373 protein-coding genes, 4 tRNA genes and 2 pseudogenes (2 of these 379 running past the window's edge) are annotated in these 461,373 nt (G+C 40.6%); 218 read left to right on the top strand and 161 right to left on the bottom strand.

The features are described 5' to 3' along the window. Together fadB and fadA are read left to right on the top strand one after the other, a co-directional pair. Positions 1 to 425, top strand: partial view of a fatty acid oxidation complex subunit alpha FadB gene (fadB, locus tag QQK05_RS01795; RefSeq protein ID WP_284295659.1) — the 3' portion only. The gene continues 1,738 nt to the left of window position 1, outside the view; the window shows 425 of its 2,163 coding nt (coding positions 1,739–2,163); its start codon lies off the left edge, out of view; the stop codon is at positions 423 to 425. 15 nt (positions 426 to 440) lie between these two features. Further along, complete coding sequence (gene fadA / locus QQK05_RS01800) at positions 441 to 1,604, top strand: acetyl-CoA C-acyltransferase FadA (protein WP_284295660.1); 1,164 nt, start codon at positions 441 to 443, stop codon at positions 1,602 to 1,604. A 495-nt stretch (positions 1,605 to 2,099) separates the two neighbouring features. On the opposite strand, the gene QQK05_RS01805 is transcribed toward fadA, so the two are convergent. The 10 genes from QQK05_RS01805 to QQK05_RS01850 form a co-directional block, all read right to left on the bottom strand. Beyond that, positions 2,100 to 2,765: a PEP-CTERM sorting domain-containing protein gene (locus tag QQK05_RS01805; RefSeq protein WP_284295661.1), complete on the bottom strand. Its 666-nt coding sequence runs from the start codon at positions 2,763 to 2,765 to the stop codon at positions 2,100 to 2,102. Between the two features lie 219 nt (positions 2,766 to 2,984). After that, positions 2,985 to 3,479, bottom strand: coding sequence for a hypothetical protein (locus QQK05_RS01810; protein ID WP_284295662.1), 495 nt, complete (start codon positions 3,477 to 3,479; stop codon positions 2,985 to 2,987). A gap of 145 nt (positions 3,480 to 3,624) precedes the next feature. Next, entirely contained in the window at positions 3,625 to 4,617 is a 993-nt protein-coding gene (locus tag QQK05_RS01815) for a YeiH family protein (RefSeq protein ID WP_284295663.1), read from the bottom strand. A gap of 62 nt (positions 4,618 to 4,679) precedes the next feature. Further along, positions 4,680 to 5,552, bottom strand: coding sequence for a DMT family transporter (locus QQK05_RS01820; protein WP_284296415.1), 873 nt, complete (start codon positions 5,550 to 5,552; stop codon positions 4,680 to 4,682). A 5-nt stretch (positions 5,553 to 5,557) separates the two neighbouring features. After that, entirely contained in the window at positions 5,558 to 6,118 is a 561-nt protein-coding gene (locus tag QQK05_RS01825; RefSeq protein WP_284295664.1) for a GNAT family N-acetyltransferase, read from the bottom strand. 132 nt (positions 6,119 to 6,250) lie between these two features. Further along, the gene (locus QQK05_RS01830) at positions 6,251 to 7,174 is read right to left on the bottom strand and encodes a manganese-dependent inorganic pyrophosphatase (RefSeq protein WP_284295665.1); all 924 of its coding nucleotides are present in this window, start codon (positions 7,172 to 7,174) and stop codon (positions 6,251 to 6,253) included. Positions 7,175 to 7,369: 195 nt separating this feature from the next. After that, on the bottom strand, positions 7,370 to 8,371 hold the full coding sequence (locus QQK05_RS01835; protein WP_284295666.1) for a cytochrome d ubiquinol oxidase subunit II: 1,002 nt from the start codon (positions 8,369 to 8,371) through the stop codon (positions 7,370 to 7,372). 1 nt (position 8,372) lies between these two features. Further along, complete coding sequence (locus QQK05_RS01840; protein ID WP_407704843.1) at positions 8,373 to 9,764, bottom strand: cytochrome ubiquinol oxidase subunit I; 1,392 nt, start codon at positions 9,762 to 9,764, stop codon at positions 8,373 to 8,375. Positions 9,765 to 9,794: 30 nt separating this feature from the next. Continuing rightward, positions 9,795 to 10,337 carry a GbsR/MarR family transcriptional regulator gene (locus QQK05_RS01845; RefSeq protein ID WP_284295667.1) on the bottom strand — a complete coding sequence of 181 codons (543 nt, stop codon included), beginning with the start codon at positions 10,335 to 10,337 and terminating at the stop codon, positions 9,795 to 9,797. Positions 10,338 to 10,527: 190 nt separating this feature from the next. Beyond that, positions 10,528 to 11,496, bottom strand: coding sequence for a class 1 fructose-bisphosphatase (locus QQK05_RS01850; RefSeq protein ID WP_284295668.1), 969 nt, complete (start codon positions 11,494 to 11,496; stop codon positions 10,528 to 10,530). Positions 11,497 to 11,650: 154 nt separating this feature from the next. On the opposite strand from QQK05_RS01850, the gene QQK05_RS01855 reads away from it, so the two are divergent. Beyond that, positions 11,651 to 14,065, top strand: a complete 2,415-nt coding sequence (locus tag QQK05_RS01855) for a zinc-dependent metalloprotease (protein WP_284295669.1) — start codon at positions 11,651 to 11,653, stop codon at positions 14,063 to 14,065. Between the two features lie 76 nt (positions 14,066 to 14,141). Here QQK05_RS01855 and QQK05_RS01860 read toward each other — a convergent pair whose 3' ends face one another. Then, positions 14,142 to 15,056 carry a DMT family transporter gene (locus QQK05_RS01860; RefSeq protein WP_284295670.1) on the bottom strand — a complete coding sequence of 305 codons (915 nt, stop codon included), beginning with the start codon at positions 15,054 to 15,056 and terminating at the stop codon, positions 14,142 to 14,144. A gap of 142 nt (positions 15,057 to 15,198) precedes the next feature. Here QQK05_RS01860 and QQK05_RS01865 point away from each other — a divergent pair, with 142 nt between their 5' ends. Beyond that, the gene (locus QQK05_RS01865; protein WP_284295671.1) at positions 15,199 to 16,665 is read left to right on the top strand and encodes an aminotransferase-like domain-containing protein; all 1,467 of its coding nucleotides are present in this window, start codon (positions 15,199 to 15,201) and stop codon (positions 16,663 to 16,665) included. 4 nt (positions 16,666 to 16,669) lie between these two features. After that, positions 16,670 to 17,878: a multidrug effflux MFS transporter gene (locus tag QQK05_RS01870; RefSeq protein WP_284295673.1), complete on the top strand. Its 1,209-nt coding sequence runs from the start codon at positions 16,670 to 16,672 to the stop codon at positions 17,876 to 17,878. A 20-nt stretch (positions 17,879 to 17,898) separates the two neighbouring features. On the opposite strand, the gene QQK05_RS01875 is transcribed toward QQK05_RS01870, so the two are convergent. The 4 genes from QQK05_RS01875 to aroQ form a co-directional block, all read right to left on the bottom strand. Next, positions 17,899 to 18,081 (bottom strand): oxidoreductase-like domain-containing protein, encoded by a 183-nt coding sequence (locus QQK05_RS01875; protein ID WP_284295674.1) that lies wholly within the window; start codon positions 18,079 to 18,081, stop codon positions 17,899 to 17,901. A gap of 97 nt (positions 18,082 to 18,178) precedes the next feature. Beyond that, on the bottom strand, positions 18,179 to 19,525 hold the full coding sequence (gene accC, locus QQK05_RS01880; protein WP_284295675.1) for an acetyl-CoA carboxylase biotin carboxylase subunit: 1,347 nt from the start codon (positions 19,523 to 19,525) through the stop codon (positions 18,179 to 18,181). 22 nt (positions 19,526 to 19,547) lie between these two features. After that, on the bottom strand, positions 19,548 to 20,006 hold the full coding sequence (accB, locus tag QQK05_RS01885) for an acetyl-CoA carboxylase biotin carboxyl carrier protein (protein WP_284295676.1): 459 nt from the start codon (positions 20,004 to 20,006) through the stop codon (positions 19,548 to 19,550). A gap of 13 nt (positions 20,007 to 20,019) precedes the next feature. Beyond that, positions 20,020 to 20,484, bottom strand: coding sequence for a type II 3-dehydroquinate dehydratase (gene aroQ, locus QQK05_RS01890; protein WP_284295678.1), 465 nt, complete (start codon positions 20,482 to 20,484; stop codon positions 20,020 to 20,022). Between the two features lie 290 nt (positions 20,485 to 20,774). On the opposite strand from aroQ, the gene QQK05_RS01895 reads away from it, so the two are divergent. From QQK05_RS01895 to QQK05_RS01910, 4 genes are read left to right on the top strand one after another with little or no spacing between them, the layout of a single operon-like run. Continuing rightward, the gene (locus tag QQK05_RS01895) at positions 20,775 to 21,218 is read left to right on the top strand and encodes a substrate-binding domain-containing protein (protein ID WP_284295679.1); all 444 of its coding nucleotides are present in this window, start codon (positions 20,775 to 20,777) and stop codon (positions 21,216 to 21,218) included. 2 nt (positions 21,219 to 21,220) lie between these two features. Next, complete coding sequence (locus QQK05_RS01900; RefSeq protein WP_284295680.1) at positions 21,221 to 22,405, top strand: porin family protein; 1,185 nt, start codon at positions 21,221 to 21,223, stop codon at positions 22,403 to 22,405. Position 22,406: 1 nt separating this feature from the next. Then, positions 22,407 to 24,836: a putative bifunctional diguanylate cyclase/phosphodiesterase gene (locus tag QQK05_RS01905; protein WP_284295681.1), complete on the top strand. Its 2,430-nt coding sequence runs from the start codon at positions 22,407 to 22,409 to the stop codon at positions 24,834 to 24,836. An 18-nt stretch (positions 24,837 to 24,854) separates the two neighbouring features. Continuing rightward, the gene (locus tag QQK05_RS01910) at positions 24,855 to 25,352 is read left to right on the top strand and encodes a SixA phosphatase family protein (protein ID WP_284295682.1); all 498 of its coding nucleotides are present in this window, start codon (positions 24,855 to 24,857) and stop codon (positions 25,350 to 25,352) included. 60 nt (positions 25,353 to 25,412) lie between these two features. Here QQK05_RS01910 and fbaA read toward each other — a convergent pair whose 3' ends face one another. After that, on the bottom strand, positions 25,413 to 26,489 hold the full coding sequence (gene fbaA / locus QQK05_RS01915; RefSeq protein ID WP_284295683.1) for a class II fructose-bisphosphate aldolase: 1,077 nt from the start codon (positions 26,487 to 26,489) through the stop codon (positions 25,413 to 25,415). Between the two features lie 238 nt (positions 26,490 to 26,727). Here fbaA and QQK05_RS01920 point away from each other — a divergent pair, with 238 nt between their 5' ends. Continuing rightward, positions 26,728 to 27,465 carry a FadR/GntR family transcriptional regulator gene (locus tag QQK05_RS01920; RefSeq protein ID WP_284295684.1) on the top strand — a complete coding sequence of 246 codons (738 nt, stop codon included), beginning with the start codon at positions 26,728 to 26,730 and terminating at the stop codon, positions 27,463 to 27,465. A gap of 143 nt (positions 27,466 to 27,608) precedes the next feature. Then, entirely contained in the window at positions 27,609 to 28,268 is a 660-nt protein-coding gene (ung, locus tag QQK05_RS01925; RefSeq protein ID WP_284296419.1) for a uracil-DNA glycosylase, read from the top strand. Positions 28,269 to 28,350: 82 nt separating this feature from the next. On the opposite strand, the gene QQK05_RS01930 is transcribed toward ung, so the two are convergent. Continuing rightward, positions 28,351 to 30,177 (bottom strand): protein-disulfide reductase DsbD, encoded by a 1,827-nt coding sequence (locus QQK05_RS01930; protein ID WP_284295685.1) that lies wholly within the window; start codon positions 30,175 to 30,177, stop codon positions 28,351 to 28,353. A 4-nt stretch (positions 30,178 to 30,181) separates the two neighbouring features. Continuing rightward, complete coding sequence (cutA, locus tag QQK05_RS01935) at positions 30,182 to 30,493, bottom strand: divalent-cation tolerance protein CutA (RefSeq protein WP_284295686.1); 312 nt, start codon at positions 30,491 to 30,493, stop codon at positions 30,182 to 30,184. 149 nt (positions 30,494 to 30,642) lie between these two features. Here cutA and QQK05_RS01940 point away from each other — a divergent pair, with 149 nt between their 5' ends. From QQK05_RS01940 to QQK05_RS01955, 4 genes are all read left to right on the top strand, one after another. After that, positions 30,643 to 31,152 (top strand): FxsA family protein, encoded by a 510-nt coding sequence (locus QQK05_RS01940; protein ID WP_284295687.1) that lies wholly within the window; start codon positions 30,643 to 30,645, stop codon positions 31,150 to 31,152. Positions 31,153 to 31,245: 93 nt separating this feature from the next. After that, positions 31,246 to 31,536: a co-chaperone GroES gene (locus QQK05_RS01945; protein WP_169075117.1), complete on the top strand. Its 291-nt coding sequence runs from the start codon at positions 31,246 to 31,248 to the stop codon at positions 31,534 to 31,536. Between the two features lie 77 nt (positions 31,537 to 31,613). Next, a complete protein-coding gene (gene groL / locus QQK05_RS01950; RefSeq protein WP_284295688.1) occupies positions 31,614 to 33,260 on the top strand; it encodes a chaperonin GroEL in 1,647 nt (548 codons plus the stop codon). Positions 33,261 to 33,604: 344 nt separating this feature from the next. Beyond that, positions 33,605 to 33,961, top strand: coding sequence for a hypothetical protein (locus QQK05_RS01955; RefSeq protein ID WP_284295689.1), 357 nt, complete (start codon positions 33,605 to 33,607; stop codon positions 33,959 to 33,961). A 178-nt stretch (positions 33,962 to 34,139) separates the two neighbouring features. Here the strand turns inward: QQK05_RS01955 and QQK05_RS01960 are convergent, their stop codons facing one another. The 5 genes from QQK05_RS01960 to QQK05_RS01980 form a co-directional block, all read right to left on the bottom strand. Beyond that, positions 34,140 to 36,569, bottom strand: coding sequence for a hypothetical protein (locus QQK05_RS01960; RefSeq protein ID WP_284295690.1), 2,430 nt, complete (start codon positions 36,567 to 36,569; stop codon positions 34,140 to 34,142). Between the two features lie 220 nt (positions 36,570 to 36,789). Continuing rightward, positions 36,790 to 37,479 (bottom strand): hypothetical protein, encoded by a 690-nt coding sequence (locus QQK05_RS01965; RefSeq protein WP_284295691.1) that lies wholly within the window; start codon positions 37,477 to 37,479, stop codon positions 36,790 to 36,792. A gap of 197 nt (positions 37,480 to 37,676) precedes the next feature. Beyond that, positions 37,677 to 38,525 (bottom strand): exonuclease domain-containing protein, encoded by an 849-nt coding sequence (locus QQK05_RS01970; RefSeq protein WP_284295692.1) that lies wholly within the window; start codon positions 38,523 to 38,525, stop codon positions 37,677 to 37,679. Positions 38,526 to 38,550: 25 nt separating this feature from the next. Continuing rightward, on the bottom strand, positions 38,551 to 39,105 hold the full coding sequence (locus tag QQK05_RS01975) for a recombinase family protein (RefSeq protein ID WP_284295693.1): 555 nt from the start codon (positions 39,103 to 39,105) through the stop codon (positions 38,551 to 38,553). Positions 39,106 to 39,548: 443 nt separating this feature from the next. After that, complete coding sequence (locus QQK05_RS01980; protein WP_284295694.1) at positions 39,549 to 40,745, bottom strand: DUF6538 domain-containing protein; 1,197 nt, start codon at positions 40,743 to 40,745, stop codon at positions 39,549 to 39,551. Positions 40,746 to 40,959: 214 nt separating this feature from the next. Between QQK05_RS01980 and QQK05_RS01985 the strand changes: the two genes are divergently transcribed. Beyond that, a complete protein-coding gene (locus QQK05_RS01985) occupies positions 40,960 to 42,120 on the top strand; it encodes a hypothetical protein (protein ID WP_284295695.1) in 1,161 nt (386 codons plus the stop codon). Positions 42,121 to 42,202: 82 nt separating this feature from the next. Then, positions 42,203 to 44,545: an amylo-alpha-1,6-glucosidase gene (locus QQK05_RS01990; RefSeq protein ID WP_284295696.1), complete on the top strand. Its 2,343-nt coding sequence runs from the start codon at positions 42,203 to 42,205 to the stop codon at positions 44,543 to 44,545. 99 nt (positions 44,546 to 44,644) lie between these two features. Here QQK05_RS01990 and QQK05_RS01995 read toward each other — a convergent pair whose 3' ends face one another. Continuing rightward, positions 44,645 to 46,681 carry a S9 family peptidase gene (locus QQK05_RS01995; protein WP_284295697.1) on the bottom strand — a complete coding sequence of 679 codons (2,037 nt, stop codon included), beginning with the start codon at positions 46,679 to 46,681 and terminating at the stop codon, positions 44,645 to 44,647. Between the two features lie 236 nt (positions 46,682 to 46,917). Here QQK05_RS01995 and QQK05_RS02000 point away from each other — a divergent pair, with 236 nt between their 5' ends. Beyond that, a complete protein-coding gene (locus QQK05_RS02000; protein WP_284295698.1) occupies positions 46,918 to 47,472 on the top strand; it encodes a DUF4136 domain-containing protein in 555 nt (184 codons plus the stop codon). Positions 47,473 to 47,543: 71 nt separating this feature from the next. Beyond that, positions 47,544 to 48,047: a DUF3016 domain-containing protein gene (locus QQK05_RS02005; protein WP_284295699.1), complete on the top strand. Its 504-nt coding sequence runs from the start codon at positions 47,544 to 47,546 to the stop codon at positions 48,045 to 48,047. A 58-nt stretch (positions 48,048 to 48,105) separates the two neighbouring features. Here the strand turns inward: QQK05_RS02005 and QQK05_RS02010 are convergent, their stop codons facing one another. Beyond that, positions 48,106 to 48,414, bottom strand: a complete 309-nt coding sequence (locus tag QQK05_RS02010) for a hypothetical protein (RefSeq protein ID WP_284295701.1) — start codon at positions 48,412 to 48,414, stop codon at positions 48,106 to 48,108. A gap of 162 nt (positions 48,415 to 48,576) precedes the next feature. Between QQK05_RS02010 and QQK05_RS02015 the strand changes: the two genes are divergently transcribed. After that, on the top strand, positions 48,577 to 50,196 hold the full coding sequence (locus QQK05_RS02015) for a mechanosensitive ion channel family protein (protein WP_284295702.1): 1,620 nt from the start codon (positions 48,577 to 48,579) through the stop codon (positions 50,194 to 50,196). 4 nt (positions 50,197 to 50,200) lie between these two features. Here the strand turns inward: QQK05_RS02015 and epmB are convergent, their stop codons facing one another. Further along, on the bottom strand, positions 50,201 to 51,214 hold the full coding sequence (gene epmB / locus QQK05_RS02020) for an EF-P beta-lysylation protein EpmB (protein WP_284295703.1): 1,014 nt from the start codon (positions 51,212 to 51,214) through the stop codon (positions 50,201 to 50,203). Between the two features lie 36 nt (positions 51,215 to 51,250). Here epmB and efp point away from each other — a divergent pair, with 36 nt between their 5' ends. The 5 genes from efp to panP all read left to right on the top strand — a co-directional run bounded on the left by efp (position 51,251) and on the right by panP (position 56,443). Further along, the gene (gene efp / locus QQK05_RS02025) at positions 51,251 to 51,820 is read left to right on the top strand and encodes an elongation factor P (protein ID WP_284295704.1); all 570 of its coding nucleotides are present in this window, start codon (positions 51,251 to 51,253) and stop codon (positions 51,818 to 51,820) included. A gap of 171 nt (positions 51,821 to 51,991) precedes the next feature. Further along, complete coding sequence (locus tag QQK05_RS02030) at positions 51,992 to 52,912, top strand: ABC transporter ATP-binding protein (RefSeq protein ID WP_284295705.1); 921 nt, start codon at positions 51,992 to 51,994, stop codon at positions 52,910 to 52,912. 1 nt (position 52,913) lies between these two features. After that, positions 52,914 to 53,687 carry an ABC transporter permease gene (locus QQK05_RS02035; protein WP_284295706.1) on the top strand — a complete coding sequence of 258 codons (774 nt, stop codon included), beginning with the start codon at positions 52,914 to 52,916 and terminating at the stop codon, positions 53,685 to 53,687. Then, on the top strand, positions 53,687 to 54,367 hold the full coding sequence (gene trmB, locus QQK05_RS02040) for a tRNA (guanine(46)-N(7))-methyltransferase TrmB (protein WP_284295707.1): 681 nt from the start codon (positions 53,687 to 53,689) through the stop codon (positions 54,365 to 54,367). Before QQK05_RS02035 ends, trmB (QQK05_RS02040) begins: the two co-directional genes overlap by 1 nt. A 432-nt stretch (positions 54,368 to 54,799) precedes the next feature. After that, positions 54,800 to 56,443 carry a pyridoxal-dependent aspartate 1-decarboxylase PanP gene (gene panP, locus QQK05_RS02045; protein WP_284296421.1) on the top strand — a complete coding sequence of 548 codons (1,644 nt, stop codon included), beginning with the start codon at positions 54,800 to 54,802 and terminating at the stop codon, positions 56,441 to 56,443. A gap of 68 nt (positions 56,444 to 56,511) precedes the next feature. Here the strand turns inward: panP and panC are convergent, their stop codons facing one another. From panC to sfsA, 7 genes are all read right to left on the bottom strand, one after another. After that, positions 56,512 to 57,372, bottom strand: coding sequence for a pantoate--beta-alanine ligase (panC, locus tag QQK05_RS02050; protein ID WP_284295708.1), 861 nt, complete (start codon positions 57,370 to 57,372; stop codon positions 56,512 to 56,514). 16 nt (positions 57,373 to 57,388) lie between these two features. Continuing rightward, positions 57,389 to 58,186 carry a 3-methyl-2-oxobutanoate hydroxymethyltransferase gene (gene panB / locus QQK05_RS02055; RefSeq protein ID WP_284295709.1) on the bottom strand — a complete coding sequence of 266 codons (798 nt, stop codon included), beginning with the start codon at positions 58,184 to 58,186 and terminating at the stop codon, positions 57,389 to 57,391. A gap of 49 nt (positions 58,187 to 58,235) precedes the next feature. Continuing rightward, positions 58,236 to 58,727, bottom strand: a complete 492-nt coding sequence (gene folK, locus QQK05_RS02060; protein ID WP_284295710.1) for a 2-amino-4-hydroxy-6-hydroxymethyldihydropteridine diphosphokinase — start codon at positions 58,725 to 58,727, stop codon at positions 58,236 to 58,238. Positions 58,728 to 58,730: 3 nt separating this feature from the next. Next, positions 58,731 to 60,050, bottom strand: a complete 1,320-nt coding sequence (gene pcnB, locus QQK05_RS02065; protein WP_322790552.1) for a polynucleotide adenylyltransferase PcnB — start codon at positions 60,048 to 60,050, stop codon at positions 58,731 to 58,733. 157 nt (positions 60,051 to 60,207) lie between these two features. Further along, entirely contained in the window at positions 60,208 to 61,113 is a 906-nt protein-coding gene (gene gluQRS / locus QQK05_RS02070; protein WP_284295711.1) for a tRNA glutamyl-Q(34) synthetase GluQRS, read from the bottom strand. Between the two features lie 9 nt (positions 61,114 to 61,122). Further along, entirely contained in the window at positions 61,123 to 61,563 is a 441-nt protein-coding gene (gene dksA / locus QQK05_RS02075) for an RNA polymerase-binding protein DksA (protein ID WP_284295712.1), read from the bottom strand. Positions 61,564 to 61,810: 247 nt separating this feature from the next. After that, complete coding sequence (gene sfsA, locus QQK05_RS02080; protein WP_284296425.1) at positions 61,811 to 62,533, bottom strand: DNA/RNA nuclease SfsA; 723 nt, start codon at positions 62,531 to 62,533, stop codon at positions 61,811 to 61,813. Between the two features lie 268 nt (positions 62,534 to 62,801). On the opposite strand from sfsA, the gene katG reads away from it, so the two are divergent. Further along, positions 62,802 to 65,057, top strand: a complete 2,256-nt coding sequence (katG, locus tag QQK05_RS02085; RefSeq protein WP_407704858.1) for a catalase/peroxidase HPI — start codon at positions 62,802 to 62,804, stop codon at positions 65,055 to 65,057. 53 nt (positions 65,058 to 65,110) lie between these two features. Here the strand turns inward: katG and QQK05_RS02090 are convergent, their stop codons facing one another. After that, positions 65,111 to 66,136, bottom strand: coding sequence for a phospholipase A (locus tag QQK05_RS02090; protein ID WP_284295714.1), 1,026 nt, complete (start codon positions 66,134 to 66,136; stop codon positions 65,111 to 65,113). Between the two features lie 142 nt (positions 66,137 to 66,278). Between QQK05_RS02090 and pepB the strand changes: the two genes are divergently transcribed. After that, entirely contained in the window at positions 66,279 to 67,571 is a 1,293-nt protein-coding gene (gene pepB / locus QQK05_RS02095) for an aminopeptidase PepB (RefSeq protein ID WP_284295716.1), read from the top strand. On the opposite strand, the gene QQK05_RS02100 is transcribed toward pepB, so the two are convergent. Then, positions 67,568 to 67,966, bottom strand: a complete 399-nt coding sequence (locus QQK05_RS02100) for a hypothetical protein (protein ID WP_284295717.1) — start codon at positions 67,964 to 67,966, stop codon at positions 67,568 to 67,570. The genes pepB and QQK05_RS02100 overlap by 4 nt on opposite strands. A 121-nt stretch (positions 67,967 to 68,087) precedes the next feature. Beyond that, complete coding sequence (gene thpR / locus QQK05_RS02105) at positions 68,088 to 68,627, bottom strand: RNA 2',3'-cyclic phosphodiesterase (RefSeq protein ID WP_284295718.1); 540 nt, start codon at positions 68,625 to 68,627, stop codon at positions 68,088 to 68,090. Between the two features lie 37 nt (positions 68,628 to 68,664). On the opposite strand from thpR, the gene hrpB reads away from it, so the two are divergent. Together hrpB and mrcB are read left to right on the top strand one after the other, a co-directional pair. Beyond that, a complete protein-coding gene (gene hrpB, locus QQK05_RS02110; protein ID WP_284295720.1) occupies positions 68,665 to 71,193 on the top strand; it encodes an ATP-dependent helicase HrpB in 2,529 nt (842 codons plus the stop codon). A gap of 53 nt (positions 71,194 to 71,246) precedes the next feature. Beyond that, positions 71,247 to 73,631: a penicillin-binding protein 1B gene (gene mrcB / locus QQK05_RS02115; protein ID WP_284295721.1), complete on the top strand. Its 2,385-nt coding sequence runs from the start codon at positions 71,247 to 71,249 to the stop codon at positions 73,629 to 73,631. 65 nt (positions 73,632 to 73,696) lie between these two features. Here mrcB and hemL read toward each other — a convergent pair whose 3' ends face one another. Together hemL and QQK05_RS02125 are read right to left on the bottom strand one after the other, a co-directional pair. Beyond that, positions 73,697 to 74,977, bottom strand: a complete 1,281-nt coding sequence (gene hemL / locus QQK05_RS02120; RefSeq protein WP_284295722.1) for a glutamate-1-semialdehyde 2,1-aminomutase — start codon at positions 74,975 to 74,977, stop codon at positions 73,697 to 73,699. A gap of 13 nt (positions 74,978 to 74,990) precedes the next feature. Then, positions 74,991 to 75,998, bottom strand: a complete 1,008-nt coding sequence (locus tag QQK05_RS02125; protein WP_284295723.1) for an aspartate carbamoyltransferase — start codon at positions 75,996 to 75,998, stop codon at positions 74,991 to 74,993. Between the two features lie 180 nt (positions 75,999 to 76,178). Here QQK05_RS02125 and QQK05_RS02130 point away from each other — a divergent pair, with 180 nt between their 5' ends. From QQK05_RS02130 to QQK05_RS02140, 3 genes are all read left to right on the top strand, one after another. After that, a complete protein-coding gene (locus QQK05_RS02130; protein ID WP_284295724.1) occupies positions 76,179 to 77,045 on the top strand; it encodes a type 2 periplasmic-binding domain-containing protein in 867 nt (288 codons plus the stop codon). A gap of 105 nt (positions 77,046 to 77,150) precedes the next feature. Beyond that, positions 77,151 to 78,377, top strand: coding sequence for a M48 family metalloprotease (locus QQK05_RS02135; protein ID WP_284295725.1), 1,227 nt, complete (start codon positions 77,151 to 77,153; stop codon positions 78,375 to 78,377). Between the two features lie 5 nt (positions 78,378 to 78,382). Continuing rightward, complete coding sequence (locus QQK05_RS02140) at positions 78,383 to 79,177, top strand: hypothetical protein (protein WP_284295726.1); 795 nt, start codon at positions 78,383 to 78,385, stop codon at positions 79,175 to 79,177. Between the two features lie 56 nt (positions 79,178 to 79,233). On the opposite strand, the gene hemJ is transcribed toward QQK05_RS02140, so the two are convergent. Continuing rightward, on the bottom strand, positions 79,234 to 79,668 hold the full coding sequence (gene hemJ, locus QQK05_RS02145) for a protoporphyrinogen oxidase HemJ (RefSeq protein WP_284295727.1): 435 nt from the start codon (positions 79,666 to 79,668) through the stop codon (positions 79,234 to 79,236). Beyond that, positions 79,668 to 81,353 (bottom strand): chloride channel protein, encoded by a 1,686-nt coding sequence (locus tag QQK05_RS02150; RefSeq protein WP_284295728.1) that lies wholly within the window; start codon positions 81,351 to 81,353, stop codon positions 79,668 to 79,670. The genes hemJ and QQK05_RS02150 overlap by 1 nt, the downstream gene beginning before the upstream one ends. Positions 81,354 to 81,412: 59 nt before the next feature. On the opposite strand from QQK05_RS02150, the gene QQK05_RS02155 reads away from it, so the two are divergent. From QQK05_RS02155 to QQK05_RS02180, 6 genes are all read left to right on the top strand, one after another. Then, complete coding sequence (locus QQK05_RS02155; protein WP_284295729.1) at positions 81,413 to 82,141, top strand: DUF6776 family protein; 729 nt, start codon at positions 81,413 to 81,415, stop codon at positions 82,139 to 82,141. Positions 82,142 to 82,251: 110 nt separating this feature from the next. After that, a complete protein-coding gene (erpA, locus tag QQK05_RS02160; RefSeq protein ID WP_284295730.1) occupies positions 82,252 to 82,593 on the top strand; it encodes an iron-sulfur cluster insertion protein ErpA in 342 nt (113 codons plus the stop codon). Positions 82,594 to 82,782: 189 nt separating this feature from the next. Then, positions 82,783 to 83,874 (top strand): efflux RND transporter periplasmic adaptor subunit, encoded by a 1,092-nt coding sequence (locus QQK05_RS02165; RefSeq protein WP_284295731.1) that lies wholly within the window; start codon positions 82,783 to 82,785, stop codon positions 83,872 to 83,874. Between the two features lie 5 nt (positions 83,875 to 83,879). After that, entirely contained in the window at positions 83,880 to 87,020 is a 3,141-nt protein-coding gene (locus QQK05_RS02170; protein ID WP_284295732.1) for an efflux RND transporter permease subunit, read from the top strand. A gap of 246 nt (positions 87,021 to 87,266) precedes the next feature. Beyond that, complete coding sequence (locus QQK05_RS02175) at positions 87,267 to 89,798, top strand: exonuclease domain-containing protein (protein ID WP_284295734.1); 2,532 nt, start codon at positions 87,267 to 87,269, stop codon at positions 89,796 to 89,798. A 176-nt stretch (positions 89,799 to 89,974) separates the two neighbouring features. After that, positions 89,975 to 90,652: a PEP-CTERM sorting domain-containing protein gene (locus QQK05_RS02180; protein ID WP_284295736.1), complete on the top strand. Its 678-nt coding sequence runs from the start codon at positions 89,975 to 89,977 to the stop codon at positions 90,650 to 90,652. A 311-nt stretch (positions 90,653 to 90,963) separates the two neighbouring features. Here QQK05_RS02180 and QQK05_RS02185 read toward each other — a convergent pair whose 3' ends face one another. Together QQK05_RS02185 and QQK05_RS02190 are read right to left on the bottom strand one after the other, a co-directional pair. Beyond that, positions 90,964 to 91,266 carry a putative quinol monooxygenase gene (locus QQK05_RS02185; protein ID WP_284295737.1) on the bottom strand — a complete coding sequence of 101 codons (303 nt, stop codon included), beginning with the start codon at positions 91,264 to 91,266 and terminating at the stop codon, positions 90,964 to 90,966. Positions 91,267 to 91,287: 21 nt separating this feature from the next. Continuing rightward, on the bottom strand, positions 91,288 to 92,472 hold the full coding sequence (locus QQK05_RS02190) for an HD-GYP domain-containing protein (protein WP_284295738.1): 1,185 nt from the start codon (positions 92,470 to 92,472) through the stop codon (positions 91,288 to 91,290). 200 nt (positions 92,473 to 92,672) lie between these two features. Between QQK05_RS02190 and QQK05_RS02195 the strand changes: the two genes are divergently transcribed. From QQK05_RS02195 to QQK05_RS02210, 4 genes are all read left to right on the top strand, one after another. Next, positions 92,673 to 93,287 (top strand): tetratricopeptide repeat protein, encoded by a 615-nt coding sequence (locus QQK05_RS02195; protein WP_284295739.1) that lies wholly within the window; start codon positions 92,673 to 92,675, stop codon positions 93,285 to 93,287. Positions 93,288 to 93,362: 75 nt separating this feature from the next. Next, a complete protein-coding gene (gene rnr, locus QQK05_RS02200) occupies positions 93,363 to 95,774 on the top strand; it encodes a ribonuclease R (RefSeq protein WP_284295741.1) in 2,412 nt (803 codons plus the stop codon). An 18-nt stretch (positions 95,775 to 95,792) separates the two neighbouring features. Continuing rightward, positions 95,793 to 96,551, top strand: coding sequence for a 23S rRNA (guanosine(2251)-2'-O)-methyltransferase RlmB (gene rlmB / locus QQK05_RS02205; protein ID WP_284295742.1), 759 nt, complete (start codon positions 95,793 to 95,795; stop codon positions 96,549 to 96,551). A gap of 90 nt (positions 96,552 to 96,641) precedes the next feature. Then, entirely contained in the window at positions 96,642 to 97,505 is an 864-nt protein-coding gene (locus QQK05_RS02210) for a universal stress protein (RefSeq protein WP_284295743.1), read from the top strand. Between the two features lie 47 nt (positions 97,506 to 97,552). Here QQK05_RS02210 and QQK05_RS02215 read toward each other — a convergent pair whose 3' ends face one another. Both QQK05_RS02215 and QQK05_RS02220 read right to left on the bottom strand, forming a co-directional pair. Continuing rightward, a complete protein-coding gene (locus QQK05_RS02215) occupies positions 97,553 to 98,422 on the bottom strand; it encodes a type 2 periplasmic-binding domain-containing protein (protein WP_284295744.1) in 870 nt (289 codons plus the stop codon). Positions 98,423 to 98,533: 111 nt separating this feature from the next. Then, the gene (locus tag QQK05_RS02220; RefSeq protein ID WP_284295745.1) at positions 98,534 to 100,366 is read right to left on the bottom strand and encodes a methyl-accepting chemotaxis protein; all 1,833 of its coding nucleotides are present in this window, start codon (positions 100,364 to 100,366) and stop codon (positions 98,534 to 98,536) included. Between the two features lie 404 nt (positions 100,367 to 100,770). Between QQK05_RS02220 and QQK05_RS02225 the strand changes: the two genes are divergently transcribed. From QQK05_RS02225 to QQK05_RS02250, 6 genes are all read left to right on the top strand, one after another. After that, positions 100,771 to 101,814, top strand: coding sequence for an ABC transporter substrate-binding protein (locus tag QQK05_RS02225; RefSeq protein ID WP_284295746.1), 1,044 nt, complete (start codon positions 100,771 to 100,773; stop codon positions 101,812 to 101,814). A 154-nt stretch (positions 101,815 to 101,968) separates the two neighbouring features. Then, on the top strand, positions 101,969 to 102,367 hold the full coding sequence (gene rpsF / locus QQK05_RS02230) for a 30S ribosomal protein S6 (RefSeq protein ID WP_284295747.1): 399 nt from the start codon (positions 101,969 to 101,971) through the stop codon (positions 102,365 to 102,367). A 28-nt stretch (positions 102,368 to 102,395) separates the two neighbouring features. Further along, positions 102,396 to 102,683: a primosomal replication protein N gene (gene priB, locus QQK05_RS02235; RefSeq protein WP_284296426.1), complete on the top strand. Its 288-nt coding sequence runs from the start codon at positions 102,396 to 102,398 to the stop codon at positions 102,681 to 102,683. Between the two features lie 10 nt (positions 102,684 to 102,693). Then, positions 102,694 to 102,921: a 30S ribosomal protein S18 gene (rpsR, locus tag QQK05_RS02240; protein WP_193023113.1), complete on the top strand. Its 228-nt coding sequence runs from the start codon at positions 102,694 to 102,696 to the stop codon at positions 102,919 to 102,921. Between the two features lie 20 nt (positions 102,922 to 102,941). Next, complete coding sequence (gene rplI / locus QQK05_RS02245; protein ID WP_284295748.1) at positions 102,942 to 103,394, top strand: 50S ribosomal protein L9; 453 nt, start codon at positions 102,942 to 102,944, stop codon at positions 103,392 to 103,394. 190 nt (positions 103,395 to 103,584) lie between these two features. Beyond that, complete coding sequence (locus QQK05_RS02250) at positions 103,585 to 105,438, top strand: EAL domain-containing protein (RefSeq protein ID WP_284295749.1); 1,854 nt, start codon at positions 103,585 to 103,587, stop codon at positions 105,436 to 105,438. Here QQK05_RS02250 and QQK05_RS02255 read toward each other — a convergent pair. After that, positions 105,404 to 106,339 (bottom strand): 1-aminocyclopropane-1-carboxylate deaminase/D-cysteine desulfhydrase, encoded by a 936-nt coding sequence (locus tag QQK05_RS02255; protein WP_284295750.1) that lies wholly within the window; start codon positions 106,337 to 106,339, stop codon positions 105,404 to 105,406. The genes QQK05_RS02250 and QQK05_RS02255 overlap by 35 nt on opposite strands. 146 nt (positions 106,340 to 106,485) lie before the next feature. Between QQK05_RS02255 and QQK05_RS02260 the strand changes: the two genes are divergently transcribed. From QQK05_RS02260 to QQK05_RS02395, 28 genes are all read left to right on the top strand, one after another. Further along, a complete protein-coding gene (locus tag QQK05_RS02260; protein ID WP_284295751.1) occupies positions 106,486 to 107,382 on the top strand; it encodes a hypothetical protein in 897 nt (298 codons plus the stop codon). Continuing rightward, positions 107,379 to 107,996, top strand: a complete 618-nt coding sequence (locus tag QQK05_RS02265; protein ID WP_284295752.1) for a PilN domain-containing protein — start codon at positions 107,379 to 107,381, stop codon at positions 107,994 to 107,996. The genes QQK05_RS02260 and QQK05_RS02265 overlap by 4 nt, the downstream gene beginning before the upstream one ends. Beyond that, positions 107,996 to 108,673 carry a type II secretion system protein GspM gene (gene gspM / locus QQK05_RS02270; RefSeq protein WP_284295753.1) on the top strand — a complete coding sequence of 226 codons (678 nt, stop codon included), beginning with the start codon at positions 107,996 to 107,998 and terminating at the stop codon, positions 108,671 to 108,673. Before QQK05_RS02265 ends, gspM begins: the two co-directional genes overlap by 1 nt. Beyond that, entirely contained in the window at positions 108,666 to 108,977 is a 312-nt protein-coding gene (locus QQK05_RS02275; protein WP_284295754.1) for a hypothetical protein, read from the top strand. Before gspM ends, QQK05_RS02275 begins: the two co-directional genes overlap by 8 nt. Next, entirely contained in the window at positions 108,977 to 110,653 is a 1,677-nt protein-coding gene (gene mshL / locus QQK05_RS02280) for a pilus (MSHA type) biogenesis protein MshL (RefSeq protein WP_284295755.1), read from the top strand. The genes QQK05_RS02275 and mshL overlap by 1 nt, the downstream gene beginning before the upstream one ends. Before the next feature lie 20 nt (positions 110,654 to 110,673). Further along, positions 110,674 to 111,579, top strand: a complete 906-nt coding sequence (locus QQK05_RS02285) for an ExeA family protein (protein ID WP_284295756.1) — start codon at positions 110,674 to 110,676, stop codon at positions 111,577 to 111,579. Continuing rightward, positions 111,580 to 112,728 carry a hypothetical protein gene (locus QQK05_RS02290; protein ID WP_284295757.1) on the top strand — a complete coding sequence of 383 codons (1,149 nt, stop codon included), beginning with the start codon at positions 111,580 to 111,582 and terminating at the stop codon, positions 112,726 to 112,728. A 1-nt stretch (position 112,729) separates the two neighbouring features. Beyond that, entirely contained in the window at positions 112,730 to 114,445 is a 1,716-nt protein-coding gene (locus tag QQK05_RS02295; protein ID WP_284295758.1) for a GspE/PulE family protein, read from the top strand. A gap of 4 nt (positions 114,446 to 114,449) precedes the next feature. After that, positions 114,450 to 115,679 (top strand): type II secretion system F family protein, encoded by a 1,230-nt coding sequence (locus tag QQK05_RS02300; protein WP_284295759.1) that lies wholly within the window; start codon positions 114,450 to 114,452, stop codon positions 115,677 to 115,679. 2 nt (positions 115,680 to 115,681) lie between these two features. Further along, the gene (locus QQK05_RS02305) at positions 115,682 to 116,194 is read left to right on the top strand and encodes a hypothetical protein (RefSeq protein WP_284295760.1); all 513 of its coding nucleotides are present in this window, start codon (positions 115,682 to 115,684) and stop codon (positions 116,192 to 116,194) included. A 111-nt stretch (positions 116,195 to 116,305) separates the two neighbouring features. Next, entirely contained in the window at positions 116,306 to 116,917 is a 612-nt protein-coding gene (locus QQK05_RS02310; RefSeq protein WP_284295761.1) for a type II secretion system protein, read from the top strand. Positions 116,918 to 116,944: 27 nt separating this feature from the next. Continuing rightward, the gene (locus QQK05_RS02315) at positions 116,945 to 117,439 is read left to right on the top strand and encodes a type II secretion system protein (RefSeq protein ID WP_284295762.1); all 495 of its coding nucleotides are present in this window, start codon (positions 116,945 to 116,947) and stop codon (positions 117,437 to 117,439) included. 58 nt (positions 117,440 to 117,497) lie between these two features. Beyond that, entirely contained in the window at positions 117,498 to 117,992 is a 495-nt protein-coding gene (locus QQK05_RS02320; protein ID WP_284295763.1) for a prepilin-type N-terminal cleavage/methylation domain-containing protein, read from the top strand. A 107-nt stretch (positions 117,993 to 118,099) separates the two neighbouring features. Beyond that, positions 118,100 to 118,561, top strand: a complete 462-nt coding sequence (locus QQK05_RS02325) for a prepilin-type N-terminal cleavage/methylation domain-containing protein (RefSeq protein ID WP_284295765.1) — start codon at positions 118,100 to 118,102, stop codon at positions 118,559 to 118,561. Next, positions 118,551 to 119,105 (top strand): prepilin-type N-terminal cleavage/methylation domain-containing protein, encoded by a 555-nt coding sequence (locus tag QQK05_RS02330; protein WP_284295767.1) that lies wholly within the window; start codon positions 118,551 to 118,553, stop codon positions 119,103 to 119,105. The genes QQK05_RS02325 and QQK05_RS02330 overlap by 11 nt, the downstream gene beginning before the upstream one ends. Beyond that, a complete protein-coding gene (locus QQK05_RS02335) occupies positions 119,105 to 119,902 on the top strand; it encodes a PilW family protein (RefSeq protein ID WP_284295768.1) in 798 nt (265 codons plus the stop codon). The genes QQK05_RS02330 and QQK05_RS02335 overlap by 1 nt, the downstream gene beginning before the upstream one ends. Then, on the top strand, positions 119,892 to 120,365 hold the full coding sequence (locus tag QQK05_RS02340) for a hypothetical protein (protein WP_284295769.1): 474 nt from the start codon (positions 119,892 to 119,894) through the stop codon (positions 120,363 to 120,365). Before QQK05_RS02335 ends, QQK05_RS02340 begins: the two co-directional genes overlap by 11 nt. Positions 120,366 to 120,612: 247 nt before the next feature. Then, the gene (locus QQK05_RS02345) at positions 120,613 to 121,656 is read left to right on the top strand and encodes a rod shape-determining protein (RefSeq protein ID WP_284295770.1); all 1,044 of its coding nucleotides are present in this window, start codon (positions 120,613 to 120,615) and stop codon (positions 121,654 to 121,656) included. Positions 121,657 to 121,725: 69 nt separating this feature from the next. Then, positions 121,726 to 122,598, top strand: coding sequence for a rod shape-determining protein MreC (gene mreC / locus QQK05_RS02350; RefSeq protein WP_284295771.1), 873 nt, complete (start codon positions 121,726 to 121,728; stop codon positions 122,596 to 122,598). A gap of 1 nt (position 122,599) precedes the next feature. Further along, entirely contained in the window at positions 122,600 to 123,079 is a 480-nt protein-coding gene (mreD, locus tag QQK05_RS02355; RefSeq protein ID WP_284295772.1) for a rod shape-determining protein MreD, read from the top strand. A gap of 12 nt (positions 123,080 to 123,091) precedes the next feature. Next, complete coding sequence (locus QQK05_RS02360; RefSeq protein ID WP_284295773.1) at positions 123,092 to 123,691, top strand: Maf family protein; 600 nt, start codon at positions 123,092 to 123,094, stop codon at positions 123,689 to 123,691. Between the two features lie 8 nt (positions 123,692 to 123,699). After that, complete coding sequence (rng, locus tag QQK05_RS02365) at positions 123,700 to 125,166, top strand: ribonuclease G (RefSeq protein WP_284295774.1); 1,467 nt, start codon at positions 123,700 to 123,702, stop codon at positions 125,164 to 125,166. A 2-nt stretch (positions 125,167 to 125,168) separates the two neighbouring features. Further along, positions 125,169 to 129,185 carry a YhdP family protein gene (locus tag QQK05_RS02370; protein ID WP_284295775.1) on the top strand — a complete coding sequence of 1,339 codons (4,017 nt, stop codon included), beginning with the start codon at positions 125,169 to 125,171 and terminating at the stop codon, positions 129,183 to 129,185. Next, the gene (locus QQK05_RS02375) at positions 129,178 to 130,014 is read left to right on the top strand and encodes a carbon-nitrogen hydrolase family protein (protein WP_284295776.1); all 837 of its coding nucleotides are present in this window, start codon (positions 129,178 to 129,180) and stop codon (positions 130,012 to 130,014) included. Before QQK05_RS02370 ends, QQK05_RS02375 begins: the two co-directional genes overlap by 8 nt. Then, the gene (tldD, locus tag QQK05_RS02380; protein ID WP_284295777.1) at positions 130,011 to 131,453 is read left to right on the top strand and encodes a metalloprotease TldD; all 1,443 of its coding nucleotides are present in this window, start codon (positions 130,011 to 130,013) and stop codon (positions 131,451 to 131,453) included. Before QQK05_RS02375 ends, tldD begins: the two co-directional genes overlap by 4 nt. A 60-nt stretch (positions 131,454 to 131,513) precedes the next feature. Beyond that, the gene (locus QQK05_RS02385) at positions 131,514 to 131,762 is read left to right on the top strand and encodes a VF530 family protein (protein ID WP_284295778.1); all 249 of its coding nucleotides are present in this window, start codon (positions 131,514 to 131,516) and stop codon (positions 131,760 to 131,762) included. Between the two features lie 179 nt (positions 131,763 to 131,941). Further along, on the top strand, positions 131,942 to 135,046 hold the full coding sequence (locus tag QQK05_RS02390; RefSeq protein WP_284295779.1) for an efflux RND transporter permease subunit: 3,105 nt from the start codon (positions 131,942 to 131,944) through the stop codon (positions 135,044 to 135,046). Between the two features lie 14 nt (positions 135,047 to 135,060). Next, on the top strand, positions 135,061 to 136,125 hold the full coding sequence (locus QQK05_RS02395) for an efflux RND transporter periplasmic adaptor subunit (RefSeq protein ID WP_284295780.1): 1,065 nt from the start codon (positions 135,061 to 135,063) through the stop codon (positions 136,123 to 136,125). Positions 136,126 to 136,151: 26 nt separating this feature from the next. Here QQK05_RS02395 and QQK05_RS02400 read toward each other — a convergent pair whose 3' ends face one another. The 3 genes from QQK05_RS02400 to pgi all read right to left on the bottom strand — a co-directional run bounded on the left by QQK05_RS02400 (position 136,152) and on the right by pgi (position 139,731). After that, positions 136,152 to 136,559: a hypothetical protein gene (locus QQK05_RS02400; RefSeq protein WP_284295781.1), complete on the bottom strand. Its 408-nt coding sequence runs from the start codon at positions 136,557 to 136,559 to the stop codon at positions 136,152 to 136,154. Continuing rightward, positions 136,552 to 137,973, bottom strand: coding sequence for a sodium/proline symporter (locus tag QQK05_RS02405; RefSeq protein WP_284295782.1), 1,422 nt, complete (start codon positions 137,971 to 137,973; stop codon positions 136,552 to 136,554). Before QQK05_RS02405 ends, QQK05_RS02400 begins: the two co-directional genes overlap by 8 nt. A 114-nt stretch (positions 137,974 to 138,087) precedes the next feature. Further along, positions 138,088 to 139,731, bottom strand: coding sequence for a glucose-6-phosphate isomerase (pgi, locus tag QQK05_RS02410; protein ID WP_284295783.1), 1,644 nt, complete (start codon positions 139,729 to 139,731; stop codon positions 138,088 to 138,090). Positions 139,732 to 139,852: 121 nt separating this feature from the next. Between pgi and QQK05_RS02415 the strand changes: the two genes are divergently transcribed. The 5 genes from QQK05_RS02415 (at position 139,853) to QQK05_RS02435 (ending at position 147,055) form a co-directional block, all read left to right on the top strand. Further along, entirely contained in the window at positions 139,853 to 140,464 is a 612-nt protein-coding gene (locus QQK05_RS02415; protein WP_284295784.1) for a fumarylacetoacetate hydrolase family protein, read from the top strand. 209 nt (positions 140,465 to 140,673) lie between these two features. Continuing rightward, positions 140,674 to 142,566 carry a tetratricopeptide repeat-containing diguanylate cyclase gene (locus QQK05_RS02420; protein ID WP_284295785.1) on the top strand — a complete coding sequence of 631 codons (1,893 nt, stop codon included), beginning with the start codon at positions 140,674 to 140,676 and terminating at the stop codon, positions 142,564 to 142,566. A 43-nt stretch (positions 142,567 to 142,609) separates the two neighbouring features. Next, positions 142,610 to 143,755 (top strand): hypothetical protein, encoded by a 1,146-nt coding sequence (locus tag QQK05_RS02425; RefSeq protein WP_284295786.1) that lies wholly within the window; start codon positions 142,610 to 142,612, stop codon positions 143,753 to 143,755. Then, positions 143,752 to 145,908: a 5-histidylcysteine sulfoxide synthase gene (ovoA, locus tag QQK05_RS02430; RefSeq protein ID WP_284295787.1), complete on the top strand. Its 2,157-nt coding sequence runs from the start codon at positions 143,752 to 143,754 to the stop codon at positions 145,906 to 145,908. Before QQK05_RS02425 ends, ovoA begins: the two co-directional genes overlap by 4 nt. Continuing rightward, complete coding sequence (locus tag QQK05_RS02435; protein ID WP_284295788.1) at positions 145,901 to 147,055, top strand: pyridoxal phosphate-dependent aminotransferase; 1,155 nt, start codon at positions 145,901 to 145,903, stop codon at positions 147,053 to 147,055. The genes ovoA and QQK05_RS02435 overlap by 8 nt, the downstream gene beginning before the upstream one ends. Here the strand turns inward: QQK05_RS02435 and QQK05_RS02440 are convergent. Beyond that, positions 147,042 to 147,983, bottom strand: coding sequence for a helix-turn-helix transcriptional regulator (locus QQK05_RS02440; protein ID WP_284295789.1), 942 nt, complete (start codon positions 147,981 to 147,983; stop codon positions 147,042 to 147,044). The genes QQK05_RS02435 and QQK05_RS02440 overlap by 14 nt on opposite strands. 147 nt (positions 147,984 to 148,130) lie before the next feature. On the opposite strand from QQK05_RS02440, the gene QQK05_RS02445 reads away from it, so the two are divergent. Both QQK05_RS02445 and QQK05_RS02450 read left to right on the top strand, forming a co-directional pair. Then, positions 148,131 to 149,075 (top strand): alpha/beta hydrolase, encoded by a 945-nt coding sequence (locus QQK05_RS02445; RefSeq protein WP_284295790.1) that lies wholly within the window; start codon positions 148,131 to 148,133, stop codon positions 149,073 to 149,075. A gap of 12 nt (positions 149,076 to 149,087) precedes the next feature. Next, positions 149,088 to 149,636, top strand: a complete 549-nt coding sequence (locus QQK05_RS02450) for a nuclear transport factor 2 family protein (protein WP_284295791.1) — start codon at positions 149,088 to 149,090, stop codon at positions 149,634 to 149,636. 55 nt (positions 149,637 to 149,691) lie between these two features. Here the strand turns inward: QQK05_RS02450 and QQK05_RS02455 are convergent, their stop codons facing one another. After that, a complete protein-coding gene (locus QQK05_RS02455; RefSeq protein WP_407704844.1) occupies positions 149,692 to 151,725 on the bottom strand; it encodes a glycoside hydrolase family 97 protein in 2,034 nt (677 codons plus the stop codon). 65 nt (positions 151,726 to 151,790) lie between these two features. Next, positions 151,791 to 154,571 carry a pullulanase-type alpha-1,6-glucosidase gene (gene pulA, locus QQK05_RS02460; protein WP_284295792.1) on the bottom strand — a complete coding sequence of 927 codons (2,781 nt, stop codon included), beginning with the start codon at positions 154,569 to 154,571 and terminating at the stop codon, positions 151,791 to 151,793. A gap of 422 nt (positions 154,572 to 154,993) precedes the next feature. On the opposite strand from pulA (QQK05_RS02460), the gene QQK05_RS02465 reads away from it, so the two are divergent. The 6 genes from QQK05_RS02465 to QQK05_RS02490 all read left to right on the top strand — a co-directional run bounded on the left by QQK05_RS02465 (position 154,994) and on the right by QQK05_RS02490 (position 170,129). Beyond that, positions 154,994 to 157,903, top strand: a complete 2,910-nt coding sequence (locus tag QQK05_RS02465) for a TonB-dependent receptor (RefSeq protein ID WP_284295793.1) — start codon at positions 154,994 to 154,996, stop codon at positions 157,901 to 157,903. A 39-nt stretch (positions 157,904 to 157,942) separates the two neighbouring features. Continuing rightward, complete coding sequence (gene pulA / locus QQK05_RS02470) at positions 157,943 to 162,241, top strand: pullulanase-type alpha-1,6-glucosidase (RefSeq protein WP_284295794.1); 4,299 nt, start codon at positions 157,943 to 157,945, stop codon at positions 162,239 to 162,241. Between the two features lie 569 nt (positions 162,242 to 162,810). Beyond that, a complete protein-coding gene (locus QQK05_RS02475) occupies positions 162,811 to 165,567 on the top strand; it encodes a TonB-dependent receptor (RefSeq protein WP_284295795.1) in 2,757 nt (918 codons plus the stop codon). A gap of 144 nt (positions 165,568 to 165,711) precedes the next feature. Then, positions 165,712 to 167,208: a tryptophan halogenase family protein gene (locus QQK05_RS02480; protein ID WP_284295796.1), complete on the top strand. Its 1,497-nt coding sequence runs from the start codon at positions 165,712 to 165,714 to the stop codon at positions 167,206 to 167,208. Between the two features lie 12 nt (positions 167,209 to 167,220). Next, on the top strand, positions 167,221 to 168,714 hold the full coding sequence (locus QQK05_RS02485) for a tryptophan halogenase family protein (protein ID WP_284295797.1): 1,494 nt from the start codon (positions 167,221 to 167,223) through the stop codon (positions 168,712 to 168,714). 11 nt (positions 168,715 to 168,725) lie between these two features. After that, positions 168,726 to 170,129, top strand: a complete 1,404-nt coding sequence (locus QQK05_RS02490) for an MFS transporter (protein ID WP_284295798.1) — start codon at positions 168,726 to 168,728, stop codon at positions 170,127 to 170,129. Positions 170,130 to 170,169: 40 nt separating this feature from the next. Here the strand turns inward: QQK05_RS02490 and QQK05_RS02495 are convergent, their stop codons facing one another. Then, positions 170,170 to 170,928 (bottom strand): hypothetical protein, encoded by a 759-nt coding sequence (locus QQK05_RS02495; protein ID WP_284295799.1) that lies wholly within the window; start codon positions 170,926 to 170,928, stop codon positions 170,170 to 170,172. A 147-nt stretch (positions 170,929 to 171,075) separates the two neighbouring features. Between QQK05_RS02495 and QQK05_RS02500 the strand changes: the two genes are divergently transcribed. The 5 genes from QQK05_RS02500 (at position 171,076) to QQK05_RS02520 (ending at position 177,245) form a co-directional block, all read left to right on the top strand. Further along, on the top strand, positions 171,076 to 171,450 hold the full coding sequence (locus QQK05_RS02500) for a YacL family protein (RefSeq protein WP_284295800.1): 375 nt from the start codon (positions 171,076 to 171,078) through the stop codon (positions 171,448 to 171,450). 82 nt (positions 171,451 to 171,532) lie between these two features. Next, the gene (locus QQK05_RS02505) at positions 171,533 to 172,834 is read left to right on the top strand and encodes an efflux RND transporter periplasmic adaptor subunit (RefSeq protein ID WP_284295801.1); all 1,302 of its coding nucleotides are present in this window, start codon (positions 171,533 to 171,535) and stop codon (positions 172,832 to 172,834) included. Next, the gene (locus tag QQK05_RS02510; protein ID WP_284295802.1) at positions 172,827 to 175,973 is read left to right on the top strand and encodes an efflux RND transporter permease subunit; all 3,147 of its coding nucleotides are present in this window, start codon (positions 172,827 to 172,829) and stop codon (positions 175,971 to 175,973) included. Before QQK05_RS02505 ends, QQK05_RS02510 begins: the two co-directional genes overlap by 8 nt. Before the next feature lie 66 nt (positions 175,974 to 176,039). Further along, positions 176,040 to 176,918 carry an ATP-grasp domain-containing protein gene (locus tag QQK05_RS02515; protein WP_284295803.1) on the top strand — a complete coding sequence of 293 codons (879 nt, stop codon included), beginning with the start codon at positions 176,040 to 176,042 and terminating at the stop codon, positions 176,916 to 176,918. A gap of 30 nt (positions 176,919 to 176,948) precedes the next feature. After that, the gene (locus tag QQK05_RS02520; protein ID WP_284295804.1) at positions 176,949 to 177,245 is read left to right on the top strand and encodes a hypothetical protein; all 297 of its coding nucleotides are present in this window, start codon (positions 176,949 to 176,951) and stop codon (positions 177,243 to 177,245) included. 2 nt (positions 177,246 to 177,247) lie between these two features. Here QQK05_RS02520 and QQK05_RS02525 read toward each other — a convergent pair whose 3' ends face one another. Next, positions 177,248 to 178,666: an ATP-binding protein gene (locus QQK05_RS02525; protein ID WP_284295805.1), complete on the bottom strand. Its 1,419-nt coding sequence runs from the start codon at positions 178,664 to 178,666 to the stop codon at positions 177,248 to 177,250. Between the two features lie 5 nt (positions 178,667 to 178,671). Further along, positions 178,672 to 179,367 (bottom strand): response regulator, encoded by a 696-nt coding sequence (locus tag QQK05_RS02530; RefSeq protein WP_284295806.1) that lies wholly within the window; start codon positions 179,365 to 179,367, stop codon positions 178,672 to 178,674. A 162-nt stretch (positions 179,368 to 179,529) separates the two neighbouring features. Between QQK05_RS02530 and QQK05_RS02535 the strand changes: the two genes are divergently transcribed. Then, positions 179,530 to 180,327: a Spy/CpxP family protein refolding chaperone gene (locus tag QQK05_RS02535; RefSeq protein WP_284295807.1), complete on the top strand. Its 798-nt coding sequence runs from the start codon at positions 179,530 to 179,532 to the stop codon at positions 180,325 to 180,327. A 37-nt stretch (positions 180,328 to 180,364) separates the two neighbouring features. Here QQK05_RS02535 and QQK05_RS02540 read toward each other — a convergent pair whose 3' ends face one another. The 3 genes from QQK05_RS02540 to QQK05_RS02550 form a co-directional block, all read right to left on the bottom strand. Next, on the bottom strand, positions 180,365 to 181,411 hold the full coding sequence (locus QQK05_RS02540) for a trypsin-like peptidase domain-containing protein (RefSeq protein ID WP_284295808.1): 1,047 nt from the start codon (positions 181,409 to 181,411) through the stop codon (positions 180,365 to 180,367). A 179-nt stretch (positions 181,412 to 181,590) separates the two neighbouring features. Beyond that, positions 181,591 to 182,946: a Do family serine endopeptidase gene (locus QQK05_RS02545; protein WP_284295809.1), complete on the bottom strand. Its 1,356-nt coding sequence runs from the start codon at positions 182,944 to 182,946 to the stop codon at positions 181,591 to 181,593. Between the two features lie 101 nt (positions 182,947 to 183,047). Then, positions 183,048 to 183,500 (bottom strand): YhcB family protein, encoded by a 453-nt coding sequence (locus tag QQK05_RS02550; protein WP_284295810.1) that lies wholly within the window; start codon positions 183,498 to 183,500, stop codon positions 183,048 to 183,050. Positions 183,501 to 183,729: 229 nt separating this feature from the next. Between QQK05_RS02550 and zapE the strand changes: the two genes are divergently transcribed. The 9 genes from zapE to QQK05_RS02595 all read left to right on the top strand — a co-directional run bounded on the left by zapE (position 183,730) and on the right by QQK05_RS02595 (position 193,646). Continuing rightward, positions 183,730 to 184,836, top strand: coding sequence for a cell division protein ZapE (zapE, locus tag QQK05_RS02555; RefSeq protein ID WP_407704859.1), 1,107 nt, complete (start codon positions 183,730 to 183,732; stop codon positions 184,834 to 184,836). Between the two features lie 292 nt (positions 184,837 to 185,128). Continuing rightward, the gene (gene rplM, locus QQK05_RS02560; protein ID WP_284295813.1) at positions 185,129 to 185,557 is read left to right on the top strand and encodes a 50S ribosomal protein L13; all 429 of its coding nucleotides are present in this window, start codon (positions 185,129 to 185,131) and stop codon (positions 185,555 to 185,557) included. A 3-nt stretch (positions 185,558 to 185,560) separates the two neighbouring features. Then, positions 185,561 to 185,953, top strand: a complete 393-nt coding sequence (gene rpsI, locus QQK05_RS02565) for a 30S ribosomal protein S9 (RefSeq protein ID WP_284295814.1) — start codon at positions 185,561 to 185,563, stop codon at positions 185,951 to 185,953. Between the two features lie 408 nt (positions 185,954 to 186,361). Beyond that, positions 186,362 to 186,952 (top strand): ubiquinol-cytochrome c reductase iron-sulfur subunit, encoded by a 591-nt coding sequence (petA, locus tag QQK05_RS02570; RefSeq protein ID WP_284295815.1) that lies wholly within the window; start codon positions 186,362 to 186,364, stop codon positions 186,950 to 186,952. Continuing rightward, positions 186,952 to 188,217, top strand: coding sequence for a cytochrome b (locus tag QQK05_RS02575; RefSeq protein ID WP_284295816.1), 1,266 nt, complete (start codon positions 186,952 to 186,954; stop codon positions 188,215 to 188,217). Before petA ends, QQK05_RS02575 begins: the two co-directional genes overlap by 1 nt. Then, on the top strand, positions 188,217 to 188,918 hold the full coding sequence (locus QQK05_RS02580; protein ID WP_284295817.1) for a cytochrome c1: 702 nt from the start codon (positions 188,217 to 188,219) through the stop codon (positions 188,916 to 188,918). The genes QQK05_RS02575 and QQK05_RS02580 overlap by 1 nt, the downstream gene beginning before the upstream one ends. 196 nt (positions 188,919 to 189,114) lie before the next feature. After that, positions 189,115 to 192,369 carry a VPS10 domain-containing protein gene (locus tag QQK05_RS02585; protein ID WP_284295818.1) on the top strand — a complete coding sequence of 1,085 codons (3,255 nt, stop codon included), beginning with the start codon at positions 189,115 to 189,117 and terminating at the stop codon, positions 192,367 to 192,369. A gap of 171 nt (positions 192,370 to 192,540) precedes the next feature. Beyond that, positions 192,541 to 193,179 (top strand): stringent starvation protein SspA, encoded by a 639-nt coding sequence (gene sspA / locus QQK05_RS02590; protein ID WP_284295819.1) that lies wholly within the window; start codon positions 192,541 to 192,543, stop codon positions 193,177 to 193,179. Positions 193,180 to 193,190: 11 nt separating this feature from the next. Further along, complete coding sequence (locus QQK05_RS02595; protein ID WP_284295820.1) at positions 193,191 to 193,646, top strand: ClpXP protease specificity-enhancing factor; 456 nt, start codon at positions 193,191 to 193,193, stop codon at positions 193,644 to 193,646. Positions 193,647 to 193,703: 57 nt separating this feature from the next. Here QQK05_RS02595 and QQK05_RS02600 read toward each other — a convergent pair whose 3' ends face one another. Then, a complete protein-coding gene (locus tag QQK05_RS02600; RefSeq protein WP_284295821.1) occupies positions 193,704 to 194,180 on the bottom strand; it encodes an acyl-CoA thioesterase in 477 nt (158 codons plus the stop codon). 170 nt (positions 194,181 to 194,350) lie between these two features. Here QQK05_RS02600 and QQK05_RS02605 point away from each other — a divergent pair, with 170 nt between their 5' ends. The 3 genes from QQK05_RS02605 to QQK05_RS02615 all read left to right on the top strand — a co-directional run bounded on the left by QQK05_RS02605 (position 194,351) and on the right by QQK05_RS02615 (position 195,689). Continuing rightward, positions 194,351 to 195,091 (top strand): 1-acylglycerol-3-phosphate O-acyltransferase, encoded by a 741-nt coding sequence (locus QQK05_RS02605; RefSeq protein WP_284295822.1) that lies wholly within the window; start codon positions 194,351 to 194,353, stop codon positions 195,089 to 195,091. Between the two features lie 8 nt (positions 195,092 to 195,099). Further along, positions 195,100 to 195,450 (top strand): ribonuclease E inhibitor RraB, encoded by a 351-nt coding sequence (rraB, locus tag QQK05_RS02610; protein ID WP_284295823.1) that lies wholly within the window; start codon positions 195,100 to 195,102, stop codon positions 195,448 to 195,450. A gap of 80 nt (positions 195,451 to 195,530) precedes the next feature. Continuing rightward, entirely contained in the window at positions 195,531 to 195,689 is a 159-nt protein-coding gene (locus QQK05_RS02615; RefSeq protein WP_284295824.1) for a hypothetical protein, read from the top strand. Positions 195,690 to 195,745: 56 nt separating this feature from the next. On the opposite strand, the gene QQK05_RS02620 is transcribed toward QQK05_RS02615, so the two are convergent. Then, positions 195,746 to 198,826, bottom strand: coding sequence for an efflux RND transporter permease subunit (locus QQK05_RS02620; protein WP_284295825.1), 3,081 nt, complete (start codon positions 198,824 to 198,826; stop codon positions 195,746 to 195,748). After that, complete coding sequence (locus QQK05_RS02625; RefSeq protein WP_284295826.1) at positions 198,823 to 199,917, bottom strand: efflux RND transporter periplasmic adaptor subunit; 1,095 nt, start codon at positions 199,915 to 199,917, stop codon at positions 198,823 to 198,825. The genes QQK05_RS02620 and QQK05_RS02625 overlap by 4 nt, the downstream gene beginning before the upstream one ends. Positions 199,918 to 200,238: 321 nt before the next feature. Here QQK05_RS02625 and QQK05_RS02630 point away from each other — a divergent pair, with 321 nt between their 5' ends. Both QQK05_RS02630 and QQK05_RS02635 read left to right on the top strand, forming a co-directional pair. Continuing rightward, a complete protein-coding gene (locus QQK05_RS02630; RefSeq protein ID WP_284295827.1) occupies positions 200,239 to 200,856 on the top strand; it encodes a TetR/AcrR family transcriptional regulator in 618 nt (205 codons plus the stop codon). A gap of 158 nt (positions 200,857 to 201,014) precedes the next feature. Continuing rightward, entirely contained in the window at positions 201,015 to 203,849 is a 2,835-nt protein-coding gene (locus QQK05_RS02635; RefSeq protein ID WP_284295828.1) for an alpha/beta hydrolase family protein, read from the top strand. A 46-nt stretch (positions 203,850 to 203,895) separates the two neighbouring features. Here QQK05_RS02635 and QQK05_RS02640 read toward each other — a convergent pair whose 3' ends face one another. From QQK05_RS02640 to QQK05_RS02675, 8 genes are all read right to left on the bottom strand, one after another. Further along, positions 203,896 to 205,080, bottom strand: coding sequence for a DUF418 domain-containing protein (locus QQK05_RS02640; RefSeq protein ID WP_284295829.1), 1,185 nt, complete (start codon positions 205,078 to 205,080; stop codon positions 203,896 to 203,898). Positions 205,081 to 205,267: 187 nt separating this feature from the next. After that, positions 205,268 to 206,776, bottom strand: a complete 1,509-nt coding sequence (locus QQK05_RS02645; RefSeq protein WP_284295830.1) for a leucyl aminopeptidase family protein — start codon at positions 206,774 to 206,776, stop codon at positions 205,268 to 205,270. A 208-nt stretch (positions 206,777 to 206,984) separates the two neighbouring features. Further along, positions 206,985 to 208,856 (bottom strand): CocE/NonD family hydrolase, encoded by a 1,872-nt coding sequence (locus QQK05_RS02650; protein WP_284295832.1) that lies wholly within the window; start codon positions 208,854 to 208,856, stop codon positions 206,985 to 206,987. A 205-nt stretch (positions 208,857 to 209,061) separates the two neighbouring features. Then, positions 209,062 to 210,828 (bottom strand): alpha-amylase family glycosyl hydrolase, encoded by a 1,767-nt coding sequence (locus QQK05_RS02655; RefSeq protein ID WP_284295833.1) that lies wholly within the window; start codon positions 210,826 to 210,828, stop codon positions 209,062 to 209,064. Between the two features lie 32 nt (positions 210,829 to 210,860). Further along, positions 210,861 to 213,032: a 4-alpha-glucanotransferase gene (malQ, locus tag QQK05_RS02660; protein WP_284295834.1), complete on the bottom strand. Its 2,172-nt coding sequence runs from the start codon at positions 213,030 to 213,032 to the stop codon at positions 210,861 to 210,863. Beyond that, positions 213,019 to 215,157, bottom strand: coding sequence for a glycogen debranching protein GlgX (gene glgX / locus QQK05_RS02665; protein WP_284295836.1), 2,139 nt, complete (start codon positions 215,155 to 215,157; stop codon positions 213,019 to 213,021). Before glgX ends, malQ begins: the two co-directional genes overlap by 14 nt. Before the next feature lies 1 nt (position 215,158). Next, positions 215,159 to 217,342 carry a 1,4-alpha-glucan branching protein GlgB gene (gene glgB, locus QQK05_RS02670; protein ID WP_284295838.1) on the bottom strand — a complete coding sequence of 728 codons (2,184 nt, stop codon included), beginning with the start codon at positions 217,340 to 217,342 and terminating at the stop codon, positions 215,159 to 215,161. Between the two features lie 58 nt (positions 217,343 to 217,400). Then, positions 217,401 to 219,836, bottom strand: coding sequence for a glycogen/starch/alpha-glucan phosphorylase (locus tag QQK05_RS02675; RefSeq protein ID WP_284295840.1), 2,436 nt, complete (start codon positions 219,834 to 219,836; stop codon positions 217,401 to 217,403). A 970-nt stretch (positions 219,837 to 220,806) separates the two neighbouring features. Between QQK05_RS02675 and QQK05_RS02680 the strand changes: the two genes are divergently transcribed. Continuing rightward, positions 220,807 to 223,365 carry a TonB-dependent receptor plug domain-containing protein gene (locus QQK05_RS02680; protein WP_284295841.1) on the top strand — a complete coding sequence of 853 codons (2,559 nt, stop codon included), beginning with the start codon at positions 220,807 to 220,809 and terminating at the stop codon, positions 223,363 to 223,365. 54 nt (positions 223,366 to 223,419) lie between these two features. Here QQK05_RS02680 and QQK05_RS02685 read toward each other — a convergent pair whose 3' ends face one another. From QQK05_RS02685 to tolC, 3 genes are all read right to left on the bottom strand, one after another. Continuing rightward, entirely contained in the window at positions 223,420 to 224,481 is a 1,062-nt protein-coding gene (locus QQK05_RS02685) for a response regulator (protein WP_284295842.1), read from the bottom strand. Then, a complete protein-coding gene (locus tag QQK05_RS02690) occupies positions 224,468 to 229,732 on the bottom strand; it encodes a response regulator (protein ID WP_284295843.1) in 5,265 nt (1,754 codons plus the stop codon). Before QQK05_RS02690 ends, QQK05_RS02685 begins: the two co-directional genes overlap by 14 nt. 182 nt (positions 229,733 to 229,914) lie before the next feature. Beyond that, positions 229,915 to 231,252 (bottom strand): outer membrane channel protein TolC, encoded by a 1,338-nt coding sequence (gene tolC / locus QQK05_RS02695; protein ID WP_284295844.1) that lies wholly within the window; start codon positions 231,250 to 231,252, stop codon positions 229,915 to 229,917. A gap of 157 nt (positions 231,253 to 231,409) precedes the next feature. Here tolC and QQK05_RS02700 point away from each other — a divergent pair, with 157 nt between their 5' ends. From QQK05_RS02700 to QQK05_RS02740, 9 genes are all read left to right on the top strand, one after another. After that, positions 231,410 to 232,048, top strand: coding sequence for an NUDIX domain-containing protein (locus tag QQK05_RS02700; protein WP_284295845.1), 639 nt, complete (start codon positions 231,410 to 231,412; stop codon positions 232,046 to 232,048). Positions 232,049 to 232,139: 91 nt separating this feature from the next. Beyond that, positions 232,140 to 232,538, top strand: coding sequence for a DUF1249 domain-containing protein (locus QQK05_RS02705; protein WP_284295846.1), 399 nt, complete (start codon positions 232,140 to 232,142; stop codon positions 232,536 to 232,538). A gap of 2 nt (positions 232,539 to 232,540) precedes the next feature. Continuing rightward, positions 232,541 to 233,299: a metallophosphoesterase gene (locus QQK05_RS02710; protein ID WP_284295847.1), complete on the top strand. Its 759-nt coding sequence runs from the start codon at positions 232,541 to 232,543 to the stop codon at positions 233,297 to 233,299. A gap of 4 nt (positions 233,300 to 233,303) precedes the next feature. Continuing rightward, complete coding sequence (locus QQK05_RS02715) at positions 233,304 to 233,879, top strand: YqiA/YcfP family alpha/beta fold hydrolase (RefSeq protein ID WP_284295849.1); 576 nt, start codon at positions 233,304 to 233,306, stop codon at positions 233,877 to 233,879. Positions 233,880 to 233,952: 73 nt separating this feature from the next. Next, positions 233,953 to 235,839: a DNA topoisomerase IV subunit B gene (gene parE / locus QQK05_RS02720; RefSeq protein WP_284295850.1), complete on the top strand. Its 1,887-nt coding sequence runs from the start codon at positions 233,953 to 233,955 to the stop codon at positions 235,837 to 235,839. A gap of 113 nt (positions 235,840 to 235,952) precedes the next feature. After that, positions 235,953 to 236,609 (top strand): TnsA endonuclease N-terminal domain-containing protein, encoded by a 657-nt coding sequence (locus QQK05_RS02725; RefSeq protein ID WP_284295851.1) that lies wholly within the window; start codon positions 235,953 to 235,955, stop codon positions 236,607 to 236,609. After that, positions 236,599 to 238,584 carry a Mu transposase C-terminal domain-containing protein gene (locus QQK05_RS02730; RefSeq protein ID WP_284295852.1) on the top strand — a complete coding sequence of 662 codons (1,986 nt, stop codon included), beginning with the start codon at positions 236,599 to 236,601 and terminating at the stop codon, positions 238,582 to 238,584. The genes QQK05_RS02725 and QQK05_RS02730 overlap by 11 nt, the downstream gene beginning before the upstream one ends. Continuing rightward, positions 238,584 to 239,594, top strand: coding sequence for a TniB family NTP-binding protein (locus QQK05_RS02735; protein ID WP_284295853.1), 1,011 nt, complete (start codon positions 238,584 to 238,586; stop codon positions 239,592 to 239,594). The genes QQK05_RS02730 and QQK05_RS02735 overlap by 1 nt, the downstream gene beginning before the upstream one ends. Continuing rightward, a complete protein-coding gene (locus QQK05_RS02740; protein ID WP_284295854.1) occupies positions 239,575 to 240,669 on the top strand; it encodes a TniQ family protein in 1,095 nt (364 codons plus the stop codon). The genes QQK05_RS02735 and QQK05_RS02740 overlap by 20 nt, the downstream gene beginning before the upstream one ends. Before the next feature lie 6 nt (positions 240,670 to 240,675). On the opposite strand, the gene QQK05_RS02745 is transcribed toward QQK05_RS02740, so the two are convergent. Next, positions 240,676 to 242,436, bottom strand: coding sequence for a TniQ family protein (locus tag QQK05_RS02745; protein WP_284295855.1), 1,761 nt, complete (start codon positions 242,434 to 242,436; stop codon positions 240,676 to 240,678). A gap of 164 nt (positions 242,437 to 242,600) precedes the next feature. Between QQK05_RS02745 and QQK05_RS02750 the strand changes: the two genes are divergently transcribed. Genes QQK05_RS02750 through QQK05_RS02780 form a run of 7 tightly spaced genes read left to right on the top strand, consistent with a single transcriptional unit; the run spans position 242,601 to position 256,216 of the window. Then, a complete protein-coding gene (locus QQK05_RS02750; RefSeq protein ID WP_322790553.1) occupies positions 242,601 to 243,473 on the top strand; it encodes a WYL domain-containing protein in 873 nt (290 codons plus the stop codon). 17 nt (positions 243,474 to 243,490) lie between these two features. After that, complete coding sequence (locus tag QQK05_RS02755; RefSeq protein ID WP_284295858.1) at positions 243,491 to 246,217, top strand: class I SAM-dependent DNA methyltransferase; 2,727 nt, start codon at positions 243,491 to 243,493, stop codon at positions 246,215 to 246,217. After that, on the top strand, positions 246,210 to 248,138 hold the full coding sequence (locus tag QQK05_RS02760; RefSeq protein ID WP_284295859.1) for a DEAD/DEAH box helicase: 1,929 nt from the start codon (positions 246,210 to 246,212) through the stop codon (positions 248,136 to 248,138). Before QQK05_RS02755 ends, QQK05_RS02760 begins: the two co-directional genes overlap by 8 nt. Then, positions 248,138 to 249,397 (top strand): GIY-YIG nuclease family protein, encoded by a 1,260-nt coding sequence (locus QQK05_RS02765; protein WP_284295860.1) that lies wholly within the window; start codon positions 248,138 to 248,140, stop codon positions 249,395 to 249,397. The genes QQK05_RS02760 and QQK05_RS02765 overlap by 1 nt, the downstream gene beginning before the upstream one ends. A 12-nt stretch (positions 249,398 to 249,409) precedes the next feature. Next, positions 249,410 to 249,829, top strand: coding sequence for a hypothetical protein (locus QQK05_RS02770; RefSeq protein WP_284295861.1), 420 nt, complete (start codon positions 249,410 to 249,412; stop codon positions 249,827 to 249,829). A 49-nt stretch (positions 249,830 to 249,878) separates the two neighbouring features. Beyond that, on the top strand, positions 249,879 to 254,765 hold the full coding sequence (locus QQK05_RS02775; protein ID WP_284295862.1) for an AAA domain-containing protein: 4,887 nt from the start codon (positions 249,879 to 249,881) through the stop codon (positions 254,763 to 254,765). A gap of 2 nt (positions 254,766 to 254,767) precedes the next feature. Further along, positions 254,768 to 256,216 (top strand): hypothetical protein, encoded by a 1,449-nt coding sequence (locus tag QQK05_RS02780; protein ID WP_284295863.1) that lies wholly within the window; start codon positions 254,768 to 254,770, stop codon positions 256,214 to 256,216. A gap of 1 nt (position 256,217) precedes the next feature. Here the strand turns inward: QQK05_RS02780 and QQK05_RS02785 are convergent, their stop codons facing one another. After that, the gene (locus QQK05_RS02785) at positions 256,218 to 256,529 is read right to left on the bottom strand and encodes a hypothetical protein (protein WP_284295864.1); all 312 of its coding nucleotides are present in this window, start codon (positions 256,527 to 256,529) and stop codon (positions 256,218 to 256,220) included. A 517-nt stretch (positions 256,530 to 257,046) separates the two neighbouring features. Between QQK05_RS02785 and QQK05_RS02790 the strand changes: the two genes are divergently transcribed. The 8 genes from QQK05_RS02790 to QQK05_RS02825 all read left to right on the top strand — a co-directional run bounded on the left by QQK05_RS02790 (position 257,047) and on the right by QQK05_RS02825 (position 267,676). Then, positions 257,047 to 257,928, top strand: a complete 882-nt coding sequence (locus QQK05_RS02790) for a hypothetical protein (protein ID WP_284295865.1) — start codon at positions 257,047 to 257,049, stop codon at positions 257,926 to 257,928. Positions 257,929 to 258,151: 223 nt separating this feature from the next. Continuing rightward, positions 258,152 to 259,231, top strand: a complete 1,080-nt coding sequence (locus tag QQK05_RS02795) for a porin (protein ID WP_284295866.1) — start codon at positions 258,152 to 258,154, stop codon at positions 259,229 to 259,231. Positions 259,232 to 259,354: 123 nt separating this feature from the next. Further along, complete coding sequence (locus QQK05_RS02800; protein ID WP_284295867.1) at positions 259,355 to 259,813, top strand: TlpA disulfide reductase family protein; 459 nt, start codon at positions 259,355 to 259,357, stop codon at positions 259,811 to 259,813. A 1-nt stretch (position 259,814) separates the two neighbouring features. Further along, positions 259,815 to 260,222 (top strand): VOC family protein, encoded by a 408-nt coding sequence (locus QQK05_RS02805; protein ID WP_284295868.1) that lies wholly within the window; start codon positions 259,815 to 259,817, stop codon positions 260,220 to 260,222. A 93-nt stretch (positions 260,223 to 260,315) separates the two neighbouring features. Further along, positions 260,316 to 262,217 (top strand): GGDEF domain-containing protein, encoded by a 1,902-nt coding sequence (locus QQK05_RS02810; protein ID WP_284295869.1) that lies wholly within the window; start codon positions 260,316 to 260,318, stop codon positions 262,215 to 262,217. Next, complete coding sequence (locus tag QQK05_RS02815) at positions 262,217 to 263,482, top strand: GGDEF domain-containing protein (RefSeq protein ID WP_284295871.1); 1,266 nt, start codon at positions 262,217 to 262,219, stop codon at positions 263,480 to 263,482. Before QQK05_RS02810 ends, QQK05_RS02815 begins: the two co-directional genes overlap by 1 nt. A gap of 165 nt (positions 263,483 to 263,647) precedes the next feature. Next, complete coding sequence (gene parC, locus QQK05_RS02820; RefSeq protein WP_284295872.1) at positions 263,648 to 265,936, top strand: DNA topoisomerase IV subunit A; 2,289 nt, start codon at positions 263,648 to 263,650, stop codon at positions 265,934 to 265,936. 267 nt (positions 265,937 to 266,203) lie between these two features. Then, positions 266,204 to 267,676 (top strand): MFS transporter, encoded by a 1,473-nt coding sequence (locus QQK05_RS02825; protein WP_284296429.1) that lies wholly within the window; start codon positions 266,204 to 266,206, stop codon positions 267,674 to 267,676. Positions 267,677 to 267,743: 67 nt separating this feature from the next. Here the strand turns inward: QQK05_RS02825 and QQK05_RS02830 are convergent, their stop codons facing one another. The 5 genes from QQK05_RS02830 to QQK05_RS02850 form a co-directional block, all read right to left on the bottom strand. Continuing rightward, positions 267,744 to 268,772, bottom strand: coding sequence for a LacI family DNA-binding transcriptional regulator (locus tag QQK05_RS02830; protein WP_284295874.1), 1,029 nt, complete (start codon positions 268,770 to 268,772; stop codon positions 267,744 to 267,746). A gap of 163 nt (positions 268,773 to 268,935) precedes the next feature. Beyond that, positions 268,936 to 269,661 carry a YebC/PmpR family DNA-binding transcriptional regulator gene (locus QQK05_RS02835; RefSeq protein WP_284295875.1) on the bottom strand — a complete coding sequence of 242 codons (726 nt, stop codon included), beginning with the start codon at positions 269,659 to 269,661 and terminating at the stop codon, positions 268,936 to 268,938. Positions 269,662 to 269,838: 177 nt separating this feature from the next. Further along, positions 269,839 to 269,988: a hypothetical protein gene (locus QQK05_RS02840; protein WP_284295877.1), complete on the bottom strand. Its 150-nt coding sequence runs from the start codon at positions 269,986 to 269,988 to the stop codon at positions 269,839 to 269,841. A gap of 17 nt (positions 269,989 to 270,005) precedes the next feature. Continuing rightward, on the bottom strand, positions 270,006 to 270,527 hold the full coding sequence (locus QQK05_RS02845) for a tetratricopeptide repeat protein (protein WP_284295879.1): 522 nt from the start codon (positions 270,525 to 270,527) through the stop codon (positions 270,006 to 270,008). Positions 270,528 to 270,634: 107 nt separating this feature from the next. After that, positions 270,635 to 271,513 carry a LysR family transcriptional regulator gene (locus tag QQK05_RS02850; RefSeq protein ID WP_284296431.1) on the bottom strand — a complete coding sequence of 293 codons (879 nt, stop codon included), beginning with the start codon at positions 271,511 to 271,513 and terminating at the stop codon, positions 270,635 to 270,637. Positions 271,514 to 271,930: 417 nt separating this feature from the next. Between QQK05_RS02850 and QQK05_RS02855 the strand changes: the two genes are divergently transcribed. From QQK05_RS02855 to QQK05_RS02870, 4 genes are all read left to right on the top strand, one after another. Then, the gene (locus tag QQK05_RS02855) at positions 271,931 to 273,847 is read left to right on the top strand and encodes an alpha/beta hydrolase family protein (RefSeq protein WP_284295881.1); all 1,917 of its coding nucleotides are present in this window, start codon (positions 271,931 to 271,933) and stop codon (positions 273,845 to 273,847) included. Between the two features lie 98 nt (positions 273,848 to 273,945). After that, positions 273,946 to 275,451 (top strand): transporter substrate-binding domain-containing protein, encoded by a 1,506-nt coding sequence (locus tag QQK05_RS02860; protein WP_284295883.1) that lies wholly within the window; start codon positions 273,946 to 273,948, stop codon positions 275,449 to 275,451. Positions 275,452 to 275,479: 28 nt separating this feature from the next. Then, a complete protein-coding gene (locus tag QQK05_RS02865) occupies positions 275,480 to 275,770 on the top strand; it encodes a MazG nucleotide pyrophosphohydrolase domain-containing protein (protein ID WP_284295884.1) in 291 nt (96 codons plus the stop codon). Positions 275,771 to 275,945: 175 nt separating this feature from the next. After that, positions 275,946 to 276,722, top strand: coding sequence for a PEP-CTERM sorting domain-containing protein (locus QQK05_RS02870; protein WP_284295885.1), 777 nt, complete (start codon positions 275,946 to 275,948; stop codon positions 276,720 to 276,722). Here the strand turns inward: QQK05_RS02870 and QQK05_RS02875 are convergent. After that, on the bottom strand, positions 276,717 to 277,607 hold the full coding sequence (locus QQK05_RS02875; RefSeq protein WP_284295888.1) for a LysR family transcriptional regulator: 891 nt from the start codon (positions 277,605 to 277,607) through the stop codon (positions 276,717 to 276,719). The genes QQK05_RS02870 and QQK05_RS02875 overlap by 6 nt on opposite strands. Positions 277,608 to 277,755: 148 nt before the next feature. Here QQK05_RS02875 and QQK05_RS02880 point away from each other — a divergent pair, with 148 nt between their 5' ends. From QQK05_RS02880 to QQK05_RS02895, 4 genes and pseudogenes are all read left to right on the top strand, one after another. Then, positions 277,756 to 278,199: a DoxX family protein gene (locus tag QQK05_RS02880; RefSeq protein ID WP_284295889.1), complete on the top strand. Its 444-nt coding sequence runs from the start codon at positions 277,756 to 277,758 to the stop codon at positions 278,197 to 278,199. 29 nt (positions 278,200 to 278,228) lie between these two features. Next, positions 278,229 to 278,924 (top strand): pirin family protein, encoded by a 696-nt coding sequence (locus QQK05_RS02885; RefSeq protein ID WP_284295890.1) that lies wholly within the window; start codon positions 278,229 to 278,231, stop codon positions 278,922 to 278,924. Positions 278,925 to 278,939: 15 nt separating this feature from the next. Continuing rightward, positions 278,940 to 279,917, top strand: a pseudogene (locus tag QQK05_RS02890) (glutathione S-transferase family protein). Between the two features lie 298 nt (positions 279,918 to 280,215). After that, entirely contained in the window at positions 280,216 to 281,439 is a 1,224-nt protein-coding gene (locus tag QQK05_RS02895) for a GGDEF domain-containing protein (protein WP_284295891.1), read from the top strand. 286 nt (positions 281,440 to 281,725) lie between these two features. Here QQK05_RS02895 and QQK05_RS02900 read toward each other — a convergent pair. The 6 genes from QQK05_RS02900 to mutY all read right to left on the bottom strand — a co-directional run bounded on the left by QQK05_RS02900 (position 281,726) and on the right by mutY (position 283,931). Then, positions 281,726 to 281,801: transfer RNA gene (locus QQK05_RS02900), tRNA-Thr, on the bottom strand. Positions 281,802 to 281,883: 82 nt separating this feature from the next. Next, positions 281,884 to 281,959: transfer RNA gene (locus QQK05_RS02905), tRNA-Thr, on the bottom strand. Positions 281,960 to 282,055: 96 nt separating this feature from the next. Continuing rightward, positions 282,056 to 282,131 (bottom strand) — tRNA-Phe (locus QQK05_RS02910). Between the two features lie 159 nt (positions 282,132 to 282,290). Further along, on the bottom strand, positions 282,291 to 282,575 hold the full coding sequence (locus QQK05_RS02915; protein ID WP_284295892.1) for a TMEM165/GDT1 family protein: 285 nt from the start codon (positions 282,573 to 282,575) through the stop codon (positions 282,291 to 282,293). Then, positions 282,575 to 282,847 carry an oxidative damage protection protein gene (locus QQK05_RS02920; RefSeq protein ID WP_284295893.1) on the bottom strand — a complete coding sequence of 91 codons (273 nt, stop codon included), beginning with the start codon at positions 282,845 to 282,847 and terminating at the stop codon, positions 282,575 to 282,577. The genes QQK05_RS02915 and QQK05_RS02920 overlap by 1 nt, the downstream gene beginning before the upstream one ends. A gap of 10 nt (positions 282,848 to 282,857) precedes the next feature. Further along, on the bottom strand, positions 282,858 to 283,931 hold the full coding sequence (gene mutY, locus QQK05_RS02925; protein ID WP_284295895.1) for an A/G-specific adenine glycosylase: 1,074 nt from the start codon (positions 283,929 to 283,931) through the stop codon (positions 282,858 to 282,860). Positions 283,932 to 284,073: 142 nt separating this feature from the next. Here mutY and QQK05_RS02930 point away from each other — a divergent pair, with 142 nt between their 5' ends. Continuing rightward, positions 284,074 to 284,412, top strand: a complete 339-nt coding sequence (locus tag QQK05_RS02930; RefSeq protein WP_284295896.1) for a YggL family protein — start codon at positions 284,074 to 284,076, stop codon at positions 284,410 to 284,412. A gap of 196 nt (positions 284,413 to 284,608) precedes the next feature. Continuing rightward, complete coding sequence (gene trmB, locus QQK05_RS02935) at positions 284,609 to 285,334, top strand: tRNA (guanosine(46)-N7)-methyltransferase TrmB (RefSeq protein ID WP_284295897.1); 726 nt, start codon at positions 284,609 to 284,611, stop codon at positions 285,332 to 285,334. A 42-nt stretch (positions 285,335 to 285,376) separates the two neighbouring features. On the opposite strand, the gene QQK05_RS02940 is transcribed toward trmB (QQK05_RS02935), so the two are convergent. Continuing rightward, positions 285,377 to 285,736 carry a hypothetical protein gene (locus tag QQK05_RS02940; RefSeq protein WP_284295898.1) on the bottom strand — a complete coding sequence of 120 codons (360 nt, stop codon included), beginning with the start codon at positions 285,734 to 285,736 and terminating at the stop codon, positions 285,377 to 285,379. Positions 285,737 to 286,021: 285 nt separating this feature from the next. Here QQK05_RS02940 and QQK05_RS02945 point away from each other — a divergent pair, with 285 nt between their 5' ends. Both QQK05_RS02945 and QQK05_RS02950 read left to right on the top strand, forming a co-directional pair. Further along, the gene (locus QQK05_RS02945) at positions 286,022 to 287,053 is read left to right on the top strand and encodes a S1C family serine protease (protein WP_284295899.1); all 1,032 of its coding nucleotides are present in this window, start codon (positions 286,022 to 286,024) and stop codon (positions 287,051 to 287,053) included. A gap of 8 nt (positions 287,054 to 287,061) precedes the next feature. Next, a complete protein-coding gene (locus tag QQK05_RS02950) occupies positions 287,062 to 287,673 on the top strand; it encodes an acyl carrier protein phosphodiesterase (protein ID WP_284295900.1) in 612 nt (203 codons plus the stop codon). On the opposite strand, the gene QQK05_RS02955 is transcribed toward QQK05_RS02950, so the two are convergent. From QQK05_RS02955 to QQK05_RS02965, 3 genes are all read right to left on the bottom strand, one after another. Next, positions 287,663 to 288,142 (bottom strand): methylated-DNA--[protein]-cysteine S-methyltransferase, encoded by a 480-nt coding sequence (locus QQK05_RS02955; RefSeq protein WP_284295901.1) that lies wholly within the window; start codon positions 288,140 to 288,142, stop codon positions 287,663 to 287,665. The genes QQK05_RS02950 and QQK05_RS02955 overlap by 11 nt on opposite strands. A 5-nt stretch (positions 288,143 to 288,147) precedes the next feature. Continuing rightward, a complete protein-coding gene (locus tag QQK05_RS02960; protein WP_284295902.1) occupies positions 288,148 to 289,608 on the bottom strand; it encodes a DNA-3-methyladenine glycosylase 2 family protein in 1,461 nt (486 codons plus the stop codon). Between the two features lie 73 nt (positions 289,609 to 289,681). Next, the gene (locus QQK05_RS02965) at positions 289,682 to 290,248 is read right to left on the bottom strand and encodes a DUF4136 domain-containing protein (RefSeq protein ID WP_284295904.1); all 567 of its coding nucleotides are present in this window, start codon (positions 290,246 to 290,248) and stop codon (positions 289,682 to 289,684) included. Positions 290,249 to 290,559: 311 nt separating this feature from the next. On the opposite strand from QQK05_RS02965, the gene QQK05_RS02970 reads away from it, so the two are divergent. The 3 genes from QQK05_RS02970 (at position 290,560) to QQK05_RS02980 (ending at position 292,750) form a co-directional block, all read left to right on the top strand. Further along, positions 290,560 to 292,116 (top strand): SulP family inorganic anion transporter, encoded by a 1,557-nt coding sequence (locus tag QQK05_RS02970; RefSeq protein WP_284295906.1) that lies wholly within the window; start codon positions 290,560 to 290,562, stop codon positions 292,114 to 292,116. 86 nt (positions 292,117 to 292,202) lie between these two features. Next, positions 292,203 to 292,517, top strand: coding sequence for a DUF1289 domain-containing protein (locus QQK05_RS02975; protein ID WP_284295907.1), 315 nt, complete (start codon positions 292,203 to 292,205; stop codon positions 292,515 to 292,517). A 157-nt stretch (positions 292,518 to 292,674) separates the two neighbouring features. Further along, positions 292,675 to 292,750: transfer RNA gene (locus tag QQK05_RS02980), tRNA-Phe, on the top strand. Between the two features lie 294 nt (positions 292,751 to 293,044). On the opposite strand, the gene QQK05_RS02985 is transcribed toward QQK05_RS02980, so the two are convergent. Both QQK05_RS02985 and QQK05_RS02990 read right to left on the bottom strand, forming a co-directional pair. Next, positions 293,045 to 295,594, bottom strand: coding sequence for a TonB-dependent receptor (locus QQK05_RS02985; protein ID WP_284295908.1), 2,550 nt, complete (start codon positions 295,592 to 295,594; stop codon positions 293,045 to 293,047). A gap of 59 nt (positions 295,595 to 295,653) precedes the next feature. Beyond that, positions 295,654 to 298,155: a bifunctional diguanylate cyclase/phosphodiesterase gene (locus QQK05_RS02990; RefSeq protein WP_284295909.1), complete on the bottom strand. Its 2,502-nt coding sequence runs from the start codon at positions 298,153 to 298,155 to the stop codon at positions 295,654 to 295,656. A gap of 419 nt (positions 298,156 to 298,574) precedes the next feature. On the opposite strand from QQK05_RS02990, the gene QQK05_RS02995 reads away from it, so the two are divergent. Together QQK05_RS02995 and QQK05_RS03000 are read left to right on the top strand one after the other, a co-directional pair. After that, complete coding sequence (locus QQK05_RS02995) at positions 298,575 to 299,909, top strand: outer membrane protein transport protein (protein WP_284295910.1); 1,335 nt, start codon at positions 298,575 to 298,577, stop codon at positions 299,907 to 299,909. 142 nt (positions 299,910 to 300,051) lie between these two features. Beyond that, positions 300,052 to 301,866, top strand: coding sequence for a GAF domain-containing sensor histidine kinase (locus tag QQK05_RS03000; protein ID WP_284295911.1), 1,815 nt, complete (start codon positions 300,052 to 300,054; stop codon positions 301,864 to 301,866). Positions 301,867 to 302,035: 169 nt separating this feature from the next. Here the strand turns inward: QQK05_RS03000 and QQK05_RS03005 are convergent, their stop codons facing one another. Continuing rightward, a complete protein-coding gene (locus QQK05_RS03005) occupies positions 302,036 to 303,502 on the bottom strand; it encodes an HD domain-containing phosphohydrolase (protein ID WP_284295912.1) in 1,467 nt (488 codons plus the stop codon). A gap of 156 nt (positions 303,503 to 303,658) precedes the next feature. Continuing rightward, positions 303,659 to 303,877, bottom strand: a complete 219-nt coding sequence (locus QQK05_RS03010; RefSeq protein WP_284295913.1) for an EF-hand domain-containing protein — start codon at positions 303,875 to 303,877, stop codon at positions 303,659 to 303,661. 205 nt (positions 303,878 to 304,082) lie between these two features. On the opposite strand from QQK05_RS03010, the gene QQK05_RS03015 reads away from it, so the two are divergent. The 9 genes from QQK05_RS03015 to QQK05_RS03055 all read left to right on the top strand — a co-directional run bounded on the left by QQK05_RS03015 (position 304,083) and on the right by QQK05_RS03055 (position 314,880). Beyond that, positions 304,083 to 305,543 (top strand): alpha/beta hydrolase, encoded by a 1,461-nt coding sequence (locus QQK05_RS03015; protein ID WP_284295915.1) that lies wholly within the window; start codon positions 304,083 to 304,085, stop codon positions 305,541 to 305,543. Positions 305,544 to 305,552: 9 nt separating this feature from the next. Continuing rightward, positions 305,553 to 306,287 (top strand): ABC transporter ATP-binding protein, encoded by a 735-nt coding sequence (locus QQK05_RS03020; RefSeq protein WP_284295916.1) that lies wholly within the window; start codon positions 305,553 to 305,555, stop codon positions 306,285 to 306,287. After that, positions 306,284 to 307,447, top strand: a complete 1,164-nt coding sequence (locus QQK05_RS03025) for an ABC transporter permease (protein WP_284295917.1) — start codon at positions 306,284 to 306,286, stop codon at positions 307,445 to 307,447. The genes QQK05_RS03020 and QQK05_RS03025 overlap by 4 nt, the downstream gene beginning before the upstream one ends. A 395-nt stretch (positions 307,448 to 307,842) precedes the next feature. Then, the gene (gene glyA, locus QQK05_RS03030; RefSeq protein ID WP_284295918.1) at positions 307,843 to 309,099 is read left to right on the top strand and encodes a serine hydroxymethyltransferase; all 1,257 of its coding nucleotides are present in this window, start codon (positions 307,843 to 307,845) and stop codon (positions 309,097 to 309,099) included. A 112-nt stretch (positions 309,100 to 309,211) separates the two neighbouring features. Beyond that, positions 309,212 to 309,664 carry a transcriptional regulator NrdR gene (gene nrdR / locus QQK05_RS03035; RefSeq protein ID WP_284295919.1) on the top strand — a complete coding sequence of 151 codons (453 nt, stop codon included), beginning with the start codon at positions 309,212 to 309,214 and terminating at the stop codon, positions 309,662 to 309,664. Positions 309,665 to 309,668: 4 nt separating this feature from the next. Next, on the top strand, positions 309,669 to 310,796 hold the full coding sequence (gene ribD / locus QQK05_RS03040) for a bifunctional diaminohydroxyphosphoribosylaminopyrimidine deaminase/5-amino-6-(5-phosphoribosylamino)uracil reductase RibD (RefSeq protein ID WP_284295920.1): 1,128 nt from the start codon (positions 309,669 to 309,671) through the stop codon (positions 310,794 to 310,796). Positions 310,797 to 310,799: 3 nt separating this feature from the next. Further along, positions 310,800 to 311,462, top strand: a complete 663-nt coding sequence (locus tag QQK05_RS03045; protein WP_284295921.1) for a riboflavin synthase — start codon at positions 310,800 to 310,802, stop codon at positions 311,460 to 311,462. Between the two features lie 11 nt (positions 311,463 to 311,473). Beyond that, a complete protein-coding gene (ribBA, locus tag QQK05_RS03050; RefSeq protein ID WP_284295922.1) occupies positions 311,474 to 312,583 on the top strand; it encodes a bifunctional 3,4-dihydroxy-2-butanone-4-phosphate synthase/GTP cyclohydrolase II in 1,110 nt (369 codons plus the stop codon). Between the two features lie 272 nt (positions 312,584 to 312,855). Then, positions 312,856 to 314,880 (top strand): methyl-accepting chemotaxis protein, encoded by a 2,025-nt coding sequence (locus QQK05_RS03055; RefSeq protein WP_284295923.1) that lies wholly within the window; start codon positions 312,856 to 312,858, stop codon positions 314,878 to 314,880. A gap of 59 nt (positions 314,881 to 314,939) precedes the next feature. Here the strand turns inward: QQK05_RS03055 and QQK05_RS03060 are convergent, their stop codons facing one another. The 4 genes from QQK05_RS03060 to xseB form a co-directional block, all read right to left on the bottom strand. Beyond that, entirely contained in the window at positions 314,940 to 315,794 is an 855-nt protein-coding gene (locus QQK05_RS03060) for a hypothetical protein (protein WP_284295924.1), read from the bottom strand. Between the two features lie 160 nt (positions 315,795 to 315,954). Then, complete coding sequence (dxs, locus tag QQK05_RS03065) at positions 315,955 to 317,817, bottom strand: 1-deoxy-D-xylulose-5-phosphate synthase (RefSeq protein WP_284295925.1); 1,863 nt, start codon at positions 317,815 to 317,817, stop codon at positions 315,955 to 315,957. 25 nt (positions 317,818 to 317,842) lie between these two features. After that, positions 317,843 to 318,736, bottom strand: a complete 894-nt coding sequence (gene ispA, locus QQK05_RS03070) for a (2E,6E)-farnesyl diphosphate synthase (protein WP_284295926.1) — start codon at positions 318,734 to 318,736, stop codon at positions 317,843 to 317,845. Further along, entirely contained in the window at positions 318,736 to 318,981 is a 246-nt protein-coding gene (gene xseB, locus QQK05_RS03075; protein WP_284295927.1) for an exodeoxyribonuclease VII small subunit, read from the bottom strand. Before xseB ends, ispA begins: the two co-directional genes overlap by 1 nt. A gap of 255 nt (positions 318,982 to 319,236) precedes the next feature. Here xseB and pomA point away from each other — a divergent pair, with 255 nt between their 5' ends. The 5 genes from pomA (at position 319,237) to QQK05_RS03100 (ending at position 330,792) form a co-directional block, all read left to right on the top strand. Beyond that, on the top strand, positions 319,237 to 320,001 hold the full coding sequence (gene pomA / locus QQK05_RS03080; protein ID WP_284295928.1) for a flagellar motor protein PomA: 765 nt from the start codon (positions 319,237 to 319,239) through the stop codon (positions 319,999 to 320,001). A 13-nt stretch (positions 320,002 to 320,014) separates the two neighbouring features. After that, a complete protein-coding gene (locus tag QQK05_RS03085) occupies positions 320,015 to 320,968 on the top strand; it encodes a flagellar motor protein MotB (protein WP_284295929.1) in 954 nt (317 codons plus the stop codon). Between the two features lie 125 nt (positions 320,969 to 321,093). After that, positions 321,094 to 322,548, top strand: a complete 1,455-nt coding sequence (gene thiI, locus QQK05_RS03090) for a tRNA uracil 4-sulfurtransferase ThiI (protein ID WP_284295930.1) — start codon at positions 321,094 to 321,096, stop codon at positions 322,546 to 322,548. A gap of 222 nt (positions 322,549 to 322,770) precedes the next feature. Further along, complete coding sequence (locus tag QQK05_RS03095) at positions 322,771 to 330,324, top strand: hypothetical protein (protein ID WP_284295931.1); 7,554 nt, start codon at positions 322,771 to 322,773, stop codon at positions 330,322 to 330,324. Positions 330,325 to 330,429: 105 nt separating this feature from the next. After that, positions 330,430 to 330,792 carry a hypothetical protein gene (locus QQK05_RS03100; RefSeq protein ID WP_284295932.1) on the top strand — a complete coding sequence of 121 codons (363 nt, stop codon included), beginning with the start codon at positions 330,430 to 330,432 and terminating at the stop codon, positions 330,790 to 330,792. Positions 330,793 to 330,797: 5 nt separating this feature from the next. Here QQK05_RS03100 and QQK05_RS03105 read toward each other — a convergent pair whose 3' ends face one another. After that, positions 330,798 to 331,703, bottom strand: coding sequence for a ketopantoate reductase family protein (locus QQK05_RS03105; RefSeq protein ID WP_284295933.1), 906 nt, complete (start codon positions 331,701 to 331,703; stop codon positions 330,798 to 330,800). After that, entirely contained in the window at positions 331,700 to 332,005 is a 306-nt protein-coding gene (locus QQK05_RS03110; RefSeq protein ID WP_284295935.1) for a VanZ family protein, read from the bottom strand. The genes QQK05_RS03105 and QQK05_RS03110 overlap by 4 nt, the downstream gene beginning before the upstream one ends. A 186-nt stretch (positions 332,006 to 332,191) precedes the next feature. Between QQK05_RS03110 and QQK05_RS03115 the strand changes: the two genes are divergently transcribed. Both QQK05_RS03115 and QQK05_RS03120 read left to right on the top strand, forming a co-directional pair. Further along, a complete protein-coding gene (locus tag QQK05_RS03115) occupies positions 332,192 to 332,674 on the top strand; it encodes a YajQ family cyclic di-GMP-binding protein (RefSeq protein ID WP_284295937.1) in 483 nt (160 codons plus the stop codon). A gap of 221 nt (positions 332,675 to 332,895) precedes the next feature. After that, a complete protein-coding gene (locus QQK05_RS03120) occupies positions 332,896 to 334,245 on the top strand; it encodes a sodium-dependent transporter (protein ID WP_284295938.1) in 1,350 nt (449 codons plus the stop codon). 53 nt (positions 334,246 to 334,298) lie between these two features. Here QQK05_RS03120 and QQK05_RS03125 read toward each other — a convergent pair whose 3' ends face one another. Together QQK05_RS03125 and QQK05_RS03130 are read right to left on the bottom strand one after the other, a co-directional pair. Further along, a complete protein-coding gene (locus QQK05_RS03125) occupies positions 334,299 to 334,985 on the bottom strand; it encodes a TIGR01621 family pseudouridine synthase (RefSeq protein ID WP_284295940.1) in 687 nt (228 codons plus the stop codon). Then, on the bottom strand, positions 334,982 to 336,343 hold the full coding sequence (locus QQK05_RS03130) for a Na+/H+ antiporter NhaC family protein (RefSeq protein WP_284295941.1): 1,362 nt from the start codon (positions 336,341 to 336,343) through the stop codon (positions 334,982 to 334,984). Before QQK05_RS03130 ends, QQK05_RS03125 begins: the two co-directional genes overlap by 4 nt. Positions 336,344 to 336,570: 227 nt before the next feature. On the opposite strand from QQK05_RS03130, the gene gshA reads away from it, so the two are divergent. Together gshA and QQK05_RS03140 are read left to right on the top strand one after the other, a co-directional pair. Beyond that, a complete protein-coding gene (gene gshA / locus QQK05_RS03135; protein WP_284295942.1) occupies positions 336,571 to 338,142 on the top strand; it encodes a glutamate--cysteine ligase in 1,572 nt (523 codons plus the stop codon). A 359-nt stretch (positions 338,143 to 338,501) separates the two neighbouring features. Further along, positions 338,502 to 339,116: a transglycosylase SLT domain-containing protein gene (locus QQK05_RS03140; RefSeq protein WP_284296433.1), complete on the top strand. Its 615-nt coding sequence runs from the start codon at positions 338,502 to 338,504 to the stop codon at positions 339,114 to 339,116. Between the two features lie 472 nt (positions 339,117 to 339,588). Here the strand turns inward: QQK05_RS03140 and QQK05_RS03145 are convergent, their stop codons facing one another. From QQK05_RS03145 to QQK05_RS03155, 3 genes are all read right to left on the bottom strand, one after another. Continuing rightward, entirely contained in the window at positions 339,589 to 340,869 is a 1,281-nt protein-coding gene (locus QQK05_RS03145) for an HlyC/CorC family transporter (protein WP_284295943.1), read from the bottom strand. A gap of 63 nt (positions 340,870 to 340,932) precedes the next feature. Beyond that, entirely contained in the window at positions 340,933 to 341,733 is an 801-nt protein-coding gene (locus tag QQK05_RS03150; protein WP_284295944.1) for a cytochrome C assembly family protein, read from the bottom strand. 80 nt (positions 341,734 to 341,813) lie between these two features. After that, positions 341,814 to 342,872, bottom strand: a complete 1,059-nt coding sequence (locus QQK05_RS03155) for an SO_0444 family Cu/Zn efflux transporter (protein WP_284295945.1) — start codon at positions 342,870 to 342,872, stop codon at positions 341,814 to 341,816. 275 nt (positions 342,873 to 343,147) lie between these two features. On the opposite strand from QQK05_RS03155, the gene ffh reads away from it, so the two are divergent. Then, positions 343,148 to 344,530: a signal recognition particle protein gene (gene ffh, locus QQK05_RS03160; RefSeq protein ID WP_284295946.1), complete on the top strand. Its 1,383-nt coding sequence runs from the start codon at positions 343,148 to 343,150 to the stop codon at positions 344,528 to 344,530. A 143-nt stretch (positions 344,531 to 344,673) separates the two neighbouring features. Here the strand turns inward: ffh and QQK05_RS03165 are convergent, their stop codons facing one another. The 4 genes from QQK05_RS03165 to yjgA all read right to left on the bottom strand — a co-directional run bounded on the left by QQK05_RS03165 (position 344,674) and on the right by yjgA (position 355,222). Beyond that, positions 344,674 to 348,243, bottom strand: coding sequence for a S8 family serine peptidase (locus QQK05_RS03165; RefSeq protein ID WP_284295947.1), 3,570 nt, complete (start codon positions 348,241 to 348,243; stop codon positions 344,674 to 344,676). Between the two features lie 60 nt (positions 348,244 to 348,303). After that, positions 348,304 to 352,161: a S8 family serine peptidase gene (locus QQK05_RS03170; RefSeq protein ID WP_284295948.1), complete on the bottom strand. Its 3,858-nt coding sequence runs from the start codon at positions 352,159 to 352,161 to the stop codon at positions 348,304 to 348,306. A 334-nt stretch (positions 352,162 to 352,495) separates the two neighbouring features. Further along, entirely contained in the window at positions 352,496 to 354,574 is a 2,079-nt protein-coding gene (locus QQK05_RS03175) for a winged helix-turn-helix domain-containing protein (RefSeq protein ID WP_284295949.1), read from the bottom strand. 138 nt (positions 354,575 to 354,712) lie between these two features. Continuing rightward, entirely contained in the window at positions 354,713 to 355,222 is a 510-nt protein-coding gene (gene yjgA, locus QQK05_RS03180) for a ribosome biogenesis factor YjgA (protein ID WP_284295950.1), read from the bottom strand. A 149-nt stretch (positions 355,223 to 355,371) separates the two neighbouring features. On the opposite strand from yjgA, the gene pmbA reads away from it, so the two are divergent. Next, entirely contained in the window at positions 355,372 to 356,715 is a 1,344-nt protein-coding gene (pmbA, locus tag QQK05_RS03185; protein ID WP_284295951.1) for a metalloprotease PmbA, read from the top strand. A gap of 51 nt (positions 356,716 to 356,766) precedes the next feature. On the opposite strand, the gene mgtE is transcribed toward pmbA, so the two are convergent. From mgtE to QQK05_RS03245, 12 genes are all read right to left on the bottom strand, one after another. Continuing rightward, on the bottom strand, positions 356,767 to 358,128 hold the full coding sequence (gene mgtE / locus QQK05_RS03190; RefSeq protein ID WP_284295952.1) for a magnesium transporter: 1,362 nt from the start codon (positions 358,126 to 358,128) through the stop codon (positions 356,767 to 356,769). 213 nt (positions 358,129 to 358,341) lie between these two features. Next, positions 358,342 to 358,608: an HPr family phosphocarrier protein gene (locus QQK05_RS03195; protein ID WP_284295955.1), complete on the bottom strand. Its 267-nt coding sequence runs from the start codon at positions 358,606 to 358,608 to the stop codon at positions 358,342 to 358,344. A gap of 20 nt (positions 358,609 to 358,628) precedes the next feature. Next, a complete protein-coding gene (rapZ, locus tag QQK05_RS03200) occupies positions 358,629 to 359,483 on the bottom strand; it encodes an RNase adapter RapZ (RefSeq protein ID WP_284295957.1) in 855 nt (284 codons plus the stop codon). Between the two features lie 6 nt (positions 359,484 to 359,489). Continuing rightward, positions 359,490 to 359,942: a PTS IIA-like nitrogen regulatory protein PtsN gene (gene ptsN, locus QQK05_RS03205; RefSeq protein WP_284295958.1), complete on the bottom strand. Its 453-nt coding sequence runs from the start codon at positions 359,940 to 359,942 to the stop codon at positions 359,490 to 359,492. A 5-nt stretch (positions 359,943 to 359,947) separates the two neighbouring features. Continuing rightward, positions 359,948 to 360,235 carry a ribosome hibernation promoting factor gene (gene hpf, locus QQK05_RS03210; RefSeq protein ID WP_284295960.1) on the bottom strand — a complete coding sequence of 96 codons (288 nt, stop codon included), beginning with the start codon at positions 360,233 to 360,235 and terminating at the stop codon, positions 359,948 to 359,950. A gap of 23 nt (positions 360,236 to 360,258) precedes the next feature. Continuing rightward, positions 360,259 to 361,761 (bottom strand): RNA polymerase factor sigma-54, encoded by a 1,503-nt coding sequence (locus QQK05_RS03215; RefSeq protein ID WP_284295961.1) that lies wholly within the window; start codon positions 361,759 to 361,761, stop codon positions 360,259 to 360,261. Between the two features lie 65 nt (positions 361,762 to 361,826). Further along, on the bottom strand, positions 361,827 to 362,558 hold the full coding sequence (gene lptB, locus QQK05_RS03220; protein ID WP_284295962.1) for an LPS export ABC transporter ATP-binding protein: 732 nt from the start codon (positions 362,556 to 362,558) through the stop codon (positions 361,827 to 361,829). Continuing rightward, entirely contained in the window at positions 362,558 to 363,103 is a 546-nt protein-coding gene (gene lptA / locus QQK05_RS03225; protein ID WP_284295964.1) for a lipopolysaccharide transport periplasmic protein LptA, read from the bottom strand. The genes lptB and lptA overlap by 1 nt, the downstream gene beginning before the upstream one ends. Further along, entirely contained in the window at positions 363,069 to 363,635 is a 567-nt protein-coding gene (lptC, locus tag QQK05_RS03230) for an LPS export ABC transporter periplasmic protein LptC (protein ID WP_284295965.1), read from the bottom strand. The genes lptA and lptC overlap by 35 nt, the downstream gene beginning before the upstream one ends. Then, a complete protein-coding gene (gene kdsC / locus QQK05_RS03235) occupies positions 363,632 to 364,180 on the bottom strand; it encodes a 3-deoxy-manno-octulosonate-8-phosphatase KdsC (protein WP_284295966.1) in 549 nt (182 codons plus the stop codon). The genes lptC and kdsC overlap by 4 nt, the downstream gene beginning before the upstream one ends. A gap of 1 nt (position 364,181) precedes the next feature. Continuing rightward, positions 364,182 to 365,147, bottom strand: a complete 966-nt coding sequence (locus QQK05_RS03240; RefSeq protein ID WP_284295968.1) for a KpsF/GutQ family sugar-phosphate isomerase — start codon at positions 365,145 to 365,147, stop codon at positions 364,182 to 364,184. A gap of 19 nt (positions 365,148 to 365,166) precedes the next feature. Beyond that, positions 365,167 to 366,147, bottom strand: a complete 981-nt coding sequence (locus QQK05_RS03245) for a calcium/sodium antiporter (protein WP_284295969.1) — start codon at positions 366,145 to 366,147, stop codon at positions 365,167 to 365,169. A 270-nt stretch (positions 366,148 to 366,417) separates the two neighbouring features. Between QQK05_RS03245 and mlaF the strand changes: the two genes are divergently transcribed. The 9 genes from mlaF to QQK05_RS03290 all read left to right on the top strand — a co-directional run bounded on the left by mlaF (position 366,418) and on the right by QQK05_RS03290 (position 373,558). Further along, positions 366,418 to 367,221 (top strand): phospholipid ABC transporter ATP-binding protein MlaF, encoded by an 804-nt coding sequence (mlaF, locus tag QQK05_RS03250; protein WP_284295971.1) that lies wholly within the window; start codon positions 366,418 to 366,420, stop codon positions 367,219 to 367,221. Then, entirely contained in the window at positions 367,221 to 367,997 is a 777-nt protein-coding gene (gene mlaE, locus QQK05_RS03255) for a lipid asymmetry maintenance ABC transporter permease subunit MlaE (protein WP_407704845.1), read from the top strand. Before mlaF ends, mlaE begins: the two co-directional genes overlap by 1 nt. Positions 367,998 to 368,013: 16 nt before the next feature. Further along, positions 368,014 to 368,484 carry an outer membrane lipid asymmetry maintenance protein MlaD gene (mlaD, locus tag QQK05_RS03260; protein WP_284295973.1) on the top strand — a complete coding sequence of 157 codons (471 nt, stop codon included), beginning with the start codon at positions 368,014 to 368,016 and terminating at the stop codon, positions 368,482 to 368,484. An 8-nt stretch (positions 368,485 to 368,492) separates the two neighbouring features. After that, positions 368,493 to 369,149 (top strand): ABC transporter substrate-binding protein, encoded by a 657-nt coding sequence (locus QQK05_RS03265; RefSeq protein WP_284295975.1) that lies wholly within the window; start codon positions 368,493 to 368,495, stop codon positions 369,147 to 369,149. Next, on the top strand, positions 369,139 to 369,429 hold the full coding sequence (locus tag QQK05_RS03270) for an STAS domain-containing protein (protein WP_284295976.1): 291 nt from the start codon (positions 369,139 to 369,141) through the stop codon (positions 369,427 to 369,429). The genes QQK05_RS03265 and QQK05_RS03270 overlap by 11 nt, the downstream gene beginning before the upstream one ends. Before the next feature lie 47 nt (positions 369,430 to 369,476). Further along, entirely contained in the window at positions 369,477 to 369,710 is a 234-nt protein-coding gene (locus tag QQK05_RS03275; protein ID WP_407704860.1) for a BolA family protein, read from the top strand. A gap of 17 nt (positions 369,711 to 369,727) precedes the next feature. Continuing rightward, positions 369,728 to 370,990 (top strand): UDP-N-acetylglucosamine 1-carboxyvinyltransferase, encoded by a 1,263-nt coding sequence (murA, locus tag QQK05_RS03280; RefSeq protein WP_284295979.1) that lies wholly within the window; start codon positions 369,728 to 369,730, stop codon positions 370,988 to 370,990. Positions 370,991 to 371,145: 155 nt separating this feature from the next. After that, positions 371,146 to 372,720: an ExeA family protein gene (locus tag QQK05_RS03285; protein WP_284295980.1), complete on the top strand. Its 1,575-nt coding sequence runs from the start codon at positions 371,146 to 371,148 to the stop codon at positions 372,718 to 372,720. 7 nt (positions 372,721 to 372,727) lie between these two features. Further along, the gene (locus QQK05_RS03290) at positions 372,728 to 373,558 is read left to right on the top strand and encodes a general secretion pathway protein GspB (RefSeq protein WP_284295982.1); all 831 of its coding nucleotides are present in this window, start codon (positions 372,728 to 372,730) and stop codon (positions 373,556 to 373,558) included. Between the two features lie 20 nt (positions 373,559 to 373,578). On the opposite strand, the gene QQK05_RS03295 is transcribed toward QQK05_RS03290, so the two are convergent. The 5 genes from QQK05_RS03295 to leuA are packed head-to-tail and all read right to left on the bottom strand — an operon-like array spanning position 373,579 to position 379,537. Continuing rightward, a complete protein-coding gene (locus QQK05_RS03295) occupies positions 373,579 to 374,802 on the bottom strand; it encodes an HD-GYP domain-containing protein (RefSeq protein ID WP_284295984.1) in 1,224 nt (407 codons plus the stop codon). A gap of 49 nt (positions 374,803 to 374,851) precedes the next feature. Continuing rightward, positions 374,852 to 375,448 (bottom strand): 3-isopropylmalate dehydratase small subunit, encoded by a 597-nt coding sequence (gene leuD, locus QQK05_RS03300; RefSeq protein ID WP_284295986.1) that lies wholly within the window; start codon positions 375,446 to 375,448, stop codon positions 374,852 to 374,854. A gap of 3 nt (positions 375,449 to 375,451) precedes the next feature. After that, positions 375,452 to 376,855 (bottom strand): 3-isopropylmalate dehydratase large subunit, encoded by a 1,404-nt coding sequence (leuC, locus tag QQK05_RS03305; protein ID WP_284295988.1) that lies wholly within the window; start codon positions 376,853 to 376,855, stop codon positions 375,452 to 375,454. A 2-nt stretch (positions 376,856 to 376,857) separates the two neighbouring features. After that, on the bottom strand, positions 376,858 to 377,958 hold the full coding sequence (leuB, locus tag QQK05_RS03310; RefSeq protein ID WP_284295990.1) for a 3-isopropylmalate dehydrogenase: 1,101 nt from the start codon (positions 377,956 to 377,958) through the stop codon (positions 376,858 to 376,860). Positions 377,959 to 377,977: 19 nt separating this feature from the next. Continuing rightward, positions 377,978 to 379,537 (bottom strand): 2-isopropylmalate synthase, encoded by a 1,560-nt coding sequence (gene leuA / locus QQK05_RS03315; protein ID WP_284296436.1) that lies wholly within the window; start codon positions 379,535 to 379,537, stop codon positions 377,978 to 377,980. 478 nt (positions 379,538 to 380,015) lie between these two features. Here leuA and QQK05_RS03320 point away from each other — a divergent pair, with 478 nt between their 5' ends. Genes QQK05_RS03320 through QQK05_RS03330 form a run of 3 tightly spaced genes read left to right on the top strand, consistent with a single transcriptional unit; the run spans position 380,016 to position 382,901 of the window. Continuing rightward, positions 380,016 to 381,440 carry a capsule assembly Wzi family protein gene (locus QQK05_RS03320; protein ID WP_284295992.1) on the top strand — a complete coding sequence of 475 codons (1,425 nt, stop codon included), beginning with the start codon at positions 380,016 to 380,018 and terminating at the stop codon, positions 381,438 to 381,440. 36 nt (positions 381,441 to 381,476) lie between these two features. Further along, positions 381,477 to 381,869 (top strand): adenylyltransferase/cytidyltransferase family protein, encoded by a 393-nt coding sequence (locus tag QQK05_RS03325; protein WP_284295994.1) that lies wholly within the window; start codon positions 381,477 to 381,479, stop codon positions 381,867 to 381,869. Between the two features lie 9 nt (positions 381,870 to 381,878). After that, positions 381,879 to 382,901, top strand: coding sequence for a CDP-glycerol glycerophosphotransferase family protein (locus tag QQK05_RS03330; protein ID WP_284295996.1), 1,023 nt, complete (start codon positions 381,879 to 381,881; stop codon positions 382,899 to 382,901). Here the strand turns inward: QQK05_RS03330 and QQK05_RS03335 are convergent. Both QQK05_RS03335 and QQK05_RS03340 read right to left on the bottom strand, forming a co-directional pair. Next, positions 382,898 to 383,980, bottom strand: coding sequence for a glycosyltransferase family 4 protein (locus QQK05_RS03335; RefSeq protein WP_284295999.1), 1,083 nt, complete (start codon positions 383,978 to 383,980; stop codon positions 382,898 to 382,900). The genes QQK05_RS03330 and QQK05_RS03335 overlap by 4 nt on opposite strands. Positions 383,981 to 383,989: 9 nt before the next feature. Next, positions 383,990 to 384,589, bottom strand: a complete 600-nt coding sequence (locus QQK05_RS03340; protein WP_284296001.1) for a TIGR04211 family SH3 domain-containing protein — start codon at positions 384,587 to 384,589, stop codon at positions 383,990 to 383,992. Between the two features lie 176 nt (positions 384,590 to 384,765). Between QQK05_RS03340 and QQK05_RS03345 the strand changes: the two genes are divergently transcribed. Next, the gene (locus QQK05_RS03345; RefSeq protein ID WP_284296003.1) at positions 384,766 to 386,283 is read left to right on the top strand and encodes a CYTH domain-containing protein; all 1,518 of its coding nucleotides are present in this window, start codon (positions 384,766 to 384,768) and stop codon (positions 386,281 to 386,283) included. Between the two features lie 10 nt (positions 386,284 to 386,293). Further along, on the top strand, positions 386,294 to 387,172 hold the full coding sequence (locus QQK05_RS03350; protein ID WP_284296004.1) for a L,D-transpeptidase family protein: 879 nt from the start codon (positions 386,294 to 386,296) through the stop codon (positions 387,170 to 387,172). On the opposite strand, the gene QQK05_RS03355 is transcribed toward QQK05_RS03350, so the two are convergent. The 9 genes from QQK05_RS03355 to QQK05_RS03395 form a co-directional block, all read right to left on the bottom strand. Beyond that, positions 387,169 to 388,278 carry an acyltransferase family protein gene (locus QQK05_RS03355; protein WP_284296005.1) on the bottom strand — a complete coding sequence of 370 codons (1,110 nt, stop codon included), beginning with the start codon at positions 388,276 to 388,278 and terminating at the stop codon, positions 387,169 to 387,171. The two genes, QQK05_RS03350 and QQK05_RS03355, sit on opposite strands and share 4 nt — an antisense overlap. Positions 388,279 to 388,351: 73 nt before the next feature. Continuing rightward, positions 388,352 to 388,612: an Lpp/OprI family alanine-zipper lipoprotein gene (locus QQK05_RS03360; RefSeq protein ID WP_284296006.1), complete on the bottom strand. Its 261-nt coding sequence runs from the start codon at positions 388,610 to 388,612 to the stop codon at positions 388,352 to 388,354. A gap of 104 nt (positions 388,613 to 388,716) precedes the next feature. Continuing rightward, positions 388,717 to 389,043 carry a hypothetical protein gene (locus QQK05_RS03365; protein WP_284296008.1) on the bottom strand — a complete coding sequence of 109 codons (327 nt, stop codon included), beginning with the start codon at positions 389,041 to 389,043 and terminating at the stop codon, positions 388,717 to 388,719. Positions 389,044 to 389,045: 2 nt separating this feature from the next. Continuing rightward, positions 389,046 to 389,681 carry a hypothetical protein gene (locus tag QQK05_RS03370; protein ID WP_284296010.1) on the bottom strand — a complete coding sequence of 212 codons (636 nt, stop codon included), beginning with the start codon at positions 389,679 to 389,681 and terminating at the stop codon, positions 389,046 to 389,048. Between the two features lie 51 nt (positions 389,682 to 389,732). Further along, a complete protein-coding gene (locus QQK05_RS03375; protein ID WP_284296012.1) occupies positions 389,733 to 390,422 on the bottom strand; it encodes a PspA/IM30 family protein in 690 nt (229 codons plus the stop codon). A gap of 20 nt (positions 390,423 to 390,442) precedes the next feature. Then, the gene (locus QQK05_RS03380) at positions 390,443 to 390,856 is read right to left on the bottom strand and encodes a YjfI family protein (RefSeq protein WP_284296014.1); all 414 of its coding nucleotides are present in this window, start codon (positions 390,854 to 390,856) and stop codon (positions 390,443 to 390,445) included. 115 nt (positions 390,857 to 390,971) lie between these two features. Continuing rightward, the gene (locus tag QQK05_RS03385) at positions 390,972 to 392,678 is read right to left on the bottom strand and encodes a polyamine aminopropyltransferase (RefSeq protein WP_284296015.1); all 1,707 of its coding nucleotides are present in this window, start codon (positions 392,676 to 392,678) and stop codon (positions 390,972 to 390,974) included. A 20-nt stretch (positions 392,679 to 392,698) separates the two neighbouring features. Continuing rightward, positions 392,699 to 393,601, bottom strand: a complete 903-nt coding sequence (locus QQK05_RS03390; RefSeq protein ID WP_284296016.1) for a DUF350 domain-containing protein — start codon at positions 393,599 to 393,601, stop codon at positions 392,699 to 392,701. A gap of 8 nt (positions 393,602 to 393,609) precedes the next feature. Continuing rightward, positions 393,610 to 394,569, bottom strand: coding sequence for a hypothetical protein (locus tag QQK05_RS03395; RefSeq protein WP_284296017.1), 960 nt, complete (start codon positions 394,567 to 394,569; stop codon positions 393,610 to 393,612). 283 nt (positions 394,570 to 394,852) lie between these two features. On the opposite strand from QQK05_RS03395, the gene glnE reads away from it, so the two are divergent. Then, on the top strand, positions 394,853 to 397,720 hold the full coding sequence (glnE, locus tag QQK05_RS03400; protein ID WP_284296018.1) for a bifunctional [glutamate--ammonia ligase]-adenylyl-L-tyrosine phosphorylase/[glutamate--ammonia-ligase] adenylyltransferase: 2,868 nt from the start codon (positions 394,853 to 394,855) through the stop codon (positions 397,718 to 397,720). A gap of 30 nt (positions 397,721 to 397,750) precedes the next feature. Here glnE and QQK05_RS03405 read toward each other — a convergent pair whose 3' ends face one another. Beyond that, positions 397,751 to 398,449 carry a TcpQ domain-containing protein gene (locus QQK05_RS03405; RefSeq protein WP_284296019.1) on the bottom strand — a complete coding sequence of 233 codons (699 nt, stop codon included), beginning with the start codon at positions 398,447 to 398,449 and terminating at the stop codon, positions 397,751 to 397,753. Positions 398,450 to 398,491: 42 nt separating this feature from the next. Continuing rightward, the gene (gene lpxL / locus QQK05_RS03410; RefSeq protein ID WP_284296021.1) at positions 398,492 to 399,436 is read right to left on the bottom strand and encodes an LpxL/LpxP family Kdo(2)-lipid IV(A) lauroyl/palmitoleoyl acyltransferase; all 945 of its coding nucleotides are present in this window, start codon (positions 399,434 to 399,436) and stop codon (positions 398,492 to 398,494) included. A gap of 66 nt (positions 399,437 to 399,502) precedes the next feature. Here lpxL and hldE point away from each other — a divergent pair, with 66 nt between their 5' ends. After that, complete coding sequence (gene hldE / locus QQK05_RS03415) at positions 399,503 to 400,930, top strand: bifunctional D-glycero-beta-D-manno-heptose-7-phosphate kinase/D-glycero-beta-D-manno-heptose 1-phosphate adenylyltransferase HldE (protein ID WP_284296022.1); 1,428 nt, start codon at positions 399,503 to 399,505, stop codon at positions 400,928 to 400,930. 49 nt (positions 400,931 to 400,979) lie between these two features. Here hldE and QQK05_RS03420 read toward each other — a convergent pair whose 3' ends face one another. Then, complete coding sequence (locus QQK05_RS03420) at positions 400,980 to 403,076, bottom strand: hypothetical protein (protein WP_284296023.1); 2,097 nt, start codon at positions 403,074 to 403,076, stop codon at positions 400,980 to 400,982. Between the two features lie 228 nt (positions 403,077 to 403,304). Here QQK05_RS03420 and rpsP point away from each other — a divergent pair, with 228 nt between their 5' ends. The 5 genes from rpsP (at position 403,305) to QQK05_RS03445 (ending at position 406,278) form a co-directional block, all read left to right on the top strand. Next, complete coding sequence (gene rpsP, locus QQK05_RS03425; protein WP_118960885.1) at positions 403,305 to 403,553, top strand: 30S ribosomal protein S16; 249 nt, start codon at positions 403,305 to 403,307, stop codon at positions 403,551 to 403,553. A gap of 33 nt (positions 403,554 to 403,586) precedes the next feature. Continuing rightward, the gene (rimM, locus tag QQK05_RS03430; RefSeq protein WP_284296025.1) at positions 403,587 to 404,117 is read left to right on the top strand and encodes a ribosome maturation factor RimM; all 531 of its coding nucleotides are present in this window, start codon (positions 403,587 to 403,589) and stop codon (positions 404,115 to 404,117) included. A 24-nt stretch (positions 404,118 to 404,141) separates the two neighbouring features. Continuing rightward, positions 404,142 to 404,885, top strand: coding sequence for a tRNA (guanosine(37)-N1)-methyltransferase TrmD (gene trmD, locus QQK05_RS03435; protein WP_407704861.1), 744 nt, complete (start codon positions 404,142 to 404,144; stop codon positions 404,883 to 404,885). A 13-nt stretch (positions 404,886 to 404,898) separates the two neighbouring features. After that, on the top strand, positions 404,899 to 405,252 hold the full coding sequence (gene rplS, locus QQK05_RS03440; RefSeq protein ID WP_284296027.1) for a 50S ribosomal protein L19: 354 nt from the start codon (positions 404,899 to 404,901) through the stop codon (positions 405,250 to 405,252). Positions 405,253 to 405,414: 162 nt separating this feature from the next. Continuing rightward, the gene (locus tag QQK05_RS03445; protein WP_284296028.1) at positions 405,415 to 406,278 is read left to right on the top strand and encodes a tetratricopeptide repeat protein; all 864 of its coding nucleotides are present in this window, start codon (positions 405,415 to 405,417) and stop codon (positions 406,276 to 406,278) included. Between the two features lie 42 nt (positions 406,279 to 406,320). On the opposite strand, the gene QQK05_RS03450 is transcribed toward QQK05_RS03445, so the two are convergent. Continuing rightward, positions 406,321 to 407,004 (bottom strand): DNA alkylation repair protein, encoded by a 684-nt coding sequence (locus QQK05_RS03450; protein ID WP_284296029.1) that lies wholly within the window; start codon positions 407,002 to 407,004, stop codon positions 406,321 to 406,323. 2 nt (positions 407,005 to 407,006) lie between these two features. Next, positions 407,007 to 407,540, bottom strand: coding sequence for a hypothetical protein (locus QQK05_RS03455; RefSeq protein WP_284296030.1), 534 nt, complete (start codon positions 407,538 to 407,540; stop codon positions 407,007 to 407,009). A gap of 270 nt (positions 407,541 to 407,810) precedes the next feature. Here QQK05_RS03455 and acs point away from each other — a divergent pair, with 270 nt between their 5' ends. The 4 genes from acs (at position 407,811) to QQK05_RS03475 (ending at position 412,852) form a co-directional block, all read left to right on the top strand. Continuing rightward, a complete protein-coding gene (gene acs / locus QQK05_RS03460) occupies positions 407,811 to 409,754 on the top strand; it encodes an acetate--CoA ligase (RefSeq protein ID WP_284296031.1) in 1,944 nt (647 codons plus the stop codon). Between the two features lie 395 nt (positions 409,755 to 410,149). Then, positions 410,150 to 411,232: a 3-deoxy-7-phosphoheptulonate synthase gene (locus QQK05_RS03465; protein ID WP_284296032.1), complete on the top strand. Its 1,083-nt coding sequence runs from the start codon at positions 410,150 to 410,152 to the stop codon at positions 411,230 to 411,232. A gap of 11 nt (positions 411,233 to 411,243) precedes the next feature. Beyond that, on the top strand, positions 411,244 to 412,377 hold the full coding sequence (gene tyrA, locus QQK05_RS03470; RefSeq protein ID WP_284296033.1) for a bifunctional chorismate mutase/prephenate dehydrogenase: 1,134 nt from the start codon (positions 411,244 to 411,246) through the stop codon (positions 412,375 to 412,377). A 1-nt stretch (position 412,378) separates the two neighbouring features. Next, on the top strand, positions 412,379 to 412,852 hold the full coding sequence (locus tag QQK05_RS03475) for a thioredoxin family protein (protein WP_284296034.1): 474 nt from the start codon (positions 412,379 to 412,381) through the stop codon (positions 412,850 to 412,852). 65 nt (positions 412,853 to 412,917) lie between these two features. On the opposite strand, the gene QQK05_RS03480 is transcribed toward QQK05_RS03475, so the two are convergent. After that, positions 412,918 to 413,508 (bottom strand): hypothetical protein, encoded by a 591-nt coding sequence (locus tag QQK05_RS03480; RefSeq protein ID WP_284296035.1) that lies wholly within the window; start codon positions 413,506 to 413,508, stop codon positions 412,918 to 412,920. 89 nt (positions 413,509 to 413,597) lie between these two features. After that, entirely contained in the window at positions 413,598 to 414,146 is a 549-nt protein-coding gene (locus QQK05_RS03485; RefSeq protein WP_284296036.1) for a hypothetical protein, read from the bottom strand. Between the two features lie 145 nt (positions 414,147 to 414,291). Between QQK05_RS03485 and QQK05_RS03490 the strand changes: the two genes are divergently transcribed. From QQK05_RS03490 to QQK05_RS03500, 3 genes are all read left to right on the top strand, one after another. Then, positions 414,292 to 415,338 carry an efflux RND transporter periplasmic adaptor subunit gene (locus tag QQK05_RS03490; protein ID WP_284296037.1) on the top strand — a complete coding sequence of 349 codons (1,047 nt, stop codon included), beginning with the start codon at positions 414,292 to 414,294 and terminating at the stop codon, positions 415,336 to 415,338. A gap of 5 nt (positions 415,339 to 415,343) precedes the next feature. Continuing rightward, the gene (locus QQK05_RS03495; protein ID WP_284296038.1) at positions 415,344 to 418,430 is read left to right on the top strand and encodes an efflux RND transporter permease subunit; all 3,087 of its coding nucleotides are present in this window, start codon (positions 415,344 to 415,346) and stop codon (positions 418,428 to 418,430) included. Between the two features lie 178 nt (positions 418,431 to 418,608). Further along, positions 418,609 to 419,007 (top strand): hypothetical protein, encoded by a 399-nt coding sequence (locus QQK05_RS03500; protein WP_284296039.1) that lies wholly within the window; start codon positions 418,609 to 418,611, stop codon positions 419,005 to 419,007. Positions 419,008 to 419,072: 65 nt separating this feature from the next. Here QQK05_RS03500 and QQK05_RS03505 read toward each other — a convergent pair. Together QQK05_RS03505 and QQK05_RS03510 are read right to left on the bottom strand one after the other, a co-directional pair. Then, positions 419,073 to 420,245: pseudogene (locus QQK05_RS03505) on the bottom strand (chorismate mutase); the annotation flags it as partial. Positions 420,246 to 420,504: 259 nt separating this feature from the next. After that, complete coding sequence (locus QQK05_RS03510; RefSeq protein WP_284296040.1) at positions 420,505 to 422,886, bottom strand: penicillin acylase family protein; 2,382 nt, start codon at positions 422,884 to 422,886, stop codon at positions 420,505 to 420,507. A gap of 383 nt (positions 422,887 to 423,269) precedes the next feature. Here QQK05_RS03510 and QQK05_RS03515 point away from each other — a divergent pair, with 383 nt between their 5' ends. Then, positions 423,270 to 423,593 (top strand): hypothetical protein, encoded by a 324-nt coding sequence (locus QQK05_RS03515; protein WP_284296041.1) that lies wholly within the window; start codon positions 423,270 to 423,272, stop codon positions 423,591 to 423,593. Positions 423,594 to 423,659: 66 nt separating this feature from the next. Here QQK05_RS03515 and recA read toward each other — a convergent pair whose 3' ends face one another. After that, positions 423,660 to 424,682, bottom strand: a complete 1,023-nt coding sequence (gene recA / locus QQK05_RS03520; protein ID WP_284296042.1) for a recombinase RecA — start codon at positions 424,680 to 424,682, stop codon at positions 423,660 to 423,662. 287 nt (positions 424,683 to 424,969) lie between these two features. Between recA and mutS the strand changes: the two genes are divergently transcribed. Both mutS and QQK05_RS03530 read left to right on the top strand, forming a co-directional pair. Then, positions 424,970 to 427,543, top strand: coding sequence for a DNA mismatch repair protein MutS (mutS, locus tag QQK05_RS03525; protein WP_284296044.1), 2,574 nt, complete (start codon positions 424,970 to 424,972; stop codon positions 427,541 to 427,543). Between the two features lie 60 nt (positions 427,544 to 427,603). Then, entirely contained in the window at positions 427,604 to 428,521 is a 918-nt protein-coding gene (locus tag QQK05_RS03530) for a hypothetical protein (protein WP_284296045.1), read from the top strand. 9 nt (positions 428,522 to 428,530) lie between these two features. Here QQK05_RS03530 and QQK05_RS03535 read toward each other — a convergent pair whose 3' ends face one another. The 11 genes from QQK05_RS03535 to napE form a co-directional block, all read right to left on the bottom strand. After that, the gene (locus QQK05_RS03535; RefSeq protein WP_284296046.1) at positions 428,531 to 429,547 is read right to left on the bottom strand and encodes a M14 family metallopeptidase; all 1,017 of its coding nucleotides are present in this window, start codon (positions 429,545 to 429,547) and stop codon (positions 428,531 to 428,533) included. Continuing rightward, positions 429,538 to 431,013 (bottom strand): hypothetical protein, encoded by a 1,476-nt coding sequence (locus tag QQK05_RS03540; RefSeq protein ID WP_284296047.1) that lies wholly within the window; start codon positions 431,011 to 431,013, stop codon positions 429,538 to 429,540. The genes QQK05_RS03535 and QQK05_RS03540 overlap by 10 nt, the downstream gene beginning before the upstream one ends. Before the next feature lie 156 nt (positions 431,014 to 431,169). Then, positions 431,170 to 431,823, bottom strand: a complete 654-nt coding sequence (gene pdxH / locus QQK05_RS03545) for a pyridoxamine 5'-phosphate oxidase (RefSeq protein WP_284296049.1) — start codon at positions 431,821 to 431,823, stop codon at positions 431,170 to 431,172. 64 nt (positions 431,824 to 431,887) lie between these two features. Continuing rightward, positions 431,888 to 433,189 carry an amidohydrolase gene (locus QQK05_RS03550; RefSeq protein ID WP_284296050.1) on the bottom strand — a complete coding sequence of 434 codons (1,302 nt, stop codon included), beginning with the start codon at positions 433,187 to 433,189 and terminating at the stop codon, positions 431,888 to 431,890. Between the two features lie 79 nt (positions 433,190 to 433,268). Then, positions 433,269 to 433,448 (bottom strand): PA3496 family putative envelope integrity protein, encoded by a 180-nt coding sequence (locus QQK05_RS03555; protein ID WP_284296051.1) that lies wholly within the window; start codon positions 433,446 to 433,448, stop codon positions 433,269 to 433,271. Positions 433,449 to 433,625: 177 nt separating this feature from the next. Then, entirely contained in the window at positions 433,626 to 434,219 is a 594-nt protein-coding gene (locus QQK05_RS03560; RefSeq protein WP_193023535.1) for a cytochrome c3 family protein, read from the bottom strand. Between the two features lie 9 nt (positions 434,220 to 434,228). Further along, positions 434,229 to 434,693, bottom strand: coding sequence for a nitrate reductase cytochrome c-type subunit (locus QQK05_RS03565; RefSeq protein WP_284296052.1), 465 nt, complete (start codon positions 434,691 to 434,693; stop codon positions 434,229 to 434,231). A 10-nt stretch (positions 434,694 to 434,703) separates the two neighbouring features. Continuing rightward, positions 434,704 to 437,199, bottom strand: a complete 2,496-nt coding sequence (napA, locus tag QQK05_RS03570) for a nitrate reductase catalytic subunit NapA (RefSeq protein WP_284296053.1) — start codon at positions 437,197 to 437,199, stop codon at positions 434,704 to 434,706. A gap of 18 nt (positions 437,200 to 437,217) precedes the next feature. Next, positions 437,218 to 437,478: a chaperone NapD gene (locus QQK05_RS03575; protein WP_284296054.1), complete on the bottom strand. Its 261-nt coding sequence runs from the start codon at positions 437,476 to 437,478 to the stop codon at positions 437,218 to 437,220. Next, positions 437,471 to 437,983, bottom strand: a complete 513-nt coding sequence (gene napF / locus QQK05_RS03580) for a ferredoxin-type protein NapF (RefSeq protein ID WP_284296055.1) — start codon at positions 437,981 to 437,983, stop codon at positions 437,471 to 437,473. The genes QQK05_RS03575 and napF overlap by 8 nt, the downstream gene beginning before the upstream one ends. Before the next feature lie 15 nt (positions 437,984 to 437,998). Further along, positions 437,999 to 438,163 carry a periplasmic nitrate reductase, NapE protein gene (gene napE, locus QQK05_RS03585; RefSeq protein ID WP_284296056.1) on the bottom strand — a complete coding sequence of 55 codons (165 nt, stop codon included), beginning with the start codon at positions 438,161 to 438,163 and terminating at the stop codon, positions 437,999 to 438,001. A gap of 204 nt (positions 438,164 to 438,367) precedes the next feature. Between napE and QQK05_RS03590 the strand changes: the two genes are divergently transcribed. Beyond that, a complete protein-coding gene (locus QQK05_RS03590) occupies positions 438,368 to 440,503 on the top strand; it encodes a GNAT family N-acetyltransferase (RefSeq protein WP_284296057.1) in 2,136 nt (711 codons plus the stop codon). Between the two features lie 23 nt (positions 440,504 to 440,526). Here the strand turns inward: QQK05_RS03590 and msrA are convergent, their stop codons facing one another. Next, the gene (gene msrA, locus QQK05_RS03595; RefSeq protein WP_284296058.1) at positions 440,527 to 441,063 is read right to left on the bottom strand and encodes a peptide-methionine (S)-S-oxide reductase MsrA; all 537 of its coding nucleotides are present in this window, start codon (positions 441,061 to 441,063) and stop codon (positions 440,527 to 440,529) included. 122 nt (positions 441,064 to 441,185) lie between these two features. Beyond that, on the bottom strand, positions 441,186 to 442,298 hold the full coding sequence (locus QQK05_RS03600; RefSeq protein ID WP_284296061.1) for a DUF3083 family protein: 1,113 nt from the start codon (positions 442,296 to 442,298) through the stop codon (positions 441,186 to 441,188). Between the two features lie 139 nt (positions 442,299 to 442,437). Between QQK05_RS03600 and QQK05_RS03605 the strand changes: the two genes are divergently transcribed. After that, positions 442,438 to 442,671 (top strand): DUF3820 family protein, encoded by a 234-nt coding sequence (locus QQK05_RS03605; protein WP_284296063.1) that lies wholly within the window; start codon positions 442,438 to 442,440, stop codon positions 442,669 to 442,671. Here the strand turns inward: QQK05_RS03605 and maoP are convergent, their stop codons facing one another. Beyond that, positions 442,672 to 443,043 (bottom strand): DUF413 domain-containing protein, encoded by a 372-nt coding sequence (maoP, locus tag QQK05_RS03610; protein ID WP_284296064.1) that lies wholly within the window; start codon positions 443,041 to 443,043, stop codon positions 442,672 to 442,674. Positions 443,044 to 443,401: 358 nt separating this feature from the next. Between maoP and rmf the strand changes: the two genes are divergently transcribed. The 13 genes from rmf (at position 443,402) to QQK05_RS03675 (ending at position 459,337) form a co-directional block, all read left to right on the top strand. Next, on the top strand, positions 443,402 to 443,575 hold the full coding sequence (gene rmf / locus QQK05_RS03615) for a ribosome modulation factor (protein WP_284296065.1): 174 nt from the start codon (positions 443,402 to 443,404) through the stop codon (positions 443,573 to 443,575). Between the two features lie 188 nt (positions 443,576 to 443,763). Beyond that, positions 443,764 to 446,073, top strand: a complete 2,310-nt coding sequence (locus QQK05_RS03620; protein WP_284296066.1) for an aminotransferase class V-fold PLP-dependent enzyme — start codon at positions 443,764 to 443,766, stop codon at positions 446,071 to 446,073. Between the two features lie 424 nt (positions 446,074 to 446,497). Further along, entirely contained in the window at positions 446,498 to 448,189 is a 1,692-nt protein-coding gene (locus tag QQK05_RS03625; RefSeq protein WP_284296067.1) for an NAD-dependent malic enzyme, read from the top strand. Between the two features lie 178 nt (positions 448,190 to 448,367). Further along, positions 448,368 to 448,799 carry a nucleoside-diphosphate kinase gene (gene ndk / locus QQK05_RS03630; RefSeq protein WP_115999260.1) on the top strand — a complete coding sequence of 144 codons (432 nt, stop codon included), beginning with the start codon at positions 448,368 to 448,370 and terminating at the stop codon, positions 448,797 to 448,799. Between the two features lie 303 nt (positions 448,800 to 449,102). Then, entirely contained in the window at positions 449,103 to 450,257 is a 1,155-nt protein-coding gene (locus tag QQK05_RS03635; RefSeq protein WP_284296068.1) for a bifunctional tRNA (adenosine(37)-C2)-methyltransferase TrmG/ribosomal RNA large subunit methyltransferase RlmN, read from the top strand. A 36-nt stretch (positions 450,258 to 450,293) separates the two neighbouring features. Next, entirely contained in the window at positions 450,294 to 451,520 is a 1,227-nt protein-coding gene (pilW, locus tag QQK05_RS03640; RefSeq protein ID WP_284296069.1) for a type IV pilus biogenesis/stability protein PilW, read from the top strand. A gap of 8 nt (positions 451,521 to 451,528) precedes the next feature. Beyond that, complete coding sequence (locus QQK05_RS03645) at positions 451,529 to 452,518, top strand: RodZ domain-containing protein (RefSeq protein WP_284296070.1); 990 nt, start codon at positions 451,529 to 451,531, stop codon at positions 452,516 to 452,518. A 31-nt stretch (positions 452,519 to 452,549) separates the two neighbouring features. Then, on the top strand, positions 452,550 to 453,665 hold the full coding sequence (gene ispG / locus QQK05_RS03650) for a flavodoxin-dependent (E)-4-hydroxy-3-methylbut-2-enyl-diphosphate synthase (protein ID WP_284296071.1): 1,116 nt from the start codon (positions 452,550 to 452,552) through the stop codon (positions 453,663 to 453,665). A gap of 129 nt (positions 453,666 to 453,794) precedes the next feature. Then, positions 453,795 to 455,069: a histidine--tRNA ligase gene (hisS, locus tag QQK05_RS03655; protein WP_284296072.1), complete on the top strand. Its 1,275-nt coding sequence runs from the start codon at positions 453,795 to 453,797 to the stop codon at positions 455,067 to 455,069. A gap of 9 nt (positions 455,070 to 455,078) precedes the next feature. After that, on the top strand, positions 455,079 to 455,741 hold the full coding sequence (locus QQK05_RS03660; RefSeq protein ID WP_284296073.1) for a YfgM family protein: 663 nt from the start codon (positions 455,079 to 455,081) through the stop codon (positions 455,739 to 455,741). A gap of 8 nt (positions 455,742 to 455,749) precedes the next feature. Next, complete coding sequence (gene bamB / locus QQK05_RS03665) at positions 455,750 to 456,949, top strand: outer membrane protein assembly factor BamB (RefSeq protein WP_284296075.1); 1,200 nt, start codon at positions 455,750 to 455,752, stop codon at positions 456,947 to 456,949. 143 nt (positions 456,950 to 457,092) lie between these two features. Then, positions 457,093 to 458,562 (top strand): ribosome biogenesis GTPase Der, encoded by a 1,470-nt coding sequence (der, locus tag QQK05_RS03670; RefSeq protein ID WP_284296076.1) that lies wholly within the window; start codon positions 457,093 to 457,095, stop codon positions 458,560 to 458,562. Positions 458,563 to 458,650: 88 nt separating this feature from the next. Further along, positions 458,651 to 459,337, top strand: a complete 687-nt coding sequence (locus tag QQK05_RS03675) for a PilZ domain-containing protein (RefSeq protein ID WP_284296077.1) — start codon at positions 458,651 to 458,653, stop codon at positions 459,335 to 459,337. Positions 459,338 to 459,341: 4 nt separating this feature from the next. Here the strand turns inward: QQK05_RS03675 and xseA are convergent, their stop codons facing one another. Next, positions 459,342 to 460,685: an exodeoxyribonuclease VII large subunit gene (xseA, locus tag QQK05_RS03680; RefSeq protein WP_284296078.1), complete on the bottom strand. Its 1,344-nt coding sequence runs from the start codon at positions 460,683 to 460,685 to the stop codon at positions 459,342 to 459,344. Positions 460,686 to 460,830: 145 nt separating this feature from the next. On the opposite strand from xseA, the gene guaB reads away from it, so the two are divergent. Further along, positions 460,831 to 461,373 carry the 5' portion of an IMP dehydrogenase gene (guaB, locus tag QQK05_RS03685; protein WP_284296079.1) on the top strand. It continues 930 nt past the right edge of the window, so the window shows 543 of its 1,473 coding nt (coding positions 1–543); the start codon lies at positions 460,831 to 460,833; the stop codon falls past the right edge of the window.

A 461,373-nucleotide genomic window follows, 5' to 3' on the forward strand; every position in this document is an offset into this window, starting at 1 on the left:
AACGTTTTGGTCAAAAGAACGGTAAAGGTTTCTATGACTACGGTACTGACAAGCGTGGTAAGCCAACAAAAGTTCCTTCAGAAACAGCTTACGAATTAATTGGTAACGCACAGCATGCGGATTTCTCTGCAGATGAAATCATCGCTCGTCTAATGATCCCTATGGTGAACGAAGTCGTTCGCTGTTTAGAAGAAGGTATCGTTGATACAGCAGCTGAAGCTGATATGGGCTTAATTTACGGCTTAGGTTTCCCTCCGTTCCGCGGTGGTCCAATTCGTTACTTAGAAACTGTTGGTATTGCTAATTTCATTGAAATGGCAGACAAGTACGCTCACTTAGGTGAGATTTACCAAGTAACAGACGGTATGCGTGAAATGGCTGCATCAGGTAAGTCATACTTCACAACAGACGTTAAAACAGCTTAAGCCGAGGAAAGAAAAATGAAAGAAGTCGTAATTGTCGATTGTATTCGTACCCCAATGGGTCGCTCTAAGGCTGGTGTTTTCCGTAACGTACGTGCCGAAGCCTTATCAGCTCACTTAATGCAACAGTTAGTTGTTCGCAACCCGAACTTAGATCCTGCTTTAATTGAAGACATTATCTGGGGTAATGTTAAGCAAACTAAAGAGCAAGGTTTTAACATTGCTCGTAATGCTCAGTTATTAACTGATATTCCAAAATCTACAGGTGCAGTAACGGTTAACCGCTTATGTGGTTCATCAATGCAAGCACTTCACGATGCAACAACTAACATCATGGCAGGTCAAGGTGACGTATTCATGATTGGTGGTGTTGAGCACATGGGTCACGTACCTATGATGTACGATGTAGATTTCGATCCAGCATTAAGCAAGTATATCTCACGTGCTGCAGGTAACATGGGCTTAACGGCTGAATTATTAGGTCGTCAGCACGGTGTTACTCGTGAGCAACAAGACGCATTTGGCGCACGTTCTCATCAACGTGCACATGCTGCAACAGTCGAAGGTCGTTGGGCAAACGAAATCGTAGCAACGCCAGGTCATGACGCTAATGGCGTATTAACGATGATTGAGCATGATGAAGTTATTCGTCCAGAAACGACTGCTGAATCGCTTGCCGGTTTACGCCCGGTATTTGACCCGGTAAACGGTACGGTAACAGCAGGTACTTCATCAGCATTATCTGACGGCGCTTCTGCAATGTTAGTAATGTCAGCTGATAAAGCAAAAGAGTTAGGTTTAACACCACGCGTTAAAATTCGCGGTATCGGTGTAGCAGGTTGCGATCCATCAACTATGGGTTACGGTCCAGTACCAGCTACGAAGAAAGCACTTAAGCGTGCTGGCTTATCATTAGAAGACATCGAATTAGCTGAGTTTAACGAAGCATTCTCAGCTCAAGCGTTATCATGTGTTCGCGCATTAGGCTTAGAAGACAAGATGGATGACATGATTAACCTTAACGGTGGTGCGATTGCATTAGGTCACCCATTAGGTTGTTCAGGTGCACGTATTTCAACGACATTAGTTAACTTAATGGAAGCGAAAGATGTGAACATTGGTCTTGCGACTATGTGTATTGGATTGGGACAAGGTATCGCAACAGTTTTCGAACGAGTATAAATTATGGCTAAATAGCCCATCTTCATTGTTGGGAGTGCTCATTGACATTCGTCAACTCCGCGCTCCCGCCTTGAAGCTGAACTATTTATCTCAGCATTAATAACTCGTTAAACGTTATTTTCACCTTGAACTAAAACCACTATCCATCGCAATGGATAATTTTTAAGAGCTACTTCGGTAGCTCTTTCTGTTTGTTGGAGAGCTCATTGACATTCGTCAACTCCGCGCTCCCGCCTTGAAGCTGAACTATTTATCTCAGAATTAATAACTCGTTAAACGTTATTTTCGCCTTGAACTAAAACCACTATCCATCGCAATGGATAATTTTTTAAGAGCTACTTCGGTAGCTCTTTTTGTTTGTGTGAGTGATGATTGGCACGTATAAACGATGCACTGCAGTCATGAAAATATGTTTTCTCTTTCCACAGGTAGTGCTAATGACTTTTGGATAAAAAAAACACCGCTTGGCGGTGTTTTTTTGATTGGGATAGAAGCTTATTTACGTCTTTTTACTGCCATCATTAGGCTAGCGAATAACATTAGCATCCATGTACTTGGTTCTGGTACCTTACTAAATGCAACATCTTTAAGTCTAACACCGTCGCTTGCACCATCTACCCAAACCATAAAGGCCGTGCCAATCGCTGAACCTGGAACAAAGAATAAGTCTTCAGGGTACGATAAAGCTGGTGCATCGACAAAAACATCACTGATTTCTATCTGTGTAGGCGAAAGAAAATAAGCAATTGAGAAGTTTACATCATCATCATCGCTTAGTGATGATAATAAAAAGTCGTGGATATTAACGGCCTCTGAGAACTGCAAAAGTAACCCTTCGTCTGGGTCCGTGCTGTAATCGCCAGAGTTACCACCGTCTATTTTTGAGCCATCGTTAGCACTAGACTTTACACCAATACCATTATCTCTTACTGACACACCAAAGCCATTGTCCACTAACGTCCATGGTTCTAATTGGTCTTGGTCACTGTTATAACTAGTTGTCCATGCTGAAATAGTTAAGCTAATGCCCATTTCTTCATAGGTTAGTTCAGATACGACATCGTCCGGTTGACCACTAAAATCGATAATAATTGGACTTGCGACGGCAACATTAAGGCTTAAACCCAAAACGGCGAAAATAAGGGTGCGTAAGGTGTTCATATTTATAGGAATTCTCTACTGCTAATATTAATCGTTACGGCTACAGCAATAATCGAACCAACTGGTTAACCTGTTGATTTATATGATTTATATTTTCCTTCGAACAAGAGAATATGCATAGTCGTAAAAATAGCTGACACTTATATGAGCAGCTTTTTCACAGTAGAGAACTTGGCACTCTACACGTTGAGTTTCGGTTTTTAAAAACAAGGAGGATGGTTAAAACATGATGGCAAAAGTGGCACCTGCAACGATTGACGTCTCGCCGTCGACAAAGTCCACTGCAATCATGGGGGCGATCTTAAACTTATCAAATTTGTAGTCGTATGCAGCTGATAAGCGATACAAATCTTCGGTATGACTATCATGGCCATGAATTTCTTCTTTTCCCACGCCGATACCTAACCAAATATTTTTGTGAGGGCTATACAGTGCTGAAGCAACATAGGTTTCTATACCATCGCCGTGGTGAGCATGGTTTGTTCGCTCCCATGCGACACTTGCGGCCCAGCTATGATTGAACTCATAAATATATTCTAGACCGTAACTAAAATAAGTATGGTGCTCAGTGTCTACCCCATCTAAAAAAACACCAAGAGAATGAGGGGTTTCCAATATGTGTTGGCGCTTAAATTCGTTACTTTCGTGCGTTTCCGCCCATGATGTTGAGCTGAGTATCAAAAGCATTAACAGGCAGGTAATTCGTTTTAACATGATTCGACCTTGTACATTCTGTAATGCTGACAAATGATAAGGTCTTTAAACCTAAAAACTAGATGATAAATGTAGAGTGATATTGCGAATTGTTACCAATAACGGCCGATAGGTTACTTTGTTTACATTGTATTTATCATGTCCGCTAGGACGCTATCAAGGGGAGCCCGCATAGAATAATAAAGGCGATCCAAACTGTTTCACAAACCATAAGTGCAATCGGTTTAATACCAACCGATGTTAACTGACCTAAGTTCGATTTCATCCCAATCGCCGTAATTGAAATAATTAATGCAAATTGACTGACCTGTCCAGCTGTTTCCTGGACCGCTACCGGTAAACTCAATACGGAGTTCATTGTCATAAAGACGACAAATGCAATAAGGAATAATGGAAAACCAGGAGCCTTTTGACCTAGATTATCGGTTTTACATTTTAATTTAATTACATATAAGAACACGAATACGACTGGCATCAGGAAGCTCACGCGCACTAATTTCACTAGTGCAGACATATCGCCAGTTTCTTCCGATATCGAATACCCAGCCCCTACGACCTGTGCTACATCATGTATCGTGCCGCCGAGAAAGATGCTTGTTTCAAATGCTGATAGCCCAAGACGGTCCGCAATAATCGGGTAAAGGACCATAGCAATCGTTGATAAAGAAGTAACACAAATAATTGTTAAAAGTGTATCTCGTTCTTTTTCAGGAGAATTGGGTAAAACAGCCGATATTGCCATTGCTGCGGATGCGCCACAGATGCCGACCGAACCGCCCGATAAAGCGCCTAACTCTCTTGATAACCCAAGCATTCTACTCAAGATTAAGCCGAATAATATCGTGCTAACAATGCCAACAACTAACAAGGTTACCGTAGGAAAACCGAGCGTTGATAAGTCGGTAAAGGAAATACGAAAACCAAGTAAAGCGACGCCAATTCTGAGTACTGTTGAAGCTGTAAACTCAATCCCCGCTTTGCATTTAGCGTCTTCATACAAGAAACTTAACGCAATACCAAGCAATAACGCAAAAAGCATAGCTGGTGCAGTGTAGTGCTCGGAGAGAAATAGTGCCGCTAATCCCGTAATTGTGGCAATTCCAATTCCCGGTATATTTGATGTTAATTGCTGTTTCATATTAAATATCACGTGACAGCTTGAGTGAGTTAAATTTAGGATATCCAAACATTTTGGGACCTTTATGGCAACATGACTAATACGGCAGCCGCCGCTATCAACATGAGCGCAAATAAATCTTTTTTAGGTGGTGTTTCTTTGAGCCAAAAAATAGAGATGATCATCATAAAGAATATCTCTATCTGACCTAAGGTTTTCACTAGCGGGACCGTTTGTAACGACATCGCACTGAACCAACCTAAAGAACCTAAAAAACTGGCAAGCGATGTATAGGCTACTTTTTTCTTATGGCCAGCCATTACGCGTAATTCTTCTCTATTGCGAATAAGCAAATAACTAACAAGCAAGAAGGTTTGGAGCGAGATTACCAAAAAAAGCACCCATGCCGCTCGGTGTGGGAAGGGAAGGCTAATTGCAAGCGTTGCTTCCCTTACCCAAAGGGATGTCAGCGCGAATGCTGTAGAGCATGCTAACCCTATAGCAACAGTTTTAAGCGATAAATCGGAGATCTTCTTCGGTGTTGAAAGCATCATAATCGCAATAGCACCGATTAATACACCTACCCAGCCAAAGAGTGTAAGCTGCGTACCAAAAAACAAGACACCTAAAAAGGCAGCTACGGGAGCTTCACATTTGGCAAGCCCTGCGCCAACCGCAAAATTCTTTTGTTTAAAGAGTACAACCATGAGAGAGGTTGCAATTATTTGCATAACAGCGGCTGCACAGACAAAGAAAATCGCTGATAACGAAAATGTCGGCATTGCAACGGGCTTGATTTGATATAGCGCCAATAGATAAATTAGCGCTAAAGGGCCCGCCCATAAAAACCGGGCAAGCGTTACGCCAGTAACGGATAAGTCTTTACTCAGTTGACTCTGTAGGGCATTACGACCTGCCTGACAAAAGGCGGCAAAACAGGTGAAAAAGATCCACAACATGATTAATCGACACTATCAATCGTGTGATAATAAACAACTTCCATATCTTCAAAACCTGACTCTTTGAGTACATCGGTTTTTTGATAAGTCATACCCAGCTTTTTCATGATGTTAACTGAGCCTGTATTTTCTTTTTCTGCCATTGCACTGAATTTTCGAATATCTTTATTTTGCGCTTTAAGCGCATGTGCTATCGCTTTTGCAGCTTCAGTACCATAGCCTTTCCCCCAAGAATTCTGGAAAAAACGCCAGCCAAGTTCTAAGTTATCTTCTTCAGTGGGTTGCTCATCATTAAAAAATTCCATGGGGCGAACCAATACCCAACCTAAATAGGTATTATCATCAAGCGTTTCGACCATCCATAATCCCCAGCCTTTTTCTGGGTTGGCATAGGCTTGTAAGCGCGGGATAAATCGCTCATGGATATCATCCCAAGTTGATGGTTTACCACCATTGATGTACTTCATGACTTCTGGGTCTTGATCTAAGTCGAAAAGTTGTTGTTTGTGTTCAGGTGTCATGAAAGTGAACTTCAAACGTTCAGAATTTGAAACGGTGATCATCGTCATTCCTTGTTCATTGTTATCCGGGAAAAATTGCAGGGAAGGTGAATTCTCCTACTTTTTATACATTACCTTTTTAAAGACTAAAAAGCCCGACATTTGCCGGGCTTTTCATCGATTATTTGCGCGTTGTTACGCTAAAGAATCTTGCAATGGTGGCACAACTTGCTTCTTGCGGCTCATGATCCCATCAATCCACACTTTACCGTCTACTGATGCAGCACCATAGGCTTTTTCAGTTAGGTCGTCGTTGTTGCTCACAACTAAGACTTCTGAGCCTTCTTTCATAATATCAGTAAGCACTAATAGTACACTGTGGTAATCACCTTCAGCTTTCAATGCTGCAATATCGGCTTGTAAGTCTTCTTTCATTTCATCAACAAGACCTAAGTTAATTAGCTCTAATTGACCAATACCCACTTTATTACCATGCATATTGAAGTCTTTGAAGTCACGCATAACTAAGTCACGCACCGGTGTACCTGCAACAGCCGATTTTACTTCAAACATTTCCATGCCAAGTGCTTTATAGTCTTCGATACCTGCAATTTCAGCTAATGCTTCAACACACTTAATATCTGCAGTTGTACATGTCGGCGACTTAAAGATAACGGTGTCAGACAAAATAGCACACATCATTGCACCAGCGATGTTCTTTGGAATTTCAACACCGTGGAAATCATACATCATTTTGATGATCGTATTGGTACAGCCAACTGGGCGAATCCAGCACTCTAATGGTGTAGAGGTAGTAATGTCGCCTAATTTGTGGTGGTCAATAATACCTAACACGGTTGTGTCATCTATATCGTCAGGACCTTGAATACGGTCTGAATGATCAACAACGTAAATACCGTCTGTGTCAGCAAATGTCATTTTTAATTCTGGTTGTTCGAAACCAAACTTGTCTAAAATGAATAATGTTTCTGGTGACAACTCACCTAAACGTGCTGGCTTTACGTCTTCACCGGTTTGGGTTTTTAAGTACGATAAAGCGATTGCTGAACAAATTGAGTCTGAATCAGGAACTTTGTGTCCTACAGCATATGCTGACATATATTTTTATCTCCAAGCACCATAATACCAATTGAATTAATTAGTTGCTCTGCACGTATGATAGGGTGTCGAACCGACTAAATAATTACTTTACTGGGTGTAAATTGTTAATTGGCGCGTATTCTAACAAAAAAAATAGATCAGAGTAAATTTTACGCTGACCTATTTTTGATACACAAGAACGTTGTGGCATAACTAATACGACAATTTACTCGTTTTTCCCCAGAAAACTTTATAAGCGAAAATTGTGTAGCCAATTATCATGGGTAATACAATCATAGAACCGATGAAAATTACCATTAGTGAATCACGTGCACTTGCTGCCTGGTATATGTCGAGCTGCATTGGCACAATGTACGGAAAGTAGCTGTATGCAAGACCTGCAAAACATAGTAGGAAAATACAGACACCACAGGCAAAGGGGTACCAGCACCCTAAGTCATTTTCAAAAGGCACTTTCTTCAAATAAATGTGCGTCGTAACAAACATAAAGCCAAATAGAATAGTCAATGGCACAAGTAAGATAACTTGAGGAAAGCTTAACCACTTGTCCATGACCGACGCGTCAAACAGTAAGTTAGCACTCGATACAGCGATAATGCCTATTGCTAGAAAAATGTTGGAAATCATTGCCCATCTCGCTGCGCGCTTTTGTAATTCCCCTTCACTTTTCATCACGAGCCAAGTCGCGCCAATAAAGCTGTAAGCTGCTGTTACACAAACGGCGGATAACACACAAAATGCGAGGGCGAATGTTGAGTCACTAAACCCCGTCACGTATCGACCAAGCATATAGCCTTGGCAAAGGGTTGCGATTAAAGAGCCGGCTTTGAACGCTAAATCCCATTGTGCTTTGTTTTTACTTGGCGCTTTTGTCCTAAAATCAAAAGACACGCCACGCAAGATTAAGCCTGCAAGCATCAGCGCCGTGGGTAAATAGAGGGCTTGAAAAATAATCGAATGTGCTTTTGGAAAAGCAATTAATATTAGGCCTATTGCGAGAACTAACCAGGTCTCATTGGCATCCCAAAATGGGCCAATTGAATAAATCATGCTGTCTCGTTGCGACTGGCTATCAAAAGGCAGCAACACACCAACTCCCAGGTCATAGCCGTCTAATATCGCGTACACGACTAGAGACAGGCCAGTCAAAGCAATAAATACGACAGGTAGCCAATCTACAGTTACTTCATTCATGTTAACTCTCCATCGCTGGTTGATTGTTATTTAGTATTGGTGATTTAGCGGTTGGTTCATCACCTTGCTCTAACTTAACTGCTCTATCGGCCATTACATAAAGTGTTCTGATGTAAGCAATCAGTAGAAAAACGTAAAGGGCAATATACAGTGTTAGTGATAATGCGATATGTTCAGCCGGTGTACTTGTGACGGCATCTTTTGTTTTTAAAACACCAGTCACTAAATATGGCTGTCGACCAATTTCTGTGACATACCAGCCAGCTAAGGTTGCAACCCAGCCAGAGAAGGTCATCACAACGAGCAATCTTAACGACCACGTAGGGTATTGTTTTTTAATGACAAACAAATAACTACAAAGCCATGCACACAGCAACATCGCCATGCCAATACCTACCATGACACGAAAGCTAAAAAATACAGGAGCAACGGGAGGGTGCTCATCAATAAATTCGTTTAGCCCTTTTATTTCACCATGTGGGTCATGGGTTAAAATGACACTAGCCATATAAGGAATCGCTACTTCAAAATGGTTTTCTCTCGTTTCTTCATCAGGAATAGCAAATAGCAAAAGAGGTGCACCTTTTTCTGTTTCCCAAACACCTTCCATTGCCGCGACTTTAGCGGGCTGATGTTTGAAGGTATTCAGACCATGCAAGTCACCAACAAAAATTTGTAAAGGGATGATGATGGCAGCAAACAACACTGAAAAGTTAAGGGCATACTTTACTGAGTCTTTATTATCACCTTTAAGCAGCCGATACGCTGAGATACCTGAGATTAAAAAGGCTGCTGTTAACGCAGAGGCCAGTACCATATGAGCGAGGCGGTAAGGCATTGAAGGGTTAAATACTACGTCGAACCAACTTGTCACATAAGCAACACCATCGCGCATTTCAAACCCAGCAGGAGTTTGCATCCAAGAGTCTAACGCTAAAATCCAAAAGGCAGATAAGCTCGTTCCTATGGCGACCAGTAATGTCGCTAGCGTATGAACGCGGTTTGACACTCTGTCCATGCCAAATAACATGATGGATAAGAATGAAGCTTCAAGGAAGAAAGCCGTTAATACTTCATAGCCGAGCAGTGGACCGGCGATGTTACCTACGGTTTCCATGTAACCAGGCCAGTTAGTACCAAACTGGAACGACATCGTAATACCGCTAACGACGCCAATCGCAAAGGTTAAAGCAAAGATCCTGACCCAAAAACGATAAACTTTGAGCCAACTTTGATCTTGGGTTTGGTTAAATCGAATTTTGAAGAAAAGTAATACCCAACAAAGGGCAATATTGATTGTCGGAAATAAAATGTGAAAGCTAATGTTGGCAGCAAATTGAATGCGTGACAGCATTAAGCTCATTTCATGGGTTGTATTAAAAAACTCTAACATCGCCACCTCCAAGGTGGATTAACTAAGAAACTAAGACTTTAATAGCTTGTCTTTGACGTCGAGTATTTTGCTGATACCCTCGCCAAGTTTTAACAAAGCAGATAACTTTTCAGAAGACATATTTTGAAGCTCGTTTGACCACAAGATGACCATTTCCATTAGGTCATGCATTTCTTGAATGCGCTTTTGCGCGTATTGGTCTGCTTCGTTGCTCGGCTCAGACATTAATGCATCACGTAATGTCGTTAATGTTGGGTCAAGCTCACGTTTTCGACGTTCAACAACAAGTGTTCTCGCGATTTCCCATACATCACTAGGTGCGGAAAAGTACTCTTTTCGATCACCTTGTATGTGCTGTAACTTGATCAGGTTCCATGCTTTTAGCTCTTTTAAACCCATTGATACGTTTGAACGGGAGATTTGTAACGCTTCACTAATTTGGTCAGCATTTAATGGCTCTTCAGTGAGAACAATGAGCGCATACATTTGGCCCAACGTTCTGTTTAGGCCCCAGCGAGAGCCCATTTCGCCAAAATGTAAAACCAATGACTGTGTGATTTGAGTTGTCTTCATTTTATTGATTTCTGAATTTTCAGTAATTTCTGAAAATTGTAAAACTTATTTGTTCTATGTCAACAAAATGTGAAGTTTTTGTGGTTGATTTTTGATCTAACAGTCGTTGGCGATGGATAAATTTATTTACAGGCATAAAAAAAGGGTTAGCAAACATCTTGCTAACCCTTTGAATTTTTTAATGGTTGATTTACTTGTAATAAGATAAACAAGTATCAACTTCATTGCGTGAGCCCATGATAACTTCGACGCGTTGGTGAATATCTGTTGGTTCGATATCCATGATAGGGCCTTGACTCGTCATCGCTTTACCACCAGCTTGCTCAACTAAGAAACTCATTGGATTAGCTTCATACATCAAACGTAACTTGTATGGTTTGTTCGGGTTTTTATTGTCCGTAGGGTAAGTAAAAATACCGCCACGTGTTAATACGCGATGAATATCACCGACCATTGCCGCTATCCAACGCATGTTAAAGTATTCACCACGAGGGCCTGATTCGCCTGCAACTAAATCATTAATGTAGTTCTGCATAGGCTTTTCCCAAAAACGTTGGTTTGACATATTAATGGCAAATTCACGCGTATCAGCAGGCACTTGTACATTACGCTCAACAAGTAAATAACCACCATGTGTTCTATCTAGTACATAGAAATGAGTTCCGCTACCAGTTGTCATCACTAACATTGTTGAAGGGCCATACAGGACATAGCCAGCACATACTTGCTTACGGCCAGCTTGTTTAAATTGGTCAGGGTTGTCAGCAGCCATATCAGGAATAGCTTCATGGATTGAGAAAATCGTGCCAATTAACGAGTTAATGTCGATATTCGAGCTACCATCTAATGGGTCAAAAGAGACAATAAATTTACCATGCTCTTCGCCTGCAACTGAGGTGTCCTCTTCCTCTGATGAAATAGCCTTAACAAAACCTGACTCAAGAAGAATGTCTTTAATTAGCTCGTTTGCTACAACATCTAATTGTTTTTGAACTTCACCTTGAATGTTTTCATCAAGTGTAGAGCCCATTAAACCACCTAAGTGTGCTTGGCTAACACGGAAAGAGATTTCTTTGGTCGCCGCAAGTATGGTTTTAATTAAAGAGATCAAATCTAGAGGAACATTATCTTCACGTAACGCTGGGGCTAGTCGTTGCATCTTGGTACCTAATTGCCGTAGAGTGATGTAAATTAGCTCACGTAAATTTACCGTTCATTAAAAATGATCAAATTTACTGAAAGCTTTCAAAAAAAATTACAAAAAATTATACAGAATTCACTCACCGATTTCAGTAAAAATAATAGGGAAACACATGAAATTTATTCGTCTATTTGCGTTGTTCCTCAGTGTCTTGGCATTGAATGTACATGCAAAAACGTCATTTAACGATTTCGTCAAAGGTAAAGACCATCATCAGGGGTATTTTGACTTCTACGTCGATAACACAACTGGCAAGGTTTACCTCTCCATTGATAAGTTAAACCAAGAGTTTTTATTTCAAAGCAGCTTGCCAAAAGGTGTTGGCTCAAATGATATTGGTTTAGATCGTGGCCAATTAGGTGATACTCGTATCGTAAGGTTTGAACGTGTCGGTGATAAGGTGTTTTTGAGGCAGGTTAATACCTATTATCGAGCAAATTCCGATAATGAGTTAGAACGACAGGCGATTGACGAGGCGTTTGCGAGCTCAATTATTTGGGGTTTTAAAGTCGCTCAAGATGGCGAAGGTACGGTGTTGGTCGATTACACGCCGTTCTTGTTATCCGATATCCATCAAGTGTCTAATCGTTTATCTCAAACGAAACAAGGGAGTTTTAAAGTCGATAAGTCTCGCAGTGCCTTCTATAAAAAACGCTCTAAAGCGTTTCCAAAGAATACCGAATTAGAAGCAACAGTCACATTTGTTGGAAAGGGGACTGGTCAATATATTCGTTCGGTTTCGCCTGAACCTAATGCTGTGAGTGTCAATATGCATCACTCTTTGATTGCTTTACCTGACGCTGGCTACAAAACTCGAGCTTTCCACCCTTTCAGTGGTTTCTGGTCAGTAGAGCATGCTGACTACGCGTCGGCGATTGAAGAAGATATGATCAAACGCGTTATCCCTCGCCATCGTTTAACGAAGAAAAATCCTAATGTTGCGGTTAGTGAAGCGGTTGAACCGATTGTTTACTATTTAGATGCTGGTGTGCCAGAGCCTGTGAAAAGCGCGTTGATAGACGGCGCAATGTGGTGGGATCAGGCATTTGAAGCGGCTGGCTATAGGAATGCATTCCAGGTCAAAATGCTGCCAGCAGATGCAGACCCTATGGATGTTCGTTATAACGTGATTCAGTGGGTTCATCGCGCAACTCGTGGCTGGTCATATGGCGCCTCCGTGATAGATCCTCGTACAGGTGAAATCTTAAAAGGTCATGTGACATTAGGATCATTGCGTGTGCGACAAGATTACCTCATTGCGCTTGGACTAACCTCTCCGTTTAAGGGGGAGAATTCAGATACCTCACCAATGAAAGAAATGGCGCTTGCCCGTATTCGTCAATTATCTGCTCATGAAGTGGGTCATACGTTAGGAATCGCACATAACTTTGCAGCTAGTGTAAATAACCGAGCTTCTGTTATGGATTACCCACACCCATTAGTCCTGCTTAATAAAGGGAAAGTAGACTTATCACAGGCTTATGATGACAAAATAGGTGATTGGGATAAGTTTGTTATTGCTTATGGATATGGTGATTATGCGCCAGAACAAGAAGCAGATGTATTGGCAAAGCTGGTTGAACAAGCCCAAACAAAAGGGCTGCAGTATATTTCTGATCCTGACGCTCGACCTCGTTCAGGCGGACATGCGACAGCGCATTTATGGGACAATGGTGAGAGTGCGACGCAAGAGCTAGATAGAATGATGGAAGTGCGTGAGCATGCGTTACGCAATTTAGGGATTAACTCGATAGCAAAGGGCACACCGCTTTCTGAAATTGAGCAAGTGCTAGTCCCTATCTATAACTTCCATCGTTTCCAAGTTGAAGCTGCTGTTAAGCTTATTGCTGGCGTTAATTATCACTATGAAGTAAAAGGTGAGCAAAAAGTTAAAGGGGTAAGCCAAGTAGACGGTAAAGCTCAGCAAGCTGCACTAACTGCGTTACTAAAAACCTTGGATGCCAACTCACTTACATTACCAGAGTCGTTAATTAAGTTAATTCCTCCAAAAGCCTATGGTTACAGTCGTAACCGCGAAAGTTTCACATCAAATACAGGCCTAACCTTTGATCCGGTTACCGCAGCACAAGCTAACGCAAAGCACACGTTATCTTTACTACTCAATCAAGGCCGATTAGCGCGGCTTGCTCAACACCATAGGTTTGACGATGATGTGCCAAGCGTAAATGATCTATTAACGCAATTATTGGCGCAAACGGTTAAGCAAAAGCCGGGTAAAGGATTGTCGGTATTGGTTCAACAACGAATTAACCAAGAGGTTGTCGAGCAACTATTGACGCTTTGGCATAGCGCTAATACGGTAATTGAAGTTAAAGCTGACGTTTATAAAACCTTAACAGGGCTGGCGGCGTGGTTGGAAGATAAAGCCGATGATCGCAAATATAAAGCAATGTCTGCTCAGTTCACGTTACTTAATATGATGATTAAATCGAGCCTAGAAAGTAACAACCGTATCCAAGAAGCGAACAAGTTACGCTTACCACCTGGCTCACCAATCGGTCAGTAATATAGATAAAAAGAAAAAACGGCATGACGGGAAGGATAGTCATGCCGTGTGCTGATCAAATGAGGTTTAGCACAAATTAAACTTTGACTGGTGTTGGTTTGTCCAACTGTTTTAACGATAGTTTGGGTTTAGCCAACACCACAATGTTTCCAACCATAATCGCGATAAAGCCAACAACGGTGTACGTATTCCATTCGAAGCCTTCGACAAATGTTGAAATAACAACCGCTACTGCAGGGAACATAATGGTTGAATATGATGCTTTGTGTGCCCCAATATTGCCAAGCAAGGTGAGGTAACAGCCAAACGCAATTACAGAACCGAAAATTGATAAATAAAACAATGAAATCAGGTAGCTAGGCTCTGTAGATATGGTGAACTCAATACCTTGAACCATTGCGATAATCGCCATAAATAATGTGCCGTACATCATGCCCCATGCATTCGATTGAACGATTGGAAGTTGCTTATTTTTATTCAAAATAGAAATCATATTGCCGGCTGACGCACACATAGTACCGATGAAACATAAACCAAGGCCTAGCAAGGTTTTATCACTCAACGATAAATGTTCTATTTGTGGCCAAAACAGTGTCACTATACCAATTAACCCCAGTGCTCCACCGATATAGGTTTGGCTTGAAATTTTTGTGTTAAACCAAATACGAGAATTGATGATGTTCAAAATCATGATGGTTGAAAACGCAATACATGTTAGCGCCGAATTAATATGACTTTGCGCCATATATAAAAAGTAATAATTTGCACCAAATAATGTCATGCCAAATACCGCAATTTGCATATGCTGACGGATGTTCATTGATAAATCGAGTTTCTTCCATTTACAAAAAGCGAATAACACAAGTGCCGCAAGGCCAAAGCGGTAGACTAGTGAAGCTTCAGTCGCAACATCGCCTAATTGGTAATTAATTGCGATCCATGTCGAGCCCCAGATCAACACAGTGATGATATATAAAGCGGTGTTATTCATTTCTACTCTCCTTGGTTGGGCTAAGTATAGCGAGCACACATTGATGAGGATGTGTTACTTAGCGATCAAAAGATATTGCATAGGATATCGAGTTTTTGTTTTAATAACATATACAGAAAAACGAAAATGAGACCTATACAGTTTGCGAGTTTTAGACCGAGAAGCGAATGCCTTTTTATATCAACAGGTTATCGATTTTGTAGAGCAACAATATCAGCAAGGCTTATTAAAAGCGGGAGATAAATTACCGAGTTTGCGTAAGTTGAGTCAGCAATTTGGTATTAGTGTGCCAACAGTAAAGCAGGCTTATATAGAGCTGGAACGACGAGGCCAAGTGCAAGCTAGACCACAATCTGGCTACTATGTAAAAGCGACGACAGCTAAAACCCTGTTACCGATGCGAAACAAATGGGCTGGTGCTAACCCTGTTGAAGTGAACTGTCGAAGCTTAATTGAGCAGGTATACGACGCTATTCATATTCCAGATACTGTTGCCCTGGGGATTTCAAACCCAATTAAAGTTCAAGCGCCAGACAAAACACTAGCGCGATTAATGCGTAAGGTGTTGTCACAAGTCTCGGACAAAGCGGTTAGTTATGGGCCCGTTAATGGTGATCAGAAGCTTCGCATGCAGCTTGCTTATCGCTATCAAGAGCAAGGTGTGCAAGTTAACTTCGAAGATATTGTTATTACATGTGGCGCTCAAGAGGCAATATCTATCGCACTGCAATGTGTTGCTCAAAAAGGTGATGTTATTGCAATAGAGTCACCGTGCTATTTTGGCATCACCGAACTTATTGAAACGCTCGGTATGAAAGCGGTAGAAATTTACACCTGCCCGGAACAAGGAATTTGTTTAGAAGAATTAGAGCAGAGCATCGCCGAACATAACATCCAAGCATGTGTTTTCTCTACGGCAATTAATAACCCGTTAGGTTCAAAAATGCCAGATGAAAAACGCGCTAAACTGGTCGAGTTAATTGAACGTTATCAAGTACCGTTGATTGAAGATGATGTGTATGGTGAATTGTATTTTTCTGGCGAAAAACCTAAACCAGCTCAGCTTTTTTCAACGGAAGGATTAGTGATGACGTGCTCGTCGTTTTCTAAAACGGCAGCGCCAGGTTATCGCGTAGGGTATTTGTTACCCGGTAAATACGAAGAAGAAGCAAAGCGAATCAAACGAGCACAATCTTGTTCAACGGCGATGTTACCGCAATGGACGTTGACGGAATATGTATTATCCGGTGACTATGATAGGCATTTACTGACACTGCGTAAAAAACTCATGTATAATTGTGAGCGCATGCGTTGTGCGATCGCACAATATTTTCCAAAAGACGTATGCATTAGCCAACCACAAGGAGGAAGTGTCCTTTGGGTTCGATGCTCTTCAAAAGTGAATACGAGTGATTTCTTTCAACAGGCAATTGATGCTGGCGTAAGCTTTGCGCCTGGCGTTATTTTCTCTCCCTCAGGGAAATATCATAACTATATGCGCATTAGTTTTGGTGTCGAGTGGGATAACAAAGTCGAACAGGCAATCAAGACATTAGGTGAGATAATTCACCAACATTATCAAAAGTATCAATTGATCTACGAGGATTAATTTCATGGCAAAAGCAGGCGAAAATTCGCTAAAAAGTTTGATCATTCTATTGGCAAGTGTGATGGCATTGTCGCCACTTGCGATCGACCTTTATTTGCCTGCAATGCCGATAATGGCTCAAGATTTCTCGACAACTATGCCCATGATGCAAAATACCTTAAGTATTTATTTACTGGGTTATGCATCGGGCCTAGTGTTATTTGGACCTTTATCCGACATTAGCCCGAGAAGGACGCTGGTTATCTTGGGTGTATTAGGGTTTTTGGTCTGTAGTTTTGCGCAAATTTTTAGCCAAAGTATAGAAATGTTCTTTGCCTTACGCTTTGCACAGGCGTTTGTCATCTCCGCTGCTATTGTCGTGATACCTGCAACCATTAAAGAGTATTACGGTAAAAACACCGCGAAAGGCTTGTCATACGTATCGATGGTGATGATGTTGGCACCCATGATTGCACCAACCATTGGCAGCGTTTTACTTTCGATTAGTGGCTGGCAGTTAATATTCATTGTGTTGACAAGTTACGCGTTCGTAATGTTTGTTCTGGTTATTCGATATATGCCAGAGAAAAAAGAGTTAGCTACGACAAAGCAATCGTTGGAGTTTTTTAGTCGTTATAAATTGGTTTTTGCTCGCAAAAAAGCACGTGTTGATTTGATTACTTCAATGACTGTATCACTGGCATTTTTTAGCTACATAACCGCTATTCCCTTTGTATACTTAACCGTTTATGGCACGTCTGAGTTTGAATTTAGCGTATTGTTTGGTTCTGTGGTTTTTGCATTAATGAGCGCCCACTTTATCAATGCAAGACTCGTGGGGCGATTCGGTTCGCGCGCAATGCTTAATGCTGGCATGTTGGTAGCAGTAATTTTTTCAACGGCCTTAATGTTAGTGACTTTAGCGAATGGACCTATTGAATTTTTTGTCGGCACATTGCTGCCGTTAATGGGAAGCTTATCGATTATTGCTGCAAATGCCGATGCGCTGGTTTATTCGCGTTTTAAACAGCATTTAGGTACTGCAACAGCAGTTATAGGGGTCTTACGATTTGGTGTAGGCGCACTAGCAGGCCCTATTTTGGCATTCTTTCACAACGGTACGTCAATCGTATTTGCAAGCTTAATGTTTACTTGCATCGCGTTAATAGTGATGCTTCAGTTACCTTCTAATATGAAACGAGTTAAGCAACGACAAGCGCTCAAAATTTCATAGAAAACTATCTGAAAAGCCAACTACCCTAGTAGGTTAGTTGAGAGAAGGTTGTCTTGGCCTTTTAATTTAGCTTGTTGCTCTCGCCAAGCTCTCATTTTTGCATTGTAAGCGTCCCAAACACATGGGTTACATGCACCACCGCCACAACAGTCATCATCTGCTGGTTGGGTTGGTTTTTCAATGATTTCTTCTGAGTTAGGCATAGCATCAATCTTATAACGTTGGGATGTGTAGGATATAAAAAAATGGGGCTAGAGTAAATTTACTCTAGCCCCATTTATTCTTGTGATAAGCAAAAATCTATTCTTGCTCAGCTAACTTCTTCTCTAAGTAATGAATGTTAGCACCACCGCTTACAAAGCCTTCATCATTTAAGATGTCTTGATGTAATGCGATGTTGGTTTTGATACCGTCAACAACAAGCTCATTTAAGGCATTGCGCATACGTGCAATGGCAACATCACGGTTATCACCGTAAGTAATTAACTTACCAACCATTGAGTCGTAGTGTGGCGGAACCGAGTAATCAGCATAAATATGAGAATCCCAACGAATACCCATACCACCAGCAGGGTGGAAACGCGTGATCTTACCTGGTGAAGGAATAAATGTACGTGGATCTTCCGCGTTTATACGACACTCAATCGCATGACCAGAAATCTTAATATCATCTTGTGTGTAAGATAACGGCTGACCAGCAGCAACACGTAATTGCTCCTTGATTAAGTCAACACCAGTGATCATCTCAGTCACAGGATGCTCTACTTGAATACGCGTATTCATTTCAATGAAGTAGAACTCGCCATTTTCGTATAAGAATTCAAACGTACCTGCACCGCGATAATCAATCTCGATACATGCACGGCAACAGCGTTCACCAATTTGCTTACGCATTTCTGGTGTGATACCTGGTGCAGGTGCTTCTTCAACAACTTTTTGGTGACGACGCTGCATTGAACAGTCACGCTCACCTAAGTGAATCGCACCACCTTGGCCATCAGCAATAACTTGAATTTCAACGTGACGTGGGTTTTCAAGGAATTTTTCCATGTAAACCATATCATTGTTGAATGCTTGACGAGCTTCAGTTTTCGTTAACTGGATTGATTCAAGCAATTCGCTTTCTTCGCGAACTACTCGCATACCACGACCACCGCCGCCGCCAGAAGCTTTGATGATTACCGGGTAACCAATTCGCTTACCGTGTGCAAGGTTAGCTTCATCATCGTCTGTTAATGGACCATCTGAACCTGGTACACAAGGAACGCCAGCTTGTTTCATTGCTTGAATTGCAGCAACTTTATCACCCATGATGCGAATGCTTTCCGCTTTAGGGCCAATAAATGTGAAACCTGATTGCTCTACTTGTTCTGCAAAGTCTGCGTTTTCCGCTAGGAAGCCGTAACCAGGGTGAATAGCTGTAGCATTTGTAACTTCTGCCGCCGTAATGATGCTTGGAATATCCAAGTAACTTTCAGTTGCAGGTGGCTTACCAATACAAATCGTTTCATCAGCTAATAAAACGTGCTTTAAATTGCGGTCTGCAGTTGAATGCACCGCGACTGTTTTAATGCCAAGCTCTTTACATGCGCGTAAAATACGAAGTGCAATTTCACCTCGGTTGGCAATAACAACTTTTTCTAACATGGAATTACCCTCAGTGTTGGGCTTATTCAATGATGAATAGCGGTTGATCGAATTCAATAGCGTCTTCGTTCTGCGCTAAGATTTCTTTGATAACGCCAGATTTGTCAGCTTCAATTTGGTTCATCATTTTCATTGCTTCAACTATACATAATGTATCACCTGCATTTACGTGCTGGCCTACTTCAACGAATGCTGCTGCATCAGGTGATGCGGCTGAGTAGAAAGTACCGACCATTGGTGAACGAACAACGTGACCAGAAATAGCTGCAGGCGCGCTTGCTGCTGGTGCTTCTGCAACAGGTGCCGCTGCTGGAGCAGCAGCTGGAGCTGCCATTACAGGTGCCGCTTGCATTACTGGTTGAGCAATAGCAGTGCCGCCTTTGTTGATGCGAATTGATTCTTCACCTTCAGAAATTTCAATTTCGCTGATACCAGATTCTTCAACCAGCTCGATTAATTTCTTAATTTTACGAATATCCATTGGAACACCTTTGTTAGTTTTGTTTGGTTTTCTGCGTTGTTAAAAAGTTTACGGCGAAATCAAGGGCAAATTCATAACCTTTATGACCAAGACCGCAGATAACTCCTTGAGCAACGTCAGATAAATATGACTGATGCCTAAACGTTTCACGAGCGTGCACATTTGAAAGGTGAACTTCTATAAACGGTATGTTTACCGATAATAAAGCATCACGCAGTGCTACACTTGTATGGGTGAAAGCAGCAGGATTAATAATAATAAAATCAACTTGATTGAAACTGTTGTGGATGGCATCGATTAACACATGCTCAGCATTTGATTGAACGTGGCTTAATGACACGTTGAAATGCGCAGCTTGCGTCGTTAATTGTTCGATAATGTCATCTAGTGATAAAGCACCATAAATGCCAGGTTCTCGTTTTCCTAGCATGTTTAAGTTCGGGCCGTTTAGCACTAAAATGTTAAATTTTGCGTCCATCTTTAGTTATCTTTCATCAAATTGAAGGTAAACTCATCATTGCATAGTTTATGATGGTTTTACAATTTCTTTGTTGTCGAATTTTGTTAATCCGCAATTTTAGCAACACATTATAGTGTTTTCGCAGAAATTAGCAGTAAAATACTGGTCTGATGACGTATAGCTAAGAAAAACGAGCTTTTTTTTTAAAATCCGCTACACTTACAAATGATTAACAAGTACGGTAAGTGGCTTTAATATCAGCAATTTACCGAGTTTCCGACCTTGTAGGATTTGCGCATGTAAGCGTTATGAAGAGTAAGGGACTAACTATCAAACATTTATGCCTTTTAATATTGCTCGTAGTGGGGGCTTTTTGTAGCCGTGCGGAAGCAGCTTATGTTGTTTCCCATCCTGCTGTTGAAACGAAGCAATTAACGACCGCTCAGCTGCGACGTATTTATACGATGCGACAAACGACTTGGCCTGATGGCCAAGGTATTGTTGTTTACACGTTGCCCAGCTCCCATCCAACACATCAAGAGTTCACAAAGACAGAGTTGAAAATCTTTCCCTATCAACTCGATAAAATGTGGATCAAATTGACATTCTCTGGTCTAGCTCAACCACCAGTAAAGGTTAACAGTATGGAAGAATTGATTGAGGCGGTTAAGTCCACTCCCGGTGCTATTGGTTATGTTGATAAAAGCTCACCATTAGATGGACTAAACGTGATTGCAAAGGAGGCAAAATAATAGTGAAAAATTTAATTAGTATCATAGGCGCTGCCTCACTTGCGTGCACAACATCTGCTTATGCAAATGACAAGTTTCAGTGGCACGGGTTTGTCGCCCAAGGCGTTATTCAAGCGGAAGATACCACCTACGTAAATGACGATGGTGATGTTTCTCCTGAATTGACAGAAGTTGGCTTAAACTTTTCTTATCAGATATCACAAAGACTACGTTTAGCTGCACAAGGTGTTTATATAAACGGCGGCAATAGGTACAACGAAGGCGCACGAATCGATTACTTGATGTTGGATTGGCATGCGTACTCTGATGAAAATGACAATACCAATATATACTTCGGTCAAATTAAAAATTACACCTATTTGTATTCAAGTGTTCGAGATGTACCAATGGCAAGGCCATCAATATTACTTCCACAAGGGATGTATTTTGACGCAACTCGAGATTTAAGTGTAGGTGGTACAGGCGCATATATTAACCACAAGCACGACTCACTAAATTACGGTAACTTTGATTTTAACTTGTCTTCGAGTCGCTCTCAGATCTCTGATAAACAACGCCGCATTATGTTGGGTGATTTCGCTTCTGGTGATTTGGAACACGAGCTTGATGTCCAATCAAGCATTTACTGGCAGCCGTCAGATTTTTCACCGTGGCGTTTCGGATTAGGTGCGTTAACGGCTGAATTTAATTATGAAGCAGGAGACGTAGATCCGTTTGTTGACGGCAAACTCGTCCTTCAACGCTACACGGCAAACTTCAATTATGAAGGAGAACGCTGGCAATTCAGTGGTGAAATGATGCAAGAGAGATTTCGTTTAGAGAATCTTTATTTCACTGGCTCACTGCTCGATAGATTTAGCCAAGGCATTTATGGTCAAGCACGTTATAAATTAACAGATGACTTGACCTTACTTGGTCGTGTTGAGCGATTTTATGGAAACAAAGACGATCGCGACGGTGATATGTTAGAAGCAGGAAGCGGTGGTTTTGTGCCACATTATTTTGCCTATCAGCATACGACCACTCTAGGTTTAAGTTATGATTTTAAGCCAAATGTTCGCCTACAATTAGAAAACCATTGGGTGAAAGGTACTGCGCGATTAACGCCAATCATCTTCCCTGATCCTATCAATAACAGCAAGGAAGACTGGCAAGTTTGGGCTCTACAATTAATGTATTGGTTCTAATATGAAAAAGTTTTTTGTTGGCGTCTCATTTAAGCTGATTTCAATACTGGTAGGTACATTGTTGTGTATCAGTATTTTTTATTCGTGGCTGTCATTCGTCAAATTAGAATCTGATTATGCAAAGCACCAACAAGAGGCGCTAGAGCAGGGGCGAAACTTTTTCCAGATGCAATCGCATCAGTTGGTACAAGAGCTACAAATGCTTGTCGAATGGTTCTCTGATCCAGATCAGGCACAACGTTACTCTAGCTTTAATGATTTAGGTTCGGCTTTACAGCAACAGTTTGAGAAGATGCAAATGCATCTTGATATTGAAGACATATGGCTTGTTCAAGGTAATAAGGTTGAGTTTAACACCTCTGAAATGAGTACTGAGGTGCGTCAGATAAGTCAGCAAGTTCAATTCAAGCAAGAACCTGTATCAAAAATACTGTGTGATCAGCGATGTTTTCAAACGGTCGGCCTACCCATTATGAACCAAAGTGGTGAAGTCGCTTCTATCGTGATTAAAGCAAATATGAGTAACATGCTACTGGCCTTTAATAGCTTGCTCGATAGCGAAGTTTCTATTTTTCGCATCCCTCACAAAGGTAGCGTTGAATCTGCGGAAGTACTCTTAAGCTCTAATAAACCGTTAGCTGAATATATTAAAACATTGGAAGTTGCGGGTGAAAATATAGATGGCGCCATGAAACAAGGGTTAAATTTCTCGTTTCAGGAGCGCTATTACTTGGTGAACTTTTTGCCGTTAACATTGAATGAGAACGGTTCATACAACCTTATTCTGATTGAAGATTTAAGCCAGTACACAAAAGAAAGCCAATTGTATCGCAATCAATTCCTTGTCGCGGTAATCGTTTTCTTCTTGGTTGTCAGCTTCATCGTATTCATTATTTCAAGGACCTTTACTGACCGATTAGTTACGCTTGCTAGCTATCTCCCATTGTTGGCTAAGAAGCAATTCACAGAGTTTCGACAGGCGGAATTCAAACGTAAGAATTGGTTTAGTGATGAGCTTGATACGGTCATTGAGTCGGCAACCATGTTGAGCTATCAATTAGAGAAGCTCAACCTTAAAGTGAATTTGAAAACAAATGAGCTTGAAAATATTGCGATGTACGACCTTTTAACAGGGTTACCAAATCGTAATATGTTGAACTTTGAGTTAAAGAAGAGTCTCGCAAAGTTAAAGTACAGTACTCATGGTTTTGCATTATTATTCCTTGACTTAGATGACTTCAAAAAGGTTAACGACAGTTACGGTCATGGTGAGGGTGATAAGTTACTTGTTGAAGCAGCAAAACGCTTAAATGCCTGTGCACGAAGTATTGATGTCGTTTGTCGATTTGGTGGTGACGAATTCGTTATTATTTTAAGCCAATTAAGTGACGAAGAAGAGGGACAATCTCTAGCTAATGAGTTCCTTAAACAATTTAAGTCAGGTATTAAACTAGAGGATAACACCTTTTACGTATCGTCAAGTTTAGGCATGGTATATTGTGAAGATCACGCGGCAATTGCTGATGATCTGATATCTGCGGCTGATATTGCAATGTACGAAGCGAAAATGAATGGCGGCGATCAATGCTACGTTTATGATCCTCAAATGTACCAACGTGTAGCCCATCGCGTCATGATGGAAAGTGATGTACGTACTGCCTTATTGGAACACCAATTCAGCCTAGCATTACAGCCCCAGATTGAAGCAAACACTAATCGTTTTGTTGGTTTTGAAGCTTTATTGCGCTGGAAACATCCTGAACGAGGCATGATTTCACCAGATGACTTTATTCCGGTGCTTGAAAATTCAGAGCAAATGATTGAGCTAGGTTATTGGGTGGTTAGACGTTGTTTTGAGCTTGTTAGAAACTTTATTCAGTTGGGCTACAAAGACATTAAAGTCGCGATTAATCTATCAGCAAACCAGTTCTTAGATCCTAACTTGATTAGTTTCTTAACAAACCTCTTACAGGCATATGAAATTGATGCGAAGCATTTTGAGCTAGAGCTTACTGAGCAAACGTTGGTTGAAGATATCGACAAAGCTATCGAGGTCATGATTACGTTGCGAGAATATGGATTTAGCTTCGCGATTGACGACTTTGGTACCGGGTATTCATCACTCGCTTATTTAAAACGTATGCCAGTAGATATAATTAAGATAGACAAGAGTTTCGTTTTCGGAATGTTAGAAAACAATGCTGATTATCAAATCATTATGTCGACCATTGCGATGGTGAAAAGTTTAGACTTAAAAGTGGTTGCTGAAGGTGTTGAAACGAGCGCACAAATGCGCAGTTTAGAAGAGAATGGTTGCGATTATTTCCAAGGCTATTATTTTTCTAAACCGGTACCAGAAGACGAGATTGTGGAATACATTCAAGATCAGTTCAGGCATGGCGTGTGGAGCAATGCTGAAGTCTATCAGTAGATAAACTTTGTGAAAACTGTGCGTCTGTTAAGACATGCCAAGTCAGATTGGCAGACGCCTTTTACACATGATCACGAGCGAGGGTTGAATGCTCGTGGAATCAACGCAACAAAAGTTATGGCGCCTTTTATTAATAGTAGTTTTTCTCCTGAAACTGCTATTTTCACCAGCTCTGCCATGAGAGCTCAATTAACCCTCTCTTACATTTCTCAGCACAATCCTCACTCGACGTTGGCGCCTAATTGGCTAGTTGAAAAGGCACTTTATACTTTTGAGAGTAATACACTGCTTAATTGGTTAAGGCTTTTGGACGAATGCTATCAAGATGTTTGTATTGTTGGTCATAATCCCGCTCTAACTGAATTAGCCAACGAATTATCTGATAAAGCAATCGTTAACTTGCCAACCTGTGGCTACGTTGTTTTATCGTGTGATATCAATAGTTGGCAAGAATTAGCGGCGGGGTGTGCAAAAACGGTTTCTTATCTGACACCGAAATTGGCTAAGAAGGGCTGAAAAATAGCAATAAAAAGCAGGTATGTAGATATATCTGCTTATGTTCAAAATCGGACTGATTTAATATCTATCCATACAATTTAAGTCGTCAAAACAAACAACTAGGCGTTTGGTCATGCTTTGCTCTGCTTGTTTTAACCAAGCGCGCGGATCGTAAAACTTTTTGTTTGGCTTATCTTCGCCATCAGGGTTACCAATCTGGCCTTGGAGATATGCCTGATTGTCAGCGTAGTAGTCTTTGATACCTTCCCATGTCGCCCATTGTGTATCGGTATCGATATTCATTTTAATTACACCGTATGCAATAGCGTCACGAATGTCGGATAACTCTGATCCCGAACCACCGTGGAAAACAAAGTTTAATGGCTTTTTCGCCAAACCAAATTTCTCTTCAACATGATTCTGAGAATTATGAAGAATCATTGGCGTTAGTTTGACGTTACCAGGTTTATAAACACCGTGAACGTTACCGAATGAAGCCGCAATTGTGAAATCTTCTGATACAGCATTCAATACTTCGTATGCATAGGCAACATCTTCAGGCTGTGTATATAAAGCACTACTATCAAGATGTGAATTATCGACACCATCTTCTTCGCCACCAGTACAACCCAGTTCAATCTCTAAGGTCATACCCATTTTTGTCATTCGAGCAAGGTAATCACGACAGGTTTCTACATTGTCTTGAAGCGATTCAACGGATAAATCAATCATATGTGAGCTAAATAGTGGCTTTCCAGTAGTAGCAAAGTGGGCCTCACTGGCTTCTAGCATCCCGTCTATCCAAGGAAGTAATTCTCGCGCCGCGTGATCAGTATGCAAAATAACAGGAACACCATAATACTTAGCAACTTGATGCACATAATGCGCGGCAGCGATAGCACCAGCAACAGCAGCATCATTACCTGATAAACCTACGCTTTTACCAAGGAAGAAACTTGCACCACCATGAGAAAGCTGAATGATGATCGGTGAGTTTACTTCTTTAGCGGCAGCTAACGCAGCGTTAATAGAGTGGCTGCCAATCACGTTTACAGCTGGGTAGGCAAATTTATGTTCTTTTGCAAAGTCGAGTAAGATTTTAACGTCTGTTTGTGTTGCAACACCAGGGGCAACAAGCGTAGATAAGCGTTCCATGAAAATCCTTATATGTGAGAAGTTTGCACGCGTTTTTAGTATTATGGCATTGTTTTTCTTTAAGCGAAAATTTTGTGTGAATAGCGCATGTAAAATTGTCAGTAAAACCAATATTACGTTACTTGTATGACCAAAAAATGACGTAGCGTCTGATAATTTTTGCCAATATCCCGATAACTGGTTATGATAGTTTTAGTTAAAAAAGAAAGTCTTAAGAGATTTGGAGCGAAATAAGAGTATGAGTAATCGTCGCTTATTTTGGCATATTGTCGAGCAATTAGAAGCAGCGATGGACCGTGGTGTATACACGCCGGGTAATCGCTTACCACCTGAGCGTGAATTAGCTGAAACGTTTAACGTTAGCCGTCCAACGGTTCGTGAAGCCATTATTGCATTAGAAGTTCGCGGTCGTGTTGAAGTGAAAACAGGCTCAGGCGTTTATGTGTTGAAGTCAAATAACGCTGAAAAAGTTAAAAGCATTAATGCGTTTGAAGTAACGCAAGCTAGAGCGTTAGTTGAAGGTGAAGTTGCAGCGGTCGCTGCAACAACCATAACTGAAGATGAATTGGCTGAGCTCAAGCAAACATTAACCGATATGGAGCTTGGCCAAGATGTTGAGCGTGCTGATAAGTTGTTTCATAAGATTATTGCACAATCAACGCGTAATGCAGCGATGATTTTGTCGGTGGAAAACCTATGGAAGTTACGTGCGGCAACGCCTGAAGTGATCAATGACTACAATAGCGTGTGTAGTAAAGATAGCTCTAAAACAATTGAAGAGCACACGGCTATTTATAATGCACTTGAAAGCGGTGATGCCACAGCGGCAAGACATGCAATGCATAATCACTTTAACCGCTTGATCAATGCGTTGTTTGATGCAGAAGAGACTAAAGCACTAGAAGAGATAAAGCGCAAAGCCAGTGAGAAACGAGATTTATACTCAATTTCTCATTTAACGAAAGTTCGCGGGTAATCCAGCGTTGAAATTTAAAGCCACCAATGGGTGGCTTTTTTATTGCCTGAAAAGTCGATTGAGTGACTAATACCAATGACATTAACTTGATATAATGCTCGCCTGCGATAACACCAACAACACAATGAATATAGATGAATAATATGGACAACTGGCAGTCGTTTATCGACGAAGAAAAACAACAAGACTACTTAGCCGATACGTTAACCTATATCGCAAAACGACGATCTCAAGGTATTAATGTTTACCCCCGTGATAGCGAGTTGTTTAATGCGTTTGCGCTTACTCCATTTGATAAGGTTAAGGTCGTGATTATTGGTCAAGACCCTTACCATGGTGAGGAGCAGGCTCATGGTTTGAGTTTTTCTGTTCAAAAAGGCATTAAAATTCCACCGTCGTTAGTCAATATGTATAAAGAGCTTGTTACAGATATTGAAGGCTTTGTGAGCCCAGAACATGGTGATTTAAGCCATTGGGCGAACCAAGGTGTGTTGTTACTCAATACTGTCTTGAGTGTTGAAGAAGGGCAGGCGCATTCCCACAAAGATTTAGGATGGGAGCAGTTTACTGACAAGGTTGTTGAAAAACTGAATCAACGAGACGAACCGATGGTCTTTATTTTATGGGGTGCACACGCGAAAAAGAAAGGGAAAAGAATTAATCGCGATACACATTTTGTTATTGAAGGGCCGCACCCATCACCTTTGTCAGCTTATCGTGGCTTCTTTGGTTGTCGACACTTTTCAAAAGCGAACCAATACTTGACTGAAATTGGCTTAACTGAGATTGATTGGCAAGTCTAATCGCCGCAACACTGATTTAATTTAGGATCAAAAAAGGCAACGTAATCACGTTGCCTTTTTTATGTCTGTCGACACAAAGTGCTTATAAAAACGTTTTTAAATGAGCTGTAAATTCATCAGCGCCCATAAAACCAGTGACACGTTGTTGGCTTAATTCTTCACCGTTTAAGTCAAAGAATAAAATTGACGGTAAACCGAATACGTCAAAGTGTTCCATTAACTCAACGCTTTCATCACTGCCTGTGTCGGTTAAATCAATTTGAATTAACACAGTATTCGCAAGCGCTTGTTGCACATTTGGTTTAGGGAAAGTGTACTCTTCAAATTCTTTACAAGCGATACACCAGTCTGCATATAGATCTAACATTACGGTTTGACCTTGGCTGTTCGCCTTAGCAATTTCCGTGTTTAGTTCAGCTAGGTTGTTTACAAAAATAAAGCTCTTGTGCTCAGCTTGGCTAGCGCTATGCACTACCTGAGGACTTGGTGACACAATGTGATAAAGCTTTGTCGCACCAAAGAACATCATCAAGAAAATAACTAAGCTACGTACACCATATCCAAAGGTTTTCTGCGTTTGCGTATTAGCCACATAGAAGTAAGTTGCGCTGGCAAGTAATAACAATGCCCATAACACTTCACTAATTTGTGCTGGTAAGAAACGCTCTAATAAGAAAATTGGTACTGCGAGTAATAGTAAACCAAAGATGTTTTTGATCACATTCATCCAGTTACCCGCTTTCGGTAGAATCTTACCACCAGAGCTGCCTAGTACTAACAATGGTAAACCCATACCTAAACTTAACGCATACAACGCACTTGCACCGGTAATGATATCACCACTTTCAGCGATGAAGATTAACGCGCCCGTTAGCGGTGCTGTTGTACATGGTGATGCAACTAAACCTGAAATTGCCCCCATGCCAAATACGCCTTTGTATGAGCCACCTTCTTGTTTATTGCTCATTTCATTAAGCTTATTTTGCCAGCTAGATGGCAGAGCAAGGTTGAATAAACCAAACATCGACATAGCTAAGAATATAAACAATACACTCAGCACAATAAGGACTGCTGGGTGTTGGAACATGGCCTGAAATTGTGCGCCTGCAAGCGCAACAACCACGCCTAATACGGTGTAAGTTAATGCCATACCTTGAACGTAGAAGAACGATAAACTAAAGGCACGTTTTGTTGATAACCCATCACCTTGACCTACAATGATACCCGTTAAGATTGGGTACATTGGAAATACGCAAGGTGTGAATGAAAGTAATAAACCACCAGTGAAGAAAGCAAGCAGCGTGATAAGTAGGCTTTCATTCTTAAGCATATCGAGCAACTCAAATTGCTCTGAGGTGTTCGAGCTTGGCGCTGTTTCTGTCTCTGACGCTGTCTCTTCAACAGACGTAGCTGGTGTTTCTGTCAAGGCAGCTAAAACGTCGTTTGTTGAGTGTTCAACTGGGTCTAAGTCAATCGTTTTGACGACAGGAGGGTAGCATAAGCCTTTTTTCGCACAACCTTGGAATTTTACCGCCAATGTAGCGCCTTCAAGTGCTTCTTCGATGTTGATATCGAAAGAAATTGAATCAGGATAAATTTGCTGAACACCGAAAAACTCGTCTTCGTGTTCAATACCTTCAGGCAAAGTTACTGGCGTGATGGTGCTGTTGTTTGCCGTGAATTTAAATTGATGACGATATAGGTAGTAGCCTTCTTTTACGTTAAAAGAAATCTCTAATTGATTTCCTCTTTGATAAAAGTCGAACACAAATGCTTCATCAACTTTAAGAAACTCACTGTCGTTGCTAAATAACGACACATTAGAGGTATCAAAAATTGAATTTTGTGCAAAAGCACTTGAACAAAGAACTGTTAAAGATAACAGCCAAATCTTAATAATATTTTTCATACAGCTACTTCAAAGACTCAGTAATCCAGTTTAAATATGCGTGATTGCCAGCGTCAATATTAACGGCAATGATTTCAGGTACATCGTATGGATGTAACCTTTCAATAGCCTGTGTAAGTTCATCAACTTTATTGGTTAACGTTTTTATGATCAATTGTTGCTCATTATCTTGGTGAACTTCACCTTGCCACAAGTAAACTGATGTCATTTGTGGAATGATATTTACGCATGCTGCAAGTTTTTTGTTCACTACATTATGCGCTATTTCTTTGGCAACTTCTTGTGTAGGGCACGTACATAACACAATTTGATACATTTTTGGTTAAACCTTTTGTGAGCCTATCTACCTTAATATTAAGGTATTTTACACAGCTAGCATCTATTTACTATGCTTGTTGTTTAGCCTAGTGGTTGAAATAGACCTGTGAACCCACATATTTGTTTCATGCAATATTAGGAGTTTTTATGTTTCCCGTTTTATTTTTGTTGTTTGTACTTGTCCCTATCATTGAAATAAGTGTGTTAATTCAAGTCGGTAGTGTCATCGGTACGTGGCCGACAATTGCGATAGTGATATTAACTGCGTGGCTAGGTGCGAAATTTGTGAAACAACAAGGCATCGCGACCTTGCGCAATGTTCAAGAAAAGTCTGCACGTGGCGAAGTGCCATCTGAAGAAATCATCACTGGCTTTTTATTGCTTGTTGCTGGCGTTGTCTTAGTGACACCTGGCTTTGTGACAGATGCTATCGGTTTGTCACTATTAGTGCCTGCTGTTCGTCGAGGCTTAATTAGTAAAGTCCAACAGCAAATTAAGGTACAAGCAACCAGACAGTCAGGCTTTCATGCTCACTTTCATCAAGGTAATACCTACGAGCATGAACCGTTTGACCAACAACCTTTTGAGCAAGGCCAACCAAATAAACCTCCTCATCTTGGTCAAACGATCGAGGGTGAATACGAGCGCAAAGAATAATTTTTTTGCGCTTATACTTGTAAAGTATTTTTTTGCCCCTATTTATTCAAACATATTCAAAATTTAATTAACTAAATTCTCGGAGAGAACTAAATGAGCATTCGTCCATTACACGATCGCGTAATTATTAAGCGTAAAGAAGTAGAATCAAAGTCTGCTGGCGGTATTGTATTAACTGGTAGTGCTGCTGAAAAATCTACTCGTGGTGAAGTAGTTGCTGTAGGTAACGGTCGCATTTTAGAAAACGGCGAAGTTCGCGCGTTAGACGTAAAAGTTGGTGATCAAGTGATCTTCAATGAAGGCTACGGTGTTAAAACAGAAAAAATCGATGGTGAAGAAGTTCTGATCCTTTCAGAAGCTGACATTTTAGCAATCGTAGAATAGTCGCTCTCGACTCGATAGAAATAGAATTTAAAGCATGGCAATTGCGGTGCTAGAACAAAATTATAGGAATTAGAACAATGGCTAAAGACGTATTATTTGGTAATGACGCTCGCGCTAAAATGCTAGCGGGTGTAAACATCCTTGCAGACGCAGTAAAAGTAACATTAGGCCCTAAAGGTCGTAACGTTGTATTAGATAAATCATTTGGTGGTCCAACTATCACTAAAGACGGTGTAAGTGTTGCGAAAGAAATCGAACTAGAAGACAAGTTCGAAAACATGGGCGCGCAAATGGTTAAGGAAGTTGCTTCTAAAGCTAATGACGAAGCAGGTGACGGCACGACAACGGCAACGGTTTTAGCACAATCAATTGTTAACGAAGGCTTAAAGTCAATTGCAGCGGGCATGAACCCAATGGATCTTAAACGTGGTATCGACAAAGCAGTAGTTGCTGCGGTTGAAGAATTAAAGAACATCTCTACACCATGTGCTGATACAAAAGCCATTGAGCAAGTTGGTACTATCTCAGCTAACTCTGACTCAACTGTAGGTGAAATCATCGCAACAGCCATGGAACGTGTTGGTACTGAAGGTGTTATCACGGTTGAAGAAGGTCAGTCATTAGAAAACGAATTAGACGTTGTTGAAGGTATGCAGTTTGACCGTGGTTACTTATCACCATACTTCATGACAAACCAAGAAAACGGCACAGTTGAAATGGAAAACCCATTCATCTTATTAGTTGATAAGAAAGTGTCTAACATTCGCGAATTACTAACAACATTAGAAGGCGTTGCTAAAGCTGGTAAGCCACTATTAATCATCGCTGAAGATGTTGAAGGTGAAGCATTAGCAACATTAGTTGTAAACAACATGCGTGGTATCGTTAAAGTTGCAGCGGTTAAAGCACCTGGTTTTGGTGACCGTCGTAAAGCAATGTTACAAGACATCGCGACATTAACAGCGGGTACTGTGATTTCTGAAGAAATCGGCATGGAGTTAGAAAAAGCGTCATTAGAAGACTTAGGTCAAGCGAAGCGCGTAGTCATTTCTAAAGACAACACAACGATTATCGACGGTATCGGTGAAGAAGCTGACATTCAGGCACGTGTTGCTCAAATTCGTGGTCAAATCGAAGAGTCTACTTCTGATTACGACAAAGAAAAGCTTCAAGAGCGTTTAGCTAAATTAGCTGGCGGTGTAGCCGTGATTAAAGTAGGTGCTGCAACTGAAGTTGAAATGAAAGAGAAGAAAGACCGTGTAGACGACGCACTTCACGCAACTCGCGCAGCGGTTGAAGAAGGTGTTGTTGCCGGTGGTGGTACTGCATTAGTTCGCGTTGCTGACATGATTAAAGATCTTAAAGGTGACAACGAAGACCAAAACCACGGTATTAACGTGGCACTTCGTGCGATGGAAGCACCACTTCGTCAAATCGTAACAAACTGTGGTGACGAAGCGTCTGTTGTATTAAATGAAGTACGCAATGGCGAAGGTAACTTTGGTTACAACGCTGGTAACGGTACTTACGGTGACTTAGTTGAAATGGGTATCTTAGATCCTGCTAAAGTAACGCGTAGCGCATTACAATTTGCTGCATCAGTTGCTGGCTTAATGTTAACAACTGAAGCGATGGTAACAGACTTACCAGCTAAAGATGCTCCAGCAATGCCTGATATGGGCGGTATGGGCGGCATGGGCGGCGGTATGCCGGGCATGATGTAAGTTTTGCCCTATTTGTAGATTCCTTATAAATCAAGGAGTTACGCCCGTCATTTATACCGGCTGTGGAACGTTATGTATCACGGTCGGTATAACAAATGTATAACGTTCTTAAACACAATACTTCACATAACTAATCCTTTCAAGAATGCTCGCAAAGGGTACTTGTCACAATTCTATTTGTTCTCCGACAAACTCTAAAACTTAATCCCTGACCTCTGGAGAGTAAAAGCTCACACTTATTATTCTGTGTTCATATAAAGCTCTCCGTTCAATTTAACTAATAGAAATATATCCCCCCCATTCACCCTACGAGGACATAGGGGCATATAGCAGGAGATAAAATTATGAAATACACAAATACCAATACAGACACCTCCCACGCTTATTGCAAGAAGTGTGAAAAGATAACGCAACGTTTTAAGGCTAAGAAATTAACTCATGTGGGGAAGTGTAAACCATGTAAAAAGGAGCAAGGCCGCAATTGGAAAAGGAAAAAGCTTACTGAGACAAATATTAGAGATGGAATAGCAGCCGTCTATTTAGTCAAAATGTTCTCACTACAAACTAATGAAACGTTTTGGAAGATTGGATCAAGCGGAAACGTTTGGAATCGCATAAACAAACTTAAAGAGTCTGGTTACCGTGTTGAATTAGAGAAGTGTATTTTGCTTTCCCTCGGAGCTGGATGGCAGAGTTGTTGAACACTATTTGCATAAAACAATTACAGATAAATACACCCCTATCAATGAATTCAATGGACATACAGAATGTTATTCAACTCGTCCAAACGTAGACTTGTTTCTCTTTAGAGATCTAGGAGTAATGCCTAAGGGGCGTATTGACTGCACCTACTAACGATAAGCATTAAATGTTTAACAACTAGGGCAGTTGCAATAATGAGATAGAATCAGGGCTACTGAAAGTAAGTTCGTAAAATACTGACAAATCAGCTTTCACCAGCCCTTTTTCAACTATATAGCTAGGAAAGATCGGGACATACTCATCAAAATATGATGCGTTGGAAGTTAACTCAAGTTGCACGTTTTCTAGATCAACTTGAATAATGTTGTCTGAAATTACTTCAAGCCCCACACATTCAATATAGCTGGAATGAATGTACTCATACGAGTCCTGTTGTTTTTTAAACCCAAGCTTATTAAGCGTTTCTTTAGAAGCTAGAATTAATAGTCTTCCATTGCCTATGACAGTTTTGACATTGGCCTGAGCAGACTCTTTCAGCAGTTCAAAAAGTTTGTTAACGAAATAATTGTTGAAGCTGGTGCCATAAGTTTTCACGTCATAGTGGGTTTGATATTCTGAAAGCTCGAATACAGGTTTGTTTTCAATTTTGACTTTAAACTCGTTCCTCTTTACTTTTTTAGAATAAATAGTCGGAATAACCATCAATAAAGCGCGGCTTCGAGAAGCTTCATTCCAGCCACTTATCAGATCGTTCTTAAAGATTTTCCACCTTTCTATTGAAACATCCAAGTTATCAATGACTTTCTGTCGCATCTCTTCAACAAGTGCAATGGATTCTTCAATATATAGTTTGAGTTCAGTTGCGTTATTTTTCACAACTTCTACCGTATTTGAGATTTGCCTCAACTCAACACTCAAATAACTAAAAAGTTCTTTTAGCCTACTAACTTCAACATAATTGTTAGAAACGGATAAACTAGAAAGGTTGCCTTTCCTGTTTAAACAATATGCTAACTGTATTAACAGGAATCTTATGGCGTATGGCTGTATGCTTTCACGTTCAATAAATAAGCTCATATCGGTGATATGATGGAGTTTGCTAGCAAATAACTCGATGACTTCTTGTTCATTGCGCAGGAATAATGCTCTCCCCACGTAATGTACCTGAGTTCCTTTTGGCTGCTCCCATTCGAAACAACAAATCATTTCATTCCATCGTTCGTGGTATGCCATTAAAGCACCCATTTTGATACTCAGATAGTTATAATGATTTGAAAAAGCCTTTTTAAATAACTTCTTGAAATTTACCGCTTCAAGTTCAGAATCTATCTCTTCTTGAGTTAATGGCCTAGATTCACGCCAAATTCCATATTCAATGAAAGCGCTCCCATTCTTTAGAGAGTCTATTTTACGATATAAAGCGTCAGTGCTAGATAAGCTAAGAGGTATGTCGTTAAAATCTCTCCAATAATCATACAACCAGCTAATATCTTTGTCGTAATTCCTACGGATATAATTATCTTCATAGTCATCAATGAACGCATCGGAAACGTTAGTGTAAAGTTTGACTAATTTTTCTGGGTGCTTATGTGCGACCAGTTGAGCAATACTATAAAGAAGGTTAAATGTATCTAAAGTGCCGGCAGCGCTATGTTTAAAATGTAAACGGACTAAACCTTTAAATACATTTGAAAACCACTCACACTCCAATATCAAATCAATCCCTTGCCTATCGTGGTGTGACTGCCACCTAGCTAACTCGTAAATGTCGCTATACCAGTCTATCAGGCTACCTGAACTGCTTGAATATGCGCCTTTAGAGGTTATCTCATTGTATTGGGGATGATGAACTATTTCGGAGCAAAGGTCAGCTAACAGCCGTTGAGAACGAAAAGATAAAGGAGAGTCGCTAACATTGCGAGACACTTTAACGACCCTAATCAAGCCTCTCCAGTAAGTAAGAACAACTTTTATTTCTGCCTTATCTAATGAAAGGTACTCTTCTTGATAATCTCCAAAATATGTATTGATCACATGCCTATGAAGTGTATGAAGCAAATCAGTATAATTTTCATCCCAACTATTGCTGTTAAACTGTTCCAGCAAAACTTCTAACCCAGCCTCTAGATTAGCTAAGTCTCTTTTGTCATATCGTCTTAACTGTTCCTTGCTAACCTTTCGAGCCAACAAAGACGTCTTGGGAATTAATAAATTAGGTAGGTATTTGCTAGGCGTTTCAAGAACCTTTAAGTAGAGCCTTATATAAAACCAAGTAGCACCCAATACAAGAAGCACAAAGGTGATCTGTAAGGTAATGCTGATAATTAATTCCGACTTAGTTAAGATCGTAAGAGTACTATTTTCAGCAAGACTGGACTTGAAAATTAAACTAGACAATACGTAAAGAGATGAGAGAGATATAAGCGTAACTGGATTGACAATACCGGTGGTTAAACGCTTTGTTAAAACTCTGTTGTTATATTTCTCTGAAGATTGAACTGCTACTTGTATTGCCAAAGGGATACCAATAGCCACTAAGCCAACAAGAATAGTGAGAGTATCACTTACTACCTTTGACTGGTTAAAGAAGATATAAAGTACTTCCATGTTTATTAGCTAACGTCATGACAAATAAAACATTATTGTAACAGTGAAACTACCTGTAGTCATATGTGATGTGTATTAATTACATATCTAAATAAAGTGTCTTAAAGTATATCTATAGGTATCCCTTTGGTCTTCTTCCTGAAGTCAGGGAATATTATGTATTAACATTAAGTGTTAACTGGGTTATTTCGGTATTGAGCTAAAATAACCCTCTTAACAATTAGTAAATCCCAATTATCTCTTGAATATCGTCACGCAAGTAGAAAGTTGTAGAGTAAACAAGTTTCACCCAACCAAATTGTTCAAGCTCTTTTAGGCAAGGCCTTAAGTCGTGGTTTCTCACGCCAGATTCCAGAGTTAAATACTTGATAGGAATTGCTTTTCCTACTTTTTTTCCCTTAGGTGCTTTGAGGACTCTGTCAGATTGTATCTTGTATTTAAAATACTTCTCATCATAGCGCTCTAGTTGCTCAGAACTTTCGTAAACATCCTCAAATACAAAATGCACGTGTCTAAGCCTTTTTAACGACAATAATACTTTTTCATGTAGTTTAGCACTTCTGTTCTTTTGACTTATGATCTCCCAGTTTTCTCTCTTCAACGGAGAGTCAAAATAGGTATAAGCTTTGAATGAGTTACCCACTACAGAATTCGAAACTTTTGTTTTTAAAACCTTCTTACCCTTTACTGGAAGCTTGATAGATTCTTGGCTTTTCTTTCCAATTGATATGATTTTGATAAGCTTTCTATTTTCTAGTTGCTTGAGCGCTCTACTAACTGCGCTATCGAGTAGATCAGTCTTTTCTTTGGCAACTGAATACTTAACAATTTTATTCCCACTGTAAAAATCATTTGAATTCTCAAGTAGCTCTAATAAGCCTATTTGATTTTTACCTAAACCTTTTCCCATTTTCTCTCCTTTTGTAATTACACAATTTAACATGAATGAGCTTTAAGTGTTAAGTTGCAGCTTTGCATAGTATGTGCACTTAAGTGACTTTACACTTAATTTTAATTCATTCATTCTGAAGGAAGGGAGATTTATGCAAGGCTACTATCTAGAATGGTTAAAGTAGCCTTATGTAGAAATCTGAAGCTAATATGAAGTTATACGTTGACCAACTTTATAAAGTCACTTTCCTTCAAAATACGAATGGCGTGTCCTTTTTCTATCAAAGTTTCAGCTTTAAGGTGTTTGCTACTTTTAGACTTCCCTGCAAGCTTAGTTATATCCTGATCGCCAACCACCAATAGTGAAACCTTTTTAGTTACTCCACTAACAACCTCACACCCAGCTTTAGCAGCTATCTCTGCTGCCTCTTTTCTCGGTATTTCTAAAGCCCCAGTGAATACCATTACCTCTCCATAAAGGTCACCGTCAGGATTTCCTTCTTTGTTTACTGCTGCGGTATAGTCAGTAATTGGTCGGTTAGAATGCGTTAGCATCTCTTCTACATTTAGCTGCTTTTCGTTTAGTGCAGCCAACAACACATGGCCGCAAGCTTTTGCATCTTCAAGTGCATCATGATGCTTGAACTGAAAGCCTATTTTGTCGCATACATTTGCGAGACCATAACCACTATCCTTGAACTCTTCCCAAGTTCTTCTCGCGACTTTGGCAGAATCAAGCCACCTCGTCTCGATTCCATCTAAATTATACTTACTTAACGCTCTGCTGACTGAACCTTTGTCAAAGTGAGTGTGGCAGACTGAAATATTGTCTTGCATAAACTCTCTGAGCTTGTCAGCTACTTCAGGGAAAGTAGGAGCGCTAACAACATCACCTTCAGTGATGCCATGTACTTTGGTATTGAAGTAACTAAAATCATCTTCTGGATTTATCAAAGAGCTCCACTCATCGACCAAAATACCATTTGAAAACTTAGCGATTCCTATCTGGCAAATAGAAGCCATATCGGGATTAGCGGTTTCTACATCAATTGCAATAAAGTCCATATTCTTTCCTTTTGCTTTAATTTTGTTATTTAATTTCTTTACTAATGTTTAAGATTGTTGCTCTTGAAACACCATACTCTTTACTTAAACGAAGTTTACTATGACCGTTGGCTAGCTTGTCTAGTACCTCTCTTTTTTGAACTTCAGAAAGTTTGGGTTTACGGCCTCCATAGTTGCCTGAAGCAGCTTTCCCTTCACTTGTTCTAGAAACAATAAAGTTCCTTTCCATTTCCGCAAACATAGCTAAGAGCTGAACCATAGCCTTGCTCATTGGGTCATCTTTGGTCGTATCTATGTTTTGGTCTAAAGCTATCAGGCTAACGTCTAGACTTTTTAAGGTATCCAAACAGACTAAGACTTGAGTTAAAGACCTACCAAGTCTATCTAGCTTAGTCACTACCACGGTGTCGCCGCTACGGACATAGTTAAGTAAGTCTGCTAGCGCTTGCTTGTTAGTCTCTTCCTTTCCTGAGTGTTTACCTTGGAATACCTTCTCGCAACCAAAAGATTCCAAAGCCTTTAACTGAGTTGTTAAGTCTTGTTGTTGAGTTGACACCCTTGCGAATCCAATAAGAGCCATAATTACCTTCTAACTTAGTGTTGGAAACTTAAGAGATATTAACACTGGTGTATTTGGGTGTCAAAAACTCATGGTTTGTATTTTGTGACAGTGTCAATAATTGCCATTTGTGTTTATGACATTATTTTGGTTTTAAGTCCGTGATTAAAAAAATGAACTTTTCAAAAACCCGTTTTGTGTAAACGTGACTATGTGACGCAATCGTCATTAGAGAAGGTTAGCTCGTACTAGCCCCCCTACCTTAGAAGGAAGAAAAGGAAGACTTAAAAGATACTTTAGAGACCTCAATGGTCTTCTAACGGGGTCAGTGATATGAACCTAAGGAGACACAGAGAAAGGCTGTCATAAGATTGTAAGCATGGGTTACTGTTGGATTTATCATTAGGTATAAAACAGTAACCCATTGGGGCATTACGTGAGGAAAGCTAACTAAGGGAACGAGACTACAACCATTCAGTCTCTATCTGATTAGCAGTTTGCTGTACTGTCTTAGCAAGCCTCTTTATGTCATGCCTAGCGTAGTGACCATAGCTCATAGTGTTTCCTGTCTTGTGACCCACAATATGGCATACATCGAATTCTTTAACCCCTGCTCTTTCTGATGCAGTAATAAAGTGATTCCTTAACGAGTGGAATGAACGTGTGGTGTCCGTTGTGACCTGTGCAACTTTGAATCGTGAGAAGGTTCTGCCTACAGTCTTAGAGTCATACTTAAACGGAAGTTCAATGTCTTGAATCTGAGGAGCAATAGGTATAACCCTAGTAGCACTAGCTGTTTTACCCTTACGTACTATTAGACACTTAACACCTTCAATCTCCTCGACATCAGCTTGACACAATTCACTAAGTCTTGCGCCTGTGAATAACGCAACCTTAACGAAGTCTCTAAGCTCCATAGGGGATTCATTAAGAACCGTGTTGAGTTGCTCCTTACTGAATAACTGTTTAGGCTTTGACGCTTCACCTTTGAATCGACTCAAGTCATGGTCACAGAAAGGACTAACGCTTGTTTTAATCTCACCCATTTGATAAGCATGAGTCCACAGTGCTTTTAAGCGAGACAAGTGAGACCTAATAGTACCCACAGCGTACTCACCGCCAAGATGCTGAATGTACTCGACTACTTGTTTCTTAGTAATATCAGCTAGCGCTAAGTCACTCGCGGAATGGTAGGTAAGGAATCTTTTAAGGCTGTTTATCTTCTTGGAACGGTCATCACTGCTCATGTCTGGTCTATTACTCAATAGGCTACTTAGAGCTTCCTTTATGGTGATCGTGTATGAATGATTAATTATCCCATAGACTTCCTGATCGTATGCAGTCTTAGCAATCTCGTTGCGTGGTAATACATCATCATAGCTGAGTGAACAGACGTTATCTTTCAATGCGCCTGTGTATGGACGTACTTCCTCAACGTAGCTCTTAAACTTCATTCTATCAGCACTGTATGCTCCTTGGGCTTGAGAAGCTAATTCACCGTTAATACGGTCTCGTTTTAGTCTTGCGACTTTGATTGAACTGGTTTGAAGGCTTTGGGTAATGTGCGATTTACCAAGGTAAAGGTGTTGTATTTCCTTAGGAACTCGTCTGCTGAATACCCAAGTGTCATGGTGTTTTTTAAGGTGTTTGTTGTCTGGCATGTATCGCTCCGTTTTCTAATTGTAAAACGGGATGTATAACGTCTTGTCGCTTACACCCCTCTTATAGCAAGGGATAACGCGATACACGGGGACTTAGGGGACTTTGATGTAACCGACTAACATCTCAAATCGAATTAAAAGGCCAGAGCATTGTTGCTCTGGCCTTTTTTGTTGTATGGTTTAGTTGCTGAGTCGCACAACATGGAATTGTTTGATGAGTAAAAGAACCTGGATTTTGCTGCTAATTGCTAGTGTGATAATCACGTTCATCTTTAAAACGCCTTCTTCAAGAGTCGATATAGATGCAGCAACCGTTGTTATCGAATCTAAAAGGAAACTACCTAACCATAACCTTGCACCTCAAAAAGAGCAGATTGCTCAAAATATTGCCGAACAATCCAGGTATGATATTGAGCACTACGTTGAACAAGAGGGCAATGCTGATGCTTTATCTTGCTTACCTAATATCACATTCGATCAAACAAACTATCAAGAAGAAATCGACAGTTTTTTTGTACAGTTAGGCAAATCGACGTTATTGGATAATCGTCTATACTATGCGCTATTTGCGGAGCTGCCCGACAGTAAAGCAAAGTTTGAATTACTGTATGATTATTATCTGCTTGATCCCAGTCAGCCCCTCATTGCCAATCAACTAATTAATTTATGCACAACAGTTCAAGATGCTAAATGTACTGACGATTTTATTATTCAATTAGTTTCTGTAGATGATAATAACGGCCATATGTGGATGAATGTAGCATTTCATTTTGCACAACATGGTGACGATGAAAATGTCATTTATGCGATCGATAGATTAACAAAGACTTCTACTTTTAATGAAAGATTTGGTGAACAGGCGCTGATGTACGCTCGTGCCTTAGAAGGTTCGAATGCTAATAGCTTCAACCTTAATGCTGTTGCTGGCATTGGCAAAGTGGCCGCTATATCTTCAAATTTAGGGGCGCTTCTGCGTTGGTGTGATGACAATCGAGATTCTAATAGTGCTCAAATGAGTTGCCTCACGTTAGGAGAACAGTTAGCGACTAGAAGTAAAACCAAGTTAAATCAGATGTTTGGGCTAACACTTCAAAAAGATATATATCAACAACTCAATAGACAAGATATGGTCAGTAATATTGCCAAAATCCTTGATAATCCAAACCGAAAATTACCTGAAGATAAGCATATTAATTTCGAAATTATGCTGATGTTGGACGAAAGCTTACTTCGTCGTTATTTGGCAAATATTGATGTATACGGGGAAGAAGAATCAATCAAGCTATCAATTGAAGAAGCGAAAGCATTGCATGAGAAAGATAATAATCATATCTGCTCTTTAGCTCACGAGATGCTTGAGTCGGCTGACATATAGTTATTTTACATACGTATGCATACATAGTGAGCTTTACCTTCAGGTACTATAATCGCAAATAAAAAGAATACAGGGTGAAGGTATGACATTGCGATTAGTCAGTGGAGTGTTATTAGCGATGGCACTAATGAGTTGTGGTTCAGAAAACAGCGAAGAACAGTCGATAACACCACAGCAATCGGTGAAAACAATCATCGATATCAATCATATGGCCGTTGATGTCTCACGAATTGAAAACCGTCCTGTGTCTTTTACCAATAAGCGCTCTGCTTATTACTACACCCAAACTCACGCCAATAACCATCCTGAGCATACATGGTTTGCGGGTTTTAATGTGGGACAAAAACGGTTGTTTGCAGGCTACCAGCTATTTGTAGATGGTAAAGCGTTGGATAACCAATCCGCTCAAGTGACTGTCTTTCCACATAAATTGATTCGTCGCCATCAAGGGGTTGTTGAAAAGCTACAGCTGTTTGATGAACAAGATATTGTTCGCATAGAACTCACTGGTGACGCGAGAAACGTTGGCATTACGCTTACTGGCGATCAAGTTCAAACTTTGTCGACAACCGAACATTTTGTGATTTATCAAAGTAAAGAGGATCTCGATAAAGTCATTGCCATTGCTCCGTTGAATGAAACAACGTTAGATGTTCAGCAAGGTCAACTAACTACTTCTACTGCCGCCGGTGGGTTTTATATTTTGGTTGCCAACAGCCAGGTTGAACTTGAAAGTTTACTTTCTCAAGTGAGAGCTCACGATAACGATTGGTTAGCACAAAGAAAACAGCGAATGGAGAACTTGCTGATTGAAAATACTCAGCTAACTTCACCTACTACCGAGCTTGTCCAAGCAATGCGTTGGATAACCCTGAATATGGATCAATTGATGACCAAGCAACGTGGTCATGGTATCTATGCGGGTTTACCTTGGTTCAATGAATATTGGGGACGTGATAACTTTATTGCGTTACCGGGCGCGAGTCTTGTTACAGGCCAGTTTGAATGGGCTCGTAATATCATTACATCGTTTGCTGAGTTTCAAGACAGTGATCCTAATTCTCCATTTTTTGGTCGAGTCCCAAACATCGTTAAAGTAGGCGAAGTTGATTACCATACGACAGACGGAACACCGCGTTTCATTATTCAAATGCAAGAGTATGTGAAATATAGTGGCGACAAAAGTTTGATCAGTGAAATGTACCCTGTGGTTAAAAACTCAATTGAAGGTAGTTTAAAGAATTGGGTGGATGAGAAGGGCTATCTGCTGCATAAGAACAATGAAACATGGATGGATGCTCGCGAACAAGTAACGCTGAGATCTTATTCGCCAAGAGGCTCGCGTGCGAATGATATTCAGGCATTGTGGTACCAACAAATTCTCGCTGGTGTCTATTTCGCTCAGTTTGTTGGCGATAAGAAAAGCGAAGAAAAATGGCATGCGGTTGCAGAAAAACTAAAACATCACTTCCAGCAAGACTTTGTCGTGGAAGATGTCGATCACCTAGTCGATAGGCTAAGTGAAAACGATGAGCAAGATTTAAAACTGCGCCCAAACCAGTTATTTGCGCTTGATTTAATCGGCAGTGAATTAACCCGTGCTCGAGCGACGAAAGCGGTTTGGCAGCATACCGTCTACACATGGGGCGTAGCATCATTAGATAATCGTGATGAGTTTTTCCATCCTTTCCATTTACAGTGGGAGAATTATCATAAAGATCAGGCTTATCACAATGGCACGGTTTGGCTATGGAATAATGGTATTGCCATGCAACGCATGATCGAAGCAGGTCAAACTGAAGTTGCATATCAGCTATTTGAAAACATGAATATGTTTGCGTTAAAACGCGGTGTTGTTGGCGGTTTGGCTGAAAATTCCAATGCATATCCACGAGCAGGTGAAACTTGGCCAACATTAACCGGGACCTATTTACAGGCGTGGTCTAACTCAGAGCACCTTCGTGTTTGGTACCAGCACTTTCTTGGAATTCGCCCTGATCTCATTAAACATGAAGTGACGTTGGCGCCACGCGTCCCAACCGCGTTAAAAGAGTTTTCTCAAAGTGCAATTATTGGTGATGGTCGTCTCGTCATGAGTTATCGCGCAGAGAGTCATGCGAAGCATTATTCCTTTATTTTTGAAGCGTTTGAAACAAACGTGAAGCTCGACGTTGAAGGCTATGATGTTCAAACTATCGCTGTCAAAGCGGGTGACTCATTGAGTGTTAAGGTGAACGAGAATGCCATGAGTGTGAATCACACTTCAAGTTCAGGCAAAGTGTTAGAGAACCTAACCGTAAGCGTGTCTGAGGACAAACTTAAAGCGTTATCACTGCTTAGAAAGACAATGGCCGATGTTACCTTTGCTCGTCCTTTACCACTGGAAAACTATCGCGTATTAACAACACATTTTGAACGTCAATAAGAAGTGAATAATTGATGTTTGTTTCATTAATAATGGTTGAGACTTTGTAAAAAAACAAAGGGGCGCAATATGCGCCCCTTTTTAATCATTTAGCTCTCACTATTTCATATCAGATTTGTATTTTTCAAACCAAGCCAAGGTGTTTTCGATTTTAGCAATCATACGTGAAGGCTTGCCTGCAATGCCGTGAGGTGCGCCAGGTACTTTAACCAATACGGTATCTATCTTACGTAGTTTCAACGCTTGATAGAATTGTTCTGTTTGCGCCATCGGTGTGCGTAAATCTTTTTCACCCGTCATTAATAACGTTGGTGTTGTTACATTGCCTACCAATGACATTGGCGAGCGTTTCCAGTAGTGCTCAACATGCTCCCATGGCATTCCAGGAAATTGCGTAGGAATTTGTCCTAAACCGCTATCTGCCGTTAATACCTTACTGAGCCAGTTGATAACGGGTTTTACAACCGCCGCTGCCGCAAAACGGTCTGTTAAACCAATGGCGTAAGCGGTTGCGATACCACCAGCACTACCACCTGCAATGAATAGGTTGTTTTCATCGATGAAACCTAAGTCGATCATGGCATCAACGCCAGAGTTATGATCAGCAAAGTCCTCTTTTGAGCTGTATTTGTATTTTAACAACATCGCAAAACGTTCACCGTATGAGCTACTGCCACGGTGGTTATCATAAAATACTACGTAACCTTGTGCAGCGAAACGTTGTAATTCGGCACTGAAGTGCGGGCCATACGCGAGGTGTGGACCACCATGAATTTCTAAAATTAACGGATATTTTTTCGTTGGATCAAAGTTAGGCGGCGTAATGTACCAACCTTGAATTGGTTCACCGTCAAATGATGATTTGTAGTTGATTTCGTGTACTTTACCTAGTTGCTTATGCGCAAGCAGGTCTTCATTTAATGCCGTTAACTGCGCAACTTTTGCTTTAGTATTAACAATCGCAACGTCTGCAGGGCGCTCACTACTACCATGAGTAAATGCGACTTTACCCGAATCATTAGCGCTAAACGAGCCACTGATGTATGGGCGGCCTAGTGTGGTGCCTGATAAAGAATCAGCTAAATCTTTTATCTTTCCTTTCTTGTCAATAATTGCCACTTTACGTTTACCAAAGTCATCATAACTAAAGGCTAAACTCGTGTTCGAAATCCATTGAGGGGTTGTTACCGAACGATCAAAGTCTTTTGCAAGAGCTGTGACTTTTTTGGTCTGCCACTGCATGACATTTAACTTACTATTACGGTAAGGATTTAATGCATTCGATGTAGATAAATAAGCTAGCTTTTTGCCATCAGGTGAGTATGAAGGGCTAAACTCACGGCCAGGTGCGTCAGTTATTTGCGTAATATCACCTGAGTTTACTGCAACGGAAAACAAGTCGCTTTCAAGAACCTGATATTCCCAATCGTCGACGCGATTAGCTGAGAAAACAATTTCATCTCCTGACTTGCTCCACGCTAATTTTCCTCTGTGATGAAAATTACCGCTAGTGAGCTGGCGAGGTGTGCCACCCTCGCTTGGTAGTACAAAAATATGGTCGTAACCCGGCTTAACTAAGCCTTGCCCGTCGCGCTGATAATATGCTTTATCAATCACTATTACAGGATCTGCCCATTTAGCTCCTTTGGGTTTGGCAGGCATGCCCGCAAGCTTGCTTGGTTTACCTTTTACGCGCTTGCTAAATGCTAGCCACTTGCCATCAGGCGACCAGGTTAACCCAGAAACACCACTTTGTAGCTGGCTGATCATGGCTGTTCTATTTTGTTCCAAATAATGAACATGAATTTGCCAACTACCTGATAAATTACTTACAAAAGCGACTCGTTTGCCATCTGGCGACCAACGCGGTTGAGAGTATTGTTTGTCATCGGAGAACAAAGGCAATTGAGTTTGTGTTTTGGTATCAATAAGCCATAAGTTTCTATTTTTGTTGTCCGTCATGATGTCGTTTGAATTACGAACATAGATAACTTGCTTGCCGTCAGGTGATAACTGAGGGTCGCTCGCATATTCTAAATTAAAGATATCGGTCGGTTGAAACGTTTCCGTTGCACTGGCTTGATGTGTAAATAGGCTCGCACTTAATAATGATAGTGCGATGAGAGGCTTTCTCATTGTTATTCTCCCACGTAATAAATTGCTGATTACATTGTAGAGACATTCAATGGTTTTGACAGCGATTTAAACGCAAAAATCATTCGATTTAACTTACAAGGCATTGGTTTCAAATGTTTTATTATGTGTTGGTGTTTCCGCTACATTCTTTTACACTTAAATTACAAAGCTAAACGATATTTAGCGAACGATTCTTGTCAAATGGTATGTTAATAAAACTTAAAAGGGAAAGCAGGATGCAATACAAAATTATTGGCGCAACCATCATGGCTATTATGCTAAGCGGCTGCAGTCAAACTCAACCTTTAACTAACCGTGTAGAAAATCAGTTAGCGATATCAAGTGTGCAAGATGCGCCATTCTACTACGATAAAGGTTCGCGTTTTGCCATTGAACCAAAGTTTGTTAGCAGCGAAATTGTTACACAAGCGCAAGAAGAGGCGCTTTATCAGGCTGTGACTTTACATATAGAGCAAGCATTTGCTAAACGAGGTTATGAATTTGTTTCAACTGAACAATCTCCCGATTTCGTGGTCAAATTTGCTGTAGCTTTATCAAAAGATTTAACAGACCAGATGATTAGTGAACATTTTGGCGTAACGCCTGGTCTATCTGATAACGAGGCGTTAAACAAAGCGAGTTTTTTAATCGCTGTTGATGACGCGAGTAGTGGTCAACGATTATGGCGAGGTGCAGCACAAGGTTTTGCGAAAGAAGACGCAAAAGACGCGCATCGTACTACGCGACTAAAAACGGTTATTAACAAAGTATTAATGCAATTTGATACCTAAATTTTACATTTGAAAACATTTTTAATTTGAGAATATGGTTTAATGTAGTAAAGGTTAACGAGGTGAATGACATGAAAAAATTTATCACAACATTATTAGCAACTGTAGCAATTGCTGCATCGGGTTCTGCGTTAGCTGGTACTTCAGAAGTAACGTGGACAAATCCTGATAAATATACTGATATGCGTGCAGCCAACGAAACAAAAAGTGGCTTTACGAAACGCACAACGAAGAATTTGGAGAAACACATCACCAAATTAGCAGGTAAGTTACCTGAAGGTTACACCTTAAAAATGGACGTAACGGATGTGAATTTAGCGGGTGAAGTGCAACTTCGTCGTACACAACTTATTCGTATTGTCGACCGTGTATTTATCCCAAGCATGCACTTTAGCTATCAAGTGCTAGATGCTTCAGGCAACGTGGTTAAAGAGAACAAAGAAGTGAAGTTAAAGGATATGAACTTTATGGATTCACAATCTGTGTCTCGCTACCGTAGCCAGAGTTTCAGTTATGAAAAAGCGATGTTAGACGACTGGTTTAAAGATGAACTGAGTGAATTAGTCGCTAAATAATCCGATAGAAAATAAAAAGGCTGTGTAAATATCACAGCCTTTTTTGTTTATACCTAGATTACTTTTCAGTATAACTTTCTTCAAAGTTTGCGAGCACTTGAAAGAGTTGCTCAATCTTTTTGACCAAGCCAATTAATAACGTTTGGTCTTGGGTTTCTTGCCACTTTAATAAATCGTCTGCAACTTCTTCAACATATGGCTGAAACGTATTGGCTTTTGCTTTAAAACCAGCATCAGCGGTAAAAATCGCGCTAAAGCCAGCTTTCTTTTGTTCTCTTAAATCAGATAAGGTCGCGTCTGCCGTTAGTGATTTTTTTAAAATAATAGAGATGTTATCGATAAGTTGTTGATTAATTGCTGCCGTCATTGTTTTCATCTTAGTGAATAAAGCTTCTGGCGCTATTATGCCAAAGCTAATCAAAAAATGTTAGCTCGCAACAGCATCTGGCTAAGGAGATGCGATGTTTTGAGGTAACTCAAAAAATCTCTGCTAGGCTTAAAATAACCAATTAAATCAGAATATTAATTTATGTTATTTGCGCGCCAATTTGTTCTTTTTCTGTTTTTTTTGCTTTTGGTACTGCCTACGAGCGCCAACGAGCAAAACGATGTTTCTGTTAAAGCTCTTCTGACCAAACCAGAGACGTCCCAAAAGGCTGAAAACTTATCACTAGACGATGACTTTGTCTTGGATCCCTATCAACGAGGTCAGCCGCAAAGTGCGATGGCTGGGTTTATGTCTGCCCTCGAAGGCTATGACTACGAAAGAGCGACGCAGTACATGGACTTTCGAAATTTGTCACCTGAAACCCGTGCCATAGCGCCGCAAGAGTTAGCTAAAATGCTACATGTCGTGCTTCGTCGAACGATTTGGATAGACACTGGTGCGATAAGTGATGAACCGCTGGGCAATTTGCAAGATGGGTTGCCTTCATATCGTGAATTAATCGGCGTAATTGATACACCATCGGGAGATATCCGACTTTATCTGCAGCGGATACCTCGAGAAGAAGATCGTGTCAGAATATGGAAAATTTCTAATGCGACAGTCGAGAAAATACCCTACCTAAGTCAGCAATATGCCTATTCAAACGTTGGTGAGTGGCTATCTGAGCATACACCACCTCATGATTTACTTGGTGTTGAGTTGTGGCAATGGTTGTATTTTTCGGCGGCATTGGTGTTTTATTATGCTATTGCTTTCGTGATTACTTGGCTTGCAGGCAAACTTGTTCAACGATTCAGGCCACAAACCCATTCTGAATTCTATCGCTTTTTACGAGGGCCAGTGACCATTTTATTGACGATTGAGTTTTCTCGAGTGTTCGTTGAAAAATCAAATGTCACGCTCGCTGTTCAGGCGATTATGGATGGAGCTACATTGCTTGTGTTTGCATGGATATGGCTGTTTGTCCGTCTGATTGACCTACTCAACATTAAGCTAAGTGAACGGTTTTTAGCGCAAGATAAACCGCTTGCGATTTATCTACTTCGTCCCGCTAGTACGGTTACTAAAATCCTCGTGGTGATTGTCGGTATTTTATTATGGTTTGAAAACCTAGGGTTTAGCGCAACGACATTGCTTGCAGGGCTTGGAATTGGTGGCTTAGCCATTGCCTTAGCTGCACAAAAAACTGTGGAGAATATTATCGGCGCTATCACCTTATATACATCCGCGCCTGTTAAGGTGGGTCATGTTTGTCGTTTTGGCCAGACCTTCGGTGTTGTGGAAGAAATTGGTTTGCGTGCGACACGAGTTAGAACATTGAATCGCACTGTGATACATATTGCTAATGCTCAATTTATCGATTTGCAATTAGAGAATATTTCCGAACGCGAAGCGATTATATATCGCCCACAAATTACCATTAATCCGACGGCGAGCTCGTTGCAAATGGAAGCGATTTTAGCTGATATCAAACAACTATTAACAGAACATACACGGGTGGCTGAAACACCTTTGCGAGCTGTCTTGAAAGGTTTTTCTTTACACGGTTTAGAGCTGGATGTTCTAGCTAAGGTTGAAACGACTGATTACGAAGATTACTTAGCTATTGTTAATCAACTCAATTTAGACATGATGGCGATTATTTCACAGCACGACTGCCAATTAGCGACCTCGCCATTGGCGTATACGGATAACAGCTAAGACACTATAGTGAAATTGGTGTTTTGCTGGGTTCTCCAGCAATTTCACTCACCACTTTGGGCATTAAGAAGCCAGGCAAAATCGCCATCGTTTCTTTGACTAAGGCTTTGACATCATCGCTTGGTAAATCAAAGTGTGCTGCGCCTTGTACTTTATCGAATAAATGTAAGTAATATGGCTGGATACCAATATCAAATAGGTCTTCACTCAACTGACTTAAGATGTGAGCGCTGTCATTAACCCCTTTAAGCAATGTGCTTTGATTAAAGAGTGGAATACGGGCCTTACGCAATTTATTACATGCCTCGGCTAGCGGTTTATCAATTTCATTACTGTGGTTTATGTGAAGCACAAACGCAACTTTTAGTCGTGATTTAACCAGTCTCTCAACTAAAGTGTCGGTTACTCGGCTTGGAATCACAACAGGTAATCGACTATGAATGCGCAGCCGCTTAACGTGTGGAATATTTTCAATCTCGCTAATCAACCATGCAAGGTGTTGGTCATTTGCCATCAGTGGATCACCACCACTGAAGATAACTTCGTTAATCTCTGGGTGTTTGTTTATATAGTTTAATGCTGACTGCCAACGTTGCTTGTTTGGGCTGTTGTCTTGATAAGGAAAGTGACGTCGAAAGCAGTATCGACAATTAACGGCACAACCTGCTTTAACAATCATTAAAACACGGTGTTTGTATTTGTGAAGTAATCCTTCGGCAACAGTATCATGCTCTTCTAACGGGTCGTTCAGGTAACCTTCTGTTACTGAAAACTCCTCATTTCGAGGCATAACCTGCATTAACAGCGGATCGTTAATATTTCCTTTTTCCATTCTATTAATGAAAGGCTGAGGTACTCTCACGGGAAAAAGTTTACGAGCACCAAAATGTTCTTGATAGGTTTCAACGTCTAAATCGAGCATTTTTAACAGCTTTTGTGGATCTGTTACCACATTTGCCAATTCTTTTTGCCAAGAAGTGTGCAAATCACTGTTAAATTGAGTTATTATCTCGGGCATTTGATAGACATCTCCGTTTAAATTACGAGAACAATTATGGCTACTTTTAGTACAAACCAATTTAAAGCCGGGCTTAAGATAATGCTTGACGGCGAACCATGCAACATTCTTGAGAATGAATTAGTAAAACCGGGTAAAGGCCAAGCGTTTAACCGTATTAAAATTCGTAAGTTAATCTCAGGCAAAGTATTAGAAAAAACGTTCAAATCAGGTGAAAGTGTAGAAGGTGCTGATGTAATGGACACTGAATTAGCATATTTATATGCTGATGGTGAGTTCTGGCACTTTATGAACAATGATACATTCGAGCAAATCGGTGCAGATGAAAAAGCTGTAGGTGATATGGCAAAATGGTTAGTTGAAGGTGACGTTTGTACAATAACCCTGTGGAATGGTTCTCCAATTGCGGTAACGCCACCAAACTTTGTTGAGTTAGAGGTTACAGAAACTGATCCTGGCCTTAAAGGTGATACGGCAGGTACAGGTGGCAAGCCAGCTACATTAAACACGGGTGCTGTTGTGCGTGTACCATTATTCGTACAAATCGGTGAAGTTGTTAAAGTAGATACACGTTCAGGTGAGTACGTATCTCGCGCTGGTAAATAATCAATCACTTCAAAGTGATAAAAAAAGCCTGCAATGAGCAGGCTTTTTTATTGGTTGGTTCGTAAGTTCTAAGCCGATTTGGTTTATCATTGAAAAGATAAAGTTTGCCCATATTTATGTGCATAACACTATTCACTACTTCCACTGCTGATTTAGGCTGAGGTTTTATATATGCAACCAGCATTAGAGATTACTGGGTTAGAAAAAATATATAAGGGTGGCTTTAAAGCCCTTAAAGGTATTGATTTATCGGTAGAGCAGGGCGATTTTTTCGCGTTGTTAGGGCCAAATGGTGCAGGTAAATCGACAACTATTGGGGTGATCACCTCTTTAGTCAATAAAACAGCGGGTGAAGTGAAAGTTTTTGGCCATAGTATTGATAATGAGCTTGAGGCGGCAAAAAGCTATATTGGCTTAGTTCCACAGGAATTTAACTTTAATCAATTTGAATCGCTCATTCGAATTTTAGTTAACCAAGCTGGATATTATGGTGTTCCAAGAGATTTGGCACATGAACGAGCGGAAAAATATCTCAAGCAATTAGATCTATGGGACAAACGAGATAATGCTGCCCGTATGCTATCTGGTGGTATGAAACGTCGTTTAATGATTGCGCGTGCGTTGATGCATGAACCTAAAGTGTTGATTCTCGACGAGCCAACCGCTGGGGTCGACATTGAACTTAGACGTTCGATGTGGGAATTCTTAACTGAGCTCAACAAGCAAGGCATTACCATAATCTTGACGACGCATTATTTGGAAGAAGCTGAAATGCTGTGTCGTAACATTGCCATCATCGATAGCGGTGAAATTGTCCAAAATACCAGTATGAAAGCGTTATTAGCGACACTAGACATTGAAACCTTTGTTTTAGATGTTGATCAGCTACCAGACGCTTTGTCGCTTGATGTTACTTTCCGTTGCATCGATTCACATACACTAGAAGTTGAAGTTTCAAAATCAGAATCATTAAATGGCGTTTTTGCAAAACTTTCCGAGCAGGGGGTTGAGGTAAAAAGTATGCGAAACAAGAGTAATCGATTAGAAGAGCTATTTGTTCGTTTAGTCAATAGCAAAGAAGGGGCGGAATAACATGCAGAATCAAAACAACTTTATTGCGCTCAAAAGTATTATGCACAAAGAAGTGCATCGTTTTATGCGCATTTGGGTGCAAACATTAGTACCGCCTGCAATCACAATTAGTTTGTATTTTGTTATCTTTGGCTCGTTGATAGGCTCGCGAATTGGCCAAATGGGTGGCTTCGATTATATGACGTTTATTGTGCCTGGTTTGATCATGATGAGTGTTATCACCAACTCCTATTCGAATGTTGCTTCTTCGTTCTTTAGTGCTAAATGGCAACGCAACGTTGAAGAAATGTTAGTGGCTCCAGTACCTAACTGGGTTATTGTTGCTGGTTATGTTGGCGGTGGCATGGCGCGAGGTATGCTAGTTGGTTTGATCGTAACTATTATTGCTATGCTGTTTACCGACATTCATATCCACAACATCTGGGTGATTTTAATTACGGTGAGCCTGACTGCGGCTGTCTTTTCACTAGGCGGTTTAATTAATGCGGTTTTTGCCGGTAGCTTTGATGATATCTCCATTGTGCCTACCTTTGTTCTTACGCCATTAACTTATTTAGGTGGCGTTTTTTATTCGCTCAGTTTGCTACCTGAGTTTTGGCAAGGCGTCTCTAAATTGAACCCAATTGTTTACATGGTGAGTGCATTTAGATATGGCTTCTTAGGCTACCAAGACGTTAGCTTAACAACATCATTTATTGTGATTGGTGTATTTATCGTGACTTTATATACCATTGCAATGACGCTGATCTCTCGAGGCATAGGGTTAAGAAGTTAATGAGCTTTGGAGATTCAAAAGCCATCATATCGAATCAAGATGGTATTCATGAAAAGTTAGAAGAAGTGGTTCAAAAGCATCTGAGCCACACCTTCGAAAAACCTTACTCACAACACACATTAACGGTGTTTAATTCACTTGATGAGGAGGTCAAATCCTTTTCAGGCGAAGTGATTTTAGATGCTTGTTGTGGCGTGGGTCAAAGTACACGAATATTAGCAAAAAGAAACCCTGATGCACTTGTTATTGGTGTTGATAAATCTGCCAATCGTATTGAACGTAATGTTGACGAGCACATTGATGAAAGCCTAGCGAACTTGCCAAATGTTCGTTTAGTACGAGCCGATTTAAATGATTTTTACCGCCTAGTTGCACAAGCTAATTGGCCTATTAAACAACACTTTATTCTATATCCAAACCCGTGGCCTAAATCAAAGCATTTACAAAGACGTTGGCATGGTAGTGCTGTTTTTCCGCAGATTTTGAGCATAGGTGAACGTATTGAGCTCAGAAGCAACTGGCCATTGTATTTAGAGGAATTTAATGCAGGTGCAACGATCGTAGGCGGTTTTGACACTATACTTGGTGAAGTTAGTGATGAAGAACCTATTACACCATTTGAGGCGAAATATCGCGCTAGTGGCCAGGTTTGCTATCAACTGGTCTTAACTAGACGTTGATCGGTTAAATTCACTAATAATTTGTCAATTCGACTTAATTATTTTTAAAGAGCAAAAGCTGTATTGTAAAAAAGTTAGCAAATTCAATACGTTAATAATTGGCGCGTATTTTGATTCTCTTTTAGTGCAACTAAGGAGAGAGTCATGCAAAGAACGATTAAAAAACATGTATTGAAACAAGCAATTTTAGGCCTTTTAATGTTAGAAGCAGCACTTATTATTAGTGTTAACTTCATTCGTTAGGAAGCAAAAAAGAGAAGACTTTTTACTAAAATTTTATTACAGTGCCGCTCTTATAATATTAAATTTGTAATACTCGTTAGCGAACTAACGAAAGTATGGATGCTTGATGAAAACGAACAGGTAAGTTTTCGTAGCGCTTATCAAGTTAATCAAGGTTTTAAATTAATTTTGCGTACTGTTTTAAATAAAATGAGCTCAACGTCGCGTCGTGCAAGTGCAACGCAAGAGTCGTTACATCGAATTTTCACCATTCCTGAAGCGCCTGATTCAACATTAGGTGTCATTGAAAAGGAAATGTCGGAAAATCTGTTGGGCTTTTTGGGTCAGCATATCGTTGCGGTTGAGAAGCCGTTAAATGAGATAGAAAAAGACTTTGCAAGTTCAGCATTGCCTGAAGAACCAGAGTTTGTTTCTGATCATATGCACCATTTACTTAATAAATTGGTTGCGCAATCAGTCCATACATCAAGCCCAAGCTTTATCGGTCACATGACCTCAGCCCTTCCGTATTTCATTTTACCATTGTCAAAACTGATGGTGGGGTTAAACCAAAATCTAGTAAAAATAGAAACATCTAAAGCATTTACACCGCTAGAGCGTCAAGTCTTGGGGATGATGCATCGCTTAGTATATGGCGATGATGATCATTTTTATCAGCAGTGGATGCATAGTGCGAATCACTCATTAGGTGCTTTTTGTTCCGGTGGTACCGTTGCCAACTTAACGGCTTTATGGGTTGCTCGTAATAATTTATTGAAAGCCGATGGTGACTTTAAAGGCGTTGCAAGAGAAGGGCTCTATAAAGCATTAAAACACTATGATTATGAAGGTTTAGCGATTCTTGTTTCAGAGCGTGGTCACTATTCATTGAAAAAATCAGCAGACGTTTTGGGCATAGGGCAAGAAAGCGTTATTGCGATCCCAACTGATGAACACAACAAGATTGATATCGCTAAACTTGAGCAAAAGTGTCAAGAACTTACCCGTAATAAGATTCGTATCTTGAGTTTAGTTGGTGTTGCTGGGACAACCGAAACAGGCAATATCGACCCATTAATGCAAATGGCTGAAATTGCAGAGCGCTATGACACACATTTTCACGTAGATGCTGCGTGGGGTGGTGCGACATTATTGTCTAATAAGCACCGTGGATTAATGGCTGGTATTGAGCTGGCAGATTCGGTAACGATTGATGCGCATAAACAAATGTATGTACCGATGGGCGCTGGTTTAGTGGTGTTTAAGAATCCTGCATCGGTTTCTGCTATCGAACACCATGCTGAGTATATTCTTCGTAAAGGCTCGAAAGATTTGGGCTCTCATACGCTTGAGGGATCCCGTCCTGGTATGGCAATGCTGGTTTATGCAAGTTTGCATATCATTAGCCGCCAAGGTTATGAGATGTTGATTAACCAGAGCCTTGATAAAGCGCAATACTTTGCTGATCAAATTAGTGCGCACCCCGAATTTGAGTTAGTGACAAAACCAGAGCTTTGCTTACTTACCTACCGCTATGTGCCTAAAGAGGTTCAAGCAATGCTTGAAATCGCCTCTGATGAGCAGGTCGAGGTGATTAATAGCTTGCTTGATAAACTGACTAAATTCATACAGAAGCGCCAACGTGAAAACGGCAAGTCGTTTGTCTCGCGTACGCGTATCGAAGTGAGTCGTTATCAAGGAAAGAAAGTGCTAGTTTTTCGTGTGGTATTGGCAAATCCGCTAACCACCAAAGAGATATTAAACGACATTCTTGCTGAACAGTGTGAGCTTGCAAGCGAATCTAAGCAATATTTACCGGAATTACTTGCACAAGTTGCGAAAGTTAGCGTTTAAGCTTGTTATATAGTCGGCAATAAAAAAGGCAGTGATGAACTGCCTTTTTTATTGGAACAGGTGAGCGATTACGGTCGGGTAAATTGGATATTATCGATTAATCGAGCTTTTCCACAATGTGCTGCGGCTAATATCACTAGATTTGAATCATCATCACTTGCCGGGTTTAATGTGCGTGCATGACATACGTGGATGTAATCTGTCTTCATACCACTTTCATCGATTTTTCTGGCGGCTTGACGTGCTAAACCAATAAAATCAGTATCTTCTCGATCTGCTTGTTTAATTTGATCAACTAACCATCGCATCTGTTGATTTAAGGTAGGTGCAATTGCTTTTTCTTCCGTGGTCAGATAATTATTGCGAGAGCTCATGGCTAAACCGCTATCTTCTCGCTTTGTTTCGACAGGAATGATGTCAATTGGCATTGATAAATCTTCTACCATGGTTTGAATAACTTGAACCTGTTGGTAATCCTTTAAACCAAAACACGCTATATCGGGTTGAACTAAGTTAAATAACTTACAAACGACCGTAGAGACACCTCTAAAGTGACCTGGTCGGCTTTCGCCACAGTAGCCCTCAGAAACATTGGGTACTTCAACAAAGCTTTGTTTATCTAGCCCTTTAGGGTAGATAATCTCTGGTGTCGGCGTAAATAGTAAATCAGTGCCTTCTGCCATGAGTTTTTCACGGTCGTCGGCAAGCGTTCTAGGGTACGAGGCGATATCTTCATTTGCACCAAATTGCATTGGGTTAACGAAAATACTCGCGACAACCTTATCAGCGTGCTTTTTAGCTTCTGTGACAAGCGAAATGTGACCGGCATGAAGGTTGCCCATAGTTGGAACAAAACCTATTTTTAAGCCCGCTTGGCGCCACTGTGTGATTTGCTCACGTAATGCTTCAATACTTGATACTGTTTTCACAATATTTGCCTATTGTTTACTTAAAAATGTGATCTTCGCCTGGGAAGTTCCCTTGGCTTACTTCACTAATATACAGTTCAACAGCTTTCTTTATGTCTCCCGTGTCGACAAGGAAATTACGAGAAAACTTAGGCATGTAACTACAAGAAATACCAAGAGCGTCGTGCATTACCAAAATTTGGCCGTCAGTGTCTTTACCTGCGCCAATGCCAATCGTTGGAATAGTTACCGCTTCAGTAATCGCTTTACCCAATTCGGCCGGGATGCATTCTAATACGAGCAATTGAACACCTGCTGCTTCGAGTGCTTTTGCTTCCTCAACCATTGCTTGTGCTTGAGATTGTTCGCGCCCTTGCACTTTAAAACCACCAAAAACATTTACAGATTGCGGTGTAAGGCCTAAGTGCCCACATACAGGAATACCACGTTCAACCAGTGCTTTTATTGTATCAGTTAACCACAAGCCGCCTTCCATTTTGACCATGCTTGCGCCAGCCTGCATTAACTTTGTAGCATTTTCATATGCCATCTCAGTCGTTGCATAGGTCATAAATGGCATGTCACCGATAATCAAGGTACTTTCAACACCTGCACGGACACAGCGCGTGTGGTATGCCATGTCATCAATACTGACAGGAAGCGTATCGTCTTGCCCCTGTAAAACCATTCCTAATGAGTCACCGATTAAAATGGCGTGAATGCCAGCTTGATCAAAAAGTTTTGCAAAGCTCGCGTCATATGCTGTGATGGTTGAAATCTTTTCACCTTGTTCCTTCATTTTCAACAAGGTAGAGGTGGTGATTTTTTTTGCCATTAGAAATTACCTTAAGGTTAAAATTGGCTCTATTGTAATTAAATTTACGCTAAATACCACTGACAATTGTTAACCCATTTGGGTCGATATTGTTACTTAATGTCTGTAAGTTGCTACCATCTGGCAGTATTAAGTTAGGTTCTATTTCTACTAGAGGTAGCAGAACAAACTCTCGTTCTTGCATCCCATAGTGTGGAACTGTTAATCGTTCTGAGTCTATGACGAGGTCATCAATAAGCAATATATCCAAATCGATGATTCGAGCGCCCCAGCGATTCCCTTTGATACGCTCTCGGCCAAATGCAAGTTCAATAGCCTGGAGTTTATCAAGTAACTCAAGTGGTGATAATGTCGTTTCTATTTGAGCAACAGCATTAATATAGTCAGGTTGGTCTTGCGGCCCCATAGGCTTACTGCCATATATTGAGGAACTCTTAATGAATTGGCAGTGCTCAAGCGTCTTTAGGGTGGCAATTGCACGTTGTACTTGTTCAATTGGCGAGGATAAATTACTGCCAATTCCGATAAACACCTTTGCCATGTTTTACTCGCTAGTTGCTTTGTTATTTGGACGTCGCTTACGTCTAATTTTACGACGAGGCTTAGAGCGGTTACCTGTCGTTTTCAACATTTGATTTTGAGTGGCACTCGGTGCATCCTGGAATTCCGTCCACCATTTGGCGAGCTCTTTTACCGAGTCATCGGCAAATTCGCTACGTAATAGTAAAAAGTCATATCCAGCCCTGAACTTGGGATGTTCGAGTGTTTTGTAGGCGCGTTTCGGGTCACGTTTTTCGAAGCGTTCTTGCAAGATCCAAATATCTTTAATCGGCAACTGAAAGCGCTTAGGGATAGCAACAGATTGTTGTTGCTCGCTCATAAGCTCGTGATAGGCCTGAAAAAATGCATCTTGTGGTAACACGTTACCACCTGCTTTTATAGAGGCAATTCGCTTTTGTAGCGGGAACCATAATATGGCTGCAAATAAAAATGCTGGAGTAACTCGTTGCTCGTTAGCGATACGGATATCGGTATTTTCCAATGCCTGATTGATGAATTGCGTCATTAACTCGCTTTCATCTAAGGTGAAGTCGTCATTAGCACATAAGGCTCGTTCAACCGCTGGAAAGAAGTGTTCAAACAAGTCATATTGTCGCAACATGTCAAAGTTGGCGACGGCCTTACCACTGACAAATAGTTTGAGAAACTCTTCAAACATTCTGGCTGCAGGGATATTTGATAATAACGAAGCGAGTGGCTTAATTGGCTGTTCCGTTTCCGGGCTTATCGACATATCGAGCTTAGTTGCAAAGCGAATAGCACGCAGCATGCGAACTGGATCTTCACGATATCGTGTTTCCGGATCGCCGATTAAACGAATGGTTCGATTTTCAATATCAGAAACGCCACCTGCAAAATCATAGATGTTGAAATTTTGCGTAGAATAGTAAAGGGCGTTTATCGTGAAATCACGGCGTTCAGCATCTTCATCAATTGAGCCGTAAATGTTGTCGCGTAACAACATACCTTGCTCACTTTGTTTGGAAATTTTCTGATTATTGCCTGCGTCATCGTGATGACCACGAAACGTTGCAACCTCAATAATATCACGACCAAAAACGATGTGTGCTAAACGAAAACGTCGACCGATTAAACGGCAATTACGAAATAGGCCTTTGATTTGTTCAGGCGTTGCATTTGTAACGATATCAAAATCTTTTGGCTCAAGACCAAGTAGTATGTCTCTTACACCACCGCCAACAAGGTATGCATCAAAGCCGCCTTTGTTAAGACGATACAAAACTTTCAAAGCGTTATTGCTTATTAACTGACGTGAGACAGGGTGTTGATCTCTTGGGATCACAATTGGACCCTGTGAAAAATCATGGTCTACTGCATCGCTTGAGGAATTCAGTAACTTTTTACAAAAATTGATAACGCTTTTAATAAGATAAAACCTTGCTTTAGGGGCTATTTAAGTAGGCGCAATAATATACTAGCTGAGTAAAAAATAGAATGTTTTAATCAAGGTTAATCGCGATTTCTTGTTGTGATGGCATTCTATCAAACTCGAAGTTTTTTACTGCCCAATCAACGATTGCTTGTGGCGATAAATCTTCAAGGTCTTTATCGGCTTGTTGACCTAAAAAGTTTAGCGCATTTATCAGTACTTTTTGCGGTCTTAGTTGGTCAATCGCAGGTGCTTTGTTTTGTTTGCTTAGTTTGTAACCGTCGTGAGTGGTGGCAAGTGGAATATGTCCTAATTCAGGGGCTCTATGCGAAAATGTTGCGAATAAGCTTAATTGCCTAGCGCTGGGTTCTAAAAGATCACAACCCCGAATGACATGACTAATTTGCTGATAGATATCATCGACGACGACTGCAAGTTGGTAGGCAAATAGGCCGTCTTTTCTAAACAAAATACAATCTTCACTGGCTAAGCGATTGTCGATTGTAATTTTTCCTTGGAATAGGTCAAAAAAATGGTCAATTTTAAATTGATTGATGTACCTAATAGCACTGCCAGTTTGACTATGATTTAAGTCCTTACAGTGACCATCGTAAATACCTCCCCGAGCTTTTATTTGCGCACGGGTACACTGGCAGTAATAACTGAGGTTTTCGCCACGCAATTGTTCAAGTGCGTCGAGATAGTGTTGAGATTGCTGACTTTGATAAACAACTTCCTCATCCCAGCATAAACCGTAATGTTCTAGCGTTGTTAATATCGCTTTACTTGCTCCAGGTTGTTCTCTAGGTGGATCGATATCTTCAATTCGGACCAACCATTGCCCACTGTTTTGTTTGGCGTGAATATAGCTCGCTAGTGCAGTGACTAGAGAACCAAAGTGGAGTTGTCCAGATGGAGAGGGAGCGAAACGACCACGGTAAGTGTCCTGTGGTCGTTCAGGTAATGCTAGTTTCATTGAAACTAATTAGCCGGCGAGTTGACGCTCTTTGATTTCAGCTAATGTTTTACATTCGATACATAAGTCAGCTGTTGGGCGTGCTTCCAAACGGCGGATACCGATTTCAATACCACATGACTTACAGAAACCGAAATCATCATCTTCAATTAACTGAAGTGTTTTTTCGATTTTCTTGATGAGTTTACGCTCACGGTCTCGAGTACGTAACTCTAGGCTGAACTCTTCTTCTTGTGCAGCACGGTCAACAGGGTCAGGGAAGTTTGCGGCTTCGTCTTGCATGTGTGTTACTGTGCGGTCAACTTCTTCGCGTAACTGTGTACGCCAAGCTTCTAAAATTAGTTTGAAGTGCTCTAATTGTTCAGCACTCATATATTCTTCGTTCGGTTTTTCCTGGTATGGTTCAACGCCAGCTAACGCTAAAATACCTAGAGCTTTCTTGTTTGGCATGCGTAATCTCCTAATGCTTCATAGCCCTTGATGCTGCGACAAGCAGTTATCTCAAGGTTGCAATTGCCAATAAAATATAGGCTTCAATTATATTAAAAGGCCTATATTGTGTTTACCTTGCAATATTTCAAGTCTATTACGAACTTTTTTTCGACTTAGGTTTAGTTCTTTCGCGATAAATTTTTTGCAAAGAACAAGATTTTTAGCAAGTTATTTGCCTGTTCGTCAACTCTATTTGATGATAATTTTATATTTTAACGGGAATTGCTCTAATTTTTTCAATCGAGATATTGCCATCTTGTTCTATGAAATCGGCTTTGTAGGCAAGAATTTGTACGCCTTTTTTCTTAGCCTCAACAATAAGTTCCGAATATTTTGCGTCAATATGGCTGGCCGGTTTTACGCTTTTGATACCGTTGTGCATGACAAAAAACAATAAACATGCGTTATGGCCCGCGTCGACCATCGCCATTAACTCACGCAAGTGCTTTTGACCGCGTGTTGTTTTTGCGTCGGGAAAATATCCTTGATCTTCCTCTAATAAGGTGACGCTTTTTACTTCTAGGTAAGTCGTTTTAGAAGATGAGTCAGTTAGCAAGAAATCAATTTTACTTTTTTCTTCACCATAACGAACTTCTCGTTCGACCTGGGATATATTTGAAAATTCTTCGATAGCGCCTGCTTTTAGCGCCTGATCAACATAATCGTTTGCTCTGTGTGTATTTACACATATCAAGTCACCATTGGGCTTTTCGGTAAACTCCCAGCTGTAAGGGTACTTACGTTTAGGATTAGTTGACGTGCTGTACCAAACGCCGTCATCGATATCTGCGCAACCTGTCATCGCGCCAGTGTTTGCTACGTGTAACGTTGTGGTTGAACCATCAGCTAACGTGACATCCGCCAAGAAGCGTTTATAGCGTTGTATCAAAATCGCTTTGTTTACGTGAATGTTGCTTGAGAACAGCATGAATTTAAATACCTTACTAGTCGATAAAACAAATAATGCTTTACTCATTTTTATCAGGTGATACATGGCCTGTAGGTTAATTGTTTTTTTCGATTATGTGAATCTAATTAATCAATTTTCTAATCGTTAACTTCGTTTCTACACTGAAAATATTCTAAATCGACGTATTTATTTAGATAAGAAGGTAAGCGCTTATTGAGCCAAATTACCTCATTAAAAAATTATTAAGGTGAGAACTATGAGAAAAGTGTCGAGACTAAAACGAAGCATGATAGCTTGCTCATTGGCATTGACTGTTTCGTCAATGGCGGTGCATGCGGAGCAGGAAATTTCAAAACCGAAAGGGGCTAAAGGCAGTGGGCAGGTGTCGCTTGGCCAAGCAAAGTCGAATCAATTTTGGTGGCCTGATCAACTAAACCTATCTTCTTTGCGCGTTCACGATAATCGCTCTAACCCGCATGGCAGTGATTTTGATTATGCTAACGCCTTTAACGCGTTAGATATGAAAGCGTTGAAAAAAGATCTGAATGAATTACTAACAACATCACAAGATTGGTGGCCGGCTGACTGGGGAAATTATGGCCCCTTGTTTATCCGGTTAGCGTGGCATAGTGCCGGTACCTATCGAACATTAGATGGTCGAGGTGGTGGTGACGGTGGTCAAATGAGGTTCGACCCACTCAATAGCTGGCCAGATAATGGAAACCTGGATAAAGCCAAGCGCTTATTGTGGCCTCTAAAACAAAAGTACGGCGCCAGTATCTCATGGGGAGATTTAATGATTTTAGCCGGTACAGTTGGGCTGGAAAACATGGGATTTCAAACGTATGGCTTTGCAGGGGGACGCGCCGATGATTGGGAACCTGACTTAGTCTATTGGGGGCCAGAAATTGAGATGCTAGCAAGTGACCGTGAAGAAAAAGACGGTAAATTACAGCGACCATTGGGCGCTACTCATATGGGACTGATTTATGTTAATCCCGAAGGGCCTCGCGGAAAGCCTGATCCGGTAGGCTCGGCCAAAAATATTAGAATAGCATTTGGTCGCATGGCGATGAGTGACGAAGAAACCGTTGCGTTGATCGCTGGCGGACATACTTTTGGTAAAATGCACGGTGCTCATAAGCCTTCTGATTGTGTTGGAAAGGAGCCGGGCGGCGCAGCACTAGAAGAGCAAGGTTTAGGTTGGAAAAATACCTGTGGAAAGGGTCATTCAGAGGATACCGTGACGAGTGGTTTAGAGGGAGCGTGGACGCAAGCCCCAACTCAGTGGACGACATTGTATTTACAAAACTTGCTTAATTTCGAATGGGAACAAACCCGAAGCCCTGCCGGTGCTATTCAATGGATACCAACAGATAAATCATTACGTGAATCGGTACCGGATGCTCATGTCGAAGGAAAGTTTAACTCACCAGTAATGACGACCGCAGATCTCGCACTTAAATACGATGCTAAGTACAAAGCTATTGCTGAGAGGTTTTTAGCTAACCCAGAGCAGTATCGACTAGCTTTTGCCAAAGCATGGTATAAATTGACACACCGCGATATGGGGCCGAGAACACGTTACTTGGGTGATAATGTCCCTGACGAAGCACTTATTTGGCAGGATCCGGTGCCAAGTGTTGACCATAAACTTATTGACGAAAAAAATGTTAAACGTTTGAAGAAATCGATACTGAAAGCCGGTTTATCTGTTGACGAATTAATACGCACGGCTTGGGCTTCGGCAGCAAGTTTTAGAGCATCAGATATGCGTGGTGGAGCTAACGGTGCGCGCGTTATGTTGTCACCGCAAAAAGATTGGCAGGTTAACAACCCACAAGAATTGGCGAAGGTACTGAAAGTACTTAAAGGTGTGCAAACTAAGTTTAATCAATCGTTGCCAAAGGGTATGAGAGTATCAATGGCAGATGTCATTGTTCTAGCTGGTGCAGTAGGTATTGAAGAGGCAGCGACGCGGGCAGGTGTTGACGTCTCTGTGCCATTTACGCCAGGTCGTACCGATGCAACTCAAGCGCAAACTGACGTGCAATCTTTTGCATTACTTGAACCTAAAGCCGATGCGTTTCGAAACTACTTTAATCGTGAGACAAGTTACCGCTCACCAACTGAGATGTTAGTTGATCGTGCTGAGCAACTAAACCTTTCTGTCCCAGAAATGACGGTTCTTTTAGGTGGTTTGCGTGTATTAGGTGCTAATTCAAATGACACGACTCATGGTCAACTGTCGGACAATATTGGCACGTTAAATAATGACTTCTTTGTTAACTTGCTAGATATGTCGACGATATGGAAGCGATCGAACGAAGAAGGCGTATACGAAGGCTTTGATCGTAAATCGGGTGAAATGCGCTTTTCTGCAACATCAGTTGATTTAATCTTTGGTTCAAACTCTGAATTAAGAGCGATTGCCGAGGTATATGCATACGATGATGCAAAACAAAAGTTTGCGGACGATTTCGTCAAAGCATGGCACAAAGTGATGTCACTTGATCGATTTGACCTACGTCACCAACTTTAATAGGCAATAAAAAAGGCGCTATCGTAATTGAGCGCCTTTTTTCTTTTATTCTTCTATAGAAAGTCGTTGACGGTAAAACCAATGCCCACTCTGGTTTGATTGTGGTTGTAGTCAATTAAGCTTTCACCATATCCAGTAAAGATATTGGCGTAACCTTTCAATTTACCATAGATAGGAAACGTGATACCTAGTTCGCCAGAGCCGTTGTGGGTAGCGAAATTGTATCGGCCCATAAAACCAAATTCTAAGTTATCCCATTGATAAACCATTGCCAGTTCATAATGGCCCATGTAATCAAGAATATCTGGGTTGTCATCGCCGTCAGGATCTAATTCGAATTGCTTTTCTTCCTCTTCAAAGCGATACCAAGGTCGAAGTGACATGGCAAAATCACCTTTTTCCCAGAGGAAGTTAAAGTAGGCTCTGTTCCAACTACGTGACAACAGTTGCGAGCGTCCGTTTGACTGATGCTCTACACCAAATACAAAGTGGGTGTCCCCACCAAAAGGTTGCCAGTTAAGAGGCATGGCATAAAACACTTCTGGTTGGTAATTTGTTTCCCTAAACGGTTTAGAAATATTATCTGAATAGATTTGCCACCATGCTTCAATAGTGAAAGCAAAAAACAACGCGTCGCCTTCAACAAACAAGTCTTGTGTATTGAGCGGTAACTTAATACTTAACTGAAATTTGGCTTCAACATTTTCAAAGTTTTCGTCATAGCCCGGGATCTCCGCGTATGCGTCAGGGTTAATTCCATCGCTTGTCAAGGCAGGCATGATGTAATTCATACGGTGTGGCGTGATGACGTATGGCTCAAACGCTGATTTTCTTTCTTGCTCTATTCGTTTCGCAATCTGACCTTTTTTAACCGCAGGCTTCTCGATTGGCGTGGCTTCTGCGTTCGCGTTTGCTGTCCAGTCGGGTTTTGGTTGGCATTGCTTGCGCATTTCCTCTAAAGTTAGGCTTTTATCGCCACTTTGATATAAAGCTAATACGCAGGCTTCTTCATTTGTCGCATGAACAAAAGTCGACGATAATAAAGTCACTAAGCTAATTGCATAGCCATATTTATTCATAATCTTTCCATGAGTGTTGAAGCATTATCAATATTGTATGCAATTAACGCATAAATACATATATTAAAAGTTAAATTAATGTGAATTTGATTTAAAAATTTGCAACGCAAACAACAAGTATTCGAACAGCTAGGAAAATTGCATGACAACAACGCAACCAAAAATCTACTTAACATACACATCAAAAGCTAAAGATTGGCAGCAGGATAAGAGAGAACAGTTAATCGATAATGACATTTATATTTATGTAAGTGAAAGCAATCCATTTGTTCTACGAGATATTCAACAAGCCGGACGCAAAATTGAAGCTATGGGTGTTGCAACAGCGGTTTTAGCAGGTGATACCTGGAATGATGACGCACAATGGGCTTTTGCATTGGGTTTTACCGCCGTTGGCAAATTAACTTCGGTAGAGTTTTGTGGTGACAATGCGCAGGCACTGACTGATAAATTAGCAGTGTATGCTTGGAGTCGCGACCTAACGAACCAGACACCAGCAGAGCTTTATCCTGTAAGCCTAGCGAAGCAAACTATCGATTTTTTAACGGATATAGCACCCGATCATATCAGTGGCACACTCACAACAGGTGAAGCACTAGAAGACGCGGGGTGGACAGGTATTTATCACGTAGGTATGGCGAGTCAGCATCCACCTTGTTTATTAGAAATAGATTACAACCCTACGGGTGATGAGAATGCACCTGTGGCTGCTTGCTTAGTTGGTAAAGGCATAACATTTGATAGTGGTGGCTATAGCATTAAGCCGAGTGCAGGTATGTTCGACATGAAATGTGATATGGGCGGTGCAGCGGTTGTTGCAGGTGCATTTGGTTTGGCCATAAAGCAAGGCTTCAATAAGCGAGCAAAATTATTTTTATGCTGTGCTGAGAATATGATCGCGGGCCATGCTTATAAGCTAGGTGATATTTTGACATACAAAAACGGTGTGACGGTCGAAATCGCCAATACTGACGCAGAAGGTCGACTTGTGCTTGCTGATGGCCTAATGGCTGCAGGTGAAACAGGCACGCCATTAATTATTGATGCGGCAACCCTTACTGGAGCGGCTGTGCTTGCTACTGGTGGTGAATATACGGCGATGTTTACGCTAGATGATGAGCTTGCAAATAAGACGCGTGCAGTTGCTGGGCAAGTTAATGAACCGATTTGGCAATTGCCATTGGAGCCGTGGCATCAAGGAAAATGCCCATCAGCATTTGCTACGACTGCTAACTCGACTACGACGAAAGGTGGCGGTGCAGGCGGAGCGAGTAATGCTGCTGGCTTCTTGTCGCGCTTTGTACCAAATGAAGGTAAAGGTTGGGTTCATTTAGACATTGCTGCTGCGTACAATGCCTCAAGCAATAGTATGTGGGCTGCAGGTGCAACAGGCTTAGGTATCGCGACAATTGCAGAATTAATGCACGATAGCTAATTCGTTTGTTTCTTTAAGTAGTTGGCAAGCCAAGCTTTGGCGGCGTTCACGTCGCTGAAAATGTGATATTTAGTGTTACAACTCTCATAAACTCGACTAAGTTGCATTTGCTGAATATCCGCTTGCCCGCTGTCTTGAATAACGGTGGCAAGGGCTGCCATATTTTTTTTCATTCTCTCCTTTGTTAACGCGACAAGCTCTTCTTCCGCTTCTGGAGAAAATACCCCGCTCCCATGAAAGCAAGCAATGCATCCCCAAGGTTTATGCTTAATTTTTTCGATAGCGTCGAGTGTTTCTGATTTGTACTCAAGCATAGTATCAAAGTCAAAAGGGCCTGATGCATCAACAAATAAGATATTGTCCTGTGCTGTAATCTTGTATGGTTGATTTGTCATTTTGCCTCCATGAAATGCCAATTTGATTGAAATTTGTACAGCCTATACAAGTATCAATAATTTAATAGCTTGCCAAGTAAGCAGATTTTCTAAAAAGATCAAATTTATTAAGTTAATAATATCAATCGTTTAGTGACCAGGTTTTCATTCGGGTATACCTAGGACCAGAAGGCGTTGATTCTGAAAGATACAGACTAAAACTCAGTGCATTGAGTTCAAGATAAACAGTGTTTTCTTGGTATTTTGGTAATAAGTCGCGCTTGGCTTTTCTGAAAATGCTGACATGGGGAGTAAATTCTGGATGTTGTTCTTCAAATCCAAGTAGCTCAGCAATGTTGCGCATTTTACTGGCGAGTAAATTAAGTGCTTCAGGTGTTGAATCAAGCCCTAGATAGGCAACTTTAGGTTTCTCAAACAACCCCAAGTGATTTATCTTGTAGTTAAAGGAAGTCGGTTTACTTTCGACGATAAATCTATCTATATGTTGGCATAATGATGTTTGAGTATTTTCATCGATCATACCAAAGAAAAATAACGTTAAGTGATAATTCTCGGGAACGATGACCTTGAGGCCAGTGCTATAGTCTAGTTGATCGACCATTTGAGCAATCGTTTGCTTTTGCTCAGTCGTAAGGTCAAGCGCTAAAAACATTCGAGGCATATAAAGTTTTCGATGTGTTTGTAAGTTTTGATAGACTATGCCAGCACCTAAAATGAGGCAAGCTGTGTTTCCAATTGAATCTATAAAATCTCAAGTACTTTCGAGCATTAAACATCATTCGTTAACGCTTCTCGTAGCACCACCTGGTGCAGGTAAATCGACGGTTTTACCCCTTTGGCTTTTGGACGAAGGCATGCCAGGTAAAGTTTTGCTTTTGCAACCGCGCAGAGTTGCGGCCAAAAACATCGCACTCTATTTGTCAAAACAGTTGGGTGAACCTGTAGGAAAGCGTGTTGGGTATCGTTTGAGAAATGATACGAAAGTATCGAAAGACACCAAGCTTGAAGTCATTACCGAAGGGGTTCTTATACGAATGATGCAGTCGGACCCTGAGCTGTCTGATGTTAGCTGTATTCTGTTCGACGAATTTCATGAGCGCTCTGCTCAAGCTGATTTTGCATTTGCGTTAGTTCGCGATATTCAATCAGGATTGCGTGATGACCTCAATGTGATGTTGATGTCGGCAACGTTAGCCAGTGATGCAATTACTCAGCGTTTACCTGATGCAAATTTGCTAGTCAGTGAAGGAAAAATGTTTGAGGTTGAAATTGATTATCAGCCCAATGCTCGTCAGCTTCATTGGCGTGAACACGTTGTCAGTTGTACGTTACGCGCGATTGAACACCATCAAGGAACTACCCTTGTCTTTTTACCTGGCCGGGCTGACATTGAGCAAGTCGCTCAACAAATAATGGACAAACAAGCGGATCATCATGTCAGTTTGTTGTTTGGTGATATGCCGCTGGCTGAACAACAAAAAGCGTTAGTTGCCGCGCCAAAAAATACAGCAAAAGTTGTGCTTGCGACTAATATTGCGGAAACCAGTTTGACGATAGACGGTGTTAATTTGGTGATTGACTCCGGTTTTGAGAAACAAGCTGTATTTGAGCAAAATACACAAACAAATCGCTTACAACTGTCCAAAATCAGCCAAGCTTCCGCCATTCAGCGAGCAGGCCGTGCGGGGCGACTAATGCCGGGGAAGTGCATTAGACTTTACAGTCAAAGTGATTTTGAACGAATGGCCAAGCATGCTCCTTTAGCCATTTCACAAACAGATCTCATCCCGCTGGTACTTGAAGCAACTAGGTGGGGCGTCTCCTCACTAGAGCAACTCCCATTGTTAACTCAGCCTAAAGCGTTTATTGAAAAGCAAGCATGGCAGTCGCTGGTTCAACTAACGCTGTGCGATAAACAACATAAGCTTACTAAACATGGTGAGCAATGTGCGATGCTGCCCTGTCATCCAAGATTTGCCCACATGATAGAGAAAGCCAATGAGGCGGAATCAAATGGTCAGGATGGTTTAACACTATTAGCTTGTATTGTGGCATCAATGCTTGAACAAAAAGATATTTTTGATCAAAGACAATCTATCTGTAACGTAAGTCTTGCACACCGTATTGATCATTTGGTGCATCAAGGTGAGCAACGCTATTCATTTATTTTTAAGCAGATCAGCCAACTTTTCTCACCCTATAAAAAACAGTGTAGTGGTAACTTTTCACATTTACCTATGTCCTTGCTAGGTGTTTTGGTTAGCTGGGCTTATCCGGAACGTATAGCAAAAGCACGCAATAAAAGCGGGAGTTTTGTCTCCATTTATAATAAGGGGTATGAGCTGGCGGAAGAGGATGTGCTTTGTGATGAATCCTTCATCGTGGTTGCACAACTAAGTCAATATGAGCAAAAACTTACTGTACGTATTGCTTGCCCTATTTCGGTTGAGCAAATTAAGCAATGGCAGTTAGCTCCAATAACGCAAAAGCTTGTGTGTTTATTCGAAAAAGACAAAGATAAAATTACTGCCAATGACTGTGAACTATTTGGCGAGCTGGTGGTTAACCGATCATCAAAAACACAAGCATTGAGTGAAGAAAGTGTTGCAGATCTATGGCGAACGCAACTCGAAGAAAATGGTTTAAATTGGTTAGATTGGTCAGTTGATGCGACTCAGCTTCGCCTTCGTTGGCAGTGGTTATCAAAATATCAGCCGCACCTGTCATTACCCGTGCTCGATGATGCAATGTTATTAGCAGAACTTGATACGTGGTTATTACCCAGTGCCGCGTCTTGTTACAGCAAAAAAGCATTAAACAAACTCAAGCTTGAAGAGTTGTTACTCCATTTACTCGATTATCAGCAGCAACAAACGCTTCATCAATGTGCACCAACCCACTATGTTGGCCCAACAGGTCGACGTTGTCGAATTACCTATGATATGGAAAATCCTCCTAAGGTTTCTCTGCCCATGCAAGAAATTTATGGTTTGGCACAATCACCACAAATTGGTGATGTCACCATCGGTAAAGGTGTTGATCTCGTCTTGGAGTTAATGTCGCCTGCGAATCGCCCGATTCAAATTACAAGTGATTTAGCGCAGTTTTGGGCGGGTAGTTATAAAGCCGTGCAAAAAGACATGAAAGCTCAGTATCCAAAGCATTATTGGCCTGATGATCCTGCAAATGCGCAACCAACAAATAAAACTAAGCGATTTATGTCGTAGAGTTCAACTTGGCTATCGAGTAACATAACCAAAAACATAAATTTTGATTATTAATGGCTTCACAAAATTCGAAAAAGAAATCCACCGCACCTGTTCGCGCTAAAAAAAACAATGAAGTAGAAGTCTCACCAAATAAATGGTGGGGCAAAAAAGGTGTTTATTTCTTATTGAAGCTCTTTGTTATCGCGGTAATTTGTCTCGCATTTTATTGTATTTATTTAGATGCAAAAGTTCGCGATAAGTTTGAAGGGCAACGTTGGCAAGTACCGATTCAAGTTTACGGTAAAACGCCTGTTTTTTCGTTGAACGATCGGGTATCGGTGACACAAATTACTACATTACTTAAGCTAAGTAATTATCAAAAAGTCACTAAAGTCAGCCAACCTGGTCAGTATGCGAGTTCCAGTAATCGCGTGATTGTTTATCGTCGTGAAATTGCTTCCCATATTGCCAAAGTGACAACAGAGCCACTCAAAATAACGATAGATATTGTCAAAGGTAAAGTCACGGATATTTTCCACGGTAATATACCGGCAGATATTGCTGTTTTAGAACCTTTTCTGATTGACAGAATTGTACCTAAAAGTAATGAAGATCGTGTCATTACACCATTACAGGACATTCCTGAGCAGCTTATCGATACACTACTATTAGTTGAAGATAGAGATTTTTATTTCCATAAAGGGATTTCTCCTCTAGGGATATTAAGGGCGTTGTATACCAATATTGTTGCCGGAAGGACGGTACAAGGTGGTTCTACACTCACTCAGCAGTTGGTAAAAAATATGTATCTGACTCGAGATAAGACTATCTGGAGAAAAGTAAATGAAGCGCTTATGTCACTGATACTTGAGTATCGTTACAGTAAAGACCAACTGCTTGAAGCTTACATGAATGAGGTTTATTTAGGCCAACACTATGCAAATGGTATTTATGGTTTTGGTTTAGCGTCAGACTTCTATTTTGGTAAATCGATTAACCAGTTAACGGCCAGTCAAATGGCGTTGATTGTTGGCCAAGTAAAAGGGCCAAGTTATTACGATCCATGGCGTTATCCTGAACGTGCATTAAATCGTCGTAACCTAGTTCTCAAATTGATGTTTCAAGCGCACATTATTGAAAACGAAGAATATCAATTTGCGATAAACAGTGACCTGAGTGTGCGAAAATCACGTCGTATCAGCAAGCAAAAATATCCTGATTACCTTCAGTTAGTTAAACAGGAATTACGTGATGTATTACCTGAAGATGCCTTGCAAATGGGGATTAAAGTTTTTACTGGCTTCGATGTGATAGCTCAGCAACATCTCAGTCAAACAATGGACAACGGTCTCAAAAAATTAGAAAAAGAGCGTTCACAAACTGACTTGCAAGCAGCGATGATTGTCACTGATTATCGCAGTGGTGCTATTGTCGCACTTTCTGGCGGTAAGTCACTTGGCTATGCTGGTTTTAACCGAGCGCTTTCTGCAAAGCGTCAAATAGGCTCGCTAATAAAACCTGTTATTTTCGCGGCTGCCTTGGAGCGTTATCAGCAGTATAACTATGGCACCTTGTTAGCAGATAAACCCCTTGTCCTCGTTAGTGATAGTGGACAAGAGTGGCGTCCGAAAAATTATGATGGCAAGTTTAGAGAGAAGGTTAGTTTGTATGATGCGTTAATCTACTCGCTAAATATTCCATCGGTTAACCTAGGTATGACACTCGGCTTAGAGAATGTAGCCGATGCTTTATATTCTTTTGGATACCCCGCGAGCGAATTGGAATTAAGGCCGTCAATGTTGTTAGGTGCGATTAATATGACACCTTATGATATCAACCAAGTCTATGTCACATTTGCAACCAAAGGGGTTTATCGACCAACCTACGCGGTTAAGCATGTTGTTTCCAATCTTGGTGAAACACTCTACCAGCATCAATCGGATGAGGCGGTCATTCTCTCTTCACAAGCTGGGCAACTCGTTGATTATGGTTTGCAAGGTGTCACTAAAAAGGGTAGTGCACGCTCACTTACTTGGCGAGTCAAGGGGGCAAACATTGCTGGTAAAACAGGCACGACAAATGATCAACGTGATACATGGTTTGTTGGCTACGATAACCGGTATTTGGTCACAACTTGGGTGGGTAAAGATGATAACCAGCCTACTAACTTAACGGGTAGTAGTGGTGCACTTGTGTTATTCAGTGACTTTATAAAAAAAGTAGGTGTGATGAGCCTACCTAGCCAGTATCGAGACGATGTTGATTATGCTTGGTTTGATAATGAAGATGGTTCTATTTTGGGGCAAGAGTGCAAAAATAGTACTAAGCACTTAGCTTTTAGCGACAGTGCGGATAATGGCTTAACGTGCAGAAAAACCGAGCAAACGGCAAAAGAAGACAAGCCCAAGAAAAAGTCGTGGTTTGAGCGTTTGTTTGGGAAAAAATATGGCGAGTAATGCGTCTTTAAAGGCATAAAAAAAGGTCAGCTAATAGAGCTGACCTTTTTTATTTCAGTGTGCAGTTATAACTTTGCGAAACAGCGGTCTGCTGCAGCAAGAGTAGCATCAATTTCTTCGTCACTATGAGCCGTAGATAAGAAGCTTGCTTCGAATGCTGATGGTGCAAGGTATACACCTTCATCAAGCATTAGGTGGAAGAAGCGCTTGAATTTCTCAGCGTCACATTCTGTTGCTTGCTGGTAAGTCGTTACTGTTTCTTCGTTGGTGAAGAAGAAACCAAACATAGCGCCGGCGTAGTTAATGCTCAATGAGATTCCATTTCTTTCAGCTGCTGCTTTAAAGCCCATTGCTAGCTTTTCTGTCGCTGCAGAAAGTTGTTTATGCTTGTCGCCCGTAGAAAGTTCATTTAATGAGGCTAAACCAGCTGCCATTGCAATTGGGTTACCGGAAAGTGTACCCGCTTGATAAACAGGACCAACAGGCGCTATATAATCCATGATTTCAGCTTTACCACCAAAAGCGCCTACAGGCATCCCGCCACCAATAACCTTACCTAAGGTTGTTAAGTCAGGTTTTACATTGTAAAACGCTTGAGCACCACCAAGGGCTACTCGGAATCCTGTCATGACTTCATCAAAAATTAATACGCTGCCATATTCATCACAAACATCGCGTAAACCTTCTAAGAATCCTTCAACAGGAGGGATACAGTTCATGTTCCCAGCCACTGGCTCAACAATAATACAAGCGATTTGATCACCTAAATCAGCAAAAATTTGTTTTACTTCTTCTAGGTTGTTAAAGCTCACGGTGAGTGTATGTTGAGCAAATGATTCTGGAATACCTGGTGAGCTTGGTACGCCTAACGTTAGTGCACCAGAACCTGCTTTAACGAGCAAAGAGTCAGCATGGCCATGGTAGCAGCCTTCAAACTTTAAGATTTTGTCACGGCCCGTGTAACCGCGAGCAAGGCGGATTGCAGACATTGTCGCTTCAGTACCGGAACTTACCATACGCAGTTTTTCCATTGAAGGCACAAGTTCTCTGACCTTTTCAGCCATGGTAATTTCTAATGCTGTTGGAGCACCAAAACTAAGGCCGTTTTGTGCTGTTTCAATTACAGCATCTTTAATCGCAGGGTGGTTGTGACCCAAAATCATTGGGCCCCAAGAGCCAACATAGTCGATATACTTTTTGCCATCAGCATCAAAAATATAAGCGCCGTCAGCTTTTTCGATAAAACATGGTTCACCACCTACGCCATTAAATGCGCGAACAGGTGAGTTCACACCACCAGGAATAATATGTTTTGCAGATTCAAATAATTCTGAAGATTTTTGCATAATATGTCGCTTATTACTTATTTGTGTGCCAAGTGATTGGCTTTTCGTATTGAGTTAGTTTGTCTTCAACGCCCAACGTTAGGGCGAATAATGCCATTCTAACTAAAACACCATTTTGTGCCTGGCGGAAAATTGCTAAATTTTGTAAATCATTCAAGTCAGTATCTAATTCATTCGCTTCAGGGCGAGAATCACGCGGTAATGGGTGCATAATAACTGTATGATCTTGGCAGTACTGCTGGTAAATCTTCTTATTTAGACTGAAGTGGCCGCGGTATTTATCAGCTTCTTCTAAAGAGCTGAATCGCTCCTGTTGAATACGTGTTTGATAAATGACATCACAACCCAAATTACCTTCTATTTTGTCAGTAACTGTTACTTTGTGGCCTGCATTTTCAAGCGTTGAAATGATGCCATCTGGCATCTGCAACGCATCAGGCGCAATCATTGTTACGTGAACATTGTTATACAAGCTCAGTAATTTAGACAATGAATGTACGGTTCTACCGTGTTTAAGATCACCCATAAGCGCGATATTTAAGTTATCAATGCCGCGCTGGTGGGATGACATTTCTGACTGGATCGTGAATAAATCGAGTAACGCTTGTGTAGGGTGCTCGTTTGCTCCATCGCCACCATTAATTACAGGGACACTCGAACCTTCGGCAAATTCAGAGACAGAGTGCATTTTGGGATGACGCATCGCAATAACATCTGAATAGCCACTAATGACTTGAGCCGTGTCATAAAGCGACTCACCTTTTGATAACGAAGAGTTTTCTTCGCCAACCGTTTCTCTAACAAAACCGCCTAGTAGATTAAATGCCGTTCCAAAGCTTACTCGAGTGCGAGTACTTGGTTCAAAGAAAAGGTTATTAAGAATTGCACCTTCTAATACGTGACATCTTTTTTGCCTAGCAGCATAAGGAATCATTGCATTAGAAACTTGAAGAATTTTTTCGATTGCCTCACGGTCAAACTGCGAGACAGATAAGATATGACTACCTTGAAATTTCATCATTGTATAACGCCGTCAAAAGTCGTTTAAATCGGCTCACGCTAAGCATAGTGCTAGGTGAAAATTGCGGCGAAATATAGCATAAAAAAGCAATCTTGAGAATGGTCAACAGTGGAAAGCGTTGAATATTGATTTTCGTCTATACTATGGAGTACAGGTCAATGATTTTTTAAAGGAAACATTGTGCGCTACATTTTTACCGTCGTTCTTCTTGTAACGTTTAGCTTTCATGCGCACGCCAATGAAAAAGATTTGATTCGTTATAATATTTCGAAAAACTTCCCAGATCCAAAACAGGCCTACTATATTGATTTGCTGCGGCTTGCACTAGATAAATCAAAAGATATTTACGGCGATTACGAGCTATCGCCTGTGGTCTTTGAAATGCCGCAAGGTAGAACATCAATTATTGTGCAACTTGATCAAGGAATTGATGTGACTTGGCGTGTTTCGAGCCATGAACTTGAACAACGGCTTCAAGCGATTTATGTGCCTTTATTAAAAGGTATGATGGGTCATAGAATTTTCATTATCAATAAGGAAGATCAGCATAAGTTTCACACCGATATGTCACTCGAAGATTTGAGAAAGTTATTAGCAGGTCAAGGCTATGACTGGCCCGACAGTACAATTTTACAGCATAACGGTGTGAATGTGGTCGAAGGCGGTGCCGCCAATTTACTCACGATGCTGGAACGTAAACGATTTGACTATTTTCCCCGCGCGCTTCATGAACCTTGGACTGAAATCGATGATAAACCGCAGTTTGTTGTCGAGCAAAATATTTTGATTCGCTACCCTGCGCCTTTCTATTTTTTTGTCAATAAAAACAATACCAAGTTATATAACCGAATTGCCGATGGATTGGATATTGCAATTAAGGATGGGTCATTTGAAAAAGTTTTCTCGACCCATCCGATTACGAAAGAGGTGATGAAAGCAGCGGCTATTCACGGTAGAAAAGTGTTTATTTTTACCAATCCTATTTTGTCAGAAAAGTCATTGTCACTGCTTAGAGAGCCAAAATATTGGATTAGTTTAAGTCGATAAAATAAACACTAGTGATGCAAAGGAAGCCCTGTTATTATGTTGCGAAGCTGTTAATTTAGCTTGTAATGTGATTAAAAAATAATAACAAATGAATTAGGGATAATTATGCGTGTTTTAGCTTTTTTGCTACCGCTTTTTTTGCTTGGCTGTGGCAGTACCATCAGTAAACGTGATGTTCAATCACTGACTAATCGACCAGATAACTTTACCATTTCAGAAGAAGAGCAAAGCCTAATCGCTCGTTCGAACAAGTTGCATCATGATTTAGTTCAACAAGGGCTCATCGTGCGCAACAAAAACGCCAATGAATACATTGCTCACATGGCGAGGAAGATTGAGCCAGAATTTGATGCCCATATCGACATCTCTTACTACATCTTACGTGACGCTTCTCTCAATGCCTTTGCGTTACCAAATGGTAATATTTACTTTAACGCAGGCTTGATTAATCGCCTCGCCTCAGAAGATGAGTTAGCGTTGGTTATGGCTCATGAAATAGCTCATGTTGTTGAACGACATGGTTTGATTAAGCTTATTGACCGAAAACAAACAATAGTGAGTTCTCATGTGATGGACTTGATGTTCATGGGAACAGGGTTAATTTATTTTGCGACACTCAGTGAGTTGTCTTCTTTTAGTCGAAAGACGGAAGAGGAAGCCGATGAGCTGGCGATTGAATATCTTGTAAATACCGACTATGACTTATCAAAAAGCGTCGATGCATTTGAAAAACTTGTCTTAGAAAAACATGGAAAAGACTTACGTTCTTTATGGAGTTCTCACCCCGATATTAGTGCTCGACTCAAAGCAGGAAAAGAGAAAATCGCTGAGATAAATTGGCAATCAAATGCTAAAACAGATCACCCTGATTATGAAGCGTTTCGCTCATCGTTGACCGAGTTAGTGATTAAATCAAGGTTACGTAATAAGCAATTCGAATTGGCTGAGGACTTGGTTAACCGGGAGTTAGCTTCGCAACCAAACAATGCGCTGCTTTATTATTATTTAGGTGAGGCCAATCGCTTAAAAGCATCAGAAACTAGAGCCTATGCAAAAGAGTTTGCTTGGTTATATGACGATGATTTTGACGATAAGTTAGTCGCTAAATTAGATGAAAGTGACGAAGAATACATTGCTAAATCTAAATCATATTTTGAAAAAGCAGCAGAACTTAATCGCGCATTTAGTCTGCCTTATAAGGGGTTGGGACTATTAGCAGTTGATCAACAAAATAATCAAGCAGCGAAAAGTTATTTTCAACAATATCTCTCATATAGTGACGTTAAAGATCGTCGCTATATCAACTCATTACTTAATAATTTAGAAGGATAAAAAGTATGCGTTTAACGCTAAAAAAAATGTTGGTTGTGTTTACTATGCTTGTCGTTACAGGCTGTGCACAAACAACTGTGCGCCATCATCAGGACTTTGAATCGGTTGCGCGTAATGTTCAATCTGTTGTGTTATTGCCAGCACAAGTAGAAATTGAACAGATTAATTTCGATGGCGATAATACGCCACTTGATGAGAAATCGACATTAATCCGCACACAAATTGAAGAAATTGCTCGTGTAAAGCTTAAGAATGAATCGTTAGACGTTATTGAATTTGATTTTGCAAAGGCGATTGAAGAAGATGAAGAATTTGCTTACGCAATTACACAAGCAAAAGAGGCATGGGAAGCAGCTAAAGCTGAGCTTTACGAGAAAGGTTTAGTTTCAGAAAAAGAAAAAGCGAACTTCCAAGCGAGCTTAGGTAGTGCGTTGAATATTATTGCTGACAAAACAGGTGCAGACTCTGCTTTGTTAATTCAATACTCGGGCTATGAAAAATCGAGTGGCATGATTGCAAAAGATGTTGCTTCAAGTGTTTTAGTAGGTGTGTTGACTTTAGGGGCGGTTGTACCTATTCAAGCGACTGAAGGTGCTTTTATTGACGTAGCGTTAGTAGATGCAAACAGCGGCAAGGTGATTTGGGCCAACCGAAAAGGTGGCGCTACTGCTGATGCAACACCTGCTCAAATCGTGTTTGGTGAATTGCCTGACTTAACGTGGAAAAGTGAGTTAACAAATCAGCCAATTTCAGAAGCTGAAGTTGAAGAGACAGCACCAAGCGCTCCTTCAACCAAGTAAATAAGAATAAAAAAAGCCCGGTCATGTGACCGGGCTTTTTCACGCTTGAAATCCGATTAAAACGTTGGTTTTAGGTAAACTAATATGATGACTGCAAATAAAATGAGCACGGGAATTTCGTTAAAGATTCTATAAAAGCGACCTGAACGAGTATTTTTGTCTTCGGCAAAGGTTTTTAGCAGTTTGAAACAATATAGATGGTAAATTACCAGAAAAATAACCAGTGTTAACTTTATGTGTAACCAATGACTTGCGGCGAACCATGCCATACCGTAGTAATGGATTAATGCCAATCCAAGCACAATCGTTAAAATGCCAAACGGTGTGATGAAATATAACAGTCGACGCTCCATGCCTTTTAAATGATTAGCGACATCTTTATTGTCAGTTTCTGCGTGATTGACGAACAATCTAGGCAAATAAAAAATGCCGGCAAACCACGCGACCATAAAAATTACATGAAACGCTTTAAGCCATAGTAGAGTTGTCATTAATTGAGTTTTCCTTCGTGTAAGTAATTGCGAATTTGTTCAAAGCTGATCATGCCAACAATATTCGTCTTATCTTGCTGATAAATATATACACCGCCACAACGCTCAGTTTTCAGCGCTAGGTATGCCTCTGCTAGTGTATCTTGAGATGATATGGGTTTTAATTGATAACTATCAATTTTACTCACGTTATTTTTCAAAATATGCTGATGCCAGAAAAAGCATTGTTCACCATTTTCATCTTGTTCTTCACTGATCACATAACTGTCGAGATCTGTTGTTAGTGCCTCTTGCTTGGCTGACTCTTTATCAGTATTCAATACGGTAAAGGTTTCTTGCATCACGCCAATAACCCCAATACGTTGTAGCGAGGTTTCCAATGGCGTTTTTCTGTACGGTAGGTTTTGAATATTTAGCTGCATGATAAAGATAGAGCGATTATTAAAGAGTTGCCCGGATACTAAGCATGCAGTGGTAATCACGATCATTGCTGGTACTACAACTTCAAGCTGATTTGATAGCTCAACAACCGCCAACAATGCCGCTAATGGTGCATTCAATGTTGCTGCCATAAAACCGGCCATGCCCATTAATGCCATGTCGTTCGCAACATTTGGTGCGTCAATAAGTGGACTAATAAGGGTCGATGTGGCAATACCGGTTAGTGCACCTATTGCGAGGATGGGTCCTATCATTCCTCCAGGAATACCCAAACCTATTGCAAACAAAGTCATTAGGATCTTTGCACACAGTAAGTAGGTAATAATTTTCCACTGAGCACCGATATCCAAGCTCAGCACTGTTGCAACTTCTGAGTGCAGTGGGTCAATCGCAATCGGCGCAAATAAAGCAAACAACCCAGTTATTACTGCCGCAACGCCTAAACGAGTGACGATTGACCAGCGTTTGAATTTATCGAGGATGTAAATAAGTGCGTGGTTGAAAGCGGAAGCCAACGCTCCTAAAAGAATACCTAAAACAACGAGGTATGGATAAATGGTGTTTTCTAACGATAAGGTTGTAAAAAACTCAAACTCATTAACGGGCCCATATACACCACTTGTCACCATTGAGCCTATGATAGAAGCCAACATGATAGGAATAAAAATATGAATCTTGTATTCCCTTAGTATCACTTCCATGACAAACATTACGGCAGCAATTGGCGTATTAAACGTTGCAGCGATCGCCGCCGCTATGCCACTGGCACATAATGTTCGAATACTATTATTAGGTAAATTGAGCTTGTTACCAACATAGCTTGCACCGGCGGCGCCAATATGGACAGCTGGCCCTTCGCGTCCAACGGAAAAACCTGATGCTAATGCGACTGCACCACCCCAAAATTGGTTCAGCGTATTGCGAAAAGGAATAACACCATAGGCAATTTTCAATCGATGTAAAACAAAAGGGATACCTGTACGGATATATTGGTAACCCGTAAGCCAAGACATCGCGAGTATCAGGGAGACACCTGCTATCGGGATTAAAAAACGACTTAGCGTATCAAAACTGGTATACTGGCCAACTTGATACTTAAATAATTGCTCTAAACCATCTATCGTTAGAGTGAATAAAATAATTAAAAGCGCAGCAAATAAACCTCCGAAAATCGCTAGCAAACATAATTGCCATGAAGTTTGAGGTAAAGCTAAACGTTTTTTAAATGCGCTTACTGTATTCATCAGGGTATAGTAATGCCTTGTTGTTGGCATAAAGAAGTTAAATACATAATACGTTAATAATGAATTGGTTAGCAAAAATAAATCTTAGTGTTGTGGTTGATAGGTTAGGACCATTTCGTTCAGCGATGTTACTTATATCGCTTATCGCTATTAGTTTTTTTAGCGGTTATCGCATTGGCAACTACTACAATAATTACCAAGTGAAAACCATTGAAAATCAAACGCTTCGTTTGAATAATTTGTATCAAATTCAACAAGAGCAGGCCTCTAGGATAAATACTTTATCGGTGGAGTTAGAGGTCGAAAAACTGGCAAGTGAACGTGCGGCTAAAGCACTAAAACTTCTGCAAGCTGAGCATTATGCTGTTAAAAAGGAGTTGGCTTTTTATGAAAAAGTTATGGCCCCTGAAAAACAGGCAGATGGCTTAGTCATTGATAACGTTATAATTACACCAACACAAAGTGATAATCATTATCGCTATCAGGTGACCTTGGTTCAGCAGCAAGCAAATAAGCGTTATGCTAAAGGTTATATTGAGCTTTCATTAAAAGGCAGTAAATCAAATAAGCCAGGCGAATTGAATGTCGCGACTTTAGGTGATATCGACAAAAAGCAGCGTTCATTTAGTCTGCAGTATTTCCAGATTTTAGAAGGTGAATTTACGCTGCCTGAAGATTTTATGCCTGAACAATTAGATTTAACTGTGATTTTGCCAAAAGGAAAATGGCAAAAGTATCATCGAATCGATCAAAACTATACTTGGCAGGAAATTACACCTGCAGAGTAATCATTCATCTTGAGTTGTAAAAAGTTACAGCTTATAACGACAAATACTTGATTAAATTAGTCAGGTTTAAGATAATTCGCACCCATTGAAAAAGAGATGTAAGAAAGCAGATGTCAGCGACTGAATTACCGATAAAATTTACTGATGCAGCAGCTAATAAAGTATTAGCGTTAATCACTGAAGAAGAGAACCCTGATCTTAAGTTGCGCGTTTACGTGACTGGTGGGGGCTGTTCAGGTTTTTCTTATGGTTTTACTTTTGACGAGAAAGTAAATGATGGCGATATGACAGTCGAAAAGTCGGGAGTAACGCTTGTTGTTGATCCGATGAGCTTACAGTACTTAGTTGGCGGTGAAGTCGATTACATTGAAGGATTAGAGGGTAGCCGTTTCTTAGTGAATAATCCTAACGCAACAACGACTTGTGGTTGTGGTTCTTCGTTCTCTGTATAAATTATTAAGTAATTCAATATATTAAAAACCAGCCTCGTGCTGGTTTTTTTGTTTTTCAGGGTTGATATGTACGATAAAAATATCCTGCAACATTTTTCTCTCCTATCTTTAATGAACTTACGTATAATCAACTCACTATTTACAGTTACAATAAAAGTGTAAACATAAACCCAATTTTGAGGAGTGAATATGAGTGGTTTAACTCGAAGTCGACAATGGTTAGATAAGCGACCTTACGTGCTTGCGGCTTTGATAGTACTCATTTTGATTGTTTGGATGTTATCGGGAAGTGAGCAGGACTCACAAACCAGCGAACAATCTGAACAGACGGTGACGGAAGTAACGCCAAAAGTTAAGGTTCAGCGCTTTGACGCACAAATGGTCGATAATACGGTGGAGCTTTATGGGCGAACTGAACCTGATCGCGTTACCACAATCAAAGCAGAAGTAGCCGGAAAAATTTTGAAGGTACACGCCAAGCGTGGCGCATTTGTTGAAAAAGGTCAGGTTATTGCGACAATTGATATTCGTGATTTAAAAAGCCAGCTGGCTCGCGCTAAAGCGTTGTTAGCACAGCGAGAGTTAAATTATGAAGGCGTTGAGTCATTACATCAAGAAGGTTATCAGGGCAAAGTACAGCTAAGTACTGCGACGGCGGAACTTGAAGATGTGAAGTCACAAATCAAAACGTTAGAAATTGCCATTGCTAATACGCAAGTTGTTGCACCATTTGATGGAGTTTTAAATACCCGTTACGTAGAGCAAGGCGATTATGTGAAAGTGGGCGATCAAATCGCCATGCTTGCAGACTTACAGCCAATTGTTGTGACAGGGTACGCAACAGAACACCAAATTAGTAAATTAAAGGTAGGGCAGGCAGCAAATATTGACTTGTTAAATCATGCTGCCACGACAGGGGAAATTCGATATATCGCCAGTGTCGCGGATGAAAAAACCAATACATTTAAAGTCGAAGTTGCCGTTAATAATGAAGATGGACAGTGGCGTGCTGGACAGTCTGGAACGTTAAATATCGCATTGAATAAAACACCTGCAATAAAAGTTTCTCCAGCATTATTAGCTCTTGATGAGCAAGGAAATATTGGCATCAAGATGGTCGATAACAACCAAGTTATTTTTACTGAGATTGACATTGTTAAGAGTGAAAATGATGGTATTTGGCTCGGTGGCTTAGGCAACAGTGCTGATATCATTGTGCTTGGTCAAGGCTTTGTTCGAGATGGCGATAAAGTCGATCCTGTAATGGCTGAAGGTGAGTAAGGCCTATGTTATCTATGATTGAAGGAGCATTATCACGCACTCGTTCTGTGCTGATGATCTTCGTTTTACTCATTATCTCAGGTGCAGTGACCTACGCGAACATTGCTAAAGAGTCTAATCCGGACATCACGATACCGACGATTTATGTATCGATGGTACATGATGGTATTTCTCCTGAAGACGCTGAACGAATGTTAGTACGACCAATGGAGAATGAGCTTAAGTCCATCGCAGGCATTAAAGAAATGAAATCTAATGCAGGTGAAGGTCATGCCTCTGTGACACTTGAGTTTATCGCGGGTTTTGACCCTAAAGAAGCATTAGCTGATGTTCGAGACAAAGTCACGTTAGCAAAAGCGAAATTGCCCAACGATACTGAGGAGCCAGAAGTACATGAAGTAACAATGGCAAATCAGCAACCTGCAATTACGGTGATTCTTTCAGGGCCGGTAACAGAGCGTGGCCTTGTCACGTTAGCGCGAAACCTTCGAGATAGGTTGGAAACGCTTGAAGAAGTGCTCGAAGTCGATATTGGCGGTGATCGCGAAGATATGGTTGAGATCATCGTCGATCCGCTGTTAATGGAAAGCTATGGTTTAGACTCCTCTGACATTTACAACCTGGTTGAACGCAACAACCGTTTAGTTCCAGCAGGAACGATGGATACAGGTAAAGGACGTTTTGCGATTAAGGTCCCATCTATTTTTGAAACGGTACAAGACCTTCTTGACTTACCGATTAAGGTAGACGGCGATCGTATTATTACATTTGCAGACGTTTCAAAGGTTCGACGCGCTTATAAAGACCCAACATCCTTTGCGCGCTTAGACGGTCACCGCAGTGTCGCTATTGAAGTAAAGAAACGTTCTGGCGAAAACATTATTCACACGGTGGATAAGGTAAAAGCGATCACCAAAGAAGCTCAATTAAAGTGGCCTTCGCAAGTTGCGGTAACTTATGTTGGCGACCAATCTCGAGAAGTAAAAGAAACGTTGAACGACTTACAAAACAACGTATTCTCAGCGGTATTGTTGGTTGTTATTGTTGTTATTGCTGCACTTGGTGTACGTAGTGCAATGTTAGTTGGATTTGCAATCCCTGGTGCCTTTTTAACGGGTATCTTAGTTATCGCTATTTCTGGTTTAACAATCAATATTGTTGTGCTTTTCGGTCTTATTATGGCTGTTGGTATGCTAGTTGATGGGGCTATCGTAGTCACCGAATTTGCCGACCGACAAATGAGTGAAGGTGTCGACCGTAAACGCGCATATAAAATGGCATCAAAGCGAATGGCTTGGCCAATTATTGCATCAACAGCAACAACACTTGCTGCTTTCGCACCTTTAATGTTCTGGCCAGGCATGATGGGCGAATTCATGAAGTATTTACCATTTACGCTAATCGCTGTATTGACAGCGTCGCTTGCAATGGCATTAATCTTCGTTCCGGCTATAGGCACTGTATTTGGTAAAGCTCGCGTGGTTTCAAAAGAAGAACGCGAACAAATGATCCAAGCCGAAGAAGGTGATATTCGCTCTTTGAAAGGCTTTACTGGCAAATATGTTGGTTTACTGACTAAAGCGGTAGAACGTCCAAAAACCGTTGTCCTGTCGACAGTAGTCGTTGCTATTTTCGTGATGTTTGCATACGGCAAAAGTGGCTTAGGTGTTGTCTTTTTCCCTGACGTTGAACCCAATAGCGCGACTATGGTTGTTCGTTCTCATGGTGATTTATCGATGCGTGAAAAAGATGACATCATGAAAATTATTGAGCAACGAATTTTACCGATTACTGATATTGAGACCTTGTATACGAGAACTGGTGGCAATGACCAAGTAGGTAGCTTTCAAGTGAACTTTGAAAACTGGCAAGATCGTCGCCCAGCCGATGAAGTTATTGCTGATATCCATGAAAGAACTAAAGACTTGGCGGGTGTTGAGATTGAGGCGAGAAAGAATAGTCCTGGACCGCAAAGCGGCAAAGATTTAATTATTGAGCTCAGCTCACGTTTTCCTGAGCGTCTTGATGATACCGTGAAGACGATTCGAAATGCGTTAATTGCTAATGGAAACTTCACGGATATTGAAGACTCAGGCTCAAAACCGGGTATAGAGTGGCAGCTTAAAATTGATCGTGCCAAGGCGGCGACTTTTGGCGCTGATGCGACCTTGGTTGGTTCTACCGTTCAGTTAGTCACAAATGGCTTAAAATTAGGTGAATATCGTCCTGATGATGTTGACGACGAGTTAGATATTCGTGTTCGCTTTCCTGAAGACAAACGTCATTTAGGCCGACTTGATGAAATTCGTGTGAAAACCTCAGAAGGATTAGTACCAATTACGGGGTTTGTTGAACGTAGTGCGTCAAATAAAGTCGATACAATTCGCCGTGTCGACTCAAAGCGCGTTGTGTCTGTTAAAGCGAATCTAGTAACGGGTGCTCAACTGATAAAAGAGTTACCAAAACTAAAAGAGCAATTTCCATCTCTGAACATCGACCCAACAGTCGATATCGTGATAAAGGGGCAGAATGAAGATCAGCAAGAATCGCAAGATTTCTTGGTAAATGCGTTTGGTGTCGCGTTATTTGTGATGGCGATTATTTTAGTCACCCAATTTAATAGCTTCTATCAGGCATTTTTGATTCTGAGCGCCGTTGTATTCTCGACTGTTGGTGTTTTCTTAGCACTGATGATTGTTCAACGCCCATTTGGCATCGTGATGGGGGGGATTGGTGTAATCTCTCTTGCAGGTATTGTGGTAAATAACAATATTGTATTAATCGATACTTATAACGTGTTACGTCGACAAGGTTACAGTGTGGTAGATGCGATCTTGCGCACGGGTGCTCAACGTTTGCGTCCTGTATTGTTGACGACAATTACAACGATACTTGGCTTGTTGCCTATGGTCTTGCAAGTGAACCTTGATTTCTTCAATCGTACGGCGGTTGTTGGCGCTCCATCAACTCAATGGTGGGCTCAGTTGGCTACGGCGGTAGCTGGCGGGTTGGCGTTTGCCACTATACTCACCTTAGTGATTACGCCTTGTATGTTAGCGCTTAAAGACTTGCAGAAAGAAAAGGCAAAAAAAGCGCCTGTGGTTCAGGATATCACGCAAAATAAGCAGATAAACGATGTCGCTTAACGATTAGAAAAGCACCAAAATAAAAAAGGGGCAGTAAATGCGGGCTATTGAGTCAACTCGGAGCTACTATTTTACGACAGTAGCTCTTTTTCATTTTATATCGCTGAAAAATAACAATTAAATTTCATTACTTGTCGTCTACCACCTTAAAAGACACTGAATAAATGTACGATTAGTTAGTTTTTTCAATAAGTTATTTAAAACCCACCAAAACATCCTATAATATTGGCTATAGGAGTGGTTATTATGACGAAATATGTCTTCTTAGATACGGAAACAACAGGTTTAGATCCCCATAAAGGCAATCATCGAATTATCGACCTAGCCTGCATAGAATATGAAGAGGCAGCTCCTACTGGTCATGTGTTTAACCTGAAAATTAATCCTGAAGGCAAAAAATCAGTAAAGAGTGCTTTTAGAGTTCACGGAATCCTAGATGAAAAATTAGAAGGTAAACCCACCTTTAGCGATATCTATGAGCAATTTATTGATTTCATTAAAGGAAGCCACCTAGTTATCTTCAATGCTGCCTTTGATTTAAGATTTTTAAACGCAGAGTTAAATCGTGTTAACTACCCTTCAACAGTTTCAGATATCTGTGCAGAAGTTACATGTGCAATGGAATTTGCTAAAGAAAAACTGGGTGTCAGAAAAATCAGTCAAGATGCCGCTTGCTTAAGATACGGTATTGATATTTCAAGTCGCACTAAACACAGTGCGTTGCTTGATGCGACATTGTGTGCCGAGTTGTTTTTCAAATTATGTGATGAGACAGCGGAACCATTAAAATCAACGCCACAGCAAAATAAACATACACCAACAAAAGCCATATCCATTCCAAGAGCGTACAAAAACAAAGAGACAGGGTTATATACCCAACTTAACTTTTGCAAAAATCCAGAGTGTGAGAATTTTGGTGTTGTGGCAAAGAACCCAACCTACAAAGCCAATGGTGAGCTTAAACGTGGATTAGGTAACGAATATAAGCTGACATGGAGTGCCGACAAATCAGAGCATATGCTGACCTGTAAGCTCTGTGAACACAGCACCACTATGATACATAACCGTTGTTTTGAGTTAGAGGTAAATCGCCTATCCAGTGTATATGAGCCAATCGAGCCGACCTGCCAGAATAAAGCTATTCCCGGACAGCCGAGGACTTTTAGGAACTACTATATCCCAACATCTCCTGAGAATAGGCGTGGCATTAAAAAGCAAAAGCCTAGGTGTAAAAACAGAGATAAGGGGATTTACACTCACCCCGAACTTTATAAATTAGATGGAAAAACACAACCAGATCGCATTATTGAGCATGTAGTTCAAAGGCCGCTCAAAAAGGGTGGTAAGCCAGTTGACCAAATTATCAAAGAAGTCAGGTTCGGCTCACAACAACTGACCTGTTTGACTTGTAATTCAAAGCTAACTGTTAAAGTAAACCCTGCTAATCGCCATTATCGTAACTTAGATAACGTAAATATCTTCAAAGATTTGATGAACAAAGGCATCCTTAATCGCATGATAGAAAAGCATGAACTTGGTGCCAAAGTCATTTACGATAAAATCAATTTTTTCTATGAGCAAGCCTTAGCGTTTGACCATTATCACTCACAAATGCTTGACCATGCCGTAGCCACTAGAACTCTGAATTTAAGCTCAGATAGACAATTTTACTTAAGTAACTGGGGCGACCACGATATGCCAAAGCCTACGCTCATAGTGAACACCTCAACAGTAGATAATGATTCAGGCTTTGTAGTTGTTTCTAACGTCAACTTTGACTTTGCCAGTGATTACAAGGAAATAAATAAAGAGCATCGAGAAAAGAAAGAGCAAGAAAAGTTTCCTTACTACAGACGTTACGCACAATACGTTTTAAGTAACGATGATGTCATGGTACAAGCACCAGAGTCTGAACGTAATGTTGAGCTTCAAATGCCACCAAAAGGCTTATTGGTGCAACAAACTTACAGTGTATTAGCGCACTTTGAGTTGCTCAAAGAGAAATTAAAATATGCTAACCGTGTCCACCTCTATGCAGATAACGACTCAGGCATCAAATTAGCCCTAGGAGCCGTTTACCAAGATTGGATAGCCCAACATAAGCTTTATGCCTTTCAAATCTCTGCGGAGAAATCAGGAAGCGGCCAGTATTTAGATGAGGATGCATTAAACCGAATCAGAGAGGTTAAAGCGACTGCCATAAAAGATACCCCTGACATCAGCACAAGGGAAATGAAAGAGGTGCTTTGGCAAGCACAGCTATCAAATAGAGTTCGAGTGGGCAATGCTAAATCAGAATGGATAATCAACCCGAATAGAAAGTCTCGCTTAGCGCTTATGCTGCCACTGGGTGATGTGAAAAAAATGAACCAAAAGTTGATTGCAAAATGCTTGGCAAACGCATCCCTTTATGGTGTTGATAATTGGTTTCAAATACTACGAAGACACATTAATTTTTTAGAAAGACCCGTTACCAGTGCCACCAATGCAAAGCGTTGGAACGCCTATGCAGGGTATAACCCTGAATGGATGGCAAAACTTATTGAAATCAAACGTGTATACTTTAACTATTGCATGACCAATGAACGTACTATTAATCGCAATTTCTCAGGTAATAATAAACCTAAACCTTCCACTCCAGCTATGCGACTTGGGTTGACTAGAAAAAGATTTACCGCAGAAGATATGTTGTCTTTTAGTCTCGACAAAATGCGAATAGACGAGGTTTATCGCAACAAAACCGAGCACTTACCAAACATAATGAACAATCGATTTTAGTGTCAGGTTATTTTACAAAGATACAAATTTGAAATTACCAACTATCACTAACCTATTGTTTTTTTTGATAGTTACCTAATTGGCATACTGCGTGCTTAGTACCCAATAAGTATTTATTTTTAGCTTTATTCAATACCTTCCAACCTCGATGGAAAGGGATCAAAAGGATAACTCAAATGAAGAATAAATTTTTAAAAGGCTTAGTGACTAGCTTTGCTTTAGCTTTTACTGGTAGCGCGAATGCTGGCTTAATTGAATATGTAGTAAATGGTGATTTTGAGACTGGAAATACAACTGGCTGGACTGTAATTAATTCAGGCACTACTTGGAATATTAACGATGGAAGCTATGATCCTTGTGGCCCTGCTTTACCAATGTCTCCAATTTCTGGAAGTTACGATTTGGTGTCTGCGCAGTGCGGACCTTCAACAGCTTCTTTTTACCAAGACTTGGTTTTGTCAAGCAACTTCGATTCGATTTTATTGAGTTGGGATGATCGAATTCGCAATCATCACTCTTCTTTCAATGACTCATCGCAAGAATTTAAAGTCAGATTGTATGACAGTAATTTAAGTTTGATTAATGAGATTTTCTCAACTAATCCTAATGATGCTCTAACACAAATTGGCCCTAATAACCGAGCGTTTGATGTTACAAATATACTCACTGGATATGCAGGTCAGCAAGTTCGACTTGAATTTTGGCAAAATACTCAGCTATTTCATTTTGAGGTGAACTTAGACAACATAAGCTTAACAAGCACAACAACTGATGTTCCAGAACCATCTACGCTAGCTATTTTTGCATTAGGCTTAATGGGATTAGCATCTCGCAAATTTAAGAAACAAGCTTAATCTAAAAACAAATCTGTTTGAAAGCACTGATCATAATGGTCAGTGTTTTTTCGTTTTTAAATATATAAAAACAGGATTTCTCCGATCAAAGATCTCAATCCATATACTTTACTAAAAATGTAACCAATTAAAAAATATAACTAATCGTACACTTTTAGATTATTCGAGCGTTTTTCTGTAACTCAACTACCATTGAAAAATAACGAAAAAATATTCTTAAGGCAAAAGACCGCTTTGTCATTTCAACAAAACGGCTCCGACTTGACTCAATAGCCCGCAGTAAATGCCCCTTTTTTATTGTTTAACGTGTATTAGACTTGGCCGATAGGTTGTGTTTCGATTCGCTCCAAAATACCATCAATCAATGGTTTACCTTTAATCATTGCATCTTGAACCGTTGGTAATGAAAGGGATGATTGGTGCATCGTTTGGCTTTGCCAGACTTCTGTAATCCATAATGCATCAGCGTCTTGCGGGTCTTTAGCGATGACATAAGAAATACAACCAGGCATTCCTTGGGTCCCGTTAACGAGTATGTCGGCTAGTTCTTCTCGTTTGCCTGGGATTGCGACTATTTTACTAATTAAACCGTAGTTATCGTCCATATTCATCATTAACTCCTTTTGGAAACATGGCTAACCTTGCATTAACAAGAACTCGATAATTTTATTCATATCGAGATCAAAATCATCAGCTTTAACGCCTTTAACAATAAAGTCTTCAGTATTTGTTAAATCAATATCTTCTGTCATGACATAACGATTGTCATTAACATTAAAAAATGATCTCACTTTGGGGCGGATAGGGTCGTCTTGGTTTCGCGCTTCGACAATGGCTAGTTTATGAGAGTTTAACTCTACTAATGAGCCTACTGGATAAACCCCCATGCACTTAATAAACTGATCGACAAGTTGTACGTCTAAGTGGCCGTCTTGAGCGAGCTTTCTCAGAATACTAAAGGCTTTTATGTGAGGGTATCCCTCTTTGTAACACCTGTCTGCTGTTAACGCATCGAAAATGTCACAAATCGACACCATGCGTCCGTATTTTGAAATATCGTCAGCTTCAATGTTGTATGGGTAGCCGGTACCGTTGAGTCGCTCATGGTGCAAAGCGGCAACTTCTAAGCTGAGCTCTGATACACCTGGGGTGTTTGCAATGATGTCAATCGAGTGATTCACGTGAGTTTTCATTACAGCAAACTCTTCATCGGTGAGCTTACCTGGCTTATGCAAAATATTGTCATCAATTTTTATTTTGCCGACATCATGCAAAAAAGCACCAATAGTAAGTTGTTGTACGAGCGGTTTATCAAAACCCAAATACCGAGCGAAAATCGTCATTAACACTGAAACAGATACCGCATGTTCCAATAAGTACTCATCTTTATCACGAATATTGATCACACAAGCTAATGCATCTGGATTCTTAAACACAGTATCAATCGTATTGTTGGTAATATCTATGATGGGTTCGACATTGATTTCGTTACCTATTGCCACGTCCTTGAGTATTCGGCGTTGAATATTCTTGGAATCGTTAAATAACCTTTTCGCTTGTTTTATTTCAACAATTACGGGGCTTTGTGTCTTTTCTTGTTTGACTGCTTTTGGCTCTGTTTCGTTATTTTGCGGCTCTTTTTTGATCGCCTTTTCAGTATCTACGAGCACAGAAATAACGCCCTTTTTCTCTAAAAAAGCGATGACATTTTGATTTTTAATGTGGCCAGCACCGGTTAACGTATACGTTCCAGTTTGCTGAACAATATCGATAACGTACTCACCTACAGATAACGTTGATAACTCTTTTTCTAAAATCATTGAGAGTCTACTGCACCCTGTGAGGTCACTGAGAATTAAATCTAACTAATGACTTTTAATATAAACGTAAAGCGCTAAACTGACAATCATCGTGCGATAATTCAACAAATTAATGTTATTTTTGTGAGCTAGCGCAAATTAGTAAACATTTTTGCGAGTGTGCCGATAACCTTGTATACGCCAAACTGAGAGTGTTATTTATGTTGCGATTTTCTATTGTTTTCTCAATCTTAATGTTTCCATGCATTACATTAGGGCAAAATCTTCAAGCTGTGCAAATATATACAGACGACATGCTATTAGACTTGATTAAAGAAAATAAGCATTTATCACAAGTTGTCTTGGATGAATGTCAGTTAGTGCAGGATATTGAAGCGCGCGCAATCAAAGCTAAAAAACCAGGCTACCAATTTTTATGGGGTGATATGTTGGCTTATGGCGTCTGTGTTAAGAAAGATGTCCCTCTTGGCTTACGCTACATGAAGCTTGCTGCTGATCAAGGTTTACCTGAGGCATTAGAGCAACTTGGTCGGTACCACCATATCGGGAAATTTATGCAAGTTGATATCGATAAAGCGATCATATATTTGAAGGAAGCAGCAAGTGTAAATAACCTTAATGCACAACTTCGATTAGCTAATTTGTATAATGAGGGCTATGGTAGTCCACTGGATTTTCCTGAGCTATATTCTCAGTTGCATCATGCGGTAACTGATGACAACAAAACACATCAAAAGATTGCAATGCAACTGAATCTTCTGGCAAATAAAATGCCTGAACACATCGTTAACCAAGCTAAAAAACAACGCTATTAGGCCTATCAAATAAATTTAATACCGACAGTCACTTAATGCGGTATAATTGATAAAAAGCATCAATGAATAAAATAAGTGACTGTTAACGACCCACACTTCGAGCGCGAAGCAAAAAAATACGAAAAGCCGATTGCAAGTCGAGAATTGATTCTTGAGCTTGTTGGCCAAGCAAAAACACCTTTAAATTTTAAAGGTGTTTGCCAAGCTACGGGAATCAGCGACGAAAACGGTAAGATTGCTCTTAAACGACGATTAAGGGCAATGGAACAGTCTGGCCAATTGTTTTTCAACAAGTTTAAGCAATACGTTATTCCAGCAAAGCGCGACGTTATTACCGGTAAAGTTATTGGTCATCGAGATGGTTATGGCTTTTTTGCTCCGGATGATGGAGGCAAAGACTACTTTATATCATCACATGAGATGCAAAGAGTATTTCATGGAGATATCGCCGAGGGGATTTTACTGGAGCGCACGGATAAAAAAGGGCGCAAAGAAATTAGAATACTCGACGTAATAGCGCCTCGAAAACATGGCATTGTTGGGCGCTTATTCAAAGAGCATAATATCACTTTTGTCGTTCCAGATGACGCACGTATTCAACAAGATATTTTGATACCGCCAAAGCAAAATATGGGGGCGAAACATGGTCAAATGGTGGTTATTGACATTATTCAGCGACCATCAAAACATCGAAATGCAATGGCTAAAGTGGTTGAAGTTTTGGGTGATCACATGGCGCCAGGTATGGAAATTCAAATTGCGTTACGTGAACATGATTTGCCTCATGAGTTTCCTAAAAATGTGATTGCTGAAGTAGCTACGCTTGCTGATGAAGTTTCTGAAGAAGCGAAATTACCCCGAGTTGACCTCAGGGATTTGCCGCTTGTGACCATAGATGGTGAAGACGCAAGAGACTTTGATGATGCGGTATTTTGTGAGCCTAAGAAAAGTGGTGGCTGGCGACTTTGGGTAGCGATTGCTGACGTAAGTTATTATGTTCGCCCGGGAAGCTCACTCGATGATGAAGCTATTTCTCGTGGGAACTCTGTTTATTTTCCGTCACAAGTTATTCCGATGTTGCCGGAAAAGCTCTCTAATGGTCTGTGCTCATTAAACCCCGATGTTGATCGTTTGTGTATGGTATGCGAAATGACGGTCAGCGCCGCTGGCAAGCTATCGGGCAGCAAATTTTATCCAGCGGTTATGCGCTCTAAAGCCCGATTTACTTATACGAAAGTGGCGGCAATTCTAGATGGTAACGAAGAGTTACGTCAGCAATATGAGCCGCTTGTTGGTGATTTAGAAAATTTACATGATATGTATGTAGCATTGACACATGCACGTGATTCTCGAGGCGCTATTGCGTTTGAAACGGAAGAGTCACAGTTTATTTTCAACGATGATAAGAAAATTGAGTCGATAGTTCCCTTAGTTCGCAATGATGCCCATAAGATGATCGAAGAGTGCATGATTTTGGCAAATGTTGCGACGGCTAAGTTTTTAGAGAAACACAATATGCCGGGTTTATTTCGTGTACACGATAAGCCAAGTGAAGATAAGTACCGAAATTTCATCACTTATCTTGGTGAATTGGGTATTCAAATGCCATTCAAAGAAGAGCCTGAACCTTCTGATTATGGCCATATTTTGGCAAAAGTTGCGGAACGACCAGACCAAGAATTGATTCAAACTATGTTACTGCGCTCAATGAAGCAGGCCGTTTATCAAAGTGAAAATATTGGGCATTTCGGATTGGCGCTGACACAATATAGTCATTTTACCTCGCCGATAAGACGTTATCCCGATTTAGTGGTTCATCGTGTTATTAAAGCGGTCTTGGAAAAGCAAGCCGCTAATGATTCAAACGCTGGACACCATACTTACACCGAAGAGCAAGTAACAGAGCTTGGCGAACATTGCTCAATGACAGAGCGTCGAGCCGATGATGCGACCCGTGATGTTGCAGATTGGCTTAAATGCGAATACATGCAGGACCACGTAGGTGATCACTTTACTGGAGTGATTTCAACAGTTACCAATTTTGGTTTGTTTGTTCGCCTTCAAGATCTGCATATTGAAGGTCTTGTTCATATAACCTCACTTGGCCGAGATTTTTATCACTTTGATGATGTGCGGATGTGCTTATCAGGTGAGAATACGGGTAAGAAGTATCACGTGGGTGACGTTCTCGCAGTGCAGGTAGCAGCAGTTAACCTTGATGAAAAGAAAATTGATCTTGTTCTTCAAGGGGAAAATGCAACGATAAAGAAAGCTAAACCATTGCCTGGAGCTAGAAAAGCCCAATCACCTAAGAAGAAAAAAGGAAAATCCAAAGCTCAGGCGGGAGCACAGAGTGCTGTGCGTGAGTTTGAAAAGCCAGGCAAGGGCAAAAAGAAGAACAAGCCAGAAAAATCCAAAGCGAAAAAACGCAAGGCTAGAAAGTCTAGGCCAGGTAAAAACGCGCGTAAAGCTGCAAAAACAAAGTAAGAAATTAAGAAGAATACTATGTCAAAACAAAGCGATGTTGTCTTGGGAATCCACGCTGTTCAAGCATTGATTGAGCGGTCTCCAGAGCGGTTTATTGAAATGTGGGTCCTAAAAGGTCGTGATGATGAACGTATGCTGCCAATCATCAATTTGGCTCGCAAATATAAAATACCATGTCAATTTGTTCACCGAAAAGCGCTCGACGATAAGAGCCAGGGTGAGCAACATCAAGGTGTTATTGCTCGTATCACTCCAAACAAGCAATATAATGAAAATGACTTAGATGAAATTATCTCAAACTCTGAGCGAATGGATATCCCGCCATTTTTGCTAATACTTGATGGGGTAACGGATCCTCACAATCTTGGAGCATGTTTACGAAACGCTGATGCTGCTGGTGTACAGGCCATTATCGTGCCAAAAGATAAAGCGGCAAAGATTACAGCAACTGTACGTAAAGTGGCAGTAGGTGCTGCAGAAACAGTGCCACTGGTTCAAGTGACCAATCTTGCTCGCACAATGAAACATCTGCAACAATTAGGGGTGTGGATAGTGGGTACGGCAGGAGAGACGGATACTAGCTTATACGATGTGAAATTAAGTGGTCCTTTAGCACTTGTTATGGGAGCAGAAGGTAAAGGCATGCGCAGACTGACGCGAGAAAATTGTGATGAGCTAGTTAAATTGCCGATGGCTGGTGCTGTTTCAAGCTTGAATGTATCGGTTGCTACGGGTATTTGCCTTTTTGAAATTGTTCGCCAGCGAATTCAAAAATAAACCACTAAACGATTAAAACTTAATTTATCTCAAGCTAGTCTAATTTTTTTGTGTTATAAATTTGTAAGTGCATATTATTAGGAGATTTTTATGAGTCATATTCTTGTGGTCGCTGATTTGTTAGATGGTAATCCCGTCGCAATGTTAAAAGCAAGCGAGCTTGCTGAACAACACGGTATGCCTGTGAAATTTGTTTTTTTCTGCCATGACAATATTACTCATTTAGATTGTGATCTTGAGCAAATGCAAGCTGATATCATCAGTAAGGTGAAAGAGCGCTCAGAGGCGTTATTAGCCGAGCATGTGCCTGCAGATATTGACTACAGCTGTGAAGTCGTTTGGGAAAAACGAATTCATCAGTGGGTTAATCGTTATGTCAAAGAAAACCAAGTCAGTTTTGTTGTCAAAACAGGGCATCGTACAGAAACTCTGATGTATACGTCTACCGATTGGCATTTGCTGCGAGAATGTGAAGCGCCAATTTATCTATCATCTGAAAAACAATGGCGAAGATCCCAGCACGTGTTAGCTGCGATAGATCTTGAGACCAAAAATGAAGAGAAGCTTGCGTTAAATGATAAAATATTAGCGCAAGCAAAAGACTTAGCAGCTGCGTCAAAGAGTGATCTTCACGTTTGTTACACTGTCCCTTTTTCTCGTCTACTCAACGATTTCGGATTACAGTACAAAGACGAAGTTGAGATCAAAGCAAATAAGAAGCTTAAGCCTGTTATTGAAGCGTTAGCAAACGAACATAATATCCCGTTAGAGCATTTTCATTTGAAAGCAGGCGAGCCAGAGAAAGTTATTCCAAGCACCGCAGCGAAAGTTAAAGCGGCGGTCGTGGTCCTTGGTATCGTTGGTCGTAAAGGACTAAGTGGTAGCATTATTGGTAATACAGCCGAGCAAATACTTACGCTATTAAAGACCGATTTATTAGCGATAAAACCATAAACAGATCATATGTGCAAAATAGAAAAGCCGGCAATAACGCCGGCTTTTTATTGTGGGTGTAATGTTAGCCATAAGGGAGTACCTATAAACTGGGAAACATCAGGCAAAGAATCATTAACTAGATGAAAATATTGTCGATCTCGCCATTGAGAGAGTGGAAAGATACCTAATGTTGTTGAATGATTCTCCATTAGCCTTTGCAAACTCCCATCTTCTAATGCCTTTAATAGCCCTGTTTCTATTTGCATGGCAAGTTCAATATTGTCACGACTAGTAAAAAAATACATTGGAAATGGATATTGGAGGATTGTTTCATCGTAGATGACTAAATTAGGGTATTTTAATTTAGCTTTTTCTAACTCACCATAGCCCTCGTAAATTGCTCGAGGAAAGTAATCACAGCGGCCTTGTACAAGCATTTTGAACATTAGATCAAAACGAGCAACTCTTAATACATGATAGCCATTTGCTTCAAGTATATCTGAATCGGGCCAGTGCTCTCCTTGGCAGGCAATTTTTTGCTTTAAGCGTGCTTCAGATATATTTGTGAAATCTAATAAATCTTGCTGTTTAATAATTGATATGCGATAGCCGAGTAATCCTTTAAAAAGAGGAACTTTTATCGGTAGCATTATCGATTCTCTTGTTTTATTGGAGCCAGTCCAATAAACATTGATGATATTTTCTTGGAGTAATTTAATTGCTCTACCTTGTGTCGTTTGTCCACTGTCTAAGATAATGACATTTTGGTAGGGACTATTGTCGCGTGTTTTCGCTAATGCCAAGTTGAGTAATTCAACAAAATAAGCGTGCGCAGTGTCTTCACTAGATTGCTGCCCCGCAATGATGATGTTTTTACTCAGGCTATTCCAAGAAATAAGTAAGCCAAACAACCACAGATAAAGAAAGCGTCTCACGATTACCTATTCAAATTAATGCGTCTCCTTTCACTATAGAACTTTAGATAAGCTTTGGACAATATTCGTGAGAGATACGAGTGCCACTAAGACACTCGTATCAGGGGAAGGTTACCGATATTTTAACTCAAGCAACTGTTCGGTTTTTCTGTTCGCCAAAATAGATGAGTGAAGGCTCGATTTGGCTTGACCCACGAGTTGATCGCTTCCGTCTTTAATGTCAGTGATATTCTCGGCGATTTCATGAATGGCTGTACTCTGTTCTTTAACCGCTCTTGCAATGTGCTCTGTCAGGTCGTGAATAGTATCAACTTCCAAAATAATGTCATTTAATGTGGCCGACGACGCTTCAATTTGTGCAACATTCTCTAGGCTATTTTGACTGCAAACATTTACTTTCTTAACCGCATCTGCGGTGAAATGTTGGAGCTCATTAATGATATTCGTTATTTGTTCTGTTGAGGTTTGTGTCCGATTAGCCAGGGATCTTACTTCATCTGCAACGACTGAAAAGCCTTTACCTAATTCGCCTGCTCGGGCTGCTTCTATCGCGGCATTCAGTGCTAGAAGGTTAGTTTGATCTGCAATACCTTTGATTTCTTCAATAAACTCATTGATAGACAAACATTTTGCTTCTAGTGCATCGATATCTTTGGCTGAGTCTGCAAGGTCTTGGGCATTTTCAGATAAAAAAGCATTGAGCTCATTGAGTTGATCTGTACCTTGATGTGCTTGCTTAGAGATTAACTTTGCTGTCTTGGCTGTAGACTGAGTACTCTCAACAATCTCGCTCGTCGATGCTTCAAGTTGTACGGTTGCTGCCGATACTTGCTCTGATTTTATCGACTGCTGTCTCAGACTGTCTTCCGTTATTCTTGCTTGATCTTGTGCAGCATTACTCACTTCTCTTAGTTCCTCTACGGCAATATTCATTTGATGCGTGAAGGTAATGAAGTTATTAATGGCATCGATAACTTGACCAAACTCGTCCTCAGTTTCTTTAACAACTTGTTTAGAGAAGTCACGGGTTGAGATTATTTGTTCAATTGCTTCAACTGCACTTTTTATCGGTGAAGTGATAATTCCAATTAACTTGAAGATGAATGTTGTGAGTGCGCCTGAAATTACGATAAATGATAGTAACGCGCCCCAAAATGCCACGACTTCTCTGCTGGCAATTGTGTCGTTGGCACTAGCAATCGTCTGTTTTAACAATTGTTCTGATTGGTGAACAGCCGCGCGCATTTCCCCTCGAATACCGCTTGTTTGATCTAAGCCTATTGTTCTATCCATTTCAAAGTAATTGGTAAACGCGAGTTGGTATTGATCGAGATAAGCAATAGCTTCGGGATATGCCCTCAATGAGCTTCTTAGTTCTTCCACTGTTGCATATAATCGCTCTACATACTTTATTTCGCCTCGCAGCATATAGTCTTTTTCATGACGTCTTATCATCAATAAGGTCACCGTATTTTCAGCATCGTTGTGCGCTTGTAGTATGCTCTCTATGTTATGTGTGGCAGCTCTTAATTCACCATATTTACCTGAATTTTTATCTAAGCCTTTAGTTATCATTGCTGATTCAAGTGCTTTAAATTGATTTCTATATTCAACAAGATACTGTTTTAGCTGCTGTACTGGGATGTTCGCGTCTAATGACTCATTAATTTTAGCTAGTTCATCAAGATCAGCTAACAACAGCTCAAAGTTTTTTTGGTGCTTCTCACCATATTTTAAGTCCTGGCGTATGATAAAGTCTTTTTCGTTACGACGTAATTGAAGCGCGCTTACTTCAATCGATTGCACGATTTGCTTGGCGTTATCGAGTTGCCTAATTTGATGGGAGAACAGGTTGTTGGTGATGAGGAGTATTAATAAGCCTGTAATAACTGACATTAATAATATAAGTAATTTTCGCTTGAGCGAAAGCGTGCGAGAAGGCATAACTAATCCCTTAATTTATCGTTCTTATTGTTAAAATTAGTCGACTTTTTCTAATTTTGAAATAAAAATGTCATATTTCTGTAACAAAAGCTTCATCTTTCTTCTTTTTTTGTGATTTTAAATGTAAATAGATGTGTTTTCGCTGACGTTCTCGACAAAGTCCATACTTTTAGTGTGGCTAATCAATAAAGCTGTTAGGGTGAAATGGTCTGTAGCTAAGGTGTTTTGTGGCTTAGGAGAATTTGCATTAACATTAATATTCGACGAAACTTATAAAAAACGTACTTGATATCAATATTATTTAACTTGGAGTTATCGTTATTTACTACGTTTATTTAGCCATATTCTTCGTGCTTTACCTATGCTCGTTCAACAGCTTTAGCCATCAAGATGATAAAATCTTATTGGGCGTTTCGAATGCCACCTCAGGGCCCACAGCTCAATTAGGTAGTAAATTAAACTTAGGTGCTGCCAAATACTTTGAACGATTAAATGGGGAAGGCGGTATCCATGGTCAGTTGATTGAAATGATCAAAACTGATGATGGCTATGAGCCGTATTTGACAAAAAAGAACACTGATATTTTGTTGAAAAATTTCGAGATATTTGCCCTATTTAATTATGTTGGAACGCCGACAAGTCATGCGGTTTTTAATAAGGTAAAAAAAGAAAATTTACTTTATTTCACTCCTTTTACCGGTGCTCAATTTTTACGAGGTGATGATGCTCCCTCAATAATAAATTATAGAGCTAGCTACCAAGATGAAGTCGAACGACATGTTGATTTTTTAGTTGTTCAAAAAAAAATTCGACAGATAGGGATATTGGTCCAAGCAGATCAATTTGGGTCAACCGTTGAGCAGGAGTATATCCGTGCGCTTGCGAAACATAACATCAAACCCAAAATTATTACGCGCTACCGAAGAAATACAGCAGATATTCAATGGGCGCTGACTAAACTCATGCGTAATGGTGTTGAAGCTGTGGGCGTTGCTGGAACGTATGAACCTGTTGCTGAATTAATATCGTTAGCGTTTCAAAAGCAATTTACACCTTATTTTGTCAGTGTGTCTTTCGTTTCCAGTCGCGATCTGTTTGCTGCGATAAACAGTCAAATTGGTGATTCAAGTATTGATTTACTTGTTACTGAGGTTGTGCCAGAGCCGTCGAACTGCCAAGCGACTTTATGCCAAATGTTTAGAAAAGATTTTAGTGATAATAAGGCAATATGGCATGAGCGGGTTATATTCGAGGGGTATGTCAACGCCCATTTATTTAGCCAACTCGCAAAACGCTGTAAACCCAAAGCAACGAAAGCATGTGTGACCGAACAAATTAATAAAATAAAAAAGAAAAAAAGCTTCTTGCCAGATTATCCGCTACTAGATGAAGTCAGCGGCGAGAGGGTTTTTCTCAACCATTATCTGCCGCTCAACCAACCTAAATAACCTGTCTAACATTCAAGTGTTTAAATAGATTGCAATTGGCGCTTATTTTACCTACAATACGCGACCTTAATTCAGCCTACATATTATTGTTCCTTGTCTCAATACTGGTGAGAGGCTGAGCCAGATAAGAGACTACAACCGTAAGGAGCTCGTAATGCGTCATTACGAAATCGTATTTATGGTTCACCCTGATCAGAGTGAACAAGTACCAGGTATGATCCAGCGTTATACTGATCTTATCACTGGTGCCGAAGGTCAAATTAACCGTCTTGAAGACTGGGGCCGTCGTCAATTAGCTTACCCAATCAACAAACTACACAAGGCACACTACGTTCTAATGAACGTTGAAGCGCCTCAGTCAGTTATTGATGAGCTAGAAACTTCTTTCCGTTATAACGATGTTGTTATTCGTAACATGATCATGCGCACTAAAGGCGCGGTAACTGAAGCTTCAGCAATGGCTGCTGCTAAAGAAGACCGTCGTGAAGTTAAGAAAGAGGTTACTGAAGCTCCTGCTGCTCCTGCAACTGAAGAAGCTGCAAGCGAAGAATAAGTAATCTGTGGCGCAAAATAGCCTAACGATGGAAGCTATGGTGTTTAAAGCACCAAAACTAACATCAAGCCCAGTCGGGATTCATCATTGCCAATTTACGATTGAACATCGTTCAATGCAGGTTGAAGCTCAGATGAACCGACAAGCATTCGTCAGAATGCAAGTAGTGGCAACAGGCGATTGGTCACAACACTTAACAAGTGAATTAACTGAAGGTAGGCAAATTAGAGTGACAGGTTTTTTAAATCGTCACGAAACAAGAAACGGAAATCCAATTCTTGTCTTGCATGCCCAACAGATTGAAATGATTAATTAGGAGAAATCCCATGTCACGTTTTTTTAGACGTCGTAAGTTCTGCCGCTTCTCAGCGGAAGGTGCTGCGGAAATCGATTACAAAGATATCGCAACACTAAAAAACTATATCACTGAAAGTGGTAAAATTGTTCCTAGCCGTATCACTGGTACAAGTGCTAAATACCAACGTCAACTTGGTCGTGCGATCAAGCGTGCTCGTTACTTAGCATTATTACCGTACACTGATTTACACAAGTAACCTAATAAGGGGTTTTGAAAATGGAAGTAATTCTTCTTGATAAAATCGCCAAATTAGGCGGCCTTGGTGACAAGGTAACAGTTAAGTCTGGTTACGCGCGTAACTACTTATTACCTCAAGGTAAAGCTGTATTTGCATCTAAAGCAAACGTTGAGCACTTCGAAGCTCGTCGTGCTGAATTAGAAGCTAAATTAGCTGAAACTTTAGCTGCTGCTGAAGCTCGTGCTGCTAAGATCGTTGAATTAGCTGAAGTTACAATTGCTTCTAAAGCAGGTGACGAAGGTAAGTTATTCGGTTCAATTGGCACAAAAGACATCGCTGATGCAATCACTGCTGCTGGCGTTGAAGTTGCTAAGTCTGAAGTACGTATGCCTTTAGGTACAATCCGTGAAACAGGTGAATTCGATATCGCAATTCACTTACACACAGATGTAGACACAAACATCAAAGTAAACGTTATCGCTGAAGCATAATTTTACTTTTTTGTTGATAAAACACCGTTCCTTTAGGACGGTGTTTTTTTTTGCCTAAATTTTTTCCATACTCGTGCCGATAAAGGTGAGTGAGCTGACCATTAAATGATCATGAATGATGTAAAATGTCAGGTGCAATAATGATTACTTGCTACAATTAACTGATCGCTTTTAAAAAGAATGGTGCTGCATGACACAGCTAGTCAAAAAAACACAGAAAAAAATTTTTCACCTGCTTGGTGTTTTTTTGTTGGCTGGCTACTTATTATCGGTAAGCGTATTGTCATGGCAAATCAATCAGCAACATCAACAAACATTACTTTTAGTTAGTTCTGTCATTCAACCTTCAGCACAATCAAGTCTTATTGCAAATTACTTGGAAAATACGAATATTCAATTGGTTAACTGGCAAGGCGCAGCAGTGTTTGAGCAGCCCGATTTGAAAACAAACTGGATATCTAAAGAGACTAATATAGCGCCAGATTTGGTCGTTTTAGCTCCCGCTATATGGTATCAAATCGTGAGTTCTCCAGTTTTTGTGGTGCTAACCTTAGGATTTGGAATACTGCTGATTGTTGTTGCTAGGAATAGCGCCGTTTATGTCGATAATTCTCTTCGAGAAATAACAGAGATAGAGCATTGGGCAAACACCGCAATAGTACAAGGGAATTATCCTGTTGTCTCAACAGAACACCCGGTAGGTTACGCGATTAATCACCTACGAAAGTCGATGTTACACGCTCAAAATCAAGACAGTTTATTCGACAAAGCGATTAAAGAAAGTGCCTTACTTGATGATGAAACAGGTATAGGCAATAAAGCTTATTTTACCAGTCGATTGAGTGCGTTGATGGCTGAAGAAGATGCTCGTGGCGCCGTTTACATTATCCAGTGTCAGGGCTGTGATACCATTCATTCATTATATGGCCATGAACAAGCGATTCACATTGTCGAAATGGTCATCCAAAGTATTGAGAAGCGATTTGAAAATCGCGCTAACTTCTATCTAGCACGATGCCAAGAATATGAGCTCGCATTGTTAGTGCCACACGTGTTTGTCAAAGAAGCAGAAAAACTAGCACAACAGCTGCTAAAAGGTATTTTAAATATCATTCTACCCGTAGGCATTAATAAAGATGATTTTTGTCACGTGGGTGTAAGCTACTTTAAGTCTGGTGATAAGTCGTTTCAGGTACTAGCAGAAGCTGATATGGCATTACGAACAGCCCAGTTACAAGGGCCTTCACAGTGGTTTATGTATGACGATGGTGAAATCGCCCATGAAAGTGCAAAGGGATCATTAAAGTGGCGAACATTCCTTGAAAATGCCATACGTAACAATAGCTTTGTGATATTTTTTCAGCCAGTAATTGAACGATTTTCAGATAATATTTTACATCACGAGGTGTTAACTAAAGTCAGGGATGAGCAAGGTGAGCTTATCAGTGCTCGTGTATTTCTACCTATGGCCAAAAAATGCGGTTTATCAGCGCCTATCGATTTATTAGTGTTTAAACAAGTATGCAAACTGCTGACATATGAGCCAGACAAGCAAGATTGCTGTAGTCTTAATTTATCAGTTGATTCTCTATTAGATAAAAACTTTGTTGAGAAACTACATCATGAACTGAAACAAAATCAGCATATAGCGCCGCGTTTAATTATCGAAATAAGTGAATACCAACTGGTAAATCATCTTGCTGAATTGAAGCCAATATTGTTCAAATTAACCTTACTTGGGGTACAGCTATTAGCTGATAAAGTTGGGCAATATGTAGTGAGCGCACAGTATTTAAAGCAGTTACCAATTCGCTATGTCAAACTTCATCGCTCAATTGTCATGAACATCGAGCAAAAACCTGAAAACCAGGTCTTTGTGCAAAGTATGAAAATTTTGTGCGAACCGCTGAAAGTCAAGATATACGCTTTAGGGGTTGAGGACCAAAACGAGTGGCGGACCTTGACTAAATTAGGTGTACAAGGCGGACAGGGACATTATTTCACCGAGCCTATTGCACAAGTTGCCAAGGCCATTGGGAACTAGGCAGAATATTTCTTTCCAACATCCCGTTTATTCCTTGAAGGCCACCGGTGTGGAGTAATACGACTCTTTCGCCTGATGAAAAATACCCTTGTTCTACCAAAGAGATGAAAGCCAGTAACATTTTACCACTGTAGATAGGCTCAAACATTACTCCAAGTTGCTTGTTCAGTTGGGCGAGGTGTTGAATATCACGCGTTGAAAATTTTGCATAACCTCCAAGGTGAAAATCATGCAATATTTCCCAGTTTGTTGTTTGGTTGGTATCATCTTGAATTAATTTCTTTACTTCATCTTCAAGGTATTGGGCACCTTTCAGCACGCTAATACCTACTATATTGTGTTTGTTTTTGTCGGATTTAATTAATCCAGCAATGGTGCCAGCGCTTCCTACAGGGGTAATAATGGTGTCAAATTCAAGTTGAGTTTCAAGCTCATCCATAACTTCTCCAACCCCAGTTAATGCGGCATCGTTCGTACCTCCTTCAGGTACGATTAAATGGTCAGGATAGTTATCGCGTACCTGGATTAAGAAGGCTTCATCGTGACGCAGTTTGTAGGTCGCTCGGTCGACAAATTGCAAATTCATCCCCCACGACTTAGCTTGAGAAAGCGTCGCATTTTCTTGAAAATGTTGTTCACCACGGATAATGCCAACTGACGATAGCCCATTGATTTTGCAAGCATAAGATAGTGCATGTATGTGATTTGAGTAGGCGCCACCAAAACTGACAATGCCTTTCTTACCTTGCTGTAACGCAAGCTCAACATTACCTTTTAACTTACGCCACTTATTGCCCGAAATAATAGGGTGGATTTGATCATCACGCTTTATACAAACTGAAATATTCGCTTGTTCAAATAGTGGGTGGTGTAAGGGGGTGATTGGGCTTGGCGTTGACATAAAAGGCTATGAAAAAGTTGAGTTTTTTATCGTCATTTCGTCAAAAAAACTTGCGCGAATAAGCGAAAGAGGGATAATGAATACTATGCGATAATCATATTTCTAACTATAACAAATTAATGTCTATAAAAAATAAGTTCGCGCAAATGTTTGGAAAAAAACAGTCGACTAACAAACTTGGCGTTAGTATGACCAAGCAAGGTATTGCTTATTGCCATATCGCGGGACAATCTGTTCAAGACGTTCAACGACTCAACTTGGTTGATGGTGACTTTAAGAAAACACTTCACGTCTTAAGTTCATCGCTAGGCTTGTCGGGCGATTGCCGAATAGTGCTTGCACCTACCCAATATCACATTGTTCAGATTGATAGACCCAACGTTTCAGATGAAGAAATGAATCAGGCATTAAAATGGCAAATCAAAGAGTTAGTAAATATTGCTCCTGACGATATGATTGTCGATTATTTTGATGGCCCTCAACTCTCTGGGGGGGCACAAAAACTAAATGTTGTTTGTGCATCAAAAACTGAATTAGCAGGTTTTGTTACCGAACTTCATGATCAAGACATTGAAATTTCCATGATCAGCACAGAAGAATTTGCCTTCGCAAACCTCTTATCGTTGCAAGATGATGCACACCTGTTACTCGTGCAACAGCCAAATGAAGAGCTTATCATTTTAATTGTGAAAAATGGGCAAGTGTTTTTCCATCGCAGACTACGCGGTTTTAGTGAGCTTGCACAGAAATCACAAGACGAATTGTCATTTGGTATGGTCGATAGCATCAGTCTAGAGATTCAACGTTCAACAGATTATTTCGAGCGCCAATTAAAGCAAGCGCCGATTAAAACAATCAAAGTACTTATTCCAAATGATAACGAAAGCTTTATCGCACGAAAGTTATCTGAGAATACTAACGTCGCTGTTGAGCTTTTTGAAATGCCAGAAGGTTTTGAAAACTACCGAGAGTTTGCTGTGACATTAGGGTTGATGACGCAACATGATGATTTATCTCAGGTAGAGCAAGGTGAAACGGTATGAGTGTAAAAACAACAATTAACCTGTTACAGCCTGAGCTTCTGCCAGAGCGCCAACTATTAACATTGCAAAATGTTGCTGTTGGGTGGGTTTTAGCACTAATTGTAGTGGTTGGTGCGAGCTTTTATCTAACCTGGGAAGAGCAAAGTCTAGCGTCTGAAAAGAAACAACTTACGGCTGAGAAGCGTCAATTAGCGCAAACGATGGAATCGCTACAAGCTCAGCTTGCAAAACATAAAGTGAGTAGTAACTTACTTGCAAAGCGAGAGCAATTAAAAGTTATCGTGACGAACAAGACTGCGTTACTTGCTCAATTAACAAATAAAGATAAAACAGAAGTGACGGGGTTTGCTCAAGCAATGACAGAGCTTGCTAATTTTCACTCTCGTGACATTAGTCTGCAAAGCGCTATTTTCAATACGTCACAAATTAGTTTTACAGGAATCGCCAAAACTCCAGATGCTGTGCCACAATGGTTATCGGGCTTTGAGAATTCCGTATTGTTATCAGGACAACATTTCAATCATTTTCAGTTAGTTGAAAATGACGAAAACTATACGGAATTTAGCGTAAGCTCTGATATGAGCGATGGCACTGCGCCGCTAGGAGATAAGTAATGATGGAACGATGGCAACAATATTGCGATAAGTTTCTTACGCTTACGCCGCGTGAGAAATACTTAATTGTACTCTGTGGTTTTGGTTTAGTAGTGCTGCTGCCGTTCATGTTAGTTATCGACCCAAAAATGATATCGATAACCTCTCAAACATCGCAAATTTCAAAAATCAAACAAGATAATCGTAATTCTCAGTCGTTAATTGCTGATATTGAGTTGAAGCTGGCTCAAGATCCGAATATCACTGTTAAGCGAGAAATAGCAAATTATGAGCAAAAAATCACAGAGATTGATGAGCAGCTTCTCACCTTAACCTCTGAATTAATTGATCCTGTTGCAATGCGTTCTGCACTGGTTTCGTTGCTTAATATGCATCGTGGTGTGTCACTGTTGTCATTTGAAGTAAAACCAGCACAATCTCTACTTGTGAGTCAGGCAACCACTCAGGATGCAGAAGGAGTCGAAACGACTCAACACTCTGGCCTTTATAAGCATGAAATTACACTCAAGTTAAAAGGCAAGTATTTTGTTTTACGTGACTATCTACAAGAGCTTGAATCGTTGAAATGGAAGTTTTTTTGGCAAAATTTTGACTATCAGTTAGTTGAATACCCAAATGGTGAATTAACCATAACTCTGTATAGCTTGAGCACACAGAAGGAGTTTCTCGGTGTATAAGTTATTAATAATGCTTGTTATTGGCCTCGTGTTTAGTGGTTTTAGCTATGCCTCCGTCGATCCTACTAAACCTTTGTTTGGCGTGAAGCAATCAAGCAAAGCAGTGGAACAGCAAAAATTAGTACTACAATCAATCGTTGTAAGTAATGGAAATCGCAAGGCGATTGTTAGTGGTCAGCTTGTTCAAAAGGGCGATCGTATTGAACAGTACAAAGTTATCAATATCGATAAGAACCTAGTTAAATTAGAGTCATCAGAAGGTCAAATGACCCTCAAATTGTTTGCGGAATCGGTTAAGAAATAATGAATAAAATAATAAAGAAGTCAGGGATACATTACTACTTTTGCGCGTTGGTTTTAGCTGGTTGTCAAACGGTACCTGAAGCTCCCAAAGATGTGAACAATGCACTTGATGATGCTATTGCGCAAGAAAAGAAAGCAATGCCAAAAGCGTTGACTTCGGTGCCTAATGCAGTGCGCCAAGATTTAATGCAACAAAGTATGCAACAAGCGCGACAAGGCCTATTGGCAGAGAAGCGTCTAGAAATTGCAGCTAGCGGTGTGGAAGCGAAAAACTTTTTTGCAGCTTTAGTTGAAGACTCTGTGTATAGCGTGGCTGTTCATCCTGATGTTACAGGAACTATTACGTTAAACCTTCAAGACGTGACTTTAGAAGAAACAATTAATGTTGTCACCGAATTATACGGCTATGACATTCGTACAAGTGGTAACGTCATTCAAGTTTATCCTGCGGGCATGCGCACAGAAACCTTTCCGCTGGATTATTTGTTCGTGAAGCGATTCGGCTTATCGAGCACAAGCATAAATTCAGGTGGTGTCTCTGAAAACGATCCGAATTCAGGCAATAACAATAATAATTCAGGCAATAATAACTCTGGAAGAAGCAATAACAACGGTAATAACAATGGCAGCGGTTATGGTTCAAGTGGCGATAACTCGGCGAGTGGCATTAATATCTATACCGAAAATGAATCTGACTTTTGGACGGAGTTGAAAGACACACTTGTGACGCTAGTAGGCGAAGAAGATGGCCGCTCGGTCATTGTTTCTCCGCAAGCAGGTTTGATTACCGTCAGAGCATACCCAGAAGAAATTAAAGCGGTTAAACGCTTTATTGATGACTCTCAGAACCATTTACGTCGACAAGTTATCATTGAAGCAAAAATCCTTGAAGTGACGCTTAATGATGATTATCAGCAAGGTGTTAGGTGGGATAATATTTTAGGCCATGTTGGCTCAACTGACTTCACTTTTTCGACAACAGGCAATGTTGTAGGCAATGTGATTTCTAGTGCTATAGGTGGTACCACGTCTATTGGTTTCGAGAATTCAGATTTCTCTGGTGTGATTGATTTATTGCAAACACAAGGCAACGTACAAGTACTTTCTAGCCCAAGAATTACAGCAACAAACAATCAAAAAGCTGTGATTAAGGTTGGTGAAGATGAGTACTTTGTAACAGATGTATCGAGCACGACAACAACAGGTACATCAACCACTGTTACGCCAGAGGTAGATTTAACGCCTTTCTTCTCAGGTATTGCATTGGATGTAACGCCACAAATTAACCAAGACGGCGAAGTGATTCTCCATGTTCATCCATCGGTTACATTAACTGACGAGCAAGTTAAGACGATTCGTATCAGTGACGAAGATATCGTTTTACCTTTAGCGCAAAGCAGCGTTCGTGAGTCGGATACGATTATTCGTGCACGATCAGGCGAAATTGTTGTTATTGGTGGTTTAATTGAAACGCGTAAAATTGATTTAGAATCTAAAACACCGCTACTGGGTGATATTCCATTCTTAGGCGAGGCATTTAAGAGTAAAAGCCAAACAACTCGCAAGAGCGAATTAGTGATCATGCTTAAGCCAACAGTAATCGGTCAAGAAACCTGGACTAATCAATTGAAAGAAGCACGTCAGCTTCTGAAACAATGGTTTCCTGAGAGTGAGTAATTGCTAACTAAGGTAAGCATATGTACCTGTACCATTTTGGGTTAGCGCAATTACCCTTTACGTTGACGCCAAATACAAGTTTTTACTTAGGACTAAAGCCTCACACTGAGGCTTTTGCTGTTTTGTTAACGGCGCTAAAAACCGGCGAAGGTTTTATAAAGGTTGTAGGTGAAGTTGGCACAGGAAAAACACTATTGTGTCGAAAATTGCTCAATGAAATCCCTGAGCATTTTGTAACGGCTTATATTCCAAATCCCTATTTGAACCCTGATGAATTGCGCAGAGCTGTGGCAAGCGAACTAGGGGTAAAGCAAGCACAGCGAATGAATAGCCAATTGTTGACACAACGAATTCAGGAACGTTTACTCGCGCTGCATCAGCAGGGGCATTCTGTCGTACTAATTCTTGATGAAGCCCAAGCCCTACCAGAAGAGAGTTTAGAGGCACTCAGGCTTTTTACTAACTTAGAAACTGAATCTCGTAAACTTTTACAAGTGGTTTTGTTTGCTCAACCAGAACTTGATGAGCGCTTAGCAACGCAGCAGTTTCGTCAATTGAGGCAACGTATTACGTTTTCTTATCAGTTACGTGCGATGAATGCAGCTGAAGTGGAACATTACATTCAACATCGTACGCAAATCGCAGGTTACAAAGGTCCACAGCTATTTACGCCGAAAGTTTGTAAGAAGTTAACATCGGCAAGCAAAGGCATCCCTCGCCTGGTCAATGTGTTATGTCATAAGATGTTAATGTTGGCTTATGGTGAAGGGACGCATCAGATTACCACTAAGCATTTAGCAATGGCCGCTAAGGATACTGAGGATGCTAAGTTAAGTTTCTGGCAGCGTTATGGACTTTATTTTGCCACAGTAATGATAGCCTTAACCACGACCGCCATTAGTTGGCAATATTTAGGAGATTTTTAGTTGAGCGTTATCAATCAGATGTTAAAAGACTTAGATGAGCGTAAACCTGAACAAGCTATGAGTGGCCCAGCCAATCAGGTTGTTCAGACGCATGAAAATAAAAAGTCTACGCTTTTACTCGTTGTGATTGCCTTGGTTGTGTTGAACGTTTTAGGTTGGTTTGTTTGGCAAATTTATAGCGAAAACCAAACGCTAAAGGCAAGTCAGAACCAACCTCAGCCGCAAGTTTCAGTGGCTAAAAAGCCAGCCACTGAGAAAACTAGCGAGCCTGTCGTGTTAAATAACGACACATCAAATGATGACACAATGTCTACAGTACAAAAAACAGTGCAACAACCAGCCCAAACAGTGGTTGAGCAAGAGGTTCCTGTCGAAAGTAAACCTGAAGTGAAGTCTTCATCCCATACTGAACAAACGAGTCAAGAAATAGTTACTGCATCAAAAGCCGTTGCCAAACCTGTGGCAAACGTAAATGAAAGTAAGGCGCAAGCATCGCCTGAAGCGAAGACACCGCCTGAAGCGAAGACACCGCCTGTTGAGCAAGTCAAACCTACTATGACCGTTGCCCGTAAGCAACTATCACCTCAACAGTTAATTGAACGTAAAACTGAACAAGCTGAAAAAGCAATCGCTAACAATGAGTTAGCTAAGGCTGAGCAACTGTATGAAGATGTTTTGTTGATTGACCAAGACCAACATGAGATTCGCAAACAGCTCGCCGCGTTATGGTTTGGTAGAAAGGCTTATCAAGCTGCCTTGAACTTATTGCAACAAGGTAGTGCGCTGGATTATAACAATAGCGATTTTCGCCTTATGAAAGCGCGTATATACTTAACTACAGGGCAGGCAATGAATGCGCTGAACGAATTACTGGTGTTGAAAGACGTTAATAATGTCGAATATCAAGCCATGATTGCCAGTACAGCACAGCAATTGGAGCAATATCCAGTGTCTATTAATGCCTATCAAAGGTTAACAAGCTTGCAGCCCAATGATGGGCGTTGGTGGTTGGGGCTTGCGATTGCCCATGATGCCAGCTCAGCTTTTGAACTAGCAAAAAATGCCTACAAAAATGCAATATCCTTAGCTGGGATTTCCGACTCTTCCATGGCATTTGCTCGTCAACGATTACAGGAATTAGGAGAATAATATGGCGGCACCAAAACTAAAAATGCGGTTAGGTGACTTATTGGTACATGAGCACATCATTACCAACGAGCAACTTATGCAAGCATTGAATAGTCAAAAGTCGACGGGCAGAAAGTTAGGGGATACCTTAATTGAGCTTGGTTATATTGGTGAGCGCCAGTTATTAGAATTCTTGGCACAACAGCTTGATGTACCTTTTTTAGATATCAGTCAGCGTAGAATCCCAACTGAAGTCGCCAAATTATTACCTGAGGTTCATGCGCGTCGTTTGCGTGCCATTATCATCGAGGATAAAGGCGCAAGTGTTGTTATTGGCATGAGCGACCCAGCAGATTTAAATGGTTTAGATCAGTTAGAGCAGCTTCTCTCTCCTAAACGTATTGAACTTGCGGTTGTTATGGAGTCTCAGCTTTATGATGCGTTTGATTCGTTATATCGTCGTACTGCCGATATTGAATCTTTTGCAAGTCAGCTCGAAGAAGAATATACCCAAACTACGGATTTCGATTTAGGCAGTAATTTCTTAGATGACGGTGGTGACGCTACCGTTGGTAAGTTATTGCAATCGGTATTTGAAGATGCTGTTCAAATGCGCGCATCGGATATTCATATTGAGCCAGATGAAAAAAGCTTAAGGATTCGTCAACGTATTGATGGTGTTTTACAAGAGAACGAATTAAAAGAAAATAAAATCGCAGCCGCTGTAGTGTTGCGCTTGAAGTTAATGGCGGGCCTTGATATCTCAGAGAAGCGTTTGCCTCAAGATGGACGTTTCAACTTACAAATCAAAGGCCACAGCATTGACGTTCGTATGTCGACTATGCCAGTTCAATATGGTGAGTCGGTTGTAATGCGTTTGTTAGATCAAAGTGCAGGTCTTTTATCGTTTGATGAAACAGGTATGCCAAAAGATTTAGTGGAGCGCTTGCGACATCAAATTACACGTCCACATGGTATGGTTCTCGTCACTGGCCCAACAGGTAGCGGTAAAACAACAACCCTTTATGCGGCGTTAAGTGAGCTCAACCAATCTACGAAGAAAATTATTACGGTTGAGGATCCTGTAGAGTACCGTTTACCACGCGTTAACCAAGTTCAAGTTAATTCGAAAATCGATTTGAATTTCTCTGATGTACTTCGTACGGCATTACGTCAAGATCCCGATATTATTATGGTGGGTGAGATGCGTGACCATGAGACGGTTGAGATTGGTCTACGAGGCGCGATAACGGGTCACTTGGTGTTATCAACTCTGCATACAAACGATGCTATTACCAGTGCGTTGCGTTTAATCGACATGGGAGCTGCAGGGTTCCTCGTTGGTAGCTCGTTACGAGCAGTTGTTGCACAACGTCTAGTTCGACGTGTCTGCGATAATTGTACAACGGATTATACACCTGAAGCTCAAGAGCTATTTTGGCTGAAAAACCTAGTTGGTAATGATGTCGCAAATATTAGCTTTAAAAAAGGCCATGGCTGTCAATCATGTCAGTACACAGGCTATAGAGGTCGTATTGGTGTCTTTGAATTGCTCGAAATGAATGAGCCAATGATGGCAGCTTTAAAACGTGACGACGCGGAAGAGTTTACTGAACTAGCGAAGAAAAACCCGTCTTTTAAACCGCTGGCCTTAGCAGCATTTGATTATGCCGTGCAAGGGATTACCAGTGTCGAAGAGGTGTTACGCTTGGTTGAAACTGTAGAAGTAGCAGGGTAATTAAATGGCGGCATTTGAGTATATCGGTCGAGACGGAAGCGGCGCCCAAGTCAAAGGGGTTATTGATGCAGCGAATGCAGGTGCAGCCGCTGAGCAGCTATCTAGGCAGCGGATTATACCAATTTCAATCAATGAAAAAGCGCAAGATGTTCAGGCTGCAAATATTGACTTGAACGACTTGTTGGGTTTCGACCCTGTATCATTAGATGAGTTAATCGTATTTTGTCGACAAATGTATGCCTTAATGAAATCTGGCGTACCAATCTTAAGAGCGATAAACGGCCTAAGTGATTCAGCAACGTCACCAAAACTGCGGGATGTACTCAAAGAAGTCGCAAAAGAGTTAGAAAATGGCTATGCCTTATCATCTGCGTTAAATAAACACCCTCGTTTCTTCTCTTCTTTATTTGTGGCACTTATTCATGTGGGTGAAAATACAGGTAAATTAGATGAGTCGTTTATTCAGCTCGCAAGTTACTTTGAACGTGAGCAGGAAACCAAAAAGCGAATTAAAACGGCAATTCGTTACCCATCATTTGTTCTTGCAGCGATCGCTATCGCATTAGTCATACTAAACATCTTTGTTATTCCTACGTTTGCTAATATGTTTACCAAGTTAGGGGCCGAACTACCGTGGGCGACTAAAGCGCTGATTACGAGTTCAAATTTTTTCCTAAACTACTGGCCGCACATGTTATTTATTCTGGTTGCAGGTTTTTTCGGAATTCGTAATTACTTAAAGACAGAACAAGGGCGATATGCCTGGGATAAAAGAAAAACTAAGATGCCGATTGCAGGCGACATTATTGAGCGCTCCATTTTGTCGCGATTTTCCCACAGCTTTTCGATTGTCTTAAATGCGGGTGTACCTATGACAACGGGCTTGTCATTAGTCGCAGATGCTGTAGATAACAGCTTTATGCGTGAAAAAATACTAGCAATGCGTTCAGGGATTGAAAGTGGTGAAAGCCTTTTGAGGTCTGCTGCAACGAGTCATTTGTTTACACCTTTGGTGCTTCAGATGATTGCCGTTGGTGAAGAAACTGGGCGTATTGACGAGTTACTTTCAGAAGTCGGTGACTACTACGAGCGTGAAGTGGACTATGATTTAAGTATGCTAACCGCAAGGATTGAACCTATTATGATAGGTATTGTGGCGGGTATGGTATTAATTCTTGCGTTAGGTATCTTCACGCCAATGTGGGATATGATGTCTGCGTTCCAAGGCGGATAGGCATGTCAGGCGAGCTAGCGACACAAAAAAAAGAGACTTGGCTCGGCGAGTTGATGATAATTATTGCCGTTCTCGGCATACTTGTTGCAGGTTTTATTACGTATTTTTCAGATAGTGAAGACGAGTTTAATAGTGCTGGCTTAAAGAGAATGGCTAATTCTTTTTCTAGCAAGGTCAATGTCGTTCACAGTCAATGGATGATGGACAATCAGCCAAACGTTGTCAGGCTAAGAACTAAAGATGTTGAAGGAAAAGATATTGTTGAGGCTATCACGGTTAATAAATCCGGGTGGATTGACAGTACTAGCGAACAAATAGATTGCTTTGATATCTGGCAATTAGCAATGGATACACCATTGAATTTTATGAACGAGACAATTGCCGTTGTTGCATTAAATCGACATGATGAAAACATACAAGTTTGCCGATTTTCATTATCAACGGGTAGTTATTTTGAATATGCTCCCAGAACAGGACGTGTAATTGCGGTGACTGAAACGGGATTAGAAGAATAGTTAATAAAGCTTAATACTATTGTATTAAGCTCGTTAACTGGTTAATTTATAAGTGACTTATGCAAATATAAGTTGTTACAATGTGATTAATATCATTGATTAGAGGTAGTTATGAGAAAACATAGTGGTTTTACCCTCATTGAATTGGTAGTTGTTGTGGTTATTCTTGGCTTTTTAGCTGTGACAGCAATTCCAAAGTTTATTGATTTAACTGATCAAGCCAAGCAAGCCAACATTGAAGGTATGGCTGGTGGTTTTGCTACTGGTGTGTCGCTTGTCAGAGCTCAATGGGAGGCTGAAGGTCGACCACAAAATTCAAGTGGCCAAAATAGCGTAAACTACGATGGTGTTGAACTCGTATTAACTACTGAAGACGAGGCAACAGGTGTTCGTCCTGGTTACGTGACCGGTTTAACTGACGGCGCAGCGCTAGGTGGCGGGTTTGATTCAGCAAATTGTGAAGAGATTTGGCTAAACATTTTACAGCAGCCACCTCGTATTACGAATGATTTAGCGACATTAAATAGTGACGAGTCAATTGACTATTTCGTTAGTGAAAATGGTGATGTACAAAACTCTACGTGTCATTACTACTTGAAAGAAAGTTTAAACCGCGATGGCAACGGTGATTGGGAAAACCCAAATAACAGCACATCGATCGGTAACAGCTTTACGTATTCACCAGCAAACAGCGCTGTAGTGATTCACATTAACCAACAATAATTATAATTTTTGTATAGGAATTAAGACATGAAAAACATTCAGCGCCAAGCAGGTTTTACATTAATTGAATTGGTTGTCGTTATCGTTATTTTAGGCATTCTAGCAGCGACTGCTGCGCCAAAGTTTATCGATTTACAAGACGATGCAAGATCAGCAACTTTACAAGCAATTAAAGGCTCAATGGAAAGTGCCGCTACGTTAGTTCATTCAAAATCGTTAATTGCAGGCAATGAAGATGTTGATGGCGACGCATCAAGCGCACCACAAGTTACGGTAAACGGTACTCCATTAGATATTAGCTTTGGTTACCCACGTTCAGATTCAACTGCTGACTGGACTGATCAATTACTTGATATTGACACATCATCTGAATTCACAGTTAGTCTCATTTCTGACGTGATTTACGTCACACCATATGTTGATGGTACGGCGTTAACAGTAGCGCCTACGGAGTGTTTCGCTTCTTACGCTGAAGTAGCAGCACAAGACGGTGTTCCAACAGTTACTCAAGAAGACTGTTAATATACTTAGAGAGGAGCAATAGCTCCTCTTTTCATTTGCTAAATAGATAAAAATATAAATGAAAAAAGTTACTGGATTTACACTTATAGAGTTGGTTGTTGTCATTGTTATTTTGGGCATTTTGGCTGCAACTGCAGCGCCTAAATTTATCGATTTGCAAGATGATGCCAAAACAGCGACAGTTGAGGCTGCTAAAGGCGCGCTAGAGTCAATGGCTACACTTGTTTACAGCAAGTCGCTCATTATGAATAATGAAAAGTTAGAAAATGGTAGCGTTGTGGTTGATGGTGTCACTGTAAATACCAAATATGGCTACCCACGCTCTAATGATGCTGCTGCATTAGCTATTATACGAGACAACTTATTGCAAGTGTCTGATGATTATGACGTCGTCTTGAATCCAAATAACTTAACGGTTTTTATTTTTCCAAAAGGTGAATATGAGCCTAGTGTATACGGCAATCTCAATACGTTTTTGACGCCATGTATTGCAGGATACAACGAACCTCCTAATGAAGGAGATTCACCTGAAATTACCTATAATGCTTGTTAGGTCAGCATTAATGAAACGTTTTATAAAGGAGACTTAGTCTCCTTTTTTATTTCTAAAATTTAATAGGCAAATCTTTTCAAAAAGCGTTATTATTCAATTAAGTAAATATGTCTGAAAGTCGCATGAAGCAAAACGGTTTTACGCTTATAGAGCTTATAGTCACGATTATTATCTTAGGGATTTTAGCTGTTGTTATTGCCCCTAGATTTAGTTCGTCTGAAAGCTATCAAGAGCACAGCTATCGCGCGCAAGCGATTTCGCTTATTAGAGCTGTTCAATTGCGAGCCATGCAACAAACGGACAATAGCTTTAATTGTCACGCAGTTAATATTGCGAGTGATGAGATCTCAAGTGATGATGCTGCGCCATGTAACGTTAATGTACTATCAGTACCGATAGAAAACGGCGATGATGTAACGTTTGAATTAGACGGTGGTACAGGCAGTATTGGTTTTGATACTTTTGGTGTGCCACAAGGAGACTGCTCGGGCGGCTGTTTGATCACTATCAATGGCGTTGACAACTTAAGCATTCAAATAGAGTCTCAGGGGTATGTCCATGCGATTTAAGCATTCAAAAGGCTTTACCTTAGTCGAGATTATCATTGGCATCGTTGTTATCTCATTATCCTTTTCTATAATTTCAACGCTTGTGTTACCTGCAACAGAACAAAGTGCTGACCAGGTTCAACAGATCAAAGCAGCAGAGCTGGGGCAGTCGCTTTTAACGGAGATTTTGGGTAAAGCTTATGATGAGCAGCCAGGAATCTCCGGTGGCTCATATCGTTGTAATGATAATGGCCAACCAAACTGTACAACTAGCTTAGGAGCTGAGTCTGGAGAGACACGCAATAACTATGACGATGTTGATGATTATGATGCAATCAACAATTTAGCAGGCGCAAATATCCAAAATGCGTTAGGCGAAGATTTGGGGAATTATTATCTCGGTTTTGTTGTAAATGTGTCGGTGATTTACGATGGTGATTTTAATGGGCTTGAAGATTATGCCGATACAGGGGCAAGTAACCAGCTCGCAAAATTGGTTACTGTTGAGATTACAACACCAAGTGAGCAAGTGATTAGTTTTTCCGGTTATAGGACTAATTACTAATGCGTATTATTGCCAAAGGCTTTACATTAATCGAACTTGTTACCGTGATGGTGCTTCTGGGCGTTCTTTCTGTTGGTATTTCTGGTTTTATTGGTGTCACAACGCAAATCTATGTTGACGTAACAACTCGTGATGAGTTGATTTCAAGTGCACGGTTTTCTATTGAACGACTCAATCGTGAAGTTCGAGGTGCATTGCCCAATAGTATTCGAACATTAAACAATGATCGTTGTATTGAGTTTACTCCTGCACCATTAAGCGCCGTTTATACTGAGCTAAGTGTGGCACCTGACGCACAAAGTGATGAAATAAACTTTATCCGTTTTTTCAACGATGGCGTTAATTTATATAACAATAATTTAGATGTTATCGTTTATCCGTTGTCGCCAAATGATGTTTACAACGATACAAGCAAACGAGCAAGCATTGATAGCCTTAGCCAGGTAGGTAATGAATGGACATTAACGTTAACGGCTGACAAACAGTTTCCTGAACATTCCCCAACATCACGTATTTATTTTGTTGATTCACCCGTTGCATATTGCATTGATGCTAATGCACTTGGCGAAAATGGGAAGTTGTATCGACACCAAGGTTATAGTGGGTATAGCAATGGTATTCCAAACAATACCGGTGTGTTGATGGCTGAATCCATTGATATTACAAGCGGTATTCCTTTTCGTTATGCCGAGGCAACACGATTAAGAAATGCCATTGTATTAATCAATATGACATTTGCTGCCAATGATGAATCGATAAGCTTTAACAATGAAATCCAGGTGCCTAATGTTCCGTAATAATGTAGTGCCCAATAGATTTAACAGCCAATCAGGCAGTATGCTTATTATTGCTATATTTATTATGGTTGTGATGTTATTAATTGGTGCAGCCATGGTGAATATTCTTACGACCAGTGGCCAAACTGTCGCGTATGAAGTTTCCGGAACTCGTTCATATTCTGCTGCAAACTCTGGTGCACAAATTAAATTGACTGAAATATTTCCGTTAGATGATGGCAGTAATAATGGTGAGGCTAAAATGTGTGATGGCGCCGACCTTTTCAGTGCAGCGTCATCAAGCTCAAATCAAACCTATCAAATTATTGTTGATCACAATCAAAACCGCTGTAATGTCGCGGTTACGTGTGAAGACTTCCATCACGATAATGTGACTTACTATCAAATCTCGAGCACAGCGACCTGTAGCTTGGGGGCTGATACTACGTCTAGAACTGTGATTATAGAAGCACGGAGTTTGTAGCAAGCTAACCACTGTTCTCTTTTCTTTTGAACGTGTGTTCCTTGATATTTAACATAGAGTTTTGAGGTTTTTGCTAAGAATTTTGCACTAACCGCTATTTTTCATATTTTTTTTCAATTTTTTGAATTTATCCTGCCACATCTGAGCCAAGGTGGGGTATGATGTCGGATAATTTCGTAAAAAAAATTGTAGCTGTTGATGGCAACGTAAAAGTTGATAAATCAGCATGTAAAAGGTTAATAATAATATGTTCAAAAAATTACGTGGCATGTTCTCTAATGACTTATCAATTGACTTGGGAACAGCTAACACTCTGATCTATGTTAAAGATCAAGGTATTGTACTGAATGAGCCTTCAGTGGTTGCTATCCGTCAAGATAGAGCTGGTGGTTCTAAGAGTGTCGCAGCGGTAGGTACTGCGGCAAAGCAAATGCTTGGTAGAACGCCAGGTAATATCGAAGCTATTCGTCCAATGATAGATGGTGTAATAGCCAACTTCTTTGTGACAGAAAAAATGTTGCAGTACTTTATCAAGCAAGTGCACAGTAACAACTTCCTTCGTCCTAGCCCTCGTGTTTTAGTCTGTGTACCATGTGGTTCAACACAAGTTGAGCGTCGTGCTATTCGTGAGTCAGCTTTAGGCGCTGGTGCACGTGAAGTGTATTTGATTGATGAACCAATGGCGGCAGCGATAGGTGCTGGTTTACCTGTTTCAGAAGCAACAGGTTCAATGGTTGTTGATATCGGTGGTGGTACAACAGAAGTTGGTATTATCTCTCTTAATGGTGTTGTTTACTCTTCGTCTGTACGCATTGGCGGTGACAAGTTTGACGAAGCGATTATTAACTATGTGCGTCGTAACTTTGGTAGCTTAATTGGTGAAGCAACAGCTGAACGTATTAAGCATGAAATTGGTTCAGCCTACCCAGGTGAAGAGCTCGTTGAAATTGAAGTTCGTGGTCGTAATCTTGCTGAAGGTGTTCCTCGCAGTTTTACGCTTAACAGCAATGAAATCTTAGAAGCATTGCAAGAGCCATTAACGGGTATTGTTAGCGCGATTATGGTTGCGCTAGAGCAGTCTCCGCCAGAGCTAGCATCAGATATTTCTGAGCGAGGTATGGTACTAACTGGTGGTGGTGCTTTACTAAAAGATTTAGACCGCTTATTAATGGAAGAAACAGGTATTCCAGTTGTCGTTGCTGATGATCCATTAACGTGTGTAGCACGTGGTGGCGGTAAAGCAATTGAAATGATTGATATGCATGGTGGCGACTTATTCTCATACGAATAAGTCCTTTTGCCGAGTAAGTTTGGCAGAACACACCTTCTAGCAGTTAATCAAAAAGGCGATTCGAACTGAATGAATCCTATCTTTAAACATGGCCCTTCAGCACAGCACCGACTAGTTTTGGTGCTTTGTTGTTCTATGCTGTTGATATTTTTTGATCATAAAATGCATAGTTTTGATACGGTTCGTGGTTACTTACAATCCATGGTCAGCCCTCTACAGTATGTCGCGAATGCGCCAAAGCAATTGATGAATTGGGCGGTTGAAAATCTTGCGACTAGAAAGCTTCTAGTTGAAGAAAATCAATACTATAAGTCGCAACAATTATTGTTCAACGAACAAGCGATGCAATTGGATATTCTACGCAGTGAAAATGCGCGTTTACGCTCCTTACTAGCCTCACCCGTGCGACCTGAAGTCAAGAAAATGGTTGCCGAGATTCTAGCGGTTGACACCGATCCTTATAGCCATCAGATATTAATCAATAAAGGTCTGAATGATAATGTTTATGAAGGTCAGCCGGTTATTGACGATTTAGGCGTCGTTGGTCAGGTATTGCATGCTGGAGCAACTAACAGCCGAATATTATTAATTTCAGATGTTAGTCATGCGATTCCGTTGCGTATCCAGCGTAATGGCGTTCGTGTTATTGCTTCGGGCAGTGGTAATATCAGCCGACTAATTGTGAATCATGTGCCCCATAGTACAGATATTGTCGAGGGTGACGTCCTCGTTACTTCGGGTTTAGGCGGTAAGTTTCCTGAAGGTTACCCCGTAGCTCAGGTGGTTTTTGTTCAAAAAGATGAGACACGCGCATTTGCTCAAGTCATTGCCAAGCCTATCGCTCAGATAGACAGGTTGCGTTATATGCTTTTACTTTGGCCTGAACCAGTAGAGGCATTTGCTTCACCAACGGCGTCCATTGAGAGTGAGGCGAGTAATTAAGATGTTTGCACATAATGGCGTTATTATATTACTGACACTGCTGCTTTCTCTCATCGCAGCTATTATGCCGATGCCAATTAGTATTGATACCTTTCGCCCAGACTGGGTGTTAGTGGTGACGATGTATTGGGCAATCGCTCTACCAATTCGCGTAAATGTGATTACTGCATGGGTTATGGGGTTATTGTTAGACATTTTACTTGGTTCTATTCTCGGTATTCATGCTGCGGCGATGGCGATGACTATATACATTGCTTCGGGCAACTTTCAAAAAATTCGTAATTTCTCATTGTGGCAACAATCGCTCGTGATTGGAGTGCTAGCTGCGCTTTATCATCTGATCGTATTCTGGCTTCAGCGTTTATTAACCGATGTCGTTTTTCTTCCAAGCTATTTATACCCCGTGATTACCTCGATGATTTTATGGCCTTGGGCATTTTTATTATTAAGAAAAACGCGTCAACACTTTAAGATCAAATAAAGGCTTATCTTTATGTCAGCTTCTATTCATCCAAGCCCTTCTATTTTACTCGCGTCAAACTCACCAAGACGCAAAGAGTTACTTACGCAATTGGGCTATGTATTTACTAGTAAAGGTAGTGATATAGATGAGTCTGTTAATGTAAACGAAAGCGCAGTTGAATATGTTGAGCGAATGGCTGTTCAGAAGGCGTTAGTGCAGGCTAATGATGAAAATACGGTGGTTATCGGTTCAGATACGTCCGTTGTTTGTGGTGATGAAATCCTTGGAAAACCAAAGGATTACGATGATGCAAAGCGAATGTTAGAGATGCTCTCAGGTAACACGCATCAAGTGCTAACATCGATCGCTGTTGTTAAAGGAGCTGATGTCAGTGTTCGCGTTGTGACAACAGATGTTACATTTAAAACGCTTACAGATTCTGAAATTCTGAACTATTGGCAAACAGGTGAGCCAAAAGATAAAGCAGGTAGTTACGGCATTCAAGGGATTGCCGGTCAATTTGTTACCTGTATAAAAGGTAGTTATTCAGCGGTTGTTGGTCTACCGTTATATGAGACGGCGCAACTTCTTGCCAAACATGGCTGTCCAACAGTTGTGATGCAAAGCTAGGTGGTTTAATGAGTGGTGAACTATTAGTCAATGTCACGCCAAGTGAAACACGTGTTGCTTTAATTGAGAACGGTGTTTTACAAGAGGTTCATATTGAGCGTGAAGCTAAACGAGGTTTAGTTGGTAATATTTATCTGGGCAAGGTCATTCGTGTATTGCCAGGAATGCAAGCAGCTTTTGTCGATATAAATTTAGATCGTGCTGCGTTTTTACATGCGGCAGATATCAATTCCAAGTTAATGACGAATGAGTCGAGTGAAGATGGACAAAGTGTTCCTGATATTCGTTCACTCGTACACGAAGGTCAGTTGTTAATGGTGCAGGTAGTAAAAGACCCGCTTGGTACGAAAGGTGCTCGTTTAACTACGGATATTACCATTGCGTCACGATATTTAGTACTTATGCCCGACGCGAGCCATGCTGGTATTTCTCAGCGAATTGAAGATGTAAATGAGCGTCAACGACTAAAAGACTTAGTGACTCCGTACTGTGATGATACTCATGGTTATATTGTTAGAACGGCCGCCGAAGGTGCGGGCGAACAAGAAATTCAGCATGATGCCGAGTTTTTGCGCCGGGTTTGGCATAAGGTTATGGAGCGAAAAAAACGTCGACAGACCAAAGCGCCAATTTATCAGGATTTGTCACTCGCATTTCGTGTGGTGCGTGATTTTGTCGGCATTGAGTTAGAACGAGTTAGGATTGATTCTAAATTAACGTTTGATCAGTTAATGGAGTTTACGCAGGAATTTGTACCAGAGTTGTCAAAAGTACTTGAGTATTACCCTGGTGAACGACCAATATTCGATTTATTTGACGTTGAAGCAGAGATCCAAAGAGCGCTTCAAAGAAAGATAGAGTTAAAGTCAGGCGGTTACTTGATTATTGATCAAACCGAAGCAATGACAACTATTGATATCAATACCGGCGCATTTGTTGGTCATCGAAATCTTGATGAGACCATTTTCAATACCAATATTGAAGCAACGCAGGCCATTGCCCGACAGCTACGATTAAGAAATCTAGGCGGTATTATAATCATCGATTTTATTGATATGACAATTGATGATCATAAAAAACGAGTACTTCATAGTCTTGAGGCGGCTTTATCTAAAGATAAAGTGAAATTTAGTGTTCATGACTTCTCACCACTTGGCTTGGTGCAAATGACACGAAAAAGGACACGAGAGAGTTTAGAACATATCCTGTGTGGAGAGTGTCCGTCATGCCAAGGTCGAGGCCAAATTAAAACTGTTGAAACCGTTTGCTATGAAATTTTACGAGAAATTGTTCGTGTCAATCGCGCGTATGATTCAGATAAATTTATTGTTTATGCGTCTCCTGCCGTCAGTGAAGCGTTAATTGACGACGAATATCACCATCTTGCTGAGACTGAAGTGTTTATTGGTAAACAAGTTAAAATTCAAACCGAATCGCTCTATAACCAAGAGCAATTTGATGTGGTAATGATGTAATTATGAGTGGTTCGAGAATATTAAATCGCTGGCTAAACCGACTATTTAAAGTAGTTGCGGTTTTTCTGGTGCTTTTTGCAGTTATTCTCTCTAGCGCTCGTTTGTTATTGCCATATGCTGATAACTATCGTGTTGAACTACAAGATTACTTAAATAAACAATTAAACGCTGATATTGAGATTGGCGGATTAACCATTGGGTGGTCGGGTACTGGACCAACAATGGTGGCGCAGAATGTGAAACTGGTCGAAATTGCCGGACTAAAAATTGACGTTGCAAACTTTGGCTTTGAACTCGATTTTTGGTCAAGCATCCTGAGCCAAAAACTGGTATCGAGCCAGTTTGATATTCATGGTTTAACTGCACAGCTTGAACCAGAGTTACTTGAAAGTAGCGATGCGAAAACGGATGTCGTTGAAGTCATCGAAACCATCGCTGATGTTTTCTTAACGCAAATTCCCCATGTCACTACTCGCGATAGCCGACTCATTGTTATAGAAGACGACCAACAGCGCTCTTTGATTATTTCTAAGTTGCGCTGGCAAAATATTGGCGACAAACATAAGGGTGAGGGTGAGATTATTGTTGATGGCGTTTCGTCTAACAATTTAAAACTTCAACTTGCTTTTACAGGCAAGGAGCTAGATGAGCTCTCTGGGCAAGCTTATGTTGAAGCTAACAATATTGATGTTACTCCATGGCTTCAACGGGTTTTGTCGATAAAAACTGACACTGTCGATTCGCAGATTAATTTCCAAGTATGGCAAACCATTACCAATGGTATGCCTGATTTATTGCAAATTGAATTTGGTGAGAGTGACTTTGTTTGGCAAACAGAGGACGCACCACAGCGATTAGTGGTCAACAAAGGCCAAATTGTTGGACATTATAATGAGACTCGCCAGCAATTTGATTTAGCCTCAAATAACATCGAATGGCAAACGAATGGCAATCAGCATGTCCCTCTTGCATTTTATCTTGAAGCTCAAAAAGAGTCCGTATTTAGTTACCTTTCAAGTGTCGATGTTGCAGGCGTAAATACTGTTGTATCGCTATTGGCACCAAAGCCTGAAACTAAGGCGTTATTAACTAACCTAGCGCCTCAAGGGGTACTAACTGACGTTTACGTACGTTTTGATGGTGATGTTAAGTTGGTTGCTGATTTGGAAGGCTTTGGCAACAAATATGCTAATGGCATTCCTGCGACATCAGGCTTGTTTGCAAGCATTGCCCACCATAATAACAACACCGCAATTACCTTGAGTGCTAGTGACAGCGCACTGGACTTTGAAGATGGCTTTTATCGCCCAATTCCCTATCAAGCACTGTCGTCAAATATCCAAATAAGTAATCAAGGCAATGGTCTAAAGATTAAAGCTAAAGCGCTTAAATTCTTATCAAGTGAGCTTAAACTCGACGGTGAGTTAGCACTTGATTTGCCTAAGAATGAAGCGCCGGGAATGTCATTGGTTGCGAATATTCGCGATGTTGATGCGTCGAATGCTCGCTACTACTATCCGTTAAAGACCATGACTAACAACCTCGTCGGTTATCTGGAAAATGGTATTGTTGCAGGGAAAATTCCGCTTGCTACCGTTATTTATCAAGGAAAATTTAAAGATTTTCCGTTTAATGAAAACCAAGGTGTTTTCAGCGTTAAAGCAGAGCTCCAAGACGCGATATTTAAGTTTGATAGTCAGTGGCCTGCCATCCATAAAATGGATGCTCATTTAGACTTTACTAATAATTCAATGATGATTACCGCACGCAAAGGTGATTTGTCAGGTCTCAATGTTGATCAAGTCGTCGCGAAGATTGACGAATTGAAAGGGGCCAGTGTTTTGATTGTTGATGCTGGTATTGATCGTCAATCAGCACAAAATGTTCACACTTTGCTCTCACAAAGCCCTATGCAAGATTCTGTTGCCAAAGTGCTGGAACAGTTGAAAATATCGCAACCGATTTCAGGTCGCTTCAATTTGAATTTACCGTTGAAGGATACAGAAGCTGTTGTCGCTAGTGGTGATGTTTTCTTTGACAACAATCATATAGCGCTTGATGCCCCTAATATGTTGTTCGATCGGGTAAATGGCCATTTACGCTTTGAAAATGACAAAATAAACGTAGATGAATTGTCTCTAGATTGGCGAGGTAAGCCAATCAGGTTAACCGCGATAGGTGAACAGAAAGACAACTTTTATCAAACGAATATTGATTTTGATGCGATATGGTTGCAAAACCACTGGCAATCAGAGATACCTCACCACCTAACACCTTATATGGAAGGACAGTTAGCTTGGCAAGGACAACTAAAACTATTCAATGTTGATGGTGGTGGCTTCAATTACCAACTGAATGCCAAGTCCGATTTAGCCGGTGGACAACTTAACTTCCCTGAGCCTTATATGCTTTTATCAGAGCAAACTAAGCCATTAGTCGTCAATGTAGATGGAGATAGTAACAGCTCTACAATCGATGCCGTACTGGGCGATAACTTAAGTTTTTATGGGGTACTAGCTCACGAAAGTGCGAGCTTTAACCGTGCTCATTTGATCCTTGGTGAAGAGAAAATGATGTTGCCAACGGATGGCTTTCACATCACAACAAAAATCGATGATGCCTTGTTTACTCAATGGCAGCCATTTGTCCGAGATATTATTGAGTCAGTTGACGAAATTAAGTCACAAAATAGTGAAAGTTCCACGCCTTTGCTTGAAAAGCCTGAGCGTATTCGAGGCACGATAAACCGTTTAGATTTATGGGGACATCAATTATCAGATGTATCGTTCAATATTTTTGATAAATCCAATTGGTGGTTGTTACAACTTAACGCCAAAGAAGGCCGAAGCCAGGTTAAGTTTTATCCTGATTGGTATGAACAAGGTGTTGACGTTAATATCGATTTCCTCAATCTCCCAGTACAACAAAATGTTGCTGAAGAAATTGAGCAGGCTATAGCGCACTCTGGCGAGTTTGATGTGGAAGAAGCGATAGAACAACTGCATGAAGAGCAAGATATCTTTGCTAGTATGCCGCCGATGAAGGTTCATTGTGATAGTTGTCGTTTTGGGTTGCTAGATTTAGGCACTATCGACTTTGATATTGTTCGAACAGGAGAAGAAACGATTGAGTTGAAGAATTTTGTCGCTATGCGTGATGGCTTAACTGCAAAGTTCGACGGTCAGTGGTTACTGCAAGGTGATTATTCAAGTACCCAGATTATTGGCACCTTAAATGTTAAAGATATCGAATCTGAGCTTGGTCGTTTAGATATTGCCTCGGCGATAAAAGATTCCGGTATGAAAACAACATACGAGCTCAATTGGCTTGGGAGTCCAACCAGCTTTGATTTGGCAAATTTAAATGGCCAACTGAAAGTTAATGTTGATGATGGCTATGTTGCTGATGTTAGTGAAAAAGGAGCTAAGTTATTTTCGCTATTGAGCTTACAGTCACTTGTGAGAAAACTGACGTTAGACTTCAGGGATATATTCGCCGATGGTATGTTTTATAGCTCTATTAAAGGTGATCTAAATATTGAGCAAGGTGTTGTTTACACTGAAAATATTAAAATGAAGGGCTCAGCCGGTGATCTAACCGTTAAAGGGAATACCGATTTAGTTAAACAAGAGCTTGATTATGAAATGCTATACAAGCCGAACTTAACATCAAGTTTGCCAGCATTAGCGTGGATTGCGACATTAAACCCGGTGACCTTTTTAGCAGGTATTGCGATTGATGAGGTGATCACGTCTACGGTTGTGAAAGAGTTTAAGTTTGTTCTATCAGGGACATTGGATGAACCAAACTTAGTCCAAGTGGATCGCAAGGATACCAGTATTAGTGTCGGACGTTCTACGCCGCCACAAATCGTTGAGCAATCACCGAATCAACAACGCCAACCTGAAAAGCCGAAGGAAAACATGCCTGGTAAAGTTACGCCTATGAGTAAACCGACGGAGCTGTTGGATAAAACAGAAGAAGAAAAGAGCAAAACGTCAGGAGGCGTGGGTGGCTAAGTTATCTGTTATTCAATTATGTGCACAGCCTAATGTCGAAGAAAACTTAAATACTATTGATAAGGTGCTTACCACATTACCTAAAGCCGACGAGCACTTAGTGTTACTTCCTGAGTGCTGCCTGTTTTTTGGTGGCCGAGATTCGGAGCAGTTGGCGCTCGCAAAGCAAACTACAAATCATGAGCATGAGAGTCTCAGCAGTAAACTTTCGGCATTAGCAACAAAACATAGGCTGTACTTAGTTGCAGGCACCATACCAAGCCTAACTGACGATCAGCAGAAGTTTCACAACCGTAGTTATGTTTTTTCTCCGGCTGGTGACATGCTTGAATACTATGACAAAATTCACTTATTCGACGTCATTGTTGAGGACAACGAAAAGAATTATTTGGAATCTAAATACACACAAGCGGGTGATCAAATTAAGCATGTTGCCTTGCCATTTGCCAATTTAGGCCTGACAGTGTGTTATGATTTACGTTTTCCAGAGTTATACCGAGCGCTGGCTGTTAAGGGGGCGGACATAATAACCGTGCCTGCAGCGTTTACCAAAGTCACCGGCCAAGCCCATTGGCTTGCGTTACTCCAAGCTAGAGCCATTGAAAATCAATGTTATATTATGGCCGCTGGACAACAAGGTAAACATGCAAATGGCCGTGAAACATGGGGACATTCAATGATAGTGTCGCCTTGGGGTGAGGTTATTGATTGTATCGAAGAGGGGGTTGGTAGTGTAACTATCGACTTTGCTCCGCAAAGCCTTACAAAGATTCGTCGCTCAATGCCGGTAAATACACATAATAAATTTATGACAGAGTTAATTAAATGACCAATATTGTTGAACAAGAACTACTCGGACAAAGCCAACTAGATCAAGGCTTCTTACAGCAAACATTAGATCGTATTGTTGAGCGTAACGTTGACTTCGCCGATTTATATTTTCAATCGAGTCAACATGAGTCTTGGATGCTCGAAGACGGTATTGTAAAGGAAGGCTCTTATAATATTGAGCAAGGTGTTGGCGTTCGAGCGATTACTGGTGAGAAAACAGGTTTTGCCTATTCTGACGATATTTCGGCAATAGCCATCAGTCAGGCTGCTGATGCAGCGAAAGGTATCGCACTGACGAACAAAAGTGGTTCGGTGCAAGCATTTAAAGCAGAAAAGCACACAAAGATTTTTTCAGAAGTAGACCCTCTTGGTAGCTTAACGCAAGAGCAAAAAATTAGCTTGTTGCACGAAGTGGAAGCCCATGCTCGCTCTGTTGATAAGCGAGTATCTCAAGTTATTGTTAGTCTCAGTGGGGTTTATGAAAAAGTGCTGGTGGCAGCGACAGATGGTACTTACGCAACCGATATTCGCCCGCTAGTACGACTTAATTGCTCAGTATTAGTTGAAGAAAACGGTAAACGTGAACGTGGTAGCTCCGGTGGTGGTGCACGTACTGACTACAGTTACTTTTTTGAACCTCAAAATGGCAAAGCAAGATACTTGCACTACGCCGAAGAAGCTGTTCGTCAAGCACTGGTTAACTTAGTTGCAATTGCGGCACCAGCGGGAAGCTTTCCTGTTGTATTAGGTTCAGGTTGGCCGGGTGTGTTGTTACATGAAGCTGTAGGGCACGGTTTGGAAGGTGACTTTAACCGCAAGGGATCATCGGCTTTTTCTGGCTTAGTTGGACAACAAGTTGCATCGGAACATTGTACGATTGTCGATGATGGAACCATGGCAAACCGACGTGGATCATTGAATATTGATGATGAGGGAACACCAGCGCAATATAACGTTCTCATTGAAAAAGGCATTTTGAAAGGCTACATGCAAGACAAGCACAATGCTAAGTTAATGGGGGTTAGTCCAACGGGTAACGGTCGTCGTGAGTCTTATGCACATCTTCCTATGCCTCGTATGACAAACACCTATATGTTACCGGGTGAGCACGAGCCAAAAGACATTATCAAATCTGTAAAAAAAGGTATCTATGCGCCAAACTTTGCAGGCGGTCAAGTTGATATCACATCAGGTAAGTTCGTTTTTACCAGTGCAGAAGCATATTTAATTGAAGATGGCGAAATCACTTCACCGGTTAAGGGCGCAACGCTTATTGGTAGTGGTCCTGAATCAATGAAAAAAGTTTCTATGGTTGGTAATGACCTAGCGCTCGATGCAGGCGTTGGTGTGTGTGGTAAAGATGGTCAGAGCGTTCCAGTAGGTGTTGGACAGCCGACATTAAAGATTGATGAAATGACCATTGGTGGTACACAGTAACGCTAATAAGGAACCTAGATCTTTATATGGTGTTAGTAATCTGAATAGGTCAATTGAGTCATGAGTAAACAAGAACAACCTAATAACCCGCTACACGGCATCACATTAGTCATGATGTTGGAGAAACTTGTTGCAGAGATTGGTTGGGAGCGCATGGCTGAAACCGTTGATATACGCTGTTTTAAGTTTGATCCTAGCATCAAATCTAGTTTGAGTTTTCTGCGCAAAACGCCGTGGGCTAGAGCTGAGGTTGAACAACTCTACATCAATACCTACCATGGCTTTCAATGGCCAAAGATTGACGATTAAGTATTAATTGACGTATCAAATTGTGGCAAATTGTTAATGAATATTTCAATTTGCCCCTTTATCGCAGATTACTTGCGTTTTAACCCTTCTCATAAAGTGGATATTTCAAAGCCGTTTATAATCCATAGCCAATTGCTATAAAGGATTAACACCAACAATGGTTGGTAAACGAGGCGTCTATGAACTTAACCCGCAATGCATTGAAAAATCCAGCCGCCATTTTGGTTATCGTTGCTCTGATTGTTATTTTTGGTTTTTTAAGTGTTTATAAATTACCCATTCAACTGACGCCAGATATAGAGCAACCTCAAATTACCATTTCTGTTGGCTGGCGAAGCGCCGCACCTGAGGAAATGGAATCAGTCATCATCGAACCCATTGAAAATGTGGTGAAAAATACACAAGGCGTCAATAAAGTCACGACAACTATCTCCCCAGGCTTTGGCAATATCACACTAACTTTTGATGTCGGTGCCAATATGCAGGAAGCCATGCTAGATGTTATTAATAATCTGAATCAGGCGCCGCCGCTACCGTTAGATGCGATAGAACCAGTCGTATCACAAGGAGGTGGAAGAGGAGGGCCTAATACTGCCTCACTCATGATAAAGACATTACCTGACAATCCCGTTGAAGACATGGGTGTATATCAAAAGCTTATTGAAGACGTTGTTCAGCCGCGCTTTGCTCGAATACCTGGTATGGGACAAGTCAACCTCGCGTCGCATCGCCCGAGAGAGCTTCGCATTACGTTTGACCCTCTCAGAGCTGCGTCACTTGGTATTACCATTGGCCAACTAAGCAATACTATTTCGCGTGCAAATGATGTTTCTGGAGGAACGGCTGACGTGGGCAGACGTCAGTATACGGTTAGATTTTCGGGGCAATTTGGCGTCGACAACTTAACCGATATGATTGTTGGCTATTCTGGTAACCGTCCCATTTATCTTAAAGATATCGCAACAGTTGAAAATACGTTAGTTGATAGGTTTGGTTTCAACTTACGTAATGGTCAGCCTTCATACTACTTTACGTTGAAACGTCAAAATGATGCTAACACCGTAGCATTACTTGATGAGATTAATGTAGCGATTAAAGAGTTGAACGAAGGTCCATTAAAAGCGGCAGGATTAACAATCGACTTGAGCTTTGATTCCTCGGTTCATATTCGAAATGCGCTAAGTTTGGTACAGAATAACCTGGGTTTAGGTGTATTGTTGGCACTCGGTATCCTTTGGTTATTTTTAAGAGGCCTAAAAACAACGCTCATTATTGCTACCACGATTCCGATTTCATTAATGGTATCGTTTATCGCATTGAGTATTTTTGATCGTAGCCTTAATGTCATCTCGTTAGCTGGGTTGGCCTTCTCAGTTGGTTTGGTCTTAGATGCGGCGATTATTGTCCAAGAAAATATTGTTCGCCTTCGATCTCAAGGTATGGACAATCATAAAGCGGTTTTGCGAGGTGCACTCCAGGTTTCGGGAGCCTTATTCGCATCAACGGCAACGAGTGTTGCGATATTTCTCCCTATTTTATTTATGGCTGGTATCGAAGGTCAGCTCTTTTCCGATTTAGCATTAACGCTTTCAATTGCTGTTATCGCGTCACTGGTATCTGCTGTCACTGTGCTTCCAATTGCAAGTAAGTATTGGTTGAAGGAGGATACGGTAACAGACCCATATGCGCATTATTGGCAGCGATTAACTAAATTTGTCATGCGTTTAACTGATTCTGCCATTAAGCGTACTAGTTGGATTGTATTACTTGTGGGTGGTGCCATGGTTGTCACCATCACCATGTTACCAAAAACTGATTTTATGCCACGTGCACCAATCGATGGCTTCTTCTTTAGCCTAAATATACCGCCTGGCAGCAATGTTGACTTCATTGAGCACGAAATGGCCAATGTTGTTAAGGCGCGTTTGGCACCTTATTTAGCCGGTGAGCAGCAACCAAAAATAAAAAGCTACAACTTCTACTCTTTTGGTGCGGGAAGTACAGGTGGATTTATTTATGCTGATGATCCAACCCGTGTTGAAGAGCTAATGGATATTGTTCGCACACAAGTGCTCAATGATGTACCAGATACACAAATATTTTTGTTTAGAGGCTCGATGATCAATGTCTCTGGAGGCGGCAATGGACGCACGATAGACGTAGATATTAAAGGAGCTGATATTGAGCATCTTATGAAGGTTGCTGGCATTGGTCTTCAAGCAATCAATGAGAATATGCCTGCGACTACAGCCTTTCCGATGCCAGGATTAACCTTGTCAGAGCCTGAGTTACAGCTGTTACCCAATGATCGTCGAATCACGCAAGCAGGGTTAACACGACATGATGTTGCCAATGCTGTTCGTGCATACACCAGTGGCCTGTTTATTAACGAGTACTTTGACGGTAACGACCGCGTTAATGTTATTTTACGCGGTACTCAGTGGGAGTCACCGGATGAACTTGCGACCTTGCCAATTTACTCACCACTTGCTGGTATTCAAACGATTGGTGAGCTTACCGATATTGTCCGCACCGCAGGTCCAACTCAATTACGTCGTGTAGATGGCAAACGTACTGTGTCGATTCAAGTCTCCCCTCCGGCTAATATGTCGTTGGAAGAAGCTCTGGCAATACTCAATGAAAAAGTATTACCCAAAATGCAAGCTGAACTGTCGACGGACGCTTCAATATTGTTAAGCGGAAATGCAAACAAAATGGCAAATGCAATTAACGATATGATACTCAACTTTGCGCTTGCTCTGTGTATCTTGTTTTTACTGATGACAGCACTATTCAAGTCGGCTAAAGACAGCTTGTTGGTGTTATTAGTCATGCCTATGGCAGTTGCTGGCGGCGTATTAGCACTTAACATTCTAAACCTATTCGCATTCCAATCGCTCGACTTACTGACAATGATTGGTTTCATTATTTTACTTGGTTTGGTGGTCAATAATGCGATTTTATTGGTTGATCAAACAAGACAGTCTGAGCGTGCAGGTAAAACGAGAACGCAAGCAGTCGCCGATGCTGTAAGTATTCGTGCGCGTCCTGTATACATGAGCACACTCACAAGCTTATTTGGTATGTTGCCTTTGATGTTAATGCCAGGCGTTGGTAGTGAAATATATCGTGGTTTAGCCGCTGTGATTGTAGGTGGCATGCTGGTAAGTGCTGTATTTACGCTTGTTTTATTTCCAAGCCTGCTCCGCTTAGGAGAGAGCAGAACGACAAAGGTTAATAATATTACGCCGTTGCCAACCACTCAGATTAAACAAGTAAGTTAATAAAGGATTTGATGATGAAAACTATGTCTCAATATATAACACATACCCTTGGCTTAAGCGTACTTGCTTGTCTATTTACGACCTCTCAGGTATCAGCCAATAGCGCACCAGCAAAACCCGTTAAAGTCGATCAGGTTACTGAAATGATTTTACCTGCGACTTCTGATTTTATGGGGACCGTTGAATCTCGTACGCACATACCAATTACTGCTGGCGTTAACGGGCGTATTGAAAAAATTGCTCAGCCAGGTGACTTTGTTCAACAAGGCGACGTCTTAATCCAGATGGATACATTACCGCTAAAACTGAGACTTGCTGAACAGAAAGCGCAAATTAAACGTGCCGAAATAAACATGCGCTACCTAAAAAATGAAGTCGAACGATTAGAGCAGTTAAAGAAAACAAATGCGACGTCACAGTTCCAACTTGACCAGCAGCGTTCACAATATGAACTTGCTATCTCTGATCATGAAATAGCTGAGTTGCAGCTTAAACAAGTCGAAGATCAGCTTGAACGTGCTGTCGTAAAAGCACCATTTGAAGGTGTTGTAACGGAACGATTGATGCGCGCGGGCAGTGACGTTAACCGAAGTGATACCTTGCTACGTTTTCTAGATACAACCAATTTAGAAGCTCATGTTTATGTACCGGTTAAGTATCTTGGCTTTTTACGTCGAGGAAATGAGTTAACCTTAAGTGCGGATGAGCAAACGATTCAAGCAAAAATCCATGCTATTATTCCGAGCGCTGATTCGAGATCACAAACGGTAGAAGTAAGAATACTTATTCCGGAAACGTTAAATCATGTTTGGGCCGCGGGGCAACTGGTTAAAGTAAGGATTCCAGTTCAAGAGAGCAAGCCGAGCTTAACCGTCCATCGAGATGCACTCATTTTGCGGAAAAATGGCGTCTATGTGGTGAAAGTTGGCAACGATAGCACGGTAAAACGTTTGGAAGTGAATGTTGGCGCAGGCACCGATGAACGCGTCAGTATTGAGGGGAACATCCAAGCTGGTGATAGCATTGCGATTCGAGGCGCAGAAAGACTACAGGATGGTGAGTCAGTCGTTGTGCAGTAATACTGACGAATTGCAGAACGTTTAATTTACAATCTAATTTCTTTAATATTGAGCGCTTTAGCACGAGCATTAGTAACCTCTACTAATCGCTCGCGCAATACGTTTTCAACAGCTATTTGTTCTTTCAGAATACGTACATCTTCAGGTAAAGCAACAAGTAGCAGGCAATTTAGTCCATTATTCTGTGTAATATATGCGCTGTCTGGTACTTCGTGTTGCCACGCTAAGCCATCATTACATTGCAACTGCAATTCTTCGAGTGTTACAAAACGATAGCGAAATCTGGGGCTTTTGCTCTCATCACCAAACCAGCCAATTCCCATTGCCTGAAAATTTAGCCACGCCTCTGTCGTGTTAATGGCTGGGGCCATGAGTTCTGATTGTGCAATTATCGTTTCGCTAGCGCCCAACTGGAGGGGAAATAAATTAGCCATTCATTTGAGTCTTTTGTTGTGGTACACGACCTAGCCAAGCTATTGCTAAAGCAAGGAAAAATGGTAAGAGTCGTTCTATGTAGTCGCCTGGTGCCGAAGGTAAAAAGCTTAAACCTATCGTTAAAAAGAAACCAGTGGCAATTGCCATTAGTGCGTATTCGCCTTTGATAGACTGGCTGCAAACTCTAACAACCACCAATGGACCAAAAGCTGCACCTAAGGCGTTCCAAGCAAAAAGCACACGTGTGAAAATATCTTCAGGTGCATATAATGCGATTAATGTCGAAACTATGCACATCAATACCACGGTCAATCGCGAATAAAAAAGCCCTTTGGCGTGGTTCTTTAAGTTTGCTACGTCATACGACAATGCCGATGCACTCACCAATAGTTGGCTATCAGCGGTTGACATAATGGCTGATAACACGGCAGCAATAATAATACCTGCTATTACGGGTGGGAATAGGTGTGACGTTAAAGCAAAAAACGCTTGTTCTTGGTCAGCTACTGGATCCATTAACACTTTTGCTGACCAACCAACGATTACCATGCCACCATAAACAACCGTCGCCCAAGTAATCGCGATGATTCGTCCTTGTTTAATCGCATCCTGAGATTTGATTGCCATTAGACGATTAACAACATGAGGTTGCCCGCAATTACCTAGTCCGATCCCCATAAGACCGAGTACAAAGCCTAGGGCTATCATGCCAGAATGAGCACCAAAGGTATTAAGCTGATCACCGGAGAAAGCTGTATGGATTTTGGCCCAAAGTTCCAATGGGCCTCCAAGTGTAATAAGCGCGACAACTGGAAGAATAATGCTGGTGGCGGCCATTAGCAAACCTTGAAGTGTATCGGTAATACTCACGGCCCAGAACCCGCCTAATAGGGTGTATATCAAGATAATCGTTGTACCCAATACAACGCTTGTTGTCATCGACATGTCAAAAGTAGAAGCGAATGTTTTACCCGCAGCTTGAAACTGAGCGGCAATATAGAAACTAAACGCGAATATGATGGCAAAAGAGCACAGTAAGGTAATCGCGCGTTTGTATTTGCCAGTATCCTGAGCCAGTAGCTCGGTTAAGGTGACAGACTTCTTCTCTTGGGTCAGTCGTTGTAAACGAGGTGCTAGCCAAAACCAGTTAAAGACATAACCCAGAATAATACCTGGAGGTATCCACGCAGCTGATATACCCATCACATAGGCTGCTCCACTCATACCTAGCAATGACCAAGCTGATGATGCACTTGCCGCTGAGCTGACCGCCGCAACCCACGGGCCAAGTGTGTGGCTACCAATGAAATAATCTTGGGTAGAATGATTGCGTTTGTTACTCCATAGACCGATGCCGATCAAGATGATTTTATAAGTAACAAGGGTTGCTAATACCGCGTGGTGATATTCCATGGTTGCTCGTTATTATTGTTATTTAAAATCAGTCTACTAAGTTTTTAACAGGTGGAAAAGGAAAATAAAAAAGCCACATAAAGTGGCTTTTTTGATGGCAGGAGCGAGTGCTCGTTATTTTTTCATCGCGTGATAGTGCGTTAGCAGGCCTTTCGTTGAACTGTCATGAGCACTATTCACATCGCCTGAGTTAAGCTCTTGTTGAATCTTATTAGCAAGCGTTTTACCTAATTCGACACCCCATTGATCAAATGAGCAAATTTGTAACACGATGCCTTGAACAAAAATCTTGTGTTCATAAAGTGCAATTAAGTTACCAATGGATCTAGGAGAAATTCGTTTCATCAAGAAAGTATTCGTCGGTCTATTACCCAAATGAACTTTGTGTGGTGCAACCTTATCAATGTAATCGTCACTTCTACCGCGCATTTTTAAATCTGCTCTAACTTCTTGCTCAGTCACACCTTGCATTAAAGCCTGGGTTTGAGCAAAAAAGTTTGCCATAAGTGTTTCATGGTGACCTTCAACAGGCGTTACACTCTCAACTGAGCCAATAAAATCAGCAGGAACTACGTTGTTACTTTGGTGCAAATATTGATAGAACGCGTGCTGTCCATTGATCCCTAATTCACCCCAAATAGACGGGACGGTCGGGTAATCTACTTTATCACCTTGCCAATTGACCGATTTACCATTACTTTCCATTTCAGCCTGCTGTAAGTACGCGCTGAGCATGTGTAATGATTGATCATAAGGCAGTATCGCTTGAGATTGAGCACCTAAAAATGTTGTGTTCCAGAGGCTAAGAAGTGCCATTAGCGCTGGAATATTATTTTCAAGCTCAGTTGTTAAAAAGTGTTGGTCAATTTCCTGTGCACCATCGAGTAACTCCTTAAATTGATCAAAACCAATATCTAAGGCAATAGGTAACCCAATTGCTGACCATAGAGAGAATCGGCCACCGACCCAGTCCCACATATTAAAAATGTTCTCTTGCGCGATACCAAATTTGATGGCATTGGCTTTGTTAGCACTGACTGCTACGAAGTGTTTAGCGATAATGCTGTCATCCTTCGCTGCGTCGGTTAACCAATGCATTGCCGTATTCGCATTGGTCATCGTTTCAGTGGTCGTAAACGTTTTACTTGAAACAATAAAAAGCACAGTTTCTGGATTTAATGGTTTTAGCACGTTTGCGATTTGTGTGCCGTCAACATTGGAGACATAATGCATCGTCAGTTGACCATCACTATATTGATGCAAAGCTTCTGTCACCATTTGAGGGCCTAAGTTTGAGCCTCCAACACCTATACTAACAATATCGGTGATTGCTTTACCTGAATAACCTTGCCACTGACCTGAACGTACACGATCGCAAAACGCTGACATTTGCTGTTGTGTTGATGCAATTTGTTGGTTGATATCAACACCATCAAGAATTTTTGGGGTATCTAATTTGTCACGTAATGCTACGTGTAAAACCGCTCTGTCTTCGGTTGTGTTGATATGCTCCCCAGCGAACATTTTCTCACGCCACTGTTCAACTTCACAATCTTTCGCTAGCTGAATCAGAAGCTCTAATGTTTTTGAATCAATTAAATTTTTTGAGTAATCGAACAATATTTTAGGTAAAGTAACACTAAATTTTTCAAAGCGTTTGGGGTCTTGAGCAAACAGGTCCTTCATGTGCTTTGTTTTCATATCGGTAGCATGTTGCTCTAATGCTTGCCATACAGGTAATGATTGTCGTGCTTCCATAATTTATCTAATTGACCGAAATTGTGTTTTTAATATTGCCATCGTTTGGTTTTATTATTATGACAGATTATTAACACGATAATATGAATAAAAGTTTTCAACATCAGTTTTAAGGGATGAAATGCATAGTGTAACGTTCGAGCAGCAGTTAATTAACCCAAGCAAAATTATTTGTATTGGTAGGAACTATTTAGCGCATATTCGCGAACTTGGTAACGCCGTACCTGATGAATTAGTTGTATTCTTAAAGCCAAATAGTGCGATAACACAGACCCTGCATGCGGAACATATGGGCGAAGCTCTTCACTATGAAGCTGAACTTGCCTATTTATATCAACAAGGAAAATTTGTTGCTGTGGCGGCAAGTTTAGACTTAACAAAGCGTGCACTTCAAACCAAGCTCAAAGATAAAGGTTTACCTTGGGAGAAAGCGAAAGCGTTTGATCAATCAGCATTGTTTAGTGAGTTTGTTGCTATTAGTGATAATGATGAACCATTGTCGATTGTATTGACCATTGATGATTGCATCAGGCAGAAAGAAAGTAACACCTTGATGATTCACAAGCCTAGCCAAATTCTTCAAGAAGTTGAATCATGGTTAACCCTTGAAGATGGTGATATTGTGATGACTGGCACACCGAAAGGTGTCGGGCAAGTGAATGAAAATAGTCTATTTGTCGGTCAAGTAATGCGAGGAGATGATTGTCTCGTTGAAGCTAGATGGCAAAGCTAAGTAAAATTAATTGGTGATTCAATAACCACATAATTGCGTTATCGTGACCGTAAGAGTAATCTTAAAGTACTAGGCATTGAAACCTTGCCCAATTTACATGAATGTAGTGAAGGCATAATGTTATCTAAATAACGGGTGGTTTTTATCGTTAAATCATTCTTGTTTCAAGTCGAAAGGTTGTAGTCATTGTTGTAAACCATGGAAGTGTGATGAAAACTATTGTTCAATATATATCTACGCGGCTGGCAATGTTGGTATTGCTTTGGCTGCCGAGTTTATTGGCTATTGCTAGTACGCTTCCTATCGAGTTGCTCAAAGATGAACAAAAATCTCGGTTTACCAATCCTCAATATTATTATCAACAAATCATGTCCTACCAAGACAATGCGTCATTAGCCGAACGTGATACGTATTATTTGTGGTTGTTGAGAAAAGCTCAAACCGAAAATCTGATATGGCTTCCACAGGAATTTAAATTAACCGTTGAATTAGCGCTTGATGTAATGGAACCTGGTGCTCCTCCTGAAATTATCAGTCATTTTCAATACTTTCGTGGAAAATTAGCACAGCAAGAGAGTCGTTATAGTGACGCAGTCCAAGCGTTAGAATTAGCGATGACGATTGCAGAGCAAGAGCAATTGAACGAAATTTATGTGATTGCAAAGCAAGAGCTTGCTTATACCCGAAGCTTAACTGAATTATTTGATACCTCTTTGGTCGGTTTACAAGAGGCTTATGTCGAAGCGTTTGCCCTAGATGACCTGTTTCTGATTGCCATTATCAACGAGACCTATGGAGCAATTTACGGCTACATGGACGAGTATGAACGGTCGATTGAATATTATGAAAAGGCGTTAGAAACGTACGAAAGGCTTGGTTACGTTGCCCATATTTCTGAGGCGGTATTTGGTATCGCAACGACCTATCGGTATTGGAAAAAATATGACTTAGCAATTGAGCACTTTAAAATTTACCAAGATAGCATTTCCTTTAGTTCCAACCCTGAAATCAACTTTTACGCGAGCTATGGTTTAGGGATGACATTGGCGGAAAAGGGGGATTGTGTCGATGCGATTGCAGCCATAGACGAAGCTTTGAACCAGGGCGGTTTCATTGACTACATTGCTGAGCTTCACAAGCGTCAAGCGGTTTGTTTTATTAAACTTGAACAACTCGATAAGGCGAAACGGGCAATTGATGATGCGAATAAGATTTTTGCAGGTATTCCAGAGTTACAAGGGACTACATGGCAGCTGGAAGTCGAAAAATTATATGGGTTACTAGCGTATGCACAAGGAAACCCTGATTTAGCTTATAAATTAATTAGCCAGTATTACGAGAAATACGTCGATTTACTCTACAAAAATTCCAGTGCTAGATTGATGCGTGTCAGAACGTCGATGGAAGTTGAGCGTCATAATATCGAAATCTCACTCCTACAGCAGCGATCGCGAGTCAAATTGCTAGAGATCGAAAAGAAACATCAAGAAAACGTACAAAAAACCTACCTGATTTTTAGTTTGTTAGCAATTATCGGCATGATAGTCATCCTTATGTACTTGCAACAACGTACTAACAAAAAAATATTCGAGCTATCTATTAAAGATGCGCTCAGCGGTTTATACAATCGTCGCTACATCTTTAAGCACATGGAAAAGCTAGTACATAAATACGATGGTAGAGCAGGGTTCGCCGCTATCTTGATTGATGTTGATGATTTTAAGTGCATTAACGACTTATATGGTCATCCATTTGGCGACAAAGTGATCAAAGCAATCGCCGATGCGGGACAAAAAGTTTTGCGGGTTGGCGATGAAATGGCGCGTATAGGAGGTGAAGAGTTCTTATGTATTTGCGCCCGTATCGATCATCATCAAGCGATGGAAATTGCTGAGCGTTTGAGAGAGTCAGTGCAATCAATGCCTTTATATCGTGATAATGGCCAACCGGTTCAAGTCACCGTGAGTATCGGGGTGGCGATGTCGAGTGAGCGAATGACGGATAGTCAATCATTGTATGTGTGTGCAGATAAAGCGCTTTATCGTGCGAAAGATAGTGGAAAGAATCAAGTCGTTGCGTATGCTGATATCGTGAACGAATAATAAGTAAAAACACTATTTAACAAAACTTGGAGCTAGCTCAAACTTGTTAACTTCACAAAAACGCCTATCAATACAGCTGATTAAGTTGCTCCAACGTACCCTGATCGATTTAGGGTATCACCCCAAAGTTCATTTTGAGTTGGAGGGGTGTTACCAGCAATCGGCTGGACATCAAAAAATATCTTTTAGTCTCCTTAATCAATGGCTTGAACAACATGGCATTGAAGGAAAATTGATCCCCGAATATTGGCGTAATCAATGGGAATTTGTCTCAGAGTTTGCTGGACAAACACCTGAAAAAGAAGCCAAAAACTTGGACTTTGTGTTACACCATTTGCAAGTTGCGTTTAGTAAATTCAATTTTGGCAAGGTAACAATAAAACCTGTTATTTGGTCTGGTGACCGAGGGAAAATGGCAGAGGGTTCAAGTCAAATAATGTCTCGTGATACACGCTCTGTTCACATTCCTAATGCTATTCAAATGAATGTCTCAGTGCTAAATCGCCAAGGTGAAAACCTTATGGTGAAAGATGATTTTGGTGAACGATTACAGCAGAAGTTTTTGCAAAAAAGCTTAGGGTGCTGCTTATTATATTTGCCAGAAGAAGAAGCATTCGAAAGGTTCGCATTGAAAACCCAGTATGGGCTGTATGACGAGCTGTGCTCACCATATGATATATCAGGCGGCCATCAAGGCAGTATCGCCTTTTACAAAGACAAGGGTAAACACAATCAGGCGATGGGGCTTGAACCATTGCTATATGGTGTTGATGATCAAGTTTTACTGAGTAAACAAGATTGGCATGCTACTGCAAGAATTGAGCATAGATTAGGGGCTGCGAGTATGGCTTATGATCCTTATGTTAACGTGATTTTTGCGTTGTTAACGATTATTGAAACGATTGAAGAAGCTCGATTGCATCAAGCCGTTGTAGTTCAAGATAAACAACAAGCCCTGCCTACGTCTTTATATGATCAAAAAGATGCAACATCAATCGCGTATGGTGCGATTACTTTATTTGAGAAAGATGATTGGTTTTCACAGAAAATTGATCAGTTAATAGAGTTATCGCGTAATGAGCAAGCACAACTGACTGATATTCCTAACAACGCAGGAACTACATTAAAACACATGATTTTGGCTCGTTATCAAACTCAGCCTGTCATAATAAGTAGAAAAAGCCTATGAGCACGACAAATATAACTAAACATCAAATGACGACCGTTTTGTTAGATGGCGAAAGTGTCGAAGCAAAGCGCGACGAACTCAAACGTTATTTCCAAAATACATGGCAGACATACGAAGCACTATTTAGTCTTATCAATAACGACGATGCTTTCTTTCTTCGCCCCGAGCCATTGAGGCATCCCCTAATTTTTTATTATGGTCATACCGCAACATTTTTCATTAACAAACTTATGCTTGGCAAATATATCAACCAACGCGTAAATGAAAAACTCGAAGCTATTTGCGCGGTTGGTGTTGATGAGATGAGTTGGGATGATTTGGACTCGACCCATTACGACTGGCCAAGTGTTGACGAAGTTAGGATATATAGAAATCAGGTATTTGAACTTATCAATCGATTGATTGATGAGATGCCATTGAGCTTACCGATTCGCCAAGATTCATTGGCATGGGTAGTCATGATGGGGTGTGAGCATGAGCGCATTCACTTAGAAACGTCGTCGGTCATTATGCGTATGCTAGATACCGAGCACTTAACTGCAAATAACGATTGGCAGGCTTGCTCTACAACGGGTAGTGCTCCACAGAACCGCCTATTGCCGGTTGCTGGTCACACTGTGTCGCTCGGCAAGCCAGCATATGCAAATACCTACGGATGGGACAACGAATATGGTCAAGCACAGGTTGAAGTACCAGACTTCAACGCGTCCGAATACCTGGTTTCAAATGCCGAATTTATGACGTTTATTGATGAAGGTGGTTACCAATCACCACAATACTGGACACCTGAAGGGCAAGCTTGGTTGGATTACAAACAACCTAAGATGCCTCGGTTTTGGTTCAAACAAAATGGTCAATATTTTCAGCGTAATTTATTGACGAGCATGCCACTACCACTCGATTGGCCAGTAGAAATTAATTACCTTGAAGCAAAAGCGTTTTGTAATTGGCTTTCAGAAAAAAAAGGGAAGAATATTCGTCTACCCAGCGAAGCCGAATGGTATTGTTTGAGAGACTTGGTGCAAGGTGATATTACCGATTGGCCAGAAGCCAAGGGCAATATTAACCTCGAGTATTTTGCGTCGTCGTGTCCAGTGAATCGCAATGAACATAAACAATTTTTTGATGTCATTGGTAACGTTTGGCAATGGACAGAGTCAGCGATTGATGGCTTCAATGGCTTTGAAGTTCACCCATTATATGATGATTTTTCAACACCAACGTTTGATGGTAAACATAATTTAATCAAAGGTGGTTCGTGGATTTCAACGGGCAATGAGGCGATTAAATACTCTCGTTATGCATTTCGACGTCACTTTATGCAGCACGCAGGTTTTCGTTATGTTGAAAGCCATCATGATGAGATTCCTGATATTGAAGTCAATCAATATGAAACGAACAGGGAAATTTGCCAACAATTAGCTTGTTATTACGCAAAGGGGGGTGATCATCAATTCGCGATGCCAAATTACGCCGAACAGTTAGCACAAAAAGTTAATGACATTACAGAGCGTAATCAAATCAGCCGTAATCGACTACTAGAGTTGGGTTGCAGTGTTGGTAAAACGAGCTTTTTGTTATCGGCGATTTTCGATCAGGTCGATGGTGTCGACTTTTCTGCAAGATTCATTCAGCACGCAGTGAAGCTTCAGCAAGGTGATGCAGTTCGGTACTCGATTGAAAACGAGGGTGAAATTGTCGACTTCAATGAGGTTACACTCGCTCAAATTGAACAGTTTAATGGTAAGTCGATTCAACCATCGAATGTTTTATTTAGTCAGGGTGATGCAGGTAACTTAAAACCGATTTTCAACGATTATGATGTGATTGTCGCGCAGCAGTTACTTGAGCAATGTTATGATGCACGGAGCTTCCTGGATGAAGTTGCAGAACGACTCAACAGGCAAGGTTTATTTATCTTGCTTACTGATTACAGTATAAACCCAGATAAAGTGCCAGCAGAAAAACGTATTGGTGGTAGTAAAGTTAATGGTGAGAATGTCACAGGGTTCGATGCGGTTAGCCAAATCTTATCGGACAAATTTGAACTCATAGAACAAGATCAAATGACTAAAGTGATTCCTCACAATTACCGTCAGGCTACCTTGAGTTTGATGCATATTTCGGTTTGGCAAAAGCGACTATATGCATAATATGACGCAGCTCGCGACGATAGAGTTACCGCCCCATATCGCGTTCAGTCGCTCGATTGAAGGCGATATTGCGGTTAACTTGAGTCATTCTGGTGGGCAAAGTATGTCGGTCAATAGCTTACTTGCCTACTGCGACGGTCAACGCCAATCAATGGCTGAAATAGATCTGAGCTATGCCAGTATTTCGGGGAGCAAGTCTTTACGCCAAGCGATCAGTAATTTTCATCACCAGGTATTTGATCAAACATGGATAAAACCTAAGCATGTGACAACGTTTGCAGGTGCTCAAGAAGCATTAAGTTGTCTCTATCAGCTGTTGATAGAGCCAGCGGATGAAGTCATTGTAATGACTCCCAGTTATCCTTCATTACAATCTATGGTTGGTGATTTAGATGGTAAGCTGATACCAATACCACTTGAGTTTAAAGAGCAATGGAAAGTTGATTGGCACGCATTTGAGCGTGCATTTAGCGAAAAAACAAGCCTTGTGGTGATTAATAGCCCTCACAACCCGACAGGAATGGCGTTAACCGAAGAAGAATTGGCGCATGTTGTCTCACTGTGTAAACAGCACGATTGTTACCTGCTCATTGATGATGTTTCACATGCTAGTCAATATCAAAAGCGCATGGCATCTCGTCATATTCGTTATGACAAAACAGTGTTTATTAATGTCATGTCGAAAAGCTTAGGTTTAGCGGGTATTCGCATAGGATGGGCAATTACCGACGATAAGAAACTACGTAATGGACTCTTAGCATGTAAAGCCAAAGCTTCAATATGTACAAGTGTTATCGATGAGTATCTAGCTGAATTGGCACTCGATAATTGTCAGCGGATTTTGGCCCGCAATAACGCGATTATTGAGACTAATATTCAAAAGTTTAATCAGTTCCTTACCCAACACCCTGATATTTCATGGCATCAACCTACGTCTGGCATTTTGTCGACGATTAAGTTTTCCAAACGCATATTGGGCAACCAATCGATGGAGTCATGGGCGAAAGATTGCGCAGAGAAGACGGGGGTACTGTTGTTACCAACAAGCTTATTTGGTTTAACTGGTCCCTACTGTCGTCTAGGTTTGGGACAAAAGAACTTCGAAGAAGGGCTCAATCGACTCGCGCTCTATCTTAAAGGTCTTTGATAAATTGTCCCGGCGTTTTTCCGTATTGTGCTTTAAATGCCTTTGTAAAATGGCTTTGATCGTTAAAGCCTAACTCATGGCTAATACTCGCGATATTCGTATTGTTTTGCTTAAACCAGGTTTTTGCTTGCTCTAGTTTTTGAGCAAGTAGATATTGGTATGGGGTTACGCCTGTAAATTTTTTAAACTCACGTAAAAAGTAATATTTGCTGCAACCAATTATATTCGCTAAATCATCTACTGTGATGGGCTCGCCAATGTGCTCGACAATGAATTTGTCTACTTTATCTATTTGGTATTGGTCAAACTTTGAATCTGAAGAAGGTTGCAATAAATCATGATAGTTAGAGTAGTGTTTAATGTAATGTGTCGTCAGCAATGAGAGCAGGTTGTCTAAATAGGCCTTACCATTGCTACCTTTGGCTTTAGCCTCTAACAAAAACAACTCCAATATCCCTTTTATAGTTTCATCCATCACATTGTAGTTGTTAAGAAAACTCAATGACTTCTGTGGTAGTTTTAATGGACAAGCGTCTAAAAATCGTTGTTCTTCAATCGCCAAAATAATGAAATAACAAGGTTCATTGATATCATGGGTGAAAGGCGTTTTTGGTGGGTTAATCCAAATATTGCCGGGCGTTGTTTTAAGTGCTGTTAAACTACCTTTGTCTTCAACTTGCCAATGTAATTCTTCATCTAATGCTAAGGCAAAGTAAAAGTAGGGCGTATAAACATTCGTCGGATGAAAATGAGGTGAACTGCCTTTTTCAATGATAATGCCCGACCAATTGAGTGCCTGACTTGAAAACTCTATATTGAGCACATCACCACAGTTTGACGCTAGGTCTGATTCATACTGATAAAATCTTAATGTTGATTGCATTTGAGGTATCACCATGTGTTCATTTTGCCATTCTGGTAACACCATATTGACGATCCTGCCATATTTCAATAGTTCTTCATCTTTCTGAGCAATAACTTACCAAAGTCTAAGCACTAATCTTCAATTCTTCGTGTTCTCTCATTGCTAAAGTTGCTGCACGTCAACTAGCGGAGAGTAGATATGGGAAACACTTTGAAAAAATTAATCGCATTAATGGCATGCATGGCTATCGGGGCTAGTGCAGCAGAATCCAACAATAAAGAGGCAACAATGATGAAATCCATTCAATTAGATACTCAGATCGGAAAGATCGCTGCAAACATATATTTACCTGAAGGTATTGAGAAGCCACCTGTTGTTGTTGTCACAGGTGCTTGGACAACAGTCAAAGAACAAATGCCCGCAACGTATGCAGAAGCACTGGCTAAACAAGGCTATGCAGCGGTGACTTTTGATTTTAGAGGATGGGGCCAATCAGCCGATAATCAGGTGTTTTTGGAGGACCCGGTAAGAAAAACACAAGATATCGTTCATGTAGTTAACGCGGTAGCTCAATTACCTATGGTTAATGGTCAGCGTATCGCAGGCTTAGGTATTTGTGCTTCTTCTGGCTATATGCTTGATGCAGCTGTTGAAAACAATAAATTGAGCTCTGTTGCTGTCGTCGCTCCTTGGTTGCATGATCAAGCCCTGGCAACCTCTGTATACGGTGGTGAAGCGTCGGTAGAGCAATTAATGAGAATGGCGAGCGATGCGAAAAAAAGTCAAACTCCAGTATTGATTGAAGCGGCGAGTATGACGAATCAAGGCTCACTTATGTACCAAGCGCCATATTACACAGAAACAGACCGTGGACTGATCCCTGAGTACGATAACCAGTTTAATGTCGCGTCATGGACACCATGGTTAACATATAACGCGCAGCAAAGTGCGAACGTTATTGAAGCGCCGGTGCTTATGGTGGCTTCTGAAGCCATGGCATTACCAGCTGGAACACACCAATACCTTGATAAAGCGGGTCACAATGTCAAAGCGACCTGGTTAGATGGCATATCACAGTTTGATTTCTATGATAAACCAGATGCAGTAAACCAAGCCGTTGAATTGATATCAGTTCATTTTGCTAACACGTTATAGAGAGGGTGAGCAATGAAACTCCATTACGTCATTTTGATTCTTGTTGGCATTATAAGTTCGTCTGTCGGGGCTACAAATATTTCACAAGATGAAGCAAAAATAAAAAGCACAGTAAATAGTTTTGCAACGATGGCGGACCAAAATGCTTTTGAGTATTTGGGTCGCCTGTTAACTAATGAACTGACACTTGATTATACCTCCTTGTTTGGTGGCCAAGCTCAAAAAACGTCTAACATAGCCTTAATGCAACAATGGGCGGGCTTCTTACCTGGTTTTGATACGACATTTCATGAGCTAAAAGACATGCGCGTCGCTATCACAGGTAAACAAGCACAAGTCAATGTCAGTTTTACTGCAAGTCACTGGGTGAATGAGGATTTCTGGCAGGTTTCAGGGCGATATGTGTTTGCGCTTGAAAAACAAAATGAACATTGGTTAATCAATAGCGTTACGGCAATTAAAGAAGATGAATCAGGTTCTAGGGACGTGTTGAGTAAAGTAGGGCAGCTTGCCGAACAAAAATTGTTAGAGCGTAGTCGATTACGCGTGGCTTATCACTAAGAGAAAAGGGGAACTAGCTATCGGGAGGGAGTTTGGGCCGATAGCTAGTTTAGCACTAGAGTGCTTTAAAACGTATTGCAACACCACCACTGGTGGCGAGTTTAATTGTTAAGCTGTCATTTGCATCAACGTCTTTGTTTTCAATAACCATTTCATAAGGGTTATCTTTCCATTCAGCCTTTTCGCCATCACGATAAATTTGTGCCTGATATTTTTTACCTGGTGTTAAAAAGTCGAGTTTAAATGTCATCTCTCTCGCATGTTCATCGGTCACTGCTCCTAAGAACCAGTCATTACCATCACGTTCTTGACGAGCAAATGCTACGTATTCACCAATTTCCCCAGCGATTGCAACCGACTTTTCCCAGTCCGTAGGTACGTCTCGGATAAACTGGAATGCTGGTAAATTAGCTTCATAATTTCGTGGCAGATCTGATGCCATTTGGATTGGACTGTAAATGACAACAAATAAAGCCAGCTGCTTGGCTAGCGTTGTTCGTGGGCGGTTTGTCTCATCACCTAAGCCATTAAACGCCATATCAAAGGTACCAGCGGTAAAGTCCATTGGTCCCGATAACATGCGGGTAAATGGCAAAATAGTGGTGTGCTCAGGTGGGTTTGGTGGCGACCCCCAAGCATTGTATTCTTGACCTCGTGCGCCTTCTCTTGAAATCCAGTTAGGGTAGGTTCTGCGTAACCCTGTATCCTTGATTGGCTCATGAGTGTTGATGCTTATGCGGTATTTGGCTGCTTGCATAATGTTGTGCAAGTACTCATTAACCATAAATTGACCGTCATGCCATTCTTTGCGAACGATGCCATTGTCATCAACGCGTTTAATGTTACCGCCATCGGCAACATATCCTGTTTTGACTTGTGCGACATCGTGTTTTTGATACAGCGTAAAGGCATCGGCTAACTGGTCCCTGTAATTTGATACATTGCCAGAGGTTTCATGGTGTCCAATTAATCGAACTCCCACTTTTTTACCGTGTGCACTGACAGCATCAATGTCAAAATCTGGGTATGGTTTGTCGAATTTGAAAATGTCACCGTTGTTAAACCAGTCGCCATCCCAACCTTCGTTCCAACCTTCAACGAGAACACCGTCAAATCCATATTTTGCTGCGAAGTCCATGTAACGAATCGTCTCTGCGGTAGTTGCGCCATGCTTGTCACCGCTACCCCATGTATTTTCGTTTATGTGCATTCCCCACCAAATACCAACATATTTGCCAGGCTCTACCCAAGACACGTCACCTAGTTTATTTGGCTCATTAAGGTTGAGTATTAGGTCGGAGTTTAATAGTCCGGTAGCTTGTTGACTGATTTGAATGGTACGCCATGGTGTTGAGAAACTGCCGCGTTTTTTAACCAGTGTGCCGTCAGACCATGGCGTTAGGTCGGCTTTCAGCGTACCCGGGCGACGCTGGTTTAATGTCATTCCAGCATAATCAACTAAGGCTGCTTCGTGAATTGATACGTGAGTCCCGTTTGTCAGTTTGAATGTTAACGGTGTATGGCTAAGTGATGCATCACGTAATTTTGTCGTATTGTAAATGTATTCGTAACGGTTCCAGCCTCGTGCTGGTATCCACCATGCCGTCGCATTTTCGCCATCATTGATTGCAAATTCAGTGGCCTCATCGGTGATATTTATATCGCCCGTTAAACCTTTTTGCTTTGTGATTTCGTAGCGAAAACCTAAGCCATCATCAAATACGCGAAACTTAACATCAAAGGTGTTCGCCTTTTTGCGGTCCGTGCTAAAAGTTACAATTAATTCATTGTGACTATCTACAATCTCTTTACGCTCACCCCATGGTTGCGTCCATGTGTCATTACTACTTGATGTTTTGACGTTTTCAATGGTGAAGCCTTCACCGAAACTTGGCGCTTTTTGAAACGACATACCAAGACGTGATGGCTCTATCACGGCTTTATCTTGATACATTACGCTATAGCGAGGCCCATTATCATCATTAACGGTGACGACAATATCTCCATTGGGTGAGGTCACTTCAACAGTTTTTGCCATCAGCCAAGGGCTAAGCAAAATACTTGTCGCTAAGGTTACTATTTTTTTCATATTAAACTCGTTGTAATAAGTAATAACTCAAACGTGCTCGCAATATATATTGCAAGCAACGTCATTTATTTAACAAAAACCGTGGTTGTCAGCGCTGGAACCGTAAATTGATTAATGCTCGTTACACTGTCTTTGGCAGTGCTATCTTTACTCGCGGTTAAAATAGGGTGTAGAGCAAACGCTTCGGCCCCTTGGTATTCAAAACTCACAGGCGTGCGATTAGCGTTGAATAGCACAACGATTTCTGAATATGGAGAATCGTTGTTGTCTGCTTTCGTTAATCGCATCACAATCAGTCCGTCTTGTTGCTTGGGCCCTGTATTCATAAAGCTCAATTGATTTATGATGGCTTGCTCAGTCGTTAGCCTAAATAAGTCTGATGAGCTTCTGATTTTTAAAAAGTCATGAAACATCGCTGAGGCTAACGCTATATCTTCTGGTGTCGCACGATCTTTGCCATTGTTAGTGCGAATTATCTTGCTAATCAGAGGCCAGTTTTGTTGATCTTTTTCTGCTGGTGGCAGGCCAACGTGATAGTTGTTATTTTGCTTGGAAAAGTCGACATAGTTAAACCAGTCTGAGTAGTCATAACTATCGCGTAAGTATGATTTAGAGCGCAATAATTCAGATCCCATATGAAGGAATGGAATGCCTTGTCCCAACATCACATAAGTTAAGCTTTGCATATGCATGCGCACTCGTTCTGCGCGATTAACTGAGAAGTCAGTGCGATACTGATTATTATCCCACAGGGTTTGGTTGTCATGCTTTGAAACATAGTTCACGGTATCTGCAGGATCTAACGCATAGCCCGTTGGTTGATCGCCATAAGGTACGTCTTTACCCAACACTGTTTCGCCCGTTTTAAGGGTGATAGGATAATTAGCTAAATTGCCGGCTAAACCAATGCGTGTTTGATCTAGCAATAATTGATATTCAGGTGCGCCAGGTTCACTTTGAAGTTCGTTGTTGATGGTCCCTAAACCATTACCAATCCCTTGATTTCGACGAATGTCATTACCGGAAACACTAATGCCAGGACCTCGGACGGCGTCACGTAACCTGTCTGAGAATGTGCCTATTTCTGTGCCAGCAAGCTCTAATTGGGTGGCTTGAACGAACTGTTTGTTGTTAACAACTTCACCGAAGTTCCAGCCTTCACCATAGAAGTAGTTGTCACTATCAACAGCATGAACCGCGTCACGTGCTTTGAGCATTGACGATTTTGGCTGATGACCCATTAGGTCGAATCTAAAACCATCTATTTTGTATTCTTTTGCCCAAACAACCAAGGAATCAATCATGAGCTTTTCCATCATGACGCGTTCTGTAGCCGTGTTGTCACAACAAGTTGATTGTTCAATTTCACCGGTGATTGGGTTTAAGCGGTGGTAGTAGTTAGGTACGATCTTATCTAGCACTGCTGTCGGCTCTAAACCTGCTTGATGCGTGTGGTTATAGACAACATCCATAATAACTCGAAAACCCATGTTATGGATGTTTTGAATCATTTGGCGAAACTCAATTATACGCGCTTTTCCTTCAGGGTTTACCGCATATGAGCCTTCTGGAACTGTGTAGTGAAACGGATCGTAGCCCCAGTTGTAGTTGTCAAACTGACGTAATTCAGAGACTAAATGTTGTGCATCGTTAGATAAAGGATCGAAGCTTGTTAACACCTCAGATAAGCTTAACTCAGGCGAAAACTCCTTAGAACAAATACTGACTTCAGGTCTTGATTCACAGACTTTTGCCACACTATCCGTTAGCGCAAATGCAACATCTATTTGCTCATTCACTGTTCCAATATCAAATGTTGGTAATAAATGAATGTATGTGAGTCCTGCTTCTCTCAACGATTTTATGTGGTTAATACCGAATGAATTAGTTTCACTAAACGCGCCATATTTACCTCTATTTTTCTCGTTGGCTAAGCGTTTTTCAGCAGCACTGAAGTCACGAATATGAAGTTCGTAGAAAATAGCGTCTTCTTTATTTTTCAATACATTGTCTTGTTGTTTTAGCCAACCTTGAGGCTGAGTAGAGGGTTCAGACAAGTCAATGATTTGTGAGTGCTCACTGTTGGTTGAAAGGCTTAAGGAATATGGGTCTGTTGTTGTGAATGATTCTACTTTTTGAGTCAGCGGGTGATAGGTTTCAATCTCATACTGGTAATAGTAACCATCAAGGTTTTTTGCAAATGCTACGTGCCAAATACCTGTGCTGTCATCAAGTGACATTGGGGTTGATTCAATCAAATTTTTGCTTTGATCAAATAACTTCACTTTGATGTTTCTTGCAGTGGGTGACCAAAGCTTAATCGTTGTGCCCGAAGCCGATAATGTTGCACCCAAATCAGCTACGTCATCCGCGTCATTTTTACCACGGGTGTATAGCTCGTCGATGACATAACTTGTTTGAACATGATGGAGTGAATCTAGTTGGCCATTTTGTATTCCTGTAATCGCAATACGCCCTTTTAGCATTTGTTTAATGGTTTCATCAGCCACGTTTACTTCATATGCTTGGAAATCTTTTAAGTGTGGGTATTGGGTTTGTAAGTCTGCTGGAAAAGCTGTTTTTCTCAGTGGGTAGCTGACAAGTTCTCGATTAGTTTGGCCAGCGATATCCAAAGGGATTTCTACCAAAGAGAGTTCATTCGCTACGGACGCCGGTAAAACGATGATCTTGCGTGTTAGCCAATGACCAGAAAAGTCAGTTTTGGCTTGATCAACAGCCGCTTTTGACAAGGTTAAAGATGACGATAGAGAAGTCGATTGCTGTGGCTGATCTTGGCAGGCCATCAGTACGGCACAAGAAATTAAACTAGTGAGTAAAACACGCATACAAAGTGCTCAAATTTATTATTGATGAAAAGTTTATTTAATCTAGCGATTTAAATCGTTAATAAGAAGATAGCTCATTCGTTATGCATACGTATTCAAAAAATGCAGTGTTAATGAAAAGTTAATTAAGAAAATTTTCTATCAATTTCTGTTTGATTTCTGTCCACTCTTGCTTTGTCTAGTTTGTAGACTGTTTTCGAGTAATTACTCTTGTTTGGTTACCCTATTGCTATGATAAATAATCGAATTGTTCTTCTTTTATTAGGGTTTTTGAATACGTATGCAATCGATAGGTGATCTCTATTTAGTTTCATAAAGTGGCTAATGGCGTTTGTTTTTTAAACGTTCAAAGCGTGTTTAATAAAAACTAAAAGCTGGCGCAACAGCCAGTAAATTACAGAGAGTAATCTGGGGAAGATAACATGTTTAAACCAAGCAAATTATCGCTTGCATTGTTGTCGTGTGGTTTGTTTTCAGTCGGTGGTGCTATAGCCCAATCTGCTGAACCAAATCAGGCGGCACAAGGGGCGAATGATGCCCAAGAAGATCAAATAGAAGTGATTGAAGTCACCGGCTTTCGAAAGTCTCTAATCGATTCCATTAACGCTAAACGTTTTGCTGATACAGTGACCGAACAATTGTCGGCTGATGATTTAGGTGCATTACCTGATGTCTCGATGGCAGATGCACTAACACGATTACCGGGTGTGTCAGCTGTGCGTACTGGTGGTCAAGCGGCTGAAATCAATATTCGTGGTATGGATGGAGGATTTGTATTCTCCACACTAAATGGGCGTGAACAAGTTTCAACCAGTGGTAGCCGTAGTATTGAGTTTGATCAGTACCCATCTGAGTTAATTTCTCAAGCCGCTGTTTATAAGTCGCCTAAAGCATCATTAATCGAAGGTGGTGTTGCTGGTACCGTTGAGTTAAAAACAGCAAGCCCGTTGAGTATTGACCAAGATCACAAATTCAATATAAACGCGCGTGGCATGTATAACGACCGCGCCAGCGAAGTACAAGATGCCAATGAGTTTGGCCATCGCTTTAGCTTTTCATATCAAGGCAAATTTCTTGATGAAACCTTTGGGGTATCGCTAGGCTATGCGCGTTTGTTCCAACCTAGTGTCGCTACACAGTTTATTGGCTTCGCATACAATGGCGTTAAGGACATCGATTTAGTCGAGGGCGATGTAAACGGCCCAGTTTATGATGATGGCAGTGCTAACCCTGAACGCGATATTGACAAAGAGTACATTTCGGAAGGTTTTGAACTTCAACACTTAGGTGGTGAAGAGACGCGTAACGGCTACGTTGGTGCGATTGAATGGGCACCGCGCGACGATTTTAAATTGCGCGCTGATGCATTTGTCTCAAAGTTTGATAGTGAAACATTTGCACGTGGTTTTCGCGTAAAGTTTGGTGGTGAAAACGCGGCTTATGCAAATCCAGTTATTGCTGAAAATGCCATGATTGGTGGTACGGTTAATCGAACCACTAAGAGCTTTACACGTGTTGAGACGGTCAATGATGACAACCAAGATTTTGATGAAATCCAAAATTATGGTTTAAATCTACAATGGCAATTAACGGAAAATCTGAGCGCCGATATGGATGTGTCCTATTCAAAAGCGACCAATGATTTTCGTAATGGTCTACTTTGGGCGTTGGTTGCTGAAGATGCCAATGCCGAGACACCGGTGTTTGATACCAATGTGTCGCTATCTTATTTGTTAAACGGTTTAGACTTACCTGACGTTGGCTTTAATCAAGCCGATGCGTTTACCGACATTAATCGCCTGATGGTGAGTAAATATGGTATCTATCCTTTCCAAAATGAAGATGAATTAAAGGCGGTTCGCTTAGATCTTAAATATGAGCTAGATAATGATTTCTTTAGCTCAATTGAGTTTGGTGCTCGCTATTCAGAGCGTGATTACAGCAATGATAGATCGTTGTATCAGTATGGTGATGATGGTGCGTTTTCCTCTCGTGAGGGACCACTTCGCTTAACTGAAGATATGGTTGAAGTTGTGAATTGGGAAGGCGATTTTTCTTATTTCCCTTCTTACTTAGCAATCGATCTGGATCAGGCGCTTGCTGCTTGGTTCCCAAATGGTATTCCACAGCCCGTCCAAACTTGGGGGGCTAACGCTGATGGTGAAATTGACAACAATTCATCATGGTCGGTACTGCAAAGTGGTGAAGTATTTGAAAAAGTGACGTCTGCCTATGTGATGGCAAATATCGATACTGAAATTGCTGATATTCCGGTGACGGGTAATATTGGTATTCGTATGGTTGATACCAACCAATCATCTACCGTTTACGAATTTGTAGGTGGTGATGTTGCGGCTGGTGCTGTACCAATTGTTGATGAAGTTGGGTTGATTAACTCGGATTATGCCTTCAAGCGTTTGGGTTTAAAATATACCGACTATTTACCTTCGGTAAACTTGAACTTTAGAGTCACCGACAATGATCAAATCCGCTTTGCGGCGGCAAAGGTCATGTCGCGCCCTGAAATCAATCGCTTGGTTTCAAACTTAAGTACTAATATCAACGATGACGGTGAAATTTCGGGTAATAGTGACAATAACCCTTTCTTAAAACCATTCTATGCAAATCAATATGACATTTCATATGAGCGTTATTTTGAAGAAACTGACGGCGCTTTCGTTGCTGCATTCTTCTATAAAGACATTGAGTCTTTTGTTCAAACGCTACCTATTTACAATTTTGATTTTAGAGCAAATGGTTTTTACGTACCTGAAACGATTGTTGATGAAGAAAGTGGCGTGCCTGTTACTGTTGACCCAGTAGGTACATACACGACGGCTATCAATAATGAAGAAGGCGGTAGCATTAAAGGTATTGAACTTGCGTATACGCAAATATTCTCAATGTTGCCTGACTTATGGTCTGGTTTGGGCTTAAACATCAGCTATTCATATACGAAGAGTGAAGTTGAATTCTTTACCGACTTAGGTGGTGCTACACGAAGTCAATCACTACCGGGTTTATCTGAGAATGTGCTTAATGCCACATTATTCTGGAACTACAAAGATTTCGAAGCACGTGTTAACACTCGTTACCGTTCAGAGTTTGTTTCTGAGCAATGGGGTGTAAACGAGCAAGTCGTGAACTTCGATGATGAAATTGTTGTTGATATGCAAGCGTCATACGATGTGACGGAACAGTTAAGCGTGTTATTCCAAGTGAATAACTTAACCGATGAACCAACTCAAAGTTACTTTGGGTCGAAACAATTCACCGGAACAACGCAATTCTTTGGTCGCCAATTTTACTTGGGAGCAAATTATGCGTTTTAAGTTTTTCGTTCGTAATTTTAATACTTGGGAGAGTCGCTCATGCTAGCAACAAAAATGATTAAACTACTGGCTGCTGCTTTGCTGACAGTCCTATTAAGTGCTTGTGGTGGTGGCGGGAGTGATGTATCACCGGGGCAAACTTTATTAACCTGTGATGTTCCGCAAGTTCCTGATGCAACAGGGACAATGTGTGTCGATCCAGAACCGCTGCAATGTAAAGCACCACTGGTGCCTGATGCGTTAAACGAAGAGTGTGTGGTTGGTTTCAATGAAAATGCACCATTACCCTCTGTTACACCACAAGAAAACCAAGCGATTTTGTATTACAACCGAGGTGATGTAGGTGCGAGTAATTCGGCCAATGATCCATCTTATGAAGGGTATCGCTTACATACGTGGAACAATGACACATGTGATGCTTATGCACCACCATTTGATACATCGGATTGGGCAAACGGTCATATTCACGATGGTGTCGATCCAAACTATGGCGCTTACTGGATCCTTAATTTGAAAGAAGGCTACAGTGATTGTGCTAACTTTATTATTCATATTGGTACTGATGATGCTGGTAAAGCGCTAGGCTCTAGCGATTTACAAATGCCATTAAACCAAGACGATGAGCGTTTTGTTCGCATGAACTTTACGTTCCACGGTGTACCAACAGTGTTTGAATATCCTGTTGAGTCTTTAGGTTTTAGCGCATCAGGTAATTCGGCTCATTGGATAGATACCAATACATTTGTTTGGAAAGGATACAATGACGGCATAGCAAGCGTGAGGTTACACCACTCAGCTAACGCTGGCATTGATCAGGATGACAATGGCAATATTACCGGTGATACGCTTGAGTTAACGCCTGTTGAACTAACTGATGAACAAAGAGCACTTGCACCGCAAGTAGCCGACTGGCCTGCATTCCAAGGAAACTGGGAAGCAAGTGATGCGAAGCAAGTACTGAAAAATCAATTACTTGTAGTAGGTTATGATGCTGAAAGTAAGCCTGCGTTAGCAACGGGTGTTCAAGCAGATAAAGTCTTAGACGTTTTATATACGCAAGGCGACGCTGATGCAGATGAAGCGCAATTAGGTCCGGTATACGATAATGGCGATATCTCGGTAAATTTATGGGCGCCAACGGCGCAAAATGTCGCTCTTGTTGTGTTTGATGCCAACAAAACGCAAACGAGTCGTCATACCATGACAGAAGATGCTGAAACAGGTATCTGGACATACACCGGTGACGCTTCGTTAGATAGAGCATTTTATCAATATGAAGTAACTGTGTACCACTATCAAACACAAGCGGTAGAGGTACTGACCGTTACTGATCCATATTCAGTTAGTTTGTCAACAAACGGTATGTATTCACAATTTGTCAATTTAGCTGATGAAGACCTTATGCCAGCTGGCTGGGATAGTCATGATATTCCTACAGTTGCTAATATCGAAGATGCGGTAATCTATGAAGGTCATATTCGCGACTTTAGTGCACGTGATATGAGTGTTTCAGAAGAAAATCGAGGTAAATACAAAGCATTTACTGAAGTTGATTCTGCTCCAGTTCAGCACTTACAAAAGTTAGCTGATAGTGGTATGACGCATTTTCATATGCTACCTGCTAACGATATCGCTACGGTTAACGAAGACCCATCAATGATTGTAGATATCACCGACACGGTTGGCGATTTATGTGCTCAAAATGCCAATGCGCCAGTGTGTGGAGTTGAGTCTGATGATGCTGTTTTGGCTGATGTATTAGCGAGTTACTCTCCGTATACGAACGATGCAGCTATGCTTGTTGATGCGATGCGCAATTTAGATAGTTTCAATTGGGGTTACGACCCTAAGCACTTTAACGTACCAGACGGTATCTACGCATCAAATCCTGACGGTGTTGCGCGTATTATTGAAATGCGTGAGATGATTCAGGCGTTACACAATACTGGTCTTCGTGTCGTTCTTGATGTTGTCTACAACCATACCAACTCTGCCGGCACTTACGATAATTCGGTGTTAGATAAAGTTGTACCGGGCTATTACCACTCGCGTGATATTGAAACGGGTAGTGTGATTCAATCTACATGTTGTAACGATACAGCGTTAGAACATCGTATGATGGATAAGCTGATGGTGGATTCGTTAGCGCTTTGGACCGAGCATTATAAGTTTGACGGTTTTAGATTTGACATTATGAGTCACGGCTCAAAAGATCAAATGTTAGCCGCACGTGATGCAATTCAGGCCATTGATGAAGACAATTACTTCTACGGTGAAGGTTGGAATCGTGATGACCGCGGCTTTGAGCAAGCGAATCAGTACAATATGGCGGGTACCGAAATTGCGACATTTAATGACCGTATCCGTGAAGGTATTCGTACCGCAGAAATCTTTAGCAATAATACTGAAGAAAATGGTCCATTAATTAAACAAGATATCGTAAAACTTGGCCTTGCAGGCTCTTTAGCTGATTACGTTTTAGTTAACTACAATGGAGTTGCGAGCACAGGATCGGCATTTTCGCCAAATATGTACGCGCTAGATCCGGCGGATAACATTAACTATATCTCTAAACATGACAACGAGTCGCTTTGGGATCAACTGCAACTTGAGTTACCTGCAGGATACTCATTGGAAGATCGAGTAAGGATTCAAAATGTTTCTCACTCGATTATCTTGCTATCGCAGGGTATTCCGTTCATGCAATTAGGCGGTGATTTCCTTCGCTCTAAGTCATTAGATAGAAATACTTATGATGCAGGTGATTGGTATAACCTTGTTGATTTCTCAATGGAAACGAATAACTTTAATGTGGGTTTACCATTGGACAAAGGTGGCCGTGCGGACGATGACCTAGTAAGTATTGCATCAAGTGCGTTAAATCAGGTCGGCATGTCAGACATGATGTTTGCATCGGATGTGTTTAATGAATTTCTACAAGTTAGAACATCTAGCCCACTCTTTAAGTTAACAACAGCGCAAGACATTATTGACCGTATTGGCTTTCACAACATCGGCAAAGGTCAAACGCAAGGCTTAATTGTCATGAGTATCGATGACGGTGTAGGTGTTGAAGATCTTGATCCAGCAAACGATGCGATTGTTGTTGTGATTAATACAAGCGAAAATTCAGTGAGTCATACAGTATCTACCGCTGCTGGCTTTAGCTTACACCAGACGTTAGCGAACTCAGTTGACAGCCGTGTTGCAAGTTCAAGCTTTGACGCAGGCGAAGGTGAAGGTACATTTAATGTACCTGCATATACGACAGCCGTATTTGTTAAACCTCAGGGTGATAACCAAGGTGATGGCTTGCTGGCTACAGCAACGTCAGGCGCGCCAGATGTTGAGCCATATGGTGATACAACGGTGTTTGTACGTGGTGAGATGAATGGCTGGGGTGAAGTCGATAGCTTTAGTTATCAAGGTCAAGGTGTTTACCGTGCAACACTTACACTAGCTGCTGGTACATATGGCTTCAAAGTAGCGTCAGGTGATTGGGCAACGGTTAATCTAGGTGCTCCTGCTGGATCAAATGAAGTTGTCGTCGGTGAAGACTTTACATTGCTACCAGGTAGTAATGACAACTTATCAATTACCATTGATAAAGAGGCGACATATGTTTTCACATTGGATGCATCAGATACTAACAATCCAGTATTACATGTGCGTGATCAAGAAGCCTTTGCAGACACAACGATTTTTGTGCGAGGTGGCATGAATGGTTGGAGTGAAGATAATCCATTTACTTACATTGGTGATGGTCGATACTCAGCCACTGTGTCAATAGCGGCGGGGACACATGACTTCAAAGTTGCCTCGGCAGATTGGGCGACAGTCAACCTAGGAGCTCCAGCTGGCGATCGAGAAGTGACCGCTCGTAATGAAAAGCTATTGGTTCCTGGGAGTAATGATAACTTCTACATGGAATTTGCGGCTGGTGATTATACCTTCATTGTAGATACTACCGATATCAATGCGCCAACGTTAACGGTTTACAGCGCGGAAATGTTTGGTGCAACTACCGTGTATATTCGCGGTGGAATGAATGGTTGGGGAGAAGTTGACGCCCTAAGTTACGATGGAGACGCTACCTATAGTGTTGAGATTGATCTTACGGTAGCGAACCATGAATTCAAAGTTGCTTCGGGTGATTGGTCTACGGTTAACTTAGGCGGCGACGATGGTGCGAGTGCGGTTAGCTTAGATAGCCCATATCGTTTAACTCAAGGTTCAAATACGAACTTAACAGTTGATATTGCCGAAGCTGGTACGTATATCTTTACGGTGGTTGGCCCTAACCCAGAGAGCCCAACAGTCACTATTACTAAAAAATAAGTTTTAGTGCAAATACTCAATTCTCAAGGCGCTCAATAGAGCGCCTTTTTTAATCCATTTTTTGACTAAATCTTAAGCGCATTCCCCCGTTTTTTTGCATACTGGTTAAGGATTGAACAACTTCCTGTTAACACCTGTAATCACTGCATACGTATTCAGATTGCGTGTCATATTGCTGAAAGTCTGTTGTGATAAGTTACATTTTTTGAAAACTTATTATGATTGTTTATTGAGCTTTTTAATTCCGATCTTTTTTAAGTCCTTGAATTTGGTGAACTGGAAGTGGTTATGAAATCTTCTAACGGTATTTTGAATGTTTTTTTCACCAAAATTTGTCGTTATTTGTATTTCTCTATTACGCTTAAAGAGTTTCTACATCTAGGAAACATTTGCGGTTACAAAATGATGAATACGTATGCAAACAGTGTTTTTAGAATGGGCTCGCTTTTATAGTAAGTTGACCGCTTTAATATACACGTAAGCGGATTTCTAAAAATATAATACAAATGTCGTCGCGTCAGCTCGGATGCTGAACAAAATAAAGATAACAAGGACGAAGGGGAGAATATATGTTGAAGTTTAAACCTAGCAAGGTAACGCTTGCTATGCTTTCTACTGGCTTAATGGCAATGGGTGCTCCTGCACTAGCAGCTCAAGACAGCCAAGCAAAAGAACAAGAAGTTGAAGTTATTACGGTTACGGGTATCCGTGGTTCTTTACAGCGTGCTCAAGCGATCAAGATGAGCACAGACAACATCGTCGAAGTAATCTCTGCAGAAGACATCGGTAAATTACCAGATACATCTGTAGCAGAATCTTTATCTCGTTTACCAGGTGTTACAGGTGAACGTCGTAACGGTCGTACTAGTGGTCTTGCTGTTCGTGGTTTTAATGAGAACTACGTTGGTACAACGTTAAACGGTCGTGAAATCTTAGGTATGGGTGATAACCGTGGTGTTGAGTTTGACCTTTACCCGACAGAAATCATTAACAACATCGTTGTTTACAAATCTTCAGAAGCAGGCCTTACGACACAAGGTATCGGTGGTACTATCGATATGCAAATGGTTAGTCCGCTAACTGCTGAAAAAACAATGACGTTCAATGCATCATACGAACAAAATGGTGAAGACGCAGGTAACCCTGATTACGATAACAATGGTCACCGTTTATCATTCAACTTCGTAGACAAGTTTGCCGACGATACAATTGGTTTAGCATTAACTGTTGCGAACCAAGAAACTCCTCGCCAAGAAAATCAATTCCGTGGTTGGGGTTACGCTGATTCAAGCCAAGCTCCAGGTGCAAAAATCTTAGGTGGTCATGACTCTTACACGCGTTCAGCTTTATTAGAGCGTACATCAGTTGCTGGTGTTGTTGAGTGGGCGCCAACTGACCGTTTAAAAGTTAAATTAGACGCGTTATACATCGACTTTGAAGAAAACGATGTAAAACGTGGTTTAGAAGAAGGTGGCGCTGAATGGGGTGCTCCTAACCACACTGCTGGTCCTGTTGAAAACGGCTTAGTAATGAGCGGTGAGTTCGACGGTTTCCATTCTGTTATCCGTAACGACGGTTTAAGCCAAAAAGCTGAATTAAACAGCTTAGGTTTAAACGTAGAATACGCTTTATCTGATAACTGGACATTAGATCTTGATTACTCTGCAAGTGATGTAGAAAAAGACTTAATCGACGTTGAAAGTTACTCAGGTACTGGCCGTGCTGGTATTGATGGCCGACCTACTATTGCTCGCTCATGGCAGCAAACTTCAACGGGTGCTATTTTCGGCGCACATTCAACGTTATCTACATTAGATTACACAGATCCAAACCTAATCCGTTTAGCTGGCCCTCAAGCATGGGGTGCTCCAGTAGTAGGTTCTGACGCACAAGATGGTTTCATTAACCGTCCTGAGTTTGATGAAGAGTTAGATGCGGCACGCGTAAGCGTTGAAGGTGTAGTTGAGTGGGGCATCATTTCTGGTGCTGAGTTTGGTTTACACATTTCAGACCGTAAGAAAACAAAAATCAACGAAGGTGATTACTTAACAGCTCCTTCATACCCAGGTGATGAATCAATCCCTCAAGTATTAGGTGTAGCTGACTTAAGCTTTATCGGCATTAACGGCGTGTTAGCTTACGATGCGTTAGGTTTATACCAAAGCGGTTACTACAATGCGACTGAAGCATCATTAGTACAAACTGACCGTTTCGGTGACACTTACACAGTTGAAGAAGACATTCGTACGTTCTACGCCAAGTTTAGCATCGATGCTGAGTTAGGTGATGTTTACGTTACAGGTAACTTTGGTCTTCAATACACAAGCGTAGAACAACAATCATTCGGTTTCTCAACAGTTGAGAATGCAAATGGTTATGTTGAAGCGACACCAGTTGAAGGTAGTGCAGAATACTCTGATTTATTACCAACAATTAACTTAAGCTTCGAAATTGCTGAAAACCAATTTATCCGTACTGCAGCTGGTAAAGTATTATCACGTCCTCGTATGGACCAAATGAAACCAAACAACGTTGCAACATTTGCTTATAACGATGATCAAATTGGTAACGCTAACCCAGAGCGTGGTCCTTGGAGTGGTAACGCAGGTAACCCAGAGCTTAAGCCACTTGAAGCTGTTCAGTTTGACTTATCTTACGAGAACTACTTCTCGCCAGAAGGTTACTTTGCTGCAACGTTCTTCTACAAAGATCTTAAGAACTGGCACCGTTCAAACAATGACCTAGCTGACTTCTCTGATGTTTACATTCCTGAATTACATCAAGATAGCAATGGTAATGCACCAGCAACATTAATGGGTTTTGTTAGCACAGAGCAAGATGGTTTAGAAGGTTTTGTTCGCGGTTACGAATTCCAAACGAGCTTACCGTTTAACATTATGCACGACAGCCTTGAAGGTTTAGGTGTTGTAATGAGTGCTACATTTATCGATGGTGAATTGGATGATGGTGGTCGTATCCCAGGTCTTTCTGAAGAAAGTTACTCATTAACGGCTTACTATGAAATCAATGGTTGGGAATTCCGTATCGCTGGTACAAAGCGTGATGAATTCTTAACAGAAACACGTGGTTTAAGCTTAGCGCTTGAAGAAACTGAAGACTTAGGTGGTCAGTTATGGGATGCGCAAATTAGCTACGACTTCAGCGAGTCTAGCATGGAATCATTACACGGTTTACGTGTGAGCTTCCAAGCGCAAAACTTAACAGACGAAGACACAGTTCAAGCTGAGGCTGTTGACTCTCGTCAGATTACTAAGTACCAATCTTTCGGTGCTAACTACATGTTAAGCATGAACTACGAGTTCTAATCAACTCGTTCTGAATATAAACCTGCCAGGCGACTGGCAGGTTTTTCTTTATAGACAGTTTGTTTTTCACTAAATTAATCAACAACCCGTAATTTAGTGACAAGCAAATTACACGTCATAAGTTCCAATTATTAGATATTTGTTATGAATAATGCAGTAAAAAAAGTCGTGGTATTAGGTGGCGGTACGTCAGGTTGGATGTCTGCAGCATTTTTGAAGAAAATGTTCACTGAACAAGTCGATGTTGAATTGGTTGAGTCTGATGCAATCGGCACGATTGGCGTTGGTGAGGCAACTATTCCACCTATACGTTTATTTAACAACGTGCTCGGTATTAACGAAGCTGAGTTCATTAAAGAAACGAAAGCAACAATTAAACTCGCTATTAAATTTGAAAATTGGAAAAACGTTGGCGAAAGTTATTTTCACACGTTTGGCAGTGCAGGAAAAAGCAATCCATTTTGCCACTTTCATCATTACTACTATCGCGCGAAACAATTAGGCTTAGATAAAAGTATTTGGGACTACGATTTAAATTATTTATGTGCAGAGCAAGGTAAGTTTGCGCAAATTCAAGCCAAAGATCCCATTTTGGATATGCCATTTGCTTACCATTTTGATGCTGGTCTTTATGCCAAATTTTTACGTAAATTTAGTGAAAATATGGGCGTAAAGAGAACTGAGGGCATGGTTGAGCAGATTGTTCAAAACAATGACTCAGGTTTTATTGAAAAATTAATCTTACAATCAGGCCAAGTCATTGAAGGTGATTTGTTTATTGATTGCTCGGGTTTCAAGGGAATGTTAATTCAGAAAACCTTAGCGACTGGTTTTGAAGATTGGAGCCATTGGTTGCATTCTGATTCTGCCATTGCAGTGCCATCTGAAAGGCTTGAACATACGTTACCTTATACACGTTCGATTGCGCATTCTGGTGGTTGGCAATGGCGAATTCCGCTACAACATCGAAATGGTAACGGGATTGTATTTAGTCACCGCCATTACACACCTGAACAGGCTGAAAATGTGTTGATGTCTAATTTAGATAGCAAACCATTAGCTGATCCTAAGCTTATTCGCTTTACAACGGGACGTCGTCGAAAGCAATGGAATAAAAACGTCATTGCTGTTGGGCTATCGAGTGGCTTCTTAGAGCCGTTAGAATCAACGAGTATTCACCTTATTCAAAGCGCAGTTGTTCGCCTTGCCCATTTGTTTCCACATAATGGTATCAATGAGCATGATATCGCTGAATATAACAAGCAATCAGAAATTGAATACCAGCAAATTCGTGATTTTATCATTCTTCATTATGTGGTTAATGAACGCACGGATAGTTTGTACTGGAAAGAAATGCGTGAAATGGAAATTCCTGATTCACTTCGCCATAAAATTGAATTATTTAAATCAACAGGTCGAATTTTTAGAGAGCAAAATGATCTCTTCTTAGAGAGCTCTTGGCTTCAGGTGATGGCTGGACAAGGACTCGAACCAAAAGATTACAATGCGTTAGCTGATCAGCTGTCAGAGCATCAACTGATGGATATGCTGAACCGTATCGAGCAAATAAAACGTGAACCAGTTAGCCAGTTGCCTTCGCATGACGAGTTTTTACAAAGCATTATGCAGCGGGCTAATTAGTTTGGGCAAGGCATGAATAAACCTGTTTCAATAGCAATTGTTGGTGGTGGAACTGCAGGCTGGATGGCTGCAAATCTATTTGCTCAGAAATGGGCTGATAAAAATGTATCGATCAGTTTAATAGAGTCTCCTGATATAGGTATCATTGGTGTCGGTGAAGGCTCTACACCAACCTTGAAAAGGTTTTTCGACATTATTGATGTTGCTGAGCGAGATTGGATGCCAGCTTGCAATGCAACTTACAAAGTAAATATACGGTTTAAAGACTGGAGTCCTCAGTCAGGCATAGAAAGCTATTCGCACCCATTTACATCGCAAGTTGATACATTCACCTCTCGTTCATTTCACGTTAATACTAGAACGCGCCGACTAGGGCTAGATACTCATGTCGTACCGGAAGATTTTTTCATCAATGGTGTGTTAGCCCAGCAGGGAAAGGGCCCTGTCACGCCAGAAAACTTTCCTTTTAAAATGGAATATGGCTATCACTTTGATTCAGGGCTATTAGGCCAATTTCTTGCTAAAAATGCGAGTGATAAAGGCGTACGCCATATCCAAGCTAATGTGACAGATGTTACTCGTCACCCGAATGGTGATATTGCAAGTGTGATAACCAAAGAAAGCGGTAAAATATCGGCAGATTTTTTTGTTGATTGTACTGGCTTTAAGGCACTGCTTATTGGAAAAACGTTAGGCGTAGCCTTCAAACCCTATAAAGATAATCTGTTTAATGATAGTGCTGTGGTCATGCCGACGAGTATCGATGATGTGATCCCTGTTGAAACACTATCGACTGCCTTGAGCGCTGGTTGGGCATGGAAAATTCCATTAACGAATCGTTATGGCAATGGTTACGTCTACAGTAGTGACTTTATTTCTTCTGACCAAGCGGAAACTGAATTTCGTACGCATTTAAATACGTTAAATGACGATACTCCATGTCATCACTTGAAGATGAACGTCGGTTGTTTGGAAAAACAGTGGTCTCATAACTGCATTAGTATTGGTTTATCTCAGGGGTTTATCGAACCTCTAGAGGCAACTGCGCTTCATCTTGTTCAATTGAGCTTAGAAATGTTTATCGAACAGTTTGAAAGCGGAGATTTCACCAATAAGAACCAACAAATCTACAACGATTTTACTGGTGAGCGTTTCGAACGCGTCCGAGATTATATTGTTGCCCATTATAAAATGAATACGCGAACTGATAGCGAATATTGGCGAGTAAATCGTGAGAATACCAATCTGTCTCAGTCGTTAATTCAAATATTAAATGCTTGGTTTAATCGAGAGGACTTAACTGAAGAGATCGTTCGTCAGAACCTGCAAAGTCATTTTGATACCAGCTCTTGGCACTGTTTACTAGCAGGTTATGGCGCATTTCCTCCGTTAGCCTCAAATCAGCCAGATCAAGGCGACCTATATAAGAACAATGATATTGCACAATTCTTAAAAGGCTGTGCACTTAATTTTCAATCACATGCTTCACATCTGCAGTTAAAATAAGTGAGATATTCATGTTAGCAATGCAAAAAAATTTAACTAATCGCTTTTATATGCTGTTGTCACTTCCGGCGACGGCGATGGGGTTTGCCTTATCGGTGCAAATTTCGGCACTTAGTTGGATCTTAACAACTCAATACGGTCTTGATATTCATGAAGTGGGTTTGGTTTGGGCCGCAGGTCCAATTGCCGGCATCTTAGGTCAAGTCATTGTAGGTATTGTTAGCGATAAAGTGTGGTTTTGGAATGGGCGCCGTCGACCGTTTATTTTAGTCGGAGGTGTTATTGCCGGGCTCATGTTACTAGCCTTGCCAAATATTGATATCGTTTCTTCTAGTTTGGGCTTTTCTGGCATTTTAGGGGTCGCAATCGCGATAGCGCTTGCCCTGGATTTATCAATCAATGTTAGTTTTAACCCAACCCGTTCAATTATCGCAGATGTCACACCTGAAGGAGAGGAACGTACTAAAGGTTATACCTGGATGCAAACAGTATCTGGCACGTTTGGTGTTATGGCCTATGCAATAGGTGCGACTTGGGGTAATTATGCGCTAATCTATTTTGGTGCTGTATTAGTGTTAGTGTTATCACTAATCCCTCCATTTTTTATCGAAGAGCCTCGCCAATTAACTGAACAAGGAGAGGTACAAGAAGATTACGGCCTTATTGATGTCATCAAAAACATCAAGCCGCTGTGGGGTATTTTAATTTATGATATTTACGCGTTGGGTTTGCAGATATCAGGCATTAAAGTTGACCATTATTATGCCGAGGCAGTTGCTGGCTTAATTACCCTTGTGTTAGTGATTCAAACGATCAGTGCTAAAGAGCAAGCTGACTTGCCAACGAATCAAACCGGTTTTGCTAAGGTGCTTGCTGCACATTCATTTAGCTGGATTGGTGTACAAACCATGTTTGTTTTCATTATTGCGTTTCTGCAAGACAAAATGCCTTCAGTTGGTGATGATGACTTAGGAAAAATCATCGCAACGAGTTTCCTGATACTTAGTATTACAGCCGCTTTTTTGCCTGCACTTGTGCTTGAGCCCGTTGCAAAGAAAATAGGTCGAGTGAAGACGCATACCATTTGTATCGCAACAATGGCGGTTTCATATGGTTTAGTGGCTTACATAGGGCATGAAAAAGTTAACTTATATATCTTGATGGCTATTTTAGGCATTGGTTGGTCTTCGATTATCAGCTTGCCATTTGCGATTATGTCGGAAAAGGTCAACCAAGCTCAAATGGGACTATACATGGGGTTATTTAACTTATCTGTTGTATTGCCACAACTATTGGTTAGTTTAGGTGTCGGCTTATTTATTTCGAAAATCGCAGATAAAAGTGTGGTATTCCAAGTAAGTGCTGTTGCTTTAGCTATTTCAGCCTTGGTGTGGACAAAAGTTAAAGAAAAATAAACTGTTAACATCTATTCGTTGGAGGCGCTTAATTGCGCCTTTATTTTTTCTTACCAAGACGCTTTAGCACTTTGTCCATATGTTGTTTAAAGTTTTTCTCGTCTTTTGTTAGGCCGCAACCAAAACTCGAAACTGGCTTATGGTCTAGCCCTAGGTATGATAGATCCTCTACTAACAAACAGTTACCATCATCCCCTTTGATAATATCAAAGCTACCGACATTGGATGTGGCTTGCTTTAATTTTTCATCTTCGCTTTGTGGCACTGTAGAGTGTGGCACTGGGATGTGTTTGCCCGCCATTACATCGCCTTGACGATAACGTTGATATTCAGCAAATTCCTCTTGCATTGTTTGCGTTTGAATTTGCTTTTGTAAGTCAAACAGTTGTGCCCTTACTGAAGTGTTTTTTTTCGGTGTTACCAGCTGTTTCGGTGCTGGTTCTCGTTTAGGTTGAGTCGAATCACTTGCATTGGGGGATTGCTTAACCGCTTTAGGCTGCATATCAGGTTCCTCAACTGCTTGAGGAATGGTTGACTTATCATCGAGTTGAGGCGGTGATTCTTGTGGTTTTGGTTTAATCTCTTCCTGAGTATCTTCCTGTAATTTAGTTTCTTCAGGCTTAGGCGTATCTTTGGGGGCTGTCGGTATGTAGAGATAACTTTTGATAGGTTTTACGTCTTGAGTTTCTTGCAATGGTAAATCAAACGATTGCATGCTCAGTATTGCTAATAAGCCAATATGAATAGCTGCGGTAAATAAAATAGCCTTATGGTGCTGTTTTATCGACGATATTAGCAATTTTCCTTCCTTGAAGTTTTATCTCATGACGATATCAATAGACTTGAGAAGACAACAAAAGTTCACTGCGCTAACTCGTTGATTTAGAAAAGCCAAGGATCATTTGCTACACTAACTTATTAGTACCATTAACCACAAAAGACCATCATGGAATATCAGTTTTCACATGATACAACGTCCGGTAACTTGCGGGCGCGATTCAACACAGAGCATCAAGTTTTCGGCCACTGGCTTGAAACTGAAGTCGGCAAAAATCATTCTCAAGTCGCTAAAATTTTAAAAATGCTGGATGGCTTATCAAATGCACATCAACAAGATTTGAAGTTAGTTGGCCACCAGTACACATTAATTCTCTCTGAACATGACGCATTAATTGCGTTAAACGCCAGTTTAGAAGGGGAAGCAATGGCGGAAAACTTAGCAGAGCAAGCGTTAGATTTTGACGAAACAGAAACCGCAATGTGCGGTATTGATGATTTTCATGATTTAATAGCGGCATGGGCAAACTTTCTTACAAATTAAATCGTAACTAGTGCTTCAAAGTAAGTTAAAGTACGCTTAGAAAAAAATAACTCTAAATATTGTTTTAATTAGGTATTTTCCTATGACACCTCCTGCAAATCCATCGACGGAAACAACAACTCCACAAAAACAGCGAAAGATGGTGCAATTGCGCTTTGTGCTTTGGCCCATCGCAATCATCGTTATTGCTATTGTATTACTTGGCATCATGGGGGCATTAGCTCCTAAACCTGAGAAAAAGCCATTTACAGTGAAAGCACCGCTTGTTGAGGCACAAGACTTTTCATCGAGTGACGTTCAGTTCATTATCGAAAGTCAAGGTAGCGTTTTACCTCGTACAGAAACCATGATTGTGTCTGAGGTTAGTGGTCAAGTCGTTAGCGTTTCAGATAAATTTAAAGTGGGTGGCTTTTTTGAAAAAGGCGAGGAACTATTATCGATAAACGATATTGATTATCAAGTCGCATTATTACAAGCCAAGGCACGGTTACATGTTGCAGAAGCATCATTAATGGAAGAAGAAGCTCGTGTTGAACAAGCAAAAGATGAATGGGGACTGACAGGAAAATCAGTAGCGCAAGCACCAGCTTTAGCACTAAGAAAACCTCAACTACAAAAAGCGAAAGCGGACTTAGAGGCAGCAAAAGCTGAAGTTCAGGCTGCGCAAATTAGGCTAGATAGAACCAAAATCGTTGCTCCATATGATGCGATGCTTAAAGCAAAACACTTGGATATTGGTCAATTTGTTGGTGTTGGTGGCCAAATAGCGACAACCTTTGCCGTTGATTATGCTGAAATACGTCTACCGGTGAAATTCCAAGATATCGACTTTTTGTCGTTACCTAAGATTAATAATACTGATGCATTAAAAGGCTCTACGGTTGACTTGCATTTAAACGTGTTGGGTCAAGAGCAAACGTGGCAAGCGCAGTTGGCGCGCTATGAAGGTGTTGTTGATATGAATTCGCGTGTTCACTATGTCGTTGCGCAAATAAACGACCCTTACAACTTGTTTGGTGAAGGCGAAGTGAATGAATTGCGAGTTGGTACTTTTGTAAACGGCGATATCCATGGCAAAACGGTTACTGATGTTACCTCAATTCCTCGCGCTGCTGTACGTGGCGCCAATAATGTTCACATTGTGACGAATAAAAACACGTTAGATATTCGTAAGGTGAATATTCTTCGTGGCGATGCTGATTACATATACACCCGTGATCAATTTGGTCGTGGCGAGCGTTTAATTCTAACGAAGTTAGAGTTGCCAGTTAATGGCATGAAATTGCGTGTTGCCAATGATCAAAGCCCAACAGGGGTAGAGCAAGATACTACGGTACAAGACGCTGACAATGAAATTTCATTAGACGGTGAAGCAAATGACTAATCCCGGAGAAAAACGCACCACAGGTATCATTGCCTGGTTTACATACAACAGTGTAGCGGCAAATTTATTGATGGTGCTCATCATCGTTGCTGGTTTTATGTCTTATCAATCTATTGATAAGAAGATGTTTCCAGAGTTTAGCCCGAATACGATTCAAGTTGTTGTACCGCACTTAGGTGCTGCACCTGAAGAAGTTGAATTAGGTGTCGTGTTAAAAGTCGAAGAAGCCCTCGAAGATATTGAAGGCATCAAGAAGATTACTGCGACAGCTAATGAGGGGGTAGGCGTTGTCATCATCGAGCTTCAGTCGGGTTATTCGCTCGAAGAAAAGCTTGATGAAGTTCAAATGCAAGTTGATGGCATAACGACATTTCCTGAGCAAGCAGAACGACCTGTAATCTCAAAACAAGAATTTAAAGGTCAGGTCATGTGGTTGTCGCTTCGCGGTAACATGGATCGTCGCACACGCCAGACAATGGCGCAAAACATTCGCGATGAGATAATGGCGCTACCGAGTGTAAATACAGCGGAAGTTGTTGGTTCTCGTGAGTATGAGATCAGTATTGAAGTGTCTGAAGAGAAGCTGCTTCAATATGGTCTAACGTTTGAGCAAATTGGTCAGGCGGTAAGAGCATCATCAATTGATTTACCTGGTGGCCGAATTAAAGCGGCAAGTGGTGATATTTCTGTTCGTGCACAAGGTCAAGCATACACTGGCCAAGAGTATGCAAATTTGGTTTTACGCACTAACCCAGATGGCACACATTTATTGCTTGGCGATGTTGCCAATGTTGTTGACGGTTTTGTCGAAACTGAAGATTTTGCAACGTTCGATGGTGAGCAAACATCAAGTATTATGGTTCAGTCAACGAGCGATCAGAATGACCTGCTTATTGCCAAAGAAGTCAGAGCATATGTTGATAAAAAATCAAAAAGCTTACCGGAAGGCGTAAAACTAACGGTTTGGGGAGACTCTTCATTCTACTTAAATGCTCGACTCGATATGATGTTGAGCAATTTGGCTCTAGGCGCACTATTGGTTTTTTGTGTCTTGACCTTGTTCTTGCGAATAAAAGTCGCCTTTTGGGTAATGCTTGGTATTCCAATTAGTTTCTTTGGTGCGTTTGCATTAATGCCACTAGGCGGTGAATGGGCTGTATCTGTTAATTTAATAAGTTTATTCGCCTTTATCATGGTACTCGGGATAGTTGTTGATGACGCCATCGTCATTGGCGAAAGTATTTATTCCGAAATAGGGGTTAAAGGACACTCTACAGAAAACGTTATTCAAGGTACTCTTCGTGTTGCAATGCCTGCAACATTTGGTGTTTTAACAACGATCGCTGCATTTGCACCGTTATTATTTATTGATGCCACCTTTGCGGCTTTCTTTAGAGCCATAGCGCTTGTCGTTACTTATTGTTTAATCTTCTCGCTAATCGAATCAAAGTGGATTTTACCTGCTCACTTGGCACATATGAAATATGTTCCACTAACAGAGCAAAATGCGAATTGGTTTGAACGCAAGCAATTGGCGTTTAAGCATGGTTTAGATAAGTTTATTCACAATAAATACCTACCAACGCTGCAAAAAGCATTGCGTGCTCGTTACACCACAATGGCAATGTTCTTTGCGATGTTACTCGTTTCTATTGGCCTAATTGTTAGTTCTTTAGTGAAAGTTGAAGTTTTTCCGAACGTTCCTAGCGACTTTATTCAGGCAAATCTTGAAATGGTTGATGGTTCATCGGTAAATGAGCGAAATAAGGCAGCTGAGAAAGTATTATTAGCCGCTGAAAAAATCGCGCAAAACTATAAGAGTACGGAAGGCGAAAGTATTATTAAACACACGATGGTATTTACCGGCGGTAATACAAATGCAACCTTCTTACTTGAACTCGTCAAACCTGAATTTCGCGACTTAACATCATACGATGTTGAGAAAATATGGCGTGAAGAGGTTGGTGAAATTCCAGGTGTCCGAGAATTGCGCTTATTTGCAGGCACAAACACAGGTGGCGGTGCTGCGTTAGAATTTCAACTATCCGGTCGTAATGATGCTGATTTAGAAGCTGCGTCTACTCAGATCCAGGATAAGTTAACTGAATATGATGGCGTATATGATATCCGCAGTTCATTCAGTCGTGGTGTCCAGGAAATTAAGCTAGACATTAAACCAGAAGCCGAGGTTCTTGGGCTGAAACTCAGTGATTTAGCAAGCCAGGTACGTCAAGCATTTTACGGTTTGGAAGCACAGCGCATTCAACGTGGTCGCGATGAACTTAAGGTGATGGTTCGTTATCCGGAAGAAGATCGCTTATCGATTTCAGATTTAGAAAACATGTGGATCCGTACGCCAAGTGGCGAGAAAGTGCCTTTCTACCAAGTCGCCGATATTTCGATTGGTCAAAGCTACTCAACGATTACACGTATTAATCAAAAGCGTACGATTACCGTATCGGCAGATATTGATAGCGATAAAGTTGAATCACGTGTAGTACTGCGTGAAATGAATGAAGAAATCATTCCTGAAATTTTAGCTAATTACACGACGGTAGAGTACGGTATGGAAGGCGCAAGTAAGGAGCAAGCTGACTTCCTTGGTCAATTGGGTATTGCACTAATTGGCGCGTTGTTCTTAATATATGGATTGATCGCAATCCCTACCAAGTCCTATATCCAACCTATTGTTATCATGTCCGTGATACCGTTTGGTATTATCGGTGCGATTTGGGGACATTTGTTGTTAGGAAAAACGATTAACATGATGTCGATGTACGGCTTTATTGCGTTGACAGGTGTTGTTGTTAATGACTCGCTAATTATGGTTGATTTTATTAACCGGGCCAAAGCACAAGGAATGAAGTTGGTCGACGCCGTTTGCCAAGCAGGTACGCAACGCTTTAGAGCAATATTGCTGACATCACTGACGACCTTCTTTGGGGTGTTGCCGTTGTATTTTGAAACCAGCTTACAAGCGCAATTTATCATCCCAATGGCAATCGCGTTAGGCTTTGGTATTATCTTTGCGACAGTTATCACGTTATTCTTGATTCCTTCGTTATATTTGATAAAAGAAGATATTCATAATCTGTTAAGACGAACGAGACCAGCCCCACAAGAGGCGACAGAGTCGTAATCGTTGTTAAATTGTATATATGAGCCAGGGTTAAATACTCTGGCTCATCTTTTTAAGGAGTAGTAAATGAAACAATGCGCCATTCTTTCTATGGACAACCTTGATGATTTTGAAGCATACGACGAGTTACTTATTGAGCCTTTGGCTAAGTATGGTTGGCAAACCGAGTTTGTTTCTTGGCGCGCGACAAACGTTGATTGGAATCAATTTGATGTAGTTGTGATCAGAACGCCTTGGGATTATCAAGATGATGCGCCGGCGTTTTTGAACGTCTTAGCTGACATTGAGAGATCAACGGCAGTGTTAGAAAACTCGCTTGATATAGTGCAGTGGAACATTGACAAACAATATTTGAAGTCGTTAGAAGACAAAGGTGTGATGATCGTACCAAGTCTGTGGCGTGAGCAATTAAATAAAGAAGAAATTTCAACTTTTTATCAACATTTCAACACCCACCAAATTGTCATGAAACCGAGAATCAGTGCTAATGCCGATAACACATTTTGGTTAACTGAAGCGCAAGCACAAGCGCGCGCAGATGACCTTGTAGATGTCTTTAAAGATAAACCATTTATCATTCAGCCATTTGTTGAAAGTGTTATTACTGAAGGCGAGTTTTCTCTGTTTTATTTTGATGGTCAATATAGCCACGCTATCTTGAAGACGCCTAAGCAGGATGACTTTCGTGTTCAAGAAGAACATGGTGGTCGATTAACGACAATTACGCCAGAATCAAGCTTAGTTGAAGCCGCTGAAAAAGCGCTACAGGCTATTGATGAAATGCCCTTATATGCTAGAGTGGATTTCGTTCGAATGGGAGATAACTTTGCCTTAATGGAAGCTGAGTTAATTGAACCTTCCTTATACTTTAATATGGATGACCAGTCGGCACAGCGGTTTGCCGATGCGTTTGTCGCTCGGATGGCAAGACTCTACAATAAATAAAATTGACCCGAGACATTCAAGGAGGAATAGATGGGCTGGCTGTATTGGCTAACAACACTGATTGTCGCATTAATGATATTGGCGGTATTAAGGTACTTATCCTTAAGAAAATATGCCCACGTGGTGATGGCGACGTTGCTTGCATTACTATCACCTTATGCGATTGATATATATTACTGCCAAGTGTTAACACTTGGCTGTAGTCCTGATGCACTAGATGGCCTTGGCTTTATCTTGAGGGCAATAGGCGTTCTTGCAACTTTTGCTGTGATTGACTTTGGAATATCTAAAATATCGTCACAACGCTTAATAAATCCCTCCGCGTAAAACTACTTAGATAGTGGAAGCTTTACGGTCACTTTTAGGCCGTGAGGCTTGATATTCTCAGCGACAATTTCACCTTGATGCAACTTGATGGATGAACGGGTAATGGCTAGTCCTAAGCCAACACCACCAGATTGTCTATTTCGAGAGGCTGATGCGCGATAAAATGGTGTAAAGATTTTATCTATTTCATCCTCACCTACTCCTGTTCCGTCATCTTCAACCGTAAACTCTATGGCTTGTTGATTCTGTTGCAAGTTCACGTTAATCGAGGTTTCAGCATATTTGACGGCATTACGTATTAGGTTTTCAAAGGCGCGGCTAAGTAATTGTCCGTCACCCTCAAACTTGACACTTGGTGTGAGCTGAAACGCTATGGATTTATCTTGTGCGTTAGCCTCGAAGCGAGCATCTTGAATAATTTGATTTACTAAGCTTGTCAAATTGAGTGGCTCAATATTATGACTTTGTTGATTTGCTTCTAATCGAGATAAGGCAAGTACTTGCGTGATCATCTCTTCGATTTCGTCAGCTTCTTTTTCGATGCGAGCAAGTGATGAAGATTGGGCTTCGTTAAGTGCTTGGTCATTTGACTGCTGTGCTATACCGATAGCAATTTGTAATCGAGCCAACGGCGAACGCAATTCGTGAGAAATATCGGCAAGAAGTCGTTTTTGACCTTCTACAAGGCGTTCTACTTGTTCTGCCATAAAATTAATATCCTGGCTGAGCTTGCCGATTTCATCATGACGATTTTCTGCATGCAGGACCCTGGCAGATAGATCGCCTGATGCCATTTGTTGTACGGTTTGTTGTAATGCTTTAAGCGGCTTGTTTAATGTCCACGCCATCACCAAGCACAGCAGGGCGCTAATCGTTAAGATAATTGAAATAAACCAGCCAGGGTGGCTTTCCCTGAAGTTATGCAATGCTCCGCCTTTTCTATGTTCACCGACATAAATATAAATAGGTCGACCACTGTTTGTCGTTTTTACTGGGCCTGCGAAGGTAAATCGACTCACGTTAAATGATAATGCATGATCATAAGCTAGCATTTCATTAAAACGACGTTTACTCCGAAATTTAGGGCCCGGGAGATCGGTATACCATTTTTCCCGTTCAACATCGTAAATCACAATACCGAAATTAAATTGGCGGTTAAGGTGAAACGCGAGCTTTTTCAGATCACGTGGTTTGCGTTTGCGTGTATTAAGCGATTCGACACGGTCTTTGACTTTATTTAATGCTTTTTGCTGGTGTTCAGTAATCGGGCGAATCTGCTCGTCAGCATTGAACTGACGAGATAGCCATACTGAACTGATAATTAATACGATAGTGGCTAACCAAAACCACAAAAATAACTTCCCAAACAAGCTATGCTTTGGATTGAGCTTTTTTAATGATGGCTTAATTGATGTTTTCATGAAGCTTATTGTGCACCGACAAAGATATAACCAGAACCACGCACTGTTTTAATCGCTGTGTGTTCACTAAACTGATGTATTTTTTTTCGAATATTGCTGACATGCATATCGATTGAGCGGTCGAATGCCATTAATTTCCGATTGAATACTTGTTCTGAAATAGACTCCTTAGAGACTAACTCTCCTCGATTCGCCATTAATAAGTGCAGAATCGCAAATTCTGTTCCTGTTAAGGTGATCGACTCTTCTTCAAAAAATGCCTCTTGGCGACTTGGAATAATCGTTAGCTTATCAATTGTTAAGTTTTGCGGTGCCGCAGGCTTCGTATGAAAATCGACACGACGAACAATGGCATTGATTCTTGCCGTTAATTCCCTGTGGTTAAATGGCTTTGGTAAATAGTCGTCTGCACCAAGCTCTAAACCTAGAATACGGTCAAAGTCATCGCCTTTAGCGGTTAACATCAACACGGGAGTGATACAAGTTTGTCGAAGCTTTTTAAGCACGTCAAAGCCATTGAGTTTTGGCATCATCACATCGAGTAATATTAAGTCGTACTTATCGCTAATAACGGCCATGCCTAACCCTTCCTCACTATCATTGGCAACGTCCACCTGAAAGTTTTGGCTGGTTAGGTATTGTGACAATAGATCTGTTAATTCAACATCATCATCAATAATTAATAGCGATTTATCCGACATATACTGCTCCCGTTAAGTTGATGCTATCTTAGCAAACTTGTTGTTCGTCCCCTAGCATGGCTGATTAACCTTTACGCAATCTTTACATTGGCTTTGCGTTTCTTTTCATTGTAATCGTTAAACTTGTATTCGAAAGTTACGTAAAGACATAGGAAGCGCAATATGAAAGCAATGCATAAAAAAGTTATCGCAGTTAGTTTGTCAGCGATCTTAATACCAACCATTTTTTCTACCGCTTATGCGCATAGCGATTTTGGCCATAAAAGGGCACACAATGCTCATAAGATGTTGAAAAAATTAGATCTTACCGACAATCAAAAAGAAAATGTAAAAGCAATTGTTAAGGCAAGTCGTGTTGATGGTAAACAAGACATGACTGAATTCAAATCACTTAAACAAGCACTTGAAGTACAGATAAAGCAAGACAAGTGGGATGAGGCAGAGGTTGCAAAAATTGTTGGTGAATTACATGCGCTAAAAACCACTCGTATGGAAAATAGCTTGTCAACTAAGCAACAAGTATGGGCGCTGTTAACGCCAGAACAACAAGCTAAGTATGTTACATTGCAACAGACACGACTAGCCAAAATCGAAGACAAAGCTGCCAAACGGACAGAGAAACGTCAGGCTAAGTTTGTAAAAAAACTTGGGTTGTCTGATGAACAGCAAACAGTTGTGGAGCCATTATTAGCTCAGTTAGCTGAAAACCGCACACAAATGCGCGACGCTAAGTTAGCAAGTAAAGCAGCGTCAATTGCCACGTTGGCTAAATCCGGCGAGTTTAGTTTGGCATTGAATAGTGAAGCGGCAATCGAAATGCAGCAACTTGCGGTAGATAATGCGAGTTTGCATCATCGTATTTGGCATAATCTTACGCCTGAGCAACAGGATAAATTTGAGCGTTTTATGAGCAAAAAGAAGCGCGGGATGAAAAAGCACAGACGCGGTCAGCAAAGTTAGTATAAATGTAAAAAAGGCAGCGAATCGCTGCCTTTTTTTAGAGTGGGAATGTACCTATTGTGACAGGTAACGTAATTCGTTGGTTATCTCTAAAGACATCAAACTCCAATACCGTTCCTGGACGAGTCTCGGCGACAATATCAAGCGCTTGAGGAATACTAGAAATTGGAATGCCATTGATTTGGTATACAATATCACCTGGCTTTAAACCACCTTGTTGCGCAGGACCATTTTGTGCCACACCGCCAATTAAAAATCCTTTAACGTTTTCCATATATTCAATGGTTTGTACGCCTAACCAGCCACGTACTACACGACCATTTTCAATAATTTCCGTCATCACTTTATACGCAAGCTTATACGGTACAGCTAAGAATATACCTTGGATATTCAACTCTTCTATATTGACTTTTCGCGAGTTGATGCCGACTAAATCGCCGTTACTGTTGATTAACGCACCACCAGAATTACCTTCATTGATAGCTGCATCCATTTGAAGAAACTCAAGATGACTCGTTGCACTTAGTCCACCACGACCCACGGCACTAATAATACCTTGCGTGACACTTTGTCCTAAATCTAATGGGTTGCCAATTGCCATGACGACATCGCCAACATAAGGCTCTAGGCTTGGATCTTGAGGAATCACAGGTAAGTTGATTGCATCGACTTTCAGTACTGCGAGGTCAGTCACGCGATCATAACCGATCAGCTCCGCAGGATAAATTTCACCCGTTTGAAGTAATACAATGATTTGCGCCGCATTTCTAATGACATGATAGTTTGTAATGATAAAGCCTTGGCTGTCCATAATAACGCCAGAGCCTAATTTGGTACTAATACGATTTTGTCGGCTGAAACGGTCGCTGTTTACTATTTCACGAGAGTACAAGTTGACCACGGCGGGGCTAGCGACTTTAACTGCCTCTGCGTAAGAAAGGGGGGCTGGTTTTTGGTGCTTTGGATCAAATAAATCGAAGAAAGTACCTTCGTCGCCACGAAGTTGTGGAAAAAGAATTAACGCGACAACACCCGCCATCACGCCATAGCTGATCGCACGGAAAATATATTTAAAATAGGACATGTAATAAGACAGCTAGTTAATTGTTATAATGTTCGTATCACTCTCAGTAAGTTTATGATTATTGTTACAATCACATCTTACTGCTCATGATATTAGCTTATCACAGTTTTTTTAACTTCGCGTACTAATTAAAAAGCCCGCACAAGGCGGGCTTTTTGACTAATTATTTGAAAAATAAGTTAGCGAAGCATCAAGAATAGCGTTGTATTACCTCGACGAACGTTTAACGCAAACAACCCTTTGCGATCTTTGAAATAATCTCGCAATTCACCAAGGTTCTTAATCTTTGTTCGGTTGACGCCAATAATTACGTCATCAGGTTGCAGCCCCACATACTGCGCTGCGGTGTCTTCTTCAACTGCAGTAACGACAACACCTTGGTCACCTTCAAGGTTTTCTAAATTGGCACCGTCCAACATTTCATGTAAGCGAACAGCTTCTAATTTAGGGCTTTCAGGTTTTTTCAATGTCGCGGTATAAGTACGCTCTTTACCTTCACGGGTAATCACGGTGATTTTGACATCTTTACCAGCGCCAATTGAACCAATTTTGCCACGCAGTTCGCTAAATGACTTGATACGTTTACCATTCACTTTGGTAATGACGTCACCCGCTTTTATGCCAGCTTCTTCAGCGGCAGAGTCTTTCGTTACTTGCTCAACAAAACCACCTTGATTAGTTTCAAGTTCCATCGCCTTGGCAATTTCACCATTAACACTTAATCCTGTTACACCTAACACGCCACGGCGAACTTCACCGAATTCGATGATCTGACTAACTAAGTTGCGCATCATGTTACTCGGAATCGCAAATCCAATACCAACATTGCCACCGTTTGGTCCGAGAATGGCCGTATTTATACCGATTAATTCGCCTCGCAGGTTTACGAGCGCACCGCCGGAGTTACCACTGTTAATTGCCGCATCGGTTTGAATAAAGTCTTCAAAGTTTTCAATGTTCAAGCCACTACGACCTAATGCACTGACAATACCTGAAGTCACCGTTTGGCCTAAACCGAATGGACTACCAATAGCAACCGTGAAGTCACCAACACGTAATTCGTCAGAATCAGCCAGCTCAATTTCGGTCAAATTCTTGGCTTCTATTTGTAATAAAGCAATGTCGCTATCTTTATCTGAACCAAGCTTTGTCGCCTCAATTTGTCGACCATCTTTCAATGTGACAAGGATCTCGTCCGCTTCATCAATTACATGATTATTGGTTACTATGTAACCCTTATCTGCGTTGATAATGACACCAGAACCTAAGCCGCGAAATGGACGCTCTTGAGGCTGTTGTCTCGGATTGCCAAAAAAGAAGCGAAATGCATCAGGTACATTGCGTTGCTGTATTTCATGAGTGCCTTTTACCGAAATACTCACTACAGCAGGCGTAGTTTTTTCTAGCATAGGTGCTAGACTCTGCATCTCTTGAGAGCCAATTGAAAATGGCAGTTTAGCTTGCGCTGGTGGGCTAGCTAACGTTAAAGAACTGGTTACGAGTGCTGCACTAATAAATAAAGCAAGTTTCTTCATACTTAATAAAACTCCATAAAAACATTAAAGTGCGTACGTTACGCTTTTAAGTAAGATACTCATCTACTGACTAATTAGCTTGGGGTTAGTTCCAAAAAACACTATTCGCCATTTGTAACACTTTGTTTCTTATCAGCAAACAAACCGCTTGGGTTACCTGAATAATCTAAAGGTTGTTCTGTTGAACTTTCTTCTACTTTACGATCACGAGTATGCCTAAGATCAGCCGTACTCGATAATTGCTCATGGGTTTCTTGTGAGAAAAATGGCATAGCTGCGGCTTTCTCAGTTGTTGTTTGATTAAGCAATTGTGTGCTCTGTTCCATTTGTTTCATCGCAGCCTGACATGCATCATTCATTTGCGATAATAATTGCGTTGAATTGTCTAAGTGCTCAGCAACGTCTTCTTTGTATTGAGCGAGAGCGGCTTCGCTTTCTGATACTTTTTCAGTTAGCTTGATTTGCTCTTTTGATGAAGCACTAAATGTTTTGAACGCGAATGCGCCAACTGCTGCACCAACGATAAAAATAATAATTCCAAAAACAACATCCATACTTCGCTACCTTAAATTGTTGTAATAAAGAAAAAAGATGAAAAAATCATCAAAAAAAGAGTTAAGTTAACGTAAACTCAACTGGTATACTATAGCTTGCCTTTAGTACCAATAGAAGAAATGATTTACCCACTCAACACTGATTTGGTATCGCTGCTGATATAGCAGATTTAATTGGTTTTTTTCATCTTTCAAGGGTTCAATAAGTTCGAGTCAACAAATGATTAATCTGTCGCCATTAGAAAAGTATAAACAAGATTTACAACGAGACGATTTTCAATACGATGCTGCACAAGAAAATGCAGTTAATCACTTACAGCGCTTATACGAAGAACTCACAATAAAGCCTGTTGCGGTCACCGGCTTTAAAAAAGTATTAAATCGTTGGAAAAAAGTGATGGCTAAACCAGAGCCTAAACCGGTAAAAGGCCTTTATTTTTGGGGTGGTGTCGGCCGAGGAAAAACCTATTTAGTTGATACCTTTTACGATTGCTTGCCGTTTGAAAATAAAATGCGTGTTCACTTTCATCGGTTTATGCATCGAGTGCACGACGAGTTAAAGTTGCTTGCCGGTCAGTCTGACCCATTAAAAATCATCGCTAAGAAGTTTGCTGAAGAAACCTCAATTATTTGTTTCGATGAGTTTTTTGTTTCAGACATCACTGATGCAATGATCTTAGGCACACTTTTTGAGGAGCTATTTGCTCGAAATGTTACGCTGGTGGCAACGTCAAATATTATTCCTGATGAATTATACCGTAACGGTTTACAGCGTGCGCGATTCTTGCCTGCGATTAAGTTAATCAATGAACACACTGAGGTCGTCAATGTTGATAGTGGCGTAGATTACCGATTAAGAACACTAGAGCAGGCTGAAATTTATCATTATCCGCTTGATGAGCAGGCTGATAAGAATCTGCGTCAATATTTTAAGCAATTATCGGTAGAAGTGGGTCAGCAAAATGCTGAAATAGAAATTAATCATCGTCAACTGCCAACAATTGAAGTTTCAGATGGTGTCGTTCATTTTGAGTTCGCTACGCTGTGTGAATCTGCTCGTAGCCAAAGTGACTACATGGAATTAAGTAAGATCTATCATACTGTTTTACTTGCTAATGTGACACAAATGGGCGCGAACAATGATGATGCGGCTAGACGTTTTATCGCGCTAGTTGACGAATTTTATGAACGAAAAGTTAAGTTAATTATCTCTGCTCAAACGCCGATGGAATCCCTCTACACCGAGGGTAATTTAAACTTTGAATTCAAGCGTTGCTTGAGTCGTTTACAAGAAATGCAATCGCACGATTATCTTGCGGCCGAGCATTTACCATAACCTGTTGAACAGGTGTTTGGAACGATCTTCTGGCTAACTATCGCCAAATTTTCTTACCAATGCGAAAAACACCTATTTTTTCGCTATTTTTTTAGTAAAAACAGCAAAAAATAGGTGATCTTTTGGGCAAACTTCTCTATAATCCTGCGCTCCCTAACGTTACAAATGTTTATTCTTTCCCGGAATAAACGACATGGTTCGATACTCGAAGGGGTAATGGCGTAACCATTTTGAATCGATAATTTATTGAAAATTATCATTTTAGTAACTTTTTTAATAATGGGTTTTTTTAATGAAAACTTTTGTAGCAAAACCAGAGAGCGTACAACGCGAATGGTTTTTGGTGGACGCTGAAGATAAAACTTTAGGTCGTATCGCCACTGAAATCGCTTTACGTTTACGCGGTAAGCACAAGCCAGAATACACACCACACGCAGACACTGGTGACTACATCGTAGTTATCAACGCTGAGAAAGTTCGTGTTACAGGTAACAAAGCGAAAGGTAAAATTTACTACTCGCACACTGAGTTCCCTGGCGGTTTAAAGCAAATCAGCTTTGAAAAGCTTATCGAGAAAGCGCCTGAGCGTGCTATCGAATTCGCTGTTAAAGGCATGTTACCTAAAGGTCCTTTAGGTCGTGACATGTACCGTAAGCTAAAAGTGTATGCTGGCCCAGAGCACAAGCATGCTGCACAACAACCACAACTTTTGGAGCTATAAGCAATGGCTGATAATCAATATTACGGTACTGGTCGTCGCAAGAGCTCAACTGCTCGTGTGTTCATGAAAGCTGGTAACGGTACAATCACAATTAACAAACGTGACATCTCTACTTACTTCGGTCGTGAAACGGCTCGCATGGTTGTTCGTCAGCCATTAGAATTAGTTGATATGTTAGAGAAGTTTGACTTCAACATCACTGTAGTTGGTGGTGGTATTTCTGGTCAAGCTGGTGCAATCCGTCACGGTATTACTCGTGCCCTAATGCAATTTGACGAGTCTTTACGTTCTGATTTACGTAAAGCTGGCTTCGTTACACGTGATGCTCGTAAGGTTGAACGTAAGAAAGTTGGTTTACATAAAGCACGTAAACGTCCACAATTCTCAAAACGTTAATATATTTTTCGTTTATGCAAAAAAGCTGGCTTATGCCGGCTTTTTTTATACCTCAAATTCCTTTTCTCTAATCACTTCAGCGACTTTGGTAGGCATACCGGTTGTTAAGCTAAGTTATTTTCATATCACTTTCTTTTGAACTCGCTAGTGTTGTTTGTTTTTTATGCCTAAAACTCATTGCAAATTAACCTGCTTATTACATCTGTATCGTAGTTACTTAAGTTCGTAAAAATATTTATATTTATATTATCGAAATATCTTGAATTACCTTGTAAAAATAGGGGGTTTTCATTATGATCAAAAAAATTTTTTTATCGTTAGATTACTCACGACTTTCGAGGCTTGGATTGCCATTTAAAATGATAAAAATCGAAACGTTTGGAGTAAAAACACATTTGGAGAAGTTGAATGAGCAATACGCCTGTGAATAACGGCCGTCGACGCTTTTTAACTGCTGCTACTTCGGTAGTTGGTGGTGTAGGTGTTGTCGGTGTGGCTGTGCCTTTCATTGGGTCTTGGAACCCGAGTGCTCGCGCGAAAGCTGCGGGTGCGCCGGTTGAAGTCAATGTAAGCAAGCTGGAGCCTGGCCAGCTGGTACGCGCCGAATGGCGTGGTAAGCCAGTTTACGTAGTACGCCGTACTGAAAAAGCGATCGCTGATTTAGGTAAGCACGAAGATCAATTACGTGACCCTAACTCAGAAGAGCCGCAACAACCTGAATATGCTGCAAACCAGCATCGCTCAATTAAACCTGAGATCATGGTTGCCCTTGGCGTATGTACTCACTTAGGTTGTGCTCCAACTTACCGTAAAGGTGACTTTGAAGAAATCGTTGAAGGTGTTTCTGATGGTTTCTTCTGTCCATGTCACGGTTCTAAGTTTGATATGGCAGGTCGCGTTTTCTCTGGCGTACCAGCACCAACGAACTTAGCGGTACCAGAGCATTCTTTCCCATCTGATGGCGTATTGCTAATCGGTGTAGGCCAAGGAGAAGCGTAATGTTTGAAAATTTCATGGCTTGGATCGACAAGCGTCTTCCGGTAACTGACGCGTGGAATAAGCACGTAGGTCAATACCCTGCACCAAAGAACTTTAACTTTTGGTACTTCTTTGGCTCATTAGCGATGCTAGTATTAGTTAACCAAATCCTAACAGGTATTTGGTTGACGATGAACTATGAACCATCTGGTGATGGTGCATTCGCTTCAATCGAATACATTATGCGTGACGTAGATTACGGTTGGTTATTACGTTACATGCACTCTACTGGTGCTTCTGCATTCTTCGTTGTTGTATACCTCCACATGTTCCGCGGTTTGATTTACGGTTCTTACCAAAAGCCACGTGAATTATTATGGATCTTCGGTATGTTAATCTTCTTAGTATTAATGGCTGAAGCGTTCATGGGTTACTTATTACCATGGGGTAACATGAGTTACTGGGGTGCACAGGTAATCATTTCACTCTTTAGTGCCGTACCAGTAGTTGGTGAAGAATTAGCGACTTGGATTAAAGGTGACTACGTTATCTCTGGTGCAACGCTTAACCGTTTCTTCGCGTTACACGTTGTTGCATTACCATTGGTATTAGTTGTTCTTGTATTCTTACACATCTTAGCGTTACATGAAGTAGGTTCTAATAACCCTGAAGGTACTGACATTAAGAAGCCAAAAGGCAGTGTTAAAGAAGAAGATAAGTCTAAGTTTGAATTCCACAAACATTACACAGACAAGTACGATATCGTTGATGCGATTCCATTCCACCCATACTACTCTGTTAAAGATATTATGGGCGTAGCGGGTTTCTTAATCTTATTCTGTTGGGTTATGTTCTTCTATCCAGAAGGTGGCGGTTACTTTATTGAAGCGCCAAACTTTGAGCCTGCTAATGGTTTGAAAACACCAGAGAACATTGTTCCTGTATGGTACTTCGGTCCGTTCTACACGATCTTACGTGTAGTACCTGATAAGTTATTAGGTACGATTACGATGTTTGCTGCGATTGCAATGCTATTTGCACTGCCGTGGTTCGACCGTTCAACGGTTAAATCATTCCGTTACCGTAGCAAGTTACACCTATTTAATATCATTCAATTCGCGATTTCATTCATCGTGTTAGGTATTTTAGGTACGATGGCTGCATCAGACCTTGCTAACTTAATCGGTCGTATTGCGAGCTTAGGTTACTTTGGCTTCTTCATTTCACTCTGGTTCTACTCTAAGAACGAAAAAACTAAGCCTGTACCAGAAAGGATGACTAAATAATGAAAAAGATTTTATTAGTATTATTAGTGACTTTAGTACCGGCGTTAGCTTTCGCAGCTGGCCCTAAAGTACCAGTTGATCCAGCAGGTAATGACTTAGCGGATAAAGAATCTTTGAAACGTGGTTTCCGTGCTTACATCAATTACTGTTTAGCATGTCACCAATTGCAATACCAACGCTACAACCGTACATTCGCTGATTTAGGTATTAGCGATAAAGAGGGTAAAGCGAATTGGATGCCTACAGGTGAGAAAGTTGGTGACCACATTACAAACACAATGCCAGCTAAAGAAGCGGCTGCTTGGTTTGGTGCTGCGCCACCTGACTTAACGTTAGAAACACGTTTTAGAAGTCCTGATTGGGTATACACATACTTACGTTCATTCTACGTGGATGAAGCTCGTCCATTTGGCGTGAACAACACAGTATTCAAAGACGTTGGTATGCCACACGTTTTACAAAACCTACAAGGTACTCGTACTTTAGATGAGAACGGTAATCTGACTCCAGCAGTTGGTGGTAGCATGACTGAAGCTGAATATGACGCTTTTGTTCGTGATTTAACTAACTTCTTAGAATATGTTTCAGAGCCTAATAAACTAGAGCGTAAGTCTTTAGGTTACTGGGTCATCGGATTCTTACTTGTATTCTTCGTGCTTTCATACTTCTTGAAGAAAGAATACTGGAAAGACGTTCACTAATTCAGTCTTAACTGAAAAGATAAAAGGCAACCAGTAGGTTGCCTTTTTTATTTCAATTTTTAGTAAAACAAAGAACACTAATTAACCTAGTTTTTTGTTACTTTATCTCACTTTTCTTGAGCTTATATAAATACCTGTTTATTGTAGTATTCGATAATGGAAATACTCACAATAACAACGAGAGATCGGTGAATACATGAAAACTTTTCTAAAGACCGCTATTAGCGTAGCACTTTTGATTTCAAGTGCAGACGTACTTGCAGCGAAATCAAAGGATGATTCGCTTTTCAATAGCAGTACATTTAATGCAATGGAACTTCGTAACATCGGACCGGCATATATGTCAGGCCGTATTGCAGATATAGCTGTTGATCAAAATAATCCTTCTACTTGGTATACTGCAGTAGGTTCTGGCGGTGTATGGAAAACTGTCAATGCAGGTACAACTTGGACACCTATTTTTGATAAACAAGATGTTTACTCTATTGGTGATGTAACGATTGACCCTAGCAACTCTAACATTATTTGGGTGGGCACAGGTGAGAACAATGGTGGTCGTCACATTAGTTTTGGTGATGGTGTTTATAAATCGTTAGATGGCGGTAAAACCTGGAAAAACATGGGGCTAAAAAGCACCGAGCATATCTCTGATATTATCATTCATCCGACAAACTCTGATATCGTTTGGGTGTCAGCTCAAGGTCCGCTTTGGTCAAGTGGCGGTGAACGAGGCTTATACAAAACGACCGACGGTGGTGAGTCTTGGAAGCTAGTGCTTACTCCGGCTGATGAATGGACGGGTGTTACATCATTACTTATCGATCCTCGTAATCCAGATAAACTTTATGCGGCAACATGGTCACGTCAACGAACCATCGCCAACTATGTTGGAACAAATAAAGGCGCAGGTATTCATACATCAGATGATGGTGGTGAAACTTGGACTGAATTAAAGACAGGCTTACCTGCAGGTAATATGGGTAAAATTGGTATGGCAATTTCGCCAACTAATCCTGACGTCCTTTATGCAACAATTGAAACGGACAATCGTAAAGGTGGTTTCTACCGTTCTGAAAACCTCGGTCAAAGTTGGAAAAAAATGTCTGACGAGGTAGGTGGTGGTACGGGCCCTCATTACTACCAAGAGATTTTTGCTGATAAGCATCAGTTTGATCGCGTTTATATTGCAAGTAACTACAGTAAAGTATCTGATGACGGCGGTAAAACTTGGACGCCAATTAGCACTAGACGCAAACACGTTGATGACCATGCAATGGCATTCCACCCAACAGATCCTGATTTCGTATTGATTGGCTCGGATGGTGGTATTTACATGTCGCATGACCGCATGGAAAACTGGCGTTTTATTGCGAACCTACCACTAACACAATTTTATAAAGTCGCTCCTGATGATGCCAAGCCATTCTACAATGTCTTCGCTGGTGCACAGGATAACTCGACGCAAGGCGGCCCATCTCGTACTAATCGTCAAGAAGGGATTAAGAATAAAGATTGGTTCCTAACCCTAGGTGGTGACGGTCACCAGCCGGCAACAGAACCTGGCAACCCTGATATTGTTTATTCGCAATGGCAACAAGGTAACTTAACGCGCCATGACAGAATAACTGGTGAGAACGTTTACATTAAACCTCAACCAGGCAAGGGTGATCCTGGCGAGCGCTTTAACTGGGATGCACCGATTAATGTATCCGCACATGATCCAAAGCGTATATATTTTGCGTCTCAACGCGTTTGGCGCTCAGATAATCGAGGCGATAGTTGGACACCTATCTCTGGTGACTTAACTAAGAATGGCAATCGCTTGCATATGCCAATGATGGGGCGTACTTGGTCAGTAGAAGCGGGATGGGATTTATATGCTATGTCCCAGTTCCACACGATTGCTAACTTTTCAGAAAGCCCTGTAGATGAAAACGTTTTATGGGTTGGTACCGATGACGGTTTAATTCAGGTGACAACTGACGGCGGAAAGAACTGGAAGAAAATTGATTTAGGTAAGGTAAAAGGCGTACCTGCATCTGCTTATGTTAATGATATTCGTGCCGATTTATTCGATCGTGAAACTGTTTATGTTGCGTTGGATAACCACAAAGAAGGTGATTACAAACCTTACTTAATTAAATCAACAAACTTAGGTAAAAAGTGGACGTCGTTAGCGGAAAGCTTACCCGAGAAGCATTTAGTTTGGCGCATAGTCCAAGATCACGTAAATAAAGACTTAATGTTCTTAGGTACGGAGTTTGGCATTTTCTTCACTGTTGATGGCGGTGAGGAGTGGTTGGAATTAAATGGTGGTATACCGACGATTTCAACGCGAGATGTTAAAATTCAACGTCGTGAAAATGACCTAGTTGCAGGTACTTTTGGTCGTGGTATATACATCTTAGATGACTATGCACCATTACGTGAACTTACTGAAGATGCAATGAAAAAAGATGCATTGCTTATTCCACCGAGTCGTCCTGTTAAATGGTTCAAGTTAAGCCGTAACCATGCGAGAACTGATGGTGATGACCGTTATTCTGCGAAAAACCCTGCTCACGGCGCAACGTTAACTTATTTCTTGAAAGAAAGCTTAATGACAGCTAAACAAAAACGTCAGAAAGCAGAAAAGAAACTGATCAAAGATAAAAAGTACCCTAAGTATCCTGAATGGGAAGTTGTTGAAGCTGAACTTCAAGAGACTAAGCCTGCAGTTTACATTGAAGTGCGTAATGCGAATGGTGAATTTATCAATCGTGTTAAAGCTAAAGCATCAAAAGGTATCCATCGTGTTACTTGGGATATGACATATGCTGCTAATCGCGCGGTTACAGATGCTAAAGGTTCAAGTCGTGGTGGCTTGATGGCACCTCCTGGTGTTTACTCTGCTGCCTTATATAAACGTGTTAACGGTGAAGTGACTCAACTTACAACACCTGTGGAGTTCACGTTAGAAGCGATTTACCAAAATGCGTTAGCAGGCCCTGAACAAGGCGAAATTGATGCATTTAATCAACAGATTACGTCAACCCAACGTAAATCTTCAGCGGCGATGGCTGTGCTGAAAGACGTTGAAAAGACGCTAGATGTTTTACGTGTTGCAATTGATAGAACGCCAAATGATGTGACGTCATTAGAAGCTAAGTTAGAAAGTGCTACCCAAGAGCTAAATGCAATTAACCTTGGCTTGTACGGTATGGAGTCGCAAAACAGAATGACGGCTAAACCTGCTAATGTTGCAAGCAGGCTCGGTTATGCAAGTTCTGCACTTTGGTCATCATATGGTCCAACTCAGCAACATAAAGAACAGCTAGCTATTGCGTTGGAAGAGTTTGAAGCTATGCACAAACGTCTTAAAACGTTAAGTGGAACGACAGTTCCTGCTTTACAAAAAGCGGTTGTTGATGCTGGTGGTCCATGGACAAAGGGATCGCCTATTCTCGACTAGTAAATAATTATTACTGATGAAAAACGGCACCTATTGGTGCCGTTTTTTTTTATTGATGGCCAAATGAATATTTAACTGGTATGACCTGTTTTAAGTTTGCACTAAAATCGGTTATCATTAGCGCCATTATCAACTTTCGTTGATTCCTTTTTTATCCTACTTGGAGGCATCATGGCCGTAGCAGCAAACAAACGCTCTGTAATGACGTTATATTCTCATGCCGATGATATGTACAGTCATCAAACTCGTATCGTTTTAGCAGAGAAGGGTGTAGGTGTTGATATTCATTTAGTTGAACCAACAAACTTACCTGAAGATTTAATCGATTTAAACCCATACGGAACCGTGCCTACATTAATCGATCGTGAATTAGCACTCTATGAAGCTAGTATTATTATTGAATACTTAGATGAGCGTTTTCCTCACCCACCATTGATGCCGGTTTACCCTGTATCTCGTGGTCGTTCACGTTTAATGATGCACCGCATTGAAAATGATTGGTACAGCTTAGCAAAAACAATTATTGCTAATGGTGCAGATGCAGATAAAGCTCGCCAAGAATTGAAAGAAAGCTTATTAAGTGTAGCGCCTATCTTAAATGAAGCGCCTTACTTTATGAGTGAAGAGTTCAGCTTGGTTGATTGTTATCTTGCGCCTTTATTATGGCGTTTACCAGCATTTGGTATCGAGCTAACAGGCCAAGGCTCAAAAGAACTTAAATCTTACATGCTTAAACTCTTTGAACGTGAATCTTTCCAAGCTTCATTAACAGAAGCTGAGCGTGAATTACGTTTTGGTAACCCTGCTTAATGTCAGGTGAAATGACGTCAAGTAAGCCTTATTTAATTAAGGCTTTCTATGACTGGATTTCTGATAACCAATTAACACCCTATGTCGTCGTTGATACGACCGTCTCTGGTGTTCAGGTGCCATGGCAATTTGTTCAAGATAATCAAATCGTCTTAAACATTTCTGGTGGTGCCGTTGGCGCAATTTCTTTTGGCGAGAAAGCTATCGAGCTGACCGCACGGTTTAGTGGGAAGATAGAGTATATTACCATCCCATTTGGCTCTGTAGGTGCTATTTACGCAAAAGAAAATGGTGCTGGTAGCTCTTTTCCTATCGAGCATGAAGAACTACCTGAAGAGGAAGTTACTGAAGATGAGCCAAGCGTAAAGCTCGAAGATGCGAGCTCGACTAATTCTAAACTTGAAGAAGGCGACAAGCCTAACGCAGATAAAAAGTCGGGACGCCCAACGTTAAAGGTTATCAAGTAACCCGAAACCATATCGACAAAAAGGTAGCTATTGCTACCTTTTTTTATGCAAAAAATGTTACTTCCAGCCTAGCGACTGTTCAAAATCATCATCAAGTTGTTTCGCAAAGTCTTTTGCATGCTTGGCAACTTCTTCTAATTTTTTATCTTCGTCGGCTACGGGTTCAAACGTGGGCACTTTTACTGGGAAGCCAGCTTCATCAACCGCCATAAAAGAGATAAAACAACGATTCGTTACTGAGGGTTTATCGCCGCGAGGATCACTTGCGCGAACAACAACATAAATGTGCATACTGGATTTACCCGTATGTACGATGCGCGCTTCAACACTGATTAATTGACCGACTAACACAGGACGAATAAACCGGATTGCGTTTGCAGATACCGTCACACAATAACGCTTACTCCATTGAGCCGCACAGGCATAGGAGGCTTGATCAATCCACTTCATTACAATGCCGCCATGAACTTTGCCACCAAAGTTTACATCTGTAGGCTCAGCTAAAAAGCGGAATTCAACAATATGGTTTTCCATTTCACATCACTTTCGTTAATAAACACTACCTAAACTATAGTAAATATCAGCGACTTAGCGAGCTCGACAACAACTCGTCAAGAAAAAATAATAGGTAGGTGTACGTCAGTACTTAGCGTACAGATGTTTTCTGTGTATAATTGCGCCTTTTCTCCTTCAAGGAATTTGGTGTGCTAGCAGTAATCCGAATTATATTAATTGCCCTGGCAATAGGTGGGATTTCAATAATCTCAATCATTAGCTGTTTGTTTAAACCGTTTCACAGAAATAATGTTCACTTTGCCGCTGGCATGATGGGAAGTATTCACAAATTACTTGGCTTGCAAATCGAAATTCGTATTCCTGACGAAGTAAAAAAGCTAGGCTCAGTGGTTTATATTGCTAATCACCAAAACAATTACGATTTATTTACCGTTAGTAATGCGGTGCAACCTGGTACAGTGAGTGTCGGTAAGCAAAGCTTAAAGTGGATTCCTTTTTTCGGTCAAATGTACTGGCTAACAGGTAATATTTTGATCGACAGAAAAAACACATCAAAAGCGATGGGGACAATCGCATTAACGGCAGACAAAATTCAGGAAAAAGGCTTATCTGTTTGGTTATTTCCTGAGGGAACGAGAAGTTATGGGCGTGGCTTAATGCCATTTAAAACAGGGGCATTTAGAACCGCTGCACTCGCGGACGTTCCTGTGGTTCCAATTTGCAGTTCGAACCAACATGGCTCGATTAAATTAAATCGTTGGAATAATGGCAAAATTATTATTGAATTTTTACCGCCTTTAAAAGTGCTTGCTGAAACTAAAGAGGAAATTCGTGCATTAGCGAATCAAGTACGCGAAAATATGGCGAATAAACTCGAAGAAATTAGCATTGAAGCTGGTTCTCACTATCCAACATATCAAGGTAAATAGGGTTAGCTATGATTGACCAAGAATTACAGGAACTATTTGATTACACGGATACGTTAATCAAGGAGTTAGTTGAAGATGGCACTAACGAAGAAGTTCATCATACTATTGAGCACCATTTTTCTAGTGAAGACTTTAATGCGCTAGAACAAGCGGCTGTTACTGCGTTTAAAATGGGCTTGGAAGTCGAAGAGCCAGAAGAGGCTGAACTAGAAGACGGAACAAAAGTGTTTGCTTTTGATATTGTCACTGAACAAGCACTAGAAGCCGAAATAATTAATGATGAAGTTAAAGCCATGTATGAGTTGGCAAAAAAATGTAAAATTGATTATGATGGATGGGGAACCTACTTCGAAGAATAGTTGTCGGCCAATTGGCTAAATTTTCGAGGACGAAATTTAACTACTTTCTAAAAAGAACCATAAAATAAAGGAGTGTTTTTATGGCTTGGATTTACGAATTACTTAATCCAGCAACGTTAGCTTTACTTATCCCATTAGTTGCTATTATCGGTGGTTTTGCGGTTGCAGCATTGAAAGCGCACCATAAACATCAAGAGCGCATTGAAAAAATCAAACAAGGGTTTGATATTCACGATTAATAAAAATTACAGAATTAATAAAACGGGGTTACGCTTATGCGTAACCCCGTTTTTGTTTATGCTGTTTGTCCAGCCAGTTCAAACGGCTTCTTCTTATTCAGCCAAGCAAAGCATGTCGGTACGAAGTAAAAAGAGAGAATCGTTGTCAGAACTGTTCCTCCTGCAATAGCAATTGCGAATGGAGGCCAAAACCCACCTCCAGCAAGAATGAGTGGTAGAAAGCCGCCCACCGTGGTAATTGTCGTTGAGCTTATATGGCGAGCACAGCTTTGTACGCTTTCAACTATTGCCGATTCATCACCAGCGATCGCCGCTTCATTGGATTTAAGTTCAGCAATAATGACTATGGCTGCGTTAATCGCAAGACCCATTAGACCGAGTAGGCCAATGATTACTGTAAAGCCAAATGGGTAATCAAAAATAAAGACGCTAAATAGTCCCAAACCAATTGACTGAAATGCAGCAAGCAAAATAATCGCGCTTATTCTAAATGAGTTAAACGACAATACCACAACGGTGAATAGAAGGGTCATGATAAGGCCAACACTTGCCATTAATTGACCAACGGTAGAATCACGTTCGGCAGATTCTCCACCGATTTCGATATGATAGCCATTAGGCACTTGAAATTGAGCTTCCTCCATAGCAGCTAATATGTCGTTTAACACTTGCGAAGGAAGCACGCCGGCAGTGATATATCCGGCAATCGTGTTAACTCGTACACCTTCTCTGTGAGGAATTGCACCACGTGTTGGCGAGATATTCATACTTGATAACGCGCTTAACGGTATTGGCAACTCAGAGTGTTGGCTAACTAGTTGAATATCATGTAATTGGCTAATTGTATTCCTAGATTGGTCATCTAAGCTAACTCTAACCGGTATGGATTCTGTGACTTCAATTAGACTACCATTTACCTTACCGTTTAAGGTATTACTTAATTGGTTAGCTACTTCAACCAATGTTAACCCTGAAAGCATAACTTGTGCTTCATCGGCATTCAGCCAAACTTTAGGGGCACCGGCTTGCAACGAGGTACGTGTATGTATGACGTTATCAACAGTGCTCATCACTTGGCGTACGTTATCGCCAATACGCTTTAGTTCATCAAGGTTAGGACCATAAATTCTGAGCTCTACAGGCGCTGCAAACGGAGGACCCTGTTCAAGTTTACGAACAATGATTTGGCCTTGTGGAAATCGCTCATCTAATTGTTCTTGCAAAATAGGAATCAGTCGATTGGTGGTATCAAAATGGTCAGTTGTGATCATGGCTTGAGCATAGTGCTTTGAGCCATCATTTTCAGGGGCCAAATTATAATAGAACGACGGCATGTTTTTACCTACAACCCATCGCGTATGCTTAATGCCGTCGATCGTATCTAAGTAGGTCGTAATTTCTTGTGCTACCTGTTCTGTCGCTAATATGCTTGAATTAGCTGGCATAAAGAGCTCTATTTGAAACATGTCTCTGTCTGATGGCGGAAAAAATTGCTCTGTAAGCGTGCCCGCTGCCCAAAAGCCAAACATTGGTAACAGCATTACTGTTAGCATCACTTTCTTAGTATTTCGGATACTAAATTGTAGACTGGCTTCAAAGGCCTTACTGAGCTTGGGTAAGTTAATACCATGGTGAAGCCAGCCACCTTTCTCGCTTCGCTCTTTTTGAATAAATCGACCAGCGAGACCCGCAACAATCGTATGCGATATGAGATAGGATGCGATGAGTGAAAAGATGACACTTAAGGCGATTCCACTGACAAATTCACCAGCCGGACCCGGCATTAACACGATAGGCATGAAGGCTAAAATCGTCGTAATGGTTGAGCCAAGTAATGGCATCCATAGGTGTTTCACAGCATAACCAACAGAATCAAGTCTACCAACACCTTGCTGTCTTCGCTGTTGGATGGTATCCGTCATTACGATGGCATTATCCACCATAATCCCAAGCGCAACGACTAACCCTGTTACGGACATTTGATGGATAGGTAAACCATAAAAATTCATCACAGCAAGCGTAAATAACACGGATAATGGCAAGGAAAATGCGACGATTATTGCAGCACGCCATCCAAGGGTAACCATCAATACCGCAGTAATTAATACGAATCCGACAATGATATTATTGACCAGGTCTGAAAGCCGTTCGCTGGTGTAAGTATTTTGATTAAACAAGACATCCAAGGAAATATTTGCAGGTAGCTGCTGTTTGAATATAGCCACTTCCTTTTCTACTTTTTCAGACCATTTATCAATGCGAACTTTAGGCAACATTCGCGTACCCACGATAACTGCCCGTTGATTATTGACTAAAGCGATTTCTGAGGCAGGCCACTGCAAGCCCTTTTCAATACTTGCAATATCACCTAGGCGAAGAATAGAGCCATTTTCCGCCTGTTTAATCGGTATATTCCTAATTCTCTCGACATCGCTAAATGCGCCATCAAGTTCCACTTGCATTTGCGTATATGGATTGACGATCTCACCCGCTGATACCTTGGCATCGGCACCGAGTAATCGCTGCGATACTTGGGCGCTCGTTAAACCGAGTTGACTTGTCAATTCATGGTCAATTTCAACTTGAATTTCTTCCTGGCCACGACCGTAAATACTGACGATGTCGGTACCAGTGATATTACGTAGTCGATTTTGTAGTTCGTTGGCGTATCTGCCTAGTGCAGCTAAATCAACATCACCACTACCTTGCCAGTTGAGTGAAAACAATTGGGTGTATGCATAGCCTCTATCATCAATTAACGTTGAAGATTGAGCGCCCTGCGGTAGTTCGGGTTGAACATCATTAAGCAAGTCACGAACACGAGACCAGATCGGCTTTGTATCGACAACCTCATCGTGAAGTTGTATTTTGACAACGGATATATTGGCTCTTGAAACCGAAGAAATGAGCTTTATTTCGGGTAGTTTTCTTAATTTTTGTTCTACTTTTTCCGTGACTAATACCTCAACTCGCTCTGCACTAGCGCCCGGAAACTGTGTGATAGCACTTGCGACGCGGTTGGTAATTCGAGGATCTTCGGTTCTAGGTAGTGTGGATAAAGCACCAAGCCCCGCTACTACAATTAGCGCAATAGCTAAGCTCATCAATCGTCCATTTTTAACGAACGAGCGAATCATAACTTGTTCTCCGCGATTAATTCAGCACGTTTCTTAACTAACTGTTGCGGCACAAACTTATGAACACCTTGACCGACAAATAGCGAGTTATCTTTATCAATTCCGGTAATAAAAGCACGATTTTGTGTAGTGTAGTTAACTTTGACTGACGTAAGCTCTAACTGATAGTGATTTTCTACGGGTTTAGCGATTAATATATTCCATTGGCCTCGGATACCATCTGTTAGTGCACTCATCGGTACCCAATATCCGCTTTGCTTTATCGTTTGGTTAATAAATACTCGTGCTAATTGGTCGTTATAAGCTTGGACATTTTGATCCAGAGCAATACGTAAATTTACTGTGCGATTGCTAGCGTTAATTTGACGGCCTATGCGAATAATCTGCCCAGCGTGAATTTTTTTGCCTATCTCAACTTCAATCTGTTGCCCAACAGACAGGCCGCTGGCAAGTTCACTTGATACACCAACTTTTACTTCGTGATCATTTTGTTTAATTAGTTGAAAAACCGGTGCGCCAGCCTGAATGTTAGCACCTTGTGCTACATTCCTTTTTGACACGGTTCCGTTAAACGGGGCGATAAGTTGACTGCGATTGATCTGATAGTTTAGCGCGTCGATATTCGCTTTCAATTGTTCTTGGCTCGCCGCCAAAATGGCTTGTTGTGCAGTTAATTCGTCAAAGGTTTGGTCAGACGCGTAATTCTCTTTTTTTAATTCATTAATACGCGTTAAGTTACTTTCATTGAGTTTAATTTGAGCATTGTTTTGGGCTAATTGTGCGTTTAATTCATCAAGCTTTATTTTCACTAGCTGGGTATTAAGCTGGGCTAGAATATCGCCTTTTTGAACCTGATCGCCATCATCGACATATAACGTATCTAACGTGCCATTGTATTCGAAACTTAGTGGCGTGAATTGGTTTGTTGAAATTTTTCCAATGTAAGCTCTTGGGATTTGATAACTGTCAGTAGCTTCGAGTTGGACAAGATCTGCTGTTGCATAATTAGCCGTAGGTTGTTCATTGGCTTCTGGTTGAGAGCAAGCGGTAAGAAAAATGGTAAAGATAAGTATTACAATGTGCTTAAACATGAGAGCGGTCCTAATGATGTAAACAAGCTGTTTCTTATGTTGATGGAACTAAGTACCCATTGGATTAATGATTGAAGTAATTCAGCGCAATGCAAGAGCAAAGAGAAGTAAGAAAGATTGCCAACAACATCGTTATTCTACGTTGAATCAATCAGTCACGGTTTTCTTACCTCTACGTTTTTTAACTCGTACTATGTGAGCAAATCACCAATTCAATTGGTACTACTTGTAAGCTAGACTGTGAAGTCTAGTTTAATCAAACTAGACTGTCCAGTTTAATTTGTTAGAATAAATTTACGTTTTAAAAGACTAAGGTGATCAATGAGCCGTATCCGCCCTAAAAATGAAGCAAAGCGCAAACAAATACTTGATGCAGCTACTACGCTGTTTACTGAAAATGGTTATGTTGAAACAAGTATGGATAACATTGCCAAGTTAGCTAATGTTTCAAAGCAAACGGTCTATAGTCATTTTGGTAAAAAAGAGGAACTCTTTTCTGCCGCAATTGAGCAAAAGTGCATTGCATATGATTTGAGTCAAATGGTCTTTAATGAGGGCGATGACTTAGCAGAGTTCCTATTAGAGTTAGCAACGCGATTCTTTAATTTAATTAGCTCAAAAGAAGCGATGGCGGTACACAAAATTTGTGCCTATGAATCAGATAGCTATCCTGAACTGTCAGAACTATTTTATCGAGCTGGGCCTGAACCCTTAGTTAAAGAAGTGACGGAGTTATTCGCGCACTTAGGGAACATAGGTGTGTTATCAATTCCTCAACCACGGATGGCGGCAGTTCAATTTTTAAGTATTATGCGCGGTGAAGCTTGGCTTCGATTAGAGTTCAACTTAAAAGAGCAACTGACTTCGTCAGAGATTCAAGATTACTTAAAACACAGCGTTGCCTTTTTTATCAAAGGCTACCAATCTGCAAGTGATTAAATATGATTATTCACGTTAATTCGTTTGATAAATGAAAATATTTACGGGCTATTCACTCATCAAACGCAGATTTTCAACCAACTAACTTGGTTTAGTTGATTTATCAGTGGGAAATTAATGATAATCGTCCCTAATTGTCCTCTACAAAGAATAACAATATGATGAAGTTACCTATGATTTCACGCATTGCAATTTCGGCACTTACTTTGATGGTTAGTGCGCACTCCATTGCAAGCCAAGAAACCCAAAAACGTCCACTTGAACTAACCGATATCATGCAGTTTAAGTCCATTGTTGCTCCGCAGATTACTGAGCGAGGTAATTGGATAGGCTTCAATGCACAACCCGATCGTGGTGATAGTGTTTATCATATTAAGTCAACACAATCTGATACCCATTACCAAGTTGAACGAGGCACTAAAGCAACATTTAGTGCTGATGGGAGATTTGTTGCTGTCACAGTCAAGCCAGCGTTGCTCGAAAAAGAGCAAGCTGACAGCAAAGCGAAGAAAAAACTTAAAACGAAATTAGTCGTTATCGACTTAACAAGCGGACAGCGTCATGAATTTGATGCAATTGAAGGGTATTCGTTAAGTGATAATCATGGCTTTTTAGCCTATAGCAAAAAGCAGCCAAAAGAGGCTAAGCAATCAGAAGGTGAAAAATCGCCTGAAGATTCGGGAGAAAAATCAACGGAAAAACCCGCTGAGGAAACGGCCAAACTATTTAGTAAAAAACGAATTAAGCATGACGTTATCCTTGTTAACCTAGCTGATTTATCTCAGCAAACAATTAGCGATGTTGATAGCTTTGCGTTTTCATCAAAGCTACCGCTTTTTGCTTACAGTAAATCAATGGAAAATGGGCTTGGTAACCAATTAGCTGTGCTTGATGTTGAAACGGGCAAGAACCGAGTTGTTGTGGCCGAAGACCTTCAGGGTTTTAAACATTTGAGTTGGGGTCAACAGGGCAAGCAGTTAGCCTTTATCCAAGGTGACTTTTCACAAGAAGTTGAAGAAAGAGCGCATAAAGTCAAAATTTGGTCCGCAAATAAAGGAAAAACAACCACCGTAAAACGTAATGCTGAAAAGTGGTTCGTTAGCGATCGTAATAAATTAACTTGGAGCACAGACAACAAACGCCTGTTTTTTGGCTTAAAGCCAGTGGTAGAAAAAGTTGAAGTGTTATCAACAAAGCCTGAAAACCAAGACGATTTAGTTAATCCTGAAAAGTTGGTCGTTGGACGTAAGTTACAAATTTGGCATGGCGATGACCCGCTGATTAAAACTAATGAAAAACACCAATATAACCGTGATAAAAAGCATACCTATCGCGCGGTCTACCATGTAAAAAATAAAAAAGTTGTCCAACTTGCTGACCAAGCATTGATTAATGTTGGTACAACAAACAATGCAAAAGCAATTATTGGTAGTTCAGACCTGAAATATCGCAAACTTCGCACGTGGGAGGGCTTTTTCAGCGATTTTTACTTAATCGATTTAAAAACAGGAAAACCATCGCTGATTGCTGAGAAGCTCTCAAGTTATAGTCGCATGAAAGTCAGCGAATCTGGCCGTTATGCTGCCTTTTATAAGGATAAAGCGGTTTGGGCTTTTGACCGTAAGTCCAACAAAACGATTAATTTAACAAGCACGCTCGATACGCGTTTTGACAATGAAGATCATGATTACCCGAGTAAAGCACCTGGCTATGGTATTGCAGGTTGGTTGGAAGATGACAAAGGCGTTTTGGTTTACGACAAATTCGATATTTGGCTTTTGACATTAAAACAAAAGAACGCCACATGTTTGACCTGTGAAATTGGTCGTCCAAATTCATTGCAATTCCGTATTCAAGACTTAGACAAAGAGCAAGATACCTTTGCAAAAGATGAGACGCTCTTGTTGACTAGTTACAACGATGAGTTTAAGAATTTTGGTTTTTATCAACTGAATTTAAAGTCTGGCGAGTTAATTAAACAGCGCGAAGAAAACAAGAAGTTTAAGTTTATCGCTAAAGCGAAAAAAGCGGATAAATTATTATTTAGCCGAGAAGATTTCAACGAGTTTCCTGATTTATGGGTATCCGACTTTAACACCGCCAATGGTAAAAAGTTGACGGACGTAAACCCACAGAAGGACGAGTTCTTGTGGGGTGAACCTGAGCTAGTTGAATGGCGTTCAGCAATGGGCGTAAAACATCAAGGTGTATTAATTAAGCCTGCAAACTACATTGAAGGAATGAAGTACCCAGTTGTTGTCTACTACTATCGTCGCTTTTCCCAACGTATGTATGAGTTTAATGCGATGAAGGTCAATCATAGACCTAATTTCCCTTACTATACGTCAAATGGTTACGCGATATTCTTACCTGATGTCCATTTTGAAGTGGGTACGCCGGGACATTCGACGAATAAATCAATTTTGCCTGGGATCCAAAAAATCATCGATATGGGCATTGCTGACGAGAATGCCATTGGCTTGCATGGTCACAGTTGGAGTGGCTATCAAACATTACATGCAATAACACAGACAGATATGTTTGCAGCGGCCGTTTCAGGCGCTCCTGTTTCAAACATGACAAGTGCATACTCAGGTATTCGATTGGGTACAGGGCTAGCACGTCAATTCCAGTATGAACAAGGTCAAAGCCGAATTGGTGCGAGTATGTTTGAGCGCAGAGACTTGTATATTGAAAATTCACCAGTCTTTTTTGCTGACCGAATTAATACACCATTGCTAATGCAGTTTGGTGATATTGACGATGCTGTGCCATGGCAGCAAGGTGTTGAAATGTACCTTGCAATGCGTCGCTTAGATAAAAATGTCATTTTACTTCAATACGAAGGTGAGCCACATCACTTGAAGCAATATCCGAACAAGGTGGATTACACGATTAAAATGAAGCAGTATTTCGATCATTATTTAAAAGGCGCACCAGCACCACGATGGATGGTTGAAGGTGAAGCTTATCGAGAGCAGAAGAAAAAGTAAGTTGACAGGATAGAAGAAGGGGTTATGGCGACATAACCCCTTTTTATTAGGCTTGTGCGTTTGTTTCTGCCATTTGTTTTGCGCTTGTTTGTGCTGTTATTTTTCTATTAACAAGCGTTCGCCAGAGCTTTTCAAGTGGGCCTTGTTTGAAATAGATAAAGTAGCCATAGGCCATTGTCATTTGCAGCATGATAAAGCCAACAGAAACTAATGCGTAGTCGGTTAAGGTGTAACTTTCATTTAATTCTGGGCACAAGTATCTGAACAACCCTGCCATGACAATTGATTGCAAAATATATAATGTGAAAGCAATACGTCCGGTATTTTGTAAACTGATCGATAATAGGGATGAACTATCAGCTACTTTCATTGTGATAACGACATGCCAAATGAGTAACGCCATGGTTAAGCCAGAAATAGAACCAAACAAACGAACCAGCATGCTATGTGTCTCTGGTTCGAAAATCGCGATATAGGCATCAATAGCTGAGAAAATAACTGTGATAACCACCAGTAACCATAATTCACGTTGATTAAACCCAGTAGTGAGCTTACCTGATTTATAAAGTCCAACGGCAAGAAGCATAATGCCAGCAAAATAGAATAAGCTTAATATTGGGAACGTTACGATATAAGCAAATGCAAGAAACGCGTTCATAATAACGATTTCCCAGTAGCTTCCCTTAATTAATGCAATAGCTTCAATATATTCTTGGCTCTGTCTAGTAAGGACTTCATTACTAAAATCGGCTGTTATCCCAATTTCGATACACATGATTAGCATACCAATAATGAAAAAGATGATACCCCTTTTAATGAGCTTCTCAGCGGGCCAATCAAGTTTAGATTTGAGGTACATGCCTGATAAAGCATAGAGTATTAAAATGTCGCCTGGCCAGATGAAAATACAGTGAATGAGGCCAAAGACAAGCAACCAATTGAGCCTTGATTTAAGAATAAGATCGCTGTTGAGGTTTTTGCGTTGATAGCTTAAATATTGAAGGTAGAGGCCGATACCAAATAATAAACAAAACAGGCTTCTGAATCGCCCGTCGAAAAACAGTGCTTGAAAGCCGGCGTAAATCTGGTCACCAATTAAATCTGGGGTATATCTAACATAGCCAATTTCTGGCATTCCCATGCCTGGTAAATTCATTAACAGTAACCCTAAAACGGCAATTCCTCTTAACAAATCAAGATGGAGGATTCTATTTCCATCATTTGTCGACATCTATTCGCTCCTTTGAATGTGACAACATGAACGTATGATAGTATGCCTAAACTAACCATTTTACTAGTTAGGTAACTGATAAAATTCGTTTTTTAATAATATTTACAAGATCTTAAGAGGCTTTAGGGTGGTAAATATCATATAAAAAAGCCCTGACTTATCAGGGCTTTCTTGGCTGCGGTGACGCTTATTTTGCCTTGTGATGATTTAAAATCCATTCTGTCATTAGGCTGACACCAAAACCTGTACCACCGACTGGTTTTTCACCGCTAGCCGAGGCAGCTAACCCGTTACCTGCCATGTCGATATGTAACCAAGGTGTGTCACCAACGAATTGTTGTAAGAACGTTGCTGCTGTTGTTGCACTTGGTCCGCCTTTACCCGTATTGCGTAAGTCAGCGATAGGACTGTCTAACATCTCTTTGTAACCTAACGGCAAACGCCAAACGGGCTCATTAACTGCGTTTCCTGCCAAAGTAAATTCTTCAACAAGTTGGTCGCTCTCACTAAAAATACCACCTAATTTTGTACCTAGAGCACGGTATTTGCCGCCTGTAAGTGTCGCGATATCAATTAATACGCTAGGTTTGTAGTTTTCTCGTGCATACCACATGCTATCAATGAGTACTAAGCGACCTTCAGCGTCAGTATTGGTTATTTCAACGGTTAAGCCTTCAGCGGTTGTTAATACATCACCAGGAATAAAAGAATCTTCAGAAACCATATTGGCAGCCATTCCCATAACTGCAACGACATTCACTTTTGCATCCATTTCTGCAAGTGCTTTCACAGTGCCTAGTGCAGCCGCAGCTCCTGCCATATCTGACTTCATACGAACAATATGCTCAGAGGTTTTTATCTGAATACCACCAGAATCAAATGTAATTCCTTTACCTGCAATTGCTATTGGCGCATCATCGCTCCCTTTGTAGTGTGCAACGATTAAACGCGAACCTTCTTTACTTCCTCGTCCGACCGCTTCAAGCGCATTCATGCCAAGCTTTTTCAATTCTTTTGGCTTTAATACTTTTACTGTAACGCCCAACTTTTTGAGTTTTTTCGCTTCGTTTGCGAAGTCGACAGGGGTAAGTTGTGTTGGTACTTCGTTTGTAAGGTCTCGTGCTAAAAATATACCCGATTGAATTGCTTCAAGCTGTTGATAAGCTGACTGCGTCGACGCGATATTAGCGACGTCGAAAGTGTAGGTTTTTGCTTGGTGCTTTGCTTTTTTGTATTTGTCGAAGTTGTATGCACGTAAATTAATACCGTGTGCAAGTTGAGATACTTGCTGAGCATCGAATTGTTCTGCCGCAACGGATACATCTTGAATATATGAAGCCGATAACTGTCCCGCGATATTGCCACCTAGCTTCGTTAACTCTGCTTTTGTTAGTGTCTTATCGCCAAGGCCAACAACAAGGACGCGGCTGTAGTTCAAGTTATGAGGCGCAAGTATTTCAACAAAGCTACCGTAACTTTCATTGAACTGACTCGCATCTAGTGCGCGCGATAGTTGACCGTCGGTCTTACGGTCAAACGCAGAAAAAGTTTGCGCATTTGATTCACTTTTAAAAACAACTAACGTATCCGATTTGTCATTTACAGCTGTGGTGAAATTAAATACCTCAGCATTAACCGACTGAGACAATGTTAGTGCTAAAAAGATCGATGACAGCTTAGTAAATTTCGTTTTCATTAAAGAAAATCCTCTTGATTGAATGAGTGAACAGCGCAAAGCTCACAGTTATCTACCTGGCAATACACTGCTTGCCAGAACACATTATTCACTCGTTTGTATTATCTATTTAAGTGTAAAGGTTTAATGTAATACGGGTAGCGTGTCTAATTAGATGCGAAAAAAAGCCAGCGCTGAACTGGCTCTTTGTCAATTTCACGTTACTCGTCTACTTGATTGTAGAAAAGTGAATGGCACTTGGGTGCTTTTTACTGTGATGTATTTTGTGAAAAGCCTTAACAAAGTCTTCTTCTTTCGCCTCAAAGATATTATCTACGTATTTTTGCGGGTTAATATCAATGAAAGGGAACATAGTGCTTTGAATTTGAATTTGTAATTTATGACCTCTTTTGAAGGTGTGTAGGACATCGTACAAATCAAATTTCACTTGAGTTGGCTGATTGGCAACGAAAGGCTTAGGCTCGCTCATGCTATCGCGAAAACGCCCCCTGATTACGCTCCATCGAACAAGTTCATGTCTATTGCCCGTTGCCTGATCCACTTTATTAGTGTTCTCGTCCATGCCAGGAAAAACATCGACTAGCTTGACGACAATATCGGCACTCGTTTGACTTGTTGAAAACCAAAGATCTAAATCAATTGCTCCTGCAATCGTCATGTCTTCTTCAAGCACATCGGTTTCAAAAACTAAAACATCAGGTCGACGAGCTGCGAATCTCTGGTCTTCAACCATATAGGGCTTGTCCCAACCCCTACCTATTTTTGCAGAGTGTGGCACAGGTTTATTTGGGTCACTAATATACTCGCTTGCACCAGTATTCACTTTTTTATCACTAAAACTTTCTTTTTGAGCAAAGTACAAGGTTTGCTTTTCAGCCTTTTTAGGCGGCCAAACGTCAAACTCTCGCCATCTATTGCTACCTGTCTCAAACATTGTCGCAGTTGCGATTTTTGCGTCATCTTCGGCCTTTAAGTGCTGCTTAAAAAATGGTAGTTGAATTTCCTCTTGAAACCATTTGCTTGTATCGAAACCAAACTGACCTTCGCCAAGCGATTTTCCGCCTTTTGGGGAATTCCATTGACCATGTGACCATGGTCCCATCACCATTTTAATATGTTCGTTCTTGTTGCTTTGAGACATAGCTTTGTAAGTATACAACGGGCCATAGAGGTCCTCTGTGTCGTACCAGCCACCAACAACTAATGTAGCGGGTTTGGTGTCCGTTAAGTGTTGTAATACATCTCTAGCTTGCCAGTATTCATCGTAATTTGGGTGCTCAGTTAACTCGTTCCAAAATGGGCGTTCACCCTTAAAGTACTTTTTGTTGACGTTTGACAAAGGACCCAGCTCTTTGAAGAATTGATAGCCATCAGGGGTAACTGGTTCCATACGCTTTGGCCAGTGAGCATGTGTATCGTCTTGTTTTTTGTCAAAAAAATCAAAGAAGATAAAAGCCATAGGTGTAACAAATGCCCCATTTCGATGAAAGTCATCAAAGAACCAATCTGCGATAGGTGCTTGTGGAGAAATGGCTTTTAACGCAGGGTGAGCATTGATTGATGCAACTGAAGTGTAATAGCCTGGGTAAGAGGTACCCCACATACCCACATTGCCATTGTTGTTGGGTAAGTTATTTACCAGCCAATCAATCGTGTCATAGGTGTCGGTAGCATCATCAGTCGCATTTTTCCCCCGCTTATATGCATTTTGTGGTCGCATATTGACGAATGTGCCTTCTGACATAAACTTGCCACGTACATCTTGGAAAACAAAGATAAAACCGTCTTTTTCAAACGATTCACTAGGTCCAAGTGCTTTCTTGTATTTACTCACGCCATAGGGAGCAACGCGATAAGGTGTGCGCTGAAACATAATCGGGTGTGGTTTAGAATTATCATTAGGCAGGTAGACGGAGGTAAACAACTTCACCCCGTCTCTCATCGGAATTTGGTATTCAAACTTAGTGTAATTAGCGCGAATATAATCTGCTCTAGGATCAGTTTTTTTATCCGCGGCAGCCGCAAACGAACTACTGATAACCAAGCACAACAATACGATGTAAGAACGAATTGTTAACATAGGGTCCCTTCTTCTTTTTTATTGTTACCTTATAACATTTCTAGTGTATATAAATTATCGCCTAATTGGCGAGCTTTTTTGAATAATCGAAAATAACGGTATAAAAGAGTAAGGAAAAGAAAGAGCTTTTGGTTCCTTCAATTAAAAAAGCCAGCACAATAAACTGTGCTGGCTTTTAAGAGACTAGCTTGCGCTATTCGAGCTATTAGAGTTTGTAAATCGCAAAGCTCAATGCTGGTAATTCAGCCTTAGCCTTACCATTGCCAACACGAACACTTTCACCAAAAACAGCTGTAGCATTGTCCGCTGCTAATTCAAATTCAGCTGATGCTGCTTTGTCTGACGTATTAAATACCACAAGGTATTTTTCATCACCTAGTGTACGGGTAATAGCGAATACACCCGGTGTAGCTTGCGAGTATACCGTTGCTTGCTTACCGTGGCGAAGTACTTCATGACCAAAGTAAATTGACGCGTAATCAGCAAAGGCATTGTAGAACGGATGGCTTTGATCGAAATTATCGTCAGCTGTCGTTTTATCAGTGCCTAATAAGTTGTCGTCATTGTAGCTATCAACCAGTGACGGCATCATGTTTTGACGAGACGCTTTGTCGCCACCGTCACCAACGAAACCTTGCTCATCACCGTAGTACACCACAGGAATACCACGAGCAAAGTATAGGAATGCATGTGCTAGTTTAACGCGTGCTTCCATTTCAGCCATTGAATAGTTGTGCTCTGAATCTTTTAACATCCAAGCAAAACGCCCCATATCGTGGTTAGAAACAAAGGTTAATAGCTGATCTGCATTTGAGTCTTCGTCATTATAAAGTTCATCTTTAGCAAATAACTCTGCAAGAACATCTGTACCATTTTGCTTGATAAGCGCTTCAACTAATGTGCCTTGTAAAGCAAAATCTAGCACTGACTGCACTTTACCTGTGGTTGTGAAGTAGCTTAGGTTTTCTGGCGTAAAGTCATACACTTCACCAAACATAAAGAATTTAGGAATACCTTCACTTTGCGCGTGGGCAACAACTGCTGGTGCAAACTCTTGCCAAAACTCAATGTTAACATGTTTAACTGTATCAATACGGAAACCATCAGGTTTGAACTCTGATACTAAGTTTTTGAAGATCTCTGTCATGCCTTTAACCACTTCAGGATCATCAGTATTGACGTCATCTAAGCCAGCAAAGTCACCATAAACTGAGTTTTCACCTTTAAAGGTTGTTTCACCTTGGTTGTGGTAGTACTTAGGATCGTTTAACCATGCTGGTACTTTAGCGTTTTCGCTACCCGCTGGAATGACTGGCGTGTATGTGCCTTTTTCTGCAACTTCCGCAAGCGAACGGTATTCACAGCTTGGGTTAGGGGTTAAACCATCTTCACCATGACACTCAGTGAATTTAATAACGTCAGCGGTGTGGTTAGTAATGATGTCAAAGTAAACTTTAATGTTTTCTTTGTGGGCGGCATTGATGAAGTTACGTAAATCATCGTTCGTACCTAAGTGTGGGTCAATTTCAGTGAAATCTAATACCCAGTAACCATGGTAACCAGAGCCGTCAGCTTGCACCGCTTGGTTACGAAGAATAGGCGTTAACCAAATAGCACTAATGCCCATCTCTTTTAGGTATGGGATTTTTTCAATCAAACCAGGAACGTCACCGCCGTGGTACATGCCGTAGTCAGTCGGATCAAAACCGCCTTGTGAGATAAGTTTAGTTTTAGAACCATTGTCGTTATCTGTATCACCGTTATAGAAGCGATCTGGTAATACGAAGTAAAACACGTCGTCTTGAATGTCACGCTCAAGATATGGCGCTAAATCGCTTGCTGTTAAGCGCTTCGTTGTTGCTGACTCTGCTGCAACAGGCGCTGGTGATTCTGATTTAGGCGCTTCTTGGCAACCTAACATGCCGAAAGCGATAACGCTAACGGCAAGTGTTTTTAATGTTGTTTTAATCATAGTTTACCTGTGTATATTTCTTGTTATTCGTTTTATGTGTTCTTTGGACGAGCTTGTTGCATTGTCTGACAAATGTCATTCATGGCTTCATTGTTCCATAACTGTTCAAATGTTACAGGAATACGCTGTAACCAGTTCGGGTGTTCGTCAATTGTGCCTGGGATGTTGACTTGTTCAACATTCTCCAGCGCGTCTTCAAGTGGAATAAGTTGAATACGACTTGGTGCTAATGCCATGTATTTTTGCACCGCAAGGCTTAACTCTCTGTTCATTTTAGCAGGTGACTTTTCAGGTGATTTGCTCATATCCATCACTTGCATGTCATTAAGCGCCGCTAATAAATGATCACGGTCAGCAACACGGTTATTGCGATCATCAATACCCATTTGTTCATTAGGGTAAAGGTTTAGTTTCTGGCGCCACTCTAAATCGCGACCTGTCCACCAACCTGCAAGTGTTGGTAAATCGTGAGTTGATACGGTTACCATTGATTGCTCAGGGTACATTTCTGGACGCATAAATAGGCCAGATTCCCATGTTTCGAAAAACAATACTTTGTATGATAGCAAGCCATGTGCTTGCATGATATCGCCAAAGCCATCAGGCACAGTACCTAAGTCTTCACCGATTACGACACACTGGCTGCGGCGAGACTCTAGCGCAATAATGCGTAAAATATCTTCTAGTGGATAAGTAATAAATACACCTTCATCAGCTTTCATACCTGGTGCAACCCAGTACTGGCGCATTAAACCTAGGATATGATCAATGCGAAGCGCACCAGCATATTGCATGTTTGAACGAAGGGCGCGAACAAGTGGTTGATAACCTTGTAGCTTAAGCGCAACTGGGTTAATTGGCGTTAATCCCCAGTCTTGACCTAAGGTATTGAGTAAATCAGGTGGCGCGCCAACTGAAGCACCAGCAACGTATACGTCTTTATCAGACCAAACATCAACACCTGAACCGTCACAACCTACGGCTAAATCAAGGTATAAACCTACTGGCATACCATCAGCCTTAGCGGTATTTTGTGCGTTTAATAGCTGGCGGTGAGCAAGCCATTGCAGATACATAAAATAACCAATACGTTCTTGGTTTTGTGTTTTAAACTCGCTGACTTCAGTTGAATGTGGATTTTGATAAGCTTCTGGCCACTTTGTCCAACCGTAAGCATTAAAGTCTAGTTTTCTAAAATGCTCATAAAGTGCTTCAAAGGTTGCATGACGGGTTAAGCCCTCTTCATTCGCTTGTTTAAACGCTTCAAACTCAGCAACTAACGTCGTGTCGTTTTGCGCTAAAAACTCATTGTAAAGTAACTCTAATACCTGGTACTTAACGTCAGCTACAGCAGGGTAGTCAAGTAACTCAGTTGAACGAGCAAAGGCGATTTTGTCTTGGAATTCTTTTGATGAGACTAAATCTTGGGCAGCCTTGGTTTCTGCATAAAACGGAGCGGCTGTTACATCAATATATTGAGTATTTAAAAAACAACGGCTTGTTGGTGAGTATGGGCTGCGGTGAGCAGGGTTGTTTTGGTATAGCGGATGTAACGGGTTTAAACCTATCGCTGAAGCACCACGTAAGGCCGCGCCTTTTACAAGCTTCGTTAAATCTGAGTAGTCGCCCATCCCCCAGTTAGTTTCACTTTGTAGTGAGTATAATTGAGCGGCAAACCCCCACATTTTGAAGTCAGCAGCTTCATTTGGGCTGTAACATGTTTGTGGTGCAAAAATTAAATGACAGCTATCAGTTTGAGAGCCGTAGTTAACCACTAACTCATGGTAACCGTCAGCGACACGTGGCAAACCCAAAAAGTATTGGGTGAATACTGCACCATCAAAATTTGCGCTGTCGCCTTGGCGTAATTCAGATAAATTTACTTGTGAAGAATGCTCTGTGCCGTCTTCAGTCGTTATTGTCCAGGCAAAGCTATCGGCAACACCTTGCTCGAAAGTGACAGCAATTTCGTGGTGATGCTCTTCTGACTTTGCAATATGAACTTGAGGTAAAATTTTACGCCATGGTTGTTGCTCTAGTTCAGCAATACTTTGTGCAATCGCCTCATCTTGCTCGATGTTATAGCCCATCGCCTTTAGTAAGGCTTGTCGAGCTTCATCTTTGGCATTTACTTGATTGCCAAAAGCATCAATATAGTTGCGGTGGAAGCCAACTAAATCTGCTAATTTCTCAATTAAGTTCATATGTCTCGTTCTCTTGTGTAAATTCTGCAGGAGACTGGCTGAAACTTAGCAAACAGCAGCTATGTGGGCTGACCATAAGCTCAGTTCTAGCAAGGTTCTCATTTTGTTTTGTATTTGTATCTGCGGTATTGAAAATCGTTTGCCAATAACCGTTTAGTTTTGGCAAATGGTATAAATGTTCATGATCATGGGCGTTGAAGATAACCAGTAGCGCGTCATCGTGATAAAAATCATCACTACTTAACTCATGCTCAGTATTTGCAAGTAACATGGCAAAGCACTTGATATTGTGATCGTGCCATTGACCGTCTTGCATTGGTTTACCGTGACAATTCAGCCAGCTAATATCAGCTAGACCGGTTTTAGCCGAATAGTTATCGCCATGGTGGTAATGTGTTCTATTTAGCAGTGGATGTGCTTTTCTTAATTCAATAAGCTCTTGAACAAAGTTCAATAACTCACTGTTGTGTGCTTTTTGCCAGCTAAGCCATGAGGTTTCGTTGTCCTGACAGTAAGCGTTGTTGTTGCCTTTTTGAGAATGGCCAAATTCATCACCACTAAGCAACATGGGCGTACCTTGAGAGATGAACAAAGTCGTTAGAATATTCTTTTGTTGCTGAAGGCGAAGTGCGTTTACTTCAGTATCTGCTGTTTCACCCTCTACACCAAAGTTACAACTGTAGTTGGCATTGTGGCCGTCTTTGTTATTCTCTCCATTTGCGTGATTATGCTTTTCTTGATAGCTCACTAAATCACACAATGTGTAGCCGTCATGAGAGGTAATAAAGTTGATACTTGAGCTTGGACGACGACTGCGATTTTCAAACAAATCGCTCGAGCCATGAATACGATTGGCGAAATCAGCCAACATCCCGTGATCACCGCGCCAAAATCTTCGTACGGTATCGCGGAACCTATCATTCCATTCCATCCAGCTATTTGGGAACCGTCCCAGTTGGTAGCCATCTTGACCGATATCCCAAGGTTCAGCGATTAGCTTAACGCCAGCTAGAATAGGATCTTGCTTGATGGTGTTAAAGAAATGATTGTACTGATTAAAATGAGGACGTTCTCGGCCTAATATACTGGCTAAATCGAATCGGAAACCATCCACACCCATGGTTTGTACCCAATAACGCAAACTATCGGTAACCATTTGGAGCACACGTGGATGATCGATGTTAAAGGTGTTGCCACAGCCTGAAAAATTCTCATAAAAGCGTTTATCGTGTTTAGTTAAACGGTAGTAACTCGCGTTATCTATTCCTTTAAAACAAAATGTTGGCCCTAATTCATTGCCTTCCGCACTGTGGTTGTAAACAACATCTAAAATAACTTCGATACCAGCTTGGTGAAGCTTGTTAACCATTTCTCTAAATTCTTCAATTCCATCACCCAATGCGTACCGTGCATCAGGTGCGAAAAAGTTGATTGAATTGTAGCCCCAGTAGTTCGCTAACCCTTTCTCTTTGGTAAAGGGTTCGTCTATAAACTGGTGAACAGGTAATAACTCAACGCTCGTTATGCCTAAAGCTTTCAGGTAATCAATTGAAGCATCATCGGCTAGACCTAAGTAGGTGCCACGAAGCTTTTCACTGACAGCTTGGTTTAGTCGGGTAAATCCTTTTACGTGCATTTCGTAAATAATGGTATCGCGGCGTCGAATTTGTGGCTTTTCACCAAGTGCTTCTAATTCATTCGTCACCACACATTTTGGCATATAGGCGGCGTTGTTTTGATAATCTAACGTGAGGTCTTTTTGGCAAGAATCTAAATCGTAGCTGTAATTAGCTTTGTTCTCAACAAACTCTCCAAATAAGGCTTTTGCATAGGGATCGAGTAGAAGTTTAGCGGGATTAAATCGATGACCATTATGTGGTTCGAAAGGTCCATGTACTCGATAGCCATATAGCGCACCGGCCTCAATACCTTCGATACAAACGTGCCAGATATCATCGGTGAACTCTGGCATTTCGATTTTGATTAATTCTTTTTCACCTTTGCTATCAAACAGGCATAACTCAACTTTTTCAGCATTCGCTGAAAACAAAGCAAAATTTACTCCTTCAGAAGTAACTGTTGCGCCAAGTGGATAAGGGAAACCTGCTGATACCTTAATATTCATGTTACTTTTCCAGCTTGAAGATCAAGGTCGCAAGTGGTGGTACAGTAACTTCTATACTTTGCGCTTGATTATGCATAGGGGTGTTAGTACTGCCAACACCACCGAAGTTACCTTGGTTACTACCGCCATACAGTGCAGAATCTGTATTTAGAAGCTCTTGATAATGCCCTTGTTCTGGCACGCCAACGGTAAAATTTTGATAAACCTGATCAGAGAAATTACAAATAACCACAACGGGTGCTTCACCGTCTTGACCAAAGCGCATGTAGCTGTAAACACTTTGTTCTGCATTTTCATGGTCTAGCCATGAAAACCCTTGGTGCTCGCAGTCATGCTGGTAGAGTGCTGGCGTAGCTTGATAAACACGGTTTAAATCTTTTACCAACTGCTGAATTTGACTATGCCAGTGAATATCGAGTTGATGCCATTCGAGTGATTTCTCGAAATTCCACTCTGGTCCTTGGGCAAATTCACTACCCATAAATAGTAACTTTTTACCAGGGTGAGACCACATAAAACCATAGTATGCGCGCAAGTTTGCAAACTGTTGCCATGCATCACCTGGCATACGCTCGATCATAGAGCCCTTGCCATGGACGACTTCATCATGACTAATCGGTAAGATAAAGTTTTCATCAAAGGCGTAAACTAATCCGAAGCTTATTTCATTGTGATGGTGCTTGCGATGAACAGGTTCACGCTTGATATATTCTAACGTGTCGTTCATCCAACCCATATTCCATTTGTACCCGAATCCTAAACCACCGGCATCAGTCGGCTTTGATACGCCAGGCCAAGAAGTCGATTCTTCCGCAACGGAAAAAGTGCCTGGGTACTCTCGGTATAACTCTTCATTAAAGCGTTGTAGAAATGCCACCGCCTCAAGGTTTTCTCTGCCGCCGTGTTCGTTAGGGATCCATTCGCCTTCTTTTCGGCTGTAATCTAAATAAAGCATTGACGCAACTGCATCGACTCGTATGCCATCAACATGGAATCGATCAAGCCAGTGGAGCGCACTAGCACGCAGGAAGTTCGCTACTTCGGTGCGGCCGTAATTGTAAATCAGCGTGTTCCAGTCAGGATGAAAACCTTGCCTAGGATCTGCATGCTCGTATAAATGCGTGCCATCAAATTGGGCTAACCCATGCTGATCAATAGGAAAGTGTCCAGGTACCCAGTCAATCAATACACCAAGGTTCGCCTGGTGACACTGATCAACAAAATATTTGAAGTCATCGGCATCGCCAAATCGAGAACTTGGGGCAAATAAACCAACAGGTTGATACCCCCAAGAGCCATCGTAAGGAAACTCACTTACCGGCATCAATTGAATATGAGTAAACCCCATTTCTAACGTATAAGGAATCAGCTTGTCAGCTAACTCACGATAGTTGAGGTAGTCATCATTTTGGTCGCGTTGCCAAGAGCCTAAATGTACCTCGTAGATACTAATTGCTGCATGGCGCGAGTTACGGTTCTCTCGGGCTTTTAACCATGCTTTGTCTTGCCACTTATAGTGCTTTTCTGCATTTACGATAGATGCAGTTTCTGGGCGAAACTGAGCTTGTAAACCATAAGGGTCGGCTTTTAATGGCAGCAAATTTCCATCATTGTCCAGGATTTCAAACTTGTACAATTCACCAGCTGAAAGCTGAGGAATGAATAACGACCAGTAGCCACTGAAGTCTTGATTGGTCAACGGATGACAACGGCCATCCCAATTGTTGAATTCACCAACAACTGAAACTCGTTTAGCGTTGGGTGCCCATACTGCAAAACTTACACCTTTAACGCCATTGATTGTCTTAACATGTGCGCCAAGGATATTGTACGGGTGAAGATGGTTACCCTCTCGTAAAAGGTGTAAATCCAATTCACCAAGTGTTGGTGCAAAAGCAAAAGGGTCTTCTATTCGCGACTTTTTGCCATTGACTGTGACTTCCAACTGATAATCGAAAAGTTTTTTACGACGAAGTTTCTTACTATAAAAACCGTTATCATCGAGTTTATTGAGTGTTGCTATAACTTTTTTGGTGTTTTTTGCAAAGACAGATACAGATTGAGCATATGGTAGAAACGCACTAATGGTAATGTAACCCGTGTCATTGGTTTGCAAGCCCAACACTTGATGTGGTTGATTATGCTGTGCGCTAACTATTCCATTGATTGCATTTATATCTGTCATATTATTTTCCATTTGTAAAAGACACCAACGCCCCAGTTAAGGGGCGTACGTTAAATCGTTATTTTGTGCAAGGCTTGATCTGCCAAATACGGTCAACGTAGTCATTAATTGAGCGGTCAGAGTTGAACTTGCCCATTAATGCCGTATTGAGAATAGCCATACGAGCCCAGCGTTTTTCGTCTCGGTAAGCTTCGTCTAGTGCTTGATGAGCATCGCTGTAAGACTGGTAATCTGCTAACACTAAGTAAGGATCACCACCATCTAATAAACTGTGCTTAACAGCTGATAATTCGTAAGGCTTACCTGGTGTAAAGTAATCAGTGTCTAACCAATCAAGCACAGCTTTGATTTCTGCGTTTTGCTCGTAGTAGCTGTATGGGTTGTAACCTTCAGCTTTGATAGCTTTAACTTGCTCTACGGTGTTACCGAAAATAAAGATATTGTCATCGCCAACTTCCTCGGCGATTTCGATGTTAGCGCCATCTAGTGTACCAATCGTCACCGCACCGTTAAGTGCTAACTTCATGTTACCTGTACCTGATGCTTCTTTACCGGCTGTCGAGATTTGCTCTGAAACGTCAGCAGCAGGAATCATTTTTTCTGCTAGGCTTACGCGGTAATTTGGCAAAAATACAACTTTAAGTTTGTCTTTGATGCGCGCATCGTTATTAACTTTGTCAGCAACTTTGTTAATTGCGTAAATTATTTCTTTTGCTAGTCGGTAACCTGGTGCCGCTTTTGCGCCAAAGATGAATACACGAGGGTGCATTTCAAGTTCTGGGTTTTCTAATAAGCGACGGTATAACGCAACAATATGTAAGAAATTCAAATGTTGACGTTTGTATTCGTGTAAGCGTTTGATTTGGATGTCAAAAATAGCTTCTGGATTTACCTTAACACCCGTAGACGCTAAAATCTCATCAGCAAGCGCTTTTTTGTTTTCTAACTTAATATCCATGAACGCTTTTTGTAACTTAGCATCGTCTGCAAGTTTCTCAAGCGAAGATAAGCTATCCAAGTCTTTTGCCCAGTCTTCTTTAACGTGTTTGTTAAGAAGCGCTGATAACTTAGGGTTACAGGCTTTTAACCAACGGCGAGGTGTAATACCGTTAGTAACGTTAGTTAATTTGCCAGGATACAAAGCATCAAACTCTGGGAATAAGTCTTGTTTTACAAGCTTAGAGTGTATTTCCGCTACGCCATTAACTTTGTGTGCAGCAGCAACACATAAATGAGCCATACGTACTTTTTTCTCGCCACCTTCTTCAATTAACGAAAGTTTTGCACGAATTTGGTTATCATCTGGCCATTTAACAGAGACTTCATTATTTAAGAAGTCTTCATTAATTGTGTATAAAATTTCTAAGTGACGCGGAAGTACGCGTTCGAATAATGAAACCGACCACTTCTCTAATGCTTCTGGCAATAATGTGTGGTTAGTGTATGCAAATACTTCACGGCATAATGCCCAAGCATCAAGGTGTGTAAACTGGTACTCATCCATTAACACACGCATGAATTCTAGAATAGCGATAGTTGGGTGAGTGTCGTTTAATTGGATTGCTGTATCTTTAGCAAATGCAGCCCAATCAACACCGTTAATCGTTTGATGACGTGCAATAATGTCTTTAATTGAACATGCACAGAAAAAGTATTGCTGGATAAAACGTAATTCTTTACCAGCTTCATGCTCATCGTTAGGGTAGAGCACCTTAGAAACTGTCTCTGCCTGAATGTTTTTACCGTGCGCATTTAAGAAATCACCACGGTTAAACAGGTCCCAATCAAAAGCTTGGTCTGAACGAGATTCCCACAAACGAAGTACATTAACAGTGTCAGAGTTGTAGCCAACAATAGGAATGTCCCACGGTACACCTTTTAATTGCACTGAAGGTTGCCATTTTGATGTTGTGCTTCCATCAGCGTTATTGATGTGCTCAACATGGCCGTACAAAGGTACTAATTGTGCTGATTCGGGACGACATATTTCCCATGGGCTGCCGAATTCACGCCATAAATCAGGCTCTTCGATTTGGCGACCATCTTTGAAACTTTGCTTAAATAAACCATGCTGGTAATGAATACCATAGCCTGTAGCTGGGTAGTCTAATGTCGCTAATGAATCTAAGAAACACGCAGCAAGACGACCCAAGCCTCCATTACCAAGCGCTAGATCAGCACCTTGCTCACATAAATCAGTTAAATCAAAACCTAGGTCTTTTACTGCTTTTTCAGCTTCTTCATAAATCGCGAGGTTGTGTAAATTATTTGATAATAAACGACCCATTAAATATTCAAGTGATAAGTAATTTACGCTTCTAACACCAGGTTGATTTTGACGGTCGCGTGTTGTTGTTAACTTTTCAACAACAATGTCATTAATCGCTAAGCTTGTCGCTTTCCAGAAAGCTTCAGGATTTTTATCGTTGCTATGAGCAAGGGTAAATTGTAAATGATGCTCAATTGCTTTTTTAATCGTAGAACGTTTAGCCATAAGAGAAGACTCATCCCGTTTTTTTAAGAGTTTAGTAGATAAATAGTCATCTAGACTGCCGATTAGAGTTTTAGGGCGGCAGTTCGTCACTCTATGTGTAATAAGTTGTTATCGATTATGCCGATGTGAGTTTTTAGGGCAATCATCTACATACGTATGCATGATGTTATGCATTCAAGAAATTATGTGCATACGTATGCACAATTTTGATTGTGATCATTTAAATCGAGTTTGGCGCTTTGATGTGAAGGTTTTATGAGAAAAATAAGAATTGTTCATAAATAAAACAGCACGAGTGTAAAGTTTAGCCAACAAACTTGTTAATATTATGTAAAACATAGGCTTTGTAGAAAAAAAATTAAAATTTATTTATGAAATTTTTTAACTTCTAATTACGAAAAGTTTCATATGTAATTTATCTACACTGAAACGCCGATATCTCGGTTTTTAAAGGGCTATGGGCTATTTTGGTAAGACAATTTATTTTCCCGAAATTTCGTACATTAAGTGTCTGGTACGATTTGTTGAGCGATTTTTGCGTTTTTTTTGAACGAAACCCGCTTGTAAACGGTTTGTAGCTGTTTTATAAAAGATATGTCAATTACGACATTTTGCGTATTTAGAATTCACGCAAAAGAGCGTGTTGAGCTTTCATGTTTGTTTTTGCAGTTGCGTGTTGGAAGTTTAGACAAGGCGGTGTTTTAGATTTGTGGTCATTCCACATGATAGAACGCTAACACAGTATAAACGACAACAAACACTGCCCGAAGGGTTCGGCTACAAGCGTTTTACTCTTTGTTGTGAGGTGTTTTGCTTAGTTCACTAGGCGACAAACCTCACACCGCGATTACAACGCTTTTGTCTCGAACAAAACTCAAACAGCAAAGTTAAACATGCTCTCCATAATAATTAGCTGGCAAAAAATGCTAGCAATAAAATTCTAAAAAATAAGAATTTAAGGGAAGGAAACATGTCTAAAACATTTCGAACGGGCAGTCTAGCTATCGCTGTAGGACTTGCTCTTGGAACAGTGCCGGCATTTGCTGAAGAAGCTGATGCAGAAAAGGCAAAAGATGTAGAAAAAATTGTTGTTGTTGGTTCTCGTGCAGCACCTCGCTCTATCGCAGATTCTGCTGTACCTGTAGATATCGTAGGTGGTGATGAACTAGGTCGTTCAGGCTCATCAGATATGCTTGACCAGTTAGCAACATCAGTACCGTCATTTAACGTACGTGCTCAACCTATCTCTGATGCAGCGACGTTAATTCGTCCAGTCAACTTACGTGGCTTATCATCAGACTCAACATTAGTCCTTTTGAACGGTAAACGTCGTCACCGTGCGTCAGTTATCGCTTTCCAAGGTGGTGGTGTCAATGATGGTGCACAAGGTCCAGATATTTCTGTGATCCCAAGCGTTGCACTTAAACAAGTTGAAGTTTTACGTGACGGCGCAGCTGCTCAGTACGGTTCAGATGCTATCGCTGGTGTAATGAACTTCGTATTAAAAGATGACTCAGAAGGTGGTTCACTTTCTGTTAAAGCCGGTCAGTTCTATGAAGGTGACGGTGATACGGTAACGATTGATGGTAACATTGGTCTTCCGTTAAGCGATGATGGCTTTGCTAACTTAAGTTTCCAATACAAGAATGCAGATGCAACATCTCGTTCTGTTCAACGTCCAGATGCTCAAGGTTTGATTGACGCAGGTAATACTGCGGTTGCTGATCCTGCGCAAATTTGGGGTAACCCTGAAATCTCTGACGATATTACTATCTTTGGTAACTTCGGTTTAGATTTAGGTGGTGACAAAGAAGCGTACATGTTTGGTAACTACTCTGAGCGTGATGTCGTTGGTGGTTTCTACTACCGTAACCCTCACAATCGTGGCAACGTTTACTCTATCGATGGTGGTGAAACACTATTAGTTGGTGATATCGCTCAAGCAAATGGTGCTGCGCGCACTTGTGCTGTAGTTCCTGCTAATGTGCCAAATGTATTAGACACGCAAGCGTATCAAGATATGGTTGCTGATCCGAACTGTTTCTCAATGAACCAGATCTTCCCAGGCGGTTACACGCCAGCGTTTGGTGGTAACATTGTCGATACTTCAATCACTATGGGTACTCGTGGTGACATTCACAGCGGTTTCTTAAAAGATTGGCACTACGACGTATCAGGCTCTGTTGGTCGTAACGCATCAGACTTTAACTTATCTAACACATTAAACCCTTCTTTAGGTTTAGATACACCGACTGAATTTGATACGGGTAAGTACATTCAACTTGAGAAAATGTTCAACGTTGATTTAGTGCGTGGTATCGATATCGATGCATTAGATGAGCCATTAAACTTAGCGATGGGTTTAGAATGGCGTGAAGAGTCGTTTGAAATCATCTCTGGTGAAGAAGCTTCATGGAAAGCAGGCCCATACGCTGACCAAGGTTTCAATATCGGTTCACATGGTTTTAAAGGTTTCGGACCTGAAGCTCAAGGTTTAAATGAGCGTCGCTCAGTTGCTGCATACATCGATACGGAAGCATACCTAACTGAAGACTTCATGGTAGGTGCTGCATTACGTTTCGAAGACTACAGTACTTTCGGTAACACAACTGACTACAAGTTAACGTTCCAATACTCAGTAAGTGATGATTTCTCATTACGTGGCTCTACAAGTACTGGTTTCCGTGCTCCGACAGTTGGTCAAGCAAACGTAGTAAATACAGCGACTTCATTAGTTAACGGTGAGCTTATTCAAAGTTTCTTAGCTCCACCAACTGATCCACTAGCGTCATTCTACGGTGGTAAAGAATTAACGCCGGAAGAATCAACGTCTTACGCATTTGGTTCGGTATACCAAAACGGTGACTTCTTCTTAACAGTTGATTACTACAACATTGAAGTAACTGACCGTATTGCACAATCAAGTCAAATTGATGTGCGTGCAGAAGACTATGCTGAGTTAGAAGCGTTAGGTGTACAAAACCCAGAGTTAATCTCTGCAGTTACATACTTTGCTAATGATTTTGATACAACAACTCAAGGTATTGATATTGTTGCTAACTACTCAATGGCTTTATTTGACGGTGATACGCAATTTAGCTTTGCTTACAACTGGAATGAAACTGAAGTTGATAAGTTCAACCCTGCAACAACAGATGAAGGCAAGGTTCGTCGCTTAGAAGAAGGTATGCCTAATCATCGCGGTACGTTAACGATGGCACAGCAGTGGGACAACATTCACATGTTTGTTCGTGCTAACTTCTTCGGTGAGTACTACGCGGTTCATGCTGATGATACGTCTGATTGGGGTAGTGAAACAGCTGATTCAGCACTTACGTTTGATGCTGAAGTAAGCTACTTTATCAATGATGAGTTTACAGTATCTGTAGGTGCAAACAACATCTTTGACCAAGAAGCTCAAGAGCTTAAAGACGGTACATATGGTGTGTTAGGTGCTAAGTACTACGAAAGTGGTCCATTTGATTACAATGGTGGCTACTACTACGCGAAGTTAACTTACAGCTTCTAATAGTAAATACTAAAAGCAAAACGCCCCTCTATGAGGGGCGTTTTTTTTGGTTCATTATTCGTCTTTGTATGTTTGCGCTATTTGGTCAAATTGGCTGGCAATAGCGATGAAACAATCGACCATTTCAGGATCGAAATGACTACCTTTACCTTCTAAAATAATCCCAACAGCTTTTTCATGGCTAAAAGGGGGCTTGTATACGCGTTTACTAATGAGTGCATCGTAAACATCTGCTATCGCCATTAACCTTGCTGAAAATGGTATATCTTCACCACTTAATCCCTCTGGGTAGCCAGAGCCGTCCCATTTTTCATGATGAGAGTAAGCAATTTCTTTTGCAAAAATTAAAAAATTGTCAGCATTATCCATACTTGCTTCAGCTGCTGTAATGGCATCGCGTCCATACGTCGTATGGTGTTTCATGGTCTCAAACTCTTCATCTGTTAGCTTGCCAGGTTTGAGCAAAATGCTGTCTTCAATTCCAACTTTACCAATGTCGTGCAATGGTGCCGATTTATATAAGGACGTGATGACATCTGGTTGAAGGAATTCGCTGTACTGGCTCTTCTTCGCCATTTCTTTGGCTAAGGCTTTTACATAGTATTGAGTTCGACGAATATGGTTACCGGTTTCTGGATCGCGTGATGCAGCTAACGCACCCATTGCAACCATTGCGACATCTTGGAGTTCGGCTAGCTGAGATGTGCGTTGGATGACTCGCTCCTCTAGAATTTCATTTTGCTTAGCCAATAGGTCTTTACTTTGTTTCAAAATCAGATGGTTTTTCACTCTTTCTTTTAAGATGGGCGGGCTGATTGGCTTAGTAATATAATCAACCGCGCCGAGTGATAGGCCTTTAGTTTCATCTTCTTCTTGTGCTTTTGCTGTGAGAAAAATAATTGGAATGTCTTGGGTAGACTCTTGTAATTTTAACCTTTCACACACTTCGTACCCATCCATTTCAGGCATCATGATATCGAGTAATATTAGGTCTGGCTGACGCTTTTCGACGATTTTTAATGCAGCGTCCCCTTTTAGGGCAACCTGAACAATGTAATCATTTGCTAATACACCTTTAACTACTTCGATGTTAGCTAACGTATCATCGACAACCAAGACGGTGGCTTTTGATTGCTGACTCAGGCGACAATTTATTTAGTAGCTCATCTAACTGCTCGCCTGCAGAATCAAATTCATATTGGCTCGTTAAGCTATATATATTATCTAACTTAATTTTAATTGCGGGCTCGTGGGCAAAATTGAATAGTTCTTCAAAGTCGTCGTTTGCACTAGAGTCGTAATTTTCTAGCTTTTCTTTAATAATAATTAACTGCGCAATTAGATCAGCATCATCCATGTTATTTTGCGGTTGGTTTTCTGCTGTTCGGTTTGCGTCTACACTTACAAGCCAGCTATTTATTGTGCTTATCATACGTTCATGGTGCTGCTGGCACTCGTTGATAAGCCTGCTGACTTCCTCGTGTTCAAGTGTTTCAGGAGCATCTAAGTGTTTGTTTAACGTTAACTCCAATGCTTCGGCTGATGGTAGTAAAAAGTTAGCACCAATGTTTGCCGCTACACCTCTTAGCGTATGTATGTTCAATATAGCCTGTTTAATGTCTTTATCGCTAAGTGCTGACTTGGTTTTCTCTATGGCATGCTTCTGAGAATCAGCGACACGCTCCAAGGTTTTTTTGTAGAGTTTTTTATTATTGCCCATGCGATTCAGTGCACCAGCAACATCAAACTCAGCTAAATCAAACGCATCTTCTTCAGAGTTCTCAATAAGTGCTTCTGGGGGCTGAACTTGTTTTGGTAGATTGGTTGTGTCAATCCACATGTCTAGGGTTTTAAAAACTTGCTTGGGATCAATGGGTTTAGGTACGTGGTCATTCATGCCGACTTCGATGCATTTTTCTCGGTCACCTTCCATCGCATTTGCCGTCATCGCAATAATCGCGAGAGATTGATACCCCGGCATCTGGCGGATCAGTTTGGTCGCAGTATATCCATCCATTATTGGCATTTGTACGTCCATTAGTACTGCGTCATAATTATGCTGCTTAATTTTGTCGACAGCTTCTTGGCCATTCCACGCGGTGTCCACTTCAATTTGCGCCATGGCTAGCAGCTCAAGCGCAATTTGTTGATTTATTTCGTTATCTTCAACCAGCAAGACCTTTGCTCCTGCTAAATTTTGTGTCACATGATTTTTCACTGGCGCTGCACTTTTACGGGTCGTGTGATATTCCTCACTTCCCATAACAACCATAATGCTATCAAGTAACGTTGATGCGTTGATTGGCTTGGTTAAAGAGCCATCGAGGTGTACATTGTGAGCCTGTTCAAGCATATCGTCTTTATCATAAGCGGTGATAATAATTACTTTTGGTTTATCAATGATTTGCTTGTTATCTTCAATGGCTCTGCAAAGCTCAATACCATCCATTTCAGGCATTTTCCAATCGGCTAACACTATGGCGTAAGGCGCTTTATTCTTTTGAGCTGTGACTAACTTTTCTAGCGCTTCTTTGCCACTCGATACACAATCAGGTTTGAACTTGAGGCTCATTGCTAAGGTTGACAAAATTTGTCGTGACGGCTTGCTGTCATCGACGATTAGTACGGGCAAATTAGCAAGTGCTTCGGGAGACGCCAGGATTTTATTTTGGGCGATATCTGAAATCGGGAATTTAGTCGTAAAGAAGAAGGTACTCCCTTTGCCATATTCGCTTTCTACCCAAATATCGCCTCCCATCATTTCAGTTAGGGTTTTACTAATCGTTAGGCCTAACCCTGTGCCACCATATTTTCTTGTCGTTGATGCATCCGCCTGGGTAAAAGACTGAAAAAGCCCTTGGACTTGCGCCTCAGTCATACCGATGCCTGAGTCTTTTACTGAAAACTCGATAAGTGCCATTTTGTCGCGTTGCTTTTTCAATCGAGCTTTGACAATAATCTCACCACGTTCAGTAAATTTAAGTGAGTTGTTCGTTAGATTAATCAGTATTTGACCTAAACGTAATGGATCGCCAATTAAATGGGTTGGTAATTGAGGATCGATATCAATTAACAGCTCCAATTCTTTTTGTTGGCTCTTGTGAGACGTGATTTGCACCAAATGATCGATTGTCTCATTCAAGTCAAATGGAATGTGCTCAATGGACAGTTTACCTGCCTCAATTTTAGAAAAGTCTAAAATATCATTGATGATACCGAGCAAAGCTTCTGCAGAACTATGTATTTTATTAATGTAGTCAGCTTGCTTTTGCGATAGTTCCGTTTGTAACGCCAAGTAACTCATCCCAATGATAGCATTCATTGGCGTGCGAATTTCGTGGCTCATATTTGCCAAAAAGTCGCTTTTAGCTTGTGTAGCCTCTTCAGCTTTTGCTTTGGCTTTTTGTAGCTCTCGCTCTGCTTCTTTTCGCGTTGTGGTATTACGTACGAAAGCTGTGTAGAAGTGGTCATTGTCAATCAGAGATTCGCTTACACCCACTTCAATATCGATCAGTGTTTGATCATGGCAGATACCAATTAATTCAAAGATTCTATTGTCGCTAGCATCATTTTTTCGCTCATCTAAGTACTTGTGATGAAATGGGACATTCATCAACTGATAGATGTTCATTGTGAGCGCTTGATCACTTGTATAGCCAAAAATTGCTTCAGAGGCAGGACTAAATTCGGTTATTTGGCCATAGTCATCGACAACAATGATGCCGTCTGATGCATTGTTTATTATGCTTTGTGTGCGCTCCATGTTGACTTGAAGTTGACTGGTTCGCATAGCCACTTTTTGCTCAAGTTCTGCTTGAGAACGCGCAAGTGTCTTGGTCGCTCGGGTACCAACACGTAAGGTAAATAATGTTGAGCCAAAAATAAGCACTAGAGCAATGATAACGACTGCCCACACTGTATTTTTAAACGTGTTGATCAGGGCAAAAGACTCGGCGGCATCTACTTCGGCGGCCAGTCCCATGTGAAGTGTTTCATTCCACTGCCAATTACCAACAACTTCAACACCTCGATAATCTCGATAACCCGCCAGGTTTTCGCCAGATTTTTTCAATGCAATTTGTTTAGCCATCTCAGTTAATGGCCAGTTTGGGCTTGCACTTGTGGGTGTTTTTTTGTTTAACAGGTTTTCAGGCGGTGCAGCTACCCTCAAATTTAACGAAGCTTTTTGACCTTGCTTAAGTAGCCCTATGGCTTTCAGGTCATTTTCAAATCTTACATTTGATAATAGCGTTCCCGACTGATCTAATGCATAGGTTTCACCACTCTTTCCGATGAATCCTGCCGATAAAATGAAGGAGAATGCACCATCGAAGTCGACGCGTTTAGTTAATATGGCGATAACACGATTACGATTGTTTTTTATGGGAACAGCAAAAAACATTGTAGGTGGTGTTTGATCTTCAGCGTTTTCTGGTGTTTGCTCTCCTATCATCACATCTGACCGCATAGGCGGTACAAACACCGATTCACCCTGTTTTACTCGGTTGAGTAATTCTGGGTAGTGCTGATAAATGAGATTTACACTACCGATGTTTTCATCTCGACTAGAGGCTAAACTAATATTGTCGGGGGAAATGATAAAGAAGCCGGTACCTAAGTTCTCACCTTCTTGATATCTAATACGTTGCCTAATTTGTTTTTGTAATGGACTATTTACAAGCGATTGTTGATCGGTAGGCAGTAATAGTAATTCTTCTGTTAACTCTACCAGCCTTTGGTCTTTGCTTAATCCCGAAAGGTTGTTTAATTCATATTCAACCCAGACCATTAAACGCTGATGTGTGGTCGTTAACAGTGTATGTAAGTTGTATTGTAGCGACTGCAAAGACTGATTTTCCGCATGTTTGGTAACTAAAAATGCAGTGAAAATAAGTACGTTGGATAGCACTAAAAGCCCACCAAGAACACCACGCCTAAATCTTGATGAGTTAAACTTGTTTGCAAGTTCTTTATCGTTGGCTTTCAATACCAGCGAGCTAATGATGCTGCCAACGACCAATAATAAAAGTAATAGGCCAAAGGACCACCATAGCATCTGCCCCGCATTAGTATCCGCTGTGGTCGGACTTTGATTGTTTCCTATGCTTAACCAGTTATTGCGGGTCATAACAATGTCGCTAATGTTGACACTGTCGATGCCCTTTTGCATAACATCGTGTAAATGAGGCAGATCAATGTGAGTTAGTATGTGTAAAGAACTTGGGTAGATGACGTCCTCATCTATTTCTCTAAGCCCTTCGATTCCCTGTTTGGCAATAATATCGTCAACGACAACTTTTGCATCGAGCAAAGCATCAACTTTACCACTTAACACGAGCTCTACCGACTCTGCTAAATTGGCTGTTTTAACAATGTTGATGGCAGGGTAAAGATCGCTAATCTTATCAATCGTTGTGTAGCCTTCTGAAATAGCAATAGTTGCGTTAGTTAGGTCAGCATTTGTTTGTAACTTGTTATTGTCTTTTTTGACGTAAAATAGCTCTCTGACTAAAAAGTATGCCGTTGTAAATCGACCAAACTCTTTTCTCTCCTCAAGTAAGTAAACATGAGGTAATACGTCAATTTCTCCTCGCTTAAACTGCTCAAAAAGTTCTTGCCATGTGCCCGTAACAAACTTCACTCGAATGTCTGCTTTGGTAATGATTTTCTTGATGATTTCACCTGCAAGCCCCTTTGGCGTGCCATTTTCATCCATAAATAATATAGGAGGCCAATGCTCAATACCTATGGTAACTTCGTTATTTTCGAGCCATGTGGATTCTTGCAAAGACAGGATGAGTTGAGAGCTGTCGAAATTATTATTAGCGTATTGGGCACGTTGACCAATCGCCTCAATAAATGCCGACAGGGTGTTCATATATTCATCTTTGAGCTGATGATAGGGCTCGCCGTTAATAAGCTCCATGGCTGCTTGACGTTGGTCGTTTTCAGACAATGCTATGGCTTCAAGTTCGATGGCGACTAACTGTTCATTGGTTTTTTCAATAATCTCGATTAACGCTCTATCCTCTATGACCTGCAAATCAAGTAGTCTTTCGATCAGTTGCGTTAGCTTGGGCTCATTTTGTTGATAGCGAATTAACCACTTTTCATCGCCAGAGAAGATGTAGCTTAATACAGAGGACGTCAGTACTTCGTCGATATACTTTAATTCACCTGATAAGCGTTGTAATTCATCGAGAGAAAAGGCTTGTTGACGCAGGTTGTCATGCTTTTCAATCTGCTGTAGCTGCTCTTGCGTGAGTTGAAGGGTTTGTTCACTGTTCTGGGCGTAGCCTTTTTCAGCAATTACGAAAAGTAAACTGAGGAGTAAAATCTGACAAATAAACTTGCCGTAAGACCACATGAACAAAATTCCTTTTGGTGAACTATCTTTCGATTGATAAATAGACAGTTGTCAATAGCTTGTTAATAAATATAACTGATGATTTATTATGTTGCTAATGAAATAGTTAGAGAAATTTCGTATAAAAAACAAACATAAAAAAACCACCCATAAAGAGTGGCTTTTATTATCGTGAACAAAGATTAGCTAGCAGGCATTAGGCCTGCTTGAATCGCTGTGATATCAGCATCGGTAATTGTACCCGCAGAACGTTTCAACGCTAGGATTGCATTGATGTATGAGTAGCGAGTTGATGATAAATTACGTTTAGCATTGTATAAGTTACGTGTGCTTTGTAAAACGTCAACAATAGTACGTGTACCCACTTCAAAGCCTGCCTCTGTTGCTTTAAGTGCACTTTCTGCAGAAACAACAGATTGTTCTAATGCTTTGATTGCAGATACTGTAGCAATAACTGTGTTGTAAGCATTACGCGTGTTACGAACAACACCGCGTTGTGTTGATTGTAAACCTTGGCTAGACGCTACATATAAGCTTTGTGCTTGGCGCACTGAGCTAGAAATCGCACCACCTGAATAAATTGGCACATTTAGCTGGACACCAATTGAAGAAGAGTTAAGGCGTGGATCTGGAATACCATTGTCGATAGTGTTATCTGAATCTTGATAGCGCGCTGTTAAATCTAATGTTGGATAGTGGCCGCTGCGTGCGATATTGATATTTTCTTTAGAAATATCAACAGAGACTTTCTGACCAAGAATTTCTAAGTTCTTAGACTCTGCAACTTGTTGCCATTCGTCGGCACTCGTTGGCGCAGGAGCCGACGCACTGAAACGATTAGTATCTAATATATCTAAATCTCGTGGATAAACATTTGTGATTTCACGTAATGTTTCGCTGGCACTTGCTAATTGATTTTCTGCTTGGATAACTGCTGTCACGGCACTGTCAAACTGAGCTTGTGCTTCATGTACGTCCGTAATTGCAGTTAGGCCAACTGAAAAACGTTGTTTTGTTTGCTCTAATTGGCGCTCGATTGCTTTCTGTTCAGCATTAGCAAACTCTAAATCGTCCTGTGCGCTCAGTACACCAAAATATGCATTAGCAACACGCACAATTAAGTCTTGTTTAGCAGACTGATATGTTAAGTCACTTAAATGTGCTGATTTTTTAGCGTTATCAAGCTTCAACCACGTATCATGATGGTACAATTGCATAGATAGGCTAGCACCCCATGTCGTGTTATCTACATCTGTATCAACAGTTTGACCAAGATCAGTAACATAGCTTTCGCTGCTACTCATACCCGCAGAAGCAAATGCATTGATCTGTGGAAGTAATACTGAGCGTGCTTGTGTGATACCTTCTTTTGATGCTTCAAATTCTGCTTGAGCCTTCAAAATAACGGGATCGTTGGCTAATGCCAGTTGGTAGTTTTCAAGAATGTTAGAAGATTGAGCTGAGAACCCAACGCCTACACTCGCTAAGCCGATCATTACTGATAGCAATTTGGTTTTCATATTTAACCTTTTCCCTTGTATGCTGGTTGCTTATTACCCTGTACGCCTATGGTAAAGTGTTTAGAGCGCTAACCAAAACTATTAACTGTTTAAAATCTAACTGTAGTGTAACAAATTATTTTTTTTTTACATTCTTAATTATGAGAAAAAACGTATCATGAACAACAATAAAGATCTGTTATTTCAATATGATAGCTCTGACTATATGGTCAATTCTATTACAACTTGTTACAAAGGCTTCTTCTCAATTAACAAATACACCTTAACGCATCGCACATTCGATGGTCAAAACAGTGACTTAATCTCACGTGAAGTGTTTGAGCGAGGTGATGCAGTAGTGTTAATGCCTTATGACCCAATAAAGGATGTAGTTGTTTTAAATGAACAATTTCGTGTAGGTGCTATTAACAGAGACTATTCACCTTGGTTGGTGGAATTTATTGCTGGTATGTTCGGTGAAAATGAAGACCCTATTGATGCTGCAATTCGAGAGGCTAAAGAAGAAGCAAACCTTGATGTAGCGCCAGAAAATGTCTTTCATATTATGAATTACCTCTCTAGCCCAGGTGGCACCACAGAGCAGTTGCATTTGTACGGTGCAATAATTGATAGTGATGGCGTGGGCGGTGTACACGGTCTTGCTGAAGAATCGGAAGACATAAAAATTCATGTGATGAAACGAGAACAGGCAATGGAGTTGTTGGCCCAAGGGAAAATCAATAACGGCGTAACAATTATTGCGTTACAATGGTTGGCCCTAAACGTTGATCGTTTGCGTAGTAAGTACGTTAAATAACGTTTGCAAATATACAGGTATACATGTGGCATTTTTCAATAAATATCGACCTAACCTTGTCAACATAATGCAGCTTAGTGAGGCTAACTATATGTTACTGCTTCGCTTACTAGCAGATAAAAGTGTTGAGGGGGAAGTGCGGGAGTTTTTTATTAACGACCACTTGTCATATCATCTTGAAGTCCAAGAGGTCACGAAATACACCTCTAAAATTGCCTTCATGCAATCAACAAATTTTACCTCTTCAGATATTGGTGAGCACTTTCAACCCAATATGGTCATAAGACTTTATCATGATGCTCGAATGACTGAAGTCATTTCTAGCCAGCATATCCATCGTATCGCGCCACGATATGATTACCCGAATAGTAAGATGCATTTACCGGATGAAAAGCAGCAAGTTATGGTGTTTCTAAAAGAGTGGTTGCAGTTGTGCTTGAGCCAAGGGCAAGTCAAAGTCAGTCAAGTTCCGCATATTATTAAAAACTAATCATGATCAAATTCGTTCAAATTAGCGACTGCCATTTATTTGCTGATCCTGATGGACAGCATTTTGGCGCAAAAGTATATCCTCAGTTAAAAGCTGCATTAACAAAGATCAATCAACTTCAAGGTGTTGATTTTGTTGTATTTACAGGTGATCTAACACAAGACCATACCCGTGAGTCATATCAGTTATTTAATCAAGCTATCGCTGATACACGATTGTCTACGCCTGTTTATTACCTAGCAGGGAACCATGATGATCCTGAATTGTTAGAAAGTGAGCTAAGTGGAGAAGTGTTTGACGGATTGAAGTCGATAACTCGTGGTAAATGGCAAATACAGCTAGTGAATAGTAAAAGTCAGACACCCGCTGGATGGGTTGATGATACAGAACTTAAACGTATCGCCAACCTCGATAATAACTACTTTCAATGTTTGTTAATGCATCATCATCCTGTTGATGTAGGATACTTTATAGATCGTCATGGGATGAAAAACCAGAGCGAGTTCTGGCATGCGGTTAATCAGGCTGAATCGATCAGTGTCATTGCGTGTGGCCATGTCCATAGAGGCATGAAGTTAAGTGTGCCTCAGTCAAATAATCAAAACATTGCGTTGTACACTAGCCCAGCAACGTCAATTACCTTTGCCAAGCATGAAGATGAATTAGTCGCTGAGTATGATGATATTGGCTATAGGGTTTTCGAACTCAATGACAATGGTACAGTTTCTTCTTACGTGCAACGTATTCACGCAGTTTTATAGTTCTATGACCAAGCATATTCTCCACATCCACGGTTTTAATTCGTCACCGCAATCGATGAAAGCTCAGCAAACCAAACATTATTTTGCGGCCAATTTTCCAGATATCGCGTTTCATTGCCCTCAATTGGCGAATACGCCAAATTCTGCCATCAAGCAGCTAACGCGTATTATTGATCAGTATCCAGGTGATGAATGGTACTTAATTGGCTCATCATTGGGCGGGTATTTTTCAACGTATTTTTCTCAAAAGTATAATGTTAAAGCTGTCTTGGTGAATCCTGCGGTGAAACCTTATGAGTTACTAACCCAGTTTATGGGAGAGCAAACTAATCCATATACGAACGAAGTTTTTGACGTTAACGAGAGTTTTGTTGACGATTTGAAAGCATTGGAACAGATAAAAATTACTGAAAAAAACTATCTAGTCATGGTACAAACCCATGATGAAGTGTTAAATTACCAAGAGGCAGTCGAAAAGTATAAAAACTGCGAATTAATCGTCCAAGAAGGGGGCGATCATAGCTTTATCAATTTTGATAAAATGCTGCCAACTATTGTTAAATTCTTCCAATTACCGTAAAACTATAGGCTTGTTAGCGAAATCACAGCATTAAGCTTTAGTAAACAATAACTATAACGATTAGATACCACTCATGAGCGAACAATATAATTCAGAATCTATCGAAGTACTAAGTGGTTTAGAACCCGTACGTCGTCGTCCCGGCATGTATACCGATACCAATCGACCAAACCATTTGGGTCAAGAGGTTATTGATAACTCAGTCGATGAAGCTTTAGCGGGACACGCTCAAAATATCACGGTTATTTTAGATAAAGATCAGTCACTTGAAGTATTCGATGATGGTCGTGGTATGCCTACAGATATTCACCCAGAAGAAGGGGTGTCAGGTGTTGAGCTTATTTTCAGTAAACTTCACGCTGGTGGTAAATTCTCGAATAAAAACTATCAATTCTCTGGTGGTTTGCATGGTGTAGGTATCTCGGTAGTAAACGCCTTGTCTACACGCGTTGAAGTGACGGTAAAACGTGACAGTAAAGTATTTGAAATGGCCTTTGAAAATGGTGAGAAGGTTGAAGAGCTAAAAGAAGTCGGTACCGTGGGTAAGCGAAATACGGGTACACGCGTTAAGTTTTGGCCAGATGCGAGTTATTTTGATTCACACAAATTTTCAGCCTTAAAGTTAAAACATTTATTAAAAGCTAAAGCGGTTTTATGTCCTGGATTAACAATCAAATTTCATGACAAAAACGATGGTTCTAAAGAGAGCTGGTGTTATGAAGATGGTTTACGTGACTACTTGAAAGAGTCAGTAAAAAGTTATGTAAGCTTACCTGAAGAGCCTTTTATTGGTTCATTTTCATCACAAAGTGAAGCAGCTGACTGGGCGGTTACCTGGTTACCAGAAGGTGGCGAGTCTATTGGCGAGAGTTATGTAAACCTTATTCCAACCATTCAAGGTGGTACTCATGTAAACGGCTTACGCCAGGGCCTTTTGGAGTCGATGCGTGAGTTTTGTGAATTCAGAAATATGCTACCACGTGGGGTTAAATTAACACCTGACGATATCTGGGATAAATGTAGTTTTATCCTATCGGTGAAAATGCAAGATCCGCAGTTTGCCGGTCAAACCAAAGAACGTTTATCTTCACGCCAGTGTGCTGCATTTGTTACCGGTGTGGTCAAAGATGCCTTTAGTTTATGGTTAAATGAGCATACCGAAATTGCTGAAAGCTTAGCAGAGTTCTGTATTTCAAACGCGCAGCGTCGTTTACGTGCGAGTAAAAAAGTTGTCCGTAAGAAAGTGACGCAAGGTCCAGCACTTCCTGGTAAGTTAACTGACTGTGGTAGCCAAGACCCAACGCGAACGGAATTGTTCCTGGTAGAGGGTGACTCAGCTGGTGGTAGTGCGAAACAAGCACGTGATCGTGAAATCCAAGCCGTAATGCCATTACGTGGTAAAATCTTAAATACTTGGGAAGTAGAATCTGGTCAGATTTTAGCGTCTCAAGAAGTACACGACATTTCTGTTGCATTAGGCATTGACCCTGATAGTGAAGACTTATCGAACCTACGGTACGGTAAAATTTGTATTCTTGCTGATGCTGACTCTGATGGTCTTCATATTGCCACATTATTGTGTGCATTGTTTACCCAGCACTTTTTACCATTAGTGCAAGCTGGCCATGTTTATGTCGCGATGCCACCACTATATCGTATCGATATTGGTAAAGAAGTTTACTATGCCTTAGATGAAGCGGAAAAAGATGGGGTATTAGATCGCATTGAAGCCGAGAAAAAACGCGGCAAAGTTAACGTACAGCGCTTCAAAGGTTTGGGTGAAATGAACCCATTACAATTGCGTGAAACTACCATGGATCCTAACACGCGACGCTTGGTGCAATTAACCGTAGATGAGTTTGACCAAACCATGGAAACCATGGATATGTTGTTGTCGAAAAAACGCAGTGGCGATCGCAAAGACTGGCTACAGCAACACGGTGATTTAGCCCAAGTATAAGTAGTCCGTAAAGCATAAGTTGACAACTGACAAGTAAAACCTGACAAAAATAAATCATAAATTGACATAATAATGAATCTGACTTATACCTTACACATTATAGTGGAGGGTGTATGTCAGATTTATATGTTTCAAAAAGAAGAGATTTAAGTAAACATAAAGCAACCACTGTAGGTAAGTTTGCGTCTACTAAATCTGATATTATCCCCGTTTTGACAGATGGTAAGCTCGAAGCTGACTATTGTTACCACCTCGAATATGATCGCAACGTAGTAAAATATGAGTGCCAACCTTTAGGCTACTACTACGTTGGTGAGACGCCTTCAGGTAGAAGACCTAGTTATACCCCTGATTTTCAAATATGGTACAAGGATAACTCAATTCGTTATCGTGAAATCAAGGAAGAGAAATATATTGATCCAGAGCTAGAGGCTTTATTTCCTAGATTACAGGAACAGGCAATAGTTTTGGGAAAACCTCTTGATATGGTTTTAGATACTGAAATTCGTTCTGAGCCTTACTTTTCAAATTTAAAAGCTTTGTTCAAAGCAAAGAAAAATCGATGCATTAATACAGAGTTGTTAAAGCAAATTACTCCCTTATTAGAAATTAATAAAAAGATTTCAGCATATGAGTTTATAGATAAGCATGAATTGAGTGCTTCTATTGGTGATTTTTATTGCCTGATCGCGAATTATAAGTTGAAGACTGATATCAAAACGCAGCCTTTGTCATGGAATATGTTCTTGGAGATCGATAATGGCATTTAAATTAAATGTAGGTGACTTTGTTGTTAAAGATAAACGGCAGTATGAAGTGATTTCCATTGAAGGATCGAGCATCGAAATTAAGGATAGCTTTTCGTCAGTAGAAGTTGAGCTATCTTATTCTGAGCTTTCAAACCTTATTTTTAGAGGGGAAGCAAAGGTTGTTAACTCAGACGAAAAGATTGAGCGAGTATCTGGTGATAGCGCTCGTGACTTTTCAAGCTACCCAGAAAGCCTCAAAAAAGTAGCGTTGTATCGATGGAAATTCGTTAACAAAGTTAAAGAGAAAAAGATTTCAAAATATACTGCAAAATGGCTAGATCCAGTCATAAAAGAAGTTGTTGATGAGTTTGCTGTTAAACCTACGACATGGAGAACTTTGGAACGCTGGATTAAACGACATAAAGTTATGGGTATGAGAGGACTTATCCCTCAAAATGAACAAAAGGGAAATAGCGAATCAAGAGTTCCAGAAAAAACAGATGAATATATAACAGAGGCACTGCTTAAACTGAATAAGAGTGAAAGAATTTCATTTCGTACTGCCCACACCAAATTTAAAGATGCAATTATTATTTATAACTCAACTAGGCCGCCTGAAGAACATATCCCTATTATCTCTTATCAAGCATTTATACCTAGAGCAAAACGAGTTGCACCCTATGAAAAATTAGTCGCGCAAATAGGTAAGCAAAAAGCTGATGTACTGTTTAAAACACAGAATAAAGCAGAACGGATAACCAAAATTTTAGATCGGGCTGAGATTGATCACACTGTACTCGACCTGTTTATTATTGATGAGTATTTGCGTTTACCGTTAGGTAGACCAACAGTTACTGCCGTTCTTGATAGACGCTCACGGAGTATATTAGGCATATATATTGGTTTTGAACCGCCAAGCTATTTGAGCGTATCAAAAGCCGTAAAAAATGCTATTTCAGATAAAACAGAGCTTATTGAACAATACGATAGCGTAAAGGGGAAGTGGTATTGTCGAGGGGTGTTCAACTATCTTGCTACTGATGTTGGTAAAGATCTTATGAGTGAAGCATTAGAAGAATCGCTGTTAGATATCGGAACTACTTTGCTCAAGAATCCAGTAAAGAAGCCTTGGTATAAGGGGGCAATAGAATCATATTTCAAAACTTTAAATCAGACTTTATTGGATGATAAACCGGGCAAGGTTTTTTCGGATTTGTTTGACACTAATGATTACAATCCACAAGAAAACGCTGTTATATCAATGTCTACATTCATGGATATTTTTTACTGTTGGTTAGTAGATATTTATCAATGTACTCCCAAAGGTGAAGGCGAAGATGAAGTTATCCCTAATATGGCTTGGCTAGAAGATGAAGTTAATGTTGATACTGACCCAGTTTCACCAGAAAGATTAGAAATAATCTTCTCTGAAAATGATACTCGCACTAATCGTGAGAAGGGGATAAGAAAGTTTGACCTTTGGTACTCCAACAATGAATTAACGCTGTTGAGAAAAAATGGTTTTACCAAAGATCTACAAATCAAAACCAATCGAGAAAATATCAGTAAGATAAAAGTATGGCACCCGGTAAATAAAGAGTTTTTCGATGTCCCCGCAGTTGATCAAGAATATACTGAGAACTTAACACTACATCAGCACGACATAATTAAAAAATATCGAAAACGATTAATTAGCCAGAATATTGATGAGCTTTCATTAGCGCAAGCTAGACAGAGAATAGAAGAGATCATCGAGCGCGAAATAGTTTTAAATCGTAAGATGAAAATCTCGGCAGCAAAAAGGCTCTCAAGATATCGAAATATCGAAGGTGGAGGCAACACTTCAGTTGTATCAGAAGAGCAAAAAGCAAAAATTGAAGCTGCTCAGCCTAAGAATTCAACCACTGATGGAGCCGCTAAAAAAACTAGTAGTGGGCTTGGAGATCTTGCTAAGGCTCTAGAAAAAAATAGAGCTGGAAATGAGGAATCAGAATAGTGACAAGTATTGCAGACAAGATTGAACAGATAGAAAACATTTTCGTTGAAACTCCTATAATCAAAGAGATCATGGCTGATATCGATGAAGTAATGGAAACAGCCAAAATAGTCGGTTATTCAAAACAACCTGACAGTATTCTTATTACTGGTCAAAGCGGCATGGGTAAAACAACAATTTTCGATCATTATTTATCGAAGTATCCAAGAGTTGAGCAAGATGAAGGGGACATAGTGCCAATTCTTGCATCGACCTTACTTGATGATAAGTCCCCAAAAGGTGCTCCCGGCCATATGCTTAGAGATTTGGGCGACTGGTTGGAAGGTAAAGGAGGGACTCGCGGTGAACTAACTGATAGGTTTGTAATTCAATGCAATGGCGCAAAAGTAGAAGCAATATTTATAGATGAGTTTCAAAATGCTATTGAAAACGGCACTGATAAGATTATTTGGAATACATCTGAATGGATAAAGACATTAATTAATTTGACACGCAGACCCGTATGTTTGTTCGGTATGCCCTATTCTCAGCAAGTTATCCAAGCAAACCCAGCTTTAATAAGCAGATTTCCTTTAATTCATCATATTGAAGAATATGATACCGAAACCGCCAATGAATGGTTAGATTTTCTTAAAGAAGTAGATAAACAGCTACCATTTGATGAAAGAGCTAATTTGTCAGAGCCTGATTTAGGTCTCAGGTTAATGTGTGCCGCTGGCGGTAACTTAGGTCGATTGATGAAAAGAATTATAAGGCCAGCAGCAAAAGCAGCGGTAAAAGATGGGTCCAAAACTGTAACTCATGCTCATTTATTCAAAGCGATAAAAAAGAGATTGAAGCTTGCAGATAACGACAATCCTTTAAATCTTGATATTTCTTTAAATGACTTTGAAGTAGTGCATGTTATAGCCGAAACACAATATCATAAGCCGTTTTCAAGAAACCCAAACTGGACATACAAACAAGTTTCAAGCGAAGAGAGTTTAGGTAGTGTCTTATCAAAAAGTTAATAGCAGATTATTAATAAGACCAAGAGCTATTCCTAAAGAGTCGTTTCAAAGTTATTTGATTAGATTAGCAAGGGAAAACGGGTATAAATATAAAGCTTTTTCTTCGGGTATTACCGCAAATTCTAAACCTCATCGTTCCTTTAAACCTGAGGATAGAACTGATATTCAGTTTTTAATATCAAATATAGCGGATAATAATGCTCGCAACTTGGTTGATGTGTGGGAATGTGGATTTTATTTCAAACATCTATTTGATTATTCTCGTATCAAGATTTGTCCAAAGTGTTATACAAATGAAAAAGTTTTGCCGCCTTACTGGTGGTTGAAAAACTATTTGATATGCGATGAACATCAATTGCTTCTTATTGATTCGTGCGGCAATTGCAATACAAGATTTAATGAAGATTCTATTGCATATGGACATTGCATGGAGTGCGGATTAGAAATTGAACACAATAAATCGGCAGAGTTAAATTCAGGAATGTTTGATAAAAAACTGCATAGCGTATGCGCAGCAGAGGAAATGAACACAAGCCGATTTAGGGAATTAATATCTAATGAAGTAGAGCAGATCTATGTTCATTATCAAATTTGTTCATATTTATTAAAGGAAGTGCTGAATAGAGATAAGTATATAAATCACAGGCGAACACTTGATATCTACTCGCTCTACACTGAACAAAAAGAAATCCAAAGCATTGTTAAGAATGATGCGCTTGGTCAATTGATGTACGAAGCACTGTGTTCGTATCGAGCCAGAGGTGGGAAAGGGGTATCTTCATTAATCAACCCTATTTTTAAATTGATTATGTCTCATCAAGGCCATCTATACAGAGCAACACTAGTCAAATTATTGATTGAAGAACCCAAAGATTTAGCTGACTGGGCTATAGGATTGAATTGGCTTGAAAAACTACTCTCTATCGATGCGAATAATTTAAGAAATTTTGTTAAAGAGTATAGTCCTAATCTGGAAGAAAAAAGCCAAGGACCTTTTGCCGTCTTGATTCGAGATCTGAATTTGGTGATGTCGGAATATTCGAAACACTCGGCCACATTTGAATTACCACGATAATCAGATTTATAACTTTGAAAATAGATTTACGCAACATCCATCAATGTTAGGCCCTGATAACTTCTTGTAATTAGCTATTGGTGAATTTAGCTGGTCACGAAGCAAGTAATGCGATTTAAAATTAGCAATGCTAGCTTTTGAAATCATTTTTACAGGTCTAGGCGTGCGCTTTACGTTGATCTTTTCAGCCTTCAAATATCCAAGCTTTATAAAATCGTAGATCGCATTTTTATTGGTATTTAAAAGCTTAATGGCTTCAGAGGGGCTAACAAATAGTTGGCTTGGCTCATCAGTATCGTCCAAATTAGGTATAAACTGCATGAGCGAATTAGGCTTTTTCTTATCAGGTTTATAGCTGTACTCTATTTCACCTGACAGCATAGATTTTATCAGGTTAGCGAAATTTACCTTTGAAAACGTGTAGCGTTTAACAGCATGTCGATTACCCCTAACATTTTTACAAGCACTAGCGATGAGTTGTGTTACTAATTTGTCTGCTTCAGATCGCTCAATAAGCCAATCTCTATTTGACTCTGTAGGGTGCAACAATGCCTGAATAATACCTGCCCTAAATAATTGTCTGGCATGGTAAATACTTATTGATAAATAGGCTGCGCACTGCTCAAGTGAGAGACAATTAGTTAACTTATTTTTGAAATCAAGAATGTTAGTACGCTTAAATAAGTCAGTGCCATTGGCTAATGTTTTACTCACTGATAACAGCCCTTCCCGGACATACAGGTTAACTCTCGATACGCGGCATCCTAGAATTTTAGCGACTTGTTCTTTGCTGATGTAATTAGACTCAGTTTTTACTTCATCACTAACAATTGACAGTGATGACATCAACAAACCATTTGAATAATGTTCTTTCAGGTACTGTTCAAACCCTGATTTAAGCAGCTTGTAAGCTGTTGAGCGTTTATTCTCAGGTCTGTATAAATCATCATAGAGATCCCTAAAGCATTTACGAACCCCGGTTATCCTTGATGATGCCATTGGATGGGACTCAAAGTAATTTAGTAATTCAAAATATCTTTCAGGCCATTCTGCTATGTACCAGTGGGCCGGAGCATAGAAATTATGGCTGGAGTTGAGTTCATATTTTGTCGTGAAGCTTGACCCAAATGCTACTTGATGAAACCGAGCAAAAAACTCTAATAAGTCACAGTACTCAGCAAGATCTAATACTTTGTCAGCTATAACCAAACTACTGCGTGTAAGCTTTTCTAATTGTTCATTTATTGCTAATTCAGCTTCGCCAATATCAATCGGGTGTATTTGAGGTATCCATGTTGGAGCATCACGCCACAAATAATGTGTGGCCCACGTTAGCTTCCTGCCAGTATCGGGGTGCATATCTATTAGCGGGGTCCCATGCTTGCAACAAAACGTTTTTGCCAACAAGCTATTGCTGAACGGAATAGATTGTTGTTCCTGATAGCAATAAGGACATATTCGAACATTAGAAAAGTTAATTGTCTTAGTCAAAAATTCTTGCTCAAACCCTAAACACCGTGTGCTAAATGTATGCGTGAAGATTAACTCTCTCAATTGGATAGTCTCAATATTAGCCAGCATTGCAACTCTGTCTAAATCAAAGTCCCCAAAAAAGGTTTTCTTACCCGGCAGTCTGTTGTTGCTTAACAAGCAACGCTCATCACGTAATAGCTGCATTGCGTTCTTGTAACCATTTGCCGCAGTTAAGCGGAGTAGATAATTGGGCAAAGTGTCGGTGGCTTTTGGGTAGGGGCGAATAAGTAACATGGTGTTGAGCTTGTTTTAATGAAGTTACTTTTCAGTTAAGCAGTAAATTACGATAGATCAAATCAAAATGATAATATCTAAATGATATTACTATTTTGATTGCAAGTTATTTGAATTGGTATTAATGTGATAATTAATAAACATAAAAATAATTAAAAGTGACAGTGACGGAACTCGCAGAACTTAACTACGCACAGAGAGAGCGACTAGCATTTATCGACTTTTGCCTACAGTTTATTGGGCAATTGGCGAGGGCTGATCTTGTTAATCACTTTAAAACGGGATTAGCGTCTTGTTCACGTGACCTAACGCTTTACAAAGAATTAGCGCCAAATAACATGACGCTAAAACATGAGACAAAACAGTATTACCGTACTGAAGAATTCAAGCCCGTTTTTGAGCATAACCCAGAAGCGATACTCGGAAGTCTTTGCCGTGGTTTTGGTGATGGCTTATCGCAAGGTATTAGTCCATCAGAAAAGTGCATTGATGCGACTCGGTTAATTCATCCAGACTCAGATGTTATTGCCACGTTAATGCGTGCGATCAACAACCGCCACGCTATCTCGTGCGATTATATTTCATTAAGTTCAGGTGAAAGTTCTCGTGAGATCATCCCTCACGCAATAGCTAATAACGGTCAGCGTTGGCATGTTCGAGCCTATGATAAAAAATCAGAAGAGTTTCGTGATTTCGTTTGTACGCGATTACAAAACGTAACTGAAATTCAAAAGCCAATCGCTACTATGCAAGCAGGTGAATATGACAAACAGTGGCACAACATTATCAATATCGAATTAGTCGTACATCCATCTGTAAAGCATTCTAAAGCTATCGAATTAGATTTTGGTATGTCGGGTGGCATTTTACATTTAGAGGTTCGAGAGGCGCTTATAGGCTACTTAATGCGGCAGTGGAACGTTGATTGTTCGTTAGACGCGTCATTAATTGGCAATGAGCTTCACCTTTGGCTTGCCAATATAAAAGAATTACAAGGGATTGATAGTATGGCTATTGCTCCCGGATACAAGTTATAAGAATAACGGAATATTAAATGAACATTACTCAAATAGAAGAAATTGTTAAGAAGTTAGTTGTTGATGTTAACGCAGATAGCGTTAACAAGGACGAGTTTATTTATCAACTGATGGCGGCTTATGGTCATCGCAAAACGACAATCGGGCGCATCAAATCAGGTGAACGTAACTTAGCTGATGTAGAGGGAGAAGTAAGAGCTAAGCGACATATCTATTTCAAACATTGCCAAGGGAATAGCGTGTTATCAGATATAGATAGCATGAAGAAACAGCCTTCTGTAGCTCGTGAGAAAATACGTTTTGTCATTGCTACCGATTTTAATCAGTTTGTTGCCATAGATACTCGTACCAACGACACCCTTGATATTGAGTTTAACGACTTAGGTAAGCATTTCGATTTTTTCTTGCCGTGGGCGGGGATGGAAAAGGCAGTTTATCAAGGTGAAAACCCCGCTGACGTGAAAGCTGCTGAGAAAATGGCGAAGCTGTTTGACCTTATCAAGGCTGACAATTTCACTGACGAAAATAAGGATGACACTCAAGCGCTCCACAACTTAAACGTATTTTTAACTCGTTTGTTATTCTGTTTCTTTGCTGAAGACACTGGCATTTTTAAACAAAATCAGTTTAGTGGTGAATTGGAGTCCCATACCAAAGTTGATGGCTCTGATGTTGCAGAGTATTTAAATCGTTTGTTTGAAGTATTAAATACGCCTAAAGACAAACGAGCTGATTTACCTGACTACTTAGCGAGCTTTGAGTTTGTTAATGGTGGATTATTTGCCGATAACATCAAATCGCCAAGGTTTTCAACTAAGTCTCGTAAAATGCTGATTGAGTCGGGCAGCGAATTAGATTGGTCTGATATAAATCCAGATATTTTTGGTTCGATGATCCAAGCAGTAGTACACCCTGACCAGCGTGGCGGTATGGGAATGCACTACACCTCTGTTACCAACATTATGAAGGTGATTGAGCCGCTTTTCTTGGACGGGTTATACGCAGAGCTGGAAAACATTGAGTTAAATATAGGTACAAAATTAAAGCCAAGTCGACTACGTAAATTGCACGACAGAATATCTGAAATTAAGCTTTTCGATCCTGCTTGTGGTTCAGGTAATTTCCTAATAATAGCTTTTAAAGAATTGAGAAAGCTTGAAATGGAAATTATCAAGCGTCTTCAAGAATTAGAGGAAAACGAAAACCAAGATGACCTGTTTGGTGAGGTTGGGCTGGAGTCATCGTTTTCTAGAATAAATTTGTCCCAATTTTATGGCATAGAGTTAGATGATTTTGCGCATGAGGTTGCAATATTGTCATTGTGGTTGGCTCAACATCAGATGAATGTTGAGTTTAAAGCCGAATTTGGTGACTGTGAACCACCACTCCCATTGAGTAAAAGTGGCAATATATTTCAAGGAAATGCATGTTTAATGGATTGGAGTGATTGTTGTCCAAAACAAGGAGAGATCTATATTCTAGGGAACCCCCCTTATCTTGGCGGTAAAAAATTATCTGATGAAAACAAGCGTGATATGGTTGAATCAGGTCTGGGAAAAGCTCTCTTAGTCGATTATATCGGATGTTGGTTCTTAAAAGCGTCACAATATATAAAAAATATAAATGCAAGGTTTGCTTTTGTTTCCACAAAATCTATATGTCAAGGCGAGCAAGTATCTCTCTTGTGGCCGAAAATATATTCGGAAAACGTAGAAATCCAGTTCTGTTACCAGCCTTTTACTTGGAGTAATAGTGCGAAAGACCTTGCTGGTGTTACCTGTATCATTGTAGGTGTCGGTAATGCAGATTCTCGTCAAAAAGAAATTTATACAGATCAATACTCATATTTGGTGTCTTCAATAAGTCCGTATCTAATTGAAGGTTCTCAAGAAACTGTATCGCCTAGAGGCAAGCCAATATCGCCTATTCCTATAATGTGTATGGGAAGTAATGCTATAGACGGAAAGCACTTAGTTGTTGAAAAAAATGAATATTTAGAGCAAATGAAAATGCATCCAGATAGCAAGCCGTTTTATAAACGTTATATTGGTGCAACTGATTTTTTGTCTGGCAAAGAAAGATATTGCTTATGGATAGATGATGAAAAAGTAAATGAAGCATCTAGATTTGAGTTTATTAGTAAAAGACTGGAATCATGTAAAAATTACCGAAGAACCGCAGGGAGAGACGCAAAAAAAGTAGCGGATACTCCGCATAGGTTTTGCTACAGGACACATAAAAACACTCAAGCTATAATTTTTCCTCGAACTACTACAGAAAGGCGAGTGTACGTCCCAGTCGGTTTTATTGATGGGAATACAAGTGTTATTAATGAAGCGGCTTTTGCTATATACGATGCAGCACCATATTTGGTTAGTTTACTGTCTTCTAAATTGCATTATGTTTGGTTTTCTACTACCAGTGGACGATTAAGAACTGGTTTTAGGTATTCTGTAAAGCTAAGCTACAACAATTTCCCTGTACCTGTTTTAACAGATAGTCAAATTGAAATGCTCAATGAAATGGCTATTGAAATCTTGAGTGTTAGAGAACAATTCCCCAGTCAGACATTAACTGAGTTGTATGACCCAGATAAAATGCCTAGCGAACTATTGGCTGTTCATAAAAAGAATGATGCTTTGGTAGAAAAAATCTACACCTCGGAAAATTTGAAAACGGATTCTGAAAGGTTATCTATTTTATTTAAACTTTATAAAAATATGACAGGAGGTCAAAATGCCTAATTTAATGCACTTTGAATATGCACAAAGCGGTGCTAGTTCTAACACTAATAATATGGGTATGCGTGCTATGCAGTCCCGTGCTTTTGAAGCACGCAATAGCCAGTACTTATTGTTAAAAGCACCTCCTGCTTCTGGTAAGTCAAGGGCACTAATGTTTTTAGCATTAGACAAGTTGCAAAACCAAGGCATTAAAAAAGCTATTGTGGCTGTGCCAGAACGTTCTATTGGCGGTTCATTTGACTCAACTGAATTAAGTAAGTACGGCTTTTTCTGCGATTGGGAAGTCGATAACGACAATAATCTCTGTACTCCCGGTGGAGAAGCTAGCAAAACTAAAGCGTTTAAGCGGTTTATCGCTGGTGATGACCAAATCCTTATTTGTACGCATGCTACTTTACGCTTTGCTTTCCAAGAAATTGAAGATAGTGCATTCAATGACTGCTTGATAGCGATAGATGAGTTCCATCACGTTTCTGCTGATGGTGATAACGTATTGGGTGATGTGCTTCGTAGTATAATGGCGAATACCAATGCTCATATAGTTGCTATGACAGGCTCTTATTTCCGTGGTGATAGTATTCCAGTATTAACGCCAGAAGATGAAGCACAATTTGATAAAGTATCGTTCAACTATTACGAGCAACTTAATGGTTATAATTATCTCAAGTCGCTAGGTATCGGTTATCACTTCTATCAGGGCCGTTATACCGATGTAATTCATGAAGTCCTTAATTCTGAAGAAAACTACGGTAAGAAAACAATTATCCACATTCCCAATGTGAATTCAGGTGAGTCAACTAAAGAAAAGTACGATGAAGTTGATGCAATACTTGAAGTGTTAGGTGATGCAAGGCCACGAGACCCTGAAACGGGAGTTATTACGGTAGAAAGACCAGACGGTACTTTGATAAAGGTTGCAGACCTTGTTGAAGAAAATAACCGAGATGTAATTCAAAACTACCTACGCAACATCAAAAGCGTTGATGACATGGATGTGATCATTGCATTAGGGATGGCAAAAGAAGGGTTTGACTGGGAATATTGTGAACATGCCTTAACTGTTGGTTACAGAAGTTCATTAACTGAAATAATTCAGATTATAGGGCGTTGTACTCGTGATAGCTCCAATAAAACGCATGCCCAATTTACCAATTTAATTGCCCAACCAGATGCTGAGAATGAACAGGTAACGGTTGCGGTTAATAATATGCTTAAGGCAATAACGTGCTCGTTATTGATGGAGCAAGTACTTGCGCCTAATTTCAAATTTAAAGCTAAAAAAGATAATGACTTTGAACCGACTCCACCGGGTACAATGAAAATTGGTGGTTTCAAAGAACCAAGCACCAAGCGCACAAAAGACATTATTGAGTCTGACTTAGCAGATTTAAAAGCGGCAATTTTGCAAGATGACAAAGTGATAGCTGCATCTGCTGGTAAAGTTGATCCTGAAGTAGTGAACAAGATACTGATACCGAAAATTATTCAGCGTAAGTACCCTGACTTATCGGAAGCTGAAATAGAAGAGGTTCGCCAACAAGTGGTTGTAGATTCGGCAGTTAGTTCAGCAGAAGTTACAGAGCAAGGTGGTAAAAAGTTTGTGCGTATGGCGGATAAGTTTATCAATATAGATGACCTTCATATTGATCTAATTGATGAAATAAACCCTTTCCAAAAAGCTTTCGAAATATTGTCAAAGTCGGTAACAACCGATGTACTGAAATTAATACAAGAATCTATTGAAACCACACGCATTCAAATGGACTTTGAAGAAGCTAAGTTACTTTGGCCTAAAGTTAAGCTATTTGTTCACGAGAATGGCAGAGAGCCGGATTTGAATGCCTCAGATTTTAATGAGAAGCGGTTGGCGGAGTGCTTGATATTTATTAAGCAGGAAAAACGCAAAAGGATGCAAGCGTAATGAAAAACGAAGATTGGCAAGAACTAAAATCAATGGAGTTGGATGATTGGCTGAGCTTCGTGTCTGATGATGATGAACTAGGGATCACCAAAGTAAAAGCAAAGTCGAAAGCACCGACAGCAGATGAGCACTTGGTAGCTAAATTCCAAGAAATCAATGATTTCTTCAGGGCTAATAAGCGACTGCCTGAGAGTAATATGGCAAATATCAGTGAGCTGATGCTATTCAAAAGGCTTGAGTCTATTCGCGGCAATGACAAACAGAGTCACGCCTTGGTTGATTTTGATGAATTTAATTTGTTACCTCTCACACACGAAGTGTCTGAGGTTGCTGAACCAAAAGCCCAATATAAGCCTGAACCAAAAGTCATAAACTCGATAGATGATATCTTCGATGACGATGATTTTGGCTTGCTTGGTGAAGCCGAAGACAGCATTTTTAATATGAAGCATGTTAAGGCAGGCTCTCGTGCTGAGAGTGACTTTGTTGCTCGCAGGAAGAGTTGTAAGGACTTCGATAAGTATAAAGGTTTGTTCCCTGTTGTTCAGCAAGAGCTAAACTCTGGCAAACGCAAAATTGTTGAATTTGATGACAAAGGAGAAAAGCTTCTCGAAGGTCAATTCTATGTGCTTAGCGGAGTGCTGATGTACTTAGAAAGCATTAGTTTCAGTAGCGAAGAAAAAACAGTAGATGGCAAACGGTTTAGAAAAGATGGTCGAACTCGATGTATCTTTGAAAACGGTACTGAGTCAAACATGTTATACCGTTCTTTGGCTAAGTCTTTATATGCAGACGGTAAAATTGTAACACCTGTTGGTGATCATTTTGCTGAAGTTAAGACAATAAACGATGATGATCAGTCTGCTGGTTTCATTTATGTTTTATCAAGCGAAAGCGAAGATCCTCGTATTAAATCTATTCCTAATTTGTTCAAAATTGGTTATGCCACAACGCCTGTCGCTAAGCGAATCGCAAACGCTAAAAATGAGCCAACCTACTTGATGGCTCCAGTGAATGTTGTTGCTGAATATGAGTGTTACAACATGAATACTCAGAAGTTCGAAAACCTTATTCATACTGTATTTAAAGACGTTTGCTTAGATATCGAAATAGCAGATCTTAGTGGGAATATGTGTAAACCGAGAGAATGGTTTAGTGTACCAATCGAACAGGTTAATACCGCTGTGGAACTAATAGCGACAGGGCAGATTGTTAACTATCGCTATAACAAAGTATTGAAGCAGATAGAACTGAAATAGGATGTCAGAGAAATGAATCAAGAAACATTGCAACTCAATACTTATGGGGAGTTATGCAAGTTAATTAACTTGAATTGGGCTATGGCAGTGGAACTTTATGAAAAAGGTTTTCTACAACATCAACCTGATATAGAACAATACCCTTGCGCTGAGGCTCAGGCTGAACTGATATTTGTTGGCTCTATGATTGCTAATAACTGCACTATGGATATGTTGAAGCTAATGTTAGCTTCTTTAGAAAAACCGTATGCATACAGCCACGATGATATTTATTTTGATTGGGGTTGTGCTCAATGGAGAGAAGTGCCAAGTCCAGAATGCCCTAGTGAAGTAGCATTTGAATACATAGGCGAGTTATCAGCCTCTAAAGATCTCGAATCATTGAATGAATTAAAGTTACATATTGAAGGTGCATTAAGTGAAGTTGCATAAGTGCAATAGGAATCAACTTATGCAGTAGAAGTGATATAAGGAAGTAAAATTGAATATTTATCACCTTAGTCCAGAAGGACTGCACGAATCAGAAAGAGCCGCATTGAACCAAATTGAAAAGGCATTACCGAAAGAGTGGTACGCTTTTTCATCATTGGAGATGTTTGATAGAAAAGAAGGTTCTTTTGAAACAGATTTGATAGTTTTAACTCATGACCGCATTATTGTAGTTGAGTTAAAACGATGGTCAGGGAAGATATTCTCGAAAAACAACAAATGGGTTGTTGATTGGGGAAATCATCAAGAAACTAGAAAGCACCCTTTAAAGCAAGTCCGCAGAGCTTCGCAAATTTTAAATGTCAAAATTGAAAAGAAGCTAAAAGGAAAAGTTTTTAGCCCTTGGATTGACCACTGTGTTGTAATGTGTGGCTCCGCTGATATTAGTAGCCTTCCCGAAGATGAAAGGGATTTTGTATTTTTTACAGAAGAGTTCATCAACATCTGCACAAAGAGATACGGCAAGCATTATCCGAAGCCTTTTGGTCGTTATGCTATTCAGAATGAATCAAACCAACCTAATAAAAATTATAAAACTTGGAAGACTTTCTTCGCTAATAATAGTGTTGATTTTAAACCCAAAACTTATAGTGTGAACAATTACGCTCAGACAGGTAAAGCTCTTTTTAATCATCAAGATAAGATTTATTCCGAGTTTTTGGCCCAAAAAGTAGATGACAGCAATTACAAAGCTCTGATGAGGAAATGGGACTTTTGGGCACCATCAATAGCAGGAAAAGCTCAAACACCTGAAGAAAGAGCATTAATAGGTTATCGCGAATCAAAGGTTCTTGGCTATATTGATAATCAAGATGAAAGCCTAGAAAACATTCACTTAGAGCTAAACTATATTCCTCCAAAAGAAGACATTAGTAGTGATTTTGTTGAATTGTATAAGTGGCCGGGAAATAGATTACGACTTGATGATTTTATGGCTCGGCAAGGCGACAAGCTAACAGACGAAGGCCGTATTGATATAGTTAAAGTTTTGGTGAGTAATTTGGCTCGGCTTCATGAAATAGATGTCGCCCACAGAGATATAGGAAAGCACAGTATATGGTTATCTTTACCGAGCAAAGTAACATTCTCTAACTTTTTAACAGCTTCATATCCAGATCCAGATAGACAATCGGTGAAAACTGTCAGAGATATATTGAAATCTGGTAGAGTCGAAATACCAGAGGATTTATATGATGACAAAGCAGGAACACCTTTTACAAGGGATGTTTATTTAGCTGGTGCTGCTGCACATTATGTAATTTATGGTAACTGGCCCAGAAAACTAGATGATGGCACATACGGCTGGAGCGTCCCTAAAACCCCATTTAAAGAAGGTCTCTTAGATAACTGGTTAGAGACTTGCCTTGATATTGAGGCAACAAACCGATTCTCAAATATGTCTGTCGCTTTGGACGAACTGAATAGGTTATTAGAGCACAGCGGGAGCACCTCAATGAGTGCTTCCGAGATAGAGCAATTCTATAGTGATACTAATGTTTACATGGCATATATGCCTTCACCGATAAAACAAAAATCTGCAACATCTGCGTTATTGCTTTCACAAGATAAAAAAACGGGTATTTGTTTATGGCATGGTGTAAGTCAGTTTAGTGCTGATAAATCCTTGAATATGAAGTTGGCTACATTTCTCGAAAGAGTTAATTCATTGAAGAATAGTAGTCTCCAATGTTTATTGAGTCTTCAAGAATTTGGTTACAACCCTAGTATGCAAAGCCTTTTTGTAACATATGATTGGGTTGAAGGGGTAACTTGGGACAGTTGGTTAGATGAACTTCAAGACAGTGGTTTGGCTAAGAACATGTGTTTAATGCTATTAAAGGCACTTGTTAGTTTACATCGTTCACAGTTTATACATGGCGATATTCACCCTCAAAATATTGTAATACGTGAATCTGATACAACCCCTGTCTTTATCGACATGTTTGAATATGAAAGCGAAGGTGAATCACAACAACCTTATAATACTAATTATTTACCATCCAACTTTGACAACATTTCCCATATAGCAAGGGATCGATATGCCATTGTAAAAATGGTTCAAGAAGTAGCAAGTAAATTCTCACTTTTACATTTAAAACAATTTTGTTCTGAGCTAATGAGCTTGGAGGAAATCTCTGAAGGTGAAATCTTTAGGTTTGTGGATGATTTTGAAGAAATCATATCTCCCAAGCCTTTAAAACAGCTAAGAAACTTTACCATTTCCACTAGGTATCTACCAAACTTTACCAATGTCGAAGCCGATGATGGAAAATACTATATATCCATCAAAGTCGATGATAGAAGTGAAGATACTATCTTGAAGTTATTTATTTCGGGGGTAAAACAGCAAATAGATTTGCATCTTGACCCTGATAGTAAATCTATTAAAAAGATGTACCCTCGCGATTCAATAACTCACCATCAATTTATAAGTCATAAACGGAAGGCCGACTTTGAGCTAGAAGGTGTTATTTCTTTGATTGATGGTCCTGCACTGAACGCTGACGAACTACTGAATGAGCTTTTCGAATCAGATGTTGTGAAGGAGAAACTTGCTCAAATTTCATCTAAGAAGAAGGAATCCGAACCGCAGGCTTCCCCAAAAAGAAACACCTTGTCTTTGAAAGGGCTTTCTCAAAAAGTTAGTAGTCGAAGAATTTGGCAAGCGCTTGTGGAGACTGAAGATGAAGTATTACCTAAAGTGTCTATAGCGAGACCTCCTGAGATTTTAGGTAACAATGAGGTAGTTGTGCGCTTTATTAAAGGAAATCAGGGTGTTGAATTTGACTTAACTCAAGAAAGAGTGCACGTAAAGTTAGACACTGGAACTAAGGTTATTCCAATTGGTAGGCTTGTGGAAATTGGTCGAGATACTTTGCGTATCGGCAATGTTAGGAAAGTTAGTTTTGGTATAGGAGATCAACTGAAACTTGAGAGTAGTTTAGCTGCTGCTTCATTGGCTAAAAGGCAAAAAGCTGTAGAAAACATCCTTAAAGACAGGGCTGTAATTCCTAATTTGGTAGATTATTTCGATATCAATGAAAACATTAAAGCTCATGAACTAAGTGAAGAGCCTACTGATGATGAATTAGATTTATATAACGTTTATGGACCAGAAGGTGAGTTAGAGTTTTCTTTGAACCCGCAACAGAGAGCGGCATTCAAACAACTTTATAAATACGGGCCTGTGAGCTTATTACAAGGCCCTCCCGGCACAGGGAAAACGTCTTTCATCAGTTCGTTTATTCATTTTGCAGCCACCAAAGGAGCTTCTAAAGTCCTGCTTGTAAGCCAATCTCATGAAGCCGTCAACAATGCTGCTGAAAAGGTAAGGAAGTTATTTTCTGAGCAAAATAAAGATGTGACTGTTGTGAGGTTAGGGGATGAGCCGAATATTTCTACTCCGCTATTGGATGTTCATGAAATTGCACTCCAAGACCACTATAGAGAAATGTTTAGAGCTGAATTTAAACAAAGATTAAAAGGTGTTGTTTCTTCATTAGCTTTGCCTGATGAATTTGTGGATTTAGCAATAGAGTTTGAATCTAGCTTTGGGATAAAAATTTCGTCAATAACAAAAGGAGCAATTAATTCAGATAGTGAAACTGCGGAGTTACTAGCAAGTAGAGAAAAATCTCTGCTAGATAAGTTACTCGGATGGATTCAAAGAAAAGGGATGAATTATTCAGCCTATGAAAAAAGTACGGCTAGGGATATTAGGAGCGCTTTTTATAATGAAGCCGCCAACTTGCATGAAGTGACATCAGTAGATTCAATAAATCGATTCCAGCAAATAGTAGAGCTTTCAAAGGAATGGTTGGAAGTAATGTCATCCCGTAACGCCCATTTTCAAAACTTTCTTACGAAAACGAGAACGTTGGTTTGTGGTACTTGTGTAGGGATTGCACGTAATCACTACGGCATAAATGAGAATATATATGATTGGGTGATTATAGACGAAGCGGCAAGGTCTTCAGCAAGTGAAATGGCGATAGCTATGCAAATTGGCAAAAGAGTTCTTCTGGTTGGAGATCATAAACAGCTACCTCCCTCATACGAAGAAGAGCACTTACTAGCAGCTCATCGAAAGTTACCGCAAGTAAAATTGAGCGAATTAGAGCAGAGTGACTTTGAAAGAAGCTTCTACTCCTCTTACGGCAAAGATATTGGGCAGTCTCTTCTAACTCAATATAGGATGGTTAAACCTATTGGCGAATTAGTGTCTAAATGCTTCTATGAGGGCTTGCTTGAAACAGGAAAGAAGAATGCTTCAAAGGACTTAATCCTAAACCTTAAAGGCTTAGATAAAGCAGTTACTTGGCTAGATACATCATCTGCCGGGGACAACTCAACTGAGAAAAAGCCTCAATACTCTAATGCGAATAAACACAGCGTTATTAATGAGTACGAAGTCGATGTAATTATAAGATTAATACAAAGATTGATTACCAACAGCAATATTGAAGATAGGTTTGAAAAAGGGAATCAAGAGGAATCTCCAATAGGTGTTATCTGCATGTATGCGGAACAACAAAAACTGATGATCAAAAAAATAAATAGTTTAGCGTGGGCAAGAACTTTACTAGAGAAAAGACTGTTAAAAGTCGATACCGTTGATAGCTACCAAGGAAAAGAAAATGACATTATTATCCTTTCTCTTGTTAGGAATAATAAGCGTTTTACTGAAGGTTTTGTATCATCAGAGAATCGTGCAAATGTAGCGTTATCTAGAGCAAAAGAAAAACTATTCATTGTAGGTGCTGGTCATATGTGGACAGAAAGGAATCACCAAAGTGCTTTTGGTAGAGTTTTAAACCATATTAAACAAAATAGCGAATGCCAATTGGTGGATGCTAAGAAAGTTAACAAGGAAAGCTAGATATGGAATTTGTAATAAATGAAGTGACATACTCTTTACCTTGTCGTTCTTTTGTAATTGATTACGCTGTGAGTGAGAAGCGAAAACTAGCTGTTGTTAAAGAGTTTACTATTCGGCTGCTATATTCTTTGAAGGGAATTACTCCTGAAAAAATAGCCAGTTATTTTGGGTTCACTGCTGATGAAACACAGGTAGTTTTGGCTAGCTTACAGGAAGAAAGGCTAATCAAGTGGGATGATGGAAGTGTAGAGCTAACGACTTATGCATATGACAGATTTGAGGAAGTAAATGGCAAAGCTGAGCCTAGGTTTTTCGAGGTTGAAGATAAAATTGATAGCGTTACTTTCGATTTACTTTCTTATAAATTAGTTGCTGAAAGCTCTTCAGGATCTGTATCTCCTAACAATATGGAAATACCTCTCCCTCAGGATGCCATGGAAAAGTTAACAGAAAAGGCTAAAGCTGCTTTTGATCAACAATTCAATACATTTATCGAGAAGGCTAAAGGTATAGACACATACACTGAAGCAGTCGAGCTTTATAAGATAAACCAAGTCTATAATAGAAATGACAGGTTGTTACCAGTAAGAATTAAATACGCTGTAACAACAGAAAACTGTCATACACCATCAATAAAATATGTAGATGAATGGATGGAAGACTGGGATGATGATAGATCCCTTTTTTCGTGTATTTGTAGTCAAACTGAGTCCACTGGTTTTGGGCAAACAAATCTAAATATATCTCTTGATGAGTATATTACTCTTACCAAAGATCCGATTATTTTAAACTTCTATCAAAATGAGAATTTTGATTTTCATTCTGCACTTAAAGCATATGAATCTAATAAAGGGATTTTTGAACTAGAAACAAGAATGTTGGTTGGGAATATTTATTCGACTCAGAATCAAGATTTAATTCAATCGTTGTTAGACTACAAACTAGGCGATGGTGCAAAAATACCAAGTAAAGGTGCTCTTTGGTCTGTAGAGCCTAACGATAAGGTATGGGGGCGTGGTCCCGAAATTGAGTCTTTTATACAATCTATTGAGCAGAGGTTAGATGACAGAAAAAGACCCGTTGGAACAGTTTTAGCTGTCAATGTTCAAAGCAAGCAAGATACCTTCAGGCTGAAAGATCTTTATGGAATTACTAAATGTCACTTCCAAGGATTAAATAAGCATATTGGAAATGGGCAGATTGAGATTTTCCTAATTCCGGGGGTATTGGTCGCCTGCACTTTTCATTTCTTAATTGAAAATCACTACCCACTTAGTTTACCTATTGGTTTTGTTACAACAGACCACAAACGAATAGAAAGTATCGAAAAGTACTTAATCGAGTTTTTTGATAGTCCAGCTAATGTAAATAACTACTTTGAAAGGTTTGAAGTAGAAGATGATAAAACAGTTTTATACTCAAGAATTCAGAAAATGTTAGGAAATAGTTAGTCTAATGGCATTGCAGTAAATTTAGCGCAATAATTTGCTCTGGACTGAAACCCTGTCTAAGTAAAGGTAAATAACGAAGCTCTATTGTACTTCGCTTACCTTCGTCTAGGACTTGATAGAGACTACCTGTGACAGTTTTTACCAGATACGTATCAGTATTGATGTGGGTGATACGTGAAGTACAGATATAGTCACCCGGCTGGAAGCGATTGCGACTATCTTCAATACATGTGCAAAAAAGAACGTCACCGACTGATTGATCGTTTTCATCAAGAATGGTGACGATTTGCCAATTGCAGACTATTGTGTTCATGAATTGCTTCCCACTAAGTAAGGATTAATTAAATAGTAGGATTTATCAAATTAAAAACATAGTTCAAATCATGGAAGTAAACTTGACTAATTTCCATGTACTTGATTGTGCGTGGATTATAATGAGTAAATTTTACTAGCTGATATTCATGCCTAACATTGATCAATGGTACAACTGAGCTAGGCTAAGTGATTTTTATTTTAGAAGTTGTCATTATATGCTTTATTATTTGCTATGGTTGCAAATTTATGGCTATAACAGAAAAAATATGAAAATATATGAACCCATATAGAATGCGGGATAGAGCTAAGATTAAATTGTCACCTTATGCTTTATTGCCTATAAGTATTTTGCTCGCTCAAGACTAGTCATTGAGCGAGCGTTCCTCATTAGTCTCAGCATCTAATGGCTAATTTCTGCATTCCTAGCTAACCTTAATATTAATTAACCGTTTTATCTTATTTGATTAAATGAATCGAACATAGGTAGGTGGCATGTCGAGTGGACGCTATTAATTATGCAAAATGATGCGCAAAGGTGCTCTTCCTTTCACGTATGGTTGCTAGTCATTTTGATGGCCGTCGGGTTTAGTGCGCTCGCAAATGAATCAAAAACAAAAGTCATATGGTTGACGCCAGATCTACAAGATTTTGAGGTTTTCAATCAAGATGGCCCATTTAATATTGCGAATGATACCAATAAGTTACTAATTAATTCGCTACCTGATTATGATATCTCACTTGAATTGGTTTCTTTGGCCCGTATAGAGCGACGAATAAAGAGCGAAAGTAACGTTTGTGTCGTCAATCGAATAAAAAACAAAGAACGACTCGCTTATAGTTTGTTTAGTTTGCCGATAAACAGTTATCCAGATCTCAAAGTTTATGCACTTACCTCGTCTGAACTAAATGCTTATTTAGCTGACAGGAAGCTCAGTTCGATCTATGAGCTTTTTCAGCTTTTCCCTTCACATATTCTCGGTACGACCAAAGGACGTTCATATGGAGCATTTTTTGATCAACAAATATCGAAATTAAATCCCATTAACGTTTATCAAAAGACGGGCGAAATTGACGTCGACTCTAAATTAGAGATGTTAATTAATAAACGTATTCAGTATTTCCTAGAATTCCCCGCTGTTGTTAAAAGAGAAAAAGATAAGTTGGGGGTTGCCGCCCAAATGATAACGATGCAAGTTAAAGGAAGCCCGGACTATATTTTTGGCCACCTCTCGTGTAGCAAATCATCAGCGATGATGGCCTTTTTAGCTGATGTAAATGAGGCACTCAAACGCCTATACCTTTCACCTGAATTCATCTTAGCTCACACTCGCTATGTCGATCCTTCAGAATGGGAGCGTCTTGAACGTCTATTCAAAGAACTTGCACAACAACAGTAATAACTTGCCGTAAATACAAAAAATAACACGATTTTTCATACTTTTACAATTAACATAAAAAGCGCCTATTAGTTTGTTTTTACTAACTTTTATTGTGTAGCCATTAAACTGGTAGCATTGCTTTAACTTGTTGTTTACAAGTGGTTTTTTGTTGTCATATTTCTGTCATGTAATCAAATTACTGTGCTGCAAAATTTGCAATAGCATTCAATCAAGGTAATACATGAAAATTCAAACATTAGCCATTATGTCGATAAGTTGTTTATCGCTTCCTGCGATTGGCCTCGCTGACACATTAGAAGATCACTGGAATAAAGTTCATGTCTATCAAGATGATGATTCTTCGTTTTCATTTAGTGGAAGACTCCACGCCGACGCCGTGTCTATTGAAGCTGATGAAGGAGAATATGAGGATACAGATTGGCGACGTTTTCGATTTGGCGGCAAAGGCGAGGTTAATGGCTTTTCATATAAATTAGAGGCAGATTTTAACCTTAACGACGGTGGGAAATACAAGCAACTTACGGATGCCAATATTAGCTGGCAAACTGAAGATGGGACAAACATCAAGTTATTAAAACAGTCCGCTGGATTTACACTAGATGGCGCTACGTCATCGAATAAACTAAAGACGCTTGAGCGAAGTAATATCGCCAATAATCTGTGGTTTACAAAAGAATATTTCACGGGGGTAAAATTATCTGGTGACGTAACGGAGTACACCAGCTATCAAGCGGGTCTTTATTCAAGTGATGGTGATCCGGAATTTGGCATTGATGCCGGCGTATTCGCATTAGGCTCACTAATGTATTCCTCGACTAATGATACCTATTGGGATAGTGCTAAGTATCGAGTCGATTATGTTTATAACGAGGAACATGAAGAGGCAAATACTCGAGACTTTAAACAAGTGCTAAGTGTTTCTGGTCAGTTTAAAAAGAACAATTGGGGAGTTGATGCGGAGCTCGCCGGTGGTAAAGGCTACTTTGACCAAAGTGATATATGGGGATTTTCAGCCATGCCGTTTTTTGATGTTAATGAGGCCATTCAGTTTGTAACTCGCTATACCTACATGAAAAGTCAGGAAGATAATGGCTTACGTTTAAATCGTTATGAAGCAAAAGCGGTTGATGGCCGAGGTGATCAATACCATGAGCTTTATGCGGGGGTTAATTACTTTGTTCATAACCATAAATTGAAATTTCAGCTTGGAGCCTACTATACCGATATGGCTGATGCTGCGAATGACGGCGGAGCCTTTAACGGACTTACCTTTTCTGTGGGGATGAGAGCATATTGGTAACAATTATTACCACTAAAACGGGCGGGAGTACCCATGCTTAACATTGTTCCCAAGCGTCAAGTAGTTGCCGTCTAAGACATGACTCAGTAAACTAAAATTACTGATAATTCACAGATGGTCCGTATGAAAGTATTAGTTTCATTATTGTTAAGTTTGGTGTTTTTTGTAAGCACAACTGCTCATGCAGAGCCTACATTAGCATTACAAAAACGATTGTCATCGTTAAAGGGACAAGTCATATACGTTGATTTTTGGGCATCATGGTGTGGCCCGTGTCGAAAGTCATTTCCTTGGTTAAATGAAATGCAAGCTAACTATGGGCCACAAGGGCTTACCGTGCTGAGTGTCAATGTTGATGCGAAAAAATCATTTGCGCTTGAATTTTTAGAAGAATTTCCCGCCAATTTTGATGTGATTTATGATCCTAAAGGTAAAATAGCAAGAAGTTATGACTTAAGAGGCATGCCGAGTAGCTTTATTGTCGACCGTCAAGGCACTGTTGTTGCGACTCACGTAGGCTTTAACGAACAGAAAAAACACCAATACGAAACTGAAATTAAAAATTTATTAAAGCAAAGATAAAATGAGTATAGAAAATCGCCTACATCGAAGTATATGCCATGCATCCCTTGGAACGAACCAACTTGACCAAGCCATTGCATTTTATGAGCAATTATTGCCGACGCTTGATATTGAAAAAGTTGCACACTACGACGAGGCAGCAGCCTTTGGCAAGGGGTATCCTGAGTTTTGGGTACAACGTCCTTTCGATATGAATGAAGCAACCGTCGGAAACGGTACCCATATTGGCTTTGTGGCGACATCAAAGGAGCAGGTAGATGCGTTCTATCAAAAAGCGATGGACATGGGAGCCAAATGCAATGGTAAACCGGGGCCAAGGAAGGAGTATGGTGAGCCGTATTATGGTTGTTTCGTTCTTGATCTCGATGGTAATAAAATTGAGGCAAGTTATTGGGCAATTGTTAAATAATTGTTGCCAATTAAATCTTTGATCCTACTAGTTGTTTTTGCTTGTCATGTCTTTATACTAAACCGTTCGGTGTTAGTATAATTAGGAATAATAGTGGGCAAAAATAAGGCGAGTGTTAGTACCTTAAATTTCGTTGTACTTACTTGTTTGCTATTCGTTTTTTCTGGAGTTTTCTCCGTTGTAAGTGCTCAAGCGTTTGAGGACTTTGCGACGTTTGAACGTGCAGTAAAAGAAATGGAAAAAACAGCGCCTCAAAATATTCCAGCAATGCTTGAAGCTCAACAAAAATATGTTGAGAGCTACAGCCTATCTGATCAAGTTAGCTATCATTTATTGTCTTCTGAATTTTACAATAATCGAGGTAAATTCGAGTTTGCAAAAAGTGCTGCAAACAAAGGCTTAGAGCTTGTAAAACAGCAACGTAGCCCAAGTGCTGTCATTCCTGAATTGCTTTATTCTCGTGGCTTTGCTAACGAAAACCTTGGCGATAGCGAAGCCGCAATGCAGGATTATCAAAACGGCACTCAATTAGCTAAGTCGTTAAATCACTTGGAAAACACTGCATATGGGTACGTAAATATTGGTGCGATGCAGTATCTTGCTCAACAATATCAACAGTCATTACAGACACTCAATGAAGCTCGACTGCTCGCCGAGCAAACCGATGATTATGAATTGAAAGGTTACGTCTATTCTGAACTTGGTATTTTATACAATTACATCAACGATTCTGAAGCGTCACTAGAGTTCTATGAAATGAGCTACAACAGTTACATGCAAGCGGGACAAAAAGTGTTTGCATCTAGTGCAAGGTTAAATACCGGTAGCGCATTGATGGAGCTAGGTCGCTATGATGAGGCGATATTATTATTTAAAGATATCTTGAATACGTTTGAGAAAGAAATGAGTCAGCGCTTGCTCTATTACGTCAATACCCGCCTTGCTACTTGTTACAGCGAAAAAGACGATCCTGATTACGAACTGGCTTACCAATATTTGCTCGCTGCCGGTAAGTATATCCAGGGGACGGATGCACATGATGTGCCTGTCTTTTATTTACTCGAGCGCGCAGAATTACTGCATCAACTCGATAAACACGATGAGGTTGATGAAGTTTTAGTACAAGCAATGGAACAGATTCCATCCATGACTAAAACGAATCAGCTGTTTTCGAAAGCTCACCTTTACAGTATTCAAGCACGATCTTATTACAAGCGCGAAGACTATAAAGCAGCGCTAAGTAGTCAAAAAATTCGTCACGAAATTAGTTACGATCGCTACAAGCGTGAGCAACAAGATGAAGTTACCGATCTAAGAATGCAATTTGAAAGCGAGCAGGCTGACGTTGCGGCAAAGATACTAGAAGAGCAACGGGCTATTAGCAGTCTTGCGCTTGAAAAAGCAAAAGCATCTTCAAAATTTCAGTGGCAAGTCTCACTCGCTGTAAGCTTTATTGCACTTATTTTTGCGTGGGGGTTTGTCAAGCTTGTTCAAAACCAACGCGTGCTAAAAGCTGCTTCAGAGACGGACCCACTGACCGGTGTTGCTAACCGTTATAAATTGATTTCAGAAGGACGTCGCTTAGGTGAAGAGCAAACGATGTTCAGTTTACTGATATTGGATATTGATTTTTTCAAGTCGGTAAATGATAGCAAAGGGCACAGTATTGGCGATCAGGTGATCAAACGCGTTGCTAAATTGATTTCAAATACCATGAGAACAAGTGATACGGTTGTTCGTCTAGGTGGAGAAGAATTTGTTGTTATTTTGCCTGATACTTCATTAACACAGGCCGTTGAAACGGCAGAGCGACTGCGTCAGTTAATTGAAGCGTATTCATGGCAAGCAGAGTTAGACGTAGAGTCGATTACAGTGAGTGTTGGTGTTGCTAACTCTCTGTCGGAATTAGAGAATGACATAGAAGAGTTGGCTCGAATAGCTGATGAAAAACTGTATCAAGCGAAAACTGAAGGACGAAACAGGGTGTGCAACTGATGAAGTCTATTAAGTTAGTTTTTCTTGTTTTCTTGCTCGTTATTAGCTTTTCTGGGCTGAGTGTAACCTTTCAAACGGTAAGTGAAACAATTGATAAAACCTCACTCCAACGAATAAATCCCCTATTAGACAGCAGTGTTACGTTTGCTATTCGCGATGACGTTAAATCATTGTTCAATAATAATGATGTAGTAGTGCCAGATGACATCACAATAAACCGATTATTGCTAAAACAAAGTAGCTTAAATAACGGTGAACTCTACTTGGTTTATATGGTTCAAGCGGTATCGTTGTTAGAGCGAGAAGACTTTAATGAAGCTCATGATGCTTTTGAAACAGCAATAGAGTTTGAGGGGAGTATCAGCGAAAGTCAGCGCTCACTACCATTGTTTAATCAATTGTACTTATTACAGTCGAAATTATACGAACATCAAGAGAATTATAAGCTAGCTTACGATAAGCGTGATGTTTACTTCGATCGTATGATTGAGCATTACAAGTCATTGAACAAAAAACGTATTTTATCGCTAAAAGAAAAGTATCAAACAGAAATAAAACAAAACAACAATGAGTTGTTGAAAAACCAAAATGAGTTAAAGCAACTCCAATTGCAAAAGCTTGTTCAAAAGGAGCAACAACAGCGTCATATTATCTGGGTGGTGAGTGTTGTTATTTTAATTTTTATCGCTCTAATTATTAGGCAATTTCAAATTCGCAAGCGACTAAAAACCTATTCTGAAACAGACGCATTGACAGGAATTGATAATCGAAAAGTTTTGTTTGATCTTGGTGCAGAGATTGTTGAGCAAGCAAAACAAGATGGTGCTCAAGTCTCGGTGTTGCTATTTGATTTGGACCACTTTAAGAAAATCAATGATCAGTATGGTCACCCAGTCGGAGATGAAGTGCTGATTAAGGTTGCAAACTTGGCAAAAGAAACTGTTCGCTCTCGAGATTTACTTGTTCGTTTTGGTGGCGAAGAGTTTATTGCCATTTTACCTGATGCCTCTATTGAACAAGCAAAAGCTATGGCGGAGCGGTTAAGAGAGAAAATAGCGCAATGCCGTTTTGATAAGCCGCTTGAAAACATCAAAATAACAACGAGTGTCGGTGTCGCAACATTAGCATTCGACATGAGCTTAGACCAATTAATCAATAATGCTGACGTAGCTATGTATCAGGCAAAATTGAGCGGGCGAGATACTGCGTTGATATATCACGATGAAATGGAACATAAACCAGCGAATTATCGCCGAAATAGTTAAATATTGTAGCTTAGCTATTTTTTCTAATTTGAGAATCAGATAAGCTAACTATCTCGCTAATAAATAACGTTAGCGACTTCTTGTGAATATTAATATTCACCATAATAACGATATTAAATAACATGCGATGACTAATGTCGCTTGTACTTGTGTGGAATTACTTTTATGTCTGACGCGCTCGATTATAGTCTAGAGGGAGTGGAGCAACTACCACTTAGACGATTTACCGAAGATGCCTATTTAAATTACTCAATGTACGTCATTATGGACCGTGCCTTACCGCATATTGGTGATGGCTTAAAGCCGGTTCAACGTCGTATTGTATATGCCATGTCAGAGCTTGGTCTCTCTGCCGTTGCTAAATATAAAAAATCAGCGAGAACCGTTGGTGACGTATTAGGTAAATTCCACCCTCATGGTGACTCAGCGTGTTATGAAGCCATGGTGTTGATGGCTCAGCCTTTTTCTTATCGTTACCCATTAGTCGATGGTCAAGGTAACTGGGGTGCTCCAGACGACCCTAAATCATTCGCCGCAATGCGTTACACTGAAGCACGTTTATCTCGTTTTAGTGAAGTGCTGCTTTCTGAATTGGGACAAGGTACTGTTGACTGGATTCCTAACTTTGATGGCACGATGAAAGAGCCTAAAACGCTTCCGGCTCGCTTACCTCATATCATGCTTAATGGTATTACAGGTATTGCCGTTGGCATGGCTACGGACATTCCTCCACACAATGTTCGTGAGATCGCTGATGCCTGTGTTCACCTAATTGAACAACCTAAATCAGAAGTTGCTGATTTACTGCCTATTGTTAAAGGCCCTGATTATCCGACTGATGCTGAGATTATTACGCCTGCTAAAGACATTGAGAAAATGTATGAAACAGGTCGCGGTAGTATCAAAATGCGTGCGGTTTATGAAATGGAGCATGGTGAAATCGTCATCACAGCGCTACCGCATCAAGCATCAGGCAGTAAAGTATTAGAGCAAATCGCTGCACAAATGCAGGCGAAAAAGTTACCTATGGTTGTAGATTTGCGAGATGAATCTGATCATGAGAACCCTATTCGTATCGTTGTGGTGCCGCGCTCAAATCGTGTTGATACAGAACAGTTGATGCAGCACCTGTTTGCGACCACAGATTTAGAGAAAAACTACCGTGTAAACCTTAATATGATTGGTTTAGATGGTCGTCCTGCAGTTAAAAATTTACGTGATATTTTAGTTGAGTGGTTGGAGTTTCGCCGTGAAACGGTTCGCCGTCGATTACAGTATCGCTTAGATAAGGTGCTAGCACGCTTACATATTCTTGATGGCTTACTCATTGCCTATTTAAACATTGATGAAGTGATAGAGATTATTCGCACGTACGATGATCCTAAAGCCGAGTTAATGTCGCGTTTTAATTTATCTGAACGCCAGGCAGATGCGATTTTAGAAATTAAACTTCGCCAGTTAGCGAAATTAGAAGAAATTAAGATTCGCGCCGAGCAGGATGAATTAAGCAAAGAGCGTGACAAGTTAGAAAAAATTCTTAATTCGAAAGCTCGTATGAACACCTTGCTAAAGAAAGAAATTTTGGAAGCTGCGGAAAAATACGGAGACGAGCGTCGATCTAAAATCGTTGAACGTGGTGAAGCGAAAGCGTTATCAGAAAAAGATTTAATGCCGAGTGAGCCAGTGACGGTTGTTCTGTCTGAAAAAGGCTGGGCACGTTGTGCTAAAGGGCATAATGTTGATGCTGAAGCGTTAAGTTACAAAGCCGGTGACAGTTATCTTGGCAGTGCAAGTGGGCGAAGTAATCGCCCTGTGGTGTTTATTGACTCCTCGGGCCGCTCTTTTGCAACGGATGCTCATTCGTTACCAACAGCAAGGAGTCAAGGTGAGCCTTTGACTGGTCGTTTTAATTTAGCCACCGGCGTAACCATTGAGAAAACGTTAATGGCTGACGATGAGCAACAGTATTTGCTGTCAAGTGATGCGGGTTACGGCTTTATTGGAAGCTTTGGTGAAATGGTTAGTCGAAACAAAAACGGTAAGGCACTTCTGAGTTTGCCCGCTAATGCCAAAGTTGCGACACCTTTGAAGATTAACAATATTGATAATGATCTCGTGTTAACGATTACAACCGAAGGCAGAATGCTTGTTTTCCCATTGAAAGACTTGCCAGTGCTTAGCAAAGGTAAAGGTAATAAGATCATTAATATACCTTCGGCACGAGCAAAAGCTCGTGAGGAATTGGTCAAACTGATTCAAATTATTCAGCCAGAACAAGCTATTACATTACATGCTGGTAAGAGAAAATTGACATTGAAAGCCAGTGATGTTGAACATTATCGAGGCGAAAGAGGACGTCGAGGTAATAAATTACCACGTGGCTTGCAACGCGTTGATCGAATTGAACTAGAAGAAATTGTTGTCGAAGAAGTAGCCTCAGACGAGTCAGAATAAACGACTAATACCAACTGAGGTAATGGTTTAATTTCTCAGCGATAACGTGGCGTTGAGTTGTCTAACGTATTATTTCAATTGGTATTAATTTGAATACGTATGCATGAGTTGAGTTAGCAAGCTAAACTGGCATAGTATGGTCTGTAATAGCATAACGCTGAAAAAGCATATTAGCTAAGCTGATATGCTTTTTTTATAAATAGCCCAAAGTGGTTATCAAAATAAAATGAGTTATTCGTGAGGTTATACTCACGCTGGTTGGGGACAATAATGAAAACAAAACCACGTTTAAGTTTTTGGCAGTTATGGACTGTCAGCTTTGGCTTTCTTGGTGTGCAATTTGGATTTGCACTACAAAACGCCAATGTTAGTCGAATTCTTTCTGATTTAGGTGCAGATCTACATTCTCTTTCTCTTTTTTGGTTAGTCGCACCGATTATGGGGTTAATTATCCAACCTATCGTTGGTGCAGCCTCGGATAAAACCTGGACAAAGTTTGGGCGCCGTGGTCCATTCATCTTGGCTGGTGCTGTTGCTGCAACCATAGGCATGTTACTGATGCCAAATGCACCTTTATTCGTGGCACTAATGGCACCTATGATATTTGGTGCATTAATGCTCGCGTTAATGGATGCGTCATTTAACGTAGCGTTTCAGCCATTTCGCTCTTTAGTATCAGATATGGTACCTGAGGAACAACGCAATGCAGGTTACTCTATTCAGTCGTTACTTATTAATATTGGTGCGGTTATCGGTTCAATCTTACCGTTCGTGTTAACTAATGTTGTTGGTTTAGAAAATACAGCTAAAGCAGGTGAAGTTGCTCCTTCTGTGGTTTGGGCGTTTTACATTGGTGCTACTGTGCTGTTAGGTTCAGTATTGTGGACAGTCTTTAGAACGAAAGAATATCAACCTGAAGAGTTTTATCAGTATCAAGGGATGACTGAGCAAGAAGCTAAAGAGCAGCTTGCAGTTGAACGATCAAAATCAAGTTCATTAGGTGAGAAATTAACAGATTTCTGGGGCTTGATGAAAACAATGCCAACAACTATGCGCCAATTAGCTGTTGTTCAATTCTTTTCATGGTTTGCACTTTTTATTATGTGGGTTTACACCATGCCGGCAATTGCCCAGCACATATGGGGTATTGATGCACAATGGTTTGATCCTGACTACATCAACGCTATGGGTGGAGTACCTGCAGATATTGCTGCGGCAAAAGGCGCTGCCGGTGATTGGGTCGGTATATTATTCGCCGCTTATTCATTGTTTGCTGCTGTTTTTTCTGTGTTCTTATCTAAGCTAGCGGATACCTTTGGCCGTAAAGCAATTTACTCGTTATCACTATTGGCTGGTGGTTTAGGCTACATTAGTTTTATGTTTATCAATGCACCAGAGGTTACATCGGTAAACTTATTAATTACGACTATCGATGTACCACAAGGTGCTGTGTCGTTGTTTGTGCCAATGATTGGTGTTGGTATCGCTTGGGCGGCTATTTTAGCGATGCCGTACGCAATACTTGCTGGCGCTCTACCACCGAGTAAAACGGGGGTTTACATGGGGATATTCAACTTTACTATCGCTGCGCCACAAATCGTATCAGGTTTATTAGCGGGTTGGATTTTAAGTAGTGTTTTCGAAAACCAAGCTATTAACATCATTATGCTAGCCGGTGGCGCTATGGTATGTGGCGCTTTAGCTGTATTCTTTGTTGATGATAGTAAGCAAGAAGCGTAATTGTCTACTCAATAAAAAAGGGTCAACGTTTATAGCGTTGACCCTTTTTTATTCATGATAAATTTTACTATTGGCTACCACATGATTGTCTAATGACAACGGATGTTGGCATCAAGGTTGTCGTAACTTCTTCTTCTTCTTTGATAAGCTTTAACAGGCTATCTACGAGCAACTCACCGGCCAGCTTAGTGTTTTGGCGTGCGGTTGTTAACGGAGGATAGGTAAAGGCAGCTGTTTGAATGTCATCAAAACCAGTAACGGCAACCTGCTCAGGTACCTTGATACCGTGCTCTTGAAGCGCCTGTAGTACCCCGATAGCAATCAAGTCACTCGCGGTACAAATAGCGTCAAATTTCTTGCCTGATTTAATCAGCTCACATGTTGCATTGTAGCCTGATTCTTCAGTACTAATTGCTGAAAATTGCATGCTGTCATCAACAGTAAGTTTATTATCTTTTAATGCCTTACAGTGACCTAAATATCGATCTAAAAACTCAGGAGCGCCTGAGCTTGCCTCACCAATAAAGGCGAAATTCTTATAGTTATTTTGAATCACATGTTCTGTGATTTGATAACCACCATGGAAGTTGTCACAACCTACACTGATAATCGGATACTGTTTTACTTCAGCACCCCATCGAACAAAGCGTGTACCTTGCTCTATAAGCTGGATGAGTTTTTCCTCGTAATCAACAAAATCACCATAGCCTAGTAAAATTAGACCATCTGCTTTGTTTGAGTCTTCAAAATCGGCATGCCAATCACTATCCATTTGCTGAAAGGAAACCAGTAGGTCGTAGCCTTTTTCCGAACACGCTTTCGTGATACTTCCCAGCATAGATAAGAAAAACGGATTGATCATTGAATCATCGCTTGTTGGATCTTCAAACAGAAGCAAAGCAATGGTTCCACTGTGTTGAGAGCGTAAATTACTCGCGTTTTTATCAACTTTGTAATTCAACTCTTTGGCGATTGCTTGCACTTTCATGCGAGTCTCTTCGTTCACCAAAGGGCTATTACGCAATGCCCTTGATACAGTGGACTGAGAAACGCCAGCGCGGTAAGCAATATCAAAAGATGTAGGTTTAGATTTCAAGTGACAACATCCATCTCATTTAACTATCTGCATACTAACTGAGACTTAACGCTAAGTACATCTAATCGATGCAAAATTTGAGTTGAATTTATTCTAACTCATAATAAAAAAAGGGCTAGAATTTAGAAATTCTAACCCTTTTGAAACGTTGATAAATCGCTAATTAGTCAGCGATTTGAGCGTTATGATAAATCTCTTGAACATCATCACAGTCGTTAGCCATGTCCAAGAATTTCTCAAACATTTCAACATCTTCACCTGAAAGCTCAGTGTAAACCTGCGGTAACCATGTAATTTCTTCTTTATCTAATTTGATATCTGGCATTGTGTCAGCAAATGCAGTTTTGATTTTGAAGAACTCTGTGTGTGGACCTGTAACCGTGATGACACCATCTTCATCAGCCGTTACGTCAGTTACATCACAGTCTTCCATCATCAAGTTCTCGAATACGGTTTCTTCGTCTGCGCCATTACATGTAAACAAAGCAACATGGTCGAACATGTGACTAGCACAACCTTGTGCACCAATCTTAGAGTTTGTTTTAGTAAAGCATAAACGCACGTCTTTAATCGTACGGTTCGTGTTATCTGTCAGACAGTCAATGATAATCATGCAGTTACCAGGACCAAAGCCTTCATAGCGCATCGTTTCGAAGTCTTCACCAGCACCACCCGCTGCTTTATCAATGGCCTTATCAATCACGTGTGTTGGTACTTGGTCTTTCTTTGCCTTATCAATTAGACGACGTAAAGCAAGGTTACCGTCTGGGTCTAAACCGCCATTCTTCGCACATACGTAAATCTCTTTACCGTATTTAGAATATACTTTGGTTTTCATTCCTTGTGTTTTGGCCATTGAGGCCTTGCGGTTTTCAAAACTTCTACCCATCGGGATTCTCTTTCGTCAAAAAATAATGACCGATTCTAACGCCAATAAGGCCTATTGACTAGCCTTGAGGTGATATTAAACGTGAAATTTGGTAAATAGAATGATTAGAGGAGAGGATAAAATAAAGGCACAAACAACAATCTGTGTTTGTGCCTATCATTGGTGATTAATCATAGATTATTCCTGCTGTAATTGTGCCTGGGGCATCTCCTTATGTGCCGTCTGGCTTTGGTTGTTTTCAACATCCCATTGACTGATTGATATGTGGTTTAAAAAGTCGATGAAATTTACTGCAGACATAACTGAATTTTTAAACGCTTTAAACATGATTTTGTCCTTTATGTTTAGTGGGTTATGTAAGTGGTATTACCAGTTGTTGATGCTGTAAGTGTAACCACATATTGCTTCTTAAAGTGTGTTAAGTTGTTATTAACTAGTGTCGATTGGTTAAGCAGCATCGCAGAAGTAAAATCATCTAGAGCACCTAATGTGTCTTCTTGTAACGCACGGCTAATAGCACGATTGTTGTAAGCTAAGGCACTTAATTTGTTTCTTTCATTCGTGCTAGTATCCATCGTTTTGCTGGCACTAATTGCTGCACTACAGTCCTTCTCGGCGGCATCAAACTGACTCAATTTTATATTGGCAACGCACAAGCCCATGGCAAGTTCGAATTCTTCAGCGGCTGTACTCGGTGTTTGCGCCATCTTGTTCAGGCTTTCATTAAAGTTTCCTTTAATGATGTCTGTGCTGCCTGCAGCATCTTTGATAATGGCAACTTTAAAGTTTGAATCGTCGGCATTGGCTAGCGGTGCGATACCTAAAGCTAACGCGATGGCTGAGTAGTAAAGGTGTTTTTTCATCATTGATTCCTTAGTTATTGTGTCGAATTGACACCGTAACTATAGGATTTGCCGGTTTGGCCGACAAACGATAAAAAAACACCTTATAAGTGAATTTTATTCACGTTAAATCAATTGGTGAGGGCAAAAGTTGAAGTGACCCATTCTGCAAATTTTGTCAATTCAGGCGCACTATCAATTGCTTGGTTTTGGATTAAGAAATAACTATCGCGTGTTGTTAGTTCGTGATCAAATAACTTGACGAGTAGTTGTTCGCTAAACCATGCGCGAGAAATTGGCATGGGTACTAATGCGATCCCCATACCCTGTTGTGCTGCGCGAGCAACACCAAACATTGAATCAAATTGAATGATTTGTTTTGGAGAGAAGTTGGCAATGTCATTTTCATCTGCCCATTTATGCCAAGACCAAGGTCTCGATTGATGCAAAATTAGGGGAACACTTTGAAGCGCATTAAATCCTGATGCAGCCCATTTTTTATAAATCTTCTTATTGCATGCAGCAACATATTTTACTGGAAACAGTTTTTGGACAATTGAACCATTGGGTTTGCCATTGGCTAACACAATCGATAAATCACTTGGTTTTGGTGTTTGGCTTGCTGATTTAACCGTTTCAAGCTGAAGGTTGATGTCAGGGTTTAGCTCTGCCCATTCACTTAAACGAGGTACAAAAATTTCACTTGCAAAAAACTCGGGCAAGCTGATGGTAATCGTTTTGTTTTGTTGCGTATTAGTGAAGTCCGCTATCGTTGTTTCTAATTCAGTAATCAGCGGATAAACTTTTTGGTAAAACTGTTTGCCTGCGCTCGTCAGTTCTATAGCACGAGTGTTTCGCTGAAATAGGCTAGTACCAAGTTGATCTTCTAGCTGTTTAATTTGATGACTGACAGCCGAAGGCGATAAAAATAATTGACTTGCTGCGTGTTTAAAGCTCAAGCATTTTGCGGCGACGCAAAATGAGCGAAGGCCACGAATTGGTGTTTGAATTGCCATTACAGTATTTAAATGATGAAACCATTGTTACCTTTGCAACTAGTGTTCCAAGATAAATTAGCAGGATAAATAAGGGAATTTAGCGAGTTGTCTTACAAAAATGCCTTGGTTTAGGGAGTTCATTGCACCAAAGTTGAGCATTTGGTTAGCTTTTGAGCGAAAAAAAACGCGCTACCAAATGATAGCGCGCACATAAGAGTCGAGTTATTACGTTTAGAAATCGGGGGAGATTTCGAAAACAAGTTCAGATTATATGGCTGAGGGTTTGCTGACAAACGAGAAGAAATCATTCATATAAGTGAATTATTTTCACTAATTAAGAATGACTGGCTTTTTTATATGATTTTCATTGAGTTATAGGCCTTTTTAGCTCATCATATTGCGATTGTAAATTAGTATGAAATGGATTTTATGAGATTTATTTTACTCTTGATCTGCTGCGCTTTCCTACAAACAGCAGCATTCGCACAAAATACCCTTCCCTCGATCGAAGCTTATGGTGCACTCCCAGATAAAAACATGATGGTCATCTCTCCAAGCGGAGATCGCATTGCATATAGGACACAATCTGCTGATAAAGATTACGTTGTTGTTTTTGATCTTACCACTAATAAAATGGTTGCCGCTATTGATGCTGCGGATGTAAACCCTAAATGGACACACTTCATTGATGAAGATCGAATTCTATTTTTGGTCAGTGAAAGTAAGAAAATTAATTATGGTAAGAGAAGTTTTGATGACTCTGCAGCATTTATATATGAATTGAAATCTAACAAATTTCATCAGGTATTAACGGCGGGCAATGGTATCTACGCTGGACAAGCTGGACTTGGCTGGATAGTCGCAATGTCGGAGGATAGAAAATATGCCTATATGCCTGCTTGGATTGATGCTGGGAAATTTGGCGTTGTTAGAGCAAACCTAGACAGGAAAAGACGCCCTAAGGTGATTAGTAAAGGGATCTCTGATGCAATAGATTATTTTGTTGAATCGAATGGGGACATATTGGCAAGAGAACGTTATGACGACGAAGCTAATATTCACAAAATAGAAGTGCCAATGAATGATCGCTGGAGAACTATTTACAGTGAAGAAAAAGAGTTATTCGAAGGAATGCAAGTTGGCGGAATTAGTCCTGATAAAAAACACCTTATTGTCTCAAAGTTTGATGAAAAACTCGGGCGCTGGGGTTATTACAAGCTTTCATTAGAAAGTGGAGATTTATCTCAAGCAATCTTTATTCGAGAGGATGCTGGCGTCGAGTCTCTAATTACTGATATTAATCGCGTAGTTTATGGTGCAATCTATTCAGGGTTTAAACCAAGCTACGAATTTTTTGACCCCAAGTATACAAAACTAATGGAAAACATTGCTGTTGCGATGCCAAACAACAGTTTTTATATAGCGGATCACACGCCAGATTTTTCATCGTTTATATTTAGACTAGAGGGAGAATCAAGTCCAGGCGATTATTACAAGTTTAGTAAAGGTCAGTTTCAATTTATTTCATCTTCTAGAGATAAAATTTCACCAGAGCAAGTTCACCCTGTTTCTAGCGCGTCAATAAGTGCTCGAGATGGAGTTATCATTCCTACATTAATAACTTCACCTCTACATAAAGAAATTAATAATTTACCTGCAGTTATGTTGCCGCATGGTGGTCCGAGATCTTATGACCGTATAAAGTTTAATTGGCTAGCTCAGTATTTTGCCTCTCAAGGTTATCTTGTCATTCAGCCGCAATTTAGAGGCTCAACAGGGTTTGGTGAAAAACACAAACAGCTCGGTGATGGGCAGTGGGGGTTGTCAATGCAAGATGACTTGACGGATACATTACAAGCTCTTGTCAAGCAAGGAAAGGTTGATAAAGATCGTATTTGTATTGTAGGCTGGAGCTACGGAGGATATGCTGCGCTAGCAGGTGTTGCTTTTGAACCTGATTTATACAGATGTGCAGTCTCTATTAATGGCCTTTCTGACGTTCATGAAATGTTGATAGATACAACAAGATATAGAGATGATAATCACTGGCTTGTTGCATACTGGGAAAAAGTTGCTGTTGGGGCTGAAGTAAGTGAATCGCATTTGCAGCGTATTTCACCAATACACCATGTTGACAATATTAAAGTGCCTGTTCTGTTGATTCATGGTGAAAGAGATAACGTGGTTCCTGTAAAGCAGTCTGAATTAATGTATGAAAAGTTAATAGATTCAAATAAGGAAGCGCAATTTATCGAACTTAACGATGGAGATCATAGTTTAACTAACTTTCAAAATCGCATGGCGGCATTAAAAGCAATAGACGCGTTTATCAAAAAACACATTTAATACCTAAGAAAGGAGGCCTAAGCCTCCTTTTTTGACTAGTGGAGCGATGAGATATATAACTGTTAGTAGTATTATCGATTTTTTACAGGTGGGCTGAGGTGAATTTGATTCGTGTTAAACAGCTATTATTTACCTCTCTACTGTTATCTATTCTCTTAACTTCTCCTGTTGCCAACTCCATAGATAAAGAAAAAATTATTGTTGGTGCTGATATTTGGCAAGGTGTAACTAATGAAGACGGCACAGGAACCTATCTCGAGTTACTTTATCATGTCTATGGTAAAGAGAATATCCAAGTCGATTTCATGTCATTTAATCGTGCAATTGACGCCTTTAATAGAGGCAAAATTGATATTGCAGTTGGTTTATTTCGTGACGATGCAGAAAGAGCAATATTTCCCAATTGGTACCTTGATGTCGAATACCCGATAGTTGCGCTTTATCATAAAGAACGCAACGACATAAACAGTGTTAAAGATTTAGAGAGCTTAAACTTGGGCTGGATGAGAGGTTATGACTACGGCCGCTATTTGCCTGAGGCGAAGAATATTTATCAGCTAAATACCTTGTATACCGGCTTTGAATTACTCATGAAAGGTCGAATTGACGCAATTATTGATTATGAATATAACATTCCTGAGCGCTACGCTGACAAGCTTGTTGCTTATGAGATTATCCCTGAACGTTATATATTTAATGCCTTCCAGAAAAATTTACATGGTAAAAAATTAGCCGAAACTTATGATCGACGCATGGCACAGATGCGAGACGACGGCACGCTAAAATCGTTATTTAAAGAAGAATACGTCCATAGTAATTTTGCAAACTTCAATCCCAACAAACGCTCTATGCTTATCTTTACCGATGAGGCAGGTGTTTTTTACAAACACAAGTCAGACAGTGTCGAATTATCAAATCGTTTAAGCAGTAGTTTGAGTGCTATTTTTGAGTTGATGCTTAATTATCGGATTGAATATAAATTAGTGACAGACTTTTCTGATATTGCGAAGTACTCAAACCAAGAAGATGTTTGCTTCTCAGACATGATTAAAACACCTGAAAGGGAAAAGCTTTTTGTTTTCAGTAAGCCAACGTCGCTTTATTTAGGCCTTGCACTGCATGCCACTGAACCTTTAGACATATCAGGCAACGCGAAACTGACAGAGCTAGCGCATTATTATCCGGATTATCGATTGGGGCTGGTTAACGGTCGCAGTTATGGTGAAAACTTGGATAACGTCCTAAGCAAAATTCCGGTTCTTAATGTATTTGATGTGCCGGCTGAGGTCGACAAGATAGCAAAACTTTTTACCAGAAAGCGTTTCGACTTGCTTGTTGAATATCCGCAAGATATTCACTATTACTGGGATCAGTATAGTAATGAAGAACTATACAGTTACCCCATAGAGGGTGCGGCACCATACATCCTGGGACATTTTATGTGCTCAAATACAGAATCAGGGCGAGCATTTGTCAGCGAAGTGAATGCTAGCCTTAAGCGACTAAATGCTGGTAATACGCTGTTTAATATGCAACAACAGTTTATTGCACCGTCCCAGAAAAAAATATTTGAGCAATATTTTAATCTCGGTGTTAAACAATAATTTTTATATTTATGAAAGGTCGGTTCTTGTGAGTAAAACGATTAATGAAATTGCCCAAGCTAATTTTCAGTGGGTTGAAGAAATGGGCTGGCATAATAAAACGGTTCTTGAAGCCCTAGCACTTGTTGCTTCAGAGGTGGGTGAAGCTATCAATGAGTGCCGTCAACAAGAACCAACACCGGAATTCGCAGAAGAATTAGCCGACATTGTATTGCGAGTGCTTGATATCGCGCACTGGCAAGGCATCGATATGAACCAAGCCATTACTGACAAAATGGAGAAGAATCAGACAAGAGGTGCACGAGGTAGACTGAAGTAACTTTCTATCATTGCATTTTGCAACAGTTTCCACGACGTGAGTTGCAATATGCAACATGCAATATGCAATACGGAAATCAATAAATGTCATAAGCTATTGATTTTTATGTTTTTAGTTTAGTTGGTCTGATTGTTGGATTAACACTACTGTAGCTTTTTAAGGTGAGGTAGCAGTTATGAAAGCATCAAAATTAATGTCGATATTCGCAGCCGTAGGTTTTAGTGTTTCGTCGCAAGCAGGAATTATTAATTTCGAGTCTAATGGTGCTTGCTACTCAGTATCTGACAACCAAGTCATTCCATTAACCCAGTCTTTTACTGTGGGAGAGACTTCAGTGCGCTTTGGCTTTGACACCGATGAAGATGGTGTAATCGATGCTAACGCGGTATATGAGCAAGCGGGTAACAATGACCAAAAAACAGGCTTTATCAGCAAAGCAGGTAAAGACCAAGCTGCTTCAGGTTATGAAAGCCAACTTGGTAACTTCTTCTTGCGCCAAGCGAATGCTTACAAGCCATTTGGTGTGTTTTCAATTTTATATGACTCGGACCAGCCAGTAACGGGCGCTTCAGGTGAGATTTGGGACATTGATGGTGGCAAGAACAAAACAGAGCAGTTCTTAGTAAAAGCGTTTAATCATAATCAACTGTTGGCGTCTATTTTGTCACCAATAGGAAACAACTCACAATTAGACGGTAAACCTTGGGCTTTTGGCTTTAGTGGTTTATCAGACATCACACGTATTGATATTTCGTTTGTCGGTAGCAAAACCAAAGGTATAGGACTTGCGTTTGATAACTTTTCACCGATTCAGAACGCAAGTGCATTATCAAGTGTCTCTGTACCTGAACCTGCTAGTATTTTGATGTTATCTTTAGGCATTATTGGTCTAGGTCTTCGTAAGTTACGCCAACCAAACCAAGCGGTGGAAACGGTAAATCGCGATTCATAGAGCCCAGTGAGCATGGCAAAGCTTTTGGACAAACCAGTCGAAAGCTTTGCCTTCGTGCTCTTTATTCCAGGCAATAAACAGTGATTGGTTTGGCCGTGGAATCACACATTGCTTAACAACGAGCTCGCCACTTTTAACATAAGGCTCCGCCAAATGTGATGGAATGAAGCCTATCCCTATACCTTTTCGTTGAGCGTTAATTTTCGCCGACATCGTATTAACCCTGATAACTTGTTTGCTCGTAAAGAGGCCGCTATCACGTTCCGGTAGTAATTGAGAGGTATCAGCGACAACAATTGAGGGGTAGCGTGCTAGGTCCTCAAGGTCGACAATCTCTTTTGTACACAATGGGTGGTTGTTCGCGACCGCAAAAATAAATGATATTTCTGCAATTTTGTGAGTATTAAAGCGCCCCTTTGGCAGCTCTCCAGAAGCACCTATCACTATATCCGCGCGCTTACTATGTAAAGCATCCCATCCACCGCCTAATGCTTCAACGCTTAACGAAACATCTACATTTTGTGGTAATTGCGTAAACTCTTTTAGTAAGTCATAGACGATGCATTCGGGGACTACCGTATCGCGAGCGATTCGGAGCTCATTTTCCCAACCCGTTTCAAGCTGCGTCAATGCATCAGCCATTTTGGTCGTCGCATAAAGTATTTCTCGACCATGATCTAGGACTAACTTACCTGCAGGCGTTAATACCGCTCGCTGTTTGGAGCGATCGAATAGCGCAGTACCAAGATCCTCCTCGAGTTTCTTGATGGTGTAGGTGAGTGCAGAGGGGACTTTGTAGAGCGACTGAGCTGCCGCGGAAAAGCTACCTTTTCTATCTATCGCGTCAAGCGCGCGCAGCGCTTCAAGGGTAATCGCATGGTGCATAGTGAGTCCTTTTTATGTTCAAAATTTTTGAACTAATACGTCAAAATGTTTCGGTTTTTTAATTAGGCTATCACATATAGACTTGTAATCAATGGATGAGGAGTAAAGCTTCTTTGTTCTTATTTTTTAAATATGTGAGGGTATTGAAATGAAAACATTAATTCAAAAATTATCAACAAGTCATGCAGGTTATTCTGCATTAGCACTGCGTATTCCTGTGGGAATTATATTTATGGCACATGGTGCTCAAAAGTTATTCGGTTGGTTTGGTGGCTATGGTCTAGAGGGCACAGGTGGATGGATGGAATCGATTGGTTTAGCACCGGGCTTTTTGATGGCATTGTTAGCCGGTAGTGCAGAGTTCTTCGGTGGCTTATTTATTTTACTGGGGTTGTTAACGCGACCGGCAGCAACAGCCCTAGCATTTACCATGGTTGTCGCAATATTTTCTGTACATTTCGTCAATGGCCTATTTATGTCAAACAATGGGTATGAGTTTGGTCTTGCGTTATTAGCTGCGAGTATTTCATTGGCATTATCTGGTGGTGGAAAACTAGCTGGTGATAACCTAATTGTTAAGAAGCTGGCGTAAAGTCAGCTCTCCAATACAGGAGGCATACAATGATTCTTGTAAGAAAAGCCGCTGAGCGTGGCGTTGCAAATTTTGGTTGGCTGCAAAGCAAACACAGTTTTTCATTTGGTCATTATTATGATCCGAAACATATGGGGTTTTCAGCACTGCGAGTCATCAATGATGACCATGTCGCACCATCGGCGGGATTTGAAACACACGGTCACCGAGATATGGAAATTATTAGTTACGTATTAAAAGGTGAAATTGCACATAAGGACAGTGAGGGAAACGTGCAAGTTCTACCCGCAGGCGAATTTCAACTGATGTCAGCTGGTAGAGGGATATTCCATAGTGAATTCAATAACTCGGCACATGACGCACTAGCGTTTTTACAAATTTGGGTTGAACCAAATATAAAGGGCACTGTGCCGGGCTACCAGCAAAAAAATTTCGGTACAACAGAAGGTATCACAACGATTGTAACCCCGGATGGAGAAGGCTCAACATTGCAAATTAAACAAGATGCCAAATTACATCAGCTAATACTGACTGCAGGAAAAGGTTTGGATTTTGATAGGTCAATTGGTGAGCATGTGTATATTCACGTGATACAGGGTGAATTGTTGGTCAATGAAACCCTGTTGCAAGCGGGTGATGGAGCAAAAGTTTCACAGTTAAAAAACATGCAACTGAAAAATAAAGGCGAGACTCAAGTAACAGCACTTATATTTGAGTTGCCATAAAGTAGGTAAGATATTATGGGATTATTAGTAGACGGTGTTTGGCACGATACGTGGTACAACACAAAAGAAAGTAACGGTAAGTTTAAGCGCGAAGAGGCGCAATTAAGAAACTGGATCACTGAAGACGGTAGTGCAGGGCCGACAGGTCTGTCCGGTTTTAAAGCTGAATCGGGTAGGTACCACCTATACGTTTCGTTAGCATGTCCATGGGCACATCGCACATTAATTTTTAGAACACTTAAAGGCCTTGAAGAACACATCAGTGTTTCTGTGGTAAGTCCTGATATGCTCGCAAAGGGTTGGACGTTTGAACAAGATAACTATAGTTCAGGTGATGAGCTTTTTGGTAGTGATTACATGTATCAGATATATACGCGTAACAACCCTGAGTACAGTGGTAGAGTGACCGTGCCTGTTTTATGGGATAAACAGCAAAACTGTATTGTTTCGAATGAGTCCTCGGAAATCATTCGGATGTTTAATACAGCGTTTAACAAGATTACAGGAAATCATGACGACTATTATCCTGAAGCAAAGCGCAGTGAGATAGACGAAGTTAACGAGTTTGTTTATCACAACATCAATAATGGTGTGTATAAAGCAGGGTTTGCTACGACGCAATCAGCATACGGTGAGGCTTACGAAAACTTATTCAATGCATTAGATAATATTGAACAACGGCTGTCGAATCAGCGTTACTTAACAGGTGGTGAGCTAACGGAAGCGGATTGGCGTTTATTTACAACGTTAATTAGATTTGATGCAGTGTACGTAGGGCACTTTAAGTGTAATAAACGATAAATAGCACAATACCCAAATTTATCGCAGTACGTAAGAGATTTATATCAAGTAGCTGGTGTGGCGAAAACAGTCGATTTTTATCATATCAAACGACACTATTACTTTAGTCATACTATGATAAATCCTACACAAGTTGTTCCTCAGGGACCAGATATTGACTACAACGTAGCTCATAATAGAGCGAGTCTTTAGCCGTATGTATTTAAATAAACGAAGCCGCTGCCAATTCAGTGGCTTCGTTTATTAAGTCATGATCATGCTTAGCAATTTTCATATTTCCAGTTCTTTCCCTTTCCTTCACTGACCCACTCAATCGTCGTTGCGAGACGTTTTTCTCTTGTTTCTCGGTTTTTATTAGCTGTAGGTAGAGGAAAAATATGGAAGTAACTCAAAAATCTATCGTTATTAAGGAGATAGCTATTTGTTGGATCTCCGGCCCTATTTTATTTATTAAAGCAGCTGTCCCAAATATTTTCTATCGCATTTTGTAATGAGCTTTTCGGTTATTACTTCGCTTGAGTATTCTGCTAGTATTTATATGAGTTCCTATTATATTGCTGTTTCTATGAGCCCTTTTTTCTTCATTATCGTTTCTCTATTATTCACCAACCTGATCTTGGCTTTTATTTTTCTTACTGCCTATAAAACTATGGGGAAGGAACGCCATACGTTAATTTGGGCATTCACTTTTATTATTGGTGCTTTTCAATGGACTATTAATATATTCAAGCCAACTGACTTTACTACATATTGGATGGTTGCCTGTACTTTGTCGGTTGGTACGGTAATTTTTGGTACGTGGGGGCACCTTGTTCGGACTAATTTTCCTATCAATTATAAGCTACTATTTTTATCCGGCGTGGCAGTTCTTGGAGTTACTTATTATTTTACAGCGGTAGAGGTTCATCGTGGATTAAGTATGTCACTTTACATATACCATACCGTGGTTTACCTATGTTTGTGTGGATATGTATTATTGAAACATAGGCCTACGCCTAGACCAGCAGAAATAGGAGCTTCGGTAGTTTATTTTCTCTTTGCTGGAGCACAAGGGGTAGCAGCGACTTTTGCTTTGATGCAAGGGGCTGAAGGAAATTCTTACTATTTTGATATTTACCGTACAATCAATTTCATTTCTCTGCCTACAGGTTACATTGGGATGTCGTTATTTATCGTTTTCGTGTTGGCATCAGATATGTCTGAGAAAATGAGAGTTCAAGCAATTACAGATCCACTTACTCAGTGTCTAAATCGCAGAGGATTTTATCAATCAGCACAAAAAAGCCTTCATAGCTTTATTGCTAATGACATGCACGTTTGTTTGATCTATTGGGATATTGATAAATTTAAGTCAATTAATGATAACTATAGCCATGCTGCAGGTGATTTAGTGCTAGAAAGAGCAACAGCAATAATCAAGACTCACATTAAAGATACGGATTTACTGGGGCGTTTAGGCGGTGAAGAGTTTGTTATCTTGCTAGGCCGAGCAAATATGAGAGAGGCTAAAGGAGTTGCAGAAAGGCTCCGTTCTGCACTCGAGTTGAGTGAATTTAAGTACAATGACGAATTAATTGGTGTGACGGCAAGCTTTGGCGTAGTCGAAATTAATAAAGCAGACACACTTATTGAAGAAGCTATTGATAAAGCAGACCTTGGTTTATATCAAGCAAAACAAACTGGGCGAAACTGTGTTGTAGAAGTTAGACCTTAGGTGTTTTGAGCAATCAATAAATATTGCTCTTATTTACTGCTCTTAGAAATGGTGCCGACTGCCGGAGTCTAATTGCCAAACCTGCTTAGCTACTGATTTCAATCAGTACGCCAGTGTTGATAAAATAAAGACGAAAAAAACCTCGCAACTGCGAGGTTTCTTATAAATGGTGCCGACTGCCGGAGTCTAATTGCCAAACCTGCTTAGCTACTGATTTCAATCAGTACGCCAGTGTTAATAAAATAAAGACGAAAAAAAACCTCGCAACTGCGAGGTTTCTTATAAATGGTGCCGACTGCCGGAGTCGAACTGGCGACCTACTGATTACAAGTCAGTTGCTCTACCAACTGAGCTAAGTCGGCACACAAAACTGTGAACGCTAAGCGTTAATTATCCTAAGATATATTTGAAAAAAAACCTCGCAACTGCGAGGTTTCTTATGAATGGTGCCGACTGCCGGAGTCGAACTGGCGACCTACTGATTACAAGTCAGTTGCTCTACCAACTGAGCTAAGTCGGCACACAAAACTGTGTGCGATAAGCAATGCTTATCTTGGCACCGAATAAATGATAACTTTAGTTAAGTACGCACTTATTCAAAATTCTTTGGAATAGATGGTGCCTCGAGGCGGAATCGAACCACCGACACGGGGATTTTCAATCCCCTGCTCTACCGACTGAGCTATCGAGGCGTGTCTATTCAATTTGTCTTTTTGGCCTTGCCTTGAAGACGGGCGCTATTAAACTGTTTTTCGTTTTCCACGTCAACTACTTTTTTAAAATAATTTTTCGTTTGGTGGTTTTTTCTCCGTTTTGGCGGTTAATTCAACGCCTTTGACGTTTTTTAAACGCTATGCGTTATAAAGTGTGAATATTCCTATCGCGATAAAGCCCAGACCAGCAATGTAAGAAAGTGTGCGCTCATCTATATATTGTGAAATGAAGGTACCAACGAGCACACCCATTGCCGTCGCACAAATCAAGGCGACTGAGGCGGCAGCAAATACCATCCATTTGCTCACATCTTTATCGGCAGCAAATAACATGGTGGCTAATTGGGTTTTGTCGCCAAGTTCGGCGACAAAGACAGAAGCGAAGATTGTTAAAAAAATCTTCCAGTCGATATTAAATTCCACTACTTGTTCTCTGGTGTGTAACCTTCAATGTGAGGCTCTTTACCTTCAAATAAGAATTCGACCATTGTTTTTTCTAAAAACGCACGGTCATCAGGATTCATCATATTCATTTTATGCTCATTAATTAGCATGGTCTGTTTTTTTTGCCACAGTGCCCAAGCTTCTTTACCAATATTATCGAATATACGTTTACCTACATCACCAGGGTAAAGTTGGAAATCTAAACCATCATCGTCTTTTTTTAAGTGTTGGCAAAATACAGTGCGAGTCATATCTATTCTTTTAACCTATGATTTTGGAAATAATATTTACTGTTGAGGCGGCTAAGCCTACAGAAGATTGTTTGGACATATCATACCATTGTTGCGCATCTTTTTCGTTTATTTGTGTCGACGGTAGTTTTTCACACTCAACAACAATGGGGGTAATGTCGAGGTGGAAATGGCTGAATGTATGTCTAAATGCGTCGAGCTGCTGTCGCTCAATCTCTTTTAAATGCATTGATTTAAGAAACTCAGGGATATCAGCAATATCTTTTACTTCATGGAAACACCAAAGACCACCCCAGATTCCTGATGGAGGGCGCTTCTCCATTAATAACTGAGCATTTGTTTTTGGGATCACCATGATGGTGTGTTTTTCAGGAATGTTTTTCTTTGGTTTCTTTTGTGGAAATTCCGCCTGTAAATCACCTTGTTTAGCTAAGCAGCCTGATTCCACTGGGCATTCGTCACACTTTGGTTTTGAACGCGTACAAATCATGGCGCCAAGATCCATCATAGCCTGATTGAACTGGGCGACCCCTTTTGCTGGCGTAAGTGCTTCGGTAATTGGCCAAAGCTGTTTTTCATATTTTGCTTGGCCGTTGTGCCCTTCAACCGTATAACAGCGTGCCAGTACACGTTTTACATTACCGTCTAGTATTGGGTAGTGCTTGTTCAATGATAAGCTTAATATCGCACCAGCCGTTGAACGACCTATTCCGGGAAGTTCGATAACCTGCTCAATGGTTTCTGGAAATTTCCCTTGAAAGTCTTGATGAATTATTTTGGCTGTTTTGTGAAGGTTCCTGGCACGAGCATAGTACCCAAGGCCTGTCCAGTGATGAAGTACGGCATCTTCTTCCGCTTGTGCTAAGTCTGAAATCGTTGGAAAGCTTGCCATAAACCGTTCGTAGTATGGGATCACGGTGGCAACCTGAGTTTGTTGCAACATTATTTCTGAAATCCAGACACGGTAAGGCGTTTTATTTTGTTGCCAAGGTAGTGTTTTTCGGCCACGCTTTTCGTACCAAGCGAGCACTTGCTTGGCGAATAAGTTAGCCGATGATTGGTTGATTGTTATGGTATTTGTCATAGTGGCGACAGTGTAGCGAATTGAATTTTTTGAAACAATCTCACTTCTACGTTCAATAGGTTAAAAAGTTTCACTATTGCTAGAAAAATTATGTGTTTCGCACTATTCTTCGCGCAATAGTGTTTTTACCGAAAGGGTTACCATGAAAAAAGAAGCAAAGAGTAGAAATCGTCGCATTCGTAAGAAATTACGCGTTGATGAGTTTCAAGAGTTAGGTTTTGACGTCGCTTGGAAATTACCAGACGAAACAACGGATGAAGCTGTTGATCAGTTTATCGATAAGTTTTTTGCTGAGGTGATTCAACAGCGTGAACTGGGTTTTGGTGGTGAAGGTGACGTGTTATGGCACGGTCTTATTTGTACACAAAAACTTGGCAAATGTACTGAAGAAGATCGTCAGGCGGTTGAAAATTGGTTGAAGGACAATGGCGCGACTGCTGTGTCAGTGTCTGAGCTTTACGATGTATGGTGGGCTGAGTAAAAGCCAGCATTCTTAATTTTGCGTAACGTTTACAGGCAAATAAAGTATCATTAAGTTCTTTTTTTGACTGCTGATAATCCATCACTACCTATACTTCGTAGTAGCGTTACGAAATCTAAGGTTTGATTGATTGAGTTTCAGTCAATAACCGTGGATAATACGCGCCCTTAAATTTGCCAACAGAAAGATTAGGTTTATGAGTCAAAGAGAGCATAAAACAGTAGAGCAAGCACAAGCCGAAGGTAAGTATATTCGTACTGTTCGTAGTTTTGTCAAACGTGAAGGTCGATTAACGAAAGGCCAAGCACATGCCCTTGAAAATTTTTGGTCTGAGATGGGATTAAACCATGAAGATGGCATGATCGACTCAAAGGCGTTGTTCGGCAATGACAACCCTGTAACGCTAGAGATTGGCTTTGGTATGGGTAAATCGTTAGTTGAAATGGCAAAAAATGCCCCAGATATTAACTTTATTGGTATTGAAGTTCACCGTCCTGGTGTTGGTGCCTGTATCGCACTGGCGCAAGAAAAAGGGGTGAAGAACTTAAAAGTTTATGAACACGATGCGATTGAAATCTTAGCTGATTGTATTCCTGAACAATCGCTTACAACGGTGCAATTATTTTTCCCTGATCCTTGGCATAAGAAAAAGCACCATAAACGACGCATTGTTCAGCCTGAGTTTGTCGAGACAATTCGTCAAAAGCTAAAAGTCGGTGGTGTCTTCCATATGGCGACAGATTGGGAAAATTACGCGGAATGTATGTTAGAAGATATGCAAACTGCGCCTGGATATAATAATTTGTCTGAAACAAACGATTATGTGCCACGCCCAGACTCACGTCCGTTAACTAAATTTGAGCAACGTGGTCACCGTTTAGGCCATGGTGTGTGGGATCTGCAATTTGCTCGTGCTGAGTAACAAGTTTTACCATCTAAAAAGGCAGCGATACGCTGCCTTTTTTTATTCCCCATTTCTTCGAAGCATAAGATGTTGCTGAATGTGCATCAAATGCTGGCTATGTCGTAGGTTACCTGTTTTTATGAGCCATTGTTCATCGATAATGTCTCTTTCTAATGCGGCTTGTAGTATGCGGATTGGATATTGTGTCCAAAAATACACTGTCGCTTGCACGTGATATTCATTATTTGGAAATACCTCACTACGGGATTCTTCAAGCTCTGTTTTTATCGCTTTAATAACATCTGGTTTAACATCGTGCATTAGCACTTCTTTAAATTTATTAAATTTTTTGGCTCGGATTAATTGCCAAACCATCCATAAGATTGTGAGTGTTGCTAAACTGGCTAAAACTTCTAACATGCTACTTCGCTCGAAAAATACCGCGTTATCATAACAAGTAATTTAAATACCTCACAAACTATTTAAGGGGGTGTTGAGTAATCCTGTTTCATTTTCCGGAATTTGTTGGAATATCCTCCGAGAAATGTGTTTGATGCTCAGTGATTTCAGATGTAAACACGTTAGCGTAATTCAAATGTAATCATCACTAATTTAAGCTGAAAAAAATGAAACCTTGTTAAAATCGTACGGATTCATCATGATTTCTCAGTTATGATAACAATGCTCTAATTTTTAAGGATATCTATGTATAAGTGGATGAGTGTCGCTTGTTTGTTGTTCCTCTCAACATTAACGCTTGCGCAAAACAATGTACAAAGCGTTTATAAAGAAATGAACCCAGGCGTTGTCGAACTGCATGTAAAAGCACTATCTAAGCCACAAAAGGCTCAAGTTGATTATAAAGTGCACACGGGGAACTCTTTGGGGTCGGGCGCGTTAATTAGTGAGAAAGGGCGTATCTTAACGGCAGCACATGTTATTGAACGAGCAACGGATATAGAGGTTGTTTTTTCCAATGGTTTCAAAACAACGGGTCATGTCGTTTGGGTTGCGCCTCTAGTTGACTTGGCTATGATTCAAGTGGCTGAAATGCCTAAGGATGATTATCAAGTATTGAAACTTGCTAAACGCCGTGATTATCAAATAGGGGAACAAGTCGTTGTTATAGGTGCTCCTTATGGTGTAAGTCACAGTTTATCGGTTGGTTATTTAAGTGGGATTCGTGATAAGGCAGAGATACCACTCAATAAGCTCAAGCCGAGGTTCTTGCAAACAGACGCGGCAATTAATCAGGGCAATTCTGGTGGCCCGATGTTTAACATGAAAGGCGAGATCATCGGCATTGTTAGCCACATATTGAGTCAAAGTGGTGGTTCACAAGGGCTGGGTTTTGTGGTGTCAACGGATACCGTTCAAGATGTTATCGAAAACAAACCGCCAATGTGGGTTGGCATAGTTCCGATCATGCTCGATAAAAAGTTATCGAATGCTATTAATAACCCCTTTGGTTATGGCTTGCTTATCCAGCAGGTCGTCCCAAAAACACTTGCAGAAAAGCTTGGTTTTCAAGGTGGTAACATAGCAGTGAATTTGGGCCAGCAATCTATTTTGCTTGGCGGGGATATACTGGTCAAGGTAGGCCATATCAAGCTTGATGGAATAGAATCGTTATTTGAAGCTCAACGTTGGTTTAGTCATTTAGAAAAAGGCGAAGAAGTGAGGTTTAAGTTTGTTCGCTCTGGAAAAATTTTAGATGTTAGCTGGACGGTCGATTAGGTGAATCGATGAATTACCTCGCACACCTTTACTTAGCGCAGCCAACCGCGGACTCTCATATGGGTAACTTGCTCGGAGATTTTCGTAAAGGTGTACAGCTTTCTAATTACAACGATAGCGTACTTCGCGGACTTGATAATCATTACTTAGTTGATAAATATACCGACAGTCACCCGATAGTTCGTGATGCAAAGCTTCGCTTTAATAAGGCACATCGTCGTTTTTCTGGTATTGCGTTAGATGTTTTGTTTGATCACTTTTTAATTAAAAATTGGCGCACATACAGAAATTCAACCTTGTCTTTTGATGCGTTTAAGCAACAAAGTTATGCGTTGTTGTTAGCGCGACAATCCCTTATGCCAAATAGAATGGCACACGTTATCGACTTAATGAGTCGAGACGATTGGTTTGAGCAATATAGGTCTCAAGCCGGAATAGAGCGAGCTATCGTTAATATCTCAAAACGTGTGCGATTCAAAAATGATTTTGCCAATAGTGTTGATGATATAAGGCAACATTATGATTATTTTGAGCACTGTTTCTTAACTTTTTTCCCACAACTTCAGGCGCACGTCAAATCTCATGCGCTTGAGTCATTTGGCAGTAGAATTAAACTTTAAAGTGTGCACCTTCGTGCATTAAGAGCTTTGATTTTAACCCAAGCCCACCTGCATAGCCGTTCAGTTTTCCATTTGAGCCGATAACACGATGGCAGGGTACAATTAACGCGATTGGATTTGCGCCGTTAGCAGTGCCAACAGCTCTAACTGCTTTAGGGTTGTTGATTGCTTTTGCTAGATCACCGTAGCTCACTGTTTTACCCATTTCTATCGTGCATAAAGCTCGCCACACATTTTTCTGAAATGGCGTCCCTTTGGGATCTAAAGCCAAATCAAATGTTCGTCTATTACCCGAAAAGTATTCATCAAGTTGAGTTTTAATTTCAACAAACTTACTCTCATCTTTTAACCAGTTTGGATCGGGAGTAATCGCTGCGTTGCCTGCTTGAAAAGCTAGAGCTGTAATTCCCTGATTGGAAGCGGTAATAGCAATTTCGCCTAAGGGGCTTTGGTAGGTTGTGAAATACATAATACTTACTCAGTTAATGCTAATGATTGCCATAAATAAATGGCGGCGTATGCTCGCCATGGTTGCCAGTTTTCGGCAAGTGTTAAAATGTCTTTGTTTTTTATCCGCTCTTTTGGGGCGCAATTGGGTTTACTAAGTGCCTTGATGATGCCTAAATCTGCACTTGGAAAAGCATTTGGATCACTCAGCCCACGCATTGCGATATAGTTTACTGTCCAAGGCCCAATACCTTTTAGGGTGACTAAACGTTTTTGTAAATCATCGATGTTTTGATAGTAGTTAAAGATATGATTATTTTGGTGGTAGTACTCGCACCATAATATCAATGTATCGATTCTACTTTGGGTTAACCCCAACGCTTTAAAATCGGCATCAAGTAATTGCGTGTTTGACGGAAAATGATGAGTTAAACCATAAGCGTTTTCACCACATTTATTGCCGTAGGCAATGCATATACGCTTTGCGAGTGTCGTTGCGGCTTTAACAGATACTTGCTGACCTAAGATTGCACGAATAGTGAATTCGAATAAGTCAAAGCATCCCGGTAAGCGTAAGCCAGGTGTGTGAGTAATTACTTTTTTAATTTTTGGGTGATGGCTAATTACCTGGTGAATCTGTTCTAAATTTGCATCTAAATCGAACATTTTTCTTACGCGGGCAATAAGTACTGGCAATATCTGATGGTTTTCGCATGTAACCTGCAGAATCAACGCTGATTCAACTTCGCTATGTGTTACGTTGAATGCGCCTTCAATACCATCAATGCGAAAAATACGCGCATAGCTTGTTGTCGTTACCTTTTCTATTTCACTTATTTGACGATGGTTAAAAAATGACAACATCAGTGGCCAATCATACGCACCTTGATATGGGAGTTTGATTTCAATCGCCGTGGGTGAGTTTGATTTCTCCCGTTTTGCGATTTCTTTTGGCGGTTCCCCATATAACTTCACTATTGCTTCGTTGAATCGTCTTACGCTTCCAAAACCGCTGGCATAACAGACTTGCGTCATTGACAAGTTTGAATTTCGTAACAACTTAAGTGCGTTTAACAGTCTATGCTGCTGCCAATAAGGGTTGGGAGATAATCCAAAGCCTTCGGTAAACTTGCGTCTAAATTGTCTTTCACTCAGCTGACAAAATGATGCCGCTTGTTGCACATTACCATGATGCTTTAATAAGGCCTGTAATAACTGTTTTTGTGAAAGAGGTACCGGATATTCGGGGGCGAGTTCGGGTAAACAACGCTTGCATGGTCTAAAACCTTGCTGTTGCGCTATTATTGCACTGGCATAATATCTAACGTTTTCCTCTTTTGGAGGCTTTACGCGACATACCGGGCGACAAAATATTCCTGTTGTGACAACACCAATAAAAAACTTTCCATCAAAACGAGCATCTTGACTAAGACGAGCCCGTTTATACGCTTCTACTTGGGAACTGTTTTTTATTGCTTGAGCACTCATGTGAGCTAACCAAATGATTGAGAGTAGCTACACTATATCGTTTTTTTGCACTGTTACTAGCGAAAAACGGACATTAATTTTCAGTTTGTATTTCCTTTGTTACCTTACCAGGGTAGTGGTTGAATATTGCCGATACAGCATTATCAATTCTACTTTTACGTTTGCTTGTTGCCATATCAAGCTCATTTTCAAACGTTGATGCACCATACCAAGCTGGCACTTCATCAAAGGTTAAATTGATATTGATCGTCGTTAAAGTGCCGTCATTTCCGGGTAGGTCAATGGTTTTGCCTATGCCAATTCCAATCGAACTATTACCCGTTGTTCTGCCGCCACCGATAGAAAAATTAACGGATGAATTGTCTGGTTTGTCTTTGTAGCTTAGGTTGTAACTCAAAACACAAGCGCTTTCAGCGGTTGTTAATGTTATTCCACTTTGCATTGCATGTTGCCCAACTGAGCGGTGGACAAGATCTAAAATAACAGGGTTGTCTTGGTCTTGAGGTTGAGTTTCAAGTAATTGGCAACTCGATATTTGAGTGAAATCAATATCCTCGTTAATGTCATATCTTGCTTGAGTAGATTGACAACCCATTAACGTTACCGCTGCAAATACGCTGATAATATACTTGTTTTTCATGGCTTTCAGTACTCGATAATGATGACTTTCCCTCAAGTTAGCATAGTTCAACTGCGTGCTAAAGGTGAACGTAGGCAGTGATCACAAACTGTTTCAAATGTGGTTGATTATTAATCATTGCTTTATCTGCTAGATTAGCTCTTATATTGACTTTACAGCCCTAAAGCCGTAGACTCTTCGCCCCTTGAAAACCCCCTTTATTAGAGATTCTTTTGTGCTTTGTCGATAGATATTTTATTGGCGAATAAGGCATTTTTGCATCTTGTTAACTATTCTAATTAACCAATGGTTAATACAAACGTGAGATAACGATGTTTGAATTACATGCTAGTAAAGTTACTAGTTTAAAAAATGATGTTTTATCTGGCTTAACGGTAGCTTTAGCGTTAGTACCTGAAGCTGTTGCCTTCGCATTTGTTGCTGGTGTTGAGCCGTTAGTTGGTTTATACGCAGCGTTTATGGTCGGTTTGATCACCTCTGTCTTCGGTGGCCGTCCTGGCATGATATCAGGTGCTACAGGTGCAATGGCAGTTGTAATGGTGAGCCTTGTCGCTATTCATGGTGTTGAATATCTGTTTGCTACGGTTGTTTTAACCGGGGTGCTGCAAATCCTCGCTGGTATATTCAAGCTTGGTAAGTTTATTCGTCTAGTACCACATCCCGTAATGCTAGGTTTTGTAAATGGTTTAGCGATAGTTATTTTCCTTGCCCAGCTTGGTCAGTTTAAAGTACCTGATGACAATGGTGTGATGGTGTGGATGCAAGGTAATCAAATGTTTACTATGGTTGGCTTAGTCGCATTAACCATGGCGATTATTCACTTTTTACCTAAGTTAACTAAAGCTGTTCCTTCATCATTAGTGGCGATTGTTGTGGTAACGGTATTGGTGCAAAGCTTAGGGTTAGATGCTCGCACTGTTGTTGATTTTGTTCGTGATATGACAAATGATCCTGCGGCATCAATTGCAGGTGGTTTACCGCAATTCTCGATTCCAAATGTGCCTTTCACCTTTGAAACATTCAGAATTATCTTCCCATTCGCGCTAGTACTTGCGGCCATTGGTTTAATTGAATCGCTATTAACGTTAACTCTTATCGATGAATTAACTGGTACACGTGGCCGAGGTAATAAAGAGTGTGTTGCTCAAGGTGCCGCGAATACAGTTACTGGTTTCTTTGGCGGTATGGGTGGTTGTGCGATGATCGGTCAATCAATGATTAATGTTAACTCTGGTGGTCGTGGTCGAGCTTCGGGTATTACCGCTGCGTTGGGCTTATTAGCGTTTATCCTATTTGCCTCAGGCCTAATTGAGCAAATTCCACTGGCAGCTTTAGTAGGTGTAATGTTTATCGTGGTTATTGGTACGTTTGAGTGGTCTAGTTTCCGCATAATGAAGAAAGTACCAAAAGCGGATGCATTCGTTATCGTACTTGTTTCTGGTGTTACTGTTGCGACAGACCTTGCGGTTGCCGTTGTTGTAGGTGTTATTGTTTCGGCCCTAGTATTTGCTTGGGAGCATGCTAAACACGTTATTGTTAACCGTACTAAAGATGTGAATGGCTCTACAGTTTACGAAGTAAACGGTCCATTATTCTTTGGCTCTGTGTCTCATTTCTTAGACCAGTTTGATATGGATAACGATTTAGACGATGTTATTGTAGAATTTAAAAATTCTCGTGTTGCAGACCACTCTGCGATTGAAGCGATTGATACATTGGCTGAGCGTTATATGGCGCGTGGTAAAAAATTACATTTAAAACATTTAAGCCAAGAGTGTTTATTACTGCTTAAGAAGGCAGGTGATTTGGTTGAAGTGAATGTAATTGAAGACCCTGATTATCATATTGCAACAGATAAGCTTGGTTAATATTGGTAGTTAATTAGTAAAATAGGGCGTGAGATGGTTATACTTACTGTCTCACGCTTTTTGTTTTTTATCGATTGAAGTTTTTTATGTCAGACCTACAACTCGATTTTTTTGATGTTCCTAGCCCGTGTGTTGGTATTTGCCAATCAGACGAGAAAGGCTTTTGCTTAGGTTGTATGCGAACGCGTGATGAGAGACAAGGTTGGATAAAGTTCAATAATGATGAAAAACAGAAAGTGATAAAACGTTGCCAGCAGCGAATTAAGCGTAAAAAAGGTAAGGTAATAAAAGTAAAGCAAGAAGAAGTTGAAGAGACTAAGCAACCATCACTGTTTGACCCCGTTGAGAAACCGAAGGTACAGCATGACGATAGTTTAGACTTTGGAGATTTTGAGTTGTAATTGCTGTTTCCTTCAGCGAATTGACTTAACTTTGAGCAGTTGAACCTAACAACTAAACTTTTAGATAATTATCACTTGCTGGTAAGTTAATTCCACTATATAGTGACCGCTCGTTAAAGCTAATTCATCACGCTTTAGTGAATTTGCACTTCTAAGTGCCTCGATAGCTCAGTCGGTAGAGCAGGGGATTGAAAATCCCCGTGTCGGTGGTTCGATTCCGCCTCGAGGCACCATTCTCGTTCCTCAAATGATATCTCTTGACGCATCGAACGCTCGATGACTTCATACATCCATGTATCTCGCCCTTCGGGTTAGACTACGTCTGTTGATAAATGCTCCTTGCATTTATGCTCCGCCTCGAGGCACCATTCTCGTTCCTCAAATGATATCTCTTGACGCATCGAACGCTCGATGACTTCATACATCCATGTATTTCGCCCTTCGGGTCAGACTACGTCTGTTGATAAATGCTCCTTGCATTTATGCTCCGCCTCTAAGCTACTCGCTATCGCTGTACGCGTATAGTGTTAAAAGAATGTCTTTTCAAAGGTGATACCGTAGGTTTTTGTCATCCCAGGGTAAGCGGCAACCATCTCATTGTTCTTAACTACGCTAGAAATGTAGTATTCATCGGTTAAGTTGCGAACCCAAAGATAGGCACGCCAGTCATCTTGTTTGCTTTCAATGCCAATACGCGCGTTGGCAATGAAGTAATCTGGCTGAGTAAACCTCTCATCGTATTGATAGGGTTGTGGTGGGATAATAACTTCGACAGGGCTGCCAATAAAATCGGAGACTTGATTGGTCGTGCTGACCTGTGCTTGAAAGTCTGCGCTAAACTCACTTGAATAGGCTCCATCAAATGAAACAAACCCTGTGAATTTACTTCCCACTTCCCATTCATATTGCACAATTAGATTGGTTTGAAAATCTGAGGTAAATGGAAGTGGTGAACCGGTTAAATCTAACGCTTCACCTAGCTGGTTAAAACCGTTACCACTGGTGACTTCTGAATCGATATAGCTTGCCGACAAGCCGACATAAAGTCTGTCCGTTGGATACCACTGCAGGCTCATTTCAGCCCCTTGCACATATGACTCATCGATGTTACCCAATGTAAATGCGGTTCTGAATACCGGAATAATCTTCTTGGTCAATAACTGTTTGTCTTTGTAGTCATAGTAAAAGGCGCTAAGGTTTAACTGGGCGCTATTGTCAGCTAACATGGCTTTCATGCCAATTTCATATGCATCAAGTTGCTCTTGAACGACGGGATCTAATTGGTTTTCAACAATTGCCGCTAGTGACGGGAAACTTCCAGCTTTAAACCCTCTGCTGTATGAAGCATAAAGTGACGTTGCATCAGACCATTGGTAGTTTGCTGCAAAACGCCAAGATAATGAGTCTTCCGATAGCGTTTCTTGAATTTGACCAACACGCTGCTCGGGGCCACCGAAATCGATAACCGTGACACAACCGTTGACTTCACCACCAGAGTCCTCTCCACCAAAAAAGAATTGATTGAATAAGGCTAACCCTGCGCCATCAATATCCTCTGTACAGCCTTTATATTTGGCTTCATCGTCTGAATACCTCAAGCCGACCACATAAGATAGTTTGTCGCTATATTGCCAGTCTACGTTGGCAAATATAGCTTTAGTGGTTGTTTCCTGCTCTATGGCATTCGTTAGTTTGTTAAAACCAAAACCTTCGGTTGGGGCTATGTTGACATTTGTTGCTAAGCCCCAGTCTTGAGTCGTTCGGTAATCTACGTCGTTTTTGCTGTAATATAATCCAGCGATCCACACGCTATTAGGTAAGGTGTTTGTTAATCTGAATTCCTGCGAGAATGAGTCAATTGTTCCGTATTGGAATACATAGTCTGAAGGCACATATTCTGAGTCTGGCACGGATGCGTAATCGCCATGTAAGTGGCCCTCATAAAAGTCTTTTAGGCTACCACCAAATACCGTGTCTAAAGACCCTCCGGTTAAATTTCGGATATACCCAGCTGTTACCCCTGCTGTTCCACCACGTTCATACTGAGAACCGTTGTCTTCAAATTGATGAATACCTGTTAGTGATACGAACGTTAATGAATCTGAAAATTGATGGTTAATATTGAGCGATAAAGATTGCATTTCGTGGGCAAGTGCAGGTGTTCTGTCCGCAGTCCAGTCAGCAGCGTTTATTTTGTCATTATTGCCAGGAAATAATTGTGGGTTAGTCTCTGAATCTAGAATAGGACCAAAAATGTCAAATGAACTATTGATCGCTCCACCTGCTTTTGCAGCAATATATTCAATCGCTTGAGGCGCGAGTGTTTCAGACTCATCATTGTTGTAACTAAGGCTTAATAGAGCATTGGTTTTATCCGAAATGCCCCAGTCAAAACTTAGTCTTGCGGTTAATTTATCTTTTTTTCCGAGCTGATCATCTCTAGAAACACTTTCTTGCCATCCTTCATTAGCTTTTACTAGCTTCATTGCTGCTCGCCCATTTAGGTCGTCTGTTAGTGCGCCGGTAATATAGCCTTCGCCACTAAACGTATTAAATCGACCAACAGTCGCGGTAATACCAGATTCAAAGTCTTGGCTAGGTTTAGCTGCAATATAATGTACTGCACCTGCAGTGGTGTTCCTGCCAAATAATGTTCCTTGTGGCCCTTTTAAAATCTCTACACGTTCTAAATCAAGATTGGCGGCTTTCGTCATGATAGGGAAGGGGATGGCAACTTCATCGACGTAAACGCCGACTGTGGAGGTCGCTTGTGCGCTTGATTCATTAAATCCTACACCACGCAGGGTATATACGGGAGGGCCAAAAGCGGTGTCGCTGTAATTCAAACCAGGCACTATGTTTGCTAAATCCGTAGAGTCTTCTATGCCAAGCTCTTCAAGCTGGTTAGCGTTGAATGCGGATATTGACATAGGGATTTCATTAATTGATTGGGTGCGCTTTTGTGCCGTTACCTCGATAACTTCAATCAATGACTTGTCTGGCTGCGCATGGACATTTGAAATCGAAACCGCGCAAACGGTGAATGTTAAAAGTTGATTAACGTAGAATTTTGTCACGTACTTACATCAATTTTGTTGTTATCTATTATAGGTATAGCAACTGACAACTTACCTCGTCAATTTATACTGATAAGGCTGGTTTGATATTTGGCAGAAAAGTCATCGAAGGATAGTGGTTTTTCGAAGTAATACCCTTGAATTAAATCACACTTAAATTCAGCGAGGCGCTCGAATTGCTCTTGTGTTTCAACACCTTCAGCAACTACGGTTAAGTCACTAAAGCTACCTATGGCAATGATCGTTTTTACTAATGACTCGCTTTGACTATTCGTTAAGAACTTATCAATGAATGTTCGGTCAATTTTGATTTCATTCATTGGTAAGTTACTTAAATAATTAAGTGATGAGTATCCCGTCCCAAAGTCGTCAAGTGCGAGTTTGAAGCCTTGGTGTCTGAGTTCTTCTAAGATTGGCTTAACAACAGACAAGTCAGTGATCAGCGTATTTTCAGTTATTTCTAACGTAATATATTCCGGAGAAAATTTTGTTTCCTCACTTGTTTTCACTACGCGATTAACAAAGTTTGGCTCGAGTAACTGTTTTGGCGAAATATTGATTGATAAATTTATAGGCCTTTCGCTTCGTGCATTAAACTGCTTGATTTCAAGCATGGATTGTTTCAAGACAAAATTGCCTAGATCACTGATAGTACTGGTATGCTCTGCAAGTGGAATAAATTCTGCTGGAGAAACAAAGCCTAACTTTTTACTGTTCCATCTAATTAATGCTTCAACACCAACAACTTCTTGTTTATTAACGCTAAATTGAGGCTGGTAATGCAGAGATATTTCATTCTTGTCTAGCGCCGTTCGTAGTTCCGACTCGATTAAAAAGTCACGTTTAACTTGAGCATCAATATTGCTGTTAAAAAATAACGATTGCCCTTTTTGAATTGATTTCGATTTATAAAGCGCGGCGTCTGCTTTACTAATAAGGTCCTCGGTGTCGCTACCATCTTTAGGGTACATGGCAACACCTATACTACATGATGAATAAATAGACTTTGTATCAATATCAAATTGTTGTTTAAAGATTGATAGGATTTTCTTCACTTTATTCTCTGCGTCGAGCAGCCGATCTAATTCGGGAAAGCAAAATATAAATTCGTCACCACCAAATCGAGCGACACTGTCACCGTCTTCGATTACGTCTCTAAAGTGTTTTCCTAAGACTTTGAGTAACCCATCACCGATAGAATGACCGTGCAAGTCGTTAATTTTCTTAAAGTCATCTAAGTCGACAAAAATAACAGCTAACAGCTTTTCATTTTTTTTCGACAACGCTATACCTTGGCTCAGTTGCTCTTCAAGTAAAAGTCTATTGGGCAAGCCTGTTAACGCGTCATGCATCGCTTGATATTGAGATTCGAGTTTTAGCTTGTTTAACTCATTAAAGTCTTTATTTATTTTTTCTTCGTAGGCGGCGAAACGTTTCGATAAGTTCTTCGTTAGAAATAATGAGAGAATGATAAAAAAGAATGTTACCAAGGAGCTTAAAGAGAGTAGTTCGATCAGTTGTTGCTTGTTTTGCTGTGATATTTCGTCTTCTCTAATTCTTAATTGTTGCTCAATTTCGCTTTGATAAAAACCCATACCGAGTACCCAATTCCATTCAGGTACGCCCATAACATAACTCGTTTTTAACGTTGTCTGTTTAGCCGAGGGCGTTAATACATTGGTGTAACTTAAGAAGCCACCACCATTTTTAGCGATTTCGATTATTTTACCGCCTACCGAGGGGATTGCGGGATCTGAGTGCTCGAACAGGTTTGTGTTTTTAAAATCTTCATCAATATGTGATAAAACATTACCCTGAAAATCATATAAAAATGCGTATCCGCTATCGCCGTAGCGAATATTTGAAATGCTTTTGATGAGTTCTTTTTGTATATCGCTTTCAACATCAACGACATATTCGCCTGTGCCAATAAACCAATCATAGGGCGCAAATAATTTACCAAACCCGATCTTTTTAAATTCGCGTTGTTGATTGTTTGGTTTAACAAACCACCATGTATAAAAGGTTTCACCATGCTGTTTTGCTAGTTCACCCATATCTTTCACAATGTAATTTCCGCGAACATCCTGCAAGTCTATTTTTTGCGATCCCTCCATTGCAGGCAAAATAGGATGTAAAACACTTTCTCCGGTAGTTTTGTATATGAAAAAGTAACCTCTCCCATTGTTAAACCGAATATCACGCAATGCACTTTTAATTAATTCAGTAACTTCAGCTTCAGATTTATCGAAGTTTTCTTCGTAAATACCGCTGGCGATGGCATGCGCTTGATAGATATTTTGCTTAATTGTTTCTTTTAATATTGATTCGGTATTGCTTTTTTCGAACTCTATTTGCTGAATCACTTGCTTTACTTGCGCTTCAACTAAGTTCTTTCTAGAAGAGACGAAATCTTCTTCTAATGCTTTAATGTCTGTTTGTAATGTTTCTTGGTTATTATTAATAACGATAACGATTGCCATGATCGCAAAAGCAAGCACTAAAAGAGGTGGAATGACTTTGATGAGTTGTAACAGCTTTACATCATGCGCTATTTTCATATGGGACAGCTATGCTTACTTAGAAAACGAATATCGACCAAGGTGTACGTACATATAATAGCACTTTTATGGGCAAAATAAGCACTTTATCGGAAAATGAATACTGGCTAGGTTAGTCAACGCATTTAATTTGTTGTTATCACCTACTATTGCTACTTAAATCTGACTAAAACCAGAAAAGGTACCAGTCGTGCTGGGACTTTGTCTTAATTAAGGTTGTGTCTTATGTGTATCAACTGTTGAGTTATTAGACAATTGAATAACTCCAATGCAGTTATAAAGCGCTTTACGTTACATATTTAAACTGGTTTGTGATTATATCGTCTCAACGAGTGTGCTATATTCCCGCTCCAAATTTTTAAAGCAGTACAAACATTAGCGCAGCGTTAATGTTTGAAAAAAATTTTTAAGTAGGTTGTATGAAATCACACAAAACGTTAATTGCGTCAGCTGTTGCTGTTGCATCGTTGAACGCTCATTCCGCTGCGTTTCAACTTAACGAAACAAGTGCCTCTGGCTTGGGGCGTGCTTTTGCTGGAGAAGCAGTTATTGCAGATAATGCGTCGGCTGTTTCACGAAACCCTGCGTTAATGTCGCAATTTGACTCACCACAGTTATCCGTTGTTGCAACTTATGTTGACCCAGGTGTTGATGTCGAAGGGGTTAGTGCACCCGATTTGTTGAGTGAAAATTTTGATGTAAAGCGAATGGATACAGATGGCGTTGTACCCCCAGCAGTCATTCCTGCGTTTTATTACGTTAAACCGGTAAATGAAGAATTCGCATGGGGTGTTGGTTTTAATTCAAACTTTGGTCTGGCTTCTGTTTACGATGATGACTATGTTGCAGGCTCAATTGGCGGTACAACTGATCTACTCACGCTCAATGCTAATTTGAGTGGTTCATATAAGGTAAATGAGAAATTCTCATTAGGCATTGGCTTAAACTTGATATACGGTGAGGCAGAGCTTATTCGACATGCTGGCGCGGTGTTAGAAAATGGAATTAGCCACCCAGTGTTGGGTGAATTAGTACCGCCAGTGCCAAGTGAAGCCGAAATTATTCGAATGGAAGGTGATGATCTAGCATTTGGCTGGAATATTGGTGCGACCTACGATATCAACGAAAATAATCGAATTGGTTTTAATTATCGTAGCGCATCAGAAGTCGATTTTGACGGCAATTTTACCGATGTTTCAGGTGTCGCTCAAGCTGGTCATTTGGCTATTGACTTACCAGAGATTTTTGAATTTTCAGGCTACCATAAAGTGACGTCAAAAACCGCAGTGCACTATAGTGTGATGTATTCAGGTTGGAGTAGCTTTGAAACATTGGAAGCTTATACACATGCTGACCCATCAACGCCAGTATTTACTAAAGAAGAAAGCTTCAATAATACAATGCGATATGCGTTTGGCGTGACACATCAATACTCGATGGATTTAACATTACGTGCCGGCATTGCTTATGATGAATCAGCTTCAACGACACACCCTTCTATTTCTATCCCTGATAGTGATCGCAAATGGTTGACCGTCGGTGGAACATATAAGCTAAAAGAAAATGGTACGGTTGATTTTGCATTAGCCTACGTTGATGGAGATGAAGTTTACGTGTCTGAGCAAGATGCTCTTTTAGACACTGTACTCGAGAGTGCACCACAATTAGCGCCGATAATCGGTGATACTCAATGGCAATATGTATCGGAGGGCAACGCAATATTAGCTGCTGTCCAGTATAACGTCGCCTTCTAGAAAGTTACTTTCTACGGTTAAAGGTCAGTCATCGTCACTGGCCTTTTTTATGCCTAACTATCTAAAATTCGTAAAAATTATCATGCTTGACTATGCTTAATTTCATTGATTCTAAACAATAATTAAGGAAGTTATCTTTATCATGCCAAGTGCCCGTGAAGCCCGATTAGAGAAGATATTAGCCTCATTATTTGAACTTGATAAGCACTTTCCTGACGCAACGTCTTTGGTTGAGTACGTTGAGAAAGTTCACGAAAAGCTAAGTGAGCTAATGTATGCCAAAAATTTCTACTTAGCCAAATACAACAAAGACAACAATACAATCAGCTTTATCTACGAAGTTGATGAACGCACAGGGGCGCAATGCCCAATAGACAAAATTGAGTTGTCATCACCAGACCTATCACCAACAGCGTGGGTGATAAAAAATAGAAAACCACTCGAAATGAAAGCAGGGATTGGCCCCATTGCGGAAAAGGATGGTCAGCTTTGGGGGTTTGGTGAACGCTCTCACCATTGGATTGGCATGCCACTTATCGGGAAAAACGGCGAGTGTTTGGGCGCTATGGTAACCCAAAGTTACGATGAGAACATTGAGTTTAGTATTGAAGATCAAAAGCTATTCAGAATTTTTGGCAGCATTGTCGCATCCGCGGTGGATAAACACACAACGGTGGCACTGTTGGAGTCTTTAGTTGAGGAGCGCACTGAACAGCTTGAAGGACGGCTTGCAGAAAAAGAGCATTCTGAAAAATTACAGGTAGCGCTCTATAAAATTGCATCGTTAGTTAATGACGAGATCCCAATGGAAGCACTTTATGTTCAAGTACATGAAATTGTTCAGACCTTATTGCTTGCTAAGAATTTTTATATTGCCTTGTTTGACGAAGCTGAAAACATCATTACCGTGCCTTATTACATCGATGAAAAAGAAACTGAACGTGAGATGGGCTTTTCCATGCCTTTAGGAAATGGGTTTAGTTCATATGTGATCAATACGAGGCAAGCGCAAAGGATTTTTCCAGAAGATGTCGACTCTTTGGTACGTAATGGTTTTATAAAAGCGGTTGTTGGGCCTCAGGACTATAGTTGTTGGCTAGGTGCACCTATGATTTCGTCAAATATTGTTCATGGTTTAATTGTTGTTCAAAGCTACGAACCTGGTGTTATTTATACACAAGAAGATTTGAGGCTCCTCAATTACGTAGCAAATCACGTTGCTAAAGCGGCTGAGTCAATGCAAAACAAACAGATGCGTAAAGACTCTCAACTCAAGCTCGCAAAACAGCATCGCGTACTCGAACAACAAAACAAAAGTTTGAATGACACCCTTAATGTACTGAAAAAAACGCAACAAGAGTTAATACAAAAAGAAAAAATGGCGTCATTAGGCGGTTTAGTTGCTGGTATTGCCCATGAGATCAATACGCCATTGGGCATTTGTGTGACGGGTGTTAGCCACTTAATGGAAGAGTACAATGATGTGAGAAAATCATTACAAGATGAATCACTTACCCAAGACCAATTAGATGATTTTTTCGAAGAAATAGAGCAGGTTGGTCAAATATTAACGACTAATATGCAGCGGGCAGCCGACTTAGTAAACAGCTTTAAGCAGGTTGCGGTTGATCAGTCATCAAATAGCGTCAGAGATATTGAATTTGAACAGTATATCCATGGGGTGATTCTTTCTCTTAAGCCTACATTGAAAAAGAAAAAGCATGTCATTACTGTTCAATGCCCGAGCACGATATCTATTCGCGCAAATGCGGGGGCATTATCACAAGTATTGAGCAACTTATTATTGAATTCATATATCCATGGCTTTGACGGCATCGAACAAGGTAAGATTTTAATTAACGTTGAAGAGCGAAATGGCTTCATTTTGATGCGTTATCAAGACGATGGTAATGGTATTGATAATCAAGCATTAGAGCAGCTTTTTGATCCCTTTTAAACCACAAAACGTGGTGCGGGCGGTAGTGGTTTAGGTACACACCTAGTTTACAACTTAGTGACTAACGCGTTGCATGGAAAAATCCAAGCTAAAAGTGCCGTAGGAAAAGGACTTGCCTATATGATCAAATTTCCCGTATCTGCTCCGGAATAACCACCCAGCTTTTTGTTTATTTATCTTGATAAATCGCATTCACTTCTAACGCTTTATCTATGTTGTCCAACATAATTTGCACCACTTTTGCATCGAGGTGCTTGCCTGACTCCTCTTTGAATAACTTGATAACATCTTCAATTGGCCAAGCTTCTTTGTAACAACGCTTGTGAGTTAACGCATCAAAAACGTCTGCTACGGCAACGATTCTTGCAAATATATGTATTTCGTCACCTTTTAATCCATTTGGATAACCGGTGCCATCATATTTTTCATGATGCTGTTGAGAAATTATTGCAGCCGCTTTTAAAATCGGTCTTTGTGACCCTTCTAGAATATCGTGACCTATATTTGGATGCTGTTTCATGATTTCCATTTCTTCGTCATCTAAACGTCCAGGTTTAAGTAAAACACTATCTGGTGTCGCTATTTTACCTATATCATGCATCGGCGCAGCCTGTTTAAGCAGCTCAGCTTCTTCTTGTGCAAGTCCATATTCTATGGCTAGCATATAGCTAACTTCTGACATTCGACGAATATGGTTGCCTGCCTCGTTTGAACGAGATTCAACAACATCTCCAAGGCGATAAATCAATTCTTCTTGCGTTTCTATTATCTCTCTGTTGAGTAGTAGATTATCGAATGCCAACGTAACGTTGCCAGAAAATATTTGGAGCAATTGAGCGTCAATATCACTTAATTGGTCTATCCCCTTAAGGTATAACAAGCTGACTTTGGAGCTATGGCTAGGGAAATAACCCACGAGCACATCATCTTCGTGAATACTTTCACCTTTTTGAACTGCTTTATTTAAATAACCTAATGTCTTTTCATCAATTTCAGCATTATCACCGTCAGGTGAAATATGCGCAATTATTTGATAATCATCTTCTTCGTATACCGCGCTGATTCCTTCAACTTGAACTAACATACTTTGCTCATCTATCCGAAGAATAGACATGACTTGCTGTAGCAAACCATTGAAAAAATGCTGCAAGGTGCGTTTTTCTAATACTTGTGTGGTTGATGAAATAACTCGCTCTAGCCCTGTTCTATATAACTCTTGATATTTGCGAGCCTCTTCTACTTGAATGATGTCTCGGTAAGCGCGTAGGGCTGAGAAAACAGTGGTAAAGAGTTTCTTTCTGTCGAGCTCAGTTTTCTCTTTGTAGTCATTAATATCGTAGTCAACGATAACTTGCTCTTCTGGCGCTTGGCCTGGTTGCCCTGTGCGCAAAACGATGCGGGTAAAGTGATTATTGAGGTCTTGGCGCATCCACCTAGCTACTTCTAAACCTGCATCGTCAGTTTCCATCACAACGTCCAGAAACACTAACGCAATGTTCTTTTCATTTGATAATAGTTCTTTGGCTTCTGCACCAGAGTATGCATGTAAAAACGTAAGTGATCTGTCATCCAAACTAAAGCGTTTAAGTGCCATTTTAGTAACGGTATGAATGTCTTCTTCATCGTCAACAATCACAATTTTCCATGGAGGAAGGCTTGGTTTGGGCGAATTTTTAAGAAAGGAAAGCGGCATAGCTATACGCTCGTTACTGTGTAATACAATATATAAACGTATAGCTAAAATTTTCTAAAACGACAAAAAATGATTAACTTTTATTAGGTTAACTTGTCTCTAGAGGGCTAGTTCGATAACCATCTCACGCAACTCGTCTTTAGAAATGGAATTGCTGTGGTTTTTGTCAAACTGGTGAAAAATGCTTTCGCACATGCGAATGCCTTTGTCTTGCAGTAAACAGTCGATAAGTTCAACAAACTCACTTCTACTGATTACGCCGTCTTTATCTTCATCGAAAACTTCAAATAGCTCATCAACCCACTGATTTATTTCCATAGATTGCCCTTAAACAGATGACTTGAAAGTTCACACACTGTAACCCTATTTTGCGGACAATGAAACTGATTTTTAATGAAATTCAATATGGTCTGAACAGTTTTGAGGGGTAAAAGTATTAATGTAATAAAAATGTTAAATCAGTTGTATTCTGTTTTCGCCGCTATAGACTATTGGTGCGAATAAATTAAAGGAATGAAAACTAATGAAAAAAATCTGGAAATCGCTTTTCAGCATTGGTCTTTTACTCAGCATGTCAAATCAAGTTAATGCGGAAAATATAGGTCAATCTGCATTGAAAATTGAAGACTGCCATGTAGAAGGGATTCGGTCTAAAGTCCGGTGCGGGAAGCTTGCCGTACCAGAGGATTATCAGAAGCCAAACGAGACACAAGTTGAAATTAACTTTGTCATTATGCCTGCACTTGATAATAGCAAACAACTTACGCCATTAATGTTCTTAGCCGGGGGGCCTGGCCAAGCGGCAGCTCAAATGGCAGGCATGATTCGTAACATGTTTAGTGAGGTACGCAAAACTCGAGATATTATTGTCGTTGACCAACGAGGTACTGGTGAGTCTAACGGCTTACAATGTACAAACATGGAAGATGTAAAGATATTTGAAGATCTCATGAGTGATACGTCTGAACAAGATATGATTGATTGTCGTGCAAATTTTGACGTAGATCTTGCTCAATACAATACACCAAACGCTATTCGAGACTTCGACAATATTCGAGCTGCACTTGGATTGAAAAAGATAAGTTTATTTGGTGGCTCATACGGCACGCGTGCCGCATTAGTTTACATGAATATGTTTCCTGAAAGCCTCGAAGCGGTCGTGCTTGATAGTGTTGGCCCGGTAGAAGTTCCAATCGGTTTATTTGGTCAAACGGCTGCACGCTCATACAACTTATTACTTGAGAACTGTAAGTTAGATGCTAACTGTAATGAAGCATTCCCTAACTTAGATGATGAATATCAAGCACTCCTAGCACGCATTGACGCAGAACCTGCTCGCGTCAATATAATGCACCCGACACTTGGGACAGCAACGGAATTTGTGATTGATCGCGCTAAGTTGATTAGTACGTTGCGTCTTCAATTGTATTCTGTGCAAGGCCGAAAATTTGTGCCAATTGTCATTCACCAAGCCTATTTAGGTAACTACCTACCACTTGCCGGGTTACTTGCTAGAACGGGCGCAGAAGATTCTGGTGAAATTTACATCGGGCTGCTATTCAATATTTTGTGTAATGAAGACTACCCTCGCGTGAAACAAAATCAATGGCAAGACGATGCAAATAATAACTTTGGTCGTGATGAAGCGCAGAAAAATTGGCACTTAGCTTGTAAAAGTTGGCCAAAGTTTGAATATGAAGCGCAGTATTTTGAGCCAGTGACAGCGAATATTCCGACATTAATTTTGTCAGGCAATTTAGACCCGGTTACACCGCCAAGTAATGGTGATTACAGCGACAAGTCATTACCTAACTCTAAGCACATTGTTGCCGATAACGCATCTCATATTGTTGTAACAAGTGAGTGTGCGATTGATCTTGTCGATGAGTTCTTGATGAATAAAGATCCTCAGGCAATCGATGGTAGTTGTTTGTCTGAGCTTGCAGACGAAACTTTCATCACCAACATCAACGGTAACAATTAGGGAAAGGTTATGATTGAAGTTAATAATTTACATAAAAAATTTAAAGAAGTTAATGCTTTAGAAGGCCTTTCCTTTACAGCAAAAGATGGTGAAATCACTGGTATTCTTGGACCTAACGGGGCAGGGAAAACGACATGTTTACGCACCCTGTATGGTCTACTTAAAGCCGATCAGGGCAGTGCAGTAATTGATGGCATTGACGTTTCAAAAGATCCTTTAGTTGCACGCGGTAAACTTGGCATTTTTCCTGATAAATTCGGTTTGTATGAGCGTTTAACGGCTTACGAGCAAATTGATTACTTTGCAAGTATTCATGGTTTAGCTGGCGATGCCAAAAAACAGGCGATTGCTGAAGTGCTAAAAGAGCTTGAAATGGAAGACTTAGCCCACCGTAAAACCGTTGGTTTTTCTCAAGGTCAACGAATGAAAGTAACGCTAGCGCAAGCATTAGTGCATAAGCCTAAAAACTTCGTACTGGATGAGCCTACACGAGGCTTGGATGTTATGAGTACGCGTATTTTACGCAATTATTTAAGTAAATATAAAGCGCAAGGTCACTGTATTTTGTTCTCTTCTCATGTAATGCAAGAGGTTGCTGCATTATGTGATCGTGTCATCGTAGTTGCCAATGGCAAATTAGCCGCACAGGGCACACCACAAGAGTTATGTGAACTAGCCGGGGAGGCGCAATTAGAAGATGCCTTCGTCAAAATCATTGGTTCAGATGAAGGAGTTGCCGCATGATGCAGTTAAAAGCGTTGTTTTCGAAAGAAGTGAAAGAGGCATTTCGCGACAAAAGAGCACTTCTTGCTGCTTTTGGTATGGCTTTCATGGCACCTATTATGTTGATCGTGATGTCTGAATTTGCCATCAAACAATCTGTTGAAACTCCTCCTGCTTACATTAAATTATCAGGTGGTGAATATGCGCCGAGCTTTGTCAAACATTTAGCAGACAACAATATTTATCCGATGTCAGAAGCTGATGAAGCAGACAAGCCTATGTGGGAAAAGCGAGATATTCAGCTGAAAATTCCTGAAACCTATAAAGAAGACCTAGAGGCGGGTAAATCGGTAAAACTGGTGTTAACCGCTGATTATGGAGAGCAATCTCACCGTACGACTATTCGACGTGTTAGGGACGCTATATATGGTTATTCTCGCCAAATTGCATACCAACGTGTAATGCTTCGTGGGGTTGATGTTAACTTATTGAAACCAATCGATTTAAGTGAGCAAGATACGCAGTTACCGAGTTCTAATGCTTCATTTATCACTATGATGCTTGGAATTTACTTATTATTTGGTGCGTTTATTTCCGGTTTATCTGTTGCTGTAGACACAAGCGCAGGGGAGAGAGAGCGTAACGTATTAGAGATTTTGCTTTGTCAGCCGGTAAGCACAATGAAAGTTGTACTAGCAAAATTAATGGCAGCAACGACCATTGCCGTGACAGCAATCGTTTTAATGTTGGCATTGTCGGTGGTGTCGATGAGTTTTGTTGATTTGAGCGAGTTAGGATTAACCTTTAGCTTAGATTTACAAACTGCATTGTCATTATTGGTTGTTCTGATTCCAGTCTGTTTCTTTGCTTCATCTTTACAACTATTTTTTGCTTTTAATGCGAAAACCTTTAAAGAAGCACAGTCACTCGTTTCTATGATTATTATTTTACCGGGTATGGTGCCGTTTGCCTTATCTATGATGGATGATCGTCCTCAGTGGTTAGATTGGGCACCTATTTCAGGGCAGTACTTAATTATGGAAGACATTTTTAAAGGTGAAGCCGTTGGACTAGATGTTTTACTGTTTACTGGTGCGATAACTGTGCTCCTAACGGCATTACTAGTTAAAGTAATGGCACAACGTTTAAAGTCTGAAAAAGTGGTACTTGCATTGAGCTAATCACTCGATTTGAGTAATACGAGTCAACGTAAACGGGTTACTTATACAAGTAGCCCGTTTTTTTTCGCAAAAAAACCTAACTATGTGGTTAATTTTGTGCTTGCGTCGTTATTTTGTTTAAAATTCTTGTTAATTTAAAAATATTGAATTATATTTTGTTTTGCTGTGTGGTTTTAGTTTTTAATTATGAGTTTGGCTGATATGCAGAATGTTAGTCAATTTGAATTAAAACCTTGTTACTAGGAGTGAAAACTTTTAGTTCAAATTTATACAAAAATAAGCTAACTCAGACGCTTTTTTACGTGTACAAAAAGTGGCACTTAAGGCACAATAAGCGCCAAAATTTTCGTAAGAAAACATCTTTAAAAAGCTAACCTAATTATAGAGGATAAAACATGCTTACTCGTGACATGAACATCGCAGATTTCGATGCAGAGTTATACCAAGCGATGACAGACGAAACTGCTCGTCAAGAAGCGCATATTGAATTAATTGCATCTGAAAACTACTGTAGCCCGCGCGTACTTGAAGCTCAAGGCTCTCAATTAACTAACAAATACGCAGAAGGTTACCCTGGTAAACGTTACTACGGTGGTTGTGAGTATGTTGATAAAGCAGAAGCATTAGCGATTGAACGTGCTAAAGAATTATTTGGTGCTGATTACGCTAACGTTCAACCTCATGCAGGTTCTCAAGCAAACGCGGCGGTATTCCAAGCATTGGTTAAGCCGGGCGGAAAAGTATTAGGTATGAGCTTGGCTCACGGTGGTCACTTAACTCATGGTTCACACGTGAACTTCTCAGGTAAGTCTTACGAAGCTATTCAATACGGTTTGCACCCTGAAACAGGTGACATCGATTACGCAGAAATCGAGCGTTTAGCACAAGAACACAAGCCGGAAATGATCATTGGTGGTTTCTCTGCATTCTCAGGTATTGTTGATTGGGCGCGCATGCGTAAAATCGCAGACAGCGTTGGTGCATACTTCATGGTAGATATGGCACACGTTGCTGGTTTAGTGGCAGCTGGTTTATACCCTAACCCTGTACCACATGCTCACGTAGTTACTACAACAACTCACAAAACATTAGCAGGCCCTCGTGGCGGTTTAATCGTTTCTGGTTGTGGCGATGAAGACGTATACAAGAAATTAAACTCTGCTGTTTTCCCAGGCGGCCAAGGTGGTCCTTTAATGCACGTAATTGCTGCTAAAGCGGTAGCGTTTAAAGAAGCATTAGAGCCAGAGTTCAAAGCATACCAACAAAAAGTGTTAGACAACGCAAAAGCGATGGTAGCAGTATTACAAGAGCGTGGTTACAAAGTTGTTTCTAACGGTACTGAAAACCACTTATTACTTCTTGATTTAATCGATAAAGATATCACGGGTAAAGACGCTGACGCTGCGTTAGGTAATGCTCACATTACGGTTAACAAGAACTCGGTACCAAACGATCCACGTTCTCCGTTTGTTACTTCAGGTCTTCGTTTAGGTACACCTGCAATCACGCGTCGTGGTTTTGGTGTTGAAGAAACAAAAACATTAACTGGCTGGATTTGTGACATCTTAGATGACATTGAAAACCAAGATACGATTGCATCAGTACGTGCAAACGTAACTGCATTATGTGAACGTTTCCCAGTATACGGTTAGTCGTTTTTTATTCGGTAAACTATTTCACAAATTTTTTTACCAATTTAATGTAATTGGTAGCAATTAGTTTAAAATGGTCGCATTGTGCGACCATTTTTGTTTATAAGTCATTATGTATTGTCCGTTTTGTTCTGCTCAAGAAACTAAAGTTATCGATTCTCGGTTAGTGGCTGATGGCCATCAAATTCGCCGTCGTCGTGAATGTGTTAATTGTCATGAGCGATATACCACGTTTGAAACAGCAGAACTTCTTATGCCACGTATTATTAAGCGTGATGGCTCTCGAGAACCATTTAACGAAGACAAGCTAAGAAATGGCCTAGTACGCGCACTTGAAAAACGTCCTGTGAGTGTTGAAGAAACCGAAAACGCGATCAACAAACTAAAATCGCAATTACGTGCTACCGGTGAACGTGAAGTTGAAAGTGAAATGGTGGGTAATATTTTGATGGACCAACTAAAAAAACTCGACAAAATTGCCTATATTCGCTTTGCGTCAGTTTATCGATCGTTTGAAGATATTCGTGAATTTGGTGAAGAAATTGCCCGTTTGGACGATGAGTAATTCGATGTCAGTAAACTTCTCTGAAGCCGATAAACAACATATGGCCTTAGCGATTGAGCTCGCTAAAAAAGGTCACTACACCACGTCACCAAACCCAAGAGTTGGCTGTGTTATTGTCAAAAATCATGAAATTGTTGGCAAAGGTTTTCATGAAAAAGCCGGCGAGCCCCATGCTGAAGTACATGCGCTAAGAGCAGCTGGCAATAAAGCGAATGGTGCCACAGCATATGTAACCTTAGAGCCTTGCAGTCATTATGGTCGAACACCGCCTTGCGCGTTAGGATTAATTAATGCAAATGTACGTCGTGTTGTTATTGCCATGGTTGATCCTAACCCTCAAGTTTCGGGTAATGGGATAAAAATGTTAGAAGATGCCGGTATTGAAGTAAGTACGGGCCTTTTAGAAGATGAGGCGCTTGCACTAAATCCTGGCTTTATTCATCTAATGAAATACGGTATGCCTTTTGTTCGTTGTAAATTGGCATCAAGCCTAGATGGTAAAACGGCAATGGCAAGCGGAGAGAGCAAGTGGATTACAGGCGCACTAGCGCGTGAAGACGTCCAACGACTAAGAGCCCAAAGCTGTGCGGTTATCACATCTGCTCAATCAGTTATTACTGATAACGCTAAAATGAATGTGCGTTGGGACCAGTTAGGCGAGCTAAAAAACAGCTATCCTAAAGACAATCTCAGACAACCTGTTAGGGTTGTTATTGATAGCAAATCGCGCTTAACGCCAGAACTTGAGTTCTTTTCAATACCATCCAAAATAATAATTATTGGAACTGGCCTTGAAAACAATCATACATGGCCACATTTTGTCGAACATATCACGGTAAAAAGTGTGTCAGGTCAAATCGATTTAGAAGATTGCCTGCAACAATTAGCAAAGCGTGGGCTTAACGATATTTTGCTAGAGTGCGGAGCTACCTTAGCTGGCGCATTTGTTGAGCAAAATTTAGTTCATGAGTTAACGTTATATCAAGCACCTAAGCTTTTGGGAGGCGATGGCAAAAACTTAATTGAGACGCCATCAATAACAAAGCTAAGTGATGCAAAACAACTTTCCATAGATGAAATGACTATGGTTGGCAATGACATAAAAATAGTCGCCAAATTAACTGAGAAATAAAGCATGTTTACTGGAATTATTGAGGCCATTGGTACAATTAAAGCAATCAATGTTTCGTCGATGGGCGCTCGTATCACCATTGATGTAGGTAGCTTGTCGATGGATGATGTTAAGTTGGGCGATTCGATCGCAACGAACGGTATATGTTTAACCGTTGTTGAGTATGGCGCTGATCACTTTAGTGCTGACGTTTCTAACGAAACGCTAAAGCGTACTGGCTTTGCCAACTACACCGTTGGTCAACGTGTAAACCTTGAAAAAGCAATGCTACCAACGACGCGATTTGGTGGCCATATTGTTTCTGGTCATGTTGATGCCGTCGCGCAAATTTCACAAATTACCGATAACGGCAACGCTAAGGACTACTGGATTAGTATGTCTGAAGAGATTGCGCCGTATATTGCAGAGAAAGGCTCAATCACGATCGACGGCGTAAGTTTAACGGTCAATAGTTTAACCGAAGACCAGTTTCGTTTAACGATCGTTCCGCACACATCAGAACAGACTATTATGCCAAGTTATGTAGCAGGCACGAGCGTTAACATTGAAGTTGACGTAATGGCACGTTACATCGAAAGACTATTATTGAAAAAAGACAACAAGCATCACGGGGCGTCGAGCAACGTGACAGAAGAATTACTAGCGCGTAGCGGGTTTATCAAATAAAAGAGGTTGCCATGCAATTAAATACCCCACAGGAAATTATCGAAGATATCGCTCAAGGAAAGATGGTCATCTTGATGGATGACGAAGATCGTGAAAATGAAGGTGACTTCATTATGGCTGCCGAGTTGGTAACGCCAGAAGCGATCAACTTTATGGCAACACATGGCCGTGGTCTTATTTGTATGCCTATGTCAAAAGAGCGCTGCCAAACGCTTAAATTACCATTAATGGTGGAAAAGAATGACGCGCAGTTTACAACAAACTTTACAGTATCTATTGAAGCTGCCGAAGGCGTAACAACAGGTATCTCTGCCGCTGATCGCGCAACGACGATATTAGCTGCTGTTGATAAGAACGCTAACGAGCACTCAATTGTTCAACCTGGTCACATCTTCCCATTAATTGCCAAAGATGGCGGTGTATTAAATCGTGCTGGTCATACTGAAGCAGGTGTTGATTTAGCGCGTTTAGCTGGTTTAGAGCCTGCTGCCGTTATTGTTGAAATCTTAAATGAAGATGGCACCATGGCACGCCGTCCTGACTTAGAAGTGATTGCGCAAAAGCATGGCGTTAAAATGGGCACAATTGCCGATTTAATTGAATACCGCAATGCGAATGAAACAACTATTGAGCGTGTTTCTTCATGTAAATTACCAACGGCATTTGGTGACTTCGATTTAACCGTATTTAAAGACACGATTGATGGTCAAGCGCACTTTGCCTTAACGAAAGGTGATATTAACCCTGAAGATCCAACGTTAGTTCGTGTGCATCTAGAAAATACATTCCGCGATTTATTATTTAGTCAGCGTGATAGTGTTAACAAATGGCCAATTGGCGATGCTTTAGAGCGTATTGCTAAAGAAGGTGGCGTATTAGTGTTATTAGGTAAGCACGAGTCTCCTCAATCGCTTATTGAACAGGTTCAGAAATACGCTAAGCAAGACAATGGCGAGACCGTTAAAGAAGTTCAGCGCCATGTTGGTTCGCGTAATGTCGGCGTTGGCTCTCAAATTCTTGCGAATTTAGGTGTGCGTAAAATGCGCTTATTGAGTTCACAAACTAAATACCACTCATTGTCTGGTTTTGGTTTAGAAGTGGTTGAATACATTGCAGAATAAATGAGATTCGAATTTTATGAAGGGGTTACAACTTATGTTGTAACCCCTTTTTTATTGGTCTTAGTTTTGTAAAGTTTCTAAAAGCAGCGCCGATACATAAATGAATCTTTACAGATGTTAGATTCTTTATTTATATCGTGTGTAAAAATATTGTTAACCTCTGTACTTGGCTTATTTATATCTACGAGAATATTCTGTACTATGAGGTCATACCTCCTAAAAAAGGAGGAATACATAATAATTATAAAGCAGTGTGTTAAAAGGCGTTCCCTATGAACTTAAAAGTTGCCCATAAAATCATTATTGGCTTCTCGATCATTTTATTACTTACTTTGATTGCCAGTGTCTTATACCTTCGAATTCTATCTAACGTTGAACAAGCGACTAGCCAAATAGAAAAGTCGGCAATTCCAATTCAAAAGACAAGTAGCAATATTCAGATTCAGTTACTAAAACAAGCGAAACAGGCTGGCTTCTTGCCATATGCTAAAGATGCATCATCGTTAGAGACAATCTTTTCTGTATTTACCCAGCAAGAATCCGAGCTAATTGAACTAGAAAAAGTGCTTACCCAGCTTTTACGAGCGAATCAAATGGGCCAAGACATGAAGAGTTTTAAAGGCCAATATAGTGAGTTTGTTGCATCTGTTACGACGATGAAAAACTTCCGTTTTAATGTACTGCAAGCGAATGATAACTTGGTGCAGTTTGAACGTCAGCTTGCTGAACATCTAGATGAAGCCGGTGCTTTACTTGTTGACTTGTCTTATTTGGAAGATCCTGACAGACAAGCGGACATCGATCGAATTGCTGGTGCTGCTGGCCAAGTCGAGGGCTATTTATTTAATTTGATTGATTCTACTAAAGTCGTCATTAATTTAACTGACATTGAAGAAGTAAAATCATCGCAGGCTGATATACAAACAGCACTTGCAAACTTAGACCAAATGCTAGGCTTCTTGACTCGTCTAAATGATGTCTATGATACCGATGGTTTAATTGAGCAATTCGCCGATGAATATGAAAAGTCAAAGGCACTGCTGACTCAAGATCAAAACATTTTTAGTGTGAAATTAGATCAACTAGAGAACATCCAAAGCTTAGAGGTGAGCTTAGAAGCTTCAGAACTAAAGTCTCAACAAGCGATCAATACGATTGATATGTTGCTAGCTAAAGTTAATAAGAACTTAGCTACGGTCCAAAATGAACTGTCAGAAAACGTAAGCCAAGGCGAAACTAACACTATCTTGATTTTGGTACTTGTGTTGGGTATCGGCAGTGGTATTGCCTTTGCGACCATTCGTACCATGATTAACCCATTAACTCGCATCAACAAAGTGTTAACTTCTGTAAGCCAGGGGGATTTAACAAAAACATTACGCGATGACTCGGATGACGAATATGGGCAGCTGTCTAAAAACATCAATAATGTAATTCAATATTTAAAAGAGCTGATTGCTGAAATTAGTCGCAACTCACATGAACTTAACATTGCTGCAATGCAATCGAGCCAAGAAATTAAGTCGGTTACTCAGGCATTAGGTGAGCAAAAAGCTACGGTTGAACAGGTGACAAATATTACTGCTGAGTTGAGTGATAGTGCAGATGTGGTATTGGGGAAAAGTAGTGATGCTGAATCTCAAATGTCTGAAGCTTTAGGTCAAAGTGATCAGCTTAAAGGGATGGCTCAAAGCACTAATGACCGAGTCAATTCGTTAGCAAGTATGCTCGATGAAACATCAGGGTTAATGGCTGAGTTACATAAAGAGTCTACCAATATTGGCAGTATCTTAGAGACTATCCAAAGTATCGCAGATCAAACCAACTTACTTGCCCTTAATGCCGCGATAGAAGCTGCACGAGCGGGTGAGGCGGGTCGAGGCTTTGCGGTAGTAGCCGACGAAGTAAGAATGCTAGCAAGCCGCACACAGGAGTCGACAGCAGAAATCAATTCAATGATTGAATCACTCCAACAGCAGACATCACAAGCGGTGGATGAGATTGATCTTGGTAAGAATGAAGCAAGCGATTGTCAACAAGATACACATCAGTTGCTTCAAACCTTGTTATTAATTAACCAGGCGATTGAACAAATGCACGTCATGAGTTCTGATATCGCGGATTCAGCTCGACTACAAAACCGATTGAGTAACGATATTAATTCAAGCATCCACGATGTCATGGAGCAGAGCAGTGACACCAGTGCTAAGTCGACTTCGACATTAACCTACTCAGAAATGGTTGCTGAATTAGCGGTGAAATTGGATAAGAGTGTCGATCGATTTAAAACTGACTAGCCGCTGTCAATAAGGCATTAAATAGAAAAAAGCCAATCATAAGATTGGCTTTTTTGGTTCTATAACTGTCTAATGCGTCTCGAGTACATCCACAATAAACCCAAGGCCATTATCATGATTGTTGATGGCTCAGTTACCGTTGTTGTACTTGCGGGTGGATCATGTGCCCAAATACTCGCATGTGAAACAGATGCATAATCCCATGTGCCTGCAAAATTATATGCGGTATCACCAAGACTGATATTGAGTCCATTAGCAATTAACTCGTTAAAATTAAAGTCATAAATTGCCCAGCCACTTGTTTCATGGCCACTATTGGGGTTTGGCCCTTTGAGCACAAATGCTAAATGATCAAAAACACTTGGGCGACCAAGCGCTTGTGTTGCAAACGGAATGGCTAATGGGTCAACTGACACTGACCATGACCCATCTTGGTTAAATGAAATATCGAGTACATCTTCTAAATCATAATTACCGATTGAGTCATAACCTTCTTCTGTACCCCACAATCTAATCCAACCTGGATCCGTTGCGTCACCGTCATTATCAATATCAACGAGTGAATCATCTGGATGATCAAGAAAATATGAACCTCCAACAAAATATCCGTCTTTATTCGGTTCTTGGTTTAATAAACCGTCGCCAAGTTGACCTTGATTGAATACAGGTTCGTTGCCCCAGTCATTATGAGGTGTTGTTACATAACCTAAGCATTTTGTGGAGTCGATAGGATACGTTAAACCTGTAACACCTGCATTACCGGGGTTCGTAGTGATACTCGTTATTTGAACAGAAGAGACGTTACAATTACCATTTGAAGTAAGATTATTGACATTAGTAACTTCAATTACACCCGCCGATACATTGGCACTTAATATAAGTGGTGCTACAACTGCTAAAAATCTATTTTTCATAATGCTTCCTAATTGCCGTATACGATTAAATTATAAGCAAGAATCAAGCCTTTAATTTAAGTATTTGAAATTATTGCTTTTAATATTTGCCTCTAATTGTAGGTGTAAAAAAAAACGACACTCTACTGAGTGCCGTTTTCTATCAACATATTGTTTGTGCTTACTGATTAAATCGATTTATTTTCTCGATAATACCATTAGCATCTAACCCTAATTCTTGGTGGATTTCTGCTTGGGTACCATGCTTAATAAACTGATCAGGTAAACCGATATTCAAAATCTTGATGGCAATGCCTCTGCTCAATATTAATTCATTAACCGCAGAGCCAGCACCACCGGCAATTGCATTATCTTCTATGGTGACAAATGTATCGTGATTTTTTGCTAACTCTACTAATAAAGTTTCATCTAAAGGTTTAACAAAGCGCATGTCTACCAGTGTTGCATTTATTTCTTTTGCAACTTGTTCTGCTTCGCCTAGTGTTGTGCCAAAGTTTAACAGTGCGATATTTTCACCGGTAACTTTGATTTTGCCTTTTCCAACTTCAATCGTTTCGTTGATTTCAGGTAAGTTTGCACCCGTACCACTACCACGAGGGTAACGAACGGCTGCTGGCATACCGAGTTGATAACCGGTAGTAAGCATTAACTGACATTCTCGTTCATCACTTGGCGTCATAATCGTAATGTTAGGAATACAACGTAAGAAACTTAGGTCAAATGCACCTTGGTGTGTAGGGCCATCAGCTCCAACGATGCCTGCGCGGTCGATAGCAAACAACACCGGGAGATTTTGAATAGCAACATCGTGAATAAACTGGTCATATCCACGTTGTAAAAAGCTTGAATAAATCGCTACCACTGGCTTTTTACCTCCGATCGCAAGGCCGGCGGCATATGTCACGGCATGTTGCTCAGCAATTGCTACATCAAAATATTGCTCAGGGAAGCGCTGAGAAAACTCAACCATACCCGAACCTTCACGCATTGCTGGCGTAATTGCCATTAACTCTTTATCTGTTTCAGCGGTACGACATAACCAATCACCAAATATTGCCGAATACGTTGGTAGACTTGGCGCTGATTTAGGTAAGTTCGTCTCTTCAGGATTAAACTTAGGAACCGCGTGGTATTTAATTGGATCATTTTCGGCTTGTTGATAGCCTTTACCTTTTTTCGTCGCGATATGAAGAATTTGCGGGCCTTTAAGGTTCTTCATATTACTGATCGTATCGACTAATCCGTTGACATCGTGGCCATCAATCGGGCCGATATAGTTAAACCCGAGTTCTTCGAAAAATGTACTCGGCACAACCATGCCTTTTAAATGTTCCTCTGCACGACTTGCCAGTTCTTTGATTGGCGGTAGGTTTTCAAGGATTTTCTTCGAACCTTCACGGAAACCCGTATAAAAGCTTCCCGATAACATTTTCGCTAAATGGTTGTTGAGTGCGCCTACATTTTCAGATATCGACATTTCGTTATCATTTAAAATAACTAACATATCTTTGTTGATATCACCTGCGTGGTTTAATGCTTCAAACGCCATACCCGCAGTCATTGCGCCATCGCCAATCACTGCAACTACTTTTCTATCTTTACCTTCCTTTTCTGCAGCAACCGCTAAACCAAGCGCAGCTGAAATTGAAGTAGAAGAATGACCTACGCTTAATACGTCATATGGACTTTCTTCACGCCAAGGAAAAGGATGTAAACCGTCTTTTTGACGGATGGTATGAAGTTGATCTCGTCTGCCGGTCAAGATTTTGTGAGGATATGCTTGGTGACCAACATCCCAGATCAAATGATCAAACGGCGTGTTGTAGACATAATGCAATGCCACTGTTAGTTCTATTGTGCCTAAGCCAGACGCGAAATGGCCGCTACTTTTACTGACAGAATTTAATAAAAAGCGGCGTAACTCATCACTTGCTGCAGGCAATTGCTCCTGAGATAACGTTCTTAAGTCATCAGGGGAATTGATGTTCGCTAAAATTGGGTAATCAGATAAATTCGTCGTCATAAATTACTTTTTTATTAATTCTAAATTAGTGCGTTCGGCTAACAATAAACTGAGCGAAGGCTTTTAAATTTTGCATATTGTACGGCAAAGCGTCTAATGCTTGAAGTGCTTGTTGTAATAAGTCTTGAGCTTTTGCTTGTGCACCAGTTAAACCGAGCAAAGAAGGGTATGTCGATTTATTAGCTTCTAAGTCCGAACCAGCTGGTTTTCCCAGTTCTTCTTGGCTTGATGTGATATCAATTATATCGTCTTGAACTTGATATGCTAAGCCAACACAATCAGCGAAATCTGCTAAGTTAGCACGCTGTTCATAGGTAATCAGAGGAGCAATAAGTGCGGGCATAATGACCGCGGCTTTAAGTAATGCACCCGTTTTTAGCATGTGAAGATTCTCTAATTGCTCAAGACTGATTTGTTTATCGGTTGCAGACAAGTCGAGTGCCTGACCACCACACATCCCTTGATAACCAGAGGCCTTAATTAAATGCTGGACTAGCTGAATTTGCGCTGCTTTTGCCTGCTCGCTAAAACTGTGGTTGGCGATAATGTCAAAGGCTAGAGTTTGTAGGGCATCACCAGCTAAAATAGCCGTCGCCTCGTCAAATGCTTTATGGCAAGTCGGCTGACCTCGGCGTAAGTCATCATCATCCATTGCTGGCAAATCGTCATGCAATAGCGAATATGCATGAATGCATTCTATTGCGCCGGCAATACCGTCTAGATCATCGAGAGAAACACCAAGTGCTTGCCCCGTTGTGTACACCAAGTAAGGTCGCATACGTTTTCCACCGAGCAACAAACCATAATGCATCGCATCTAACAGTTTTTTATCGTTAGGCTGTAACGATACAATTTTTTGCTCTAAATATTGGTTGATACGTTCTTGGTAATATTCAAGATCAGGTAACGCGACTGTCACTACATATCACTCGGTTGGAAGTCAAAAGGCACAGGCTGCTGATCGTGCTCTTGAATTAACACATTAATTTTTTGCTCAGCGGCCGTTAATTTTTGTTGGCTCGTTTTACTAAGTTTCAATCCTCGCTCGAATAACGTCATTGCCGTTTCAAGGTCGAGTTCACCTGATTCTAATTGCTCCACAATATCATTTAGCTCGTTAATTGATTCTTCGAAGCTCAGGTTTTCAATTTTCTTTTTAGCCATTTCGATTTGTCATACTATTTTCACTGGCGCAAAGTTACCTTACATAAGGGATTAGGTCAAATTTCAATGTGGCAATTCAGGTGGTTGTCGACTAGTTTTAAAGATGAGAAAAAAACCTTAGATTTTGGTTAAGTTACTGACATAATGGACGATAATTTATATAAGTAGGCGTTATTGATTCGCCTATCAAATAGACATGATGTATTATCGGCTTGATAACAACATGTAAAATCTAAATGCATTTAGGAGGCTTTCGTGGATTTAGCTACGGTTCTGGGGATGTTGGGCGCAATTGGTTTCATAGTTATGGCTATGATTCTAGGCGGCGACATTAGTATGTTTGTTGATACCCAGTCAATCTTAATCGTATTTTGTGGTTCTATTTTTGTTGTTTTATCTAATTACAACATGGGGCAATTTTTCGGTATCGGAAAAATTATTGGTAAAGCTTTCATGTTTAAACTTGAAACTCCAGAAGAACTTATCGAAAAGTCAGTTGAAATGGCTGATGCAGCACGTAAAGGTGGCTTCTTAGCGTTAGAAGAAGCTGAAATTACCAACGTTTTTATGCAAAAAGGCGTAGACATGTTAGTGGATGGTCACGATGCGGATGTTGTTCGTTCAACAATGCAAAAAGATATCTCGCTAACGACAGAGCGTCATGAAACTGGTGTTGGTATGTTAGGAGCGCTCGCTGAAGTTGCTCCAGCAATGGGGATGATCGGTACACTAATTGGTCTAGTTGCGATGTTATCAAACATGGATGACCCTAAGGCGATTGGACCTGCAATGGCGGTTGCTCTATTAACAACGCTCTACGGTGCTTTCCTGGCAAACGTTATTGCTATACCTATTTCGAATAAATTGTCTCTTCGTTTAGCAGAAGAAAAGCTAAATCAGGAACTCGTACTTGACGCAGTATTGGGTATTCAAGACGGTCAAAACCCGCGTGTGATTGAAAACTTACTTAAAAACTATCTTGCTGAAAGTAAGCGTAAGATAGACACCACGGAAGAGTAGCGAGGGCTTAACTATGTCTAGTCCTCCTCCTGAGTGTAAGTGCCCACCAGCTGGCTTGCCGGCTTGGATGGGTACATTCGCTGACTTGATGTCTCTATTAATGTGTTTCTTCGTACTCTTGCTGTCTTTCTCAGAAATGGATGTTTTGAAGTTCAAACAAATTGCCGGCTCTATGAAGTTTGCTTTTGGTGTTCAAAACAAAATTGAAGTTAAAGATATTCCAAAGGGGACAAGTGTTATTGCCCAAGAATTTCGCCCGGGTCGACCCGATCCAACACCGATAGAAGTGATTCAGCAACAGACTATTGAAATGACCCAACAAATGCTTGAGTTCCAAGCAGGTGATGAAACTTCAGCAGGTGGTCGTCAAGAGCAACGTGGTACACAGCGTGGTGGTCAGTCCCAAAGTACTGCCGACCAATTGTCAGCTCAACAAATGCAGCAGGCGCAAGAAGAGCTTGAAAAAGCACAGCAATCTGAAATAAACGAGCTAGTGAAGAAGATTGCTGAGCAAATGGAAGAGCAAATTCAAGACGGTGCCATTGAGTTAGAGTCATTGGGTCAGCAAATTATCATCCGTATTCGAGAAAACGGCTCGTTTCCATCAGGTTCTGCTTTTCTACAGCCTAAGTTTAAGCCCATTATTCAAGAAATCGGTGAGCTATTAAATACTGTGCCGGGAGAGATTATGATCTCTGGTAACACGGATGATCGTGGTATCAGTTCAGAGTTATTTAGTTCAAACTGGGACTTATCTACCAAACGTGCTGTGGCAATTGCGCACGAGTTAATCAAAGTACCAAATTTTGATGAAAGTCGATTACTTGTGGTTGGCCATGCAGATACAAGACCTTTAGTGCCAAATACGAACGCGCTAAATCGTCGTCGAAACCGTCGTGTTGAAATATCTATCAACCAAGGTAAAGCGAAAGAGACTGACCCTATCTCATTAACTGAAGGGCAATAGTCTCATTTCGAACTTGCATGAAAAGAGCCGCTGTTAAGTGGCTCTTTTTTTGTACAATTTATGGTATGCCGTTCGATTGAATTTCATGTATAATCCGCGCCACTTATTTTTGGTTGGTATGATTGATGAAATTTATTGTTAAGTTACAAGCTGAGATCGCGATTAAATCTCGCCCAGTGCGCAAGCGTTTTACGAAGATCTTAGACTCTAATATTAAAAATGTATTACGACGTGTGGATGAACAAGTAACGACACGGGTAAACTGGGATAATATTGAGATTAACAGTAAAAATGAATCGCCAGAAAATCGCCATCAGCTAATTGAGACATTAAAGTGTATTCCTGGTGTTGCGCAATTTATTGAAGTGCAGCAAACCGATTTCATCGACTTACACGATGCGTTTGAAAAAACGTTAGCGGTGCATGCAAAAACAATAGAAAACAAAACGTTCTGTGTTCGTGTAAAACGAACAGGTGAACATGACTTTAATTCCTTAAAAGCCGAACAATACATTGGTGGTGGCTTAAACCAAAGTGTTGAATCTGCATCAGTAAAATTAAAGAACCCACAAGAAACTATCCGCATTGAAATCAACAAAGATAAATTATTCATTGTTACTGAGTTACACAAGGGCTTGAATGGCTTCCCAATTGCTACTCAAGAAGACGTATTGTCGTTAATGTCGGGTGGTTTTGATTCTGGTGTTTCTAGTTATCAGATGATTAAAAAAGGCTCTCGTACGCACTTCTGTTTCTTCAACTTAGGTGGTTCTGCACATGAAGTCGGTGTTAAACAAGTGAGCTATTATTTATGGAATAAATTTGGCGCATCGCATCGTGTTAAGTTTTTCTCTGTAGATTTCGCCCCTGTTGTCACTGAGATTCTAGAAAAAGTTGAAAATGGCCAGATGGGCGTCATTTTAAAACGAATGATGATGAGAGCCGTCGCTCAAATCGCCGAGAAAATGGGCATTCAAGCGCTTGTTACTGGTGAAGCTTTAGGCCAAGTATCGAGTCAAACATTGACGAACCTTAACGTTATTGATCGTGTCACTGAAACCCTCATTTTGCGTCCGCTAACGGCGTACGATAAACAAGATATTATTGATATTGCTAGAAAAATTGGTACCGAAGATTTCGCGAAGACTATTCCTGAATATTGTGGTGTTATTTCTAAAAAGCCAACGGTAAAGGCTGTATTGAGCAAAATTGAAGCTGAAGAAGCTAATTTTGATTTTTCAATTTTAGATAAGGTTGTTGAAGAAGCTCGTTATTGTGATATTCGTGACATTGGTACTGAAGCCGAAGCTGAAGTACCGTCAATTGATGCGGTTTCAGAGCTAGATAAAGATTCAGTGGTCATTGATATTCGCAGCCCTGAAGAAGAGGATGAAAACCCGCTTGAAATAGATGGTATTGAAGTAAAACACATACCATTTTATAAGCTCGCAACTAACTTTGGTGACTTACCACAAGATGTTGACTATTACCTATATTGTGAGCGTGGCGTGATGAGCCAACTTCAAGCGCTGTATTTGCATGATAATGGATTCAAAAACGTAAAAGTTTACCGCCCATAATAATATTTCGAGCACAATAAACTGAAAGCCAACATGTCTTTTTACATGTTGGCTTTTTTATATGTAAATGTTAGTAATTCATTGAAAGCGCTTTTAATTTGTTAATTAAATGTAACCAGTAAACTTGTATATGGTTTGACCATTTGATAAATTTCGTAAGTTAATTTCACACAAGTGATTGTTGTTTAGCTAAAAATAAGAATAAACATCAAAGGATTGCGAATGAAAAATCAGAGAATTAAGCCTATTGCCGCTGCGGTAAATGCGGGTTTGTTATTAATGCTGAGCGCCTGTAGTGGTGGTTCAGATGACCCGAAACCAGTGGTTTCTCCACCACCACCTCCGCCACCTCCTGAACCAACTTCCTTCAACGTTACTGTCATTGATGGTTACATTCGAGGTGCGATTGCATACATTGATCTCAATGGCAATAAACAGCTTGATGAGGGCGAACCATTTACAGAAACCGTTGAGGGCGGTGAGGGTGTAATCGACACGACAGGCCTAGGTTTAGTTCCTGAAGATGTGAGTGTTATAGTTGACATTCCTGCAGGAGCTGTTGATGAAAGCACGATTACTGACGAAAACCCTGACGGCGTTCCTATCGCCGATGGTGAGGCATTCCAATTAGTCTCATTGCCTGGTGAGAATGTAGCAACACCTGTAACAACACTTGTATCGTTAGTCGCTGGGGAAAACGGCGATATTGAACAGGCCAAAGAAGATGTTGCGGAGCAACTTGGTATTTCAACAGACGAGGCTTCAAGCGACTATATTGCGGATGGAAATGAAGAACTTACCGTCCTGACTGAAGTGATGATTGAAAGTGAAGTTATTCCAAAAAATGTTACGACTGATATCAATTCAGCCGACGTCGTTATTGCGACAGAAGTAACATCTACAATTGCTAACGTAATTGACCAAGCAAGTGATGCTGGAACATTAACAGAGCAAAAAGAAGTCATTAGTGAAGTTGCCGGCGCTGTAACTTCAGCTGTGAACGCAGTAACTGAAGAAAATTCAGAGCAACTTGCTGATATCGATGACGCAGTGCTTGGTGATATTGTCGAGCAAGTTGCTGACGCAACGAGCAGTGTGTATACCAACTTAGTTGTTTCTGAAGAACAAGTTACCGACGAAGCATTGTCTAAGGCAAAAGTTCAGGCAGAAATCGTTTCCGATGTAGTTTCGGAAAACATTATTGAGCAAGGTGTTTCCGAAGAGGGGCTTACCGAAGAAGCCATTGAGGAAATTCAAGCATCTACTGAAGTTATTTCGGATGTCGTTGAAGAGCTTGTTGAAGAGCAAGCCGCGTCAGAAGAAGGTTTATCAGAAGATGCCGTTAAAGATATTCAAGATGTCACCGACATTATCGCTGATGTAGTTGAAAATATTATTGCAGATCAAGCGAATACTGAAGGTGGTTTAACAGCAGAAGACATAGCAAACGTAACAACTGCAATTGAAGTTGTGACACAAATTGTGGAGCAATTGATTAGTGACAATGATGGTTCAGAAGGCACTGTTACTGTCGAGGATGTTGCTGCTATTGCCCAGTTAGTAGCTGAAGAGGTTGTCGAACAGGTCGAAGAACTTGCTGATAGTGGTCTAAGCGAAGAAGAAATTCAAGATGAGGTTTCTGATAACGCGAACGAAACAGCTGCCGATCTCGAAGATGCGGTAAAAAATGATGTTGAGATCGATGATCTTGACGGCGATGGCATCGCGAATGATGAAGACGATGACATCGATGGCGATGGCGTAGCAAATGAAAATGACGCATTGCCATATAATGAAAATGAGTCGATGGATGCTGACGGTGATGGTATTGGTAACAATGAAGATACCGATGATGATAATGATGGTGTATCAGACGACAATGATGCGTTCCCATTTGATAGTAACGAGTCCGTAGATTCAGATGAAGATGGTATTGGTAACAATGCCGATAATGATGATGATAACGATGGTGTTGTTGATGACGAGGATGTAGATTCAACAAATCCAAATGTTGCTTACAGTGGTTTAGCTGATGACATCAACGCAGGCACAATGTACCTATTGTGGGATGATTTTGATGATGAAAACAATGATGTTTCTGTTGATTATGAGACATTAACGGTTGACCCTACGACTAAACAAGCAGATATCGTTGAATATGTGCCTAGTGATGAAACTGACAGTGGTGTTATTGAGTTTGTAAGACCATCTGCGGATGAAGATGATGACAGTGACTTGTATCTTACGCAATCAGGTTGGCAAATCAGCGAGCAAGACTATGCGGTGACTGCTCAAAATAGCAATGGTGAAACAACATTTGTTAATGGTGTTGGTAACACGGTAACAATTGTAGGTGAGTTAGTCGATTCGACATCCATGTCCATGAGCGAAGCTCTAGCAAGTGCTGGCTTGACTGGTTGGTCACTCAATGTTGATGAAACCGCAAATTTTGATGCTGACGCGAAGGTTTATGTCGCTACTGCAATTACAGGCACTGATGAATATCAAATTGATTACATTAAAGATTGTAATGACTGTAATACGTTATACCTTGACGGCAAAGAAAAGATTACCGCACTTGATGACTTATTCTCTGAAGACCCATGGCATCCAGATCAAGGTGTAAGCAATTACCCGCCAGCGGTGACGATTGCTTACAATGAAGACGGTCAGGGTAGTATTGAAGTTGAATTACTAGCGTCAAATGAAGATACAGGTACTATGCGCATCTTTGTTAATGATGATGGTCAACCTCGCTTACTCTCTGTGGAAGGTCAATGGCGAATAGAAACGGTTATGGAGCAAAACATTGTTCGTTTTACATTGCCAGAAAATGTTGCTGAACTAGCAGGGTTTGACATCGATATTGAAGAAGTAGAACGCACATTTTTTGCTCTTGCTCGTGGTTATGTTCGCAAAGGCGAATTTACCGCAGCCAATACGCCTGATGTTGACGGTGTTTGGATGAACCAAGCTGCGTTTGACCAAATGATGGAACATTTCAGTTTGGTTGATACTGACGGTGATGGTGAGTTCGATATTTTCGATAACGACGATGATAACGATGGTGTTGAAGACATTGATGATGCTTTTGCTCGTGACAATACCAGGAAATATGATTTAGATGGCGATGGTATTGCCGATAGTGTAGATACAGATATCGATGGTGATGGTGTTGAAAACGATATGGATATCGCGCCAGAAAACGCTGACTATGGTCAAGCGTCTGCGTTTACGGTCGATGATATTGCTAATCAATATGTTGCCGAAAATAAAACTGGTGTTGATGATGGCATTATTGCGCTGTGGTCTGGTACACAAACTCATTTCTCGTTTGATGAAGCGGGTTCAGGTGTATTGTCTGGTTATCATGGTCAAGCTGACTTTACTTGGACATTAACCAACAACAAGTTAGCAATAGATTACACCGATGGCGGTGAAAGCATTAGTTGGATTTCATTTGCTGATATGGTCGATCTTGGCCTCATTAGTATGCAAGAAGCCAAAAATTATTGTTATGAACTGGATTGCAGTATTGAGCTAAGCACAAAACTAACAAGTTCTACTTTATATGTAGTGGAAAATGATCAAGGTTTAGTTAAATTCTGGCAAAACGATATTAGAGAATATGAATTGCCGATTGATAGCTATGGATACTCACAATATCCTGGCTTAGCAGAATTATTAATTGGTAACAGCGTTGAGACTGAGTACGAAGTTTCATATATCGATGTTGACTCTGCACAAATGACAGCATTTGACAGTGCAAGCCTAGAAGGCCAATGGGTATTGCCGACAACAATTAGTGATGATAATCGCATTCTTGCCGACCTGATTACCTTCAATAGTGATGGGACAGCAACATCTAAAATTAATGATTTGTCATTAACTTGGACAATCAATGAAGGTGTTCTAGCCGTGACTGGTTCGCTTGGCGATAAAGCACTAAGTATGAGTTATTCACAGTTTGCCCAATACGAAGATGGTGTCGCAATTTATGCTGAAATTTCATATGGTGAACAAACTTTATATGCTCATCACATGGGAATGAAAGCCTCTGCTGAACCAATTGAATTCGAGCAAACTGAAGAGTTCCTATTAAGTGGTGTTACGCTGAGTAATGCCTATGCAGCTACAGGCTCAACCGACTTCCCACTTGAAGATTTATTTGGTTTCTACTTCCACAATGATGGCGAAGCTAATCGAATCTTCGGCAATACATTATTAGATGGTAATTACCCTGAAATCTGGGCATGGCAGCAAGCCGAAGACAGCACAATTGTGATGGATCGCTTTAGAAGTCGAGAAAATAACGCATATCTAGATAGCTGTGTTGAAGAGGTAACTGAGGAATGCTACGTATGGCGCAACCGTAACTGGTTCCCTATTAAACAAGTAGGCGACCGTTTGTATGTTATGGAGTGGTCGATTTACAACATAACCAGTGACCCTGAAAACCCACAATGGGAAATGTTGATACCTGGTCGATTGAATTTCTATGAAACGTATCAAAGTGATTTAGTTGATTCTGCGTTTGGCTCGCAAGATGTTGACTCAGACGGTATAGCTAATGCTAACGACGCTTTCCCTGAAGATAACTTTGAGTGGGCTGATTCGGACGGTGATGGCGTTGGTAATAATGCTGATAGTGATGATGATAATGATGGTGTTTCTGACTGGGAAGATGTTTTCCCTGAAGATGACAGTGAATCATCTGATTATGATCAAGACGGTATAGGTGATAATGCAGATACTGACGATGATAATGATGGTGTTTCCGACGAAGATGATCTTAGTCCGTTGGATGCAGATGTATCAACGGGTATTGCTTTTACAGCTGATAACTTGGCACCTAAGTACCTTCATTTATTCGACGGCATGCTAGATGCGCCAAGTATCTCAATTGGTCATATTACGGGTGATATTTACTCATTTACCAATGGTCAAGTAGATGTTTCAAGCCCAGAAGGGAGTTCGAACTTTAGCTACAGTTTTAATGACGATAAATTAACGATTGATTTAACAAGTGATAGCCCTGAATTAACTTTTGAAACTGCTCAAGCGCTAGCTGATATGGGAGTTATCACTCAAGAAATTGCTGATAATTACGTATCTAATTACGGCTCAAATCAAATAGAAGTGGAACGCCAAGATATTGCGTTAGACTTATTGTTACTTGAAAACGGTGATACAAAAGACACCTTCTGGCAGCTCGAGACTATCAGCTACCGAGTAGTTGATGCACAAGAGCGAATCAATTTATTTGGTGACGAAAATGCCGAAGATATAACGATAACATCCGACGGTAGCGTACTTGAATTAACTGAATATGATTCAGTAACCTTCATTGCATATACAGCTGAAGAAATCGAAGGTAGCTGGGGTATGCCTGTAACCTTTGACAGCAATGCTGACTACGAAACACAGCGCGTGGTCTCTGATTATGCAATGTTTAATGCCGATAACACGGGTTCAACAACAATTTCAGATGTTGGGTTTACATGGGAATTAGACAACGGAAGTTTAATTATTACTCACACTACGGGTGAAGTGTTAAGCATCAGTCGTTTAGAGTCTCATGAAAACGTTGATGTCGTTCTGGTCACAACGACAGTGGATGATATTGACTACAGCTTAATTCGCTTGTCGGCGAAAGGTGAAGCTGATGTAAGTATTGACGACTTTGTTGGTGAGTTCATGATGAACAGCTTTACATTGACTAGTCCATTTGCTTATGACGAAGAAGGTATGATTCTGGATGAAGAATACTTCGGCTTTAGACTTAATGATGATGAAACAGTCAACCGTATTTATAATGGTAAGTTTGATCTGGAAACTGGCTTTGGCAATGATGGTTGGTTTTGGACACAAATTAGCGCTAATGAAGTAGAACTTTCTGCTCGAGCGACTAAATACGATTATGATTGGAATTACCAGCAATACGCTAATTGCGATTTAGCTGACGATTCTTGTTATAAGTGGCGCGAACGTCATTGGAAAATTTTAAAAGAAACTGACAATCAACTGGTGGTTCTTGAGTGGGAATATTGGGATTACGGTATTTGGCAAGAAGTCTATGAAAAAGATATTCGCTTACTGATTCCTCCTCGTGTTCAGTTCTATCAAAAATTCTCGTTAGATAGTGATCGTGATGGCTTAACAGATGATGTTGACCTTGACGATGACAACGACGGCTTTGCTGATACAGAGGATGATTACCCTTATGATCGTAATGAGTGGTTAGATACTGATGGTGACGGCATTGGCAATAACCAGGATGACGACGACGATGGTGACGGTGTTAATGATTGGGATGATGTTTTCCCATTAGATGGTACTGAAACTATTGATTCTGACATGGACGGTATTGGAAATAATGCAGACACTGACGATGATAACGATGGTGTGGTTGATGAAAATGATCTAGATCCATTAGATGATGAACTTGGTGCAGCATTGCCATTTAATGAGGATATGCTTCCAAGTCGTTATTTACAGTACGCACAAGGTTATTTATCTGAGCCGAGTATATCGATTGGCAATATTTCTGGTGAGGTCTATAACTTCAATGACGGTGAAGGGAAATTGACAGGTCCTTCTGGGCAACATATTTATGATTATTACTTCACCGGTAATACTTTGTCAGTAAGCTTTTCTGATGGTGAAGCAACGGTCGAATTTCTTGATTTAAATTCCTTAGCACATCAAGGCATTATTTCATATGAAGCGTTGGATGAATATTTAAGTGTTTATGGTCACCAGCAAATCAATTTTCTTGTTAAAACTACAAATCGAGAATTGCTATTGTTAGATGACGGAGAGGTAATTGATAAATTTAAGGTTAACGAAACCAAAAGCTATCAAGTAGAAAATGCAGATGACCGAGCTATATTATTTGGAAGTGTAGATGCTGAACCAGTGATTATTGGAGATAGTCATATTATCGAACTTGCAGATATGGACGCATTAGGAGCAATTAATTTCACCGTTGAAGAAGTAGTTGGCAGTTGGGGCTTACCTGTAAAAATTGATAGTGAAGCTGAGTTTGAGTATCAAACAATAGTTAGTGATTTTACTACGTTTAACTCTGATCTAACTGGGCACATGGAGCTATCTGATACTTCGTTCAATTGGTCACTCAATGAAGGCATCATACATATTGACTTTTCTAATACTGATTCTATTAAATTACAACGAATAGAATCATCTAGTGGTGGTGATGTCGTGTTAGTGATCGCAAACATTAGTAATAAGGAATACAGTGTTGTTTCATTAGCTAGCAAAGTAGATGAAAACGCTAAATATGATAACTTTCTTAACCAGTTCATGATGAATAGTTTCACTCTGACTAATCCTGAAAATTATGATGAAGCTGGCAATCTTATTGTAGAGAATTATTTTGGTTTTATGCTAAATGATGATCAAACCGCACAGCGTGTCATAGGAGAATATGATTTCTCATCGGGACAAGGTGTAACCCCATGGCGTTGGAGTGCAGATTCTCTTAATGAAGTAATTTTGACTGCACAGGCCGATGTTAACGAAAGTGGTGAGCTTGTCGGTTCAATTTACTCTGATTGTGTTATTGATCCTAATACTTGTGTATCGTGGCGAAAACGCCATTGGCGAATCCTCTCTGAAACTAGTGATAAGTTATTTGTTTTAGAGTGGGAATACTGGGGGCCACCTATTCAAGATGTTGAAGAAGGTCAAGATTTTAAACTGATTATCGTACCAAGAGTTCAATTTTATCAAAAATTTGAATTAGAGGACTAATCTGGTAAAGACGAATTGGATGCTCGTCCTTTCGTTTACGATGCTCCATAATTAGTCGTATTTGCATAAGGCGAGCAATGCTCGCCTTTTTTATAAGGAATTAAAGTGAACAAAGTTATTGGACTACTTTTAGTTTTATTAATCGGTGTTACTGGTTATCTAGCAACCGCAAACAATAAGATGTCTGAGGAAAATGCTAAATTAACGAAAAAATTAATTGAGAAAGAGCAAGATTACTCATGGCTAGAACGTGAGCTACAGGTTACTAAACGAGAACTAGATAAAATGATCCGTGAAAAAACTAACCTGGCCAAAGCATCTGGTAATGGTGAAGCTCAAATGTCAGGAAGAGTAAGTAATAGCCTTTCTAAGAAAAACACACAAACTCAGAAAGTTCAGGCAAAGCATAAAAATGCACAACAGTTGCTCGAAAATGAACGAGTAACTGCAAATGGAAAGCGCTTATAGTTTTATCAAATGAGATTATTAATTCGTTCTACAAGTTCGCAGTGAGTTTTGGCCAGTCGATTTTTATTGTGCTTATTTGCGATCAATCCAAGATAACCATTTATAAACTCTATCTCAGTTTTTCTTTTTGAAATTACGTCACTCAACATTGATGACGTATTTTCTGCAGTGTTGCTGGCGACTTGATTGATACTGTATTCTAGCGAATCTGCATCAAAGTGTACCCCTTCCGACTCGGCAACACGGACAAACTCATCGATTAATTGCTTTTTTAAAGTCCTAAACTCTGGCTTGAGTACATCACCATTTTTGATGTTGTTTAGCGCTGTAATTGGATTGATGACGCTATTGATGGCTAATTTTTGCCATTGCTTCTCTTTAATGTCTTCATGGTAGTTAATGTTTGGGATAACCGCTTTGAGAAAAGCAGTGTGAGCGTTGTGGTCAATTAAAACACCATTATTAAGTAAGCCAAAATCATAATGCCCAATGCCCGTGTGTGTGACTGACCAGTCAGCATTCTTTTTACTGCCGTTGGTTGTCAATAAAGCGTAAATTGGATGCTGAATTTTGAGTGAATCAGGCAGCGCTTCGTAAACTCCCATACCATTATGCGACAGAACTATGCTTGCAGATTTATTGAGGTTTTCACAATGTTGTTCGATAACATTAACGACCTGAAAAGCTTTTACGCAAATAATGATAATATCGGCTTGAGAAATTGATTCTCTATTCGCTGCAGCAAACAAAACATTCGTTAACGTGCCATCTAAGTGCTCAAATTGATATTGTGGGGGGATAGATTGTTTGTTACTGACTATTTGAAGCTTATTATTTAACGGTAAGTTATCTTTGATTTGCTTATGCAGCAGCAAACCGATAGCGCCAGCGCCAATAATCACAATGTTCATTTTTTTAATCTATAGCCATACATCATGGCAGCCCATCGTAGTAATACGAAAAATAAAATGCCTAGCACATCAGCAAAAAAGTCACTGAATTCGCCATTTCTAAACCCTAAATACGCTTGTCCAACTTCAGTTAACAACCCATAGACGACCAATGTTGGTGTTAAGGTTAATAAAGAGAGTTTTAAAAAAGCGTGAAGAAACCAAGCAAGACAGAAAAAGCCAATGAAATGGCCTATCGTATCAATTTGTGCATGCTGGAAAATGGCTGAACTAGAATCTGTAGAGATGAAAATCCCTGTCATTAATAGAACAAAGAAAAGAAAAAAAAGTAATTGTTGACGACTTTTCAAAATTGCAAGAGTGTTGATTTACATGTCTCAATAATATCATGGTTCAATAAAAAAACTATTGAAAGAGATAACGTCTTGGTTATAAAAATAGGCTTTGATAAACTACCACCACTATTTGTTAATTAATAAGAGGGCGCTATGCCATCATTAGATATTGTTTCTGAAACAAATTTAGAAGAAGTACGTAATGCTGTAGAAAATACAACACGTGAAGTTGCTACGCGATTTGATTTTCGTGGTGTTGATGCGACCGTAGAGTGGAAATCTCCTGTAGCAACAGCAAAAACAGAAGTGGATTTTCAATTAAACCAATTAATTGATATGTTCCGTGGTCAGCTTGCTAAACGCGGTATTGATGCGAAAGCAATGAATGTAGGTGACTTTAATCACTCAGGAAAAACCGTTTTTGCTGCTCTGACATTTAAAGAAGGGATTGAACAGCCTGTTGCTAAGCAAGTTGTTAAGTTAATTAAAGACAGCAAAATGAAAGTTCAAGCGGCTATTCAGGGCGATAAAGTACGTGTTACTGGTAAAAAGCGAGATGACTTACAAGCAGTTATGCGACTCGTAAAAGAAGCGGATATGGAGCAAAGCTTCCAGTTTACTAACTTTAAAGATTAGTACTTATCGCTCATTTGACAAAGGAGGCACTGCCTCCTTTTTTAATATTAGTGAGATGCAACATTCCTAATGTAAACAACCCTAGTATGCTTTCCTTTACACTTGTTGGATTGGTTGTTTGTTCGCCAAACACGTATTAATACACATTAGTGCTGTTTTTTTAAATTAACATTAAGTACATTATGTTGATTACTATAACAATTAATTAGAAGTAAAATTTCATGGGTGTATCAAGAGGAGCGTTTAGCTCTCGTCTCGGTTTTATAATGGCCGCAGCCGGTTCAGCAGTTGGACTTGGCAATATTTGGGGGTTCCCTACACAGACTGCAACGAATGGTGGCGCTGCGTTTGTTTTCGTATATTTAATTTTGGCTTTCTGTCTAGCGTACCCAGCATTTATGGCTGAAATTCTCATTGGTCGCTACGGTCAAGCCAATGCTGTAACCTCATTACAAAAAATGTCGAGTAAGTTATGGCAAAAACGTTTTGCTTTTGTCGTCGGCTTTGGCGGTATTATTTGTGCTGCACTCATCTTAAGCTTTTACGGTATCTTAGCTGGCTGGATGATGTCATATGCGCTGGAACCTGTTGCTCGCATTGCAGGTGCAACGGGAGCAGCAGATTGGTTAGTTGAGCAGTCTTTAGTGCGTAACCTACTCTTTACTGTGCTCTTCATGGGGCTAACTATCTTGATTATTCGCCGCGGTGTCGAGCAAGGTATTGAGAAGTGGTCTAAACGTTTAATGCCGATGATGATTGGCTTGTTAATCTTGCTAATTGGTTATGTATTAACGTTAAAAGGCGCTGATGAAGGCCTTAACGCTTACTTGAATCCAGATTTTTCACGTGTACTTGAGCCAAGCTTAATTCTTAGTGCTTTAGGACAAGCGTTCTTTTCATTGTCTTTAGGTACCAGCGTCATGATCATTTATGGTTCATATATCGCTAAAACTGAAAATATGGTGAGTATTGGTGCTCAAGTCACATTAATTGATATTTCAATCGCCTTTTTAGCTGGCTTACTGATTATCCCTGCGATGTACGTTGCACAAGCGCAAGGCGTACAAATATTTTCAGCCGATGGTAAATTAATTGAAGGGGCAACGTTAGTTTTTAAAGTGTTACCAACACTATTTGATTCAATGGGCAGTATTGGTTTATTTGTTGGTTTTGCTTTCTTTGTATTAATGTCGATTGCCGCATTAACATCATCTATTTCAATGCTCGAAGGGCCTGTATCTTATGCCGTTGAACGTCATGGTATTCAGCGCGAAAGAGCGACATTGTTTATTGGCTTAGGCATTTTAATATTATCAATCATTATTGTGTTTAATATTAGCTTTATGCTCGATATGGTTGCGATGATTTCAACACAATACGGACAGCCGATTATCGCAATGCTTGTTTGTGTATTTGCCGGTTGGATTTGGCATCGCAATTCTATTTTGGAAGAGATCAAGCAAGGCTATGATAACGTTGACTCTAGCTTGTTTTGGAAAATTTGGCCATGGTACGTCAAGTTAGTTTGTCCAGTGGCGATAGCAGCAGTTTTCCTCCACTCTTTAACTTAATCGAAAAATGCCGAACTATGTTCGGCATTTTTTTTGTATCTATGCTTGATGAATCAGGTTTTAGGCCAAGGTAATTGGCTAGGGTGTTGCCACACGTTGAGCTGTTCCAAGCTCTTATCTCTTAGAAAGTGAATACCGCTCGTTGGTGGGCACATATAGTGCTTTAATTCCCCGTTCCACTCAAAACAAAGTTGATAGGCGTGCAAGTAGCCTCTGTCAGAGTCTTTATCCGCACCTTTCGCATAGTGATTATCACCCAAAATCGGCGCTCCTATACTACTTAATGCCACCCTTATTTGGTGAGTTTTACCAGACAAGGGACGCAATAAGTATAAACGTTGACCTTGTCCAATGCTTTGAGAAAAAAACTGAGTAATTGCCGGGTTTTCTAACGTACGCAATAGTTTGTATGTGCCTCGGCGACTTTTAGCCATGTCGCCTTTGATAGTGCCTTGCTTTTTTTTAGGTTTCTGGCTACTTACGGCGAGATAGAACTTGTTGATCTGATGGCTGCTAAATAATGTTTGAAAGGACGATGCACTCGCCTTAGATTTAGCTAAGATGACCAATCCTGACGTCATTTTGTCAAGTCGGTGAACAGGGTAAAGCTCGTCGCTTGGTAGCGACTCTTTCGCTTGATTAAAAAAGCCTTGACCAAGTTCGCCTTCATCGTGAAAGTTAACATCTGCTGGCTTGTTAACTATGTAGAAGTCTGGGTGCTCGGCAATCACCTGTATCATGTTAAATAAACACCGATCGCGCCATAAACAATAATTGAGATAATCGCCGCAAATAAGGTATACGGTAACTGTGTTTTAACGTGTTCTATGTGGTCACAACCGCTGGCGATTGAGGCAACAACGGTAGAATCAGAAATCGGTGATGCGTGGTCACCGAATACACCGCCACCTAACACAGCAGCAACCAAGTAGGGAACAGGTAATCCTGTATCGATAGCAATTGGAACGGCGATTGGAATTAAAATAGCGAATGTTCCCCATGACGTACCTGTCGCAAAAGCCATAAATCCAGCAACGATAAATAGGGTCGGTGCTAGCAGATATAACGGTAGATCATTTGCTAAGATTTCACTGGCATAAACACCTGTTCCAAGCGCCTTTATGCCGTCACCAAAAGCGAAAGATAAAACAAGAATGCTAACGGGAATCACCATATTTTTGATACCTGAAAGCGATGTTTGTAGTATCTCTTTGGCATCCATTAATTTATTCAAGCTTACAAGTGTAATGAGCAATGCAAGTGATGTCACGATTGACCAAAATACGGAAAAAGCGCCAGAACCTCGTCTGATATCTCCCTCACCGGTTATGAGTAGTAAGCCGAGTGTTAATCCGATTAACGTCAATAAAGGAGCCCACATTACATATGCTGGAGCAATTTTATCAGTTTCAAATGACGTGGTTTTTGTACTAAACGGTTTTGCTTGAGCCAATGGGCCAAACTCTCTACCTGTGTAAGCGGTTAAATAGGCGATAGCTACCGCCAGTATTGCATAAAAATTGTAACCGATTGTGCCAATTAAAATACCGACGGGGTCATCGAGCTGATACCCATCAAGCAAACCAAGTACGTAGGCACCCCAGCCATTAATCAAAAACAATATACTAATTGGCGAACAAGTCGAGTCAATTAAAAAGGCTAATCTCGCCCGAGAAATTCGGTACCTATCGAATAATTTTTGTGATGCAGTACCAGCGGTGAACATACTCAAATTAGTATCTGTAAAAATAGCACTTCCAATTACCGTTGGTAACAAACTCGCTTGGCGTGAATTCTTCACCAAGTTCATATTTGCAAGGCTTTCAATAAATCCGTTGACTGCACCGGAACGATTTAACAAGGTGACGAGTGCACCAATAAGTAAACTAAAAACAACAATATAAACATTGTAGGTTGAGCCAAAGACGTCTATGACACTCGCGCCTGTACCAATGATGCCGTCGAGAACTTGCCATTGGTTAATCATGACAAAACACAAGACTAAACCAACAAATAACGCTAGAAGCGCATTTCTGCGCCAAATCGCAACAGCAATGGCGACAATTGGAGGTAGAAGGCTTAATGGAGAATCTTGCATAAGGAATTTAATCGTTGTTTTTCTAATAGGCGATACTTTAACGTAACCCAGCAATATTCGATACTATTTATTTGTTAGGATAGGAAAGCTATTCGTTGTTGCTTTGGTCTAATTCAACTAAAGTTAAACATTTAATCTGTAATAATTTATTTTTAGGGTTGATAAGCAAATAAATACCCTAACATTAGCTGTTATAGAACTATCGTCAAAAAATTTTTGGGGTCACTTTGTCAGTTTCAATTCAAGATTTCGCGCAAGCATTGCGAGAGCATCAACAATTATCTTCATTAACGAAGATCACACGTGGTATTGAACGAGAGTCTTTACGTGTTTTACCCCATGGCGAGTTATCAAGCCACCCGCACTATCATAACTTGGGCAGTGCGCTCACACACGGGCAAATCACAACTGACTACGCTGAGAATTTGCTTGAATTTATTACGCCAGTCTCAGATAGTGCCGAGCAGGCAATAGGCCAGCTTGAGGATATTCAAAAGTTTGTGCTTAGTGAGATCGGTGATGAATTATTATGGCCATTGTCGATGCCGTGTTTTGTTGACGATGCAAATACGATTCCTTTAGCTAATTACGGCAAGTCAAATATTGGTACAATGAAAACTGTGTATCGCCAAGGATTAAAGAATCGTTATGGCAGTATGATGCAAGTTATCGCAGGTATTCATTTTAATTTTTCATTTCCTGACGGTTTCTGGCAAGTCCTGAAAAAGCTAGAGAACAATCAGCAAAGCATGCAGGACTACAAGTCTGACAAATACTTTGCGTTACTGAGAAACTACAAACGTTACTGTTGGCTGATCCCATACCTTTACGGCAGTTCCCCTGCAATTTGCCCTTCATTCCTGCAAGGCAGAGAAACGAATTTACCTTTTGAAAAGTCGAAAAGTGGTTACATGTATTTGCCATATGCAACCTCGTTGAGAATGAGCGATTTAGGCTATACCAACAATGCTCAATCAAGTTTATATATTTGTTATAACTCATTGCCCCAATATTTAACACAAGTTGAAAAAGCAATGGCAGTTTCATCGGATGAATTTGAAAAAATAGGGATTAAGAAAGACGGTAAATATCAACAGCTTAATAGTAAAGTATTGCAAATTGAAAACGAGCTATACTCTCCTGTTCGCCCCAAACGCGTCGCAAAGTCAGGAGAAAAACCATCACATGCACTCGCGGAACGTGGTGTTGAGTACATTGAAGTTAGAGCGCTTGACGTCAACCCTTTTAGCTCGACAGGTATTTCATTAGCACAGGTTAAGTTTCTTGATATCTTCTTAATGTATTGTGTTTTACGGGAAAGTCCTGCTCTAGATTGTGACACACAGCAACAGTTTGAAGATAATATGAATGCGGTCGTTGTCAGGGGCCGAGATCCTGAACTTAAATTGGGTGATGGTGACAAGCAAAAGTCGATCACCGGATGGGGACAGGAAATTTTTGAATCAATGATGCCGATTGCGATGCTTCTTGATGAAGCTCATGGTAATGACGCGTATCAACAAGTTCTTAATGATGAACACAAGAAGGTGAATGATGCCTCGTTAACGCCGTCTGCTAAAATCCTTGATCATGTGGTTGCGGGTGAAAACAGTCTTACGAAAACTGCCTTATCAATGGCTGCCGAATATAAAGCAGAGTTGAGTAAGAAAAATTATCAATTTTACACACAGGATTATTTTGAGAAGGCGGCAATCGCTTCACATCAAGAGCAGCAAGCGATTGAGGAAAGTGACACCATGAACTTTGATGATTTTATATCGGACTACTTCTCTTCATAAACTAGCTGTAAGTTAATGAATTTTTGACGAAAAAAAGCGCGTTAGGGCAACGCGCTGTAATAAAAAAGAAAGCAGTCCAGGGAGGTTTCGCTTTCACTTATTATGATAGTTCAAAATTCATTTAGTTCATTTTTTATTCAATTATTTTTTTATTTTCCGCAAAAAAAAATCGCGCATTCGGGTAAAAGCGCGATTAAAAACATGAAACACTAAGGGAAATAAAGCCTCTCGTATACTATGAGTATGGTGTGCTCATAAAGTTCAAAATAATTTTATTTTTTTTAATTTATTTTATTAAGCTAGACAATATGCGTTCATCTGGCATGATAGAACGACAATTAAAGTTAACCAAAGCTGTAATGTTCAAACAAGTTATAATTAGTGCTTTATGCCTCGCTACACTGTCGAGTTGCGCGACTCCACCACCTAAGAATCCTGAAAATATCTGCGAAATATTTAGAGAAAATCGAGATTGGTATGATGCTGCCAAAGATGCAAAAGATCAGTGGGGAGTGCCCATTCATGTGCCGATGGCGATGATGTATCAAGAGAGCTCTTTTAGACATGATGCGACACCACCGCGTAACTATGTGCTTGGGTTTATTCCATGGGGACGAGTAAGTAGCGCTTATGGGTATTCACAAGCCAAAACGATGACTTGGGATGATTACATTAAAGAATCAGGAAACTGGGGAGCAGACCGAGACGATTTTGATGATGCTATTGATTTTATGGGATGGTTCATCTACAAAACCAATAAGATTAATAAAGTGTCAAAGTGGGACGCATACAATCAATATTTAAATTACCATGAAGGATGGGGTGGTTATAAGCGTAAGAGCTACAAAAAGAAGCCGTGGCTAGTTAAAGTCTCTAGAAAAGTAGACAATCGTGCGCGACGTTATTCAAGTCAGTTGAAAAGCTGCCAGGAAGAGTTAGAACATGGTTGGTTATGGCGTTTATTTTTCGGTTAGTTTCATAACGCTTATTCGTCATGATAAAGAGCCAGGGTAATTTACTCTGGCTTTTTTGATCTATAAAGCCAGATCTTTTTCCACTGCAAATGATCGACTTTGTGCATATCTTAAAGCAGGATCAAAAATTCGTGCCAAATTTAATCAAATTGACTTATTTTTATGAATAAATTAGTGATATTTTCATCAACAATTTTTCGTAAAAAAAAGTAAAAAAAAATGCAAAAAAACATTGCAAAACCAGAGGTCTAGGTTTTATTGGGCTATATAGCGTTATCCACAGATATTGTGGAAAGTTAATAAATCGATCTTGAATAATTAATAACTTTGTGGATAACTTTTGTCGGTGTTTTAATTATCCACAAAAAATAAGCGCTAGAGAGAAAACTTGATTAATTGGTCAAGCCAAAAAAACGACAAGAAAACTATTTCAATTTCATGTCGTTCATTTGTATTCGCCTTGAAAAGAAGGTTAATCTTCGTCGTGATCGACAAAGTGATCAGGGATCACACGAATAGTTTTGATCATGTTGTCACTAGTATCAACGATCTCAATTGGGTATCCAGCAATTCGTAGGCTCATTTGAGCTTGTGGAATCTCTTCTAAGACTTCCAGAATAAGTCCGTTGATGGTTTTAGGCCCATCTGTAGGAAACTCCCATGACATTTCCTTGTTGATATCACGTATCGTGGCACTACCATCAACTAAATAACTACCGTCAGGTTGTTTATGAACTTCTTCGCTTGGTGCTGGTTCCATTGTCGTTGTGAAGTCACCCACGATTTCTTCTAAGATATCCTCTAAGGTAACAAGGCCTTGGATATCACCGTATTCGTCGACAACTAGGCCTAAACGCTCTTTTGCATGTTGAAACTTAAGCAGTTGAACGTTTAACGGTGTTCCTTCTGGAATAAAGTACATTTCTCTTACTGCGCGTAATAGCGTAGCTTTTGTAAACTGGTTTTTTGATAATAGTTTCAAAGCGTCGCGCATATGGATATAGCCAACAACGTCATCAATATTATCGCGATATAGTAATACTCGAGTATGGTTTGAGCCGGTGAGTTGTTTTTGGATCTTTTTCCAATCTTCATTGATATCAATACCAACAAGCTCACTGCGCGGGATCATTATGTCTTCAACCGTAACTTTTTCGAGGTCAAGAATACTCACCAACATGTTTTGGTCTTGCTCTGGGATAAGCGCACTCGACTCGTTTACGACAGTTCTTAACTCTTCATTACTTAAACTATGCTGTTCACGTTGTTCTGGGCTAATGCGCAATACGGCGAGAAATGAATTAGTTATCCAGTTAATGACAATGACAATAGGAAAGAATACTTTCAATAATGCTGCAAGGATGATAGAGCTCGGAAAGGCGACTTTTTCTGGATAAAGCGCAGCAAGTGTTTTTGGCGTAACTTCAGCGAAAATCAAGACAATTAGCGTTAATGCGAACGTTGCATAAACAACGCCGACATCACCGAATAAACGAATACCAATAATAGTCGCTATCGCCGACGCAGCAATATTTACGAGGTTGTTACCAATAAGAATCAAGCCAATTAGACGATCTGGTCTATCGAGCAATTTACTTACACGAATCGCGCCTTTGTGTTTTTCATTTTCTAAATGACGAAGACGGTAACGGTTTACACTCATCATGCCCGTTTCGGAGCCAGAAAAATAACCTGAGATTAATAGCAGTACGCCAAGAATAATAAACAGCGCACTGGTGGATATGTCGTCCAATTAATAAATCCTATGAATTATGTCTTAAAGTCATGGCAAAGTAGTCTATTTATACCTTAAAAGTCAGGTGATGAGAAACTCTTTAACAAATCTACTACCAAAGTATGAAAGGGTTAAAATGATGGTGGCACTGGTGATTAACAGTAACACTCGGTGACCACGCCAACCTTGTTTGAAGTGACCCCAAAGTGTAACTACATATAAGCCTAAAGCGATTAATGATAATACTGTTTTATGCGCATATTCTTTAGATAAGAACGTCTCTAAGAACAAGAAGCCAGTGATATCACTAATCAATAAGCATAGGGTTCCTGTTGCTAAAATCATAAACAACTGATTTTCAACTTGCATTAATGGTGGTAAATGATTAACCGCAGCAAGATTTTTTGTTTTCAGCTTTTGATTAATATAAGTGACTTGGAACGCATACAGGTTTGCAATGACTAAGATACAATAAGCGACTAATGCTAACGTTATGTGGCTAACTAGTGCCATCTTACTGGCGCTTAGTGAAATTGTATCGCTAACGGGTAAAATAACTAAACTAAGCTGCCATAGCCCTGCAAAAATATAAGAAACAGGTAACAATAAGTTTAATTTGTATTTTGTCGCGCCCACACTAACGGCAGCGGTGATCACTAAACTAACCAATGCAATAACATTAGGTAAATTGAAGTTAATTTCACTATGAATGAATAATCGGTCTGCCAAGCCAATTGCATGCAAAAGGATACCTAGGCTTGCGAAGGTCAATACAAAAGTGATATTTGGACCTTTAGGATGGAATAGTCTTGCAATGACAGCAACGGCTGCAATCAAGTAACAAGAAAATGCGCTAATGGCCAAAATAGCTGAGCTATCCACTAAAAACTCCAAATGTATGACTTATCGTTATTTTTTACTTGTTCGATTCTAAACAAATATCTGCTCACGTGCACTTATAATTATGCTTTTAACAATAATTTGCGCAATGGTCTTATTGCAAGCACCGCTAATAGAATTGAGCAACTGTATGCTAACCAAGGTGAAACCACTTCATGGCTATGAGACATTTGCTCGGCTATATTAATATTTTGCCATGCCAACAGCGAATCAAGGCCGAGACCAAATAGAATGGCTGAAACAGCTACGCCGACTAAATAGCGCATCAACACACCTTTACCCATTTCTTTTTTAATGACACCTAATGTCGAAATATTGGTTGCTGGACCCGCCATCATAAAAACTAAGGCCGTGCCTGGTGATATGCCAGCTAATATAAAGCCAGCCGCAATAGGTGTTGAAGCTGTTGCACAAATATACATTGGAATTGAAATGGCGATAATAAGTAGCATAGCGGGTAGGCCGCTACCGTAGCTTAATAAGAAGCTCTCTGGCACGAAGGTTTTAATCAAGGTCGCAAAACACAATCCGATCATTAACCAAACAATTAAGTCGTCAATTAACTTTGTTGCGGCATATTTAACACCCGATAGCGTTTTTTCTATCGCTGATGGCGGAGTTGGATTAGCGCTACAACAACTTGTTTTTTTGGGAGCGGGTGCAGAGTTACTTGCGCAACATGAACTACTTTCTGGATCTTCTTTGGCTTTTTTGAATTCGCCATTATCTGTTAAAACAAGAAATCCAGTGATAATTGCTGATGAAACTGCAGCTATTGGTCGGTAGATAGCGAACAGAGGACCTAACATGGCATATGACACAGTAATCGAGTCAACGCCAGTTTCTGGGGTTGCAACTAAAAAAGAAGAGGTTGCACTATCCGATGCGCCATTTCTTTTGAGCTCTGTAGCGACAGGAATCACGCCACATGAGCATAACGGTAATGGTGCGCCAATGAACGCCGCTTTAACGATTGCTGATTTGCCTTTACCAAGGTGTTTCTTTAATAGGTTTGATGGAAGCCAAGCGTGCATTAATCCAGCAATTATCAAGCCGAGCAATAGCCAAGGGCTTGCATCATTGGTTAGAAGAATAAAATTGTCGATGAGTTGATTAAGCACGTAAATCAATTCCTGCTGCAGGTTGCTAACTACTTAGCTATGATGCCAAATTTTACGCCCTAGGTGAATGATAAGACTTGATCTATCTATGAAAAACTTGAAATTTATTAATAAAGCCACAATTTTGTATTTGTACGACGAAAATAAATGCTTCACGGATATCACACCTCACAGTCTTCAGATAGTGATTAGCTATTTATGATACTTGGTATTATTCAGCTTGAAGGTATAATAGCGTCAATTTTACCGATAATTACCAGCACATTGAGATATTCATGTTTGAGAATCTTTCAGATCGTTTAACGAAAACGTTAAAAAACATCAGTGGTCGTGGCCGACTCACTGAAGAAAATATCAAGGATACGTTACGTGAAGTGCGTATGGCGTTACTTGAAGCCGACGTTGCATTGCCTGTTGTTCGAGAGTTTATTAAGAAAGTTAAAGAGCGCGCAATTGGTACTGATGTATCAAAAAGCCTTACACCGGGACAGGTTTTCGTAAAAATTGTTCAAGGTGAACTTGAAGCCGCCATGGGTGAGCAAAACGAGTCACTTAACTTAAAAGCGACACCACCAGCTGTGATTTTGATGGCGGGTCTACAAGGTGCTGGTAAAACAACTTCTGTTGCAAAACTATCGAAATTCTTAAAAGAACGTGAAAAGAAAAAAGTACTGGTTGTAAGTGCTGACGTATATCGTCCAGCAGCGATCAAGCAGCTTGAAACCTTAGCTGGTGAAGTTGGCGTTGAGTTTTTCCCAAGTAATATTGAACAAAAGCCAATTGATATTGCTAACAGCGCGATAGAGCATGCTAAAAAGAACTTTTTCGATGTTTTAATTGTTGATACTGCGGGTCGTTTACATGTTGATAGTGACATGATGGACGAGATTATTGATTTACATGCTGCAATTACGCCGGTAGAAACACTTTTCACCGTAGACGCGATGACCGGTCAAGATGCCGCGAATACTGCAAAAGCCTTTAATGACGCATTACCATTGACTGGTGTCATCTTAACTAAAACAGATGGTGACGCACGAGGCGGTGCAGCGCTGTCTATTCGTCATATCACTGGCAAGCCAATTAAATTCATGGGTGTTGGTGAAAAAATTGAAGCACTTGAGCCATTCCACCCAGATCGTATTGCATCAAGAATATTGGGTATGGGTGACGTATTGTCACTTATCGAAGAAGTTGAGCAAAAGGTCGACAAGGACAAAGCACAAAAGCTTGCTAAGAAAGTAAAATCAGGCAAGGGCTTTGACCTTGAAGATTTTCGTGAACAACTCGTTCAAATGAAAAGCATGGGCGGCATGATGGGCTTAATGGATAAATTGCCGGGTATGGGCAATTTGTCTGATCAAGTTAAGGGTCAAATGGATGATAAAGTAACCATTAGAATGGAAGCCATCATCAACTCAATGACTCCAGCTGAACGCGCTCGTCCTGAAATTATCAAAGGGTCACGCAAGCGTCGTATCGCCGCGGGTTCTGGCACACAAATACAAGACGTGAATAAGCTTTTGAAGCAATTCACTCAAATGCAGAAAATGATGAAAAAGATGTCTGGAAAGGGCGGAATACAGAAAATGATGCGTGGTATGAAAGGTATGATGCCGCCAGGTATGGGCGGTGGTGGTGGCATGTTTGGCCGCTAATTAATACAAAAAAGCCAGTGACATTCACTGGCTTTTTTATGCATTGAAAAGAGGGGAGAGGATATACCCGAGGCAATAAAAAGCCCTTTACGTTTTTAACGTAAAGGGCAAAGGGAATTTGATATTATTGTTATTGTGACTGATTAACGTTTAATGCTACGTGCTCGTGTTGTTAATAAGCCAAGAGCAATTAACAATAAGTAACCAAAGCTACCGCCACTACTTGGCGCTGGTGGAGGCGTTGGCTCCGGGTCAGGTGTCACCACGATAGGTGCTGCCGCAACATTTACGTTAAAGTGTGTACTTGTTTGATGAACACCGTCAGAGGCCGTTACTGATAACTCAAAGGTACCCGTCTCTGTTAGCGTACCTGAGATAGTATCACCTGAAACCGTTAAACCGTCGATGCCGGCAACAGTAATTGTCAACTCTGCAGATTCAGGGTCTGAGAATACGCCTGAAATATCGACATTTAGCTCTACACTGCCAGATTGGGTTAGTTGAGTATCGACATCCGCAATTGTTTCAATCACTTCTGGTGCTAGATTGATTTCTTCGTTTTCAATGCCTGTTAATTGAATTAGCGTACTACCAATATTACGTTTTAGGCCTTCTGTTGATCCCATTTCCAATAAGCCGTAATAAACTTCATTAGCTTCTATTGCTTGTTCTTCTTCTGTCGCTGTTAGATAGCCATTGATCGTTAAATTCACATCAAAAACTTCATCTGTAGCAACGCTTGAGGGGGCTTCAATATCAAATGATGGATCGTCTGTGTAGCCGATTTGAGTTACTTCTAGCGTGACATCATCCATTTCACCTGCAATAGAGCCCGTATAGTTGTGTGCAAAAATCCAGTATTGACCTGCAATTGGTGTTTCAACGATACATTCCTCATTCGAATCAACGTTGCCTGAGATACATGCTAGTGAGTAGAATAATTCTACGGCACTTGGGATTCCGTCGCCGTCTTCATCTATACCAACAAACAAGTCCATATCAGGTGCAGTTGTATCTGTTATTTTGACAATCAAACGTTTTGTATATGGACGAACAATCGTTTCCTTGATAAACAAGTTATCTAAATTTGCTGTTGGAGAATCTTTTTCACTGTTTGTTGAAGAACCACGTGCTGTGCCTGTGTAACTCTGCGCTTTAAATAAGCCAAAACCTTTTGCTTGTAAATCGTTAGAGCCTGAGGTTACGACATCTTCGATAACGACTTGATTGTTTACGTTATTCACTTCTGCGGTTACTCGGTCAACAACAACACCTGCTTTAAATGCGATAGTTGCTTGCAAATGTGCATTACTGATCGAGCTTTCACTTGGTGTTAGGTTTACGTAACCGTGGACCCACTCGTCAACTAAATCAATATTTGACGTTGCAGTAATCGTTAGCTCCTGGCTTTCACCTGCTTTGATAGTGAAAGATGCTGGGCTAACTGATAGTGAGAATCCATTGTTTAAGGTTTCATAGCTTGCTGTCCAAGTTGCATCTACTGTAGCAGTTACCGTGCGCGTCCATGAACAAGATGTAACACAGTTGTTATTTACCATAGCTGTTGTGTTTAATGAACCAGGATCACCACTTTGATATGGATCTGCAGCTAGGTATTCTTCTTTCGTAATATCAAGCAATAAGCCCGCGTTAATAGCATTGTTTACACGGATACTACCTGCACCTTGATCGAAGAAATCAGAGCGCTGTTTTACTCCATCGTAGTCATCATCCTTGTATGTTTCCTGATGTGCAGTCGACATAATTGCTGATTGCACTTGAGCAGGGGTCCAGTCAGGGTGGATAGCATGAATTAATGCCAACGCTCCAGCAATATGAGGTGATGACATTGAAGTCCCGCTAATAGCTGCGTATGGAGTCGTTTCAGCACCATCGACAAAAGGCATGTCTTCTGCCCAAGCGGCATAAATATTTACACCAGGGCCGGCGATATCTGGGGCAAAGATATTAGTAAATGGCGCATTTGGTCCACGAGACGTGAAGTCACCAGCTATATCAGCAACACCAGGATCTTTAATCATTTCTGAACCTGAAATGGTTGCACTATGGTTATCACCTGAGGCCAACCAATCAGTAATTGTTTGGCCGTCAACCGCATCAACGTGGATAGCTGGCAGTACATGAGTGTCAGCATTAACTGTTTCTGCACCATCTTCGACATTGATTAAAATTAGGCCTCCAGCACCGCCTTCTTTAACATTTAACCCTTTGCGAACACGAGCAATTTCACCTCGTTCACAAACTACGATTTCGCCACTAAATGTTCCCGCTGGAAATGGTTCTAGACAACTCGCATCACCAAAATCTTCTGCAGATACAATAGTACCTGTGTATGACCCTGTAGCGCCGGCACCTGTTATTGTTTCGGGAGTTGAGCTTCCGCCGCCAAAACCTGACAAGGTATTTTCAGAAAAACTTTGATCGTGAGTATATGCTGCTACCGTTGTAATCCATGGAGAGTTCCCTGGTGCACCAATAGTAGACGCTTCAGGGCCTGAGTTACCTGCTGATGTTGCAACATGAATACCTGCCGCTCGAGCATTTAAAAACGCAATCGAGTCAATAGACTGCCAAGGGTCTCGAGCGCTTCCGCCCACTGAATAGTTAAGGACCTTTACACCATTATCGATAGCGTGCTCAATTGCTTTTACCGTTAGCTCAGAATAACAACCATTGTCATCACAAACCTGGTAACTTACGATATTTGCATGTGGTGCAACACCACTAATTGCATCGTATGTAAAACTGCTTTTTTCAGCTATCACGCCAATGTCATCTTGCACCGACATATACAAATCTACGTCATTTAAAATGTTACCTGCAGCAGTCGATGCAACGTGTGAGCCATGACCATTAAAATCGTAACCTACAACTAGCTTATCTTCTAAATCATCAAATGCATCATTTACAACATTAGGTCGGTTATTTGTGATTTCAGGGTAACTGACAATACCAATAAGCTTGTCATTACAGAATTTTTCATAAGTTTGACAATCACCTAGATAAACACCTTCACCAAGGGGGTTTGTGTGATCGTATCCGTCGCCACCTACATCGGCAAATGATGGGTGTAACGCATTAATACCCGTGTCAATGATACCGACAATTACACCTTCACCCTGAGAGGCGGAATGCTCACCAACGCCTGCCCATGCTTTCTTAGCACCGATAAATTCAGGGCCTGATGCAGTGTGTAGAAAATGCATTCCTACTTTTTGAACGTTACGTACTTCTTTTTGTTGTAATAATAGAGTCGCTTCTGCAGGCGTCAATTCGACAGCAACAGCGTTTAATACAGTTTGATAGTTATGTTTAGGCGCAAATTCTCGGCCTAGAATGCGTTTTGCTTTTAGTGCAAAGGTGTCTTGCTTAGCTTTTAGATAAGATTTGTAGCGAATACTTGAAGACGATTTTACATTTAACACACCTTCGCTAGTTGCATTTGCTGAATTAGATTGAATGCTTGTCGCCGGGTAACCTGTAACACCGCCTTGGTAATCGGCTAATGCGCTATCCGTAAACTGTACATAGTATAGTGAATCTGTGCGAGCTTTCTCGCCACGAATAGTCTTAATTCGTTCTTCAGTTGGGTTAATTTGATGCGTTGGCTGAACGTCATCGTTACTTGCGATCGCTTGTTGAGATAGAACTCCAGCTGCAATCATTGCTAAATAAGAAACTTTAAAATTCATAATTGATTCTCGAATAAACATAAAGGGAAGCTCATTCGAGCTTCCCTTGATATGTTTTAATTAATGACGACGACGGAAAGCAACTAGGCCAGCAAGAATAGCTAAAATGCCACCCATGCTACCACCACTGCTACCAGTGTCTGCTTCTTCGGCTGATACTGAGAAGTCAGCTGACGTTTCATTTACGCCGTCTGAAGCTGTTACGGTTACTACATAGTTACCCGCTTCAGCAATAGTGCCACTAACGGTTGTGCCATTGATGCTAACACCTGTTAAACCAGGAGCGCTTACGCTGTAAGTTAAGGCATTACCTTCTGCTTCAACAAATACGCCTGCGATATCGAAACTAAACGAAGTCGCATTGTCACCAGAAACCATAACTTTAGGTATTACCACAGCTGCAGCCGCTTCTGCCATAACCTCTGGTGCAACATCATTAATATCTTTAACGTATACCGTCACCATTTGAGGTGTGCCAGTGCCATTGCCTTGTTGAGCCATTACCTGTACTTCGTACATCGTTTGGTTCTCATAATCAATTGCATCTGGGTTAGCAATGTATAACTCATGTGTTTCTTGGTTTATAGCAAATGGAGAACCAGGAATAACATTCATGATATGTAATTCGTGCGGTGTCCACTCTGAATCACCAAATGCGAAGAAGCCCGCTGTGTCTAGTTTAATTTGGCCAACAACGGTGCCCATTTCAGCATCTTCATCAACTGAGAATTTTTGGCCGCCACGAACGTCAGCGTGCACTGCACCATCTTCGTCGTCAAAATCAACAAAACCACGTTCAAAGAAGTTATCATCAGTACTAATCACCATAAACTCGCCTTTTGGGCCACCAAATAAGTCAACTTTTGCTGCAGCAATGGTAACTTCTTCGCCAGGTGCTGCTGTATATGCGTGACTTAATTCAGCCGTTTCTAATGGGTTTTCTTCAGATGTATTACCGAAACCAATACGTACAGATTTATCAACGGTAACCACTTCACACCAAGTGCCTAACCAACCAGTTTGGCAAACTTCTTCTTCTGCGAAGTAACCGCCTTTAACCGGGTTAAATTGAACGATTGGCTCACCTTTATCACGAATTGCATCACGGTCAGTTTCAAGGTGGAAACCTAAGTTTTGATCAAAGTCTTCTACAGAATCTAATTCGTGGTGATACATTTCATCAATACAGATTTCAGAAACAACATTTGTACCGTCGTTTGAAAAACGTACTGGTAGTTTTGACTCAGTGTAACGACCTGTAGGGTTCGTCCAATCGTATTCTTTGTTGTAATCAATGTAGAATGTTGCTGGTTGGCCTTGACTGTTTAACTGAACAAATGGTTGGTTAATAACTTGCGCTTCATCCCAAATATTAATGCCATTGAATGCTTCATTTGCACCATTGTCTAAAACAATTTGCTCGTGGAATAAGTCGTAGAAGAATAATGGCGCACCAATTTTGTCCATGTAATTAGCTAAAGCTACGTTTGCCGGTTGGAAAAAATTAACCGCGATAGATAATTTTTTACCTGAACTACACATCGCTTCATCGTAAAGACCACCACCGACTGCGCGAATTTTATGACCAGCTGTGTTCTCTTTTCCCACTGGTTCATTAGTGTTGAATTGAAATATTGGGTAAGCTTCAAACGTTGTAGCCGACTGTGACTCGTTTACAAAAGATGAAGATAAAGCACGATAGGTTTTATTGCCCCATTCACCATCAGGGTAGTATTGCTCTGCCCAAGTTAATGCGCCCCATTCAGTTCCGCCTAATTCTTCATTCCATCCTTTATAAATCGGCCATTCAGTAGCAACTGCCATTTTATCAATTGTGGTTTCGTTACGCGCCTGAATCATCCAGCCAACATTAATTTCAGGGTTCCCTTCTGATGTTAAAGTAAAGTATCCGTTAACTTCCGTTGATTTTAAATTTTCAGGTGTGTAATCAGCAGTTGATTGTAATGGCCATTCAGGAAGCATTGTGCCATCGATATTAACTTCAATTGCAACTTCAACAGATGAGTTAGCTGGCACATTTACGCTCGCCGGGTAATTAATTTCTAGCGCGTCGTGAGCCGCTTTTTCCCCATTCATCATGTAGCTCATGTTGTATGTTTGAGCACTATCTGAAAGGTTACGCAAAGTAATGTATTTTGTTACACGCTTTTGTTCGCCAACTTCATGGAAACCAAATTGAACATATGGTTGGTAGCTTGATTTTTCCCATACAATTACAGGAGATGAAATAGCAGCTTCAACGTCTGTAAGACCATGACCAATCAATAGTAGCTCAGCCATTGCACTTTCAGGGGTTGCGTATTCCATTATGTTGCGTTCAGAAGCAGTATTTGCCAACAACGCTTTAATTTCTGCTGGCCCTAATGATGGGTTAGCACCTTTAACAACGGCCGCTGCTGCTGCAATTTTAGCCGCTGCTGATACTGCGTCAGTGCGCATACCTTTTGTTGCTGCGTCAGGATCTGCATTACTGATTTTTGATACCGGAATATCGTTAGCAATCGCCATAACCTCAGGCTTTAACGCCTTTGAACCACGAATTGGTCCAAGTGGTGACCAATCAGCCGCACTTAAGGTGTCATTATCGGATAAAATAGCAGAACCCACAGTAATAGCGTTTGTTGCTGCGCCTTCAGTTGACGTCCAGCTACGGAAACGGTGCTCTGTATCATTACCGTCGAGGTCTTGCATACCGCCAGCGCCAGCATGAGTAACTATGGTCATTCCTAACGCTGAAGCGCGTTGGATAATATTCTGAACAATTGTCGAACCACCTGCGCCACCTGCTGCAGTTGGATCAAAGAATGCAGCACCAGAACCAGCATCTAGTAAAACTATATCAACATGATCTGAGGTATCGCCGTCTTCATTTGGATCAAGTGCATGCTCTATCGCCATCATCACATAGTCTGAAGTTGCACTGCGAACATCAAATTGTGTTGGATCCCAGCTGTAAGGTGAGATATTCGTTACTTTGTAAGCAAATAGTTTGGCTGAAGGCGCCAACTGATGAACGATACTTGCTAGTTCGGTACCCATACCTGTTGGGTACTCCCAGCCACTCCAATGCGAACCAATTAAGTTTTGGTCGATTGGGTTGGCATCTTCACCGTAGTTTTCACTGTTGAAATCTTTACCACCAATAACCACATCTGTCGGGAAACCATCATAACCTGGAATTGCATCGGCTGATTCGTCAACATCTGGTGTTGTCGGGTCATCTTCAACTGCTGGAATCGTTGGGCCTACTGCTCCATTTTCAAAGGCTTCCATGTAACTGCCAGCTAAAGGAGGTGTTTCAGGGTCACCATCGTCACCATATTCCCCGCTTCCGCCGAAAAATGACGAAGTATAATCAATACCTGTTGAAATGATTGCGACAGTAGCGCCTGCACCAGCATCACTGCTGCCAGTTAACGGTTCCATCATGACAATTTCTTCAGAAACAGCTTCACTGCGTTGCTGGTTCGATAGTGTGTATGACTTGTTGTTCTGTGCAAGTGATGTTGTTCGTACAACTTCGTTTACCGCAGTAACACCTGAAATTTGCTGTAATTGTTCTTTAGTGATGTTAGCGCTTGAAACAGTAATGAAATTACCTAATAGACGAGACTGACCAATAATGCGAACTTGATTATCAAGTGACTGGATATGATTGATAATACTTTGCTGTTGTTGTGCAACTAAAGCTGCTTCATTCTTGTAGTTGTGTTTACCTTTTACGTAGTTATTCAGTGCGGGAGCGTGTGAAAGGTGAACGGTAAACTCTACTGTTTGAGCCTGAGTTTGTTTAAAGCCTACACGTGATTCTGCATGGGCACTTGTATCGGCGATAACATTACCCGTCAGTAATGCACCACTGATGCATAGCGCTAATGCGCTTTTGTTAAATCTCATTGACATGTTTCCTTTGATTGTTTTTTTGTTATATCGCGGCGTATTTTTTATTGTTTTTATCCGCTGAGTTTTTTGTAACGAACAAAAAAAACATGAACAATAGTCGTCCCGTCTAATTAACCTCGAAATTACTTCCATTTAACTTCTAATGGACTTCTAAAAAAGTTCTATTTCCTTTTAAAACAACATCTTAATTGTGGTTTTGATTGTTGTTGATTTGTGAGTAATGTTGCATGGGAAGCTAAATGTCTTACTGAAACCGACCCCAAAAGAGCTATAAATAGCTGTCTATTTAGTCAATTAATTAAGGGCAAGGATAGTAAAGTCTAATCAACTAGTGGTGATGTAAAGAAACTGGAATAGCATTTATATCTGCTTCGTTAGTGATTTTTAACGTTGCAATAAATTTGTCCTTTGTGCCAGGTGAAATGCCAAAATATTTACGGATTGTATTTTTGGGGAATGTTGAAAGTATCTCTAATGAGCCATCTTGGTTTATCTTTTTAATCTCATCAGTAAATCTATTTCGATAGACATAATAGAGTGCGTCATCCATGCAATAAAAAGCACCATAATCATAGGCAGCAAGTTCATTTGTCACTAAAGAGTAGCTCATTGTTCTAGGATTGAAGCGCCAAATGCCTGGTTGATTTAATCGCGTCACAAAGAGGTCACCATTTTGAGCTTCGATAGCATACTGTTCATTTGTTTGTGTGATTCTTGTAACTTGAGAGGTAGCGATCTCTATATTGTATATACCCGACTGCTCTCCATTAGAACTAAAAAAGTAAACAGATTTGCCATCATTCGCCCACGAGAGGTTTTCAACCTGTAAACCACCGGTATCTAGCTTTTGTAATTGCTGACTTTCAAAAGTGCCGAGGTATAGGCTAGTTGAGGCATTATCTGATTTCGTTATTTTGACGACATATTGTGATTCATCCGGCGATACCGCAGGTACTGTCACGTTGCCTAGATCTTTTGTTAAGTTAACACTGTTTAACTTACCCTTTAACCATATAGACCACATGCCACTTCGGTTTGATAAAAACATTATTTCATTAGACTTTGACAGATATCTTCCATACATATCGCGTGATGAAGAGGAGACGCGACGTGATATTTTCGCGGTTTCAAAATCCACTAATGCTACATACTCTTTTGATATATGTTCAGAGATGGCAAGTTGATTGGTTCGTTTATTTAGACTGATTGTACTGGGTAATGTTCGATTTGCGATATGGAGTGTTTGATTGTTATCCAAGTCGATGTGGTCAATCACAAACTGCCCATTTTGGGCATAATTAACGATTACCGCATCGTGATCTGAACTCATAGTAATATCAACAATTGATACTTGCCCACCTAATATCGTTTTGAATTTCCCACCAGCATTTACAACAACGTTATAACTTTGGGAGCCTTTTTCTCTAATGAATACTAATTTTTGGTTGTCTGCAGTCAACTGCGGAGCAAAGTCGGTTTCGTGGACTTGTGGAAATGTAAGCTGTTGCTTATCGCCTGTCTCAAAATCATACTTAAATAGCGCAGCAGCACCGGCTATACGTTTTGAGTAAATCAAAAAATCATTTGCTGTACTTGACCACGTCACTGCTTTTCTAAAAGGCTGATAATAACATCCTGTGTCGATCATTACGTCTTTGTTGGTATCGAGTTCACGTACTCGTATTTCACATTCCCTTTCCTCCGTCAGTCGAAGGTAAGCTAATCGTTTATCATCAAATGACCAAGCTGGCGATGTTTCTTCTTGATTTCCCATTGAGATCAAGTTTAGAGAAGCTTGCTCATCAACTAGACTTTTAATATAGATTTGTCCTTTTTGACCTTCTCGCAACCACTGAAAAGCGATACGTTGACCCGAATTCGAAATAGCAGGGTGCTCTTCAATACCCTCAAATGTTGTAATACTTGTATTTTCAACTGGAGGCCTAACGGATGATTCAGGGGGAAGTTTTGCAAACAAATAAACGATTAAGCCTAACACTGCGAGTGCCGTTAATAATATTAGGATCTTTCTATTGTTAGTAGACTCTGATGGTGTGTTCTTTGAATATTCTGGTTCTGATGTCTCAACCGGAGTTGCTTGAAGTTTTAACTGATAACCGACTTTTGGTATGGTTTGAAATACTTCCTCTTCAATACCAAGTTCGCTAAATGCCTTACGTAAAGACCAAATTGCATTGGTAACACCGCGTTTACCGACACCTTCATTTCCTAACCATATTTTATCAATGGCGTCTTCTTTATTAACTATTTGTTCTTGGCTATTAAGAAACAACATCAAGTAATCAAAGACTTTTGCAGACAATTTAACTTGCTGATCACCACGCGACAACATCATCGTCTGGCAATCAAGGTGACAATCACGAATAGTGTACTGCAAATGGGTCATTTAATAATAGGTTTATAACGGTTAGTGATAAGCTTATAAGCTTTTTGAAGGGTTATAATAGGGGAAGAGTAGGCTAAAACTCAATAGCGAATCTGATTTTTGAGATATTTAGCCTAATTTATGCTGAATCTATGAGCGTTAAACGTTTTCTTTGAGGTATTGAAAAAGTGCCTTATATTGCTTACCTGGCTTTTCTACTTTGTGCTCTTTAGCTGCTTGTCGAACGAGCTGGCGCAATTTTTGGCGCTCTAGACCAGGATGTTCAGCTAACAAGGCTTCGATATCGTCATTGTTGCCCGTAACTAATTGGTCCCGAGTTTTTTCAAGCTTTGCAAACTCAAGGTTTTCTTGTTGGTGTTTATTAGCGAAAAAATCGAGTTTTGCATTGATAGCATCTATGTCGGCTTCGCGTAGCAACTTACCTAAGTATTGCATGTGGCGTTTATAGGCTTCATGCTTGTTTCTAATTCTGTCTGCTAATTCAAAAGCCTCTTGTACGTCTTCATCTACAGGAAGTTCATTGCGCTGTTTTTTAGGTAGAGCGGTTAATCGTCGACCGAGATCTTGCAACGCTAGTTTTTCTTGTTTTATTTCTGTTTTACTTTTTAAGTCTTCGTCGAAGAATTCGTCTTCATGTTCTTTGGTCATATCGGCAATTAATTACGTTGGTTTAATCCGTCGATTATACAAAAAAATCCACCGCGACTCCATTAACCTCTCGATCTTGCTGACAAAAAGCAGATATTTATCAACACATATGGTTATAATGCGCTATCGAAGTTTGAAGATGAGTCATTATGAACGACAAGGTAGATATTCACCAACAAATAGACGAAGTAAAACAGCGCGTTGCTAAGGTCTTAGAGCTTGCTAAATCGTTAGGCACAGACGGCGCTGAAGTTGCACTGAGTCGACAACAAGGGTTAAGCGTTGGTACTCGCTTAGGTGAAGTTGAAAATGTCGAATTTACTAATGATGGCGCTTTAGGGATTACGGTTTATCAAAATGGCCGAAAAGGCAGTGCCTCAACGGCAGACTTGTCTGATCAAGCATTACAAAAAACAGTAGAAGCTGCTGTTAATATCGCAAAATACACGTCTGAAGATAAATGCTCTGGTTTGGCTGACGCTGATAGACTCGCGTATGAGCCTCAATCATTGGATTTGTACCACCCAAAAGCGTTAACAACAGATGACGCTATTGAACTTGCACTTGAGTGTGAAAATCATGCGTTAAGTTATGATGAGCGATTAACGAACTCTGATGGTGCGACATTTGCAAGTTTTGAAGGCTTTAAGGTTTATGGTAACAGCCATGGTCAGCTAGTTGGTTTCCCAAGCTCTCGTCACAGCTTGAGCTGTGTCATGATCGCAAGTGATGGTGACGATATGCAACGTGACTACGCTTACACCGTCAATCGAAATTTTGATTTGCTAGATAGTGCGCGTTATGTCGGCGAAATGTCTGCCACAGAAACGTTATCACGTCTTGGCAGTCATAAATTAGCGACTTGTAAAACTCCAGTAATGTTTAGAGCGGATATTGCTAATACGATTTGGGGACATTTTATTGCTGCAATTAGTGGTGGTAACTTATATCGTAAGTCGTCATTTTTGTTAGATGCGCTAGGACAACAAATTTTTCCTGAGTTTTTATCTATTGAAGAACGTCCACACATTCATGGAGCATTAGCAAGTAACGCATTTGATAGTGAGGGTGTTGCCACACAAGATCGAGACATAATCAAAGCTGGTACATTAGAGACATTCTTATTAACGAGCTACTCTGCACGCAAGCTAGGAATGGAAACAACAGGCCATGCCGGTGGAATTCATAACTGGATAGTTTCTAGCCAAGGTGGCGATTTTGAAGCAATGTTAAATAAGCTCGGTACGGGGTTATTGGTGACAGAATTAATGGGGCAAGGTGTTAACGTGGTAAACGGCGACTACTCGCGAGGTGCAGCTGGCTTTTGGGTTGAAAATGGAAAAATCGTTTACCCAGTTTCTGAAATCACTATTGCTGGTAATTTACAGCAGATGTTCAAAGGTATTGTTGCAGTAGGCTCGGATATTGATATGAAAGGTAGCATCCGAACTGGCTCTATCATCATCGATGAAATGCAAGTGGCAGGCAACTAGCAACGACTATTGAATTGAACAAAGGGCACATTGAGTGCCCTTTTTTTTAACTTAGACCCCGAGCAGCCAAGTGGCTGTGCCTAAGAACGCAAATATACCGACGATATCGGTAATCGTTGTTAAAATAACACTACCTGCGAGAGCTGGATCGATATTCATTTTCTTTAATATGATTGGAATAAGCACACCAGATGCGCCTGCTGCAGTTAGATTAACCATCATTGCAAAAGCAATAACAGCACCTAAGGTAAGATCTTGCTTCCAAACCACGACGACACCGGCGATCACAATTGCCCAAATCAAACCATTTAAGAAGCCAACTGCGAGCTCTTTATACAGAATAATACGCGAGTTACTTTCACCGATGTGGCCGAGTGCGATACCACGAATTACAAGTGTTAGGGTTTGGTTACCTGCTACGCCGCCCATACTCGGGACCAATGTATTAAGAATTGCTAAGATCGCCAACTGGCTTAAGATCCCTTCAAACATAGCACTAACAGCTACTGCCATTAAGGCCGTCACAAGATTGACTGCAAGCCAAATCGAGCGCTGTTGAGTACTTTTTACGACAGGTGCAAACGTATCTGCTTCATCGTCTAAACCCGCCATACTCATCATTGAGTGCTCTGCTTCTTCACGAATGATATCGATCACATCATCAATCGTAATACGGCCAAGAAGGCGGCCATCATCATCAACTACAGGTGCTGAAAACCAGTCGTATTTTTCGAACAACTGAGCAACATCCGTTTCAGGCATATCAGCTTTTACCGCAGTAATGTCATCCTCGATTAAGGTAGATATAATGACTTCTGGGCGAGCTGTAACAATGGTTGAAAGTGAGACAGACCCTATGAATAGGTCATTACGGTCAACAACATAAAATGAGTCGGTAGATTCAGGAAGCGTTCCTTTTAAGCGAAGATAACGAAGCACAACGTCAACCGTTACATCCGGTCGAATCGTGATGGTATCGGTATTCATGATACCGCCAGCGGTATCTTCCTCATAGGATAAAGCTTGCTCAACGCGTGCTCTATCTTGTGAGTCCATTGTATTGATTACTTGCTGATAAACGCTATCTGGTAAGGTACGTAAAACTTCTGCAATGTCATCCACATCCATCCCTTCGGCGACGGCTGCGACTTTTTCAGGCGCCATGCTTTTAAGGATGGTTTTACGCACTTCTTCATTGAGTTCTTCAAGCACCTCACCATGCATATCAGGATCAATGAGTTGCCAAAGGGCTAAACGTGTTTTTGCAGTAGAGGACTCGAGCATTAAAGCCAAGTCGTAGGCGGGCATTTCTTGAAACAAATTACGGACGTAAACAAACATACCGCTATCGATAGCAGCATTGATCTGTTGTAGTCTTAATTGATTGTCTTCTTGTTCAAGAATTTCCGGCATTGTGACACCTTTTGCCGTATCGCCACAGGCGATGAAACTGGTCTAACAGCTCGTTTGCTTGCCATAAACATCAGGCAAAGCGACGAAGATATTTGTTAAGTCTATCTTAAAAAGATAGGTTATTCAGCATATTATTTGCAATTAACAAGAGAAAATTACGATGAGCAAGGTAGTTATAGAGTGGGGAAGTTGATGGTCAAAAGTCGGCTAGTGTTACTCCTCATCGAATTTATCTTCAATGAGCTGGCAAATGGCCTCTAATGCTTCTTTAGCTTCTAAGCCTTCACTTTCTACCGTGACATTTTTGCCTTGCGCACCTGCGAGTAGCATCAAGCCCATGATAGAGCCCGCATCAACACGCTTGTCGTCCATACACACAAACACCGTCGCATCGAATTGGCTAGATAATTTAGCAAGCTTGGTGGCCGGGCGGGCATGAATACCAAGTTTGTTTACAATAGTAACAGTTTTTGAGTGCATGCTAGTTTACCTGAAATCCATTAGGTACTTTTTACTTTTATGTCGCGATGACGAGATTGGATATCATCACGCTCCTTGCTTAGACTTGTCGCTAATTGCTCTGCAACATAGACTGAACGGTGCTTACCACCAGTGCAGCCAATAGCAATTGTGACGTAACTTCTATTATTACGCTCTAAATGCGGCAACCACGTCTGTAAGAAACTATTAATTTGCCATACAAACTTTGTCACTAACGCCTCTGAGCCTAAAAAGTCAATAACAGGCTGGTCGAGTCCAGTTAAACCTTTCAATGACTTGTCCCAGAAGGGGTTTGGTAGAAACCTTGCGTCAAATACGTAATCCGCATCTTGTGGAACCCCGTGCTTAAAGCCGAAAGATTCAAAGACGATCACCATTTTACCTGTTTTTTTACCTAAAACACGTTCACGAACAAGGTCAGATAACTGGTGCGGTGTCAGTTGAGTTGTATTGATATATAGGTCTGCTCGAACAATCACGGGCTCTAATAATTTCTTTTCAAACTCAATCGCTTGATCGAGTGCCATATCTTCTTTGATTAGCGGGTGTAAACGACGTGTTTCGCTAAATCGTCTAATAAGATCTGAATCATCTGCGTCGAGATACAAAACGCTGAACTCTACGGCGTTTGGCAGATAATCAATGACCTCAACAATGTCATTAGGGTCTTTTGGTAGGTTTCGAACATCAAGAGAAACTGCGACATTTTCATAATCATTGATCACTGTGTGAGTCAGTGCAGGTAATAGGTTTACTGGAATGTTATCGACACAATAGTAGCCTAAATCTTCAAGCACGCGGAGTGCTACTGACTTTCCTGACCCCGAACGGCCACTAACGATGAGTAATTTCATAGGTAATTATGATGCTTCTTGAATAATATCGAACAGTTGATGGTTATCTTGACATTTTCGGATGTTTTTAACGATCTTTTTATCGCTAAAAAGCTGAGCAATGTTTTGTAGTGTTGATAGGTGGTCTTTGCAACAGTCTTCAGGTACGAATAACGCGACAAAAATGTCGACCGGACGGTTGTCAATCGCATCAAAACTGATTGGGTTCTCTGTCGTAATAAATACCGCAACAGCTTGTTTGCTGTTGGTCAATCGACCATGAGGAATCGCGATACCATTACCAATGCCTGTGCTACCCATTTGCTCGCGCTGAGTCAGGCTTTGAAGCAAGTCATGTTGATTTATTTCGGGAAGTTTACGTGAAGCAGCATCGCAAATGGTATCAAAAAGGCGTTTTTTACTGCTTGCTGGAGCTGCACATATTGTGCAGTCCAGCGTTAAAATGTCTTGCAACTTCATTTTAGTTAGTGTTTTTTCAACTTTTCTTTGTGTTTGATAACTTGGCGATCTAGCTTATCGACGAGTGCGTCAATAGCCGCATACATATCTTTATTGTCAGATGATGCATGAATTTCACCACCGTTTAGATGTAATGTCGCTTCAGCGATTTGTTGTAATTTCTCTACGTTTAGAACAACGTGCACATTATTGATGTGATCGAAATGTCGTTCTAGCTTTGCAAACTTGGTATTAACGTATTCGCGCATTGAGTCAGTAACTTCTACATGATGACCTGAAAGATTAATTTGCATAAGCTTTTTCCTTATTTCTAAGTTTACAATAAACTTTTTCTTTGATTAGACGGCGGAATAGATAAAGACTCGCGGTATTTAGCTATCGTTCGTCGGGCTACATTAATGCCTTGGTCAGCTAACAACTCTGCCATTTTGCTGTCGCTTAACGGCTTAGATGGTAGTTCAGCAGACACTAATTTTTTAATTAATGCTCTAATAGCAGTAGATGAACATTCTCCTCCGTTTTCAGTACTAACATGGCTTGAAAAGAAGTATTTCAATTCAAAAATACCTCTCGGTGTATGCATATACTTTTGCGTGGTCACACGCGATATCGTCGATTCGTGCATATCAACAGCTTCAGCAATATCATTGAGTACCATAGGTTTCATGGCCTCTGGTCCATATTCAAAGAATGCTTGCTGGCGTTGTACTATGCAATTAGATACCTTAAGCAATGTATCATTTCGACTTTCTAAACTTTTAATAAACCATTTGGCTTCTTGCAAGTTTGAACGAATAAATTGGCTATCTTCCGAAGATTTCATTGACCTAGTCATTGCCGCATACTGTTGATTGATTGACAGTTTTGGCGCAGTGTCAGGGTTAAGCTCTACAACCCAGCGTCCATTTTTTTTCTCTACGGATACATCTGGGATAACATATTGTTCTTCAGATTTAATAACGCTATCACCAGGGCGCGGATCTAAGGTTTGAATTAATCTCATTACTTCACGTAATTGATCTTCCTTCAATCTCGTTTTGCGCATTAGTTGACGATAGTCTCTGTTACCTAACAAATCAATATGGTTAGTAATAATTTGTTTGGTTTCTTCCAGCCAAGGTGTTTCTTTATCAAATTGATTAAGCTGGATGATTAAGCACTCAGGAATAGAGCGAGCACCAACACCAACTGGATCAAACATATTGATACGTTTAAGAACGGCCTCAACTTCGTCAAGTTCGACGTCATCTTGACCAAGGCTCTCAAGAATATCTTCAGTCGTTACCGTTAAATAACCCGCGTCATCAATCGCATCAATAATCGCTGTTGCGATAGCTTCATCTGTCTCAGTAAACGGCGTCAATTCCATTTGCCAACGCAGATGGTCTTGAATTGAATCCGTTGTTTCACCTTGATAAGTGTAGTCTTCTGATGCAGGGCCTGCGCTTGATGTTGATAAGCTTGCACTGTAGTTATCATCCCAGGTTGTATCCATCGATAACTCTTCAGGGATGTCAGTTTTCTCAAGCGCTTCTGTTGTATTCACTTCATCAGAAGTCGGTAATGGCTCTTCTGTGCCTTCAGACGATGAAGCGGTCTGAGCTTCACCCATAAATGCTTCTTCAAGCTTGTCTGGTGTACTCTCTTCATTAGTTTGCGTTGCATTTTCATCAACTTCTAATAACGGGTTACTTTCCAGAGCTTCTTGAATTTCTTGTTGTAAATCCAGCGTCGACAACTGCAAAAGCTTAATTGCTTGTTGCAATTGCGGTGTCATTGTTAGCTGTTGTCCTATACGGAGTTGTAATGATGGACGCATGTAGCTTTTATTATTCCTATATATTTACAAACATTACTATTGAAGTGACGAACACTTCTTCTTAACTATAGCGTGAATTGTTCACCAAGGTACACATCTCTCACTTGCTGATTAGCAAGAATTTGATCCGCATCACCTTCGGCTATTAATTCACCATGGCTAACGATATAAGCTTTTTCACACACATCAAGGGTTTCCCTTACATTGTGGTCGGTAATTAAGATACCTATACCGCGTTGCTTTAAATGCAAAATAATTTTTTTTATATCGCCAACTGATATTGGATCGACACCAGCAAAAGGTTCGTCGAGTAGAATAAACTGCGGATCTGCCGCGAGTGCTCGTGCTATTTCAACACGGCGGCGCTCACCACCCGATAAACTCATGCCTGTATTATCTTTTATATGGCCGATATTGAATTCTTCAAGTAATAATTCAAGTTTTTCAATACGTTCGACCTCTGACAAGTCTTTGCGCGTTTGCAAAATTGCCATGATATTGTCATGTACCGTTAACTTACGAAAGATTGAGGCTTCTTGTGGTAGATAACCTAAACCTTTACGAGCACGTTCATGCATGGGTGATAACGTCAGGTCTTCGCCATTTAGCTCAATCGTTCCCTTATCGTTAGCTACTAAGCCAACAATCATATAGAAAGAGGTCGTTTTTCCTGCGCCATTAGGCCCTAACAGACCAACAATTTGTCCTGTTTCTACACTAAGGCCAACATTTTTAACAACTTGGCGGCCTTTATAGGCTTTGGCTAGGCCTTGAGCTTTTAATAATCCTTCTGCCATTATTGTTCTTTCGCTTCGTCTTTTGCTTTTGGCTTTAAAATTGTCGTGATACGTTCTTGTGGTTTACTTTTCGCTTCGAGTTGCTCTGTTAACGTGTTGTAGATGATTTTATCACCATTAACTTCGCTACCCTCTTGGCTCAATTTCGCATTACCAGAGATGGTAATTGTGTAAATTGACGGCTCGTATGTAATTTCATTTGCTTCAAGTTTTATCGGCGTGCCATCTTCTAACAGTTGCTCGAAGGTTGCTGGTGAACCTTTTGCAATATATGTTTCACTGTCACTTGCCTCGTCTTCAACAACTTGCACTAAATCTGCGTGAATTTTCAATGAGCCTTGAGTGATAATGACATCGTCGATGTAGCTGGCGATGCGATTTTTCAAATCACCTGCGGTTCTATCTGCACTAATTAAAATCTGTTCTTTAAGGTCAGACTTTTTTGCATAGGCTGACGGGGTAGCCACTAGGATGCTCGCCAATAATGCGGCAGTCGCAATAGTAAGAGATTTATGGCGTGATTTTTCGATAAATGGTTTGTACATGTTCAGTTAATGTCATCTGTTTTGTATTTAAATCTACAATTAAGCCTGAGCCATACATAATAAAGTCTTTACCTTCGATCATTATTGTATGTTCAGAGCTTAAAATATTGGTATTCAAGTCAAGCTCAAAATATTTGCCGTGAATTTCTTGAATCAAACTGTTCTCGTCTGTAGCAACAAGTTGAACGCGATTTTCCAGTCTCACCCTATTTTTATGATTCAATCTGCCATAATTAGCACTCACTTTCCATGGCGCACTCGTGTTTTTTGGGTATAAGGTATAATTGGGCGCGGTAAAGTGCGTCGTATTACTATCATTAAAATGTTCCATTTTATCGGCATTGATGATGTGCGATAACTGGCCATCTGCTCGATAAATGTTGGTGCTTAATGATTCGGCAATGTAATCAGGTAAAAGTTCAACGTTATCATTTGCTTGGTTTGGCGCTTTGTCTTGGTGCCATTGAAATACACCATAGATACTGATGCTAATAATGAAAACAATAACAGAGAAACTTGTTAATTTACTCATACACTAGCGCCTTTAGCATCGGCTAGCGTATTTTGTTGTTGCATGATCAAATCACACAGTTCTCGAACGGCACCAAATCCACCCGGTGTAAAGGTAACAAAATCCGCTTTTGCTTTAACGATAGGGTGAGCATCATTTACCGCGACACCAAGGCCAACGCTCTCAATACAAGGTAAGTCTGGTATGTCATCACCGATGTAAGCAACCTCACTATTTTCTAACCCTAGAAGTTCTACTATTTCGTTTAAAGCGGGCAATTTATCTTCTTGGCCTTGAACTATGTATTTGACGTTCAACGATTTCATTCGGTTTGCCACAATATTAGAGCGACGACCCGTAATAATACCGACGTCGACGCCAGAGCTAATAAGCGCTTTAACACCGAATCCATCTTTTGTGTGAAAAGCCTTAAGCTCCTCACCATCATTGCCTAAATATATGCGCCCGTCAGAGAAAACACCGTCAACATCACATACCAGTAACTTGATGTTTTGGGCTTTTTTCAATACCTGCTGTTCTACATCACCGTATAAAGTATTCGACATTTTACAACACTCCTGCGCTAAGTAGGTCATGCATATTCATTGCACCGACTACGTGATTTTGATGGTTAACAATAATTAAACCATTAATCTTTTTATCTTGCATGATTTTTAATGCTTCTGCCGCTAGCATTTCGCTATCGGCGACAACAGGATTGCTCGTCATAACTGTTGTTATGGCATCTTGATGAATATCTATTTTTGAATCGAGTACGCGACGTAAATCACCATCAGTAAATAACCCGGTAAGCTCACTTTCATCGTTAACTACCGCTGTCATGCCAAGCCCTTTCAAGCTCATTTGAACCAATGCATCTTTAATTTTGGCTGTTTCGTTTACAACAGGTAATCGTTCACCGGTATGCATAATATCGGCAAGTCTTAACAATAGACGTTTACCTAAACTACCACCTGGGTGTGAAAGCGCGAAATCATCGGCGGTAAAGCCTCGCGCATTGAGTAATGCAACCGCGATTGCATCCCCCATCACTAGTGTTGCGGTCGTACTTGAGGTCGGCGCCAATCCTAAAGGACAGGCTTCTTGCTCCACTTGAATACAAATGTGGGTGTCGGCAAGTTTTGCTAATGTTGAATTATCATTGTTGCTCATTGCAATAAGCTTTGCACCGATGCGCTTGATAACAGGAATGATTGACAGCACCTCTCCAGTTTCACCTGAATTAGAGATACAGAGAACAACGTCTTCATTTGTGATCATACCAAGATCACCATGACTCGCTTCACCTGGGTGAACAAAAAACGCCGGTGTACCTGTACTAGCGAGTGTTGCAGCAATCTTGCCACCAATGTGGCCCGATTTTCCCATACCAACAACAATGACACGACCTTTACAGTGATACATCAGCTGACATGCTTGTTCGAAGTTGTCATCAATAAAGCGATGCAGGCCAACGACAGCTTGCTGTTCAATATCGATAACATTTTTGGCGAGTTGTTTAAAATCTTTCATCAATATTACCTTGCATGCACTATGAAAATAATAAGGCTTGATAGCCAATAAAACAGGTGAGTAATACAGCACCCTTTAATCTCGTCACTCTGAATGCACCTTTTATTCGGCTAAAACAAAGTGCAAATAACAGCAAAGTAATCGCTAGCATGATTGGTGCATCTCTTGTTGCTGCTTGCGCATCAATTTCACCCGGAGCAATGACACCTGCAAGTGACAGCACTGCTAAGATATTAAAGATATTTGAGCCAATAATGTTACCCAAAGCTAAATCATCTTCTTTTTTAATAATACTGGCGATGCTCGCTGCCAATTCGGGCAAGCTCGTTCCAATAGCAATGATTGTTAACCCAATAATTAAATCACTAACACCAAATGCTTTTGCTATTTCGGTTGCTGATTCAACTAAATATCCTGCGCTTAGAGGCAAAACAATCAGGCCGACAATTAACCATAAAAACGAAAGAGGCTTAGAAACAGCTTCTGGAACATCGGCTTCAGCTTCTGTGATCAGAAGGTCTTCTTCTTCGTTTTCTTTTGCCTGTTTCTTTCGGCGAATCGTCATAAATAACAAGCCAAAAATATAAACAAAGAACAATACCAGCAATACAGCTCCTTCAATAAAACTGAAGTGCTGATCCCATAAAACGTAACAGGCTAAAATCGTAATCGCGAGAATCAGTGGTAGTTCTTTTTTAATCGTATTTGAAGACACTTTTAACGGAGCTAGTAATGCGGTTACGCCAAGTACTAATGCGATATTAGTGATATTAGAACCGATAGCATTACCAATAGCTGTGTTAGGGGAGCCTTGAAAAGACGCGGTTGCGGCAACCATCATTTCTGGTGCCGAAGAACCCATGGCGACAATGGTTAAACCAATAACCATAGGTGAAATACCATAATTGCGCGCGATAGATGAGGCACCAAAGACAAACTTGTCGGCGCTCCATACTAAAAACACTAACGATACAATTAAGATTAAGAACTGTACTAACATGAAAATCCCCTTTTAGTAGGCGAATTGTCGCTTCTTGGGCTAAAAAACGAAAGCTTATTTATAAAATTCTTACGAAAAAGTTGAATTATTTGACTTTTTGCGGTCAAAAATCACTCAAGTGGCTGATTTAATGGTTGATATAGGGATAAAAAATTTCTTTCAAAAGATTTCTACATATTTAATTACGATTTTATTGTGACGCAAGTCATGTGCTGAGGTAGAATTCGCACCGTATAAACAAAATGAAACATTGATGTTAAGAAAAACTTTATGACAGATATTCTAGTTGATATTAAAAATATGACGTTCAAAAGGGAAGAGCGCGCTATTTATGAAGATATCAATATATCGATTCCTAAAGGCAAGGTTACCGCGATTATGGGACCCAGTGGAATCGGAAAAACAACGTTGTTACGACTTATTGGTGGTCAATTGAAACCGCAATCCGGTCAAATATTGTTTGATGGACAAGATATTCCAACGTTAAGTCGTGCCAAGCTATACGACGTCAGAAAACGCATGAGTATGCTATTTCAAAGCGGTGCTTTGTTTTCGGAAATGAATGTATTTGACAACATTGCCTTCCCGATCAGGGAGCATACCCAGCTGAGTGAAGACATTATTGAAAAGATGGTGTTGATGAAACTTGAAGCGGTTGGGCTTCGAGGAGCAAAAACACTTAAACCTAGTGAATTATCAGGCGGTATGGCAAGACGAGCGGCACTTGCTCGAGCGATTGCGTTAGATCCTGAATTGATCATGTACGATGAACCTTTTGCAGGACAAGACCCTATCTCTATGGGAGTCATTGTACGTTTGATTAAGTCTCTTAATGAAGCTTTGGGCTTAACATCAATTGTGGTTTCACATGATGTTGCTGAAGTCATGAGTATTGCAGATTATATCTACATTATTGCCGAGCAAAAGGTAATTGGACACGGCACCGCAGAAGAAATTGCTCAAAACTCATCTGCATTAGTGCAACAGTTTGTGCAAGGTGAAGCGGATGGACCTGTACCATTCCATTTCCCAGCACAAAGTCTGAGTGAAGACCTGATTAAGGTGGGTAAATAATGGGCGCTATATTAAAATTAGGGCAATCAACGATTGCCTTGCTCGCAGGTCTTGGGCGTGCGGTCATTATGTTGATGTCCGCGATATTACATGTGCCAAATATTAAGCGTGGCTATCCGTTGCTCGTCAAACAGTTGTACGCAGTTGGTAGTCTGTCATTAGTCATTATTGTTGTTTCTGGTGGCTTTATTGGTATGGTGCTTGCGCTTCAAGGCTATACTATTTTGGTTGATTATGGTGCTGAAGCGAGTTTAGGCCCGATGGTTGCTTTATCGCTTTTGCGTGAGTTAGGGCCTGTCGTTGCTGCATTGCTTTTTGCTGGTCGAGCAGGCTCTTCATTAACGGCAGAAATAGGGTTAATGAAAGCGACTGAACAGTTATCAAGTATGGAAATGATGGCGGTCGATCCGTTACGACGTGTTATTGCGCCTAGATTCTGGGCTGGCTTTATTGCTATGCCATTGCTAGCTGCGATCTTTTCAATGGTCGGCATATTAGGTGCGCATTTGGTCGGGGTCGACTGGTTGGGTGTTGATGCAGGTACATTTTGGTCAGTGATGCAATCACAAGTGGACTTTAGCAAAGATATCATGAATGGCGTGATCAAGAGTTTAGTATTTGCGTTTGTAGTGACGTGGATAGCTGTTTACAAAGGTTATGATTGTGAGCCAACGTCGGAAGGGATAAGTCGAGCAACGACATCTACTGTCGTACAATCATCGTTATTAGTTTTAGGTTTAGATTTTGTATTAACCGCATTGATGTTTGCGCGTTAGAGGGTTAGGTAAAGACATGGTGTCAAAGAAAATTGAATTAGTTGTAGGTCTTTTTGTTGCGCTAGGGTTAGCCGCTATTTTGGTATTGTCATTAAAAGTCGCTGACAGTGGTATATCAGGCAATGGCGAGACGTATCAGTTGTATGCAAAATTTGAAAATATAGGTGGGTTAAAAGTTCGCTCACCAATTAAAGTGGGTGGAGTAGTGATCGGCAGGGTTAGTGATATTCGTTTAGATAGCGAAGATTTCACACCGGTTGTGACGTTGGATATTTTTCAAGAATTTAACAATTTTTCGGAAGCTACCTCGGTCTCTATTTTAACATCGGGCCTATTAGGCGAACAATATTTAGGATTACAACCAGGTTTTATCGATGATTCCCTTGAAATTTTGCAACCGGGTGATTACATCGAAGATACCAAGTCAGCGCTTGTCTTAGAAGAGCTGATTGGACAGTTTTTATTTAACCAGGGAAGTGGTGATTAGAGAGTATTATGAAAAAATTAACAACTTTATTGCTTGGTGCACTTTTTAGCTTTCAGGTTTTCGCAACTGAAGTAAGCAAAGAAGACCCATACACAATGATTGAAGAGGTGGCCAATATCACCTTTACCCGTGTAGCCAATTCACAGAGTGAAATCCGTGCTAACCCAAATATGTTAAAGGACGTTGTGCGTGAGGAGTTAATACCTTACGTTGATTATCGTTATGCAGCATTAAAAGTATTAGGTACTAATTTAAAGACAATTAATAAAAAGGATTTAAATGCCTTTATTCCTGTGTTTAAAGAGTATCTGATTACCTCATATGGTCAAGTTTTCACGCTATACAACAATCAAGAGGTACGCTTTGAACCGCCTAAGCCAACGGGCAATAAAAAGATTGTAGCCGTTCAAACACTCGTTTTGGAACAAGGTAGAGAGCCAATTAGCATCGCGTTTAAAGTGCGTAAAAATCGCAAAACTAATGAGTGGCGCGCGTTTGATATGATTGCTGAAGGTGTGAGTTTATTAGACTCTAAGCAAGCTGAATTAAGTTCGCTAATTCGCCAAAAAGGACTGCCTTACGTCACCCAAATTCTTTCAGAGAAAAGCGAACAAGATATTTCATTTAGCAATCCAGTTGAGATTCCGGGTCAAAATGCTAATTAATATTGAGCAAAATGAATCTAATTTTGTACTGTCTGGCGAGTTAAATCGCCATACAGTGCCATCGATTGGAAAAAAGCACATCACACCAATGTTAACTTTCAAGCAATTCTCATTGGATTTTGCCCAGGTAACCCATTGTGATACCGCTGGTTTAGCATGGGTCTTGTTGGTGATAGAAAAAGCAAAAGCGCAACAATGTGAAATAAACTTTATTAACTTGCCTCAAGATATGGTTAAATTAGCGCAATTGAGCGCAGTTGATACTTTATTTTCTGCCTAGTGAAATAAATTAGAGGAATTGTTGTGGACGTAGAACAAATTAAAGCCATGATAAATGACGCCTTGTCATTAGATGAATTACACGTAAGTTTCGATGGCTCTCAAGCAAAAATTATTGCTGTGTCAGACATGTTTGAAGAGATGTCTCGCGTTAAAAAACAGCAAACGGTGTTTGCGCCATTATCCGAAGCAATCAAAGACGGGACGATTCACGCTGTAACTGTAAAAACTTTTACAACAGAGCAATGGCAACGTGATAAAATGTTTAACTTACCTATTTAATTCAAAAGAAGAATACCTTGGACGCTTTTAAAATAAACGGTGGTCAACCGTTGCGCGGTGAAGTCACTATTTCCGGCGCAAAAAATGCGGCGCTACCTATCCTTATGGCAGCTTTGTTAAGCGAAACTGCAGTAACTATTCATAACGTACCGCGACTCAATGATATCGAAACCACATTAAAGGTAATTAATTCGTTAGGTGCCAAAGCACAGTGGGTTGGCGATAATTCTTTAACGATTGATGCGAGTATTGTTGATAACTGTAAAGCGCCTTATGACTTAGTGAAAACGATGCGTGCGTCTATCCTAGTCTTAGGTCCTCTTTTGGCCCGTTTTGGTCATGCCGAAGTATCGCTTCCTGGTGGTTGTGCTATTGGGGCTCGCCCAGTGAACTTGCATATCCATGGTTTAAAGCTGATGGGTGGTGATATTGATGTCGAGCAAGGGTATATACTTGCTAAGAAAGAAGGGCGCTTAGCCGGTGCAACAATTTTCATGGATACTGTCAGTGTGACAGGCACTGAAAACCTGATGATGGCAGCGGCACTAGCTGACGGAACGACTGTGATAGAGAATGCAGCTCGTGAACCTGAGATTGTTGATTTGGCAAACTTTTTAAACAGCATGGGAGCGGATGTTCAGGGCGCTGGTACCGATACGCTAACCATTAATGGTGTTGATGCGCTAAAGGGTTCTGAATACAAAGTGATGCCGGATCGAATCGAAACAGGAACTTTCTTAGTCGCGGCAGCCGTGACACAAGGTAAGGTTCGTTGTTTAAACACCGACAGTAAGTCGCTTGATGCAGTTATTAGTAAGCTTCAAGAAGCTGGTGCAGAAATCTCAATTGGTGATGACTGGATTGAGCTTGAAATGAAGCAAAGACCAAAAGCTGTCAACATTAAGACGGCGCCACACCCTGCATTCCCTACCGATATGCAGGCACAATTTGTTGCGCTTAACGTCATTGCAGAAGGTACAGCGACAACGACGGAAACGATTTTTGAAAATCGTTTCATGCATGTCCCTGAACTTCAACGTATGGGGGCTGATATTTCTTTGGAAGGGAATACTGCAATCTCACGTGGTGTAGAGTCGTTAAATGGTGCTCAAGTCATGGCAACGGATTTACGAGCATCTGCAAGTCTAGTTATTGCAGGCCTAGTGGCAACAACAGAAACACAAGTCGATCGTATTTATCATATTGACCGTGGCTACCAACATATTGAAGATAAGTTACAGGCATTAGGCGCTGATATCACGCGAATATCAGCAAGTTAATTGTCACAGTACAAGATGATGTAATCGAAAAGCCTTAAATCAGAGATGATTTAAGGCTTTTTCATTGTTACGTCCATTTAAACCATAACTCTCGCTTTACATAACTAGCCTAACACGTTAATTTTTAAAGGTTGTTTAACAAATTTAGCTACAGTATGTATACGCGTTATTTCGGTTTTGAAGAAATCCCTTTTTCGATAGCACCTAACCCTCACTTTCTCTACATGAGTGAAAGGCACAAAGAGGCGTTGGCGCACTTAAGCTATGGCTTAGGCGAAACAGGGGGCTTTGTACTACTTACAGGAGAGGTTGGCACAGGTAAAACTACTGTTAGCCGCTGTTTGCTAGAGCAACTTGGTGATGACACACAGGTTGCGTTTATTCTCAACCCCGCGCTTTCGGCTTTTGAGTTATTAGCAACTATTTGTGATGAATTGAAGATTCGTTACCGAAAAACAGGCGCTACGTTAAAAACGCTGACTGACAAAATTAGTCAAAAGCTCTTGAAAAACCATGAAAATGATATCAACACCGTGTTGATTATCGATGAAGCTCAACACCTACAAGCAGATGTTTTAGAACAATTGCGTTTATTGACAAATTTAGAAACGAACACCAAAAAGTTAATGCAGGTGATTTTAATTGGTCAACCTGAATTACAACAACTTTTGCAACGTCAAGACCTAAGGCAACTTGCGCAAAGGATCACGGCACGGTATCACTTGCTGCCGCTGACAAAACAAGAGGTCAAACATTATATTGAGCACCGGTTATCCGTGGTCGGTTGTCAGCAAGCGTTATTTACGTCTAACGCTTTATCAACTATTCACCAACTTTCTAAGGGAATTCCCAGGTTAATTAATCTGCTATGTGATCGTGCATTGCTTGGTGCTTATGGCTTAGGTAAGCAACAAGTTGACAGAAAAATGGTTTTGGTCGCGTCTAAAGAGGCTTTAGGTATTGAATATCAACCGAAAGCTTGGTGGCAGAACAGAGCTGTATTGTTCGGTACAGCTGTTTTAGTCCTTTGTGGTGCGGTAACGATAGGCACCGTGATCGGACAATCACGCAATAATGAACAAACCGCAGTCAATGTCGTTAGTAGCGAGACAGTAAAAAAGGACATTGTCGTCGATCATCAAGCTAATCAGCACTTCTCTTCAAATATTGTCGACTTACTTGGCCAATGGCGAATAGTACTAGACGAAGAAATAACTGAGCCGTGTGACGTTGCAGGAGAATATTTATTGGATTGTCATTGGTTTAAAGGCAATGTGACTGCACTAAAACAGTTAGGGTACCCTGCCTCAATGCAGTTTGTTGACGAATATGGGGCTGCTTTTTATGGTAACTTTATTGGTACGAATAAAGGCCAAATTATTGTTGATTTTAATGGACAGCAGGAGCAACTCGATAACGAGTGGCTAGCAAAGTATTGGCAAGGTGCAGCACTCATTTTTTGGCAAGCGCCAAGTATTAATGGAGAGTTCATACAATCAATCGATGCAAGCAGTGAACTTATTTTAATTCAATGGTTAGAAGATCAATTGGCTAACAAGCAAAAAAGGCCAGCGCGAATCGTTAGCTCATTTGATCAACTCCTGAGTAACCAATTGCAACAATTTCAACAATCACAAGGCATCATGGTATCATCGGGTGCAAATACCCAAACGGTTATGCTGTTAGCGAACCAAGCATCGCAAGGCATGCCTGTTTTTATCGAGAAATAGTCTAACTATGTCATATATTCTGGACGCGTTGAAAAAACAGCAAGGTGATTCTTCAACGGCAAATCAACAAGCGGTTAACTTTCAAACTTCAGCTCCTGCGCCTTCTTCAAATATGTTGTTATGGGGAGTGTTGCTTACGGCAGCGATATTTTTGGCGCTACTCGCTGGTTTTTGGATGGGGCAGCAAACAACTAACCCACAAGTGATGAATGCTCCTACTAGCAAAATACAAGTGCAAAGCGCTCAAACAATAACTGCACAAGGGAGTGGGGAAGAAAGCTCTCAAGAAAACGCGTCAACTTCCCAGGTTAGGGCACCTAAGCCACTTCAAGGAGCAGAGCGTTATTTTCAAGCACCGCCTCAAGAAAAAGCTTCATCACAGGCTAAACAGGACGAAACCTCGGAAAGTAAACCATTAATTTTAGGTGCTAATACTGATCGCGTATTTGAAAATGGTGAGTTGAAATCGCCGTCAGCGCCTAAGGCAGAAGAACCGCTTGAGGGCATCTCACCAAGTTTATTGGCCAAGTTTGAAGCGGCAGTCAGTGATACGCCAATAGAGGAAGTTGAGCGTCAATCAGCACCGGCATCAGAGTCAAGTCTTCAGGATATTTCCCAGTTGCCGATAGCAACGCAGAATTCAATTACGCCGTTTGCTTTTGATATGCATATTTATCAAAGTAATAATCAAGGCTGGGTCAAGGTTGATGGTAAAGAGTATTATGAAGGCGAGGCTCTACCTAATGGTGTCATCATAAGAGCCATTGAACCTCAACAAGTCATTATGAGTTTCAATGGCTACCGTTTTTCAATGGGCGCGTTAACTGCCTGGCAGTAAGCTAAAAACTTCTATATGGTTTAACTCATAAATGCGTTTTTGAAGAAGTTAAGTAAGTTGAGGTTAAAGTCTTCAGGCCTTACACATGAATCAATTTGATCATCGTATTTAGGTTTGGCTAAATCAATGTCTTCAACAGCAATGTTTTGCTTTAGTCTTGTATTATAAAAGACACGAACAATAGGCTTTAATGGTTTATTTTTGTTAAGCCCTGAAATCAATCCGACTTTACCACTCGTTAGTTTTACTAAGGTACCAACTGGATATAAGCCAAGTGATTGAATGAATTTCTCTACTAAGCCGTTATCATAACTTTCTTTGGAATCTTTGATGAGATTTTTAAATGCTTGAATAGGGTGCATGCCAGCTTTATAGACACGATCAGCCGTCATGGCATCATAACTATCAACAATCGCTATCATTCGGTCAAATATGCTGATATCTTCCGCTGCCAATCCGAACGGGTAACCTTTACCATCGAGTCGTTCATGATGAGTTGCAATTAAACTCAGCGCTATATCAGGAACACCGTCCATTGTTTTGACAACTTCTAGACCTTTGATGACATGACCCTTCATTACATCATACTCTTCGCTAGTTAGCCTACCGGGTTTGTTTAATACATTGTCAGGTATCAACACTTTACCGATATCATGAAGAAAGGCACCAAGTGCTAACTGTTCAATAATCTTTTTGTCATAAGACATATGCTTGGCGAAAATACTAATAAGAACGGCAACGTTTAATGAGTGTTCGACTAAGTATTCGTCTTTCATTCTGATGCGAGACATACACGACAGCGCATCTTGATTTCGGAAAATCGAATCTACAATCGCATCGGTTGTTTGGCTTACTTCGGCGATGTCGATGTCTTTACTTTCAGTGATACTCGTTAAAATTTTACCTTGAAGATCTTTAGCGTTGTTATAAAGCTTTACCGCTTTATTCATTTCAGCATCTAATGGGACCTTTCTCTCGTGATGATCTTCTTCTACTTCAGTTTCTATCTCAGTTTCGGCAACGTCAAAATCTATCGGTTTTGATGCGTGTTTAGATTTATCCATGTCGATAAAAATAAACTTAACGCCTGATTTTTTTAACTTTTTTAACGTTTTATCAGATGAGACAAAGCCTTCAGACTTTACGGTGAGTTGGGTTTTGGGGTTGATCACTGAGACGACATACATGCCCATCTCAACGTCATTTATCGCAATTTTTTCTAAATCTTGTGTTGTATCAGTCATGTCTTAAAGCTGCAAATAGAGCCCCAAATCGGGGCTCGTCATTAAAATTTTACTGCCAAGACGCTAAGCTCTCCTCATAATTCTCAATTAAGTCGAGCTTTTGTAGCGTCCAGCCGACACTGTCTATACCGTTCGCAAGGCAATACTGGTGAAATTCGTCTAATGAAAAAGCATAGCTTTTGTTACCAGCGACAACGGTGTTTTTTTCTAAATCTACTGTTAAGTGTAGCGAACCTTGCTGAGTTTGCTCAAATAGCGATTGAATTTCATCTTCCGATAAAATAACGGGTAATACGCCAATATTGATGCAATTAGCATAAAATATGTCGGCAAAGCTTGGCGCTATTATAACTTCAAAACCATATTCTTGTAGTGCCCAAGGTGCATGTTCACGTGAAGAACCACAGCCAAAATTTTCTCTGGCAAGTAAAATACTCGCTCCCTGATAAACATCACTATTTAGAATAAAATCAGGATTGTTTTCTAACCCATGGTCATCAAGGTAGCGCCAATCATGAAATAAATGGGTACCAAAACCCACGCGTTCAGTTTTTTGTAAAAACTGCTTAGGGATGATTTGGTCAGTATCAACGTTCGCAATATCAAGTGGTACAACTAACCCTTGATGTGTCGTAAATTTTTTCATTTTTTAATCCTTTACTTGTGCTAGATCAACAAATCGACCATGTATTGCAGCTGCTGCAGCCATCTCTGGGCTGACTAGGTGTGTTCTACTACCTCGACCTTGACGCCCTTCAAAGTTTCGGTTTGATGTTGAAGCACAGCGGTCACCTGCGGATAGTTTGTCATCATTCATGCCTAAACACATTGAGCAACCGGGTAATCGCCATTCAAAACCAGCATCGATAAAGATCTGCGCCAATCCCTCTTCTTCTGCTTGTGCTCGAACACGATAGGAGCCTGGTACAACAATCGCATCCACAGCGTCACTAACTTTTTTACCTTTTGCAATCGATGCGGCAGCACGTAAGTCTTCGATACGAGAGTTAGTACATGAGCCAATAAAAACTTTGTTTACACTGATATCGGTAATCTTAGTGCCTGCTTTTAACCCCATATACTTCAATGCATTGACACAAGATTCTTGTTCGACTGGATCACTAAAGTCTTCAGGCGCAGGGACAGAACCATCGACTTCAATTACTTGACCTGGTGTTGTTCCCCACGTTACCTGAGCTTTGATATCGCTACCTTTTAAAACTAACGTCTCGTCAAATGTTGCATTATCGTCTGACTTAAGCGTTTTCCACTGTTCAACCGCTTGATGCCAGTCATCGTCCTTTGGTGCGTACTCTTTACCTGCTAAGTAATCGAAAGTTGTTTGGTCAGGTGCTATTAAGCCAGCTTTAGCACCAAATTCGATACTCATATTACAAATCGTCATGCGCTGTTCCATAGAAAGGTTTGTAATACCTTCTCCGCAGTACTCCACAACAAAGCCTGTCGCCCCAGCACTTCCCGTTTTACCGATAATAGCCAAGATAATATCTTTGGCACTTATTCCTGGATTAACCGGGCCTTGAATCTCTATTTTCATGGTTTTGGCTTTTGTTTGACGAAGCGTTTGAGTCGCTAAAACATGTTCTACTTCCGATGTGCCAATACCAAAAGCTAATGCCCCAAATGCGCCATGTGTTGCGGTATGAGAATCACCACAAACAATCACTTGCCCTGGTTGTGTAATACCAAGCTCAGGCCCCATTACGTGGACAATACCTTGGTTTTTATGGCCCATGCCAAATAATTGAATACCGAATGCGTTGCAGTTTTTTTCTAAGGTACGTAATTGGTTTGCTGCACCTTCACCTGCTGCATCGATTTCAACGGAGCGTGTTGAAATGTTGTGGTCCATCGTTGCTATCGTTTTTTCCGGACGACGCACTGGACGGTTGTGAAAAGCTAAATTAGCGAATGCCTGTGGAGACGTCACTTCATGAATCAAGTGACGATCGACATAAATTAATGGTGTTTCACCCACTTTGTCTTCGACTAAATGGCGTTGCCATAATTTTTCATATAAGGTCGTTGCCATGATTAGCTTCCTTGTCCGTCGTTAATGTATTGGCAAATAATATCACCCATTTCACTGGTTGATTTTGCCTGATGTGCATTTTCAGCCGTTAATAAATCTCTCGTTAAATTGCCTTCATCTAGTGCCTTGGCAACCGCATTCTCTATCGCGCTTGCAGCAGCATCTTGATTTAAGCTAAATCGCAACATTAGGGCTGCAGATAAAATTTGTGCAATAGGGTTTGCGATATTTTTACCTGCAATATCAGGTGCTGTGCCACCAGCTGGCTCATACATACCAAACCCTTGCTCATTTAAACTAGCTGATGGTAATAAGCCCATTGAACCTGTGATCATGGCGCAGATATCAGAAAGGATGTCGCCAAATAAGTTTGAGCATAACATCACGTCAAATTGGCCTGGATCTTTAACTAATTGCATCGCAGCGTTGTCGACATACATATGCTCAAGCGCAACGTCTGGATATTCTTGAGCGACTTCTTCCGTAACTTCTCGCCATAAAATAGAACTGGCAAGGACATTGGCTTTATCTACTGAGATGACTTTTTTGCGACGCTTTTGTGCCGCTTGAAATGCTAAATGAGCGATGCGGCTGATTTCTTTACGTGAATAAATCATGGTATCAAAACCGGCTTCATCCGCTGTGCCTGCATCTTTTCTGCCTTTAGGTTCACCGAAGTAAATCCCACCGGTAAGTTCGCGCATGACAAGAATGTCGAAACCTTGCTCAGAAATGTCTGCTCGCAACGGTGATAAGTGTGACATTGCTTTTTGTAAGCTGGCCGGTCGCATATTACAAAATAACCCAAAGTGGCCTCGTAACCCTAGTAACGAGGCGCGCTCAGGTTGTTCCGCTGGCGGTAGGTTAGTCCATTTTGGTCCGCCTACTGAGCCAAACAAAATAGCATCACTGTTTTCACAACCTTCAATCGTTGACTGTGGCAACGCCATACCGTGATTATCAATGGCGCAGCCGCCAACGTCGTAGTCGTTTAACGTAATCGGAAATTGAAATTTGTCTGCCACAGCATGCAAGACTTTTTTCGCTTGTTCCATTACTTCTGGGCCGATACCATCACCGGCTAAAATAGCAATAGTTGACATGTTTTCTCTCTTTTATTAATTAAATACTTTGTTGTTTTTGTTGGCGTTCTTCACGTAAATTGGCTATTTTTTTAGCTCGCTCTATCGCGTTTAGTGAAGAGATAAGTGCCTGACCTGATGCTTCAATAACATCAGTACCGATGCCATAACCGTGAAAATTTCTGCCTTGCCATTTAACAACGATATTTGCTTGGCCAAGACCATCTTCTCCGGCACCTTTGTTAGATATTTTGTAGTCTGCAACCTCAACCGGATAATCGACGCATTGCTTAATTGCTTGATATAAAGCGTCTACTGGACCGTTTCCAGTAGCAGATTGCGTGGCTGTGTCGTCGCCAACTTTTAACATCACACCCGCTGTCGCAAATTGGCCACTACCTGACTGAACGTTAATTTGCTCGATCTGGAAGTGGTCTGCACTGTCTTGTTGTTGAATGTTAAACAATAACGCTTCTAAATCATCGTCGAACACTTGGCCTTTTTTGTCTGCTAATTTCAAGAAATCTTGGTAAAGCGTATCCAAATCAAAATCACTTTCTTGATAACCTAAACTTTCCATGCGATGTTTTATAACGTGTCGACCAGAACGTGATGTCAGGTTTAATTTGGTTTTGCTAATACCGACACTCTCAGGTGTCATAATTTCGTAAGTATTGCTTGCCTTCAACATTCCATCTTGGTGGATGCCAGAAGAGTGGCTAAAGGCGTTGCTGCCAACAATGGCTTTGTTCGGCTGAACTGGCATATTGCACAAATGGCTTACTAATTTAGAAGTCTTGGCTATTTCTTGATGATGGATATTCGTATTTACGCTCAGTAAGTCTTGGCGTGTTTTGATGATCATCGCTATTTCTTCTAACGAACAGTTGCCGGCACGCTCACCAATGCCATTAATGGTACATTCAACTTGTCGTGCTCCGGCACTAACGGCTGCCATTGAATTGGCGACAGCTAATCCTAAGTCGTTATGACAGTGGACTGAAATAATTGCCTGATCGATGTTTGGCACGCGATTAAATAATTGAGTGATGATGCCACCAAATTCATGCGGTAACGTATAGCCTACCGTGTCAGGGATATTAATAGTCGATGCGCCAGCTTTAATTGCTTGCTCTACCATGCGACACAAATTGTCAATGGGCGTTCTGCCAGCATCTTCACATGAAAACTCGACATCATCGGTGAATCGTCTAGCGTATTTCACTGCGTGGATTGCCATAGCTTCCACGTCTTGAAAATCCTTTCGCAACTTCTGTTGGACATGAACATCAGATGTCGAGATAAACGTATGGATGCGAAATTGGTCGGCAACACTTAATGCATCAGCACAGGCTTTAATATCCGCTTCAACGGCACGAGAAAGGCCACAGACGATTGAATTTTTAACCGTTTTTGCAATTTGCTGTACTGAATTGAAATCACCGGGTGATGAAACAGGAAAACCAGCTTCAATGATATCTACGCCAAGTCGTTCTATCGCTTGTGCGATCTGTAGTTTTTCATTAACTGATAAGCTTGCAGTAAGCGCTTGCTCACCGTCTCTAAGCGTTGTATCAAATATTATAACCTTGTTGTCCATCATTAAGTTCCAAGTTGGCGAATTAATGCAGGCATAAAAAAACCCGCGATAATTGGCGCGGGTTTTAGGTAATTTGATTTTTAACTAAGCATCAATAGACCATCCGCGCGGTGTAATCGCGAGGAGGAGTGAAATAATAGTGTGCTTAGTTATTGCGTTCATTTGAATAAATATTCTAAAAAAAGGTTTTGTTGCAATATTAATAACCTAGTCTTGATGTAAGTGTCAATAAAAAATTCAAATCTGCTTATATCTTTCATTTATTTGTCATAACAAGTGAAGAATACTCATCCATATTATTTATTTAACGTTAGTTAATACATCGTGAATATCTAGTTAGCATGTCGTAGTGGTGCAAAACAAACGCAATGCCTCACATGAATGAGGGGATTTTTAGTTATTATTCTTACAGAAAATTTTGCCCTAAAGCCAAGGTATTATATGATACGAAGCCTTGAAAAATAATTCCCGGTTCACAATGAGACTTTTTTCTATTTTACTGTTTTCTGCTGTTTTGTTACCTAGTGCTGTTTTGGCTAAAGGTGTATCTCCATATTTACCTCTTAAATCAGCACCTGAATTCGAACATTTGATCGAAAAACTACTCGCTAAAGCGCCAAATGCTGATTTAATGACAAAACCCTATAAAGCCGTTGATATTGATCGTTTAAATGACGAGATTAAAGATTCTGATCCGCTATTGCATAAGAAAATTAAACGCTATTTAAGCCGCTACAAGCAAACGGGTGCCTTAACCCGAGCAAAAGTCAAACTCGCGTATAGTAACCAAGAGCACAATATACCAAACGGACGAGGACAGAATATCAGCGATACGATTGCCGTGGAAGCTGATGGCTTTTGGTTAGCACACGATAATTTACTTTTTAGTGGTGCATTTATTGCGACAGATGAAGATTTTATTCCAATTAATACGCTGATGAGTTTTGGTAATGAATATGCGCAAGTCGACATTGGCTACAAAGACAAGTGGTACTCACCCGCCTACGATAGTGCGATGTTGATAAGTACGCATGCAAAAACATATCCCTCAATATCAATTAGTAACTATGAGCCTTTGACTCGATTTCGATTTCGCTATGACTTCTTTTTAATGTATATGGACGAGCAGGATGCTATTAGATTGGGAGATACTACTGAACCAGGACGACCATATTTAGCTGGTACACACTTTAGTCTTGCGCCATGGGAAAATATTACGATTGGCTTTAATCGCCTTTTTCAGTTCGGTGGTGGTCCCCGGGAAGTCACATTTTCTGATTTCTTAAAAGCGTTTTTTGATCCTGTAGGCAAAGACAATAGGGGGTCAAGTGATGACTTTGAAGATCCTAACTTTGAATTTGGTGATCAATTAGCGTCGCTTACTATTAAATATAATTTTAACCTTTTTGATCAATATGGCAGTTTTTATGGTGAATATGCAGGTGAAGATACTGCAGGCCATAAAAATTACAAGCTAGGTAACACATCCTTTACCTTCGGGTTGTTTTTACCTGAAATTACTCACAATAGCAGTTTACGCTTAGAGCACAGTGTTTGGCAAAACGCTTGGTACGAAAACGCCTTATATAGTGATGGTAACCGTAACGATGGCCACGTGATTGGTCATTGGGGCGGTGATGAGCGTATTGAAGGGTCGGATGCAGGTTCTAAAAGCTATCACGTCAATTGGATCTACAATATAAACGAAACTGACGTTTTCGATACCAAACTTCGATTTTTGGACAATAAAGATCGAGATTATGATGGCTACAAGCTTGGCTACGAGATTGATATTCGTTATTCAACTTTTTACGATAATGCTTTTTGGGGACTTGAGCTGATAGCAGGTCGTGATGTCTTTGATGAAGATTATTATCGCATTGCCGTTTCTTACTCATACTAAGTTGAGACATAGCCCTATTTACTCATAGAGAGATATATGAAAACAGTAATTACCTTTGGCACATTTGACGTGTTTCATGTCGGTCACGTCAATATTTTGCAGCGTGCAGCAGCATTAGGTGACCGATTAGTCGTTGGCGTATCTTCAGATGCACTTAACTTTTCTAAAAAAGGCAGAAACCCGATCTATTGTGAAGCAGATAGACTGAAAATTATTAGTGTATTGTCCTTTGTGGACGACGTTTTTATTGAGGAGTCTCTTGAGAAGAAACTGGAATATATTCAACACCATAAGGCTGATGTTCTGGTCATGGGAGATGACTGGGAAGGTAAATTTGATGAGCTAAAAGCGCATTGTGAAGTGGTTTATTTACCAAGAACTCCGTCCATATCGACAACAGAAATCATTGAAGTCGTTCGTCAAAAATAAAGGTTCTTTATGGCTAAAAAATACTTGTTCTACATTTCTCAAAATTACAGCTTTGGTATCTTGCGTCCAATTCAAGAAAAACTTGTAGCCCGTGGTGATAGTGCAGCTTGGTTTATTGAAGGTAATGAAGTTGACGTTTCTCGTTTCAATGATGATGAGCAGGTATTAAAAACCGTTGAACAAGCCGTTGAATACAATGCCTATGCTGTTTTTGTCCCTGGCAATGTGGTACCTGACTTTATTCCCGGCATAAAAGTACAGGTATTTCATGGGTTGGAATATAAAAAGAAAGGTCACTTTGCTATACGTGGTTTTTTTGATGTCTATTGCACGCATGGTCCAATTACCACCAACAAGTTCAAAGAATTAAATAAGAAGCATCGATATTTTTATGTTAAAGAAACTGGATGGCCAAAATTAGATCCATATTTTGCACTCAAGTCTAGTTCCGAAAAACGTACCAATTCAGAGCAGATGCAAGTGCTTTATGCACCAACATTTAGTCCAAGTTTGACATCGGCTCCCGCTCTTTTAACGCAGTTTAAAGCGCTATCAGCAGATGGCAACTATAAAATCATCGTTAAGTTTCACCCTAAGATGGATAAAGACTGGATAGCACAGTATCACGCGATCGCTAATGAAAATTTAATTATCTCAGATGATGACAATATTCTCCCACTTATCCTATCGACGGACGTATTGGTCTCCGATACTTCGAGTGTTGTTGATGAAGCTTTGTTGATGGGCAAACGCGTTATCACCTTTAAGAATAGCCAGCCTCAAAATGCAATAATTGACATCTGCGACCCCGCCGAATTGTCACCCGCTTTAAATCAAATATTAGACGATGAACAACTGGGTAAAAATATAGAACAATACATAACCCAAGTGCATCCATATCAAGATGGCGATAGTGCAAGTCGTGTACTAGATGCTGTTGACGATGTTGCCAACCTAGGCTTGAAGCCAAAACCTCTAAACTTGATGAGAAAGTTTAAATTGAGAAAAAAGCTCAAATACTTTAAACGTTAGTTTGAGGTTAGCTTTTCAAAAAATAGCTCATATTGGTCGACAGTTGATTGATGAGAAAAGGTTGTCTTGATAGCCTCCTGCGCATTATTTGAAAGCGTTTTTAGTAGCGCTTCATCCGTTGCCAGCTTAGTAATACATTGAGCTAAAGCATTACTATCGCCGATTGGGAAAACGAGACCATTCTCATCGTGTTTGATAATCTCTAGAGCACCTTCATTACTTGAGGTAACAACAGGTGTTCCAACAGCAAGGGATTCTAGAACGATTCTGGGTAGCCCTTCTCGTTTTGACGGCAAAATTGTAAAGTCACACGCTTTAGCTATCGCGGGCACATCGCTTCTAAATCCAGTTCTGATGACCATATGTTCGATACCATGATTTTTAATGTAATCATCAAATATTTGGGTATCTAATTTATCGCCGACTAAAATCAATTTTAACTGTGCAAGGTGCTTAAGTTTGGCTAGGGCATCTAAGACAACAAAAGTCCCTTTGTGCGGTCGCTCGCTACCAATGCACAGGATATTTAAGTTATTGGCGTTGGTGTTAATGCTTGATAGTTCAGTCGCTTCTTGCTGATACCATTGCAAATCATGGCCTTTGTAGATAGTCTCCACCGCTTTTTTATCGATGACCTGTTGTTTTACATGCTTTTCCACGGCTTTAGAGACACATATTACGCCATCTACTCGTGGATTTAAGATGGACAAGTAATTGGTTAGATCTGTTCGGTAAAGACCCCCAGTCGTCCCACGATATGCGATAAGTTTTGCATTGGTTCCTAAGCTACCAAAAACGGCATTGGGAATTGTTCGCGACTTGGTGGCATAAACCAGATCGATATTTTGTTGCTTAATGATTTGGCGGATTTTGGCAATTCCAGACCAGTTTAATTTACGCTTACTGGAGAGAGGGATGACTGTTACACCTTCATTACGATAGGTTTCGACATATGCGCCATCTGCGTCGGTCATAATCGTAATGTTATGACCGCGTCTAGCCAAACTCGTAAATATAGATGCTTCAGGTCTTACCGTATTAAACGAACGCCCAGGGTCTGGGAGAATGAGTAAATTCATTTCTCAAAATTAACCCCAGCTACTGGTTTTACGTTTTTTCGCTGTAAGGTGCGGTAAGATAATACCTAACAGTAAACCAATGCCTAATACCATTGCGCCATAGAAAAAGTATTGTTTCTTAAGTTCTAAGTCTTGATTATCAACTTGTAGTTTTAGCTCATCGAATTGGGTTGTTAGTGATTTAAGCTCGCCTTGCAATGATTTGTTTTGCTGCTCAAGGTCTGAAATGGTTGTTTGTTGGCTATTAATATCTTGGTTAAGGCGCTGTTCAGTTTCATTATAACTTGCAAGCTCACTGTTTAGTTGAGCGATAACCGTTCTTAAACTAGGGTTCTCACTAACAAATTTCGACTCAATCCAGCCTGCACGTTGCTTGCTATCGATAATCTGCGTGTAACCATTTGCTTCTTCGCCTGTTAGGCTAATTTCGTCGCCAGCGTTTATGCTTCCTAAAATACGGTAATTAGTACCTGCACCCGCAAGCATGTAAATAAAAAGTTCGTCAGAGATGAATGCTTTTTCTGGTTCACTTTCATTGGCTGATTCTTGAGCGAAAGTTAATGAAGAAAAAAGTGTCAGGGCAATAGCAAAATAAGTAACGGCTTTCATGGTTTAACCAAACAGGAAAATAACTTGTCAAAATATTAGGGCTTTGGTCGACCATTGGCAAGAGAAGATTGTTATTTCAAGGCTTTTTGCTATCTTGGTATTATTGCTAAGCGTTGCTTCTTTTAGTATGTTAGAGCAATACACCACGTTTTATTACATTCATTGAACAGGGCATCATGGCCGACGAAATAGAGTTGAAGTTTTTAGTAGAAGATACTGACGTTGTTAGTAAAATTGAAACTTATCTAAAAGCAGAAAACTTATCTTACACCCACAATCAAAAAACATTAATTAACAGCTATTTTGATACGCCTGACATGGCATTTAGAAAGCTAGACTTTGGTTTAAGAACACGGACCTACAAAACAGCGACTGAAACCTCGAGTGAACAAACGATAAAAACGTCAGGTCAGGTTGTTGGTGGTTTGCATAAACGCCCTGAATATAACGTAAACATTAACTCGAATCAGCCAGAGTTATCTTTATTTCCTGATGACATCTGGCCATCTCATACAAATCCGAACCATTTGCAAGAAACACTGATTTGTTTGTTTTCAACAGACTTTGAGCGCCATACCTGGGTATTAACCTTGGATAATGGTAGCGAAGTGGAATTAGTTTACGATTATGGTGAAGTTAAATCGGGTGGCCGCGCGACTCATATAAACGAGGTCGAAATAGAATTATCTCATGGCAGTACTGATGCACTTTTTGATTTGGCCAATCAATTGGTTGAAATCGTTTCTGTGCGTCCAGGTATAGAAAGTAAAGCTGCTCGTGGGTATGCACTTTACAATAAAGCTATGCCAGATCATCCAACAGGGTTGCCAATGATACAACTCAATCGACACGATGGATTATCTAGCATTTTTTACCAAGGCATGTCACAGGCACTAACACATTTACAAAAAGCCGTTGCTGGTTATATTGCTCAACCTGATCTTGAGACACTAGGGCCATTCGTCGATAGTTTGATTTTAATTAGACATGGCTTCTGGTTATTTGAAGATGTCATCGAAGATGAAGCTCAAAGTGAAGAGTTGCGTAAAGACTTATCTCATTTTATTAAGCTTTTCTCCTGGGTTGATAATGCTCAGTTTTTCACGGTCCTGATGAATAAGTCTGGTGCTTACAGGAAGAAATTGGATTACTCTGAGCAGCTGGTAGAGAAGTTAAAAATAGAAAATCGACGTTTTCCTGACGAAGAGCAAGTTAAACAGCTCATTGTTAGTGAGCGCTTCAATAAGCTTCAACTCAACTTATTACACATGATTGTCACTCAATCAATCGCGATAAAATCAAGCCAAGTTGATAACCGTATTCTCGCGAGTGAAAAGCTTGAAGAGTCATTACATCAAGCGCAACTTCAGGCTGATGGTCAGAGTTATATGGATGTTGCTAAAACGCTATTAGGGCAACGTAAATTATTAATTAGAAGCCTATTAACAGGGAATTGGCTAGGTTCTCAGTTTGACGAGACTATACGTAAAAACTACCGGAACGCATGGCTAGATGTATTGGAGGGCATGAATGAGCTCCAAACTCTTTGGTTATTGGATGTGCAATTAGATTCCTTAACACCTCGAAATGAAAAGCTTTGTGCTTGGTTTGATATGAAAATAGAGCACCTTGTTGAGATTATTTCGCAATCCCATCAGCATGCGCTGTCTATTATTCCATATTGGCGAGAATAGAGGCATTACAATGCGTGCTCTTGGTGTTTTTGTATTTGCGTTAATCATTCAATTCTCACTCGCTGCAAAACCTTATTTATTGCCTAAACTTGAGTCACGTATTATCGGGCAAGACATGCAGTATACAGTGAAAGAAGGTGATTACTTTCAAGCGATTGCTGAAAAGTTCAATGTGGGTTTATTAGCACTCATTGACGCTAACCCTGAATTAGATCCTTTTTTACCCAAAGTTGGCAGTAAGATGCTAATACCGAACAAAATGTTGTTACCGTTCGTCCCCCATGAAGGGATCGTGATTAATCTACCCGAACTACGCCTTTATTACTTTTCTCCTGATAGCTCCGTGGTACACGTGTTTCCTGTTGGCATTGGTAAACAAGGTTTGGCAACGCCCAAAACAAAGAGTTATATCGGTGAAAAACGAAAAGATCCGGTTTGGCGGCCAACCAAAGAAATGCAAGCTCGTTACTTCGAAGAGCATGGTAAACCGCTTGCTAAAGAGGTGCCTGCGGGACCAGATAATCCGTTTGGCAAATATGCATTGCGTCTCGGAACGAGTGAGTATTTAATTCATGGCTCAAATCAGCGAATTGGTATTGGTATGCGCTCAAGCTCAGGCTGTATTCGTTTATACGATGATGATATTGAGTGGCTGTATAATAACGTTCCTAACAACACGGTTGTGAGAATTATTGATCAACCGATCAAGATGTCCTACGAAGAGACGGGAAAGCACATTGAGATCCATCGCCCGTTGAGTGATGGGGAAGCACTGTCTGATCAGAGATACAAACGAGTATTGGCGAAGTTTGTGCAAACGGAGAGCGAGGCCAACGCTATTGCTCCTTTGCTCGAAAAACCAAACGGTATTGTTGTGTCACTAAATTAAGACTGGGTTTTAATCGATTTTAAACCAAATAGATAACGTGGCAGTTTAAAAGGCTTAACTAATAACCAACAGGTAATAATGCACACAGTTAATGCACTGAAAAGTAGGCTCAATGATTTTACTGGTATCGATGCTTGCCATTGAATAATGTAATACCCCAACACGACGATGATTGTTTGATGAAGAATATAAAATGGGTAAATTAATTCATTAGCGCTTCGTAACCATTTAGGAGAATGATTTAAATAGTACGTTGCGTAACCAAGCATCGCTAACAGCCCTGTCCACGAAACAAGTGTGCACACCGCCCAGTACATCTGCCAACGTATTTCTAATGAAACATATTCACTAATATCTGGTTTATTAAACCAGGCGATAAACAGTATTGTCGACAGTAAAAACCAAACTAAATTAGTTCGACGATACTTGCCCAGCGCTTGCCACGCCGTTTTATGGCTAATCAACAACATTCCTGCGATAAAAAACAGTAAGAAGAACAGAGAAACAGACACATTACTTAATGAGGTCTCTTGCGATGGCATCAGCAGTTTAAGGCAAAAACGAGTCATGAGAAAAATGATGACAAGCGAAAAAAGTCCGTGCTTGTTGTCTGCTAATTTTGCAAGCCTCTCCGATACTGTTTGGCCACGTTTAGACGAAATAAAATAATGAATTGGAACGGCCAGCAACATAAATACTATAAGAAACTCGATAAACCATAAATGGTTGGCTGAAAATGAGAAGAGATTTTGCTGATAAGCATCGGTAAGGCTGGTATATCTGGTTATATTCTCATAATACTCTTGCGGTGGGATAATCAGTATCATGCCGACTAATAAAGGAATAAATAAACGATGAAACTTGTTCGTTAAGAATGCCTTAACTGACATTTTGTTTAGTAGTAACGTACAGCCAACCCCCGCAATAAAAAATAGTGATTGCAAGCGAAGTTGCTCAAAGTACACCATGGTATTATCAAGCACCTTGCTCGACTCTTCGTTCATGATGTGCCATCCATCACCATTAAATGGCATGAATACATGGTGCAAGAATACCGCGAAAATTAATATCACTCTCAGCCAATCTATTGCCGCAATCCTGTCCATGTGTATTTTTTCCCTTAGCTCCTGATATAAAAAAGCCGATGAAAACACCGGCTTTTTTGGAATGATTTAATGGTTATTTTTTATATGTTGAAACCATGTTGTCAACTTTCTTATTAGCGTCACTTGCAGCCATTTGGGCATCTTTTGCCATCATTTTAGCTTCATCGAGCGCACTCGCGTTTGCTTCTACTTTCCTTTCAAGTGCACTGACTTGGTTTGAAAGATTATTAACCTGATTTGATAACTGGTCTACTTTGCTCTCTAAACCACTTGTACTTGAACAACCAAACGCTAATAGAGCTAAACCTGTCACGGTAAGATTTCTCTTTAACATAATGTTTCCCTTAGTTATTGTTTCTTCTATAAGATAACTTTATTGTTATGCCTACTTTAACAATAGTTTATATTTTGTCCAATACAATTCAGGAGAAGTATCAACTAAGCATTATCAATAACATGCTTTATCAGTTCTTCCATCAGTTTCTTCTTGATTTCTAGCTGCTCACTTGGGTCGATATCATACTTTTCGCCGAGTACTAGGTAATCATCACCACTCAAACTAACGGTGAGGCGAGGGCGCTTAGGACGACGGTTAATTGGTAATCCAAGTATTTGCCTAATTTGGTCTGATGGACTTAAACCGTGTGTTAGGGCCTCTTGGCGAATTGCAAGCTGGATTTTTTCATCCATATCAAAGGCAACTTGTGTTGCTTTTGCTGCCTTTATAGATGACTGCCATTTTTCAGGTACTTTACGGTTTGTCATGGTTAACTTCCGGGGAACATGTCCTTAATATCACTTGCTGGTCTAAACAGGGTCAGAAATACGTCAGTATCGCCATCTTGCCATACTTCAATATCTATCCCTTTACTTTCGTCGTCATTATACAACGAATACTGTTCAAATTGCTCACCAGAATCCTTGCCTTGATATGAAGAAATTGCCTGACTTCGATGATCTTTACGGTGGAAGTAGCCAACTTGAGCATAAGCTTGTCGATGATAGTGGTCATCCAGCCATTGACCAAGTTCTGGATCTTTATTCATCGTGTTGAGTTCACAAGGATCTTCATCAAAAATTAAAGCAAATTGGTCTAAATCAAAAATGGCTTCGACATCATCACGTTCAATCTCATAGGAAAATTTCAGGCAACTCTTATCGTCGGCGTCGAGTGTCATATAGATTTTCTCGCCGCTTGTACCCATAAGCACCCACTCGGTGTCGGTGCGATGCTCAAACTCATAACTATTAATTTCTACAACTTCTAATTGTTGCTTGCGTAGTTGTTCTGGTAACGCAAAACTATCACTTAACACAATGATATCTTTTATTTTTAGCTGATTAGCTTGGGTTAGCTGACGGGCAGGCTTTTCGTTACTGAATAACTTTTTTAAAAAACTCATAGGGTACCTACTAAAACGCCGGCATAAAGCCGGCGATACAAGGTTTTAGAATTACTTCTGTTTCGCTTTTAAACGCTCTAGAACAGAATTAGCGCTGTTGTCTTGTGCGCCAATACCAGCTGCTTTTAACTTAGCTTCTAGTGAATTATCAGACGTTTCCGACTCAAGCGTTTCCGCTGCCTTTAACTGGTCATCAAATTTTTGTTGTTTAGCTTTGATTCGCTCTAATGAATCTTTTGCATTTAGCAACTTAGAGTTTGATGATGAGAAGTTGTCGGTAATTGCCGATGTTGCTTTTTGCACACTTTCAGTGGTTTTAACCATTGAAAGCTGGCGCTTGTATTCGGTAATTTGACGTTCTGATTTTTTCACTAACTCTTTTAAACGCGCCGCGTTTCCTTCAAAGCTTTCTAGCGATTGCTGGTTTGTCGCAAGCTCGCTCTCAAGGCTAGCAATTTTCTCAGCAACTTCTAAAGCTAATGTTTCGTTACCTTGCTCAAGCGCTTGTGTAGCATAGCCTTCGTGCTCAGCAATCTCACGTTTAACGCGGTCAACTTCACGAGATGCTGACATTTGTTGTGCCATTACACCTGTTAAGTCACGTTTTGCTTTTGTTAAGTGATTTTCTGCATCACGAATTTCTTGTTCGAAAATACGTGTTGAATTTGCATCTACAATAGCTTCGCCAACTTCTGTTGCTCCACCACGTACTGCGGTCATAATTTTCTTGAAAATGCTCATAATATACTCCTGATGGAAACTTAAACGAGGTATTCACTCATATCATCGATAACTTCGATTGCGTTGTTACTAAGCACCGCAAGCTCGTGCTCAATATCGTGGAATGATGAATTCATCGACAACGCGCCAAAAATAACGTACTTGTCACCAATTTTAGAAAATGAAGACAACGGCATAGGTATATTCATTTCTAACATACTGGTATGCATCTCAGCTTGACTGTCTGGTTTTACTTCATCTTCACCCCATAAATAGGTGATACATAAAATTTGATCGTCGGTTACCGATACAAAAATCGGCAGTTCTTCACGACCAATAACAGAGATTTGTAATACATCTACTTCCCCAGCAATTGGCTGACAATCAAAAACTAATCCTGTATCTGAATTATCAGCTAGGGTGTTTAGATGATCTGCTATCTTATGAATATTCATGTTTATCCTCATGTAATAAGAAGCTCATTGGTTAACACCAAATTCCTAAAGACATAATATGTCTTGATGTCAAATGTAGCATTTAGACATATTATGTCAAGTGATGTTTTCAATTTTATTGTAAATGAGCGTTATTTAATCCTTGTTGACTCTGCCACGCTTGCTGATGAAGCTGGTATATTGTGTGGCTACCTAAATAATTTATCGATATTTTGTCTTTATCTTGGTAGAAATTTTCCGGAAATTCAAAAGCGGAAAGCACTAAATCCATTGTTAGCCACTGATGCTCAATGGGTAACTCGGTTAAATTAGCTAGGCGCTCATAAGGGCTTGCCCCTGTTTTAGCCGCAATTGTCCAACCCCATTCACCGAAACTTGGTACGTTGTCATGGTATTGCTGAACATGACTAAAACCCGCTGCTTCGACGGTGTTACCGATCGCGATAAATGCATTTTTAGCGTGGTATGGGCTCGTTGATTGAATAGCAAGTAAGCCATCTCCAGAAAGCAATTGATTAACACGCGCATAGAAGTTAACGCTATAGAGCTTGTTTAAATCAGGATGGCTTGGGTCTGGTAAATCGATGATTACCGCATCAAAATAACGTTGTGCTTGTAACAATTCATCAATAGCTAAAAAGGCATCAGCAGCAATAACCTCAACACGGGGATCAGAAAAACTTTGTTGGGTTAACGTTTCAAGCTGAGCGGCCAATTTTGTCGGCAAATGTGTTTTAGGCTCCCGAAATAATGACATTAGCTTAGCATCGAGATCAATCAAGGTAACCTTTTTGGGATTCCAACGTAATACATCTCTAAGCGCTAAACCATCACCACCACCAATAATGAGAATGTTGTCTTGCCTTGCAGAGCCAGCAAGAACCGGCTCAACAAGGTAACCATGATAAATAAACTCATCGGAAGAAGAGAATTGTAAACGACCATTTAGGTAGAAATTAATGACGGTGTCTTGATTGTGACCGAGTTTTCGTTCGGTAAATGTTATTTGCTGATAACGTGTTTTGTCCGAATAGACCACATTATCGAGATAAAGTAGATTGCTCATTTGGTTGAGCCAATTATTTCCATGTTGAAACACGATAACAACTAATACTGAAAAAATGATATGGCCGATAAGTAGCAAGGTTCTTCGTTTTATCATTGACCAATAGCGAGATAAAAATAATAGACCTGCGAATAAGTTGATACTGGCTGTTATTGCGGCGGCCTCATTGATATCAATAGTGAGTAAAAATGTGACCCAGATTGCAGCACCTACACCGGCTCCTATATAGTCGGCACCATACATAGTTCCTAGGTTGTTTTCGAGATGTTTTTGATGAACTATTTCACGTACACGAGCAATTAATGGGATTTCCATACCTATAAAGAAGCCCAATAAAAAGCCAAAGAAATATGGTGATTTCATTGCTAACCAATTAACACTTTTTATCCATCCCCCTTTTGGCATTGCATCGGGAGGAAGGGCAAAGGTGTCAGCAATTATCATTGGTAATAGTTGGCTTAGCGCAATCAATGCGCCAATGATAAGAATGGATGTAGTGCCTAAAAAAGCGATGATGAGTTCAAGATAAAGGAAGCCATTAAAAGCACATTTCACAAACCGTGCAGCAAACGCACCAACGCCCATGGCAACAATCATTAATCCAATCATGGTGTATATGGTGCTTTCCATGACACCTAGCACACGACCAGCGTAATGAGATAACAGGTATTCGTAAATAAGACCACAGCCTGCAAGCAGTGCCATGGTCAGTATTAATAATGTGTCATCCCAAAAAAACTTCTTTGTATTGGGCATAATTTATTTGGTTTTGTCGCCTATGCCATCAGTGCTGTTAGGATGAGTGCGATTGAAATGCTGATAGCCATTTCTACACAAGCAACACCAATATTATGTTGTTGGTCGACTTCTTCAATTAAATTAATACCTGCAAGCACGAGCTTTTTAGCAATTGTCGTTAAAATGGCAACGGTGATTGTCATAATAATGCCAAATACCATCCAGCCTAATAAATTCGGTAAAATAGCTTGGTCATTGTAGGCAAAGAAGTAACTTGCTGCCGTAACAGCTAAAGCTGTACTAATCACCTGACCGGCGTAACGAATTGCAATGGCCACCTGGCCATTTGCTAATGCTTCTTGCATACAATCCGCTTGATTATGCTTGGCATAGTGACGTTCTTTGATTCTAGTCACTATCACCAACACAGCTTGAGATACAATAAAGCCCGACAAGATTGCAATAAATGTATAAATGGTTAAACCGTGCACCCATAAAAGTACCGCGCGAATAACAATAGCGGTCGCGATTGCACCGGCTGCATCAACAATACCCACACTGATGTTTCGATCGAGAATCAGCTGAGTTTTGTCTAAGTGCTGAAGCGCAAACTTATCGTGAATAAGGCGGCCAACTTTAATCAGCACAATACCAAAGATACCGTAACTTAACATACCTATGGCTTCCCATAGGTAACTGTCTGCAGCTTCACCTGTAATGGCACCCGTTAACACTAATCCGAGTGCCAAAAAGCTACCCGCAACGCTGATCCCGAATGCAAAGTTATCCTGTTTTGAAAGTTCATCTGTCGTATTCACGTTGGCAGATAATCCAGAAATAAAACGCATTGCACCGAGTAATAAAATGGCTATTGATACATCGATTGCGAGGTATATCAAAAGCTCTTGGTTTACTGCACTAAATTCAATAAAGCTATTCATTGTTCTTCCTATTTGCCACGTCGAGTACCACGAGAGGTATTTGTTCTGCTGTTCCTAAAGCTAGCATTTTTCTTAGATTTACTAGCATATGCGCTTTTGTTTGTTGTTTTTTGAAAGCGATTCGCACTCGTTTGTGCCACTTTACTTTTTTGCGAGATGCTTGATGCGCCTGTTCTATTTTTGGCATAGGCACTTGTATATTTTTGGCCCTTGCTTTCAAACGACTTCCGAGTTCGATTATCGAGTCTTACTTGCTTTCGTAAATGGCTCGGTGAACTGTATCGAGTTCTTCCAAAGTCACTGTAATAACTGTAATTTCGCTTGCGCCCCCAGTCATTGTAATAAACTCGTCGAGAGCCAAATAGATTATCCATTAGGGCATACATGCCGTACCATTCCCAAAATGAAAGTCCATTGCTCCCTGTTTGCCATTGGCCATAACTAGGATTGCCGATTAGCTGCTCTCCGATACCAAAGTCTTCAGCCCCATTTGCCACCATACTCTGAGCTTTAGATAAAGCATTTACTCGAGGCAATACGCCGTCTGACATGTCAGCGAGCACATTTAGAGGGTCGCTTAATGCGTCAGAGAATAAGACAGGATCTGCTGCTTGATAAATGTTGAGCAACTCTTGGTAGCGCTCTTCATTAGTACTGAATAGCTGAGGCATTGATTGGGCTTGTTCCAGCCGATCTTGTAACGCTTTATACAGAGGACCATTAGTCGTTGCGTCACGTGCGATGACGTTCACAATATCAACTAAGTCGGGTTTCGCTACTATTATTTTTTGTGCATATTGATTAATTAACTCGGCATTGGTTACTTGCCCAGAGGATAATGCTTGTCCCAGGGCTTCAACACGTTGCTGAGTTATTGGTGTTTGTTGCTCTATTTGTTCAACGACAGGGTCGGAACAAGCAGTTAGCAATAACACTAATAGAAAAGTCATGACCTTAAAAGGTTGCATTTTTGTCTAGGCTCCTTCAAAAATGCCAAAGTAATCCATCATTTTTAGCATCTGTGACATAATATGTCTAACTTTTATTGTTAAAGTTGATATATTTTAACGTCAGAGATCCTCATCAATGATAAGCTAAGTTTTGAGTGTATTGAACTTTTAAGTTTGTTTTTACAGTGATTTTTTACAAATTGACTCAAAGTATTCCGATAAAATAGGGTATTTCAAGAGATAAAACAAACAACGCTCAAGATGCTGACAAATACTTTTCTGATCGTTAAGGAATCGCGCCGTGCCTGAAAATTCTCTACGACCTCTCTCGCTTTTGTTACAAGAAAAAGCCGACAATTCATGGTTACACTTTAGCTCACGTCTGGCAGAAGATAATGAAATGTTAGTTGAAGCCCCCATCAAGGCTTCCATCTGTCATGGATTCGCATTAAGTGACTTTATTTATAATGTCGCAATGCAGATGCCTAATGAGTTTGTCACACTTGTTTCAGAAACCCGATTTTATGAATTGGCGCCTAAGTCTTACGAGTCTATATTAGAGGCACAAATTCGCGGCTGTGAAAATGAGATGCAGCTACACAGCGTGTTAAGAAAGTTTAGACAACTTGAAATGGTAAGAATTGCCTATGCTGACTTAGTGTATAAACAACCATTAAAATTTTGTCTAGCCGCTTTGTCTGCACTGGCTGATAGTTTAATTAGTGGAGCATTATCTTGGCTTAACAGCGACTGCCAAGACAAATGGGGCAAACCTGTTAATAGCCAAGGTGTTGAGCAACCTTTGCTTATTTATGCAATGGGAAAGCTTGGCGGGAAAGAACTCAACTTTAGCTCAGATATCGATTTGATTTTTACTTACCCGGAAGCGGGGGAGACAGTTGGTGCCAGAAAATCGATAGATAACCATCAGTATTTTACGCGTTTGGGGCAAAAATTGATTACAGCACTCAACCAGCAAACTGCAGATGGTTTTGTTTATCGTGTTGATATGCGCTTGAGACCTTTTGGCGAAAGTGGTCCATTAGTGATGAGCTTTAGTGCACTAGAAGACTATTATCAGGAGCAAGGTCGTGATTGGGAGCGCTATGCCATGCTTAAAGCGCGCTTGATTGGTTCAGGCGACTACCATGAACAACTTCAAACAATGCTAAAACCTTTCGTATTTCGCCGTTATATCGACTTTAGCGTGATTGAAAGTCTACGAAAAATGAAGATGATGATCGCGCAGGAAACCCGTCGAAAACGCTTAACTAATAATATCAAGTTAGGTGCCGGGGGCATTCGTGAAATTGAGTTTATCGTCCAGGTTTTCCAGCTGATACGCGGTGGGAGAAAGGTTGAATTGCAAGAACGGAATTTATTGACTGTTCTCCCAAGACTTGTCGACACAGGTGAGCTTTCCCCACAAAGCGCATCAACCCTTGAGCAAGCTTATTGCTTCTTACGAAGAGCAGAAAATATTATTCAGGCTCTCAACGATGAACAAACCCAAACATTACCCGATTTAGCGCTCGACCAAGAACGACTGATTTCAGCGATGGGGTTTGACAATTGGTCTGTATTTATCGAAACACTCAACCATCATATGGATGCTGTTCACCAGGAATTCAATGCGTTAATCGGTGAGGAAAGCCCTAAACATAGTGGTGATGATCATCATTGGCAAACGGTTTGGATGTCATTGGAAAGAGAAGAGGACTTAGCGAGTTTAATTTCAGAGCAAGCGCCGGGGATTGATGTAACTACTGTCGCTCATGTTTTATCTGATTTTAAACAGGAACTTCAAAAGCGAAGTATTGGACCGCGTGGTCGTAATATGTTTGACAAGCTTATGCCTAGGCTCTTGCTGTTTGTCTGCCGAGAAAATGAAGCAGATGTCATTCTCCATCGTATTTTAATGATCTTCCATCGAATCAGCACGCGGACAGCATATCTTGAGTTGTTGTATGAAAATGAAGGCGCTTTAAAGCAGCTGATCAAATTATGTTTGGCGAGCGAATGGATTAGTGAATATATAGCCAAGTATCCAATATTACTCGATGAGCTCATTGATCCTAAATTACTCCATAATCCACCATCATTGAGTAGTTATTTACCCGACTTACAATTGCACTTATTGCGAGTGCCGGAAGATGATGTTGAAGCACAAATGGATGGTTTACGTCATTTTAAACAATCGCAACAGTTGCGTATTGCTGCAGCTGACGTCAGCGGTGTATTGCCTTTGATGAAAGTGAGTGATCATTTAACTGCTTTAGCGTCTGCTATTCTCAGTGAGGTCATTCACCAAGCCTGGGGGCACACGAGCAGACGATTTGGTATTCCTAGCTCTTTACAAGGCACAGATGACAAAGGGTTTATTGTTATCGGCTACGGTAAAATGGGCGGCATAGAACTTGGCTACAGCTCCGATTTAGATTTAGTATTTTTACACAATGTTGATGCCAATGAATTAACTAATGGAGAAAAGCAAGTACCCGCCTCTCAGTTTTACATGAAATTAGCGCAACGTATTATGCACATTTTTAATACGCGTATGGCAAGCGGTATGCTTTATGAGCTAGATATGAGGCTAAGGCCATCTGGCAATTCAGGCATGCTGGTCGTGCATATGGATAATTTTGCAGAGTATCAACGTAATGAGGCTTGGACATGGGAGCACCAGGCGTTGGTCAGAGCCCGTGGGATATATGGACAACCCCTATTGATTGATAAGTTTGACCGCATTCGCCGTGATATCCTAACGCTTAACCGAGAATCAGATAAATTATTGAACGATGTGCAGACAATGCGTGAAAAAATGCGCGCGCATTTAGATGAGTCAGATAAAGATAAGGTGAGTTTAAAGCACGGTAGAGGTGGGTTAGTTGATATAGAGTTTCTCGCTCAATACCTCGTGTTAAAGCACGCTAAAGAAAATCCTGAAATTTGCTTGTTTAGCGACAATACTCGGATTTTTGAAAGTTTAGCAAAGCAAAAACTTATCAGTGAGGAGCAAGCGACGCAATTAGTAAAAACTTATCAGTTGTTGCGTAACCAAGGACATATTGCAACGTTAAAAAATACTGATAGCATAACCCATGAACAAGAAACCATTGAGATGATGGAATCTTCTTATCTAATGTGTCTTGAGTTGCTTAAGATATAAATTGGAATGCGTCACCGGTAATGCTGGCGCTTAGCCAGCATTTGATGAGTCAAGTAACATGCAGTTTTGAGAAAGGTAAGCACTTTCGCCACTTATCAATGTGATGTTACGGTGCTCGTGGCAGAAAAATACATCGATGCCATTCTCAAAATGTCCTTCAACAGCTTTACCAATTTGGTAGGCCGTTCGGACGATGTTTCGATCGATACGAAACGGGTCCTTCACAATGAAATCTTTGTCAAGCCACCACACGATTTCTAGGCCTTGTTGCTGTGCGTATTGATCGAGCTTCTGATATAGGGTTTCACCGGTTCTAAAAGGACGGTTTTCTTTATCGCCACGCCAGTTTTTCCGGTATGGACGTGTGATCATTTTACGCGCTTCTAAAATATCTTCTAGGCTGCCATCTGGCTCTTGTAAATAAACGATATTTTTACGAATAACAGGTCCTTTTCCGTCAAGGCCTGGACGAATACTTGCGTAGAAATTCGAAAGACCTTCAGCAGCTTTGTTACTTGAACTTCTTTCTGATCTAGACTCGGGTTCCGGTTTAACTGTCGGTGCTGTGTCAGTTTTGAAAGACTCTTCTGCCGTTTCTTCCACTGATGTTTCAGCGCCGTCCGTAAAGTCGTTAGCAAATTCGGATATCATCTCCATGTTTGCCAAGAGCACATAAGCAATAACGGCTAAGATAGCGCCAAAAATTAAGTTTCGAATCCAAAAAGTCATAAAAATGATTACAGCTAGTTATTTTTACACTACTTTACTCAATTATGATTTCTTATACAACGAAGGATCATCAGGGTTTGGTCGGGTTTTAAATCGACGATGAAGCCACATGTATTGTTCAGGTGCTCGCATAATGGCTTTTTCAAGCTCTTGGTTCACGCGAGTAACGTCTGCAACATCATCTTTACTTGGAAAGCCTTCAAGCGGCGGCGTAACTTCTATCGTATAGCCTGAGCCATCGTCATTTCTTGTTGGAATCACCATCATTGTTTTTACATTCTTTTGGCGAGCAAAGATTAATGTACCTGTGGTTGTTGCGGTTTCATCAACTGCAAAAAAAGGCACAAATTCACTTTTATTACGACCGTAATCTTGATCAGGCAAGTAGATGCAGCTTTCTTTTTCACGCAGTGCTTTTATCAAGCCTTTGACGTCTCGCTTGCCGAGCATATATTTGTTAGAACGCCCTCGTCCTCTAAACTGAAAATATTCCATCAATTCATTGTTGTGTGGACGGTAAAATACAACCGTAGGGTGTTGTGTGCCCATCGCACGGCAATTAATTTCAGCGCTTAAGTAGTGCATAGCAAGCAACAAGACACCATGACCTTCTGCTTTAGCTTTTTCAATGTGTTCTAGGCCTTTAACTGTGACTTTTCTCTCCACCCGCCAATTTGGCCACCACCAGCCCATGCCAGTTTCGAATAACGCAATCCCTGTATTCTCAAAGTTAGCTTTTAACATACGTTGGCGTTCTTGTTCGGACATGTCTGGAAAGCACAGCTTCAAGTTGGTTTCAGCAACGCGTTGACGGCTTGAGCCTAGTTTCATTAATAATCGACCAACACCTCTGCCAAGGGCAAGCTGAAATTTGTATGGCAGCCACGAAATGGTGTAGAGAATGAGCACGCCAAGCCAGGTTAACCAATATTTTGGTAATAAAAACGACAATTTAAAATTAGGTTGTAATACTTTATTGCTACTCACGTTAGCTCAACTCATTGAATTTGATGTGATACACTACCGGGTATTATATCTGTTATGGAACCTAGGATGAAAGTAGATATTCCTGCATTTAGCCAAGCAAAAGTGTTAGTCGTTGGCGATATTATGTTAGATCGATACTGGCAAGGGCCTACAGGCCGTATTTCTCCGGAAGCACCTGTGCCTGTGGTAAAAATTAATCAACACGATGATAGACCTGGTGGCGCAGCTAACGTTGCATTAAATATTGCTTCACTTGGTGGGCAAGTCAGCCTTGTTGGAATGACGGGTGAGGACGAGGCAAATAATGCACTTGAACAACAGCTTAGTGGTTTAGCGATTAACTGTCACTTTATCAAACAATCAGAAGCTCCAACCATTACAAAGCTGCGTGTAATGAGCCGCAACCAACAGCTTATTCGTTTAGATTTCGAAGATTCTTTTGCGGAAATCGATAAATCAGCGCTAGAAGACAAAGTCACTGAGTTAGTGAGTAGTCACGACGTGCTATTGGTGTCAGATTACAACAAAGGTACTTTATCTGACGTTGAAAAGCTTATCGATATAGCGAAAAAAGCAAACGTGAAAGTGCTCGTCGATCCGAAGGGAAGTGAATTTACCCGATATCAGCATGCCAGCATTTTAACGCCAAACATGTCTGAGTTTGAGCAAGTAGTAGGCCCATGCAATAGCGAAAATATGCTCGTAGAAAAAGGTCAAGCGTTACTTGAATCATTAGACTTAGAAGCACTACTTGTTACTCGCAGTGAAAACGGTATGACATTGCTTCGCAAGAATATGGATGAATTTCATCTACCAACCCAAGCGAAGGAAGTTTACGACGTCACGGGGGCTGGAGATACGGTGATCGCTACGTTAGCACTAGCAATAGCTGCGGAGGCCGAATATACCCAAGCATCTGCATTAGCAAATATTGCCGCGGGAATTGTGGTTGGTAAGCTTGGGACATCAACAGTCAGTGAAGCAGAACTGCTTAATGAACTAAGTATGGGTCAGGAAAGTGGTTTAGGCGTGGTGAGTGCTGAGCAATTGAGCATTGCAAAGAACATTGCCAAGGCGCGTGGCGAAACGATAGTGATGACGAATGGTTGTTTTGATATCTTGCACGCAGGACATGTTTCCTATTTAGAAAATGCTAAAAAGCTGGGCGACAGATTGATCGTTGCTGTCAATAGCGATGATTCGGTCAAGCGTTTGAAAGGTGACGGTCGACCGGTCAATCCACTTGAACGCCGAATGGCTGTGCTTGCGGGTTTAGCAGCCGTAGATTGGGTTGTCGATTTTTCTAATGATACGCCTCAAGAGTTAATTGCTAATATCTTGCCGGATATTCTTGTAAAAGGTGGAGATTATAAAGTAGAAGAAATCGCTGGAGGCCAAGAGGTTATTGCCGCAGGTGGTGAAGTTAAAGTACTTAACTTCGAAGAAGGTATTTCAACTACCGAGATAATTAATACCATTAGACTAGAAGATTAATTAGACGTTGTATTTGTTAATAAAAAGCCAGCATATGCTGGCTTTTTATTTATTGGGTAATAACATCGCCTAACCATATATAGGTTTCACTGCGTTCTATTTTATCAACGACCAATAAGTGTTCATTGCGAGAAATCGAAAAATAATTAGCAACAATGTTCGACAAGTCATACAAATCGACAACGGCAAATGATGATAATGCAATTTTCTCTATCGCTCTGTTACGTTGAACATATAGGTTTTGATTTCTTATTTGCCAATGAGCCCATAAATTGAGTGGGAAGTTTGCATCGACTTTTTGTTCGACGTTTCGAGCCTGATCGAGTAGATAGAGACCATCAATATGGAACTTGGTAAAGTAAATATGATTATTTACCTTGTCATATTGGCTTGAATAGCCGCCACTTTTTGTTAATTGTTTCGCGGGCAAGCCATCTGTGTTTCCTTGCCACAATTGCCAATCGCCGGATTTTTTTGAGCTAAAAACAAACTCACTATTGGCCGTGTATTGAACATGGTGAATTTGATCATGTTCAGTATGAAGTTGTTGCCAGTGTTTTTGCTGCAACGACTTAATAAATAACTTGCCGTTAACGCTGGCTAGTATTGCTGAGTCATCAGGTGCCCAGACAAAATTTGTGTAAAACTCGATCGGTTCAGGGACACCTAAGTCAAACAGTTGACCCTGATTGTTTTTTATAAATAAAGACTCATTCTGGTGTTTTTTTGCTAGGAATAAAATGCTCGAGCTGGTATTGGCAAATACCGGTTTATAATTCATTGCATCTGATTCTGTAACTGCTGTTGGCAATGCTAACGTTTGCAGCGTTAAGTCATACTGGTGAAGATTCACTTGATACTGGTTTTCTACAAACGCAAATTGGTTGTCGTGAGCTACTGAGGAAAGTTGGGTTATATTGCCGTCATCACTAATGACGCGCTTTTGTTTTTTGGTTAGGTCGTAAAGATTAACGCCACTATCATCTGAAATCATTAGCTGATCTGTGTCAAGCCAACTGATCCCTGAAGGTGATTGAAATTTGTCGAATTCTGTTTTTCTATTGTCAGCCAAATCAATCACTTTTAATAATGAGCTACCATCGACCAAATGCTCCATAACTGCCAACTGGTTGTTGTGAACATTATAGTTAAATAAATAGTCACCATAACTTTGTTTGTTATGACTTTCTTGAGTTACTGGGTTGGTTTGCCCAGTTTCAAGTGAATAACTGTAGATTGTGTAGGGTTGATCCTGTTCTTCTCTAAAGTTGAAAAACAACGCTTCAGTACTAGGGGAGTAGTCCAGTTTGGTGAGGGCGTGGGCTGAGCAGGCTTTTATGACATCTGTCTTATTTCCCGTTAATGCAATTTTTACAATGTCACACTTACGCTCTGATAAATTGTTAAATCTCGTCGCGTAAACAGCGTTGTTCGCGATGATTGCATCCATGTAGTAGAAACGGTCATCGGTTAACGCTTTCGCTGGACTATTATCTATGTGTCCCAAATACACTTGCGAATTATCGGCATTCGGCGTTTTGTGCAAAAAAACAAAGCGTCCATTCTTTGATGAAAGCTTTGGCGCATATGATGCACCATCAAGTTTGATTATAGGTTGTTCTTGTTTAGCTAGGGTTGTAATGGCCTCTTTGCTACTTTCTTGATGCCACGATAAAAGCGCGGCGCATATAGCGAGTATCGATATGGATGTTAGTGCCCAAAGCCAAATCTTTCGATTAGAACGCTTTTTTACTTGGTAGTTTGGTGTTTGCTTGTGCGATGTAGATCTTTTATTTTGTGCTGGCGTTTGTGTAGAGGTAGAGTGGAAGCTCAGGCTTATTTTTTCTTGAGGCTTTTCTAACAATCGATACTGCTTGTAACCTATACATTCAAGTAACTTAGGTTCCTTGGGGTTTTCTTCTAGTAAGAAATGCAGCTTGGCGATATCAGCGATTAACGCTGCAGGTGCTTTTTTTTGATGATAAAAAGTTAAACTGATATCACTTACATCAATGACTTGTTGTGGGTGTTCACAAAAAAAGACTAATAAATTAAAAACTTGAGGCTCTACAGGCAATAAATGATCGGCTTTGGTTACCAGTCGATTAACGGTATCAATTTCAAAACCAGCTAATTGATATCTCATTGTATCTGCCTTCCTTGCTTTATATTCAACCTAGTGAATTGCCGGAACTACCCTGATCCAACACATACGTAATCGTAATATTGCTATTTAATATGAATTAATTATGTAGAGCAAGTGGTTTAACTTGCTTTATTGCTAAAAAAGCGTAGAATACGCGAGCTTTTCTATCACCTTAGTGATAGGAATGTCTGGATATTCGTTTTAACATTTTAAATTATAGAGGGCGATATGGTTACCATTCGTTTAGCTCGTGGTGGCGCTAAGAAGCGTCCATTCTATCAGGTAGTTGTTGCAGACAGCCGTAACTCTCGCGATGGTCGTTTCATCGAGAAAGTAGGTTTCTTCAACCCAACAGCACAAGGTCAAGCTGAGAAATTACGTTTAGACCTAGACCGCATCAACCACTGGGTTGGTCAAGGCGCTGGTGTATCTGATCGAGTGGCTAAGTTAGTTAAAGACGCACAAGCTGCTGCTTAATAACTTGCACTATCAGATTAGGAGTTTTTAGTTTTGAATGATGTAAATAACTTAATCACGTTGGGTAAAGTAGGCTCTGTTTACGGTATCAAAGGTTGGTTAAAAATTCATTCGTTTACCGAGAACGCCGAAGATATATTTGACTATTCACCTTGGTCATTAAAATTAGGTGGTAAAACACAATCAGTTACGGTTACCGATTGGCGTAAGCACAATAATGGTTTAATCGCAAAATTTGACGGAATTGATGACAGAGACATTGCTCAAGGCGTTGTTAGTCATGAAATCACGGTTGATGAAAGCGTGTTGCCAGAATTACCTGAAGGTGATTTTTATTGGCGTGACCTTATTGGCATGGCGGTTGTTACGGAGCAAGGCTATAACCTTGGTGAAGTAACAGACATCATGGAAACTGGCGCTAACGACGTATTGGTTGTTAAAGCAAATCGTAATGACGGCTTTGGTAAAAAAGAGCGATTAATTCCGTATCTTTTTGAACAAGTGGTTAAAACGGTTGATGCGACAAATAAACAAATTACAGTTGACTGGGACCCAGGTTTTTAAACTGTGAGTAGCGTAAAGCTAAGGATTGGGGTAATTAGCCTTTTTCCTGAAATGTTTGATGCAATCACACAGTATGGGGTGACAGGCCGAGCGATACGTAACGAAATTATTGAGTTTCATTCGTGGAACCCAAGAGATTTCACTCATGATAAACATCGCACTGTTGACGATCGACCTTATGGCGGTGGTCCAGGGATGTTGATGATGGTGCAACCGTTACGCGACGCCATACTGGCAGCGAAAGCGCAGTTAGGCGAAGATGCTAAGGTCATTTACTTGTCACCACAAGGGCGAAAACTGAGTCAAAGTGGAGTTCGTGAATTATCCCAATCGAACAAGCTAATATTTATAGCGGGTCGATATGAAGGAATAGACGAACGGATCATTCAATCACTCGTTGATGAAGAATGGTCGGTTGGCGATTATGTGTTAAGTGGCGGTGAATTGCCGGCGATGACCTTAATTGATGCAATAGCACGTTTTGTTCCTGGGGTATTAGGGCATGAACAATCAGCTGAGCAGGATTCATTTTCTGACGGCTTATTGGATTGTCCACACTATACAAGACCTGAAGTACTTGATGGCGAATCAGTACCCAAAGTGTTGTTAAGTGGAAATCATGAACATATTCGACGTTGGCGCTTAGAGCAATCGCTAGAAAGAACGTGGACCAGAAGACCAGAACTTTTAACTGACCTAGCTCTGACGGCTGAACAAAAGGCGATACTTGATACGATCAAGCAAGCTAAATCAGACCGTGAATCCTAGGAAGAAGGTAAATATGAGTAACATTATTAAAGCTCTTGAAGCAGAGCAAATGAAAAAAGATGTACCAGCGTTCGCACCATCGGACACAGTAGTGGTACAAGTAAAAGTAAAAGAAGGTAATAAAGAGCGTCTTCAGGCATTTGAAGGTGTTGTTATTGCTGTTAAAAACCGCGGCTTACATTCTGCATTCACTGTTCGTAAAATTTCAAACGGTGTTGGTGTTGAGCGTGTATTCCAGACACATAGCCCATTAGTTGACTCTATTACAGTTAAGCGTCGCGGTGACGTTCGTCAATCTAAACTCTACTACTTACGTGAGCGTTCAGGTAAATCTGCACGTATCAAAGAGAAGTTGGCGAAGAAGTAATAATACTTACTTACATACCCAAGTTAAAAAAGCCCGGTTTATACCGGGCTTTTTATTTGCTGAATTTCTCACAAAACACCAAAAATTAACCAAAAAGTTTGACGTAATTTTTATTCTTGTCTAACGTTATGTTAATAGTTTGTTAACAGAAAAGGAAAGGCGATGAAAAAATATCTAGGTGTAGCGCTGGGGTTATTGTTTAGTTTCAATGTATTTGCCAGTTCAAATATGGTCAAGGAAGTACCACAAAACCCCAATCTTTTAAGTCAGTGCAATACTGAGCAATGCAGGTCCTATTTTAATAAGTTTTCTGTCGCGGTTAAGCGTGGTCATTTTGAGGGCTTGAGTACGCTTGGTCAGCTTTACTACAATGGCTACGGAACAGAAAAAAACGTTGAAAAAGCCCTGTTTTATTTGAAAAAAGCAGCAAAAAACAAGAAAAATGCAGCAGCCCAATACAAAGTTGGTTTAATTCATTTGGTTGATGAAGAGCACTTTGATATTGATCAGGCGATTAATTATTTGTACAAAGCCGCAAGCCGAAATTACAAAGATGCGAACTTTTTACTCGGTGTTCTCTCCTACAATGAACAATATTTTCCTGCAAATTTAACTCTTGCCGACAACTATTTAAGTAAAGCGTTGAGACAACGACATCCGCAGATTCAACAAGTTGTAGATGACCTTGTGAAGCATGAGTCGTTTACGTCCGAGCGTTTTCCCAAAATGTGGCAAGAAATTCAGCGATATGATGTTAAGGTGCTGCCAGATGGTCGCTTAATTTGGCCAGAAGATGAAACTGAAGTTATTACGGTTATGTCACCACCAATCGAAGAGTTGTTGGCATCAGAGCTTTCAGATTATCGTAGCCCAAGAAGTGCTAATGCAGTGAGCAGAATACCAACGCTTCGTTGTGCAAATATCATTGGCTGCTACTCATTTAATAGTATGGCTGGTCTTGATGGCTTGCCAGGGTCATTTGCCAGTGTGGTTGGCTCTGGTGGTAATCGAATATCAAGCTACTAAATCGTCGATTTGTATTAAAGGGGGGAAGGGCAATATGGTCAGCTATTGTCCTTCATGTTTCAATATCCATTTTAAGCCCTCACGTTTTGCCAACCCCGTTATGTTATTACTGGCGATAAAATCGATAACTGTTTGTGAATTAGTTTTCGAATATTCTCTTAATGCCCAACCAATGGCTTTTTGAATAAAGAACTCCGTATCATGTTGGTTTTTTTTGATGATTGAGAATAGCTTTATTTCATCTGTCTTTGCTTTGAATTTTAATTGATAAAGAATGGTAGTGCGTCTTAACCAAATATTGTTAGCGTTTTGCCACTTTTCTATATATTGCAAAGTCATGTCTGGAGAGCTCTGATATAGCTGACCAATGATGTGGGTCGCCAACATATCAACGGTATCCCACCATGACTTTTGTGTTATCCATCGCTCAATATCAGGCAGCATATCATCGGTTAATTGTCTTTTGTTTTTGATGAGTAAATCAATCGCGACCATTTGATATTCGCGTTCTGGTAGAGCCCAAAGCTCATTAACTACGTTGGAAAGTTCGCCGATTGTGGGTCTTTGTTCTTTCGTAAACAACAATTTGACAGCATCTCGGCGAGCTGTCGATTTAATTCCAAAAAATGAAAATTGGCCACGCATATAAGCCTGCATTTGTTTGGCGTCACCATCATTACCAATTAATTGTAAAGCTTGTTGAGTTGATTTAGTCCATGGATGCATGTTTATCCTTCATCATTTAGTGCGTTACTAGTTTTGCAAAACAAGCTCTCCATCGCTTCTTTATTACTTGGGTCAGTTTTTGTTAACTGCTTAAGGTTTAAATTTTCAAGAAACATAAAGTAGTCATCGTCGACACTCTTTTGTACAAGAATATCAATATCAGCATTAATCAGCGATTCCTCATTAAAACAGACATCTTCAATGCTGATTCCAAATGAACCAACTCCTGTTCTACCACTTTCTTTGTACTCTTTTGCCTGAAGAATTGCATCGCGCATTATTGCCGCGTCTTTTGATGCGAGGTTAAAAATAGTGACTTGCTCATTAGATTTTATACCGTCAGATAACTCGCCTGAAATTGGCATTTTTTGACGTACTTCTGGTAGCAGTTTTTCATCAATGTAAAGGGTCTCATCGTCAGAAATAAACGACAAGTTGATCACGACATTACCTTGTTTGATATGGAGTTGTTTATCGGTTCGAATAGCAATTTTTAATTGGCTTGGGTCGAGTTCAAATAAGTCAAATGTTGCCATTTCATACATACCCTTAAAGGTCATGTTGGCGCAAGCGTTTAACCCTAATACCATAAGTAAAGTAATGAAATTCTTAAACATAAATTAGCAGTCCGTTGAAATTATAAATGTCTAGCTATGAGTGGTTGAACAGTTTTAAGTTCAATTTCTTTTATATAGCAATGACATGAGATAGACAAAAATTATCAGTGCAATAACTAAATTATTCGATACACTAGGGTGAAAACTAGGCAATAAAAATTAGAGCAAAATAAGCCAGAGAGACATTATATGAAGGATCTTTTATCTCGTTACCCAGTGCACAAAACTGCCGTAGCTAATACACATATCACAGCAGAACAATACCAATCTCTATACCAACAATCTATTGAACAACCCGATACCTTTTGGGCGGAGCAAGCTTCGCAATTTTTAGATTGGTTTGAGCCTTGGCAAGAAGTGTCATCAGTAGACTTTAAAACGGCTGATATTAGTTGGTTCAAAGGCGGCAAACTTAATGCAAGCTATAACTGTATTGACCGACACTTGACAACTAAAGCAAACGATATTGCTATGATATTCGAGGGAGATGAGCCTGACGACGATCTCTCTGTTACCTATCAAGAGCTACACGACAACGTTTGTCGTTTTGCTAATTTATTAAAAGCACGTGGCGTAAAAAAAGGCGACCGCGTATGTATTTACATGCCCATGATACCGGAAGTTGGTTACGCTATGCTCGCATGTGCTCGCATAGGTGCAATTCATTCGATTGTATTTGGTGGTTTTTCTACTGAATCAATCAAGGCACGTATTTTAGATGCAGATTGTCAGGTTGTTATTACAGCCGATGAGGGGGTACGAGGTGGAAAAATAATTCCACTAAAAGCGAATGTAGATGAGGCAATTAAAGGCTGTCCAAATGTGCATTCTGTCGTCATGATTGAGCGCACAGGTAATGAGGTTAGCTGGAACGAACAAATTGATGTTGCCTACACTGATATCATTTTGAATTACCCTGCAACCTGTGAACCAGAACGAATGGATGCAGAAGACCCATTATTCATTCTCTATACCTCTGGTTCTACAGGAAAACCAAAAGGTGTGCTGCACACCACCGGTGGTTATTTACTCTATGCAGCCATGACCCATAAATATGTGTTTGATTACCAAGATGGCGAGGTCTTCTGGTGTACTGCTGATGCGGGCTGGATTACGGGCCACTCCTATATATTCTATGGTCCATTGGCCAATGGGGCGACTACCCTTGTTTTTGAAGGCGTGCCAACCTATCCAGATGCTGGACGTTTCTGGCAAGTATGTGAAAAGCATGGTGTGAATGTTTTCTATACCGCACCTACGGCTATTCGCGCATTGATGAGTTTAGGCGATGAATTAGTCGAGCGTCATGACCGAAGTTCTATCCGTTTACTAGGCTCAGTAGGTGAGCCAATTAATCCAGAAGCTTGGCATTGGTATTACGAAGTGGTTGGTGAAAGTCGTTGCCCAATTGTTGACACGTGGTGGCAAACAGAAACGGGTGGTATCTTAATTACCTCATTACCAGGTAGCGCTGATATGAAGCCAGGTAGTGCAGGATTACCTTTTTTTGGTGTCAAGCCAGCGCTATTAAACCGCGATGGTGAAGAGCTCGACGGCGTTGCAAAAGGTGCACTTACGTTAACGGGTAGCTGGCCAGGACAAATGCGCAGTGTTTATGGCGATCATCAGCGATTCTATGACACCTATTTCAGCCAATACGCTGGTTATTACTTTACTGGTGACGGTGCCAAACGAGATGAGGATGGTTACTACTGCATTACGGGCAGAATTGACGATGTTTTAAATGTTTCTGGTCATCGACTTGGTACTGCAGAAATAGAAAGTGCATTAGTACTGCACCCTGCTGTTGCAGAAGCTGCTGTAGTAGGTTACCCACACGAAATTAAGGGGCAAGGGGTTTACTGTTTTATCACCTTAATGAATAGTGTCGAAGGATCAGAGTCACTTATCGACGAGCTTAAGTTATTTGTTGCAGACGAACTCGGTAAATTTGCTCGCCCTGACTATCTTCAATATGCGCCTGGCTTACCTAAAACGCGTTCAGGAAAAATCATGCGACGTATCTTACGTAAGATCGCGGAAAACGAGCTAGATAACCTAGGAGATACCAGTACACTGGCTGATCCAAGTGTTGTCGAACATCTGATAGAAAATCGTATTATTCACGAGTAGAGGGACATTCTCTCAAAAAGGGCACGATATGTGCCCTTTTTTATTGTTTTTAGTAAAGGTTTATTTACAAAAGGTGTTTTTTAATTTTTACAGTGATTAATTTTTGCTTGAATTATTTATTTTTGTAAGAGTATTGACAAAACTTAAATAAATTAAAAATAAAGCTTGATCTTGTTGAGTAAAAGCTTTAAAAAGTACTCCTAAGGCGAATTTTCGTGCTACCTCATGGCGCGATGGTTATTTTTTTACAAGCAAATAGGCAATATCACAGGTCAACTATTACATGCTTACTTTTTCTTATCGATATTATCGCCTCAACTCATTTTTTAGTAAGTAATCAGACTTACCACCCCCTTTTTCTATAATACAATTTGAACATTCACCGGAAGATCACTATGCCGACAGTACAAAAGAGTCGTTTGAACGACATACACGTTAATGCCGAAGAGGTTTTAATAACGCCTAAAGCTTTACGCGATGAGTTGCCTCTTTCTGAGCAAGGTCGCGTCTTTGTCCAACAAGCGCGTGAAACCATCGCAGATATTATTCATAAACGAGATAATCGTTTGCTGGTAATTTCAGGCCCTTGCTCTATTCATGATGTTGAAGCTGCTAAAGAATATGCGCGTAAGTTGAAAGATCTGCATGAAGAGTACAAAGATACGTTATACATAGTGATGCGCGTATATTTCGAAAAACCAAGAACTACCGTGGGTTGGAAAGGATTGATAAACGATCCTCATATGGATGGTTCATTCGATGTGAGTGCAGGGTTATATCAGGCTCGTGAATTACTTATTTACTTGACTGAGCTAGGAATCCCACTGGCTACCGAAGCACTAGACCCTATCAGTCCGCAATACTTAGCTGAACTTTTTAGCTGGTCTGCAATTGGTGCGCGTACGACTGAGTCGCAAACACACCGCGAAATGGCAAGTGGTTTGTCGATGCCAATTGGCTTTAAAAATGGTACGAATGGTAGCCTAGATGTTGCTATTAACGCTTTACAATCAGCAGCATCTTCTCACCGTTTTATGGGAATAAACAGACAAGGGCAAGTTGCACTGATCAAAACATCAGGAAACCCTGATGGCCATGTGATCTTGCGTGGTGGTAAACAGCCAAACTATGACTCTGTGAATGTCTCGATCTGTGAGCAGGAGCTAGAGAAAAGTAATTTATCACCAAGTTTGGTTATCGATTGTAGTCACTCTAACTCAAACAAAGATTACAGACGCCAACCTTTAGTAGCTGATAACGTATTTAATCAGATCGTTGAGGGAAACAAATCGATTATTGGTATTATGTTAGAGAGTCATTTAAAAGCAGGTAATCAAAGTGCTGACTTGCCAAAAGAAGCCTTAGAGTACGGCGTTTCTGTAACCGATGCTTGTATTGACTTCGACACAACACGTAGTTTAATTGACGCTGCACATCACAAGCTCAAAAATGTCCTTGAGCAGCGTTTTAGCGAGTAAAGAGAAAATAGATGAAAGATTTTGATCAGCAACTTTTAAAATTGCGTGACCAAATTGATGAAATTGACCAGCAGCTTGTTGAGTTGCTGGCAAAGCGCCGTGAAGTAACGAGCAAAGTCGGTAAGCTAAAAAGTGAAATTGGTAAACCCATCTTTGATGCGGAAAGAGAAGCCGCATTGATTGAAAAGCGCCGAGCGCAAGCGAGTGTTGCTGGTGTAAATGCCGACCTGATTGAGGACGTTTTACGTCGCATAATGCGTGACTCCTATCAAAGCCAAGATGAAAGCGGTTATCTCTCGGTTCATGCATCACCAAAAAATGTCGTTGTAATTGGTGGTGCCGGCCAACTTGGTTCTATCTTTGTTGATCTTTTTAAGCGGACAAATTATCACGTTGATATTATTGAACAAAACGACTGGGCTAGTGCTAACGCGGTCTTAGCTAAGGCTGATTTGGTCATTGTATCAGTGCCTATTCGTTTAACACCGATGATTATTCAACAGCTCGACTGTTTACCAGCTCATTGTATATTAGCGGATGTGACGTCTGTGAAAGAGTCACCGCTCTATGAAATGATGAAAGTGCACAACGGTCCTGTTGTCGGCCTTCACCCTATGTTTGGTCCAGATGTTACTGGTCTAGTAAAACAAACGATTATTATGTGTGAAGGGCGTGAACCAGAGAATTATCAATGGCTTCTTGATCAATTAAAAATCTGGGGAGCTAAAATATACCCAGTGACAGCACATGAGCATGATCATGCCATGTCGATGGTTCAAGTGATGCGCCACTTTTCGACCATTGCTTACGGTTATCACTTGATGACAGAAGGAGCCAATTTACAACAACTTGTTGATATGAGCTCACCGATATACCGATTAGAAATCATTATGGTAGGGCGTCTTTTCGCCCAAGATCCAGTGCTTTACACGGACATTATTTTTGCTAACCCTGAAAATATCAGTATGATGAAGCGATTCGCCTATCGATTCCTTGAGTTACTTGATGATGTAGAAATGGGCGATAAGGAAGACTTCATTACCATGTTTAATCAAGTATCTGATTGGTTTGGTGATTATGCAGATATTTTCTTATCTGAAAGCAAGTCTATGTTGTTAAAAGCTAATGAATTGAAGAAAGATTAATATGCATAAAGCAATTTGGTTTGTCCTTGTGGTATTCATGTTGTCGTTGAACGCAAACGCTGGTGGTGGTCATCATCATGATTTTCCTGTTGGTGAGATGACGAAAGCACAGGTGCTAGAGAATGAAGATTTTGGTCAAAACTACCAAAACTATGTGGTCAGTGAATTGGAAGCTTCAAAAGTTCAATCTTGGGGCAAGAATGTTCGAATTGATGTGTTTTTTGGTATGTGGTGTCATGATAGTGAGCGTGAAGTTCCACAGTTACTGAAGTTGTTGGCAAGCGAACCTGGTGCGAAACTTAATCTTTATGCTTTAGATATAAAGAAGTCTGACCCAAAAGGTTTAGCAAAAGCTAATAAAGTGAAGTACACGCCAACGGTAATCGTATACCAAGACGATAAAGAAGTTGGTCGTATTATTGAGCGCCCACAATCAAGCTTGGTCAATGATATTCATGCGATGCTAGCTAAGTAAATGCTAGCCAAGCGATAAAGAAAAAACCGAAGCGATTGCTTCGGTTTTTTTTATGTGGATTGTTGCTAGAACTGATAAGACAAGCCGATGTTGAACGAAGTATCAAACCATAATGCATCAGAGAATTGTGCGGAACAGCTATCATTTTGACAAAAAATATCCGAGTCTTCATCAACTAAGGATAAGTTACTGCGAATTTCTGTAACAAAAGCGAGTTGAGGAGAAATATTGTAACGCGTGCCTACCGCTACGCCAGCTGAAGCAAATATGTCATCGCCGTATTCTGCGTCAAATTGCGCAAAACCAATGCCCAGCGATACCGTCGTGATGTAATGTTCTTGATGAAAGAATGCCACACCGTTGAAGTGACCATACGTAATATCTAAGTCTTGTGTTTGGTTTTCGCCAACATCAAACTGGTGGCTAACTCGACTAAGCAGCACTTGACCTTGGCCATTAGGGCTATCATACCATGCGAGGCTAAAACCTAGACTAGGGCCACTATCAACAGACAAATCATTGCCTACGGCGTCACCGAGATCGCTACTCATGCTGTATCCAATCCAAGGCGTAATTTCAAACCCTTTGTCTTTTGCTTCAGCGCTAAATGTTCCACCGAACAATGCGAGTGCCAGCACACAACTCATTAACTTCATTCTTATTATTCCCTGTCGGTTTTTATCTCATCAGATTACTATGGTGGGTAAACAATGCAAAGCATTTTACTTTTTTGCGTTGATTTACGTTATTTACCCACGCTATTCAATAATACGTACTCAAGTGTATCGACCAATAATACTTTATCACTAGCACCTTCAGTATTGAATGGTGATTTACTATTGCTGCTCTGCTTGTTATCCCCGTATTGTACGTCGATTGATTCGATAATAAGTGTTGGCATATCGTTTGTGATAATCGTTTTACGGTAGTTGATTAATGCGGTCGATAATTGCGCGAGTAAATTAGGATCTTGGCTAACTTCAACACCAGTAAATATCATCTTGGTGATTTTTACTGGAGGTTTCTTGAATGACTTTTTATCAACTTGATAGTGTATCTTATCAATGCGGAAAAGCTGTTTCCCATTTTCTGAGCGAGCGGTAATTCCATGGACATCACCACTAAATGACTTTGCATCGACATGACCAATGCCAACTTGTGAGTTTGTCGCTGTCGATAGGTTATTTTTAAGTTCGGCGTAAACAAATTGATTGAATGAGCTTGGCGCCAGTAACCACAGTGCTGCACCTAGCATCATTAAGATAGCAATAGCGACAAGAAACAGTTTATTCATTTTTACTACAGTCCTTTCATACAGTTATCCCTATTATAACGATTATTTTGCGTTTAATAAGGCAAAATTTGAGACAAGTTGTATCGAGCAAAAACAGTGAAATGCGCTATATTATGGGGGATTTTCTTCATGTGAATAGTTGTCTATGTCTAAATCCATCTCAAATCGATTACCCTTAATTATCCTAGCAATGCTTCTAGTTGGTGTTGTTGCGTATTTACAATGGCCACAAGAGGTTAAACAACAAAAGCGGGGCGCACGTACCGTTTCTGTAAAAACGGCACTGGCACAAGTTAATGACTTTAAAGATACCGTTGAGTCGTTAGGTAGCGCTATTGCTAACGAGCAAGTGTTTATTACATCAAAGAGCTCAGATCTTGTTGAACAAATTTCTTTTGAAGATGGTCAGGCTGTGAAAGCAGGTCAAGTACTTGTTCGGTTAAATAGCCAAGAAGAAAATGCAAAAGTTAAAGAGCTCGAAGCTAACTTGGCTGAATCGGTCGCACAGCTTAATCGTTTACAAGATTTATATAAAAAGAAAGCAACGTCTAAATCAGTGGTTGAAGAACAAGAAGCAAAAACCAAAGCTATTGGTGCTCAGTTGATGAGTGCCAAGACTAAGCTATTTGATTTAACCATCAAAGCGCCATTCGATGGGGTATTGGGTTTTAGGGAGATCAGTTTAGGTGCATATATTAGTGCCGGTGATGTCATCACTAGTTTAGATGATCTAAGCCAAGTTAAAGTTGACTTCAATATTCCAGAACGATTTTTCACAACCTTGAAAGTTGGTCAAAAGGTCGAAGCAAAAAATGCAGCCTATGATGAGGTATTCACTGGGAAGATTAGCTCTATTGATTCGCGGATTGATCCCACAACTCGTATGGTGAAAGTTCGTGCGCTTATTCCAAATGACAAACAAAAACTTCGTGCTGGTATGTTGTTAAAAATTACGGTTGAAAGACAAGTTGAACAAGTGTTAATGGTTCCTGAAAGCGCAATTATCCCGATTGAAAATGATCATTTCGTTTTCACCATTAGTGAAGGAAAGGCGAAGAAAACACAAGTGACCATTGGTCGTCGCCAACCAGGCGTTGTGGAAATTCTTAATGGTTTAAATGAAGGCCAAGGTGTTGTCACTGAAGGTGCACTTAAGTTACGTGACGGTAGCGCAGTCAACGTGTTGGAGTAAGTTAAGTGATTTTATCTGATTTATCGGTAAAGCGCCCTGTCTTTGCCACTGTAATAAACCTGTTGCTTGTTACCTTCGGTATCGTAGCGTTTTTCTTCTTACCACTGCGTGAATACCCAGATATTAATCCACCGGTGGTGAGTATCAACACCTCTTATCCGGGCGCTAGTGCAGCCATTGTTGAAACAAAAATCACCACGGTTTTAGAAGATCGTATCAGCGGTGTCGAGGGGGTTAAGAACATCACCTCTAATTCACGCGTTGGCCGGTCGAATATAACGATTGAATTTGAACTCGATCGAGATATTGATGCTGCAACCAATGATGTGCGCGATCGAATTTCACGTGCCTTGCGCCAACTGCCAGAGCAAGCTGATCCTCCACAGGTATTTAAAGCCAATGACGATGAAAATGTCATTGTTTGGTTTGTTCTTCAATCAGACTCTTTATCGACGCTTGAGTTAACAGATTATGCTAACCGCTACATTGTTGATCGCTTTTCAGTCGTTGATGGCGTTGCTCAAGTCCGTGTTGGTGGTGGTCGAACTTACGCGATGAAAGCGTTCTTAGACCGAACACGGATGGCAGCTCGAGGTGTTACGGTCGATGATATCGAAAGCACGTTGCGTTCTGAAAATATCGAGTTACCGGCGGGTGAAATTGAATCCATAGACAGAGATTTCTCGATTCGTGTTGAACGAAGCTTTTTAACGGCACAGGATTTTGGCAATCTCGTTATTGCAAGGTCTGCTGACAATACACTCGTACGTCTATCTGATGTTGCGCGAGTTGAAGTCAGCGCTGAAGATGATGAGAACATGTTCAAGGGTAATGGCAAGAACATGGTTGGACTCGGCATTATCAAACAATCTAAAGCAAATACGCTGGAAGTTGTTAAAGCAGCTCGTAGTGAAATGGAGCGCATTCGCGAAGGCCTGCCTATAGGCACTACCATCTTGAATAGTTATGACTCCTCTGTCTTTATTCAAGGCTCTATTGATGAGGTATACAATACACTAGTGGTTGCCATGCTAATGGTGGTACTCGTTATCTTCTTATTCCTGGGGAATATTCGAGCAACATTTATCCCAGCTGTTACTGTGCCTGTGGCATTAATTGGCTCATTAATCGTGTTATCCGGTTTGAATTTTTCGATAAATTTATTGACGTTATTGGCTCTTGTGTTAGCAATTGGACTCGTTGTTGATGATGCCATTGTTGTGCTTGAGAATATTTATCGTCGTATTGAAAATGGCCAAACGCCTTTGATGGCTGCATATCATGGTGGTAGAGAAGTTGCTTTTGCCGTCGTAGCGACAACACTGGTATTGGTAGCCGTATTTGTTCCGCTCGTTTTCTTATCTGGCAACATCGGTCGATTGTTTACCGAGTTTGCCTTAGCTATTGCGGCCGCAGTTGTTTTTTCAAGTTTTACGGCACTTTCGTTAACGCCAATGATGTGCTCAAAACTATTGAAACGCAAAGAGCGTTCATCGTCGTTTGGTCAGTTACTCGATCGCGGTTTTGCTAAGCTCGAAAATAAGTACAGAAACAGTTTAAGTTATACCATTAAACAGCCATTGATGCTGATGCTAGTGGTTGGTTTAGCGTTGTTTGCGACTTTTTCGCTTGTTAACAAATTGCCGTCTGAGTACACACCAAAAGAAGATCGCGGCAACATGTTTGTTATTATGCAGGGTGCTGAGGGTGCTAGTTACGAAAACAATGTTAAAAACATGAATACTATCGAAGGTATGCTTCTTGAGTACCTCGAGCGTGGCGATCTTGATCGTGTAATCACACGTGTTCCTGGTTTTGGCGGTACCGGTGGTATTGCGATTATTGGCTTACCTGATTGGGGTGAGCGAAATATTTCTACTTTTGAGTTTTCTGCGAGATTTAATCGGGAGCTAGCATCAGTTACCGATGTACGCGCCTTCGCGATTATGCGCCGTGGAATAGGCGGTGGTGGCAATAGTCAGCCAGTGGAATTTGTATTACAAGGGAATACTTATGAAGAGCTGGCGAAATGGCGTGATATCGTTATCGCCAAGGCACAAGAGAATCCAAACTTACTGAGTGTAAATAGCGATTACAAAGAGACATTTCCGCAGCTGCTGGTACAAATTGATCAAAACCGTGCATATGACTTAGGCGTACCGGTTGGTGATATTGCAAAAACACTCGAAACCATGCTTGGCCAACGTCGCGTCACAACCTATGTTGAACGTGGTGAAGAATACGATGTGATTCTCGAAGGCTTCAAAGAAGATTATAAGAGTCCGAAAGACATCGATAATATTTACGTTCGCTCTCGCAAGAGTGGTGAGCTGATTCCTTTGGCGAATCTACTGACCATCCAAGAAAATGCGACGTCGTCACGACTAAATCGTTACAACCGCTTACGCAGTGTGACAATCACCGCGAATTTAGCGCCGGGCTACGCGTTAGGTGATGCTTTAGCGTATTTAAATCAGGTGGTTGATGAAAATTTGCCAGCTGATGCACAAGTCGACTATAAGGGGCAATCGTTACTCCTTCAAGAGTCTGGGAACTCGATTATTTTCGTTTTCATGCTTGCATTGTTAATCACATTTTTGGTGTTGTCTGCTCAATTTGAAAGCTTTATTCATCCATTTGTTATTCTTCTCACTGTGCCTTTAGCATTAGTTGGCGCTTTAATGGGGCTAGAATTAATGGGGATGAGTTTAAATATCTACTCTCAAATAGGTATTGTGATGTTGATTGGTCTCGCGGCGAAAAATGGTATTTTGATTGTTGAATTTGCCAATCAGCTACGTGACAAAGGAGTTGAGTTTGAAGAGGCTCTTCTTCGAGCGTCACAACAGCGCCTGAGGCCAATCGTTATGACAACATTTACGACAGTGACAAGTGCTATCCCATTAGTATTAGCCTCTGGGCCTGGTGCCGAGTCTCGTATGGTTATAGGTGTGGTAATCTTTGCTGGCGTATCTATTGCGAGTATCTTTACCTTGTTTTTTGTGCCTGGCGCATATTATTGGTTATGTAGAAACACAGGTTCACCTGAGGCGATAGCAAATCAGATCGCTAAAGAAGAACAAGCCCAATAGCAAATATACATTAGCTAAAAAAGCCCTCAGTTGAGGGCTTTTTTATGCCAGTTTCAGTTATGGTTACCATCGAATGTCGAATTATGTGAATATAAAATTGCATTGTGCTTGACCCATGATGACGATAAATGTATAAAAATTAATCTGATACAAAAATAATAATAAAAAGGAATGTATCGTGTTAAATGTAAATAAGAAGCTGTGGTCGTTTATTATTGGGATAGTGATGTCGGTCGCCTTTGTTTGGTTGGTGGCGCTTGCCAATGCGATACCGGTACCAGCAGTACTTGCTAATACCCCTGAATCAATAACGCTTTATTTCAGTGAGCTGGTGACTATTGTACTATCGGTGATATTTACATATGTCATGATCATTTTAATGGGGCAGTTATTTGATTTGTGCCCAAGTGATCATCCTTTCTGGTTACTCCTACCCGTGTGTATTTTTGTCTTAGGATTGTTTGTCGCCAAACATGTTTTGTTAACAACGCTACTTTGCGCAGCTTTGCCTGCTTTGGTGTTGTTGAGCTTACGCTATTGGACTCAGCGATTTAAGCAAAGAAAAATATTTAGTTAGTCAAATGACAAACAAAAAAGGGAGCAACTCACGTTGCTCCCTTTTTTGCGCTTTGTACGATATTAAATAGCGGCACTTGGCACGCTGGTCGGGCTAATATGCTCAATTGGATAACAACCTAACACTTTGATGAAGTTCGTCAGGTTGTTCAACTCACTAACGACTTCCTGCATTGCCAGTGATTTAATATTGGCTTCAACGTCAATGTAGAACATCTCTTCCCAAGGGCGTCCTTGAATTGGTCTTGATTCAAGCTTGCACATATTAATTCCCTTGTTTTTTAGCACGACAAGACATTCAACTAACGCACCTGGCTTTTGACCTGTTGCTAAAATGAGCGTTGTTTTCGCCGGAATTTGCTCTGCTACATCAACTGATTTTCTTGCAACGAGTATGAAACGACTGTGATTCTCATCTTGGTTTGCAATGGATTTTTCGAGTGCATGAAGTTGATATAGATGCCCACCTTCTTCACTACCAATTACAGCGACTGTTGGATCTTTAAGCTCAAATGCCTTTGCCATTGCGTCAGCGGTACTATCGCAATACTCAATTCGAATATCTTTTTGTTTGTTAAGGAAATTACTACATTGAGTGAATGGCTGACCGTGAGCATAAATTGTTTTGATATTCTCAAGTTCTGTATTTACGGCTGTTAACAAACAGTGCTCTATTGGTTGGGTGATCTCACCGACAATTGATAGGTTGGTATGTTGAAGCAAGTCATAGACTTCGTTGATGCTGCCTGATGACGTATTCTCGATAGGTAAAATGCCGTAATCTACATGTCCACCTTCAACAAGTTGCATGATCTCATCAAATGTTTGGCAGCCAGACTCAATCATGTATTCGGCGCGACGAGAGAAGTAGCGATGACTCGCTAAATAGCTATATGAGCCTTTGTCACCAAGAAATGCAACGCTGACAGCTGGCATTTGGATATTCGGGTTTGCGAGCGTTTGCAAATAAGCTTGTTGGTTAAGTACCGAATCTTCGATTATTGTTTGAAACACACTCGTTACATAGTGCGCATCAAGACCAAGCGCTTTACCTTGTTTAATGAGCCGGATGAGTAGTTCTTGTTCTCGCTGTTGATCGCGCACGGGACGAACTTCATGAGCTTTACTTTTTGCTACATTGAGGGTGAGGGCACGTCTTTTAGCAAAGAGTGTCAGTAATTCCTGATCGAGCGAAGTAATCTCTTTTCGAATTTCATTTAAATCTAACGTTTGTGCCACCGGTTAATCCTCTATGTTTTGTTATCATTTGGGCAAAAAAAAACCTCCACTTGGAGGTTTCTTATCGTTATTTTCTTTTGACGATAGTCAGCCTCCAACTAGGGTCGGATAAAAAAGAAAATAAAGAGGTTTTTGCTTAAACTTTTCATGCTACTACCATATAGCTAGAGTAATCACTCTGTCAACAGTTTCCTTAATGCAAAATGGTTATAGCGCCCTTGTGAATCGTATAACAGGAATCACAAGGGCTGAACATGAGCTAGTAGCTCAGTAAAACCATTGAGTACTTCGTAGGTCCAGGTAAGAATGCTGATGGTTTTCCATCAGCCCAATCTTTATGGCCAAGTCCGTAATAAGGCGACCAAGGGTGGCCAGCTTGACTGGTTGGCATATGGAATATACCTCGGCCTTCATAACCTGGAGAAACAATCATACGCTCAGAAGCGCCAAAATCAGTACCTTGAACGCGTGGCATATAACTATCGCCAGCTAATTGCATTGCTGGCATATCTAACCAACGGCCGATAATAGGTACGGCTTTACTCAATGGATGTTGAATCTTACTGGTATTTTGTTGACCCCAAGTAGCTTGTGAAAGCGGTTGTCCTTCTGTCATTGCGTCCAACGTATTATTTAATGCCAATTCAAACACAGCTTGCCATGAATCTTCAGGGCGCAACATGAAGTTGTCAGGTTGTTGAGTGATCAGTTGCCACAATGGTGTTTCAATTTGGTGCCTGATACTTCGTAAACTAAAGCTAGCATCGAGTTGTTTTAGGGATTCAGTGAGATCACTGAACACCAAATCGCGCATTTCATACCTGAAGTTACGCACTAGTCTGTAGGCCACAGAATCAACACTAGCACTAAGTGATTGTTCGTTTTCGAGTATCGATTTCGCTTCCTGCCACAACGGCTTATTGGCTATTGCGTCTTGAGTTAACACTGTTGAAAGGAGAAACTGATGCCAACGACCAAGAAAAACCGCTTTGTCGTCAAGCGCAACATCTAATAACGCTTGTTCGTCAAATTGCTCTTTAGCCATTAAATCATCACGAATTTGTTGGCTTCTTGCGCCTAAAGCATACCCACCGTTACCAATTTTGTCGTACATCTCTCCACCTACAACACGTGAATTCCCTGTCCATAGGCGATGATGAGAAGGATTTTTTACTCGTGGATATTGGTCAGCAGTTAGGTATTCACCCCAGCCATTTTCACCTGTTGACCAGTCAGTAGGTAAGTCACCTACAGCACCAACTTTTTGTGGAATAGGCCCCATGATTGTCCAGCCAATATTACCTTGAACATCACCAACCATTAGATTTTGAGCCGGAATGCCTGTCGTCGCTGCTATATCAAACGCCTCGTCAACACTTGTTGCTTGTTCAAGCTTCATTTGATTAAGATTAACCGCTTGCACATCGTGAGCTACCCATCGGTAAACGATTGGCTGTTTTAGGTGGTTCTCGCCAATGACAGGGCCCCAGATAGTTTCTTGCACCATTATTTCTTCTGATGGCTTATCTTTGATTGCAATAACTTGAGGAATGTATGTGAAACTGCGCCAACCTTCAGGGGTTAGGTACTGGTTACCAGACTCGTTGAGTTTAAGCTCAATGATGTCACTCCAATCGCCATAACTATTTGTATAACCCCAGGCAATTTTTCCGTTACTGCCGGTTATAATATTTGGAGCACCTGGTAGGGTCGTCCCAGTAACTTTAATCGTCTCGTTACCGTTTTTGAATTGAATTGATGCACGAAACCAAGTATTCGGCACGCGAATACCTAGATGCATATCATTAGCTACGATAGCTGATTTTGTGTCGCTAATTGCGCCGCCTACTGCCCAGTTGTTTGAGCCAGGTAGGTAATCATTTTTTGCAACAATATGGTGAGACGCTGGTTGTTCAGTCGAAGCCGTTGCTGATGGCCATGGCATTGTTGGTATTGCACCTGATGGAAATTGCGTATCATCAACTGCTGCATCCCACTTAGAGCCTTTAGGATTTAAAAATGCAAAGGCTTCGTCGCCAAGTGTGCTTTTAAGGATACCCAGGGTTCTTTCACGCTTGCCGTCAGATGATTGAAGATCAAGATACATGCTAAATACTGCAAGTATTGTATCCTCTTCTTGCCACTCAACAGGATCAAGCTGTAATAATAGATACTCAAATGGCTTAGCATGCATGTATTTCAAGCCTTGATTAACCCCTTGCGTGTAAGCTTTTAAGTAGGCAACTTGGTCTTTAGGCAAACTCTTAATAATGATGCGGGCTCGATCTCTAAATCGGTGCTTGCGAATACGCTTATCATAATCAAGCGCTAAGTCTCCAAATAAACTTGATAGTTCGCCTGCAGAATTCTTCCTGAGTAAATCCATTTGGAAAAAGCGCTCTTGTGCATGAACATAGCCAAGGGCTACTGCTGCGTCTTTCCTATCTTCAGCGAGTATAGTGACAATGCCTTTTTCATCACGCTCCACCTGCACTGCCTTCTCTAAACCTAAGAGAGTTCGCTTACCTTCTAGTTGGGGAAGGGAACCATCTATTTGGCTATAAATGTCTGCGCTGCCCGCTATCAAGAGGAATACAAGGATAAAGATGAAGAAAATTATAAATCTACGGAGTTTCGTCATTGTTTATTTAAGTCCTTATTATTGTTATTCAAATAGGGTATTAAAAATGTACAGTAAAAAACAGCAATAAGTTGATATTTTGCATCGAAAATAATAAAGAATCCGTGAAAATAGCAAAAACGTGGTCGTTGTCGTCTATTTAAAATATTGAAAACTAATAGCTTTATAAATTGTTAAAAAAATGCTTGGGCATACAGAAATATCAATGTAATAATACTTTCGTAGATGGGCGCAAGAAAGCCCTAAATTGATCTCCTTTTCGTTGTTTTCTCTTGTATCGCAGACTTTGTATTGATCACCATATTTCGAATTAATGTATGGTTCTAGGCGTTTTAGTTAAGAGTTATTGAAGGTCTGTTTTTCTCCTGTTAGGTTTTGTTTAGATGTTAGATAACGCACGTTATATAAAAATAGATGATTGGTTTTTTGAAATAAAAATGGTCAAAGCAATTAAAGTGGATGAGTTTGGTCAACCATATTCAGCTGTAGCAAACTGTAATATTAATGGCGACCAAATGTATATTGATGGCTTGATGACAAAGGATGAAGAAAAGTTTTCAAAAGACGATGTTAACGCTTTTTTAAAGTTCTGCCAGAAGTTAGGCATTGATAGTGTGACTTATCACCGAATGAAAGACGGTTCGCCAGTGTTAAGAGAAATGAAACACGAGGAACAGGTAAAGGTAGGTACAAAAAAGGCGAGTTAATCTGTGTGGTTTAAAAAAAAGCCCCATCTGTTGATGGGGCTTTTTGCTATTTATCTTCCGCGATTATTAAGCTTCTTCTTCAACTTCTTCTTGCGGTGCTGCTTTTGTTAAGAACATCTCACGTAAGCGCGTGTCAATTTCATTCGTGATAGCCGGGTTCTCTTTTAGGAACTCAACAGCTTTCGCTTTACCTTGACCAATCTTGTCGCCTTGGTAGCTGTACCATGCACCTGCTTTTTCAATCATCTTGTTTTGTACGCCAAGGTCAATTAGCTCACCAAAGTTGTTGATGCCTTCACCGTAAAGGATTTGGAATTCAACTTGCTTAAATGGAGGTGCAATTTTGTTTTTAACTACTTTCACTCGCGTTTCGTTACCAACGATTTCGTCACCATTCTTAACTGCGCCAATACGACGAATGTCTAAACGTACAGAAGCATAGAACTTTAATGCGTTACCACCAGTTGTTGTCTCAGGGTTACCAAACATCACACCAATTTTCATACGAATTTGGTTGATGAAGATCATCATAGTGTTTGATTGCTTTAGGTTTGCTGTTAATTTACGCATTGCTTGAGAAAGCATACGTGCTTGCAGACCCATATGTGAGTCACCCATTTCACCTTCAATTTCAGCTTTTGGTGTTAATGCAGCAACAGAGTCAACAACAATAACGTCGACAGCACCTGAGCGGGTTAACATGTCACAAATTTCTAGTGCTTGCTCACCTGTATCTGGTTGAGATACAAGTAGTTCGTTAATATTTACACCTAGCTTTTCAGCGTAGATAGGATCAAGAGCGTGCTCCGCATCAACGAATGCACAAGTCTTTCCGTTCTTTTGTGCTTCAGCAATAACTTCAAGTGTTAAGGTTGTTTTACCACTAGATTCAGGACCATAAATTTCAACAACACGGCCCATTGGTAAACCGCCTGCGCCAAGCGCAATATCTAAACCGAGTGAACCGGTAGAAATAGTCTCAACGTCCATGCTACGGTTTTCACCAAGTTTCATGATTGAGCCTTTACCAAACTGACGTTCGATTTGGCTTAGCGCAGCAGATAATGCTTTTTCTTTATTTTGGTCCATTCTAATGGCTCCACTTAATATTCGATATTTGTAAAATTGAAATTAGTATACTGTATAGTTTTACAGTATCAATCGTTTTTCATAAAAAATATTGATAAATGCAGTTAACTTATTGTTTTATAATGTTTTGTTTTTGTTGTGGAGCGCTAGCATGACGCCACAATCGTCTGTTGGTATTTTAAACAAACTAAAAATAAACAGTATTTGGCGAATTTCGCGGACTTATTTTCTTTGCTTATGGCATAATTATTCCAATTGAATTTTTACAACAAAAATAGCGCTAAAAAATGACACTAAGCCCATCCGACTTTTCTTCGCATACTCCGATGATGCGTCAATATTTAACGATAAAAGCCGAGTTTCCTAATATTTTATTGTTCTATCGAATGGGAGATTTTTACGAATTGTTTTTTGATGATGCAAAACGCGCAGCGGATTTGCTTGATATCCCTTTAACAGCTCGAGGAAAGTCAGGTGGCAATGCAATTCCAATGGCTGGCGTACCATACCACGCAGTAGAGAATTATTTGGCTAGACTTGTTCAGTTAGGTGAGTCAGTGGCAATTTGTGAGCAAGTAGGCGACCCTGCAACGAGTAAGGGGCCGGTTGAGCGCAAAGTTGTAAAAGTGGTAACTCCGGGGACTGTGAGTGATGAAGCCTTGTTGACTGACAGGCAAGACAACCTATTAGTCTCTGTCTTTGAGCACAAATCGTCATATGGCATTGCTTATTTAGACATTAGTTCAGGCAGATTTGTTGTTACTGAACCTACATCACTAGAGCAATTACAGGCGGAATTACAGCGCTTGTCGCCAGCCGAATTATTGTATCCTGAATCGTTTACCGAGTATGGTTTAATTCAATCATACAAAGGCATACGTAAACGCCCTGATTGGGAGTATGACTTTGACACGGCTCAATCTATTTTAACTAAGCAATTTGGGACTAAAGACTTATCCGGTTTTGGTATTAGTGATAAACACTATGCTATTTGTGCCGCGGGCTGTTTATTTCAATACGTAAAAGATACGCAACGCACTGCACTACCGCATATTCGCTCTATTATTGCCGAGTCTGCAACGACAGGTGTTGTGCTCGATGCTGCTACTCGAAGAAATCTAGAGCTAACGCAAAACCTTCAAGGTGGCTTGGAAAACACACTAGCTTCAATCCTTGATACCAGCGTTACACCTATGGGTTCTCGTCTTCTTAAACGTTGGATACATTTTCCTTTACGAGATTTACAGGTACTTACTGCTCGTCAAGATGCGGTTAGTAATATTCTAGATTTAGAGTTAGGTGAAGTGCTTATCAGTTCATTGAAGCCGATTGGCGACATTGAACGTATCGTGTCTCGAATCGCTATGCGTTCTGCTAGGCCAAGAGATTTCGCTCGTTTACGCAATGCGTTAACAAATTTACCTGACATTGCAGAAGATTTAGCCGATGTTAGCGCAACACATTTGAAAGCGATTTCAGCGAATGTTGCGCCTCAACCTGTATTGCAAGCCTTGCTTGAAAAAGCGATCGTCGATAACCCGCCGGTATTGATCCGAGACGGCGGGGTGATTGCTGAAGGCTATAATGATGAACTTGATGAGTTGAGAAACTTAAGCCAAGGGGCAAGCGACTATTTAGAGCAGTTAGAGGTTCGTGAACGAGAAGCAACCGGAATTTCAACATTGAAAGTTGGCTACAACAAAGTACACGGCTTTTATATTGAAATCAGTCGTGCGGCTTCTAATGAAGTACCTGATCATTATATTCGTCGACAAACACTTAAAAACAACGAACGTTTTATTACCGATGAGCTCAAGCAGCATGAAGAGAAGGTGTTAACTGCTCAAAGTCGATTCTTAGCACTGGAAAAGAAACTGTATGATGAGCTGTTTGATCTGATTCTTCCTGATTTGGAGCGCTTGCAGTCACTTGCTAGTAATTTAGCGGAATTAGATGTCTTAAACACCTTTGCTCAAACAGCTGAGCGATTAAATTACGTTAAACCAGTGCTAAGTGTAGAACCAGGTATTGCAATTGAGGGCGGTCGTCACCCTGTGGTTGAGCAAATGACGAGTGAACCGTTTATTGCAAATCCAGTTTTATTGAATGAACAACGAAAAATGTTAGTGATAACTGGTCCTAATATGGGCGGTAAATCTACTTACATGCGTCAGACCGCACTCATTGTGCTGATGGCTCATATAGGTGCTTATGTGCCTGCACAGTCTGCAAAAATTGGATTAGTTGATCGTATATTCACCCGTATTGGCGCTTCAGATGATTTGGCGAGTGGTCGCTCTACGTTTATGGTGGAAATGACTGAAACCGCCAATATACTGCATAATGCTACAGAGAAAAGCCTTGTTCTTTTGGATGAAATTGGCCGTGGCACGAGTACCTATGATGGCTTGTCACTTGCCTGGGCATGTGCCGAAATGCTTGCGCTAAAACTGAAAGCATTTACTTTGTTTGCTACCCATTATTTTGAGTTAACACTGCTATCCGAGCAAATACCAACGTTAAGCAATGTACATTTAGACGCTGTTGAACATGGCGACAACATTATCTTCATGCATGCCATTCAAGAAGGCGCCGCGAGTAAAAGTTTTGGTTTGCAGGTAGCTCAGTTAGCTGGGGTACCCAAAGCGGCTGTTTCACGTGCGAAGCAAAAATTAGCTGAGCTCGAAACAGAGCAGCACCGTATTCATGCTGAAGGTCATTTAGAGAAGTCATCACAAGTACAATTGCCATTAATCGACGAACCGCATGTTGCGATTCAGAAGTTAGCGCAAATTGATGTGAATAACGTAACACCCAAACAAGCGTTAGACATTCTTTATGAATTAAAAGAGACATTATAATTTGCAGATTTATCATATATAAACTATACCTCTGATGATTAAGTCAAAAAGGAATTTGATATGTCATATACAAACAAAGGAGTGTTTGGCGTTCAGCCTCATCCTGCATCAAGTGTGCTTTGTGTAATCAGCCCAAAGCACGTTAAGTCTTTATTAGTTGTTTTAGCACTTGTTGCCATTGTCCTCGTGATGTTTCTCGTCGCTGTTATCAAAGCGGATATCCACCAATGGTTGGCCAAAGATTCTAAGAGTCAGGCCAATGAAGACGGACACATCAAGGTCGAAAAAATTTGGGTTAATCCAGGTGATTATATTCAAGTTAGTTCACGTTTAATGTCATTTAAAATCAATAAAGATAAGCGTGAGGGAAGCGTACTAGCCAAGAAACTTGAAAATAAAGTGCGAGCTAAACTTGAGTTAAATCGCAAAGAAATTGCCAGTTTAAAGTACGCTCACCAACAAAAACTCCAAGCCTTGTATAATGAACGTGACGAGATAAAGACGGCGATTATTGCGAATAAATACTATAACAACGCGCTTGGTGCTAGTGATATGAATAACGCTGACTTAAGTTCGCATATTCCTTTGCTCAATGAACGTTTACGCGACGTGAGTATTGCTATTCGTGATGAGCCATTAATCTTTAAAGAACAATTAAGAATATTACTCTGGTATAAGAGCGACTTAGGATATCAGCTGGAGAACCTTGAGCTCCATAATTCCTACACGTTGATAGCTGACAGTGAGGGCTTTATTGAAAAAATTCACCTATCGACAAGCAACCTTTTGAATGAAAATACGATGCTTATTTCGATGACAATGACTAACGATAGTGCCAGTGAATTAGAACAAAAAACAGGAGCAGATGTATCAGGCTCTCTTAAACAGGTCTTTTTATTGGAGCCTAAGATAAAAGCCTTTGAGCACTTGGTAGACGCGCGGCTAAAAAAAGCCGCATTTAAGTACTTACATTATTAAAGTAGCGTGTCAGGCAGTGATGTAAAACAGACAATCACTTTGTGCGATGTAACGCTGCTTGGTTGCCATAAATATTTGAAAATCACACGCTGCAATGAGTCTGTTATCCTCAAAGTAGAAGTAGTCATCAATCACGTTATTCTTATACTCATCGAGTAATTTAAGGTTAGATAAACCTTCGTTATCTGACCAACCAAGAATTTGTCCAGCGTGACATAGACCATAGTTAAATTGTTCGATGTTTTCTATGATGGTGACGCCATCTTCACCTTGATCCTCAAGTGAAAAGCTCACATCAATATCTTCTGCTAATACCAAACGCATGGGGTGATGAATCACCTTGATCGTTTGTTTGTGGGAGTTGTTTATGTCAACACCAAGTGCCAATGTAGTGATGGCTTCATAAGCAACTTTATTTGCTTGAATATCGGTGCAGCCTCCGCATTCTAGGGTTATCACTGGGCAATCAATCGTTATTTCCATCAATGCACCAAGAGAAATATGGGAAAGAATTAAGTTGTCACAAAAAAAGCTAGCGAGCTTAAGGTGCTGCTTGTTCATATGTGCACTTACACAAAATGCAGGGCTGCTGCCTGAGGTGTTATGCATGTCCACGACGAGTACAGGGGAGACTTCTTTTATTGCATCTTCGATCAAGTGAGCTCTTTGGTTGTAGTTCGTCTGTTTTTCTGAATTGAAGCAACGATTGATATCTTCACCGCCTGGTAAAAAACGTTGACTGAAAATAGGCTGATATTGAGCGGCTTCAACAGAACAAATGATAAACCTCAAATTAACATTTTGCGGTCGCTCTTCCTGAATTAACCATTGATGTAGAGCAATAAAACCTGACGGTTCATTGCCGTGCAATAAGGTCGTTATCACATACCACTGTTCGCTATCCTCATGAGTAATATCTATGACTGTAGGGCCGCACAATGATAGCAAGAATTGAGTATAGTCTGCTTTTAGGGTGATGCTATCGGGGTTTTTGAGATAGCAAATGTCTGAAAAATCTATCGCCATATTTGTTCCCATTGACTTACCGGTAAACAGGTTCTGCAGTTTTTTAAATATAATAGGGTCAACTGATGACAGGCTTGATCTCGATCACAGCTTTTTAATAAATGTGAAAATGTTTGCTTTTGCCACGTTGCGCCAGTGATATTTGCCGTTAATCGCTGTGAAATAACATTTAAGTACTTATTGGCATCTTGCTCGTCAATGGAAAGTGAGAGAAGGCCTGCTTTGGCAATAGGCAGCAGCTTTTCAATAACATCGGTTATTTGCACTTCACCAACTTGGTATTTATGTTTGAGCGGCCATAAGATTTTTGCGTCTAATCCCGACTGAGCTGCGCGATAGAAGTTGTACTCGGCATATTGAAATGGCAAAACACTCGTATAGGCCTCTACTTTTTTTGCGATTCCAGTTGCTAGCCCGATTGCAAATGCTGCGTTGGCAACCATATCTACGCTAGTAGGGCCTGCTGGAATAGCTCTGAATTCGAGTCGAATGTGCCCATTGCCTTCGTTACTGTATACCGGGCGGTGCCATGGCCATGTTGTCCCTAAGTGCAAAGAGAGCTCTTTTAACGCAGGTAGTGCAGTTGGCGCGTTATCATTTGAAATTGCAGGTATTACGGGTTCAAACAAGCAAACAGCTTGGGAGAATAATTGCCATGCGCAACCATGTAACCAACCAAAGCCAAAATTTACTCTTGGCTGCTCTTGCCAAGGGGTATCATTTGGTCGCCGCACATCAATTGATTGCTTGAACAACGCTATGCGGGTTTCATCCCATAACTTTTTACCAAGAAAAATCGAGGAGTTTGCACTTATTGCAGTGACCAAGGGGAGTGTAAGCTGAGCTGCATTGTAAACGGCAGTGAAATTCTCTGGCGGTATCATTAAGTGCACTTGAAAAGACGTGTTAGCGCCCTCTGCACTAATATCATCTAAGTTTAAAGATAATGATTCGTCACCATTAATATTAATTTGAAAGGCATCTCCTCGTGCTTGATAAAGATGGTTTGCTAAGCAATGATACCTCGGTATATCCGTCATAAAGTCGGCATTTAAATGTGCTTTTTTTAAGGTTGGCAAAATGCCAATAGGCAGTACATTAATCTCAAGTTGCTCTGCAACTCGCTCTAACTCATCGGTTTTATTTTTCATCTGTTGCTGCAACGCAGAGAACGGCGAACCAGCAAGCGTTACAGGTGATAGATTAAGTTCGAGGTTGTATTGATTTAATTCCGGCTGATATTGCTTATCATCAAGAGCGTTGAGTAGTTTTTGATTAGCTAAACTGATGTCACCATTATGATCAATCAAGTACATCTCAAGCTCGGCACCGAACATGAGTTTTCCCTGACCAAAACTTGGTCGTTGCACAATCTCTTTTAAGGTATCAAGTTGTTCACGAATGATATGTTTAAAGGTTTTAAACTGCTCATCATTAAAACTAACTTGCTCAATGTTTTGACCCATAATGCCACCTTATCTTATCCCTTAAATTTATACTGGCATAAGCTGGTTGATCTCTACTTGATGTGGGTCAAAAAACAAACAGGTACTTCAAAACAGAAAAAAGCCTAGTTTGGTGGCTAGGCTTTAATGGTTTGGTGTTTGATAAAGGAAAAGTTGTTAAGGGTGACGCTTGAAGATTTTCGTCTCATTGTTTTTTAAATCAAAACAAAGCCTGTCATGTAAGCGAGATGCTCGACCTTGCCAAAATTCGAAATAGTGAGGAATAACACGAATCCCTCCCCAAAAATCAGGTAAAGGAACGTCTTTCCCTTTAAATTTTTCGGTAAAGTGTTTTACATTTTCTTTGAGCTCATCATCACTCGTCATCACCTGGCTTTGATGTGATGCCCAAGCACCAATCTGACTGCCGCGATCGCGAGAATGAAAATATTTTTCAGACTGGGATTTAGAGGTGTGCTCAATACTGCCTTCAATTCTTATTTGACGTTGTAAAACACCCCAGTGAAATAGGATTGATATTTTGGCATTTTCGGTCAATTGCTGATGCTTATCGCTACTATAATTGGTGTAAAAAACAAAACCTTGTTCGTCGAATTCTTTCAACAACACCATACGTGATCTTGGTTGGCCATCAGCGCCACAAGTGCTAATAGACATTGCTTCAGGGAGCAACACCCCTGACTGATTGGCTTCATTAAACCATTTAGTAAACAGTTCAAGTGGCGTGGTATCTTCATCAAGCTCAGGCATTGGCAATGCAACACCTTGGCCGAAGGTAAAAAGGCAACGAAGTTTTTCTAAAAAAGTCATAGCAATAAAAAAGGTGTTAAAAATAATATTTTAACACCTAATACCGATTATAGAATTAACTAGATCAATGATTTTTCATATAATCTATCGTTAAATTGCTTAAGAGCTTAACGCCAAGTGCCATACCGCTCTCGTCAATTTTGAATTCAGGCGTGTGGTGCCCTGGTGCTTCGCTAGCAGGAATGTCTCTGCTTTTTCCACCAACAAATAAATATAATCCAGGCACTTCCTCTTGGAAGAATGAGAAATCTTCCGCACCGGTTACCGCTTTCGTCAACTTCACGTTATCTTCGCCTGCGGTGGTTTTCAATACCGGTAGCATTTCACGCATCAGAGCAGGGTCGTTATAAGTTATTGGATATTGATAATCGAGTGGCAAGGTTACTTCAGCCGTCGCATTCATGCTTTTAGCGATCGAGTTAACCTTTCTGTGAACCGCTTCATGAATATGTTCACGAGTATCAGGACTAAGACTGCGAATCGTACCAATCATTTCAACTTGATTTGGGATAATATTTGAACGGTTACCGCCAGTAATTTTACCAACGCTTACGACCGCTGCACTATCAATTAACTCTACTTCTCGGCTTACGATGGTTTGCAAACCCATAATAATTTGAGCGGAAGTCACGATAGGGTCGGCACTCAACCAAGGGTAGGCACCATGAGATTGCTTTCCGTTCACTACAATCTTGAACGGGTCTACGGCAGCCATAATGCCACCTTCTTTGTAATGAACAGTGCCAACATCTTTATCCGACGAAATATGTAACCCAAATATCACGTCAACGTCAGGATTCTTGAGTACACCTTCTTTTACCATGATCTCGGCACCACCAACTTCACCTGCTGGCGCACCTTCTTCTGCAGGCTGGAAAATGAATTTAATCTTGCCGTTTAACTCGCTTTTCATTTCCGTCAAAATGGTTGCTGCGCCCATTAACATCGCAATATGTGTATCGTGGCCACAGGCGTGCATTACACCTACTTGATTACCATCAAGTTCTCCCATTGCTTTAGAGGCAAATGGTAATCCTGTGTTTTCTGTTACAGGTAATCCGTCAATATCGGCTCTTAGAGCAATCGTTGGTCCCGGTTTTCCAGTGTCGAGCAACCCAACAACACCTGTTTTCGCAATACCAGTTGTTACCTCAAGATCAAGATCTTCTAAAAACTTTGCGATTGTTTTTGCCGTTTCAAACTCTCTATTTGATAGCTCAGGGTTTTGATGAAAATGGCGACGCCACTTGATTACATCGCCTTCAATTCGATTCGCAATGTCGGCAACTTTTTGCGTGTCAGCAAAAACAGGAAGTGTAAACGAGGTACTTGCTAACACGAGGCTAGCTATTAAAGATTTTTTCATCGGTAATGCCATCATTATTATTAAGTTATGACATTACCTTACTGAAATTGACATGTAATGGCTAATAAAATGCGATAAATTACACATCCCAGTCATCGGTGTCATCGAGTAACGATTTTAACCGTTTCTGTTCTAATAAATCATCAATACGTTTTCGTGCAATAGAGTTTCTTTTGTCTTGCTCATCTTGCTGAAATCGCTTGTCTTGTTCATTAAATTCTTCAGAGCCATTTAAATTATCAAGTTCTTGGTTATTCATCATTCACCTTCAAAAAACAAATCCCCATAACTTGAAAATAGACAAAAATTGCTGAAGTGTTAAATATTTATTTGTATTTTTATGTAATTGTTAACAATTCAATAGTAAAAAGCCGGATAATCAATCTGATTATCCGGCTTTTTGTCTAGATTTAATTGTGTTAGCGGTGGGTAGCCATTACCAACCTTCAACACCTTTCATATCTGGAAGTTGGTGTGCAATACCTTTATGGCAATCAATACAGGTTTTCTCACCACTTGCTAGCGAAGTCGAGTGCATTTCGGCTGCTCGATTACTTTGTGCAGTAAAGTCCATATAATCAAAGTTATGACAGTTACGACACTCCAGTGAGTCATTGGCTTTAAGTCTAGCCCACTCGTGTTCAGCGAGTTCTCTTCGTTTGGCTAAAAACTTTTCACGTGTGTTTATCGTGCCAAAAATTTTACCCCAAACTTCTTTTGAAGCTTGCATCTTACGAGCTATTTTATTGGTCCACTTGTGAGGTACATGGCAATCTGGACATGTTGCTCTTACACCGGAACGGTTAGTAAAGTGGATTGTTGGCTTTAACTCAGCATAAACATTACTTTCCATTTCATGGCAACTAATACAGAACTCCTCTGTATTCGTTAGCTCTAAAGAGGTGTTAAATGCACCCCAGAAAATAATACCGGCAATAAAACCACCGAAAGTTAAGAAGCCTAAGCTGTAATACTTACTTGGTGTTGAGAGCGTATGCCAAAACTCTTTCAGTTTTTTCATTAGTTTCATGGCTGCTCCTTACTTAGGATCCGATTTAGCTTTCATTAGCTGGTGCATATCGACAAACGTATTCTCAACCAATGGTTTAGCATCTTGCTGAGTAACATGGCACTGACTACAGAAATAGCGTCGAGGTGAAATTTCCGCTAAAAAGTTACCATCTCTATCCATAAAGTGGGTCACACTCACCATAGGCGCTTGTGAGTCACCTGTGCGTGTGCGGCTGTGACACGCCATACACTTATTGGTATTAAGATTTACCTCATAATTCCTTATTGTGTGAGGAATTAAAGGTGGCTGCATTGGATAATTTCGCGGCTGCTTGATGTCTGAGTTATTGACTTTAAACATCTTATTAGGTGTTTTCTGTTCGCTCAGTTTTGTTTCATCACGCAGCGTAGATATCTCTTGCTTCTCATTAGAAATTGCGATGCCAGAAAATGCGATACTTGCTATTAAAAGCCCTTTGATTAAAGTTCTCATCATCATCTCCTTACGCTTTAACTACTTTGACAGCACATTTTTTGAAGTCGGTTTCTTTAGACAATGGATCCGTCGCATCAAGTGTGACTTTATTGACTAATCGACTTGCATCAAACCATGGCATAAACACTAAACCTTTCGGCGGTTTGTTGCGTCCACGGGTTTCAACACGTGTTTCTACCTCACCACGGCGAGACACTATTTTGACCAGATCGCCACGACGTAAGCCTCTGCCTTGAGCATCGTCTGGGTGCATATAAAGTACGGCATCAGGCATTGCTTTATATAGCTCCGGCACGCGTTGTGTCATCGAACCCGAGTGCCAATGCTCAAGTACACGTCCGGTTGATAACCATAGATCGTACTCACTATCTGGAGACTCCGCAGGTGGCTCGTATGGCAATGCAAAGATAATTGCTCGGCCATCAGGCTTACCATAGAACTCAATACCTTTGCCTTTAGTCACATACGGGTCATGATCTTCATTGAATCGCCATCTTGTCTCTTTTCCGTCGACTACTGGCCAACGTAAACCGCGTACTTGATGGTAGGTGTCATATGGTGCTAAATCATGTGCTTTGCCACGACCAAAGGTTGCGTATTCTTCGAATAAACCTTTTTGGATGTAGAAACCAAAATGACGCGACTCATCATTTAAACGGTCTTCAGGGATCTCATCTAATGAGAATTTGTTAACTTGGCCATTAGCAAACAACACGTCAAATAGTGTTTTTCCTTTGTAGCTAGGATTTTTATCTAAGATTTCTTTTGGCCAGGTTTCATCTGTGGTAAATCGTTTTGAAAACTCTACCGTTTGCCACATATCTGATTTAGCGCCTTTAGGTGCCTCAACCATTTGATACCAAGTTTGCGTTCTACGTTCTGCGTTACCGTATGCGCCTTCTTTTTCTACCCACATAGCCGTTGGCAGTATCAAGTCAGCTGCTTGTGCTGTAACGGTAGGATACGGATCAGATACAACAATAAAGTTTTTCGGATTGCGATAACCAGGCAGGCCTTCTTCAAGCATGTTCGCTGCCGCTTGCATGTTGTTATTACATTGAACCCAATAAAAGTTTAACTTGCCATCTTTTAACATGCGGTTTTGCAAAACGGCATGGTAGCCAGGTTTTGGTGGAATGATGCCTTCTGGAATCTTCCATTTTTTCTCCGAAAGTTTACGATGTTTCGGATTTGCAACCACCATATCTGCTGGTAAACGGTGTGAGAACGTACCAACTTCACGCGCCGTACCACATGCTGACGGTTGGCCAGTTAATGAGAATGGACTGTTGCCCGGTGTTGAGATTTTACCGGTAAGTAAGTGAATGTTGTACACTAGGTTATTTGCCCAAACACCACGAGTATGCTGGTTAAAGCCCATTGTCCAGAATGAACAAACCTTAGTGTTAGGGTCAGCATAAAGCTCAGCTAATTCTTTTAGGTTTTTCTCTGGTACACCTGATAATTTGGACGTGTATTCTAATGTGTAAGTGCTAACAAATTCTGCGTATTCTTCAAAATCAATCGCTTTAGAACCACCTGCTTTTTTCGCATTTTTCGCTTTTTTCTCGAGCGGGTGATCTGGACGAAGTCCATAACCGATATCGGTATTACCTAGTCTAAAGTTCGTATGTTTGTTTACGAAGTCTTTGTTAACACGGTCAGTTTGAATAATATAGTTTGCAATAAAGTTTAATATCGCTAAGTCGGTTTGTGGCACAAAAATCATACCGTTATCAGCAAGTTCATAGCTGCGGTGTTCATAAGTAGACAGTACTGCCACTTTTACATGTGGTGCACTTAAACGACGGTCAGTGATACGTGTCCATAAAATTGGGTGCATCTCCGCCATGTTTGAGCCCCATAAAACACACGCATCGGTATGTTCCATATCATCGTAACAACCCATAGGTTCGTCGATGCCAAACGTACGCATAAAGCCACCAACGGCTGATGCCATACAATGACGAGCGTTAGGATCGATGTTGTTACTTCTAAAGCCTGCTTTATAGAGCTTAGATGCCGCGTAACCTTCCATGACTGTCCATTGACCTGAGCCAAACATGCCAACACCTGTTGGGCCCACGTCTTTTAATGTTTTCTTTGCTTTCTCTTCCATGATGTCGAAAGCTTGATCCCAGGAGATTGGTGTAAAGTCACCATCTTTGTCGTACTTGCCATTTTTCATGCGCAGTAAAGGTGACGTCAGGCGGTCTTTACCGTACATTATTTTCGATAAGAAATAGCCTTTAACACAGTTCAAGCCTTTATTTACAGGCGACTTGATATCACCATGGGTAGCAACGACTTTGCCATCCATTACCCCAACGTTCACACTACAACCTGTACCACAGAAGCGGCAGGCTGCTTTGTCCCATTTTAACTTAGTGATATCACTGCTGGTGATCAGATTTGAAGCAGCCGCAGGTACTGAAACACCTGCTACGGCCGCAGCTGCAGCTACAGCATTAGCTTTTATAAACTCTCGGCGATTAATTGTCATGGTTTCACCTTGTCCTTATTATGAAGCTTGTTGTTCATTTAAAAATTGATGGTACACAGGCGACAATGACATTACCGTGCTGTGCAATCGAATGGGTGTTAGAAGATGGTCTACTGCTTTATGGGAACTGGCTTCAATCGTGAAGACAATCTTTCCATCTTCGCTCACAGCATGGACCTGACCACCTTGCTGCAAATTTATTACTTCGCTTAGTTCATCGACATTCTCGGGTAACACGTGTGCGACGAAGCTGGCGACATGGTATTCAACATCACTCATAACTACTCTCTACTAATGATAGGGTCATTGCATCTTGTGGACAGGTGGAAACACATGCGCCACAAGCAGTGCAATCTTGCTGAATAATTTCGGGTTGAGGCGTTTGATTAAGTGCTAAAGGGAAATTGATGACACGTGCATCGCAAACATCACGACAGCTTTGGCAATAAATATTGTTTTTTGCTAAACATTTATCACTAATGAGCACTTCGGCATGCCAAGCTTTGGTTGTGCTTGGATCATCAAACATGTCAACTTCACAGACATCGACACATTTTTGGCAAAACGTGCATTCGTCTTGAGAGAAGTCAACATAAGGAAACCCTTGGCGGTCACGTTTAATGATATTGGTTTCACAGGCAGGCAAGCACTTTTGGCATTGCGTACAGTTCTGTGTGAAATTATCTTCACTTTTTGACCACGGTAGCCTTAACGTGGTTGGATCCACTTGTTTTACGCTGGCAGTAAAAAAACGTCGGCGGGCAACATCAATCGTCTCAGTCATTTTTTCTGATCATCCTTAACTTGTAGGAGGGCCTGTTAAAATTTGACTAATCCATATAGTGAAGCCAAGTGCCCCAACAATAATTACGGAGAGAATAGGCGCTAAGAAAACAGTAAGAAAAATAAACATATTTCTTTCTTTACGTTTTGTTACTGCGTCATCTTCAACTGATGTGTTCATAACAACTCTCTTTTTTTATTTATTGTTCATTGCATGTGCCAATTGTTGCACACAAAATAACCATAATCTGTAGCTAGTACATTTTCAATTGATACTTTTACTACTCGATTACAATTTGAATATTTCATGTTCTAGATCAAGTGTAGTTTAGATTTTGTCTTATGGCTGTTAGACTAATCATTATTTTTCTGTACTTGCTACACTGTGAATCAAGCACTCAAATCTTTACTTCAAGAGCATTTGGAGTTCCTTAAAAATTATAGGGTTCGACAGTTAATTGTTTACCTTGGTGAGAGCCAATGGGCGCAGCAGCAAATTGGTCAATTAACTAACGATTTTGAACAATGCCTGACCTATAGTGATAGTGATAAAGTCCAAGGCGAAGTATCAAAGCGGAACCTTCATCAATATTTAGGGACTGAGGCAGATTTTGTCGCTATTTATACTGACGCATTCGAGCCAACACCGTTTGCCTTGTTAGCCGGCGTATTAAAGGCTGGAGGCATTTGTTTTCTGGCGCTTTGTCCGAAAAATCTTCAAACGAGCCGATTCGCAAACTACTTCCTTGAACAATGTCGACAATCAGAATTTCATCTTGTTATTGAGCAATCAATGGCTCACAACATGGTTGGTGAACTCTTAGCTAAGAGCCGTGATGCCTACGGTAATGGAAATTTCGGAAAAGGCAGTGAGAATAAGCATTCAAAGCACAACGCACTATGTCTGACGCATGAACAAGATCAGGCTGTGTCTTTATTACTTCAGCATCATCTCGATAATATTGAGCCATCGACGATTGTTCTCACCGCAGATAGAGGGAGAGGAAAGTCGAGTGCCTTGGCAATTTTCACTGCATCATTTTTAGTGAATGAAAGTCAATCGAAACGCGTGGTGATCACTGCGCCAAAAAAGACGAGTGTCGCTATATTCTTTCAACAGTTTGCTCAGACACTACGGATTTTAATCCCCGAGACAGCATTGTATGAAACACTCTTAAGTCGCGTAAGTTTTCATGCAATTGATGATATTGCGCTAAATACACCACAAGCTGATCTTCTGTTAATTGATGAAGCCTCAGGCATTCCAGTACCAATACTAGAGCGTTTTGTTGCTCAGTATGAAAAAACCGTATTCGCTACAACGGTGCATGGATATGAAGGGGCAGGGCGTGGGTTTGTCTATAAATTTTTGAATCATTTGGCTCAGCGGCAAAAAACAACGGGATTGGTCTTTGAACAGTTTCATATGAATGAGCCAATTCGTTGGTCTCAAGAATGCCCGCTTGAACAATTCACGTTTGATACACTGTTATTAAATGCAGAAATCAGTAATGCACGCACATTGATGGCTGATAACAAATCCACTCAAGTTATCAAATTAGATAAAGACGTATTATTAAACAATCATCAACTACTACGCGAAGTTTTTGCCTTGTTGGTAAGTGCACACTACCAAACCTCTACCTCTGATTTTAAGTTGTTATTAGATCATGAACTGTTAGATATACATGGCATGATGATAGACGAAACCTTGGTTGGTGTTGCGCTGATGGTTCGTGAGTTAGCGATTCCTGAGTACGTTCGAGAAGGTGTTATTGCAGGTAATCGACGGGTTCGTGATCATTTTACCGCGCAATCTGTAGTTCAACATTTAGGGTTTAATGACGCCGTGTCATTATCATTTTATCGTGTCATGCGTATTGCCATTCATCCAGATCTACAGGGGCATCAACTCGGTAGTCAGTTGATGTCGGAAATTGAGTCGTATGCCAAAACACTTTCGATAGATGCGTTGTCGACTAGTTTTGGCGTGAATCCAAGTTTGCTTAATTTTTGGCATAATAATCAATTTAATTTGATTCGTCTTGGCATGAAAAAAGATCATGCGAGTGCAGAGTTCTCGGGTTTATTTATAAAACCATTAACTAAGGCCGCTGGTGTGCTTAACCAACGTGCAGAACAAGAGTTTTATCGTGGTTTTCAGACATTATTGCCGCATGTATGGCAAGACTTAGACACGAAAATTGTAGAACAATTAAGTTATCATGTTCCTTCAAACCAAGATAATGAAATTACCGCCTATGATTTACAATCACTCGCTGATTTTGCCTATGGAAAGCGGTTACTACTTAATTGTTTACCGAGCATCAAACGTGTATTGATTGACATGAGAAAGCACGGAAAGGAAACGCGCTTTCCAGCGTTAGCGCAATACGTATTTGAACAACCAAGTGTGCAAGAGATATGTAACGCGTATAGCTTAACGGGCAAAAAGGCGTTTAATCAGTATTGCCAAAAAGCATGCGCAGAAATGATTGAACAAGGCTACTGCTTAGCTTAGATAGCCTTGTCCAGGTTGCGTTGTTACTTTAATTTACTCGCAAAAGTTTTCTTGAATTTTGCCAGCTTAGGTGACACTACCATTTGGCAGTATTGATTTTCAGGGTTGTTGTTAAAGTAATCTTTGTGCTCTTGCTCTGCAGGATAAAATGTTTGAGCAGCTTCCACTTCAGTGACCACATTACCTTGCCAAATCTCATCCGCTTCAATTTCACTAATTAATTGTTCAGCTAACGCTTTCTGTTCGTCATTATGGTAGAAAACTGCACTTCGGTATTGTGTGCCAACATCATTTCCTTGACGGTTTAGTTGTGTTGGATCGTGTAATGCGAAGAAAATTTCTAACACTTCTTGTGTTGAAATAACGTCAGAATCGAATGTAAGTCTAACAACTTCAGCGTGACCTGTATTGCCGCTACATACTTCTTTGTAGCTCGGGTTTGTCGTTGTGCCATTACTGTAGCCTGACTCAGCATTGATAATACCACTAACACTAAGATACGCGGCTTCAATACACCAAAAACAGCCACCAGCTAATGTAATTTGTTGTGCCATTGTCATTTACCTAAACAAAAATATTTCAATTGTCGCTAAAGATAAACTATAGACGTTTAGACGTCTATAGTTTATTTGTAACAAGTTAGAATTATTTTTTATACCACAGGCTTGGCATATTTGCGTAGCTACATATTATACGCAACATGTTGATGGAATCTTACCATCACTGCATCTTTGCTAGGGGTTAGGTTTAATTCGCCAAGCATGGTATTAACGGCTGAATTTATTTGATTTAAAAAACGACCGTAACCTAACTCTGTGCGATTTTCTTCACTTGCTACGAATACTAGTTGAAACTGGTCAACTAACTCACTTGCATTCCACCAACTCATCATTCCACAAGGTTTGTCTGCTGGATTGTAACCAAGCATTTGTAATTCGCCCTGACGCGAAATCGTATGCGATGGTGAATATCTAACAATAGGGACAAGGCCATTGGCAACTAAGGCACCATTATTCAAATTAAACTGTAAGCTCGACTTTGATAATGCTTTCGTTATTTCACTATATAACGGGTTATAAGGGTCTGCCGCCTGGTGGTCAATATCCATTGTTGCAAGCAAATCTTGGGTTATAGGAATATTTACTACGGCGTAAGTCATTGCAGAGATCTCTTCTGGTAATTGGACGTTTTGTGCCAAATACCTGTTTCGAATTGTTCTTAGCTTATGTACTTGTGTTTGCTCATAACCTTTGTGTTTAGCGAAAAGGTCATAGGTAAGGTGTTGATGATCTCTCAAACGAAGTACCTGCTTAGGCAGCGATATCTTTTCACAGTAATCTGCTAACAGTTGATTCGCTTTAGCGTGGAAACTTGCTGCATTCAGGCGAATATCTTGGCCAGTACTCAGCAACAATAAACTTACTTTCTTAGCTTTGATATTCGGATCGTAAAATGCTTTTTGTAGCGAGTGATACTGTGGGTTGTAATAAAACAGTATTTGTTGATTTGTTTGCCATTGATGCATTTCTTCGCTAAAACGAACGCGCACTAATTTATCATTGGCAATAAATTGTCCATTTGTGATTTCGTAATGTGAGCAAAGATCAAAAAATGCTTGGGATAAATATTGATATAGTCCATTAAAGTTTGTCGACAAATCTAGCGATTGGTTTGATGACAGGGTTTCAATCAAATCATCATCTAAGTTGAATTCAGCCAGAATGTACTGGTTATCTCGAATACTACCTGTAATAAAGGCTTTATTTGCAGCGCTACGCTTTCTGATAATTGACATATTGTCCTCCATGTCAGTTGATTGGCGCTACTATAGTTTTCAAAGATGACAAAAAAGTGTCAGCTAATGCCGATTTAGCTAGTAAGTTAATGAATTTTTTATGACAATGACAAGCAAAGTCATTAAGTAAAATATTCTGATGGATGAGCTGTTAAACGACGCCCAAGGGCAAGCGTTTTTGAAACAAACCGTAAACACCAAAATGCCTTTTGGTAAATATGCTGGCAGTAAACTGTTGCATTTGCCAGAGCCATATCTCGTTTGGTTTAACGCTAAAGGTTTCCCGGATGGAAAATTGGGCCAACAGTTAGCGCTAATGTATGAAATCAAACTCAATGGTTTAGAGAAGATGCTTGAGCCACTCTTAGACTAACTATCCTACTTCTAAATCTTCAATGTCAGCTGTTGGTGCCTCATTATCGTCATCAACCTTTCTTGTACCAAACAAGGTGTGAAATTGCTTCGGTGTTAGCACTTTGTTTTGGTATTTTAGCCAGGCTTTTTCAATTTTCGATTCAGCACCATAAAGGCCGTCGCAAACACCTTTAAATCGTTGTTCATCGTCAGTTATTGGTGCTCGTGTACCATTTGCGATATCACGCAATGCAATGCCATGCGTTTCAAGTATTTGAACTTCTGAGATGGAATAGTCACCACTTCGACTCATTCCACGAGGGTAGTTTTTGTCGTCATAAAAACGACGGTTTGATAAAAAACTTTCATTTAAACTCTTTTGTGTGCTCATAATGACTCACCGCAAAAACAAAAAAATCAAAATTATTTAGCGCAATTTTTAACGCAAGTTTTCTTATCGATCAACAAAAATTTTATGACAGTTTTATGTCGAGTTATCTCACGACGTAATAAGTTAATTACGGGAAAAAACAGAAGCGAAAATTAAGCCAGAATTTGTAACCTAATGCTAAGTGTTTGATTTAATCTGGCAAAAAATCTTCTTAAATTAAAATTACATTTTTATGACGAAATTTGCTTGCAATGTCATAAAAAGTTCTTTTTAATGAAATTGTCACTTAGCGAGATTTGCAGGTGGCCGCTAATATCAAAAATACATAGTTTTCAATGTTTTATGAGAGGTTTTGCCTATGAAAAGACAGAAGAGAGATCGTTTAGATAGAGCGTTTTCAAATGGTTACCAAGCTGGTGTTTCTGGTCGCAGTCGCGACAATTGCCCATATCAAAATACAGATGCCAAATCCGAATGGCTAGGTGGTTGGCGTGAAGCCATGCACGACAAAAATATGGGACTCTTTAAGTAAATAAATTTTCCTAATTTGACTAAACAAAAGCCTGTGATTAACGCAGGCTTTTTTGATCTTGGTGCCAAGAATCCCTGCTAAAACAACCAGCCAGCGTTTTTGTTATAAAACATTTTGAATATAAGATAGTCTTTTTAGTTATAAGTGTTATGATAACGCCCAAAATTTATCTCATTGGTCGTTAGATAATGCTGTCATTACGTGAAATTCAACCGCAAAAAAATGAAGTCTACTTAGACAATAATGCAACTACTCCCGTGCTTCCTCAGGCAATTGAGGCGGCTACTCATACCATGCAACTTTGCTACGGTAATCCAAGTAGCAGTCATATTACTGGTATTAAAGCTAAATACATTTTAGAAACAACTCGAGAGTTGACGAGACAAGTTATTGGCGCAAAAACAGGTCAGGTAATGTTTACCAGTGGCGCTACTGAAGGTATTCAAACGGCTATTATTTCGTCTTTAAATGCAGCTAAACAAAAATCTCAAAGCATTAAAGAGCCTGTGCTTCTATATGGCGCGACAGAACATAAAGCTGTGCCAGAGTCTCTGAAACATTGGAATAAAATGCTAGATATCGGTGCGAAAGTGCTGGCGATACCCGTTGATGAACGCGGCATTTTAGATATGGATTTTATTGCGACTCATGTACCTAATGCATTGATGATTTGCACAATGATTGCGAATAATGAAACGGGGGTATATCAAGACATTGAATTGTTGGAAAAGACGATTCGCCAATACAATCAAGATGTTTTTTGGATGGTGGACTGTGTTCAAGCGTTGGGGAAGATCAAATTAGAAATCTCTAATACGACCATAGATTATGCGCCTTTTAGTGGACACAAACTATATGCTCCAAAAGGCATTGGGATATTGTACGTCAGAGATAGTGCACCATTTACGCCGTTTATTGCAGGTGGCGGACAAGAAAGTGGTCTTAGATCGGGTACCGAGAATTTACCTGGTATCGCGGCATTACAAGCGGTTTTATCGTTGCTCAATGATCACGATGATCCAACGTTTAAAAGTACCACACAGTTGGAAAGATACCGTGAACAACTAACAGACACACTCATAAAAGCGTTTCCAGATATTGTTTTTAACCACGATTTTTCATGCTCGTTACCTACAACGATTAATTTCTCGGTAAAAGGTCTAACAAGTAAAGACATTATGGATTTATTTGATGCTGCACATATTCGTGTTAGCGCAGGATCTGCATGTTCTTCTAAAGTGACTGGTAGTTTTGTGCTAGATGCTATGGGCAAACCTAAATGGCAAAGTGAGAGTGCGATTCGTATGTCTTTCGGTCCTGCGACGACTCAACAGGAAATCGACGAAGCATGTGTTGCTATCAGCCAAGCGGTAAAAGCACTTCAAAGTAGCTGTTTAATTTTATCTGATACGGCAGACAACAGTAATTTGGGAGTAGATGGCCTTCAGCAGTGGTTGTATGACAATGGCTGTACATGGTGTTTTGTTGATAAAGCCTCAAAACAATGTGCCGTCATCGATTTAGCGCCTGAATTGGTTAGCAAGTTTGAAACACTGGTTGAGTGCCAAGGTTACGAAGTCGTCGCCGTGTTATCAACTCATATCCATGAAGAAAACCAAGTTCATCAAAATATTATTCAAACGCTCTGGCACAAAGATCAGACCAAATATGATTTCTTGGGTTGGCCACAACAAACTTCATTAGTCACGCTGGAAAATGGATTAACGGTAGAAGCCTTAAACGTGGGTAATAAAGTGTTAGCACGTCTACCTTTACCTGGACATACCGCAAATAGTGTTGCTTATCTATTGGGCACTTCGGTTAATCAGTCTTTAATGGCTGATAGCGTTGATTTTGTTTTTGTTGGCGATCTTATCCAAGTTAATGGGTTAGGGCGTTGTGATCACATTGATGGAGACGAGAAATCATTATACCAGTCGCTACAATTACTAAATCAGTTAATCAGGCAAGATACATTATTGTGTCCAGCCCATGATTATCTGCAGCTGTTTAATACAACATTAGCGTTAGAAGCAAGTAGCCAACCATTACTTCAACAAGTGATTGATGGAGATATCTCTGAGCAAGCTTTTATCGCTGAAAAAATCAAACAAGATAGTGAATTGCCACCTTCTGACTTCAGTCAATACTGTGGTAGTATTGCGCAATTTAGTAACATCATTGAGCCTGTTCACCCAAACCAATTAGTTGAATTTATTCAAGCTGATCCGACAACCATTGTTGTTGATGTGCGTGAACCTCATGAATACGATGCGTACCCAGACTCAATGATCGCGGGCAAAACAATGGTTAACCTACCGCTATCTCAAATCACCCAGTTTGTTCAGCGTCACAAGTCGCAACAATCGGATTTTAAATATGTCTGTATTTGCCGAAGTGGAAAGCGCAGTGAAGCGGCAGCAAAAACCCTGCAACGTAATAGCTTTGCCAACATCTATCATGTTCCTGGCGGCTTTGCTCTGCTCAATAAGGGCTAATAAAGATCAGATAAAGTAGGTATTCATCACTAGATGTTTCCTAAGGACTTGATAAAATAGCGCTTAATCTAACAAGCGCTATTTTTATATGTCTGAAACGCCCATGTCATCCAATAAAGATAAAAAGCAACCGTGGTGGCACACCGATTGTCCCTATTGCCGAAAAGTTCGGTTGTTTGTGATTTGGTTAGTGCTGATGTTGCTGGCTGACTATGCTTGGTTTCACGTCATATTCTCACCATAAATATCTCAATTTTGTTGCACATTAGTTAATCGTTTATTTTTTTTAACATAAAACAAATGGTTGGCTTTGTTAGTTGTTGGCGATGAACTATACTTCACGGCAATTAGCGTGCATTGAGCACTTGTTAGCCAGACTCTGGTTACTTTAACTTATTACCCTAAAAAGCGATTAGCAATACAAATGACAACAGAAAAAAAACGCCCTTTATACATTCCATATGCGGGTCCTTCATTAATCGAAACGCCATTGCTAAATAAAGGCAGTGCCTTTACGAAAGAAGAGCGCGAGAGTTTTAACTTAGCAGGTTTATTACCGCCAAGATTTGAAACGATCGAAGAACAAGTATCACGCGCATACATGCAATACAGCAGTTTCCAAACTGATTTGAATAAGCATATTTATTTGCGTGCGATTCAAGACAACAACGAAACCTTGTATTACCGATTGGTGCAAGAGCATCTAGAAGAAATGATGCCAATTATCTACACACCAACTGTTGGTGATGCCTGTGAGCAATTCTCCGATATTTATCGTTCGTCACGTGGCTTGTTTATCTCATATGAAGATCGTCACAACTTAGATGATATTCTGCGTAACGCAACAAAGAACAAGGTTAAAGTTATTGTTGTCACTGATGGTGAACGTATTCTTGGATTGGGTGACCAAGGTATTGGTGGCATGGGGATTCCAATCGGTAAATTGGCTTTATATACCGCTTGTGGTGGTATTAGCCCTGCATATTGTCTTCCTATTACGTTGGATGTGGGGACTAACAACGAAAAACTATTGAACGATCCTATGTATATGGGAACGCGTCATAAGCGTATCGAGCAAGAGCAATACGATGAATTTGTTGATTTGTTCATCCAAGCAATGAAGCGTCGTTGGCCTCATGTCATGTTGCAATTTGAAGACTTTGCTCAACCAAACGCTATGCCATTACTCAACCGTTATAAAAATGAAATTTGTTGTTTTAATGACGATATTCAGGGCACGGCATCTGTGACCGTTGGTACCTTACTTGCGGCGTGTCGCACCAAAGGCGCTAAGTTATCAGAGCAAAAAGTAGCTTTCGTTGGCGCTGGCTCAGCAGGTTGCGGGATTGCAGAACAAATCATTAGTCAAATGGTGAGTGAAGGTATTTCCGCAGAGCAGGCACGTAGCCAAATCTTTATGGTTGATCGTTTTGGTTTACTTACGCAAGGCATGGAAGGGTTACGTGACTTCCAAGAGAAGCTTGTACAACCAACGTCTGTTGTTAGCAGTTGGTCAATATCAGGCGAGTTTGCATCGCTTGTAGAAGTGATGAATAACGCAAAACCAGATATTCTAATCGGTGTTTCTGGCCAAGCAGGTTTATTCACGGAAGAAGTGATTACGACAATGCATAGCCATTGTGAAAAACCAATTATCTTTCCGTTAAGCAACCCATCTCGACAAGTCGAAGCAACGCCGGAACAAGTGATAAACTGGACACAAGGTCAAGCGATTGTTGCAACTGGTTCACCATTTTCACCAGTCGATTACAAAGGCAATTTATATCCGGTTGCTCAATGTAATAATAGCTACATTTTCCCTGGATTAGGTTTAGGTGTGGTAGCCGCTAACATTAATCGTATTACCGATGAAATGTTAATGGTTGCAAGCGAAACCTTAGCTCAAGCTTCACCATTAGCTAATACTGGTGAAGGTGAATTACTGCCACCTATTACAGAGATCGCTAGCTTAAGTAAAGAGATTGCATTTGAGGTTGCTAAAGTAGCTTATGCTCAAGGTTTAGCACTCGAGATCAGCGATGATCAACTAAGAGCGAAGATCGACAGAAATTTCTGGCAACCAGAGTACCGCGATTACCGTCGCATTAGTATCTAGTGAACTCAGACTCATTCGACTAGAAGAATAAAAAGCCAACACACGTTGGCTTTTTTCATCTTAGTGTAATTAAATTGTTATACGATCGAATACCATTAGGCATTTTTGACTATATAGTCTATAATCGCGCCCAAAATTTTTTACCAGTTTTTAACTTACACAATTAAGAGGGCTTATCATGGCTATCGAACGTACTTTTTCAATCGTAAAACCAGACGCAGTTGCTAAAAACGTAATTGGTCAAATCTACAACCGTTTCGAAACTGCTGGTTTAACAATCATCGCTTCAAAAATGGTTCACTTATCAAAAGAACAAGCTGAAGGTTTCTACGCTGAGCACAGCGAGCGTCCTTTCTTCGGTGCTTTAGTTGAGTTCATGACTTCTGGTCCAGTTATGGTTCAAGTTTTAGAAGGCGAAGGTGCTGTTCTTAAAAACCGTGAAATCATGGGTGCTACTAACCCAGCTGAAGCTTTAGCTGGTACTTTACGTGCTGACTACGCTAACTCTATCGACGAGAACGCTGTTCACGGTTCTGACGCTTTAGAATCAGCTGCACGTGAAATTGCTTACTTCTTCACTGAAGAAGAAATTTGCCCACGTACTCGCTAATTTGCCTTTAATCTTCGCCTTTGGTGTGATTTCGTTGTCGAGAATGCTCACGTAATTAATTACGCTCCGCGTTCTCTCCTAGAACTCACACCAAAATGCTTTGATTAAATATCAAATTACATAAAAGGATTTTACTGATTTTCGGTAAAATCCTTTTACTTTGTTAAGACTCAGTAATTCTAAGCGTTTCTTTTACCGGAACTTTTAAAATTACTAAGTTGAAAAATTGTCACGAGTGACTAAAAAGTGTACAATTTTGCCCCTTTGAATTCTTTGTATTAAGACGTTTTTGAGAATTATTTTATGACTGAAGTCGTTGTTCCTGCTGAGCAGAAAGCCAAAATTAATCTATTGAATTTTGATCACAAAATGATGCGTGACTACTTTGAGTCGATCGGTGAAAAGCCGTTCCGCGCTGATCAAATGATGAAATGGATTTATCACTTTGGTTACGATGACTTTGAGCAAATGACTAACTTCAACAAAAAGTTACGTGAAAAACTTGCCCGCAACTGTGAAATTAAAGCGCCTGAAATTTCAAAGAAACAGGTCTCTAACGACGGCACAATTAAGTACGCACTTGTACTTGAAGGTGGTCAAGAAGTTGAAACAGTTTGGATTCCTGAGAATAACCGCGCAACGTTATGTGTATCGTCGCAAGTAGGTTGTGCATTAGAGTGCTCATTTTGTTCGACAGCACAGCAAGGCTTCAACCGTAACTTATCAATGTCTGAAATCATTGGGCAAGTGTGGCGTGTCGCCAATGACATTGGTGCAACGCGTATCTCAGGTAAGCGACCAATCACTAACATCGTAATGATGGGGATGGGCGAGCCGTTACTCAACATGAAAAACCTCATTCCATCGCTTGATACAATGTTAAACGATTTAGGTTACGGTTTATCAAAACGCCGCGTAACAGTGAGTACATCAGGTGTTGTTCCTGCGTTAGCTATGCTGAAAGAAAAAATCGACTGTGCATTGGCAATCTCGGTGCACGCGCCAAACAATGCATTACGTGATGAATTAGTACCAATTAATAAGAAATACCCACTAGAAGATTTCTTAGCAGCGTCACGTCAATACATTGAAGGTTCAAAAGCGCAGAAAGCCGTTACGATTGAGTACGTGATGATTGATCACGTAAACGACTCAACCGAACAAGCGCACGAATTAGCACATGCGTTAAAAGACACACCAAGTAAAATTAACTTGATTCCATTTAACCCGTACCCAGGTTCGCCATACAAACGTTCAAGCAATTCTCGTATTGATCGTTTTGATAAGGTTCTGCAAAGTTACGGTTTTACGGTCATTACTCGTCGTACACGTGGTGACGATATTGATGCTGCTTGTGGTCAATTAGCAGGCGACGTATTAGACAGAACAAAACGTACTGGTGCAATTCAAGCAAAAAAACAGGTGAATCCTGATGAAATTTCAGTAAAAATGGTTTAGATATCAATTTAAATCGATTATTGGAATTTTCTGCGTATGGACAAATGGCAAAAATTACTGTTAAGTGCAGCGTTAGTTAGCACTTTAAGCGCTTGCGTAACTCAACAATATAGCAAGGACAACACGCCTGTTGTTGAGAACGAAGCAAGTAATGATGAAATCGCCATGACCCGTATATCGCTTGGTTTAGGTTATTTAAATATTGGCAATACGACTCAAGCCAAAATTAACTTAGAAAAAGCCAAGCGCTTCTCACCAAAACTGATTCAAGTTCATACTGCATTTGCCCATTATTATGAAACGGTTGGCGAGCCGGAGTTAGCGAGTCAATCGTTCCAAACCGCGTTAAGTATTAAAGAGGATGATCCTGATACCTTAAATAACTACGGTGTATTCTTGTGTCGTCAAAATGATGTCCCAGCGGCTCAAGAGCAGTTTTTAAAAGCGATTGCTGTACCTGAATACGTTCGCGTATCGGAAAGTTATGAAAACCTTGCGCTTTGTCACTTAAATGAAGATAACTTTGAGCAAACAGAGTTTTATTTAACGAAAGCGCTCATGCATAGCCCAAGTAGCGATTCGGTTTTGCAACAGTTAGCGCAGTTATCTTATGTGAAAGGTGACTATAAGAACGCGCAGAAATATATTGCTCGATATGAAAAAGCGACGCGTAAATTTAATCCAAGTGCCCTTGCGCTTGCCTACAAAGTGTATGAAGCGCTTGGTAAAACAACCGTAGCGAAAAATTATGGCGCGATGCTAGTTAAAATGTTTCCAAGTGCCTATGAATCAAAGCAGTATTTATTAAATAGCTTAGCAAGAATACCGGCGGATGATTTAGCCGATGTATATAAAGCAAAACACGCTAAGACGAAAAAACGTGTTGTTGTCTTGTCGCCAAAGAAAGCACCAAACGCAGATAAAAATGACAATGCAGCGTTAAACATAGCTAGCTTTTCAGCGTCGCCAGAGCCTGTACAGCCTGCGCCTGAAAAACCAAAAGAGATTAAGAAAGAGCCGGTAAAGTCGACTGTTGTTAGCACTAAATCGGTTGTAAAAAACGAATTAAAGAGCCAAAACGATACGGGTGCTCCATCATTACCGATTCATGTCGTACAAGCAGGTGAGTCACTTTATAGTGTTTCTAAGAAATACAACATTAAGATGCAGAGCATTAAGAAGTGGAATCGTTTATCATCGCGTAGCATTTTAAAAATCGGGCAGGTTCTTGTATTAGCCGATCCAGCTAAAGCTAATAAGTAAGTAAAAACATGAGTGAAGTAACAGAAATTACTGAAGATATCGAAGTCATCGGCCCAGGTCGGTTGTTAGGTGATGCCCGAAAAGCCAAAGGCTTGAGCGTAGAAGACGTTGCCGAAAAGCTTAATTTTCGTATCGGCTTGGTGAAAGAAATAGAAGCTGACGAGTTTGATCGCTCATTGCCATCAACGTTTAACCGTGGTTATTTAAAAAACTACGCTAAACTCGTCGAAATTCCAGAAGAAGACGTACTATCAAGTTTTGAAATGCTGGGCGTTGCTGAAAAGCAAAGTACAGAGATGCAAAGCTTTTCAAAAATCACTGAAAAACAAGCGCAAACGCGCAGTTTGATGTGGTTGAGTTATTTAATACTCGCTGTTTTAGTCGGTTCTACCTTGGTTTGGTTTTACCAGTACCAAAAGGATATTGCTGAAAAGTCTGTTGAGATTGACTCACAGCGTGAGGCTAATGAACAAGGTGTTGCGACCACGCAAAATACTGCTGAGATTAATAGCGATTTAACAGATACAATGACAACGGCCAGCCAGCCGTCAGTAGATGATCCGTTAACAACACCAGCAGGTGAACAGGTTACACCATCAAACGACGAATCAGCGTTAGCGCAACAAGTTGTTAATACGATTGATGAAACGCAAACTGAGTTAGCTACTTCGATTAACGAGGCAGAACCCGTTGAAGTCGCTCCTGAAACTCAAGCCCCTGTAGAAACACTGCCTACTGAAGTTGTTGAAGACGTCGCTATTTTCACTTTTTCTGGTGACTGTTGGGTTAATATTTATGACGCTACTGGTGAGCGAGTCGCTTGGGGCGTTAAAAAAACAGATTATGTAATGACTATTAAAGGTCAAGCACCGTTTAATGTTACATTAGGCAAGCCTGAATTAGTGACAATTGAATTCGCAGGTCAGGCAATCGATATGTCTAGATTTAATGCGGGTAACATTGCTAAATTCACGTTGCCTTTAGAGCAGGCGCAATAATCGCATTACTTGGAAATACTGAAGAAATATTATGTTTAAAGAATCTCCTATTGTCCGCCGCAAATCTCGCCAAATTATGGTGGGTAATGTTCCTGTAGGTGGCGATGCACCAATTTCTGTGCAATCAATGACAAACACACTCACAACAGATGTTGATGCGACGGTCGCACAAATTCGTGCGTTAGAAAATGTTGGTGCTGACATCGTTCGTGTTTCTGTGCCAACAATGGATGCAGCAGAAGCGTTTAAAGAGATCAAAAAGCAGGTCAATGTACCGTTAGTGACCGATATTCACTTTGACTACCGCATCGCTTTAAAAGTCGCGGAGTATGGCGCGGATTGTCTGCGTATCAACCCAGGTAATATCGGTAAGGAAGAACGTGTTCGTGCCGTTGTAGAGAGTGCGCGTGACAAAAATATTCCAATTCGAATTGGGGTAAACGGTGGCTCACTTGAGCGTGACTTACAAGAAAAATACGGTGAGCCGACACCAGAAGCATTACTTGAATCAGCAATGCGGCATGTAGAGATTTTAGACCGCTTAAATTTTCATGATTTTAAAGTCAGTGTAAAAGCATCAGATGTGTTTCTAGCGGTTGGTGCTTATCGATTATTAGCTAAACAAATTGATAATCCTCTGCATTTAGGTATTACAGAAGCCGGTGGTTTCCGTTCAGGCTCAGTTAAATCCGCTGTGGGTTTAGGCATGTTATTAGCTGAGGGCATCGGTGATACGCTGCGTGTGTCATTAGCAGCAGACCCTGTAGAAGAGATCAAAGTTGGCTTTGATATTTTAAAATCATTAAAGCTTCGTTCTCGCGGCATTAACTTTATCGCGTGCCCAAGTTGCTCGCGCCAAGAGTTTGATGTTATTAACACTGTTAATGCCTTAGAAGAACGTTTAGAAGATATCATCACACCAATGGATGTATCGATTATTGGCTGTATTGTAAATGGCCCAGGTGAAGCAACAGTATCGGACCTTGGGTTAACGGGTAGTAGCAAGAAAAGTGGTTTCTACCTAGATGGCGAACGTCAGAAAGAGCGTATTGATAACCACGATATGGTTGACCAGCTTGAAGCAAAAATTCGTGCTAAAGCAAGCCAAATGGAACAAGAACGCATCAACGTTAAAGAAGTAGAGTAGGCCAACCTAGCTTACTTTTATTCATTCAAAATAGTGAAAAGCGTCGCAGAATTAGGCAGATGATTTACGTTTGTACAGATTGTGCCTATAATGCGCGCTGCAAGTTAATTTAAGAGAGATTCAACGCCCGTGAGTAAAGCGATTCAGGCAGTTAGAGGCATGAACGATTGCCTTCCATCAGAAACTAATATTTGGCAAATGGTCGAAGCAACACTTAGACGTGTTGCGAGTAATTATGGCTTTGCTGAAATTCGTATGCCGATTGTTGAATCTACCCATCTATTTAAACGTTCTATCGGTGAAGTGACTGATATCGTTGAAAAGGAAATGTATACTTTTGACGATCGCAATGGTGATAGCCTAACACTTCGACCAGAAGGCACAGCAAGTTGTGTGCGTGCAGGTAATCAGCATGGTTTATTGTATAACCAAGAGCAACGTTTATGGTACATGGGACCAATGTTTAGACACGAACGTCCACAAAAAGGTCGTTACCGTCAATTCCATCAATTTGGTATCGAAGCCTTTGGTATTGCGTCGGCAGATATTGATGCTGAAGTAATTATGTTATCAAATCGCCTTTGGAAGGAACTTGGTATCAAAGATGTTGTCACATTAGAATTGAATACCTTAGGTTCTAATGAAGAGCGCGCAACCTATCGTGATGCGCTCGTTGAGTACTTAACAAAACACGAAGATAAACTTGATGAAGATAGTAAGCGACGCATGCATACTAACCCATTACGTGTTTTAGACAGTAAGAACCCTGATGTCCAAGCTGCGTTAACTGATGCTCCAAAACTTTCTGAGTTTTTAGGTGAAGAGTCAAAGCAGCATTTTGATACCTTGCTAGCTCGATTAGATGCTGCCGGTATTGAATATGTAATCAACGAGCGACTTGTTCGTGGTTTAGATTACTATAACCGAACGGTATTTGAGTGGGTAACAGATAGCCTAGGCGCTCAAGGCACAGTGTGTGCTGGCGGTCGTTACGATGGTTTAGTTGAACAGTTAGGTGGAAAGGCAACACCAGGTTTTGGTTTTGCGCTAGGCATTGAACGCTTAGTACTCTTACTAACAAGTTTAGATAAAGTGAAGAATGTTCGCCCACAAGCTGATGTGTACATCGCAATGATGGGTGAAGAAGCTGAGTTAGTAGGCAATGCTCTAGCAGAGCAATGGCGCGACGAAGTCAAAGAGATTCGTATTCAGTGTCACTGTGGTGGTGGCAAATTTAATAAGCAAATGAAGCGTGCTGATAAGTCAGGCGCAAGTGTTGCCATTATCCTAGGCGACAATGAAATCGCTGAAAAAACGGCGACAGTGAAATATTTGCGTGAACAAAAAGATCAAGAAAGCGTGGCGTTTGACCAAATTCCAGCTTTGTTAGAAAAATTAATGTAAGGAAGTACTGTGGAAACTTATCAAACAGAAGAACAACAAGTTGAAGCGATTAAAAAGTTTTGGCAAGAAAACGGCAATTTTATCATAGGTGGTATTCTTGTCGGTTTAGGTAGCTTTGTAGGTTTTAACTACTACAAAGACAGCAAGTTAGAAAGTGAAGAGTCAACAACTGCAGCATACATGGAAATGATGCAAGCAGCTGAAACTAATGGTGACAACTTCGCACAAGACGGTGAAGCATTTATTAATGCTCACAAAGAATCTAGCTTTGCATCATTTACTTCTCTTGCATTAGCAAAAGACGCGGTAAGCCACAAAGATTGGACTGGCGCTGCAAAGCATCTACAAATGGCAATTGATAATGCAGCTGATGAAGGCGTTAAGAGCATTGCGCTTTTACGTTTAGCACGTGTTCAATTGCAACAAGAACAAGCGGACAAAGCATTAGCAACGTTATCAACTGAAATGGCAGAAGGTTTCGCTGGTGTTGCTGAAGAAGTTAAAGGTGACGCTTACTTAATGCAGGGCAAGCCTGAGTTGGCACGTACTTCATACCAAGCAGCAATTGATGCGTTAGGTACTGCAGCTGCAAGCAACCAGAGCTTACAAATGAAGCTTGATAACTTAGCTGAGCACGTTGAATTAACAACTTTACCTGCAGCAACCAAATAGGAATGATTGTGCAATTGCTACATAAAAAAATTCTAACAACATTAGCACTTGTTTTAACCCTTGCTGCCTGTTCTTCAACTGATGAAGAAAATGAAGAGCTAGCTATTGCAGAGTTAACAGAAATTAACCAACAATTTGAGCCGCAGGTTGTGTGGTCTGAAAGTGTTGGTGACGGTGTTGAAGATTACTTTTCTCGTTTGAAGCCAGCGGTTGCATACGACAAAGTATTCTCTGCAAGCCGCGAAGGTGACATTATCGCCTTTGATGAGAAAACAGGTGATAAGGTATGGCAAATCGATTTACGTATTCCATACAGCGGTAATGCTATTTTCTTTGGTTCTGATGAATCAGCATTACTTAGTGGTGGCCCAGTAACGGGTGGTCGTAAAGTGTTTGTTGGTAGTGAAAACGGTGATGTTTTTGCGCTTGATGAAGCCTCTGGTGAAATCCTTTGGCAAACTAAAGTGAAGGGTGAAGTGTTAGCGGCGCCAACATTCGAAAGCAACGTTGTATTGGTTAATACCGTATCAGGTGTATTGACAGCACTTGATGCACAAAACGGCGAAGAGCTTTGGAAAGTTGAGCAAGACGTTCCACCATTAACATTGCGCGGTATCAGTGCACCAGCAGCTGCTTCAGGTGGTGTGTTAATTGGTACGCCTTCTGGTGAACTAACAGTTTATATTTTAGAGAACGGCCAACAAGGTTGGTCAGTTAACTTAGGTGAACCGACTGGCTCTACTGAATTAGACCGCGTTGTTGACGTTGATGCTAAGCCATTAATTATTGGCGAAACAGTTTATGCTGTTTCTTCACGTGGTAATTTATCATCGTTGGAATTACGCACGGGTCGCGTACTTTGGCAACGTCAATACTCATCGTTCCGCCAAATCAACATCGCGCGTAACAATATTTACATCACGGATGTTAAAGGCCATGTTTATGCGATTGATCGTTTAAACGGGTTAGAGCGTTGGAGTAATGCTTCGTTAACCAACCGAAACGTGACAGGCCCTGCTGTTCAGGGTAAATACGTTGTTGTTGGTGACTTCGAAGGTTACCTTCACTGGTTAGATGTTGATACTGGTGATATCGTCTCGCGCACAGAAGTGGACTCAAGTGGCATTTATGCAACACCAACTGTTGCCAATGACATCTTGTATGTTCAATCACGTGATGGTGATTTAAAGGCAATTACCCTGCCTTAAACATTGCTGTAAAACACACAGTTACAGCATAAGCGCTAAAATGCGCTAAAGTTATTAACGGCTCCATGGTAAAACATTGGAGCCGTTGTGTTTTTTTTGATTATCCCATTTTGAGGGGTAATAAAGAGTTTTTTGAGGTTTACATGCTTCCTGTAGTCGCCCTAGTTGGCAGACCAAACGTTGGTAAATCAACACTGTTTAATCGTTTAACTCGCTCGCGTGATGCATTGGTTGCCGATTATCCAGGACTTACGCGTGACCGCCAATATGGTCAAGCACAAGTTGAAGATCATCCATTTATTGTTATCGATACTGGTGGTATCCATGGTGATGAAGAGGGTATTGATGCGTTAATGGCGGAACAGTCGTTAATGGCTGTTGAAGAAGCTGATGCCGTACTATTTTTAGTCGATGCACGTGCTGGCTTAACTGCGGCTGACCAAGCGATTGCTGAGTACCTACGTAAGCAAAACAAGCGTGTATTTCTTGTCGCCAATAAGGTTGATGGTATCGATGCTGACTCAGCCGTTGCTGAGTTTTATTCGCTCGCACTAGGCGAAACAGTCCATCAAATCGCTGCTGCTCATGGCCGCGGTGTTACGCAATTATTAACCTTAGCACTTGAACCACATATTGCGGTTCTAGCTGAAGAAAAAGCGGCTGAGGCTGCTGCTCAAGAGAACGATGAAGCGTTTGATGGTGAGATTTTTGACGAAGATGGTGAACATTCACCACTGCAAGACGACAAAATTAAGCTCGCTATTATTGGTAAACCAAATGTTGGTAAATCAACACTGACAAACCGAATTTTGGGTGAAGAGCGTGTTGTTGTTTATGACATGCCAGGCACAACGCGTGACTCAGTCTACATCCCGATGGAACGCAACGGTCGTGAATACACATTAATTGATACTGCGGGTATCCGTCGTCGTAAAAACGTTAATGACGTTGTTGAAAAATACTCAGTGATTAAGACCTTACGTGCGATTGAAGATGCAAACGTGTGTTTGTTAATTATCGACGCTCGTGAAGGGATTACAGATCAAGACTTAAGCTTACTAGGCTTTATCTTAGAAGCTGGCCGATCATTAGTGCTTGCGGTTAACAAGTGGGATGGTATCGACGATTCTGTAAAAGATCGCATTAAGTCAGAGCTTGATCGTCGTTTAGGCTTTATCGATTTTGCTCGTATTCATTTTATTTCGGCACTTCATGGCACCGGTGTTGGTCATTTGTATGAGTCAGTTGAAGAAGCATTTGTTTCCGCGACTAAGCGTATTTCAACGTCAATGGTTACTAAGATATTAGACTTAGCTGTTTTTGATCACCAACCGCCGATGCACAATGGTCGTCGCATTAAGCTAAAATATGCCCATGCTGGTGGTTATAACCCGCCAATCATTGTTATCCATGGTAACCAGGCGCGCCACTTACCGCCTTCTTACAAGCGCTATTTGATGAACTACTACCGTAAGTCATTAAAGATTATGGGTACACCAATTAAGATTGAATTTAGGGAAACATCAAACCCGTTTGCCGGTAAGAAGAAGTTAAGTTATACCGAGCAAAAGAAGAAAGCACGCGCTACTCAAGGGTATAAAAAGCCAGAATAACGTCAAAAATAGTAGCCATAGCATTGATTTTGTTATGGCTTTTGGCTAGTGTAAATCTTTAGTTAATAGGTAAGTTTTCGTAGGAATTATGGCTAGCCAAGTTGATGTAGATACCAATGAAAGACTGTATCGCAATGTTGGATTACTTCAACCCGGTGCTACAGTCACCATAGACGTGAGCACGCCAGCTGGTAAACGTGGAAAATTTAGAACCACCTTTATTGGTTACTTACCAAAACGCTATGTCCTTATCCAAATGCCGGACAAAGCAAAATTAGGCAACTTCGCACAATATATTTATCCAGATACAACGTTAACAGTTCGCGGCCTAATTGAAGGGCACGAGGGCGCCGTGGTTGCTTTTGTTGGCGTGGTGATTCAAACCCTTCAAATTCCTTCTCGCATTATTGTTTTAGACTTCCCAACGCGTGTGTCATTACAAACACTGCGTAGTGCCATGCGTATCGATACCGATATCGCAATCAAGATCGGCGTAGATAAGGAGTTTTGGCAAGCCAAAATGCTCGATTTATCGATAAATGGTTGTCAGATCTCGGTGCCAAATGCCGAAACCTTATTGTTGGCCAATGATAAGCCAGTTTCGATTACCATTGAGAATGTGTCGGGCGTGGCTGATGTTAAGCTAACTGGGCAAATTTGTAATGTAAAACAGCAAATTAACGACGTATCTCTTGGAGTTAAGTTTAAAAGCGAGGATAAAGAAAAAGTCGCTAAACTACTCAAAGAAACGGTTACGCTAGAGACTGAAACCTAATTGTTTATTTGCTATTTGGTTTTATGTCAGTGATTGTCGCATTAATCATTCCGTCATTCACCTGAATAGAGAGTCCATCACTCACGTTTACTTGCTCTATAGTGCGTACTATTTTATCGCTATTATCTCTTGTCACACTGTAACCACGCGCTATTGTTGCCAACGGGCTAATTAAATGAAGCTGTTCAATAACATGGCTAAATTCTGCTTTACGAGAATCGAGCTGGTTTTTGGTTGTGTTAACTAATCGAGAGTGCAAACTTAGCTGCAACTCTTGCCACTGTTTAACTTGCTTCATTGGGTTTACTTGATTAAGTCTGTGACTTAAACGTTCAACTTGATTAACGGTTATCGTTTTTTGTTGTTCAATAACACGCAATAATCGATGATTTAGCTCATCGACTTGTTGTTGTTTCAATTGAAGCTTTTGCACAGGGTGACATTGTTGATGACGGTGACTTAAATGATTGAGCTTTTCCTGCCAACGAATAATGTTGGTTTGCAAACGCGTCCTTAGCTGTTGAACAAGTTGTTGTTGCTGCGCCATCATTTGAGCCAGCTCACCCGACACCAGTTCTGCTGCGGCTGATGGGGTTGGTGCACGTGTATCAGCAACAAAGTCGCTTAACGTGGTATCAATTTCATGACCTACCGCGCTAATAACAGGAAGTTGTGATGCGGCAATAGCACGGACAACGTTTTCTTCGTTGAAACACCATAAGTCTTCGAGCGAGCCGCCACCACGACCTACAATTAATACGTCACATTCCATACGTTGATTGGCACGCATAATACTGTGGGCGATTTGTGCTGACGCTTGTTCACCCTGCACCAAACATGGATAGATAATCACGTTCAGTAGTGGGTTTCGGCGTGAGACTACCGCTAAAATATCTTGAATAGCAGCGCCAGTAGGTGAGGTAACAATACCTACCGTTGTTATATTTTCTGGCAATGGTTGTTTGCGGGCTAAATCAAACAACCCTTCTTGGCTTAGCTGTGCTTTTAGTTGCTCGTATTGTTGGCGTAAAAGGCCATCGCCTGCGTCTTCCATTTGCTCAATGATCAATTGAAAGTCGCCACGCGGCTCATACAACGAAACTTTAGCCCTGACTAATACTTGTTGACCATTTCTTGGTTGGATACGGACACGTCGGTTGTTGCCGCGAAACATGGCACAACGCACTTGGGATTTTTGATCTTTTAGTGATAAATACCAATGACCCGAGCTTGCGGCGATGAAATTTGATATTTCACCAGTTAGCCAAACCGTATTTAGCTCGGATTCCAGCATAAAACGTACTTTTTGTGTTAGCTGACTGACTTGTAAAACGTGCGGATTGCTCATAAAACTATGTTTCTTTTTGGTTTTTACACTTTTCTTAGCAATAGTATAAATTTTTTAAAGAATTAAGTTTACCTATTTTAATAAAACGGTTAAAATTCTGCCGCAATATTAAATCCACTTCCTTCTACCTTGGTGAGATATTGCGATGCTACGAATTGCCCAAGAAGCACTAACATTTGATGATGTTCTATTAGTACCTGCCCATTCTACGGTACTGCCTCATACTGCCGACTTAACTACCAAACTTACGCGTGACATTACGTTAAACGTACCTATGGTTTCTGCGTCTATGGACACAGTAACTGAAGCTCGTTTAGCAATAACACTTGCGCAAGAAGGTGGTATTGGTTTTATTCACAAAAACATGACCATTGCTGAACAAGCTAAAAATGTTCAGCAAGTGAAAAAGTACGAGAGTGGTGTTGTTTCACACCCTGTAACTGTTTCTCCTGATGTTTCAATTGAAACGGTTATGCGATTAGCAGACGATTTAGGCTTCTCTGGCTTCCCAGTAGTAGACGCTGATAACAACTTAGTTGGTATTATCACAGGCCGTGACTTACGCTTTGAAACTGACTTAGCAAAAACTGTGTCTGAATTAATGACACCAAAAGCGAAGTTAATCACGGTAAAAGCAGGCGCTCAACGTGAAGACATTCTTAGCTTAATGCATGAGCACCGCATTGAG

The sequence above is a fragment of the Thalassotalea loyana genome (genome assembly GCF_030161435.1).
Taxonomy (GTDB): domain Bacteria; phylum Pseudomonadota; class Gammaproteobacteria; order Enterobacterales; family Alteromonadaceae; genus Thalassotalea_G; species Thalassotalea_G loyana.

Excerpts from the sequence above, each read along its gene's own strand:
- QQK05_RS02310 (WP_284295761.1), top strand. The coding sequence starts at position 116,306 with ATGAGAAAACATAGTGGTTTTACCCTCATTGAATTGGTAGTTGTTGTG.
- lptB (WP_284295962.1), bottom strand. The coding sequence starts at position 362,558 with ATGGCAGAAGGATTATTAAAAGCTCAAGGCCTAGCCAAAGCCTATAAA.
- QQK05_RS02420 (WP_284295785.1), top strand. The coding sequence starts at position 140,674 with ATGAAAACTATTGTTCAATATATATCTACGCGGCTGGCAATGTTGGTA.
- QQK05_RS02320 (WP_284295763.1), top strand. The coding sequence starts at position 117,498 with ATGAAAAAAGTTACTGGATTTACACTTATAGAGTTGGTTGTTGTCATT.
- QQK05_RS02415 (WP_284295784.1), top strand. The coding sequence starts at position 139,853 with ATGCATAGTGTAACGTTCGAGCAGCAGTTAATTAACCCAAGCAAAATT.
- QQK05_RS02945 (WP_284295899.1), top strand. The coding sequence starts at position 286,022 with ATGTATAAGTGGATGAGTGTCGCTTGTTTGTTGTTCCTCTCAACATTA.
- QQK05_RS03285 (WP_284295980.1), top strand. The coding sequence starts at position 371,146 with ATGTATACGCGTTATTTCGGTTTTGAAGAAATCCCTTTTTCGATAGCA.
- QQK05_RS02585 (WP_284295818.1), top strand. The coding sequence starts at position 189,115 with ATGAAAACTTTTCTAAAGACCGCTATTAGCGTAGCACTTTTGATTTCA.
- QQK05_RS02155 (WP_284295729.1), top strand. The coding sequence starts at position 81,413 with ATGAATTGGTTAGCAAAAATAAATCTTAGTGTTGTGGTTGATAGGTTA.
- gluQRS (WP_284295711.1), bottom strand. The coding sequence starts at position 61,113 with ATGAAACTAGCATTACCTGAACGACCACAGGACACTTACCGTGGTCGT.
- QQK05_RS02515 (WP_284295803.1), top strand. The coding sequence starts at position 176,040 with ATGAAACAATGCGCCATTCTTTCTATGGACAACCTTGATGATTTTGAA.
- dksA (WP_284295712.1), bottom strand. The coding sequence starts at position 61,563 with ATGCCAAACAAGAAAGCTCTAGGTATTTTAGCGTTAGCTGGCGTTGAA.
- QQK05_RS02725 (WP_284295851.1), top strand. The coding sequence starts at position 235,953 with ATGTCAGATTTATATGTTTCAAAAAGAAGAGATTTAAGTAAACATAAA.
- QQK05_RS03600 (WP_284296061.1), bottom strand. The coding sequence starts at position 442,298 with ATGTCAATTATCAGAAAGCGTAGCGCTGCAAATAAAGCCTTTATTACA.
- QQK05_RS01945 (WP_169075117.1), top strand. The coding sequence starts at position 31,246 with ATGAGCATTCGTCCATTACACGATCGCGTAATTATTAAGCGTAAAGAA.
- rpsF (WP_284295747.1), top strand. The coding sequence starts at position 101,969 with ATGCGTCATTACGAAATCGTATTTATGGTTCACCCTGATCAGAGTGAA.
- QQK05_RS02135 (WP_284295725.1), top strand. The coding sequence starts at position 77,151 with ATGCGTGTTTTAGCTTTTTTGCTACCGCTTTTTTTGCTTGGCTGTGGC.
- QQK05_RS01860 (WP_284295670.1), bottom strand. The coding sequence starts at position 15,056 with ATGAATAACACCGCTTTATATATCATCACTGTGTTGATCTGGGGCTCG.
- QQK05_RS03555 (WP_284296051.1), bottom strand. The coding sequence starts at position 433,448 with ATGAATAACCAAGAACTTGATAATTTAAATGGCTCTGAAGAATTTAAT.
- QQK05_RS03395 (WP_284296017.1), bottom strand. The coding sequence starts at position 394,569 with ATGCAACCTTTTAAGGTCATGACTTTTCTATTAGTGTTATTGCTAACT.
- QQK05_RS03170 (WP_284295948.1), bottom strand. The coding sequence starts at position 352,161 with ATGAGATTTAACAAAAGCGCATTAGCGCTATGCATCAGTGGTGCATTA.
- QQK05_RS02300 (WP_284295759.1), top strand. The coding sequence starts at position 114,450 with ATGGCGGCATTTGAGTATATCGGTCGAGACGGAAGCGGCGCCCAAGTC.
- QQK05_RS02475 (WP_284295795.1), top strand. The coding sequence starts at position 162,811 with ATGTTGAAGTTTAAACCTAGCAAGGTAACGCTTGCTATGCTTTCTACT.
- rplM (WP_284295813.1), top strand. The coding sequence starts at position 185,129 with ATGAAAACTTTTGTAGCAAAACCAGAGAGCGTACAACGCGAATGGTTT.
- QQK05_RS02510 (WP_284295802.1), top strand. The coding sequence starts at position 172,827 with ATGACTAATCCCGGAGAAAAACGCACCACAGGTATCATTGCCTGGTTT.
- QQK05_RS03560 (WP_193023535.1), bottom strand. The coding sequence starts at position 434,219 with ATGAAACTAATGAAAAAACTGAAAGAGTTTTGGCATACGCTCTCAACA.
- hldE (WP_284296022.1), top strand. The coding sequence starts at position 399,503 with ATGAAAGTAGATATTCCTGCATTTAGCCAAGCAAAAGTGTTAGTCGTT.
- pdxH (WP_284296049.1), bottom strand. The coding sequence starts at position 431,823 with ATGACTTTTTTAGAAAAACTTCGTTGCCTTTTTACCTTCGGCCAAGGT.
- QQK05_RS02125 (WP_284295723.1), bottom strand. The coding sequence starts at position 75,998 with ATGATGAAATTTCAAGGTAGTCATATCTTATCTGTCTCGCAGTTTGAC.
- QQK05_RS03475 (WP_284296034.1), top strand. The coding sequence starts at position 412,379 with ATGCATAAAGCAATTTGGTTTGTCCTTGTGGTATTCATGTTGTCGTTG.
- mshL (WP_284295755.1), top strand. The coding sequence starts at position 108,977 with ATGAATAAAATAATAAAGAAGTCAGGGATACATTACTACTTTTGCGCG.
- QQK05_RS02640 (WP_284295829.1), bottom strand. The coding sequence starts at position 205,080 with ATGTCGACAAATGATGGAAATAGAATCCTCCATCTTGATTTGTTAAGA.
- QQK05_RS02940 (WP_284295898.1), bottom strand. The coding sequence starts at position 285,736 with ATGTTAGAAGTTTTAGCCAGTTTAGCAACACTCACAATCTTATGGATG.
- parC (WP_284295872.1), top strand. The coding sequence starts at position 263,648 with ATGTCTGACGCGCTCGATTATAGTCTAGAGGGAGTGGAGCAACTACCA.
- petA (WP_284295815.1), top strand. The coding sequence starts at position 186,362 with ATGAGCAATACGCCTGTGAATAACGGCCGTCGACGCTTTTTAACTGCT.
- QQK05_RS02575 (WP_284295816.1), top strand. The coding sequence starts at position 186,952 with ATGTTTGAAAATTTCATGGCTTGGATCGACAAGCGTCTTCCGGTAACT.
- lptA (WP_284295964.1), bottom strand. The coding sequence starts at position 363,103 with ATGTACAAACCATTTATCGAAAAATCACGCCATAAATCTCTTACTATT.
- fadA (WP_284295660.1), top strand. The coding sequence starts at position 441 with ATGAAAGAAGTCGTAATTGTCGATTGTATTCGTACCCCAATGGGTCGC.
- QQK05_RS03340 (WP_284296001.1), bottom strand. The coding sequence starts at position 384,589 with ATGAAAGCCGTTACTTATTTTGCTATTGCCCTGACACTTTTTTCTTCA.
- QQK05_RS02880 (WP_284295889.1), top strand. The coding sequence starts at position 277,756 with ATGAAAACATTAATTCAAAAATTATCAACAAGTCATGCAGGTTATTCT.
- QQK05_RS01830 (WP_284295665.1), bottom strand. The coding sequence starts at position 7,174 with ATGTCAGCATATGCTGTAGGACACAAAGTTCCTGATTCAGACTCAATT.
- QQK05_RS03345 (WP_284296003.1), top strand. The coding sequence starts at position 384,766 with ATGGCCGACGAAATAGAGTTGAAGTTTTTAGTAGAAGATACTGACGTT.
- QQK05_RS03465 (WP_284296032.1), top strand. The coding sequence starts at position 410,150 with ATGCCGACAGTACAAAAGAGTCGTTTGAACGACATACACGTTAATGCC.
- QQK05_RS01995 (WP_284295697.1), bottom strand. The coding sequence starts at position 46,681 with ATGAGAAAGCCTCTCATCGCACTATCATTATTAAGTGCGAGCCTATTT.
- leuA (WP_284296436.1), bottom strand. The coding sequence starts at position 379,537 with ATGGACAACAAGGTTATAATATTTGATACAACGCTTAGAGACGGTGAG.
- QQK05_RS01850 (WP_284295668.1), bottom strand. The coding sequence starts at position 11,496 with ATGCAACGACTAGCCCCAGCGTTACGTGAAGATAATGTTCCTCTAGAT.
- QQK05_RS02180 (WP_284295736.1), top strand. The coding sequence starts at position 89,975 with ATGAAGAATAAATTTTTAAAAGGCTTAGTGACTAGCTTTGCTTTAGCT.
- QQK05_RS02885 (WP_284295890.1), top strand. The coding sequence starts at position 278,229 with ATGATTCTTGTAAGAAAAGCCGCTGAGCGTGGCGTTGCAAATTTTGGT.
- acs (WP_284296031.1), top strand. The coding sequence starts at position 407,811 with ATGAAGGATCTTTTATCTCGTTACCCAGTGCACAAAACTGCCGTAGCT.
- glgB (WP_284295838.1), bottom strand. The coding sequence starts at position 217,342 with ATGACAGATATAAATGCAATCAATGGAATAGTTAGCGCACAGCATAAT.
- leuC (WP_284295988.1), bottom strand. The coding sequence starts at position 376,855 with ATGGCAACGACCTTATATGAAAAATTATGGCAACGCCATTTAGTCGAA.
- QQK05_RS02710 (WP_284295847.1), top strand. The coding sequence starts at position 232,541 with ATGATCAAATTCGTTCAAATTAGCGACTGCCATTTATTTGCTGATCCT.
- QQK05_RS03420 (WP_284296023.1), bottom strand. The coding sequence starts at position 403,076 with ATGAGATATCAATTAGCTGGTTTTGAAATTGATACCGTTAATCGACTG.
- priB (WP_284296426.1), top strand. The coding sequence starts at position 102,396 with ATGGAAGCTATGGTGTTTAAAGCACCAAAACTAACATCAAGCCCAGTC.
- glgX (WP_284295836.1), bottom strand. The coding sequence starts at position 215,157 with ATGAATATTAAGGTATCAGCAGGTTTCCCTTATCCACTTGGCGCAACA.
- QQK05_RS02950 (WP_284295900.1), top strand. The coding sequence starts at position 287,062 with ATGAATTACCTCGCACACCTTTACTTAGCGCAGCCAACCGCGGACTCT.
- QQK05_RS01835 (WP_284295666.1), bottom strand. The coding sequence starts at position 8,371 with ATGAATGAAGTAACTGTAGATTGGCTACCTGTCGTATTTATTGCTTTG.
- QQK05_RS02715 (WP_284295849.1), top strand. The coding sequence starts at position 233,304 with ATGACCAAGCATATTCTCCACATCCACGGTTTTAATTCGTCACCGCAA.
- QQK05_RS03015 (WP_284295915.1), top strand. The coding sequence starts at position 304,083 with ATGAAAAAAATCTGGAAATCGCTTTTCAGCATTGGTCTTTTACTCAGC.
- QQK05_RS02615 (WP_284295824.1), top strand. The coding sequence starts at position 195,531 with ATGGCTTGGATTTACGAATTACTTAATCCAGCAACGTTAGCTTTACTT.
- hemJ (WP_284295727.1), bottom strand. The coding sequence starts at position 79,668 with ATGACAACTCTACTATGGCTTAAAGCGTTTCATGTAATTTTTATGGTC.
- QQK05_RS03375 (WP_284296012.1), bottom strand. The coding sequence starts at position 390,422 with ATGAGCATTTTCAAGAAAATTATGACCGCAGTACGTGGTGGAGCAACA.
- QQK05_RS02705 (WP_284295846.1), top strand. The coding sequence starts at position 232,140 with ATGTTACTGCTTCGCTTACTAGCAGATAAAAGTGTTGAGGGGGAAGTG.
- ffh (WP_284295946.1), top strand. The coding sequence starts at position 343,148 with ATGTTTGAGAATCTTTCAGATCGTTTAACGAAAACGTTAAAAAACATC.
- QQK05_RS02185 (WP_284295737.1), bottom strand. The coding sequence starts at position 91,266 with ATGATGAATATGGACGATAACTACGGTTTAATTAGTAAAATAGTCGCA.
- accC (WP_284295675.1), bottom strand. The coding sequence starts at position 19,525 with ATGTTAGAAAAAGTTGTTATTGCCAACCGAGGTGAAATTGCACTTCGT.
- QQK05_RS02600 (WP_284295821.1), bottom strand. The coding sequence starts at position 194,180 with ATGGAAAACCATATTGTTGAATTCCGCTTTTTAGCTGAGCCTACAGAT.
- QQK05_RS02800 (WP_284295867.1), top strand. The coding sequence starts at position 259,355 with ATGAAAGTATTAGTTTCATTATTGTTAAGTTTGGTGTTTTTTGTAAGC.
- ribD (WP_284295920.1), top strand. The coding sequence starts at position 309,669 with ATGTCAGTAAACTTCTCTGAAGCCGATAAACAACATATGGCCTTAGCG.
- QQK05_RS02625 (WP_284295826.1), bottom strand. The coding sequence starts at position 199,917 with ATGTTTAAGCACATTGTAATACTTATCTTTACCATTTTTCTTACCGCT.
- QQK05_RS02295 (WP_284295758.1), top strand. The coding sequence starts at position 112,730 with ATGGCGGCACCAAAACTAAAAATGCGGTTAGGTGACTTATTGGTACAT.
- groL (WP_284295688.1), top strand. The coding sequence starts at position 31,614 with ATGGCTAAAGACGTATTATTTGGTAATGACGCTCGCGCTAAAATGCTA.
- QQK05_RS02970 (WP_284295906.1), top strand. The coding sequence starts at position 290,560 with ATGTTTGAATTACATGCTAGTAAAGTTACTAGTTTAAAAAATGATGTT.
- QQK05_RS03020 (WP_284295916.1), top strand. The coding sequence starts at position 305,553 with ATGATTGAAGTTAATAATTTACATAAAAAATTTAAAGAAGTTAATGCT.
- lptC (WP_284295965.1), bottom strand. The coding sequence starts at position 363,635 with ATGAGTAAATTAACAAGTTTCTCTGTTATTGTTTTCATTATTAGCATC.
- pulA (WP_284295794.1), top strand. The coding sequence starts at position 157,943 with ATGCTAGCAACAAAAATGATTAAACTACTGGCTGCTGCTTTGCTGACA.
- pulA (WP_284295792.1), bottom strand. The coding sequence starts at position 154,571 with ATGCGTGTTTTACTCACTAGTTTAATTTCTTGTGCCGTACTGATGGCC.
- QQK05_RS03270 (WP_284295976.1), top strand. The coding sequence starts at position 369,139 with ATGCTAATTAATATTGAGCAAAATGAATCTAATTTTGTACTGTCTGGC.
- QQK05_RS01905 (WP_284295681.1), top strand. The coding sequence starts at position 22,407 with ATGAAAAAGTTTTTTGTTGGCGTCTCATTTAAGCTGATTTCAATACTG.
- QQK05_RS02305 (WP_284295760.1), top strand. The coding sequence starts at position 115,682 with ATGTCAGGCGAGCTAGCGACACAAAAAAAAGAGACTTGGCTCGGCGAG.
- QQK05_RS01920 (WP_284295684.1), top strand. The coding sequence starts at position 26,728 with ATGAGTAATCGTCGCTTATTTTGGCATATTGTCGAGCAATTAGAAGCA.
- epmB (WP_284295703.1), bottom strand. The coding sequence starts at position 51,214 with ATGCCCGAGATAATAACTCAATTTAACAGTGATTTGCACACTTCTTGG.
- QQK05_RS02150 (WP_284295728.1), bottom strand. The coding sequence starts at position 81,353 with ATGAATACAGTAAGCGCATTTAAAAAACGTTTAGCTTTACCTCAAACT.
- glyA (WP_284295918.1), top strand. The coding sequence starts at position 307,843 with ATGCTTACTCGTGACATGAACATCGCAGATTTCGATGCAGAGTTATAC.
- xseB (WP_284295927.1), bottom strand. The coding sequence starts at position 318,981 with ATGGCTAAAAAGAAAATTGAAAACCTGAGCTTCGAAGAATCAATTAAC.
- QQK05_RS02595 (WP_284295820.1), top strand. The coding sequence starts at position 193,191 with ATGACGTCAAGTAAGCCTTATTTAATTAAGGCTTTCTATGACTGGATT.
- yjgA (WP_284295950.1), bottom strand. The coding sequence starts at position 355,222 with ATGACCAAAGAACATGAAGACGAATTCTTCGACGAAGACTTAAAAAGT.
- QQK05_RS02580 (WP_284295817.1), top strand. The coding sequence starts at position 188,217 with ATGAAAAAGATTTTATTAGTATTATTAGTGACTTTAGTACCGGCGTTA.
- QQK05_RS02190 (WP_284295738.1), bottom strand. The coding sequence starts at position 92,472 with ATGATTTTAGAAAAAGAGTTATCAACGTTATCTGTAGGTGAGTACGTT.
- QQK05_RS02370 (WP_284295775.1), top strand. The coding sequence starts at position 125,169 with ATGAGTGGTTCGAGAATATTAAATCGCTGGCTAAACCGACTATTTAAA.
- QQK05_RS03110 (WP_284295935.1), bottom strand. The coding sequence starts at position 332,005 with ATGACAGGGATTTTCATCTCTACAGATTCTAGTTCAGCCATTTTCCAG.
- aroQ (WP_284295678.1), bottom strand. The coding sequence starts at position 20,484 with ATGGACGCAAAATTTAACATTTTAGTGCTAAACGGCCCGAACTTAAAC.
- QQK05_RS03550 (WP_284296050.1), bottom strand. The coding sequence starts at position 433,189 with ATGAAAAAATCTTTAATAGCTAGCCTCGTGTTAGCAAGTACCTCGTTT.
- rmf (WP_284296065.1), top strand. The coding sequence starts at position 443,402 with ATGAAAAGACAGAAGAGAGATCGTTTAGATAGAGCGTTTTCAAATGGT.
- QQK05_RS02100 (WP_284295717.1), bottom strand. The coding sequence starts at position 67,966 with ATGACAAATCAACCATACAAGATTACAGCACAGGACAATATCTTATTT.
- QQK05_RS01940 (WP_284295687.1), top strand. The coding sequence starts at position 30,643 with ATGTTTCCCGTTTTATTTTTGTTGTTTGTACTTGTCCCTATCATTGAA.
- ovoA (WP_284295787.1), top strand. The coding sequence starts at position 143,752 with ATGAGCACGACAAATATAACTAAACATCAAATGACGACCGTTTTGTTA.
- QQK05_RS03450 (WP_284296029.1), bottom strand. The coding sequence starts at position 407,004 with ATGCATCCATGGACTAAATCAACTCAACAAGCTTTACAATTAATTGGT.
- parE (WP_284295850.1), top strand. The coding sequence starts at position 233,953 with ATGAGCGAACAATATAATTCAGAATCTATCGAAGTACTAAGTGGTTTA.
- QQK05_RS03140 (WP_284296433.1), top strand. The coding sequence starts at position 338,502 with ATGTTCAAACAAGTTATAATTAGTGCTTTATGCCTCGCTACACTGTCG.
- trmB (WP_284295707.1), top strand. The coding sequence starts at position 53,687 with ATGAGCTTTGGAGATTCAAAAGCCATCATATCGAATCAAGATGGTATT.
- QQK05_RS01955 (WP_284295689.1), top strand. The coding sequence starts at position 33,605 with ATGAAATACACAAATACCAATACAGACACCTCCCACGCTTATTGCAAG.
- thpR (WP_284295718.1), bottom strand. The coding sequence starts at position 68,627 with ATGCCTCGAATGTTTTTAGCGCTTGACCTTACGACTGAGCAAAAGCAA.
- QQK05_RS02730 (WP_284295852.1), top strand. The coding sequence starts at position 236,599 with ATGGCATTTAAATTAAATGTAGGTGACTTTGTTGTTAAAGATAAACGG.
- QQK05_RS01870 (WP_284295673.1), top strand. The coding sequence starts at position 16,670 with ATGGCAAAAGCAGGCGAAAATTCGCTAAAAAGTTTGATCATTCTATTG.
- QQK05_RS02360 (WP_284295773.1), top strand. The coding sequence starts at position 123,092 with ATGTCAGCTTCTATTCATCCAAGCCCTTCTATTTTACTCGCGTCAAAC.
- QQK05_RS02655 (WP_284295833.1), bottom strand. The coding sequence starts at position 210,828 with ATGATTAAAACAACATTAAAAACACTTGCCGTTAGCGTTATCGCTTTC.
- rpsR (WP_193023113.1), top strand. The coding sequence starts at position 102,694 with ATGTCACGTTTTTTTAGACGTCGTAAGTTCTGCCGCTTCTCAGCGGAA.
- rlmB (WP_284295742.1), top strand. The coding sequence starts at position 95,793 with ATGTCAAAACAAAGCGATGTTGTCTTGGGAATCCACGCTGTTCAAGCA.
- QQK05_RS02005 (WP_284295699.1), top strand. The coding sequence starts at position 47,544 with ATGAAAAAATTTATCACAACATTATTAGCAACTGTAGCAATTGCTGCA.
- QQK05_RS03240 (WP_284295968.1), bottom strand. The coding sequence starts at position 365,147 with ATGAAAGATTTTAAACAACTCGCCAAAAATGTTATCGATATTGAACAG.
- QQK05_RS02000 (WP_284295698.1), top strand. The coding sequence starts at position 46,918 with ATGCAATACAAAATTATTGGCGCAACCATCATGGCTATTATGCTAAGC.
- QQK05_RS02760 (WP_284295859.1), top strand. The coding sequence starts at position 246,210 with ATGCCTAATTTAATGCACTTTGAATATGCACAAAGCGGTGCTAGTTCT.
- ptsN (WP_284295958.1), bottom strand. The coding sequence starts at position 359,942 with ATGAAGTTGCAAGACATTTTAACGCTGGACTGCACAATATGTGCAGCT.
- QQK05_RS02390 (WP_284295779.1), top strand. The coding sequence starts at position 131,942 with ATGAACTTAACCCGCAATGCATTGAAAAATCCAGCCGCCATTTTGGTT.
- QQK05_RS03530 (WP_284296045.1), top strand. The coding sequence starts at position 427,604 with ATGTCATATACAAACAAAGGAGTGTTTGGCGTTCAGCCTCATCCTGCA.
- QQK05_RS02680 (WP_284295841.1), top strand. The coding sequence starts at position 220,807 with ATGTCTAAAACATTTCGAACGGGCAGTCTAGCTATCGCTGTAGGACTT.
- mreC (WP_284295771.1), top strand. The coding sequence starts at position 121,726 with ATGAATCCTATCTTTAAACATGGCCCTTCAGCACAGCACCGACTAGTT.
- kdsC (WP_284295966.1), bottom strand. The coding sequence starts at position 364,180 with ATGTCGAATACTTTATACGGTGATGTAGAACAGCAGGTATTGAAAAAA.
- QQK05_RS03290 (WP_284295982.1), top strand. The coding sequence starts at position 372,728 with ATGTCATATATTCTGGACGCGTTGAAAAAACAGCAAGGTGATTCTTCA.
- QQK05_RS02620 (WP_284295825.1), bottom strand. The coding sequence starts at position 198,826 with ATGATTCGCTCGTTCGTTAAAAATGGACGATTGATGAGCTTAGCTATT.
- recA (WP_284296042.1), bottom strand. The coding sequence starts at position 424,682 with ATGGACCAAAATAAAGAAAAAGCATTATCTGCTGCGCTAAGCCAAATC.
- QQK05_RS02990 (WP_284295909.1), bottom strand. The coding sequence starts at position 298,155 with ATGAAAATAGCGCATGATGTAAAGCTGTTACAACTCATCAAAGTCATT.
- accB (WP_284295676.1), bottom strand. The coding sequence starts at position 20,006 with ATGGATATTCGTAAAATTAAGAAATTAATCGAGCTGGTTGAAGAATCT.
- napE (WP_284296056.1), bottom strand. The coding sequence starts at position 438,163 with ATGAACACATCAGTTGAAGATGACGCAGTAACAAAACGTAAAGAAAGA.
- rapZ (WP_284295957.1), bottom strand. The coding sequence starts at position 359,483 with ATGAAATTACTCATCGTTAGTGGCCGTTCGGGGTCAGGAAAGTCAGTA.
- QQK05_RS02265 (WP_284295752.1), top strand. The coding sequence starts at position 107,379 with ATGAGTGTAAAAACAACAATTAACCTGTTACAGCCTGAGCTTCTGCCA.
- mlaD (WP_284295973.1), top strand. The coding sequence starts at position 368,014 with ATGGTGTCAAAGAAAATTGAATTAGTTGTAGGTCTTTTTGTTGCGCTA.
- QQK05_RS01965 (WP_284295691.1), bottom strand. The coding sequence starts at position 37,479 with ATGGGAAAAGGTTTAGGTAAAAATCAAATAGGCTTATTAGAGCTACTT.
- QQK05_RS02965 (WP_284295904.1), bottom strand. The coding sequence starts at position 290,248 with ATGAAAAACAAGTATATTATCAGCGTATTTGCAGCGGTAACGTTAATG.
- QQK05_RS03575 (WP_284296054.1), bottom strand. The coding sequence starts at position 437,478 with ATGAGTGATGTTGAATACCATGTCGCCAGCTTCGTCGCACACGTGTTA.
- QQK05_RS02395 (WP_284295780.1), top strand. The coding sequence starts at position 135,061 with ATGAAAACTATGTCTCAATATATAACACATACCCTTGGCTTAAGCGTA.
- QQK05_RS02770 (WP_284295861.1), top strand. The coding sequence starts at position 249,410 with ATGAATCAAGAAACATTGCAACTCAATACTTATGGGGAGTTATGCAAG.
- QQK05_RS02785 (WP_284295864.1), bottom strand. The coding sequence starts at position 256,529 with ATGAACACAATAGTCTGCAATTGGCAAATCGTCACCATTCTTGATGAA.
- rng (WP_284295774.1), top strand. The coding sequence starts at position 123,700 with ATGAGTGGTGAACTATTAGTCAATGTCACGCCAAGTGAAACACGTGTT.
- QQK05_RS03275 (WP_407704860.1), top strand. The coding sequence starts at position 369,477 with ATGATAAATGACGCCTTGTCATTAGATGAATTACACGTAAGTTTCGAT.
- QQK05_RS01990 (WP_284295696.1), top strand. The coding sequence starts at position 42,203 with ATGACATTGCGATTAGTCAGTGGAGTGTTATTAGCGATGGCACTAATG.
- rplI (WP_284295748.1), top strand. The coding sequence starts at position 102,942 with ATGGAAGTAATTCTTCTTGATAAAATCGCCAAATTAGGCGGCCTTGGT.
- mgtE (WP_284295952.1), bottom strand. The coding sequence starts at position 358,128 with ATGCCGGAAATTCTTGAACAAGAAGACAATCAATTAAGACTACAACAG.
- rraB (WP_284295823.1), top strand. The coding sequence starts at position 195,100 with ATGATTGACCAAGAATTACAGGAACTATTTGATTACACGGATACGTTA.
- QQK05_RS02500 (WP_284295800.1), top strand. The coding sequence starts at position 171,076 with ATGGAATATCAGTTTTCACATGATACAACGTCCGGTAACTTGCGGGCG.
- QQK05_RS02140 (WP_284295726.1), top strand. The coding sequence starts at position 78,383 with ATGCGTTTAACGCTAAAAAAAATGTTGGTTGTGTTTACTATGCTTGTC.
- nrdR (WP_284295919.1), top strand. The coding sequence starts at position 309,212 with ATGTATTGTCCGTTTTGTTCTGCTCAAGAAACTAAAGTTATCGATTCT.
- QQK05_RS03335 (WP_284295999.1), bottom strand. The coding sequence starts at position 383,980 with ATGAATTTACTCATTCTCCCAGACCCTGGGCGTTCGTTTAATACGGTA.
- mrcB (WP_284295721.1), top strand. The coding sequence starts at position 71,247 with ATGGCTTCACAAAATTCGAAAAAGAAATCCACCGCACCTGTTCGCGCT.
- QQK05_RS03095 (WP_284295931.1), top strand. The coding sequence starts at position 322,771 with ATGAAAAATCAGAGAATTAAGCCTATTGCCGCTGCGGTAAATGCGGGT.
- ndk (WP_115999260.1), top strand. The coding sequence starts at position 448,368 with ATGGCTATCGAACGTACTTTTTCAATCGTAAAACCAGACGCAGTTGCT.
- ribBA (WP_284295922.1), top strand. The coding sequence starts at position 311,474 with ATGCAATTAAATACCCCACAGGAAATTATCGAAGATATCGCTCAAGGA.
- QQK05_RS02840 (WP_284295877.1), bottom strand. The coding sequence starts at position 269,988 with ATGTTTAAAGCGTTTAAAAATTCAGTTATGTCTGCAGTAAATTTCATC.
- der (WP_284296076.1), top strand. The coding sequence starts at position 457,093 with ATGCTTCCTGTAGTCGCCCTAGTTGGCAGACCAAACGTTGGTAAATCA.
- thiI (WP_284295930.1), top strand. The coding sequence starts at position 321,094 with ATGAAATTTATTGTTAAGTTACAAGCTGAGATCGCGATTAAATCTCGC.
- katG (WP_407704858.1), top strand. The coding sequence starts at position 62,802 with ATGATAGCTTGCTCATTGGCATTGACTGTTTCGTCAATGGCGGTGCAT.
- QQK05_RS02505 (WP_284295801.1), top strand. The coding sequence starts at position 171,533 with ATGACACCTCCTGCAAATCCATCGACGGAAACAACAACTCCACAAAAA.
- QQK05_RS02975 (WP_284295907.1), top strand. The coding sequence starts at position 292,203 with ATGTCAGACCTACAACTCGATTTTTTTGATGTTCCTAGCCCGTGTGTT.
- QQK05_RS02700 (WP_284295845.1), top strand. The coding sequence starts at position 231,410 with ATGAACAACAATAAAGATCTGTTATTTCAATATGATAGCTCTGACTAT.
- mreD (WP_284295772.1), top strand. The coding sequence starts at position 122,600 with ATGTTTGCACATAATGGCGTTATTATATTACTGACACTGCTGCTTTCT.
- QQK05_RS03325 (WP_284295994.1), top strand. The coding sequence starts at position 381,477 with ATGAAAACAGTAATTACCTTTGGCACATTTGACGTGTTTCATGTCGGT.
- rpsP (WP_118960885.1), top strand. The coding sequence starts at position 403,305 with ATGGTTACCATTCGTTTAGCTCGTGGTGGCGCTAAGAAGCGTCCATTC.
- hrpB (WP_284295720.1), top strand. The coding sequence starts at position 68,665 with ATGCCAGCACCTAAAATGAGGCAAGCTGTGTTTCCAATTGAATCTATA.
- leuD (WP_284295986.1), bottom strand. The coding sequence starts at position 375,448 with ATGAAAAAATTTACGACACATCAAGGGTTAGTTGTACCACTTGATATT.
- QQK05_RS02405 (WP_284295782.1), bottom strand. The coding sequence starts at position 137,973 with ATGGAATATCACCACGCGGTATTAGCAACCCTTGTTACTTATAAAATC.
- QQK05_RS03675 (WP_284296077.1), top strand. The coding sequence starts at position 458,651 with ATGGCTAGCCAAGTTGATGTAGATACCAATGAAAGACTGTATCGCAAT.
- QQK05_RS03355 (WP_284296005.1), bottom strand. The coding sequence starts at position 388,278 with ATGGACAGGATTGCGGCAATAGATTGGCTGAGAGTGATATTAATTTTC.
- sspA (WP_284295819.1), top strand. The coding sequence starts at position 192,541 with ATGGCCGTAGCAGCAAACAAACGCTCTGTAATGACGTTATATTCTCAT.
- QQK05_RS02010 (WP_284295701.1), bottom strand. The coding sequence starts at position 48,414 with ATGACGGCAGCAATTAATCAACAACTTATCGATAACATCTCTATTATT.
- QQK05_RS02690 (WP_284295843.1), bottom strand. The coding sequence starts at position 229,732 with ATGTGGTCTTACGGCAAGTTTATTTGTCAGATTTTACTCCTCAGTTTA.
- QQK05_RS02435 (WP_284295788.1), top strand. The coding sequence starts at position 145,901 with ATGCATAATATGACGCAGCTCGCGACGATAGAGTTACCGCCCCATATC.
- sfsA (WP_284296425.1), bottom strand. The coding sequence starts at position 62,533 with ATGCTGTTCTCAAGCAACATTCACGTAAACAAAGCGATTTTGATACAA.
- pepB (WP_284295716.1), top strand. The coding sequence starts at position 66,279 with ATGACAACAACGCAACCAAAAATCTACTTAACATACACATCAAAAGCT.
- QQK05_RS02385 (WP_284295778.1), top strand. The coding sequence starts at position 131,514 with ATGAGTAAACAAGAACAACCTAATAACCCGCTACACGGCATCACATTA.
- QQK05_RS01875 (WP_284295674.1), bottom strand. The coding sequence starts at position 18,081 with ATGCCTAACTCAGAAGAAATCATTGAAAAACCAACCCAACCAGCAGAT.
- QQK05_RS03635 (WP_284296068.1), top strand. The coding sequence starts at position 449,103 with ATGACTGAAGTCGTTGTTCCTGCTGAGCAGAAAGCCAAAATTAATCTA.
- QQK05_RS03515 (WP_284296041.1), top strand. The coding sequence starts at position 423,270 with ATGTTAGATAACGCACGTTATATAAAAATAGATGATTGGTTTTTTGAA.
- QQK05_RS02845 (WP_284295879.1), bottom strand. The coding sequence starts at position 270,527 with ATGATGAAAAAACACCTTTACTACTCAGCCATCGCGTTAGCTTTAGGT.
- QQK05_RS02260 (WP_284295751.1), top strand. The coding sequence starts at position 106,486 with ATGTTTGGAAAAAAACAGTCGACTAACAAACTTGGCGTTAGTATGACC.
- QQK05_RS02870 (WP_284295885.1), top strand. The coding sequence starts at position 275,946 with ATGAAAGCATCAAAATTAATGTCGATATTCGCAGCCGTAGGTTTTAGT.
- hemL (WP_284295722.1), bottom strand. The coding sequence starts at position 74,977 with ATGCAAAAATCTTCAGAATTATTTGAATCTGCAAAACATATTATTCCT.
- malQ (WP_284295834.1), bottom strand. The coding sequence starts at position 213,032 with ATGAACTTAATTGAGAAATTAGCAGATTTAGTTGGCTTCCACCGCAAC.
- QQK05_RS03360 (WP_284296006.1), bottom strand. The coding sequence starts at position 388,612 with ATGTTAAAGAGAAATCTTACCGTGACAGGTTTAGCTCTATTAGCGTTT.
- mutY (WP_284295895.1), bottom strand. The coding sequence starts at position 283,931 with ATGACAAATACCATAACAATCAACCAATCATCGGCTAACTTATTCGCC.
- QQK05_RS02645 (WP_284295830.1), bottom strand. The coding sequence starts at position 206,776 with ATGAAAACGAAATTTACTAAGCTGTCATCGATCTTTTTAGCACTAACA.
- QQK05_RS02165 (WP_284295731.1), top strand. The coding sequence starts at position 82,783 with ATGAGTGGTTTAACTCGAAGTCGACAATGGTTAGATAAGCGACCTTAC.
- QQK05_RS03025 (WP_284295917.1), top strand. The coding sequence starts at position 306,284 with ATGATGCAGTTAAAAGCGTTGTTTTCGAAAGAAGTGAAAGAGGCATTT.
- QQK05_RS02400 (WP_284295781.1), bottom strand. The coding sequence starts at position 136,559 with ATGGCTAATTTATTTCCCCTCCAGTTGGGCGCTAGCGAAACGATAATT.
- mutS (WP_284296044.1), top strand. The coding sequence starts at position 424,970 with ATGACACTAAGCCCATCCGACTTTTCTTCGCATACTCCGATGATGCGT.
- QQK05_RS03535 (WP_284296046.1), bottom strand. The coding sequence starts at position 429,547 with ATGGCGATAGATTTTTCAGACATTTGCTATCTCAAAAACCCCGATAGC.
- QQK05_RS02535 (WP_284295807.1), top strand. The coding sequence starts at position 179,530 with ATGAAAGCAATGCATAAAAAAGTTATCGCAGTTAGTTTGTCAGCGATC.
- QQK05_RS02790 (WP_284295865.1), top strand. The coding sequence starts at position 257,047 with ATGCAAAATGATGCGCAAAGGTGCTCTTCCTTTCACGTATGGTTGCTA.
- QQK05_RS01805 (WP_284295661.1), bottom strand. The coding sequence starts at position 2,765 with ATGAACACCTTACGCACCCTTATTTTCGCCGTTTTGGGTTTAAGCCTT.
- QQK05_RS01840 (WP_407704843.1), bottom strand. The coding sequence starts at position 9,764 with ATGTTAGAGTTTTTTAATACAACCCATGAAATGAGCTTAATGCTGTCA.
- QQK05_RS02765 (WP_284295860.1), top strand. The coding sequence starts at position 248,138 with ATGAAAAACGAAGATTGGCAAGAACTAAAATCAATGGAGTTGGATGAT.
- QQK05_RS03540 (WP_284296047.1), bottom strand. The coding sequence starts at position 431,013 with ATGGGTCAAAACATTGAGCAAGTTAGTTTTAATGATGAGCAGTTTAAA.
- QQK05_RS03510 (WP_284296040.1), bottom strand. The coding sequence starts at position 422,886 with ATGACGAAACTCCGTAGATTTATAATTTTCTTCATCTTTATCCTTGTA.
- leuB (WP_284295990.1), bottom strand. The coding sequence starts at position 377,958 with ATGTCAACTATTGCTATTTTAGCCGGTGATGGTATCGGCCCAGAAGTA.
- QQK05_RS02325 (WP_284295765.1), top strand. The coding sequence starts at position 118,100 with ATGTCTGAAAGTCGCATGAAGCAAAACGGTTTTACGCTTATAGAGCTT.
- QQK05_RS02815 (WP_284295871.1), top strand. The coding sequence starts at position 262,217 with ATGAAGTCTATTAAGTTAGTTTTTCTTGTTTTCTTGCTCGTTATTAGC.
- tyrA (WP_284296033.1), top strand. The coding sequence starts at position 411,244 with ATGAAAGATTTTGATCAGCAACTTTTAAAATTGCGTGACCAAATTGAT.
- QQK05_RS01895 (WP_284295679.1), top strand. The coding sequence starts at position 20,775 with ATGAAGAGTAAGGGACTAACTATCAAACATTTATGCCTTTTAATATTG.
- QQK05_RS02780 (WP_284295863.1), top strand. The coding sequence starts at position 254,768 with ATGGAATTTGTAATAAATGAAGTGACATACTCTTTACCTTGTCGTTCT.
- QQK05_RS02090 (WP_284295714.1), bottom strand. The coding sequence starts at position 66,136 with ATGAATAAATATGGCTATGCAATTAGCTTAGTGACTTTATTATCGTCG.
- efp (WP_284295704.1), top strand. The coding sequence starts at position 51,251 with ATGGCTACTTTTAGTACAAACCAATTTAAAGCCGGGCTTAAGATAATG.
- QQK05_RS01855 (WP_284295669.1), top strand. The coding sequence starts at position 11,651 with ATGAAATTTATTCGTCTATTTGCGTTGTTCCTCAGTGTCTTGGCATTG.
- QQK05_RS03565 (WP_284296052.1), bottom strand. The coding sequence starts at position 434,693 with ATGAGAACTTTAATCAAAGGGCTTTTAATAGCAAGTATCGCATTTTCT.
- QQK05_RS01985 (WP_284295695.1), top strand. The coding sequence starts at position 40,960 with ATGAGTAAAAGAACCTGGATTTTGCTGCTAATTGCTAGTGTGATAATC.
- msrA (WP_284296058.1), bottom strand. The coding sequence starts at position 441,063 with ATGACAATGGCACAACAAATTACATTAGCTGGTGGCTGTTTTTGGTGT.
- QQK05_RS03295 (WP_284295984.1), bottom strand. The coding sequence starts at position 374,802 with ATGACTGATACAACACAAGATTTAGAAAAAATTGCGATAAATGACGTT.
- QQK05_RS02035 (WP_284295706.1), top strand. The coding sequence starts at position 52,914 with ATGCAGAATCAAAACAACTTTATTGCGCTCAAAAGTATTATGCACAAA.
- QQK05_RS02220 (WP_284295745.1), bottom strand. The coding sequence starts at position 100,366 with ATGCCTTCTCGCACGCTTTCGCTCAAGCGAAAATTACTTATATTATTA.
- QQK05_RS02855 (WP_284295881.1), top strand. The coding sequence starts at position 271,931 with ATGAGATTTATTTTACTCTTGATCTGCTGCGCTTTCCTACAAACAGCA.
- QQK05_RS02650 (WP_284295832.1), bottom strand. The coding sequence starts at position 208,856 with ATGTTAACAATTCGTTCTTACATCGTATTGTTGTGCTTGGTTATCAGT.
- mlaE (WP_407704845.1), top strand. The coding sequence starts at position 367,221 with ATGGGCGCTATATTAAAATTAGGGCAATCAACGATTGCCTTGCTCGCA.
- panP (WP_284296421.1), top strand. The coding sequence starts at position 54,800 with ATGAGCTCAACGTCGCGTCGTGCAAGTGCAACGCAAGAGTCGTTACAT.
- QQK05_RS03445 (WP_284296028.1), top strand. The coding sequence starts at position 405,415 with ATGAAAAAATATCTAGGTGTAGCGCTGGGGTTATTGTTTAGTTTCAAT.
- QQK05_RS02635 (WP_284295828.1), top strand. The coding sequence starts at position 201,015 with ATGATGAAGTTACCTATGATTTCACGCATTGCAATTTCGGCACTTACT.
- QQK05_RS03115 (WP_284295937.1), top strand. The coding sequence starts at position 332,192 with ATGCCATCATTAGATATTGTTTCTGAAACAAATTTAGAAGAAGTACGT.
- QQK05_RS03195 (WP_284295955.1), bottom strand. The coding sequence starts at position 358,608 with ATGCACTCAAAAACTGTTACTATTGTAAACAAACTTGGTATTCATGCC.
- QQK05_RS02345 (WP_284295770.1), top strand. The coding sequence starts at position 120,613 with ATGTTCAAAAAATTACGTGGCATGTTCTCTAATGACTTATCAATTGAC.
- QQK05_RS02250 (WP_284295749.1), top strand. The coding sequence starts at position 103,585 with ATGACACAGCTAGTCAAAAAAACACAGAAAAAAATTTTTCACCTGCTT.
- QQK05_RS03215 (WP_284295961.1), bottom strand. The coding sequence starts at position 361,761 with ATGCGTCCATCATTACAACTCCGTATAGGACAACAGCTAACAATGACA.
- rpsI (WP_284295814.1), top strand. The coding sequence starts at position 185,561 with ATGGCTGATAATCAATATTACGGTACTGGTCGTCGCAAGAGCTCAACT.
- gspM (WP_284295753.1), top strand. The coding sequence starts at position 107,996 with ATGATGGAACGATGGCAACAATATTGCGATAAGTTTCTTACGCTTACG.
- napA (WP_284296053.1), bottom strand. The coding sequence starts at position 437,199 with ATGACAATTAATCGCCGAGAGTTTATAAAAGCTAATGCTGTAGCTGCA.
- QQK05_RS02335 (WP_284295768.1), top strand. The coding sequence starts at position 119,105 with ATGCGTATTATTGCCAAAGGCTTTACATTAATCGAACTTGTTACCGTG.
- QQK05_RS02755 (WP_284295858.1), top strand. The coding sequence starts at position 243,491 with ATGAACATTACTCAAATAGAAGAAATTGTTAAGAAGTTAGTTGTTGAT.
- QQK05_RS03350 (WP_284296004.1), top strand. The coding sequence starts at position 386,294 with ATGCGTGCTCTTGGTGTTTTTGTATTTGCGTTAATCATTCAATTCTCA.
- QQK05_RS02745 (WP_284295855.1), bottom strand. The coding sequence starts at position 242,436 with ATGTTACTTATTCGCCCCTACCCAAAAGCCACCGACACTTTGCCCAAT.
- QQK05_RS02315 (WP_284295762.1), top strand. The coding sequence starts at position 116,945 with ATGAAAAACATTCAGCGCCAAGCAGGTTTTACATTAATTGAATTGGTT.
- QQK05_RS02485 (WP_284295797.1), top strand. The coding sequence starts at position 167,221 with ATGAATAAACCTGTTTCAATAGCAATTGTTGGTGGTGGAACTGCAGGC.
- QQK05_RS02920 (WP_284295893.1), bottom strand. The coding sequence starts at position 282,847 with ATGACTCGCACTGTATTTTGCCAACACTTAAAAAAAGACGATGATGGT.
- QQK05_RS02995 (WP_284295910.1), top strand. The coding sequence starts at position 298,575 with ATGAAATCACACAAAACGTTAATTGCGTCAGCTGTTGCTGTTGCATCG.
- QQK05_RS02330 (WP_284295767.1), top strand. The coding sequence starts at position 118,551 with ATGCGATTTAAGCATTCAAAAGGCTTTACCTTAGTCGAGATTATCATT.
- QQK05_RS03490 (WP_284296037.1), top strand. The coding sequence starts at position 414,292 with ATGTCTAAATCCATCTCAAATCGATTACCCTTAATTATCCTAGCAATG.
- QQK05_RS02450 (WP_284295791.1), top strand. The coding sequence starts at position 149,088 with ATGAAACTCCATTACGTCATTTTGATTCTTGTTGGCATTATAAGTTCG.
- QQK05_RS02285 (WP_284295756.1), top strand. The coding sequence starts at position 110,674 with ATGTACCTGTACCATTTTGGGTTAGCGCAATTACCCTTTACGTTGACG.
- QQK05_RS02675 (WP_284295840.1), bottom strand. The coding sequence starts at position 219,836 with ATGGCTAAACGTTCTACGATTAAAAAAGCAATTGAGCATCATTTACAA.
- cutA (WP_284295686.1), bottom strand. The coding sequence starts at position 30,493 with ATGTATCAAATTGTGTTATGTACGTGCCCTACACAAGAAGTTGCCAAA.
- QQK05_RS02630 (WP_284295827.1), top strand. The coding sequence starts at position 200,239 with ATGAGCCGTATCCGCCCTAAAAATGAAGCAAAGCGCAAACAAATACTT.
- QQK05_RS03480 (WP_284296035.1), bottom strand. The coding sequence starts at position 413,508 with ATGAAGTTAATGAGTTGTGTGCTGGCACTCGCATTGTTCGGTGGAACA.
- QQK05_RS03620 (WP_284296066.1), top strand. The coding sequence starts at position 443,764 with ATGCTGTCATTACGTGAAATTCAACCGCAAAAAAATGAAGTCTACTTA.
- QQK05_RS03130 (WP_284295941.1), bottom strand. The coding sequence starts at position 336,343 with ATGCAAGATTCTCCATTAAGCCTTCTACCTCCAATTGTCGCCATTGCT.
- QQK05_RS02930 (WP_284295896.1), top strand. The coding sequence starts at position 284,074 with ATGAAAAAAGAAGCAAAGAGTAGAAATCGTCGCATTCGTAAGAAATTA.
- QQK05_RS02545 (WP_284295809.1), bottom strand. The coding sequence starts at position 182,946 with ATGAAGAAACTTGCTTTATTTATTAGTGCAGCACTCGTAACCAGTTCT.
- ung (WP_284296419.1), top strand. The coding sequence starts at position 27,609 with ATGGACAACTGGCAGTCGTTTATCGACGAAGAAAAACAACAAGACTAC.
- QQK05_RS03645 (WP_284296070.1), top strand. The coding sequence starts at position 451,529 with ATGAGTGAAGTAACAGAAATTACTGAAGATATCGAAGTCATCGGCCCA.
- mlaF (WP_284295971.1), top strand. The coding sequence starts at position 366,418 with ATGACAGATATTCTAGTTGATATTAAAAATATGACGTTCAAAAGGGAA.
- tldD (WP_284295777.1), top strand. The coding sequence starts at position 130,011 with ATGACCAATATTGTTGAACAAGAACTACTCGGACAAAGCCAACTAGAT.
- QQK05_RS01960 (WP_284295690.1), bottom strand. The coding sequence starts at position 36,569 with ATGGAAGTACTTTATATCTTCTTTAACCAGTCAAAGGTAGTAAGTGAT.
- QQK05_RS03380 (WP_284296014.1), bottom strand. The coding sequence starts at position 390,856 with ATGAATATTCATAAGATAGCAGATCATCTAAACACCCTAGCTGATAAT.
- QQK05_RS03365 (WP_284296008.1), bottom strand. The coding sequence starts at position 389,043 with ATGACAAACCGTAAAGTACCTGAAAAATGGCAGTCATCTATAAAGGCA.
- QQK05_RS02255 (WP_284295750.1), bottom strand. The coding sequence starts at position 106,339 with ATGTCAACGCCAAGCCCAATCACCCCCTTACACCACCCACTATTTGAA.
- QQK05_RS03010 (WP_284295913.1), bottom strand. The coding sequence starts at position 303,877 with ATGGAAATAAATCAGTGGGTTGATGAGCTATTTGAAGTTTTCGATGAA.
- QQK05_RS02540 (WP_284295808.1), bottom strand. The coding sequence starts at position 181,411 with ATGTCCTATTTTAAATATATTTTCCGTGCGATCAGCTATGGCGTGATG.
- napF (WP_284296055.1), bottom strand. The coding sequence starts at position 437,983 with ATGACTGAGACGATTGATGTTGCCCGCCGACGTTTTTTTACTGCCAGC.
- QQK05_RS02455 (WP_407704844.1), bottom strand. The coding sequence starts at position 151,725 with ATGAAAAAAATAGTAACCTTAGCGACAAGTATTTTGCTTAGCCCTTGG.
- QQK05_RS02805 (WP_284295868.1), top strand. The coding sequence starts at position 259,815 with ATGAGTATAGAAAATCGCCTACATCGAAGTATATGCCATGCATCCCTT.
- QQK05_RS03175 (WP_284295949.1), bottom strand. The coding sequence starts at position 354,574 with ATGACCCATTTGCAGTACACTATTCGTGATTGTCACCTTGATTGCCAG.
- QQK05_RS03320 (WP_284295992.1), top strand. The coding sequence starts at position 380,016 with ATGAGACTTTTTTCTATTTTACTGTTTTCTGCTGTTTTGTTACCTAGT.
- QQK05_RS01980 (WP_284295694.1), bottom strand. The coding sequence starts at position 40,745 with ATGCCAGACAACAAACACCTTAAAAAACACCATGACACTTGGGTATTC.
- QQK05_RS02550 (WP_284295810.1), bottom strand. The coding sequence starts at position 183,500 with ATGGATGTTGTTTTTGGAATTATTATTTTTATCGTTGGTGCAGCAGTT.
- QQK05_RS03105 (WP_284295933.1), bottom strand. The coding sequence starts at position 331,703 with ATGAACATTGTGATTATTGGCGCTGGCGCTATCGGTTTGCTGCTGCAT.
- QQK05_RS03370 (WP_284296010.1), bottom strand. The coding sequence starts at position 389,681 with ATGAGTTTTTTAAAAAAGTTATTCAGTAACGAAAAGCCTGCCCGTCAG.
- pgi (WP_284295783.1), bottom strand. The coding sequence starts at position 139,731 with ATGGAAGCACGACAATCATTACCTGTATGGCAAGCATTAGAGCAACAT.
- QQK05_RS01815 (WP_284295663.1), bottom strand. The coding sequence starts at position 4,617 with ATGAAACAGCAATTAACATCAAATATACCGGGAATTGGAATTGCCACA.
- QQK05_RS01970 (WP_284295692.1), bottom strand. The coding sequence starts at position 38,525 with ATGGACTTTATTGCAATTGATGTAGAAACCGCTAATCCCGATATGGCT.
- QQK05_RS01810 (WP_284295662.1), bottom strand. The coding sequence starts at position 3,479 with ATGTTAAAACGAATTACCTGCCTGTTAATGCTTTTGATACTCAGCTCA.
- xseA (WP_284296078.1), bottom strand. The coding sequence starts at position 460,685 with ATGAGCAATCCGCACGTTTTACAAGTCAGTCAGCTAACACAAAAAGTA.
- QQK05_RS02030 (WP_284295705.1), top strand. The coding sequence starts at position 51,992 with ATGCAACCAGCATTAGAGATTACTGGGTTAGAAAAAATATATAAGGGT.
- QQK05_RS02195 (WP_284295739.1), top strand. The coding sequence starts at position 92,673 with ATGTTGCGATTTTCTATTGTTTTCTCAATCTTAATGTTTCCATGCATT.
- QQK05_RS02490 (WP_284295798.1), top strand. The coding sequence starts at position 168,726 with ATGTTAGCAATGCAAAAAAATTTAACTAATCGCTTTTATATGCTGTTG.
- QQK05_RS03455 (WP_284296030.1), bottom strand. The coding sequence starts at position 407,540 with ATGGCAACATTTGACTTATTTGAACTCGACCCAAGCCAATTAAAAATT.
- ispG (WP_284296071.1), top strand. The coding sequence starts at position 452,550 with ATGTTTAAAGAATCTCCTATTGTCCGCCGCAAATCTCGCCAAATTATG.
- QQK05_RS01930 (WP_284295685.1), bottom strand. The coding sequence starts at position 30,177 with ATGAAAAATATTATTAAGATTTGGCTGTTATCTTTAACAGTTCTTTGT.
- folK (WP_284295710.1), bottom strand. The coding sequence starts at position 58,727 with ATGGCAAAGGTGTTTATCGGAATTGGCAGTAATTTATCCTCGCCAATT.
- maoP (WP_284296064.1), bottom strand. The coding sequence starts at position 443,043 with ATGAGCACACAAAAGAGTTTAAATGAAAGTTTTTTATCAAACCGTCGT.
- QQK05_RS02875 (WP_284295888.1), bottom strand. The coding sequence starts at position 277,607 with ATGCACCATGCGATTACCCTTGAAGCGCTGCGCGCGCTTGACGCGATA.
- QQK05_RS01845 (WP_284295667.1), bottom strand. The coding sequence starts at position 10,337 with ATGAAGACAACTCAAATCACACAGTCATTGGTTTTACATTTTGGCGAA.
- QQK05_RS02210 (WP_284295743.1), top strand. The coding sequence starts at position 96,642 with ATGAGTCATATTCTTGTGGTCGCTGATTTGTTAGATGGTAATCCCGTC.
- QQK05_RS03245 (WP_284295969.1), bottom strand. The coding sequence starts at position 366,147 with ATGTTAGTACAGTTCTTAATCTTAATTGTATCGTTAGTGTTTTTAGTA.
- QQK05_RS02955 (WP_284295901.1), bottom strand. The coding sequence starts at position 288,142 with ATGTATTTCACAACCTACCAAAGCCCCTTAGGCGAAATTGCTATTACC.
- hpf (WP_284295960.1), bottom strand. The coding sequence starts at position 360,235 with ATGCAAATTAATCTTTCAGGTCATCATGTAGAAGTTACTGACTCAATG.
- QQK05_RS03385 (WP_284296015.1), bottom strand. The coding sequence starts at position 392,678 with ATGCCCAATACAAAGAAGTTTTTTTGGGATGACACATTATTAATACTG.
- QQK05_RS02440 (WP_284295789.1), bottom strand. The coding sequence starts at position 147,983 with ATGGTGTTACCAGAATGGCAAAATGAACACATGGTGATACCTCAAATG.
- QQK05_RS03330 (WP_284295996.1), top strand. The coding sequence starts at position 381,879 with ATGGCTAAAAAATACTTGTTCTACATTTCTCAAAATTACAGCTTTGGT.
- QQK05_RS02835 (WP_284295875.1), bottom strand. The coding sequence starts at position 269,661 with ATGGGTAGAAGTTTTGAAAACCGCAAGGCCTCAATGGCCAAAACACAA.
- QQK05_RS01825 (WP_284295664.1), bottom strand. The coding sequence starts at position 6,118 with ATGATCACCGTTTCAAATTCTGAACGTTTGAAGTTCACTTTCATGACA.
- QQK05_RS03000 (WP_284295911.1), top strand. The coding sequence starts at position 300,052 with ATGCCAAGTGCCCGTGAAGCCCGATTAGAGAAGATATTAGCCTCATTA.
- QQK05_RS02015 (WP_284295702.1), top strand. The coding sequence starts at position 48,577 with ATGTTATTTGCGCGCCAATTTGTTCTTTTTCTGTTTTTTTTGCTTTTG.
- QQK05_RS02525 (WP_284295805.1), bottom strand. The coding sequence starts at position 178,666 with ATGAAAACATCAATTAAGCCATCATTAAAAAAGCTCAATCCAAAGCAT.
- QQK05_RS02465 (WP_284295793.1), top strand. The coding sequence starts at position 154,994 with ATGTTTAAACCAAGCAAATTATCGCTTGCATTGTTGTCGTGTGGTTTG.
- QQK05_RS03265 (WP_284295975.1), top strand. The coding sequence starts at position 368,493 with ATGAAAAAATTAACAACTTTATTGCTTGGTGCACTTTTTAGCTTTCAG.
- QQK05_RS02795 (WP_284295866.1), top strand. The coding sequence starts at position 258,152 with ATGAAAATTCAAACATTAGCCATTATGTCGATAAGTTGTTTATCGCTT.
- dxs (WP_284295925.1), bottom strand. The coding sequence starts at position 317,817 with ATGACGACGAATTTATCTGATTACCCAATTTTAGCGAACATCAATTCC.
- QQK05_RS02530 (WP_284295806.1), bottom strand. The coding sequence starts at position 179,367 with ATGTCGGATAAATCGCTATTAATTATTGATGATGATGTTGAATTAACA.
- QQK05_RS03485 (WP_284296036.1), bottom strand. The coding sequence starts at position 414,146 with ATGAATAAACTGTTTCTTGTCGCTATTGCTATCTTAATGATGCTAGGT.
- QQK05_RS03165 (WP_284295947.1), bottom strand. The coding sequence starts at position 348,243 with ATGAATTTTAAAGTTTCTTATTTAGCAATGATTGCAGCTGGAGTTCTA.
- rplS (WP_284296027.1), top strand. The coding sequence starts at position 404,899 with ATGAGTAACATTATTAAAGCTCTTGAAGCAGAGCAAATGAAAAAAGAT.
- QQK05_RS03120 (WP_284295938.1), top strand. The coding sequence starts at position 332,896 with ATGGGTGTATCAAGAGGAGCGTTTAGCTCTCGTCTCGGTTTTATAATG.
- QQK05_RS02170 (WP_284295732.1), top strand. The coding sequence starts at position 83,880 with ATGTTATCTATGATTGAAGGAGCATTATCACGCACTCGTTCTGTGCTG.
- QQK05_RS02895 (WP_284295891.1), top strand. The coding sequence starts at position 280,216 with ATGAGCTTTTCGGTTATTACTTCGCTTGAGTATTCTGCTAGTATTTAT.
- tolC (WP_284295844.1), bottom strand. The coding sequence starts at position 231,252 with ATGAAAACCAAATTGCTATCAGTAATGATCGGCTTAGCGAGTGTAGGC.
- QQK05_RS02960 (WP_284295902.1), bottom strand. The coding sequence starts at position 289,608 with ATGAGTGCTCAAGCAATAAAAAACAGTTCCCAAGTAGAAGCGTATAAA.
- QQK05_RS03125 (WP_284295940.1), bottom strand. The coding sequence starts at position 334,985 with ATGATACAGGTGATTGCCGAGCACCCAGACTTCTACATAGTTAACAAG.
- panB (WP_284295709.1), bottom strand. The coding sequence starts at position 58,186 with ATGGCAAAAAAAATCACCACCTCTACCTTGTTGAAAATGAAGGAACAA.
- QQK05_RS03605 (WP_284296063.1), top strand. The coding sequence starts at position 442,438 with ATGGATGAGCTGTTAAACGACGCCCAAGGGCAAGCGTTTTTGAAACAA.
- QQK05_RS03390 (WP_284296016.1), bottom strand. The coding sequence starts at position 393,601 with ATGAATAGCTTTATTGAATTTAGTGCAGTAAACCAAGAGCTTTTGATA.
- fbaA (WP_284295683.1), bottom strand. The coding sequence starts at position 26,489 with ATGGAACGCTTATCTACGCTTGTTGCCCCTGGTGTTGCAACACAAACA.
- QQK05_RS03405 (WP_284296019.1), bottom strand. The coding sequence starts at position 398,449 with ATGACTTTTTGGATTCGAAACTTAATTTTTGGCGCTATCTTAGCCGTT.
- QQK05_RS03045 (WP_284295921.1), top strand. The coding sequence starts at position 310,800 with ATGTTTACTGGAATTATTGAGGCCATTGGTACAATTAAAGCAATCAAT.
- erpA (WP_284295730.1), top strand. The coding sequence starts at position 82,252 with ATGTCAGCGACTGAATTACCGATAAAATTTACTGATGCAGCAGCTAAT.
- QQK05_RS03085 (WP_284295929.1), top strand. The coding sequence starts at position 320,015 with ATGTCTAGTCCTCCTCCTGAGTGTAAGTGCCCACCAGCTGGCTTGCCG.
- QQK05_RS02480 (WP_284295796.1), top strand. The coding sequence starts at position 165,712 with ATGAATAATGCAGTAAAAAAAGTCGTGGTATTAGGTGGCGGTACGTCA.
- QQK05_RS02520 (WP_284295804.1), top strand. The coding sequence starts at position 176,949 with ATGGGCTGGCTGTATTGGCTAACAACACTGATTGTCGCATTAATGATA.
- QQK05_RS02175 (WP_284295734.1), top strand. The coding sequence starts at position 87,267 with ATGACGAAATATGTCTTCTTAGATACGGAAACAACAGGTTTAGATCCC.
- pmbA (WP_284295951.1), top strand. The coding sequence starts at position 355,372 with ATGAACGACAAGGTAGATATTCACCAACAAATAGACGAAGTAAAACAG.
- QQK05_RS01975 (WP_284295693.1), bottom strand. The coding sequence starts at position 39,105 with ATGGCTCTTATTGGATTCGCAAGGGTGTCAACTCAACAACAAGACTTA.
- QQK05_RS02340 (WP_284295769.1), top strand. The coding sequence starts at position 119,892 with ATGTTCCGTAATAATGTAGTGCCCAATAGATTTAACAGCCAATCAGGC.
- pilW (WP_284296069.1), top strand. The coding sequence starts at position 450,294 with ATGGACAAATGGCAAAAATTACTGTTAAGTGCAGCGTTAGTTAGCACT.
- QQK05_RS03055 (WP_284295923.1), top strand. The coding sequence starts at position 312,856 with ATGAACTTAAAAGTTGCCCATAAAATCATTATTGGCTTCTCGATCATT.
- QQK05_RS03625 (WP_284296067.1), top strand. The coding sequence starts at position 446,498 with ATGACAACAGAAAAAAAACGCCCTTTATACATTCCATATGCGGGTCCT.
- trmB (WP_284295897.1), top strand. The coding sequence starts at position 284,609 with ATGAGTCAAAGAGAGCATAAAACAGTAGAGCAAGCACAAGCCGAAGGT.
- QQK05_RS03060 (WP_284295924.1), bottom strand. The coding sequence starts at position 315,794 with ATGAAAAATAGATTTTTAGCAGTTGTAGCACCACTTATATTAAGTGCC.